Origin of the sequence: Streptomyces sp. NPDC050439, from assembly GCF_040655335.1 — a bacterium.
Classification (GTDB): Bacteria; Actinomycetota; Actinomycetes; order Streptomycetales; family Streptomycetaceae; genus Streptomyces.
Genome location: NZ_JBFAJT010000001.1, coordinates 168,586 through 623,726, shown reverse-complemented (window position 1 = coordinate 623,726; position 455,141 = coordinate 168,586). Strand labels below are relative to the sequence as shown.

The 455,141-nt window shown below is 70.2% G+C and carries 414 protein-coding genes, 6 pseudogenes and 1 riboswitch (2 of these 421 only partly in view); of the genes and pseudogenes, 224 read left to right on the top strand and 196 right to left on the bottom strand.

Features of this window, described 5'->3' with window-relative positions; genetic code table 11:
- On the top strand, positions 1-299 hold the 3' portion of the coding sequence (locus tag AB0I66_RS02940; protein ID WP_363205892.1) for a TetR/AcrR family transcriptional regulator. 298 nt of this gene lie to the left of the window's left edge; the window shows 299 of its 597 coding nt (coding positions 299-597); its start codon lies off the left edge, out of view; the stop codon is at positions 297-299.
- Here the strand turns inward: AB0I66_RS02940 and AB0I66_RS02935 are convergent.
- A complete protein-coding gene (locus AB0I66_RS02935; RefSeq protein ID WP_363205891.1) occupies positions 266-1,636 on the bottom strand; it encodes an MFS transporter in 1,371 nt (456 codons plus the stop codon). The two genes, AB0I66_RS02940 and AB0I66_RS02935, sit on opposite strands and share 34 nt — an antisense overlap.
- Positions 1,637-1,762: 126 nt before the next feature.
- On the opposite strand from AB0I66_RS02935, the gene AB0I66_RS02930 reads away from it, so the two are divergent.
- The 8 genes from AB0I66_RS02930 (at position 1,763) to AB0I66_RS02895 (ending at position 10,449) form a co-directional block, all read left to right on the top strand.
- Complete coding sequence (locus AB0I66_RS02930) at positions 1,763-2,983, top strand: serine hydrolase (protein ID WP_363205890.1); 1,221 nt, start codon at positions 1,763-1,765, stop codon at positions 2,981-2,983.
- An 88-nt stretch (positions 2,984-3,071) separates the two neighbouring features.
- Entirely contained in the window at positions 3,072-3,815 is a 744-nt protein-coding gene (locus tag AB0I66_RS02925; RefSeq protein ID WP_363205889.1) for a methyltransferase domain-containing protein, read from the top strand.
- A gap of 131 nt (positions 3,816-3,946) precedes the next feature.
- A complete protein-coding gene (locus AB0I66_RS02920; protein WP_363205888.1) occupies positions 3,947-5,074 on the top strand; it encodes an iron ABC transporter permease in 1,128 nt (375 codons plus the stop codon).
- Entirely contained in the window at positions 5,075-5,890 is an 816-nt protein-coding gene (locus tag AB0I66_RS02915; protein ID WP_363205887.1) for an ABC transporter ATP-binding protein, read from the top strand.
- Positions 5,887-6,894 (top strand): ABC transporter substrate-binding protein, encoded by a 1,008-nt coding sequence (locus AB0I66_RS02910; protein ID WP_363205886.1) that lies wholly within the window; start codon positions 5,887-5,889, stop codon positions 6,892-6,894. The genes AB0I66_RS02915 and AB0I66_RS02910 overlap by 4 nt, the downstream gene beginning before the upstream one ends.
- Before the next feature lie 68 nt (positions 6,895-6,962).
- Positions 6,963-8,006: a pyridoxal-phosphate dependent enzyme gene (locus AB0I66_RS02905; RefSeq protein WP_363206663.1), complete on the top strand. Its 1,044-nt coding sequence runs from the start codon at positions 6,963-6,965 to the stop codon at positions 8,004-8,006.
- Entirely contained in the window at positions 8,003-9,229 is a 1,227-nt protein-coding gene (locus AB0I66_RS02900; RefSeq protein ID WP_363205885.1) for an ATP-grasp domain-containing protein, read from the top strand. The genes AB0I66_RS02905 and AB0I66_RS02900 overlap by 4 nt, the downstream gene beginning before the upstream one ends.
- Before the next feature lie 5 nt (positions 9,230-9,234).
- Entirely contained in the window at positions 9,235-10,449 is a 1,215-nt protein-coding gene (locus AB0I66_RS02895) for an MFS transporter (protein WP_363206662.1), read from the top strand.
- Here AB0I66_RS02895 and AB0I66_RS02890 read toward each other — a convergent pair.
- Positions 10,430-10,897 carry a nuclear transport factor 2 family protein gene (locus tag AB0I66_RS02890; protein WP_363205884.1) on the bottom strand — a complete coding sequence of 156 codons (468 nt, stop codon included), beginning with the start codon at positions 10,895-10,897 and terminating at the stop codon, positions 10,430-10,432. The two genes, AB0I66_RS02895 and AB0I66_RS02890, sit on opposite strands and share 20 nt — an antisense overlap.
- A gap of 161 nt (positions 10,898-11,058) precedes the next feature.
- Between AB0I66_RS02890 and AB0I66_RS02885 the strand changes: the two genes are divergently transcribed.
- Entirely contained in the window at positions 11,059-11,610 is a 552-nt protein-coding gene (locus tag AB0I66_RS02885; RefSeq protein WP_363205883.1) for a TetR/AcrR family transcriptional regulator, read from the top strand.
- 30 nt (positions 11,611-11,640) lie between these two features.
- The gene (locus tag AB0I66_RS02880) at positions 11,641-12,069 is read left to right on the top strand and encodes a nitroreductase/quinone reductase family protein (protein ID WP_363205882.1); all 429 of its coding nucleotides are present in this window, start codon (positions 11,641-11,643) and stop codon (positions 12,067-12,069) included.
- 2 nt (positions 12,070-12,071) lie between these two features.
- Here the strand turns inward: AB0I66_RS02880 and AB0I66_RS02875 are convergent, their stop codons facing one another.
- Positions 12,072-13,451: an alpha-amylase family protein gene (locus AB0I66_RS02875; RefSeq protein ID WP_363205881.1), complete on the bottom strand. Its 1,380-nt coding sequence runs from the start codon at positions 13,449-13,451 to the stop codon at positions 12,072-12,074.
- A 332-nt stretch (positions 13,452-13,783) separates the two neighbouring features.
- On the opposite strand from AB0I66_RS02875, the gene AB0I66_RS02870 reads away from it, so the two are divergent.
- Both AB0I66_RS02870 and AB0I66_RS02865 read left to right on the top strand, forming a co-directional pair.
- The gene (locus tag AB0I66_RS02870) at positions 13,784-14,698 is read left to right on the top strand and encodes a diiron oxygenase (protein WP_363205880.1); all 915 of its coding nucleotides are present in this window, start codon (positions 13,784-13,786) and stop codon (positions 14,696-14,698) included.
- Positions 14,699-14,736: 38 nt separating this feature from the next.
- On the top strand, positions 14,737-16,281 hold the full coding sequence (locus AB0I66_RS02865; protein ID WP_363205879.1) for an FAD-dependent oxidoreductase: 1,545 nt from the start codon (positions 14,737-14,739) through the stop codon (positions 16,279-16,281).
- 6 nt (positions 16,282-16,287) lie between these two features.
- Here the strand turns inward: AB0I66_RS02865 and AB0I66_RS02860 are convergent, their stop codons facing one another.
- Complete coding sequence (locus AB0I66_RS02860) at positions 16,288-16,500, bottom strand: DUF4287 domain-containing protein (RefSeq protein ID WP_363205878.1); 213 nt, start codon at positions 16,498-16,500, stop codon at positions 16,288-16,290.
- A 195-nt stretch (positions 16,501-16,695) separates the two neighbouring features.
- On the opposite strand from AB0I66_RS02860, the gene AB0I66_RS02855 reads away from it, so the two are divergent.
- The 4 genes from AB0I66_RS02855 (at position 16,696) to AB0I66_RS02840 (ending at position 23,439) form a co-directional block, all read left to right on the top strand.
- Positions 16,696-18,315, top strand: coding sequence for an MFS transporter (locus AB0I66_RS02855; RefSeq protein WP_363205877.1), 1,620 nt, complete (start codon positions 16,696-16,698; stop codon positions 18,313-18,315).
- Positions 18,316-18,470: 155 nt separating this feature from the next.
- The gene (locus AB0I66_RS02850) at positions 18,471-21,533 is read left to right on the top strand and encodes a BTAD domain-containing putative transcriptional regulator (RefSeq protein ID WP_363205876.1); all 3,063 of its coding nucleotides are present in this window, start codon (positions 18,471-18,473) and stop codon (positions 21,531-21,533) included.
- 337 nt (positions 21,534-21,870) lie between these two features.
- A complete protein-coding gene (locus AB0I66_RS02845) occupies positions 21,871-22,536 on the top strand; it encodes a M15 family metallopeptidase (RefSeq protein ID WP_363205875.1) in 666 nt (221 codons plus the stop codon).
- Between the two features lie 96 nt (positions 22,537-22,632).
- Positions 22,633-23,439, top strand: coding sequence for a YhjD/YihY/BrkB family envelope integrity protein (locus AB0I66_RS02840; RefSeq protein ID WP_363205874.1), 807 nt, complete (start codon positions 22,633-22,635; stop codon positions 23,437-23,439).
- On the opposite strand, the gene AB0I66_RS02835 is transcribed toward AB0I66_RS02840, so the two are convergent.
- A complete protein-coding gene (locus AB0I66_RS02835) occupies positions 23,431-24,834 on the bottom strand; it encodes a DUF2252 domain-containing protein (RefSeq protein WP_363205873.1) in 1,404 nt (467 codons plus the stop codon). The two genes, AB0I66_RS02840 and AB0I66_RS02835, sit on opposite strands and share 9 nt — an antisense overlap.
- Positions 24,835-24,958: 124 nt before the next feature.
- On the opposite strand from AB0I66_RS02835, the gene AB0I66_RS02830 reads away from it, so the two are divergent.
- Complete coding sequence (locus AB0I66_RS02830; RefSeq protein WP_363205872.1) at positions 24,959-26,281, top strand: diacylglycerol kinase family protein; 1,323 nt, start codon at positions 24,959-24,961, stop codon at positions 26,279-26,281.
- Here AB0I66_RS02830 and AB0I66_RS02825 read toward each other — a convergent pair.
- The gene (locus AB0I66_RS02825; protein WP_363205871.1) at positions 26,274-26,735 is read right to left on the bottom strand and encodes a hypothetical protein; all 462 of its coding nucleotides are present in this window, start codon (positions 26,733-26,735) and stop codon (positions 26,274-26,276) included. The genes AB0I66_RS02830 and AB0I66_RS02825 overlap by 8 nt on opposite strands.
- A 182-nt stretch (positions 26,736-26,917) precedes the next feature.
- Here AB0I66_RS02825 and AB0I66_RS02820 point away from each other — a divergent pair, with 182 nt between their 5' ends.
- Together AB0I66_RS02820 and AB0I66_RS02815 are read left to right on the top strand one after the other, a co-directional pair.
- Complete coding sequence (locus tag AB0I66_RS02820; protein WP_363205870.1) at positions 26,918-27,181, top strand: hypothetical protein; 264 nt, start codon at positions 26,918-26,920, stop codon at positions 27,179-27,181.
- A gap of 190 nt (positions 27,182-27,371) precedes the next feature.
- Positions 27,372-27,758: a LuxR C-terminal-related transcriptional regulator gene (locus AB0I66_RS02815; protein WP_363206661.1), complete on the top strand. Its 387-nt coding sequence runs from the start codon at positions 27,372-27,374 to the stop codon at positions 27,756-27,758.
- A 40-nt stretch (positions 27,759-27,798) separates the two neighbouring features.
- On the opposite strand, the gene AB0I66_RS02810 is transcribed toward AB0I66_RS02815, so the two are convergent.
- The 3 genes from AB0I66_RS02810 to AB0I66_RS02800 form a co-directional block, all read right to left on the bottom strand.
- Entirely contained in the window at positions 27,799-30,099 is a 2,301-nt protein-coding gene (locus AB0I66_RS02810; protein WP_363205869.1) for a LuxR C-terminal-related transcriptional regulator, read from the bottom strand.
- Between the two features lie 160 nt (positions 30,100-30,259).
- Entirely contained in the window at positions 30,260-30,745 is a 486-nt protein-coding gene (locus tag AB0I66_RS02805; RefSeq protein ID WP_363205868.1) for a DUF1269 domain-containing protein, read from the bottom strand.
- Positions 30,745-31,299 carry a DUF1269 domain-containing protein gene (locus AB0I66_RS02800; RefSeq protein ID WP_363205867.1) on the bottom strand — a complete coding sequence of 185 codons (555 nt, stop codon included), beginning with the start codon at positions 31,297-31,299 and terminating at the stop codon, positions 30,745-30,747. The genes AB0I66_RS02805 and AB0I66_RS02800 overlap by 1 nt, the downstream gene beginning before the upstream one ends.
- Positions 31,300-31,434: 135 nt before the next feature.
- Between AB0I66_RS02800 and AB0I66_RS02795 the strand changes: the two genes are divergently transcribed.
- From AB0I66_RS02795 to AB0I66_RS02785, 3 genes are read left to right on the top strand one after another with little or no spacing between them, the layout of a single operon-like run.
- The gene (locus tag AB0I66_RS02795) at positions 31,435-32,868 is read left to right on the top strand and encodes a hypothetical protein (protein WP_363205866.1); all 1,434 of its coding nucleotides are present in this window, start codon (positions 31,435-31,437) and stop codon (positions 32,866-32,868) included.
- A gap of 19 nt (positions 32,869-32,887) precedes the next feature.
- Positions 32,888-35,581 (top strand): glucosidase, encoded by a 2,694-nt coding sequence (locus AB0I66_RS02790; protein ID WP_363205865.1) that lies wholly within the window; start codon positions 32,888-32,890, stop codon positions 35,579-35,581.
- Positions 35,578-37,059: an alpha-amylase family glycosyl hydrolase gene (locus AB0I66_RS02785; RefSeq protein ID WP_363205864.1), complete on the top strand. Its 1,482-nt coding sequence runs from the start codon at positions 35,578-35,580 to the stop codon at positions 37,057-37,059. Before AB0I66_RS02790 ends, AB0I66_RS02785 begins: the two co-directional genes overlap by 4 nt.
- 6 nt (positions 37,060-37,065) lie before the next feature.
- Here the strand turns inward: AB0I66_RS02785 and sulP are convergent, their stop codons facing one another.
- Together sulP and AB0I66_RS02775 are read right to left on the bottom strand one after the other, a co-directional pair.
- Positions 37,066-38,787, bottom strand: a complete 1,722-nt coding sequence (sulP, locus tag AB0I66_RS02780) for a sulfate permease (RefSeq protein WP_363206660.1) — start codon at positions 38,785-38,787, stop codon at positions 37,066-37,068.
- A gap of 67 nt (positions 38,788-38,854) precedes the next feature.
- Positions 38,855-39,274 carry a hypothetical protein gene (locus AB0I66_RS02775; protein WP_363205863.1) on the bottom strand — a complete coding sequence of 140 codons (420 nt, stop codon included), beginning with the start codon at positions 39,272-39,274 and terminating at the stop codon, positions 38,855-38,857.
- 182 nt (positions 39,275-39,456) lie between these two features.
- Between AB0I66_RS02775 and AB0I66_RS02770 the strand changes: the two genes are divergently transcribed.
- Positions 39,457-40,869, top strand: coding sequence for an MFS transporter (locus AB0I66_RS02770; protein WP_363205862.1), 1,413 nt, complete (start codon positions 39,457-39,459; stop codon positions 40,867-40,869).
- Between the two features lie 32 nt (positions 40,870-40,901).
- On the opposite strand, the gene AB0I66_RS02765 is transcribed toward AB0I66_RS02770, so the two are convergent.
- The 3 genes from AB0I66_RS02765 to AB0I66_RS02755 all read right to left on the bottom strand — a co-directional run bounded on the left by AB0I66_RS02765 (position 40,902) and on the right by AB0I66_RS02755 (position 42,908).
- Positions 40,902-41,339 (bottom strand): RDD family protein, encoded by a 438-nt coding sequence (locus AB0I66_RS02765; protein ID WP_363205861.1) that lies wholly within the window; start codon positions 41,337-41,339, stop codon positions 40,902-40,904.
- The gene (locus tag AB0I66_RS02760) at positions 41,336-41,980 is read right to left on the bottom strand and encodes a hypothetical protein (RefSeq protein WP_363205860.1); all 645 of its coding nucleotides are present in this window, start codon (positions 41,978-41,980) and stop codon (positions 41,336-41,338) included. The genes AB0I66_RS02765 and AB0I66_RS02760 overlap by 4 nt, the downstream gene beginning before the upstream one ends.
- 73 nt (positions 41,981-42,053) lie before the next feature.
- Entirely contained in the window at positions 42,054-42,908 is an 855-nt protein-coding gene (locus AB0I66_RS02755) for a universal stress protein (RefSeq protein ID WP_363205859.1), read from the bottom strand.
- Positions 42,909-43,344: 436 nt separating this feature from the next.
- Between AB0I66_RS02755 and AB0I66_RS02750 the strand changes: the two genes are divergently transcribed.
- The 9 genes from AB0I66_RS02750 to AB0I66_RS02710 all read left to right on the top strand — a co-directional run bounded on the left by AB0I66_RS02750 (position 43,345) and on the right by AB0I66_RS02710 (position 53,121).
- Positions 43,345-43,869: a flavodoxin domain-containing protein gene (locus tag AB0I66_RS02750; protein ID WP_363205858.1), complete on the top strand. Its 525-nt coding sequence runs from the start codon at positions 43,345-43,347 to the stop codon at positions 43,867-43,869.
- 359 nt (positions 43,870-44,228) lie between these two features.
- Positions 44,229-45,752 (top strand): PHB depolymerase family esterase, encoded by a 1,524-nt coding sequence (locus tag AB0I66_RS02745; protein ID WP_363205857.1) that lies wholly within the window; start codon positions 44,229-44,231, stop codon positions 45,750-45,752.
- 82 nt (positions 45,753-45,834) lie between these two features.
- Entirely contained in the window at positions 45,835-47,256 is a 1,422-nt protein-coding gene (locus tag AB0I66_RS02740; protein WP_363206659.1) for a 3-hydroxybutyrate oligomer hydrolase family protein, read from the top strand.
- A gap of 234 nt (positions 47,257-47,490) precedes the next feature.
- The gene (locus AB0I66_RS02735; RefSeq protein WP_363206658.1) at positions 47,491-49,050 is read left to right on the top strand and encodes an ATP-binding protein; all 1,560 of its coding nucleotides are present in this window, start codon (positions 47,491-47,493) and stop codon (positions 49,048-49,050) included.
- The gene (locus AB0I66_RS02730) at positions 49,047-49,493 is read left to right on the top strand and encodes a roadblock/LC7 domain-containing protein (RefSeq protein WP_363205856.1); all 447 of its coding nucleotides are present in this window, start codon (positions 49,047-49,049) and stop codon (positions 49,491-49,493) included. The genes AB0I66_RS02735 and AB0I66_RS02730 overlap by 4 nt, the downstream gene beginning before the upstream one ends.
- The gene (locus AB0I66_RS02725; protein ID WP_363205855.1) at positions 49,490-49,852 is read left to right on the top strand and encodes a DUF742 domain-containing protein; all 363 of its coding nucleotides are present in this window, start codon (positions 49,490-49,492) and stop codon (positions 49,850-49,852) included. The genes AB0I66_RS02730 and AB0I66_RS02725 overlap by 4 nt, the downstream gene beginning before the upstream one ends.
- Positions 49,830-50,498 carry an ATP/GTP-binding protein gene (locus AB0I66_RS02720; RefSeq protein ID WP_363205854.1) on the top strand — a complete coding sequence of 223 codons (669 nt, stop codon included), beginning with the start codon at positions 49,830-49,832 and terminating at the stop codon, positions 50,496-50,498. Before AB0I66_RS02725 ends, AB0I66_RS02720 begins: the two co-directional genes overlap by 23 nt.
- Entirely contained in the window at positions 50,495-51,799 is a 1,305-nt protein-coding gene (locus AB0I66_RS02715; protein ID WP_363205853.1) for a cytochrome P450, read from the top strand. Before AB0I66_RS02720 ends, AB0I66_RS02715 begins: the two co-directional genes overlap by 4 nt.
- 53 nt (positions 51,800-51,852) lie before the next feature.
- Positions 51,853-53,121, top strand: a complete 1,269-nt coding sequence (locus AB0I66_RS02710; protein WP_363205852.1) for a cytochrome P450 — start codon at positions 51,853-51,855, stop codon at positions 53,119-53,121.
- 26 nt (positions 53,122-53,147) lie between these two features.
- Here AB0I66_RS02710 and AB0I66_RS02705 read toward each other — a convergent pair whose 3' ends face one another.
- On the bottom strand, positions 53,148-53,543 hold the full coding sequence (locus tag AB0I66_RS02705) for an SHOCT domain-containing protein (RefSeq protein ID WP_363205851.1): 396 nt from the start codon (positions 53,541-53,543) through the stop codon (positions 53,148-53,150).
- Between the two features lie 108 nt (positions 53,544-53,651).
- Complete coding sequence (locus tag AB0I66_RS02700; RefSeq protein WP_363205850.1) at positions 53,652-54,203, bottom strand: 2'-5' RNA ligase family protein; 552 nt, start codon at positions 54,201-54,203, stop codon at positions 53,652-53,654.
- 80 nt (positions 54,204-54,283) lie between these two features.
- Between AB0I66_RS02700 and AB0I66_RS02695 the strand changes: the two genes are divergently transcribed.
- A complete protein-coding gene (locus AB0I66_RS02695; RefSeq protein WP_363205849.1) occupies positions 54,284-54,688 on the top strand; it encodes a Rid family hydrolase in 405 nt (134 codons plus the stop codon).
- A gap of 20 nt (positions 54,689-54,708) precedes the next feature.
- Positions 54,709-55,272: an isochorismatase family cysteine hydrolase gene (locus AB0I66_RS02690; protein WP_363205848.1), complete on the top strand. Its 564-nt coding sequence runs from the start codon at positions 54,709-54,711 to the stop codon at positions 55,270-55,272.
- Between the two features lie 27 nt (positions 55,273-55,299).
- On the opposite strand, the gene AB0I66_RS02685 is transcribed toward AB0I66_RS02690, so the two are convergent.
- Complete coding sequence (locus AB0I66_RS02685; RefSeq protein WP_363205847.1) at positions 55,300-55,620, bottom strand: cupin; 321 nt, start codon at positions 55,618-55,620, stop codon at positions 55,300-55,302.
- Between the two features lie 194 nt (positions 55,621-55,814).
- Between AB0I66_RS02685 and AB0I66_RS02680 the strand changes: the two genes are divergently transcribed.
- Positions 55,815-56,828: an endonuclease/exonuclease/phosphatase family protein gene (locus tag AB0I66_RS02680; protein WP_363205846.1), complete on the top strand. Its 1,014-nt coding sequence runs from the start codon at positions 55,815-55,817 to the stop codon at positions 56,826-56,828.
- A 69-nt stretch (positions 56,829-56,897) separates the two neighbouring features.
- On the opposite strand, the gene AB0I66_RS02675 is transcribed toward AB0I66_RS02680, so the two are convergent.
- The 3 genes from AB0I66_RS02675 to AB0I66_RS02665 all read right to left on the bottom strand — a co-directional run bounded on the left by AB0I66_RS02675 (position 56,898) and on the right by AB0I66_RS02665 (position 61,097).
- On the bottom strand, positions 56,898-58,439 hold the full coding sequence (locus AB0I66_RS02675) for an aldehyde dehydrogenase family protein (RefSeq protein ID WP_363205845.1): 1,542 nt from the start codon (positions 58,437-58,439) through the stop codon (positions 56,898-56,900).
- Between the two features lie 28 nt (positions 58,440-58,467).
- A complete protein-coding gene (locus AB0I66_RS02670) occupies positions 58,468-59,874 on the bottom strand; it encodes a VOC family protein (protein ID WP_363205844.1) in 1,407 nt (468 codons plus the stop codon).
- A gap of 92 nt (positions 59,875-59,966) precedes the next feature.
- Positions 59,967-61,097 carry an FAD-binding oxidoreductase gene (locus tag AB0I66_RS02665; RefSeq protein WP_363206657.1) on the bottom strand — a complete coding sequence of 377 codons (1,131 nt, stop codon included), beginning with the start codon at positions 61,095-61,097 and terminating at the stop codon, positions 59,967-59,969.
- Between the two features lie 366 nt (positions 61,098-61,463).
- Between AB0I66_RS02665 and AB0I66_RS02660 the strand changes: the two genes are divergently transcribed.
- Entirely contained in the window at positions 61,464-62,378 is a 915-nt protein-coding gene (locus tag AB0I66_RS02660; protein ID WP_363205843.1) for a LysR family transcriptional regulator, read from the top strand.
- A gap of 42 nt (positions 62,379-62,420) precedes the next feature.
- Here the strand turns inward: AB0I66_RS02660 and AB0I66_RS02655 are convergent, their stop codons facing one another.
- Positions 62,421-63,587 carry an alanine--tRNA ligase-related protein gene (locus tag AB0I66_RS02655; protein WP_363206656.1) on the bottom strand — a complete coding sequence of 389 codons (1,167 nt, stop codon included), beginning with the start codon at positions 63,585-63,587 and terminating at the stop codon, positions 62,421-62,423.
- Positions 63,588-64,045: 458 nt separating this feature from the next.
- Between AB0I66_RS02655 and AB0I66_RS02650 the strand changes: the two genes are divergently transcribed.
- Positions 64,046-65,041: an ArsR family transcriptional regulator gene (locus AB0I66_RS02650; protein ID WP_363205842.1), complete on the top strand. Its 996-nt coding sequence runs from the start codon at positions 64,046-64,048 to the stop codon at positions 65,039-65,041.
- A gap of 204 nt (positions 65,042-65,245) precedes the next feature.
- On the opposite strand, the pseudogene AB0I66_RS02645 reads toward AB0I66_RS02650, so the two are convergent.
- A pseudogene (locus tag AB0I66_RS02645) lies at positions 65,246-65,434 on the bottom strand (sensor histidine kinase); the annotation flags it as partial.
- A 56-nt stretch (positions 65,435-65,490) separates the two neighbouring features.
- Between AB0I66_RS02645 and AB0I66_RS02640 the strand changes: the two are divergent.
- A pseudogene (locus tag AB0I66_RS02640) lies at positions 65,491-65,613 on the top strand (hypothetical protein); the annotation flags it as partial.
- Positions 65,614-65,651: 38 nt separating this feature from the next.
- Here the strand turns inward: AB0I66_RS02640 and AB0I66_RS02635 are convergent.
- Entirely contained in the window at positions 65,652-66,926 is a 1,275-nt protein-coding gene (locus AB0I66_RS02635; protein ID WP_363205841.1) for an APC family permease, read from the bottom strand.
- A 537-nt stretch (positions 66,927-67,463) separates the two neighbouring features.
- Positions 67,464-67,874, bottom strand: a complete 411-nt coding sequence (locus AB0I66_RS02630; protein ID WP_363205840.1) for an STAS domain-containing protein — start codon at positions 67,872-67,874, stop codon at positions 67,464-67,466.
- A 504-nt stretch (positions 67,875-68,378) separates the two neighbouring features.
- Here AB0I66_RS02630 and AB0I66_RS02625 point away from each other — a divergent pair.
- Positions 68,379-68,903, top strand: a complete 525-nt coding sequence (locus tag AB0I66_RS02625; RefSeq protein WP_363205839.1) for a hypothetical protein — start codon at positions 68,379-68,381, stop codon at positions 68,901-68,903.
- Between the two features lie 144 nt (positions 68,904-69,047).
- On the opposite strand, the gene AB0I66_RS02620 is transcribed toward AB0I66_RS02625, so the two are convergent.
- Both AB0I66_RS02620 and AB0I66_RS02615 read right to left on the bottom strand, forming a co-directional pair.
- Entirely contained in the window at positions 69,048-69,518 is a 471-nt protein-coding gene (locus AB0I66_RS02620) for a DUF3592 domain-containing protein (RefSeq protein ID WP_363205838.1), read from the bottom strand.
- Positions 69,519-69,654: 136 nt separating this feature from the next.
- Positions 69,655-70,176, bottom strand: a complete 522-nt coding sequence (locus tag AB0I66_RS02615) for a hypothetical protein (RefSeq protein WP_363205837.1) — start codon at positions 70,174-70,176, stop codon at positions 69,655-69,657.
- A 139-nt stretch (positions 70,177-70,315) separates the two neighbouring features.
- Between AB0I66_RS02615 and AB0I66_RS02610 the strand changes: the two genes are divergently transcribed.
- The 4 genes from AB0I66_RS02610 (at position 70,316) to AB0I66_RS02595 (ending at position 73,073) form a co-directional block, all read left to right on the top strand.
- Complete coding sequence (locus AB0I66_RS02610; RefSeq protein ID WP_363205836.1) at positions 70,316-70,897, top strand: sugar O-acetyltransferase; 582 nt, start codon at positions 70,316-70,318, stop codon at positions 70,895-70,897.
- 11 nt (positions 70,898-70,908) lie between these two features.
- On the top strand, positions 70,909-71,490 hold the full coding sequence (locus AB0I66_RS02605) for a TetR family transcriptional regulator (protein WP_363205835.1): 582 nt from the start codon (positions 70,909-70,911) through the stop codon (positions 71,488-71,490).
- Positions 71,491-71,523: 33 nt separating this feature from the next.
- On the top strand, positions 71,524-72,429 hold the full coding sequence (locus AB0I66_RS02600) for a metalloregulator ArsR/SmtB family transcription factor (RefSeq protein ID WP_363205834.1): 906 nt from the start codon (positions 71,524-71,526) through the stop codon (positions 72,427-72,429).
- 80 nt (positions 72,430-72,509) lie between these two features.
- Positions 72,510-73,073, top strand: coding sequence for a dihydrofolate reductase family protein (locus AB0I66_RS02595; RefSeq protein WP_363206655.1), 564 nt, complete (start codon positions 72,510-72,512; stop codon positions 73,071-73,073).
- A gap of 74 nt (positions 73,074-73,147) precedes the next feature.
- On the opposite strand, the gene AB0I66_RS02590 is transcribed toward AB0I66_RS02595, so the two are convergent.
- On the bottom strand, positions 73,148-74,059 hold the full coding sequence (locus tag AB0I66_RS02590) for a calcium-binding protein (RefSeq protein WP_363205833.1): 912 nt from the start codon (positions 74,057-74,059) through the stop codon (positions 73,148-73,150).
- A 241-nt stretch (positions 74,060-74,300) separates the two neighbouring features.
- On the bottom strand, positions 74,301-75,362 hold the full coding sequence (locus tag AB0I66_RS02585; protein ID WP_363206654.1) for a lytic polysaccharide monooxygenase: 1,062 nt from the start codon (positions 75,360-75,362) through the stop codon (positions 74,301-74,303).
- A gap of 352 nt (positions 75,363-75,714) precedes the next feature.
- On the opposite strand from AB0I66_RS02585, the gene AB0I66_RS02580 reads away from it, so the two are divergent.
- Positions 75,715-75,909, top strand: coding sequence for a hypothetical protein (locus AB0I66_RS02580; RefSeq protein ID WP_363205832.1), 195 nt, complete (start codon positions 75,715-75,717; stop codon positions 75,907-75,909).
- Between the two features lie 32 nt (positions 75,910-75,941).
- Here the strand turns inward: AB0I66_RS02580 and AB0I66_RS02575 are convergent, their stop codons facing one another.
- Both AB0I66_RS02575 and AB0I66_RS02570 read right to left on the bottom strand, forming a co-directional pair.
- Complete coding sequence (locus AB0I66_RS02575; RefSeq protein WP_363205831.1) at positions 75,942-76,517, bottom strand: Imm21 family immunity protein; 576 nt, start codon at positions 76,515-76,517, stop codon at positions 75,942-75,944.
- Positions 76,518-76,605: 88 nt separating this feature from the next.
- Positions 76,606-78,738 (bottom strand): alpha-galactosidase, encoded by a 2,133-nt coding sequence (locus tag AB0I66_RS02570; protein WP_363205830.1) that lies wholly within the window; start codon positions 78,736-78,738, stop codon positions 76,606-76,608.
- A 177-nt stretch (positions 78,739-78,915) separates the two neighbouring features.
- Here AB0I66_RS02570 and AB0I66_RS02565 point away from each other — a divergent pair, with 177 nt between their 5' ends.
- From AB0I66_RS02565 to AB0I66_RS02550, 4 genes are all read left to right on the top strand, one after another.
- Positions 78,916-80,025 carry an NAD(P)/FAD-dependent oxidoreductase gene (locus AB0I66_RS02565; RefSeq protein WP_363205829.1) on the top strand — a complete coding sequence of 370 codons (1,110 nt, stop codon included), beginning with the start codon at positions 78,916-78,918 and terminating at the stop codon, positions 80,023-80,025.
- Between the two features lie 163 nt (positions 80,026-80,188).
- Positions 80,189-80,602, top strand: a complete 414-nt coding sequence (locus AB0I66_RS02560) for a DUF6010 family protein (RefSeq protein WP_363205828.1) — start codon at positions 80,189-80,191, stop codon at positions 80,600-80,602.
- A gap of 83 nt (positions 80,603-80,685) precedes the next feature.
- A complete protein-coding gene (locus AB0I66_RS02555) occupies positions 80,686-81,315 on the top strand; it encodes a dihydrofolate reductase family protein (protein ID WP_363205827.1) in 630 nt (209 codons plus the stop codon).
- Positions 81,316-81,521: 206 nt separating this feature from the next.
- Positions 81,522-81,962, top strand: a complete 441-nt coding sequence (locus AB0I66_RS02550; protein WP_363205826.1) for a hypothetical protein — start codon at positions 81,522-81,524, stop codon at positions 81,960-81,962.
- A 64-nt stretch (positions 81,963-82,026) separates the two neighbouring features.
- On the opposite strand, the gene AB0I66_RS02545 is transcribed toward AB0I66_RS02550, so the two are convergent.
- The 3 genes from AB0I66_RS02545 to AB0I66_RS02535 all read right to left on the bottom strand — a co-directional run bounded on the left by AB0I66_RS02545 (position 82,027) and on the right by AB0I66_RS02535 (position 83,984).
- Positions 82,027-82,917, bottom strand: a complete 891-nt coding sequence (locus AB0I66_RS02545; RefSeq protein ID WP_363205825.1) for a methyltransferase domain-containing protein — start codon at positions 82,915-82,917, stop codon at positions 82,027-82,029.
- A 256-nt stretch (positions 82,918-83,173) separates the two neighbouring features.
- On the bottom strand, positions 83,174-83,464 hold the full coding sequence (locus AB0I66_RS02540) for a hypothetical protein (RefSeq protein ID WP_363205824.1): 291 nt from the start codon (positions 83,462-83,464) through the stop codon (positions 83,174-83,176).
- 109 nt (positions 83,465-83,573) lie between these two features.
- Positions 83,574-83,984, bottom strand: coding sequence for a hypothetical protein (locus tag AB0I66_RS02535; RefSeq protein ID WP_363205823.1), 411 nt, complete (start codon positions 83,982-83,984; stop codon positions 83,574-83,576).
- Positions 83,985-84,256: 272 nt separating this feature from the next.
- On the opposite strand from AB0I66_RS02535, the gene AB0I66_RS02530 reads away from it, so the two are divergent.
- Complete coding sequence (locus AB0I66_RS02530; protein WP_363205822.1) at positions 84,257-85,663, top strand: PepSY-associated TM helix domain-containing protein; 1,407 nt, start codon at positions 84,257-84,259, stop codon at positions 85,661-85,663.
- 7 nt (positions 85,664-85,670) lie between these two features.
- On the opposite strand, the gene AB0I66_RS02525 is transcribed toward AB0I66_RS02530, so the two are convergent.
- Positions 85,671-86,018: a metalloregulator ArsR/SmtB family transcription factor gene (locus AB0I66_RS02525; protein ID WP_363205821.1), complete on the bottom strand. Its 348-nt coding sequence runs from the start codon at positions 86,016-86,018 to the stop codon at positions 85,671-85,673.
- A 78-nt stretch (positions 86,019-86,096) separates the two neighbouring features.
- Between AB0I66_RS02525 and AB0I66_RS02520 the strand changes: the two genes are divergently transcribed.
- From AB0I66_RS02520 to AB0I66_RS02510, 3 genes are all read left to right on the top strand, one after another.
- Positions 86,097-87,194: a cation diffusion facilitator family transporter gene (locus tag AB0I66_RS02520; RefSeq protein WP_363205820.1), complete on the top strand. Its 1,098-nt coding sequence runs from the start codon at positions 86,097-86,099 to the stop codon at positions 87,192-87,194.
- Positions 87,195-87,337: 143 nt separating this feature from the next.
- On the top strand, positions 87,338-88,081 hold the full coding sequence (locus AB0I66_RS02515; RefSeq protein ID WP_363205819.1) for a hypothetical protein: 744 nt from the start codon (positions 87,338-87,340) through the stop codon (positions 88,079-88,081).
- A gap of 37 nt (positions 88,082-88,118) precedes the next feature.
- Positions 88,119-89,036 carry a DNA-binding protein gene (locus AB0I66_RS02510; protein WP_363205818.1) on the top strand — a complete coding sequence of 306 codons (918 nt, stop codon included), beginning with the start codon at positions 88,119-88,121 and terminating at the stop codon, positions 89,034-89,036.
- On the opposite strand, the gene AB0I66_RS02505 is transcribed toward AB0I66_RS02510, so the two are convergent.
- The gene (locus AB0I66_RS02505; protein WP_363205817.1) at positions 89,005-89,991 is read right to left on the bottom strand and encodes an NAD(P)-dependent alcohol dehydrogenase; all 987 of its coding nucleotides are present in this window, start codon (positions 89,989-89,991) and stop codon (positions 89,005-89,007) included. The genes AB0I66_RS02510 and AB0I66_RS02505 overlap by 32 nt on opposite strands.
- A gap of 112 nt (positions 89,992-90,103) precedes the next feature.
- Between AB0I66_RS02505 and AB0I66_RS02500 the strand changes: the two genes are divergently transcribed.
- Positions 90,104-90,760: a helix-turn-helix domain-containing protein gene (locus AB0I66_RS02500; protein ID WP_363205816.1), complete on the top strand. Its 657-nt coding sequence runs from the start codon at positions 90,104-90,106 to the stop codon at positions 90,758-90,760.
- Positions 90,757-91,482, top strand: a complete 726-nt coding sequence (locus AB0I66_RS02495; protein WP_363205815.1) for a tyrosine-protein phosphatase — start codon at positions 90,757-90,759, stop codon at positions 91,480-91,482. Before AB0I66_RS02500 ends, AB0I66_RS02495 begins: the two co-directional genes overlap by 4 nt.
- A gap of 41 nt (positions 91,483-91,523) precedes the next feature.
- Here AB0I66_RS02495 and AB0I66_RS02490 read toward each other — a convergent pair whose 3' ends face one another.
- On the bottom strand, positions 91,524-92,597 hold the full coding sequence (locus AB0I66_RS02490) for a phosphotransferase (protein WP_363205814.1): 1,074 nt from the start codon (positions 92,595-92,597) through the stop codon (positions 91,524-91,526).
- Positions 92,598-92,652: 55 nt separating this feature from the next.
- On the bottom strand, positions 92,653-94,854 hold the full coding sequence (locus AB0I66_RS02485; protein WP_363206653.1) for an FUSC family protein: 2,202 nt from the start codon (positions 94,852-94,854) through the stop codon (positions 92,653-92,655).
- A 221-nt stretch (positions 94,855-95,075) separates the two neighbouring features.
- Between AB0I66_RS02485 and AB0I66_RS02480 the strand changes: the two genes are divergently transcribed.
- A complete protein-coding gene (locus AB0I66_RS02480; protein ID WP_363205813.1) occupies positions 95,076-96,563 on the top strand; it encodes an MFS transporter in 1,488 nt (495 codons plus the stop codon).
- On the opposite strand, the gene AB0I66_RS02475 is transcribed toward AB0I66_RS02480, so the two are convergent.
- Positions 96,529-97,104 carry a TetR/AcrR family transcriptional regulator gene (locus AB0I66_RS02475; protein WP_363205812.1) on the bottom strand — a complete coding sequence of 192 codons (576 nt, stop codon included), beginning with the start codon at positions 97,102-97,104 and terminating at the stop codon, positions 96,529-96,531. The genes AB0I66_RS02480 and AB0I66_RS02475 overlap by 35 nt on opposite strands.
- Positions 97,105-97,346: 242 nt before the next feature.
- Between AB0I66_RS02475 and AB0I66_RS02470 the strand changes: the two genes are divergently transcribed.
- From AB0I66_RS02470 to AB0I66_RS02455, 4 genes are read left to right on the top strand one after another with little or no spacing between them, the layout of a single operon-like run.
- On the top strand, positions 97,347-97,901 hold the full coding sequence (locus AB0I66_RS02470) for a 2Fe-2S iron-sulfur cluster-binding protein (RefSeq protein ID WP_363205811.1): 555 nt from the start codon (positions 97,347-97,349) through the stop codon (positions 97,899-97,901).
- A complete protein-coding gene (locus tag AB0I66_RS02465) occupies positions 97,898-98,890 on the top strand; it encodes a xanthine dehydrogenase family protein subunit M (RefSeq protein ID WP_363205810.1) in 993 nt (330 codons plus the stop codon). The genes AB0I66_RS02470 and AB0I66_RS02465 overlap by 4 nt, the downstream gene beginning before the upstream one ends.
- A complete protein-coding gene (locus tag AB0I66_RS02460) occupies positions 98,887-101,022 on the top strand; it encodes a xanthine dehydrogenase family protein molybdopterin-binding subunit (protein WP_363205809.1) in 2,136 nt (711 codons plus the stop codon). Before AB0I66_RS02465 ends, AB0I66_RS02460 begins: the two co-directional genes overlap by 4 nt.
- Positions 101,015-102,172: an XdhC family protein gene (locus AB0I66_RS02455; RefSeq protein WP_363205808.1), complete on the top strand. Its 1,158-nt coding sequence runs from the start codon at positions 101,015-101,017 to the stop codon at positions 102,170-102,172. Before AB0I66_RS02460 ends, AB0I66_RS02455 begins: the two co-directional genes overlap by 8 nt.
- Positions 102,173-102,224: 52 nt before the next feature.
- On the opposite strand, the gene AB0I66_RS02450 is transcribed toward AB0I66_RS02455, so the two are convergent.
- From AB0I66_RS02450 to AB0I66_RS02440, 3 genes are all read right to left on the bottom strand, one after another.
- Positions 102,225-103,241, bottom strand: coding sequence for an LLM class flavin-dependent oxidoreductase (locus AB0I66_RS02450; protein ID WP_363205807.1), 1,017 nt, complete (start codon positions 103,239-103,241; stop codon positions 102,225-102,227).
- Between the two features lie 124 nt (positions 103,242-103,365).
- The gene (locus AB0I66_RS02445; RefSeq protein ID WP_363205806.1) at positions 103,366-106,344 is read right to left on the bottom strand and encodes an FAD-linked oxidase C-terminal domain-containing protein; all 2,979 of its coding nucleotides are present in this window, start codon (positions 106,342-106,344) and stop codon (positions 103,366-103,368) included.
- 52 nt (positions 106,345-106,396) lie between these two features.
- A complete protein-coding gene (locus AB0I66_RS02440) occupies positions 106,397-107,563 on the bottom strand; it encodes an aminotransferase class V-fold PLP-dependent enzyme (RefSeq protein WP_363205805.1) in 1,167 nt (388 codons plus the stop codon).
- Between the two features lie 96 nt (positions 107,564-107,659).
- Here AB0I66_RS02440 and AB0I66_RS02435 point away from each other — a divergent pair, with 96 nt between their 5' ends.
- Positions 107,660-108,463 (top strand): IclR family transcriptional regulator, encoded by an 804-nt coding sequence (locus tag AB0I66_RS02435; RefSeq protein ID WP_363205804.1) that lies wholly within the window; start codon positions 107,660-107,662, stop codon positions 108,461-108,463.
- A 269-nt stretch (positions 108,464-108,732) separates the two neighbouring features.
- Positions 108,733-110,091, top strand: coding sequence for an SLC13 family permease (locus AB0I66_RS02430; RefSeq protein WP_363205803.1), 1,359 nt, complete (start codon positions 108,733-108,735; stop codon positions 110,089-110,091).
- A 40-nt stretch (positions 110,092-110,131) separates the two neighbouring features.
- Here the strand turns inward: AB0I66_RS02430 and AB0I66_RS02425 are convergent, their stop codons facing one another.
- Together AB0I66_RS02425 and AB0I66_RS02420 are read right to left on the bottom strand one after the other, a co-directional pair.
- Complete coding sequence (locus AB0I66_RS02425) at positions 110,132-110,896, bottom strand: DUF2071 domain-containing protein (RefSeq protein ID WP_363205802.1); 765 nt, start codon at positions 110,894-110,896, stop codon at positions 110,132-110,134.
- A gap of 130 nt (positions 110,897-111,026) precedes the next feature.
- Positions 111,027-111,425: a DUF5997 family protein gene (locus AB0I66_RS02420; RefSeq protein WP_363205801.1), complete on the bottom strand. Its 399-nt coding sequence runs from the start codon at positions 111,423-111,425 to the stop codon at positions 111,027-111,029.
- A gap of 58 nt (positions 111,426-111,483) precedes the next feature.
- On the opposite strand from AB0I66_RS02420, the gene AB0I66_RS02415 reads away from it, so the two are divergent.
- Positions 111,484-112,296: a LysR substrate-binding domain-containing protein gene (locus tag AB0I66_RS02415; RefSeq protein ID WP_363205800.1), complete on the top strand. Its 813-nt coding sequence runs from the start codon at positions 111,484-111,486 to the stop codon at positions 112,294-112,296.
- A 34-nt stretch (positions 112,297-112,330) separates the two neighbouring features.
- On the opposite strand, the gene AB0I66_RS02410 is transcribed toward AB0I66_RS02415, so the two are convergent.
- On the bottom strand, positions 112,331-113,350 hold the full coding sequence (locus AB0I66_RS02410) for a YdcF family protein (protein WP_363205799.1): 1,020 nt from the start codon (positions 113,348-113,350) through the stop codon (positions 112,331-112,333).
- Between the two features lie 114 nt (positions 113,351-113,464).
- Between AB0I66_RS02410 and AB0I66_RS02405 the strand changes: the two genes are divergently transcribed.
- The 6 genes from AB0I66_RS02405 to AB0I66_RS02380 all read left to right on the top strand — a co-directional run bounded on the left by AB0I66_RS02405 (position 113,465) and on the right by AB0I66_RS02380 (position 120,972).
- A complete protein-coding gene (locus AB0I66_RS02405; RefSeq protein WP_363205798.1) occupies positions 113,465-113,695 on the top strand; it encodes a hypothetical protein in 231 nt (76 codons plus the stop codon).
- Positions 113,696-114,180: 485 nt separating this feature from the next.
- Positions 114,181-115,269 (top strand): DUF1996 domain-containing protein, encoded by a 1,089-nt coding sequence (locus AB0I66_RS02400; protein WP_363205797.1) that lies wholly within the window; start codon positions 114,181-114,183, stop codon positions 115,267-115,269.
- A gap of 118 nt (positions 115,270-115,387) precedes the next feature.
- Complete coding sequence (locus tag AB0I66_RS02395) at positions 115,388-117,142, top strand: discoidin domain-containing protein (protein ID WP_363205796.1); 1,755 nt, start codon at positions 115,388-115,390, stop codon at positions 117,140-117,142.
- Between the two features lie 12 nt (positions 117,143-117,154).
- Positions 117,155-119,581 carry a glycoside hydrolase family 3 C-terminal domain-containing protein gene (locus tag AB0I66_RS02390; RefSeq protein ID WP_363205795.1) on the top strand — a complete coding sequence of 809 codons (2,427 nt, stop codon included), beginning with the start codon at positions 117,155-117,157 and terminating at the stop codon, positions 119,579-119,581.
- Between the two features lie 73 nt (positions 119,582-119,654).
- Positions 119,655-120,695 (top strand): LacI family DNA-binding transcriptional regulator, encoded by a 1,041-nt coding sequence (locus tag AB0I66_RS02385; protein WP_363205794.1) that lies wholly within the window; start codon positions 119,655-119,657, stop codon positions 120,693-120,695.
- Positions 120,696-120,783: 88 nt separating this feature from the next.
- A complete protein-coding gene (locus AB0I66_RS02380; RefSeq protein WP_363205793.1) occupies positions 120,784-120,972 on the top strand; it encodes an antitoxin in 189 nt (62 codons plus the stop codon).
- Between the two features lie 127 nt (positions 120,973-121,099).
- Here the strand turns inward: AB0I66_RS02380 and AB0I66_RS02375 are convergent, their stop codons facing one another.
- A complete protein-coding gene (locus AB0I66_RS02375) occupies positions 121,100-121,843 on the bottom strand; it encodes a metallophosphoesterase (protein WP_363205792.1) in 744 nt (247 codons plus the stop codon).
- 91 nt (positions 121,844-121,934) lie between these two features.
- On the opposite strand from AB0I66_RS02375, the gene AB0I66_RS02370 reads away from it, so the two are divergent.
- On the top strand, positions 121,935-122,576 hold the full coding sequence (locus AB0I66_RS02370) for a CGNR zinc finger domain-containing protein (protein WP_363205791.1): 642 nt from the start codon (positions 121,935-121,937) through the stop codon (positions 122,574-122,576).
- Here the strand turns inward: AB0I66_RS02370 and thpR are convergent.
- From thpR to AB0I66_RS02355, 3 genes are all read right to left on the bottom strand, one after another.
- The gene (gene thpR, locus AB0I66_RS02365) at positions 122,528-123,118 is read right to left on the bottom strand and encodes an RNA 2',3'-cyclic phosphodiesterase (protein ID WP_363205790.1); all 591 of its coding nucleotides are present in this window, start codon (positions 123,116-123,118) and stop codon (positions 122,528-122,530) included. The two genes, AB0I66_RS02370 and thpR, sit on opposite strands and share 49 nt — an antisense overlap.
- 73 nt (positions 123,119-123,191) lie before the next feature.
- The gene (locus AB0I66_RS02360; RefSeq protein ID WP_363205789.1) at positions 123,192-125,357 is read right to left on the bottom strand and encodes a hypothetical protein; all 2,166 of its coding nucleotides are present in this window, start codon (positions 125,355-125,357) and stop codon (positions 123,192-123,194) included.
- 135 nt (positions 125,358-125,492) lie between these two features.
- Positions 125,493-126,479 carry a hypothetical protein gene (locus AB0I66_RS02355; protein ID WP_363205788.1) on the bottom strand — a complete coding sequence of 329 codons (987 nt, stop codon included), beginning with the start codon at positions 126,477-126,479 and terminating at the stop codon, positions 125,493-125,495.
- A gap of 343 nt (positions 126,480-126,822) precedes the next feature.
- Between AB0I66_RS02355 and AB0I66_RS02350 the strand changes: the two genes are divergently transcribed.
- On the top strand, positions 126,823-128,379 hold the full coding sequence (locus AB0I66_RS02350; RefSeq protein WP_363205787.1) for a hypothetical protein: 1,557 nt from the start codon (positions 126,823-126,825) through the stop codon (positions 128,377-128,379).
- 19 nt (positions 128,380-128,398) lie between these two features.
- Here the strand turns inward: AB0I66_RS02350 and AB0I66_RS02345 are convergent, their stop codons facing one another.
- Positions 128,399-129,568 carry an acyltransferase gene (locus tag AB0I66_RS02345; RefSeq protein ID WP_363205786.1) on the bottom strand — a complete coding sequence of 390 codons (1,170 nt, stop codon included), beginning with the start codon at positions 129,566-129,568 and terminating at the stop codon, positions 128,399-128,401.
- A 235-nt stretch (positions 129,569-129,803) separates the two neighbouring features.
- Here AB0I66_RS02345 and AB0I66_RS02340 point away from each other — a divergent pair, with 235 nt between their 5' ends.
- Positions 129,804-131,069, top strand: coding sequence for a glycosyltransferase family 4 protein (locus AB0I66_RS02340; RefSeq protein ID WP_363205785.1), 1,266 nt, complete (start codon positions 129,804-129,806; stop codon positions 131,067-131,069).
- A 10-nt stretch (positions 131,070-131,079) separates the two neighbouring features.
- Here AB0I66_RS02340 and AB0I66_RS02335 read toward each other — a convergent pair whose 3' ends face one another.
- The gene (locus AB0I66_RS02335; RefSeq protein WP_363206652.1) at positions 131,080-132,252 is read right to left on the bottom strand and encodes an MFS transporter; all 1,173 of its coding nucleotides are present in this window, start codon (positions 132,250-132,252) and stop codon (positions 131,080-131,082) included.
- 200 nt (positions 132,253-132,452) lie between these two features.
- On the opposite strand from AB0I66_RS02335, the gene AB0I66_RS02330 reads away from it, so the two are divergent.
- Positions 132,453-132,905 carry a helix-turn-helix domain-containing protein gene (locus AB0I66_RS02330; RefSeq protein ID WP_363205784.1) on the top strand — a complete coding sequence of 151 codons (453 nt, stop codon included), beginning with the start codon at positions 132,453-132,455 and terminating at the stop codon, positions 132,903-132,905.
- An 18-nt stretch (positions 132,906-132,923) separates the two neighbouring features.
- Here AB0I66_RS02330 and AB0I66_RS02325 read toward each other — a convergent pair whose 3' ends face one another.
- The gene (locus AB0I66_RS02325) at positions 132,924-133,577 is read right to left on the bottom strand and encodes a Type 1 glutamine amidotransferase-like domain-containing protein (protein ID WP_363205783.1); all 654 of its coding nucleotides are present in this window, start codon (positions 133,575-133,577) and stop codon (positions 132,924-132,926) included.
- A 125-nt stretch (positions 133,578-133,702) separates the two neighbouring features.
- Between AB0I66_RS02325 and AB0I66_RS02320 the strand changes: the two genes are divergently transcribed.
- Both AB0I66_RS02320 and AB0I66_RS02315 read left to right on the top strand, forming a co-directional pair.
- Positions 133,703-134,254 carry a SigE family RNA polymerase sigma factor gene (locus AB0I66_RS02320; protein WP_363205782.1) on the top strand — a complete coding sequence of 184 codons (552 nt, stop codon included), beginning with the start codon at positions 133,703-133,705 and terminating at the stop codon, positions 134,252-134,254.
- On the top strand, positions 134,251-135,627 hold the full coding sequence (locus AB0I66_RS02315) for a PQQ-binding-like beta-propeller repeat protein (RefSeq protein WP_363205781.1): 1,377 nt from the start codon (positions 134,251-134,253) through the stop codon (positions 135,625-135,627). Before AB0I66_RS02320 ends, AB0I66_RS02315 begins: the two co-directional genes overlap by 4 nt.
- Positions 135,628-135,714: 87 nt before the next feature.
- On the opposite strand, the gene AB0I66_RS02310 is transcribed toward AB0I66_RS02315, so the two are convergent.
- The 4 genes from AB0I66_RS02310 to AB0I66_RS02295 form a co-directional block, all read right to left on the bottom strand.
- Positions 135,715-136,773, bottom strand: coding sequence for a vWA domain-containing protein (locus AB0I66_RS02310; RefSeq protein WP_363205780.1), 1,059 nt, complete (start codon positions 136,771-136,773; stop codon positions 135,715-135,717).
- A 97-nt stretch (positions 136,774-136,870) separates the two neighbouring features.
- Positions 136,871-138,061: a globin domain-containing protein gene (locus tag AB0I66_RS02305; protein ID WP_363206651.1), complete on the bottom strand. Its 1,191-nt coding sequence runs from the start codon at positions 138,059-138,061 to the stop codon at positions 136,871-136,873.
- An 83-nt stretch (positions 138,062-138,144) separates the two neighbouring features.
- The gene (locus AB0I66_RS02300) at positions 138,145-138,588 is read right to left on the bottom strand and encodes an Rrf2 family transcriptional regulator (protein WP_363205779.1); all 444 of its coding nucleotides are present in this window, start codon (positions 138,586-138,588) and stop codon (positions 138,145-138,147) included.
- 88 nt (positions 138,589-138,676) lie between these two features.
- On the bottom strand, positions 138,677-139,540 hold the full coding sequence (locus AB0I66_RS02295; protein WP_363205778.1) for an STAS domain-containing protein: 864 nt from the start codon (positions 139,538-139,540) through the stop codon (positions 138,677-138,679).
- 219 nt (positions 139,541-139,759) lie between these two features.
- Between AB0I66_RS02295 and AB0I66_RS02290 the strand changes: the two genes are divergently transcribed.
- Entirely contained in the window at positions 139,760-140,293 is a 534-nt protein-coding gene (locus tag AB0I66_RS02290; RefSeq protein WP_363205777.1) for a carboxymuconolactone decarboxylase family protein, read from the top strand.
- Positions 140,294-140,318: 25 nt separating this feature from the next.
- Here the strand turns inward: AB0I66_RS02290 and proP are convergent, their stop codons facing one another.
- On the bottom strand, positions 140,319-141,863 hold the full coding sequence (proP, locus tag AB0I66_RS02285; protein ID WP_363205776.1) for a glycine betaine/L-proline transporter ProP: 1,545 nt from the start codon (positions 141,861-141,863) through the stop codon (positions 140,319-140,321).
- A gap of 163 nt (positions 141,864-142,026) precedes the next feature.
- Positions 142,027-143,847 carry an NAD(P)/FAD-dependent oxidoreductase gene (locus tag AB0I66_RS02280; RefSeq protein WP_363205775.1) on the bottom strand — a complete coding sequence of 607 codons (1,821 nt, stop codon included), beginning with the start codon at positions 143,845-143,847 and terminating at the stop codon, positions 142,027-142,029.
- Positions 143,848-144,023: 176 nt separating this feature from the next.
- On the opposite strand from AB0I66_RS02280, the gene AB0I66_RS02275 reads away from it, so the two are divergent.
- Both AB0I66_RS02275 and AB0I66_RS02270 read left to right on the top strand, forming a co-directional pair.
- Positions 144,024-145,085 (top strand): SDR family NAD(P)-dependent oxidoreductase, encoded by a 1,062-nt coding sequence (locus tag AB0I66_RS02275; RefSeq protein WP_363205774.1) that lies wholly within the window; start codon positions 144,024-144,026, stop codon positions 145,083-145,085.
- Between the two features lie 152 nt (positions 145,086-145,237).
- Entirely contained in the window at positions 145,238-146,281 is a 1,044-nt protein-coding gene (locus tag AB0I66_RS02270; protein ID WP_363205773.1) for an SMP-30/gluconolactonase/LRE family protein, read from the top strand.
- Positions 146,282-146,284: 3 nt separating this feature from the next.
- On the opposite strand, the gene AB0I66_RS02265 is transcribed toward AB0I66_RS02270, so the two are convergent.
- On the bottom strand, positions 146,285-146,821 hold the full coding sequence (locus AB0I66_RS02265; RefSeq protein ID WP_363206650.1) for a helix-turn-helix domain-containing protein: 537 nt from the start codon (positions 146,819-146,821) through the stop codon (positions 146,285-146,287).
- Between the two features lie 173 nt (positions 146,822-146,994).
- Positions 146,995-147,534: an ABATE domain-containing protein gene (locus AB0I66_RS02260; protein WP_363205772.1), complete on the bottom strand. Its 540-nt coding sequence runs from the start codon at positions 147,532-147,534 to the stop codon at positions 146,995-146,997.
- Positions 147,535-147,653: 119 nt separating this feature from the next.
- Here AB0I66_RS02260 and AB0I66_RS02255 point away from each other — a divergent pair, with 119 nt between their 5' ends.
- The 3 genes from AB0I66_RS02255 to AB0I66_RS02245 all read left to right on the top strand — a co-directional run bounded on the left by AB0I66_RS02255 (position 147,654) and on the right by AB0I66_RS02245 (position 150,718).
- Positions 147,654-148,349: a haloacid dehalogenase type II gene (locus tag AB0I66_RS02255; RefSeq protein ID WP_363205771.1), complete on the top strand. Its 696-nt coding sequence runs from the start codon at positions 147,654-147,656 to the stop codon at positions 148,347-148,349.
- Positions 148,350-148,632: 283 nt separating this feature from the next.
- A complete protein-coding gene (locus AB0I66_RS02250) occupies positions 148,633-149,751 on the top strand; it encodes an ABC transporter substrate-binding protein (protein WP_363205770.1) in 1,119 nt (372 codons plus the stop codon).
- 88 nt (positions 149,752-149,839) lie between these two features.
- Positions 149,840-150,718, top strand: coding sequence for a GNAT family N-acetyltransferase (locus AB0I66_RS02245; protein WP_363205769.1), 879 nt, complete (start codon positions 149,840-149,842; stop codon positions 150,716-150,718).
- 41 nt (positions 150,719-150,759) lie between these two features.
- Here the strand turns inward: AB0I66_RS02245 and AB0I66_RS02240 are convergent, their stop codons facing one another.
- Positions 150,760-151,479, bottom strand: a complete 720-nt coding sequence (locus AB0I66_RS02240) for an ABC transporter permease (protein WP_363205768.1) — start codon at positions 151,477-151,479, stop codon at positions 150,760-150,762.
- A gap of 65 nt (positions 151,480-151,544) precedes the next feature.
- Complete coding sequence (locus AB0I66_RS02235; RefSeq protein ID WP_363205767.1) at positions 151,545-152,438, bottom strand: ABC transporter ATP-binding protein; 894 nt, start codon at positions 152,436-152,438, stop codon at positions 151,545-151,547.
- Positions 152,439-152,525: 87 nt separating this feature from the next.
- Here AB0I66_RS02235 and AB0I66_RS02230 point away from each other — a divergent pair, with 87 nt between their 5' ends.
- From AB0I66_RS02230 to AB0I66_RS02220, 3 genes are read left to right on the top strand one after another with little or no spacing between them, the layout of a single operon-like run.
- Positions 152,526-152,771 (top strand): hypothetical protein, encoded by a 246-nt coding sequence (locus AB0I66_RS02230; protein WP_363205766.1) that lies wholly within the window; start codon positions 152,526-152,528, stop codon positions 152,769-152,771.
- Positions 152,768-153,931, top strand: coding sequence for a histidine kinase (locus AB0I66_RS02225; RefSeq protein ID WP_363205765.1), 1,164 nt, complete (start codon positions 152,768-152,770; stop codon positions 153,929-153,931). The genes AB0I66_RS02230 and AB0I66_RS02225 overlap by 4 nt, the downstream gene beginning before the upstream one ends.
- The gene (locus AB0I66_RS02220) at positions 153,928-154,530 is read left to right on the top strand and encodes a response regulator transcription factor (protein ID WP_363205764.1); all 603 of its coding nucleotides are present in this window, start codon (positions 153,928-153,930) and stop codon (positions 154,528-154,530) included. Before AB0I66_RS02225 ends, AB0I66_RS02220 begins: the two co-directional genes overlap by 4 nt.
- Before the next feature lie 30 nt (positions 154,531-154,560).
- On the opposite strand, the gene AB0I66_RS02215 is transcribed toward AB0I66_RS02220, so the two are convergent.
- Both AB0I66_RS02215 and AB0I66_RS02210 read right to left on the bottom strand, forming a co-directional pair.
- Entirely contained in the window at positions 154,561-156,204 is a 1,644-nt protein-coding gene (locus tag AB0I66_RS02215; protein ID WP_363205763.1) for an ABC-F family ATP-binding cassette domain-containing protein, read from the bottom strand.
- A gap of 532 nt (positions 156,205-156,736) precedes the next feature.
- A complete protein-coding gene (locus AB0I66_RS02210; RefSeq protein ID WP_363205762.1) occupies positions 156,737-157,762 on the bottom strand; it encodes a YncE family protein in 1,026 nt (341 codons plus the stop codon).
- 112 nt (positions 157,763-157,874) lie between these two features.
- Between AB0I66_RS02210 and AB0I66_RS02205 the strand changes: the two genes are divergently transcribed.
- The 6 genes from AB0I66_RS02205 to AB0I66_RS02180 all read left to right on the top strand — a co-directional run bounded on the left by AB0I66_RS02205 (position 157,875) and on the right by AB0I66_RS02180 (position 163,053).
- A complete protein-coding gene (locus AB0I66_RS02205) occupies positions 157,875-159,119 on the top strand; it encodes a glycosyltransferase (protein WP_363205761.1) in 1,245 nt (414 codons plus the stop codon).
- A 69-nt stretch (positions 159,120-159,188) separates the two neighbouring features.
- A complete protein-coding gene (locus AB0I66_RS02200; protein ID WP_363205760.1) occupies positions 159,189-159,584 on the top strand; it encodes a hypothetical protein in 396 nt (131 codons plus the stop codon).
- Positions 159,585-159,614: 30 nt separating this feature from the next.
- A complete protein-coding gene (locus AB0I66_RS02195) occupies positions 159,615-159,752 on the top strand; it encodes a hypothetical protein (protein ID WP_363205759.1) in 138 nt (45 codons plus the stop codon).
- A 249-nt stretch (positions 159,753-160,001) separates the two neighbouring features.
- Positions 160,002-161,255: a sugar ABC transporter substrate-binding protein gene (locus AB0I66_RS02190; protein WP_363205758.1), complete on the top strand. Its 1,254-nt coding sequence runs from the start codon at positions 160,002-160,004 to the stop codon at positions 161,253-161,255.
- The gene (locus AB0I66_RS02185) at positions 161,252-162,205 is read left to right on the top strand and encodes a sugar ABC transporter permease (protein WP_363205757.1); all 954 of its coding nucleotides are present in this window, start codon (positions 161,252-161,254) and stop codon (positions 162,203-162,205) included. Before AB0I66_RS02190 ends, AB0I66_RS02185 begins: the two co-directional genes overlap by 4 nt.
- Positions 162,202-163,053: a carbohydrate ABC transporter permease gene (locus tag AB0I66_RS02180; RefSeq protein ID WP_363205756.1), complete on the top strand. Its 852-nt coding sequence runs from the start codon at positions 162,202-162,204 to the stop codon at positions 163,051-163,053. The genes AB0I66_RS02185 and AB0I66_RS02180 overlap by 4 nt, the downstream gene beginning before the upstream one ends.
- A 74-nt stretch (positions 163,054-163,127) precedes the next feature.
- Here the strand turns inward: AB0I66_RS02180 and AB0I66_RS02175 are convergent, their stop codons facing one another.
- The 5 genes from AB0I66_RS02175 to AB0I66_RS02155 form a co-directional block, all read right to left on the bottom strand.
- Positions 163,128-166,136 (bottom strand): family 16 glycoside hydrolase, encoded by a 3,009-nt coding sequence (locus tag AB0I66_RS02175; protein WP_363206649.1) that lies wholly within the window; start codon positions 166,134-166,136, stop codon positions 163,128-163,130.
- 157 nt (positions 166,137-166,293) lie between these two features.
- Positions 166,294-168,177 (bottom strand): ATP-binding cassette domain-containing protein, encoded by a 1,884-nt coding sequence (locus AB0I66_RS02170; RefSeq protein WP_363206648.1) that lies wholly within the window; start codon positions 168,175-168,177, stop codon positions 166,294-166,296.
- Positions 168,178-168,407: 230 nt separating this feature from the next.
- Positions 168,408-169,181 carry an arsenite methyltransferase gene (arsM, locus tag AB0I66_RS02165; protein ID WP_363205755.1) on the bottom strand — a complete coding sequence of 258 codons (774 nt, stop codon included), beginning with the start codon at positions 169,179-169,181 and terminating at the stop codon, positions 168,408-168,410.
- Positions 169,182-169,355: 174 nt separating this feature from the next.
- Positions 169,356-169,580, bottom strand: coding sequence for a hypothetical protein (locus AB0I66_RS02160; RefSeq protein ID WP_363205754.1), 225 nt, complete (start codon positions 169,578-169,580; stop codon positions 169,356-169,358).
- Between the two features lie 39 nt (positions 169,581-169,619).
- Complete coding sequence (locus tag AB0I66_RS02155) at positions 169,620-170,861, bottom strand: cytochrome P450 (protein WP_363205753.1); 1,242 nt, start codon at positions 170,859-170,861, stop codon at positions 169,620-169,622.
- 442 nt (positions 170,862-171,303) lie between these two features.
- Here AB0I66_RS02155 and AB0I66_RS02150 point away from each other — a divergent pair, with 442 nt between their 5' ends.
- The 3 genes from AB0I66_RS02150 (at position 171,304) to AB0I66_RS02140 (ending at position 172,519) form a co-directional block, all read left to right on the top strand.
- Positions 171,304-171,531, top strand: a complete 228-nt coding sequence (locus tag AB0I66_RS02150; protein WP_363205752.1) for a DUF5133 domain-containing protein — start codon at positions 171,304-171,306, stop codon at positions 171,529-171,531.
- 118 nt (positions 171,532-171,649) lie between these two features.
- A complete protein-coding gene (locus tag AB0I66_RS02145) occupies positions 171,650-171,976 on the top strand; it encodes a plasmid stabilization protein (protein ID WP_363205751.1) in 327 nt (108 codons plus the stop codon).
- A 129-nt stretch (positions 171,977-172,105) separates the two neighbouring features.
- On the top strand, positions 172,106-172,519 hold the full coding sequence (locus AB0I66_RS02140; RefSeq protein ID WP_363205750.1) for an SsgA family sporulation/cell division regulator: 414 nt from the start codon (positions 172,106-172,108) through the stop codon (positions 172,517-172,519).
- Between the two features lie 24 nt (positions 172,520-172,543).
- Here AB0I66_RS02140 and AB0I66_RS02135 read toward each other — a convergent pair whose 3' ends face one another.
- A complete protein-coding gene (locus tag AB0I66_RS02135) occupies positions 172,544-172,771 on the bottom strand; it encodes a DUF5133 domain-containing protein (RefSeq protein WP_363205749.1) in 228 nt (75 codons plus the stop codon).
- A 501-nt stretch (positions 172,772-173,272) separates the two neighbouring features.
- Here AB0I66_RS02135 and AB0I66_RS02130 point away from each other — a divergent pair.
- Positions 173,273-174,136 (top strand): SDR family oxidoreductase, encoded by an 864-nt coding sequence (locus AB0I66_RS02130; protein ID WP_363205748.1) that lies wholly within the window; start codon positions 173,273-173,275, stop codon positions 174,134-174,136.
- Between the two features lie 38 nt (positions 174,137-174,174).
- Here AB0I66_RS02130 and AB0I66_RS02125 read toward each other — a convergent pair whose 3' ends face one another.
- Positions 174,175-175,752 (bottom strand): NAD(P)/FAD-dependent oxidoreductase, encoded by a 1,578-nt coding sequence (locus tag AB0I66_RS02125; RefSeq protein ID WP_363205747.1) that lies wholly within the window; start codon positions 175,750-175,752, stop codon positions 174,175-174,177.
- Positions 175,753-175,851: 99 nt separating this feature from the next.
- Positions 175,852-176,307, bottom strand: a complete 456-nt coding sequence (locus tag AB0I66_RS02120) for an SRPBCC family protein (RefSeq protein WP_363205746.1) — start codon at positions 176,305-176,307, stop codon at positions 175,852-175,854.
- A 151-nt stretch (positions 176,308-176,458) separates the two neighbouring features.
- Between AB0I66_RS02120 and AB0I66_RS02115 the strand changes: the two genes are divergently transcribed.
- On the top strand, positions 176,459-177,790 hold the full coding sequence (locus AB0I66_RS02115) for an APC family permease (RefSeq protein WP_363205745.1): 1,332 nt from the start codon (positions 176,459-176,461) through the stop codon (positions 177,788-177,790).
- A gap of 10 nt (positions 177,791-177,800) precedes the next feature.
- Here AB0I66_RS02115 and AB0I66_RS02110 read toward each other — a convergent pair whose 3' ends face one another.
- Both AB0I66_RS02110 and AB0I66_RS02105 read right to left on the bottom strand, forming a co-directional pair.
- A complete protein-coding gene (locus tag AB0I66_RS02110; protein ID WP_363205744.1) occupies positions 177,801-178,235 on the bottom strand; it encodes a DUF2267 domain-containing protein in 435 nt (144 codons plus the stop codon).
- Positions 178,236-178,395: 160 nt separating this feature from the next.
- Positions 178,396-178,827 (bottom strand): Hsp20/alpha crystallin family protein, encoded by a 432-nt coding sequence (locus AB0I66_RS02105; RefSeq protein WP_363205743.1) that lies wholly within the window; start codon positions 178,825-178,827, stop codon positions 178,396-178,398.
- 130 nt (positions 178,828-178,957) lie between these two features.
- Here AB0I66_RS02105 and AB0I66_RS02100 point away from each other — a divergent pair, with 130 nt between their 5' ends.
- Positions 178,958-179,611, top strand: a complete 654-nt coding sequence (locus AB0I66_RS02100) for a type III effector protein (RefSeq protein WP_363205742.1) — start codon at positions 178,958-178,960, stop codon at positions 179,609-179,611.
- 98 nt (positions 179,612-179,709) lie between these two features.
- Here the strand turns inward: AB0I66_RS02100 and AB0I66_RS02095 are convergent, their stop codons facing one another.
- A complete protein-coding gene (locus tag AB0I66_RS02095; protein ID WP_363205741.1) occupies positions 179,710-179,994 on the bottom strand; it encodes a DUF4190 domain-containing protein in 285 nt (94 codons plus the stop codon).
- 186 nt (positions 179,995-180,180) lie between these two features.
- On the opposite strand from AB0I66_RS02095, the gene AB0I66_RS02090 reads away from it, so the two are divergent.
- The 4 genes from AB0I66_RS02090 to AB0I66_RS02075 all read left to right on the top strand — a co-directional run bounded on the left by AB0I66_RS02090 (position 180,181) and on the right by AB0I66_RS02075 (position 183,344).
- Positions 180,181-181,407 carry a PAS domain-containing protein gene (locus tag AB0I66_RS02090; protein WP_363205740.1) on the top strand — a complete coding sequence of 409 codons (1,227 nt, stop codon included), beginning with the start codon at positions 180,181-180,183 and terminating at the stop codon, positions 181,405-181,407.
- A 157-nt stretch (positions 181,408-181,564) separates the two neighbouring features.
- Positions 181,565-182,251: an ANTAR domain-containing protein gene (locus tag AB0I66_RS02085; RefSeq protein ID WP_363205739.1), complete on the top strand. Its 687-nt coding sequence runs from the start codon at positions 181,565-181,567 to the stop codon at positions 182,249-182,251.
- A gap of 77 nt (positions 182,252-182,328) precedes the next feature.
- Positions 182,329-183,087: a GAF and ANTAR domain-containing protein gene (locus tag AB0I66_RS02080; RefSeq protein ID WP_363205738.1), complete on the top strand. Its 759-nt coding sequence runs from the start codon at positions 182,329-182,331 to the stop codon at positions 183,085-183,087.
- Positions 183,088-183,131: 44 nt separating this feature from the next.
- Positions 183,132-183,344 carry a hypothetical protein gene (locus tag AB0I66_RS02075; RefSeq protein ID WP_363205737.1) on the top strand — a complete coding sequence of 71 codons (213 nt, stop codon included), beginning with the start codon at positions 183,132-183,134 and terminating at the stop codon, positions 183,342-183,344.
- Between the two features lie 186 nt (positions 183,345-183,530).
- On the opposite strand, the gene AB0I66_RS02070 is transcribed toward AB0I66_RS02075, so the two are convergent.
- From AB0I66_RS02070 to AB0I66_RS02060, 3 genes are all read right to left on the bottom strand, one after another.
- The gene (locus AB0I66_RS02070) at positions 183,531-184,223 is read right to left on the bottom strand and encodes a GAF and ANTAR domain-containing protein (RefSeq protein WP_363205736.1); all 693 of its coding nucleotides are present in this window, start codon (positions 184,221-184,223) and stop codon (positions 183,531-183,533) included.
- 161 nt (positions 184,224-184,384) lie between these two features.
- Positions 184,385-184,618 (bottom strand): hypothetical protein, encoded by a 234-nt coding sequence (locus tag AB0I66_RS02065; RefSeq protein ID WP_363205735.1) that lies wholly within the window; start codon positions 184,616-184,618, stop codon positions 184,385-184,387.
- A gap of 77 nt (positions 184,619-184,695) precedes the next feature.
- Entirely contained in the window at positions 184,696-185,316 is a 621-nt protein-coding gene (locus tag AB0I66_RS02060; RefSeq protein ID WP_363205734.1) for a TetR/AcrR family transcriptional regulator, read from the bottom strand.
- 63 nt (positions 185,317-185,379) lie between these two features.
- Here AB0I66_RS02060 and AB0I66_RS02055 point away from each other — a divergent pair, with 63 nt between their 5' ends.
- Positions 185,380-187,047, top strand: a complete 1,668-nt coding sequence (locus AB0I66_RS02055) for an FAD-binding oxidoreductase (RefSeq protein ID WP_363205733.1) — start codon at positions 185,380-185,382, stop codon at positions 187,045-187,047.
- Positions 187,048-187,088: 41 nt separating this feature from the next.
- On the opposite strand, the gene AB0I66_RS02050 is transcribed toward AB0I66_RS02055, so the two are convergent.
- Positions 187,089-188,459, bottom strand: a complete 1,371-nt coding sequence (locus tag AB0I66_RS02050; protein ID WP_363205732.1) for a mycothione reductase — start codon at positions 188,457-188,459, stop codon at positions 187,089-187,091.
- Between the two features lie 247 nt (positions 188,460-188,706).
- Here AB0I66_RS02050 and AB0I66_RS02045 point away from each other — a divergent pair, with 247 nt between their 5' ends.
- Positions 188,707-189,294 (top strand): fasciclin domain-containing protein, encoded by a 588-nt coding sequence (locus AB0I66_RS02045; protein ID WP_363205731.1) that lies wholly within the window; start codon positions 188,707-188,709, stop codon positions 189,292-189,294.
- Positions 189,295-189,330: 36 nt separating this feature from the next.
- Here AB0I66_RS02045 and AB0I66_RS02040 read toward each other — a convergent pair whose 3' ends face one another.
- Positions 189,331-189,687 carry a DUF3140 domain-containing protein gene (locus AB0I66_RS02040; protein ID WP_363205730.1) on the bottom strand — a complete coding sequence of 119 codons (357 nt, stop codon included), beginning with the start codon at positions 189,685-189,687 and terminating at the stop codon, positions 189,331-189,333.
- Entirely contained in the window at positions 189,684-189,911 is a 228-nt protein-coding gene (locus tag AB0I66_RS02035) for a DUF2945 domain-containing protein (protein WP_363205729.1), read from the bottom strand. Before AB0I66_RS02035 ends, AB0I66_RS02040 begins: the two co-directional genes overlap by 4 nt.
- A 102-nt stretch (positions 189,912-190,013) precedes the next feature.
- Here AB0I66_RS02035 and AB0I66_RS02030 point away from each other — a divergent pair, with 102 nt between their 5' ends.
- A complete protein-coding gene (locus AB0I66_RS02030) occupies positions 190,014-191,264 on the top strand; it encodes an NAD(P)/FAD-dependent oxidoreductase (protein WP_363205728.1) in 1,251 nt (416 codons plus the stop codon).
- Between the two features lie 24 nt (positions 191,265-191,288).
- Here the strand turns inward: AB0I66_RS02030 and AB0I66_RS02025 are convergent, their stop codons facing one another.
- The gene (locus AB0I66_RS02025; RefSeq protein ID WP_363205727.1) at positions 191,289-192,839 is read right to left on the bottom strand and encodes a cryptochrome/photolyase family protein; all 1,551 of its coding nucleotides are present in this window, start codon (positions 192,837-192,839) and stop codon (positions 191,289-191,291) included.
- A gap of 381 nt (positions 192,840-193,220) precedes the next feature.
- Here AB0I66_RS02025 and AB0I66_RS02020 point away from each other — a divergent pair, with 381 nt between their 5' ends.
- Positions 193,221-196,217 (top strand): CARDB domain-containing protein, encoded by a 2,997-nt coding sequence (locus AB0I66_RS02020; RefSeq protein WP_363205726.1) that lies wholly within the window; start codon positions 193,221-193,223, stop codon positions 196,215-196,217.
- Between the two features lie 104 nt (positions 196,218-196,321).
- Here AB0I66_RS02020 and AB0I66_RS02015 read toward each other — a convergent pair whose 3' ends face one another.
- Positions 196,322-196,495 (bottom strand): hypothetical protein, encoded by a 174-nt coding sequence (locus AB0I66_RS02015; RefSeq protein WP_363206719.1) that lies wholly within the window; start codon positions 196,493-196,495, stop codon positions 196,322-196,324.
- Positions 196,496-196,510: 15 nt separating this feature from the next.
- Between AB0I66_RS02015 and AB0I66_RS02010 the strand changes: the two are divergent.
- Positions 196,511-196,681: pseudogene (locus AB0I66_RS02010) on the top strand (fumarylacetoacetate hydrolase family protein); the annotation flags it as partial.
- Between the two features lie 180 nt (positions 196,682-196,861).
- On the opposite strand, the gene AB0I66_RS02005 reads toward AB0I66_RS02010, so the two are convergent.
- From AB0I66_RS02005 to AB0I66_RS01980, 6 genes are all read right to left on the bottom strand, one after another.
- Positions 196,862-197,443: a GNAT family N-acetyltransferase gene (locus AB0I66_RS02005; protein WP_363205725.1), complete on the bottom strand. Its 582-nt coding sequence runs from the start codon at positions 197,441-197,443 to the stop codon at positions 196,862-196,864.
- Complete coding sequence (locus tag AB0I66_RS02000) at positions 197,440-202,203, bottom strand: hypothetical protein (protein WP_363205724.1); 4,764 nt, start codon at positions 202,201-202,203, stop codon at positions 197,440-197,442. The genes AB0I66_RS02005 and AB0I66_RS02000 overlap by 4 nt, the downstream gene beginning before the upstream one ends.
- Before the next feature lie 59 nt (positions 202,204-202,262).
- On the bottom strand, positions 202,263-208,298 hold the full coding sequence (locus tag AB0I66_RS01995) for an SDR family NAD(P)-dependent oxidoreductase (protein ID WP_363205723.1): 6,036 nt from the start codon (positions 208,296-208,298) through the stop codon (positions 202,263-202,265).
- 88 nt (positions 208,299-208,386) lie between these two features.
- Complete coding sequence (locus AB0I66_RS01990) at positions 208,387-209,829, bottom strand: PfaD family polyunsaturated fatty acid/polyketide biosynthesis protein (RefSeq protein ID WP_363206647.1); 1,443 nt, start codon at positions 209,827-209,829, stop codon at positions 208,387-208,389.
- A gap of 316 nt (positions 209,830-210,145) precedes the next feature.
- Entirely contained in the window at positions 210,146-211,051 is a 906-nt protein-coding gene (locus AB0I66_RS01985) for a bifunctional helix-turn-helix transcriptional regulator/GNAT family N-acetyltransferase (protein WP_363205722.1), read from the bottom strand.
- 9 nt (positions 211,052-211,060) lie between these two features.
- Positions 211,061-212,107, bottom strand: a complete 1,047-nt coding sequence (locus AB0I66_RS01980) for a sulfotransferase (RefSeq protein WP_363205721.1) — start codon at positions 212,105-212,107, stop codon at positions 211,061-211,063.
- A 228-nt stretch (positions 212,108-212,335) separates the two neighbouring features.
- Here AB0I66_RS01980 and AB0I66_RS01975 point away from each other — a divergent pair, with 228 nt between their 5' ends.
- Entirely contained in the window at positions 212,336-213,133 is a 798-nt protein-coding gene (locus AB0I66_RS01975) for an SAM-dependent methyltransferase (RefSeq protein WP_363205720.1), read from the top strand.
- A gap of 12 nt (positions 213,134-213,145) precedes the next feature.
- Here the strand turns inward: AB0I66_RS01975 and AB0I66_RS01970 are convergent, their stop codons facing one another.
- The gene (locus AB0I66_RS01970; RefSeq protein ID WP_363205719.1) at positions 213,146-213,673 is read right to left on the bottom strand and encodes a transglycosylase SLT domain-containing protein; all 528 of its coding nucleotides are present in this window, start codon (positions 213,671-213,673) and stop codon (positions 213,146-213,148) included.
- A 518-nt stretch (positions 213,674-214,191) separates the two neighbouring features.
- Between AB0I66_RS01970 and AB0I66_RS01965 the strand changes: the two genes are divergently transcribed.
- The 4 genes from AB0I66_RS01965 to AB0I66_RS01950 all read left to right on the top strand — a co-directional run bounded on the left by AB0I66_RS01965 (position 214,192) and on the right by AB0I66_RS01950 (position 219,379).
- The gene (locus AB0I66_RS01965) at positions 214,192-216,021 is read left to right on the top strand and encodes a thiamine pyrophosphate-requiring protein (protein ID WP_363205718.1); all 1,830 of its coding nucleotides are present in this window, start codon (positions 214,192-214,194) and stop codon (positions 216,019-216,021) included.
- Complete coding sequence (locus AB0I66_RS01960; RefSeq protein ID WP_363205717.1) at positions 216,021-217,811, top strand: glycoside hydrolase family 15 protein; 1,791 nt, start codon at positions 216,021-216,023, stop codon at positions 217,809-217,811. Before AB0I66_RS01965 ends, AB0I66_RS01960 begins: the two co-directional genes overlap by 1 nt.
- Positions 217,808-218,812 carry an SDR family oxidoreductase gene (locus tag AB0I66_RS01955; protein WP_363205716.1) on the top strand — a complete coding sequence of 335 codons (1,005 nt, stop codon included), beginning with the start codon at positions 217,808-217,810 and terminating at the stop codon, positions 218,810-218,812. Before AB0I66_RS01960 ends, AB0I66_RS01955 begins: the two co-directional genes overlap by 4 nt.
- 114 nt (positions 218,813-218,926) lie before the next feature.
- Positions 218,927-219,379, top strand: coding sequence for an SRPBCC family protein (locus AB0I66_RS01950; protein WP_363205715.1), 453 nt, complete (start codon positions 218,927-218,929; stop codon positions 219,377-219,379).
- A 92-nt stretch (positions 219,380-219,471) separates the two neighbouring features.
- Here AB0I66_RS01950 and AB0I66_RS01945 read toward each other — a convergent pair whose 3' ends face one another.
- The 4 genes from AB0I66_RS01945 to AB0I66_RS01930 form a co-directional block, all read right to left on the bottom strand.
- On the bottom strand, positions 219,472-220,248 hold the full coding sequence (locus AB0I66_RS01945; RefSeq protein ID WP_363205714.1) for a metallophosphoesterase: 777 nt from the start codon (positions 220,246-220,248) through the stop codon (positions 219,472-219,474).
- Positions 220,245-220,499 carry a hypothetical protein gene (locus tag AB0I66_RS01940; RefSeq protein WP_363205713.1) on the bottom strand — a complete coding sequence of 85 codons (255 nt, stop codon included), beginning with the start codon at positions 220,497-220,499 and terminating at the stop codon, positions 220,245-220,247. The genes AB0I66_RS01945 and AB0I66_RS01940 overlap by 4 nt, the downstream gene beginning before the upstream one ends.
- Positions 220,496-221,257, bottom strand: coding sequence for a nucleotidyltransferase family protein (locus AB0I66_RS01935; protein ID WP_363205712.1), 762 nt, complete (start codon positions 221,255-221,257; stop codon positions 220,496-220,498). Before AB0I66_RS01935 ends, AB0I66_RS01940 begins: the two co-directional genes overlap by 4 nt.
- A gap of 156 nt (positions 221,258-221,413) precedes the next feature.
- Complete coding sequence (locus tag AB0I66_RS01930) at positions 221,414-222,223, bottom strand: SDR family oxidoreductase (RefSeq protein ID WP_363205711.1); 810 nt, start codon at positions 222,221-222,223, stop codon at positions 221,414-221,416.
- A gap of 208 nt (positions 222,224-222,431) precedes the next feature.
- Between AB0I66_RS01930 and AB0I66_RS01925 the strand changes: the two genes are divergently transcribed.
- On the top strand, positions 222,432-222,695 hold the full coding sequence (locus AB0I66_RS01925; protein ID WP_363205710.1) for a DUF6480 family protein: 264 nt from the start codon (positions 222,432-222,434) through the stop codon (positions 222,693-222,695).
- Between the two features lie 81 nt (positions 222,696-222,776).
- Positions 222,777-223,802, top strand: coding sequence for a DNA topoisomerase IB (locus tag AB0I66_RS01920; RefSeq protein WP_363205709.1), 1,026 nt, complete (start codon positions 222,777-222,779; stop codon positions 223,800-223,802).
- 47 nt (positions 223,803-223,849) lie between these two features.
- Here AB0I66_RS01920 and AB0I66_RS01915 read toward each other — a convergent pair whose 3' ends face one another.
- Both AB0I66_RS01915 and AB0I66_RS01910 read right to left on the bottom strand, forming a co-directional pair.
- A complete protein-coding gene (locus tag AB0I66_RS01915; RefSeq protein WP_363205708.1) occupies positions 223,850-224,038 on the bottom strand; it encodes a hypothetical protein in 189 nt (62 codons plus the stop codon).
- A gap of 114 nt (positions 224,039-224,152) precedes the next feature.
- Positions 224,153-224,611, bottom strand: a complete 459-nt coding sequence (locus AB0I66_RS01910; protein ID WP_363205707.1) for a hypothetical protein — start codon at positions 224,609-224,611, stop codon at positions 224,153-224,155.
- A 244-nt stretch (positions 224,612-224,855) separates the two neighbouring features.
- On the opposite strand from AB0I66_RS01910, the gene AB0I66_RS01905 reads away from it, so the two are divergent.
- On the top strand, positions 224,856-225,932 hold the full coding sequence (locus AB0I66_RS01905) for an iron-containing redox enzyme family protein (RefSeq protein ID WP_363205706.1): 1,077 nt from the start codon (positions 224,856-224,858) through the stop codon (positions 225,930-225,932).
- 177 nt (positions 225,933-226,109) lie between these two features.
- Here AB0I66_RS01905 and AB0I66_RS01900 read toward each other — a convergent pair whose 3' ends face one another.
- Positions 226,110-226,658 (bottom strand): DUF1062 domain-containing protein, encoded by a 549-nt coding sequence (locus tag AB0I66_RS01900; protein ID WP_363205705.1) that lies wholly within the window; start codon positions 226,656-226,658, stop codon positions 226,110-226,112.
- Positions 226,659-226,931: 273 nt separating this feature from the next.
- Between AB0I66_RS01900 and gvpO the strand changes: the two genes are divergently transcribed.
- The 12 genes from gvpO to AB0I66_RS01840 all read left to right on the top strand — a co-directional run bounded on the left by gvpO (position 226,932) and on the right by AB0I66_RS01840 (position 235,261).
- Positions 226,932-227,258, top strand: coding sequence for a gas vesicle protein GvpO (gene gvpO / locus AB0I66_RS01895; protein ID WP_363205704.1), 327 nt, complete (start codon positions 226,932-226,934; stop codon positions 227,256-227,258).
- A gap of 39 nt (positions 227,259-227,297) precedes the next feature.
- Complete coding sequence (gvpJ, locus tag AB0I66_RS01890) at positions 227,298-227,804, top strand: gas vesicle protein GvpJ (protein WP_363205703.1); 507 nt, start codon at positions 227,298-227,300, stop codon at positions 227,802-227,804.
- 2 nt (positions 227,805-227,806) lie between these two features.
- Positions 227,807-228,562, top strand: a complete 756-nt coding sequence (locus AB0I66_RS01885) for a GvpL/GvpF family gas vesicle protein (RefSeq protein WP_363205702.1) — start codon at positions 227,807-227,809, stop codon at positions 228,560-228,562.
- Between the two features lies 1 nt (position 228,563).
- Positions 228,564-228,806 carry a gas vesicle protein GvpG gene (locus tag AB0I66_RS01880; protein ID WP_363205701.1) on the top strand — a complete coding sequence of 81 codons (243 nt, stop codon included), beginning with the start codon at positions 228,564-228,566 and terminating at the stop codon, positions 228,804-228,806.
- Between the two features lie 44 nt (positions 228,807-228,850).
- Positions 228,851-229,969, top strand: coding sequence for a histone protein (locus AB0I66_RS01875; protein ID WP_363205700.1), 1,119 nt, complete (start codon positions 228,851-228,853; stop codon positions 229,967-229,969).
- A 6-nt stretch (positions 229,970-229,975) separates the two neighbouring features.
- Complete coding sequence (locus tag AB0I66_RS01870) at positions 229,976-231,049, top strand: SRPBCC family protein (RefSeq protein ID WP_363205699.1); 1,074 nt, start codon at positions 229,976-229,978, stop codon at positions 231,047-231,049.
- Positions 231,050-231,057: 8 nt separating this feature from the next.
- Entirely contained in the window at positions 231,058-231,429 is a 372-nt protein-coding gene (locus AB0I66_RS01865; RefSeq protein ID WP_363205698.1) for a gas vesicle protein, read from the top strand.
- Positions 231,429-232,337 (top strand): GvpL/GvpF family gas vesicle protein, encoded by a 909-nt coding sequence (locus tag AB0I66_RS01860; RefSeq protein ID WP_363205697.1) that lies wholly within the window; start codon positions 231,429-231,431, stop codon positions 232,335-232,337. The genes AB0I66_RS01865 and AB0I66_RS01860 overlap by 1 nt, the downstream gene beginning before the upstream one ends.
- On the top strand, positions 232,334-232,570 hold the full coding sequence (locus tag AB0I66_RS01855; protein ID WP_363205696.1) for a gas vesicle protein: 237 nt from the start codon (positions 232,334-232,336) through the stop codon (positions 232,568-232,570). Before AB0I66_RS01860 ends, AB0I66_RS01855 begins: the two co-directional genes overlap by 4 nt.
- Complete coding sequence (locus AB0I66_RS01850) at positions 232,567-232,848, top strand: gas vesicle protein K (RefSeq protein WP_363205695.1); 282 nt, start codon at positions 232,567-232,569, stop codon at positions 232,846-232,848. The genes AB0I66_RS01855 and AB0I66_RS01850 overlap by 4 nt, the downstream gene beginning before the upstream one ends.
- Positions 232,849-233,042: 194 nt before the next feature.
- Positions 233,043-234,227 carry an alcohol dehydrogenase catalytic domain-containing protein gene (locus AB0I66_RS01845; protein WP_363205694.1) on the top strand — a complete coding sequence of 395 codons (1,185 nt, stop codon included), beginning with the start codon at positions 233,043-233,045 and terminating at the stop codon, positions 234,225-234,227.
- 74 nt (positions 234,228-234,301) lie between these two features.
- Entirely contained in the window at positions 234,302-235,261 is a 960-nt protein-coding gene (locus AB0I66_RS01840) for a TIGR03557 family F420-dependent LLM class oxidoreductase (protein ID WP_363205693.1), read from the top strand.
- A gap of 34 nt (positions 235,262-235,295) precedes the next feature.
- On the opposite strand, the gene AB0I66_RS01835 is transcribed toward AB0I66_RS01840, so the two are convergent.
- From AB0I66_RS01835 to AB0I66_RS01825, 3 genes are all read right to left on the bottom strand, one after another.
- Entirely contained in the window at positions 235,296-235,463 is a 168-nt protein-coding gene (locus AB0I66_RS01835) for a hypothetical protein (RefSeq protein ID WP_363205692.1), read from the bottom strand.
- Between the two features lie 404 nt (positions 235,464-235,867).
- Positions 235,868-236,332 (bottom strand): polyketide cyclase, encoded by a 465-nt coding sequence (locus AB0I66_RS01830; RefSeq protein ID WP_363205691.1) that lies wholly within the window; start codon positions 236,330-236,332, stop codon positions 235,868-235,870.
- Positions 236,333-236,390: 58 nt separating this feature from the next.
- Positions 236,391-236,912: a L,D-transpeptidase family protein gene (locus tag AB0I66_RS01825; protein WP_363205690.1), complete on the bottom strand. Its 522-nt coding sequence runs from the start codon at positions 236,910-236,912 to the stop codon at positions 236,391-236,393.
- Positions 236,913-237,262: 350 nt separating this feature from the next.
- Between AB0I66_RS01825 and AB0I66_RS01820 the strand changes: the two genes are divergently transcribed.
- Positions 237,263-237,988: a class I SAM-dependent methyltransferase gene (locus AB0I66_RS01820; protein WP_363205689.1), complete on the top strand. Its 726-nt coding sequence runs from the start codon at positions 237,263-237,265 to the stop codon at positions 237,986-237,988.
- An 18-nt stretch (positions 237,989-238,006) separates the two neighbouring features.
- Here the strand turns inward: AB0I66_RS01820 and AB0I66_RS01815 are convergent, their stop codons facing one another.
- The 6 genes from AB0I66_RS01815 to AB0I66_RS01790 all read right to left on the bottom strand — a co-directional run bounded on the left by AB0I66_RS01815 (position 238,007) and on the right by AB0I66_RS01790 (position 244,515).
- Positions 238,007-238,555, bottom strand: coding sequence for a GNAT family N-acetyltransferase (locus AB0I66_RS01815; RefSeq protein ID WP_363205688.1), 549 nt, complete (start codon positions 238,553-238,555; stop codon positions 238,007-238,009).
- 68 nt (positions 238,556-238,623) lie between these two features.
- The gene (locus tag AB0I66_RS01810; RefSeq protein WP_363205687.1) at positions 238,624-239,733 is read right to left on the bottom strand and encodes a hypothetical protein; all 1,110 of its coding nucleotides are present in this window, start codon (positions 239,731-239,733) and stop codon (positions 238,624-238,626) included.
- Between the two features lie 2 nt (positions 239,734-239,735).
- Positions 239,736-240,887, bottom strand: a complete 1,152-nt coding sequence (locus AB0I66_RS01805; RefSeq protein ID WP_363205686.1) for a hypothetical protein — start codon at positions 240,885-240,887, stop codon at positions 239,736-239,738.
- Positions 240,888-241,050: 163 nt separating this feature from the next.
- Positions 241,051-241,800, bottom strand: a complete 750-nt coding sequence (locus tag AB0I66_RS01800) for a LysM peptidoglycan-binding domain-containing protein (protein ID WP_363205685.1) — start codon at positions 241,798-241,800, stop codon at positions 241,051-241,053.
- Positions 241,801-241,803: 3 nt separating this feature from the next.
- Positions 241,804-241,960, bottom strand: a riboswitch (cyclic di-AMP (ydaO/yuaA leader).
- Positions 241,961-242,338: 378 nt separating this feature from the next.
- A complete protein-coding gene (locus AB0I66_RS01795) occupies positions 242,339-243,025 on the bottom strand; it encodes a restriction endonuclease (protein ID WP_363206646.1) in 687 nt (228 codons plus the stop codon).
- 188 nt (positions 243,026-243,213) lie between these two features.
- Positions 243,214-244,515, bottom strand: coding sequence for a PAS domain S-box protein (locus AB0I66_RS01790; RefSeq protein ID WP_363205684.1), 1,302 nt, complete (start codon positions 244,513-244,515; stop codon positions 243,214-243,216).
- Positions 244,516-244,839: 324 nt separating this feature from the next.
- Here AB0I66_RS01790 and AB0I66_RS01785 point away from each other — a divergent pair, with 324 nt between their 5' ends.
- The 3 genes from AB0I66_RS01785 to AB0I66_RS01775 are packed head-to-tail and all read left to right on the top strand — an operon-like array spanning position 244,840 to position 249,586.
- Positions 244,840-246,213, top strand: coding sequence for an ATP-grasp domain-containing protein (locus tag AB0I66_RS01785; RefSeq protein WP_363205683.1), 1,374 nt, complete (start codon positions 244,840-244,842; stop codon positions 246,211-246,213).
- Entirely contained in the window at positions 246,210-248,234 is a 2,025-nt protein-coding gene (locus tag AB0I66_RS01780) for a PEP/pyruvate-binding domain-containing protein (RefSeq protein ID WP_363205682.1), read from the top strand. Before AB0I66_RS01785 ends, AB0I66_RS01780 begins: the two co-directional genes overlap by 4 nt.
- On the top strand, positions 248,231-249,586 hold the full coding sequence (locus AB0I66_RS01775) for an MFS transporter (protein ID WP_363205681.1): 1,356 nt from the start codon (positions 248,231-248,233) through the stop codon (positions 249,584-249,586). Before AB0I66_RS01780 ends, AB0I66_RS01775 begins: the two co-directional genes overlap by 4 nt.
- Before the next feature lie 45 nt (positions 249,587-249,631).
- On the opposite strand, the gene AB0I66_RS01770 is transcribed toward AB0I66_RS01775, so the two are convergent.
- Positions 249,632-250,273: a hypothetical protein gene (locus tag AB0I66_RS01770; protein WP_363205680.1), complete on the bottom strand. Its 642-nt coding sequence runs from the start codon at positions 250,271-250,273 to the stop codon at positions 249,632-249,634.
- Positions 250,274-250,576: 303 nt separating this feature from the next.
- Between AB0I66_RS01770 and AB0I66_RS01765 the strand changes: the two genes are divergently transcribed.
- On the top strand, positions 250,577-250,945 hold the full coding sequence (locus AB0I66_RS01765) for a YrdB family protein (protein WP_363205679.1): 369 nt from the start codon (positions 250,577-250,579) through the stop codon (positions 250,943-250,945).
- A 133-nt stretch (positions 250,946-251,078) separates the two neighbouring features.
- On the opposite strand, the gene AB0I66_RS01760 is transcribed toward AB0I66_RS01765, so the two are convergent.
- The gene (locus tag AB0I66_RS01760; RefSeq protein ID WP_363205678.1) at positions 251,079-252,179 is read right to left on the bottom strand and encodes a HAMP domain-containing sensor histidine kinase; all 1,101 of its coding nucleotides are present in this window, start codon (positions 252,177-252,179) and stop codon (positions 251,079-251,081) included.
- The gene (locus AB0I66_RS01755) at positions 252,172-252,840 is read right to left on the bottom strand and encodes a response regulator transcription factor (RefSeq protein ID WP_363205677.1); all 669 of its coding nucleotides are present in this window, start codon (positions 252,838-252,840) and stop codon (positions 252,172-252,174) included. The genes AB0I66_RS01760 and AB0I66_RS01755 overlap by 8 nt, the downstream gene beginning before the upstream one ends.
- 177 nt (positions 252,841-253,017) lie before the next feature.
- On the opposite strand from AB0I66_RS01755, the gene AB0I66_RS01750 reads away from it, so the two are divergent.
- From AB0I66_RS01750 to AB0I66_RS01720, 7 genes are all read left to right on the top strand, one after another.
- Complete coding sequence (locus AB0I66_RS01750; RefSeq protein WP_363205676.1) at positions 253,018-253,656, top strand: M15 family metallopeptidase; 639 nt, start codon at positions 253,018-253,020, stop codon at positions 253,654-253,656.
- Entirely contained in the window at positions 253,653-254,771 is a 1,119-nt protein-coding gene (locus tag AB0I66_RS01745) for an endonuclease/exonuclease/phosphatase family protein (RefSeq protein WP_363205675.1), read from the top strand. The genes AB0I66_RS01750 and AB0I66_RS01745 overlap by 4 nt, the downstream gene beginning before the upstream one ends.
- Before the next feature lie 200 nt (positions 254,772-254,971).
- The gene (locus tag AB0I66_RS01740; RefSeq protein WP_363205674.1) at positions 254,972-255,448 is read left to right on the top strand and encodes a hypothetical protein; all 477 of its coding nucleotides are present in this window, start codon (positions 254,972-254,974) and stop codon (positions 255,446-255,448) included.
- 116 nt (positions 255,449-255,564) lie between these two features.
- The gene (locus tag AB0I66_RS01735; RefSeq protein ID WP_363205673.1) at positions 255,565-256,533 is read left to right on the top strand and encodes an ADP-ribosylation family protein; all 969 of its coding nucleotides are present in this window, start codon (positions 255,565-255,567) and stop codon (positions 256,531-256,533) included.
- Positions 256,534-256,612: 79 nt separating this feature from the next.
- The gene (locus AB0I66_RS01730; RefSeq protein ID WP_363205672.1) at positions 256,613-256,792 is read left to right on the top strand and encodes a hypothetical protein; all 180 of its coding nucleotides are present in this window, start codon (positions 256,613-256,615) and stop codon (positions 256,790-256,792) included.
- A 22-nt stretch (positions 256,793-256,814) separates the two neighbouring features.
- Positions 256,815-257,708, top strand: a complete 894-nt coding sequence (locus tag AB0I66_RS01725) for an NAD-dependent protein deacetylase (protein WP_363205671.1) — start codon at positions 256,815-256,817, stop codon at positions 257,706-257,708.
- 1,089 nt (positions 257,709-258,797) lie between these two features.
- Positions 258,798-259,070 (top strand): DUF3253 domain-containing protein, encoded by a 273-nt coding sequence (locus tag AB0I66_RS01720; protein WP_363205670.1) that lies wholly within the window; start codon positions 258,798-258,800, stop codon positions 259,068-259,070.
- Between the two features lie 10 nt (positions 259,071-259,080).
- On the opposite strand, the gene AB0I66_RS01715 is transcribed toward AB0I66_RS01720, so the two are convergent.
- Positions 259,081-259,929 carry a LysR family transcriptional regulator gene (locus AB0I66_RS01715; RefSeq protein ID WP_363205669.1) on the bottom strand — a complete coding sequence of 283 codons (849 nt, stop codon included), beginning with the start codon at positions 259,927-259,929 and terminating at the stop codon, positions 259,081-259,083.
- 72 nt (positions 259,930-260,001) lie between these two features.
- Here AB0I66_RS01715 and AB0I66_RS01710 point away from each other — a divergent pair, with 72 nt between their 5' ends.
- Positions 260,002-261,312, top strand: a complete 1,311-nt coding sequence (locus AB0I66_RS01710) for an MFS transporter (RefSeq protein ID WP_363205668.1) — start codon at positions 260,002-260,004, stop codon at positions 261,310-261,312.
- 88 nt (positions 261,313-261,400) lie between these two features.
- Here the strand turns inward: AB0I66_RS01710 and rph are convergent, their stop codons facing one another.
- Positions 261,401-264,085, bottom strand: coding sequence for a rifamycin-inactivating phosphotransferase (gene rph, locus AB0I66_RS01705; protein ID WP_363205667.1), 2,685 nt, complete (start codon positions 264,083-264,085; stop codon positions 261,401-261,403).
- 356 nt (positions 264,086-264,441) lie between these two features.
- Between rph and AB0I66_RS01700 the strand changes: the two genes are divergently transcribed.
- The 3 genes from AB0I66_RS01700 to AB0I66_RS01690 all read left to right on the top strand — a co-directional run bounded on the left by AB0I66_RS01700 (position 264,442) and on the right by AB0I66_RS01690 (position 267,380).
- Positions 264,442-265,266 carry a PP2C family protein-serine/threonine phosphatase gene (locus AB0I66_RS01700; RefSeq protein WP_363205666.1) on the top strand — a complete coding sequence of 275 codons (825 nt, stop codon included), beginning with the start codon at positions 264,442-264,444 and terminating at the stop codon, positions 265,264-265,266.
- Positions 265,267-265,459: 193 nt separating this feature from the next.
- The gene (locus AB0I66_RS01695; protein ID WP_363205665.1) at positions 265,460-266,533 is read left to right on the top strand and encodes an MASE1 domain-containing protein; all 1,074 of its coding nucleotides are present in this window, start codon (positions 265,460-265,462) and stop codon (positions 266,531-266,533) included.
- A 250-nt stretch (positions 266,534-266,783) separates the two neighbouring features.
- Entirely contained in the window at positions 266,784-267,380 is a 597-nt protein-coding gene (locus AB0I66_RS01690; RefSeq protein ID WP_363205664.1) for a hypothetical protein, read from the top strand.
- 287 nt (positions 267,381-267,667) lie between these two features.
- On the opposite strand, the gene AB0I66_RS01685 is transcribed toward AB0I66_RS01690, so the two are convergent.
- The gene (locus tag AB0I66_RS01685; protein ID WP_363205663.1) at positions 267,668-267,934 is read right to left on the bottom strand and encodes a WhiB family transcriptional regulator; all 267 of its coding nucleotides are present in this window, start codon (positions 267,932-267,934) and stop codon (positions 267,668-267,670) included.
- A 276-nt stretch (positions 267,935-268,210) separates the two neighbouring features.
- Between AB0I66_RS01685 and AB0I66_RS01680 the strand changes: the two genes are divergently transcribed.
- Complete coding sequence (locus tag AB0I66_RS01680; protein WP_363205662.1) at positions 268,211-269,167, top strand: SDR family oxidoreductase; 957 nt, start codon at positions 268,211-268,213, stop codon at positions 269,165-269,167.
- Positions 269,168-269,349: 182 nt separating this feature from the next.
- Here AB0I66_RS01680 and gdhA read toward each other — a convergent pair whose 3' ends face one another.
- Together gdhA and AB0I66_RS01670 are read right to left on the bottom strand one after the other, a co-directional pair.
- Positions 269,350-270,708 (bottom strand): NADP-specific glutamate dehydrogenase, encoded by a 1,359-nt coding sequence (gdhA, locus tag AB0I66_RS01675; RefSeq protein ID WP_363205661.1) that lies wholly within the window; start codon positions 270,706-270,708, stop codon positions 269,350-269,352.
- Positions 270,709-270,954: 246 nt separating this feature from the next.
- Positions 270,955-271,713, bottom strand: a complete 759-nt coding sequence (locus AB0I66_RS01670; RefSeq protein WP_363205660.1) for a YwiC-like family protein — start codon at positions 271,711-271,713, stop codon at positions 270,955-270,957.
- A gap of 329 nt (positions 271,714-272,042) precedes the next feature.
- On the opposite strand from AB0I66_RS01670, the gene AB0I66_RS01665 reads away from it, so the two are divergent.
- Genes AB0I66_RS01665 through AB0I66_RS01635 form a run of 7 tightly spaced genes read left to right on the top strand, consistent with a single transcriptional unit; the run spans position 272,043 to position 282,010 of the window.
- Positions 272,043-275,705: a nitrate reductase subunit alpha gene (locus tag AB0I66_RS01665; RefSeq protein ID WP_363205659.1), complete on the top strand. Its 3,663-nt coding sequence runs from the start codon at positions 272,043-272,045 to the stop codon at positions 275,703-275,705.
- 17 nt (positions 275,706-275,722) lie between these two features.
- Entirely contained in the window at positions 275,723-277,255 is a 1,533-nt protein-coding gene (gene narH / locus AB0I66_RS01660; RefSeq protein ID WP_363205658.1) for a nitrate reductase subunit beta, read from the top strand.
- Positions 277,252-277,887 (top strand): nitrate reductase molybdenum cofactor assembly chaperone, encoded by a 636-nt coding sequence (narJ, locus tag AB0I66_RS01655; protein WP_363205657.1) that lies wholly within the window; start codon positions 277,252-277,254, stop codon positions 277,885-277,887. The genes narH and narJ overlap by 4 nt, the downstream gene beginning before the upstream one ends.
- Positions 277,887-278,615, top strand: coding sequence for a respiratory nitrate reductase subunit gamma (gene narI, locus AB0I66_RS01650; RefSeq protein ID WP_363206645.1), 729 nt, complete (start codon positions 277,887-277,889; stop codon positions 278,613-278,615). Before narJ ends, narI begins: the two co-directional genes overlap by 1 nt.
- Complete coding sequence (locus AB0I66_RS01645) at positions 278,612-279,826, top strand: TIGR04053 family radical SAM/SPASM domain-containing protein (RefSeq protein WP_363205656.1); 1,215 nt, start codon at positions 278,612-278,614, stop codon at positions 279,824-279,826. Before narI ends, AB0I66_RS01645 begins: the two co-directional genes overlap by 4 nt.
- The gene (gene hemG, locus AB0I66_RS01640) at positions 279,814-281,241 is read left to right on the top strand and encodes a protoporphyrinogen oxidase (protein WP_363205655.1); all 1,428 of its coding nucleotides are present in this window, start codon (positions 279,814-279,816) and stop codon (positions 281,239-281,241) included. Before AB0I66_RS01645 ends, hemG begins: the two co-directional genes overlap by 13 nt.
- A complete protein-coding gene (locus tag AB0I66_RS01635; RefSeq protein ID WP_363205654.1) occupies positions 281,231-282,010 on the top strand; it encodes a thioredoxin domain-containing protein in 780 nt (259 codons plus the stop codon). Before hemG ends, AB0I66_RS01635 begins: the two co-directional genes overlap by 11 nt.
- Here the strand turns inward: AB0I66_RS01635 and AB0I66_RS01630 are convergent.
- Positions 281,973-283,019: a MerR family transcriptional regulator gene (locus AB0I66_RS01630; protein WP_363205653.1), complete on the bottom strand. Its 1,047-nt coding sequence runs from the start codon at positions 283,017-283,019 to the stop codon at positions 281,973-281,975. The genes AB0I66_RS01635 and AB0I66_RS01630 overlap by 38 nt on opposite strands.
- Positions 283,020-283,022: 3 nt before the next feature.
- Positions 283,023-283,748, bottom strand: a complete 726-nt coding sequence (locus AB0I66_RS01625) for a HEAT repeat domain-containing protein (protein ID WP_363205652.1) — start codon at positions 283,746-283,748, stop codon at positions 283,023-283,025.
- Between the two features lie 91 nt (positions 283,749-283,839).
- Between AB0I66_RS01625 and AB0I66_RS01620 the strand changes: the two genes are divergently transcribed.
- Entirely contained in the window at positions 283,840-284,676 is an 837-nt protein-coding gene (locus tag AB0I66_RS01620; RefSeq protein WP_363205651.1) for an LLM class flavin-dependent oxidoreductase, read from the top strand.
- A 110-nt stretch (positions 284,677-284,786) separates the two neighbouring features.
- The gene (locus AB0I66_RS01615) at positions 284,787-285,299 is read left to right on the top strand and encodes a nucleoside deaminase (protein WP_363206644.1); all 513 of its coding nucleotides are present in this window, start codon (positions 284,787-284,789) and stop codon (positions 285,297-285,299) included.
- Positions 285,300-285,411: 112 nt separating this feature from the next.
- Here AB0I66_RS01615 and AB0I66_RS01610 read toward each other — a convergent pair whose 3' ends face one another.
- The 7 genes and pseudogenes from AB0I66_RS01610 to AB0I66_RS01580 form a co-directional block, all read right to left on the bottom strand.
- Positions 285,412-285,912, bottom strand: coding sequence for a cupin domain-containing protein (locus AB0I66_RS01610; RefSeq protein ID WP_363205650.1), 501 nt, complete (start codon positions 285,910-285,912; stop codon positions 285,412-285,414).
- A gap of 23 nt (positions 285,913-285,935) precedes the next feature.
- Complete coding sequence (locus AB0I66_RS01605; protein ID WP_363205649.1) at positions 285,936-287,123, bottom strand: MFS transporter; 1,188 nt, start codon at positions 287,121-287,123, stop codon at positions 285,936-285,938.
- An 86-nt stretch (positions 287,124-287,209) separates the two neighbouring features.
- Complete coding sequence (locus tag AB0I66_RS01600) at positions 287,210-289,804, bottom strand: ATP-grasp domain-containing protein (RefSeq protein WP_363205648.1); 2,595 nt, start codon at positions 289,802-289,804, stop codon at positions 287,210-287,212.
- The gene (locus tag AB0I66_RS01595) at positions 289,801-290,793 is read right to left on the bottom strand and encodes a cysteine synthase family protein (protein WP_363206643.1); all 993 of its coding nucleotides are present in this window, start codon (positions 290,791-290,793) and stop codon (positions 289,801-289,803) included. Before AB0I66_RS01595 ends, AB0I66_RS01600 begins: the two co-directional genes overlap by 4 nt.
- Positions 290,788-292,023, bottom strand: a pseudogene (locus AB0I66_RS01590) (ATP-grasp domain-containing protein); the annotation flags it as partial. The pseudogene AB0I66_RS01590 and the gene AB0I66_RS01595, both read right to left, overlap by 6 nt.
- Before the next feature lie 79 nt (positions 292,024-292,102).
- Positions 292,103-292,711, bottom strand: coding sequence for a serine O-acetyltransferase EpsC (gene epsC, locus AB0I66_RS01585; RefSeq protein WP_363205647.1), 609 nt, complete (start codon positions 292,709-292,711; stop codon positions 292,103-292,105).
- A 14-nt stretch (positions 292,712-292,725) separates the two neighbouring features.
- Positions 292,726-296,805, bottom strand: a complete 4,080-nt coding sequence (locus tag AB0I66_RS01580; RefSeq protein WP_363205646.1) for an amino acid adenylation domain-containing protein — start codon at positions 296,803-296,805, stop codon at positions 292,726-292,728.
- Positions 296,806-297,795: 990 nt separating this feature from the next.
- Here AB0I66_RS01580 and AB0I66_RS01575 point away from each other — a divergent pair.
- Positions 297,796-298,497 carry a phosphatase PAP2 family protein gene (locus AB0I66_RS01575; protein WP_363205645.1) on the top strand — a complete coding sequence of 234 codons (702 nt, stop codon included), beginning with the start codon at positions 297,796-297,798 and terminating at the stop codon, positions 298,495-298,497.
- Positions 298,498-298,524: 27 nt separating this feature from the next.
- Here AB0I66_RS01575 and AB0I66_RS01570 read toward each other — a convergent pair whose 3' ends face one another.
- The 21 genes from AB0I66_RS01570 to AB0I66_RS01470 all read right to left on the bottom strand — a co-directional run bounded on the left by AB0I66_RS01570 (position 298,525) and on the right by AB0I66_RS01470 (position 326,220).
- The gene (locus tag AB0I66_RS01570) at positions 298,525-299,859 is read right to left on the bottom strand and encodes a glutamate-1-semialdehyde 2,1-aminomutase (RefSeq protein WP_363205644.1); all 1,335 of its coding nucleotides are present in this window, start codon (positions 299,857-299,859) and stop codon (positions 298,525-298,527) included.
- 7 nt (positions 299,860-299,866) lie between these two features.
- Complete coding sequence (gene rfbC, locus AB0I66_RS01565) at positions 299,867-300,418, bottom strand: dTDP-4-dehydrorhamnose 3,5-epimerase (protein ID WP_363205643.1); 552 nt, start codon at positions 300,416-300,418, stop codon at positions 299,867-299,869.
- Positions 300,415-301,641 (bottom strand): polysaccharide pyruvyl transferase family protein, encoded by a 1,227-nt coding sequence (locus tag AB0I66_RS01560; RefSeq protein WP_363205642.1) that lies wholly within the window; start codon positions 301,639-301,641, stop codon positions 300,415-300,417. The genes rfbC and AB0I66_RS01560 overlap by 4 nt, the downstream gene beginning before the upstream one ends.
- The gene (locus AB0I66_RS01555) at positions 301,638-302,585 is read right to left on the bottom strand and encodes a glycosyltransferase family 2 protein (RefSeq protein ID WP_363205641.1); all 948 of its coding nucleotides are present in this window, start codon (positions 302,583-302,585) and stop codon (positions 301,638-301,640) included. Before AB0I66_RS01555 ends, AB0I66_RS01560 begins: the two co-directional genes overlap by 4 nt.
- Positions 302,582-303,865: a hypothetical protein gene (locus tag AB0I66_RS01550; protein WP_363205640.1), complete on the bottom strand. Its 1,284-nt coding sequence runs from the start codon at positions 303,863-303,865 to the stop codon at positions 302,582-302,584. Before AB0I66_RS01550 ends, AB0I66_RS01555 begins: the two co-directional genes overlap by 4 nt.
- Positions 303,866-303,870: 5 nt before the next feature.
- Positions 303,871-305,148 carry a DUF4910 domain-containing protein gene (locus AB0I66_RS01545; RefSeq protein ID WP_363205639.1) on the bottom strand — a complete coding sequence of 426 codons (1,278 nt, stop codon included), beginning with the start codon at positions 305,146-305,148 and terminating at the stop codon, positions 303,871-303,873.
- The gene (locus tag AB0I66_RS01540) at positions 305,145-306,170 is read right to left on the bottom strand and encodes an SDR family oxidoreductase (RefSeq protein WP_363205638.1); all 1,026 of its coding nucleotides are present in this window, start codon (positions 306,168-306,170) and stop codon (positions 305,145-305,147) included. Before AB0I66_RS01540 ends, AB0I66_RS01545 begins: the two co-directional genes overlap by 4 nt.
- A 3-nt stretch (positions 306,171-306,173) precedes the next feature.
- Positions 306,174-306,836, bottom strand: a complete 663-nt coding sequence (locus AB0I66_RS01535; protein WP_363205637.1) for a PIG-L deacetylase family protein — start codon at positions 306,834-306,836, stop codon at positions 306,174-306,176.
- Positions 306,833-307,627 carry a glucose-1-phosphate cytidylyltransferase gene (locus AB0I66_RS01530; protein ID WP_363205636.1) on the bottom strand — a complete coding sequence of 265 codons (795 nt, stop codon included), beginning with the start codon at positions 307,625-307,627 and terminating at the stop codon, positions 306,833-306,835. Before AB0I66_RS01530 ends, AB0I66_RS01535 begins: the two co-directional genes overlap by 4 nt.
- On the bottom strand, positions 307,624-308,889 hold the full coding sequence (locus AB0I66_RS01525; protein ID WP_363205635.1) for a class I SAM-dependent methyltransferase: 1,266 nt from the start codon (positions 308,887-308,889) through the stop codon (positions 307,624-307,626). The genes AB0I66_RS01530 and AB0I66_RS01525 overlap by 4 nt, the downstream gene beginning before the upstream one ends.
- Positions 308,890-310,125 (bottom strand): glycosyltransferase family 4 protein, encoded by a 1,236-nt coding sequence (locus AB0I66_RS01520; RefSeq protein WP_363206642.1) that lies wholly within the window; start codon positions 310,123-310,125, stop codon positions 308,890-308,892.
- Positions 310,126-310,127: 2 nt separating this feature from the next.
- Positions 310,128-311,429, bottom strand: coding sequence for an O-antigen ligase domain-containing protein (locus tag AB0I66_RS01515; protein ID WP_363205634.1), 1,302 nt, complete (start codon positions 311,427-311,429; stop codon positions 310,128-310,130).
- Between the two features lies 1 nt (position 311,430).
- A complete protein-coding gene (locus AB0I66_RS01510) occupies positions 311,431-312,963 on the bottom strand; it encodes a right-handed parallel beta-helix repeat-containing protein (protein ID WP_363205633.1) in 1,533 nt (510 codons plus the stop codon).
- Positions 312,964-312,977: 14 nt separating this feature from the next.
- On the bottom strand, positions 312,978-314,993 hold the full coding sequence (locus tag AB0I66_RS01505; protein WP_363205632.1) for an alginate lyase family protein: 2,016 nt from the start codon (positions 314,991-314,993) through the stop codon (positions 312,978-312,980).
- Positions 314,993-317,197 (bottom strand): bi-domain-containing oxidoreductase, encoded by a 2,205-nt coding sequence (locus tag AB0I66_RS01500; protein ID WP_363205631.1) that lies wholly within the window; start codon positions 317,195-317,197, stop codon positions 314,993-314,995. Before AB0I66_RS01500 ends, AB0I66_RS01505 begins: the two co-directional genes overlap by 1 nt.
- A gap of 32 nt (positions 317,198-317,229) precedes the next feature.
- Positions 317,230-319,158, bottom strand: coding sequence for an asparagine synthase (glutamine-hydrolyzing) (asnB, locus tag AB0I66_RS01495; RefSeq protein WP_363205630.1), 1,929 nt, complete (start codon positions 319,156-319,158; stop codon positions 317,230-317,232).
- A gap of 3 nt (positions 319,159-319,161) precedes the next feature.
- A complete protein-coding gene (locus tag AB0I66_RS01490; RefSeq protein WP_363205629.1) occupies positions 319,162-320,688 on the bottom strand; it encodes a Wzz/FepE/Etk N-terminal domain-containing protein in 1,527 nt (508 codons plus the stop codon).
- Complete coding sequence (locus tag AB0I66_RS01485; RefSeq protein ID WP_363205628.1) at positions 320,685-322,055, bottom strand: Wzz/FepE/Etk N-terminal domain-containing protein; 1,371 nt, start codon at positions 322,053-322,055, stop codon at positions 320,685-320,687. The genes AB0I66_RS01490 and AB0I66_RS01485 overlap by 4 nt, the downstream gene beginning before the upstream one ends.
- Positions 322,052-323,263 (bottom strand): glycosyltransferase family 4 protein, encoded by a 1,212-nt coding sequence (locus tag AB0I66_RS01480; RefSeq protein WP_363206641.1) that lies wholly within the window; start codon positions 323,261-323,263, stop codon positions 322,052-322,054. The genes AB0I66_RS01485 and AB0I66_RS01480 overlap by 4 nt, the downstream gene beginning before the upstream one ends.
- 70 nt (positions 323,264-323,333) lie before the next feature.
- Positions 323,334-324,650, bottom strand: coding sequence for a nucleotide sugar dehydrogenase (locus tag AB0I66_RS01475; RefSeq protein WP_363205627.1), 1,317 nt, complete (start codon positions 324,648-324,650; stop codon positions 323,334-323,336).
- Positions 324,651-324,741: 91 nt separating this feature from the next.
- Positions 324,742-326,220 carry a sugar transferase gene (locus tag AB0I66_RS01470; protein WP_363205626.1) on the bottom strand — a complete coding sequence of 493 codons (1,479 nt, stop codon included), beginning with the start codon at positions 326,218-326,220 and terminating at the stop codon, positions 324,742-324,744.
- A gap of 977 nt (positions 326,221-327,197) precedes the next feature.
- On the opposite strand from AB0I66_RS01470, the gene AB0I66_RS01465 reads away from it, so the two are divergent.
- On the top strand, positions 327,198-328,073 hold the full coding sequence (locus AB0I66_RS01465) for an alpha/beta hydrolase (protein WP_363205625.1): 876 nt from the start codon (positions 327,198-327,200) through the stop codon (positions 328,071-328,073).
- A 74-nt stretch (positions 328,074-328,147) separates the two neighbouring features.
- Here the strand turns inward: AB0I66_RS01465 and AB0I66_RS01460 are convergent, their stop codons facing one another.
- On the bottom strand, positions 328,148-328,873 hold the full coding sequence (locus AB0I66_RS01460) for a nucleotidyltransferase domain-containing protein (protein ID WP_363205624.1): 726 nt from the start codon (positions 328,871-328,873) through the stop codon (positions 328,148-328,150).
- Positions 328,874-329,007: 134 nt separating this feature from the next.
- Between AB0I66_RS01460 and AB0I66_RS01455 the strand changes: the two genes are divergently transcribed.
- The 3 genes from AB0I66_RS01455 (at position 329,008) to AB0I66_RS01445 (ending at position 331,536) form a co-directional block, all read left to right on the top strand.
- Complete coding sequence (locus tag AB0I66_RS01455; RefSeq protein WP_363205623.1) at positions 329,008-330,213, top strand: cytochrome P450; 1,206 nt, start codon at positions 329,008-329,010, stop codon at positions 330,211-330,213.
- 129 nt (positions 330,214-330,342) lie between these two features.
- On the top strand, positions 330,343-330,546 hold the full coding sequence (locus AB0I66_RS01450) for a hypothetical protein (RefSeq protein ID WP_363205622.1): 204 nt from the start codon (positions 330,343-330,345) through the stop codon (positions 330,544-330,546).
- A gap of 369 nt (positions 330,547-330,915) precedes the next feature.
- Positions 330,916-331,536 carry an RICIN domain-containing protein gene (locus tag AB0I66_RS01445; protein ID WP_363205621.1) on the top strand — a complete coding sequence of 207 codons (621 nt, stop codon included), beginning with the start codon at positions 330,916-330,918 and terminating at the stop codon, positions 331,534-331,536.
- A 51-nt stretch (positions 331,537-331,587) separates the two neighbouring features.
- Here AB0I66_RS01445 and AB0I66_RS01440 read toward each other — a convergent pair whose 3' ends face one another.
- Both AB0I66_RS01440 and AB0I66_RS01435 read right to left on the bottom strand, forming a co-directional pair.
- Complete coding sequence (locus tag AB0I66_RS01440) at positions 331,588-332,214, bottom strand: GyrI-like domain-containing protein (protein WP_363205620.1); 627 nt, start codon at positions 332,212-332,214, stop codon at positions 331,588-331,590.
- A gap of 81 nt (positions 332,215-332,295) precedes the next feature.
- The gene (locus AB0I66_RS01435) at positions 332,296-333,249 is read right to left on the bottom strand and encodes a YihY/virulence factor BrkB family protein (protein ID WP_363205619.1); all 954 of its coding nucleotides are present in this window, start codon (positions 333,247-333,249) and stop codon (positions 332,296-332,298) included.
- A 540-nt stretch (positions 333,250-333,789) separates the two neighbouring features.
- Here AB0I66_RS01435 and AB0I66_RS01430 point away from each other — a divergent pair.
- From AB0I66_RS01430 to AB0I66_RS01420, 3 genes are read left to right on the top strand one after another with little or no spacing between them, the layout of a single operon-like run.
- Positions 333,790-334,182, top strand: coding sequence for a hypothetical protein (locus AB0I66_RS01430; RefSeq protein ID WP_363205618.1), 393 nt, complete (start codon positions 333,790-333,792; stop codon positions 334,180-334,182).
- A complete protein-coding gene (locus AB0I66_RS01425) occupies positions 334,172-334,864 on the top strand; it encodes a Fic family protein (protein WP_363205617.1) in 693 nt (230 codons plus the stop codon). Before AB0I66_RS01430 ends, AB0I66_RS01425 begins: the two co-directional genes overlap by 11 nt.
- Positions 334,861-335,475 (top strand): class I SAM-dependent methyltransferase, encoded by a 615-nt coding sequence (locus tag AB0I66_RS01420; protein ID WP_363205616.1) that lies wholly within the window; start codon positions 334,861-334,863, stop codon positions 335,473-335,475. The genes AB0I66_RS01425 and AB0I66_RS01420 overlap by 4 nt, the downstream gene beginning before the upstream one ends.
- A gap of 38 nt (positions 335,476-335,513) precedes the next feature.
- Here AB0I66_RS01420 and AB0I66_RS01415 read toward each other — a convergent pair whose 3' ends face one another.
- Positions 335,514-335,930: an FxLYD domain-containing protein gene (locus tag AB0I66_RS01415; protein ID WP_363205615.1), complete on the bottom strand. Its 417-nt coding sequence runs from the start codon at positions 335,928-335,930 to the stop codon at positions 335,514-335,516.
- Between the two features lie 303 nt (positions 335,931-336,233).
- Here AB0I66_RS01415 and AB0I66_RS01410 point away from each other — a divergent pair, with 303 nt between their 5' ends.
- Positions 336,234-336,797: a dihydrofolate reductase family protein gene (locus AB0I66_RS01410; RefSeq protein WP_363205614.1), complete on the top strand. Its 564-nt coding sequence runs from the start codon at positions 336,234-336,236 to the stop codon at positions 336,795-336,797.
- A gap of 88 nt (positions 336,798-336,885) precedes the next feature.
- Positions 336,886-337,308, top strand: coding sequence for a hypothetical protein (locus AB0I66_RS01405; protein WP_363205613.1), 423 nt, complete (start codon positions 336,886-336,888; stop codon positions 337,306-337,308).
- Here the strand turns inward: AB0I66_RS01405 and AB0I66_RS01400 are convergent.
- The gene (locus tag AB0I66_RS01400) at positions 337,287-338,069 is read right to left on the bottom strand and encodes a helix-turn-helix transcriptional regulator (protein ID WP_363205612.1); all 783 of its coding nucleotides are present in this window, start codon (positions 338,067-338,069) and stop codon (positions 337,287-337,289) included. The two genes, AB0I66_RS01405 and AB0I66_RS01400, sit on opposite strands and share 22 nt — an antisense overlap.
- Before the next feature lie 86 nt (positions 338,070-338,155).
- Here AB0I66_RS01400 and AB0I66_RS01395 point away from each other — a divergent pair, with 86 nt between their 5' ends.
- Both AB0I66_RS01395 and AB0I66_RS01390 read left to right on the top strand, forming a co-directional pair.
- Positions 338,156-339,130, top strand: coding sequence for an LLM class flavin-dependent oxidoreductase (locus AB0I66_RS01395; protein WP_363205611.1), 975 nt, complete (start codon positions 338,156-338,158; stop codon positions 339,128-339,130).
- Positions 339,127-339,717, top strand: a complete 591-nt coding sequence (locus AB0I66_RS01390) for an SMI1/KNR4 family protein (RefSeq protein ID WP_363205610.1) — start codon at positions 339,127-339,129, stop codon at positions 339,715-339,717. Before AB0I66_RS01395 ends, AB0I66_RS01390 begins: the two co-directional genes overlap by 4 nt.
- A 14-nt stretch (positions 339,718-339,731) precedes the next feature.
- Here the strand turns inward: AB0I66_RS01390 and AB0I66_RS01385 are convergent, their stop codons facing one another.
- Entirely contained in the window at positions 339,732-340,685 is a 954-nt protein-coding gene (locus AB0I66_RS01385; protein ID WP_363205609.1) for a LysR family transcriptional regulator, read from the bottom strand.
- Between the two features lie 104 nt (positions 340,686-340,789).
- On the opposite strand from AB0I66_RS01385, the gene AB0I66_RS01380 reads away from it, so the two are divergent.
- The 4 genes from AB0I66_RS01380 to AB0I66_RS01365 all read left to right on the top strand — a co-directional run bounded on the left by AB0I66_RS01380 (position 340,790) and on the right by AB0I66_RS01365 (position 345,185).
- Positions 340,790-341,683: an NAD(P)H-binding protein gene (locus tag AB0I66_RS01380; protein ID WP_363205608.1), complete on the top strand. Its 894-nt coding sequence runs from the start codon at positions 340,790-340,792 to the stop codon at positions 341,681-341,683.
- Between the two features lie 89 nt (positions 341,684-341,772).
- Complete coding sequence (locus AB0I66_RS01375; protein WP_363205607.1) at positions 341,773-342,138, top strand: darcynin family protein; 366 nt, start codon at positions 341,773-341,775, stop codon at positions 342,136-342,138.
- 149 nt (positions 342,139-342,287) lie between these two features.
- A complete protein-coding gene (locus tag AB0I66_RS01370; RefSeq protein ID WP_363205606.1) occupies positions 342,288-343,763 on the top strand; it encodes an FG-GAP and VCBS repeat-containing protein in 1,476 nt (491 codons plus the stop codon).
- A gap of 249 nt (positions 343,764-344,012) precedes the next feature.
- On the top strand, positions 344,013-345,185 hold the full coding sequence (locus AB0I66_RS01365) for a serine hydrolase domain-containing protein (RefSeq protein WP_363205605.1): 1,173 nt from the start codon (positions 344,013-344,015) through the stop codon (positions 345,183-345,185).
- Between the two features lie 38 nt (positions 345,186-345,223).
- Here AB0I66_RS01365 and AB0I66_RS01360 read toward each other — a convergent pair whose 3' ends face one another.
- The 3 genes from AB0I66_RS01360 to AB0I66_RS01350 all read right to left on the bottom strand — a co-directional run bounded on the left by AB0I66_RS01360 (position 345,224) and on the right by AB0I66_RS01350 (position 347,723).
- The gene (locus AB0I66_RS01360) at positions 345,224-345,601 is read right to left on the bottom strand and encodes a DUF3662 domain-containing protein (protein WP_363205604.1); all 378 of its coding nucleotides are present in this window, start codon (positions 345,599-345,601) and stop codon (positions 345,224-345,226) included.
- 123 nt (positions 345,602-345,724) lie between these two features.
- Positions 345,725-346,678, bottom strand: coding sequence for a mechanosensitive ion channel family protein (locus AB0I66_RS01355; RefSeq protein WP_363205603.1), 954 nt, complete (start codon positions 346,676-346,678; stop codon positions 345,725-345,727).
- Positions 346,679-346,886: 208 nt separating this feature from the next.
- Positions 346,887-347,723, bottom strand: coding sequence for a GntR family transcriptional regulator (locus tag AB0I66_RS01350; RefSeq protein WP_363206640.1), 837 nt, complete (start codon positions 347,721-347,723; stop codon positions 346,887-346,889).
- Between the two features lie 241 nt (positions 347,724-347,964).
- Between AB0I66_RS01350 and AB0I66_RS01345 the strand changes: the two genes are divergently transcribed.
- From AB0I66_RS01345 to AB0I66_RS01325, 5 genes are all read left to right on the top strand, one after another.
- Positions 347,965-349,233: an extracellular solute-binding protein gene (locus AB0I66_RS01345; protein ID WP_363205602.1), complete on the top strand. Its 1,269-nt coding sequence runs from the start codon at positions 347,965-347,967 to the stop codon at positions 349,231-349,233.
- A 64-nt stretch (positions 349,234-349,297) separates the two neighbouring features.
- Entirely contained in the window at positions 349,298-350,257 is a 960-nt protein-coding gene (locus AB0I66_RS01340) for a sugar ABC transporter permease (RefSeq protein ID WP_363205601.1), read from the top strand.
- Positions 350,254-351,090 carry a carbohydrate ABC transporter permease gene (locus AB0I66_RS01335; RefSeq protein ID WP_363205600.1) on the top strand — a complete coding sequence of 279 codons (837 nt, stop codon included), beginning with the start codon at positions 350,254-350,256 and terminating at the stop codon, positions 351,088-351,090. Before AB0I66_RS01340 ends, AB0I66_RS01335 begins: the two co-directional genes overlap by 4 nt.
- 49 nt (positions 351,091-351,139) lie before the next feature.
- Positions 351,140-352,705, top strand: coding sequence for a beta-N-acetylhexosaminidase (locus AB0I66_RS01330; RefSeq protein WP_363205599.1), 1,566 nt, complete (start codon positions 351,140-351,142; stop codon positions 352,703-352,705).
- A gap of 65 nt (positions 352,706-352,770) precedes the next feature.
- Positions 352,771-354,141 (top strand): cellulose binding domain-containing protein, encoded by a 1,371-nt coding sequence (locus AB0I66_RS01325; RefSeq protein WP_363206639.1) that lies wholly within the window; start codon positions 352,771-352,773, stop codon positions 354,139-354,141.
- Between the two features lie 102 nt (positions 354,142-354,243).
- Here the strand turns inward: AB0I66_RS01325 and AB0I66_RS01320 are convergent, their stop codons facing one another.
- The 3 genes from AB0I66_RS01320 to AB0I66_RS01310 form a co-directional block, all read right to left on the bottom strand.
- A complete protein-coding gene (locus AB0I66_RS01320) occupies positions 354,244-354,609 on the bottom strand; it encodes a hypothetical protein (RefSeq protein ID WP_363205598.1) in 366 nt (121 codons plus the stop codon).
- Between the two features lie 204 nt (positions 354,610-354,813).
- On the bottom strand, positions 354,814-355,248 hold the full coding sequence (locus tag AB0I66_RS01315; protein ID WP_363205597.1) for a hypothetical protein: 435 nt from the start codon (positions 355,246-355,248) through the stop codon (positions 354,814-354,816).
- 113 nt (positions 355,249-355,361) lie between these two features.
- A complete protein-coding gene (locus tag AB0I66_RS01310; protein ID WP_363205596.1) occupies positions 355,362-355,958 on the bottom strand; it encodes a CGNR zinc finger domain-containing protein in 597 nt (198 codons plus the stop codon).
- 38 nt (positions 355,959-355,996) lie between these two features.
- Here AB0I66_RS01310 and AB0I66_RS01305 point away from each other — a divergent pair, with 38 nt between their 5' ends.
- Positions 355,997-357,319, top strand: a complete 1,323-nt coding sequence (locus tag AB0I66_RS01305; protein WP_363205595.1) for an MFS transporter — start codon at positions 355,997-355,999, stop codon at positions 357,317-357,319.
- Between the two features lie 223 nt (positions 357,320-357,542).
- Here AB0I66_RS01305 and AB0I66_RS01300 read toward each other — a convergent pair whose 3' ends face one another.
- Positions 357,543-357,770 (bottom strand): hypothetical protein, encoded by a 228-nt coding sequence (locus tag AB0I66_RS01300; protein ID WP_363205594.1) that lies wholly within the window; start codon positions 357,768-357,770, stop codon positions 357,543-357,545.
- Between the two features lie 223 nt (positions 357,771-357,993).
- Between AB0I66_RS01300 and AB0I66_RS01295 the strand changes: the two genes are divergently transcribed.
- The 3 genes from AB0I66_RS01295 to AB0I66_RS01285 all read left to right on the top strand — a co-directional run bounded on the left by AB0I66_RS01295 (position 357,994) and on the right by AB0I66_RS01285 (position 360,480).
- A complete protein-coding gene (locus AB0I66_RS01295) occupies positions 357,994-358,155 on the top strand; it encodes a hypothetical protein (RefSeq protein WP_363205593.1) in 162 nt (53 codons plus the stop codon).
- Between the two features lie 118 nt (positions 358,156-358,273).
- Positions 358,274-359,206, top strand: a complete 933-nt coding sequence (locus tag AB0I66_RS01290; RefSeq protein WP_363205592.1) for a hypothetical protein — start codon at positions 358,274-358,276, stop codon at positions 359,204-359,206.
- A gap of 191 nt (positions 359,207-359,397) precedes the next feature.
- Entirely contained in the window at positions 359,398-360,480 is a 1,083-nt protein-coding gene (locus tag AB0I66_RS01285; RefSeq protein ID WP_363205591.1) for an FAD-binding oxidoreductase, read from the top strand.
- Positions 360,481-360,528: 48 nt separating this feature from the next.
- Here AB0I66_RS01285 and AB0I66_RS01280 read toward each other — a convergent pair whose 3' ends face one another.
- Both AB0I66_RS01280 and AB0I66_RS01275 read right to left on the bottom strand, forming a co-directional pair.
- Positions 360,529-361,413, bottom strand: a complete 885-nt coding sequence (locus AB0I66_RS01280) for an aldo/keto reductase (RefSeq protein WP_363205590.1) — start codon at positions 361,411-361,413, stop codon at positions 360,529-360,531.
- A 12-nt stretch (positions 361,414-361,425) separates the two neighbouring features.
- Complete coding sequence (locus AB0I66_RS01275; protein ID WP_363205589.1) at positions 361,426-362,385, bottom strand: NAD-dependent epimerase/dehydratase family protein; 960 nt, start codon at positions 362,383-362,385, stop codon at positions 361,426-361,428.
- Between the two features lie 71 nt (positions 362,386-362,456).
- Here AB0I66_RS01275 and AB0I66_RS01270 point away from each other — a divergent pair, with 71 nt between their 5' ends.
- Both AB0I66_RS01270 and AB0I66_RS01265 read left to right on the top strand, forming a co-directional pair.
- A complete protein-coding gene (locus AB0I66_RS01270) occupies positions 362,457-363,365 on the top strand; it encodes a LysR family transcriptional regulator (RefSeq protein ID WP_363205588.1) in 909 nt (302 codons plus the stop codon).
- Between the two features lie 213 nt (positions 363,366-363,578).
- Entirely contained in the window at positions 363,579-364,331 is a 753-nt protein-coding gene (locus tag AB0I66_RS01265; RefSeq protein ID WP_363205587.1) for a dienelactone hydrolase family protein, read from the top strand.
- 136 nt (positions 364,332-364,467) lie between these two features.
- Here the strand turns inward: AB0I66_RS01265 and AB0I66_RS01260 are convergent, their stop codons facing one another.
- On the bottom strand, positions 364,468-365,070 hold the full coding sequence (locus tag AB0I66_RS01260) for a TetR/AcrR family transcriptional regulator (RefSeq protein WP_363205586.1): 603 nt from the start codon (positions 365,068-365,070) through the stop codon (positions 364,468-364,470).
- 84 nt (positions 365,071-365,154) lie between these two features.
- Between AB0I66_RS01260 and AB0I66_RS01255 the strand changes: the two genes are divergently transcribed.
- Together AB0I66_RS01255 and AB0I66_RS01250 are read left to right on the top strand one after the other, a co-directional pair.
- On the top strand, positions 365,155-365,892 hold the full coding sequence (locus AB0I66_RS01255) for an SDR family oxidoreductase (RefSeq protein WP_363205585.1): 738 nt from the start codon (positions 365,155-365,157) through the stop codon (positions 365,890-365,892).
- Positions 365,893-366,074: 182 nt separating this feature from the next.
- Positions 366,075-366,275: a hypothetical protein gene (locus AB0I66_RS01250; protein ID WP_363205584.1), complete on the top strand. Its 201-nt coding sequence runs from the start codon at positions 366,075-366,077 to the stop codon at positions 366,273-366,275.
- Between the two features lie 64 nt (positions 366,276-366,339).
- Here the strand turns inward: AB0I66_RS01250 and AB0I66_RS01245 are convergent, their stop codons facing one another.
- Positions 366,340-367,281: a LysR family transcriptional regulator gene (locus AB0I66_RS01245; protein ID WP_363205583.1), complete on the bottom strand. Its 942-nt coding sequence runs from the start codon at positions 367,279-367,281 to the stop codon at positions 366,340-366,342.
- 193 nt (positions 367,282-367,474) lie between these two features.
- On the opposite strand from AB0I66_RS01245, the gene AB0I66_RS01240 reads away from it, so the two are divergent.
- The gene (locus AB0I66_RS01240; protein WP_363205582.1) at positions 367,475-368,023 is read left to right on the top strand and encodes a sugar O-acetyltransferase; all 549 of its coding nucleotides are present in this window, start codon (positions 367,475-367,477) and stop codon (positions 368,021-368,023) included.
- A gap of 171 nt (positions 368,024-368,194) precedes the next feature.
- Here AB0I66_RS01240 and AB0I66_RS01235 read toward each other — a convergent pair whose 3' ends face one another.
- On the bottom strand, positions 368,195-368,827 hold the full coding sequence (locus AB0I66_RS01235; RefSeq protein WP_363205581.1) for a TetR family transcriptional regulator: 633 nt from the start codon (positions 368,825-368,827) through the stop codon (positions 368,195-368,197).
- A gap of 61 nt (positions 368,828-368,888) precedes the next feature.
- Between AB0I66_RS01235 and AB0I66_RS01230 the strand changes: the two genes are divergently transcribed.
- A complete protein-coding gene (locus AB0I66_RS01230) occupies positions 368,889-369,653 on the top strand; it encodes an SDR family oxidoreductase (protein ID WP_363205580.1) in 765 nt (254 codons plus the stop codon).
- 68 nt (positions 369,654-369,721) lie between these two features.
- Here the strand turns inward: AB0I66_RS01230 and AB0I66_RS01225 are convergent, their stop codons facing one another.
- On the bottom strand, positions 369,722-370,537 hold the full coding sequence (locus AB0I66_RS01225; protein ID WP_363205579.1) for a DUF4253 domain-containing protein: 816 nt from the start codon (positions 370,535-370,537) through the stop codon (positions 369,722-369,724).
- 37 nt (positions 370,538-370,574) lie between these two features.
- Positions 370,575-373,289: a LuxR family transcriptional regulator gene (locus AB0I66_RS01220; protein WP_363205578.1), complete on the bottom strand. Its 2,715-nt coding sequence runs from the start codon at positions 373,287-373,289 to the stop codon at positions 370,575-370,577.
- Positions 373,290-373,536: 247 nt separating this feature from the next.
- Here AB0I66_RS01220 and AB0I66_RS01215 point away from each other — a divergent pair, with 247 nt between their 5' ends.
- On the top strand, positions 373,537-375,288 hold the full coding sequence (locus tag AB0I66_RS01215; RefSeq protein WP_363205577.1) for a putative Ig domain-containing protein: 1,752 nt from the start codon (positions 373,537-373,539) through the stop codon (positions 375,286-375,288).
- 116 nt (positions 375,289-375,404) lie between these two features.
- Here AB0I66_RS01215 and AB0I66_RS01210 read toward each other — a convergent pair whose 3' ends face one another.
- On the bottom strand, positions 375,405-377,495 hold the full coding sequence (locus tag AB0I66_RS01210) for a DUF6351 family protein (protein ID WP_363205576.1): 2,091 nt from the start codon (positions 377,493-377,495) through the stop codon (positions 375,405-375,407).
- Positions 377,496-377,673: 178 nt separating this feature from the next.
- On the opposite strand from AB0I66_RS01210, the gene AB0I66_RS01205 reads away from it, so the two are divergent.
- The 11 genes from AB0I66_RS01205 (at position 377,674) to AB0I66_RS01155 (ending at position 388,945) form a co-directional block, all read left to right on the top strand.
- Positions 377,674-378,843 carry a TetR family transcriptional regulator gene (locus tag AB0I66_RS01205; protein ID WP_363205575.1) on the top strand — a complete coding sequence of 390 codons (1,170 nt, stop codon included), beginning with the start codon at positions 377,674-377,676 and terminating at the stop codon, positions 378,841-378,843.
- Between the two features lie 95 nt (positions 378,844-378,938).
- Complete coding sequence (locus tag AB0I66_RS01200; RefSeq protein WP_363205574.1) at positions 378,939-380,423, top strand: carboxylesterase family protein; 1,485 nt, start codon at positions 378,939-378,941, stop codon at positions 380,421-380,423.
- Positions 380,420-381,646: an MFS transporter gene (locus AB0I66_RS01195; RefSeq protein ID WP_363205573.1), complete on the top strand. Its 1,227-nt coding sequence runs from the start codon at positions 380,420-380,422 to the stop codon at positions 381,644-381,646. Before AB0I66_RS01200 ends, AB0I66_RS01195 begins: the two co-directional genes overlap by 4 nt.
- 22 nt (positions 381,647-381,668) lie before the next feature.
- On the top strand, positions 381,669-383,207 hold the full coding sequence (locus AB0I66_RS01190) for a long-chain fatty acid--CoA ligase (protein WP_363205572.1): 1,539 nt from the start codon (positions 381,669-381,671) through the stop codon (positions 383,205-383,207).
- Positions 383,208-383,241: 34 nt separating this feature from the next.
- Positions 383,242-384,432, top strand: a complete 1,191-nt coding sequence (locus AB0I66_RS01185; protein ID WP_363205571.1) for a lipid-transfer protein — start codon at positions 383,242-383,244, stop codon at positions 384,430-384,432.
- Entirely contained in the window at positions 384,429-384,887 is a 459-nt protein-coding gene (locus AB0I66_RS01180) for a MaoC family dehydratase N-terminal domain-containing protein (protein WP_363205570.1), read from the top strand. Before AB0I66_RS01185 ends, AB0I66_RS01180 begins: the two co-directional genes overlap by 4 nt.
- On the top strand, positions 384,884-385,294 hold the full coding sequence (locus tag AB0I66_RS01175) for a MaoC/PaaZ C-terminal domain-containing protein (protein ID WP_363205569.1): 411 nt from the start codon (positions 384,884-384,886) through the stop codon (positions 385,292-385,294). Before AB0I66_RS01180 ends, AB0I66_RS01175 begins: the two co-directional genes overlap by 4 nt.
- A gap of 30 nt (positions 385,295-385,324) precedes the next feature.
- Positions 385,325-386,152: an SDR family oxidoreductase gene (locus AB0I66_RS01170; RefSeq protein ID WP_363205568.1), complete on the top strand. Its 828-nt coding sequence runs from the start codon at positions 385,325-385,327 to the stop codon at positions 386,150-386,152.
- 10 nt (positions 386,153-386,162) lie between these two features.
- Positions 386,163-387,335, top strand: a complete 1,173-nt coding sequence (locus tag AB0I66_RS01165) for an acyl-CoA dehydrogenase family protein (RefSeq protein WP_363205567.1) — start codon at positions 386,163-386,165, stop codon at positions 387,333-387,335.
- A 170-nt stretch (positions 387,336-387,505) separates the two neighbouring features.
- Positions 387,506-388,447 (top strand): endo-beta-N-acetylglucosaminidase H, encoded by a 942-nt coding sequence (locus tag AB0I66_RS01160; RefSeq protein WP_363205566.1) that lies wholly within the window; start codon positions 387,506-387,508, stop codon positions 388,445-388,447.
- A 261-nt stretch (positions 388,448-388,708) separates the two neighbouring features.
- A complete protein-coding gene (locus AB0I66_RS01155; RefSeq protein WP_363205565.1) occupies positions 388,709-388,945 on the top strand; it encodes a hypothetical protein in 237 nt (78 codons plus the stop codon).
- Positions 388,946-388,985: 40 nt separating this feature from the next.
- Here the strand turns inward: AB0I66_RS01155 and AB0I66_RS01150 are convergent, their stop codons facing one another.
- Positions 388,986-390,455, bottom strand: a complete 1,470-nt coding sequence (locus AB0I66_RS01150; RefSeq protein ID WP_363205564.1) for an FG-GAP-like repeat-containing protein — start codon at positions 390,453-390,455, stop codon at positions 388,986-388,988.
- A 406-nt stretch (positions 390,456-390,861) separates the two neighbouring features.
- Between AB0I66_RS01150 and AB0I66_RS01145 the strand changes: the two genes are divergently transcribed.
- The 5 genes from AB0I66_RS01145 to AB0I66_RS01125 all read left to right on the top strand — a co-directional run bounded on the left by AB0I66_RS01145 (position 390,862) and on the right by AB0I66_RS01125 (position 394,614).
- Entirely contained in the window at positions 390,862-391,764 is a 903-nt protein-coding gene (locus AB0I66_RS01145) for an alpha/beta fold hydrolase (RefSeq protein ID WP_363205563.1), read from the top strand.
- Between the two features lie 53 nt (positions 391,765-391,817).
- The gene (locus tag AB0I66_RS01140) at positions 391,818-392,261 is read left to right on the top strand and encodes a nuclear transport factor 2 family protein (protein ID WP_363205562.1); all 444 of its coding nucleotides are present in this window, start codon (positions 391,818-391,820) and stop codon (positions 392,259-392,261) included.
- Positions 392,262-392,387: 126 nt separating this feature from the next.
- Positions 392,388-393,254: an MFS transporter gene (locus AB0I66_RS01135; protein ID WP_363205561.1), complete on the top strand. Its 867-nt coding sequence runs from the start codon at positions 392,388-392,390 to the stop codon at positions 393,252-393,254.
- Positions 393,254-393,661, top strand: coding sequence for a hypothetical protein (locus AB0I66_RS01130; protein WP_363205560.1), 408 nt, complete (start codon positions 393,254-393,256; stop codon positions 393,659-393,661). The genes AB0I66_RS01135 and AB0I66_RS01130 overlap by 1 nt, the downstream gene beginning before the upstream one ends.
- A 17-nt stretch (positions 393,662-393,678) precedes the next feature.
- A complete protein-coding gene (locus AB0I66_RS01125; protein WP_363205559.1) occupies positions 393,679-394,614 on the top strand; it encodes an NADP-dependent oxidoreductase in 936 nt (311 codons plus the stop codon).
- Between the two features lie 38 nt (positions 394,615-394,652).
- Here AB0I66_RS01125 and AB0I66_RS01120 read toward each other — a convergent pair whose 3' ends face one another.
- From AB0I66_RS01120 to AB0I66_RS01105, 4 genes are all read right to left on the bottom strand, one after another.
- On the bottom strand, positions 394,653-395,537 hold the full coding sequence (locus tag AB0I66_RS01120) for a LysR family transcriptional regulator (RefSeq protein WP_363205558.1): 885 nt from the start codon (positions 395,535-395,537) through the stop codon (positions 394,653-394,655).
- A gap of 133 nt (positions 395,538-395,670) precedes the next feature.
- On the bottom strand, positions 395,671-396,462 hold the full coding sequence (locus AB0I66_RS01115) for an ABC transporter permease (protein WP_363205557.1): 792 nt from the start codon (positions 396,460-396,462) through the stop codon (positions 395,671-395,673).
- Complete coding sequence (locus tag AB0I66_RS01110; protein WP_363206638.1) at positions 396,459-397,424, bottom strand: ATP-binding cassette domain-containing protein; 966 nt, start codon at positions 397,422-397,424, stop codon at positions 396,459-396,461. The genes AB0I66_RS01115 and AB0I66_RS01110 overlap by 4 nt, the downstream gene beginning before the upstream one ends.
- Before the next feature lie 176 nt (positions 397,425-397,600).
- Positions 397,601-397,990, bottom strand: a complete 390-nt coding sequence (locus tag AB0I66_RS01105) for a VOC family protein (RefSeq protein WP_363205556.1) — start codon at positions 397,988-397,990, stop codon at positions 397,601-397,603.
- Positions 397,991-398,116: 126 nt separating this feature from the next.
- On the opposite strand from AB0I66_RS01105, the gene AB0I66_RS01100 reads away from it, so the two are divergent.
- On the top strand, positions 398,117-399,016 hold the full coding sequence (locus AB0I66_RS01100) for a LysR family transcriptional regulator (protein WP_363205555.1): 900 nt from the start codon (positions 398,117-398,119) through the stop codon (positions 399,014-399,016).
- Positions 399,017-399,047: 31 nt separating this feature from the next.
- Here the strand turns inward: AB0I66_RS01100 and AB0I66_RS01095 are convergent.
- Together AB0I66_RS01095 and AB0I66_RS01090 are read right to left on the bottom strand one after the other, a co-directional pair.
- Positions 399,048-399,212: pseudogene (locus AB0I66_RS01095) on the bottom strand (TetR/AcrR family transcriptional regulator); the annotation flags it as partial.
- Positions 399,213-399,236: 24 nt separating this feature from the next.
- Positions 399,237-399,974, bottom strand: a complete 738-nt coding sequence (locus AB0I66_RS01090; protein ID WP_363205554.1) for a D-Ala-D-Ala carboxypeptidase family metallohydrolase — start codon at positions 399,972-399,974, stop codon at positions 399,237-399,239.
- 281 nt (positions 399,975-400,255) lie between these two features.
- Between AB0I66_RS01090 and AB0I66_RS01085 the strand changes: the two genes are divergently transcribed.
- Positions 400,256-400,483, top strand: a complete 228-nt coding sequence (locus tag AB0I66_RS01085; RefSeq protein ID WP_363205553.1) for a hypothetical protein — start codon at positions 400,256-400,258, stop codon at positions 400,481-400,483.
- Positions 400,484-400,585: 102 nt separating this feature from the next.
- Here AB0I66_RS01085 and AB0I66_RS01080 read toward each other — a convergent pair whose 3' ends face one another.
- The gene (locus AB0I66_RS01080) at positions 400,586-401,761 is read right to left on the bottom strand and encodes an epoxide hydrolase family protein (protein ID WP_363205552.1); all 1,176 of its coding nucleotides are present in this window, start codon (positions 401,759-401,761) and stop codon (positions 400,586-400,588) included.
- Positions 401,762-401,863: 102 nt separating this feature from the next.
- On the opposite strand from AB0I66_RS01080, the gene AB0I66_RS01075 reads away from it, so the two are divergent.
- Positions 401,864-402,439 (top strand): CGNR zinc finger domain-containing protein, encoded by a 576-nt coding sequence (locus tag AB0I66_RS01075; RefSeq protein ID WP_363205551.1) that lies wholly within the window; start codon positions 401,864-401,866, stop codon positions 402,437-402,439.
- A gap of 84 nt (positions 402,440-402,523) precedes the next feature.
- On the opposite strand, the gene AB0I66_RS01070 is transcribed toward AB0I66_RS01075, so the two are convergent.
- Positions 402,524-402,814: a hypothetical protein gene (locus AB0I66_RS01070; RefSeq protein ID WP_363205550.1), complete on the bottom strand. Its 291-nt coding sequence runs from the start codon at positions 402,812-402,814 to the stop codon at positions 402,524-402,526.
- 275 nt (positions 402,815-403,089) lie between these two features.
- Between AB0I66_RS01070 and AB0I66_RS01065 the strand changes: the two genes are divergently transcribed.
- A complete protein-coding gene (locus AB0I66_RS01065) occupies positions 403,090-403,299 on the top strand; it encodes a DUF6243 family protein (protein WP_363205549.1) in 210 nt (69 codons plus the stop codon).
- Positions 403,300-403,405: 106 nt separating this feature from the next.
- On the opposite strand, the gene AB0I66_RS01060 is transcribed toward AB0I66_RS01065, so the two are convergent.
- Together AB0I66_RS01060 and AB0I66_RS01055 are read right to left on the bottom strand one after the other, a co-directional pair.
- Positions 403,406-404,020, bottom strand: coding sequence for a GrpB family protein (locus AB0I66_RS01060; RefSeq protein ID WP_363205548.1), 615 nt, complete (start codon positions 404,018-404,020; stop codon positions 403,406-403,408).
- A gap of 88 nt (positions 404,021-404,108) precedes the next feature.
- Positions 404,109-404,663: a DUF4240 domain-containing protein gene (locus tag AB0I66_RS01055; RefSeq protein ID WP_363205547.1), complete on the bottom strand. Its 555-nt coding sequence runs from the start codon at positions 404,661-404,663 to the stop codon at positions 404,109-404,111.
- Positions 404,664-404,766: 103 nt separating this feature from the next.
- On the opposite strand from AB0I66_RS01055, the gene AB0I66_RS01050 reads away from it, so the two are divergent.
- On the top strand, positions 404,767-405,234 hold the full coding sequence (locus tag AB0I66_RS01050) for an SAM-dependent methyltransferase (protein WP_363205546.1): 468 nt from the start codon (positions 404,767-404,769) through the stop codon (positions 405,232-405,234).
- Between the two features lie 74 nt (positions 405,235-405,308).
- Positions 405,309-406,112: an SDR family oxidoreductase gene (locus AB0I66_RS01045; RefSeq protein ID WP_363205545.1), complete on the top strand. Its 804-nt coding sequence runs from the start codon at positions 405,309-405,311 to the stop codon at positions 406,110-406,112.
- A gap of 6 nt (positions 406,113-406,118) precedes the next feature.
- On the opposite strand, the gene AB0I66_RS01040 is transcribed toward AB0I66_RS01045, so the two are convergent.
- Positions 406,119-406,601 carry a hypothetical protein gene (locus AB0I66_RS01040; protein ID WP_363205544.1) on the bottom strand — a complete coding sequence of 161 codons (483 nt, stop codon included), beginning with the start codon at positions 406,599-406,601 and terminating at the stop codon, positions 406,119-406,121.
- A gap of 219 nt (positions 406,602-406,820) precedes the next feature.
- On the opposite strand from AB0I66_RS01040, the gene fabV reads away from it, so the two are divergent.
- Entirely contained in the window at positions 406,821-408,029 is a 1,209-nt protein-coding gene (fabV, locus tag AB0I66_RS01035; RefSeq protein ID WP_363205543.1) for an enoyl-[acyl-carrier-protein] reductase FabV, read from the top strand.
- Positions 408,030-408,035: 6 nt separating this feature from the next.
- On the opposite strand, the gene AB0I66_RS01030 is transcribed toward fabV, so the two are convergent.
- Both AB0I66_RS01030 and AB0I66_RS01025 read right to left on the bottom strand, forming a co-directional pair.
- Complete coding sequence (locus tag AB0I66_RS01030) at positions 408,036-408,869, bottom strand: PIG-L family deacetylase (RefSeq protein ID WP_363205542.1); 834 nt, start codon at positions 408,867-408,869, stop codon at positions 408,036-408,038.
- Positions 408,870-408,980: 111 nt separating this feature from the next.
- Positions 408,981-409,664 (bottom strand): class I SAM-dependent methyltransferase, encoded by a 684-nt coding sequence (locus tag AB0I66_RS01025; RefSeq protein WP_363205541.1) that lies wholly within the window; start codon positions 409,662-409,664, stop codon positions 408,981-408,983.
- A 207-nt stretch (positions 409,665-409,871) separates the two neighbouring features.
- On the opposite strand from AB0I66_RS01025, the gene AB0I66_RS01020 reads away from it, so the two are divergent.
- On the top strand, positions 409,872-411,311 hold the full coding sequence (locus tag AB0I66_RS01020; RefSeq protein WP_363205540.1) for an FG-GAP and VCBS repeat-containing protein: 1,440 nt from the start codon (positions 409,872-409,874) through the stop codon (positions 411,309-411,311).
- A gap of 58 nt (positions 411,312-411,369) precedes the next feature.
- Entirely contained in the window at positions 411,370-412,845 is a 1,476-nt protein-coding gene (locus tag AB0I66_RS01015) for an FG-GAP-like repeat-containing protein (RefSeq protein WP_363205539.1), read from the top strand.
- A gap of 16 nt (positions 412,846-412,861) precedes the next feature.
- Here AB0I66_RS01015 and AB0I66_RS01010 read toward each other — a convergent pair whose 3' ends face one another.
- Positions 412,862-413,527, bottom strand: coding sequence for a response regulator transcription factor (locus AB0I66_RS01010; RefSeq protein ID WP_363205538.1), 666 nt, complete (start codon positions 413,525-413,527; stop codon positions 412,862-412,864).
- A complete protein-coding gene (locus tag AB0I66_RS01005; protein WP_363205537.1) occupies positions 413,524-415,488 on the bottom strand; it encodes a sensor histidine kinase in 1,965 nt (654 codons plus the stop codon). The genes AB0I66_RS01010 and AB0I66_RS01005 overlap by 4 nt, the downstream gene beginning before the upstream one ends.
- 259 nt (positions 415,489-415,747) lie before the next feature.
- Between AB0I66_RS01005 and AB0I66_RS01000 the strand changes: the two genes are divergently transcribed.
- Positions 415,748-416,530: a hypothetical protein gene (locus AB0I66_RS01000; RefSeq protein ID WP_363205536.1), complete on the top strand. Its 783-nt coding sequence runs from the start codon at positions 415,748-415,750 to the stop codon at positions 416,528-416,530.
- Here AB0I66_RS01000 and AB0I66_RS00995 read toward each other — a convergent pair.
- Entirely contained in the window at positions 416,521-418,530 is a 2,010-nt protein-coding gene (locus AB0I66_RS00995; protein WP_363205535.1) for a sensor histidine kinase, read from the bottom strand. The genes AB0I66_RS01000 and AB0I66_RS00995 overlap by 10 nt on opposite strands.
- 197 nt (positions 418,531-418,727) lie before the next feature.
- Here AB0I66_RS00995 and AB0I66_RS00990 point away from each other — a divergent pair, with 197 nt between their 5' ends.
- Positions 418,728-419,177 (top strand): hypothetical protein, encoded by a 450-nt coding sequence (locus tag AB0I66_RS00990; protein ID WP_363205534.1) that lies wholly within the window; start codon positions 418,728-418,730, stop codon positions 419,175-419,177.
- A 96-nt stretch (positions 419,178-419,273) separates the two neighbouring features.
- On the opposite strand, the gene AB0I66_RS00985 is transcribed toward AB0I66_RS00990, so the two are convergent.
- From AB0I66_RS00985 to AB0I66_RS00975, 3 genes are read right to left on the bottom strand one after another with little or no spacing between them, the layout of a single operon-like run.
- Complete coding sequence (locus AB0I66_RS00985) at positions 419,274-421,481, bottom strand: PQQ-binding-like beta-propeller repeat protein (RefSeq protein ID WP_363206637.1); 2,208 nt, start codon at positions 421,479-421,481, stop codon at positions 419,274-419,276.
- 2 nt (positions 421,482-421,483) lie between these two features.
- Positions 421,484-423,880, bottom strand: a complete 2,397-nt coding sequence (locus AB0I66_RS00980) for a PQQ-binding-like beta-propeller repeat protein (protein ID WP_363205533.1) — start codon at positions 423,878-423,880, stop codon at positions 421,484-421,486.
- 16 nt (positions 423,881-423,896) lie between these two features.
- Positions 423,897-424,748 (bottom strand): hypothetical protein, encoded by an 852-nt coding sequence (locus tag AB0I66_RS00975; RefSeq protein WP_363205532.1) that lies wholly within the window; start codon positions 424,746-424,748, stop codon positions 423,897-423,899.
- Positions 424,749-425,023: 275 nt separating this feature from the next.
- Between AB0I66_RS00975 and AB0I66_RS00970 the strand changes: the two genes are divergently transcribed.
- The 4 genes from AB0I66_RS00970 (at position 425,024) to AB0I66_RS00955 (ending at position 431,005) form a co-directional block, all read left to right on the top strand.
- Positions 425,024-427,981: a BTAD domain-containing putative transcriptional regulator gene (locus tag AB0I66_RS00970; protein ID WP_363205531.1), complete on the top strand. Its 2,958-nt coding sequence runs from the start codon at positions 425,024-425,026 to the stop codon at positions 427,979-427,981.
- Between the two features lie 53 nt (positions 427,982-428,034).
- Positions 428,035-428,955, top strand: a complete 921-nt coding sequence (locus AB0I66_RS00965) for a bile acid:sodium symporter family protein (protein ID WP_363205530.1) — start codon at positions 428,035-428,037, stop codon at positions 428,953-428,955.
- Between the two features lie 63 nt (positions 428,956-429,018).
- The gene (locus tag AB0I66_RS00960; protein ID WP_363205529.1) at positions 429,019-429,915 is read left to right on the top strand and encodes a hypothetical protein; all 897 of its coding nucleotides are present in this window, start codon (positions 429,019-429,021) and stop codon (positions 429,913-429,915) included.
- Between the two features lie 121 nt (positions 429,916-430,036).
- Positions 430,037-431,005 carry an NAD(P)-dependent alcohol dehydrogenase gene (locus tag AB0I66_RS00955; protein ID WP_363205528.1) on the top strand — a complete coding sequence of 323 codons (969 nt, stop codon included), beginning with the start codon at positions 430,037-430,039 and terminating at the stop codon, positions 431,003-431,005.
- 3 nt (positions 431,006-431,008) lie between these two features.
- Here the strand turns inward: AB0I66_RS00955 and AB0I66_RS00950 are convergent, their stop codons facing one another.
- Positions 431,009-431,680 (bottom strand): response regulator transcription factor, encoded by a 672-nt coding sequence (locus tag AB0I66_RS00950; RefSeq protein WP_363205527.1) that lies wholly within the window; start codon positions 431,678-431,680, stop codon positions 431,009-431,011.
- Positions 431,655-432,830 carry a sensor histidine kinase gene (locus AB0I66_RS00945; protein WP_363205526.1) on the bottom strand — a complete coding sequence of 392 codons (1,176 nt, stop codon included), beginning with the start codon at positions 432,828-432,830 and terminating at the stop codon, positions 431,655-431,657. The genes AB0I66_RS00950 and AB0I66_RS00945 overlap by 26 nt, the downstream gene beginning before the upstream one ends.
- Positions 432,831-433,034: 204 nt before the next feature.
- Here AB0I66_RS00945 and AB0I66_RS00940 point away from each other — a divergent pair, with 204 nt between their 5' ends.
- Positions 433,035-435,215: an MMPL family transporter gene (locus tag AB0I66_RS00940; protein ID WP_363205525.1), complete on the top strand. Its 2,181-nt coding sequence runs from the start codon at positions 433,035-433,037 to the stop codon at positions 435,213-435,215.
- Positions 435,216-435,302: 87 nt separating this feature from the next.
- On the opposite strand, the gene AB0I66_RS00935 is transcribed toward AB0I66_RS00940, so the two are convergent.
- Positions 435,303-435,437, bottom strand: coding sequence for a hypothetical protein (locus AB0I66_RS00935; RefSeq protein ID WP_363205524.1), 135 nt, complete (start codon positions 435,435-435,437; stop codon positions 435,303-435,305).
- Between the two features lie 143 nt (positions 435,438-435,580).
- Here AB0I66_RS00935 and AB0I66_RS00930 point away from each other — a divergent pair, with 143 nt between their 5' ends.
- On the top strand, positions 435,581-436,267 hold the full coding sequence (locus tag AB0I66_RS00930; protein WP_363205523.1) for an HNH endonuclease family protein: 687 nt from the start codon (positions 435,581-435,583) through the stop codon (positions 436,265-436,267).
- 120 nt (positions 436,268-436,387) lie between these two features.
- A pseudogene (locus AB0I66_RS00925) lies at positions 436,388-436,616 on the top strand (transposase); the annotation flags it as partial.
- Here the strand turns inward: AB0I66_RS00925 and AB0I66_RS00920 are convergent.
- From AB0I66_RS00920 to AB0I66_RS00905, 4 genes are all read right to left on the bottom strand, one after another.
- Positions 436,575-436,790, bottom strand: coding sequence for a hypothetical protein (locus tag AB0I66_RS00920; protein ID WP_363205522.1), 216 nt, complete (start codon positions 436,788-436,790; stop codon positions 436,575-436,577). The pseudogene AB0I66_RS00925 and the gene AB0I66_RS00920 overlap by 42 nt on opposite strands.
- Positions 436,791-436,907: 117 nt before the next feature.
- Positions 436,908-437,090, bottom strand: coding sequence for a hypothetical protein (locus AB0I66_RS00915; RefSeq protein ID WP_363205521.1), 183 nt, complete (start codon positions 437,088-437,090; stop codon positions 436,908-436,910).
- A gap of 209 nt (positions 437,091-437,299) precedes the next feature.
- Positions 437,300-438,496 carry an MFS transporter gene (locus AB0I66_RS00910; protein WP_363206636.1) on the bottom strand — a complete coding sequence of 399 codons (1,197 nt, stop codon included), beginning with the start codon at positions 438,494-438,496 and terminating at the stop codon, positions 437,300-437,302.
- 112 nt (positions 438,497-438,608) lie between these two features.
- Positions 438,609-439,103 (bottom strand): hypothetical protein, encoded by a 495-nt coding sequence (locus tag AB0I66_RS00905; RefSeq protein ID WP_363205520.1) that lies wholly within the window; start codon positions 439,101-439,103, stop codon positions 438,609-438,611.
- A gap of 175 nt (positions 439,104-439,278) precedes the next feature.
- Here AB0I66_RS00905 and AB0I66_RS00900 point away from each other — a divergent pair, with 175 nt between their 5' ends.
- From AB0I66_RS00900 to AB0I66_RS00890, 3 genes are all read left to right on the top strand, one after another.
- Positions 439,279-440,841 (top strand): GMC family oxidoreductase N-terminal domain-containing protein, encoded by a 1,563-nt coding sequence (locus AB0I66_RS00900; protein WP_363205519.1) that lies wholly within the window; start codon positions 439,279-439,281, stop codon positions 440,839-440,841.
- 64 nt (positions 440,842-440,905) lie between these two features.
- Positions 440,906-442,324, top strand: coding sequence for an aldehyde dehydrogenase family protein (locus AB0I66_RS00895; RefSeq protein ID WP_363205518.1), 1,419 nt, complete (start codon positions 440,906-440,908; stop codon positions 442,322-442,324).
- Positions 442,324-443,487 carry a M20 family metallopeptidase gene (locus AB0I66_RS00890; protein ID WP_363205517.1) on the top strand — a complete coding sequence of 388 codons (1,164 nt, stop codon included), beginning with the start codon at positions 442,324-442,326 and terminating at the stop codon, positions 443,485-443,487. Before AB0I66_RS00895 ends, AB0I66_RS00890 begins: the two co-directional genes overlap by 1 nt.
- A gap of 289 nt (positions 443,488-443,776) precedes the next feature.
- On the opposite strand, the gene AB0I66_RS00885 is transcribed toward AB0I66_RS00890, so the two are convergent.
- Positions 443,777-444,892, bottom strand: a complete 1,116-nt coding sequence (locus tag AB0I66_RS00885) for an AI-2E family transporter (RefSeq protein WP_363205516.1) — start codon at positions 444,890-444,892, stop codon at positions 443,777-443,779.
- Between the two features lie 57 nt (positions 444,893-444,949).
- Entirely contained in the window at positions 444,950-445,555 is a 606-nt protein-coding gene (locus AB0I66_RS00880) for a TetR/AcrR family transcriptional regulator (RefSeq protein WP_363205515.1), read from the bottom strand.
- A gap of 199 nt (positions 445,556-445,754) precedes the next feature.
- Here AB0I66_RS00880 and AB0I66_RS00875 point away from each other — a divergent pair, with 199 nt between their 5' ends.
- Complete coding sequence (locus AB0I66_RS00875; RefSeq protein WP_363205514.1) at positions 445,755-446,324, top strand: hypothetical protein; 570 nt, start codon at positions 445,755-445,757, stop codon at positions 446,322-446,324.
- A gap of 24 nt (positions 446,325-446,348) precedes the next feature.
- Here the strand turns inward: AB0I66_RS00875 and AB0I66_RS00870 are convergent, their stop codons facing one another.
- The 3 genes from AB0I66_RS00870 to AB0I66_RS00860 form a co-directional block, all read right to left on the bottom strand.
- Positions 446,349-447,149, bottom strand: coding sequence for an MBL fold metallo-hydrolase (locus AB0I66_RS00870; protein WP_363205513.1), 801 nt, complete (start codon positions 447,147-447,149; stop codon positions 446,349-446,351).
- A gap of 127 nt (positions 447,150-447,276) precedes the next feature.
- Entirely contained in the window at positions 447,277-447,735 is a 459-nt protein-coding gene (locus AB0I66_RS00865) for a DUF6650 family protein (RefSeq protein WP_363205512.1), read from the bottom strand.
- A gap of 188 nt (positions 447,736-447,923) precedes the next feature.
- On the bottom strand, positions 447,924-450,827 hold the full coding sequence (locus AB0I66_RS00860; RefSeq protein WP_363205511.1) for a glycoside hydrolase family 48 protein: 2,904 nt from the start codon (positions 450,825-450,827) through the stop codon (positions 447,924-447,926).
- 279 nt (positions 450,828-451,106) lie between these two features.
- Here AB0I66_RS00860 and AB0I66_RS00855 point away from each other — a divergent pair, with 279 nt between their 5' ends.
- The 3 genes from AB0I66_RS00855 to AB0I66_RS00845 form a co-directional block, all read left to right on the top strand.
- Positions 451,107-452,606, top strand: a complete 1,500-nt coding sequence (locus AB0I66_RS00855) for a cellulose binding domain-containing protein (RefSeq protein ID WP_363205510.1) — start codon at positions 451,107-451,109, stop codon at positions 452,604-452,606.
- 71 nt (positions 452,607-452,677) lie between these two features.
- Positions 452,678-454,402 carry a glycoside hydrolase family 6 protein gene (locus tag AB0I66_RS00850; protein WP_363205509.1) on the top strand — a complete coding sequence of 575 codons (1,725 nt, stop codon included), beginning with the start codon at positions 452,678-452,680 and terminating at the stop codon, positions 454,400-454,402.
- A 299-nt stretch (positions 454,403-454,701) separates the two neighbouring features.
- On the top strand, positions 454,702-455,141 hold the 5' portion of the coding sequence (locus tag AB0I66_RS00845) for an acetylhydrolase (protein ID WP_363205508.1). The gene runs 766 nt beyond the window's last position; only the first 440 of its 1,206 coding nucleotides appear in the window; the start codon lies at positions 454,702-454,704; its stop codon lies off the right edge, out of view.

Here is a 455,141-nt window from a genome sequence, read left to right as displayed (position 1 = left end):
ACCTGTACCGCATCGTGCTGCGCGGCGAGGGTGACGGAAAACCCCTGCAGATGTTCGTGGATGCCTGCGCGCGGGTCACCGCCGAGGAGTTCCGCGCCCGCGCCGACCGCAACGGCGTCGAGCCCCGCATGGACGCCGACCTCCTCGCCCGCGTCTGGGTGGGCGAACAGGTCGCCGTGCTGCGGTGGTGGGTGGAGCAGGAGACGCCGCCGATGCCCCCCGAGGAGGTCGTGCGCCAGCTCCTGGACCTGGCCCTGCGCGGCCGCTACTGGGCCAGCGGCTTCGACGTGCCGGCCTGAGCGGGCTCGTCCGGGGCCAGGCCGAGCCGCCGGGCGTCACGCTCCGGCCGTATGTACACCAGCGCCATGAGCCCCGACAGCACCATGACCGCGGCGGAGAGCATGAACGAGCCGGTGTAGCCCGCGCCCTGTGAGTCCGCGGTGTCGAGCAGGTGGCCGGTGAGGTAGGGGGCGATGAGGCCGGGCAGCGTTCCCGTCGCGGCGACGATGCCGAAGAGGGCCCCGCGCTGCTGCGTGGGGACGACGGCGGCCGTCGTCATGTAGTGCAGCGGGAAGACGATGGCGTGCCCTCCGAACGCCACGGCGATGAGCAGGATCTGGGGCCATCCGCCGCCCACGAAGGAGAAGCTCGCCATGGCGAGACCGGCGACGGCCACCGCGATCCCCTGCGGCGCGCCGTTCGCCCAGCGGCTGGAGACGCCCCGCCTGCTCAGCGCGTCGGCGAACGGCGAGACCGCGAGGAGCAGGACGAAGCTGAACGCGGAGATGCCGCTGATGACCGTCGCCGCGCCGCCCGGTGTCATGTCGAGCTGGGTCCTGAAGTACGCGGGCAGCCAGGCGTGACTGACGGCCAGCGCCCATGAGGCACCGAAGGCGCCCGCGATGCTGCCCAGGACGGTGCCGTTCAGCAGTAGCTTGCGGTAGGGGAGGCGGAGGCCGGCCGCCCCTGGGGTGCTCGTGCCGAAGGCGCCGGAGCTTTTCGGGCGCGCCTGGCCGTACGGACCGTCGTGCCCGACCTGCCACCAGATCAGGCTCCACGTCACGCTGGTCACCGCGAGCGCCGCGAAGGCCGAGCGCCAGCCGAAGGCCGTGATGAGCCAGGTGACGACGGGCGCCGCGATGAGGGTGCCGAGGGCGGCGCCGCTGATCTGCAGTGCCGACGGCAGGCCGCGCCGGTCGTGGGGGAACCACTTGTAGAGCGCGTGCATGGACATCGAGGCGGCAGGTCCCTCGGCCGCGCCGAGCAGCACCCGCCCCGCGATCAGCGTCGGGACCGCCGCGACGATCAGCACGGGCAGCTGGGCCACCGCCCACAGCAGGGACATGGTGAACAGCAGGGCACGGCTCGAGATGCGTGCCGAGACGAACCCGACGACGAGGCCGGAGAGGCTGAAGAGGATCGAGAACGAGCTGGAGATCATGCCGTACGTGCTGTTGCTGATGTCCAGCTCGTCCATGATCGGGACGGCCGCGAGCCCCAGAACGGACTTGTCGGCGTAGTTGACCAGCATGAACGTGACGATCATCGCGGTGATCAGCCAGGCGCGCCGCCGGTCGAACTCGGCCGGCTCCGGGGGATCTTCGAGGGACAGCGGCGTGGTGTGCGGGGCAGCCATGGGGACTCCTGCGGTCGAGGGAGCAGGTGGTGTCAAACTACTGAACAGTTTGTATGTTAACGATTAGGGTGAAGTGAATCTATGGCTTGATGCCGACTACCTGAACGCTGTTGACGGGAGCGACCCATGACCACCGAGACACCGCCGCTGAACGACCTCATGTGGAGCCGCGGATACACGGACCCCGACTGGCTGCGGCGCTACACGGCCTCGGGCCGTGAGCTCTCGCCCAGCCGGCGGGTATGGCGCGGCGCGGCGCCCGCCCGCGACCTGCCCGCCGGGCCGCACGTCCTGGACACCCCGGACGCCCGAAATGACGTGGACGGCTTGGAGATCTCCGCTCCGGGCGGGGCCACGCTCACGCTTCCGGAGCTGTTCGCCGCCGCCCGGACCGATGCCTTCGTCGTGCTGCACCGCGGGGCCGTCGTCCATGAGCGGTATCTCCACGGCACCGAACCGCACACGCCCCACTTCAACGCCTCGGCGGCCAAGTCCTACACAGGCCTCGTCGCGGCGACGCTCGCGCACGAGGGGCTCCTGGACCGCACGGCTTTCGTCTCGCACTACGTCCCCGAGCTCGCGGGCACGGCGTTCGGCGACGCCCAGGTCGACCACCTGCTGCACATGGGCACACAGATGAGTTACGCCGGCCGCCGCTTCGACAAGGCCATCGAGGCACAGCGCTACGCAGCCGTCGTGGGGCCCGGCCTGCGGCCCTACGGCTACAGCGGGCCCACCAGCATCCGCGAGCACCTGGCCACCGCGCGGGCCACCGGCACGCCGGGCACCGCGTTCCGCTACGAGAACGGCAACGTCGAGGCCCTCGCCGAGGTCCTGCGCCGGATCACCGGGAAGAGCACGTCCGCCCTGCTCGAGGAAGTGATCTGGTCGCGCATCGGTGCCGAGGAGGACGCGTACTACATCCTCGACGGTGAAGGCGTCGAAGCCGCGTGCGGCGGATTCAGCGCCACGGCACGGGACGTGGCCCGGATCGGCGAGATGCTCCGCTGCGGCGGAGCGGTCGGCGAGCGGCAGGTCATACCGGAGGCCGTCGCGAGCACCGTCGTCAGCGGGGTGCCCGACGGCTACCCCCGGCGCGTCCGCTTCCCGGCCGCGCCGCCCGACTCGCCCGCCACGCTCTCGTACCACGACCTGTGGTGGGTCCTGAACGACCCCTACGGCTCCTTCATGGCCAGCGGGATCCACGGCCAGCGCCTGTTCGTCTCACCACAACTGGAGCTCGTCATCGTCCACTTCGGCTCGCAGGTCATGTCGCCCGCCGTCCCGGCGGCACCGCTCGTCCAAACCTTCCTCCAGATCGGCGCCCACCTGAACGACCGGGGCTGACCGGGGCTGACCGGGAACCAGGAGCGGCCCGCGGCCGACCACTGGTGAGCACGTCCCGAACGGCTCACTGGATCGAGGTTGCGGCAGCATGCACTGGTACGAGGACGACGGGTTCTGGTCCGACTTCTCCGAGACGATGTTCTCCGAGCGGCGGCGGGCGGAGACGGCGGACGTCGTCGCCCGCTCGCCGCTGCTCGCCTTCCCGGCGGGCAGCCGCGTACTGGACCTGTGCTGCGGGCCCGGCCTCTACCTCGCGCCGCTGGCCCGCCGCGGCTACACGGTCACAGGGGTGGACCTCAGCGCCGCGCTGCTGAAGCGTGCCGAGGCGGCATGTGAGGGCGCCGGGGTCGATGTCCGCCTGATCCGGGCCGACATGCTCACCCACGTCGAGCCCCGGTCGTACGACGTGGTGCTGAACGTCTTCACGTCCTTCGGTTACTTCGACGACGCGCGGGACAACTTCCAGGTGCTGCGCAACGCCTACGACTCGCTGGTGCCCGGCGGGCAACTGGTGATCGACGTGATGGGCAAAGAAGTGCTCGCCGGCTGGATCGGCCGCCCCCAAGTCGTCGAGCTCGACGGCGCGTACGTGGTCCAGCGCGACACCGTCCTGGACAGCTGGACGCGGCTGCGGACCGACTGGACCCTCGTGCGGGACGGGACCGCGCGCGAGGCCTCGATCACCTCCTTCCTCTACAGCGCGGCCGAACTGCGCACGCTCTTCGAGGACGCCGGATTCACCTGCGTGGTGTGCTTCGGCGGCTTCGACGAAGAGCCCTACGACCAGCACTCACGGCGCCTGATCGTCCGAGGGACCAAACCCGCCAAGTGAGCCGGGAGATGAGCGGGGCGGTTCGTGAATCTCCGGGAACTTCGCGGCGCCCCCCTCCGACTACTGGATCGTGCCGCGCCGCTCGGGAGCGGCCGCACCACCGTGAACGGTCCGCCAGGCGAAGGGATTTCATGACCGAGGCCACATCCGAGGCCCCATCTGAGGCCCCATCAGGGACCGTCTCCCCGGAGGCGGCCCTCGACGGGACGCCGACCGGCAAAGCAGGCCGCGGCCGGCTCGTGACCACGCTGACCGTGCTCTCCGTGACCCTGGTCGTCTCCGTCCTCGCCGGGATCGCCCTCGGCCCCACCGTCGTGCCGCTCGGCGACGTCGTACGGTTCCTGACCGCCGCCCTCACCGGCGGCAGCATCGGGGCCGACGACGTCACCGGCTACTCCATCGTCTGGCACGTGCGCACCCCACGGGTGCTGCTCGCGGCCGTCGTGGGCGCGGGACTCTCGGTCGTCGGCGTCGCCATCCAGGCGCTGGTGCGCAACGCCCTCGCGGACCCGTTCGTCCTCGGCATCTCCTCCGGCGCCTCCGTCGGGGCCACCGCGGTCGTGGTGTTCGGCGTATTCGCCGGTCTCGGCGTCTACGCGTTGTCCGCCGCGGCGTTCCTCGGGGCGCTCGGAGCCACCGTGCTCGTGTATCTGGCGGCGCGCGGGCCGCTAGGTCTGACGCCGTTGCGCCTGGTTCTGACCGGGGTCGCGCTGGCCTACGGGTTCCAGGCGCTGATGAGCGTGCTCGTCTTCCTCTCGCCCAACGGCCAGGCCGCCCGCACGGTCCTCTTCTGGCTGCTCGGGAGTCTCGGCTCGGCGTCCTGGGAGTCGCTGCCGCTCGCGGCCGGTGCCGTCCTGGTGACGGTCGTGGTCCTGCTGCGCCAGAGCAGGTCCCTCGACGTGCTGTCGCTGGGGGACGAGACCGCCGCCAGCCTCGGCGTGGACGCGGAGGCGCTGCGGCGCCGCCTCTTCCTCCTCACGGCGGCGGTCACCGGGCTCATCGTCGCGGTCAGCGGCGCGATCGGCTTCGTCGGGCTCGTCCTGCCGCACGTCGTGCGCATCCTCGTCGGCTCCACGCACCGCCGGGTGCTCGCCGTCGCTCCGCTCGCCGGTGCCTGCTTCCTGGTCTGGGTCGACCTCGTCGCCCGTACCGCCTTCGCCCCCGAGGAACTGCCGCTCGGGGTCATCACCGCGCTGATCGGCGTACCGGTGTTCATCGTGCTGATGCGCCGCCGCGGTTATCTGTTCGGAGGGCGGTAGATGACCCTCGTGCTGCGGGACCTCTCCGTCGAGGCGGCGGGGCGTGCCCTGGTCGACCGGCTGAACATCGAGGTGGAGGCCGGCCGGGTCGTCGGACTCGTCGGCCCGAACGGCAGCGGCAAGTCCACCGCCCTGCGCTGTGTCTACCGGGCGCTGCGGCCGACGTCGGGCGCCGTCCTGCTGGACGGCGCCGACCTGACGACGCTCAAGCTGCGCGACAGCGCCCGGTCGATCGCCGCGCTCACCCAGGAAAGCCACACCGAACTCGACTTCACGGTCGGGGAGGTCGTGGCGCTCGGCCGCGCCCCGCACACCAGCGGCAACCAGCCCCTCACCGCACGCGAACAAGCCCTGTGCCGCCAGGCGATGGACCGCCTGGACGTCACCCATCTCGCCGCCCGCAGCGTGCTCACCCTCTCCGGGGGCGAGCGGCAGCGCGTGCTCGTGGCGCGCGCCCTCGTCCAGGAACCCCGCGTCCTGGTCCTCGACGAGCCCACCAACCACCTGGACATCCGCCACCAGGTGGAGCTCCTCTCCTTCCTGCGCGGATCGGGCCTCACCGTGCTCACGGCCCTGCACGACCTCAACCTGGCGGCCGCCGCCTGCGACACCATCGCCGTCCTGAGCTCAGGCTCCCTGGTCGCCACCGGAACCCCGTCGGACGTCCTGAACCCCGAGCTGATCCGCAAGGTGTTCGGCGTCGACGCCACCGTCGTGCACCACCCCCGCACCGGGACGCCCCACCTCGTCTACGACCTCGCCCCCACCGGCGCCCCGGCACCCGCCGACGCCCTGGCAGAAGGACCGCACTCATGATCCGACCACCGCTGTCCCGCACCCTGGCAGCCGCCGCGCTCCTTGCGACCGGGCTCCTGACCACCGGCTGCGGCGCCGAGGTGGAGCCGTCGGCGAAGAGCGAGGCAAAGACGGTCACCGTCCCCAACTGCGGCAAGGACGTCACCTACACCCGCCCGGAGCGGCCGGTGGCCTACGACGTCAGCGGCGCCGAGAAGATGTTCTCCCTGGGCCTCGCCGACCGCATGCGCGGCTACGTCATGAACAAGCTCGGCGACCCCTCCATCAAGGGCTCCCCCTGGCGCGAGGACTACGACGACGTGGAGCGCCTCGGCACCGAGCGCATCACCCGCGAGATCGTGGCCGACGCCAAGGCCGACTTCGTCCTCGCCGGCTGGAACTCCGGATTCAGCGAGGAGCGCGGCATCACGCCCGCCCTCCTCAAGAAGGTCGGGTCCGCCAGCTATCTGCACACCGAGACGTGCTGGGACTACGGCGACAAGAGCGTCGACGTCACACCGCTGGAGGCCCTCTACACGGACCTCGACAACCTGGGCCGGATCTTCGGCGTGGAGAAGCGCGCCGACAAACTCGTCAGCGACCTCAAGGGACGCGTCACCGCACTGAAGAAGACCTGGCCCGAGAAGGGCGACCCGGCCAAGGTCTTCGTCTACGACTCGGGCACCGACCAGCCCTTCACCGCCGGACGCCATGCCGCGCCCGACGACATCATCAGGGCCGCGGGTGCCACCAACGTCTTCGACGACCTGGACAAGGGCTGGACGACGGTGGGCTGGGAGCCCGTGATCAAGGCGAAGCCCGAGGTGATCGTCATCATCGACTACGCCGATCAGCCGGCCAAGGAGAAGATCGCCTACCTGAAGTCGCTCGCCGGCCTGAAGTCGGTCCCGGCCGTCAAGGAGAACCGCTTCTTCGTGATGTCCTACGGCGACGCCGTCAGCGGCCCGCGCAACGTCAAGGGCGCCGAGGACCTGGGCGGCTACCTCCGGTCGGTCGGACGGTGACCCCCTTGCGCACGGCCGCTGCCCCGGCGGCCACCGCCGCCACCGTGCACGGACACATCACCGACGCGATGAAGGCCCCCGACCTGCTGCGGCTGGCCGACAACGTGGTCCTCGCGCGCTTCGAGACGATGAAGGTGTACGCGGCGCTCGGCGCGGTCCGCACCCTCCTGGAGCGCGGCACCGTACGGCCAGGCCAGACCCTCGTCGACAGCTCAAGCGGCATCTACGCGCTCGCGCTCGCCATGGCCTGCCACCGCTACGGGCTCGGCTGTCACATCGTGGCCTCGACCACCGTCGATGCCGCGATGCGGGCCCAGTTGGAGATCCTCGGCGCCACGGTGGACCAGATGCCGCCCTCCGACAGCCTGCGGCTGGACCAGGAAAGACGCGTGCACCGCGTGCGCCGACTGCTCGCCGAGCGGAGCGACGTGCACTGGATGCGCCAGTATCACGACGGCGTCCATTACGCGGGCTACGAGGAGTTCGCGGACCTGGTCGAGGCCGCGCTGCCCGATGCCCCGCTGACCGTGGTCGGCGCCGTCGGCACCGGGGCGTCGACCGGCGGGCTCGTGCAACCCTTGCGTCAACGCGGCCGTGAGGTGCGGCTGTTGGGTCTTCAGCCCTTCGGCAGCGTCACGTTCGGGAGCGAGGACTTCCACGATCCCGAAGCGATCATCGCCGGGATCGGCAGCTCGATCCCCTTCGACAACGTCCGCCACGACCTGTACGACGCCCTCCACTGGGTCGACTTCCGGCACGCCATGGCGGGAGCCGTCGATCTGCTGCGTGCGCACGCGGTGTTCGCCGGTCTCTCCACCGGGGCGGCGCACCTTGTCACGGCCTGGGAGGCGGCCCGCAACCCGGACCGGACGCATCTGGTGATCGGCGCCGACACCGGACACCGCTACACCGAGCGGGTCTTCTCCCGGCACCAGGAGGCGCTCGACCCGCGCACCCTCAAGCCGCACCAGATCACCGACCTGGCCGACCTCGCGCTGCCGTGGTCGTCGATGGAGTGGAACCGGCGGAGCTACGACGTACGCACCCGAACGTTGCACGAGAAGTACGAGAAGCACGAGCAGAAGCACGAGAAGGAGGGACAGGCATCGTGACGATCGCCGCCCTGGAAGCACTCACCTTCGGCCTCGGACGCCTTGTGGAGGCGGCCGACGCCGCCGGGCCCCGGCTCTGCCTGCTCACGGGCAACCGCGCCGTGTACCGGCACGAACTGGCGCGCCTGAAACCGGGAGCGCTCGACGTCGTCGACGTGGACACCCGTGACGCGGCCGTCTGCGCGGAGGCCCTCGCCGCCGTACCGGGCCTGAAGGGGCTCATCAACTCGACCGACACCTGGAGCGTGCCCGGCGCGGACCTCGCCGCTCGACTGGGCCTGCCGGGACCCGACCCGGCCGCGGTCCGCGTCCTGCGGGACAAGTCCCGCGTGCGCAACCTCCTGCACGAACAGCACCTGAGCCGCGGCCCCGCCCTCTCGATCCCCGCCGAACCCGCGGCGGCCGAAGAGGTGCTCCGGCAGATCGGCCTGCCGGTGGTCCTCAAGGACTCGGCGGGCACCTCGTCCCGCAACGTCTGGCTGGTCCGCGACGAGCGTCAGCTGCACGCGGCTCTTCGTGAGGCCTCCCGACGCGCCTTCGCCGGGCGGCTGTTCGCGGAGCCCTTTTTCGCCGGGCCCGTCTACAGTGCGGAGACGCTCGGCTGGGCGGGCGAGACGAAGCTCCTGGGGGTGCTCAGCCGCCAGATGTCTCCCGAGCCGTCCGTGCGCGAGGAGGCCGCCTCCTTCCCCGTCGCCCTGCCGGAAGGGGACTTCGACCTGATCCAGGACTGGGTGGGGCGCGTCCTTGCGACCGCGGGCCACGACGAGGGTTTCGCGCACGTCGAGTTCGTCCTCACCACCGAAGGCCCGGAACTCGTCGAGATCAACCGCCGCATCGGCGGCGCGCTCGTCGGCGAGGCACTGTGCCGCGCCCTGCGCACCAACGTGTACGACGCGATGATCGCCGTCGCGCTCGGCCTGCGTCCCGCCCTGCTCGACGCGCCCGCGGCCACCGGCCCCGCCACAGGGTTCGTTCTCGTCTACCCCGACCGGCCCGGCACCCTCACCGGCTGGACCGGCCTGGACGGCCTCACCGCCTTCCCCGGCTCGCCCGAGTGGTATCCCACCGCGGCCCCCGGCGACCGCCTGGAACACGTGAGTGATCAGCGCGGCTGCACCGGGATCGTCCTGGCCGAGGGCGCGACGGCCGAACTCGCCCTGCACCGTGCGCTCAGCGCGGCCGGGAGCATACGGCCGCTCGTCGCCGCCGACGCCCAGGAGTGACACTCCTGGGCAAACCGCACGGGCGCCTGCGATCGGGCATCGCGCGACTCACCGGACCGCAACGCTTCCTGCTCGCGGGGTCGTTCCTGATCCCGCTGGGCAGCTTCGCCGTCCTGCCCTTCATGTCGGTGCTGCTGCACGAGCGGCTCGGCATGGGGCTCGGCACGGTCGGTGTGGTCCTTGCCGTGGCCTCGCTGGTGCAGTTCTCGGGCGGCGTGTTGGGCGGCGCGGTCGCCGAGCGCATCGGCCTGCGGCACACGATGCTGCTCGCCCTGGCGATCCGTACGGCGGGCTTCGCCTGCTTCCTTCCCGGCCTGCGCCATCCGGCAGCCGCCGTCTTCGCCCTCTTCCTGGTGTCGGTCGGCGCCGCCCTCTACCTGCCCGCGAACAAGGCCTACTTGATCCACGAGGTCGACGCCGGGCAGCGCCCCTTGTTGCTGTCCGCAAGCAGCTCGGCCCTGAACGCGGGCATCGCCCTGGGGCCGCTGGCCGCGGCGCCCTTCGTCCTCAGCGCCTCCGCCGGACTCTTCACCGCGGTGACCGTGCTGTTCGCGGTGATCACCGTGGGCCATGGTCTGCTGCCGGCCGAGAGCCCGGACCCCGCACCCAGTGCCGGGGCCGGACAAGAACAGACGACGCCTCCACGCCGGGAGAGGGCGTTCGCCGGTCTCGCCGTGCTGCCCTTCACGACCACCGTGCTGAGCCTGTACGTGTTCATGTTCTTCCAGCACTACCTCGCCCTGTACGCGGTGCCCCGCACCTCGACCACGTACTACGGACTGGTCCTCGCGCTCTACGCCGTGCTGCTCGTCGTCGCGCAGCCCCTCCTCTCGGAGCGGATCGCCCGCCTGCCCTACGTTCGGGCGCTGTGGCTCGGGTTCGGCGCGATGGCCGCGGGGATGGCCACGCTCGCCGTCGGCAGCCACGCCGCGATCATGGCCGGAGCCCTGCTCGTCTGCCTCGGCGAGATCGTCCTCTTCTTCAAGAACGACCTGGAGGCCCTCGACCGGTCGCCGCGTGCGCCGGCGGTCGTGTTCGGCCACCAGCGGCTCGCGGCGGGCATCGGGGCTTTCGCCAGCGGGATCATGGGAGGCGCGGGCTACCAACTGGCCGAACGCGGCGGCGGCGCCGGTCTGTTCTGGGCCGCGGTGGCCGCGCAGTGCGTACTGCTGCCGCTGCTTCTGAGCCGCTGGGCCGCGGTCAGAGGCCGAGGTCGCTGAGGCCGGGGTGGTCGTCGGGGCGGCGGCCGAGCGGCCAGTGGTACTTGCGGTCGGACTCCTTGATGGGCAGGTCGTTGATGGACGCGTGCCGGGCCCGCATCAGGCCGTCGTCGTCGAACTCCCAGTTCTCGTTGCCGTACGACCGGTACCAGTGGCCGGAGTCGTCATGCCATTCGTAGGCGAAGCGCACCGCGATGCGGTGGCCGTCGTGCGCCCACAGTTCCTTGATGAGGCGGTAGTCGAGCTCACGGTCCCACTTGCGGGAGAGGAAGGCGGTGATGGCGTCGCGCCCTGTGACGAACTCCGCGCGGTTCCGCCAGCGGGAGTCCTCGCTGTAAACAAGGGCCACCTTCCCGGGATCGCGGGAGTTCCAGCCGTCCTCGGCGAGGCGGACCTTCTCGGTCGCGGTCTCCCGGGTGAAGGGCGGAACGGGAGGACGGGTGCTCATGGTTGCTCCTCGGGTCAAGGGGAGGAAGGACGTGAGAACGAGCGTTCTCCGTCGAGGTCGCCCACGATAGGAGAACGCACGTTCTCGCGCAATGGTGCGGTGCTGTGCGGCCTCGTAGTAGCCTGCGAGAACGTACGTTCTCACCCTCCCCGGGAGTCCTCATGGATCGCGCCGAAGCGGAAGTCAGGCTGCTCGACGCCGCCGACGAGCTCTTCTACGAGCGAGGAGTCCAGGCCGTGGGCATGGATCAGGTGCGTACGGCGTCCGGCGTGTCGCTCAAGCGCCTCTACCAGGTCTTCCCGTCGAAATCGGAGCTGGTCCGCGCCTGGCTCGAACGGCGCGACCGCCGCTGGAGGGCGCGTCTGGCCGAGTACGCCGACGCCCGGCCCGCGGGCGCGGAGCGCGTCCTCGCGGTCTACGACTGGCTCTACGAGTGGTTCCGCGAGCCGGACTTCCGGGGCTGCGCGTTCATCAATTCCTTCGGTGAACTGGGGGCCGTCGACCCGGCGGTGGCCGACGCCGTCCGGACGCACAAGCGTGCCTTCCACGACTACATGGAGGGACTGGTGGCTGCCGCGGGTGAACCGGGGCAGACTGTCGGCCCGTTGGTCCTGCTCGCGGAGGGGGCCATGACCGCGGCCGCCATATCCGGCTCACCCGAACCGGCGCGCCAGGCCCGGCAGGGAGCGGTTCAGTTGCTGGCCGCGCGGTAGAGCGCCGGGCGCCCGACAGGAAGAAGACTGATGGCGAAGACGTATCGCGTCGGATTCGGGACGCGTGTGATCAACGGCGTGTTCGGGGCGATGACCCGGCGTGGGATGGGCAAGAGCTACCGGTACATCCTGACCGTGCGCGGCAGGAAGTCGGGCCGCCCGTTCTCCACGCCGGTCGACGTGATGTCGGCCGGGGGCGAGCGCTGGGTCGTCGGCGCCTACGGGGTGAGCAACTGGGTGCGCAACGCCCGCGCGGCCGGGGAGATCGAGCTCAGCAGGGGCGGCACGTCCCAGACCGTGCGCGTGATCGAGCTCGGGCCCGAGGAGAGCGTCCCCGTGCTGCGCCAGTACTGGCGCGAAGTGCCCGTCACCCGCCCCTACTTCGACGTGACGGGCGACTCGACGGACGAGGAGTTCGCCGCCGAGTCGCCGCGTCACCCGGTGTTCCGCCTGGCGTAGGGTCAGCCCGCCTTCGCCCCGGTGTGCAGGGCCAGGGCGCTGCGGGCGGGCAGGGTGGTCTCGATCTTTCCGTCGTCCCCGACGGTGACCGTGTTGCCCTCGCAGTTGTCCGCCGGCGCCTTGGCGACATTGCAGTAGGTGCCGCCGGGCAGGGACGTCGCGAAGGTCTGGGGCAGCTCGCCGTCGCCGTTGTTGAGGGCCACGAACCCCTTGGTGCCGCGGCCGAAGGCTAGGGCGCTGCCGCCGTTGTCCCACCAGTCGGTCAGCTCGGCGGTGCCCACCTCGTTGCGGAATCCGACGAGGCCGGTGATCGCCTGCTGGGTGTGGGTGTTCGTCCACCCGTCCGCGCCGCTGGGCGGGCCTGCGTCCTTTTCCGACCACTCGTAGCCGGAGTACACGTTCGGTGAGCCGTAGGGGGACGCGAGCATGAAGACGTTGGCCAGGGCGTAGGTCGCGCCGTCCTTGTAGGTGAGCGTCGAGCCGTTGCGCTCGGTGTCCCAGTTGTCGACGAACGTACGGGCCGATCCGCTGCCCAGTTTGCCGTCCGCGACCGACTTCAGTTGCGCGATGTCGCCGCCCTGGAAGGCGCTCTTGAGGTGGCCGCCGTAGCGGAACTCGTCGACGTCCCCGACGCCGGTGTACTCGTCGGGCTTGACGGCCTCGCCGCCGCCGTGGATGACCTCCGACACCCAGAACCCGGGATCGCTCATCTTGTCCTTGATCGCGGCCACGTCATCGGCGGCCATGTGCTTGGCGGCGTCGATGCGGAAGCCGTCCACGCCGAGGGACCGCAGGTCGTCGAGGTATGCGGCGATGGTGTTCCGGACTGCGTCGCTGCCGGTGTCGAGGTCGGCCAGGCCCACCAGCTCGCAGTTCTGGACGTTGTCACGGCTGGTGTAGTCGTTGATGCTCGTGCGGCAGGTGTGGAAGTCCGCGTCCCGGAAGTAGCCGGGGTACTCGTACTTGCCGTACGCGGTGCCACCGGTGCCCGTGCCCGAGCCCGCCGCCATGTGGTTGATGACGGCGTCCGCGATGACCTTGACGCCCGCCTGGTGACAGGCGTCGACCATGCTCTTGAACGCGGCGCGGTCGCCGAGACGGCCCGCGATCTTGTAACTGACGGGCTGGTACGAGGTCCACCACTGGTCGCCCTGTATGTGCTCGGAGGCGGGCGACACCTGGACGTAGCCGTAACCCGACGGGCCGAGCTGCTCGGTGCAGGCCTTGCCCACGTCCGCGAACTTCCGCTCGAACATGGTGGCGGTGACGGTCTTCTCGCCGGGCGGTGTCGCCTGCGACTGCCAGGGCGCGAACGTCGCGAGACCGGCCGCGGCCAGGACCCCGGCCGATGTCGCGCCAAGCAGGCGGGAACGGTACTGCATGCTGCGGCTCCTTCGAGACCGGGCACAGCTGTGCCCAAAGAAGGCAACTACTCGTGGGGGAGGTTGCCGTGGGGGGATTCCGAAGGGGAGCCTGCCTCTCACTCATGTACACGTCAATGCTTTCTGCAAGATATTTCAACTAACCCCGATGTGGCCGGGTTTGTTGCTGCAAGAACTTGCGCGAATTCACTTCTTACTCAGGGGTAGGCTCGCCGCTTTCCTTGTTATACGGTCTGTCTAACAAGCGGGCCGCAGCGCGTTGCGGGACGGCGCCCCGGTCCGTTGCCTGAGCGAACAAGAGAACGTACGCATCAGAGTCAAGGAGCCGCAGCATGGCAAGCAGCACTGTTCGGCCGGCATCGCAGGATCACCCCGAAGAAGACGACGTGGCCCGGCGGTTGCTCGACTCGGCCGCCGAGCTCGCCTATGACCCGGCCACCGAAGTGGACTGGGAGACCCCCCTCGACCGCGACTTCCACGGCGCGAGCCCGGAATGGTGCTCCCTGTACGGCACGGCCTACTGGCAGGAGATGACCGAGGCGCAGCGCAAGGAGCTGACGCGGCAGGAAGCCGCTTCTGTGGCCAGCACGGGCATCTGGTTCGAGATGATCCTCCAGCAGATGGTGCTCCGCGACGTCTACATGAAGGACCCGGCCAGCGACGAAGTGCAGTGGGCGCTCACCGAGATAGCCGAGGAGTGCCGGCACTCGATCATGTTCGCCCGCGGCGCCCGGAAGCTGGGCGCGCCCGCCTACCGGCCCAAGCGGTTCGCGATGGAGCTCGGCCGCGCGTTCAAGACGGTGGCCTTCGGCGAGGCTGCCTACGCGGCGATCCTCGTGGCCGAAGAGGTACTGGATGTCATGCAGCGCGACTGGATGCGCGACGAACGTGTCGTGCCGTTCGTCCGCACGATCAACAACATCCATGTCGTCGAGGAATCCCGGCACATGAAGTTCGCCCGCGACCAGACGACCAAGCGACTCTCCGGGGCGGGCCCGCTGCGCCGCCAGATCAACGCCTTCGTCGTCGCCATCGCCTCGTACTACATCGTCACCAGCATGGTGAACCCCAAGGTGTACGAGAACGCCGGGCTCGACGAGAAGCGTGCCCTCGCCGAGGCGAAGGCCAACGAACACCACAAGTCCATGATGCGGTCCAGCTGTTCGGGCCTGATGGAATTCCTGGCCTCCTCCCGGCTGCTCACCAAGCCGGCCCTCGCCTTCTACAAGCGCGCCCACCTCATCTGAGCCAGCCTCACCGGACCCGAGCGAGTCGAGCCGACGACATGACCTCCTACGCCATCACCCAGACCTGCTGCAACGACGCCACCTGCGTCGCCGTCTGCCCGGTCAACTGCATCCACCCGACCCCGCAGGAAAGGGCGTTCGGCAGCACGGAGATGCTGCACATCGACCCGGCCACCTGCATCGGCTGCGGCGCCTGCGCCGACGCCTGCCCGGTCGAGGCCATCTTCCCGGTGGACAGCCTGCCCGCCTCCCAGCAGGAGTACGAGGCGATCAACGCGGCGTACTTCGCGGACCGGGCGCCCGAACCGGCCCCGGACGGACCGAACTTCCACGCCTGGGACGAGCCGTCCTTCCCGCGGGTCCTGCCCTCGGACTTCGCACCGCTCAAGGTCGCCGTCGTCGGCACGGGACCGGCCGGCATGTACGCGGTCCAGGACCTGCTCCTGCACACCAGCGCCGAAGTCACCCTGATCGACCGGCTGCCCGTGACCGGCGGCCTCGTGCGCTTCGGCGTCGCGCCGGACCACCCCGCCACCAGGAAGGTCGGCGACACGTTCACGCGGTTCCACACCCATCCCAGGGTGCGGATGCATCTCGGTCTCGACGTGGGCGCCGACGTCACCGCGCAGGAACTGGCCGCCCATCACGACGCGGTCATCTACGCCGTGGGCGCCTCGGCCGACCGCACGCTGTCCGTGCCGGGCGAGGACCTGCCCGGCAGCATCTCCGCGAGGGCCTTCGTCGCCTGGTACAACGGCCACCCGGACGCGGCGCCGGACGCGATCGACCTGACCGCCGAGCGCGTGGTCGTCGTCGGCAACGGAAACGTGGCCCTCGACGTCGCCCGCATCCTGCTCGCCGACCCCGACACCCTCGCCCGCACGGACATCGCCGAGCACGCGCTGGCCGCGCTGCGGTCCGCGAAGGTGCGCGAGGTGGTCCTGCTCGGTCGGCGGGGGCCCGAGGACGCCGCCTACACCAAGTCCGAACTGCTCGCCCTCAAGCACGTACCCGGCCTGGACCTGGTCGTGGACGACCACGACCCCCGGATCGCCGCGGCCATCGACGAGGCGGACCGGGCCACCGATCCCCAGGGCAGGGCAGCCCTCCTGCGCGGCGTCACGCGCGGGCCCGTCGACTGGGCGCAGGCACCGGCCCCCGGCCGGCGCATCGTGCTCCGCTTCCACTCGGCCCCGCTGGAGATGCTCGGCGACCAGGCCGTCCATGGCGTACGCGTCGCCGAGGCGTCGGGGGAGCGGACGATCGACGCGGGCATGGTCCTGCGCGCCATCGGCTACCGCGGGGTGCCGGTCGCCGGACTGCCCTTCGACGAGGCAACCGGCACCGTCCCGCACGAGGGCGGCCGGGTGACGGGACAACCCGGCACCTACGTCGTGGGCTGGATCAAGCGGGGGCCCAGCGGTGGCATCGGCGCCAACCGCACCTGCGCCGCCGAGACGGTCACCACGCTCCTGGCCGACGCGGTAGCGGGCGACCTGCCCGCCCGGCAGAGCGCCCCGAAGGCCTTCCACCGGCTCGCCCGGCGCCGCAACCGGAAGGCGAGCGCCGTGCTGAGCCGCTAGGACGGCTCACTTCGCGCGGTCCTCGGCCAGGGTGTGCGCGACCAGGGCGTTGGCGTGCCCGTGCCCCAGACCGTGCTCGGTCTTGAGCCAGCCGACGAGGTCCATGTGCTTGGTCAGCGCCGAGGAACGGATGAGGCCCTTCCACTCCGCGATCGGGCGCCCGTACTTCTTCTCGATCGAGGGGAAGTAACTGGCAGGGCCCTTGGTGGCTTCGGTCATGGTGTGGCCGTCCCGTCTCGCGGAGTGTTGTTGCCAGTTAGACGGACGGGACGCGATCAAGTCATCGTCCGGCCGGAGTGCCGTGCGTCACACTCCGGCCGGAGATTTCCGCGATTGGCGGGGCCCGAGGGCCGGGCTTAGCCTGAGAGCAGTGAACGCCGCCGTTCACCGCCCGACTGATCCAACGGCACTCCCATGACAGGCTCGCGCAGGACACCCCCGGAGCCTGCCGCCTCCCCGAAGCGGGGCAGCGGCAGCGGTATCGCACTCCTCGTCATCGCCTCGTGCCAGCTGATGGTGGTCCTCGACATCACCATCGTGAACATCGCGCTCCCGCACATCCAGACCTCGCTCGGCTTCTCCACCGAGACCCTGTCCTGGGTGATCAACGCCTACACGCTGACGTTCGGCGGTCTGCTGCTGCTCGGCGGGCGCCTCGGCGACATCCTCGGGCGCCGCAGGGTCTTCATGTTCGGCGTCCTGCTCTTCGTCTTCGCCTCACTGCTCGGCGGACTCTCCCAGGAATCCTGGCAGTTGCTCGCGGCGCGCTCGCTGCAAGGCGTCGGCGGTGCCATCGCCTCGCCGACCGCCCTCTCGCTGATCACCACCACCTTCCGCGAAGGACCCGAACGCAACCGCGCGTTCGGCGTGTTCGCGGCCGTCTCCGCGGGCGGCAGCGCCATCGGACTGCTCGCGGGCGGACTGCTCGTGGAGTGGCTCGACTGGCGCTGGGTCCTGTTCGTGAACATCCCCATCGGACTGCTCATCGCCTTCGCCACACCCCGCTACATCCGCGAGTCCGAGCGGCACCCCGGGCACTTCGACATCCTCGGCGCCCTCACCTCCACCGTGGGCATGGTGCTGCTCGTCTACGGTTTCATCCGCGCGTCCGAGGACGGCTGGAGCGACAGCGTGACCATCGCGGCCTTCGCCGCGGCCGTCATCCTGCTCGGCCTGTTCCTCGCCGTCGAGAGCCGCTCGAAGCAGCCCATCACGCCTTTGTGGATGTTCCGCGACCGCAATCGCGCCGGTGTCTACGGGATGATGCTGTGCCTGGCAGCGGCCATGTTCGGCATGTTCTTCTTCCTGACGCTCTTCGTGCAGAACATCCTGGACTTCAGCCCGCTGCGTGCCGGTCTGGCCTTTCTGCCGGTGAGCGCGATCATCGCGGTCGGCGCGGGGCTCGCCTCGCAGTTGCTGCCCAAATGGGGGCCAAAGCCGTTCATGGTGGTGGGCGCGGTGCTCGCTGCCGCGGGGCTCGGCTGGCTGACGCTGACCGACGTCGACAGCACCTACGTGGGCAGCCTGCTCGGGCCCGTCCTCGTCTTCGGCTTCGGCATGGGCATGCAGTTCGTGTCGCTGACGCTGATGGCGGTCTCGGGCGTGCAGTCGCACGACGCCGGAGCGGCCTCCGGGATCCTCAACGCCACCCAGCAGGTGGGCGGTTCGCTCGGCCTCTCCGTCCTGGTCACGGTCTTCGGCACGGCCAGCCGCAACGAAGCCACGGACCAGGTCCCCCGCTTCCTGGCGGAGGCGACCCGCGCCGAGCAGCTCCAGTTCCGCAGGACGGGGGAGCTGCCGGGGCGCTGGGGCGACCAGGTCCTCGCCTCCGGCATCTCCAGCTCCTTCATCGCCGCGGCCGTCTTCGCCGTCGTCGCCGCGTTGATCGCCCTGCTGGTCATCCAGGTGCGGCCCGCCGACCTGGAGCGCCTCCAAGGTGGCGGCGGCATGCCGATGGCGCCCGCCGCGGACGCCCCGGAGCAGGACGCGGACGAGGGTTCTCCTCCCCGCAAGGGCCCTTCCGCGCCCGACTGAAACCGCCTGTGCACAGGCCTGCGCGGCGCCCCGCCGACGGATGGCCTGATTCCCTTGGTGTGCACGCGAGTTGATTGCGGGCAGACGTAGTATGACCAGCCGATCGGGGGCGGCACGGTGGGGGCGGCGCGGGGCAAGGACCCATGGAGACGGGCTTGGACACGGACACCGACTACCGCTTGCTGGGCCCGGTCGAGGCATGGCGTGCGGGCCGCCGCCTCAGTCTCGGCGGACCCAAGCCGCGGGCACTCCTCGCGGCACTGCTCCTGGAGCCGGGACGCGTGGTGTCCGTCGACGCGCTGATCGACGCCATCTGGGGCGAGAGACCGCCGGACACGGCACGCTCCCTCATCCAGTCCTATGTCTCCGCGCTGCGCCGCGCGCTGTCCGCCGAGGCCATCGAGACCCGGCCGCCCGGCTATCTGATCCACGCGGACGCCACCCTCGTCGACCGCGTCGCGTTCGAGCGCCTCGCCGTACAGGGCAGGCAGGCGGCCGCCGAAGGGGATCACGGCGCCGCCGCACGGCTGCTGGGGGACGCCCTGGCGCTGTGGCGCGGCCCCGCGCTCGGCGGGATCGGCGAGACACTGCGGGCCATGGCCGACCAGCTGGACGAGGCACGGCAGGCGGCCCTGGAAGAGCGGATCGCCGCGCAGTTGGCCCAGTCGGGCCGCGAGACGGACCTGGTGGCCGAACTCACCGCGCTGGTCTCCAGGCACCCCACCCGGGAGCGTCCCCGCGGCCAACTGATGCTCGCGCTCTACCGGTTGGGCCGCCAGGCCGATGCCCTCGCGGTCTACGCCGAGGGCCGCGACGTCCTGGCCCAGGAGCTCGGCATCGATCCCGGCCCCGACCTCAGACGGATGCACGAGGCGATCCTGCGGGCCGACGAAGAACTGCTCCCCGCCGAGCCGGGCACCCCCGAACACGCAACGTTCCTTCGGGATGCCGCCACGGTCCCCGTGGCGGCCCTTCTGCCGCCCACCATCGGCGACTTCACGGGCCGTGACACGCAACTGGCCGATGTCCGGGCCGCGCTGTCCGGGCCCCGCGAGGCCATGCCGGTCGTCGTCCTTTCCGGGCCCGGCGGCGTCGGCAAGTCGACCCTGGGGGTGCGGGCCGCGCACCAGGTCACCGACGCGTACCCGGACGGCCAGCTCTACGCCGAACTGCGGGGCGCCACCGACCCGGTGGCCCCCGGCGAAGTCCTCGGCCGGCTCCTCTACGCCCTGGGCGCCGACCCGCCCGACGGGGACGCCGAGCGGCGCGACCTCTTCCGCAGCCTGGTCTCCGGACGCCGCGTGCTGCTCGTGCTCGACGACGCGGCCAGCGAGTCCCAGGTGCGCCCCCTGCTTCCCGGCAGCGCCACCTGCGGGGTGCTCATCACCGCGCGGGCCCGCCTCGGCGCCCTGCCCTGTACGCACCGCACCGATCTCGACGTGCTCGACACGGAGCCCGGGACCGAGCTGCTCGGCCGGGTCGCGGGGGAGCGGCACGTCAGGGACGAGCCGGATGCCGTCCGGCGCATCGTCGAGCTGTGCGGCGGGCTCCCGCTCGCCATCCGCATCGCGGGCGCCCGCCTGGCCACCCGCCGCCACTGGACCGCGCGCATGCTCGCCGACCGGCTCGCCGACGAACACCACCGCCTGGACGAACTCGCCGTCGGCGACCTGGAGGTCCGGGCCGGCCTCGGCATGAGCTACCGGGCCCTTGACGCCCCCGCCCGCACCGCACTGCGCCGCCTCGGCCTGCTCGCCGCACCCGATGTCGCCGCCTGGGTGGTGACCGCCCTGCTCGACGTGCCGGAGGCCGAGGCCGACCGTGTCGTGGAACAGCTCATCGACGCACAGCTCCTGCACTGCACCGGCGTCGACCGCGCCGGTCAGCCCCGCTACCGGCCCCACGACCTGGTCCGCGTGTACGCCGCCGAACGCGCCGACGCCGAGGACCCGCCCGCCGAACGGGCCGCCGCCGTCGGCCGCGCCCTTGGCGCCTGGCTCTGGCTCACCGGCCTCGCCGCGTCCGCCACACCATCGGGCGCCGTCGAACTGCACCGCGGCCTCCTGGACTCCGCCGGCCCGAACGGCTCCGCCCACTCCCTGCGCCGGCTCGTGCGGCCCGTCGGCCCCGAAGCCACCCAGCGGGCACTGACCGACCCGGCCGCCTGGTTCGAGGCGGAGGCCGACGCGATAGCCGCCGCCGTCGAGCGCGCGGCCGCCCTCGACCTGCACACCCTCTCCTGCGAGGCCGCTGCCGCGCTGTGCTCCTCCGCGTACACCGTCGGCAACCGTTTCGAGGCGTGGTGGCGCACACACGACGCGGCCCTGGCCGCCGCCCGCCGCGCCGAGGACAGGGCGGGCGAGGCGCTGCTGCTCATCGGCCTGGGCCAACTCCGATACGAACAGGACCGGTTCCCCGAGTCCCAGGGCTACTTCAAGCAGGCCGCCGGCCTCTGCGCCGAACTCGGCGACGTACGCGGACAGGCAGCCGCCTTCGCCGGGCTCGGCAGCGCCCTGCGCGAGGCGGGGCGGCTGCGTGCCGCACAGGAGACGCTGGTGCGCGCCGTCGACGGATTCCGTGAGCTCCACGACGACCCGGGCCTCGGCCTGTCCTGCCGGTACGCCGGGTCGGTCCAGCTCGAACTCGGCGACTTCGCGGCGTCCCGCTCCTTCCTCGACGAATCGCTGCGGGCCTACCGCAGGCTCGGCAGCCGTCGCGGCGAATCCCTCACCCTGCGCTCGCTCGGCCTGGTGCACCGCGCCCTCGGCGAGTACGCGGCGGCGGAGGAGCTGTCGGGGCGCGCGGTGGACCTGCTGAGCACCCTGGGGGACCCGCTCATGCTCGCGTACGCCATGCAGGCGCGGGCCAAGTCCCGCATCAGGCTGGGGCGTTCGGCCGAGGCGGACGCAGAGATCCGCGACGTACTCGACATCTGCCGCGGTCAGCGCGACCGCTTCGGCGAGGCCCTTGGCATGCGCACCCTCGGCGAGTGCGAGCTCGCCGCGGGCCGCCTGGACACCGCCGAACAGCACCTCACCGCGGCCGCCGACCTCTGGGACGACCTGGGGCTCCCGCTTCCCCGCGCCCGCACCCTGCGTGATCTCGCGGCGGCGCGCGAGGCCGCGGGGGACCGGGCGGCGGCCGGTGCGCTGCGTGCCGAGGCGCGGGAGGTCTTCACCGCGTACGAGGCGCGCGAGCGGAACGAGCCGGGGCTCTAAGACCCCTTCGGGCCGCCCGAAACGGCGGTCCTGCAATCCGCTTGCCCCGGACTTGCAGAGAATTTGCAGCGGCCTGCGTCACGCTGTGGTTGTCGGCGGGTGAACACGCCGACGGCAACGGGGGATCGCAGGAAACAACGGGGGACTCAGCGGAATTCATCGGGGGAAGCACGGGGGAAGGCCACTGATGCCTCGTACGGCCCACACCACCGACACCGTCGGTCGTGTGGGCCGCTCGTCGCGTAGCGCCCCTGCCAGGGCACGGAGGGGACTCCGGGGCCGGGCGGCAGCCCGTCCCCGGAGCTGTGCCCGCCGCCGTCGCCACGAAGGGGCAGACATGTCGTCGATCATCCTCATGAACGACCCCAGAGTCGTCGGCATCCCGGTCCACGACTGCGGCGAGGCCCTCGTGGACCTGCGTCAACTGCCCTTCGTGGACGTCGACGACCGCCTCGCCGACCAGGACGGGGCCTACGCCCAGTTGCGGGAGGGCGTCGCCTGGCGCCTGGCCCGCGCCGCCCGGCTGCTCCCCGAGGGGCTGCGCCTCCTGGTCACCGAGGGATACCGGCCGCTGGCCCTGCAGATCCAGTACTTCGAGGAGTACGCCGCCGAGCTGAGGAAGGCCAATCCCGACTGGTCGGACGACTACCTCCAGCAGCAGACGAGCCGCTCCCTGTCGCCGCCCGACGTGGGTCCGCATGTCGCGGGCGCCGCGGTCGACCTCACCCTGCGCACCGCCTCGGGCACCGAACTCGACCTCGGCACCCCGGTGAACGCCAGCCCCGAGGAGAGCGACGGCGCCTGCTACATGGACAGCGCCCTCATCTCCCCGGCGGCCCGCCGCAACCGCCGTACCCTCACCGCTGCCCTCGCCACCGCGGGCCTGGTCAACTACCCCACAGAGTGGTGGCACTGGTCCTACGGCGACCGCTACTGGGCCCTCACGACACAGGCGCCCAGCGCGCGGTACGGGCCGGTGACGATGGACGTTCCGGCGCCCTGATCACCGGCACACCTCACCCGGAGTGGGCGACGTGCCGCGGGCTGCCGGATCGGAGGGTGCCCGGCAGGACAGTTCCCGCTACGAGAGGACACCGTCATGCCGATCGCCAGTGCGGCACGGCCGCTGACGGGGCGCGTGATCAAACAGCTCGTACACGTCACCATCCTCGACATGTCGACACGGCTGGCGGCGCAGGCGTTCCTCGCCGCGCTTCCCATGCTCATCGCGGTGGCCTCGTTCAGCCCGGAGGCCGTCCGGCGTGAACTGCTGCGCTCGCTGCGCTCCATGGTGGGCTCCGGTGGACCCGTGGTGGCGCAGGCCGAGGGTGTCCTCGGAGGCGGGGACACCGCGACGCACAGCTGGGGCGCGGCAAGCGTGCTGGTGGCACTGCTGTCGGCGACCGCTTTCACCCGGGCCCTGCAGCGCACCTGCGAACGCGCCTGGGACCTGCCACGCGCCGGTGTGCGGCTGGTGGCCTGGCGCTGGGCGGCGTGGCTCCTGGTGTGGGTCGCGATGCTGATCGTGCAGGGCCTGTTGTACCGGGCCTTCGGAGCGGGCCCCGCCCTGGGTGTCCCGCTGCAACTGGTGGCGTCGGTCCTGATGTGGTGGTGGACCCAGCACCTGCTCCTCGTCGGCCGCGTTCCCTGGCTGCCCCTGTTGCCCGGGGCGGTGCTCACGGGCACGGGCGCGGTCTCGTTCTACGCACTGTCAGGGCTGTGGCTGCCGCGCGCGCTCCGCATGAGCGAGGGTCGCTACGGAGCGCTCGGCTCGGTCTTCACCGTGCTCTCCTGGCTGATCCTCTACTTCACCGTCGTCGTGTTCGGCATCGCGATCGGCCGGACACTCGCCCAGGAGGAGTCGGTGCGACGGTGGCTGGGCCCGGCGAACGGCGCGTCACGCTGACACGGCGGCCACCCGGCCCTTCCGCACCGCCGTGGCCAGCGCCCGGTGATCGCGCTCGTTCTGGTCGGCGTACGTCTCCGCGAACCGTGCCAGGGCCTGGTCGAAGGTGTCGGAGCCGCCCAGGTAGGCGGCGACGGCGATCCGGTCGCCGGACCGCGCGTGCGCGCGGGCGAGGGTCGCCCCGCACATCCGGCCGAACAGCCGCATGACGTCGGGGGTCATCAGCTCTGCCTGCGGTATGGCCTTCCAGTCCCGCAACTGCCGCAGATAGAAGTCGCGTTCACGGCCGTCGAGCCCCTCGACCCGTTCCCAGCCCAGGAACATGTCGCTGGTCGCCTGCATCAGACGCTGTCCGGCGACGACCCGTTCCCCCTGGTTGAGGTGGCTGCTCGCGCCCGCGAACTCCGCGAGCACCGACGGCTGGGCCTCCTTCGCCTGCAGCAGGAGCGGGTCGGTGTCGTCGCGGCCCAGCAGCAGGATGATCCAGCAGCGGGTCCCGACGCTGCCCACCCCGACCACCTTCCGGGCCATGTCGACCACCCGGTACTGCGCAAGGAGCGCCCGCCGGTCGGCGGGCAGCGACAGCGCGTACCGGTCGACCAGCTCCCGCAGCTGGTGCTCCAGTTGCTTGCGCTCGACCCCCGGCATGAGGTCGTCGAGGGGGGTGATCAGCGGTGGGTCGGGTGCGAGCCGCAGCTGGCCGTCGACCATCCGGGCCAGCTTCTCCAGGGCCTGCAGGTGGTCGCGGGTGCGGGCCTTGCTGAACGTCTTGGACACCCTTCGCCGCGTTCGCGCGTCGAGCTTGGCGGACATCAGGGTGTGCAGATCCGCCGCGTCGATCCGCGAGTACCACACGTCGAGCGTCCGCATCCGGGCGAAGTCCCTGATCGACTCGCGGTACGAGCGGACGGTCGCGCGCACCACCCGGGCCCGCTCCGCGCGCTTGAAGCCGTTGTCGCGCCCCGCGATCACGAGGCTGACCACAAGGCGTTTGACGTCCCACTCCCACGGTCCGGGCAGCGTCTCGTCGAAGTCGTTGACGTCGAACATCAGGTGCCGCTCCGGTGACGCGAGCAGCCGGAAGTTCAACATGTGGGCGTCCCCGCACAGTTGGGCCCGCAGGCCGCTGTCCGGTGTGTGGGCCAGGTCGGTGGCCATGACGGCGGCCGCCCCGCGGAAGAAGCGGAACGGCGACTCGAGCATCCGGCCGTAGCGGATCGGCACGAGTTCCGGGAGCCTGCTCGCCGACTGCCGCTCGATCACGTCGACCGGGTCGGGGCGGTCTGGCGCGGCGGTGAACTCGGCGTGGTCGGACCGCCGGGCCCGGGTCCGGCCGGCCCGTCCCAGGGCCGCCCGCTCCCGCGGGGTGAGGTGAAGATGAGTGGTCTCGGTCATGGCGCGCTCCCTCCAGGCGTTGAGGACTCTGGGGGCGGCCGGGCGGTCCGGCGTCACCCCGCCGGTGTGAGGTCGCCTTCCAGGGGTGAGGCCCGACGGGCTCCGGAGCCGCAGACTGACAGGCATGGAACCGACGATCCGAGGACAGCGATGGCTGGCCCGTGCGTCCCTGGCATCCGCCGCCGCCGCGGTGCTGGTGCTCGGAGTGTTCGCGGGTGTCAAGACCTTCGCCCTGCTGGGCGTGGGCCTCGCGGGCCTGGCGATCACGGCCGCCGCGGTCTGGTGGATCCTCAGCAGGCGGGGCCTGCCACGGATCCTCGCGGTGCTGCTTGCCGTCTCCGCTCCGGTCTGGGTGCTCGTGGAGTACACCCAGGCCCGGCTCACCTGGGTAGCCCTGCTGTCCGGCGGGCTGTGGCTCCTCGCGGCGGGCACGGGCCGTGCGGCCCTCGCGCGGCACAAGCCCCCGGATCCGATGCCGGAGCGCCCGGCCGCCGAGTTCCGCCATCCGGTCCTGATCATGAATCCGCGTTCCGGGGGCGGCAAGGTGGACCGGTTCGCGCTGCGCGAGCGGGCAGCCGCGGCGGGCGCCGAGGTGGTGCTCCTGGAGGGCAGCGGCGAGATCGACGTGGCGGCCCTCGCCCGCAAGTGCGCGGCCGAGGGCGCCGACCTGCTCGGCGTCGCCGGCGGGGACGGCACCCAGGCGCTGGTCGCCGACGTCGCCGCCGCCCTCGACCTGCCGTTCCTGGTGATCCCGGCGGGCACCCGCAATCACTTCGCCCTCGACCTGGGCCTGGACCGCGACGATCCGTCGACGGCCCTGGCCGCGCTGAGCGACGGGGTGGAGCTGCGGGTGGACCTCGGCCGGGCCGGCGGGCGGCCCTTCGTCAACAACGTGTCGTTCGGCGCCTATGCCGAGGTGGTGCAGAGTCCGGCCTACCGGGATGACAAGACACGTACCACCCTCCAACTGCTGCCCGATCTCCTCGAGGGTCACAAGGGCGCGCGACTGACGGCGCGTGCCGGGGAGCACGACCTCACGGACCCCCAGGCACTGCTGGTGAGCAACAACCCGTACGGCACGAACGACATCGCCGGGCTCGGCCGCCGTACGCGCCTCGACGGCGGGGTCCTCGGCTGTGTCGGCATCCGGGTCACCAGCGGCGCGCAGGCCGCGGGGCTGCTGCGCGGCGGGTCGGCCGCCGGGCTGACGCGGGTGACGGCCGCCGCTGTGGCCGTCGATGCCGACCAGGAGGAGATCCCGGTCGGCATCGACGGCGAGGCGGTGCGTCTGCGGACCCCCGTGCACTGCGAGGTGCGGCCCGGGGTCCTGCGCGTGGTCGTGCCACGGTCGCGGCCCGGGCTGTACCGGGAGCGCCCGCGCCTCGACTGGCGGCTGCTCTTCAGGCTCGGGCTGACCTCCACGGCACCGGCGCCCTCCGCTACATAGGCGCCCCGTAGACCTTGTGCGCCTGCCGGTGCCCGTACGTGGCCAGCGACCAGATCACCAGGACGTCCATCGCGATGATGATGGCGGACCACACCGGGTAGTACGGCGTGAAGAAGAAGTTCTGCAGGGCGCTGAGCGCCGCGACGCCGATGCCGACCGCGCGGGCCCAGGTCTTGCCGGAGAAGATGCTGAAGGCCGCCGCGAGGACCAGGGCGCCCACGAGCATCTGGATCCAGCCGCGGACGTTGGCGTCGAAGTCGAAGGGGTAGTCGTTCTGCGATTGGTAGAAATTGTCGTTGAGGATCGCGGTGAGTCCCGCGATCGCGTGGAACGCGCCGATGATGCCCAGCAAACACACCGCGAAGACGACACCGCCGACGGCGACCGGATTGACACGAGGCTGTGGTTCGGGCGGGTCGGAACGCGACTGGCCCGGTGACATCTGCTCCGTCATGTCGAACCTCCTCCTGGGTGAGTCCGGAGCATCCCGCCCGGCACCACCCGGCCGGTTCACCCGCCAGGGATGACCCCGGGGCCCCTGGTGGCGGCACCGTCACCCGCACAAGGTGATGCCGTCGGCCGTGCCGGCGCGAGAATGTCGGCCGATGGCAGAGCCGTCGCACAGGAGGTGTCGCCATGGGCGGGGCACAGCAAGGCTCGGGGCCCGAACCGGCAGGGACACCACCTGGCGGCGCCGATTTCGAGATCCGCGTGCGGGGCCGGATCGGTGAGGCCTTCCGTTCGGCCTTCGGAGAGATGACGGTGGTGCTGCGCCCGGCCGAGACGGTGCTGATGGGCGCGGGACTCGACCAGGCCGCGCTGTACGGGATCCTCGACCGCATCCAGGCGCTCGGCCTCGAACTCATCGAGGTGCGCCGATTGCCGGAGGCAGGCGTCTAGAACGAGTTCCAGGCAAATAGAGCCGGACAGCCTCTTCCGCAGCCGTAGTGGCGGACCCACGGTGTAGGGGTAGTAAATATGCCCTGCACATGGGGAGGTGAGGGGCATGTCCGCGGCGCTGTGCACGGAGCCGGGAAGTGGTTCGTCGAGAGCGGTGGGTGAAGTCTCCGCCCTGCATGGTCGGTTGAGTGTGCTCAGCCGGGAGACACGGGCGGCCGAGTCGGCCATGACGACCTGCCTGGTGTGGGTCGCGGGCACCTTGGTGCGGATCGCCGGGGACGTGGGCGATGTCCGCAGCGCGGGCGCGCTGGTGAGCGAGGCGGCGGCGGTGCTCGCGCTGGTCCCCGCGCAGCCGGAGCGGCCCGGTGAGCGGCCCGGGCCCACGGAGCGATTGACGGAACGTGAGCTGGAGGTCCTGAGCCGACTTCAGCAGGAGGTGCCGCTACGGCAGATTGCCGACGGCTTGTACGTCTCGGTGAACACGGTCAAGAGCCACGTCCGCTCCGTGTACCGCAAACTGGGTGTGTGTTCCCGGGCAGAGGCCGTACGAAGCGCCCGCGCGCTGGGCCTCGTGTAGACGCCTGCACGTCACGGCGGTACGTCAACACCCTTATATGTCACAGGAGTTGGAGCTCGCGAGCGCGTCGGACCGCTGCTGAGCGCCGGGTCACGGAGAGCTTGCGGTAGACGCTCTTGAGGTGTGTCTTCACCGTGTTCACCGAGAGGTACAGCTCCTCGGCGATCTCCTCGGTGGTCATCATCTGCGCCAGCCGGTTCAGGACGTCGCGCTCCCGGGCGCTGAGCCGCTCGGTGACCGTCGGCGTGGCCGCCGCGAGGGTGAGAGCCGGGTGGGCGGCCGAGCGCGAAGGCGTGCCGGCGGCGACCTTGTGGCGGGCGGAGTCGAGCAGCGGCGCGCACGCCGGCGCCAGGGACCGCAGCACGGGCCGGGGCAACCGGGAGGCGGCCACCACCTCACCGATCGAAGAGGGCGCGGAACCATACTGCTCGGCGGCCGTGGCAAGCGCGGTCACCAGGGAGCCGACATCGGAGAGGAAGGCGTCGGGCCGTACCCGCAACACGGCGCGGGCGGCGCGGAGTTCGAGCTTGGCCCGGCCGGGCTCGGCACGCGCGAGTTCGACCCAGGCGCGCACCAGATGCAGGGATGCCTGCGCGCGCTCGGCCACGGGCCAGGTCGGCAAGGACGGCTGGGTGGCCTGCGCGGCGAGTTCGTCGGCGGCACGGAAGCGGCCGCGGAGGGCTTCGAGGAGCGCGAGTTCGACAAGGCAGTCGCGGCGCAGTGCGCCGTTCCCGGCGGCTCCCGCGGCCTTGAGCGCTCCGGTGAGGGAGGCCTCAGCCGCCTTGAGGCCGCCCGCCCGCAGCTCGCCGCCGCCGCGGATCGACAATGTGAGCGCGATGATCTCAGGGTGGCGCGCCAGGGCCGTGTGCGGCAGACGCGCGAGGGCGGACTCCGCGTCGGCCGCCGCCGCTCGCGCCTCCGACGGGTTCTGGGAGCGCTGCTGTTCCATCCGGATCACGGCATGGGCCAGGCGGCACCGGGCCGTACGCTCCTCGTCCGCCGGGAGGTCGGCCAGCAGGCCGTCGGACAGGTCGAGGTACCGGCAGCACAGTGGGTCGTCGTCGCGCGCGCGGGCGACCGCCGCGGCGAGCAGCGGGGGCTCGGGGTCCCCTGTCGACGGTGGTGCGGGCGGCCGTCCGGTCAGCTCGGCCGGCAGTCTCAGGCGGGTGAGGCCGAGCACCTGGCCGATCGCCAGACGGTCCACGACAAGGCGGCCTGTCTGGTCCCAGTCGCCCGCGGCGAGCAGGTGCCGCACGGCGTCGGCCAGCAGACCGTGCTCGCCGAGCCACGCCGCCGCGCGGCGGTGCAACGGGGCGACCAGGCCGGGCTTCTCGTGGCGCAGGCACATCCGCAGTACGTCGGCGAACATCTGATGGCAGCGATACCAGCCCTGGCCCATGGGCTGCAGGAACGAGTTCTCCCGGACGAGGGAGGCGAAGTGCCGGCCGGCGTCCTCGCCCGAGAGCTCGACCGCCAGCTCGGCGTTCATCCGGTCGAGGACGCTCGTGGTGAGCAGCAGCCTGCGCATCCCCGCGGGCTGCAGATCGAGGACCTCCTCGACGAGGTAACTGGCGATGGCCTCGTCGTCACCGGCGAAGTGCGCCACGAACCGCTCGGGATCGTTCTGTTTCTCCATGGACATCGCGGCCAGGCGCAGTCCCGCCGCCCAGCCGTCCGTACGCCGCCGCAGCGTGCTGACCGTCTGCTTGGGTAGGTCGATCCCGTGCTGCGCAAGGAGCGCCGCCGTCTCCTGGTCGTCGAAGGCCAGGTCAGTGGTGCGCAGCTCGGTGACCTCGCTGGTCAGGCGCCCACGGTGCAGATGCAGGGGCGGGTCCCGGCGGGCCAGCACGATCAGGTGCAGCACTCCGGGCAGGTGCCGCAGGAGACTGCTGACGCCTTCCGCGATCGGGGAGCCGGGAGCGGGCTGGAAGTCGTCGAGGACCAGGACGACCTGCTCACCACACCTGTGCAGATCGGCGGCGAGCGCCGCCACGAGCAGCGGTTCCGCCTGTTCGCCTTGCGGTTCGGGCAGGTCCACCCCGGCCGCGCGCAGCGTGTTGATCACCCGCGGCCAGAAGACGCAGGACTGCTCGGACCGGCCGTCGCAGGTGACCCAGGCGAGCGGTCCGGGCAGCCGCCGGGAGTGCGCCCACTCCAGGGCCAGGGCCGTCTTGCCTGCGCCGACGGGGCCCACGATCACGGTCAGGGGCCCCAGGACACCGCGCGCGAGGCGGTCGGTCAGCCGGGGCCTGGGGACGAGCCAGGTCGGCACCGCCGGCGCCGTCCCGACGATCGCCGGAGTCGGGCCGGTGTCATGTGAACGGGGTGAGCACTCGGCCATGGACGGCACCTCGCTCTCGGAGCAAAGTGGTGCGGCTGCGGCAAGTATGGGGCGCATAAGGAGACGCGAACGCGCGGCAGGCACCATCTCACCCGGGTGAAGTTCCCGGGGGAGACGGCGCCTGCCGGAGTGCCCGGCCCGGAGTGCCGGGCCGCTCGGGTCACTGCGGCTGGAGTGCCGCGATCAGCTCTTCCTCCCGGTCCTTGGTGAGGGAGGTGCGGATCACGGTGGGGTTGAAGGGGCGTACCGCGTCACGGACGCGGTCGGGCGTGGAGCGGCGGACGAGGGCGAAGACGGCGGCACGGCCGGGTTCGAGGGTGGCGGCGATCTCCTTGACGAAGGCGTCATTGATGCCGACGTCGCTGAGCTTTCCCGCGACGGCACCGGTGGCGGCCCCCACCGCGGCACCGAACACCGGCATCAGGAAGAGCAGCCCGAACAGCGAGCCCCACAGTGCTCCGCCGGCCGCGCCGGTGGCCGTGGTGCTGAAGGTCTGGCTCACATGGATCTTGCCGTCCATGGTGCGCCAGGCGAGCGCCGCGTCCTCCAGGTCCAGCAGTTCCTGGCGGGACAGTTCCTTGGAGAGCCGCAGTACGCCCTCCGCCTTTTCCTTGTCCGCGAATCCGAGTACGACGAGATCGGCCATCAGGACCTCCTGCGTTGATTGCGGGTCGTCGGGTCCGGCCGTACCGAGGGAGTGACCGGGTCGCCCAACTTCTGTGCCATTGCCGTGAGTTCGGTCAGGACGGGGGACAGGGCCTCATCGGTGAGGAAGCCCTCGGCGACAGGGACGGCACCTGCGTCGCGCAGGGCCTTGCGCAGGTACTTGGCCCATACGTGCTCCAGCAGGACGAAGGCGGCCGCGGCCCCCGGGTCGAGGGAGTCGGCCATCTCCCTGATCTCGTCCAGGGTCAGGCCGAAGGCGTTGCCCCCGGCCAGGCTCGGGTAGGCCTCCTCCGCGGCCCGGACCTCCTCGGTCGTGATGCCGAGCAGCGCGGCGACGGTCTCGCCCATCCCCTCCGCCTGGAAGTCGAGGGAGAAGAGAGTGCCGCCGGGCTCCTTGCGGACGAAAAGCATGTCGAGGACGCGGATCTGCCCGTTCGCCTCGAGGATCGCCAACTCCTCGATGATCCGTCCCTCGAACTTGGCGTCGGGTCCGAATTCGACCGTCAGGAGTTGTACCGGTCCGATCCCAGCCATCGTGTCTCCTCTCGGGGAATTGCCGCCGTCACGTCCGTCATCACAGCGTCGACACCCGGGGCGGCGCGTCACCCGCCGCAGGTGAGGGAAGCGGGCGCGGGCGCCGTGACGGTGGGAGGCGGAGGTGCGACGCCCATGACGCAGCAAGAGACGCCAGACGGTGACACCCAGGACAGCAGTACCGAGTCCGAACTGAGGCGCTTGCGTGCCGAGGTCGGCGAACTGCGTGCGCGTGCGGGGACCGAGCGGCGGCGCAGGGTCCGGCTGCTGGCCGTCCGGCGCGTCGTGGCGGCCGTCCTGATCGCCTTGGTCGCCGTGCTCGCGGTCACCTCGATCGTGGGGGTGTGGGGGGCGCGGACCACGCTCGACACGGATCGCTGGATCGCCACGGTGGGCCCGCTGCCCGAGGACCCCGACGTGAACGCCGCCGTCTCCACGTATCTGGCGCGCGAGATCTTCGACCAACTGGACGTCGAACAGCGGCTGTCCGACGCGTTGCCCCCGCGCGCCTCCTTCCTCGCGGCGCCGGTCACCGGTGCGGTCCACGACTATGTGCGGGACTCCGTCTCCAAGCTCATCGCCAATGACCGGTTCCAGGAGGTGTGGCGCGCGACGAACCGCCGCGCCCATGAGCGGATCGTCGAGGTGCTGGAGAAACGCAACGAGAACGTGCGGGTGGACGGTGACACGGTCACCCTGAACCTGCTGCCCGTGGTCAACAACGTGCTGCGGTCCCTGGAGGAGCAACTGCCCACCATGTTCGGCAAGAAGCTGGACCTGCCGCCCCTCTCCTCGGGAGAGATCCCGCCGGGCCTGCACGAGCGCATCGAGTCCGCGCTCGGCGTGTCACTGCCCGAGAACTTCGCGCAGATCCGCATCTACAACCGGGGCGAGCTGGGTCAACTGCAGGAGAGCGTGCTGCTGTTCAAGCGCGCGGTGGTGGGTCTGGTGATCGCCGTGCCGGTGCTGCTCGGGCTCGCCCTGTGGATCTCGCCCCGACGGCGGCGCACTCTCCTGCAGCTCGGACTGTGGCTGGTGGTGACCGTCACGGTGCTGACGACCGTGCTGCGTGCGGTCCGGGACCAACTGCTCGGCCAGGTGCCGGACGGCGTCTACCGCGACGGCGCGCGCGCCGCGATGTGGACGGTCTTCGAGAGCCTGCGCGAGCGCGGCGACCAGCTGCTGTGGCTGGGTGTCGCCATCGCCGTCCTGGCGTACCTGGTGGGTCCGGGGCGGTTGCCGAAGGCGCTGCGCCGGTACGTGGCGCAGGGCGCGCGGGCGACGGGCCACTTCCTGGCCAAGGCCGGCGACCGGGTGGACGGTGCGCGGGTGCGGCCATGGGTGGCCCGGCACGCCGACGTGCTGCGGGTGGCCGGCGTCGCCGTGGCGGCCCTGGTCGCGCTGCTCCTCTCGTCGTGGACCGGACTGTTCGTGGTCGGCGCGCTGCTGGCCGCGTACGCCATCGGGATCACCCTTGTCGCGCACGCGGCGGGCGGCCCCCCGGAAGGCTCACCCCCGGAAGGTGAGGCGGGTCGGGGGCCCCTTGCGAAGACTGGCGCATCCGGTTGACCGAGGCAGGGAGACGCGCATGAAGACGCGGACGCACGCCGGGCGGATCGGAGCGATCGGCGACGGCAGCGCACGGTCGCGCCTGTGGGGCCCGTATCTGAGCGAGCGCCAGTGGGGCACGGTCCGTGAGGACTACAGCCCCGGCGGCGACGCCTGGTCCTACTTCCCGCACGACCACGCGCGTTCACGCGCCTACCGGTGGGGCGAGGACGGCCTCGGCGGCATCTGCGACGACAAGCAGCGCCTGTGTCTGGCCCTCGCCCTGTGGAACGGCCGCGACCCGATCCTCAAGGAGCGCGCCTTCGGTCTCACCAACGGCGAGGGCAACCACGGGGAGGACGTCAAGGAGTACTACTTCTACCTCGACAGCACCCCCAGCCACTCCTACCTGCGCTACCTCTACAAGTACCCGCAGGCGGAGTTCCCGTACAACGACCTCGTGTCCGTCAACCGGGACCGCACGCGCCAGGAGTTCGAGTACGAGCTCATGGACACCGGAGTGTTCGACGACGACCGGTACTTCGACGTCACGGTGGAGTACGCCAAGGCAGACCACGACGACATCCTGATGCGGATCACCGTCGACAACCGGGGCCCCGACGAGGCGACCCTGCACGTGCTGCCCACCCTGTGGTTCCGCAACACCTGGTCCTGGGAGGATCAGCACGACGAGCGGGGCGGGCCACGGCTGCGGGCCGTCGACGGGCCGCAGCCGATGATCCGGGCCGACCACCCCGAGCTCGGCAGCTACGCCCTGCGGTGCGCCGACGGGGTCCCGCTGCTGTTCACCGGGAACGAGACCGACAACGAACGACTCTTCGGCTCGCCCAACGCCTCCCCCTACGTCAAGAACGCGATCGGCCGGTACGTCGTCGAGGGGGAGGAGAGCGCCGTCAACCCGGCACGGGAGGGTACGAAGGCCGCCGCCCACCACACACTCAGCGTTCCCGCGGGAGGGTCGCAGACACTGCGGCTGCGCCTCGGCCCCGCGGACGCGAAGCTCTCCCTGACGCGCGGCTTCGACACGGTCTTCACCGACCGCATCGCCGAAGCCGACTCGTTCTACGGCGAGTTGACGCCCGAGGGGGCGAGTGAGGACGAGGCACGCGTGCTGCGCCAGGCCCTGGCCGGCATGCTCTGGTCCAAGCAGTACTACGCCTTCGACCTGGAGAAGTGGCTGGCCGAGCACGACATGACCCCGTGGAGTCCGCCGCGGCCGGGGCTGCGCAACGGCGAGTGGTTCCACATGGTGAGCGACGACATCGTCTCCATGCCGGACAAGTGGGAGTACCCCTGGTTCGCCGCCTGGGACCTGGCCTTCCACGCCGTGGGCCTGTCGGTCGTCGACATCGGCTTCGCCAAGGAACAGCTCGAACTGCTGCTGCGCGACGCCTACTTGCACCCCAACGGCCAGATCCCCGCGTACGAGTGGAACTTCGGCGACGTGAACCCGCCCGTGCACGCCTGGGCCGCGTACTTCGTCTACACGGTGGAGAAGGGCACGACCGGCCAGGCCGACCGGGCCTTCCTCGAACGCACCTTCCAGAAACTGCTCACGAACTTCACCTGGTGGGTCAACCGCAAGGACCCCGGCGGCCGCAACATCTTCCAGGGCGGCTTCCTCGGCCTCGACAACATCGGCGTCTTCGACCGCAGCGCCCCGCTGCCCACCGGAGGCACCCTGGAGCAGGCGGACGGCACCGCGTGGATGGCGCTGTACTGCCAGTCGATGCTGCAGATCGCGCTGGAACTGGCCGAACACAATGAGGCCTACGAGGAACTGGTCCTCAAGTTCGTCGAGCACTACATGTGGATAGCCGCCTCCATGGACCGCGTCGGCGACCTCCACGACGAACTGTGGGACGAGGAGGACGGCTTCTTCTACGACGTGCTGCGGCTGCCCGACGGGGAGGCGGTGCAGCTGAAGGTCCGTTCCATGGTGGGGCTGCTGCCGCTGTGCGCGTCGACCGTCTTCAGCCCGGACCAGCTGGAGGGGTTGTCAGGTCTCAGCGACCGGCTGCGGCGGTTCGCCGAGCGCCACCCCTCGCTGTCGGTGACGCTGACCTCGGCGCAGGCCGGCACGGCGGGCGGTCCACGGCTGCTGTCCGTCCTGGACGAGAAGAAACTCGTGCGCGTGCTCGCCCGGCTCCTGTCGGAGGACGAGTTCCTGAGCCCGTACGGGATCAGGGCGCTCTCCCGCCACCACGCCGAACACCCCTACACGTTCTGGGTGCACGGCGAGGAGTACAAGGTCTCCTATCTGCCCGCCGAGTCGGACACCGGCATGTTCGGCGGCAACTCCAACTGGCGCGGCCCGGTCTGGATGCCGATGAACGCCCTGGTCATCCGCGGGCTGATCAATCTGTACGGCTTCTACGGCGACGACTTCACCGTCGAGTGCCCGACAGGATCGGGTATTCAGAAGAACCTGTACGAGGTCGCCGAGGACATCTGCTCCCGGCTCACCCGGATCTTCGTGCGCGGCGAGGACGGCCGCCGGCCCGTGTACGGAGGCCAGCAGAAGTTCGCGGACGACCCGCACTGGCGGGACCTGATCTCCTTCTACGAGTACTTCCACGGCGACAACGGCGCGGGACTCGGCGCCTCGCACCAGACGGGCTGGACCGGCCTGGTCGCGGCCCTGATGAAGATCTTCGGCGCACTGGGACCGGACGACTTCCGTTCCGGCTCCGCGAGGAGGCAGAACCGATGACCCAGTTGCCCGCGCAGCCCGTCGTGCACGAGGTCAACACCCGCGTATGGCTGCGGGAGACCGCCCTGCGCACCGGCAATCCGGCCGATCTGGCGGACGTGCCCAAGGAGGTCTGGGACGAGATCACGCCCGCCGGGGTCGACGCCGTCTGGCTGATGGGGGTGTGGGAGCGCAGTCCGCGAGGGCGCGCCATCGCCCTGCGGGACCCGGCGCTGCGCGGCGCGTTCGCCGGAGCCGTCCCGGACATCGGCGAGGAGGACATCGCCGGATCGCCGTACTGCATCCGCCGCTACGAGGTCGACGCGGCGCTCGGTGGCCCCGCGGGTCTTGTTGCGGCCCGCACCGAACTGGACCGCAGGGGAGTCGGCCTGCTCCTCGACTACGTGCCCAACCACGTGGCGCCGGACAGCCCTTGGGTCACGGAGCACCCCGAGTACTTCGTGCAGGGGGACGCGGCGGACGCCCAGAGCGACCCGGCCGGGTTCCTCGACACCGGGAGCGCCGTGCTCGCCCGGGGCCGCGACCCGTTCTTCCCGCCCTGGCCGGACGTGGTGCAGCTGAACGCCTTCGCCCCCGCCCTGCGGCGCGCGACCGCAGAGGTGCTCGACCACATCGGCCAGGTCTGCGACGGGGTGCGCTGCGACATGGCGATGCTCCTGATGAACGACGTGTTCGCACGGACGTGGGGCGAGCGGGCGGGGCCCGTGCCGCAGGAGGACTTCTGGCCCGAGGTCGTGACCGCCGTGCGGCGGCGTCACCCTGACATGGTCTTCGCCGCGGAGGCGTACTGGGACCTCGAATGGGCCCTGCAGCAGCAGGGGTTCGACTTCTGCTACGACAAGCGTCTGTACGACCGGGTGCTGAACGAGAGCGCCGAGGCGGTCAGGGCGCATCTGCGGGCCGACGAGCAGTACCAGCGCGGACTCGTCCGGTTCCTGGAGAACCACGACGAGCCGCGGGCCGCGCACACGCTGCCCCTGGCCAAGGAGCGTGCGGCGGCCGTGCTGATCGCCACGCTCCCCGGCGCGACGCTGTGGCACGAGGGCCAGTTCACCGGACGCCGGGTCCACCTGCCGGTCTTCCTCGACCGCCGTCCCGACGAGCCGGCCGACCCTTCCCTGAAGGCGTTCCACGAGCGGCTGCTCTCCAGCGTGCATCGCAGCGGCATGCGTACGGGCCGGTGGCAGCTCCTGGACGGCGAAGGCTGGCCCGACAACGACTCGGGCCGTGACCTGATCGCCTCGGCCTGGACCGGTGAGTCGGGCAGGTTCCTGACCGTGGTGAACCTCTCGGAGCACCAGGCGCAGGCACGCATCCGGCTGCCCTGGAGCGATCTGGGCCAGGGAGCCTACGAGTTGGTGGGACTCCTGGACGCCGAGCGGTACGAGCGTTCGGGGGCGGAGCTGACGGCGAACGGGCTCTATGTCGACGTGCCGCCCTGGGGGACGCACCTGCTCTCGGTCGTCGCGACGGGCTGACCAGGATCAGCTCTCGTCGTCGGCGGGCGGGTCCGCCGGGGCCCAGTCCGTGCCGTGCTCCGTGCGGAACGCCTCCACGGCGGCTTCCACGGTGGGGTAGAAGCGGTACGCGTGGAAGGTACGGCCAAGGCCATAGCGCTCGACCTTGCGCCGTACCGGGTCCTTGAGCTCGGCGAAGACCAGGTCCACGCCCAGCTCCCGCAGAGCCGAGTCCAGCTCCTCCAGGACATCCGCAGCGGTGGTGTCCACGTCGGTCACCGGTTCCGCGGCGATCAGCACGCGCCGCGTGGCCGGTTCGGCATGGGCGTAGCGCAGGACCTCTTCGCGGAACGACTTGGCGTTGGCGAAGAACAGCGGGGCGTCGAAGCGGAAGATCACCAGGCCCGGCAGCCGTCGGGCGGTCGGGTGCGACCGTACGTCGTGGTAGCCCTCCAGGCCGGAAACCCGCCCGAGGATGGTGTTGTACGGCCACCACGCGCGCCGGAAGACGTTCAGGATGGACAGGCCCACCGCGACCGCGATCCCCGGCAGGACACCCAGCAGCGCCACCCCGAGGAACGCCGCGATGCAGAGCCAGAACTCCGCCTTGCGCTGACGCCACAGCCGCCTCGTGCCCGCGAGGTCGGCCAGCGACAGCGAGGCCGTGATGACCACGGCGGCGAGCGCGGGCTGCGGCAGATCGCGGAAGAGTCCCGGCAGCAGCACGAGCATGAGGACGATGAGACCCGCGCCGACGAGCCCGGTGAGCTGTGTCTTGGCCCCGGCCCGCTCGGCCACCGCCGTACGGGAGCCGCTGGTGCTCACGGGGAACCCCTGGAACAGGCCCGCGGCCATGTTCGCCGTGCCGATCGCGATCATCTCGTCGTTGCCGCGCACCTCCTGACCGGTACGGGCCGCGAAGGCGGACGCGTTGGAGATGGTGTCGGCCAGGGACACCAGGGCGATGCCCAGCGCACCGACGAACAGCGGGCCCAGGTCGTCCCACCCGATGTGCGGGACCGTGAAGGGGGGCAGCCCTTCGGGAAGCTTGCCGATGGTCTTCACGCCGTGCTCGTCCAGGTCGAGGACGACGGAGACGGCGATGGCCAGCACGACCATGACGAGGACGGCCGGTACCTTCGGCATCAGCCGCTGCAGCAGCAGGATGACGAGGATGCAGCCGCCGCCGACCGCGAGGGCGGCCGGCTCCGTCGCCCCCTCCGCCACCCCACGGGCGAAGGCCTCCACCTCGCCGATGAGTCCGTCGGCATCGACGGAGAAGCCGAACAGCTTCGGCAACTGCCCGATGAGGATGGTCAGGGCCAGGCCGTTCATATAGCCGATCATGGTGGGCCTGGAGATGAGGTCGGCGACGAAACCGAGCCGCGCCACCCCCGCGAGCAGCGTGATCGCGCCGACCATCAGGGCGAGCACCGAGGCGAGCGCGACCGCGCGTCCGCTGTCCCCGTCCGCTGCGAGCAGCGGCAGGACCGTCGCGGCGATCATCGGGCCGAGGGAGGAGTCGGGGCCGAGCACCAGGACGCGCGAGGGACCCGCGACGGCGTACGCGAGCAGGCACAGCACAGAGGTGTAGAGACCGGTGATGGGCGGCAGACCGGCCAACTCCGCGTACGCCATGCCCTGTGGCACGAGCAACGTGCTCAGCACGATGCCCGCGACCACATCCTTGAGCAACCACTCCCTGCGGTAGGTCCGCAGGGTCTTGACCCCTGGTGGCGTCCCGCGCACACGCACCGGTCCCTCACCTCTGTCCGGCGCGCTGGTGCGCCCGTCCGTCACTCATGGGCCACTCCGGTCAGTAGACGGTGTCCTTCTCCACCACGCACAGGGCCCAGATGATGAACCCGTCCATCGCGATCAGGGTGATGGACCAGATGGGGTGGTAGGGCAGGGACAGGAAGCTGGCGATGATCATGAGCGAGGTGATGCCGATGCCCGTGATCCTGGCCCAGGTCGCGGCCACGAACAGACCGAAGGCGACGACCACGGAGATGGTGCCGATGGCCATGTGGATCCAGCCCCAGCTCGTCAGGTCGAACTCGAAGGTGTAACCCGGGGTGCGCAGGAAGATGTCGTCCTCCAGGACGGCCATCAGACCCCGGCAGAAGTCCAGGGACCCGGAGAGGAACAACAGCACCCCCGCGAAGATGGTCAGCCCGGCGGCCGCCGTCTGTTTGGTGCTGGGCGGATGATGCTGGGTCGTCGAGGCGGTCATGACAGAACCTCCGTACCGAGGGTGCCGGTTGCACCGCGTTGCCCTGAGTGTTGCCCCCGACCCGTGCCCCCGGTCGTCACCCTCCGGGGGTGACGCCGTGAGGCGGGCCGCCCACGAGGCTGGCCGACGCCGACCCGCCAACGGGAGGCACCCGTCAACGGGAGGCAACGGGAGGCGAGGCGATGACCGTGCCGTCCACCCCTGAAGGAGCACACGCCCGGCAGAACAAACGCCGCGGGGCACGTCAGGTCCTTGCGCCGCTGGCCCTGGCGCAGTTCGTCTGCAGCTTCGCGGGCTCGAACATGACGGTCATGATCCAGGACATCAGCGAGGACCTGGACACGACGGTGCAGGGCGTGCAGACCGCCATCACGATCTTTTTGCTGGTCATGGCGGCCCTGATGATTCCGGGCGGCATCCTGACCGACCGTTACGGCCGCAAGCGCTGTCTCCTCGTCGGCCTCACCGTGTACGGCGTCGGCGCACTCCTCAGTGCTGTGTCGCCCGGCCTCGGCATCCTCATCCTGGGCAACTCGATCCTGGAGGGCGTCGGCACCGCCCTGCTCATCCCGCCCGTCTACATCCTCACCACGCTCCTGTTCACCAGCATGACCGACCGCGCCCGCGCCTTCGGGACGATCATGGCGATGGGCGGCATCGGCGCCGCCGCCGGGCCGCTGATCGGCGGGCTCATCACCTCGGCGATCAGCTGGCGGGCGGCCTTCGTCTTCCAGGCCCTGGTGGTCGCGGTGATTATCGTGCTGGCCCGCCGCATCGACGACCCGCTCCCGCCGGACCCCGAGCGTGTCTTCGACACCGGGGGAGCGGTGCTCTCGGCCACCGGTCTGGTGCTCGTCGTCATGGGCATCCTCGCCGCCGACGAGAACGGCTGGCTGATGGGCGGCCTGCTGCTGGTCGGCACGCTGGTCCTCGTGGCCTTCTTCCGCTGGGTACGGGCCAAGGAACGCGCCGGGTCCCAGCCGCTGTTGCGGACCGCGCTGTTCCATAACCGCCCCTCCAACCTCGGTCTGATCACCCAGCACACCCAGTGGCTGATGCTCATGGGGGTGTCGTTCGTGGTGGCCGCGTACCTCCAGGTCGTCCGCGGATACGACGCGATCAGCACCGGCGTGATCTTCAGCGCCTCCACCATGGGACTGCTCGTGTCCTCGCTCGGCGCCGCGCGCCTCGCGAAGCGGCGCGAGCAACGCACGCTCGTGATGGCCGGGTTCGCCCTGACGGTCTGCGGCATCGGGGTGCTGCTCGCCATGTCCCACGGAGAGCCGAGCGCCTGGCACTTCGTCCCCGGGCTGCTGCTGATCGGGCTGGGGACGGGGGTGATGCTGACGCCCTCGGTCAACGTCGTGCAGTCGGCCTTCCCCGAGGACCAGCAGGGCGAGATATCCGGGCTCTCGCGCAGTGTGTCCAACCTCGGCTCGTCGGTGGGCACCGCCATCGCGGGCACCATCCTCGTCGCGGATCCGGCAGCGGGACCGTACGCCGTGGCCCTCGTGGTCCTCGCCCTCATCGGGGTCGGCGGATTCGGCGCCGCCGCGATGCTGCCCCGGAAGGCGGCCCCCACCCGGCACGGGTGAGGGCGCGCACCGCCCGGCGGGTGGCGTCAACTTCAGTCGTAGCGCACTGCGCTGGCGACCAGCAGGTCCTGGACGGACGCGCGGCGTCTGCTGAGCGGGACCCAGTACAGCCCCAGCGGGAACGTCACGCACAGCGCCGCACGCACCAGGGACCGGGGCAGCCCGAGCAGCGCCCCGGCGCGGTCGGTGACGCGCAGCCCCATCAGGTGGTCCCCCGCCGTGCGCCCGATGGCGGACCACGAGCAGCCGAAGTACAGGACGGCCAGGGTCCAGCCCGAGAGGCCGGTGAGCCAGCCGGGGAGGTCGGGGAACCGGAACGGGGGCCCGAGGAGCAGCAGACGCACACATCCGGCGCCCGCCTGCACCGTGAGGCCGACGGCGGCGAGGACCAGCACGTCGAGGATCGCCGCGATCCCGCGCGTGACGAGCCCGGCGTGCTCGGGCTCGCCCCCGGCCTGCGGCTCGCTCACCGCTCGGGCTCCGGTGGCGGCCCGGCGCCATGGACCCGCGGTGGCCCCGCACGCCGGAGCAGCCGGTCACTGAACCGGTTGACGCCCCGGTCACCGCGCCTGCCGAGCAGCCGCACCGCGTCGGCGGTGTCCGCGGCCATCCCGCCCCCGGTGTCGCGGACGACCCGCCCGAGATCTATCTCTGACAGCACGTCACGGGTGAGCCCCACCAGATCGACCCGCACGATCACCGCGTCGACGTCGACCCGGCCCGCGACCCGGTCGACATCGATCCGGTCGGCGATCCGGTCCGCGTCGACCCGCTCCGCGACACGGTCCACGTCGACGCGGTCGGCCACGCGGTTCACGTCGATCCGGTCCGCGATGCTCTCCACGTCCACCCGGTCGGCGACCCGCCGTACGTCGACCCGGTCCGCGACGCTGTTCACGTCGACCCGTTCGGCGATCCGCCCCACGTCGATCCGGTCGGCGATCCGGTTCACGTCGACGCGGGACACGAGGGCGTCCAGGTCGATGCGATCGAGAACCACGCCCGCCAGCACGCGGACGACCGTGCCCGCCGCCTCGTCCACGATGCCAAGCACACTCCGCGCCCGCCGGGTGACGAACGCCACCGGGCCCCATGCGTCTTCTTCAGCCATCCAGTGACCGCAGCGGTAATCGGCGGCCCTGACATCCTCCGCCGCGGGTGAGTCACCCGCGGCGGAAGATCCCTCAGTAGTGCGGCACGACGACGACCGGGCATTTCGCGTGGTGGATCGCCGCGTGCGCGGTCCGTCCGAGGTGCGGTCCGACAGGGACACGGCGGCCGATGACCAGCAGGCAGGCCGTCGAGGCCGCCTTGACCAAGTGATGGCCCGCCAGACCGTGCACGAGCCGGTCGGTGACCTGCGTCCGGGGGAACTTCTGCCGCCAGGGCGCGAGTTCGGCCGCCAGCTGCTGCACCTTCTCCGGCATGGGGTCGATGGCGTCGGCCGAAGGGACGAGGGGGGCGGTCCAGACGTGCACGACGTGGAGCGGAGCCTTGCGGGAGGCCGCCGCGTCGAAGGCGTACTCCAGGAGTTCGTCGCCGGGGCGGGCCAGGTCGATGCCGAGCACGACCGGGTGCTCCGCGTCGCCCATCGGACCCCGGTAGGTGTTCTCGGTGTGGTGCCGCGCTCCCACCAGAGCGGTGGGGCAGGAGGCACGCGCCGCGACGGCCTGCGCGACCGAGCCGGCCAGCGCCCCGGTGATCGCGCCCGCGCCGTGCGAGCCGACCACGAGCAGCGCCGAGGAGCTGCCCGCCGCGAGGAGCGCGCCCACCGGCGACCCGGTGACCTGCTCGTCGAGGATCCGCAGGGTGGGGTGGGTGTTCGACAGATGCAGGACGGCGCGGCCGAGCGCGCCGCGCTCGCGCTCGTACGGGGCGTCGATCTCCGGCAGACGGCCGCGCTCGGGCGGCGGGGCGCTGGCGTGGACGAGGTGGAGGGGCAGGTCACGGCGCAGGGCTTCGTGGGCCGCCCAGCCGGCGGCGCCCAGGCTCCCGGGTGAGCCGTCGACGCCGGCGGTGATGGTCTGCTGCAGGGACATGGTGCGCACCTCCGCGTGGCGATCGGGGCGTGGCGGGAGCGGGTGCCGGCCAGGGGCCGGCGGACGGCAGCGGCGCGGACTGCGTGGTGGCAGTGCCGTCGTGGGGCAGATGCCGTCGTGGGGCAGACGCAAAGTTCCCGGGCGGGACGGAGCCAAACGTGGCCGCCGGGCCACGAGGCGCACGCGCCCACAGGCCACCAGCTCCGGCGTGCCCCCGGCGGTCCGACATCACCGCATCGCCGTACTGCCGCGTCACGGCTTGGCCGTACGGCCTCCCATGGCCACGTCGACTTCCGGTCGGTGCGGGGGACCACTGTGGCCGGTAGACACCTGTTCGACGTTCTGGACCGGATCTATGGTGACGGAAGCCCCAGACCTCGGCGTTCCACCTTTCTGTGCTGTTTTCAACTGGCAGTGGGAGCAGAGGAGCCGCGGCATGAACATCCTGGTCGGATACACCGGGGTGCACGGCTCCACCCATGGCATCGCCGAGCGCCTCTCGACCCGGCTCGCGGAGTGCGGGCACATCACAGTCATCGTGCCGCTGCTGGCCGAGCAGAAGACGGGTGGCTACGACGCGTTCGTGCTGGGCAGCGCGGTGCACAACGGGGCCTGGCTCCCGCAGGCGACCGACTTCATCCGCAGCCACCCCAGCACGCTGGCCACGCATCCCACGTGGCTCTACAGCGTCGGCGTGCCGCCCCACGCGGGCCGGTGGCCAGGCCGTCGCCGCGCCGAGCCCAGGCAACTGCCGGGCATCCGCTCGCTCATCCGGCCCTGGGAGCACCAGATGCTGGCGGGGGCCGTCTACCGCGACCACGTGCCCGGGTGGCGGCATCTGGCCTTCCGGACACGCGGCGGTCGTTACGGCGACCACCGGGACTGGAAGGCCGTCGACAACTGGGCGGAGCGCATCCACCGCGGGCTCGCCCTGGCCGACAGCTCCGACACGGGCCTGTGACGCCGCGGGCCACGACCGGTGGAGGCGGCTCCGGTCCGCCCGCCCCCGACGGGCGCACGGACTCCGTCCTGGGCGGCACACGCAGTCTGCTGGAGGCGGTCCTGCGCGAACTGAACCAGGGCCTGCACAGCCACCAGGTCAGGGCGACGCCCTTAGCACGGAAGCGGCTGGGGCGGCAACAGGGCTGACACCAGCGGCAGTTGACGGCCTTGTGGCGTCCGCCGCCATTCTGCCCCGGTCACGCCGGCTCCTACGGTTGCCCGCACCCCAGCGTCCGGGGCCGCGGCAGGCGGCACGGACGAGCCCTGGGGTCGCGTGATCCGTCCCGGAGAGCGCGCCGCCCTCCGTCGGGAGCCCCCATGCCGTCGTACGAGAGACGCCTCGACCCGCAGCCGTCCGCAGGACAACATCCCTGCGCCCCACGGAGGGCGAGGGGGAGGTGGCGCCGGGCCCTGGGACGCGTGACCGCGGTGGTGAGCCTGGTCGTGACCGCGGCGGTGATCGCCCCCGCGTCCCCTGCGCAGGCGGCCGTCACCCTGGAGAAGGTCGGCAACTTCGGCGCCAACCCCGGCACCCTGAACATGTACGTGTACCGGCCGGCGACCCTGGCGGCGGACCCCGCCGTGGTGGTGGCCCTGCACGGCTGCAACCAGAGCGCGCAGCTCTACGCCGACAACGCGGGCCTGGCGAAGTTCGCGGACCAGCACGGCTTCCTGCTCGTCTTCCCCGAGCAGACGTCCGCCAACAACAGCAGCAAGTGCTTCAACTGGTTCCAGGCCGGGGACACGCGGCGCGGCCAGGGCGAGGCCGCCTCGATCCGCCAGATGGTCGGCCATGCCGCCACCGCGTACGGCGCCGACCCCGAACGGACCTACGCAACCGGCCTCTCCGCGGGCGGAGCCATGACGTCGGTGATGCTCGCCGCCTACCCCGACGTGTTCAAGGCGGGCGCCGTCGTCGCGGGCCTCCCGTACGGCTGCGCCGCCGACGTCGTGTCCGCGTACAGCTGCATGAACCCGGGCGTCGACCGGACCCCCTCGGCCTGGGCGGGGGCCGTACGTGACGCCCACCCCGGCTACACCGGCCCCTGGCCGAGGGTGGCGATCTGGCACGGGGACAACGACCCCACCGTCGCCAAGAAGAACGCCGACGAACTGCGTGACCAGTGGACGGCCGTCCACGGCCTCGACCAGAGCCCGGACCGCACCTCCACCATCGGCCCCGACTCGACCCGCAGGGAGCAGTACCTCGGGGCGGACGGGTCCGTCGCGGTGGAGGTCGACCGGGTGCCCTCCATCGGCCACGGCACCCCGGTCGACCCGGGAACGGGCGCGACGCAGTGCGGGGCGACCGGGACGGCGAATTTCATCGACTCCATCTGCTCCAGCCACTGGATCACCGGCTTCTTCGGCCTGGACGGCTCCACTCCCGACCCCGGTGGACTGCCCGCCCCGGGTGGTCTGGCCGCGACCGGCACGACCGACACATCCGTCACCCTGAACTGGAACAGCGTCCCCGACGCCGCTTCCTACGCCGTGTACCGGGACGGCACCCGCGTCGCCACACCGACCGGCCCTCCGTTCACGGACACCGGCCTCAGCCCCGGCTCCAGCCTCACCTACAGCGTGGCCGCCCGTGACACGGACGGGACGGAAGGAGCCCGGTCCTCCCGGGTCACCGCCTCCACGACGGGCGCCGCGGCCAAGTGCTGGACCGCGAACAACTACCAGCAGGTCCAGGCCGGACGTGCCACCACCAGCGGCGGCTACACCTACGCCAAGGGCTCGAACCAGAACATGGGCCTCTACACCATCGCCGTCACGCACACCTTGAAGGAGTCGCCGACCGGCTACTTCGTCATCGCCGACGGCACCTGCCCCTGACGCCACCACCGCTCCCCGCAGCCGCCGTACGCACTCACGCCCACCGGAGGAACCCGTGCCCGCCGTAGATCCGCCCAGACGCATGCCCCGCAGGCCGCGCATGTTCCGCGGCGCCCTCGCCCTGACGGCGCTGCTCGTCACGCTCGCCGCGGTCCCGGCCGCCGCCGGACAGCCCGAAGCAAGCACGGGCAAAGGCGGCGCCGGGCACTGCACGTCGTCGGCGAAGCTGAAGGTGCCGGGCGCGGAACACCAAAGGGCCTCCTGCCTGGCCGAGTTGACCACCGCGGGCACGGTCTCCTCGGGCCACACCGACCCGGCGGACTACGCGGGACTGACCCCCGCCGGGCTCACGACACCCCGCGGCGTGCCCGGCATCCAGATCGACGGCTACTTCCCCGACAGCTCGGCGACCAACACCAACCACGGCTGGAAGCACGACGCGCAGTTCGTCATCCGCCTCCCCGACCGCTGGAACGGCGGCCTGGTCGTCGCGGGCACCCCCGGGGTCCGTGAGCAGTACGCCAACGACCGGGCGATCGGCGACTGGGTGCTCTCCCGGGGCTACGCCTTCGCCTCGACCGACAAGGGCAACACCGGCGCCGCCTTCCACCGGGACGGGGCCCGGCCGGGCGACGCGATAGCCGAGTGGAACGAGCGTGTCACCCAACTCACCCGCGCGGCGAAGACCGTGGTCAAGCAGCGCTATCACCGGCCCGCCGCCCGCACGCTGGCCACCGGCATGTCGAACGGCGGCTATCTGGTGCGCTGGCAGCTGGAGAACCATCCCGAGCTCTACGACGGGGGAGTGGACTGGGAAGGCACGCTGTGGCGGACCGAGGGGCCGAACCTGCTCGACTTCCTGCCGCACGCGCTGCGCGCCTATCCGACGTACGCGGCAGGTGGTGAGGGAGCGGACAAGGCACATCAGGAGATGCTCGCCGCCGGTTTCCCGGCCGGTTCGGAGTTCCTGTGGTCCTACCACCACCAGGTCTACTGGGACTTGACCCAGCGGATCTACCGCGAGGAGCTCGACCCCGGATACGACGGCGCGACCGAGGCCGGAACTCCCTTCTGCGCACCGGGAACACCGGCGTGCGACGCCGACTACTCCTACGCCTCCCGGCCACGGGAAGTCCGCGAGGCCGTACGGAAGATCGCCCTGACCGGACGCATCGGCAAACCGCTGATCACCGTGCACGGCACCCTCGACGTCCAGTTGCCCATCAGCAAGGACTCGGACGTCTACGCGAAGATGGTGCGCGACGCCGGCCGTGGCGGCCTGTTCCGCTACTACCGCATCGAGGACGGCACGCACGTCGATTCGCTCGTCGACACCTACCCCGACAGACTGCGGCCCCTGGTGCCCTGCCATCGCTCGGCTTTCGAGGCGATGGAGGCCTGGACCGGCCGCGGCACGCAGCCCCCGGCCGGCCGCACCGTCCCGCGCCCGCACACCGCCGACCCGGCGGCTCTGCTCGCCCACTGCCCCCTTGCCACGAGGTAATTCCGGCCACGCCCCGGCAGGAACCCGGGTGCCGGAAGCCCGGCTTCCTCAACGACCAGCCAAAAAACGCCGAGTTGACCTAAGATCGCCTCGCTCCCCATTCGTAAGGGAGTTCGGTGCGTTCGGGGAGGGTTCGTTCGTCGTGGTGAAGGTGTGCAGGATTGCCGGGGCAAGTAGGCCGTGGTGAGCCGACTCAAGCGCGGGTCCGTGGGCCGCGAGGCCGTGGTCTGGCTGATGGCCGTGATCCTCGCGATCGCGGGCGCGGTGCTCGCCGCACTGGACGCCGCGGCCCAGTGGCGGCAGGTTCTGGCCGGCGGCTGCGCCGCCGTCGCGGTGCTGCTGCTGGCCTGGGTCCTCGTGCTCGTCCGGCAGTTGTCCGCCGAGCGGGCCGACCGGGCCCGCCAGGAACGGCTGGCCGCGGCCCGCGAGGCCGAGGTCGCGCACCTCGCCGGTGTGCGGCTCCCGGCGATCGCCGAGCGCGTACGCGCCGGGCAGCGGCTGGAGGGCGTTCCGGGACCGTTGGCGGCGCCGACGGAGACCGGCGAGGAGTTCTCGCGGGCCCTGTCCGCCGTGGCCGTCGCCCTCGGGTCCGACGAGGCGGTGCGCCGCGAGCGCGGCCTGCGCGATTCGGTGCAGGCCGCCTTCGAGTCCGTCGCCCGCACCATGCACGCGATGGCCACCGTGCAGCAGCAGGTCCTCGACCGGGTCGAGCGCTCGATCGACGACCCGCACCTCATGGGCGAGGTGATGAAGGCCGACCACGCGGCGGCGCAGATGACCCGCAAGGCCCAGACGCTCCTCGTGATGTGCGGGATCTGGCCCGCCCGCAGGGAGACACGGCCCGTCTCGCTCTACGACTGCGTACGCGGCGCACAGTCGCGGATCGTGGAGTACAGCCGGATCGAGGTGCACGGCGGCCAGACGCTGTACGCCGTGCCGCCCGCGGTCGAAGGGCTGATGCACGCCATCGCCGAACTCCTGGAGAACGCCACGGTGTTCTCGCCCTCCCGCTCCCAAGTCGTCGTCACCATCCGCGAGGTGGGAGCCGGCGCGGTCCTGGAGATCGACGACGCCGGACTCGGGATGCCCCCGGACGTCCTGCACCGGGCGATGGGCCAGCTCCGCGACGACCAGGACCTGGCACGGCTCGGCGCGGTACCGCGCCTGGGCCTGGCCTGTGTGGGCCGCTGGAGCCGTGAACTCGGCTTCAACGTCGAACTGAGCGGTGCGTCGGCCTACGGCGGCACGCGTGCCGTGACGTTCGTGCCGTTCCGCCTGCTGACCGAACCCCCGTCGCAGCTCACGGGGTCTCACCGCCTCGGCGGCCAGGCGGCGCAGCAGCCCGCCGAGCCCGAGCCCGCCCCGATTCCCGTACGGCAGCCGACGGCCCCCGGCGGACCGCCGGCCGAGTTCGCCGAGGCCCAGCACGCCCGGCACGCCCGGCAAGAGCCGCACGAACAGCACGACCCCGCCGAGCAGGCGGAGTTGCCCGTCCGGAGCGCACCGGCCGCACCTGCCGAGCGCGAGACGCCGGCCGGTCTGCCCAAGCGCCGCAACCGCCGCCAGGCGGCCACGGGCGCTCACCGCCTGCCGGTCCCGGAGCACCACCAGGCACCTCCGGCCCCGCCCGCGACCCCCTGGACACCGGAGGCGGCACGCGCGTCGATCGCCAGCGTGGTGTCCGGATCGCTGCGTGGCCGCGCGGCCCTCGACGCGGACCAGCCGGCGGCGCGTGAGGCGCACCCCCCGACCCAAGCCCCCACCCCTGACGAGCATGACGGAGGCCGGCAGTGACCGGAATCATCACCCCCCTTCCCGACCTGGGCTGGATGCTCCGCCCGCTGATCGAGATCCCCGGGGTCCGGCACAGCGTGGTGGTGTCCGAGGACGGCCTGCGGCTCGGACACGCGTCCGCCGAGAACCTCTCGGGCCCGGTGTCCGAGCTGAGCGTCGCCGAAGCCGAGTCCCTCTCCGCGGCCTGCGCGGCGATGACCATGACGGGCCGCTCCACGACCTCGCTGCTGTTCGGCTCCGGCGCGGGCGTACGGCAGTTGATGCTGGAGTCCGACCATGGGTTCGTGCTGTTCACCCATGCCGGTGTCGGCGCGCACCTGGGGGTCGCCACCGACCTGCAGGCGGATGTCGGCCTGGTGGCCCAGCAGATGCAGCTGCTCGTGGTGAAGATCGGCTCGCACCTGAGCAGCCAGCCGCGGGATCCGGCCACCGCGGCGTCATGACGGACCCCCGGCCGGAGGAGCCGACGGCCTCGGCGATCCGCCCGTACGTGATCACTCGCGGGCGGGCGGCCGCCGACACCGAGGCGCTGGCCTGGGAGTCCCTGGTGATGGCGACGGACGCGGCGTTCCCCGCGTCGCTCCAGCCCGAGCACCAGACCATCCTGGCGCACTGCCAGGGGCTCCTCTCGGTTGCCGAGGTGGCCGCCCACATCGGCCAGCCTCCCTCGGTCGTCCAGGCGTTGCTCTGTGATCTCCTCGAATGGGGGCTCATCGTGACCCGCCCGCCGGTGCCCCCGGCCGAATACACCGATGTGACCATGCTCAGAAAGGTCCTCCATGGTCTCGAAAGCCGCCTCTGACGCGCCGTCCCCCGCGCCCGGAGCCCCGCGACCGCCCGACTCCGCCGGGGCCGCCACCGGGTCCGGGCCCGGGTCCGGGAAGTACCTGACCTCCAGCGTCGCGGGCGCCGCCAAGATCCTGGTCGTCGGACCGCTCGGGGTCGGCAAGACCACTCTGATCGGCACCGTCTCGGAGATCAAACCCCTGTCCACCGAGGCCGTCATGACCCAGGCGGGCGCCCGGGTGGACACCGTCGTGGCCGGCGGCAAGACGACCACGACCGTGGCCCTGGACTTCGGCCGGATGACCATCGACGGGGAGCTGGTGCTCTACCTCTTCGGCACCCCCGGCCAGCAGCGCTTCCTGCCCGCGTGGCGGGACCTGGCCAAGGGCGCGCTCGGCGCGCTGGCCCTGGTGGACACGCGTGACCTGGAGGCGTCCTTCGACGCCCTGGGCAACCTGGAGGACCTCGGACTGCCCTTCGCGGTGGCCGTCAACATCTTCCCCGGCAGCCCTCAGCACAGCGTGGACGACCTGCGCTCCGCCCTCGACCTGCTCCCCGGCACCCCCGTGGTGACCTGCGACGCACGCGATCCCGCGTCCTCGGTCCGGGCGCTGATCGCCCTCGTCAAGCACCTCATCCACCTCGCCACGGAGACCCCATGACCTCGCCCCACGCCGCGGCCGGGCTGCCGCCGACCCGCTGCCCGGTCGCCGGAGCCCCGGCGCCGACGACCGCGCTCTACGGCCCGCACCTCGACGGCGACGCCATGTCCGCCCTGTACGAGCAACTGCGCGGCGCCCACGGGCCGGTGGCGCCCGTGTCCATCGCCCCCGGTGTGGATGCCTGGCTCGTCATCGGCCACCGCGAGCTGCTCCAGCTGACGCGCGACGAGCAGGACTTCTCGCACGACCCGCGCCGCTGGGGCCTGCTGCGGGAAGGCCGGGTGCCCGCCGACTCGCCGATCCTGCCCATGGTCGGCTGGCGTCCCGCCCTGCTGTTCGCCGACGGACAGCAGCACCGCAGGATGCGCGCCGCTGTCTCCGCCGCGCTCGCCGGGATCAACGGCCACGAACTGCGGCGCACCGTACGGGCCGAGGCCGAGCAGGTGATCGTGTCGTTCGCGGAACGCAGCGAGGCCGACCTGGTCGCCGATTACGCCCGCAAGCTGCCGATGCGCGTCATCACCGCACTGCTCGGCGTGGACGACCTGACCGGGCGGCAACTGGTGGAGGCCGTCGCCGGAACGGTCGCCGCCACCAGCGCCTCCGCCGACGCCAGCAAGCGCATGGGCGCGATCCTGCTCCAGCTTATCGAGGAGAAGCGGCGCCGCCGCGGCAACGACATCACATCGGCGCTGCTGCACCACCCGGCCCAGCTCACCGACGAAGAGGTCCTGCACAACCTCGTCGTCATGTTCGTCGCGGGCAATCAGACCACCGTCAACTGGATCGCCACCACCCTGCGCATCCTGCTCTGCGACCCGCAGTTCCGGTCCTCGCTGACCGGCGGCCACCTCAGCGTGGACGACGCACTCGACCTGGTCCTGTGGCGCTTCCCGCCCACCCAGAACTTCCCCGCCCGCTACGCCACCCGCGACATGACCTTCGGCGGACAGTCCATCCGCACCGGCGACATGCTCATCCTCGGCCTGGCCGGCGCCAACGCGGACCCGCAGATCCTGCCGGACGACGGCACCCCCGTCGTGGGCAACCGCTCGCACCTGGCCTTCGGCGCGGGCCCGCACATCTGCCCCGCCCAGGACCCGGCCCGGCTCATCACCCGTACCGCCGTGGACACGATCCGCCACCGGCTGCCCGACCTCGAACTGGCCATCCCGCAGGCCGACCTGGAGTGGATCAAGTCGCCCTGGAGCAAGGGCCTCGCCTCGCTGCCGGTCCGCTTCACCGCCCCGGTCCTTTCGCAGCACCCCGCCCCGTCGCCGGAGCCGCACGCCGTGCTCTGACCGGACACCCCGCAAGCCCCCGCAGCAGCCCGCCCCTGGACCAGGAGAGCCCGTTGAACACGTCACCGGTGAACACCGACGCCGCAGCAAGCCAGCCGCACCGTTTCGACCCCTCCGGCGGCTGCCCGCACGCGGACAACGCCCGGCTGCTCGCACAGGGCGCCGTCGCCCCGGTGGTGCTGCCCGGTGACGTACAGGGCATGGCGGTCCTCGGCCATGACGCGCTCAAGGAATTCCTCGCGCACCCCGACGTCGCCAAGAACGCCGCGCACTTCGCCGCGCTGCAGGCCGGGGAGATACCCGACGGATGGCCGCTGAAGACGTTCGCGACGGTGCAGGGCATGACCACCGCCGACGGCACCGACCACCGCAGGCTGCGCTCCCTGATGGGCAAGGCGTTCACCGCCCGCAGGGTGGCGGAGCTGCAGCCGCGGATCATGGCCCTGACGACCGAGCTGCTCGACAACCTGGAGCGGGCCGCCGCCGAGGGCGACGGCGTGGCGGACCTGCGCAAGCACTTCGCGCTGCCGCTGCCGATGGGCGTCATCTGCGAACTCCTGGGCGTGGACGCCGAATACCACGACCGCCTGCACCACCTGTCGAACCAGATCGTCGCCACCGACATCGGCCCCCAAGAGGCGATGGCGGCCAACAAGGAAATGGTGGAGGTGCTCGGCGCGGTCGCCGCGGCACGCGCCGCGAAGCCGGGCGACGACCTGACCACCGCCCTGATCGCGGCCCGTGAGGAGAACGGCGACCGGCTCAGCCCGCACGAACTCCTCGGCACCCTGATGCTCACGATCATCGCCGGGCACGAGACCACGCTGAACCTGATCACCAACGCCGTACGCGCCCTGTGCACCCACCGCGAGCAGCTCGCCCTCGCCAAGGACGGCAAGGTGAGCTGGGCGGACGTGGTGGAGGAGACCCTGCGCTGGGACAGCCCCGTGAGCTACTTCCCCTTCCGGTACCCGACCCGGGACCTCACCCTCGACGGCACCGTCATCCCCCAGGGCACCCCCGTGCTGGCCGGCTACTCCGCGGCGGGCCGCGACAAGCAGGCGCACGGCCCCGATGCCGACCGCTTCGACATCACCCGCGACAACACCGCCACCCGGCACCTGTCCCTCGGCCACGGCGCGCACTTCTGCATGGGCGCCCCGCTGGCCCGCATGGAGGCCACCATCGCCCTGGAGCAGCTTTTCGGCCGCTTCCCCGACCTCGGCCTGGCCGTGCCGGAGCCCGAACTGCCCCGGCACGCCTCCTTCGTGGGCAACAGCGTGCAGAAGCTTCCCGTGCGCGTGGGAAGCCGGCAGGCGTAGCGCCGGTCAGCCGCTCATCGTGCCGCTCAGGCCAGGACCTTCTGCTTGGCCTTCTCGTACTCCTCGGTGGTGATGTCGCCGTTCTTCCGCAGGTCGGCGAGGCGCGCCAGCTCGTCGACGTGGCCGTCGCCCGGCTCCGGGCCGGCCGCCTTCCGTACGTAGGCGCGGAACGCCTGCTCCTGTTCCTTGGCCTGTGCCACATCGCGCTCGCTCATGCTGCGGCCGCGCGCGATGAGGTACACGAGGACGCCGAGGAACGGGAGGACGAGGACGAAGATGAGCCAGCCCGCCTTCCACCAGCCGCTGAGCGTGTGGTCGCGGAACAGGTCGGTGATCACCTTGAACAGCAGGAAGAACCACATGATCCACAGGAAGAGGTAGAGCATCGTCAGGAACAGATTCAGCAGCGGGTAGTCGTCCATGGCGGGTGCCCCTTTCGCGGAGTCCGCGAGGTCGCGGAATCAATCCCGGTGCTTCAGGCATATCCCTCAAAACGAGCGACCGCATCTCGGGCGGCCAGGGCCCCGCGCTCAGGGGCCGAGGCGGTACACGGCGCGGTCCTGCCAGCGTATGCCGTCGAAGGCGATGAGGTGTACCGCCTGGACGTGAAAGCTCAGCGGCAGCAGAGGCTCCAGTTCGGCCTGCAAGGCGTCGTAGGCGGCGTCCTGGGTCGTGGGGCCCTCGTGGTTGGCGACCGTCAGGTGCGGGGCGAGCGGGGGGTCGAATATCCCCCGGTAGGGCACGGCCTCCGGCCAGCGCCCGGTGAGGTCCTTGGTCAGGGCCGTGACCGGGGCGTGCGGCCATGGGTCGAGGTAGAGCACGCCGGGATAGCGGGCGAATTCGGCGAAGGTCAGGGTGAAGGCGTCGTGCCCGGCGAAGAGAGCGGAGAGATCGCGGCGGGCCGTGGCGTCGAGGCGGCTCTCGTGCACGAAGGGGTAGAGCACCGTCACATGGGCCGGGACCCCCGCCCGGACCAGCGGGTCGGCTTCGGGAACCTTGATCGTGAGGGCGGTGTCACCCGGTGTGTCCGGCCACCCGTCTCCCACGGGCTCCCGCTCGGCACACTCTTCCTCGGCATTCATCACGCGCAATGATCGCACCGGGCGCGCAGGCGACTGCGTTTCGGCGGAATGGTCGGGCCCCGACCGGAGTTCGACCAGACATGACGACAGATCAGCGCACCATCACGAATCCGGACACGCTCCACGACCCGACGCCGTTCGGCTACAGCCACGCCGTGTCGGCGCCCGGCGAACTGGTCTTCATCGGCGGCCAGTACGCCTCCGACGCCACCGGCGCCCCGGTGCCCGGCGACTTCGCCAGGCAGGTGGACCTGGCCTTCGACAGGCTGTCGTCGGCCCTGGAGGGGGTCGGCCTCGGATACGAGCACGTGGTCCGGCTCGGCACGTTCATCGTCGACCACGACCTGGAGAAACTGGAGATCGTGGGCAAGGCTCTGCACGCCCGCTTCGGCGACCGGCTTCCCGCGCAGACGCTGAGCGGGGTGGCCTCGCTCGCGCTGCCGGGAATGCTGTTCGAGGTCGACGCCGTGGCGGCGCGGCCGTGAGAGCGGAAGGGACTTCGAGCGTGGCGAACAACGCCCTCCTCGTGATGGACGTCCAGCGCGAGATCGTGGACCTCGCCGACGACGGCTCCGGATATCTGCCGCGGCTGCGCCGGGCGATCGACGGCGCCCGCGCGGCGGACATCCCCGTGATCTACGTGGCCATCGCGTTACGACCCGGTCCCGCGGGCGTCAGCCCCCGCAACAAGGCGCTCACCGCCGTGGTGCGGGCGGGCCTGCACGCCGAAGGGGAGCCCGGCACCGAGATCCACCCCGACATCGCGCCGCAGCCAGGGGACACCGTGATCACCAAGCGGCGCGGGAGCGCGTTCTCGGGCAGTGACCTGGACCTGGTGCTCAGGGCGCGCGACATCGACCACCTCGTGCTCACCGGCATCGCGACCAGCGGCGTGGTCCTGCACACCGCGTGTCACGCCAACGACCACGACCTCGGGCTCACCGTCCTGTCGGACGCCTGCCTCGACCTGGACCCCGAAGTGCACGAAGTCCTGATCGGCAAGGTCTTCCCGCAGTGGGCGGAGGTCGTCGCCGTAGAGGAGTGGCTCAAGGCCGTGGAGGTGCGGTAGCGCGGCAGCCCCCTGGGAGGCGGCTGCTCAGACCTCCGTGACGGCCGTAAGCACGACGGCCGAGTCGTCCAGCGCGGTCAGGCCGTGGCGCTCGTGCGGGATGGGCGCGAACTCACCCTCGCCCAGTTCGATGGTGTCGCTGCCCGTGGTGAGTCCGACCCGGCCGCGCAGGACGAACAGGGTCGCGGCGGTGGGCGTGTCGTGCTCGCTCAGCTCGGTGCCGGTGGTGAGCACGATCAGGCTCTGCCGCAGTGGACCGTCGTGCAGGAGCAGCTCCGCGCTGCGCCCGTGGGCGGCGGTGCGGGCCTTCTCGAGGTGCTCGCCGACGAGGGCGTAGAGGTCGGCCACTGGAGATCCCTTCGACGGGGCGCGTGCGCACCCGCGGTACGGACATGCGTCCCCCAGTGTTCCCGTTGCCCGCGTGAGCCGCATCTGGCGGCCGGAACCCGATCACCCGATGGTGGCGTCCTACCGGCCATGCGTCGCTCACGGCCGGGGAGCGGGGGAGACAGGGGAGCCGAGTGGAGCGGATGGACAGCGGGGTGGCGCCGCAAACGCGGAGCGCGCGCCCGCGGCGGAGGCCGGGGCGCGGTGACTGGCTGCGGTGGGGAGAGGCCGCGAGCGGCCGGTCGCCCTGGTCGCGCGGCCGGATTCTCGCCGCGCTGGCCGTCCTGACCGCCGCCGTGCTGGTCTTCCACTCCGCGGTGCCCAACACCGTCGGGCGCGTCGGCAGCCTCCTGGAGACGTTCCTGCCGTGGCTCGGCCTGGCCGTTCCCCTGCTGCTGGTCCTGGCCCTGCTGCGCCGCTCCGCCCTCGCGCTGGTGGCCCTGCTGCTTCCCGTGGCCGCATGGGTAATCCTCTTCGGCGGGCGAGCGGCCGCCGGGGGCGGCGGCGCACACGACATCAGGGCCGTCCAGCACAACGTCAGCGACGTGAACGCGGACCCCGCGGGCACCGCGCGCGCCCTGAGCGACGCCGGGCCGGACTTGATCGCCCTGGAGGAGGTCACGCGGGCCGCGCTGCCGGTGTACGAGAAGGAACTGGCGCCGAAGTATCCGCACCGGGCCGTGCGGGGCACGGTCGGACTCTGGTCGAAGCATCCGCTGACGGACGTCAGGGCGGTGGACATCAGGCCCGAGGGCGTCGGGAAGGGCTGGAACCGCGGGGTGCGGGCGACGGCGCGTACGCCGTGGGGCGCTGTCGCGGTGTACGTCGCCCACCTGCCCTCGGTGCGCGTGCAGTGGAACGGCTTCAGTTCCGGGCGCCGGGACGAGAGCGCGGGCCTGCTGGGCGCGGCGCTGGCCGCCGAGAAACTGGAGAAGGTGATCCTGCTGGGCGACCTCAACGGCACGGTGGACGACCGCGGCCTGGACCCGGTCCTACGGCGCCTGGACTCGGCGGGCCGGGACTTCGCCTTCAGCTGGCCGGCCTCCTTCCCCGTCTCCCGGATCGACCACGTCATGACCCGCTCGGCAACCGTCACCCAGGTCGGGACACTGCCCACCACGGGAAGCGACCACCTCCCGGTCACCGCAGGGATCACTTTCGCTCCCTGATCAGGGGTTCCGCCCCCTCCACGAGCCGGAGAACACCTCCCCTTCGTCTGGCTCGCTTGAGGGTCGTGGTCAAAGGAAGCTGACGTTCTGGGCCAGGGACAGGTGGCCGGAGTAGTTGATGGTGTTGGTGGCCGGACGCATGTACGCCCGCCAGGCGTCGGAGCCGGACTCGCGGCCGCCGCCTGTCTCCTTCTCGCCGCCGAACGCGCCGCCGATCTCGGCGCCGGACGTGCCGATGTTGACGTTGGCGATGCCGCAGTCGGAGCCCTCGCTCGACAGGAAGAGCTCGGCCTCCTGCTGGTCGCGGGTGAAGATGCTGGAGGACAGCCCCTGCGGGACGTCGTTGTGCAGCGCGATGGCCTCTTCCAGGGTGTCGTACGTGAGCACGTACAGGATGGGCGCGAAGGTTTCCTGGCGTACGACGTCGCTCTGTTCGTCGACGCGGACGAGGACCGGCTCGGCGTAAGCGCTCAGCGGCGCCGCGTCCGCCAGCCGCCTGTTGCCGCCTGCGAGGATCTTGCCTCCCTGCGCCTGTACACGGGTGAGGGCGTCCCGCATGCCGTCGAGTGCCGCGGGAGAGATGAGCGGGCCGACGAGGGTGCTCTCGTCGAACGGGTCACCGATGGGCAGCTGGGAGTACGCGGCCGTCAGGCGCGCGACGAGGGTGTCGGCGATGTCGCGGTGGACGATGAGACGCCGCAGCGTGGTGCACCGCTGACCCGCCGTACCCGCCGCGGCGAAGACGATGCCCCGTACCGCCAGGTCGAGGTCGGCCGACGGCGTCACCACCGCGGCGTTGTTGCCGCCGAGTTCCAGCAGGCTGCGCCCGAATCGTGCCGCCACGCGCGGGCCGACCTCGCGGCCCATGCGGGTGGACCCGGTGGCGCTGACGAGCGCGACGCGCGGGTCGTCGACGAGTCGCTCGCCCACCGCGCGGTCACCGAGCAGAAGTCGGTGCACATCGGCCGGCGCGCCGGTCTCCTCCGCGGCCCGCGCCAGCAACCGGTCGCAGGCCAGCGAGATCAGCGGGGTCAGCTCGGAGGGCTTCCAGACCACGGTGTCGCCGCAGGCCAACGCCACCGCGGTGTTCCACGACCAGACCGCGGCGGGAAAGTTGAACGCGGAGATCACTCCGACCACGCCCAGTGGATGCCAGGTCTCGGCGAGCCGGTGGCCGGGCCGTTCGGAGGCGATGGTGCGGCCGTAGAGCTGGCGCGAGAGACCGACCGCGAAGTCACAGATGTCGATCATCTCCTGGACCTCGCCCAGCGACTCGGAGCGGATCTTGCCCGCCTCGATCGTGATCAGGTCGGCCAGGTCGCTCTTGTGCTCGCGCAGCAACTCGCCCAGACGCCGCACGAGTTCACCCCGGCGCGGGGCCGGTGTGGTGCGCCAGACGAGAAACGCCTCGCGGGCGGCGGCAACGGCATCCTCCGCATCGGCGGCGGTCGACGCGGTCAGGCCGAAGAGGTCCTCGCCGGTGATGGGCGTACGCGCCTGGAAGTCACCGCCCTCCGGGGCGTCCGGAACGTTCACGCCGACGCGCCGCAGGCTCGCGCGGGCACGGGTACGCAGGTCGTCGGTGGTGGGCAGGGCGGTGGTCCCGGTCATGACGCTCCCTGGGTGAGGGCGGAGGTGGTCAGTGCTGCGTGTCGTGGATGTCGTCGATGTTCAGGCCCAGTTCGCGGCCTGCCTGGGCGATCGAAAGGCTCCGCTGACGCGCGTACAGGGCGTACGGGTCCAGAACCTCGCGGTCGATGGCACCGGACAGCCAGTCGCTGTCGTACACGGCGCCTTGCTGCCCGGTGTTCCGGGAGCCCTCGCCGCTGAGGTTGGACTGGAAGATGCCCGCGGCGGAACGCGGCAGGAAGTCCTCGTAGACGACGGGCTCGGCCCGCACCCAGCCCCGGCTCTCCAACTCGTCGATGGTGGTGGGGGGTTGCGTGCCGTTGCGCGGGCGGTCGGGCGCGGTGTGGTAGGTGAAGTAGGCCAGCCCTTGAGCGGCGAGCTCACGCTCGGTGGCCGGCACGTGGGTGGGCCACAGGGCGTGGGCCACTTCGGAGCGGTCGGCCGCCGGGTGCCGGGCGGTCTCGTCGTCGACCAGCGTGAGCAGGCGGTCGTAGAGCGCGCGGCCCGCCGGGGTGAGGGCGATGCCGCGTGCCTCGACCTCGCCGAACCGCACCCGCAGGGCGCCGCTGATGACGCTGCCGTCGGGCAGGCACAGGGCGCGCGGTTCGGCGAGGGCCCGGAAGGACGTCTGGCGCAGCAGCAGGTCGGGCCCCTTCCAGCCGGGCGGGCCCTGGATCGCGTCGATCATCTCGATTCCGCGACCGGTCATCCGCCGGTACAGCTCGTCGATGTCCAGGACGCGCGGGGTGAGGTGGTTGATGTGGGTGGAGCGGACGCCCCCGATGTCCGCGGCGACCGCCGACACCCGCTCCAGCTCCTCGTACCAGGCCTGATCGATCGGCTCGGCCGACAACTCAAAGGCATGGACGGCGAGATGGAGGAAACGCCCCGCATCCGTCTCGGACAGTTCGCGTTCCGCCTCGGCCCGGTCTGCCAGGGCGAGCAGCTCCGGCGGGAAGAGCTCACGCCCGGCGAGGAAGGTTTCGAGGCGGGAGCGCAGGCCGGCGTCGAAGAAGCGCGGGTCCGCGGTCGTGAGCAGCGAGGTGAAGACGCGGAAGGGATTACGCGCCAGCTCATCGGCGTCCACCGGGCGAAAGGCCGTCGACACGACCGGCACCGAACTCGCCGCCGCCTCCCGCAGGTCGTAGAAACCGACCGGTCGCATGCCGAGGGCGCCGAACACCCGCGCCACGTCACGCAGTTCGGCGGGCGTGCCCACGCGGATGGCGCCGTGCCGCTCCGCGGTGACCCGGCCGATGGAACCGAGGCGTTCGGCGTCGGCGCCCTGCGCCCGCAGAGTGTCCTCGTTCACCTCGCGCGAGACGTCCACGAGCGTGTTGTAGGCCGGGACTTCCCGCCCGTACATCTCCGAGAGCCGCGCGGCGAAGGCGGCCCGCAACTGCCACTGGCTGATCATGGAAGGTCTGCCTTTCGAACTGTCGGGCGCGGGTGTGCGGGTGTGCGGGTCTGTGGGTTCGGGATCGGGTGCGGGTACGAAAGATTCGTGGCTCATACGACATGAGCCTCGGGACGGGGCGCGGACCCGGCCCGGAAACGGTCGGCGCTCATCGGCGCGATGCCGACGCATGGCTCACGACCCAGATGCAGGTCGCGCACGATCTCGCCGACCGCCGGTGCCTGGAGGAAGCCGTGCCCCGAGAACCCGGTGGCGTAAAGGAAGTTGGGGAGTTCGCAGGAGCGCCCGATCAAGGCGTTGTGATCGGGCGTGACTTCGTAGAGGCCCGCCCAGCCGCCGACGGTCGGCATGGTGGCGAGGTCGGGGGCGCGACGGCGTACGACGTCGCGGAACAGGTCTAGCCACTCCGGGGTCCAGGTGGTGTCGAAGCCGTCGGCCTGGCGGGGGTCCGAGAGTCCGAGGAGCAGGCCGTCGTCGCTGTTGTGGAAGTACGCCGACGACGTGAAGTCGATGGTGAAGGGAATGCGCGGAGCTGCCGGTGACAGCCGTTCGGTGAAGGCGAGTTGCCGGCGAACGGGCCGCACCGGCAGGTCCACGCCGACCATGGCGCCGATCTGCTCGGACCACGCGCCCGCCGCGCAGATCACGGTGGAACAGACGACACGGCCGCGATCGGTGTGCACGGCACTGACGCGGTCGCCGCTGATGTCCATGCCGGTGACGCGTGTGTGCGTGGTGAGGCGGACACCCGCGCGGGCAGCCGCCGCGGCGTAACCGTGCACGACCAGGCCGGGGCGGGCGTGTCCGTCGGTGGGGGAGTGCACGGCGGCCACCAGGCCCTCGGTGCTCAGATACGGGCACAGGCGCCGGGCCTCGTCGGCGCCGATCATGCGGCTCGGCACACCCAGGCTGTTCTGGAGCCGCACGCTCTCGGTGAACTCCGTGACGTGTCGCTCGTCGGTGAGCAGGAAGAGATAGCCCACGGTGTCCAGGCGGATGTCCGCGCCGGGCCGGTGCGGGAAGTCCTGGTAGGCGCGCAGACTCCGTCGGCCGAGCTCGATGTTGAGCGGGTCGGAGAAGTGGGCGCGTACGCCGCCGATGGGTTTGCCGGAGCTGCCACAGGCGAGCTCGCCTCGATCGACGACGAGGATGTCCCGCACGCCCGCCTCGGCGAGATGGAAGGCGATGGAGACACCCATCACGCCCCCACCGACGATCACCACGTCGGCGGTCGACGGGAGGGCACGGAAGGCCGGAGTGCTGGAGGAGCGGGGTGCGGAGGACGGGTGCGGGGCGGAGGACGGACGCGGTACGGAGGACGGACGCGGTACGGAGGACGGACGCTGTGAGCGGGACACGTGAGGCCGATCCTTCCCAGAGGCCGGCGCCGGGATGTACTGACGTGATGACGCGTCAATTCCCGTGCGTGGCATGGCCGTCAGTAACGTGCGCGGAAGCTCCTTGACTTACGGGGGTGACTTACGGCGGCGCCGATCAGCCGGCTGACCGCCATCGTGACGCAACCCCACCGTTGACGTCCATGAACAGTTCGTGCTCCTGATCTTTGACGGCCTCTATACGGTCGCCTCATGGACTGGACGAGTTCCCAGCTGCGCTCCCTGGTCGAGCTGACCCGGCGCGGTACCGTCACCGCCGTCGCGCACGCCCTTGGCTACACCCCGGGCGGCGTCTCCCAGCAGATCTCCGCGCTGGAGAGAGCCGCGGGCACGCCGCTGCTGCGCCGGGCGGGCCGCCGGGTGGAGCTGACCGACGCCGGGATCACCCTGGCCCGGCACGCCGAGCGAATCCTGGCCGCGGAGGCCGAAGCCGTCGAGGAGTTGGAGCGCGGCAGCGGCGTGGTCCGCGGCACGCTGCTGGTCGGCCTGTTCGCCACGGCCGCCGCCGAGATCCTGCCGCCGGCCCTGCGCGAGGTGCACGCGGCCCACCCCGAACTCGCCGTGCACAGCCGTGACATGGACGTGGACGAGGTGTACGACGCCGTTGCCTCGGGAGGCGTCGACCTGGCGCTCGGCCTCGACTACCCGGACGTGCCCATCCCGCGCGACTCGGCCCTGCATGTGACCCGGCTCTGCCGCGAGCGCTTCGCCCTCGCGGTGCCCACCGGCTGGCTGGACGGGCGCGAGCGCGCCGCCCTCGCCGACACCCGCGATCTGGCGTGGATTCTGCCGTCGGCCGACAGCTACTACGGCAGAGCGATCCGCACGGCGTGCCGTCGCGCGGGCCTTGAACCGGACGTGCGGCACGAGGTCACCGACACCGCGGCGACCCTGGCGCTGGTCGAGGCGGGCATCGGCGTGAGCACCGTGACCGAGCTGATGCTCGGCCTGCGCGCCTCGCGCTTCGACGTGGTGCGGCTGCGCGAGCGGATCGAGCGGCACATCGTTGTGGTATGCCGCACCTCCGCCGAACGGCGCCCGGCGGTGGCCGCCCTGGTCGAGGTGTTGCGGACGGTGGCCGACCAGCGGCGCGGGCCGCACGCCTAGGACGTGCGGCCCGCACCGTGCGGCCCTGCCGACCGGGCCCCGTCACCCCTCGCGCAAGGACAGGATCAGGTCGCGCGGCAGGCCGTGCGTGTCGTGGAGGTAGTGGAAATCCTCCTCGCCGAGCGGGCCGCGGAACCGGGGCCGGGCCAGTACCTGCCGCCCTCGCTCCAGGAGCCCCCGGAACCGCTGCTCCTCCTCGACCAGAACCCGGTGCACGTCACCCGGGTCCACGTCCTGACGGAAGTGATCGAGGGTGTACACCACCAACTCGCGCGGTAGATCGCCCAGTTGACGTGAGGAGTCGTCCCGCCACAGCACGGTCAGCACACGCCGTACGAGTCGGCGCAGCACGTAGCCGCGGCCGGTGTTGGCGGGGCGCACTCCGTCGCCGATCACCACCATGGCCGAGCGGAGGTGGTCGCAGACCACCCGCAGCGATGTCTCGTCCACCTGCCACAGGCCCGGCACGAGCCGGCGCCAGGGATCGAAGAGGTCGCACTCGAACACCGATGTCTTTCCCTGAAGACGCGAGGCCAGCCGCTCCAGGCCGAGTCCGGTGTCGATGTTGCGCTGGCTGAGCGGCACGAGTGACCCGTCGTCGAGCCGGCGGTGGCGCATCATCACGTGATTCCACATCTCCACCCAGCGGTCGTCGCCCGTCGGCGTGGATTCGGGCGGGGTGTCGCCGGTCCACAGGAAGATCTCCGAGTCGGGACCGCACGGTCCGGTGGGCCCGTTGGACCACCAGTTGTCCTCGACGGTGAGCTCCACCGGAACCCCGCGTTCTTGCCACAGGCCGAGGGAGTCGGTGTCGGGCCCGACCTGGTCGTCGCCGCCGAAGACGGTGGCGTGCAGGAACCGCGGGTCGATGCCGAAGCCATCCGTGAGGAGGTCGTATCCCCAGTCAAGGCTCTGCTGCCCCTCGTAGTCGCCGAGCGACCAGGTGCCGAGCATCTCGAACACGGTCAGATGGGTGGAGTCACCGACCTCGTCCAGGTCCGTGGTCCGCAGACAGCGCTGCACATTGACGAGCCGCCTGCCGAGCGGATGCGGCCGCCCCTCCAGGAAGGGAGTGAGGGGATGCATGCCCGAGGTGGTGAACAACACCGGGTCGCCGGGCGGGGGCATCAGCGTCGAGCCGGTGATCCGGCGGTGGCCGCGCTCCTCGTAGTACTCGACGAATGTACGGACGACGTCCTCGGTGGTCATTTTGCTGATGCTCATGAGTGGCTCCTTCGCGTGCACGGCGGGGAGGCGCCGGACATCGGGTCCGCCACAGGAGCCGAGGCGACAGGGCCACGGAAAGACCACCGGCGGACCGTGTCCGGTCGCCGGTGGAAAAGGGGAATTACGTCAGGCGGCGGCAACCGGCGAGCTGGGCGCTCGCGCGGTCGCGGTGGTGAAGAGGCCAGTGACGTTCATGCGGCCGAGGATAACGCGCACAAATCTCGGAGGCACGCGATTTTCACCGGGCGACGGTCGGCGTGCCGGCGCGCAGACGGGTCGGCGGTCCGGCGGTCCAGCGGGTGACAGACAAGCGGGCCGGCGGTCGGGATCGTCGGGCCAATGCCCCCGCGCCGCTTTGAACTCGGGCAGCACTGACGCGAGCATGACCGGTCAGAGCTTTCGGTTCTGCCCGAGCAGGGCAGGCCACAAGGGGGAAGCGAATGCTCCGTATCCACTTCACCGATGCTGACCTCGGCCGGACACGTGTCGCGGCCGGACCCGATCCTCTGTGGGAGATCTGCGCGAGCCTGCACCGGTTCCAGACCCGCCACGGCCGGTGGGCCTACGCCGACTGGCATCGCACCGCCCGCACCCGACTGCACGCGACCGGATTCAGCCGCACCCTGCGCACCCTCCTGCTGCCCCTGGTCCCGCGGGCCGCGTACTTCCCCGACTTCCTCACCCCACCGGAGGGGGCCGAAGGACTCGACGCGGGCCTGGAAGCCATCCTGAGCACGCCGCCGCGCCGTGTCCTGCACGAGCTGCACATCCTCGACCGTACGAGCGGGGCGCCTGCCTGGGGCGCTCGCCTGGCGGAGCCGGACGTCCGCAAGGAGCTGGTCCAGGCGATGCGGGCCTACTACAACACGGTGATCGCCCCCTACGACGACCGCATCCAGGCCCGTATCGAAGCCGAACGGCAAGCGCGGGCCCGCGGCGTCGTCGACCACGGAACCGAGGGAATCCTCCGGAACCTGGGCCCGGCCCTGCAATGGCGGCGCCCCGTCCTGCACACGGTCTATCCCGAAGAGCGCGCCCTGCACCTCAACGGCCGGGGGCTCTTCCTGATCCCGTCCTACTTCTGCTGGGGAAACCCGGTCACCTTCGGCGACACGGCCCTGAAACCCGTGCTGATCTACGCGCTCAACCACGAGCCCCACCGATCCGCTCTCCCACAGGACTTCGGCACGGGTGCGCCCCTCGCGGCTCTCCTCGGCCGCACCCGCACCGCCGTCTTCCGGGCAACCACAGTGGGGGCCACCACCGGCGAACTCGCCCATGCCGCCGGAGTCTCGGCGTCGTCCGCCAGCCAGCACGCCACAGCCCTGCGGGACGCCGGCTTCATCGTCAGCCACCGAAACGCCCAATCCGTGCTGCACACCCTCACACCCCTGGGCGCCGCACTCCTGCGCGCCAACACCCCGACGCGCCGGTGACCGGAAAGAGACCGTGTCAGCGGGCTGATCACCATGGCAGCCGCGATCTCTTCGTGGTCAGTTCATCGAGGCCGGGGCCGACTGTTGTGCCGCGCGGCTGCCGCAGGGAGTCCTCCGGCACGATGTCCTTTTCGAGATGTCGACAAGGGCGAGGTCGGGCAGGTGCTCCCGGGCCAGGGCCAGAACCTCCTTGCCGTTGGCTGCCTCGGCCCGGACGGTGAAGCCGCCCCCGGTACGTGGGTCCGCGCGCAGGCGGCCGCCGAGGGCGGTGACGCGCTCACGCATGCCGAGCAGCCCGACGCCGGGCACCGGGGCGGCGCCCGGCTCGGCCTTGCCGTCGTCGACCTGTATGGACAGGGTGTCGGGGACGTAGCTGATGCGGACCGACTCGCTACACCCGCAGCCGTGCAGGTCGCGGTCGCCGCCGATGAGGGTGGGCCCAGTCCGCAGGACGCATCGGCATCGGCAACGGCCGAGGCAGGGCCGCCTTGGCTTTGGTGATCGCGCTCATAGCCATCGTCGTCAGCGGCAGGATTCTGTCCCGCGCTCGCCGCACCGGCCGTGTCGGCTGACCGGTCCGCTTCCCGCTCGGCGTGTACTTCAGCGCCGATCAGCGAGACCGGTGCCCCGCGACCCTCCGGCGTACGAAGTAGGCGACCGCCCCGACCGCCAGGACGGTGGCGCCGGAGATGACCGAGGACAGCGGGAGGCTGAGGGCGAGGACCAGGCAGCCGGCCAGGCCGATGGCGGGGACGGCGCGAGGGGGGCGGCCTTCGGAGGGCGTCAGGGTCCAGGCGGCGGCGTTGGCGATGGCGTAGTACGCGAGCACCCCGAAGGAGGAGAAGCCGATCGCTCCTCGCAGGTCGGTGAGGGCCACGAGGGTCACCACGACCGCACCGACGGCGAGTTCGGCCCGGTGGGGGACGTGGAACCGCGGGTGGACGGCTGCCAGCGCGTGCGGCAGGTGGTGGTCGCGGGCCATCGCCAGGGTGGTTCGCGAGATGCCGAGGATCAGCGCGAGCAGGGCACCGAGCGCGGCGACGGCGGCACCGGCACGCACCACCGGCGCCAGTTCGGGCACTCCCGCCGCGCGCACCGTGTCCGTGAGCGGGGCGGTGGTCTCGGCAAGGCCGCCGGGACCGAGTACGACCAGGACGGCGACGGCGACCGCGACGTACACCGAGAGTGTGATGCCCAGGGCGAGGGGGATCGCACGGGGAATGGTGCGGCGCGGATCACGCACCTCCTCGCCGAGGGTGGCGATGCGCGCGTAACCGGCGAAGGCGAAGAACAACAGTCCGGCAGCCTCCAGCACGCCGCCCACCCCGGCGTCCCCGCCCAGCTTCAGGCGGCTGACATCGGCTGTGCCACTCGTGCAGGAGACGGCCACGACGGCGGCGAGGACCGCGAGGACGAGGGCGACGACGCCGCGGGTCAGCCAGACGGTCTTCTGAATTCCCACGTAGTTGACGGCGGTCAATGCCACCACGGCGGCGATGGCGACGGGCCTTTCATGACCGGGCCAGGCGTAGGCACCGACAGTGAGGGCCATGGCCGCGCAGGAGGCGGTCTTGCCGATGACGAATCCCCAGCCGGCGAGGTACCCCCAGAACTCGCCGAGCCGCTCGCGGCCGTAGACGTAGGTCCCTCCCGAAGCGGGGTAGCGGGCCGCGAGCCGAGCCGATGAGGTGGCGTTGCAGTACGCGACCACCGCGGCGACGGCGAGGCCGACGAGCAGCCCCGAGCCCGCGGCGCGGGCAGCCGGGGCGAACGCGGCGAAGATGCCCGCCCCGATCATCGATCCGAGGCCGATCACCACCGCGTCTCCCACCCCGAACCGTCGCTGCAGCTGGGGAGCGCCCGCGGGGGAGGGCGGAGTGCTCATGGGTGTACTCCTCGGCAGTGAAACGGCTGGTCCGGAGGGTTGGAGGGCTGGAGGTCTAGAGGGCTGGAGGAACGGGGGGCTGGACGACTCAAGGACACGATCGTCTACGTTCGTTCCATGGGGGCCACCGTCACATTCCCCACGCCTTCACGGCAGTCGACAGTCAGCCCCACCCGGCTGAACTCGTCGACACTCTGTCCCGAGATACCGGGTCGTGTAGTCGGGGTCGGAGAGCACGATCCTGCCTCCAGGGCGGACCACGCGCCATCATGCTCGCCGCTCGCCGCTCGCCGCTCGCCGCTCGCGGATTGCGGATTGCGGACGTCATGGTGGAGGCCCGGACGCTGGTCGTCCGGAACCCCACGGCCGTCGACAACGTGATGGGGCTGAGGAGTTGGGCTCGTACCGCTGCTTCTCGCGGATACCTGGAACCCTCCGACGCGGAAAGATTCACCGCCCAGTTCGACCGAGCGGTCGTGACCGAGCGCTTCACCTATGCCCTGATCTTCTTGCTGGTGTCAGGGAGGCGTCGCACGACTATCTCAAGTGAATGGTCGCGGCGGCGGAGCAGCACGGTGGAGCGTGCCGAGGGTGCAGGTGCAAGTGCAGGCTGTGTTCGTTACGCATGATCACTTGCTCGACGGGGGCGCTGATCGCGATCAAGCCGAGACTGCCCTGAGCGGTCTCCAGCGCATGCCGCAGTCCGAGAAGCATGTAAAGGCTGCCGTTGTCACACCAGGCCACGTCTCTCGCATCCAGGTGTAAATGCCGGTGACCATCCTCCACGTGGGTGATGGCCAGATCGCACAGCAAGTTGACGCTGAGCACATCGAGTTCACCGGCCAGTTCGAAGGTGAGCGTGCCACTGTCGTCGGCGGCCGCCAGGACTCGCACGCTGAGCCGTGGCGGGTCGGCCTCGGACCAGGTGCGAGTGGAACCTTTCCGCATGATCTGCCTTGCGTAGTGGGGCCAAACATTGGGGCTTCACCCAGCACTCGTACCGGTGGCGGCGGCAGAGCGCATGGCCGGAGCAGTCTCATCGGCGAGAGACAGTTTCAGCCGCTGGTGGTTGGTCGGGTGTCTGCGACCCGAGGCCGGGGCCGGGGGCGGAGCAAGCGGTCAGGATCTTGCGCGTCGGTCTTTCCCGGCCGATCAGTCGGCGAGCGGATATGCGAAGTAGGTTTCCGGCAATCACATGCCGGTTTCCGCCACAGTTTACTCACGGCGCCGGGGGACGGGAATCTGCTCGGGCGCAGGAAAGGTCCCCGGCGAGGAGCGCTCACGGGGCAGAATCGAATACGTGTCGAGGCGTGTACGGCAATGGTTCGTACAACCGGCAATGAATCGTACGGGCGGGCGATTCCTCGGATAAATCACAAGCGATGGAGCCGCCATCCGTCCTATCGTGACGCCGCCGCCCACACGGGGCGGTCCGATCGGAGAGGCGGCGGAGTGCCGGACGCGTACGAGGTCATGCTGGACGCCGAGTTGAGCAAAGTGTTCGACGTGTGGTCCGGGTATCTGGACGCCCGGACGGGGGAGGACCACCAGGTGCGTGCCCGACTGCGCTCCATGCTGGACTCAGCCCGCACCTCGGCCGCGGAGGGCGAACTCGCCACCGCACGCGCCCTGGTGGCGGACATGTACGAGGATGCCCGCGCAGCCGCCCTCCCCTGGGCTCCTTCGCGGCCTCGCCCCTGCGAGGCGGACCGGCAGACGCGCGACTACGCGAAGGACACGCTGAAACAGGTGCTTCCTCTGGAACTGCGGGATCGCCTCGACCACGTTGACCTCTTCCTCTCGGTCACATGCCGCGACCTCCAGGCTGCCCCCGGCCTCGACGAGGCCACCCGCCAGGACATCCTCTACATCAGCGCCCGCGCCGCGATGGCCCTGGACCTTGCCCACCCCGCGGCGGCGGGACGCGAACTGGAACGCCTCAAGGCGATCGCGCGACGTTGTGGCGTCGCGGCGTGAAACTTGAGGGCCTGAGGGTCTGAGGGCCTGAGGGCCTGAGGGCCTGAGGGCCTGAGGGCCTGAGGGCCTGAGGGCCTGAGGGCCTGAGGGCCTGAGGGCCTGAGGGCCTGAGGGGGCGAGCTGTCGAGGGGTACCGGGCCGCGCCTAGGGACGCCTTCGCCCCGCCACCGCGACAGCCGTACCGATGCCGGCGATCACCAGGCCGATCCCGCCGAAGATCAGCGGCAGCAGCCACAGGGAGACGAACCCGTTGATGCGAGCGTCCTCGGGGGCGTCGGCGCGGTACAGCACCTCGACCTGCTCACCCCGGTCGTACGAGGGCGGGTTGGAGCCCATCGAGCTCTGGAACGTTCTCGGAATGCCGTCCGACGAGACGTATTCGACCACCGGGTAGGCCGCGGGACTGTCGTTCCCCTGGTTCTTGCGGGACGTGCCGCTGCTGTCGCTGCGCCATTCCAGCGCCACCACCGTGCCCTTGGCCCGCTCGGCGTCCTTCAGGAACGAGATGGACATTCCCGCCAGGGCCACCCCGAGGACGGTGAACACCGATCCGAGCGCGATCGCCCCGAAGGTGACCCACCGCCGGGCACCCCACCCACGTACCTGCACCTGCACGACGTCCCTCTCACCTGCGTAAAGCAGTCAGTCCAAGGCAACTTGACCAAAGGAGAGGGACGTTATCCCAGAGGGTTTCGCCGGAGTCGCCCGCCCCCGGCCCATCGCCCTGTGAAAGGGTCGCCGCCCGTGCGCCCTAGCTCTGCAAGGAGGAGCGCATGTAGCGAAAGCGGTCGAGGGAGCGGCGACGCATCCAGAGGACCCAGCCACAGAACCCGATCAGGCCGACCGCGAGGATCAGCGGAGTGACCAACGAGCCGGTGGCCGCCCCGAGACCGAGCATGGCGACGGCGATGAACACGATGAAGCCCAGCAAGAACGGCAGCCATTTGCCGGCCCGTTCCATCTGTCCCAACTGCTCGGCGACGAGCCGCCGCATGGAAGCCCGCTCCTGGGGCTCGCTCGGAACCTCGCGATGCCGGATCTTGCGGTGGAGCTCGGTGACTCCCCGCGCGTCGGTACCGGCCGCCCGGCCGGCCTTGCGGCGCTGCACGGCCACGACCGTCATCGCGACGGCGGTGTAGAGCATGGCCTGGATGATCCACACGACCGGATGCTCGTCCGGGCGGAACAGAGCGGTGACCCCCACACCCAGAACAAAGATCAGGACCGCTTGAGCGGCCAGACTCTGGTCGAGCCAGCGCTTGAAGGCGCGCATGGAACGTACCTCCTCGGAATCGACGGATACCGCAGCCGCTACCGAATACCCCGCATGGGCAAGCCCATGAGCCAAGACCATGAACGCCAGCAGAATGCGGAGCGTACGTTCGTACCTTCCTGAGTGTACGATCGTACGCATGCCGACGGACTACTTCGCTGACGACCCGCGCACGAACCTGGAACGCATGCTCGCGGGCGACCTCTACATCGCCGACGACCTCGACATCGCTCGCAGGCAACAGCACGCCATGCGGCTCGCTGCCCGCTATCAGTCCGTGTTCCTCGACGACGCGGGCGAAGCTCGGGCGGTTCTGGCCGAGTTGCTTGCCTCGGTGGGCGAGGGCGTGGAAGTGCGGCCGCCGCTGTACGTCGACTACGGCAGCAACATCTCCATCGGCGCCCGCACCTTCGTGAACTACCACCTCACCGCGCTGGACGTCGCCCGCATCACCATCGGCGAGGACTGCCAGATCGGCCCCAACGTCCAACTCCTCACCCCCACCCACCCCGTGGAGCCGCAGCCGCGGCGCGACAAGCTGGAGGCCGCGCTCCCCATCACCATCGGGAACAACGTCTGGCTCGGCGGTGGCGTCATCGTCTGCCCCGGCGTGACGATCGGGGACAACAGCGTCATCGGTGCCGGTGCAGTCGTCACGAAGGACGTACCCGCCGATGTCGTCGCCGTCGGTAATCCCGCCCGTCCCGTCCGCAGTCTCTAGAGGCCCTCACGATGGCCACCGGTCACGCAGACCCCCGGCGGCGCGAGCGCATCCTCGCCGCCACTCTCGCCCACATCGCCGACGAAGGCGTCGCCGGTGTCTCCCACCGCAAGATCGCCACGCGTGCCGCGGTTCCGCTCGGCTCGATGACGTACCACTTCACCGGCATCGACGACCTGCTCCGCGAAGCCTTCACGCTCTTCGCCGACCACATCGTGGCCGTCTTCGCGCGGCACTTGGACCACGCCGACAGCCCCGAGGAGGCGCGTGAGGCCGTCACCGACCTCATCCACGCGCTCTCGGAAGGGCCTCGGCGTGACCTGATCCTCACGCAGGAGCTCTACACCCTCGCCGCCCGGCGCCCGGAGTACCGGAAGTTGACCCAGGCGTGGATGCGCGGCAGTCGGCGTCTGCTGGAACGGCACTTCGACCCGGACACGGCCCGGCAACTCGACGCGCTCATCGAGGGGCTCACGCTGCACCGAGCCTTGGACGGCGACGGCGACGGGGAGGGCGGTGTGATGGCGCGCGGTCGTGAGCTGACGCGCCAAGCGGTGGAGCGCATCACTAACCAGGGTCTACATATTCCTTGACACGAATATTCGCTGTGAGGAATACTTCTCGCCATGGACGCACTCCTCTCCGCTCTTGCCGACCCGGCTCGGTGGCGGCTCGTGACGCTGCTGGCCGAGCGGCCCCGTTCCGTGGGCGTGCTCGCCCAGCTCGCCGAGGCGCGTCAGCCGCAGACGACCAAGCACCTGCAAGTCCTTGAGCGCGCCGGTGTCGTCACCTCCCGGCGCACGGGCCAGCGCCGCGTCTACGCCCTCAAGTCCGCTGCCCTGCGCGACCTGGCGGCTGCGCTCAACCGCATCGCCGACACCGCTGACACCGTCGGCCATGAGGGCGGCACGCGGGCGACCTTCGACGCCTACGGGGCGAGCCTCCATGCTGAGCGGGTCGCCGCGCGCGATGCGGGGTGGGCCGACGGTCGCTCGTTCAGGTTCAGCCGGTCGCTGGCCGGAGGCCCCGAGCTGGTCTGGCGCCACCTGACCGAACCCGATCTGCTCTCCCGGTGGTGGACACCCGACGATCTCCGCGTCTCGGAGCTCCTCTTCGAGGCGCGGCCGGGCGGGCGGATCGTCCACGAGTACCGCGACGCCGAGGACGCCGACGGCTCCGACGTGGTCGTCGGGCGCGCGGAGGGAGCCGTCGTCGACGCACGCGTAGGCGAGCACCTCGCCTACCGGCTCTCCCCACTCCTTCCCGACGGCGGCCTCGCTTTCACCGCCCACGTCGATCTCGGCCTGACCCCCACCGGCACCGACACGGGCGCCAGCGCTGGTGCCGGTACCGGAACGCACCTCGACGTCCACTGGCGGATCACCGACAGCACGGTCGACTCCGCCGACTTCATCGCAGGGATCGAGATCGGCTTCGGCCAGAGCCTCGACAAGCTCGCCGCGACCCTCGCCGCGGACCCGCACGGCACTCACGCCTCGGACGCCACCATCGACTCAAGGAGCACGAAGTGACAGAGCAGACAGGGCAGACACAGCAGGCAGAGCAGACACAGCAGGCAGAGCGGAACGCGGGCCGTCGCGTCGTCACGAACATGGCCCTCTCCCTCGACGGCCACTACGCCGCGCCGGGCAACCCGCTGGACATGAGCTGGGTGATGCCGTACGCCCATACCGACGTCGCCCGCGACCACCTGACCGGCCTTTGGGAGACGGCGACGACGACCCTGCTGGGGCGGGTCAACGCCGAGGGTTTTCTTGGCTTCTGGCCCACAGTCATCGGCATGGAGGGCGCCGACCCGCGTGACGAGGCCTTCGCCAAGTGGCTCGTCGAAACGGACAAGGTCGTCCTCTCCTCCACCCTGGGCGAGGTTCCGTGGGAGCGGACGACGATCGTCGACAAACCGGCCGCCGAGGTGGTCACTGACCTCAAGTCGACCGAAGGCGGTGACATTCTCGTGCTCTCCAGCGCGAGCGTCATCAGGTCGCTGCTGGCGGCCGACAAGGTCGACCGGCTGGCGCTCACGGTCTTTCCGCTCTTCCTCGGCGGCGGGCCGCGCCTTTTCGACGACGGCCTGCCCGCGGGGAAGTGGACGCTCGCGAGCCAGACCGCGGGCGAGCACGGGGCATTGGCTCTCGTCTACGACAGGATCCGCTGAAGCCCCATGGGTTCCGCTGTCAGGGCACTGCGCGGCCGATCGCGCAGTGCCCTGACCGGTGAGAAGCGGACGTGTCAGTCCTGGCGGACGACGTTCGTGCCGGGACCACCGGAGAGGGTGTCCTGGCCTGCGCCGCCGTACAGCTTGTCGTCGCCGCTGTTCCCGTACATCGTGTCGTTGCCGCTGTTGCCGTACAGGGTGTCGTTGCCCTTGCCGCCGTAGACGAAGTCGTCGCCGGCTCCGGCGCGGATCGTGTCGTTGCCGTCGCCGCCGGAGAGGTTCTGCCTCTCCGCACCGCCCTGGATCACGTCGTTGCCCGCGCCGCCGTCGACGGCGGCCTCCTCGCCTTCCGAGTAGATCGTGTCGTTGTTGTTGCCGCCTTGCGCGATGCTGCCGCTCGCGGCGTGGATGGTGTCGTTGCCGTCCCCGCCGAGGACCACCCCGGCCTCACCCACGGTCAGGTCGTCGTCGCCCGCTCCTCCGAGGACGGAGTTGCCGTCGACGCCGCCGGTGTGGGTCGCGGTGTCCTTGCCGATTCCCAGGTCCGCCGAGGCGAAGTAGTACGTCTGGTCAGTGGTGTTGTCGTAGGCGAAGGTGTCGTCGCCGTCGCCGAGGGCCAACTTCAAGGTGGCGTACGGGTCCTGGGTCTCCAGCGTGGCGACCGTGCAGGAGACTGCGGTGCGGTCCGCACTGTCGGGGTAGGAGCAGCCTTCGCCCGCATTGATCGCAATCACGTCGTCGATCACGTAGGTGATCTCTTCCGAGCCTTCGGATCGGGACGCTGTGACCGTGGCCTTGTTGGTCTGGCCGACGGCGGCGGTGTAGACGATCGCGTGATCGCTCGCGCTGATCGCGGCAGTCGCTTCCGGGGCCGCGGCAGCTGCGGTGCCCGCCAGGAGGAAGGGAGCGGCCAGCCCCGTACCGAGAGCCAGTGTCACCGCCGACGCGGTGCGGACGACCCGGTGGCGGATGAGGTGAGAGGGCATTACTAAACCTCCGTGAGGCATACGTGGTCCTTGCAATTACGTGTGACCGACGGAGTTTGAGGTTGGTTGTAATGCGGTGTGTGAGAGGTGGGTTCGCTGATTCCCGGAGCGTGTTTCTCAAGCGGCCGCTGGTCAGCGGAGTTTGATTGCTCATTCGGGGCGCGACAATTCGCCGTAAGGCGCGGTTGGGCAGAAATTCACGCTGTGGAATGCCCACCCCTCACTACTCACCCTTCGCCACTCACCGCTGCGTGTTCGGCTTGCGGTGGCGTAGGCGCAGGACGGTTCCGCCGGCCAGGATCACTGCGCCGGCGCCGGCGAGGGGGCCGACCAGGCCGGAGCCTGGGGAACTCGTGGGTGCTCCGGAGGCGGCGTTCTCGATGTCAGGCGCGACGTCGGCCTCGGAGCGGGTCCCTGCCGAGGGGTGGCCGCCCTCTTCATGATGGACGCCATGCTTCTCGTGGGCTTGATGGGCCTGGTGGGCCTGGTGCGCGGCCTCGGCCTGCTTGGTGTTCTCCTTGCCGGCGCCGAGCGCGGTGACCGCGGCACCGGACCGTTCGCCACCGGTCAGGCCGGTGACCTCGCCGTTGCCCCCGTCGAAGACCACGTCCGAGCAGGAGAAGAAGTTCTCCTGACTGTCGGAGCGGATCCACTGGACGAACAGGATGTGCTTGCCGGTACGTTCGGGCAGTCGCAGGTCCCAGTAGTAGTGGCCTGCCTCGCTGCCGGGCCCGCCTTCCTGCGGCGGGTTCTGTACGGTCTGCACGTTCTCCAGGTCGGACCAGCCGAGCGGCTGTTGCGGGTCGTAACCGTCCTTGGTGACGTACACCTTGAACGTGCCGGGGTGGTGCGCCCAGTTGTTGTAGTTCATCTCGATGGTGGAGCCGCCCGTGAGATGGGTGACGGGCCAGTCGGTGCGGGTGGCGTTGTACGGGGAGAAGTCGTACGGGCTGCGGTCGCCCGCGCTGCACAGGGTGCCGTCCTCGACGTAGCCCTCGCCGCGGCCGCCCGCGTTGGAGTCGAGTACGGCGAACCAGTTGTAGAGCGGGGTGGTGCCCGCGTCCTGAACTGCCGCCTTGCAGGCGGGGTTTGACGGCATCTGGGTGGAGGAGTTGGCGAGGAGGTCCTTGTAGCACAGGTAGGTGCGCGACCCGGGCACCATGGCCACGCCGTGAGCGGCGGCCGTGCCCGGGACGGCCAGCACCGCCGCGGCGGCGATGCCGGTGGCGCCCGCGAGCGAGGCAAGGCGCCTGGCGTGCGCCGAACTCCGTACGCGGGACCGGAGTCGTGCTCCGGCAGGCATGGGGGAGCGGGGGATGTTCATGGGAACGTCTCCTTCGGGGAGTTTCCGATGAGCGGCTCACCCCGTGGTCGACACCGAGCCCGAAAAGGTTGCCGCGACGGCGGCAACTGTCGGCGGTAGAGGCCGGACAGGCGGCGCGAAGGCCTGGCCGGCTCAGTATGGTCATCCCGTGTGCTTCTACGCGATGACCTACTACAAGCTGCACTACGCGTGTCCGTCGTGCCGTGTCAGCTTCAAACGGCATGCGAATCCGCCGAAGCAGTACCCGTGTCCGAACTGCACCCGCCCCCTCATCTGCGCTGGTCATGACTTCGCTGCGCCGCGTAGGCGTGATGTCCGCGGATGGTCGGTCGTGGCCGTGGCCGTGGTCCTGGGCGCCGGGCTGCGGTACGAGGGGCGAGAGGCCTGCGGCTGCGGCAAGGAGCCCAAGTACCGTCCGCGCACGCGTGCCGAATTGCGGGTGCGTGAGAGCGTCGCGGTGAGGGAAGAACTCCCGCTGGCCGAGACGCTGGCCCGCCCGGACCCGTGGACCCCGACGGCACACTGAAGCGCTGCCAACTGCTCCCGCGCCCCCAGCTATTACAGAGGCACGAGGCGGACCACCCCGACCGAAGCGTCTTCGGTCCTGGCGTGAGCCGCCTGAACCTCCCATCGCCCCGCCAGAATGGCGACGGGGGCTTGTTCCGGCAACTCGGGCCTCGGCATCGCCAGTTCGTCGCCAGAGACCGCGGAATCCATGAGTACCGTCGGGCCACTCGTCTCCCAGACCCCGCAGTCCTCCCGCTCCGTACCCGGGTGTTCCATCACCTGCCCGGCGGCGGAAAGCAGTCCGGCCTCGGAGTCGGCGCCGAACCAGCGCACTAAAGCCTTGGGCTCGGGCAGATAGCAGGTCATGGCGGGTCCGTCACCCAGCACGAGAGCACTGGCACCGTCGCCATCCACGGGGAGCACCTCGGCGTAACCGTCCACCGCGCAGGCACGGTCGTAGTCGTCCGCGATGCCCGGGTCGCCGAGGACCTCCCCTGCTTCGGTGCAGCCATGCCACATGGAGAGCGCCGACACCGGCACCACGATGAGCGGCCCGCCCATCGACTCGACCCACCGCAGCTCAGTCGATCGGCGTCCGGGGGACTTCGCGTCCTGGGAGAGGGTCATGGGGCAAGTGTGCGGCCTGTCATCGGGAGACGGCCGCCGGGTGCATGTCCTGGCGGAACCCTGCTGCCCTGCACGCCCCGAGGCCTCGTCAGGAAACCCGCACCAGATGCACCGCCGCACTCGCCCAGTCGCCCCGCGGGAGTTCGGGCCGTAGTCCGTAGTTGCTCAGGACCGTTGCGGAATGCACCGCTCCGGTGCTGGTGTCGCGGTAGTGGGCTGTGGGGTCCAGGTCGGCAAGGCGCAGGGGTGGGGTCGTGGTGCCGTGGCGTGGGGTGCGACGCCAGATCAGGAGCAGGGTTTCGTCGGCGTTCGTCGCCGTGTACTGGACCGCGGTCGGGCCGTCGTCGACCGGGCCGCGTGGCCGGTGGAGCGTCCCGTGCTGGACCAGGTGCCGCACGCGCTTGTACTGGGCCACCAGGCCTGCCCCTTCGGCCAGTTCGTCCTCGGACCAGCGGGTCAGGTCGCCGCCGAGGCCGAGAACTCCCGCCATGGCGACGTGGAAGCGGAAGCGGAGCGGCACCGAACGGGCGGTCAGCTGGTTGGGGACGTCGGTCACCCAGGCGGACATCGTCCGGGCCGGATAGATCTGGCCGTAGCCGTGCTGGATGAGGACACGGTCCGCCGCGTCGGTGTTGTCCGACGTCCACGCCTGGTCGGTGCGGGACAGCATCCCCAGGTCGACCCGGCCCCCGCCGCCGCTGCACGCCTCGATCCGCAGGCCGGGATGGTCGGCTCGGAGGCGGTCGATGACGTCGTAGAGGTGGTGGACGTATGTGGTCCAGACGCGCTCGGCGCCGTCCGGACCGTCCGAGCTGCCCGGCCAACCCGCTTCCGTGAACGGTCGGTTCATGTCCCACTTGAGGAAATCGATCCCGTGCTCGCCCACCAGGCGGGTCAGCCAGCCATAAGCCCACTCCGCGACGTCGCGGCGGGCGAAGTTGAGCACCAGCTGGTTGCGCAACTCGGTGCGGGTGCGGTGCGGGAAGTGCAGGACCCAGTCAGGATGCCGGCGGTAGAGCTCGCTGTCCGGGTTGACCATCTCGGGCTCCACCCACAGTCCGAAGCGCATCCCGAGCCGGTGCACCTCGTCCACCAGGGGTTTGAGGCCGCGTGGGAAGCGGTCCGGTGACGGCGTCCAGTCGCCGAGCCCCGCGGTCTCGTCGCGGCGCGCGCCGAACCAGCCGTCGTCCATGACGTAGAGCTCCGTGCCGAGCGCCGCCGCGCGGGTCGCCAGGGCCAGCTGGCCGGCCTCGTCGACGTCGAATCCGGTGGCCTCCCAGGAGTTGTAGAGCACCGGACGTATCTCGTCGGGGTGGGGCAGCACATGGGCGAGGACGTACGCGTGCCAGGCGCGGCTCGTCGCGCCGAAGCCGCCATCCGCGTACAGACCGGCGATCCGTGGGGTGATGAACTCCGCGCCGGGGGAGAGGGGTTGGGCCGTGCCCTCGTGTCCGGAGCCGCCGGTGAAACCCGCCCTGCCGTCGGGAGTGCGCTGCACGGTGACGCGCCAACTGCCGCTCCAGGCCAGGGCCGCGCTCCAGACCTGGCCGTGGTCCTCGGTCGTCTCGCCCGCGTCGACCATCACCCAGGGGTTCGCGTGGTGGCTGGTGATGCCCCTGCGGCTGGTCAATACCGTCTCGCCCAACGGAAGTCGCTGCCGGTGCAGTTGCGTCTCGGCGGACCACTGGCCCGTGACGTGGCTGAGCCGGTAGTCGTCCCTGTCCGGCAGGGTCCACGCGGCGGAGTCGGCGCGCAGCAGCGTCATGGTCTCCTCGCCGGTGTTGCGCAGCACGCACCAGCGCTCGATGACGTCGCTGTCGTCGTGGACGCGGTAGTGAAGGGTGACCTCCAGGGGGTGGTGGCGGTCGCGGAACTCCAGGGCCAGTTCCGTCGACCCCGGAGCGGGCTCATGGACGCGGTGGCCCGACGCCTCCCATTCGAAGGCGCGCGTGCCGTCGGCGAAGCGCACTTGCAGCGAGGGGGTCCCGTACCGTGCCCCGCCGTCGACGGGCAGTTCCTCGCCGACCGGTGGCCGCCCCTCGAAACTGCTGGCGGGCGGGGCCGGGGCAGCGGCGAGTTCCGCTGCCTCCGCCGAGGTCAGCCGCGGGCCCCACGCGAGGTGGCAGGGCGCTCCCGTCTCGTCGATGCGCAGGGCGTACGACGTGCGCGGCGTGCTCAGCAGCCAGACGCCGGACTCAGGGGCGAAGGAGATCACAGGCATGGATCCTCACGTTCGGGAGCGCGTCGAGAACATGCTCCTGCCCCGACCGCGTCGCCCGCCACCCCCCCCGTGATCAGCCACCGGGGGTCCCCGGGCATCGCTGCCGTCGAGACGGCGCATTTGCCGAAACGGCAAGTAAGCTTGCCGGTCCGTTGCGGTCGGGCGCACGGTGTCCGCATGACTAAGACGAACGAGCGAGACATCGCTAACGTGGAAGCGGACATTCGAGATGACGTGGACGTGCTGGTGATCGGAGGCGGCGCGGCCGGGCTGTCCGCCGCGCTGACCTTGGCCCGTGCCAGGCGTTCCGTGCTCGTGGTGGACGCCGGGGAGCCGCGCAACGCCCCTGCCGACGGGGTGCACGGGTTTCTCTCCAGCGAGGGACTCGCGCCCGAAGAGCTGCTGCGGATCGGACGGGAGGAGGTCGAGGGGTATGGCGGGCGGATCGTGTCGGACCTGGTGACGCGTGTCCGGCGGGTCGACGAGCGCTTTGTCGTGGAGACCGCCGGCGGGCGCAGCCATCGCGCGCGGCGGCTGCTGGTGACGACGGGGCTCGTCGATGAACTGCCCGACGTCACCGGCGTACGCGAGCGATGGGGCCGTGACGTCCTGCACTGTCCCTACTGCCACGGCTGGGAGGTGCGCGACGAGCCGATCGGCGTCCTGGCGACCGGGCCGATGGCGACGCACCAGGCACTGCTGTTCCGTCAGTGGTCGTCGGACGTCACCCTGTTCCGGCACACCGCACCCGAACTGACCGAGGAGCAGTGGGAGCAGCTGGCCGCCCGTGGTATCGCGGTGGTCGACGGCGAGGTGGCCGGTCTCGACGTCGAGGACGACCGGCTCTCCGGGGTGCGTCTGGCCTCGGGCAAGCGCATTGCGGTACGGGCCCTCGCGGTGGCGCCGCGGTTCGAGGCGCGCGGTTCGGTGCTCGCGGAACTCGGCCTGACGAAGGTCGACCACCCGATGGGCGTAGGGAGTTACGTGGAGTCGGACGCGGCCGGGTTCACGGGCGTCGCGGGGGTGTGGGCGGCCGGCAACGTCACCGACCTGGTGGCGGGAGTCATGGTGTCCGCGGCAGCCGGAATGACGGCGGCCACGGCGATCAACGCCGATCTCGTGACCGCCGACACCGCGGCGGCTGTGGCCGCGCGCCGTGCTGCGGACTGCTTCGGACCGTCGGCGGAAGCCGCCAACAGCCGTCGTGTTCTGGGCGAGAGGCGGCACGGAATCGAGTCCGTCCTGGCCGCCGAGAGGGCGCGCCACGGGGGGAGCGCGGGACGGTGACGGTCCGCGAGAGCGACCGCCGGCGCGCTTGGCGCTATTCCGTTGAAGCCTGTCATTAATGCCACTGGGAGGCGGTCGCGGTCCCGGATAACTTCGGCGGTGATCCCGCGATCCCGGCGACGACCGGACGCGCACCGCCTTCCGAAGGAACTCCATGCAGGTCATGCCGTTTGTCGCCCCGGTCCTGATCGGCGTCGTCTACGCCCTCGTGATGTCCCTGATCCGCGAGCCGCACAGGCGCCGCTTCAACGCGATCATGGTGGCCGGTGCGGGAGCGGCCTACCTCAGCGGCGGCGGTCTCGGGGGCTGGGAGTTCGTCTTCACCGCCGCCGTCACCTACTGCGCCTACCGCGGCCTGGAGTCCTGGACCTTCATCGGTGTCGGCTGGCTGCTCCACACCGGCTGGGACCTGGTCCACCACCTCAAGGGCAACCCGATCATCCCCTTCGCCCACGACTCGTCGCTGGGCTGCGCCATCTGCGATCCCGTCATCGCGCTCTGGTGCCTGTGCGGCGGCCCCTCGCTCATCGAGCTCGTGCGAGGCCGGACCGGCAAGAGCGTTCAGCCGGGGGTCTGATTTTCCTTTCCGTGCGTGTGTCGATCCCGAGGCTGTTCGTTCGACGTGATGATGAGAGCAGGAACGCCGAGGAGGAGGACGTCATGCCGAAGGTGCGCGTACACAACGTCACCGTGTCGCTGGACGGTTTCGCCGCCGGACCCCACCAACGCCTGGACGAACCCTTCGGGGACAACATCGAGGGGCTGCACGACTGGATGGTCGCGGCGATGCGCGACCGCGCCGAAGGCAAGACGGGGATCGACGTCGAGTGCATCGAGCGCAGCGAGGAGAACATCGGTGCCACGATCATGGGCCGCAACATGTTCGGACCGCAGCGCGGGCCGTGGCAGGACGAGTCGTGGCGGGGCTGGTGGGGAGAGAACCCGCCCTACCACCACGACGTGTTCGTGCACACCCATCACCTGCGGCCCTCGCTCACGATGGAGGGCGGAACCACCTTCCACTTCACCGACGAGCCCGTCGAGACGGTCCTCGCGCGGGCCTTCGAGGCGGCGGCGGGAAGGGACGTACGCATCGGAGGCGGTTCGGCCGTCGTGCAGCAGTATCTGCGCGCGCGGCTCATCGACGAACTGCACCTGGTCGTCGTGCCGCTGCTTGTCGGCAGGGGCGAGCGGCTGCTCGACAACGTCGCCGAGGGCATCGACGGCTATCGGGTGACCGACTTGGTGAGTTCCACGGCGGCGACCCACGCCCACCTGGTCCGTCGCTGACCGGGCCTGATCGGGACCGCGAGGCCGAGCGGCAACGCGGGGGACCGGGCGGGCAGTTGCGCCGCTGTGACCGATTTTGCCGGATTCCGTTACGCGCTCTCCGGGTGATCGCAATGTCGGGTGCATACGTTTATGTTCCTCATTGTGCGGCTCGTCGCACGACGAGGAACGCGTACCGACCGACACTCAAGGGGATCACTGCCGCCATGCGAAACAACCGTCGCAGCCTTCTGCGTACCACCGCCGTCTCCGCTCTCGTCGGGTCGGTCCTGTTGATTCCCGCCACCGCCGCGCTCGCCGCGGGGGCCGACCCGGAGCCGCAGCCGGCGCAGGCCGCGGCGGCCGAACCCGTGCCGGCCGCGGTCAATCCAGTGGCGGCCACGCTGACGGCGAAGGCGTCCGTCTCCCACGTCCGCGCGTGGCAGGAGCTGCGCATCACGGGCAAGGCCACCGGGCTGAAGGCCGGCAGCAAGGTGACCCTGCAGCAGAAGCAGCACGGGGCGTGGAAGGCCCTTCCGGCTACCACGGTCACCAACACGTCCGGAGGCTACGGCCTGCGCGTCAAGCTCGGCCTCAAGGGCAAGAACGAACTTCGCGTGGCGAGCGGCGCCACCGTCTCGACGGTCCTCACGGTGACCGTGAAGTGACGCGCGGATCCGCCGGCCCGGCGCGGGCCGGCGGGTCAGGCGCAACCGGGCGCGACCGCGCGCGTCAGGCCTCGGGCGCGCGCACGACCAGCAGGTAATAGTCCATGTGGTCGCGGCAGAAGGAGCGGTAAGGGGCCATGAGCGGATCGGTGTAGGCCAGGGCCTCCTTGCCGAAGCGCTCCTCCATCTCGCTGCGCCGATCCTCGTAGAGCACGCACATGAGTTCGCTGCACAGCGTCGAGTTCGCGCTCATGTCCCGTATGGACTCCACGCGGAAGCCGGCCTGTTGGACCTCGTCGATGAGGGTGGCGAAGGGGCGGAGCGGGGGACAGGACCACATGCGCGTGAACGCCGCCACCTCCTCCGCGGTGGGACTGCCGCGCAGGGCGAACTCCGTGAACAGGAGACGTCCGCCCGGACGCAGCACGCGCAGGGCTTCACGCAGCCCCGCGGGGCGGTCCGAGAGATGGGGGATGCAGTCGATGGACCACGCGGCGTCGAAAACCCCGTCGGCGAAGTCCAGTTGCATGGCGTTGCCGTGGACGAAATTCACTCGGTCCGCGAGGTCTCCGGCTGCTCCCCGCGCGGTGCGGCGGTCCTGGCAGGCGGCGAGCTGGCTCTTGCTGACGTTGATCCCGGTGACGCGGGCCCCGGTGCGCTCGGCCAGGCGGATGGCCGGGCCTCCGGTGCCGCAACCGATGTCGAGAAGGTGTTCGTGGGGAGCCAAGTCGATGGTGTCGACGAGGAACTCGGTCTGCCGGTCCTGGGCGAGATCGGCCATCGCGGCCAGGGTGGTCACGGGTGGGTGCGTCCCGTGCGGCGCGTACATGCCGATGTGCAGGGCGGTCGAACCGAGTGTCATGGCGAGCATGTCGCCGAACTGGTCGTACATCGCCCCGATTTCTTCGGGGGTGGGGGCCGTCGAACCGCTTGCGCCGAGGTCTTCCACGGTCATGATGCATTCCTTTCAGCGACGGTGGCCGGTCAAGGAAGTGCGCCCGCGATAGCGCGTACGAGGGAGGGGTTCGAGGAGCGTGATACGAGGAGCGTGATACGAGGAGTCTGATACGAGGTACGCGCCGGACGCTGGGACGCTAGCACCGGCCGGGCCCACGTTGGAGCCCCGAAAGCGCCAAGCTCCACGCGTTGTACGCGCCCCTGCGCGCCGGTCGGCTCTGGCTCAGCCTCAGCCGACCGGCTCCCGGCGGCGGTCAGCCACGTTCCGTACGCCCTGATGGCTCGGCGGACCCCTCGGCCGCGGCGTGCGCGTCGACCTGCCGTTCCACCTCGCGTGCCTCGTCGGTCAGCATCCGCAGTCTTGCCTCGGCCTGATCCGCGCGGGCCTGTAGGCGGGCGGTGTCGTCGGCGATGACCTGGCAGGCCAGCTCCATCGCCGCGTCCACGTCCTCGGCGGAACCGCGCTCGGCCAGCTCCTCCAGTGCGCCCTTGACCGCGGGGATGCCGCCGCGGGTGTGGATGTCGTTCCAGAACTCATAGTCCATCCGGGCAGTTTGCCGGATCCGGGACCGCGGGGCGAACCGCGCACGTGCCCCCGGTTTCGCCCCCCGGTTCCGCCCCCGGGCCCGCCTGCGGGCCCAGCTTTCAGCCGCGTCAGGCGCGCAGGCTTCGCAGAACCTCGTGGCACGCGGACGCCGCGCTGTCGGTGGCCTCGGAGCAGAGGCGGCAGTGCTCGTGCCGCGGCGCGTGCTGGGAGCACAGCTCGTGGCTCTGCTCGCAGGCGATCGCGCACGCCTCCAGCTGGGCCATCAGGAGCGCGGGGTGGGCGTCCGTGCCGCGCGTCAGGACGAGCCGCGTGGCGGAGGCCACGTCGGCACAGTTCAGGTCGCGGTTGATGGCGGCCCGCAGGTCGTCGGCCTCCTTCTCGGCGAGCATGCCGACCGCGCAGGCGGTGACGGCCAGTTCGCACGCCGAGAGGGCGTCGACGGCGGTGGCCAGGGTCTGGTTGTCGAGGTGGTCGGCACGGGAGGCAAGGCTGTCGAACAACTCGCGTGTCTGGAGCATCGTGTCTCCAACGGGCAGTGTCGAGGGGTCCCGGCCCCGGGGGTTCCGGTCCTGAGGACGCCCGGACTCCCGACGCTAGTCCCGCCCCTGCGGTCGGTGAAGGGCGCGGCGCCGGGCAATCGTGGTGCCCCCGGCAATCGCACGTATGCCGAGTGTGTGGCGCGCATCACATAACTCCCGCCCGCCGCCGGGAACTCTTCCGCCCCGCCGTCCGACTCCTGCACCGGCCCCCTACGGCCGAATCGCGCCACCTTCAGCCAGGAGAGCAGCTCATGTCCGCCGAACCCACACTCCTCGCCCCGGACGACGGGCAGGAGACCCAGGGGGCGCCGCCCACCGCAGGACGGTCCGGATGGGCGTCGCTGCGTCCGCTCGTGCTGCGACTGCACTTCTACGCCGGAGTGCTCATCGCGCCCTTCCTGCTCGTCGCCGCCACCACGGGACTTCTTTACGCCTGCTCGTACCAGGCCGAGAAGATCGTGTACTCCCACGAACTGCGCGTCCCCGTCGGCGAGAACAAGACCGAGCTGCCGATATCGAAACAGGTCGCCGCCGCCCGCAAGGCGCACCCCGAGGGCACGGTCAGCGCGGTGCGGCCCTCGCCCGAGGACGGCGCCACGACCCGCGTTCTGCTGGCCGGGACCCCGGGCGTGGACGCCGACCACACCCTCGCCGTGTTCGTGAACCCGTACAACGGCGAAGTGCGGGGCGCCCTGGAGCAGTACGGCTCCACCGGCGCACTCCCGCTGCGTACCTGGATCGACGAGCTCCACCGGGATCTGCACCTGGGCGAGACCGGCCGGCTCTACAGCGAACTCGCCGCCAGCTGGCTGTGGGTGATCGCGGGCGGCGGTCTGGTGCTGTGGTTCGCGCGCCGTCGCTCCCAGCGCAAGCTGCGCGGGGCCACCGGGCGTCGCCGCACGCTCTCGCTGCACGGCTCGGTGGGCGTGTGGGCCGCCGGCGGGCTGATCTTCCTGTCGGCGACGGGGCTGACCTGGTCGGCGTACGCGGGTCAGAGCGTCAGCGACCTGCGTGAGGCCATCGGGCAGACGACACCGGCGCTGACGGCGACCGCCGGGGGCGGCGGCGAGCACGCCGGGCACGGCGGTTCGGGCTCGGGAGGCGCCGCCGACGGGGTGAGGCTCGACGCCGTCCTGAAGGCGGCACGTGCCGAGGGGCTCTCCAACCCGGTGGAGGTCGTACCGCCGGCCGACGAGTCGTCCGCGTACGTCGTCCGGCAGATCCAGCGCAGTTGGCCCGAGAAGCAGGACTCCGTCGCGGTCGACCCCGCGTCCGGAGAGGTGACCGAGGTGCTGCGGTTCGCCGACTACCCGGTGCTGGCCAAGCTGACCCGCTGGGGCATCGACGCGCACACCGGCACGCTCTTCGGGCTGGTCAACCAGATCGCCCTCGTCGCTCTCGCCCTCTGTCTGATCCTGATGATCGTGTGGGGGTACCGCATGTGGTGGCAGCGCGGGCGCGGCAGTTCGTTCGGGCGTCCGCTGCCGCGCGGGGCGTGGCAGAGCGTTCCGGCGTACGTCTTGGTCCCGCTGATGGCGGCGATCGCCGTGCTCGGCTACTTCGTGCCGCTGCTCGGCATTCCGCTGGCCGCGTTCCTCGCCGTGGACATCGTGCTGGGGGAGATCGCCTACCGGCGCGGCAGCCGCAACTACGCCTGAGTCCGGCTCAGTCGTGGGTGGCCGAACCGCTGAGCTGGTGGTCGGCGAGGTTAAGCACCTCGTCGACCACGCGGCGCAGGTGCCCGTCGGGAGGGCCGTAGACCATGCGTCGCCCTTCCTTGCGTACGGACACGAGTCCGGCGAGGCGCAGTCTGGCCAGGTGCTGGCTGACCGCCGGGCGGGCCGCGCCGCACGCGGCGGTCAGCGTCGTGACGTCCGCCTCGCCCTTGCCGAGGGTGTGCAGAAGGGCGAGGCGGGTGCGGTCCGCCAGGAGGCCCAGGACCTCGGCTGCGTGAGTGTAGTGCTCGGCGCCCGGATCTTGCGGGTGCGCATCGTGCGCAGGTGATAGGTGCATGCGTGCGCTCATACGCACATAATGGCCTCGGGCATCTCGCGATGTCCACTCTCCGTCCCGCGTCGGAAGGCCGTACACGTGAGTGAGCAGCACGGACACGTCGGTGGGCAGCACGGACACGTTCATCGCCGGCACGGACACCCGCACCCTCCCCACGAGCATCCACACGGCCACGGCGTTGCGGGCCGGCCGGCCCGGTGGCGGCACAAACTCAACCACCTGTTGAAGCCGCACTCGCACGAGGCCGCCGACAAGGTCGACACGGCGCTGGAATCGTCGGCGCGCGGCATGCGCGCGCTGTGGATCTCGCTGGCGGTTCTGGGTGTGACGGCCGCGGCCCAGGCGGTGATCGTCGTGCTCACCGGTTCGGTCGCGCTCCTTGGCGACACCGTGCACAACGCGGCGGACGCGCTGACCGCGATCCCGCTCGGCATCGCCTTCGTCCTGGGCCGTCGGGCCGCCACCCGCCGCTTCACCTACGGGTACGGGCGCGCGGAGGATCTCGCGGGCATCGTCATCCTCCTGACGATCGCGGCGTCGGCGGCCTTCGCGGCCTGGGCGGCGGTGGACCGGCTGCTCGACCCCCGTACCTTGGAGCACCTTTGGGTGGTGGCCGCCGCCGCGGTCGTCGGCTTCATCGGCAACGAATGGGTCGCCCGTTACCGCATCCGCGTCGGCCGCGAGATCGGCTCGGCCGCCTTGGTGGCCGACGGCCTGCATGCCCGGACGGACGGATTCACCTCGCTGGCCGTGCTGTTGAGCGCGGGCGGCGCCGCTCTGGGCTGGCGGCTCGCCGACCCGATCGTGGGCCTGCTGATCACCGCGGCGATCCTGCTGGTCCTGCGGGACGCGGCACGCGAGGTGTTCCGCCGGGTGATGGACGCCGTGGACCCGGCCCTGGTCGACACGGCGGAGGAGGCACTCCTGACGGTCCCCGGCGTACGCGGCGTGGGCGAGCTCCGCCTTCGCTGGATCGGCCATCGGCTGCGCGCGGAGGTGGCGGTCGTGGTGGACGGCGAGCTGTCGGTACGGGAGGCACACGAGGTGGCGGTCGACGCGGAGCACGCCTTGCTGCACGCGGTCCCCAAACTGACCGCGGCACTGGTCCACGCGGACCCGGCGGTGGAGCCCGGGGGGTCGGACCCGCATACGACGCTTGCGCATCACGGGGGGTGAATCGGGTGCCCGGCAAGCGGGGCCGGCTGCGGGACGGGTGCGTTTCGGCCCGCTGCCTGCGGTGGCGGGATCGGGGCGCGGTGTCGGCGGCGGGCCGCTTTCGGTGGGTGCCTTCCGGGGGCCGTACGCCTAGGCTTTGAGGTGTGCTGAGCATCGTTGATGATCTGGCCGGGTTCGGACCGCTGCGGATGTGCGCCCACGCGCAGTCGGCCGACGACCCGGACGACCTGACCGGTCTGCGCGTGCTCCTCGTCGCGGACGTGCTGGCCCGCGTCGCCGAACTGCGCGGCCGGACCGTCCTGGTCGGGTGGACCTGCCCGCGGGCTGCCGCGGCCGACGCCGCAGGTATTCGTCCGGCCGACGCCCACGGCACCGTCGACGAGCTCACCGAAGCTCTCGGCGGCCCGCCGACCGTGCACCTCACCAGCCGTACGTACGAAGGAGCCGGAGGCCTGTCGCTCCACGTCGGCGAAGCCGTGACGGCAGGAGGCGCGGCCCCAGAGGGGGACGCGGACCAGAAGCCGGCCCGGGACGCCCTCGCCCTGCGGCTGCTCCTGCTCGGCCGCCCGCACCACGAGCCCGTCGACGTATCGGAGCAGGCCGTCGACGCCGCAGGCGAAAAGCTGGCCAACTGGCGCAAGTCCGTGGCCGCTTGGGCGGACGAGCCGTCCAAGGCGATGCCCGCCGACTTCGTGGACAGGGCCCGCGCCGCCCTGGAGAACGGCCTCGACACCCCCGCTGTGCTGAGGCTCCTCGCCGCTCTGGAGACGGCCGCGGACGTCGCGGGCGGCGCCAAGTTCGAGACGTTCGCCCACCTCGACCGCGTACTCGGTCTGGAAGTCGTCCGCGACGTGGGCCGTTCGCACACCGCCGAGGTGTATCGCTGACCGGTGACCGCGTCGACGTATGCGCGATCATTGCGGGGTGATCTCCTCGGTCCTGCGCACCATCGAGCGACTCGTGGCCCTCGACGCCACGTCCGGGGCCACCGCCGCGATGCCCGCCGTGCGCGAGTCCCTGCGGCGCGTGCCGGAGCTGTCCGCTGATCCGGGGAGCCTTCATACGCGGAACAGTGACGCGCTCGCGGCCCTCGCGGAGCTGTGCGAGGTCATCGGGTGGATCCTCTTCGACGCGGGCTGCTACCGCGAGGCCCACCGGATGAACCTACGGGCGCTGGCCCTGGCGGAGCTCTGCGGCGACCGCTGGACGGCACGGTTCGTGCTGCTCAACGACAGCATGCTCCTTGCCCATACGGGAGCGCCGCGCGCCGCCCTGGAGAGCGCGGCCCGTGTGCGGGGCGCGCGGGCACTCCCCGCCAGGGTCAGCAGTCTCGTCCTGATCCGCCGGGCGCACGCGATCGCCATGCTCGGCGGCCACCGCGAGTCCATGGATCTGATGGATCGCGCCCGCAGCCGGTTCCTTGACGGCGTTTCGCGCCACGATCCGCCCTGGGCCTGGTGGATCGACCGGACCGAGCTGCTCGGCCACCGGGGCTGGGTGCTGGCAAGGCTGCGCCGATGGGACCGGGCCATCCCCCTCCTGCATGAGGCAGCCACCGCACCCGGCCCCTCCTACCGGAACGTCTTCACCGCGCAGCTCCTCTCGGCCCTGGCGCGGGCCGGAGCGTGGACGGAGGCCGAGGAGCTCATGGCCGAGCTTGCTCCGCGCGCTGCCCGCATCGGGTCTGTACGGGCGATCCAGACGCTCGGGGTTACGGCGACTCATCTGGTGGCCCGCAGGCCCGACGCCCCCGCCCCCGCGCGGGAGGCGGCGGCTTTCCTGCTGGCGAACCTGCCCGCGCCAAAAGCGTTCAGCCCGAGCTCACCGCCTGCGAAGCCCTGACGTCGACCACGAGCTTGCCGCGGATCCCGCCCGCCTCCAGCGCGCGATGCGCCCCGGCGATGTCGGCCAGCGGGTACACCGTGTCCACGACGGGCCGGATCGCCCCGCTCTCGGTCAACCGGGTCAGTTCCGCGAGGAGTTGATGGCCGGGGTTGCCGCTGAAGAACCGCACGCGTCGCGGACCGAACACCGCGGACCCGACGATGTACGAGAGCGATGCCGCCATGCGACTCGCGTCGAAGGCGACCGACACCATGCGCCCTCCCGGCGCCAGCAGTCGGCGGTACGCGCCGTGCTCCGTGCCGACCGTGTCGAGCACGACATCGAAGGGGCCGAGGCCTGCCGCGTCGGTGGTCGCGTAGTCGAAGGCCTCGTCGGCTCCGAGGTCCCGCACGAAGTCGAGCTTCCCGGCGCCCGCGAGCGCCGTGACGTGGGCGCCGTACGCCCGCCCCAGCTGGACGGCCGCACTTCCGACGCCCCCGCTCGCGCCGCGAACCAGCAGCCGCTCGCCCGCCGCCAGCCGGGCCTTGTCCCGCAGTGCCGTGATCACCGTCGTGCCGACGCCGGGCAGGGCCGCGGCCTGGACCAGGTCGAGGCCGGCCGGTGCGAGGGCCAGCTGCCGTGGTCGTACGACCACGAACTCCGCGGCGCTGCCGAAGCCCTGGGACCGCGCCAGGGCTCCCCACACCCGGTCGCCCGGTGCGAGCGCGGGCATGGGGGAGCCCAGGGCCGCCACCTCACCGGCGAAGTCGATCCCGGTGCGCTTGGGAAAACCCCGCCCGGTGAGCCCGGTCGCGAGCCGTATCTTCCCTGCCCGCCCCGTCAGCTCGCCGCCGTTCACGCTGGCGGCGTGGACACGGACCAACACCTCACCGGGGCCCGCGACCGGCGTGGGCACCGTCCCTTCGTACAACACCTCCGGAGAGCCGTAACTGTCGTACAGAGCCGCGCGCATGTCACTCATCGTTTCCCTGTCCAAGGCCGTCGGATGTCACTGCGGATGTCACTGTCAGCGACGCTAACCCGCTAAACGGAGAGGGCCGTCCACTTGAGCTAATGTGAGAAACATGCCTGCTGATTCGTCTCGGATGCGGCCGGAGGCGGGGCTCCGCGCGGACGCGCTCGACAACCGGCGGCGCGTCCTCGAAGCCGCCCGCGAGCTGTTCGCCGCGCGGGGCCTCGACGTGCCGATCGCCGCCATCGCCCGCCGGGCCGGGGTCGGCGTGGCCACGCTCTACCGCCGCTTTCCCACACGGGATTCCCTGGTCACGGAGGTCTTCGCGGACCAGCTCGAGGCGTGCGTGGGCGCCGTCGACGTCGCCCTGGCGGACCCCGACCCCTGGCACGGATTCCGTACGGTCATCGAGAAGGTGTGCGCCATGCACGTGGTCGACCGTGGCTTCAGCACGGCGTTCATGACGGCGTTCCCGGACGCCATGGACTTCGAGCGGGAACGCCGGCGCGCCGAGCGCGGCTTCGAGCAGCTGGTGCGCCGTGCGAAGGCCGCCGGCCGACTGCGTGCCGACTTCGACCCGGCCGACCTCCCGCTCATCCTCATGGCCAACGGCGGTATCACCGCGGACTCCACCGAGGCGGCCCTGGCCGCGTCCCGGCGGTTCGTCGCCTACCTCCTCGACTCCTTCCGCGCCGATCGTGCCGCTCCCGCCGAGCCCCTTCCGGCGCCGGTTCCGCTCGCACTGCACGACGTAGGATCCCGCAGGTGAGACGACACATAGACTTCGAGCACCTGCACAACTTCCGTGATCTGGGCGGCTATCGGACCGCTGACGGGCGCACGCTGCGCTGGGGTCGTCTGTACCGCTCCGACTCGCTGGCCAAGCTGCGGGGCGCCGACTGGGATCTCTTCCTCGCGCTGGGCGTCCGCACCGTGATCGACCTGCGCTACCCGTGGGAGATCGAGGCCAAGGGCCGGGTTCCCGAGGTGGAGGGGCTCACCTACGTCAACCTCAGCGTGGAGCACCGCCCGTACGACCAGGCGGAGATCGACCCCGGGCTCGACCCCTGGCGCTACCTCGCCGACCGGTACGCGGAGGTCGCCCTCGACGGCGCCGAGGAACTCCGCCAGGCCCTGGAGGTCATCGCTTCCGGCGATGCCCCGCAGGTCTTCCACTGTGCGTCGGGCAAGGACCGCACCGGCCTCCTCGCGGCGCTCGTCCTCGCGCTGCTCGGCGTCGAGGAGGACGTCATCGCCGAGGACTTCGCCCTCACCGAACTGGCCACGGACCGGCTGATCGCGGACTGGAAGGCGGGCCACCCGGACCGGCCCCTGAACTGGCCCGGATACGGGCGGGCCCCCGAAGAGATCATGCGCCTCTTCCTCGCCGACCTGACCGCCGCCCACGGCTCGGTACGCGACTACGCGGTCAAGCAACTCGGCGTCGACGACGCGCTGATCGACCGTCTGCGTACGCGGCTGCTGACCTGAACCACCGCTGAGACGACGCGGCGGCGCGGCGGCGCGGCGGCTCAGCCCCGGAGCGCCGCGTACGTCCGCTCGGCGATGTCGACGACGTCGTCCGGCCGGAACTGGCCCGCGAAGTGACGCAGGCTCAGCTCGCGGTCATCCTCACTGTCGTGCGGCCTGCCGACGAGCAACTGGTCGCAGTACTCGGCGACATCCTGAACGATGCGCTCACACCGGTAGTACGCGAGCGTCTGCGCGTCGATCTCCCCCGTGCCGTAGCCCCGGTGGAAGGCGGCGCACTCGGCCGCGTCGTTCCAGACGCCACCGACGCCGCCGCCGACGAACATCAGGTCACGCTCGCGCGGCGCCATCACGGGATCGTCCCAGTCGACCACCACGACCGCACCGTCGTCGGTGACCATGACATTCCCGGCGTGCAGATCACCGTGGCAGAGCACCGGTTCGCCTTCCTTCCCGCGCAGCACCGCCGCCAACTGCTCGGCCCTCTCCACGATGGTGGTCAGCTGCTCCCGCCGCGCCCTGAGGATGGCGGCCAACTCCCGTGCCGGGGCGTCGGGCAGGCGCTCCGGTGGCGTGTCGGTGGCGAGGTGACCGCGCACCTTGTCGCGCCACTTCGGTCCGTACGTCTCCACCCGGACCGCCGAGCGCAGGGACGGCGGCAGGTCGATCCCGTGCAGAGCCCGCACAAACTCCCCCAGCGCCGTCCACTGCTCGCGTGTCAGGGGTACCTCGAAGCCGCTGCGCCCCGCGACGAAGGGGTAGAGGACAGCGACGTACCCATCGAGGACCGTCGAGAGCCGGCCGTGGCGGTCGGGCAATGGCGCGACCACGCGGGCGGCCTCGAGACCGGTGGTGGCCTCGGTGGCAACGGCGGAAACGGCGTCGACGGCGTCGACGGCTTCGGCCAGGAAGCTCTGCAGCGGTGCCGCCGTGTCGTCCGCGGCTCCGTGCCGAAGCTTCAGGAAGTACGTGCCGTCGTGCGAGGCGAGGCGGTAGGTGGCAGCTTCGGCGTCCGCGCCGGGGGCCGTCGGACGGACCTCGACGACGTGCAGGTCGTAGGCGTTCCGCACGTGCCGGACGAGGTCCTCGCTGCTGACGCCGGGCTTCTCGATCATTTGCTCATCCTGGCATGCGCCGCGATCTCGCACGGCCTCATGACCTGACGTCGGGTCAGGCCCGCGGGGCCTTGCCTGCCGAGGTGCCCCGCCCCGCGACCGGCACGTCCAGCGGCCGGGCCAGGCCCACCACACCTTCGTCCAGGCGTTGCAGATGGCGCAGCACGCGGTAGGTGACGGTCCCCGAACGCGGGGCGCCGGAGCCCTCGGCCTCCAGCATCGAGGCGATGCTGGCGCCCGACTCGACTTCGCCGGTGGCCTTGTCGTCCTCCACGTACGCGGCGATGACCTCGATGTTGTGGGCGATGCGCAGGCCGGCTCGTTCGAGCCGCGGGTCGGCCGCGACGTTCTTGCTGTACGGCACGAGCTCGGCCGTGGCCGCCAGGGAACGGGCGTGATAGGCGCAGGTCTCCAGGAGCGCCACCAGGTAGCGGGCTGTCCTGCGGCGGCCGCGCAGCGGGGTGATCGGGTGGGTGAGCGGCTGGATGGAGGCGCGCAGATCGTCCAGTGCGGTGTCCAGGTCCCGTGCCTTGTCCAGGAGATCGGCCGCCGGGCCGCCGCTGAGCTGTTCGACCGACGCGGAGATGACGTCGGCGAGGCGGGTCAGGACCGTGTTCAGGAGGTCGTCGGTGCGGCGGTCGGTGTGCACCGGCAGGACGAGGACCGCCGCGATGATGCCGCAGGCGGCCCCGAGCGCCGTCTCCTCGATGCGCAGCCAGAGCACGGCGAGGCTGTAGGTGTTCAACAGGGTGTAGAGCAGGCCCAGCATCGCGGTGACGAAGAAGGACATGAGCGCGTACGACAGGGGAGCGGTGAAGAACATCGCGAAGATGAAGAGCAGGACCAGCGCGAACGCGACCCAGGTGTGGTTGCCGACCAGTCCCGCGAGCGCCACTCCGGCGACCACCCCGAGGACCGTGCCCAGGAGCCTTCGATAGCCCTTGACCAGAATTTCGCCCGTGGAGGCGGTGTTGAGGAAGACCACCCAGCAGGTGAGCACCGCCCAGTACCAGCGCTGGGTGGAGAGGAACTCGCCGCCGATGATGGCCAGGGTCGAGCCCACCGCGACCTGGAAAGCGGCCCGGGTGGTGGGGCGCCGCAGCCCGGTGCGGTCGTCCTCCTCGGGTTCGGCGGTCTCCTCGGCCCCGGCGATCGCGATGTCCTCGGCGTCGAACTCCTCGCGGGAGCGGGTCGTCGCGGGTGAGTCGTCGGACTCGTCCTGGGGGCCGTCGAGGGCGATCCGCAGGCCGAGGACGGCTCGGGCCGCCTCACCGATGCCGCGGAAGACGTCCTGGACGGCCATCGAGGCCCGGGGCAGATTGTCCTCGTCGCGGTAGCCGAGCAGCCGGTTGCGCACGTGGGCCAGGGCCGTGCCCCGGTCGTCGGCGACCGGACGGCCCACCAGCAGGTGCAGCGCGTTCAGGTCCCTGCGCAGGGTGACCGTGGCGTCGTCCTCGGCACGGATGCGCGTCCCGGTCGCCGGTACGGGGGCGTACGGCAGATGCAGGGTGAGGGTGTCCGCGCGTTCGGCGCTGCGCGCGTTCAGGAGAAGGACGCCGAGGCGTTCGGCGGCGATCTCCGCGTCCGCCACACGGCGTTGGACCAGGGTCGCCGTGGCCGCGTCGGGGGTGCCCTCCTCGAGGCGGCCCTGGATCATCAGGGCCGTCTCGTGCAGTCGGGAGGTGCCGCGCCGCAGTTCGGTGAGGACCTTCTCCAACTGCTCGGGCGTGGCGTCGAGAAGTTCGATCTGCGTGCCCACCAGCTGCGCGAGCCGCGCCCTGAAGGCGACGCGCAGCCGCCCCAGATCGCGCCCCGGCGTCTCCGGCACGACGGCGAACCGCACGATCGCGCTGCACACGAAAGCGACGCCGAGGGCCAGCCACAGGCTGGGCAGGGCGGATGCCGTGGCGCCCACGAACAGGGAGACGAAGTAGACCTGAAAGCCGATCAGGCCGAGGGCGGTGCCCCGGTCGCCGAACCGGCGGCTGTAGACGGCGCCGAAGATCAGCGCGATGAAGAAGATGTCACCCGCGACGACCTGGTCGTGCAGCAGCGCCCCCAGCGAGATCGCCGCGATCGCGACGGGCAGCCCGAGCGCGAGCGTGATCGCCTGGCCGCGCACCTCCTTCTCCTTGATGGCGAAGGTGGAGACCATCGCGGTCATGGCGCCCGCGACCATGTGGGTGACGTCGGTGCCGAGGAGCGCGAGGACGACGAGCGTGAGCGCGATCGCACCGACCGTCCGCAGCCCCGCCATCAACCGCAGGAGCCCCGGGTCCGAGGCCACGAAGCGGTCCCATGTGCCGGTCCTGGTCCGCCGTCTCACTGCGCTCACACCCTCATCGCCGCTGTTCAGGCGGAGATTCTGTCATGACGGGATTCAACCGGGGCTTGAGGGTTCAGAGCGTGATACCGCCGGGCCGCCGACCGGAAGCGGGGCAAAGTCTCCGGGGTGAGTTCAACGAAACACTTGAAGTCATGAATCCAGCGGATGACGAACTGACCGGGGCGAAGCCGTGCGCGGACGCCCCCGAAACCCACGAGACGGGCCTGAGTCTCAACCCCGCCCGGCGGCGCCGGTGGACGCTCCTCGCGGTGAGCGCGGCCCAGCTCCTCGTGGTCCTCGACGGAACCATCGTGAACATCGCGCTCCCCTCGGCGCAGAGCGCACTCGGCATGTCCGACGCGAGCCGGCAGTGGGCGATCACCGCGTACGCGCTCGCCTTCGGCGGCCTTCTGCTCATCGGCGGCAGGGTCAGCGGCGCGCTGGGCCACCGGCGTACGTTCCTTGTCGGGCTTGTCGGCTTCGCCGCCGCGTCCGCGCTCGGCGGGGCGGCCCTGAACCCCGAGATGCTCTTCGGGGCACGCGCCCTGCAAGGGGTGTTCGCCGCGGTCCTGGCACCCGCGGGCCTCTCGCTGCTGACGATCACCTTCACGGAGCCGGGCGAACGCGGTCGGGCCTTCGGGGTGTTCGCCGCGGTGGGCGCCGCGGGATCGGCGGTCGGCCTGGTCGCCGGGGGACTGCTCACCGAGTACGCCGGCTGGCGCTGGTGCCTCTACGTCAACGTGCCCGTGGCCCTGCTCGCCGTGCTTGGTGCGACGTTCGTGCCGCGGGACCGGCCGGTCCGGGGCGAGGGGCGGCTCGACGTCGCGGGCGCCCTGCTCAGCGCGGCGGGATTCGCCGCGATCGTGTACGCCTTCAACGAGGCCGAGCCGCTCGGCTGGAACGCGCCGAAGGTCCTCGCCCTGCTCGCGGCCGGTGTCCTGCTGCTCGCCGCGTTCGCCGCCGTCGAGTTCCGGGCGTCGCGGCCGCTGCTTCCGATGCGTGTGCTCGTCCATCGCGCCCGCGCCGGGGCGTTCGTCTCCATCACCCTGTTGTTCGTCGCGATGTTCGGCTTCTACCTGTTCATGAGCTACTACACGCAGACGGTCCTCGGCTACTCACCCGTCGAGGCGGGTCTGACGCTGATCATCAACGCCTTGGCCGCGCTGGTCGGCGCGACGCTCATCGCCGGGAGGCTCCATGCCCGGGTCGGGCCCGCCGCGCTGATCGTGCCGGGGCTGCTGGCCGCGGCGGCCGGGATGTTCCTGCTGACCCGCCTGACGGCGCAGAGCACGGATGTCTTCGGCCTCTACCTGGTGCCCGCGCTGGTCCTGACGGGCCTCGGCCTCGGCTGTGTCCTGCCGCCCACCGCGAGCCTGGCCACCGCGGGCCTGCCCCCGCACGACATCGGAGCCGCGGCGGCGGCCTACAACGCCTCCCAGCAACTGGGCGCCGCGCTCGGCACCGCCCTGCTCAACACGGTCGCGGCCGGCGCGGGCGCCTCATACCTGGCGTCCACCGCGGATGCCACGCGCACGGCGGCCTCCGTGCACGGCTACACCACGGCGCTGACGGTCGCCTTCGTGATCCTGCTGGCCGCGGCGGGCGTCAGCGCGGCGCTCCTGCGCGCAGTCCGTCCATGACCAGGTCGAGGAGGCGTCCGGAGCGGGACTGCCAGTCGCCGTGCGGGTCGATCTGCCAGAGGCCCGCGATGGCGAGCAGGAAGTCGTCGGGCGTGACGCCGGGCCGGATGGTGCCCGCCTCCTCGTTCGCCTTCAGGAGGAGCGTGACCGCCGAGGTCACGGGCCCGTGGCCCACTCCGGTCAGCGTGCCCAGCGTGCTGGTGGCCTTGCGCATCGCGTCGGCGAGGCCCGCCTTGGCCATCGCGTACTGGGCGAGGCGGTCCATCCACTCCCGCAGGGCTTGGTCGGGTGCGCGGGTCTCCAGGAGCTGACAGGCGGTGTCGGCGACCTGCTGGACCTCATAGCGGTAGACCTCAAGGACGAGCGCCTCGCGGTTGGGGAAGTTGCGGTAGAACGTCCCCTGCCCGACGCATGCCTTCTTGGCGATCGTGCTGAGCGGGGCGTCCGCCGAGCGCGTCAGCTCGGCCAGTGCCACTTCCAGGATGCGCTCGCGATTTCGTTGCGCGTCCGAGCGCAGTTGTGCGTCCTTCTTCGGGTGCACTCGTCCTCCTCCCGAGAATCGCGGCCCGGGCCACTCTTGCTAAGCGGACAGGTGTCCGTTAAGTTTTGAAGCTAACGGACAGCTGTCCGCTTAGGGTCACCATACCGGCAGACCCCCTTTACGCACAGCGCCATCACCTGACGAAGCCTCCGTCGGGACCGCCTCACGCGACGATCCCGCTTTTACGTGACACAAGCTGACTAAAGCTGACGCAAGCTGACAGAAGCGAAAGAAGGCTGATCGTGGCCCCATCGACGTCCAGCGCCATCACGCTGAACATCAACGGCGAAAAGCACACGCTGCCCGTCGACCACCGCACGACCCTGCTCGACGCCCTGCGCGAGCGCCTCGATCTGACCGGCACCAAGAAGGGCTGCGACCAAGGACAGTGCGGCGCCTGCACGGTGCTGGTGGACGGCCGCCGCGCCGTCTCCTGCCTGCAACTCGCCGTCGCCTCCGAGGGACGCGAGATCACCACCATCGAAGGTGTGGCGCAGGGAGACCAACTGCACCCCGTACAGCAGGCGTTCCTCGATCTCGACGGCTACCAGTGCGGCTACTGCACGCCGGGACAGGTCTGTTCGGCCATCGCGGTCATCGAGGAACACGCGGCGGGCTGGCCGAGCGCCGCGACCACGGACGTACGGCCCGAAGCGGGCGTCCCCGAGCTGAGCGCCGACGAGATCAGGGAACGCATGAGCGGCAACCTGTGCCGCTGCGGCGCGTATGTGTCGATCGTCCAGGCGGTCGCGCAGGCGGCAGCCGCCGAGAACAAGGGCACGGAGGCCGTGGCATGAGGGAATTCGGCTACCAGCGGGCGCTCGACGTCCCCGGCACGGTCGCGCTGCTCGGCACCGACCCCGACGCGCGCGTCCTGGGCGGCGGCACCAACCTCGTCGACCTGATGAAGACCGGCGTGGAGCGGCCCGGACTGCTCATCGACGTACGCGAGTTGCCCCTCGACCGCATCGAGACCACGGACGACGGCGGGCTGCGGATCGGCGCCACCGTCACCAACAGCGATCTCGCCGCCGACCCCGAAGTGCGGCGCCGCTACCCCGCGTTGGCGGAAGCCGTCCTGGCCGGCGCCTCGGGCCAGCTGCGCAACATGGCCACGGTCGGCGGCAACCTGCTCCAGCGCACCCGCTGCGGGTACTTCGCCGACCTGTCCAAACCCTGCAACAAACGCGCCCCCGGCACCGGTTGCCCCGCCGTCGAGGGCGAACACCACAACCACGCCATCCTCGGCGCCACCGAGCACTGCGTGGCCGTCCACCCCTCCGACATGGGCGTGGCGCTCGCCGCCTTCGACGCCGTCGTCTCGTACGAGACGGCAGAGGGCACGGGCGAGCTGCCGCTCGCGGACTTCTATCTGTCCGTCGGCAGCACCCCTCACCTGGAGACCGCGCTGCCGTCCGGCGCGCTCATCACCGGCATCACCCTGCCGCCGGCCTCGGTCGCCGCCCGCTCCCGCTACCGCAAGGTCCGCGAGCGCGCGTCGTACGCCTTCGCCATCGGCTCGATCGCCGCGGCGCTCGACGTCCAGGACGGCGTCGTACGCGAAGTGCGCCTGGCCTTCGGCGCGGTGGCGTCCCGGCCGTGGCGTGCCCGGGAGGCCGAGCGGGTCCTGACCGGCGGTCCCGCGACCGCCGAGGCGTTCGCCGCCGCCGCGGACGCCGAGCTCGCCGCCGCAAGGACGCTGCCCGACAACGGCTACAAGGTGACGCTGATGCGCAACCTCGTCGTCGCCCTGCTGACCGAGCTCACCGAGGAGGCCACCCGATGACGGCGCAGACCACGACGACCACGTCCACCGGGGCGTCGAGCGCCGTCGGCGCTACGTACACCCGTGTGGAGGGCGTGGCCAAGGTCACCGGCGCGGCCCGGTACGCGGGCGAGATCCCCTTCGCCGAACTCGCCCACGGCTGGCTGGTGTTGTCCACCATCGCCCGCGGGCGTGTGCTGTCGGTCGAGTCGGATCCCGTACGCGCGATGCCCGGTGTCCTGGCCGTCCTGCACCACGGCAACGCGCCGCGCGTCGACGGGGACTACGTCGGCATGCTCGGCGTCCCCGATCCGATCGTGGAGGTCTTCCAGCACGACCGGGTGCCCTTCGTCGGCTGGCCGGTGGCGCTCGTCGTCGCCGAGACGTCCGAGCAGGCCAGAGAGGCCGCCGAGGCGGTGGCGGTGCGGTACGAGGAGGAGCCGCACGACGTCGCGTTCTCCGCCGAGCACCCCGGCACCTACACGCCGGACGGCGAGAGCCACTTGGTGGAGAAGGGCGACCTGGAGGCCGAACTCGCCGCGTCCGCGCATGTCGTGGACGAGGAGTACACCACCCCCGAAGAGCACCACGGCTCGATGGAGCCGCACGCGGCGATGGCGCGCTGGGACAACGGACGCCTCGAAGTCGTCGACTCCAACCAGGGCAGCGCCTGGGTCGCGGACGAACTGGCCAAACTGTTCTCGCTCGACCCCGCCTCGGTACGGGTCCGGTCCGAGCACATCGGCGGCGCCTTCGGATCCAAGGGCGTACGCGTCCACCAGGTCCTCGCCGTGATGGCGGCGACGCTGCTCGACCGCCCCGTGCGGGTCGTCCTCAGCCGCCGCCAGCTGTTCACGCTCACCGGCTACCGCAGCCCCACCGCGCAGCGCGTCCGACTCGGCGCCGACGCCGACGGACGGCTGCGCGCCGTCGACCACCAGGCGCACAGCCTCACGTCGACGGTCCACGAGTTCGTCGAGGGGAGCGCCGGGTTCGGCCGTCCGATGTACGCCGCCGACGCCCACCGCAGCGTCAACCGCGTGGTGCGCCTCGACGTGCCCACGCCGACCTTCGTGCGCGCTCCCGGCGAGGCCCCGGGCTCGTTCGCCCTGGAGTCCGCGCTCGACGAGCTCGCCGAGCGGTGCGGTGTGGACCCGATCGCGCTGCGGGCCCGCAACGAACCGGACGTGGGCCCCGTCTCCGGGCTGCCCTTCGCCAGCCGCAATCTGCTGTCCGCCTTCCAGGAGGGGGCCCGCAGGTTCGGCTGGGCCGACCGGGACCCGCGTCCCGGCGTGCGGCGCGAGGGGCGCTGGCTGCTCGGCACCGGTACGGCCGCCGCCACCTTCCCGGTGATCGTCGCGCCGTCCACCGCGGCCGCGACGGCGGAAGCCGACGGCACCTTCACGGTGCGGATCAACGCGGCGGACGTCGGGACGGGAGCACGCACCGCGCTGACCCTGATCGCCGCGGAAGCTCTCGAGGTGCCCCAGGACCGCGTCCGGGTGCGCATCGGCGACAGTGACTTCGGCCCGGCGGCGATCTCCGGCGGCTCGATGGGCACCCGCTCCTGGGGCTGGGCCGTCAGGACAGCGGTGGCCGACCTGCGGGAGCAACTGGCCCTGGGCGGCGACATCCCGCCGCAGGGAATCACCGTCCGCTCCGACACCAGCGCGGCCGTCGGAGCACTCGCGCAGAAGGAACGCCACTCCTTCGGTGCGCAGTTCGCGGAGGCCGCCGTCGACGTCACCACCGGCGAGGTGCGGGTGCGGCGCATGCTCGGCATCTTCGCGGCGGGCCGGATCATCAACCCGCTGACCGCGCGCAGCCAGTTCGTCGGCGGGATGACCTGGGGCCTGTCCATGGCCCTGCACGAAGAGGCCCACCGCGACCAGGCGACAGGCGGCCATGTGGGCGCCGACTTCGCGGGCTACCACTTCGCCGCCAACGCCGACGTGCCGGTCATCGAGGCGGACTGGGTGGAGGACACGGACGCGGACGACCCGGTCGGCATCAAGGGCATCGGCGAGATCGGCATCGTGGGGGCCGCCGCGGCGATCGCCAACGCGGTCTGGCACGCGACCGGCGTACGCCACCGCCGGCTGCCCATCCGCCCCGACCGTGTCCTGAACGCGGGAGGAGCACCGGGTGCTTGACATCGCCGAAGCACTGAACCGCTGGGTCCAGGAGGGCCGGGACTTCGCCGTCGCCACCGTCGTGACGGTGGGCGGCAGCGCGCCGCGCCCGCCCGGCGCCGCCCTCGCCGTCGACGGCGAGGGCACGGTCATCGGTTCGGTCTCCGGCGGGTGCGTGGAGGGCGCCGTGTACGACCTGTGCGTGCAGGCCCTCCAGGACGGCGCGACCGTGCGCGAGCGGTTCGGCTACAGCGACGAGGACGCCTTCGCGGTCGGCCTGACCTGCGGCGGCGTGATCGAGGTCCTGGTCACGCCGCTCGGCGCGGACGCGCCGGGCAGGCAGGTCTTCGCGGCGGCGCTCGCGGCCGCCGCCCGCGGCGACGCGGCCGCAATCGCCCGCGTCGCCCGGGGCCCGGCCGACCTCCTCGGCAGGGTCGTGCTCGTCCACCCCGACGGCTCGTACGAAGGAGGCCTGGAAGCACATCCCGACCTCGACCGTACGGTGGTGGGGGAGACCCACGCGATGCTGGACGCGGGCCGCACCGGCGAGTTCGACGTCTCGGAGAGCGGGTCGCGCTGCGGGGAGCCCCTGACCCTGTTCGTCGAGTCGTGCGTGCCCCCGCCCCGCATGATCGTCTTCGGTGCGATCGACTTCGCCGCGGCCCTGGTGCGCACGGGCAAGTTCCTCGGTTACCACGTGACCGTGTGCGACGCCCGTCCGGTCTTCGCCACGAAGGCCCGCTTCCCCGAGGCCGACGACATCGTGATCGACTGGCCGCACCGCTACCTGCGGGAGACCGCGACCGACGGCCGCACGGTCCTGTGCGTCCTCACCCATGACGCCAAGTTCGACATCCCGCTCCTCGAGGTGGCCCTGCGGCTTCCGGTCGCGTTCGTCGGCGCGATGGGCTCCCGCCGCACCCACGAGGACCGCAACACACGGCTGCGGGAAGTCGGCGTCACCGACGAGGAGTTGGCCCGCCTCCGCTCCCCGATCGGACTCGACCTCGGGGCCCGCACACCGGAGGAGACCGCCCTGTCCATCGCCGCCGAGATCATCGCGGCGCGCAGGGGCGGAACGGGGCTTCCGCTGACCGGGTCGGGCGCACCGATCCACCACGACACGGACACCGGACGACGCAAGGGACCCACCGGATTCCACGCCGCCTAGCAAGCCCCCGGCCGCAGGCCGGCAACCACCGAGCGCCGTAGTCGCGATCCGACTACGGCGCTTGTCCGTCCTTGTCCTTGGCAGCTCCCTCTCCACGGGGCGCCGTACAGAGTTCACGTACCAAGGCGAACGACCGCACGCGATCGGCGAGGTCGTAGACGGGTGTGACCAGCATCAGTTCGTCGGCGCCGGTGTCCTGCGCGATCCGCGCGAGCCGGGAGCCCACCGATGCCGGTGTGCCATGGGCCTGCTGCGCGGCGAACGCGGCCAGCGCGTCCTCCTCCCGGGAGCTGAAGCGGTGGGCGACCGCGTCGGCCGGGCCGGGAAACGCCGTGTCGCTCTGCCCCTTGAGCAGACCTGCCTTCACGACGGACATGGGCAGGGCCAGCTCGTCGGCCCGCTCCTGGGTCTTGGCACACACCACCTCGACGCACACCAGCACGCGCGGCGCCTCGCACCAGGCGGAGGGACGGAACGCCGCGCGGTAGCGGCCGAGCGCCTCGACGGTGTTCTCGGGGCGGATGTGATGGGCGAACGCGATCGGCAGCCCCAGCTCGGCGGCGAGCGTCGCACCCGCCCGGCTCGACGCGAGCAGCCAGGGTTCGGGCAGCTCCCCGAAGTCGACCTCGGTGAGGAACTCCAGGATCGCCGACACGTCCCTGGCGTACTCCTCGTCCGTGGCAGGCCCGGCGCCTCGGCGCAGGGCGCGGGCCGTCCCCTCGTGGAAGGTGCCGGGGCCGCGCCCGATGCCCAGGTCGATGCGGCCGGGATGCAGGGCCGCGAGCGTGGCGAACTGCTCGGCCACCATGAGCGGCGCGTGGTTGGGGGCGAGGACACCGCCCGATCCGACCCGCAGCTCCGACGTCGCCGAGGCGATGTGTGCCGTCATGATCGCCGGCGGGAACGTGCCGATGGCGGGGGAGTGGTGGTGCTCGGCGAACCACAGCCGGTGGTAGCCGAGACGCTCGAGCTCCCGGGCCGCACCGTCGCAGCTGCGCAGTGCGTCCGAGGGCGAGGTGCCTGCCTCGACCATGGCGACTTCCAACGCGGAGAGCGGCAGATCGATCATGCGCTCAGCATAGGACCGGGTGGTGTGCACAGCCTCATCTTTTCCTCCCCCCGGCCCGTCGCCACGCCAAGGACGCGTGAGTGAACTCGGCCTGCGGCAGCGGAAGGTGAGGCCGTGCCCGTCCTCAAGCCGGCTCCACCACCTCCCACAGCAACTGCACCGGATGCCAGGCGTTCCGCTCGGTGCCGTGGAAGATCTGCTGACGGCAGGAGACCCCCGTGGCGACGATGACCGTGTCGTCGGCCTCCGCCTCGATCGCGGGGAACAGCCGGTCCTCGCCGACCGTCATCGACACCTCGTAGTGCTCGGACTCGAAGCCGAAGGACCCGGCCATCCCGCAGCACCCGGCGTCCAGTTCGGAGACCACCACCCCCGGGATACGGCTCAACAGGGCCATGGTCGCGGCCGTGCCCACCTCCGCCTTCTGGTGGCAGTGACCGTGGTAGAGCAGCTTGCGTCCGGCGAGCCATGAGTCGGCCCGCAGCCGCAGCCGCCCCTCGTCGACGGCCTCCACCAGCAGTTCCTCGACCTGCCGCACCCTTCCGGCGATGTCCTGGACGGCGGGGTCGTCCGGGAGCAGGGCCCGGTGTTCGTCGCGCAAGGTCATCAGACAGGACGGCTCGCAGCCCACGATCGGTGAGCCGGGCTCCGTCGACTGCCGCAAGGTGTGGGCGAGTTGACGCGCCTTGGTCTTCGCGTCGTCGACCAGGCCTTTGGAGAGGCTGGACCTGCCGCAGCAGCCGCCGCTTTCCAGGCCCACCTGCCACCCCGCCCGTTCGAGGAGCTCGATGGCCGCGCGGCCGATGCCGGGCTCGGTGTACGTGGTGAAGGAGTCGGCGAGGTAGGTGACCGTACCCTGCGTGACCGCATGCCCGGTGGGCGTACGGCGCCGAAACCAGCGCAGCAGGTTGCGGCGCACGAACACCGGCAGCGGCCGCTGGGGAGCGATGCCGACCAGGCGGTCCATGAGCCCGCGCAGCGGTGCGATGCGCCCCGGCAGGTTGGACAGCGGGGCCGTCGCCGAACCCAGGCGGTTCAGGAGCCGGATCGCTCCGAACAGGCGGCTGCGCAGCGGCACTCCGTGGATGTCGTGGTGGTGCGAGAGGGCCTCGCTCTTGAGGGTGGCCATGTCGACGCCCAGAGGGCACTCGCTCTTGCACGCCTTGCACATCAGGCACAGGTCGAGGATCTCGTGCAGCCGCTCGTCCCCGAGCGCGGCCTTCGGGTCGGGCTCGGAAAGGGCCTTGACCAGGGCTCCCGCCCGTCCGCGGGTGGAGTCCTCCTCCTTGCGCGTGGCCATGTACGAGGGACACATGGCACCGCTGCCGGACTTGCGGCACAGGCCGATGTTCATGCACCGGTCCGCCGCCGCGCGCATGCCGCCACCGCCGACGACCTCGAAGGACAGACGGGTGCGCAGGGGCTCGGCGGGCGGCAGGGCCGCGTCGCGCAGGTTCTCCGTCATCGGCGCCGCGTCCACGATCTTGCCCGGGTTGAGGATGCCGTCGGGGTCGAAGAGACGTTTGACCTGGCGCATCGCCTCGTACAGCTTGTCGCCGAAGATCTCCCGGTTGAACTCGCTGCGCGCCAGACCGTCGCCGTGCTCACTGGAGTTCACCCCGCCGTATTCGGCGACCAGGTCCTTGACCTCCTCCGCGACGGCACGCATGCGGCCGATGTCCGCCGGGTCGGCGAGGTCGAGGTACGGCCGGATGTGCAGACAGCCGACCGAGCAGTGGCCGTAGAAACCCGCCGTCATGCCGTGCCGGTCCAGGACGTCCTTGAACCTGCGGGTGTAGTCGGCCAGATGTGCCGGGTCGACCGCGGTGTCCTCGACGAAGGCGAGCGGTCGGCGGGTGCCCTCACTGGCCGCCATGAGCAGCCCGAGCCCCGCCTTGCGCACCTTGAGGAGCGATGACTGCTGGGCCGGGGTGACCGCGTGGAGCGTGTGATAGCCGTGCCCGTGCCGGGACCAGAGCGTGGTGAGCCGCCGCATCCGGTCCAGGAGTTCGCCCTCCTCGTCGCCGGTGAAGGACACGAAGAGCAGGGCCTCGGGCCGTCCTTCCAGGATGTCGCCGAGCGCCGCGTACTCGATCTTGCGCCGGGACAGGTCGAGGATCGTGCGGTCCATCAGCTCCACGGCGGCCGGATCGCAGGCCAGCGCGTCCTCCGTGCCCGCGATGGCTTCCGCCACCGAGGTGAAGTGGCCGACGGCGATCACCGTGCGGCGCGGCTTGGGCACCAGATCGACGAGGGCGCTGGTGGCGACGGCCAGCGTCCCCTCCGAGCCGACGACGAACTTCGCGAGGTCGAAGGGGACGTCCTCGCGGGCGAGCCGGTCCAGGCGGTAGCCGCAGGCGCGGCGCCAGTGTTCCGGGAATCCCTCGGCGATGGCCGCCGCGTTGGCCCGCACGATCTCGGGAAGTTCCCGGTAGAGGGCGCCTTCGAGCGTCGACTGCTGTGCCCGGTGGGCTCGTTCGGCCTCGGTGACCGGGCCGAGGGGGACGCGGCCGCCGTCCGAGAGCACCACGTCGAGTGCGCGGACGTGGTCGATGGTCATGCCGTAGCGCACTGATCCGCTGCCGGCCGAATTGTTGCCGATCATCCCGCCGATGGTGGCGCGGTTGCTGGTCGAGGTGTCGGGACCGAACATCAGCCCCCACGGGCTCGCCGCGCGATTGAGCTGGTCCTGTACGACGCCCGCCTCGACCAGGGCCGTGCGGCTGTCCGGGTCGAGCTCCACGACGCGGTTCATGTGCCGGGACAGGTCGAGCACCAGGCCGGGCCCGACGGTCTGGCCCGCCAGGCTGGTCCCCGCTCCCCGCGGCACGACGGGCACCCGGTGGGACGCGGCTGCCGCGACCGCCGCGGCGACGTCGTCGGCGTGCCGCGGGAAGACCACGCCCATCGGCGTGATGGCGTACATGCTCGCGTCCCGGGCGAACAGGTGCCGTGTGTAGTCGTCGAACCGGGCCTCTCCGTCGAGGTCCCTGACCAGGTCCCTCTGCAAGGCGTGGGCCCGCTCCCGGGCCTCGGCGTTTTCAGTGCTCTCGGCGTTCTCGGCGTTCTCGTGCGTGGGGCTTTCGCCCTCGGTGACGGTCATGCTCGGCAGCCTCCTCGGCGGGATGGGGAGTTCGGCGGGCGCGCGGCCGCCGTCACTCGGCGCGCAGGACGTCCAGGGCGGCGGTGAGGCCGTCGGGATCGACGCGTACGCCGGCCAGTTGCAGGCCCATCTGCACTCCGGCGAGGGTGCCCGCCAGCGTCAGGTCGTTGAGGTCGCCGAGGTGCCCGATGCGGAAGATCCGTCCGGCGAGCTTGCCGAGACCCGCGCCCAGGGACATGTCGAACCGTTCGAGGATGATCTCGCGCACCTTGTCGGCGTCCTGGCCGTCGGGCATGAGTACCGCGGTCAGCGAGGACGAGTGCTCGCGTTCGTCGGCGCAGAGCACCTCAAGTCCCCAGCCGCGTACGGCGGCACGGGTGGCGGCCGCATGGCGGTCGTGCCGGGCGAAGACGGCCTGCAGCCCGTCGGCGTGCAGCATCCGCAGCGCTTCGGCGAGGCCGTAGAGGAGGTTGGTGGCGGGGGTGTAGGGGAAGAAGCCGCGCCGGTTCGCCTCGATGATCGGCTGCCAGTCCCAGTAGGACGTGCGCAGGCGTGCGGTGCGGGACGCGGCCAGGGCCTTGTCGCTCACCGCGTTGAAGCCGAGCCCCGGCGGGAGCATCAGGCCTTTCTGGGACCCGGCGACGGTGACGTCCACGCCCCACTCGTCGTGTCGGTAGTCGATCGAACCCAGCGAGGAGATCGTGTCGACGAGCAACAGCGCCGGGTGTCCCGTCGCGTCCATCGCCCGCCTGATCTCGGGCACCCGGCTCGTCACGCCGGTCGACGTCTCGTTGTGCACCACGCAGACGGCCTTGATCGTATGGCCGCCGTCGGCCGCGAGGCGTTCGGCGACGGCCTCGGGGGACGCGCCGTGGCGCCAGTCGCCGGGCAGGAAGTCGACGTCGAGACCGAGGCTGCCCGCCATCTGCTGCCAGAGCGTGGCGAAGTGGCCGGTCTCCACGTGCAGGACGCGGTCTCCGGCGCTGAGTGTGTTGACCAGGGCTGCCTCCCAGGCGCCGGTGCCGGAGCCGGGGAAGACCACGACGGGCCCGGTGGTGCCGAAGACCGGTTTCAGCGAGGCGAGCAACTCCGTGGTGAGCGCGGCGAAGTGTGGGCCCCTGTGGTCGATCGTCGGCGCCGACATGGCGCGCAGTACCTGGTCGGGGACGTTGGTGGGGCCTGGTATCTGCAGGAAGTGCCGCCCGGGTCGAGAGGTCACAGTGGCCAACTCCCTTGAAAAGCGTGCCGCATTGTGGCACGGTGTGTCGTAAGGTGGCACGGGGAGCGTAGGGCCGACCGGGTGGGGAGTCAACGGATGCAGAGCGTTCTCAACGCACTTCGCGTGCTGGAAGAGGTCGCGGCGCGGCAGCCGATCGGCGTGGCCGACCTGGCCAGGAGGCTGGAGCTGCCCAAGAGCTCGGCGCAGCGAGCCCTGCGCACACTGCACGAGGCGGGCTGGATCCGCCCGGCCGCGGGCGAGGTCACCCGCTGGGTGGTGACCACCAAGGCGTTGCAGGTCGGACGCCGTGCCACGGGGGAGCTGAGCCTGCGTGACGTCGCCCTGCCGATCATGGAAGAGCTGCGCCGGCGCATCGACGAGACGGTTCACCTGACCGTGCCGGACGGCGACAAGGTGGTCCTGATCGAGCGCCTGGAGACGTCCAAGCCGGTGCGGATCATCCTGGCGCTCGGCACCCAACTGCCCATCCACGCCTCCGCGAACGGCAAGGCGGTCCTGGCCGCGAGCCCGCAGGAAGTGATTGGCCGGCAACTGGACGCGGGGCTTGAGGGGTTCACCGACTCGACCATCACGGACAAGGAGCGACTGCTCGCCGAGCTCGCGCGGATCAGGGAGCGGGGGTACGCGACCAACGGCGGGGAGTGGCGCGACGACGTGTCCGCGGTGGCGGCGGCCGTGTGGGACGAGTCGGGGGTGCCGGTCGCCAGCATCAGCGTCAACATGCCGACGAGCCGGATGACTCAGGAGGCGAGCGCGGCGTACGGCGCGCAGGTGTGTGAGACGGCGCGGCAGGTCAGCGCGGCATTGGGGCATCCGCGACAGGGGGCGGCGGGTGGCGCCGCAGGCGGCTCCCAGGGTGGGCTCGCGGCGGGTCGCTAGCGGGTTCCGCGCAGCGAGGCGACGGCGTTCGCCGCGCGGAACGCATTCGGGCGTTCCCCTTGACGCCCTGGGAAGTGCGCTCCAATACTCCCCATTGCGAAAGCTCAATTCCGCCAGGCGGAATTAATCATCACCCCTGGGCTGCTTCGGTCCACGGGTGGACGTCCGTGCGCGCCCTCATCCGCCGCGCACCCCCCGGCGCCCCGCGCACCTTTCCCGTGCTCCGGCGCACCGCGACATGACCATCGGCCGACGGCAAGGGAGCCCTCGTGTCAGATCAAGTCATCTCCATCCTCGCTCTGGTCCTTGTCTTCGCCATCGCCACCTTCTCGGCCGTCCACCTGGGCGCCCTCGCACTCGTGGCCGCATTCGTCGTCGGCTCCACCGTGGCCGACGAGTCGACGGACGACCTCTTCTCCGGCTTCCCCGGTGATCTGTTCGTCGTCCTGGTCGGCGTCACTCTCCTGTTCGCCATAGCGAAGAACAACGGCACCGTGGACTGGCTCGTCAACGCGGCGGTGCGGGCCGTGCGCGGGCGGATCGCCCTCATCCCCTGGGTCATGTTCCTCGTCACCGCCCTGCTCACCGCGGTCGGCGCGGTCACCCCGGCGGCGGTCGGCATCGTGGCCCCCATCGGTCTCGGCTTCGCCGTCGCGTACGGAATCAACCCGGTCCTCATGGGCCTGCTCATCGCCAACGGAGCCAGTGCGGGCGGCTTCTCGCCGATCGGCGTGTTCGGCAGCATCACCAACAACGTGGTCGAGCGGAACGACCTGCCGGGCAACCCGGCTCTCCTGTTCACCGCCTCGTTCCTGTTCAACGTCGCACTGTGCGTCATCGTCTTCTTCACCTTCGGCGGCCGACAATTGCTCGGGCAACGAGTGGGGGCGTATAAGGGCGGCGGAGGGGGAAGCGCCGGCACCGAACGGCACCACGACGCACCACCGCCGGGCGGGTCCGGAGCCGAACCCCGCAGCGCTCTGGCCGTCGCCACGACCACAGCGCCCACGACGCCAGAAGAACCCCTCAGGCTCGACGGCCCGCGCGCCCTCACCCTCGCCGGTCTGCTCGGCCTGGTCGCCGGAGCGCTCTTCTTCGACCTCGACGTCGGCCTGATGGCACTCACCATCACCGTCGTCCTCTCCCTGGTCTCACCGAAGTCGGTCACCGGCGCCGTGGACCGGTGCGCGTGGTCGACCGTGCTCCTTGTCTGCGGCATCGTCACCTACGTGAGCCAGATGGAGCGCATGGGAACCATCGACTACCTGGGCGAACAGGTGGCCTCCATCCAGGCGCCCCTCGTCGGAGCCCTCCTGATCTGCCTCATCGGCGCCCTGGTCTCGGCCTTCGCCTCGACCACCGGAATGCTCGGCGCGCTGATTCCGCTGGCCGTGCCCTTCCTGCTCGCCGGCGAGGTGGGGGCCGTCGGGCTCATCACGGCACTGGCCATCTCCGCGTCCGTCGTGGACGCCTCGCCGTTCTCCACCAGCGGAGCCCTGGTGACCGCCAACACCCCTGCGGAACAACGCGACTTCGTCTTCCGCCGCCTGATGGCCTGGGGGCTCGGCATCAGCCTGATCGGACCCCTCGTCACCTGGGGTCTGTTCGTCGTGCCCGGCTCACTGTGACGGCGGAGCGGGACGGTGTCGTACGCCGTCGGGGCGTACGTCAGGGAGTCGGGATACCGCCGGGCCGGGCAGGACGCCCGAAACGGACCGGGACACCCGGCGAGTACAGCACGCTCACCGGGTCCCCGACCGGCCGCGGCAGCCCCGCCGCCGCGACCAGGTCCTCGTCGCACTCGATCAGGTCGGCCCGGTGCAGCGGCCACCGGGGATGCACGTTCGGCAGGAACATCTGCCGTCCGAAGAACGTGTTGTGCATGCCCCAGCGGGCCGTCAGGAAATGCTCGAAGTCGGTGGGCTCCTCGACCCGCTCGCCCACCCGGACCGCGATACGGCTGTGCGCGCCCCGCGGCCCCGGCCAGCGCCGCGCACTCGTGTACGTGACGGTGTCGCCGCTGTGCCGAATGCTCATCCGCGACCACTGGTACGGCAACCGGAAGGCGCCGCGCGCGACCGCCACCGGAATCAGGCGAGAGGCGTCGAGGGAGCGGAAGACGACGCCGCGGCGGCCATGGGCGTCCACCGAGTACAGGCGGACGTTGGTCTCGGGAAACGTTCCCAGGTACGGGATGCCCGGGAGCCGGAACCAGCCGACCCGGTGCATGCGGAACGCGACCAGACCCACATAGGTCACCCCGTCGTGGAGATCGGGAACCGTACCGGCTGGCAAAAGCGGCGCGACATCCGCGGGGTCCATGGCCCAGTGCACGAAGGCAAGGTCCAGCCACGACTGCGTGAGCAGCGGATTCTCGGCGGAGGAGGGCGGATCGGCGGTTATCGGTTCCGGCACTGCGGGGGTGAGGACCACACCATCAGCATCGCAGGGGCCCCGGACACCCCCGCCACGGGGTCGGACATCAGGGCGGGGAGCCGCGCGGCATGACGGAGCCCCCGGGCTGACCGCGTCAGGGTCCGGGGGCTACGAAGTCCGGGCGTGGTCAGGAACGCGACCGGCGCTCCTGCTCCGCGGCGTTCTTCTCCTTGATGCGTACCGTCTCCTTGCGGACCTCGGCCTGGGTGGCGCGCTCCTTCTGCAGCCACTCCGGGTTGTCGGTCTTGATCGCTTCGATCTGCTCCGTGGTGAGGGCCTCCGTGACCCCGCCACGCGCGAGACCGGCGATGGACACACCGAGCTTCGACGCGACGACCGGCCGGGGGTGCGGTCCGGTGCGCCGCAGCTCCTGGAGCCACTCGGGCGGCTCGGTCTGCAGGGCGGTCAGCTCGGTGCGCGAGACGACACCCTCCTGGAACTCGGCGGGGGTGGCCTCGAGGTACACACCCAGCTTCTTCGCCGCGGTCGCGGGCTTCATGGTCTGGGCGGTCTGGTGCGACGTCATGCTCCCCAGGGTATCGAGCGCGTGAGCTACCGCCGACCACGACCGGTAACCTGGCGGAGTGACGGACTCGCAGGTGACCCCTTCTTTCAGGCTCGCGTACGTCCCGGGGGTGACACCCACCAAGTGGGTGCGGATCTGGAACGAGCGGCTGCCCGACGTGCCGCTGACCCTCGTGGCCGTGGACCCGGGCGAGGCTTTCGAGCTGCTGCGCGGCGGCGGCGCCGACGCCGGTTTCGTACGTCTCCCCGTCGACCGTACGGACCTCAGTGCGATCCCCCTCTACACCGAGACGACGGTCGTGGTGATCCCCAAGGACCACGTGATCGCGGCGGTCGACGAAGTGACCGCCGAGGATCTGGCGGACGAGATCATCCTGCACCCCCTCGACGACACCCTCGGGTGGGAGAAGCTGCCCGGTCAGCCCGCGAACGAGCGCCCCGCGACGACGGCGGACGCCATCGAGCTGGTGGCGGCGGGCATCGGCGTCCTCGCCGTCCCCCAGTCGCTCGCCCGTCTGCACCACCGCAAGGACCTCACCTACCGGCCGCTCACCGAAGCCCCCGAGTCGCGGGTCGCGCTGTCCTGGCCCGAGGACGCCACCACGGACCTGGTGGAGGACTTCATCGGGATCGTGCGAGGGCGCACCGTCAACAGCTCCCGCGGCCGCTCCCAGTCTCCCGCCGCCACGTCGGCATCGGACCCGTCCAAGCGCAAGAGCCCCGACAAGGGGGCCGCCCGCCGGAAGCCGACCACGGGCAAGCCCGCGGCGAAGACGGGCAAGCCCGCCGGAAAGTCGGGCAAGAACGCGCGCGGCGGTTCCGGCGGCGCGCCGAAGGCCGCCAAGCGGGGCAAGCCCCGCCGTCGCTCGTAGCCCCGCTCGTAGCCCCCGGAAGGCGGCCGACGCGTCACCCGGAGCCGTTGCGCTGTGCCCACCAGGCGAGCACTCCGCCGAGTACGAGCAGCAGGCAGATCGCCGCGTTGGTCCGCTTGTAGGCGACGAGGACGGCGGCGAACTCGCGGATCGTCGCGGTGGGCCAGAAGTACGCGGCCGTGGGTGAGCCCACCACCTGGCCGTTGATCCCGGTCCGCCGGGCGGTGAGGGCGGCACGGAAGGCGTGGTAGTTGTTCGTGACGATGACGCACCGGTAGTCCGGCTTCGCCTTCTCCATGATCGCCTTGCTGAACCGCAGATTCTCCTCGGTCGTCGTCGAGCGGTCCTCCCGCTCGATCAGGGCGGCGGGGAAGCCGTGGTCGACCAGATCGTCGGCCATTGCGTGGGACTCCGGCAGATCCTCGTCCGGCCCCTGGCCCCCCGACGTGATCAGCACCGGCGCATCGCCCCGCTCGGCCAGGCGCGCGTGCACCGACTGTGCCCGCCTGAGGCGACTGGCCAGCAGGGGCGGCACGGTGGACCCACCGACGAGCCCCGAGCCGAGTACGACCACGAAGTCGGCCTTGCGGTGCACGCGCAGCCGCCCGTAGAGGAACGCGTAACCGACGAAGCAGAGGAACAGGAACGCGAGATAGGCGGCAAGGCCACCGGCCGCGGTTCCCACCCCGACCCACACCGGCGTCCGTACGACCACGGCCAGGACCACCAGCGCCACGACCGCCAGGATCGCCAACGCCGCCACCAGCGACAGCAGGTTGGTCGGACTCCTGCCCTCCTTGCGCACCATCTGCAGGCCGTTGGAGAACAGGAAGCACGTCAGCACGAGGATGCTCAGGGCGCCGAGGACCAGCAGGGCCCACGCCACGGCCTGACCCGACGCCGAGCCGGACCTGACCAGTTGGAACAGCCAGGCCGCGAGTGCGCAGAGCCCGGCGAGCCCCAGGATCACGGCATTGCTGAACTTCCTGCGCTCGCGCACCACGCGCACGCAGAAGACGAGGAAGAGGAGGGCCGCGGGGGCGTAGACCAACATCCGCACAGCGTAGGCTCCGTCAACCCCTGTCCTGGACCGGAACCGTGGACGTCCGCTGTAGTGATCTCGGGGGCCAGGCCGTGCCCTTATGAGCGTAGGGGAGTTGACCCCGGTATGAAGAAGCGAAGCGTACTGGCCGTTGCCTCTCTCGCCGCCGGGGCTGTCATCGCCGCGATCAGCCCGCCCCAGGGCGCGGACACCGCGGACGTGAGGGAACCCGCCCGCGCGTCGGGCACTCTGGATGTGATCGATGACGCCGCGCAGTGGGACAAGGACGCCCCGCCGCTGACCGGCGCCGGCTCTGGCGTGGTCGCCCCGGACATCTCCAGCACCCAGGGTCTCTGAAGCAGAACCAACGCGGGGCCGGGACGTACGCGTCCCGGCCCCGCCGCTCGTTGCCGGCCCGCGAAGAACGTCAGGAGAGCGCTCTCCCGAGTTGCATCCTCCTCGCCCCTGAATGACACGTCAACGCCGGCGCACCCACTCCTTGCCGCGCCCCGAGTGACGCCCTGTTGGCGCCGAAGCGGCTGAAGCTCGGCGCCGCCGGTGCCTCAAAACCCCCTGAACAGCGGGAAGTTACGTCGCCGGATCGGACACGGACGCGCGAGCAGGCGTCCTCGTACGGCAAATGCCCCTAGTCGGACCACAGTTGCGGGACTTCGGTGCTGCCCCCTCTCTTGACACGCTCGCGTCACGGTGGGAACACTCCGGGAGAGCGCTCTCCCAACCGGTTTCCGGGCAGGGTGCCAAGCCCCGGCGCCCGGGAGCGCACGGCCACGGCTCCCGGCAGGCCGGTCCCCACATCCCTCTCCACGTGGCAGGAGGTCTCCATGGCACGGAGATCGAGAACGATCTCAGGAGCGCTGATCGCGGGCGCCCTGATACTGAGCTCGCTCGGCTTCGGCGGCATCGCGGTGAGCGCCGACCACGCGTCCGAGTCCCGGACGTCGACGGCCGCGACCGAGCACGCGGGACACACCATGGCCGCGTCCACCCGTATGTCGGCGGAGGACGCCGACGAGGACGGGTACATCCCAGCGAAGCAGCCCGTGACCGGCGCCAAGTCATCGGCGGCGCAACCGCCGCACCGATATTTCCATGAGTTCCAGGCGCACTGTTCGGTCACGCATACCGCCCCCGATGACCCCATCGTCTATCCGGGGCAGCCCGGCAAGTCGCACGACCACACGTTCATGGGGAACACCACGACGAACGCGCACAGCACCACGGCGTCCCTGGACGCCGGTTCCACCAAGTGCCTCGCCCCGGGCGACAGGTCGGCGTACTGGATGCCCACCTTGTTCAACGGCGACCAGGAGGTGCGGCCCGTAGGGGACCAGACGATCTACTACAAGGCCGGGGTCACCGACTACACGAGTGTGCGGCCGTTCCCCAAGGGTCTGCGGTTCGTCGTCGGCAGTCCGATGCAGTCCGCGCAGGAATTCCGTGACCACCCCGGCTTCGTCGAAGGGTGGGAGTGCGGGGAGAGCTATTTCAACGTCGATTTCCCCGAGAACTGCCCCACGAGCCGGGACACTCAGCTCAACATCCGCTTCCAGGCGCCCAGTTGCTGGGACGGCAAGACGCTGGACGCTCCTGATCACCAGAGTCACATGTCCTACCCGGTGGTCAAGAACGGCACCAACGACAACGTCTGCCCGACGAGTCACCCCGTCGCCCTGCCGATGATCGAGTTCAAGATGGCGTTCCCCGTCAACGGGGACATGTCGAAGGTCCGCCTGGCGAGTGGGACAGGCCACTCCTTCCACTACGACTTCTTCAGCGCGTGGGACGACGCGACGTTGAAGGCCCTGGTGGACCACTGCATCGTCGGCGGGCTGCAGTGCGACCCGCGCGGCTACGACCAGACCCACCCCGAAGCGGGCGCGGCGCTCGACGAGAACTACGAGCTGCCGTGACCTCGGCCTGCGAAGGGCGGACTCCCTTCCGCCCTTCGCAGGCGCCGCACCTCATCTCGCACCTCATCTCCCGTCCCGTACCGCATCCTCCTCACCCCCCCTCGCCCAGGAGACCCCCATGCGTAGACCTGGTACCGCCCGCTCCCTCCGCGGCATCGTCGCGCCCGCCACCGCGGGCCTGCTCGTGACCGGCGCGCTCGCGCTCCCCGCCCAGCAGGCGCACGCGGCCGGCAGCGTCGTGAAGGTGACCGGCTCGCAAGGCAACTGGCAGCTCACCGTCGACGGCTCGCCCTACCAGGTCAAGGGCTTGACCTGGGGCCCGTCCGTCGCTGACGCGGACAAGTACATGCCCGATCTGCGGTCCATGGGCGTCAACACCATCCGGACCTGGGGCACCGACGCCTCCAGCAAGCCGCTGTTCGACTCCGCTGCCACCCATGGAGTCAAGGTCGTCGCGGGCTTCTGGCTGCAGCCCGGCGGCGGCCCGGGAAGCGGCGGCTGTGTCAACTATCTGACGGACACCGCGTACAAGAACCAGATGCTCGAGGAGTTCCCCAAGTGGGTCGGCACCTACAAGGATCACCCCGGCGTCCTGATGTGGAACGTGGGCAACGAGTCGGTGCTGGGCCTGCAGAACTGCTACGCCGGTGATGAGCTGGAGAAGCAGCGCAACGCGTACACCACCTTCGTCAACGACGTCGCCAAGAAGATCCACGCGGTGGACCCCGATCACCCCGTCACGTCCACCGACGCCTGGACCGGGGCCTGGCCGTACTACAAGAAGAACGCCCCCGACCTGGACCTGTACGCCGTCAACGCCTATGACGCCACGTGTGACATCAAGTCGGACTGGGAGCAGGGCGGTTACGACAAGCCCTACATAGTCACCGAGTCGGGGCCGGTCGGTGAGTGGGAGGTTCCCGACGACGCCAACGGGGTTCCCGAGGAGCCCACCGACCTGGCGAAGGCCGCCGGTTACACCAAGGCCTGGGACTGCGTCACCGGCCACCGGGGCGTTGCGCTCGGCGCCACCATGTTCCACTACGGAACGGAGTACGACTTCGGCGGCGTGTGGTTCAACCTGCTTCCCGCGGGCCAGAAGAGACTCTCGTACTACGCCGTGAAGAAGGCCTACAAGGGCAGCACGGCCGGTGACAACACCCCGCCGGTCATCACTGATCTGGCCGTCGACGGCGACGCGGGCAAGGTCGCGGCGGGCAGTCCGCTCACGCTCACGACGAAGGTCAGCGACCCCGACGGTGACGCGCTCTCCTACGAGGTGCTCGCCAACAGCATGTACGTGGACAAGAGCAAGGAGCTCACCCCGCTGGCCGCCACGGACCAGGGGCCGGGCCGCCTGAAGGTCACTGCCCCGGACAAGCCGGGCGTCTGGAAGATCTACGTCAAGGTCAGCGACGGCAAGGGCAACGTCGGCATCGAGACACGGTCCGTGCGCGTGGTGGTGCCGCCGGTCGACGGCACGAACATCGCCCAGGGCAAGCCCGCGACCGCCTCGTCCTTCCAGCCGGGCAGCGGCGACTGCCCCTGCACCGCGGCCAACGCGGTCGACGGCAAGCAGAACACGCGGTGGGCCAGCGACTGGAGCGATCCGCAGTGGCTCCAGGTCGACCTGGGCTCCACCACCTCCTTCAAGCACGTCCAGCTCAACTGGGAGACCTCGTACGCGAAGACGTACACGATCCAGACCTCGGACGACGGGCAGAACTGGCGGACCGTGCACGAGGTGCGGGGCGGCAACGGCGGTGTCGACGACTTCGACGTGAACGGTTCGGGCCGCTACGTGCGGATCAACGGAACGGAGCGAGGCACCGGATACGGCTACTCGCTCTACGAGTTCGGCATCTACAAGTGAGGTGACGGCTGAATGACGCGCGACGAACTGCTTCGGCTCGTGGGCAGGCTGGACCTTGAGCGCAAGGTGGGGCTGCTGACCGGAGCCACCGTGTGGCGCACCCGGGCCGAACCAGCGGTGGGGCTGCGGGAGATGGTCTTCTCGGACGGCCCCGCCGGGGTGCGGGGGGAGGAGTGGGACGAGCGTCGCTCGTCGTTGCTCCTGCCCTCCGCCTCCGCGCTGGGGGCGCTGTGGGACGAGCGGCTGGCCGGGGAACTCGGCGAACTGCTGGCCTTGGAGGCGCTGCGCAAGGGGGTGCACGCCGTCCTGGCGCCCACCTTGAACCTGCATCGCACGCCGCTTGGCGGGCGCCACTTCGAGTGCCTTTCCGAGGACCCGGAACTGGCCGCGCGGACCGGGGCCGCCCTGATCCGCGGCGTCCAGAGGCACGGGGTGGCCGCGACCGCCAAGCACTACGTGGCGAACGACTCGGAGACCGAGCGGCTCACCCTGGACGTACGGGTGGACGAGCGGACGTTGCGCGAGGTGTATCTGGCCCCGTTCGAAGCGGCCGTCCGAGCGGGCGTATGGCTCGTCATGAGCGCCTACAACGGCGTGAACGGCACGACGATGACCGCGAACGGACTGTTGGCCGATCCGCTGAAAGGAGAGTGGGGATTCGACGGGGCCGTCGTCTCCGACTGGGGCGCCGTACGTCTGACGGAGGAAAGCGCGGTGACGGGCCAGGACCTCGCGATGCCCGGTCCGGAAGGCCCGTGGGGCGCGGCACTGGTGGCGGCGGTCCGCAGCGGCGGCGTCTCGGAGCAGGCGATCGACGACAAGGTGCTGCGTCTGCTCACCCTGGCCGACCGCGTCGGCGCGCTCGGCGGCGGCCGCGGGCTCCCGCCGCGCGCCTGGCCCAGCGGCACGGCCCGCCGCCTGCTGCGCCGGGCCGTCGCGGCCGGCACCGTACTCCTGCGCAACGAGGACGTCCTGCCCCTGGACGCCTCCGCTCTGCGCAGCGTGGCGGTCATCGGGCGGCACGCCTCCGCGCCACGGCTCCAGGGAGAAGGCAGCGCCGGGGTCTTCCCCGCGGATGTCGTCACACCATTGGACGGGATACGGGCCCGGCTGCGGGGGCGGACCCGGCTCCTGCACGCGCCCGGACCGGACCTGGGCGGACAGCCCAGGCCGCTGGACGCCTCGCGCTGCGAGAACCCCCTCACCGGGGAGCCCGGAGTGCTGCTGCGGGTGCTGACCGCGGACGGGCGCGAGCTCTCCTCGGAACACCGCCTGTCCGGGCGGCAGTTGGAGCCTCCACTGGCGCCGGAGGCACACACCGTCGAGGTCAGCGCACTGCTGCTCACGGGCGAGGAAGGCAAGTGGACGTTCGGCGTGGGCGGTTACGGCCGGATGAGTCTGGTGGTGGACGGGCAGGGCCTGGTGGAAGGGGAGTTCGCCCGGGACACCGAGGACCCCGCGGTCATCCATCTCGACCCGCCACGCCGGCACGCCTCGGTATGGCTCCCCGCGGGCCATCGCGCGCAGGTCGTGGCCCGCAGGGAACTGGCTCCGGACACCGGTCGCGCGCTCGTCGTGACGGCCGCGGAACCCGAACCGGACCCCGAGCAGGCGCTGTCCGAAGCGGTGGAGGCCGCGCGGGCCGCGGACGTCGCCGTGGTCGTCGTCGGCACCACCGAGGGCAGTGAAGCGGAGGGGCACGATCGCACCTCGCTGACCCTTCCCGGCCGTCAGGACGAACTGGTCGCGGCGATCGCCGCCGTGAATCCGCGCACCGTGGTCGTGGTCAACTCGGGCGGACCCGTGGAACTGCCCTGGCGGGAGCAGGCCGGAGCGGTGCTCCTGTCGTGGTTCCCCGGACAGGAAGCGGGGGCCGGGCTCGCCGACGTCCTCTTCGGACGGGCCGAACCGGGCGGACGCCTGCCCACCACGTGGGGAGCCACGCTGGCGGACGCGCCGGTCCGCGAGACCCGGCCACGGGACGGCACGCTCGCCTACGCGGAAGGCCTGCACATCGGCTACCGGGCCTGGCTGCGGTCGGGCCGCGCACCTGCCTACTGGTTCGGTCACGGCCTGGGCTACACGACGTGGAGCTACGACCGCCTTCGGGCCGTGCGTACGCAGGAGGAGCCGGGAACAGCCCTGGCCGTCGAGGTGCGGTTGCGGAACAGCGGCCCGCGCCCGGGACGCGAAGTGGTGCAGGTCTACCTCGCGCGGCCGGACTCCGCCGTGGAACGCCCCGTCCGCTGGCTCGCGGGCTTCACGACGGTGCGGGCGGAGCCGGGGGAGACGGTGACGGCGTCGGTGGAGGTACCGGCCAGGATGCTGCGGCACTGGGACGTGGAAGAGCACCGGTGGCGGACCGAGGCGGGTGACTGGCAGGTCCTCGCGGGCCGCGACGCCGGAGATCTGCCCCTGACGGCGACGGTGCGCGGGTAGAGCCGCCGCCGTCGGCGAGCGAGCGCGGGAGAGCGCTCTATGACGCCCGATGGCGGGGCGTTAGTGTTCCCGGATGGACAGACAGATGCCGACGCTGGAGGACGTGGCGCGCGAAGCGGGGGTCTCCCGCGCCACCGTCTCCCGGGTGGTCAACGGCGTGCGCAATGTCGCCCCCGCCATCCAGGACGTGGTCCGAGCGGCCATCGAGCGTACGGGCTACGCGCCCAACCGGGCCGCGCGCTCGCTGGTGACCCAGCGCGCGGGCACCATCGCCCTGGTCGTCTCGGGCGCCGGAGACCATACGGACACGGCGCAGAACGCGTTCGCCGCGCGGGTGTTCGCCGACCCCTTCTTCGGCCGCGCCGTCAGTGGCGTGGTGGGGTTCCTGCGCCCGCGTGCCATGCATCCGGTGCTGATGTTCGCGGAGACGGAGGACTCCCGGCAGCAGGTTCTGACCTATCTGCGCCAGGGCAACGCGGACGGCGCCCTCGTCGTCTCGACGCATGCCCAGGACCCGCTGCCGGAGCTGCTCGCCGAGGCCGGGGTGCCCGCGGTGTTCTTCGCGCGCCCTTCGCTGCGGGCCCGCGTCACGTTCGTCGACTTCGCGCACCGGGACGGGGCGAGGCTGGCCGCCGAGCATCTGCTGGGCCGCGGCTGCCGGCGGGTGGCGACGGTCTCGGGCCCGCTGGACATTCCGGCGGGCCGCGAACGGCTCGCCGGGTTCCAGGACGGCATGGAGCGGGGCGGACAGCCCTACGTCCCCGTCGCCGAGGGCGGTTTCACCCTGGAGAGCGGGGCCGCGGCGATGCGCCGGCTGCTGGTCGAGCATCCGGATGTCGACGGGGTGTTCGCGGCGAACGACCTGATGGCGCAGGGCGTGTGCCAGGTCCTGCGGGAGCAGGGCAGACAGGCGCCCAAGGACGTGGCGGTGGTCGGCTTCGACGACTCCAGCGTGGCGGTCACCTGCACGCCCCCGCTGACCACGGTGCGCCAGCCGGTCGAGGAGATGGGCGCGGAGATGGCACGGCTGCTGCAGGAACAGATCGAGGGCGTACGGACCGACCCCACTTCGGTGATCTTCGAGCCGGAGCTCGTGGTGCGGGAGTCCGCCTAGCGGGGAGGGGCCCTGTGGGCCAGCGGATGCGGATCATGCCGCGCGATGTGAGCCTGGTTGTGGGGGCGACACAGAGAGGCGGCTGCCCATGTCAGTCATGGACAAGCTCAAGCAGATGCTCAAGGGGCACGAGGACCAGGCCGGGAAGGGCGTCGACAAGGCGGGTGACTTCGTCGACGACAAGACCCAGGGCAAGTACTCGAGCCAGGTCGACACGGCGCAGGAGAAGTTCAGGGACCAGCTCGGCAGGGACCAGGACCAGCCCCCGCAGTCGTAGGCACCACCGCAGTCATAGGCGCCACGCGATTGTCAGTGCCCGCCGATAGCCTGGGTTCTTCCATCCGCGCTGTGGCTGCAGCGCTGCCGCCCCGCCCCCGTGATGCGGGGGGCGGGGCACTCGGCTGTCATGGCAGCACGCGGTAGTGGGTGGTCAGGCGGCGGTCGTCGTCGAGGATGTGAAAGGCGAGGCCGGGGGGCTGTTCGCGGTCCGCGGGCTTGTCGCCTTCCCAGGGCAGGCGCAGTGTCCAGGTGATGGCGGGCCCGACGATCAGCGGGCGCGCGGCGAAGGTGCTCGCGGCCGCGGTGTGGGCGTGGCCGGTGAGGACGGCGGCCACGTGGGGGTGGGCTTCGAGCAGTGCGGCGAGTTGTCCGGGCTGTCGCAGGCAGTGGGCGTCGGGCAGGGGATGGTGGAGCGTGACCGGCGGCTGGTGGAAGGCGAGCAGCGCCGGGTTGTCGCGGGGGAGCGCGGTGAGGGTGGCGTCGATCCAGGCGAGTGTCTCCGCGTCCAAGAGCCCCTCGTCGCGCCCGGGAATGGTGGAGTCGCACATCAGGACGGCTGTGCCGGCGATGTGGTGGACCTGGTTGATGGGCCCTTCGTCGGGCGCAAGGCCCAGCAGCGCCTTGCGGTAGGCGGGGCGCGCGTCGTGGTTGCCGGGGCAGGTGAGGACGGGGAAGGGGGCGGCCAGGATCTGCGCCGCTTCCTCGTACTCGGCCTCGTCGCCGTGGTCGGCGATGTCGCCGGTGACCAGGAGGGCGTCGACGGGGTGGGGCAGGGCGCGCAGGTAGTCCATGACGTGCGTGGCGCGCCGGGTGGCCCGTTCACTGCCGTCCAGGTGCAGGTCACTGATGTGGGCAAGCAACGCCGTCATCGCTCTGTCTCCTCCATGCCTAACGGAAAATATAAATTAAACGTTAGGGACTGTAGAGTGTTCCGTGCGATGCGATCAAGGGAGGCGACCTGTGGAACGCTGGCCGGCACTGGAGTTGGCGAGCACGATCCGCCATGACGGGGACGGCGGAGTCGCCGACGACCTGGCCACGGTCGACGGACTCACCCGCTGGACGCATGCTCAGGAGGGCCTGCTGCCCGCCCATGTGAGGGCCGGGGACCTGACGGCGGACGAGGACCTCAGGCGGGCGGTCACCGAACTGCGGCAAGCCGTACGGGCGTTGTTCGCGCGGGCGGTGAGCCCCGAGCCGCCCAGCCCGGCCGACGCCCGCCACCTGATGCCCGCCGACCTGGCGCTGACTCACCTCAACGCGGTCGCCGCCGGGCAGTTGGTCGCCCCTCAGTTGGAGTGGCCCCACGAAGGGGCCCCCGCCGTACGGCTGCTGACAGAGCAGCAGGACCCGCGGGCCGATCTGCTGGCCGCCCTGGCCCGCGCCGCCATCGACTTCCTGAGCGGCCCGCAGCGCGAGCAGCTGCGTGCCTGTACGGCACCTCGGTGTGTGCGCTATTTCGTCAAGAGCCACGGCCGGCAGGAATGGTGCAAGGCCTCCTGCGGGAACCGGGCCCGCGCGGCGCGCCACTACCAGCGCCATCGCGCCGCGGGTCAGGCGCGCGGACCCTCCTCGAAGCTCCAGGCGCCGACATCACGGTAGTGAATGGGGCCCGGGCCGCGGCCGTAGTTGCTGGCGACCAGGTGCAGACGTTCGGCCTGCCAGAGGCGGCCGGTGAAATCGGCGAGCCCGGCAGCGGCTTCCACCGCGCACGACGGCGTGTCCCGACGGGCGCGGGCCAGGGTCAGATGGGGGCGGAAGGGCCGGCCCACATGAGGGGCGCCGCAGCCGTCCGCGACGGCGCGCACCTCGTCGGCGAGCAGGTGCAGTTCTTCGAGGTCTCCGTAGATCCCGCTCCACAGCACCCGCTCGTCGAAGTGCCCGCCACCACGCAGTGCCAGGTTCAGGGGCTTGCGGGTGGCGGCGAGGCGCTCGAGGGGCGTACACAAAAGCGGCACCACGGAGACGGGGACCTCGCCGAGGAACGCCAACGTGATGTGCCAGTCCTCGACGCGGTTCCACCGCATGCGCGGATGTGCCTGGTAGGCGGGGCCGAGGGCCCGTTCCAGTTCCTGCTTCGCGTCGTCGGGCGGGGCGAGAGCGATGAACACACGGACGGTCGCGGGCGGGTTCTGTTCGTTCACAGAGTCCTTCGTACCGCATCGAGGCGGTCCGGCGACCGGCGCCCCCGCCCGCGACCCGTGCCTCCGGGGCCGGTCAGGCGCCGGGCTCCGCGGTGATGCTCTGCCGTGTCTCCTCCGCCTGGCGGCGCACGGTGTCGACGACGTGTGGCCTGAACTTCGATTCGGCGTAGCTGACCAGATGGTCGAGCACACCGTTCGCCTGCTCGGTGTTGCCCTCCTTGGCGTGGGCCCGGGCCAGTCGGCGCATCACCATGTTCAGGGTGATGTCGTCGACGCCGTTGCCGTGCAGGGACGCCTCGACGACGGGTGACAGCAGACCGACGGCCTGCTCCGGGGCGGCGGGGCGCACGTTGAGGGCGCTCTTGTCCGGCGCCAGGTACTTGAAGTCCCGTTCCGCGTTGAGCCCTTCGACCATGCGGGCGTAGACGGCGAGCGGGTGCTTGTCGTAGTGCTGCACGACCTCCTGGAGGGCGTCGTTGCCGGCCTGGAGCGACGGCGAGTCGGATCCGCGCAGGGCGAGGAGCGTGCCCTGTTCCTCGCCCAGCATCAGCTCGCCGACCTGCTCGTCGGTCTCGTTGTAGGGGCTGCGGACCGTGGTGCGCAGCACCGGCGAGACGATGCGGGAACCGTCCGAGGCGATGTAAGCGGCACGCAGCAGGTAGGTGCCAGGCTGCTCGAAGTAGTGCCCGTCCTGGCCGTACCCCACGTAGGCGCTCGCGTAGAGGGGCGCGCCGTCCGCGGTGAGGTGGGCGGTGGCGTCCGCTTCGACGCACCGGCGCATCAGCGGCCGGTAGAGCAGCGTGCGGCCGGACGGCTGCCGGATCGCTATGTTGACCAAGTCGTAGTCCGGGTGCAGGAATTCATGCGTGTCCCGCCCGCGCAGATCGGTCGTGTCCAGCTTGAGCTCCACGACGACCGGTTCGCCGAACCCGAAGTGCTTTTTGCCGCGCAGTTCGAGCCGTAGCCCGGAGTCGTCCACCACGGGCTGGTCGAACAGGTCCGGGTCGATGTCGGCGGCGCCCCTGCCGAAGGCGTTGGCCCCCATGATCACGTCGCGGTAGAAGCCGTGCCGCAGATGCGTGATCTCGTTGGCGGTGAACTGGAAGGGGAACGCCCGCCAGTACGCCTCCGTGCCGGTCGGGGCGCCGTTGCCGGGATTGAAGTTCTGGGGGTAGTTCATCCACGACAGATCCCCGAAGCCGTTGTTCGGGCCGAGCGGCGCCGGGGGTGTGGCCAGGCCCTTCTGCCACGAGTGCAGCAGGTTGAAGGCATGGCCAAGTTCATGCACGTACGTACGCAACTGGGCGCGCACGGACTCGGGATCGGTGCCCTTGATGATGTCGTAGAAGACGGCGCAGCCCTGCCGCTGGAAGGTGTCGGCCGCGTCGAACATGATGCCGCGCACCCCCGCGTTGCCCTCGTAACGGCTGGCGACCAGCAGCCACACGCGCCACTGCGGCATGTTCCGCCACAGGCTGAAGTTGGTCTGCATCGCGGCGTGCAGCTCGGCGTTGTTCCAGCCGGCGGCGCTGTCGCCGAGGATGTTGGCCGCGCTGGAGACCAGCACGTCGATGCCCGCCTCGGTGTAGGCCCGCGGCACGGTCAGCTTGCGTGCCGGGCTGCCGGGCGGCCCGGGCAGCGTACCGGTGTCGTAGGACACGAAGGGCACCTTGCCGGCGACGGAGTCCTGCTCCCACTGGACGGTGCGGAAGTACGGTGACCTGAACGCGCAGGTGTAGGCCGCGCCCACCTGCCCGGACGTCCGCAGGAACTGCACGGTGGCGGGGGCCTGCTGCTGGCCGACCCGCCGGCGCGCGATGGTCACCCGTACGACCGGGTAACTGGTCGTCCCGGTGAAACGGCCCTGGCCGGTGATCACCACGCGGGTGGCCGTCCAGGTGACGGCCGGAGCGTGCACGACGAAGGAGCCCGCGTAACTGGTGGTGCCGCCACCGGAGGTGAAGAAGTCCCCGCTGACCTTCCGCAGCGTGCGGGGGCCGTCGACGTCGACCCGCAGCTCCAGGACCCGGGTGCCGACGCTGCGGTAGCTGCCCCGGACCAGGAGATACGCGGGTGTGGCGGCCTCAGAGGTGGCCTCAGGGCCGATCTCAGAGAGGGAGTCACCGGCGATGTCCTCCGACGGTTCGTCGACCGCTATGTCGGAGAGGTCGACGTCGTACAGTTCGGGCGTCACGGATTCCGTTGTCTCGGCTGTGGGGTCGCCAAAGGGTGTGGACATGGCGCTCACTCCTCCGACCTCTCGGGTGAGCTTTTGACGGATGGTTGAGGACGGCCCGGCCCGTTCGGCCGGACCGTTCACGGGGGAGGGCTTCAGCCCTCCGCAAATGGCCCGCTGCATTCCCCGCGAGCAGGGTCAGCGAATGACGAGCGCATTGTGCGTCTGGAACAGACCGCACCATTCGTTGTAGGGCCGTCGGTCGCACGTATACGGATTGGTGATCAGGCGACCGGAGTTGTCGGTGTTGCGGGCCGCGGTACCACCCGGCTTGTGGGCCCAGAGGCCGCCCGGGTGCAGGCGGTACCAGTGGTAGTCCCGGATGTTGCCGGGGAAAGTGCCGGTGACGAGCGCCACGACATAGCGCAGCGATCCCGGAGGCTGGCAGTTGCCCCAGATCCGCAGGCCGTCGCGCTGCGCCCCGGTGGAGACCTCGCCGCAGCGCACCGTGCGCGGAATGGTGTAGCCGTGCGCGCGGCCGGGCTGGGCGAAGGTGTTGGTGCGCCGGTTGACCGCGAAGTTGTAGCAGTTGTTGTGGGGCTGGGTGTCGGGCCGGTTCCAGAAGGCCGGGTTGAAGGGCGTCACGTCGTACGCGCAGGCCAGCGCGGCCCGGTGCACGAGGGTCTGTAACTGTTTCTCGACCTCCGCGGCGTCCGCCTCGGAGAAGCCGCCCGAATCGGTGGGCTCGATGGTGGTCGCGCCGCCCGCGCCCTCACGCGCCGTGCGCCGGATCTCCGCGCGGACCGACTCACGGAAGTCCTCGGGGTAGCTCTCCTCGATCACCTCAGTGTCGCCTTCGCCCTCGGCCGGTCGACGCTCGGCGCTGTCGCCGACGGGCATGGTCTCCAGCAGGCGCTCGGCGACGTCGGCTCCGGTGTACGGGTCGCGGTCCCCGCCTCCCGCGATCTTGAACACCGAGGGCAGGCCCCCGGTGTCCAGGTCGTCGGTGATCTCCACCCGGATTCCACGAAACCCGAGTCCGGAGAACCCGTCGGAAACGTCGGCCACCGCCTCTTGATGGTGTGCCATGAGCTGGATCAGCTCAAGCACCTGTTCCTGGTCCTGGATTTCCCACGAGGGATTGGCGCGCCCCGAGAAAATGTCCACAGTGATGCGCAGACCCATGATGTCCCCCCTTCGTTCCGGGCTCGACCGCACGGAACGCCCGGCCGCCCCTTTGGCAGAAGTTGCCGGGACGGCCCGCGAATCACCGCGGCCACCACGGGAAAAGGGTGCCGGGACATGGATGTCGTAGGGGACTTGTACTGCGGCCCTTTCGACCAGTCAATGGCGGGGGTGGGCGGTCCGCATGTGCGGCCGGGGATCTTGTGCCGGCTCGGTGTGACCTCGCACCGGGTTCCGCGTATTTCTCGTCGGGGGCGGTGCCGCCGGGGCCCGGCTCTGCTACGCAGGAAGAGGACTCGCGCGGGGGCGCAGCCGGTGCGCCGCGGTGTGCCAAGGGGGAATCATGGCCGACTCCGTACGTCATCGGGAACCGCGGGTGCCCGTGTTCGACCCCAAGGTGAAGGTCGACGTCAGCGAGCAGTGGACGGGCACACCCCGGCACCGCCTGGTCGCCATAGGGGACTCGCTGACACAGGGTTTCCAGAGCGCGGCGGTCTTCAACACGTCCCTGTCGTATCCGGCGATCGTCGCCTACGAGCTCGGCTGCCTCCCGAACTTCCGCTTCCCGCTGTACGGGGGCTTCGGCGGGCTGCCGTTCAACCTCGAGCTCTTCCTGCGTGATCTGGAGGCCCGCTTCGGACGGAACGTGGACTGGTGGGAGGCGCCGCTCGCGCTGTTCCGGGCGCGCAACGTGATGGACCGGGTCGAGGACTACTGGGAGCGGGGCCCTGGCCGGACCGTGCCTTCCACCTCCGCGATCATGCACAATCTCGCCGTGTTCGGGTGGGACCTGCGCGACGCGCTGTCCAAGTCGGCGGACGAGTGCCGCAAGCGGATCGGCACCCCGAAGGACGATCTGGTGAGCCAGATCGTGCAGAACGCCGGCGAGCGCGCCGCCCTGCGCGTGCTGCCCACCCAGCCCCGGACGGCAGGGGCCCTCACCCAGCTGAGTGCGGCGGCCGAACTGGGCAAGGACACCGACGGCACAGGGGCGAAGCACGGCATCGAGACCCTGGTCGTCTTCCTGGGCGCGAACAACGCCCTGCGGGCGGTGACCGACCTGCGGGTGAAGTGGAGCGAGGACTCCGGCTTCGACGACCTGGACGACAAGCGGCGCTTCACGGTCTGGCAGCCGAAACACTTCAGGTCGGAACTGCGCAAGGTGGCGGCGGAGGTCTTCGACATCAAGGCGCGTCACGTCATCTGGTGCACGGTTCCGCACGTCACGATCGCGCCGATGGCGCGCGGTGTGGCGGGCAAGACCCAGCCCGGCTCGCGCTACTTCCCCTACTACACCCGTCCGTGGATCAAGGACCGCGACTTCGACGCGGGCAAGGACCCCAGCATCACCGGCGACGAGGCACATCAGGTCGACGACGCGATCGACGACTACAACGACGCGATCACCGAGACGGTCCGGGCCGCCCGGAAGAAGGGCAAGGACTGGTATCTCCTGGAGACCTGCGGCCTGCTCGACCGCCTCGCGTCGCGCCGGTTCGCCGAGGACCCGCAGGCCCGCCCGCCGTGGTGGCAGCCGTATCCGCTGCCGTCGGCCCTGCAGGCGCTGTCGCCGCCGCCGAACTCCCACTTCCTCGCCGTCGAGGGTGAACGGCGCACGGACGGCGGCCTGTTCTCGCTCGACGGCGTGCACCCGACGACGGTCGGGTACGGGATTCTCGCCCAGGAGGTGATCAATGTGATGCGGCTGGCGGGGGTCCAGTTCTACCGGCCCGTCGGGGGCACGAGCCGCCCGGACCCGGTGCTCGTCGACTTCGACCGGCTGATCCGCCACGACACCCTGGTCAACCGCCCGCCGGCGAACCTGGGTTCGGCGCTGGGCGTCATGGGCTGGGCCGACGAGGCCCTGGATCTGTTCCGGCGGGTGTTCTCCCCGCTCTGATGACCGGCCGGTGCGCTCGCTACCTGGGTGACACGACAGCCGGCTTGGGGGCAGGAGGGAGCGCGGCGGGCTGGGGCGGGTCCTCGCTGAGGTAGGCGCGACGCCAGCGGAGGAAGGGCCGTTCGATGCCGTTGAACGTGACGACGGCCGCGGCCAGAGTGATGGGCAGGACCGCCGCCGTCGCGGTGATGAACGCGTCCACGACCGGGCGCCCCGTCAGCTCGAACCACCAGCGCCGGGAGATGATCGCGGTGACGACCATGTAGTGGAGCAGGTAGACGGAGAAGCTCATCTCACCGACCTTGGCGATCCCCCGCGACACGATCCCCGTCGAGGAGATGGTGGCCACGTAGGTCAGCACCACCAGGGCCCACAGGACGCCTTCGACGTCGACCCAGAGCAGACGTGTGGCGTACCGCTCGTGAAAAGCGTGGGTCTGGTTGAAGGCCCAGATGGCGCCCATGACCAGCGCCGTCGCGGTCCCGACCTTCCACATCCCCTGGAACCGTTCCCGGTGGTGCACGAAGAACCAGGCGGCGACCATGCCGAGCAGGAACTGATCGATCCTGCCGGCGAGGCTGTAGTAGAGCATCGAGTTCACGCTGATGCCGCCGGTGGCCGAGGCCCACACCAGGCCGCGGATCACGGCGACCGCGGCCAGGAGCTTGAGCAGAGCCGCAGGGCCGCGCTTGGTGAGGAGTCTGCTGAACAGCGGGAACAGCAGATAGAACTGCAACTCGACCGCGATGGCCCACCACATGCTCGACACGGCTCCCAGGCTGAGGGAGCCGGGCAGATTGCCCAGACCGACCAGGGACTGGACCACGGCGAGCAGACTCGCCCCCTGTTTGTGTGCGCCGATGCCCAGAACGATCAGCGCGATGTAGAGCGGGAAGATCCGCAGCACCCGGTTGCCCAGGAACCTGCCGTAGTGGACGTCTTTGCCGAGGGTGCCGATGGTGAAGATGAAGCCGGAGAGAACCATGAAGAGGGCCACCCCGGAATGGCCTTCAAGGACCAGAGTCGCCAGCGGATTCTCCGAGTAAAGCCAGCCGTGCGCGTCCCCGTTCGGGGTCTGTCTGAGAAACGGAGAGATCATGTGCGTGCCGTGGCAGAGGAGCACCAGCACGGCAGCATAGGCACGCAAGTGATCCACGGACACGAGGTACTGCCGGTTGCTGCTGCGCATGAAAGGACGACATCAGCACCCGAGCGGCCGATTCGGTACATGCGCACGAGTCCCTCCATATTGCCCGATAATTTCACTCATCCGAGGGGGCTGCGCCGCTCTGCCCGCCTTTCGCTTCTCGCAACCTTCCCTCGGAACTGTCGTTGGCATGACGAGTGGCCCCGTCTGTGCGATTTCCGTTGTGCCGGGGCCTTGGCGACTCCTCATGGAGTGCGGCTACGGGAGCCACGGCACCTTGCACATCTCATTTCTCATCCACAATTCCTTCGGTTTCGGCGGCACGATCCGCACCACCATCAATCTCGCCAACGCGCTGGTCGAACAGCATGACGTGGAGATCGTTTCGGTCTACCGGCACAGGGACGCACCCGTGTTCCCCGTGCACCCCCGCATCCTGCTCCGGCACCTGGTGGACCTGAGGAAAGGGACGCCGGGGTACGAGGGCGACCTGCCCGAGGCCCAGAAACCCGCTGCTGTCTTTCCCCGCAGCGAGACGCAGTTTCCGTACTACAGCGCACTGACCGACCAGCGGATCGCCCGGCACCTGGGAACTCTGACGAGCGACGTCGTCGTGGGCACGCGGCCGGGCCTGAACACACACATCTGTCTGCAGGCCAAGCGGGGTCCGCTGCGCGTGGGCCAGGAACATCTGACCTTCAGCAACCATCCACGGGCACTGCGCATGACGTTGCGTCGGCTGTATCCCCGGCTGGACATGCTGACGACCACAACTCAGGCGGACGCGGAAATCTACCGGAAGAAGATGACGCTGCCGGGCGTGCGCATCGAGGCTTTTCCCAATCCCGTCCCTGCGCCAATCGGAAACCCACCGAGCAGCAGGGACAAGGCAGTTGTCGCTGCGGGCAGACTCGTCCCGCCCAAACGGTACGACCTTCTCATCCGGGCCTTCGACCAAGTCCGCACCGAACGCCCCGACTGGGTTCTGCGCATCTTCGGACCAGGAATCGCGGGCGGCCACGGAACACAACTCCAGCGCCTCATCGAGAAATTGGACCTGCAGAAACATGTTTCTCTCCTGGGCGCGGTCTCGCCCCTTGATCCCGAGTGGCTCAAGGCGGGTCTTGCCGCAAGCGCCTCGGACCACGAGTCGTTCGGCATGACCATCGTCGAGGCGATGCGGTGCGGAGTGCCCGTCGTCTCGACCGACTGCCCACTGGGGCCGAGAGAGATCATCTCGGACGGCGTCGACGGGCGTCTCGTGCCCATGGGGGACGAGAAGGAGCTCGCGCGCAACCTCCTGGAACTCATCAACGACGATGAGCTCCGGCAGCGTATGGCCCAGGCGGCACAAGCCTCCTCGGCGCGATACGAGCCTGCGCTCATCGCCGACCGCTTCGCCGACACCTGCGCACGGCTGACGGGGCGGGGCTCCCCGGCCGGGGCGTTCAAGGCCGTCGCGCACCAGACGCGAGGCTCGGTGATCGGCGCGGCCTACGGCCTCAAGGACGCGGTGAAGCAGAGGCTGCAGAGGTCCCGCTGAGTCACATCCGTCAGCCGTCTCCGGGCTCGCGTCGCGTCAACGCCCACAGTGCGAGCCCGAGGCAGCTGAACGTGCCACCCAGCGCGCATACGGCACCCCAGCCGGCCACCGTGTAGAGGGAGGTCGCGGCGATGGCACCGGTGGCGCTGCCGACCGAGTAGAAGACCATGTACCCGCCGATCAACCGGCTGCCCGCGTCCGGGCGCAGCGCGTAGATCAGGGTCTGGTTGGTGACATGCACCGCCTGCACGGCGAGGTCGAGGAGGATCACCCCGACGACCAGGGCCCAGAGCGAGTCGCGGGTGAACGCCAGGGGCACCCACGAGAGGGCGAGCAGCGCCAGGGCGAAGCCGGTGGTCCGCCGGGAGAGCCCGCGGTCGTTCAGGCGCCCCGCCGCGGTCGCGGCCAGGGCGCCGACGACGCCGATGAGCCCCAGTGCCCCGATCGCGCTGTGGGACAGGGAGTACGGGGCCTCGCTGAGCGGGAGCGCGACGCTGCTCCACAGCGTGCTGAATGCGGCGAAGATCAGCAGGCCGAACAGGGCCCGAAGCCGCAGCAGTCGTTCCCGCGTGAACAGGGTGATGGTCGAGCGCAGGAGCTCTCCGTAGCGCAGGGCCGTGGTCGACGGGGCGTCGCCGCGGTGGGGCAGTACCCGGTAGAGGATCAGGGCGAGCAGTGCGGTGAGCGACGCCGATGCGAGGTAGACGGAGCGCCACCCCGCGAGGTCGGCCATGAGCCCGGACGCGGTGCGGGCGAGCAGGATGCCGATGACGACGCCGCCGGTGACCAGACCGACCACGCGTCCGCGCTCGGCGGGTGGGGCGAGGGATGCCGCGAAGGCGACCGACGTCTGGGTGACGACCGCGAGAAGGCCCGTCGCGGCCATGCCCGCGAGCAGGATCGCCGCTGTGTGGGCGGTGGCGACCACGACCAAGGCCACCACCAGGAAGAGGAGTTGGGCCACGATGAGGCGTCTGCGGTCGGCCATGTCGCCCAGCGGCACGAGGAAGAAGAGCCCCAGGCCGTATCCGACATGCGTGAGGGTGACGACGCTGCCGACGAGGGCCGGGCTCATGGCGAGATCGTCGCCCATAGTCACCAGGAGCGGCTGGGAGAAGTAGACGTTGGCCACCGAGGCCCCGCAGGCGACGGCGAAGAGGGTGATGACGCCACGGGTGAGGATGAACGTGGAACCGCCCTTCCTGCTTCGGGACCTGGGCCTGGTGCTGGACCTGAGGCCGGACATGGGTGCCCCTTTCGCGTACTGGTTGCATCTTGCTACCACTGATGGCGAGGGCGAAGGTAGCGCTTGTTGGTAGCATGTTGCAACCGTCGTGAGTGTCGGTGAGATGCCCGTGAGAGTCAGTGAGGGACGAGGACGCCATGGTGACCAGGACGCGTTTCGACGACAGTGATTGCCCGGTCGCCCGGTCGGTGGACGCGATCGGTGACTGGTGGTCCCTGCTGATCGTGCGGGACGCCTTCGACGGAAGCCGTCGCTTCGGGGAGTTCCAGCGCAGCCTCGGGGTGGCGAAGAACATCCTCACCGCGCGTCTGCGGAGCCTGGTCGCGGGCGGGGTCCTGGAATCGGTTCCTGCCTCGGACGGCAGTGCCTATCGCGAGTACGTCCTGACGCCGAAGGGCAAGGCACTCTTCCCCGTCATCGTCGCGCTGCGGCAGTGGGGCGAGCAGAACTTCTTCGACCCCGGCGAACCCCACTCACAGTTGGTCGACCGACGGCAGGGGCGTGGCCTCCGCCCGCTGGAGGTCCTGTCCGCGGACGGACGACGGCTGGACCCCGACGACACCACCGTTCACAAGCTCTCCGACCGGTGACGGCTGCCGGGAGGCGTGTCAGACCACGCGTACGTCTACGCCGTCGATGACCAGGGCCTGGCCGTCCCGCAACGTCCGATGCGCGACCCCGGCCGCCCGGTAGTCGGCCGCCACGACGCCACAGGCCTCCGTCTCGGGATGGCCCGGTGAGTCGACGTGGGGGACGACCGCGTGGTCGAGGACCCCGAGGCCGTCCCAGACCGCTGGTTCGCCGTACGTCTCGGGCACCACGTTCGGGTCGTCGCAGGCCTCAAGCCCGCGCAGGTTGGGGGCGAGGACGCACGCTCCGGCGCTGTATCCGGCGTAGACCAAGGCATCGCGCTCCAGAAGGGCGGTCACCGCGGCGTCCGCACCGCTGCGGGCCAGCGCGTAACGCAGCATGAACGAGTTGCCGCCCCGTAGCCAAAGTGCCGGGAAGCGGCTCAGCGCGGCCTCGGCTTCGGCTGCGGGACGGTCGAAGAAGTTCCGCAGGTCCAGTTCGCTCGGCCGCAGTCCCCACGATGCCAGCGCGGCGATCTCCCGCTCCACGCCGGCCTTGCGCGTGTCCTCGGGCTGCTCGTCCACGGCGTTCGCGATCACCGCGATCTCAGGTCGCACCCCGGCTCCGCCCAGTAGTCCGAGGAGTTGCTCAGGGTGGTCGCCGAGACGGAACGACGAAAGGTACAGGCGCATGCCCGGACCCTAATCGGCGCTCACCCGGGCCGCACCAAGATTTTCTTCGCACATAATCTCGTGCGCCGAGGGATAGCAGGGGGCGGGCCATCGCGTCGTGATGGTTGCGAAGAAGGGGAGGGTCGATGGAGGCCTCAAGTCACGACGAGTTCCGGGAGTTCGTAGCGATGCGCTCCACCGCGCTGCTGCGGCTCGCGGTGCTGCTCACCGGTGGGGACCGGCATGCGGCGGAGGATCTGCTGCAGATTGCGCTGATGAAGGTCTACGGACGCTGGGCGCACATCGAGCAGCCCGAGGCGTACGTCCGCCAGGTCCTGTACCGCCAGCAGGTGAGCCGCTGGCGGCTGCGCAGACATCGCGCCGAGACGACGGTGCCCGTGCTGCCCGAGTCCGGCGGTGAATCCGGCCCCGAGTCGGACACCGAGCTGCGGATCGCGCTCTGGGCGGCGCTGCGTCGGCTGGCCAAGCGGCAGCGCGCCGTGGTCGTGCTGCGCTACTTCGAGGATCTGCCGGAAGGCGAGGTCGCGGCGCTGCTGAGATGCCCGGTCGGCACGGTGCGCAGTACCGCGCACCGCTCGCTCGCCAAGCTCCGCGTGCTCGTCCCGGAGCTCGGGCCCGAAAGGCCCGTGGAACAGGCGCAGTCGCTCAGCTACACGCCGAAGGAGATGCAGGGATGACGACGGAGCGGGTGGAGGAGAAGGTCCGGGAGACGCTGCACGCGGTCGCCCTGGATCAGGTGCGCGCGCCCGGGGACCTGGTCGAGAAGGTGGAGCGGCGGCGCAGTCGGCGCCGTGTCTCGCAGGTCGCGGGGGCGGCGGTGGCTGTCGCCGCGATCACCGTGGGGGCGTTGTTCGGCTTCGGCGGCGCGGGTGCGACCGACGACGACCGCCCCGCACGGCCCGCGGTGTCACCGGAGGGCTGGAAGCCGTGGCAGAAGGACGTGGCGGGTGCCGCCGAGCGGGGCTGTCTGGTGGACGGGTCCGCGCTGTACTGCGCCGGGTCCAAGTTCGACGCCGCCAAGTTCGACGCGAACACCGGCGAGCGGCAGTGGACGGTCAAAGTCAAGCGCGAAGGCAGCGGGATGGACCACCCGTTCGCCGTGCGCGAGGGCGTGGTCTACGCCTACCGCAACCACACCGCGAAGAACGAGCCGAGCGGCGACTACGCCGGTGGCACCGACCTGATGGCGGTGGACGCCGACAACGGCGACGTGCTGTGGACGGTCGAGATGCCGCAGGACGACCGCACCGACCAGGCCGCGATGCTCATCGACGGCGCGGTCCTCGTCAACACGCCGAACCTGCGCACGATGTCGGCCCTTGATCCGCGGACCGGCAAGGAGAAGTGGCGCCACACCTGGGACAAGGGCGTCGCTTGCCAACGTGCGGTCCTTGGCGGCGTACCCCATCTGGCGTGCATGCCGGACGTCGAGAAGCCGGACAGCAGCGACATCCTGCGGCTCGATCCCGCCACCGGAGACACCAAGAAGGTCGCCACGCTCCCCGGCGGGCAGCAACTCATCGGTACCTCGGGGGACCGCATGGTCCTGACCGAGGCGATCGACCGGACAAGCGGCTTGGACTTCCCCGCCCACCGGGATCTGCGGCTGACCACCATCAGCGGCTCCGGCAAGCAGACCTCGCACTCTTATCGGGTCGACGGGCACCTGGCCGTCTTGGAGGTCTTCGGCGACCGCCTGATCACCGTGAACTGGAAGGCCGAGGCCTCGGCGTATTCGCTGACCACGGGAAAGACTCTGTGGACGGGTCCGGTCGGCATCAAGCTGCCCGGCAAGGACACCATGCGTGAGGTCGCCTCTCCCGTGGTGTCGATGGCACAGGGGGTCGTGTACTTCCACGGCGAGGACGGGGGCTTGTCCGGCCTTGATCTGAGCACGGGCGAGCAGGTCTGGCGTGGAGACGTGGACTTCGGCGAGCCGAAGCAGGGGCCCGGCTACTGGAGGTCGTCGCAACTCCTGCTCTACAAGGACGCGTTGGTCGCCCGGAAGGGAGGCGAGATCGTCTCGCTGCTGCCGGAGGTCGGTCACTGACCTCGCCGAGGGGGCGGGCCGGGGCGGCATTTCTCGCCCCGGCCCGACCCCATTTGCTGCCAGATTTCAGATTTCGGATCTCAGGTATCAGAGCATGATGAGCAGGCGCGTCTTCGGCTTGAGTTTCCTGTTCACCGAACGGCTCTGTACGTAGACCTCCAGCTTCGGATTGTTCCCCGCCTTCACCGAGACCGTCCCCTGAATACCGGTCCCGAAGAGAAGGCTGCGCGCCGCGTCTCCCGTATAGGCGCGATCGGTGTCCTTCTCGACCACGATGACTTCCTTGTTGGGCTGGACCTGGGCGCGGGCACCCAACTGGTAGTAACAGGAACCGCGTTCATAGGCCACGCCCGGATGCGAGTCGACGAAGGGGCGGATCTCGACTTCCTTGTCGACCTTCAGAAGCCGGTACTTGTCGGCCGGAATGGGTTCGAGATTCGCCCGTACTTCGTCGACCGATATGTCCTGGCCGACGGCGAACAGGTTCTTCGTGCCGCGCACGCCCTGTTCGCGGGCCCGGAGGAAGCTGGTGGCTGCGGCGCGCACGGTGCCGATGGCCTCCTCGACGCCCTCCTGGGAGTCCGCGTCCCAGATGGCTATGTTCCCGGCCGGGAAGCCGTAGTTCTGTGCCGTCCGCTTGGCCAGCGAGTTCGGCACCAGGATGGCGGACGTCCAGTGGCCCGGGAGTCCGCCCATCTTCGCCGCGATCTTGTCGAGCCAGGGGCCGAGGATCTTCATGTCGCCGTCGTGCCGCCTGTCGCCGCCGGAGGCGTTCTCCTCGCCGTCCGTCACCACGATCTGGAGGAAGCTGTGCTCGCCGTATTCCTCCCAGATGTGTCCCAGGTCGTCCAGGGACTTCAGCGAGGCCTCGATAAGTGCCGTGGCCCCATTGTTGACTTGGTAGAGCCCCCGCATGGACGGAAGGTGCTTCACGTCCATGTCCCAGACGAGATTCTCCACCCTGTGGTCGAAGGAGTAGAGACTGATTCGGGTCTCGTGTCCGAGGCTGTCCGATTCGGCCTTCAGACCCGACACGAACTCGTCCACCACACGAATGAGTTGACTCTGATGAGGGCGCATGGAACCCGAACAGTCCACTACCAGCGCGACGTGATTCACCTTGTGCTGAATCCTGTTGGCGGACATGTTTCTGCTCCTTCTCCGAGGGCTGCTTCCCGAGTGATTCCACTCTATGGGGAGGCACTGACAACGCCCCTTGAGGAACCGTCACCGGCCGCCGTCGCTAAGGCCTGGCGAGCCACAGGTCGGGGCCGAACACCTCGTAGTGGATGTCGGCGGCGGCAACGCCCTTGTCGAGGAGCTGTCCCCGTACCGCGCGCATGAACGGCAGTGGGCCGCAGAGGTAGGCACGGGTGCCGGGCGCCAGGGGTACGTCGGTGAGGTCGACTCGGCCGGTGTGATGCGCCGAACCGGCCTCCTCGTACCAGAAGTGGCGGGTGGCGGACGGGAGTTTGGCCGCCAGTGCCTCGTGGTCGGCGCGCAGGGCGTGGCTGTCGGCGGAGCGGTCGGCGTGCACGACCGTCACGGGGCCCGGGTGCCGCGCGGCCGCGAGCTCCTCCAGCATGGCCAGCATGGGCGTGCAGCCGATGCCCGCGGAGGCGAGCAGCAGGGGTGCGTCGCCCGGTTGCAGGACGAGATCGCCGTAGGGCGGCGAGATGTGCAGCAGGTCGCCCGGGCGGACATGCGTGTGCAGGTGGTGGGAGACCTCTCCGTCGGGGTCGCCGCCCTCGCCGGTGACCCGCTTGACCGCGATCGCGCGGGTGGTGGCGGAGGGTGCGCCGATGAGGCTGTACTGGCGTATCTGCCGTGCTCCGTCCGGCAGTTGGGCCTGGACCGAGACGTACTGTCCGGCCCGGAAGGCGGGCGCCTCGCCGCCGTCGGCCGGACGCAGCAGGAACGAGGCGACGTCGGACGACTCCTCGGTGCGGTCCACGACTTCCCACGGCCGCCACACGTCCGCGTCGGCCACGCCCCGCTCCGCGTACAACTGGCGCTCGATGGCGATCAGGGCGTTGGCCATCAGCCAGTACACCTCGTCCCAGGCGGCGGCGACCTCGGGCGTCACCGCGTCACCGAGCACCTCGGCGATGGCCTCGAACAGGTGCTGGTGCACGACCGGGTACTGGTCGGCGCGCACGCCGAGCGACGCGTGCTTGTGCGCGATCCGGCGGAGCATCACGTCGGGCCGGTCGTCCGGGTGCTCGACCAGGTGGGTGGCGAAGGCCGCGATGGAGCCCGCGAGCGCCTGGCGTTGTGTGCCGGCCGCCTGGTTGGCGCGGTTGAACAGGCTGCGCAGCAACTCGGGGTGGGCCGCGAACAGTTTGCCGTAGAACCGCTCGGTGATGTCCTCGATGGCGGCGCCGACGGCGGGGAGCGTGGCACGGACAACGGTGGCCGAAGGCTCGGTGAGCATCGACGACTCCTTAATGTGCATATGAGATTCGTATTTTTAGGTGTGAGGAGTGTGCAGACGCCCGGCCGTCTGCGGTGGTGCGCTCAGTCAGCTCGGGGAGTGGGGGAGAGGGAGATCAGCAGCGGGCCGGTGGGTGCCTGGGTGAGGTCGCTGAGGGACAGTGGATCGAGCGAGGCGAAGAACGCCTCCTGTGCCTGGCGCAGCGCGCCGCGCAGGCGGCACGCGGAACGCAGCGGGCATGGCGTCGCCCCGTCGCAGTCCACGACATCGCCCGGTCCCTCGAGTTCCCGCACCAGCCCGCCGACCGAAGCGTCACGCCCCGCCGAGGTGAGGGCGAGTCCGCCGCCCCGGCCGCGTCGCGCTTCGACCAGTCCCATGTGCTGCAGCTTGGCGACGACCTTCGCGGTGTGCGTGTACGGCACCTCCATGGCGGCCGCGACCTCGCGCGTGGTGGGCAGTTCCCCCTCCTCGACGGCGAGGCGCATCAGTACGCGCAGGGCCAGATCCGTGAACCGTGTCAGCCGCATGACCGCACGCTATAAATGTTGCATCTGAAAGGCAAATTAAGTGGAGGAATCCAGCCTCGAAGGAGCCGCTCAGGACATGTGGAGCCGCTCAGCACAGGAAGTGGGCGGCGCGGGCGAGTCCCTCCAGGGCGCGGTGCTGCTCGCGCGACCACCGCCCCGCCCGCTCGTGGTGGGTGGACACCACCCCGATCAGCGCACCGTCCCCGGAAGTGATCGGAACCGAGACGCACGCGCCGACGGACGCCTCCTCCAGCACCTCCAGTGCCGGGGTGCCGACGAAGAACGGGCAGGCGGCCACCTCGTCGACGATGACCGGTCTGCGGTCCTGCGCGGCGAGGCCGCACGCGGTCTCCTGGTCCGCCACCGTCTCGAAATAGGTCAAGAACGGGTGCTCGAAGCCCCGTTGGGCCACGATCCGCAGCAGGCCGCTCTCCGCCTCGTACAGCTGGGCGTTCCCCATCGGCGCGCCGGTGATCTCGAACGCCGCCGACAGTGCCGCGGACACCACCGACACCCGCAGGTTCCGCTCGCCTTCCGACAGGGGTGCCGTCGCCAGTTCCCGGACGATCCGCAGGCCCTCCGGGTCCCCGCTCAGCCGCAGCGGACGCAGCACCGCGCTGTGGGCACGCTCCACCACCAGGCTGCCGCCCGCCGTGGTGGCCCGCCGCCGGGCGTCGAGCAGCAGGGCCACTCCGTCCGTCCCGCAGAACGTCACCCGGCTCAGGTCCAGCAGAACGCGGGGGGCGGGTTGCTCCATGGCGCGCCGCAGCTCGCGGTCCAGGACCGGCACGGACGCCACGTCCAGCTCGCCGGCCACGCGGAGGGTGATCCGACCGCCCGCTCCGGCGACGCCGACCCGTAGATCCCGCGACGGCGGGGACCACTCCGTCCGCGCCCCGCCCACGAATCCGCTCTGTGTGCCCATGCCCGCGAAGCCGTTCCCCGTGCCCATGTCCGCCCACGTTAGGGCCGGGGTGACCCGTGCGGGGGCACTTCACCAGGCCGGTCTTCTATGGTGCAGATCCGGCCAGAAACGAGCAGCCTCGCCAATCCCTCACAGCACGTTTGTCACCTCACGGTGAAGCCGAACGCCTCGTCGGCCACCTAGGCTCCGGCATGCGCGCGAGCTCGACGCCAGACGCGCGCGTCGCCCCTCTCGAACGGAGCCGACATGGAGTATCCGGATCTCTCCGCACTGCCCGTCGAACTGCAGGAGGTCGTGACCTCGTACGGATCGCTCAACGTCTTCCGGATGCTGATGCACTCACCGTCGCTCGCGCCGGGCGTGCTGACGCTCGGTGACGCGGTCCTGCAGCACAACTCGCTGCCCGACACCTTGCGCGAACTCGCCATCGTGCGGGTCGGCCGGGTCTACGGAGCGGCCTATGAGGTGCACCACCACGAGAACATCTCCCGTCTCGTCGGCCTGGGGGAGGAGGCGATCACCGCCGCCGAGACCGGCTCACCCGGGAAGCTCTCCGGCCCCGAAGCCGCTGTGTTGGCCGCCACGGACCAGCTGCTCGCCCGGCACACCCTCGACGAGGCCACACGGGAGGAACTGCTGGCGTTCCTGACGGTGAACCAGCTCGCGGACCTCGTCGTCACCGTGGGCTTCTACCAACTCATGTGCGGCTTCCTCAACACCTTCGAGGTGACGACCGAGGGCGAGCCCTCCGCGCCCTACGGTGAGGTGCCCCCGCGTTAGGGGGCGCGGGGAGCCGCCGCCCACGTCAGTCCCCGCGCCTGCGGCCCTTCGTGGAGTCGCCGCGGCCCCCGCGGGGGTGCCACAGCCGCAGCCATACGTCCCGTGCGTGGCGCCCTGCCTCCGTGCGGCTGCGCGCGACCATCTCGCGGGCCTCGTCGTGCGTCTCGACCATCGGTCCCGAGCCACGCAGCGGCCGGCCCGCCGTCTCGTGCAGGAAGAACGTCGCGACCAGGCCGATCGCCCCGGCCACCATCAAGTAGAAGGCGGGTACGAGCGTGTTGCCCGTCTTCTCGACCAGGAAGGAGGCGAGCAGCGGGGTGGTGCCGCCGAAGAGGGAGACGGAGATGTTGTAGGCGATCGACAGGGCTCCGTACCGCAGGCGCGTGGGGAACAAGGCGGGCAGGGTCGCGGCGGCCGTGCCCGCGAAACAGACCAGGAGCAGGCCGAGGATGGCGCAGCCGAACGCGGGCAGGAGGATGCCGCCCTCCCGGATCAACAGGAAGGCCGGAATGGCGAGCGCGATCAGAGCGATGCTGCCGCCCATGAACATCGGGCGTCTGCCCCACCGGTCGGAACTGCGTCCCACGGTGGTGATGGCGAGAGCCACCAGCAGCATGGTCCCGAGCACCAGCAACTGTGCCGTCGTGTCGCTCTCGCCCAGTGTCACCGTCATGAACGTGGGCAGATACGACGTCACCATGTAGTTCGTGACGTTGTAGAGCAGCACAAGTCCCATGCAGATCAGCACGGCCTGCCAGTGGCGGGTGAAGATCTCCTTGAGGCGTCCCTTGCCGGACTGGCGTGCCTGCTCGACGGGATCGTCCTCGCCCCCCTTGGTGCCTTCCTCGCGCTCGGCCGCGGCGCCGGCCACCTCCTGTTGGAAGGCGGGCGTCTCCTCCAGCTTCAGTCGCATGTAGAGGCCGATGAGGCCGAGCGGCCCCGCGATGAAGAAGGGAATGCGCCAGCCCCAGCTCTCCAGTCCGTCCGTCCCGAGGGTCAGCGTCAGGACGGTGACCAGACCCGAGCCCAGGGAGTAGCCCACGAAGGTGCCGAAGTCGAGCCAGCTGCCGAGGAAGCCGCGTCGCTGATCGGGCGCGTACTCGGCGATGTAGGTGGTGGCACCGGCGTACTCGCCGCCCGTGGAGAAGCCCTGCACCAGACGGCACAGGAGCAGCAGCAGCGGGGCGGCGAAGCCGATGGAGGCGTACGAGGGCAGCAGGCCGACCGCGAAGGTGCTCGCGGCCATCATGATCATGGTGGCCGCGAGCACCTTCTGCCGGCCGATGCGGTCGCCCAGCGGCCCGAAGACAAGACCGCCCAACGGGCGGACGAGAAAAGCCGCGGCGAATGTGGCGAACGTGGCGACGACCTGCGCCCCGGGCGAACTGGAAGGGAAAAAGACTTTTCCGATCGTGCCCGCCAAATAGGCGTAGACGCCGAAGTCGAACCACTCCATGGTGTTGCCGAGCGCGGCCGCCGTCACCGCGCGCCGCACCTTCGGGCGGTCCGAGACCATCACGTCCTCGGCGCTGAGCGTCTTCTTCCTGCGGCGCAGCAGCGTGCGCGCCATGCGGTCGGTCTCCGACCGTGAGGTACGCGTCGATTCCGTGTCCGGTCCCCGGGGCCGCCGGGATTTTCGGTGCGGCAGGCCTTTCGCCATGAAGCTTTTCTCCTCTTGCCTGAGAAAAAGCCGTGTCGCCGCAAAATTAGGCTGATCAAGAGGGACCGGCAAATTATCGGACCGAGGTGGCCGCCCTCGCCCGGAGAGCTTCGCCCATGTTCTCCTCGCGCCAGCGGCGCAGCAGTTCGTGGAAGGCGACGGCACCGTGCGGGTAGGCCGTGGGGCCGTTCGGGCGTCCGCGGCCCTCGCCGTTGTAGTAGCCGGGGGTGCACTCGGCGTGGAACCACGCGTGGTCGGGGGCGCCCTGCGCGCAGACGTCGACCCAGGCGTCCTCGGCCTCGGGGGCGGGCTCGATGAGCGCTCCCTTCTCCTGCGCGGCGGCCACCAGGGCGGCGGCGTGCAAGGCCTGCTCGTCCAGGATGTGCGTGTAGTTCACGCTGCTCGCGTTCTGCAGTGAGCCCATCCGGATCAGGTTCGGGAAGCCGTTGCTGGTGAAACCGTGCAACGTGCGCGGACCCCGCTGCTTCCACGTGTCCATGAGCCGTACGCCGTCGCGGCCGGTCACCGGCAGCTTTCCCGAGGTGATGCCGGAGACGCCCACGGAGAAGCCGGTGGCGAACACCAGGCAGTCGACCTCGTACTCCACGCCGCCCACGACGACCCCCTGCTCGGTCATGCCCTCGATGCCGTGGGTGTCGGCGGTGTCCACCAGGGTGACGTTGGCGCGGTTGAACGCGGGCAGGTACTTGTCGGAGAACGTGGGGCGCTTGCACGCGTACCGGTACCAGGGCGTGAGGGCCGCGGCGGTGTCGGCGTCGGTGACCTCGGCGGCCACGCGTGCCCGGATCTGGTTCATCGTGGCGTGGTCGGCGACCTCGTAGGCGGCCTCGAAGTCCTTCTCACCGTGGCGGCGGAAGCTGGGCAGGAGCTTTTCGAGCAGGCCGGCCGAGGCCGTCCAGCGGTCGGCGACCAAGTCCTGTTCGGCGTCCTCGCCGGAGCAGATCCGCAGGAAGTTCTCGCGGCGCTCGCCGGCCCAGCCGGGCCGGTCCGCGCCGACCTCCCGTGGCGACATGCGCCGCTGGCCGCGTACGTCGACGGCGGAGGGGGTGCGCTGGAAGACGTACAGGTGTCCGGCGTCCGCGGCCAGCATCGGGATGACCTGGACGCCCGTGGCGCCGGTGCCGACGACGCCGACCCTCTTGCCCGCCAGGCCGTGCATGCCGCCCTCGGGGGTGCCGCCGGTGTACCCGTAATCCCAGCGCGAGGTGTGGAAGGTGTGGCCCTTGTAGTCCTCGATACCGGGGATACCCGGCAGTTTGGGCTCCGAGAGCGTGCCGGTGGAGGTGATGACGTAGGTCGCCCGGAACGCATCACCCCGGTCGGTGCCGACCACCCACTGCTCGGCTTCCTGATCCCACGTCAGATCAGTGGCGGCGGTGGAGAACAGTGCGTGCTCGTACAGGTCGAACTGCTCGGCGACACGCACCGCGTGACGGCGGATCTCCTCGCCCGGGGCGTACTTCCACTCGGGCACGTAACCGGTCTCGTCAAGCAGCGGCAGGTACACGTGGGACTCGATGTCGCAGTGGATGCCGGGGTAGCGGTTCCAGTACCAGGTGCCGCCGAAGTCGCCGCCCTTCCCGATGACGCGCACCTTCGCCACGCCCTGACGGCGCAGCCGCGCGCCCGCCAGGATGCCGCCGAACCCGCCACCGACGATCGCCACGTCCACCGTGTCGCGCAGGGGCTCGCGCTCCTTGACCCCGTCGGTGTACGGGTCGTCGGCGAAGTAGCCGAACTCCGCCTCCGTGGAACGGTATTGGCCCGTTCCCTCGGGGCGTACGCGGCGCTCCCGCTCGACGCGGTACCGCTCGCGCAGGGCGTCGATCTCCTGCGGGGTGGGCTGCTGGGGGGCGTGCTGCGGCCGAGGCATGGGGCGAGTCCTCTCGTGGGGGGAGGTGCGTCGGGCGCCGTGCGGGCGTGATCTGTGCCCTCGACGGGGCGCCCCGAGCGGTCACAGGTACCGTAACCCAGGAACCGGACAGTGTTGTCCGGTTGGGGTCGATCCCGCCACGGCCGGCCCGTGCGCCACGACATGAAAGGCCTGCGATGCACAAGCCCACCCCCGCCTCCCCGCTCCGCGACTGGCTGGCGGAACCCACCGCCGGACAGATCCTGCGCGGCTTCCTGGCCTCCCAGGGGCAGAGCGAAGAAGCCCTCGCGCCCGCCCTCGCCCTGCCGTTGGAACAGCTCGTGCGGATGTCCGCGGGGAAGTTCCCCGCGGAACTCGTGGACACGCTGGTCACCGCCGCTGACACCGGACGGATTCCCGACGGGGTGCCCACCGCGCCGGCCGCCGACGCCCCCGCGGTCACGGAGCCTGCCCCGGGCGTCGAGATCGGCGCTCCCGAGCCGTGGACCGAGCAGGTCACGCCCGGACGCTTCGCCGGCCAGCACGTCGTCGTCACCGGAGCCGCCTCCGGCATCGGACGTGCCGTCGCCTCCCGCATCGTGCGCGAGGGCGGCCGCGTCATCGCCGTCGACATCTCCGCCGACGGCCTCGCGGCCCTGGCCGCCGACCTGGGCGAGGCGCTGGTGCCCGTCACCGCGGACATCACCGAACCCGCGTCCGCCGAGGCGCTCGTGGCCGCTGCGGACGGCCGCGTGGACGGTCTGGCGAACGTCGCGGGCGTGATGGACGACGACGCCGCCGTGCACGAGGTCGACGACACCACCTGGGAACGCGTGATGCGCGTCAACGTCGAGGGTCCGATGCGCCTGATGCGCGCCGTCGTGCCCGGCATGCTCGCCGCGGGCGGCGGCCGGATCGTCAACGTCGTCTCCGAGGCGGCCCTGCGCGGCTCGGCGGCAGGCGCCGCGTACACGACCTCGAAGCACGCGCTGGTCGGCCTGACGATGTCGTCGGCCTACCAGTACGCGGGAACGGGCGTCCAGATCAACGCCGTTGCCCCCGGCGCGGTGGCCACCGGCATCGCGGTGCCTGCCGCCGCGCCGTTCGGCTCGGCCCGTACGGCGAAGATGCGCGTCGCCATCCCTCGCCTGGCCATGGCCGACGAGCTTGCAGCCTCGATCACGTTCCTGCTCAGCAAGGACGCGGTGAACATCAACGGCGCCATCCTGCCCTCCGACGGCGGCTGGTCGGCCGCCTGACCCCCTACCGCACGGCGCCCGCCGCTCACGCCGACGCCCGGCCCCACACACCGGCACCACGGCAGGCCCCCCGGCCCCACGGCCGTCAGCACGTCTCCTGCACATCAGCACGTCCGGCCCGCCCGGACGACGAGAAGGAGCACCCCCACCGCATGACCACCCACCCCACAACCCACCGCCGCTCTCGCGCCGCCTTGGCCGCTCTGGCCGCCGGCGGCCTGCTGGTCCTGGCCGGCTGCGGCACCCAGACCTCCGGTGCACCGGTCTCGCGCCCCGCCTCGTCCGGCGAGGGCAGGACCATCCGCGCCATCCAGGCCGCGCACGTGACCGACCCTCACGAGGCCACCGGCAGGACCCTCCTGGAGGGCCCGCTCCTGCTGAAGAACGGCGACCTGTACGTCGTGGACGTCACAGCGCCCGCCGGTGAACCGAAGGTCATCTCCGTCGACCTGGCCACCGGAAAGCACAAGGGGGTCTACACCGACAAGAAGGGCGCCTACACCTCCGCGCAGATCAGCCCGTACGACGGCCGCCTCTATCTCACCGACTACACCGGGTCCGTGGTCAGCACCGAGCCGGACGGCTCGGACCCGCGCACCTTCTTCTCCGGTGAGGTCGACGGCACGGCCATGAACCTCGACGACATCGCCTTCGACGACGAGGGCCACCTGTACGTCAGCGACCTGCACGGCATGAAGCCGGGCAAGGCCGATGGCCGGATCGTGCGCATCGACCGCGACGGCGAGAAGGCCACCGTCCTGGCCGACGGGCTCGCCCACCCCAACGGGGTGATGTTCGACCCCGGACTGCGCGGCCTGTGGATCAGCGAACTGGCCGAGAACACCGTCTCCTACCTGCTGCTCGACGCCGACAAGACCACCGTGACCTCACAGCACGAGGCCGTGCACGTCGACGCCGGTGTGGCCCAGACCGACTCCATAGCCGTGGACGCCGCCGGCAACCTCTACCAGGCGCTGCACGGCCGGCCGGCCATGGCCGTCTTCAGCCCGGACGGCGAACGGCTGGCCACCGTCGAAGTCCCGGCCAAGGCCGCCGAGGGTCTGGAGTCGGCGACCAACGTCGCCATCACGCCGGGCGGCAGGAAGGCCTACATGACCGTGAGCGGCCCCGACGGCGGATACGTCTACCGGTTCACCGCGCTCGCCGACGGCATCCGCCAGTCCAACGGCGGCTGACGCTCACCTCTGCGCGTCGGTCTCGACGGGCCGCAACGGTCCCACCTCGACGCCGAGCAGGCGCCAGGCCGCGAGGGCGCGGCGCTCCCGCTCGGCGGGGGTGGGGCCGGTCACGGCCCCCGAGACCATCGCGACGGCGAGCATGGCGTCGTCGGCGGACAGCCGGTGCCCGGCGGGCAGGCACCGGGACAGGACGCCATGCACACGCCCCGCCAGCGCTTGGGCCTGCTCGCCGTCGCCGCGGGCGCCGCGTATGCGCAACAGGTCCACGAATGCCGTCGAGCGGGTCAGGTGCCAGGTGACCACGCCCAGGACGCTCGCCGGGCTCGCGTCGGGCTCGTCCGCGGCCCGTTCGATCTGCTGGACGTTCTCGTCGAGGACCGCCGAGGCCAGCGCGACCCGGTCGGCGAAATGCCGGTAGAGGCTGCCCTGTCCCACCCCTGCGCGGCGCGCGACGGCCGACAGCGGTGCGTCGAGACCTTGCTCGGCGAACACCTCGCGGGCGGCGGCGATCAGGGCGGCGCGATTGCGTGCCGCCACCCGCCGCCCCTGGTTGGCCGGACGGGTCGCGCCGGCCGCGCTGTCGCGGGCGGCCGGCCGCGAGCCATGGGGTGGGGAGGGGTTCGTCACGCTGGCAGGGTAGTACGACCCCTCTGTCCGGCTTCGCAGGCCAGGCCTCGTGCAGTTGAGCTCGGGTTCGGGGCGATCGTGCTTCACGGGGTGGTGTGTTTGCGGGCTCGGTAGGCGGCGGCCTTGACGCGATTGCCGCAGGCCTGCATGCCGCACCACGTACGGCGCGTGCCGCGGGAGCGGTCGAGGTACAGGCGGGTGCAGCTCGGGCGGCCGCACTCCTTGAGGCAGGTGTGGGGATCGGCGAGCAGGGTGATGGCGCGCCGGGCGATGTGGGCGAGCGCGGAGGCGACATCTCCCGTCCGGCGGATGCCCGCGTCGCCGAGGCGGAGAGCCGGGGGTGGTCCGGCGGCGACGGTGTTGAGGACGTCCAGACCGGCCGGCTCGTAGCGGCGGCCGTGCATGCGGTCGACGGCAAGCCGATGAATGGCCTCGCGGAGCTGCACGGCGCCGGCGAGGGCCGTGGCGTCGGCGCTGACCTGATCCGGGAGCTCGTCGCAGGCCAGCACCCACTGTTCGAGGTCCCCGGGGGTGGTCAGGAGGTCGCGGGGCCGGTCGCGGCGGGATTCCACGGTGGCGACCAGGTCCAGGGCGGGATTGCCGCTCACGAAGGCGAAGTGCACGTCACCATCTTGACCGGTGACGGGGGTCGGGGCAAGACTCGTCACCTGTTCAGCCGGTGACGTACGGGCGGGGTCCGCGGGATGCTCGTCACGCCCAACTGCTGGGAAGAGGAGAGCGGATGCCAGGTACAGGCGATGTCGATGTGGTCGTCTTCGATGTGCTGGGGACGATGGTGGACGAGTCCGGAGGGCTGCGGGCGGCTCTGCGCGAGACGCTGCCCGCCTCCGCCGACGAAGCTTCCGTGGAAGGACTGCTCACGGTCTGGCGGGAGCACGTCGAGCGTGAGCAGCGGCGCATCGCAGAGGGAGCGCGGGCGTACGCGAACAGTGAGGTCATCGACCGGGAGGCGGCCGAGCGCGTCGCCGAGCACGCCGGGCTGGGCGACCCGGTGGCCATCGGACGGCTGGCCGGGGCATCGCAGCGGCTGGAGCCGTGGCCGGATTCCGTCGCCGGGCTCGTGCGGCTCGCGGGGCGGTTTCCGGTGCTGGGCCTGTCGCATGCCGCCCGGGGGGTGTTGCTGCGGTTGAACGCGTACGCGGGGTTGCGCTGGCATCAGGCGTTGTCCGGCGAGGAGGTACGGGCGTACAAGCCCGCACCGGAGGTCTACCGGCTCGCGATCGAGGCGGCGGGGTGTCCGGCCGGGCGGGTGCTGATGGTCGCCGCGCACGCATGGGACCTGCGAGGGGCGCAAGCCGTGGGGATGCAAACGGCGTTCGTGCGGCGGCCGGTGGGAGACCCGCCGCGCAGCACCGACACCTTCGACCGGCAGGTGGAGAGCCTGGAGGAGCTGGCGGCCGCACTGGAGGTGGCGTAGTGGGGCAGCAGAAAGCCCCAGACTTCGTGCTGAAGTCCGGGGCTTCGCCTTGAGCGCTGGGCAGGCCTTGCACCTGCATTTCCCCGCAGGAAGCGGGGCGTCTTTCCTTGGACGACCAACGCCGGGCCCGCTGCCGGTAGTTCTCCGGCCGCAGGCTCAAGATCAACCATAACGTACGAGAGGAGGAGGCGAAAATCGGTTGCCCGTCGACGGCGGCGGCGGATGCACTGTCCGGCATGGTCACCGAGCCTCGGTCGAATCGCCCCACAGGAGGCGCCCGCGCATGAGTACGTCACCATCGCCGTTCGGAGCGGATCGTGCTGACGGCCCGTCCGTTCGCATCGGCGCTCTCGTCCCGCTGACCCGGCCCGGCTGGGCCGAGGCGGGCCGGCACCTGCTCGCAGGACTCGACCTGGCCGTTCGTGAGGTCAATGACGCCGACGGGATCGCCGGAAAGCCGCTCGAACTGGTGGTCAGGGACACCGCTGCCGATCCGCTCAAAGCCGCTGCGGCCGTGGACGAACTGGCCGCTCTGGGCGTGGCCGCCGTGGTGGGGGAGTACCACAGCGTCGTGGCCCGCGCCGCTGCCGGGCGGGCCGACGCACTCGGCCTGCCGTACCTCTGCTCGTCGGCGGTTCTCGACGCGCTCACCGACGAGCCGACGCAGTGGGTCGCGCGCCTGTCCCCGCCGCAGTCCCGAGGGTGGCGGGTCTACGCGGACTTCCTGCTCGGCGCGGGCCACCGCCGCATCGCGGTGGCGACCCAGCCGAGTGTCTACTGGGCAGCCGGGACGCGCATTCTGCGGGATCACCTCGCTCCAGGCGGCGGCAGCGTCATCGCACTCGACATGAGCGCGCTCACCCCCGCGGCCGTGTGCGACGCACTCGTCGACCAGGAAGCGACAGCGCTCCTTCTGCTGGTCGGGCACCCGGAGCCGGCCGTACCGCTCGTCAAGGCCGTCCGCCGCGACCCCCGTCTCGCGGAGATTCAGGTCGGCGCCCCGGCCGGGCAGCCGGAGTTCGCCGCATGGGCGGCGCTCCTGGGCGACGACGGCGCGGCGATCCCGTTCCTTCGATACCTGCCCGAGCACCTCGGCCCACTCGGCGCACGAGTCGGGACGGCCCTTCGCGAACGGCTGGACGGCGCGCCCTCCTTCGTCGCCTTCGAGGGGTACGACACCGTCGCCGTCCTGGCCGAAGTCCTGCGCTCCCAGGGCGCGGACCGGGCACGCATCGCCGCGTCCTGGCCGCGCGTCGCGGTCGAAGGAACCCGCGGGCGCATCGAGTTCTCGCGTACGCCGGGCATCAGTGTCTGGCAGTGGGCCCGGACGCCGATCCAGGTGGTCGACCGGGACCCGGCGGAACCTGGCCGCTTTCGGATCCTGCACACCGACACGGCGTGAAACGGTCCTCGCGCCCGTCGACGGTCATCGCGCCCGTCGATCGAAAACCAGGTGCGGGCAGTTGGCCCGGTGATGTGTCATCGGCGGCATGGCGATCGCGTTGAACGTACCGGGAGTCGATGAGCTGCACGAGGCCGTGGGCGTGCTGCGGGAGTGGCAGGGCGAAGGAGCGCCGATGCAACTCCATCCGGGGGACCTGGGCTGGTTCTGGCGGTCAGGTGCGGAAGCGACGGCCGCGGCGGTCCGGACGTGGAGCAAGGGCGGGCGGATGCTCGCGATCGGACTGCTCGACGGCCCGGGGCTGCTGCGGCTGACGATCGCGCCGGACGCCCGCCGGGACGAGGAGCTCGCGCGACAGTTGGTGCGGGACGTGACCGCACCGGAGCGTGGCGTGCTCCCGGACGGCAAGGCGAGCATCGAGGCGCCGATGGACGCGCTGATCCAGGACCTCCTCGCCGAGGACGGCTGGCCCACCGACGAGCCGTGGACGCCGCTGCGCCGCGACCTCACCGAGCCGGTGAAGGGCCCCGGCCTGCGGATCGAGACGATCGTTCCGGAGCGGGCCCACGTGTTCGCGGCGGTCCTCCGGGCCGCGTTCGAAGGGGCGAGGTTCACGGGCGAGCAATGGCAGGCACTGGCGGCCGGATCGCCGTACGCCACCGCTCGCTCTCTGGTCGCCCACGACGACCAGGGTGAGGCGGTGGCGGCCGTGACCGTGTGGTCGGCCGGTCCGGGGAAGCCGGGGCTCCTCGAGCCGATGGGCGTTCACGCGGCCCACCGCGGTCACGGCTACGGCACGGCGATGTGTGTCGCCGCGGCCGCCGCACTCCAGGAGATGGGCTCGTCCAGTGCGCTGGTCTGTACGCCGGGCTCGAACGTCGGAGCCGTCGCCACGTACCGGGCAGCCGGCTTTCGTCAACTGGGCGAAATGCGGGACCGGTTGCGCGAAGCTGAGCCGCCTCGGTGACTGGGTCTCAGTGACTCGGTCTCAGTGACTCCGCGGTCCGGTCACCGGCGCGGTTCCCAGCGGAACAGCCGCGAGGCCAGGGCGGCGGAGACGACGACCCAGCTGAGGGTGGGAAGCAGCAGCGGCAGTGACTCGGCCACGGGGACGCCGCCGTTCCAGGCGTTGAGGACGAGTTCGGTGGCCGAGCCGCCGGGGAGCAGCCGCTTGAGCAGGGTCAGCTCCTCGGTCCCGGTGATGGCCACCCAGTTGGCGACGGCGATGGCGCCCAGGCTGATGGGCAGCGTCGTCACCTGGGCGTGCTCGGGGGAGTTGGTCAGGCCCGCGGTGCCAAGGCCCAGGGCGAGCATCATGAGCACGGTCGAGAGCACCGCGACCGTGAGGAGGAGCGCGTTGTCCGGTTTCCCGGCGACAGCGGCCAGCACGGCGAGGATCGCGCCCACCTGGATCAGCGCGAGGACGGTGACCGGAAGCACCAGCCCCGTGAGAATGCCGGCGTCGCTCGCGGGCGTGGAGCGCAGCCGCTTGAGGAAGAGGGTCTGCCGGCGCGAGGCGAGCGTGGTCACCGTGGAGGCGTAGAGCCCGAAGGCGGAGACGGTGAACATCACCACCGCCGCGATGTATCCGAGGCTGCGCAGGTCCGCGAAGGTCTCGTGTCTGTAGACGAAGAACACGCAGACGGCCACGGGAATGATGAAGCTGTTGAGCAGAACCAGCCGGTTCCGGAAGATCTGGGTGAGCTCGCTCAGAGCGATGGAAAGCATCGTGAGGGTCCTCTTCTGGGGAGGGTCCGGGGTGATTTCAGAGGGAGGGAAACTTCGAGGGCGGGCTACGCGCTCTGTGTGGTGCCGATGGCGCGGAAGACGTCATCGAGCCGCGTCGGCCCGGCCTGAAGTTCGCGCAGCTCCACCGCGTTGGCGTGCGCCCAGCCGAGCAGGATGTGCAGATCCTTCTGCAGGCCGAAGGTCTCGACGAGCACCTTCCCGTCGCTCCCGCGCGTGGCCTGCAGCGGCAGCGCGGGTGCGGCGAGCGGAAGGAAGAAGCTGATGGCGGCCGGCAGCGTCCGCGTCAGCTCGGCGACGGTCCCTTCCTGGTGGAAGGCGCCCTGATGCATGAGGCCGATGCGATCGGCGCGCTGCTGGGCCTCCTCCAGGTAGTGCGTGGTGAGCACGATGGTGGAGCCGTCCTCGCGCAGCTTGTCCACGGCGTCCCACAGGGCGTCACGGGACTGGATGTCCAGGCCGGTGGTCGGCTCGTCCAGGAAGATCAGCTCGGGGCTTCCGTACACGGCGGTCGCGAAGTCGAGACGCCGCTTCTCGCCGCCGGAGAGCTGGGAGACCTTGGTGGCTGCCTTGTGCGTCAGGTCGACGATGCTCAGGACGCGCTCGACCCGGTCATCGCGCTGCGAGAGGCTGCCGATCAGGCGGATCGATTCCCGCACCGTCAGATCCGGGGTGAAGCCGCTCTCCTGCAGCATGATGCCCATCCTGGGCCGTACGGAGCGCCGGTCGAGCGGACTCTGCCCGAACACCCGTACGGCGCCCGAGGTCGCCGTACGGTGGCCCTCGATGGTCTCCAGGGTCGAGGTCTTGCCGGCTCCGTTGGTGCCGAGCAGCGCGTAGAGCTCCCCTTTGTTCACCTGGAAGGACAGGTCCTTCACGGCGTGGAAGTCGCCGTAGCTGAGGTTGAGACGGTCAACGTCGATGACTGGTGTCGAGGTCATGCATCCATCTCAGCCCGCCGCACGCGCACCCGGCAGGGGCGTGGTGTCACCACCGGGCCATGACATTTCTCGGGGCACACCCATGACGTGGTGTCACTGGTGGCGCCCACGGAGCGCGACGAATACTGCGGGCGGACGCTGCCGTACGACCCCGGAGACCCGCCCATGGAAACCAGGCCCCCGCGCCCTGCGCTGATGGCCCCCACGACCGTCTTCCCCCTGGTCAGCGCGGCGCTCGCCCTCTCCAGCCGCGGCGTGAGCCCGTATCCTGACGCCATGCAGCCGTGGTCCCGGAACAGTCAGTGGCCGATGCTCGCGGACGACGGCCGGTGAGGCCGATTCTCCGGGCCGCGCAGGCGGCGCCCGAGCACGCCCGGACCACGCAGGGACGGCTGCGCAACGTCAACCTGACGATGTTCATCCCGCCGCTCGTTGTCGTGGGTGCGGTCCTGGTGGCGGTCGATGCCCGGTCCTGGGGGGAGGCCGTCGTGCTGACTCTGGGTGCGGTGGCGGGCCTGGTGGTCGTCGAGCGGTGGACGGCGGGCGACACCTCCCGCGTCGTGCTCCCCTGCCTGATCGTCACCGCTGCCGTGTGGGTGCTCGGGGTGCTTGTGACCGACAGCCGCACCGCTTGCTACGGCATCACGATCGTGGGCCCCTTCTTCATCTCCCAGCTGCCCCGCCACCGAGGCGCGGCGACCCTGGGTCTTGCCGCGTTCATCGCAGGGGTGGGCGCGACGAGGCTGCTCGAAGCGCCGGACGACGTCTCCCGCGTTCTGATCCTCTTCGTCCTCCTGCCCACCGGCGTCACCGTGGCCGCGACCGGCCTCATGCTCGTCAACCAGCGCTTCTACCGCGTCATCGAGCAGTCCCGGGAACGCGACGCCGAGCTGGCCGTCATCCGGGAACGCATCCGGTTCGCCAGCGATCTGCACGACATCCAGGGCCACACACTGCACGTGGTGAAACTGAAGATCACGCTGGCCGAGAAGCTGCTGCACAGCGACATCGCGCGCGTGCAGGAGGAGCTGCGCGAGGTGCACGCCCTGGTCGGCGACACCATCACCCAGACCAAGGAGCTCGCCTACGCACAACGGCGGCTCAACCTGTCCGTGGAGCTGGAGAACGCGAAGAACCTCTTCGAGGCCGCGGGCATCAGCGTGCGCGTCGACCGCGAGGCCGACGTGGACGAGAGAGTCAACGGACTGCTCGGCCAGGTGCTCCGCGAGACGACGACCAACATCCTGCGCCACGCGAACGCCACCCGGGTGCGGATCACTCTCTCCGCGTCGGGCATCACCATCGTCAACGACGGCGCACCCGAAGGCCCCCTCCCGAAGCTCGGCGGCCTGGCCACCCTCACGGAACGCGTGGGCGACAACGGAGGCGAGCTGACGGTGGAACAGAAGGACGGCAGCTTCGTCACCGCTGCCGCGTTCCCCCGCCCCGGATCAGCGACACCGCCCTTCGTGGCGCGGGAGGACGAGCGATGACCACCGTGGTGCTAGCCGACGACGAGGCCCTGCTCCGCAAGGCGCTCGCCGCGCTGCTGCCGCTCGAAGGCGACATCACCGTGCTCGCCGAAGCGCAGGACGGCGCGTCGGCGATCGAGGCCACCTTGCGCCATCGGCCCGACGTGCTCGTCATCGACCTGGAGATGCCCGGTGTGGACGGCCTCGGCGCCGTCGCCGAGATCCGCCGCACACAGCCGGACCAGGTGATCCTCATGCTGACCCGCCATGCCAGACCAGGCGTGCTCCGCAAGGCGCTGAGACTGGGCGTCCAGGGCTTCGTCAGCAAGTCGGCGGAGCCCGCGCACATCACGTCGGTCATCGCCACCCTGCACGAGGGCAAACGCTGGATCGACCCGGACGTCTCCGCGCTCGCCGTCGTCGACGACTGCCCCCTCACCGACCGCGAGATCGACGTGCTGCGGGTGACCGGTGAGGGGTACTCCGTCGCTGACATCGCCGTCCGCCTCAGCCTCGCGCAGGGCACCGTACGCAACTACCTCTCGAACGCCATGCAGAAGACCCAGACGCGGACCCGGCACGAAGCGGCGCGTTACGCGCGGGAACACGACTGGCTCTAGCGGCGCACGAAGGGTGCGGGCCTGGCCGCGTCAGACTCCGGTGCCCGCAGGTTCGCCCACCTCCAGACGCGGCCAGTGCGCGAGGTCCCGCAGCAGTTGCCGGTCGTGTGTCGCGACGACCACGGTGGCACTCGTGACGCGCAGCGCGTCGGTCAACTCGTCGACCAGCGTCGCCGACAGGTGGTTGGTCGGCTCGTCGAGCAGGATGAGGCCGGGCCGCCCGGCCAGCGCGAGCGCCAGGTCGAGACGCCGCTGCTGGCCCTGCGACATGCGCCCGACCGGCGTGCGCATCGCGTCGGCGTCCAGCAGACCGAGCGCCCGGAGCGGATGAGCCTCGGCGTCGCGGATCACCCCACCGGCCACCAGCCGTCCCACGTGACGGGCATGCACCTCGTGAGCGGTGAGCCCGGGGTCCTGCTGGGCCGTCTCCTGGGTGACCTGCACGATCCGCGCCCCCTTCGCCGTCCGCAGGTGACCGTGTGTGGGCGCGAGGGAACCGGAGAGCACCGCGAGCAGCGTGGACTTCCCGGCGCCGTTGGGCCCGGTGACAAGGAGCCGGTCGCCGCCGTCGAGAGTCAGGTCGACCGGCTCGCCGAGCCGCCCCTCGACCGCGACGCCGTGCGCCCGCAGCTGCGAGGCGCCCGGCCGGACCCCCAGGTCCGGCCACCGCAACACCGGCGGGGGCTGCGGCACGTCGATCCGGTGCGCGTCCAAGGCGTCCTGCTGCCGCTTCAGGGCCTGTACGACGCCGGGGGCGCGGGACTGCCGCTGATGCTTGCCGGTCCCCTTGTCGGGCCGCCAGCCCGTGGAGAGCCGGTCACGGGCCGCCGAGACGGCGTCGTGCAGCCGCCGGTGTTCGGCCTGCTGCTCCTCATGGTCCTGCTCCCAGCGCTCCCGGTCGCGACGCCGGGCGTGCTGCCAGGCCTCATAGCCGCCGGCGTAAAGGCGGGGCTTGCCGTCACGGGACGGGTCGAGGTCCAGGAAGCGGTTCGCGACGTCTCGCAGCAGCGCCCGGTCGTGGCTGACGACGGCGAGACCGCCCTCGTGCTCGCGCAGCCTGCGGGTCAGGAAGTCCAGGCCGCCCGCGTCGAGATGGTTGGTGGGTTCGTCGAGCAGCAGGATGTCGTGCCGCGCGCCGAGCAGGCACGCGAGACGGACCCGGTATCGCTGCCCGACCGACAGCGTCGACAGGAGACGGTCGCGGTCGGTGCAGGCGTGCAGCGCCTCCAGGGCGACATCGACGCGGCGTTCGGCGTCCCACGCGTCGAGCCGGGTGGCGGCGTCGAGCGCGGCGGCGTAGCGGTCGTCGGCGGAGGCGTCCCCCTCGGTCATGGCGAGGGTCGCCTCGTCCAGTGCGGCGAGGGCCGCGAGCGAGGCGGCCAGCGCCTGGGACGTCAGGGTGCCGACGGTCTCCCCGTCGCCCACGAACAGCTCCTGGCGGGCCAGACCGATCGTCCCGGCCCGGTGCACGGTGCCCTCATCGGGCGCGAGCAGTCCGGCGAGGACGTGCAGCAGCGTCGTCTTGCCCCGGCCGTTCTCGCCCACGACGGCGATGCGCGACCGCGCGGAGAGCGTGACCGAGACGTCGTCCAGGACACGCCGGGACCCGCGGGTGACGGTGAGGCCCTGGGCGCGGACGTGCGCACTGCCGCCCGCTTCGACGGGCTGGGACACGGCTTCGGGGAAATGGGGAGTACGGGGGAAAGGAGAGAGGTTCAACAGATGCTCCGCAGCTCGCAGTGGAGCCGGGCAGCAAGAAGCAGCCGCCCGGCGGGAACCGGAACGGCGGCGAATTCAACAGGGAGAAGGCGCCGCCGTCAGCGGGCGGAGCGGACCTTCTGCGACCAGATACCTCGTGCCATAACGATCAGATTAGCAGGGGTGCCGTTCCGGCCGCCGGGCGTGCGGACGCGGCCACCCGGCGTGCACCATGCCGAAGTACGCTGCGCCGGGGGAGGGGCATGGACGTCAACGCGCGCATGGTCCAGGCCAACGTGGCGCTGATCGCGCTGTTGCTCCTCCTCGTGGCCGTGGTCGCGACGCGCGGCGAGTGACTCCGGTACGCGGTGGACGTACGACGAGGTCTTCGACGACGCGGGCACCGGCCATCTGTCCGACGTGACGGTCCCCGGCACCGGCAAGATCGTCGGTATTGGCTTCGTCCATGTCTCCCAGGGCTCCGACTCCTTGTACCGGTCGGTGATCGTCAGCCTGAAGCGCTGAGCAGCGCTGAGGCGTCCGGTTCCAGCCGGGTGGCGAAACCGTTCACGACGGCGAACCGGTCCAGGTCGACGACGGCGATCCGGTTGGTGCCCAAGAGAGACACGTACGCGAGCGGCTTGCTCGGATGGAGTGTCACCGCCGACGGGGTGCCGTCGAGGTCGAGGGAGCGGATCCGCCGCAGGCCGGTGCTCCAGACGGCGAGGGTGTTGGCGACGATGTCCGTCACCAACAGCCGTTCGTCGTCGAGCGTGTAGACCCGCAAGGGGTCTCCGCCCGTCTTCCTGGTCCGCCGCACCTTCATGGTGCGGGCGTCTATCGCGACCAGTGAGGAGCTCTTGCGGGCTCCGACGAACAGCGTCTTCTCGTCGCGGCTCAGACAGCTGCTCTCGGGGAGTTGGCCGGGTGTGACCAGGACAGGCGGGACCGAGGCGTCGTGCGGGCGCACGAGGCTCACCGTGTGGGACAACAGCCCCGTGACATAGGCGCGTTCGCCGTCACGGCTGAGCGAGAACAGGTGGGTCTTCACCCCGTGAGTGGGCACTGCCCTGGTGGGCGCGAGATCGGTGGACGGCTCGTCGAAGCCGAGCAGGACCGCCTTCTCCTCGCTCAGTGCGTACAGCCGGTCATGACGGTCGATGCCCATGCCGTGGATGCGACGGAAAGGGCGGGTGTCGATCGTCCGGGCGAGGGACCGCTCTGCCAGGTCGATGACGAAGACAGCGGCGCCGCCCTCGCCGACGGTGGACGCCATGCGCACTCCGTAGTGCCCGACGTAGGCGAAACGTCTGCGCGAGTCGACGACCATCTCGTGCGGATAGTCGGGCAGTTGGACGGTCTCCTGCTGCTGACCCGAGTCGGCATCGTAGAAACTCACCGTGTGGCCGCTCTTCTCCACCACCATCAGTACGTCGGCTTTCGCCGTGCGGGAGGCGCCCGAGGCGGGCGTGGAAAGCCCGCTAGCCAACGTCCCGGCCCCCATCGCCTTGATCACTGTCCGACGCGTCGTCACAGTCCCACACTCCGATCTCTCGACAGTCAACCGAACTCCTGCGACTACCGACACACCTTCGCCCACATCTGTCGCTCCCGGTACGGTGCCCCCGGTCTGACATCCTGTCGCGGTGCGCGTACTGATCGTGACCGCGGGAAGCTGGGGCGATGTCGCCCCCTACACCGGACTTGGCGTGCGCCTGCGCACGGCGGGCCACGAGGTGGTCCTGGCCACCCATGAGCGCTTCGAACAGGCGGTGACCGCCCACGGACTCGGCTATCGGCCCCTGCCCGTCGACCCACGGCAGGAACTGGCCTCGCAGGTCGGCCAGGGGCTGGCCAGAGCGGTCAGCCCACCCGTGGCCATGGCGCGGCTGATGCGTATGGCACGGGCGTTCATGCCCCGGCTGACGGCCGGTGTCGCGGACGCCGTGCGCGAGGGCGCCGACGTGGTGCTGAGTTCCACGGTCACCGACCCCATGTGCGCGGCGCTCGGCGAGGCACTGCGTCTGCCGAGCATGGGGGTCTACCTCCAGCCGGTCCACCCTACAGGCGCCTTCCCGCCGCTCATCACCGGAGCCCGTTCCTTCGGGCCGCACGGCAACCGGCTGGCCTCCCAGGCCCTGTGGCTGGGCAGCGACCCGATCTTCGCCCCCGCGGTCAGCGCCCTGCGCCGCGAACTGGGCCTGCCGCGCCGGAAGTTCAGTGGCCCGCTGAGTCTGCCCCGCGGGCGTACCGTCCTGCACGGCTTCAGCCCACGGATCGTCCCGCGCCCCACGGACTGGCCGGCGGGGCATGAGGTGGGCGGCTACTGGTGGCCGGAGACCACGCCCGGCTGGAAGCCGGAGCCGCGCCTCCTTGACTTCCTCGACGCGGGCCCACCGCCGGTGTTCGCGGGCTTCGGCAGCTTCGTCACCGCCGACTCCGAGCGGCTGAGCACCTTGCTGGCCGACGCTCTGCGGCGCGCGAAGGTACGGGGCATCATCCAGGCCGGCTGGAGCGGTCTGCACGCGGAGAACGACGACCTGATCACCGTGGGGGAAGTGCCCCACGCGTGGCTGTTTCCCCGGACGGCCGCGGTCATCCACCACGCCGGAGCGGGCACCACCGCGGCAGGGCTGCGGGCCGGGGTCCCCTCAATCCCTGTCCCCGTCCAGTTGGATCAGCACTTCTGGGCCACCCGCTTGCACACACTGGGCCTCGCACCGCGTCCGCTGCGCTTTCAGCGCCTGACCGCGGAACGTCTCACGCAGGCGATCACCGCAGCCGTCCACAGCCCCGCCCTGTGCGCCCGTGCCCGCGAAACGGCCGCAGCCATCGCCCGTGAGGACGGCACCCGCCAGGTCCTGGAGGCCCTCGAGCGGGTCTCCCGATGAGGTGCTGAAGCCGCCGCGGATACGGAATCGGCTACTCCCGTGCGGCGGGGGCAATCGAGGTTCATGACTATGGCGCGATCTTCTCCCGACAGCCCGACCGAGTGGTGGATCCTCCTCGGCGCATTGGCCCTCTACGCTCTGGCGCGGTGGTTCTTCGCGTGGCGTCAGGCCCAGTTGGAGGGGCGAAGACGTCCCGGGCGCGCCGCTCTGGACGAGTTGGGCGAGGACGATGACCACGAGATGACCCCCATGAGGGCCGGGGCCGGGGGCTACGACTCCTGGCAGCAGTTCATCGGGTTCCTGGTGGCCGGGGTGGTGATCGCCATGATCGCCGGCTTTACGGAAGGTGCCCTGCGCGTCGCGCTGCTCTGGTTCGTCTCCCCGCTGCTGGTGATCGCCCTTGCCTACATGGACTTCCGGCAATCCCGAAAGGCACGCGCGAAGAAGACCCGCTCCCGTGCCTGACACCGTATGGCCCAGGGGTACGCTCACCGCATGATCATCCCGTTCGTGGTCGGCATCACCGTCCTCGCCACCGTCGGCGCCGTGGGCACCTGGGTGTGCCTGGAGTTCTGCAAGGCGTGCCGCGAGCGCAGGCGCGTGCCCGCCGGGGCTGCCGCCGACGGGCAGTAGCCCCGGCTGCGGACCGGCTCCCCGCGATGCCGGGGCGGCCGCTACGACGCCCCCGTGGCGGGTCAAGGGCGCCTCTGAAACGCGCACGCGGTTTGCACCTACAGGCCGCGCGCGGTCACGGAACTCATCGCTTCCGGCGATGCTGTCCGGTCATCCGGTCCTGGCGGGGACGCCCCCTGTCGTAATCCGCCCGCATGGTTGATCGTTGGGCCTTTGGAATCAGCCGCACGCCGGACAGGGGGACTTTTCATGACCATCAGCCGCAGGGGACTGCTCGGGGCGGGCGCGGCGGCCGGGCTGCTGAGCGCATGTGGCTCCAACACCGGGCGCGACGAAGGCGGTTCGGGTCGCGGGCCGAAGCTGTCGCAGTGGTATCACCAGTACGGCGAACAGGGCACCGAGCAGGCCGTCAAGAAGTACGCCACTGCCTACAAGAAGGCGAACGTCACCGTCCAGTGGCGGCCCGGCAACTACGACGAACAGACCGCGGCCACACTCCTGACGGACTCCGGACCCGACGTCTTCGAGGTCAACGGGCCCAGCCTCGACCAGATCCAGGGCAAGCAGGTCGCCGATCTCACCGAGCTGTTCGACGGGGTCAAGGACGACTTCAATCCGGCCGTTCTCGCCCCGAAGACGTACGACGGCAAGATCTGGGGCATCCCGCAGGTCGTCGACATGCAGATGCTCTACTACCGCAAGAGCCTGCTCGCCGACGCCGGTGTCCGCCCGCCGAAGACTCTCGACGAGCTCGTGGACGCCGCGAAGAAGCTCACCTCGAAGAAGACGAAGGGGCTCTTCCTGGGCAACGACGGCGGCGCCGGTGTCCTGGGCGGCACGCCCCTGTACGCGGCCGGCCTGGAACTCGTCACCGCCGACGGCGAGGTCGGCTTCGACGACCCGGCCGCCGCCCGCGCCCTCGGCAAGATCCACCGGCTGTACGCCGACAAGTCGCTGCTCCTGGGCGCGCCCGCCGACTGGTCCGACCCCTCGGCGTTCGTCCAGGGGCTGACCGCCATGCAGTGGTCGGGGCTGTGGGCACTGCCCGCCGTGCAGAAGGAACTCGGCGACGACTTCGGTGTCCTGCCGTTCCCGAAGGACGGGGCCGGGGGCAGGCCCGCGGTGCCGGTCGGCGCGTACGCCGCGGCGGTCAGTACCCGCAGCAAACACCAGAAGGCCGGCAAGGACTTCCTCAAGTGGCTGTGGATCGACAGCACCGACCGCCAGGAGGACTTCGCCCTCTCCTACGGATTTCACATCCCGGCCCGCATGTCCCTGGCGAAGAAGGCCGCGAAGCTCAGGAAGGGCGCGGCGGCCGATGCCGTCCGCTACACCACGGACCACGGCCACGCCGAACCCCTCCTGTGGACCCCGGCCGCCAGAAGTGCCTACCAGGACGCCCTCAGCCGCATCATCAAGGACGGCGCCAACCCGGAGAGCGAACTCAAGAAAGTCGTACGGAAGGTGTCCGCCGAGCTCGACCGGGTGAAGAAGAAGTCGTGACCACCACAGCCCCGCGCGAGCAAAAGGCTACAGGGCGAAGGAGGTTGTGGGGCCACCAGAACCGCACGCTCTGGTTCTGGGTGTTCGTCGGGCCCTTCCTGCTCGGCCTCGGCGTCTTCACGTACATCCCGCTCGGCTGGAGCGTCTACCTCAGCTTCTTCGACGCCCACAACACCGTCACCCCGAGCGACTTCGTCGGCCTCGGCAACTACACGGAGATGCTGCGGAACGAGGCGTTCACCGACAGCCTGTGGACCTTCCTCGTCTTCTCGCTCTTCATCGTGCCCGCGACGTACGCGCTCTCGCTCGCTCTCGCCCTCATGGTCCACCGCCAGCGCCGCGCCCAGGCGTTCTTCCGCTCGGTCTTCTTCCTTCCCGCGGCCTGCTCCTACGTCGTGGCCGCGCTCATCTGGAAGATGTCAATTTTCAACGGGGTCCGGTTCGGGCTCGCCAACACCGTCCTCGGCTGGTTCGGCATCGACCAGATCGCCTGGCTCTCGACCACCGACCCGCCCTGGTACTGGGCCGTCATCGTCACCGTGCGGCTCTGGCTCCAGGCGGGCTTCTACATGGTGCTCTTCCTCGCGGGCCTGCAGCGCATCAGCCCCACCCTCTACGAGGCGGCCGCCGTGGACGGGGCGCGGCCCGGCTGGCAGGTCTTCCGGCACATCACCTTCCCGCAGCTGCGTGCCACGTCCGTGGCGGTCGTGCTGCTGCTCGTCATCAACGCCTTCCAGGCGTTCGACGAGTTCTACAACCTGCTCTCGGACTCCCGCGGCTATCCGCCCTACGCCAGACCCCCGCTCGTCTACCTCTACTACACGGCCCTCGGGCAGGGGCAGAACCTCGGCCTCGGCAGCGCGGGCGCCGTCCTGCTCGCCCTGATCATCGCGGTGGTGACGGTGGGGCAGGCCAAGTGGTTCGGGCTCGGCAGGAAGGAGGCGGAATGAGAGACCACCTGAGGGACGACGCGAGGGTCAGGGCGGGCCGCGCGCTGCGGCTCTCGCTCCTGATCGCCCTCGCGCTGCTTTTCCTGATCCCCTTCTACCTCCTGGTGCGCAACGGTCTCTCGTCCGAGAGCGACATCACCTCGCCCGAATGGACCTTCTTCCCCTCCACCCTGCGCTGGGGGAACGTCAAGGAGCTCTTCGACGACACATCGGTGCCGTTCGCGCGCTCCCTGCTCAACTCCTCGCTCATCGCCGTCGCGACGACCGCCGGCACACTGCTGCTGGCCTCTCTTGCCGGCTACGGCCTGGCCCGCATCCCGTACCGGCACGCGAACAAGGTGTTCTACGCGATCCTCGGCACCCTGATGGTCCCGGCGTCCGTGACCTTCGTGCCGAGCTTCGTCCTGGTCTCCTCGCTCGGCTGGGTCTCGACGCTGCGCGGCCTGATCATCCCGACGCTGTTCTCGGCGTTCGCCTGCTTCATCTTCCGGCAGTACTTCCTGGGATTCCCCAGGGAGCTGGAGGACGCGGCGCGTGTCGACGGGCTCGGCTACTGGCGCACCTACTGGAGGGTGGTCGTGCCCAACTCGCGGCCGGTCTTCGCCGCCGTGGGCACGATCGTCTTCATCGGCGCCTGGAACTCCTTCCTGTGGCCGCTGGTCATCGGCCAGGACCGCAACGCGTGGACGGTGCAGGTGGCCCTGTCGTCGTTCACCACGTCACAGGTGATCCGGCTGCACGAGCTGTTCGTCGCGGCGGCCGTGTCGATCGTGCCGCTGCTCGTGGTCTTCCTGTTCTTCCAGCGGTGGATCGTGGCGGGAGTGGAGCGGTCGGGCATCGACGACTGAGCGAGCCCTGCCGACGGCTGGGGGCCGCCGGCAGGGCTCGCTCACCACTCAGAGCAGTCGGTCAGAACAGCCGGTCAGGACAGGGGCTCCACCCATACGTCGCGGAAGCGGACCTTGTTGCCGTGGTCCTGGAGGCGGATCGCGCCCGCCGCCGCCGACTCCGGATCACCCGCGCCCGTCGGACCGTCGATCGCCACGTCGTCGTGGACCTTCTTGCCGTTCCACACCACCGTGACCCGGGCGTCCGACGTCTTCTTGCCGTCCGCGTCGAAACGGGCGGCACGGAAGGTGATGTCGTACGTCTGCCAGGTCTCCGGCGCCTTCGAGGCGTTGAGGTCGGCGGCCTTCTTCTGGTAGATCGCCGCCGCCTCGTTGTTCGCGAGCTTCTCCACGCCGTACGAGTCCAGGATCTGCACCTCGTACCGCTCCTGGAGATAGACCCCGCTGTTGCCGCGGTCCTGCCCGGTGACGTCGTCCGGCAGTTTCGGCACACGGAACTCGACGTGCAGCTTGAAGTCGCCGAAGTGCTGCTTCGTGCGCAGATCCCCGCAGCAGACCTCCATGGACTTCTCCGCCGTGTGCGGCCACTCGGCACTGCGCCCGTCGGTGTGCTGCCAGGCCGACGAGATGCTGCCGCCCGAGAAGAGGTCGATCCGGGCCCCGGGACGGCGCACCTCAAGCGCGTCGAGATTGACGTGCCCGGTGTCCCCGGCCCCGACCGAGTAGGTGATGGTGTTGCGGCCCTTGCGGAGTTCGAGCTTCTCCGTCTTGGTGGACCAGCGGTTCCACTGGCCCGTCGACGGCAGGCTCGTCTGCTTGGCCGCGCCGTCGTTGACGCCGACACTGATCGTCTTGGTGCCGGTGAAGGGGTTCGGGCCGTTGGCGTACCGCAGCCCGACGTCGTAGCTGCCCTTCTTGTCCACGTGGACGTCGAAGCTCGCCTTGGCACCCTGCTCGCCGAAACCGTCGACGAAGCCCGCACCGGTGTAGCCGCTGTGCTCGGTGTCGGTGCCCGCGCCACCGGACAGGCGCGCCGATTCGGCGTCGTACGTGGTGACCGGTTCGGCCGGGCCCGGCTTGGCGTTGAGGGTGTACCAGGCCTCGGTGGACCAGAGCTGCTCGCCCGAGGACGAGGAGAACGGGCGCGGGGAGCGGATGTGGACGACACGGTCGGCCTTGAGCCCCGGGATGGTGAGCTTGACCTTGCGCCGGTCGTCGGAGAGCTTCGCAGACGTGACCGGCAGCGACTCCTCGTCGACCTTCGGGCCGCCGTAGGCCGGGGTCGGGGCGTAACGCCACTGCTCGACGGAGTACGCGCCCTTGGTCAGCTTGGCCGCGGTCTCCTCCGACAGGGGCTTGGTGTAGGTGACCTCGAAGCCGTCGGGCGTGGCGCGCATGGTCTTCATGTCGAAGGCCGCCTTGCCGTTCGGCGTCAGCTTCTGCAGGCCGAAGCGGAGCTTGCCCGCCTGGCCCCAGTTCCCGTCGGCGCCCAGGCCGCCGGTGTAGAGGGCACCGTCGGGCCCTTCGCTGATCCGGGTGATGCCGGACTCGAGGCCCTGGGTGTGCCGGAACACGGCACCCTGGTACTCGCCCTTGACCTTCTCCAGGTCGGCGCGCTGCAGTCCGCCGTAGGTCACGTCACCGAAGACCATCTGTCCGGCGAAGGGGCCCTTCTTCAACTGCATCGGTGTGCTGGGGGAGTTGGCGATCTCGTTCTGCGGCAGCCACAGGGCCGGCTTGGTGACCGGCTGGTCGTCGAAGGGGCCCTCGGGGTTCATGTGGTGGTTGAAGAAGCGGTCCTGCTTGACGTGCACCAGCTTCGACGCCGGGAGCCAGCCGCCCTGGTTGTCGGCGACGAAGAGGTCTCCGGAGGGGCCGCGTCCGATGCCGTTGGGGGTGCGCAGGCCACCGGCGATGTAACTGACCTTGCCCGTCTTCTTGTTGACCTTGATGGTCGTGCCGCGGTTCTTGGCGGGCTGCGGGTCGGTGGTCGCGCCGCCGTAGTCGATGGCGACGGAGAGGTTCAGATAGAAGTCGCCCTTGTCGTAGAGCAGTCCGAAGGCGAACTCATGGAAGTTCCCGCCGTAGGGCCACTCGGCGATCTTCTTCTTGTCGTCGGCGACGTCGTCGCTGTTGGTGTCGTTCAACTCGGTCAGCTGGTGTTTCTCCGACACGTACAGCTTGCCGTCGACGTACTTGATGCCCATCGGCTCCTTGAGCCCGTCGGCGATCTTCTTGTACGTGACCTTGTCGGGCCCGGTGTCCCCGGTGACGTTGTCGAGCAGGTACACCTCGCCCTTCGTCTCGGTGCTGCCGCCCCACGTGGAGATCGCGAGCCGCCCGTCGGGCAGCCAGTCCATCGCGGACACCTGCGGCTCGAAGCCCTTGGGGCGCAGGTCCGTCAGCTTGTATCCGGGGTTGACCTCGGTGAGCGGGAGGCCGTCGCCGGGGGTGTCGAGCGCTCCCTCGCACTCCTTGCGGCCGGGCGCGGTGACGCGGACGACGTCGGCGTCCGTGCTGAGCACCGAGTTCGGCACGACCTTGAACTCGTCGGCCCCCGGCGGCTTCCACTGCAGGGTGACCTGCTGTTCGCCGTCCGCGTCGAAGTGGTCGATGCGCAGCGGCTGGTGGCCGGCGTTCAGCGTGATCTCGCCGTCCTTGGGCTCGGCGCCGTGCTTTCCGTCGTGGTCGATGACCTGCTGGTCGCCGACGAAGAGGCGTGAGCCGTCGTCGCTGATCAACCGGAAGCTGTAGGCGCCCGCCTCGGGCACGTTCAGATTGCCGATGATCTGCGAGACGAAGTTGTTGCTGAACCCGAAGCCCTCGGTGGACGTCCAGTCGGCGGTCGGGATCAGCTTGTCGACGTTCGGGGTCTGGGCCGGCTTGAGGTCGCACAGCTTGCTGAGCGGGGACTGGATGTCGAACACCCGCAGGGTGACGCCGGGTTCCTGCGGCGGCAGGTCGGCGAACGGCCGCGGATCGTCCTCGGCGCCTGCGGCGGGCGCCACCAGCCCGCCGCAGAGCATCGCCGTGAGCAGCAGACCGGTGGATCTTCGAGCCCTGCGGCGGGTGGTGCCGGACATCGGCTCGGGGCGTGGCTTCACTCTTCCTCCTGCGTGGTTCCTACGGGGGTTACGCAGATCTATGTGGCAAAGCGACGCTCAGCGTAGGGACGGTGCCGGAGCACGTCCATACTTTGTCCACAGAAAGGAAAAACTGAGGGCGGAAGGCGGCTCCTCGTCAGCGATCCTTGGCCAGTGCGACGAGATCCGCGAACAGGCCACCGCCGCCCACGAGTTCGTCGTACGTGCCCTGTTCGATCACGCGGCCCTTGTCCATCACGAGGACGCGGTCGGCGAGCCGGGTGTTCTCGAGCTGGTGGGTGACGACGATCGTCATGCGCTCGGCCGCGATCTGCTTGATCTCCGTGAAGACCGCGTGCTCGCCGCGCGCGTCCATCTGTGAGGTCGGCTCGTCCAGGATCAACAGCGGTGTCCGCCGGTAGAGCGCACGCCCGCACACGAGCCGCTGCCACTGGCCGCCGGAGAGTTCGGCGCCGCCCCACAACTCCTTGGCGAGCAAGGTGTCGAGCTGCCGCGGCAGTGCCTCGATCGCCTCGCGCATCCCCACGGCGTCGACGACGTCCCACACCGCTCCGTCGTCGTACGTCCTCGGCTGGCCGAGGGTGATGTTCTCGCGGGCGCGCAGGGGCCAGCAGGCGAAGTTCTGCGGGACGAGCGCGGTGCGCCGCCACACGGAGTCGGGGTCGGCCCGGGCGAGGTCGACGCCGTCCCACAGGACGCGGCCCTTGTCGGCGAGGAGAATGCCGGTGAAGAGCTTGGCCAGGGTCGACTTGCCCGAGCCGTTCTCGCCGACGACGGCCAGGATCTCGCCGCGCCGCAGCGTGAGCGACACGCCCGCGACGGCCGGTTCCTCCTTGCCGGGGTAGTGGTACACGACCTCGTCGAGGCGGATCTCCTCCACGCGCTCGGGGAGGGTCAAGTCACCCCGTTTGGGCGCCCGTTCTCCCGCCAGGTCGAGGAAGGCCCGCATGTCCGCCAGGTAGAGCGACGTATGGAACATCGCGGCGCCGTGGATGACGGACTGGGAGAGCGCGGCGAGTGTGGTCTGGACGGCCACCACCGCCGTCGCCGCCACGGGCAGCGCGACCCGGCCGGTGGTGGCCAGCCCGGCCAGGGTGGCCCACGTGCCCAGCAGGAAGAGCCCGCCGAGGGCGCTGGTGACCAGGACGATGCGCAGCATCCGCGGGGCCGCGGTCAGGGTGCGCCGGTCGATCCGGTCGGACAGGGCGCGGTACCAGTAGATGAGGTAGCCGGTCATGCCGTTGGCGCGGACCTCGTCGCCGTGGCGGGAGTACGTCGCCCACCAGCGCATCATCGAGCGGACGTTCCTGTCGCCGACGTTGAGGTAGTGGGTCTCGTAGGTGACCCGCGCCGACAGCACGGCCCCGGCGCCGGCCGGGAGCACGGCCAGCAGGAGCAGGGGCAGCATGAGCGGATGCAGAGCCGTGATCACCCCGCTCGCGGCGATCATCCGGATCAGGGCCGACATGAACCGCTGGGCGTCCTGCACCATCATCCGGGTCCGGGTGACCCCGACCTCGGCGGCCTCCTGCCGGTCGGCGAAGCCGTCCTCGCCGTAGGCGGACGACTCCACGCGGCACACGGCGGCGACGAGGGCGACGTCCGCTTCGGTCATCAGCAGCGGCGTGATCCGTCCGTCCGCGTACGAGGAAACGGCGCTGCTGACACGGCCGAGCGCGGCGGCCGTCGTGACGACGATCAGGGCGGGCAGCGCCGCGTGCAGGCGTTCGGACACGCTGCCCGTGCCGAGGACGTGGGTCATGGCTCGAGCGGTGAAGGCGAGGACGGCGGCGGCCGCCGCGCCGGTCAGGAGCTGGCAGACGAGGAGCAGTACGACACCGACCCTGTCCACGGCCCATGCCATCCGCGCGGTGTGCCCGAGCACGGCGGGAAGGCGCCTGCACATCGCGGCGAACGTGGCTTCGGCCAGCGGGTTCTTGCCGTGCTTCCCTCCGAAGGTGAGCGTGGCCGGTGGGGGAGGGGGAGGCGTCTTGGCGTCTTCGGTCGAGGTGTCGTTCACAGTCACCTGCGTCCCTCCACGGGGTGCGTGCCGCACCTGGATGGCTCGGCGGTGCTGGGACTAACGACAGGGCGACGGAATCGAACGCGCTCGATTCAGGACGGGTTGGAGGCCGTCCGTCGCAAGGGGTGGCGCGTGTGGAGGGCGCGCTGGTGCGGTCGTGGGGCGGGGCCGATTGGCCGAATCGCCGATGTTCGGCGGCCGGGCGCTCAAGTCCGCCCGTGCGCCGGTCAGTTGCAGCAGCCCGTCGCCTCGGTGGCGGGCTTGGTGGCGCGGACGAGGGCGGAGTGCATGCCGTCGGCGACCACATGGGTGGGGGTGATCTCGATGGCGGTGAACCCGGCGGCCTCGAGCCCCCGGCGGTATTCGGTGAAGGAGAGAGCGCCGGCGACGCAGCCGACGTAATCACCGCGCTCGGCGCGCTGGGCGGGGGTGAGGGTGTCGTCGGCGACGACGTCGGAAATGCCGATGCGGCCGCCGGGGGCCAGCACGCGGAAGGTTTCGGCGAACACGGCGGTCTTGTCGGTGGACAGATTGACCACGCAGTTGGAGATCACTACGTCGATGGTGCGCGCGGGCAGCGGGATGGCCTCGATGGTGCCCTTGAGGAACTCGACGTTGGTGGCCCCGGCCTTCCTCTGGTTCTCGAGCGCGAGGGCGAGCATCTCCTCGGTCATGTCCAGGCCGTAGGCCCTCCCGGTGGGGCCGACGCGCCGGGCGGAGAGCAGGACGTCGATGCCGCCGCCCGATCCGAGGTCGAGGACACGCTCGCCTGCGTGGAGATCGGCGACGGCGAGGGGGTTTCCGCAGCCGAGCGAGGCGGCGACGGCCTCGGCGGGAAGTCCGTCCCGCTCACCCTCGGCGTAGAGGGAGGAGCCGAAGTTGTCGTCGACCTCGATCGCGCACGGGCCACAACAGGCGGTGCCGCCTTCAGTGACCTGCACGGCGGCCGCGGCGTAACGGCGGCGGACGTTTTCGCGCAGGTCGTCGGTCGGTTCGCTCATGGTGGCTCCTCGATCAGGGGAGGGGCCCGGAGGGCCCCGGATCGGGCTGCATTGACGTTCCTCAATGCAACCGTGCGCCTTGAATCGAAGACTGTCAACATAGAAGGATGTCGAAGCAAGAGCTTGTGGTGATCGGTCACCACCGGCTGCTGCCCGCGGCGACGGACCGTTGACTCAGCGGTCGTGTTCCCCGCGGCCGTCCTCGCGCTGGACGTCATCCTGCGCGGAGGGGTTGGGGGTGAGCGCGTCCGCGGCCTCGCCGTCCTTCTCGCGGTCCCGTTTCCCGCCGGGGACACGGGTCTCCGCGTCCTCGGCCTCGTCGAGGACTTCCTCGGCGGCCGTCTCCGCGTGCTGCGGCTTCTGGTCCTTCTCGTGCTCGTCGCCGTGCTTGTGGTTCATGCCGGGCCTCCGTCCAGCTGGTTCGGCACGGCGCGCAGGTCAGCGCGCCGCGGTGATGACGAAGCCGCTGCGGGGCTTCGTCGGCATCCGATGCAACGGGATGCGCAGGTCCTGTTCCGGGACCTCGTACTCGAGTCGCGCGAGACGGGGGAGCAGGGTGCTCAGCACCGCCAAGGTGATGTCCTCGCCCGGGCAGCGGTGGCCCTGTGCGGCGTCCCCGCCGCCCTGCGGGACCAGCTCGTCACGCCCGGGCTCGCGGCCCACGAAGCGCTCGGGGTCGAACATGTAGGGGTCGTGCCACAGCTCCGGGTCGTGGTTCTGGCCGTAGAGGTCGAGGAGGACGAGGGAGCCCTCCGGGATCGGCTCGCCGTGCCACTCCAGGTCGTTCGGTGCCAGCCCCGCGACGAACGGAGCGAACGGGTAGAAGCGCCGGAGCTCGTGGGCGAACGCCCGCGCATACCCGTCACGATCCTGGGCCAGCCGCTGTCGCAGCGCCGGATTCCGGTGCAGCGCGTGGGCACCGAACACGGTGTACCAGGTGACGGCGACGGTGGGCCGGATGACGTTGAGGATCTCGACGGCCGCGGTCCGCGGATCGAGGAGTTCGCCGTCCGCCTCACGGTGCGCGGCGACCGCCCGCACCACGGAGCCGGGCTGCGCCTCGTCCGCCGCCGGGCCGCCCTCGTCCGCCCGCGTCTCCTCGACCAGTTCGGCCAGCCGCTTCTCCTGGCGGCGCCGCGCGCGCCGGGCCTGCCAGTGCCGGGGGCCCGCGGTCGCGAAGCCGTCGACCATGGCCACCAGATCCCCCGCGGTGCGGCGCGCCTCGTCGTCCGGATACCGGGCCAGAGGCACTCCCGCCCACCGGCACACGGCACGCGTGATCAGGAGACTCACCTCGTCGAACAGTGTGACCCGCGGCCGGTGCGTCCACTGCTTGCTCGCCTGCTCCCACTCCTCGGCCACCTGGTCCGCCAGCCGGGACACCCCCGAGGCGTCCTGGAGGAGCGAGACGAAAAGGGCCTTGCGCGCGCGGTGCTCCGCCCCGTCGAGGGTGTGCACCGCGCCTTTGCCGAACAGGGTGCTCAGGACCGGTTCGGGCAGGGCGGTACGCCGCCGCACGTGGTTCTCGTCGTAGAAGAACGTGACGGCGGCCGGCCCCCGCAGGGCGATGGCGGGCTTGCCCAGCAGGCGGGTGCGGACGGGCCCCGGGCCCTTGCGGCGGCTCAGATCGGGGAGCCATGCGTACCCCCGCGAGAGGAGTGGCAGGGTGCTGTCCGGCATCAGATTCCTCCTGGATGACATTCCGCCCGGCGTGCCCCGGCTCCAGCCAGCCTCTGCCGGTCGGGGCGCGGACACCACCGGAGCGGCGCCGAACGCCTCGCGATCACGGAGGCGGGTGCCCTGGCGGATCACGTTCATGCGTTCCACAAGTCACTCCCGCACGGGTCTTTGGTCCTGATAGAGGAGCGAATTTCGGGGCACAGGAGTAGAGCTCGGCCAGGGAGGCCGTACCGACCGGAGGGGGTCAACTCATGCGGACGATCAGGCGGATGAGACGCGTGCTGTACGGGGCCGTGTGCCTGCCCAGGGGACTGGGGCGGAGTTCCGAAGCCCTGTGAATACCGGTCGTCCGCGCGGGCACAGGGTGTCGGCCGGCGGCAATGCATCGCACCCATCGGACATCGGATCCATCGAGAATCGCATCCATCGAAAGGAGCACCCCGTGCTCAGGCCTCACCCCGCGTTCCTGCAGTCCCTCCTCGAAACGCATGCCTCGCTGCAGCATCTGCAGGCCCGCGAGGACTCGGCCGAGGTCCGGCGGCAGCTGGATGACGTCTCGTACACCTTGTGCGTCTCCACCGGAACGCGGACTCCCGAGATGGCGGTCGCCGCGGCACGCGCCCAACTCGCGGGAGTGCATTCGCAGGACGACGCACGCTTGTCCGCCTGAGCCGCCACATGATTGACCGGGCGCGGTGTGGATACCGGTGTGAGACTGGGAAATGCCCGAAAGGCGGCCACAGCGAGCACGCGCCGTGACCGGGGCCCTCAAGAAAGGCGAGGTCAGCATGCCGGCTGGATCCAGCAACAAGCGTGAGCGCCAGTACGAACACATCAAGGAGAGCGCCGAGGACCGCGGCGCCTCCAAGGGCAGGGCCAAGGAGATCGCGGCCCGCACGGTCAACAAGGAGCGGGCCCGCTCCGGCGAGTCGAAGACCGCCGGCAAGACGTCGACGAAGGACCCGAAGTCGGCGCCACAGCGCGGCGGGGAGCGTTCGCACAGCGGAGCGCAGGGCCCCACCAAGGACCAGCTCTACGCCGAGGCGAAGAAGAAGAACGTCGACGGCCGTTCGTCGATGAACAAGCAGCAGCTGAAGAAGGCGCTCGGACGCTGAGCAACCCTGCGGCCCACGGCGGTGTCCACCGCCGTGGGCGCCGTCCGTCCGCCGTCAGCTTTACGAATGTGTTCACCCGGACAGCTGTCGCCGTGCATGCTTGAGCGAGTGCCGGGAACCCCGTGTTGCATGGAATCCAGCCTCACCTGCCCCATCCGGTCCCACCTGTGCGTCGACGCCCTCGATTTCGTGCTCGAAGCCGAGTTGGTCCTCACGTACTCCACGAAGGACCCGCTCGCCGTCACTCTCGCGTTCCCGCCGCCCGCGGCCGGGCAGGCCCCCACGACCTGGGTGTTCTCCAGGAACCTGCTGGCATCGGGTCTGCACGCCCCGGCGGGTGAGGGCGACGTCGTGATCCGGCCGACGGGGCGCCACCGGGTGCTCATCACCCTGACGTCCCCGAGCGGACGGGTCCGTGGCGAACTGGAAAGGGCACCGGTCGAGGCGTTCATCCGTGAGTCGTACGCCCTGCTGCCCGCCCCCGAGGAGAGCGCCGCACTGGACCTGGACGAGCTGGTCACCGCTCTCCTCGCCACGCCCTGAACGAGCGCACTGCCCCGTCGGCCCTCACACGGGCTGCGGGGCGTCCGGTTCGCCCTTGGCCACGGCCATCCGCGAACGGGCGGCCGCGAGCGCCGACGCCACCTCACGGGTGCCGGTGGACACGCAGAGGGTGTACGCGATGTCCTCGAGCCTCTTGCGGGCCTCGCTGGCTCCGTTGCGCGCATGCAGCGCGCTCAGTGCGTCGTACTGCTCCACCAGGTCGCGCAGGACTCTCGGGTCGGCCATCAGCACGGCAGGTCTCCTTCGCTCTCAACGGTCTTGACGCCCTTGACAGGCAGTGATGCGGGGGTACTTGGCCGCCCTTTTGCACACGCGCGCACCATGGCAGGCGGAGAGTGGGCGAGGTGGCCACCGGCGCGTACCTGTCCACAACCACGGTGCGCGAGCCGGGACAGGCCGACGGACGCCGGATTTCCTGCCCGGGCTCGATTCATCGCCGAGGTCGACGAAATCCCCGCCGGGGCGGGGTTCGTGTGGATGGCGGCTGAGGAAGAAACAACACCTGCTCCGTGGAAGCAGGGCTTTTGGGCGCGGCTGCTTCCTGACCTCAAGGTCAGTGTGCCCACGAGAAAGCGCGGGACGCCACCCGGAGCTGTGAGGTGGGCCGCACGCGCCCGGTGTTTGCGCCCGCGGATGCTTGGTATGCGGCCCTCGGTGCCGCCTGCCACCATGGCCGTGTGCGTCCCGGCGGGTGGAGCATCCGCCCTGCCGTCCCCACCCGGAGGAGTTCTCGTGACCGACCGGAAGCATGTCCTGCGCGGTCGCACAGCTGTCGTGACCGGCGCCGCGCGCGGTGTCGGAGAGGCCGTGGCCAGAGAGCTCGCCGCCAGGGGAGCCACGGTGGCCCTGCTCGGCCTGGAGGAGGAGTCACTCGCCCGAGTGGCCCAGGAGCTCCCCACGCCGTCGCGGCACTGGTACGTGGATGTCACCGACGACGCGGCGATGGCGCGCGTGGCCGACGAGGTACGCGAGCGTCAGGGCCCCGCGTCGGTCGTCGTCGCCAATGCGGGGATCGCCGAGGGCGGACCGTTCGTCGACTCCGACCCCGCCAGTTGGCGACGCGTCATCGACGTCAACCTCGTGGGCAGTGCGAACACCGCCCGGGCCTTCCTGCCCCAACTGCTCGACAGCCGCGGCTACTTCCTGCAGATCGCCTCACTCGCATCCATCGGCGCATCGCCGCTGATGAGCGCCTACTGCGCCTCCAAGGCGGGCGTGGAGTCCCTCAGCCACTCGCTGCGCGCGGAACTCGCCCCGCGGGGCGTGGGTGTGGGGGCCGCCTATCTGAACTGGACCGACACGGACATGATCCGTGACGCCGACCAGCACGCCGTGCTGCGGGAACTACGGGCGCACATGCCGCCGCCGGCCCGCAAGATCTACCCCCCGGGGCATGTGGCCCGCTGTCTGGCGGACGCCGTCGAACGCCGGTCGGCCACGGTGTACGTGCCGGGCTGGCTGCGCGCGCTGCAGGCGGTGCGGGCGGGGCTGCCGCCCCTCGTCACCCGGTACTCGCGCCAGGAGTTGATGCGCTCGGAGTTCTCCTCCACGGGCCTGCTCGGGCCCGGCGGGCGCGCGGCGGAGGCCGCCGACTGAGCTTGGCCGGCGGCCGTCACGTGAACCTGGGCCCTGGGTCAGCCTCGTCGGAAGCGGCGGTCGATCCGGCCCCGCAGCGCGGCGCGGGCGGCGTTGGCGCCGGGGGCTCCGTGGACGCCGCCGCCGGGATGGGCGGCGGCCGAGGCGAGGTAGAGGCCCTTGACCGGGGTCTCCGGGCGGCCGGTGCCCGGCGTGGGGCGGAACACCAGCTGCTGGTGGGCGGATGCGGTGCCGCCGTTGATCGCACCCCCGTGCAGATTGGCGTCCATGGCCTGCAGGGTGGTCGGGGCGAGCAGGCGCCGGGACCTGATGCGGGAGCGGAAACCCGGCGCCCAGCGTTCCACCTCGTTCTCCATGCGGTCCGCCATCGCCTCCTGTTCCTTCTGGTCCCAGGATCCGGTCAGGCCGTCCGCGCCCGCGTCGCCCTTGATCCGCTGCGGGACATGGGTGTAGGCCCAGGCCGACTCGGTGCCGGCCGGTGAGCGTGTGGCGTCGGCGGTGGTCATCTGGCCGAAGAGGATGAAGGGGCGGTCGGGCACCTGCCCCATGGCGATCTGAGCCGCGAACTGGGTGAGCCCGTCGACGCCGTCGGCCAGGTGCACCGTCCCCGCCGTGGCCGCCTCCGGTGCCGTCCAGGGCACCGGCCCGTTCAGTGCCCAGTCGACCTTGAAGGTCGCGAAGTCCCACTGGAAGCGGCGCAGATCCCCCAGCAGCCGCCCGGGCAGATGGCGTTCGTCGACCAGTTCGCCGAAGAGCGCCGGAGCGGACACGTCGGCGAGGATCGCGCGGGAGGCCGGCACGTTCTCGCCTCCGGCGGTGCGCACACCGACGGCGCGACCGCCCCGCACGACGACCTCACGCACGCGCTCCCCGCACCGGACCACGCCTCCGAACCTCTCCAGGCGCCGCACCAGGGCCCCGGTGAGCGCGCCCGCCCCGCCGACCGGAACGGGGAAGCCGTAGGTCTGGCCGAGCATGGACATCAGCCAGCCGAAGCCTCCGCTGCCGGCCGCTTCCGGGCCGAGGTCCGCGTGCAGCGCGTTGCCCGCGAGCAGCAGCCGGCCGCCCTCACCGCGGAACTCCTCCTCGCCCAGGCGCCGGACCGGCAGCACCATCGTCCGGGCCATCCGCAGCCCCCCGGCGCCCCGCAGCTTGGCGGCGAGCCGGACCCCGTGCCGTACGGGCGGGAACGGGGTGAACAGAGCTCCGAGGATGTCGGGGCCCACGCGGTTCCAGGTGGCGCAGAGGTTGAGCCAGGAGGCCCCGTCGCCCTCCGCGAACGCGTCGAGGCCGGCCGCTGTCTCCGCGGCCCCGCGCGCGAGGACCGCGCACCGGCCGTCGGGCAGGGGGTGGGCCAGGACGCGGGGGGCATGGCTCCAGCTGAGGCCCTCCTGCTGGAGCTGCAGGGCGGCGAGGATCGGGGAGGCCGCGGCCAGCGGGTAGAAGGCACTGAAGAGGTCGTTCACGTAGTCGGGATGGACGCCGCGGTCGCTGCGGACCGCGCCGCCCGGCTCGTCCTGTTCCTCCAGGACCTCCACGCTCCATCCGGCGTCGGCGAGCAGATTCGCCGCGACGAGACCGTTGGGCCCCGCGCCGATGATCACCGCGTCCGGCATGCCTGACTCCTGACGTCCGCCCAGGCTTGTCGGGCCCGGCGGGTCGATCGCTCGTGGGTGGGGGCCCCTGCCCCCTCGGCCAACCTGCTCGGCCGGCTCTCAGACCGATTCGTGGGCGCGCTTCGGGGATTTCTCCACGACGTCCGCCAGTCGGGCGAGCATGGCGCGGTGCCGCAGCTGGATCAGCGCGTCCACGGCCGCGTTGTGGAGCTTTCCGCCGGGCCCGGTCAGCGGGTGCTCGTCGACGATGACCAGGGCGTACTCACCCCAGGGGCGTACGTCGACGGCGATGCGCGCGGCGCCGAGCCATCCGCTGTCGGCCTCGAGCTCCAGGATGCGGGGCTCTTCGCAGCGCCGGACGGTCGTGGTTCCCGACAGCGTCCGCGGGCCCACCTTCACCGTGTACGTGATGCTGGAGCCCACCTTGGGCCAGTGGCCCTCTCTGGGCTCCGACCGGGCCGTGCCCACCACCCACTCGCCGTAGCGTGACCCGTCGGCGAGTACCGCCCAGACGTCTGCCACGGACCGTTTGATCAGTCGGTGTCGTACCGCCATTCGGCTCTCCAGCCCTCGTCGGATGCGGCAGCCTGCGTCGGATGCGGCGGCTTCCCGGTACCCGGCCCGTCCGTTGTCATTCCTTTTCACCCTCGCAGGCGTTCGAGGGGTTCGCCGCCTGCCGGACGCCGAACCGGGTACATGTGTGCGCGTGAAATCTCCCCGCACCATTCCGGCGGCGTCCGAGACGACGACTCCGCTCAAGAAAGCACTGACCACACCCCTGCTCTACTTCTTCATCCTTGGAGACGTCCTCGGCGCGGGCGTCTACGTCCTGGTGGGTCAGGTCGCGGCCGACACGGGTGGCGCCGTGTGGGTGCCCCTCGTGGTGGCGTTGTGTCTGGCGCTCCTGACGGCCGCTTCGTACGCCGAACTCGCCACGAAGTACCCCCGGGCAGGTGGCGCCTCGCATTACGCGACCCTTGCCTACGGTCCCTTCGCCGGATTTCTCGCCGGTTTCTGCATGCTGGCCGCCGGGATCGTGTCGGTCGGCGCTCTGGCCCGCGGTTTCGCCGGTGACTATCTGGCGGAGTTCGTCACCCTTCCGGTGGCGCTCGTCGCGGTCGTGTTCCTGGCCGCGCTCGCCCTGCTGAACGCGCGGGGGATCAGCGAGTCGACGCGGGCCAACGTCGTGGCCACCGTCATCGAGGTGGGCGGGCTCCTGCTCGTGATCGGGCTCGGCGTGTGGATCGTGCTGCGCGGTGACGGTGACGTGGGGCGCCTCACCGACCTGGGGACACCGGAACACGGGCCCGTTGCAGCCGTCCTGAGCGGGGCGGTGCTTGCCTACTACTCGTTCGTCGGGTTCGAGACCTCCGTCAACGTGGCGGAGGAGACCCGTGATCCGCGCCGCTCCTATCCGCGGGCCCTCTTCGGCGCACTGATCACCGCGGGCGCCGTCTACGCACTGGTCGGTGCCGCCGCGGCGGCCGCCGTGCCGACCAAGACGCTCGTCGAGTCCAGCGGCCCGCTCCTCGAAGTCGTCCGGGCGGCCGGTGGCGTCCCCACGGAGCTGTTCAGCGCCATCGCCCTGGTCGCCGTCGCCAACGGCGCCCTGCTCACCGGCATCATGGCCTCGCGCCTCGCGTACGGCATGGCACGTGACCGGCTGCTGCCGGGCTTCCTCACCAAGGTGCTGCCCGGCAGGCGTACGCCATGGGCGGCGATCGCCGCGACCACCGCCCTCTCGCTGCTTCTTGCACTGACCGGCGACGTGTCGACGCTGGCCTCGACCCTGGTCCTCCTCCTGTTGGTGGTCTTCTTCCTGGTCAACACGGCGGCCCTGGTGCTGCGCCGTGATGCCTCCGCGCAGGACCACTTCCGGGCGCCGACGGTTCTGCCGGTGCTCGGCGCGGTCTCCTGCGTCGTGCTCGCGACGCAGATCGAGCGCGAGGTGTGGCTGCGGGGCGGGGCGGTCCTGCTGGTGGGCGCGGTGCTGGGCGCCGTCACTGCCGTACGCCGACGCCGACGCCGGCAGCCCTGAGCCGCGGCGCCTACGCGGCCTGGATCAGCTCGGCCCGGCCGAACAGGAGCGCGTGGCCGGAGGGGAGTTGCGCCAGGATGCGGGTCAGCAGATCGGGGCCCGCCAGAGCCGCGACGGCGGCCAGGACGGCGCCGGTGTCCCAGCGCGTGGTGGCGGGGCTCGCCCCGGCCCGGGTGGCGAGGTCCTTGACCAGGCCCCAGCCGGTGAGGGGCTCGGGGTCAGGGATCTGGGCGGTGAGGACGAGTGCGGCCTCGACGGGAAGGCGGGCGGCGAGTTCGACGCGTTCGTCCCCGGTCAGCTGCCTGCCGAGTCCGCCGAGGACCAGCCGGACGGCTTCCTCGGCACGCTCCCGGGTGGGGTACGCGCCTTCGTAGCGGACCTTCTCCAGCATCTGCCGGTAGGTCATCGTGGGGAAGGGCCGGGTGGGTTCAGGTCGTTCGAACATCGCTGATTGCGCGCCTTTCTCGTCGCGGAGGTCGTGCGCGGGTGCCGGGCAGCCGGACGGCACCCGCTGGTTTGGTCTCGGGGGCTTCGCCCCGTCAGGCGCGGAGGACGGAGGCAGGGGGAGATGTCCGGCCTCCGCGCCACGCGTGCGCGGCTGCGGCTCAGCCGCTGATCTGCCGGTGGGACGCGTCGTTCCCGATGGAGATCTTGCGGGGCTTGGCGCGCTCGGCGATCGGGATGCGCAGGGTCAGCACACCCGCGTCGTAGTCCGCCTTGATGCGCTCGGTGTCCAGCGTGTCGGCCAGCACGATCTGGCGGGAGAACACGCCCAGCGGCCGCTCGGACAGTTCCATCTGGACGCTCTCGGACTTGGCGACCGGACGGCGCTCGGCCTTGACGGTCAGCATGTTCCGTTCCACGTCGATGTCGATCGCCTCGGCGGTCACGCCGGGAAGATCGAAGGCCACCACGTATTCGTCGCCCTCGCGATAGGCGTCCATGGCCATCGCGGAAGGCCGTGACCACGTGCCGGGGCCGACCAGCTGCTGAGCGATGCGGTCGAGCTCGCGGAAGGGGTCGGTGCGCATCAACATCGCGAAACACCTCCTGAAGGTCCGGGCAGTACCTGCCAATGCGCTTCACCTGCCATCGGTTGTAGCATGTCGTCCAATGGATGACAAGTTGCATGTCGTCCACCCGATGACAACGCCGAAGGAGGCCCCCATGGCAGCGACCGGCCCGCCGGAATCGCCCCAGGCCCACGCCCACAATCCGGCGTCCTTCCTGGCCGCGGCCTCCGCCCTGGAAGCCATCAGCGACGCCGTGCAGGTCGCCCAGGAGGCCGACACCGAAGCGCCGCCCGCCGGCCGCACCAACCCCGAACAGGCCCTCGCCTCGCTGCTGTTGCTGCGCGAGGTCCGTGAACAGCTCGCCGGCTGGGAAGCCGGCCTGATCGAGACCGCCCGCCATGCCGGAGCGAGCTGGGCCGACCTCGCCCACCCGCTGGGGGTCGCCAGCCGCCAGGCCGCCGAACGCCGCTACCTGCGCCAGCGCCCCGGCCCGACCGGGAGCACCGGCGAGCAACGCGTGCAGGCCACCCGCCGACGCCGCGCGGCCGACCGCTCCCGCACTGCCTGGGCCCGGACCAACGTCGGCGCCCTGCGCCGCCTCGCGGGCCAGGTCATGTCGCTCACCGGCCTGCCGCCGCAAGCCCAGGTTGCGATCGGCCAGTTGGACGCGGCGCTCGCGCACGACGACCCCGCGGCCCTGATCGACCCCCTGGCCAAGGCCCGCCCGTACCTGGCACGCACACACCCCGATGTCGTCGCCCAGCTCGACGCCCTCACCGGCCACCTCGACGAGAACGGCCCCGGCTGACCGGGGCGCCATGAGCAAAGGCCGGGGAAATGCGCGTGCAGCGCATTTCCCCGGCCTTTGCTCATGGGGTGAAACAGTTCGCGAATTTCGGATTCCGGTCAACCGCCGACGTACCAGGTGACTCCGCCGGAAGCGGCGAGAGCGATCAGCACGATGAACAGAATCACGTCGATGATGCCCAGAATGATGGCTGCCTTCGCCATGCCTCCGCCGCCCCTGAACGTCTTCTGGCGCAGCGCGACCGCACCGAAGATGATCGCGAGCGGCCCGAGGATGAAGTTGAGGAAAAACACACCGACGATGCCGCAGACAAGTCCGGCTATCGCGAGGCCGTTCGTCCGGGAGCCGGAAGAAGCTGCTGACGGATTGCCGTAAGCCGACATGGCCACACTCCTTGGAGATCGCATTCCAGCATTGAGTGACGTGAAGCCGAGTGCCCCGGAAATCAGTTCGTAGTCAGACCAAGTCGCCCCCGCCGGGCGCTGTTTCATCTCATTCGGCTTGTCCGAGCCTCGCCCCGGGTGTGTCCTGGGGGATGAACAGTTTCCCGGCCTGTGAGGGGAGCGACCGTGCACGAGGTACTGCGGGCCACGTCCGGCAGCCCGCTGTTCGAGGTGACCGCGGCTCCGTACGCGGTGCTCGACACGCAACTGCGCATCCAGGGGGCCAATCCGGCCTACCTGCGTGCCACCGGGCGCTCGCGCGACGAGCTGATGGGCGTCTTCGTGTTCGATGCCTTCCCGGACAACCCCGAGGATGCCGACGCGACCGGCGTACTCAACCTCGGCTCGTCCCTGGAACGGGTCCTGCGCCACGCGGCACCTCACGACATGGGCGTGCAGCGCTACGACATTCCCCGCGCCGATGCACCGGGCACGTTCCTTCGCAAGACGTGGAGCCCGATCAACTCCCCCCTGTCCGACGTCGAGGGACACATCGTCGGCGTACTGCACCATGTCGAGGACATCACCGTGGTGGACGACATTCTTCACCAGGCCCGCGGGACCGGCCCATCGGACGTCAAGCTGCGGCCGGCCGCCGTCCTGCGCCGCGCGATGCTGGCCGCGGCCCGCTGCGAAGACCAGGCGCGCGACAGCGACACGCGACGGGACGCACTGTGGCACCGGGTCGTCCACGCGGCCCGCCGGAACCGGCGGCCCGGCGGCTGCGCCGACGCCGTGTGCTCCACCGTGGTGGAGGAGTTGCCGGAGATCGACGCCGCCGCGATCACCGTGCACGGCTCGGGCCTGTTGCCGCAGCACCTCGCCGTCTCCTCCCCGCTGGCACGGCGCGCGGAGGAGATCCAATGGGTCACCGGTGAGGGGCCCACGCTGACCGCGCTCGCGACCGGCGAGCCCGCACTCATGTCCTGCATGGACCGGGACGGCCCCGCCTGGCCCTTCTTCGCCGACGCCGCGCGCGGCATCGGCGTTTCGGGGGTCTTCGCCTTCCCGCTGCGTACCGCCGCCGCGACCCTCGGCACCCTCACCCTCTACGGCGCTCGCCGAACCGGCCGTCCGGCACAACCGCCCGCCGTGGCACAGGAGTTCGCGGACATGGCCACCGCCGTGCTGCTCGCCGACATGGACAGCGAGATCGTCGAACAGGTCAGGGCCACCGCCGACGCGGACGACATCAACGTCACCATCGGAATCCTCTCGGTGGCGCACGGCATCAGCACGCACGAGTCCGGCCTGTGGCTGCGCGCGGCGGCCGGCGCGAGGGACCGCCCTCTCGCCGACTTCGCCCGCGAAATCATGGTCCGGCACGGCCACAAGCCCGGCGGCAGGCACTGAACTCCCGTCGCGGCCGGCGCGCTTCATCACCCCTCTGGTGGAGGTTGCGACAAAGGGCTGTGATGCCAAGTGCACGGCTCTACGGTGGAGACGTCGGTCGGGCGCGCCCCCGGTACGGGGCGTCAGGAGCGCTCGGAGTGGTGAGGGAGGGCTGTGCGTGGACAGGGGAGCGACTGTCGAAGACTTGCTGGGCAGCCTGGATTCGCTGGAGGACGAGGAGGAGCGGCGGGCGTGGGCGGGTGCCTGCGCGCATGCACTGGGGGTCGACGGTGTGGCGGTGTCGCTGGGGGAGGAACTGGTCTGGTTCAGCGACCGGACGAGTGCGCGACTGGAGGACGTTCAGTTCGTCATCGGGCAGGGGCCCAGTCTTTTCCTCCTTGCGGAGAGTGGGGTGCTCGAGGTGCCTGACCTGGACCGCCTGCTCGTCGGTCAGTGGCCTCAATTCGTGCCCGAGGCAAAGGAGTTGGGAGTCGCCGCGTTGTTCGTGTGGCCCGTCAACATCGGAGCGGCACAGGTCGGGACACTGACTGGTTATCGCCGCACGGCAGGGCCCCTGGCCGGTCGGCACGTGGCGGAGGGCTGGCTGGTGGCCGATTCGCTGGCCGGACATCTGCTGGGGCGATGGCCCGGCATGTCCGCCGGGGAGGAAGGGGACGGCCCCGGGAGCGTGGGGGCAGTGGATCTGCACCGGGCCGAAGTGCACCAGGCCACAGGGGTGCTGAGCGTGAGACTCGACGTTCCAGTGGCCGAAGCCCTGGCCAGACTGCGGGCCCGGGCATTCGCCTCCGGCCGGTCCTTGACGGACACCGCCCGCTTCATCCTCGACAAGGAAGTTCCGCCGTGACTTGGAAAAGCCTGGGGCCGCACGGCCCGGGGCAGGCCCGCGACGGGCCCACGGAAACCAGGAGAAAGCGAAGGAGCATGAGCAGGGAGCAGCACATCGCACGTACGTTTGTGGAGCTGGCCGACACCATGGTGGAGGACTTTGACGTCATCGACTTCCTCCAGCAGATGACCGTCCGCTGCCAAGAACTGCTCGACATCACCGATGCCGCGGTCCTCCTCGCCCACTCCGGCACCCGCCTCCACAGCCCGGCACCGTGCGACCCGGCCCCCGGGCTGCAGCGCGTGCTGGAGGTGGCCGTGGACGAGGGCCCGGCACTGGAGGCCTACCGCACCGCCCGCCCGATCGCCCCCGAGAACGCCGCCGACGCGGCGGCACGCTGGCCGCGGTTCACCGAACAGGTGCTGCGGGCCGGCTATGCGCTGCCCAGCGTCGTGCCGATGCGGCTGCGCAAGGACAGCATCGGCTGCCTGATGCTTCTGCACACCGGTGAGCGCTCACTGACGGTCGACGACCTGTCGCTCGCCCAGACACTGGCCGACGCGGCCACCATCGGCCTGCTGCACGCCCGTACCCTCCGCCGGCAGGAGACCGTCAACACGCAACTGCACACCGCTCTGCACAGCCGCATCCTCATCGAACAGGCGAAAGGCATCCTCGCCGCCCGCCGGAACATCCCCCTCAACCAGGCGTTCGATGCCATCCGGCACTACGCACGCCACCACAGGGCCCTGCTCAGCAAGGTCGCGCAGGATGTCATCGACGTCGGGCTGGTTCCGCCCGACCCACCCGTGGCGCGTGGGCAGACGACGCGCCGGAAAGCGGTAGGAGAGTAGGCGCCCGGGATGCGCGGCCGTGGGCGCCGCCGCACCCTGGAGACATGGGTTCCGCGCCGATAGTCGTCCACCCCTTGTCGCCCACCGGTGGGCGCAGGGTAACGGCGCGCGGGGAGATCCTGGGCCTCGCCCACAGTGATCGTGACGTGGTCGAGTTCCTGCGGCGCGCGGGCCTGCCCGACGCGGAGGGGCTCCTCGACGACCCCGCGTGGGTGAAGTGGCGCGGTGGGCGGGCGCATCACTACGAAGCGGCCTGAAGAGCTGTGTGCCCGGTCTGGCGGCCGGTGGTGCTGTGTGTGGCGAGCAGTCGAACTGCGGGCGGGTAAAACTCGCAGTGCTGGGGACCCGTTGACGCAAGCCGGGTCAGCGGCGCTTCCCATGGGGGTTGACCCGGGCAGGCTCCCCTGGTTCAGACCACGAGCCGGGCGGAGCCGCCCCCGACTTCACGACAAGCCGCCGTGCTCGCAGATCTGGCGGGCGACCTCACGCAGCTTGACGTTGTTCTCCTGCGAGTAGCGGCGCAGCACGTCGAAGGCCTGGTCCTCGGTGAGGTGGCGGCTGCCCATGATGATGCCCATGGCCTCGCCGATCACGTGGCGGGTGGCCAGGGCCTGGTCCATCTGCGCGTGCGTACGAGCACTGGAGAAGGCGACCGCGGCGTGGGAGGCAAGGAGCCAGCCCGCCAGCTCGCTGGCCTCGGTGAAAGAGCCGGGCTGACGCGAGTAGAGATTCAGCGCGCCGAACTCCTCGTCCTGGGTGAACAGCAAGAACCCCATCATGCTGCCGACGCCGAGGGCGCGGGCCTGTGGCGCGTAGCTCGACCAGCGCGTCTGTTCCCGCGTGAAGTCCTCGATGCGGAAGACGCGCTCGCCCTCCATGCGGCGGGCGGCATCGAAGCACGGTCCCTCGCCCAGGCGCTGCTGCAGCGCATCGCTGTCGACGACCAGCTGACCGGTCGCCGCGATCGTCTCCACCCCGCTGCCGTGCAGCACCAGAATGCCCGCGGCGTCACAGCCCTCCACCAGCTCGGTGGCCGACGCGGTGATCCGCCCCAGAGTGGCGTTCACAGAATCCTGTGCCAGCAGATCGCGCGCCAACGACGCCATCTGCTGCGCGAACCGCCCCCAGTCCACCATTACCCTCCGCATCTGCAGGTGCCACGACTCCTGCCGTGCCTCATCTGTCGGGGACGATCCTGCCGCATGATCGAGACCACGACTGCGAAATGGCCATGACGCCTCAAGGCCGGACCGGGGTGTGGTGCGTGGACCCGGGTCCACGCACCAGTTAGAAGGCGTCACCAGTTGTAGACGATGTCACCGTTGCTGTTGACCATCTTGAACGTTCCGTCCCCTTGGTCGATGACACAGCCGAAGCCGCCGTCCCCGGTCTCTCCGCAGAACGTGTCGGCGCTGGCGGGGCCCGCCATGGCGATGCCGCCGCCGACTAGGAGGCCGGCGGCCGCGACGGCGACGGCGAGCCGCTTGGCCCGCCTGCGGCGCGGCGGTGTGGTGGTGTCGTTCTGCTCCATGGCTTGAACTCCCTGCTCTCGTCGGGCTGTCGATCGCAGGGAGTTCGTAGCCTCCACCCGGCCGGATTGGCCTGGGTTCAGGGTCGGCGGGAGAGGGTCGCGAAGATCCGCTCGCAACGGGACGTCATCTCGGCGGCCGTCTGCTCCGGATGGTGGCGCCACCAGGTGACGGCGGCGCTCACGGTCCCGTACCAGAGGTGTGTGGCGAGATCGGTGTCGAGCGGGTCGTCGGCCAGGGGGGAGTGCAGGAACTCGGCGACGCCGACCGATCCCAGGCGGTTGAGCTCCCGGCGGTGGACGGTGGCCGCCGTGTGGAGCTCGCCGTCGGTCGGCAGCGTGGTGTCGTAGACCAGTTCCCAGTCGTCCGGCCGCGTCTCGAGCGCGTGGAAGATGGCGGCGAGGGTGCGTGCGGCGCGCGTGAGGTCAGAAGGGCCTTCCTGTGCGCTGCCGACTGCCGCGACCAGGCGGGTTCCGGCTCGTTCCAAGCAGGTCAGGTACAGGCCGTCCTTGGACCCGAAGTACTCGTAGATCATGGGCTTGGTGATGCCAGCCCGGGCCGCCACCACGGCGGTCGACCCGCGCGCGTAGCCCTTCCTGCCGAATTCCTCCGCCGCCGCGTCCAGGATCAACCGCTCCCGGTCCTTGCGGGGCATCCCCTTGGTGCCCACGTTGCGTGCGGCCTTCTCCTGCTTGCCCATGGCGACACCCTATGCCAAGGTGACCGCCAAGTAACTTACCTGGCGTTCAGATAGGTGGCGGTCATGACCGGCAAGACGCGTTCGTGGTGGGGCTGGGGCAACGTCGAGGACGCGGTGTCGGGCCGGGAGCGTGCGGAACTCACCCGGCGCACCGCCCAGTTGCTGCCGGGCGCCGACCTCACCGTCCACGAGGCGCCGGCCATCGCGTCCTTCGGCGTGGGCGCGAGCAGGGTCAGGCCCCCGGCGTCGCTGGCGCCGATCGTCTCGGCGGACGTGCGCGACCGGCTCGCGCACAGCCATGGGCAGGCCTTCCGCGACGTCGTGCGGGCGCTGCTCGGCAAGCTGCCCCACGTGCCCGACCTGGTTGTACGTCCGGCCTCCGAGGCCCAGGTCGTCCACGTCCTGGACTGGTGTCACGACGCGGGCATCGCGGTCATCCCGTTCGGCGGCGGCTCATCGGTGGTCGGAGGCGTCGAACCGCGGGTGGGGGAGCGGTACGCCGGGGTGATCAGTCTGGACATGACGTCGATGGACCGCGTCCTCGATGTCGACACGGTCAGCCGGGCCGCCCTCGTGCAAGCAGGCGCCCTGGGCCCGCGATTGGAGGAGCAGTTGCGGCCCCGGGGATACACCCTGCGGTTCTTCCCCCAGTCCTTCGAGTTCTCCACGCTCGGCGGCTGGCTGGCCACCCGGGCGGGCGGCCACTTCGCGACGCGGCTGACGCATGCCGACGACCTCACCGAGTCGTTGCGGGTCGTCACCCCCGGCGGAGTCGTTGAATCCCGGCGTTTGCCCGGATCGGGCGCCGGGCCGTCACCCGACCGTATGTTCCTCGGCTCCGAGGGCTCGCTTGGCGTGATCACCCAGGCCTGGGTGCGCCTCCAGGACCGTCCTCGGTGGCGGGCCGGTGTATCGGTGGGCTTCGGCGACCACGACGCGGGCGTGCGCGCGGTTCGCGCCTTGTCGCAGTCCGGCCTTGACCCCGCCAACTGCCGACTCCTGGACCCCATGGAGGCGCTGATCAACGCGGGTTCACCGACCGCGGTCCTGGTGCTCGGCTTCGAATCCGCGGACCACCCCGTCCACGCCGCGATGGAACGCGCATTGGAGCTCTGCCTCGACCACGGCGGCACTCTGACCGAGCCGCCCCGCTACACCGACAGCACCGACAGCACCGACAGCACCGACAGCGCCGACAGCGCCGACAGCGCCGACAGCACAGTCCGCGGCTCCCGCAGTGGAGCCGCAGACAACTGGCGCTCCTCCTTCGTACGGATGCCGTATCAGCGCGACGCGTTGGCCGCGCAGGGCATGATCGTGGAGACGTTCGAGACGGCCTGCACCTGGGACCGGTTCGACGCGCTGCGCGCCGCCGTCGACGAAGCCGCGCGGGACGCCATGCGCCAGGTCGGTGCGGAAGGCGTCGTGACCTGCCGGTTCACTCATGTCTACCCGGACGGCCCCGCCCCGTACTTCGGTGTCTACGCCGCGGGCCGGTGGGGCAGCACGGTGGAGCAGTGGGACGAGATCAAACAAGCCGTCTCCGGAGCCCTGATGGCACACGGCGCCACGATCACCCACCATCACGCGGTGGGCCGCGATCACCGCCCCTGGTACGACCAGCAGCGCCCCGACCTCTTCGCCGCCGCCCTGCGGGCGGGCAAGAAGATCCTGGACCCGGCGGGCATCCTCAACCCCGGGGTGGTCATCGATCCGCTGCCTGCTTCCTGAGGCAGGGCCGCCGGAAGAGGGCCCTGCGTACGCGTGCGGCCTTACTCGTCGAGGTCGCGCAGGGCGTTCTCGACGACCTCGGTCAAGGCGGGATGGATCCACAGCGGTTGCTCCGCGACATCGCTCGCCGTCAGGCCGAAGCGCATGGCGAGGACGAGCGGCTGCACAAGGGTGGCCGCCTGCTCACCGAGGATGTGGGCTCCGAGCAGCCGGCCGGTGCCGCGTTCGGCCAGGACCTTGCAGAAGCCGGTGGTGTCCTCCAGGGCCCAGCCGTAGGCCACGTCCTCGTAGCGGTGCGTGCCGCTCGCGTAGTCGAGGCCCTGTTCACGGGCTTCTTGTTCGGTGAGTCCCACCTGCGCGATCTGCGGGGAGGTGAACACGGCCGACGGCACCACGTCGTACGCCATCGACCGCGGCCGGCCGGGGTGCAGGAGGTTGTCGGCCACCACGGTGGCCTGGCGGTTGGCGACGTGCTTCAACGGGGGGCCACCGGCCGCGATGTCGCCCAGCGCCCAGACGCCGGAGGCACTGGTGCGCAGCTGCGCGTCGACGGTGATCAGGCCCTTGTCGTCGCACTCGATGCCGGCCCGCTCGACGTCGAGGTGGTCACTGTTGGGGCGACGACCGACCGCGACGAGCAGGGTGTCCGCCTCGATGACCGTCTTGTCGTCGAGCGTCAGCCGCAGCTTGCCCGGTTCACCGGCCACCTCGCTCAGCTCGCGCCCGAGCCGCAGATCCCACTGACCGTCCACGAGGTCGGTGAAGACCCGGGAGATCTCCTCGTCCTGCGGCATCAGGAGCCGCTCCTGCTGTTCGATCACGGTGACGGCGGTCCCGGCCGAGTGGAAGACGTGCGCCAGCTCCGCCGCGATGTAACCGCCGCCGAGGATGACCATCCGTTCGGGCACCTGATCCAGGCGCATCACGGTGTCGGAGGTCTCGAAGGGGAGCCCGGAGTCGGCGACCACCGGCGGTACCACGGGGCGCCCGCCCCCGGCGATCACCATCCGGTCGGCCGTGACCCGCTCGCTGCCGCCCTCGCTCTCCACGAGCAGCTCACGCTCCCCGGTGAACTGCGCGTGCCCCCGGTAGACCGTCACGAAGTCCTCGTCCCGACGGCCCTGCTCCCCGTCGCGCGATGCGGCGTCGAGCCGCCCGAACACACGCTCCTGGACCGCCGGCCAGACGACACCGTCCAGCGTGGCCCGGACGTTGTGACGCTCGCTCTCCCGCACGTGCCGGGCCACGTCCGCGGTCAGCGCGAGCATCTTGCTGGGAATGCAGCCCGCGTTGAGGCAGGTGCCGCCGAAGGGCCCCTCCGCGACGACGGCGACATCCAGGTGGGCGAAGCGGTCGTCGATGAGTGCGTTGCCCGTGCCTGCTCCGACTACGACAAGATCATGATGCGCCATGAAGAATATGTAGCCGCCCCTCGCGTGTTCACACCTGTGCGCCCCCGAGTCGCAGCCCATTCACGTAAATATTTGGGCGAAAAGAAAAAAAGTTACCTACCTGGGCAATCCAAACGGGCGGGTTGTGACGAATGCCTGATGTGAGGGCGTGCAGGAGACGCGCCGGCCCGGTGGCCCCGCGTCCTCACCGGCCGTAGGCCGCCAGGGGGGCCGGTGGACGTCCGTGTCCGCCGAAGGAGGGTTGATCATGACTGCTCATCGCGCAACGACTCGGATGGTGATGGGAGCCGCGGCTCTGGCGCTGCCTCTCTCGCTCGCGGCGTTCGCCCCGTCGGCGTCGGCGACGTCCGGTGACTCGGAGGGGCCGTTCGGTCCGGCCTGTTCCTCCGTGCCCAAGGAGGGTGCGGGTTCCCTCGACGGCATGGCCAAGGACCCCGTGGCGACCGCCGCGTCCAACAACCCGGAGCTGTCCACCCTGGTGACGGCGGTGAAGAAGGCCGGTCTCGTGGACACGCTGAACAACGCGAAGAACATCACGGTGTTCGCGCCGACCAACGCGGCCTTCGAGAAGATCCCGAAGGCGGATCTGGACAAGGTGCTCAACGACAAGGCCCAGCTCACCAAGATCCTCACCTACCACGTGGCAGGGGAGAAGATCACGCCGGACATGCTGTCGGACGGCACCTTCAAGACGCTGGAGGGAAGCAACCTGATGACGTCCGGCTCGGGCGAGTCGTACAAGGTGAACGACAGCGCCAAGGTGGTCTGCGGCAACGTCAAGACCGCCAACGCCAACGTCTACCTCATCGACACCGTCCTCATGCCCAAGAGCTGACCCGCGGTTCGCCGGCCGGGCCCCGCATCCGGACGTTCAGGATGCGGAGCCCGCCTTCTTCGGATCGTGGCCCCAGTTCATGAGGGAGTACCGCCAGGGAGTCTCGGTGGTGTCGCCCTTCGGGCGTTGCTTCATGTGCCGGTGCACGTAGCCGACGACCTTGCGCATGTGCGTGACGTCGCTGTCGGTCAGGTCGGCCTTCTTGGTGCGCAGCAGCTTGACGATGCGGCGGCCCGATGCGTGGCCGACGCTCTCCGAGGAACCGTCGGACTGGCCCACGCTGTGGGAGTCCTCCGTCTTGAGCCACTTCTCGAGTTCGCCCGCGGTCATGTTCACCGCCTCGTCGAACTGCTCCAAGGTCTCCTTGCGGTCCGTTTCGGCTGCCTTGGTCATGACGACTTGCGCTTCTTGTGCAGCGACTCCGGCTTGTGGACCGCTCGGCGGCCGGACTTCTCGCTCTCCACCTCGTACTGCGGTTCGTCCTTGGACGCGTCGACGGTGCGGCCGGCGGTCTCGGTCCGCCCCGTGATCTTCTTCTTCACGGTGCCGGGGACGGTCTGCCCGTGGCTGCTCCAGGCGACCTCGTCGCCTTTGCGCAGCTTCTTGTCCTTGGCCATGTGGCGTGTTCCTTCCGATCGCCGGGACGACGAGTCCCATGATGGAGCGGAACACCACAGGGGGCATTTCGGGAGCGGTACCCGCAGACGGAGGAGATCCGGATGGCGAAGGTCCATGTCCGCGGAGCAGCGGACGTCGTGGTCGTCGGTGCCGGTCTGGCCGGTCTCGCCTGCGCCCTGGACCTGTGCCGCGCGGGGCGGCGGGTGGCCTTGCTGGAGGCGTCCGACGGGCCGGGCGGCCGGATGCGGACGGACCGGCAGGACGGATTCCTGCTTGATCGCGGGTTCCAGGTGTTCAACACCGCCTATCCGCAGGTGAAACGGCGCGTCTATCTGCAGAGTCTTCGGCTGCGCCCTTTCATCCCGGGCCTGCTCGCGCACACCCCGGACGGCCCGGTCCGTCTCGTCGATCCGACCAGGCAGCCCAGTGCGGCGGGGTCCCTGCTGCCCGGGCGGGCCCTCGCGTCCCGCGACCTGGCCGCGATGGCGGCGCTCACCGCCCGCGACGCCGTGCTGCCCGTCACCCTTCTCAAACGACGCCCGGACCGCTCCACCTCAGCTGCTCTGTCCCGGGCGGGCCTTTCGGACGCGGCAGCGGACCACATCCTGCGCCCGTTCCTCGCGGGAGTCTTTCTGGAGGATCGCCTGGAGACCTCCGCCCGTTTCTTCCACCTGGTGTGGCGGAGCATGGTCCGGGGGTCACTGTGCCTGCCCGCCGAGGGCATCGGCGCGGTGCCCGCCCAGTTGGCAGGGAACCTGCCCACCGACGTCCTGCGCCTGGAGACACCCGTCGCCGAGATCACCGACGCGGGCGTACTTCTGACGGACGGCAGCGAGGTCGCGGCCACGAGCGTCGTCGTCGCCACGGATGCCGCCACCGCGGCCCGCCTGCTGCCGGGCCTGCCCGTACCGGACGGGCGTACGGTCACCACCTACTACCACGCGTCCGACAGCACGCCGCTGCGAGAACCGACCCTGGTGGTCGACAGCACCGGGACCGTGCTGAACACCTGCGTGCTCAGCGAGGTCGCACGCACCTACGCGCCGCCCGGCACCGCACTGATCTCCACCTCGGTGCTCGGCGCGGACGGACCCGGCGCGGCCGACGCGGTGCTGCGACGCCTGGACGAGCTGTACGGCACCGACACCAGCGGCTGGCAGCAAGTGGCCGTGCGCACCGTCGCCGGAGCGCTGCCCGCCATGCTGCCGCCCTGGCCGCTCAGCCGCACCGCCCGCCACAGCCCGGGAAGGTATGTGTGCGGGGACCACCGGGCCACCGGTTCGGTGCAGGGCGCGCTGGCGTCGGGCACGCGCGCCGCGCGGGAGGTGCTTGCCGACTCGGCGCGTCGCTGATGCCGGGCCGATGGGCGGCCTGCCTCAGGGTGCTTCGTCGCCCACGCGTGCCTGCTGCGCCAGCAGCTCGTCCAGATCCGTCAGCCGGTCGAGGCCGCGGACGGCCCTGACCATGCGGGCGTTGCGCTCAAGGATCGTGCGATGCCGGTGGAGAAAGGCCCAGTAGCCGCCGCTGTAGGGGCACGCGTCGTCCCCGGTGCGTTGTTTGGGGTCGTACACGCACGGGCCGCACAGGTCGCTCATCCGGTTCACATAGGCGCCGCCGGAGGTGTAGGGCTTGGTCGTCATGCGCCCGCCGTCGGCGAACTGCGACATGCCCACCACATTCGGGACCATCACCCAGTCGTAGGCGTCGACGAAGCACCGGTGGAACCAGTCGGTGACGGCGGCCGGGTCCCAGCCGCGCTGGAGCGCGTGGCTGCCGAGCACCATCAGGCGGGGAATGTGGTGGGTCCACCCGGTGGCGCGCACTTGGCGCAGGACGGTCGACAGACACCGGGCCTCCACCGCGTCGGCGTCGAGTTCGGCGAACCAGTCGGGTACGGGAGCGTGGTGCCGCAGGGCGTTGCGGTCACGGTAGTCCCGCTCGAAGTACCAGTAGAGATGCCAGACGTACTCCCGCCACCCCGCGATCTGCCGTACGAAGCCCTCGACGCTGTTGATCGGCGCGTGGCCCGAGCGCCAGGCGGCTTCCGCGCGCTGCACGCATTCGTCCGGGTCCAGGAGCCCGAGGTTGAGGGGTGCGGAGAGCAGGCTGTGGCTCATCACCGGATCGGCGGTGAGGATCGCGTCCTCGTGCGCACCGAAGGTGGGCAGCCGGTGTTCGATGAACCGGTCGAGTGCGGCGAGCGCCTCGCGGCGGGTGGCGGGGAAGTGGCGCGGCGCGTCCTCGCCCACGAAGGAGACCTCGCCCGAGCGCTCCCAGCGGTCCAGGTCCTCGCGTACCTCGGCGTCGATGTCGTCTTCTCGCGGACGGTAGGGGGAGGGCAGGTCCAGTGTCTTCGCGCCTTTGGGCGGCGCTTCCCTGTTGTCGGTGTCGAAGTTCCAGTGCCCGCCCGCGGGTTCGTCGCCGTTCATCAGGATTCCGCCGCCCCGCCGGACCCAGCGGTAGAAGTCCTCCTGGCGCAGCCGGGTCGATCCGTGCCCCTTGGCCCAGGCCGCGAAGTCGTCGTTCGGCACGAGGAACCCCCGCGCGGGCAGCACCCGTACGCCGGGAAGCGAGGAGACGAAGTCCAGGGCGGCGTGGGAGGTGGGGTGATGAACGGTGAGGTCCCCGACGACGGCGGCTTCGCGCAGGCCCTGGCGGTAGGTCTCGGCCTTCACGTACCGCACGCGATCACCCAGTTCGGCGGCCCGGTGACGCATGGCCGAAAGGACCAGGTGGGCCTTGGCGCGGTGGAACCTCCGCCTGCGCAGGACGGAGCGGGCCTCGATCATCAGCAGGGGAGTGTCGCGCCGCGGGCCCGTCGTACCGGGCTGAGTGAAGTGGGGCCCGAGCTGATCGCCGAAGAGCCAGTGGGTCGTGGGGGAGGACGTACCCCCGCTGTCATCGGTGGCATCGGCCTTCTGGGACATCTGTCCTCGCACTGTTGGGGCGCACTGTCCGGGTTGGCGCAGCGGGGGTTTCGCACACTATGTGCCGCATCGGTCGCCGACGTGATGCCGCGCCCCCACGGTCGGGCTTCCTCCACGGCGTCGGCGGCGCCAGGAGCCGTGCCATCAGGCAGTTCCCGAGACTGTTTGCGAGATCCCACGCTCCATCTGATGCTCTCGTAAATCTGTCGAATTTTTGCAATCCATGCCACGCATCTTGCGTTCTTGCTGGGGTGGCGGTTGAGTGCTGCCGTCGCCGCCACACTCCCCCCACCCGAAAGGTGCGCCACAACTGTGGGTCGGTATGTCGTGTAAGTCGCTATGTCATGAACGCGTCATCACCCTGCACCGAGAGGAACATCCATGAGATGGAGACAGCGGAGCCGACGCACCATCGGCGTCTGGCTCACCGCCGCACTGCTGGGAGCCGGGGTCCTGCCCGTCGCCGCCCACGCGGTGCCGACGGCGCCGTCGGCACCCGAGGCGGCCACGAATCTGGCGCTGAAGAAGCCCATCGAGGCGTCCACGTCCACCCAGAACTACTACGCCCCCAACGCCAACGACGGCAGCACGAGCAGCTATTGGGAGGCCAGTGGCCTCCCGTCGACGCTGACCGTGAAGCTCGGCGCCGACGCGGAGCTCGACTCGGTCGTCCTCAAACTCAACCCGGACGCGGCCTGGGCGACCCGCAAGCAGAACATCGAGGTGCTCGGCCGCGCGCAGTCCGCCACCGACTTCAGCACGGTGAAGGCCAGGGCCGACTACACCTTCGACCCCGCCGGCAACCGCAACAGCGTGACGATCCCGGTCTCCGGGCGCTATGCCGAGGTCCGGCTGAAGATCTACTCCAACAGTTCCGGATACGCGGGCCAGGTCGCGGAGTTCGAGGTCAACGGCACCCCGGCGCCCAACCCCGACCTGACGGTCACCGACGTGAGCTGGCGGCCCGCGCAGCCCAGCGAGAGTGATGTCATCAAGGTCGACGCCACCGTGCGCAACACCGGTTCGGCCGCCTCGGCCGCCACCACCGTCGACGTCAGCCTGGGCGGAACGGTCGCGGGCAACGCCAAGGTCGGCGCGCTCGGTGCCGGTGAGTCGGCCACGGTCCCGGTCGACATCGGCAAGCGGGCCCAAGGCAGTTACACCGTGTCCGCTGTGGTGGACCCCGGTGACACGGTCCCCGAGCAGAACAACGACAACAACAGCCGCACCGCCGACGCGAAGCTGACCGTAGGCCAGAGCCCCGGCCCCGACCTGGAGGTCACCGGCATCACGTCGAACCCGGCCAACCCCGCGGTCGGCGCCGACGTCACCTTCACGGCCAAGGTGCGCAATCGCGGGACCAGCGCCGTGAGCGCCGGGTCGGTGACCCGCCTGACCGTGGGCGACAAGACGCTGAACGGCACCACGCCCGCCATCGCCGCGGGTGAGAGCGCCACCGTCGACCTCTCGGGCACATGGACCGCCACCAGCGGCGGCGCCACACTCACCGCGACCGCTGACGCCACCGGCGTCGTGGACGAGACGAACGAGGACAACAACGTCTTCGCGCGCTCCATCGTGGTCGGACGCGGTGCCGCCGCGCCCTACGTCGAGTACGAGGCGGAGTACGGCAAGCACAACGGCACGCTCCTGGAGGCGGACGCCGAGCGCACCTTCGGCCACACCAACTTCGCCACGGAGTCCTCGGGCCGCAAGTCGGTGCGGCTCAACTCGACCGGCCAGTACGTGGAGTTCACCTCCACCAGCGCCACCAACTCCATCGTCGTACGCAACTCCATCCCCGACGCCCCGGGCGGCGGCGGCCAGGATAAGACGCTGAGCCTCTACGCCGACGGAAAGTTCGTGCAGAAGCTGACCCTCTCCTCCAAGCACAGCTGGCTGTACGGCAACACGGACCAGCCCGAGGGCCTGACCAACACCCCCGGCGGCGACGCGCGCCGGCTCTTCGACGAGTCGCACGCCCTGCTCGCGCAGACCTACCCCCAGGGCACCAAGTTCCGCCTGCAGCGCGACGCCGGTGACGACGCCGCGTACTACACGATCGACCTCATCGACCTGGAGCAGGTGGCGCCGCCGGCGAGCAAGCCCGCCTCGTGCAAGTCGATCACCGAGTACGGGGCCGTCCCCAACGACGGCATCGACGACGCGAACGCGATCCAGAAGGCGGTGACCGCCGACCAGAACGGCGAGATCGACTGCGTGTGGATCCCGGCGGGCCAGTGGCGCCAGGAGAAGAAGATCCTCACCGATGACCCGCTGAACCGGGGCCAGTTCAACCAGGTGGGCATCAAGGACGTGACGATCCGCGGCGCCGGCATGTGGCACGCGCAGCTGTACTCGCTGATCCCGCCGCAGGACGCGGGCGGCATCAACCATCCGCACGAGGGCAATTTCGGCTTCGACATCGACGACAACACCAAGATCTCCGACATCGCCATCTTCGGTTCCGGCACCATCCGGGGCGGCGACGGCAACGCCGAGGGCGGCGTCGGACTCAACGGCCGCTTCGGCAAGAACACCAAGATCGCAAACGTGTGGATCGAGCACGCCAACGTCGGCACCTGGGTCGGCCGTGACTACAGCAACATCCCCGAGCTGTGGGGCCCCGGCGACGGCCTCGAATTCAGCGGGATGCGCATCCGCAACACCTATGCCGACGGCATCAACTTCACCAACGGCACCCGCAATTCGTCCGTCTTCAACTCCTCGTTCCGCAACACCGGTGACGACGCGCTCGCCGTGTGGGCCAGCAAGTACGTCAAGGACACGTCGGTCGACGTCGGCCACGACAACGTGTTCCGCAACAACACGGTGCAGCTGCCGTGGCGCGCCAACGGCATCGCGGTCTACGGCGGTTACGGCAACAAGATCGAGAACAACCTGGTGTACGACACCATGAACTACCCCGGCATCATGCTCGCGACCGACCACGACCCGATCCCCTTCACCGGGCAGACACTGATCGCGAACAACGGGCTCTACCGCACCGGCGGGGCGTTCTGGAACGAGGACCAGGAGTTCGGCGCCATCACGCTGTTCGCGCAGGGCCCGAGCATCCCGGGTGTCACGATCCGCGACACCGACATCCATGACTCGACGTACGACGGGATCCAGTTCAAGACGGGTGGCGGTGCCATGCCGGACGTGAAGATCAGCAACGTGACGATCTCCAAGTCCAACAACGGCTCCGGCATCCTCGCCATGGGAGGCGCGCGGGGCAGCGCGACACTCAGCAACGTGAAGATCACCGACTCGCGGGACGGGGACATCCTGATCGAACCCGGATCGCAGTTCGTCATCAACGGCGCGAACGCGCGCCTCGACCCCGCCATACCGGGGACCAGGCAGGGGCTGTAACACCCTTCCGGCCTGTCACCTCAGCCGGAGCAATCGATCAGGCCGCCCGGATCTGTGCCCCAGGTCCGGGCGGCTTGTCGCGGTCGTGGTCGTGACCGGCGGCTTCACGGCGTGGGGGAGTCCTCGGCGGTCTGGAGCGTGGTGTTGTGCTCGTGGATGAGCCGCAACGCCTCGTCGCGGTCGCGTCGGTCCAGGGCGTCGACGAGGTCGCGGTGCAGATGGTGGCGTTGCGCGATGTACTCGCCCAAGGGCTGGTCGCTGGTCGGCAGCACGGACACCGCATCACGGACACCGCATCACAGTTCAGCCTGGTCAAGTCGTTTCCCGGGTTCGCGCCCATCGGGCCGTGGCTGGTCACGCCGGACAAGTTCGACGACCCCGACGACCTGGAACTGCGCTGTGCGATCAACGGCGAGGAGGTCCAGAAGGGCCGTACCCGTGACCTGATCCACTCCGTGCCCGCATCGCGCGCCCGTCCGCCGTCCTTGGCGCCCATGCCCTCCCCACACTGTACGCATCGGTGCCACGATGCCCCTGCTGAACAGCGCGATGGGGGCGCTTTCATGGCTCATCCGGTGCCGCGGCGGTCGGGGGGCATGAGATACGCGATCGCCGTGTCAGGCCGTGACGCCTGAGGGCTGCTGCTAGGTGCTCTGTTTTGGGACCGGGATGGCCAGTTGGGCCGTTCCCTGTTCCCATGTCTGCACGGTGCCTCCGAAGCTGCGGAAATGATTGAGGGCCGGCGTGTTCTCGCCCAGTACGTCGGCGTACACGGTGTGCAGCTCGGCCCGCGCCGCAGTGTGAAGGAGCCGTGTGGTCAGCCACGTGCCGATGCCCCGCCGCTGCCAGGCGTCCACGACCATCAGGGCGATCTGCGGCGGGTGTGGCCCGACCGCTGCGGCGAACTCTCCCAGCGCCACGGCTTGGGCCGTCGGTGTCGTCACGAGGAAATAGTGGTTGCGTGCGGCGAGGAGCTGCTTGAGCAGCAGGCGCGGGGCGCCGTGCATGGGGGCGTGATAGCGACGGTAGAGCGTGTTCGGCGAGCAGCGCGCGTGCAGGTCCTCGATGGCGGATGCGTCGTCCGCGACGGCCGGACGCAGCACGAGGCGGTACTCGTCGACGGCTCGGTACTCGTCGTTGAACCTCTCGGTGGTCTCGGCGGGCTCGATGATCTCGGGGGTGCCGCTGGGTACGGCGGCATCGGTGAGCGGGGGAGTGGTGCTCATGTGCGGGGTTTCCGTTCTGCCGTGGTGCCCTCGGTCAGGCGGAGGGCGAGACCTGTGGCGTGGTAGATGCAGGTGCCGTCGACGGACAGCCAGCCGTCGCCGGTGAGGACGATGCCGTCCGGGCCGTGGCGCAGGCCGGTGATGTCCACGTCCACCGTGACCAGCGTGTCGGTGGGGACGACCTGCCCCCGGTACTTCCAGGTGAGGGGGGCGGACGTGGTGGTCGGTTCGATGTGTGGGGAGGGCATGCCCGCGTCCAGGCGGAGCGCGATCAGGTGGCAGCGCAGCAACTGGTACATGGCCTCGATGCCCAACGAGCCAGGTTGCACCGGATCCTGGAAGAAGTGCGCGGTGAAGTACCAGTCGCCCGCGTCGACACGTTTGCGTGCCCGCAGTCTCCCCCTGCCCGCGTGGCCTCCCTCGGGCCAGTGGCCGGCGAGCTCGTCCAGCATCAGCAGCGGGGTGCGGGGCAGACGGACCGGGCCGTCGAACCACCGACCCGGTCGGGCAGTGAGATCACAGTCGAGGACGGGCTCGGCACCCTCCTCGCGCACGTGCGGTGGCGGACCGGGCAGGCCCGTGCGCTGCGCGAACGCATCCGGCGGGAAGAAGCCGAAGCTGGTGGTGCCGGAGAAGACGGTGACGGAGTCCGCCCAGCACTCCACGTCGAAGAAGACCAGGACCATGGTGCCGTCGTCGACCCGCCGGCGCAGAGTGGCCCGCGTGGTCAGGACGCGGGCTTGCGGCGGGATGGGCGCCGCATACCGCGTCTCCCCGTCGAGGTTGCGGAAGACCGGGGTCCCGGGCAGGTCTTGAGCGGCCCCCACGTACTGGGCGAGCCAGCCGCAGGGTTGCAGCGCCGCTTCGAGGAGGAGCGCGGGGGGCAAGGGAGACTCGCCGTCCCTCCGCCGGAAAATGCCGTCGCCCTGGCCCGACACGGCCTCCGGAATGTCGTACTCCGCCTCGATGCAACTGTCCTCTTCGGGCTCCCAAGGCGTCGCCTTCAGATGAGTCACGCGCGTGAGGCACTGGTAGGGCGGCGCGGGCAGGCGGATCACGCGAGGTTGCGCGTCGAGGGACCGGTGGGCCGCGCCGAGCGCCTCGCTGGGGCGCCCCCAGGCGGCCGCCACCATCGACCCGCGGTCCAGGCGCAACCCGTCGCGAACAAGGGCCCGTGGATCGGGTGCCGACGTCTGCACGCTGGAAAAGGCGGCGGATGGAATGTGCCGCAAAGCGTGCTGCCCCTGCCCCTGCCCGTGCCCGTGCCCGTGCCCGGCGGCAAGGCGCCGCCACTGTTCCAGCGGCCAGTCCTGCACCAATTGCAGCGTCATGTTCCGCGCACGCAGAACAGGCGCCCGGTCACGGCTGCACACCAAGTCGGCGCGCAGATAGGGCTCGTGAGCATCCGTGGCGATCTCGGTGATGGTCACCTCGCACGCCACGACGCCTCCTGATGTGCCGGAGGGCGTGTGGAAAAGGGTGCAAGGGCTACCGGCCAGCGGTTGGAATCGCCAGCCGTCCCGCTCTTTCGTGAGGCCCAGAGCGGCGAGATGGAATGCCAGGGCCTGCTGGCTGCCTTCCAGGAGGAAGGGGAGGCTGTCCGTCTCGGCGAGGGGCTCGCCGGAAGGGGTCGTCGGTGCGGTGTCGGCGTACAAGTGGGTCTCGCACGGCCGTAGTTGAGCGGTCAGGTGCCCAAGACCGTGAGCGCCGCCATGCGGGTCGAACGAGGTGACCCGGTGCAGGATCGCCAACTCGTCCGTGCCGCTGCGTGGTGTGCGGATGTGCGAGCGGGTCACTGCCCATGCTGAGCCGAAGCAGTCGTAGGGCCGCCCCTCGCGGAACGCGCGTACGGCCTCGGGGTCGAAGCCTCGTGCCGGGCCGGCTCCCGTGGGCCGCACCGATTCAGGGACCGTGCGGAGCGACGCCTGGGCGCTGTCGGAAGCAGCCCGCAAGGTCAGCACAGGGCGGCCTGATGCGTGGACAGTGTGCTCGAAGGGCGTGGGTGGCGCGTTGCGCTGATGGTGCAGGGTCTCGTCAGGCCGGGGAAGCGGGCCATGGAAGACCAACTCCACAAGGGACGGGTGGATGGCCCGAGGGGGGCGAGTGCTGAGGGCCGCGTTCGACACCCGCTGGGCCAGAGCACTGTGAAGTGTTGCGGCCAGGCATACGTGTCCGGACGCCTCGAGCACCGGCGGCTCGTCTCGGGAGGGTGCTCGGCCTGCGGGGGCCACGGCGTACTCGCTGAAGTGGTGGTGGCCTCGCAGCAGCAGCGCCTGCATCCGCTGGTGTTGGTCCATCAACTGGCAGTGAGTTGCGGCGACTTGAGCGTATGCGTCTGTCCCCGTCGCTGAGGCAGAACTGATCGTGCCCTTCACCACAGTCGCACGCAAGCCCGCCGTGTCACCTCTTGTGCAATCCAAGTCCAGGGGCGGCAGCACAGGGGCGGGCTCCATCACCGCGGGGGTGGGGATCACGACCGGTTCGGGCTGGTGCGGCAGGCGGACTTCGTGCGGCTGGACGCCTCGCGCCGCTGACAGGTGGGCGAACAGTGCCTCGTCGTCAGCCTCGACCCCGGCGGCCACGAGTTGGGCGCACAGTTCGGTCAGCCGGTCCAGGCCGCGCCCGTCGGTGGGGTCCAAGGCGAGTGCCAAGTGGGGGCGTTCGCCCAGGATCTCGCGGATCCACTGGGTGCACCGTTCTTTGGGACCGTGCTCGACGAAGACACGTACGCCGTCTGCCCACGCCTGTTCCACGGCCCCCACGAAGTCGATCGTCCCCAGCGCCTGCGCGACACTCGCCTCCGCGATCGCGTCCGGTCGCGGGGTGAAGCGGTAGGTGCCCGAACAGGTGTAGAAGCGCAGCCCGTCGTCGGCCGGGCGCACCGGGCGGCGGAAGTAGTCGCGCCATTGCGCGGCCGCGGTCCGCGCCATCGGGGTGTGCACGGCGATGTCGTAGTCGAGCGGTACGGCGTACTCGTGAGGCAGCCGTTCGAGCACGCGACGACAGGCCTCGGCCTCGCCGCCGAGGGTGCAGCTGCTGGGCGCGTTGACCGTGAGGAGGTGCACGCCGGGTTCGTCCTTGACGGCCTCGGCGGCGTGCCTCGGGTCGGTGCCCACCAGGTGTGCGGCCCACTGGCTGCCGGGTACTTCCGCCCGCTGCCACCCGGCGCGGATGGCCCGCCAGGGGTGCGTCAGCAGCCCGGAGAAGAGCGGGCTGCTGCGGGTGTCGGCCAGCAGACCGGCCACGTCCTGCCACACGCCGGTGGCCAGCAACGCGCTGATCTCTCCCGAGGAGTAGCCCAGGACGGCCTGGGGGCGCAGGCCCAGCACCCCGGTCGTGATGTGGGTGTGCACCATGCTGAGGAACGAGGCGGCGTAGATCTTGCCCACGGCGTCCGCGGGGCCGTCCGACGGGGCGTAGGCCCAGCCCGCCATCTCCCGCGGATCGCCTCGGTGCCGCAGCTCCTCGATGGCCCGGGGGAAGGCGAGGAGCTGCGTGCGGGCCATGCCCGAATACGCGGCGGCGCCGTTCGGGAAGACGAAGGCCAGGTCACCGCCCAGGGGCCGCGCGCTGAAGTACACCCCTGGCGGGCGGGGCCTGCGACCCCCCTCGGCCAGCCAGTCGCGGGCCTGCTGGACGCGGCGGTGGTAGGCCTCCTGCCCGGCCGCCACGATGACGAGACGTGCCGGGCCGCTGCGTGAGGTGTGCCCGCGCTCCAGTGCATCGAGGACTTGAGCGGCGTCGGTGCCGGAGAAGACGTACAGATGTTGCGCGGCTGCCCGCCTGGGCGCCCAGGCCGCCGCGGTCTCCCGCACGGAGCGCAGCCGCAGCGACGTACCGCCGCCGTTACCGGTCACGAGCACCCGTGCGGTGCGACGTGGTGCGAGCCAGGGTTCGGCGTGTGCGTCGGAACGGGGCCGCACGCCGTGGTGCACCGATGTCGCCGCGGCTGCCACAGCCTCCAGCCCGGCCACGCCGCTGCCCCGCCCCAGCGGGCCCTCCCACGCCATGTCATCGTCCTGGCCGCACAGGGCGGCGGTGTCATCGGACCCGGGACGGTGGGCGGGGAAGACCACACTGTCGCGCTCAACGTCGGGCTCACCGGCAGCGATGTCCGCGCGGTCGATCAAGGCGAGCGGTTCGTCCGTTCCCTGTGAACCCAGGGTGTGCCGCGTGAGGACCACGGCGACGGCGGCAGAACACATGCCTTCCCGGCCGTCGGCGGCCGCTGAGCCCAGGCCCGACGAAGCCCCGGCGACGACCGCCACGTCGACCTGACCCGATCGCAGGGCCCGCAAGGCACCGTGCAATGCTTCTACATCGGCAACGGCTTCGGTACGGACGGTCGCGGATACCGACATCGAGGCAGAGGCCAGGACGGTGCGGATCTCCGCAGCCGCCTTCTCGGCCGCCGCCTTTGCTGCCGCCCGGCCCGGCCCCGGCTCGCTACCGCCGCAGAGGACGACGGAAGACCGTGCGGGCAGTACCGGCAGTGCGGCCACTGCTTCCTGGACGACGGCGACGAGCAGGCCTGCCGCCCCGGTGAGCCCAGGGCGCGACGCGACATCCCCCGCCTCCGTGGCCGCAAGGGCTGGTACCGCGGGGACGTCGGCCCGCCCGGTGATCAACCGATCGATGAAACCACGCGTCCCCCCACCGTCCGAGGTCCGGACCGCGAAGGCCCGCACGGCGATCTCCGCGTCCGCCGGCGCGGCGGAATCGGGGGCGCCCTTCTCTTCTGGAATGTGAGCTGCGTCCATGGCGCTCTCGGTGCTCCTGGTGTCGGGTCGCCCCCGGCGGGGCAGGGGAGGCGGCGGGATCATGAGGGGCGCAACACCTGCTGTACGCCCAGTAGTTCGGCGATCGGCGCGTCGGACGGGCCCAGCAGGACGTCGCAGCGGGCAAGCCCGTCGTCGGCGTCCCTGGCGTGCACCGTGCATTGCGCGGTGCCCTCGACAGGCCCCCACCGGTGCCAGCGGAAGACGTCGATGCCCATGGGCAACGTGGGGCCGCCCAGCAGGTGTTCGGCCCACAGCCCGGCCAGTTGCAGGGCGCCGTCGACGGCCGCCGGATCGGAGGCCCAGGGTTCCGGTCGCCAGTCCATGACGCGTACGCCGGCCAGCTCGCCCCGCGCGCCCAGCGGGCCGACCCCTTCGAAGCCGTGCATCACCTGGAACGCGGGCCCGTGGAAGAGGACTTGTCCGTCATACAGCTCGGCGCGCGGCAGCGGGCCCAGCCCCTCCAACGGAGAGCGCACCTGGCCCCTGGCGGCGGGTGGGGCACCCAGCGTGGCGCGGTAGTGGGGTGCCGCGGAGGTGTCCCCGGCATAGAGGTGCAGTTGTCCGGGGTGCGTCCGCTCGGCGGTCCGGACGCCGTGCACGCGCAGGCGGTGCTCTGCGGTGCCGAAGTCCTCCAGCGGGATGCCGCGCAGGACGCGCAGGTCACTGAGTTCCAGATCGGCGTGCGGCTGGTGCTCACGCAGCAGCCGGGCGAGCCATTCCGTCACGTAGGCCATGGGCACGACGGGGCGTCCGCCTACGGCGTGATCAGCGAAATGGGGGTGGGTGCCGGACCCGACGCGCAGTTCGGCAAGGGGCGCGTCGCCTTGGGCCGGTACGAGGTCGGCGCATCCCGCGTCGGGGACAAGGACCGTCTGCGCGGGGCCGTCGTGGGCGAGTTCTTCGACCAGGGCGCGAGCCCCTGCCTGTTGCCCGATGAGCGGAGTCCCCGCCGCCGTGAAGTGTTCGGCCAGGTGCGGCGTCACCATTCCGCCGTCCCAGGCCCCCCACACGAGGGCCTTCGCCCGCAGCCCCGGGCGCGTGGCGCCGTGCACGGCGACCAGATGATTGAGCGTCTCGTTGGCCATCGCGTAGTCGCTCTGGCCCGCGTTGCCCGTGCGGCCCGCGATGGACGAGAAGACGCACAGCAGCCGCAGCGGATCCTGGGCGGTGGCTGCCAGCAGGGCGTCCAGACCGCCCACCTTGGTCCCGAAGACGCGGTCGAACTCGTCGTCGCTCTTGTCCTCGAGCCGCCGGTCCGCCAGGACGCCGGCGCCGTGCACGATGCCCGTGACCGGCCCCCACTCTGCTCTGGTCTCCTTCAATGCCTGCTCAAGCGCGTCGGCATCACGGCTGTCCACCGGTACGTAGCGGGTCTGGGCTCCCGCTTCGCGGCAGGCGGCGAGGGTCGAGGCGATCTCACGGGAGGCCATGACCTGGGCGGCTCGGGCTGCTGCTTCGGCGGGCGCGGGCGGGGTGTCGCCGTGTTGCCGGGCGTGCTCGATCAGGGCCGTGCGGACGGCGCGTTCGTCCTCGGCCGTACGCAGATAATCCGGTTCGTCGCACAACGGGGTGCGGCCCAGGAGCAGCAGCCTGGGCCGACCGGCGCGGGCCAGTGCGATGACGCAAGCTGCGGTCACCCCGCGCGCGCCCCCGGTGACGACCAGGACATCCTGCGGGCCGGGCAGCCCCGGGGCCGACGTAGCGCCGGGGCCGCCGTCCGGGAGGGGAGGCGGGTCCGTGGCCCGAGGCCGTGCGGTCACCCGCACTCGTGACCTGCCCTCAGGGAGCCCGACGTCGGTGGTGGCTCCGCCGTGCAGCAGTTCCTGGGCCAGCGCACGGGCGATCTCTTGCGCATCGCGCTGTCCACGCCCGCAGTCGATGGCTTTCACGCACGCCTTCGGCCACTCCCGGGAGGCGGTACGCGCCAGTCCGGCGATTCCACCAAGGCCTGCACGTAGTCCGTGCGTGCCGCCGAGGCCGAAATCGCCGTCGGTGTCCTGCACGGTGACCCACACGCCGCCCTCACGCATCGCGGGCGCCAGACGTCGCGCCGTACTGAAGAGACCGCGTGCGAGGGCGTACGCGGCCTCGGCGTCATCTACCGGACGCAGACCCTCCAAGGAAACCAGCGCGCGCGTCCGCGCGGGCACCTCGTCGGTGGCCACGCTCGCCCGCACGCCGTGCGAGGCGAGTTCCTCGGCGAGCGCCGCCGCCACCCCGGTGCCCTCGTCCGTGATCAGCAGGGGATGGCCGAAGAGTCCGGGCAGCGCCATGCCCGGGGCGGACACGGGTGTGGCTTCCACGTCGAGGCGTTGAAGGGGTGCAGGCCGCCGCTCCCCTTGGTCCAGCGGTGCTTCACGCGGTGCGGTCGGGCAGGCGGTCGAGGCCGCTATGGCAGGCAGTTCGTCTTCCTCGTCCTGCAGGTTCTCCTGCAGGACGGCCGCGACTTCGCCGAGTGTCCGCAGGCCTGCGGCCTGCGTCGCATCGAGCCGGGGCAGTCGCGGGAAGCGCTTGCGCAGGGAGGAGAGGATCTGCACCCGCTTGATCGAGTCGATGCCCAGGTCGGTGTCCAGTGCCATGTCCGGGTCGAGCAGGTCGGCGGGGTAGCCGGTCAGGTCGGCGACCACTTCGAGTACGGCGGCCTGCGCGGTCACGGGCCCGGCTCCGGCCGGCTCGGCGACGGTCACCTCCGCCGGGATGTCGTACGCAGATGTGTCACCTGATGTCGTGGCTGGCTCGGCCACGACAGGAGACGGCGAGGTCGCCGCGGGAGCGGAAGAGGGGGCGGGTGGCATGTGCTGGGGTGTTGCGGTGTTCCACGTGGTGGGGGTGTGCGCCTCGTGGCCGCCGTGCATCGGCGCCGGAATCGGGGACGGCTGGATCGGGGAGGCGCCCATCGCCGCGGACATGCCGTGCACGACGGCCTCCACGGTGCGCAGGAAGGCGATGTGGCTGTCGGCCATGGCGCGCTGGAAGGCCGCGTGCGTCTCGGTGGCCTGACGTTGCGTCTCCTGCAAGGCATGCAGCCACGGCAACTCAGGCCCACCGTGCGTGGCGTACGGCCGAACTGACGGCACGTCCGAGTGCGGCGCGGAGCTCTGGGCGGGCAGCACCTGATGCGCGGCGACATGAGTTGCCTCTGCGGGCGCCTCCTCCGGGGACCCGCCGGGCTGCGGATAGGGCTTGTTGTAGTTGGTGCCGAGAATGGTGATCCTCCTGTTGGCTGCTGATGCGCCGGTTTCGGTGGCTTCGGTCGGCGCTGGGACGGGCGGGTCGGCCAAGTGGGCCCACAGCGGGGCGAAGTCGAGGGAGCGGCCCTCCACCGCGAGGGCGCCCAAGACGCTCTGCAGGCTGCGCAACGCGTCCTCGCCGCGGTGGTCCACGGCCACCGCGAAGTGCTCCCGGCCCTCCAGGACTTGCCGCGCCAGGGTGGTGAGGGTGCTGCCCGCGCCGAGTTCGACGAAGGTGCGCACCCCGTGGTCGTACATCGCCTCGATCTGCTCGGTGAAGCGGACGGGGGCGGTCAGGTGCGCGGCGAGCTGGTCGCGCACCTCCTGCGGTCGCGTCGGGTAGGCGGCGGCGGTGGCATTCGCGTACACGGGGCGGCCGGGCTCGTGCACCGGCAGACCGGCGAGGAATCGCGCGTACGGCTCGGTCGCGCCGGCCAGCAGAGGTGTGTGGAAGGCGGCACTCGTGCGCAGCCGCTGCACGGTGATGTCCGCGTCGCTGAAGGCCTGTTCGGCTTCCGCCAGTGCCTCCAGCGTTCCGGAGAGGACGGTTTGCCGCGGGCTGTTGTGGTTGGCGACCCAGACTTCCTTGGCGGCGCAACGCTCCAGCACGTCGGCGGCCTGCCGGGCGTCGCATCCCACGGCGGTCATCCCGCCGGGCCGGTCCGCGGCGTTCCGCAGCACCTCACCGCGTCGACGGGCGGCTGCCAGCAGGTCCGTCCGGCTCAGCGCGCCCGCGGCATGCAGGGCGACCAGCTCGCCGAAGCTGTGCCCGGCCAGGCAGTCCGGCGCCACGCCCACCGCGTCCAGGACGGCCAACTGCGCCAGGGCCTGCGCGGCCAGCGCCGGCTGCGCCCACTCGGTCGCGGTCAACCGGTCGGCCTGCTCCTGTCGTACGGTCTCGTCGAAGGCGGGCGGCGGGAAGACGACATGGTGCAGCGGCGTGCCCGGCTCCGGCTGCCAGTCGGCGATGTCGTCCCAGAGGGACTGGGCCTGGGGCAGGTGCAGGGCAAGGCCGCCGCCCATGCCGGGATACTGGCTGCCCTGTCCGGAGAAGAGGAAGGCCAGCGGCTTCGGGTCAGGGGTGCCCACCGTGCAGTGCACCCCGCGTACACCCCGCAGTGGAGTGTTGGGTGCGCCGTCGAGGTGGTCGGCTGCTTCATCCAGGAGCCGGGCCAGCTCCTGTGTGTCGGCTGCCACGACCGCGAGCCGGGCGTGCGCCTTGGGCTGGAAGGCGAGCTGCGTGGCCCGTGCCCTTGACGCCAGCGGTGTCGGTTCGGCGGCGGCCGCTCGTGCCTGCGCCGCGAGGTCCGCGGCGGAGTCCGCGCCGAGCAGTACGAGGTGGGAGGGGGCCGCGTCCACACGGGGTGGCAGGGAAGCCGTGGACCCGGCTGCGGGGCGATACTCCTCCACCGTCAGGTGGAAGTTGCTGCCGCCGAAGCCGAAGCTGGAGACCGCCGCACGGCGGGGGTGCGCACTGTCCCGGATCCACGGCCGGGCCGCGGTGTTGAGGTACAGCGGCCCACGGTCCAGGGCCAGCCGCGGGTTGGGCCGCTCGACCTTGTAGGTCGGCGGCAGGACGCGGTGCCGCAGCGCGAGGATGGCCTTGAGCAAACCGGCGCCGCCCGCCGCGCCCTTGGTGTGGCCGATTTGTGATTTCACCGAGCCGACGGCGCACCACGGAGGCGCGCCGGACTCGGCCGCGTCACCGAAGACGGAGGACAGCGCGTGGAACTCGGCGACGTCTCCTGCCGCGGTGCCGGTGCCGTGCGCCTCCACCAGCTCCACGGTGCGGGGGCTGTACCCGGCCTGGTCGTAGGCGCGGCGCAGGGCCAGTTCCTGCCCCTGGGGGAGGGGCGCGTAGATGGCTGTGCCCCGGCCGTCCGACGAGGCTCCCAGGCCGCGCAGCACGGCGTGGATGTGATCGCCGTCGCGCTCGGCGTCGGCCAGCCGCTTGAGGGCGAACAGCACCAGACCTTCGCCGAGCATGGTGCCGTCGGCGTTCTCGGAGAAGGGGCGGCAGTCACCGGTCGGGGAGAGGGCGGGTGTCTTGCTGAAGCTGAGGTACCACAGGATGTCGTTGAGGGTGTCGGCTCCTCCGGCGAGCATCATGTCGCAGCGCCCCAGGGCGAGTTCGTCGGTGGCCATGGCCAGCGCCGCGAGTGAGCTGGCGCAGGCGGCGTCGACGGTGCAGTTCGGGCCGTGCAGATCGAAGCGGTTGGCGATGCGGCCCGACACGACGTTGCCCAGCAGGCCCGGGAACGTCGCCTCCTGCCAGGGGACGTAGTGATCGGTGATGCGGTCGCACAGCCGCTGGGCCTCGTCCTCGCTCACGCCGCCTTCGCGCATCGCCTTGAGCCACACGGGCCGCTGTGTGCGGGCCGCCATGTCGCACGACAGCTGCAGCACGCCGGTGCCCACCACCACCCCGACGCGGTCGCGCGCCAGTCGGTCCATGTTGCCGCCGGTCGCGTCGGCGAGCGCCTGCTGGGCGGCGACCAGAGCGAGCAACTGCGTGGTGTCGGTGGCCTCCAGCGCCTTGGGCGGGATACCGAAGGCCAGCGGATCGAAGGCCACGGGGTCAAGGAAGGCGCCGCGCTTGGCGTACGTCTTGTCGGCGGCCCGCGGATCCGGGTCGTAGTAGTCCTCGATCCGCCAGTGTGTCTCCGGCACGTCCCGGATCAGGTCGCGCCCGGTGAGGATGTTGCGCCAGTAGGGCGCGGGGCCGTCCGCCCCGGGCAGCAGGGCACTGAGGCCGACCACGGCGATGTCCAACGGCCCCGGACGGGGCGCCTGTTCGTTTTCGGGCGTGGAGAGTCGAGGGGTGCTCTCGATAGGACTCTGCATTGATTTTTACGCCTAGGTCAGGAGGACGCGGCCGATCCCGGGAGGGCGGCTCAGGGCAGGTGGCGCGACAGTTGCCGGAGGGGGCGGCTCAGGTCAGGGGGCGCGGGGTGAAACGGAAGGCGGCGTCGGGCACGGGCAGCCCGCAGGTGCGCAGCTGCTGGGCGCGGGTGATGACCGCCGCTCCCTCCAGCAGATTGAGGGCGATCTGTACGGCGGTACGGTGCTCGGGATCGGCGAGGTGGCTGCCCGCGACCCAGGCGTTGAACGCGCCGAGCGCCGGTCCGGCCCACAGCTGGTAGTCCGCGCGTCGATCCGCGGTGCCGGCGATGGCCCAGCGGGTCGACTGGCCCAGGTACCAGCGGAAGAGCAGGGCCATCCGGTGCCTGGCGTCGGCGGCGGCCCGCGTCAGTTGCCCCGGATCGCGCTCTTGCCAGTACCGCTCGGTCTGCCGCCACACGTCCGCCACCGAAGCGCGCAGCACATCACGCTCCAGCCAGGTCCGGTCACGGGAGGACAGCTCCTCCAGACCCGCGTGACGGCGGTACAGCTCGTAGAGCCGCTGCGCCCGCACCGCGAACATCGTGCCCTTCGACAACACCTGGACCCGCGCCCCCAGCTCGAACATGTCGGCCGATGGCGCCATGGTCACCTCACCCAGGTCAGCCGCCGCGAGGAGCCCCTTGGCCTCGGGCGACATGCCGGCCTCCACCGCCGTCTGGTTGACCGACCCGGTCACCACATAGGCGGCACCCAGGGCGAAGGCCGCGGCGACGGCCTCCGGGGTGCCCAGGCCGCCGGCGGCACCCACGCGCACCCGGTGACCGTGCGCGCGTTCCATCGAGTCGCGCACCCCGAGGACCCGGGGCAGCAGCGCCGTCAGCGACTGGTTGTCGGTGTGGCCGCCGCTGTCGGCCTCCACCGTCACGTCCTCGGCCACCGGGACGCCCGCCGCCAACTGTGCCTCGTACGGGTCCAGCTTCCCGCATCGCACGAGCTCGTCCAGCAGTTCGCGCGGGGGCGGCGACATGAACATCCGCGCCGTCTCCGGCCGCGAGACCTTGGCGAACACACGATGTGCGCGCACCACGCGCCCCGACCGGTCGGTCCGCAGCCCTGTCGCGGCGCAGCGCACCACGGGCGGCGTCAACTCCATGTACGCGGACGCGGAGATGCGCTGCACGCGGTGGCGCAGCAGCAGCTCCACGGTCTCTTCCTCCGCCCGTGGGTCGGCGGGGGAGTGGATGACGTTGACTCCCCACGAGGCATCCGCGCACTGGCGCTGCAGGGCGAGCACGGCTTCTTCCACGCGCCGGGACGCCAGCCCGGCGGCCCCGAAGAAGCCGAGCACGCCCTGCCGGGCGACCGACGCCACGAGCTCCACGGTGGCGATGCCATTGGCCATCTCCCCGCACACGTACGGGTAGCGCACCTGGTGTGCCTGGAGGAACCCCCTGTCGCCCAGCCACTCCGGATAAATGCCGGGCAGCACCCCGAGCTCGCTGCACCCCTCGGCCACTCCCGCCACGCCCACCGGGAGGGCGCCGCGTGCGCCGTCTCCTTTTCGCGCCACGACCCGTAGCGGCTGCCGCGGTTGCCGTACGAGCTGGACCCAGCGCCCGGCATCGAAAGCCCCCGAGGTCTCCGCTCTTCCGGCCGGCTCCGGGGCGTGCCCGTGGGGGAGGTCCGCTGTGACAGGAAGAGCTGTGACAGGAAGAGGGGCTGAAGAGGTGTGCATGGGGTGGCTGAATGCCTTTCTCGTGTCCGCACGTGTACTACGACCAGCACCGATGCGGGGTAACGCGACATTCAGGTGATCTTGAGCGAGGCCGATGGCGGGCCGCTTGCCCCTAGCGCGGGCCCCGGAGGGGGAGCCGTTTCTCGAACCAGTGGTGGGCGTACGGCTCGTCGTTGAAGGCGGCCACTTCCGTGTAGCCGCTGGTGCGGTAGAGGCGGGTGGCGGCTTTCAGGGCCTTGTTGGTGTCGAGCCGTACGCGGTCGCTGCCGTGCCGGGCGGCGCGTTCCTCCAGTTCGGACAGGAGGCGCCGGGCCAGGCCGAGACCGCGTGTGCGGGGGCCGACCCACAGGCGCTTGATCTCGGCGGGTGCTCCGGGCGGCAGCTTGAGTCCCGCGCAGCCCACCGGTTCACCGTGCAGCCGGGCGACGAGGAACAGGCCGCGTGGGGCGCGCAGTTCGGCCGGGTCGGGCAGCAGGCTGTGGCCGGGGTCGAAGCCCTCGTCGAAGAGCTCCTGCAGTTCCGCGGTGTAGGACCGCAGGCAGTGGGCGGCGTCCGGGTGGTCGGGGTCGAGTACTTCCAGGGAGACCACCGAGGCCGTCAAAAGCCGCTCGACCTCGGCCATGGCCGAGGTCAGCCGATCCCGCTGCCGGGTGTCGAGCGGGGCGAGGAGCGATGCGGCGAGCGCGTCGCTGCGCTCGCCGAGCAGAGCGCGCTCCGCCTGTCCGGCCTCGGTCAGCCGCACGGTGCGTACCCGCCGGTCGCGGGGATGGGGCTCGACCACGATCAACCCGTCGCGCTCAAGGGCGCGCAGCAACCGGCTCGCATAACCGGAGTCGAGACCGAGCCGGTCCCGCACGCCGCGCACGTCGTGCGCCGCCTGTTCGCCGCCGAGTTCCCAGAGCAGCCGGGCCTGCCCGTAGGGGCGGGTGCCGCCGAGATAGTGATCGTGCAGCACTCCGACGCGCTCGGCCACGGTCCGGTTGAAGCGTCGTACCTGCTCCACCTGCTGGTTCCGCATTCTCTGACTCTAGTCAGAGAATGCGGAACGGGCCATGTCCAGTGCTTGCTTGCCCGGAGCGCAGCTCTCCCTCACCTCGTCGAGTTCGGCGGCCGTCAGCTGTTTCTCGGCGGAGCCGCGGCGGCTGGTGTCGAGCTGCGCGCACGCCCCGTCCAGCCACCGGCGGGAAGGCTCGACCCCGACGAACGCGGCGAGGCGGGTGAGTTCCTCGCGCGGGGCGTCGAGGAGATCTTCGTAGGCGAGAGTCATGCGGTGAGCGGCGGGCAGGCCCTTGAGGAATTGTGTGCCCTGGATGACGAGTTCGGACCACAGGGCGCCGAACCGACGCAGGGGAAAATCACGGTCCTGTACGAGGGCGGGGTCGAACCGTTCGTCGAGCAGGGGCGCCAGGTCGGGCGGCAGTGAACGCACGTGCTCCTCGGTCAGGTCACCGAAGTTCTCCACGCCCGTCCGTTCTCTGATCTCGCGGATCAAAGTGATCACGCGGTATCCGGGGTGGCGGCTCATGGACAGGGCGCAGTCCGGTCCGTCCCGGAAGAGGTGCACGAACTTGGCGTAAGGGAAGGCGGCGCGCAGCCCCGGCGCCCAGCCCGTCGAGTAACCCGAGCGCTCCACGACGGCGCTGCCTCCCAACCGCGTGCCGAGCAGCTCGAAGAGCGCCTCGTGGTGTTCCGCGGCGGGCCGCGCGGGCCAGTCGACGACCGCCGCCCGGATCTCGTCGAGCAGGCCGTCGGGGTCTTCGGTGAGATGCGGCAGCACCATGAGGGAGAGCGCGGGGATGCCGGTGCTCCGCGCCGTGTACCGCCCCGGGCCGCGCGTGTAGAGGAACTCGGGCATGAGGACGCCGCTGCGGATCATGTTCGCGAAGTACGGGGTGGGCCGGAAGAGGGCCTCCCAGAACTCCGCGCCCGAGACCTGGCCTTCGGGAAAGGCCGCGTCACCGACGGAGGCCATGTACTCGTTGAGGCTGAGCACGTCGGGGTGGGTGTTGAGGATGCGGGACAGCGCGGTGGAGCCGCTGCGGCCGGTGCCGATGACGAAGGTCAGACTGCGCAAAGTCGCTCTCCGAGGCCGGGTTGGGGGTGCCGGGACTGTGAGCACCTCAGCACACCCACGGCGGGGGCACCAGGTGGCAGCGGAGCCTGCGCCACACACCCCCAACGGGCGTGACGGAGGTTCCGGCACGCGGAACGCCAACTGACTTTGACGGGAGGGGTGTTGACGTAGCAGATTGCGTTCCGCTGTCCTTGCTTCCCGTCCTGACCAGTTGAGAGAGGCACCGTAATGAGCAGTGAACCGGCAGACATCCACAAGATAGACACCTCGCTTCCGCACAGCGCGCGCGTATGGAACTACTGGCTGGGCGGCAAGGACCACTACGAATCCGACCAGCGGGCCGGGGACGCCTACAAGGAGAAGTTCCCGCTGATCGTCCCGATGGCCCAGGAGTCACGCGACGTGCTGCGCCGCTCGGTGAGCTGGATGGCGCGGGAGGGCATCAAGCAGTTTCTCGACGTGGGTGCCGGACTGCCCACGGCCAACAACACCCACGAGATCGCCCAGCGCATAGCGAGAGACAGCCGGGTGGTGTACGTGGACCACGATCCGATCGTCCTGATGCACGTCGACACGCTTTTGCGGAGCACACCTGAAGGCGCCACGGATTACGTGCTTGCAGACATGCGTGACACCGAGAAAATTCTGCAGGGCGCGGCGAAAACGCTCGACATGTCTCAGCCCATCGGCCTGGTGATCAATGATGTGCTGGGGCATATAGACCCCTGGGAAGACGTGCTGACTCTGGTGCGCGGTCTGGTGGCGGGACTTCCGTCCGGCAGTTATGCCTCGCTGAGTCATTCCGATGCCGACGACGAACTGCACCGCAGCGTGCAGGAGGAGTACAACAACTCCGGCGCCATTCCCTATGTTCTGCGCAGCCCGGAGCAGACGATCTCGCTCTTCGACGGCCTTGAACTGGTCGACCCCGGCTTCGTTCCCTGGCCGAAGTGGAAGCCGGACGCGGTCATGCCCGGCTCGTTGACCATCCGGGCCGGATGGGTCGGCGTGGCGCGAGTGCCGTAGGAGGCCGGTGGCTCAGTAGGCGGAGTCGACGTTGTCGATCGAGCCGTACTTGTCGGCGGCGTAGTTCGCGGCCGCGGTGATGTTGGCGACCGGGTCGGTCAGGCTGTTCGGCGTGCCCTTGACGTGGTACGCGTCGAAGGTGGGCTGGATCACCTGGAGCAGACCCTTGGACGGGGTGCCGTTCTGCGCGTTCACGTCCCAGCCGTTCTGGGCGTTCGGGTCACCGGCGGACTCACGCATGATGTTGCGGTGCAGACCCTCGTAGGAGCCGGGGATCTTCTTGGACTTCATGATGTCCAAGGACTCCTTGATCCAGCCGTCGAGGTTGTTGGCGTACGACTTGTCGCCGCCCTTCGCCTTCGCGGCGGCGGCAGGCGCCTTGGCCGCGACGGTGTGCGGCTCGGCGGCCTGGGCGGGGGAGGGGGCGACGGTGAGCAGAGCGGCCGCGGCTCCGGCAGTGGCGAGACCCGCGACGGAGAACGAGCGGATGCGGGCGATGCGGGCGGTGCTGACTCGGGCGGTGCTGGTGCGCGTCGTCATACGGGAGTGAACCTTTTCCATGGGGGACGTGGGGCGGGGCCGGTGCGTTCGGAATGGCGAGGTATTCGCGCTGTTCGAGTTCCGGCCCTGCGACGTCGTCCATGGTTAGCGGCGAGGGGAAAGCAGCGCAAGGATGTGACGTACTACCCGGCTACGTAGCAAATTCCGGGATGCGCGCTGCCGCTGGAATTCCAAGGCCCAGAACGCGGCTGTGCGTCTACTACCGCCCTTAGCGTGTGATGTGGCCCCTATGGGCGGGCTCACAAGCAAGGCGCGAGTATGCCCGGTCGTTCCTCTTCTATTCCTGCTGGGGGCCCCTGAATTTGTTCTGGGAGCGTCCGCCGCGCCCTTTCGCAGTCGAATGCCGGGCCCCGGCCGCTGCCACTCGTGGCGATTGACAGGGCCGATCGGGGCAGCGGCCCGAAATCCGACACGTGAACCCGGTGACTTCGGGTACCGGGCTCTTGCGTCCGGTTCGTCCCGGTCCGCACCCCGCATCTGCGAAAGGAAGCAACGCCATGGCGACCAAGGTCTCCGACCATGTTCTGCAGCGCCTGCGCGAGTGGGACGTCGACCACGTCTTCTCCTACGCCGGCGACGGGATCAACGGCCTCCTCGCCGCGTGGGGCCGCGCGGACAACGACCCGAAGTTCGTGCAGGCACGCCACGAGGAGATGGCCGCGTTCCAAGCGGTGGGCTACGCGAAGTTCTCCGGGAAGGTCGGCGTCTGCGCCGCCACCTCGGGCCCCGGAGCCATCCACCTGCTGAACGGCCTGTACGACGCGAAGCTGGACCACGTGCCCGTGGTCGCCATCGTGGGGCAGACCAACCGGAGCGCGATGGGCGGCTCCTACCAGCAGGAGGTCGACCTGCTGAGCCTCTACAAGGACGTCGCGTCCGACTTCTGCGAGATGGTGACGGTCCCCGAGCAGCTGCCCAACGTGATCGACCGCGCCATGCGCACGGCGTACGCCAAGCGGACGGTCACCGCGGTGATCATCCCGGCGGACGTCCAGGAACTGGAGTACACGCCCCCGACGCACGCCTTCAAGATGGTCCCCTCCAGCCTCGGGCTGAGCAGCTACGCCCCGACCCCTGCCGCGGAAGACGTCGAGCGGGCCGCCGAGGTGCTCAATGCCGGGGAGAAGGTCGCCGTCCTGGTCGGCCAGGGCGCCCGCGGCGCCCGCGCCGAGGTCGAACGGCTCGCGGACCTGCTGGGCGCCGGAGTGGCCAAGGCGCTGCTCGGCAAAGACGCCTTCCCCGACGATCTGCCCTATGTGACCGGCTCCATCGGCCTCCTGGGCACGCGGCCCTCGTACGAGATGATGCAGGACTGCGACACCCTCCTCGTGATCGGCTCCAGCTTCCCGTACAGCCAGTTCCTGCCGGAGTTCGACCAGGCCCGCGCCGTGCAGATCGACATCGACCCCTTCATGATCGGTCTGCGGTATCCGTTCGAGGTCAACCTCGTCGGAGACGCGCGCGCGACCCTCGACGCCCTCATCCCGCGCCTGAAGCGCAAGAAGCACGGCGCCTGGCGCAAGAAGATCGAGAAGGACACCGCCCGGTGGTGGGAGGTCATGCAGCGGCGCGCCGCGGTGGAGGCCGACCCGGTCAACCCCGAGTACGTCGTGCACGCCCTGGACGCCCTGCTGCCGAACGACGTGATGCTCGCCGCCGACTCCGGCTCGGCCGCGAACTGGTACGCACGCCATCTGCGCATGCGCGGCGAGATGCGCGGCTCGCTGTCCGGCACGCTCGCCACGATGGGCCCCGGCGTGCCGTACGTCATCGGCGCCAAGTTCGCCCATCCCGACCGGCCCGCGATCGCGATCGTCGGGGACGGTGCGATGCAGATGAACGGCCTGGCCGAACTCATCACCGTCGCCAAGTACTGGCAGGAGTGGGAGGACCCGCGGCTGATCGTCGCCATCCTGAACAACCAGGACCTCAACCAGGTCACCTGGGAGATGCGCGCCATGTCCGGCGCTCCGCAGTTCCTGCCCTCGCAGGCCCTGCCCGACGTCCCGTACGCCGACTTCGCCCGCACGATCGGCCTCGACGGCGTACGCGTGGAGAAGCCGGGAGACGTGGAGGCGGCCTGGCACCGGGCCCTGGGAGCCGACCGGCCGTTCGTCATCGACTTCCGCACCGACCCCGCCGTCCCCCCGATCCCTCCGCACGCCACCCTCGACCAGATCGAGGCGGCGGCCCTGTCGATCCTCAAGGGCGACAGCGACCGGACCGCCGTGGTCCGCCAGGGGTTCAAGGCCAAGGTGCAGGAGATGCTGCCCGGCCGCCGCAAGGAGTCCGACCCCCGCGGCGAGCAGGGGCCGCGGGGCGAGTGATGACCCGCCCGCACCCGTCGCACGACGACCTGCCCCCGCCGCACGTACTGCGCGAATACGCGCTGCTCGCCGACGGTGAACGCGGCGCGCTGGTCGGTCCCGAGGGCGACATCGTCTGGATGTGCGCACCGCGCTGGGACTCCGCAGCGGTGTTCTCCGCCCTCATCGGCGGCGCGGGCCACTACACCGTCGCCCCACGCGACCGCTTCGTCTGGGGCGGCTACTACGAGGACGGCACCCTGATCTGGCGCAGCCGCTGGGTGACCACCACCGGCGTCATCGAGTGCCGTGAGGCGCTCGCCTTCCCCGGCGACCCGCGATGCGCCGTCCTGCTGCGCAGGATCACCGCGGTCGAGGGCGAGGCGCGCGTCACCGTACGCCTCGATCCGCACGCCGACTTCGGCGAAAGCCCGCCGCGGCACGTGCGCCGCGCGGACTCGGGCGTGTGGACCGGACACGGCGGCGGGCTGCGCTGGCGCTGGACGGGCGGCGGCGCGGCCCGCCCGGTGCACGCCGGTCTGCGCACGACGGGTCTTCAGGCCGACCTCGTGCTGCCGCCCGGCGGCCATCACGACCTGGTCCTCGAACTCTCCGACACGGAACTCGGCCACCCCGTCGACGCGGACCGGGCGTGGAACGCCACCGAGGACGCCTGGCAGCGTGCGGTGCCCACGCTGCCCGCCTCGCTGGCACCCGAGGACGCCCGGCACTCCCTCGTCGTGCTGCGCGGGCTCACCAGCTCGACGGGCGGCATGGTCGGGGCGGCCACGACCAGCCTCCCCGAACGGGCCGGGGCGGGCCGCAACTACGACTACCGGTACGTGTGGATCCGCGACCAGTGCTACGCCGGGCAGGCCGCCGCCGTCGCGGGCGACCATGGCCTGACCGACGACGCCGTGCGGTTCGTCTCCGCGCGCCTGCTCGCCGACGGGCCCCGCATGGCGCCCGCCTACACCGTCACCGGCGATCCCGTCCCGGACCAGAAGTGCCTGGAGCTCCCCGGCTATCCGGGCGGCCATGACCTCACCGGCAACTGGGTCAACCAGCAGTTCCAGCTCGACGCGTTCGGCGAGGCGCTGCTGCTGTTCGCCGCCGCGGCCCGGGCGGGCAGGCTCGACGGCGACGGCCGGCGCGCGGCGGACATCGCCGCCGACACCATCGTCCGGCGCCGCGCTGAACCGGACGCGGGAATCTGGGAGCTGAACGACCGCGTCTGGACCCACAGCCGCCTCATCTGCGCCGCGGGGCTGCGCTCCATGGCCCCGTACGCGGCACCGGCCCGCGCCGCCCGGTGGGCCTCGCTCGCCGACACACTGCTCGCCGAGACATCCGCGACCGGCACACACCCCACCGGACGCTGGCAGCGCGCCACCGACGACCCAGGGCTTGACGGGGCGCTGCTCATCCCGCCGATCCGCGGTGCGCTGCCCGCCGACGACCCGAGAACGGTGCGGACGCTCGACGCCTACCGCACGCAACTGACCCGCGACTACTACGCCTACCGCTTCCGCCACGACGAACGACCCCTCGAAGAAGCCGAGGGCGCCTTCCTGCTGTGCGGCTACGTCATGGCGCTCGCCGAACACCAGCAGGGAAACCAGGCGGAGGCCCTGCGCTGGTTCGAGCGCAACCGGGCCGCCTGCGGGCCGCCCGGCCTCTTCACGGAGGAGTACGACATCAGCCAGCGACAGCTCCGCGGCAACGTTCCGCAGGCCTTCGTGCACGCCCTGATGCTCGAATCCTCCATCCGCCTGGCCACAGCACCCGGATCGGAAGGAAAGCCGTCATGACGAAGACCGTTGTCATCACCGGAGCGAGCGCGGGGATCGGCCGGGCCACCGCCCGCGCGTTCGGGGCACGCGGCGACGACGTCGTCCTGATCGCGCGGGGCCGGGCCGGACTCGACGCGGCGGCCCGCGAGGTGGAGGAGGCGGGCGGGCGCGCGCTCGTCGTCCCCACGGACGTCGCCGACCACCGGGCGGTCGAGGCGGCGGCCGACGCCGCCCTGCAGGCCTTCGGCCGCATCGACGTCTGGGTCAACGCCGGGTTCACCTCGGTCTTCGCGCCCTTCACCGACATCACGGCGGAGGAGTACGAACGCGTGACGCAGGTGACCTACCTGGGATTCGTCAACGGCACCCGGGCCGCGCTGGCCCATATGACGCCCGGTGACACCGGCACCATCGTGCAGGTCGGATCGGCGCTCGGCGCACGATCCATCCCCCTGCAGTCCGCGTACTGCGGGGCCAAGCACGCGATCAACGGCTTCACTTCATCCGTGCGCACCGAACTCATGCACCAGGGCAGCGGCGTCCGGATCACCGTGGTGCAGATGCCCGCCGTCAACACCCCCCAGTTCTCCTGGGTCCTCTCCCGGCTGCCCCGCCGACCGCAGCCGGTGCCGCCGATCTACCAGCCGGAAGTCGCCGCGGCCGCCGTCGTGCAGGCCGCCGATCACCCCGGCCGCAAGCAGTACTTCGTGGGGGCCAGTACGGCGGCGACCCTCGTCGCCAACAAGTTCGCGCCGGGACTGCTCGACCGCTACCTCGCCCGCACCGGTTACGACGCCCAGCAGACCGACGAGGCCGAAGAGCCGGACCGCGGGTACAACCTGTGGCACCCGGTCGACGACGAGACCGACCACGGGGCGCACGGATCCTTCGACCAAAAATCCCGCCGACGCGACCCACAACTCTGGGCCTCCCGGCACCCGGCGCTCGCCGCCGTCGCGGCGGCAGGCGCCGCATGCGGAGCGGTGGCCCTCGGCGCGCGGCGCCGGGCAAAACGGTGAGAGAGGCGGGTGTGACGGTGGACGACTCGGGCACCCGGGTGGGGAGCAAGTGCCGCACCGCCCGGCCCCGGTGTTGAAGGGGGGCCGGGCGAGCAACGAGGAAAGGTGTCATCTGTGTCGCGAGTCGAAGAGTCCATCGCGGTCAATGTGCCGGTCCGCACGGCGTACAACCAGTGGACCCAGTTCGAGACGTTCCCCCAGTTCATGGAAGGCGTGCAGCGGATCGAGCAGCGCACCGACGAACTCACCCACTGGGTGACGAAGATCGACGGTGTGGAGCGGGAGTTCGACGCCACGATCACCGAGCAGATCCCGGACGAGCGCGTGGCGTGGACCACGGTGAAGGGCCAGGCCAAGCAGGCCGGCGTCGTCACCTTTCACCGCCTGGACGACACCCGCACCAAGGTCATGCTGCAGATGGACTACGCCCCCGAGGGCCTGGCCGAGACGGTCGGCGACAAGCTCGGCTTCATCAAGCGGCAGGTCGCCGGTGACCTGGGACGGTTCAAGCAGTTCATCGAGAAGCGCGGTGGCCAGGAGACCGGCGCCTGGCGAGGCGCGGTCTGACCCCGCATCAGTCCTGACTGAGGCCCGGACCACTTGGTCCGGGCCTCAGCCGTCGTTGCGGTGCCGTGTCGGATGCGGTGCTGAGGACTCGCTCAGCGGGACCGCTCGGACGAAGCCGCGGCCGCCGCGGTCTGTGCCGAACTTCCGTGTCCCGGCAGGTGATACACGTTGAACGCCTTGCGGATGACCGGCTGCGCGACGTTGCGGACCGGTACGCCACCACTGGTCATGCCGTGTTCGGTGCCCGCGTGCGCGTGGCCGTGGACGGCCAGGTCCGCGCCCGCCTCGTCGACCGCCTCGGCCAGGAGATAACTGCCCAGGAACGGGAAGATCTCCAGGGGTTCGCCCGCCAAGGTGTCCGACACGGGTGAGAAGTGCATGAGCGCGACCCGAGCATCGCAGTCCTGCTCCGCCAGTTCGCGCAGCGAGGTCCGCAGTCCGTCGGCACAGCGGCGGGTGTAGCGGATGAACTCCTTCATCAGGGGCTCACCGAACTCGCTGCCGCTGCGGCCGATGAAGCCGCCACCAAAGCCCTTGGTGCCCGCCACGCCGACGCGTTTGCCGTCCACCTCGACGACCGTGCCCTGCCCCTCGAGCACCTGGACGCCCGCGTCGCGCAGGATGGCGGTGACCTCCTCGGGCCGCTCGTCGTGATGGTCGTGATTGCCGAGCACCGCGACGACCGGCACCGGCAGACCGGCGACCTCGCGGGCCACGACGCGGGCCTCCTCCGGCGTGCCGTGACGGGTGAGGTCCCCCGCGAGGAGCAGCAGGTCCGCGCATTCGGGGAGGGTCTCGAAGGCGGGCCGGAGAACGCCCTGGCTGTCGAGGCCCATATGGATGTCCCCCACGGCTGCGACGCGGATCATGCGAGCTCCTCGGGGTGGTCGGGGGCCGACGCTTCGGCCACCACGATGTCGAAGTGGACCGTCAGACCGTCCAGCTCCTCGTGCACGGTGCGCCGCAGTTCGTCGCGGCAGTGCGTCGTGGGCACGGTCCCGGCGACCATCACGGACGGTCCACGGGTCTCGATGCGGATGCCCAGTTCTCCCAGCTCCTCGGCGGCGAGCCGCTCCTTGAGGTGGGCGATGCGATAGTCGGCATGCGCCTGGTCGTTCATCGGTCTCCTCCTTGCGGTGCGATTCCGTCCGGTGCCTTTGCGTGCGGTGCCTTTGCGTGCGGTGCCTCCGCGTGCGGTGCGATGACCTGGAGGCGCTCCAGCAGATACAGGAAGGCCGCCGGCATCGGCGCGTCCCGGCAATCACGGCGTACCGCCTCCCAGTCGATCTTTTCCCGCAGTAGCCGCGCGATCGGCAGAACGGCACCGAAGTCGCAGTGATGCTCCGAGAAGGCGGCGAGCAGGGCCCGCATCAGGTCCGTGGGCGCGAGGACCGGCATCTGCACGGAGTCCACCGGCAGCTCCGAGGCCCGTCCGAGTAGCTCGGCGTTCACCGGCTGGTGGGCCAGCTCGAAGATCAGGTCGATGTCCTGCCCCAGGCACTTGGCCTTGAGCAGCCAGTCCTCCGGCGGGGCGTACACCGTGAGACCGGCGTCGGTCAGGGTCGCCGCGACCGCGTCGGCGTCCTCCGGCCTGATGCAGAAGTCGGCGTCGTGCTGAAGGTTCCCGGTCCCGCCGTGCGCGTGTACGGCGACGCTGCCGGCGAGGGCGAAGTCGTGGCCACCCCTCTTGAGCACGGCGCCGACCTGTTTGGCCGCCTCGAGGATGGCCTGGTTGAGGTCTGGGGGAAGTTCCTCGGCGGGGGAGTCGTGATGTGTTCTCACCCCGATGGGCTCTCCCGCCGACGACGGCTCGGTGACCGGCCGCTGCCGGTCGTCGGCAAGGGGGCCTGGGGTGGCGTCTTCCGCGTTCCGCGTCACCTGCTGCTCCGTTTCCGGACACCGGCTGCTGCACTGATCGCGCAGGTCGGCAGTCTCCGACGATCTCCGATCCAGGCACATCCGATACCCGGTCCGCCGATTTCTATCCGGCCGTCCGCTTCGCCCTCTCCGCTCGCTCCGCCCTCTGCCGGCACCTCAGGGTCGCCGCCACTCGTCGCCGCGGAGGTGGGAACCGGCCTGGGGGCCCATCCGCACCATGCCGCCGTCGGCGACCCAGGACGCGCCGGTCACGTACGAGGAGTCGGGTCCCGCGAGGAACGCGATGACGGCGGCTATCTCACGGGCGTCGCCGGGGCGGCCGAGCGGGATGCCGGGGCGCTCCACGTCGTGCACGTCCGTGTTCTCCTGCCCGGTCATCGGGGTGGCGATCTCGCCCGGGGCGACGGAGTTGACGGTGATGCCGTGCTCGGCGAGTTCCAGGGCCATCACCTGGGTCAGCAGCCCGAGTCCGCCCTTGGCGGCACAGTAGGGAGCCGCGCCCACGCGGGGCTGATGCTCGTGCACCGAGGTCACGTTGATGATCCGGCCCGCGTCGCCCTGCCGGATCATGCGACGTGCGGCGAGCTGGCCGCACAGGAACGGGCCGACGAGGTCGACGTCCAGGACGCGTACGACGTCTTCGTGCCGCAGGTCCAGGAAGGGGGCGCGGGTGCCGGTGCCGGCGTTGTTGACCAGGACGTCGATCCGGCCGAGCCGCTCGGCGAGCTCGTCGACCACCTGCGCGGCATCCGGCAGCCGGGACAGGTCCATCTGGGCGACAGCCGCGCGCCGGCCGTGCCCGCGTACTTCGTCGGCCGTCTTCTCGGCGCCTTCCTGATCGCTGTGCCAGGTGATGCCGACGTCCATCCCGGCCTCGGCGAGCCGGACCGCCGTCGCCCGGCCGATGCCGGAGTCCGCGCCGGTGACGACGGCCGCCCTGGTGGTGGCAGCGGTGCGCTCGGTCATGCAACCTCCTCGTGTGCCGGGTCCCGGCCGGTCGACGGACCGCGGGGGCGTCGGCTCGGGCCGTCGGACGGATCACCGGGCACCCTGCGTCCAGGTTCGGTCATGCACGCTTCCGGGTCTCCTCGAGAACGCGGGGCAACCATCGCGCGGCCTCGTGTCGGTGGCCGTGGAGAGGTGAGGGTCCGGACGGCGTGGGAACTTGGATCACATGACTCCTCCCCACCAGTCGGACCCGGACCCCCGCACCCCGGACCCGAACCCCGACCCCGCCAAGGCCACCGGCCTTGAACCCGGCGGCAGCGTCCCGCCGGGGGAGACCCCGCCCGCCGAGAGCAGCATGTCGGGGGCAGGGCCCGAAGAGACGCACAACCCCTCCAAGGGCTGGTCCAAGGGCCCGCTGACCCTGATCATCGGCCTCGTCGTGCTGATCGCGGCGTCCTTCCTGGTCTACGCGCTGGTTCTGCTGCTGTGAACAGGGGCCGGTGGGTGTGGGCACTGAGCCAAACGCTCCAATCCAGGGTCTGATGCCGCGCTTTGGGGGCACTCCTGGGTCATGCGCGAGAAGCGGCGGCTGAGGACGAGCCAGGTCGACGGGCCCGGGATCTCCCGCGTCCGTTCGGGACGCGGGTTTCGCTACAAGGACGCTTCGGGGCGCCCCGTCACCGACCCCGAGGAGAAGGAGCGCCTGCGGCGGCTCGTCATCCCGCCGGCCTGGCAGGACGTGTGGATCTGCCCCTGGCCCAACGGGCACCTGCAGGCCGTCGGCACCGATGCCGCGGGCAGACGCCAGTACTTGTACCACCCGCGGTTCCGCGAGCGTCAGGAGACGGCGAAGCACGACCACGTGCTGGAGGTCGCCCGCGCGCTTCCCGAGGTGCGCGCGCAGGTGACGGAGGACCTCGACCGTCGCGGTCTCTGCCGCGAAAGGGTCCTCGCCTGCGCCGTCCGCCTGCTCGACCTCGGCTTCTTCCGCATCGGCAACGAGTCCTACCGGCGCGACAACGGCACGTACGGACTGACCACCCTGCTCAAGGAGCACGCCTCCTGCCGGAGCGGGGAGGTCTGCCTCACGTATCCGGCGAAGTACTCCAAGACGCAGACGCGCGCGCTCGTCGACCCGCCCGCCTGCACGGTGCTGCGCGCCCTGATGCGCCGAAACGGCGGGGGCCAACGGCTGTTCTCCTACTGGCAGGGCGGGAGCTGGCACGAGCTGAACGCCCCCGAACTCAACGACTATCTGCGCGACAGCGCGGGCAAGGACATCACCGCGAAGGACTTCCGCACCTGGCACGCGACCGTCCTCGCCGCGGTCGCCCTCGCCGTGTCCGCGCGGGTCGCCGACGAGTCCCGTACGGCACGCAAGAGCGCCGTCACCCGTGCTGTCCGCGAGGTCAGCGCGTACCTGGGCAACACACCCGCGGTGTGCCGCGCCTCGTACATCAACCCGCGCGTCATCGAGCTCTTCGACGAAGGCCGCACGATCGCCGGCGCGTTGGAGCAGCTGGGCGATGGCGCCGAATTCGGCCACCCCGCGACCCAGGGGGCCATCGAGGAGGCGGTACTGCGGCTGCTGAAGTGAAGTGAAGTGAAGTGAAGTGACGTGGCTGGTGCTGGTGCTGGTGCAGGTCAGGAGTCGGGATGCGCGGCGTCCTTGAGTTTCCAGCCGTGGCCGGTGCAGCCCGCCGGCGGCGGCGGGAAGCGATGGCCGTGTACGTCGGTGCTGTAGCCGTGATGCTGCTGGCAGTCGCACTCGTAGATCCCCGAATCGGGGACGATCTCACCAGGGCTGTAGACCTGCTTCTCGCTGTTGCTCATAGGTCCGGTGTAAGGCAGCGCCCACCCTCCTCGCGACCCGGCTACGCCGGATGGGGCCCGCGCTGATGACAGAGCGTCACCGTGCAGCGTGAGAGAGCGGTACGGGAACCGGCATCAGATCTCCCTTGGGCGCCGTCGTGTCTGGGAAGCGATCATCTCCTGCTCCACCGCGAGCTGCTGACGCTCGTCGCACGCCGCCGCGCGATGCAGCGCGGCGGCACTGCGCTCCAGCCGTTGCCGACTGGCGTCCAACAGCCCATGTGCACGGCCGATTTCCTCGTACGCACGCTGCCGCAGACCGGCGGCGAACTCGCCCACCGCACGGGCCCGCTCGTCGAGCTGGCTCTCCCATACCGCGAGCTCGGCCTCGCGCTTGTCCGCGGCGGCCTCACGGACGTCCGCGGCGGCCTCACGCTCGTCGGCGAGCAGCTCTCGTTCGTCCGCAATGCGCTCGCGCTCCTCGGCAAGCCGTTCGCGCTCACGGATGACGTCTGTGTATCCCATGACATCGGCTGCGCCCTGGAGCGTGCCGCCGTCCGAGCCGTGCTCGTCACTCGCCCGATAAGCCCTCACGCAGCCAGTGTGGCCCCCGCCCGGCATAAACGGGCCATGGCCGCCGGGCTTGGAGTGGATGTCACAGGGTTTCGGCGGGCGAACGCCTGCCTGCCCAGGTGTGGACCGCGATCACTTGGGCACCCAGCCCGGGCGCACGGGGACCAGTCATCAGTCACCGCCGCCGGATGAGGCCGGGGACGGCCGACGAAACAGACGCCACGACGGAGGAGCACCCATCGCCCACGGAGGAGCACCCATCGCCATGAGCCCGCGTACCGAGTCCCGCCGGGTCAGTCCCGGGCTCCCGGCTCCCCGCGGCGAACTGTCCGACGACGTACTCGCCGCCCTGCAGCGCAACGAGCCCGTATGCCTCCCGCCGGACCGGGCACGGCATGCCGACCCCTACGGGGAGGATCTCCAGCTCGCGCTCTACGTCCTCTACGAACTGCACTACCAGGGGTTCAGGGGCGTCGGCGACGACCGGGAGTGGGACCCCGGCCTGCTGACCCTGCGGCAGGTACTCGAACAGCGGTTCCTCGCCGCGCTGCGTGCCGACGTGCCGCCGCACCACGACCCGGAACAGGCACTGGACGCCCTGCAACTGGAGCCGACGGGGCACGACCCTTCGAGCGTCAGTCATCATCTGCAACGTGACGGTGAGCTGTGGCAGCTCAGGGAGTACGCGGCGGTGCGCTCGCTGTACCACCTCAAGGAGGCCGACCCGCACGCCTGGGTGATCCCCAGACTGCACGGCAGGGCCAAGGCCGCGATGGTGGCCATCGAGTACGACGAGTTCGGGGCCGGGCGCGCCGAGGACATCCACGCGCGGCTCTTCGCCGACCTCATGGAGGACCTCTCGCTGGAGACGGCCTACGGCCACTACCTCGACGAGGCTCCGGCGGAGGCACTCGCCACGGTCAACCTGATGTCCCTGTTCGGACTGCACCGAGCTCATCGTGGCGCGCTGGTCGGGCATTTCGCCGCGGTCGAGGTGACGTCGCCGCCCGGTTCACGCCGGCTGGCCGCCGCGCTGCGCCGGACCGGTGCGGGACCCGCGGCGCAGCGCTTCTACGACGAGCACGTGGAAGCCGACGCGGTGCACGAGCAGGTGGTGCGCCGTGAGGTCGTCGGCGGCCTCCTGGCCGCCGAACCCGCCCTCGCGTCCGACGTCGCCTTCGGCCTGCACGCGACGGGCTTCCTCGAGGACCGCCTCGCCGACCGCCTCCTGGACGCCTGGCGTCGGGGGGCCAGCGTGCTGCGCCCTGCGGCGACCTTCACGGTGAGCATCCCGGCGATGCGCGCCGCACCGCCGGAGCACGCCGGTCGGGCAAGGGGCTAAAGCCATCAGACCCTGGCCGGCACTGGGCCGGGAGGCCTCGGCGCTTGGACGCCGCCGACACGCAGCGGCTTCTGCACGACCTTCAGACGGTGGCGGGTCCGCTGAAGACCCGGGTGAGTTGACGGGCGCGGGGGCCTGACCGGCGGGATCGCGGGTCAGGCCCCCGGCCTGAAGGGCTCAGCGCTTGAGCATGAAGGTGAAGTCGCCGGAGAGCCTGCCGCTCAGCCGGACGGCCGAGACGACCTTCCCCTCGGCGATCAGTCTGCCGACCTCGGCCCGCGAAAGGCCGCAGCCCTCAGCGATCAGCCGCACCGGCCGCACAGGTATGCGCGCCGCGAAGCGGACCGACACGTCGACCACCTCGCGGTCCAGATGATCCGGACCGCCGGTGTCGAGGCGCCAGGCGTCGTCCCAGTCGAGGGCGATGCGATTGCGGCGCCGCACGCCCGGGTCCTGGAGCAGCTCGGCCGCCAGACCACGGTCGTTGCCGTGCATCCGGTCAAGCAGCTCAGGTCGTACGGAGCGCACCCGCACCCGCTCCAGAACCGTGAGCTTCGCCGTGTCCCCACAGGTGCCGCAGAGCACGAGGAGCCAGGCGTCGAGGACCTTGTGGTGCGCGTTGACGCGAAATTTGCCGTCGGTACGGAAACGGTCGGATCCGCACGCGTGACAGCGGCGCAGCACGGTCGGCAGGCAGGTGGGCATGACCACCCAGTCGTTGAGCACAGAAGTACACCGGTTTCAGTGAGAAGTCCGCAGCAAAAAGGAGCGCGGCGCACAGGTGCGACGCGCGACGATTCAGCGCTCGGGAGGACTCACACGGTGTACAACGGCACGTCCTTTCCTGGACGACTCGGTTCGGGAGCACCGTAAGCGCGCACAGCGGCGCCTCACCACTGAATTTCCGGCGCCCTCGCAGAGGCCGCCCCACGGCTGCGGCGGCACCTGATCGGACTATCAGCCCGTGCCGTCGAGCACCGGGCGTTCAAGAGTGGTCGCATGACCGAGCGCTCACGACGCACCCAGGCCGCCCCCCACCGGTCGGCGAAGCGCGCCGACGAGCACGGCGTCCCGGACCTGCGGGAACTGGTCGGCGAGGCATGCCGGACGCTGACCGAACTCATCGGTCACCGCGCTGAAGGCGTGTCGGCCGTCTGCCCGACCGAGAGCGATGGCTGGCGGGTCAGCGTGGATGTGCTGGAGGTGGCTCGCATTCCCGACACCACCAGTCTCCTGGCCACCTACGAGGTGGATCTGGACGCGCACGGACGCCTGACGCAGTACCGCAGAGTCCGCCGCTACCGACGCGGCTGGGCGGACAGCTGAGGCGCACCTTCTGCGCCGTCGAGAGGAGCAGGCCCTTTCATGACCACCACCTACAGCGAGGACGTCGTCCCCTGTGCGCCCCGTGCGGGCACGCTCTACGACGTCCTGGAGCTCATACTCGACCGCGGCATGGTCATCGACGTCTTCGTGCGGGTCTCACTGGTCGGCATCGAGATCCTGAAGATCGACGCGAGAATCGTCATCGCGTCCGTCGACACCTACCTCCGCTTCGCCGAGGCCTGCAATCGCCTCGACCTCGAACACGATTCCCGCAGCAAGACCGTCCCGGAGCTCTTCGGCGGCGGCGCGGCCACGGCCGTGGGCAAGGCCGGTGCCAGGAAGGCCGCCCGGTCCGTCGGCGACAAGGTCAAGGACACCCTGGGCCTGGACTCCGGCTCCGACGACGACGATGACGACGACGAGGAGCGCGAGGCGAGCCGCCCGCGCCGCAACGCGCCCTCGCGCTCGTCCTCCCGTTCCCGCTCCACATCCCGCGCCGGTCAGCGCCCCCGCGCACGGCGCCGTGACGAAGACGAAGAGGACTGACCGTGCCGACACCCCCCGGCCCGCCCGGCCTGTACGTGTACGCCATCACCGCCCCCGAGCACGCCGCACACGCACGGAGCTGCCGTGCCGTCGGCGACGAGAACGCCGTCGTGTCGGTGCTGGGTCAGGACGGCCTCGCCGCCGTCGTGAGCCGCGTGGCGGGGCGCCCGCGCGCACGGCGGCGTGACCTCAGCGCCCATCAGGACGTGCTCGCCGAACTCGCCCGGCAAGGTCCCGTCCTGCCCATGCGCTTCGGGGTGATCGCCCCCGACGAGGAGACCGTCCTTGCCGGTCTCGACTCCGCACGTGAGGCCCATCTCGCCGCGCTGACACGGCTGGAGGGCAAGGCCGAGTGGAACCTCAAGGGCGCGTCCGTGCCCGAGGCGCTGCCCGACGTGCTGCGCGAGGACGCCGGCCTGCGCGCGCTGCGCGAGACGACACGGCGGAGTCCGGGGTACGAGGCGAACGTCCGCCTGGGCGAAGCCGTCGCCGGAGCGCTGCAACGCCGGGCGGAACAGGCCGCCGCCGACGTGCTGGCCGAACTGCGCCCGCTGGCAGCGGAGACACGTGAGGGACGTGAGAGCGCCGGAGGGGCCATGAACGTCTCCTTCTTGGTGCCGCGGAGCGCCGAGACCGCCTTCCGCAAGGCGGTTGATCTGCTCGCCACCCGCTGCCGGGGGCGGATCACGCTGACGCTCACGGGCCCCTTGCCCTGCTACAGCTTCGTGAGCGCCGAAGCCGTACCCGCGGGCGCGTGACATGGGACTGATCAGCGGCATCCTGCTGCTCCCGCTGGCACCGATCCGCGGTGTGGGCTGGGTCGCGGACCGGCTGATCGAGGCGGCGGAAACCGAGCTGTACTCACCGGACGCGGTCAGAGCCCGGCTCGCCGCCCTCAACGAAGCCCTGGACCAGGGCGAGATCGATCTCGACCAGTTCGAACGCGAAGAAGAGCACCTGCTCGACCTGTTGGAACGTCGTCCTTACCGCCCGGCCTCCTGACGTTGTGCGCGGCGGCGTCGGCCTCGACTCACGGGAAGTTCCTGATGAATGACTGCAACCGAATCGCTCTTGGCGCAGCAGTAGCCGGGGGATACCTCCTGGGCCGCACCAAGAAGGCCAAGCTCGCCTTTGCCGTGGGCTCCTATCTCGCGGGTCGCAAGTTCGGCCTCTCACCGCAGGAACTGCTCCGACAGGGCGCCCAACGCTTGCGCGAGACACCGCAGTTCGCCGATCTCAGCGAACAGGTGCGGGGTGAGTTGATGGACGCGGGGCGGGCCGCGATGTCCGCCGCGGCCGGCCGCCAGATGTCCTCGTTCACGGACAGACTCGCCGAGCGCACACAATCCCTGAGGTCGTCGCGGGACGGCGACGCCTACGACGACGAGCAGGGTGACGAGCAGGACGAGGACTGGGACGACCAGGACGCGCGGTACGACGACGAGCCCGACGACGTCGAAGACGACAACGAGGACGAGGACGACTACGCGGAAGGCGACGACGAAGAGGGTGGCGATGAGCCGTCGACCCCGTCCCGCAGCCGGACCTCGCGTCGACCCCGTAGCGGCGCAGGCCGTGACGACCACGACCGCCGACGCCGGAGCCGCGACGCGGAACACCGTTCGACACCGCGCCGGAGGGCGGGCCGGGAGCGTTCCGCGCCCAGGTCGGGAGCGAAGAAGTCGCAGGGCAAGAAATCCGCGATAGCGCGCACCGAGCGAGACGGGTCCAGGGGCGGTAAGGACGGTTCGGAACCTGCGGCGGCGAAGAAGGCCTCCCCCCGCAGGAAGTCTGCGGCAAAGAAGGCCCCGGCCAAGAAGGCTTCGCCGGCCAAGAAGGCTTCCCCGGCCAAGAAGACTTCGCCCGCCAAGAAGTCCGCCGCGAAGAAGACCGCCCCTGCGAAGAAGACCGCCGCGAAGAAGTCGACCTCCGCCAAGAAGACAGCGGCGAAGAAGACAGCGGCGAAGAAGACGGCGAAGTCCGCTCCCGCGAAGAAGACCGCCGCGAAGAAGTCGACGGCAAAGAAGTCGACGGCGAAGAAGACAACAGCGAAGAAGACAACGGCAAAGAAGTCCGCAGCGAAGAAGACGGCAGCGAAGAAGACCGGTGCCGCCAAGAGGTCGAGCGGCAGAGCGACCACGTCGCGTTCGAGGCAGAGGAGCTGACCGGCCATGGCCGAACGGAAGAAGAGCGCCGGCAGCGGCGAGGAGTCGGGCATGGACCGGCTGCGTGATGGGCTCACCGACTTTCTCGATGCAGGGGCACAGAACCTGACGGACAAGTTGGGTGACGCGCTGGGTGGTCTCACCGACAAACTGCAGGACGTGGCGGACAACGGCGGGTCCCTCCCCAAGATGGGCGCCCGGATGCTGAAGGGCGACTCGCCCGCGAAAGCCGTCGTGGCGGAGAAGGCCAAGGACATCAAGGACAGTGTCGTCGGCAAGGCGAAGGACCTGTTCTCCTCCGGAGGTGGCGGGGGAGGAGCAGGCGACACGAAGGTCACCAACATCGTCGAGGTGATCGACGTGGGTGTCCCGCTGCGGACCGTCTACGACCAGTGGACCCAGTACGAGGAGTTCAGCGGTTTCACGAAAGGTGTCCGCAGCGTCTCGATGGGCGACGACGACGTGAGTTCGGACTGGAAGGTGAAGGTCGGCCCGTCCAGCAGGAGTTGGAAGGCCACGGTCCAGGAACAGGTGCCCGACGACCGGATCGTCTGGTCCTCGGAGGGCAGCAAGGGCAGCACCCGTGGAGCCGTCAGTTTCCACGAACTCGCCCCGACGCTCACCCGTGTCGTCGTGATCGTCGAGTACTACCCCGCCGGCTTCTTCGAGAAGACCGGCAACCTGTGGCGTGCTCAGGGCCGCCGCCTGCGGCTCGACCTCAAGCACTTCGCCCGCTACGTGACGCTCAACGCGGACGACGAGGTGGAGGGCTGGCGCGGTGAGATCCGGGACGGCGAGGTCGTCCGCACCCACGAGGAGGGCCTGGAGGACGACGACTACGACGACGAGGGCCAGGACGGCGACGCCGAGTCCGAGTACGACGACGAGGACCAGGAGCAGGACGCGGACGCCGAGGACCAGGACGGCGAGGACGAGGAGTACGACCAGGACGCGGAGGAGGACGAGCCGGAGGACAGGGACGAGGAGGACGCGGAGGACGAGGACGCCGAGGAGGACGAGGAAGACGAGGAAGACGGCCGCGCCCGACGGCCCCGCGCCCGATCCGCCCGAAGGCGGTGACCGGCTCGATGGACGACCTCGACACCTGGCGCTCGTCACCCTCACCCCAGGGGTCGGACCTGGGCCGTCCCGCTGACGGAAGCCTCGCCGACATCCTCGAACGGGTGCTGGACAAGGGCATCGTCATCGCCGGCGACATCAAGATCGACCTGCTCGACATCGAGTTGCTCACCATCCGGCTCAGGCTGTTCATCGCCTCCGTGGACACCGCGCGCAAGGCCGGCATCGACTGGTGGGAGACCGACCCGGCCCTGTCGTCGAGCGCAGCCCGTGACGACCTCCGCGAGGAGAACCGGCGGTTGCGCGCCCAGTTGGAAGAGCTCGCACCCGCCGACGACGGACCGCGGCGACCGGAACGGATGAAGGAGAAGCCCCACTGATGGCAACAGCGCCCGCCCCCGCGCACGCCGTGTGTGTGTTCGCCGTCCGCCGAGGCCGAGGACCGGATCTGCCCCCGGACCTGACGGGCCACGAAGGCGGTGGTCCTCTGCGTCTGGTCCCGGCCGGTGCTCTGTGGGCCGTGGTCCAGGACGTTCCGGCCGACGACTACTCCGAAGACGCCCTGCGCGAGCGGCTTTCCGAACCCGCGACGCTGGAGCGCTGCGTGCGGGACCACCACGCGGTGGTGACCGCGTTCGCCGCGCGGAGCGGGGCGATCCCGCTCCCGTTGGCCACGCTGTACCACTCCGAGGAGCGGTGCCGGGCCGCCTTGACGGCGGATGTGCCGCGCTTCGAGCGGACCCTGGAACGGATCACGGGCCGGAACGAGTGGGCCGTGAAGGTCAATCTGCTCGCAGTCCGCAAGCCGGAACCGCAGACCGCGCAGCCTCCGCAGGAATCCCCGGCGCACGACGAGGCGCCGGCACCCAGCGGCCGCGCCTATCTGGCCCGGCTGCGCGAGCGAGGACAGGAACGTGACGACCGCCGCCAACGCGCGGTCAATGCGGCCGAGTTGCTCGACCGTGCCGTCCTCTCGATCGCGGACGCGACCGTACGCCGCCGACTGCACGGCGCCGAGATCGTCGGCCGTGACCGTACCCAGATCTTGAACGCCGCCTACCTGGTACCCGAGCAGAGTGGAGCGGAGTTCAACGCGCTGCTCGACCAACTGCGGGCCGCGCCCGAGTTCGAGGGGTGTGAGGTGGAGGTCACCGGCCCGTGGGTGCCCTACTCATTCGTGGACACGGCCTCCCTCGCCGAGACGGATGCCGCCGGACCGCCCCAGGGATCACACGCCGGACCGCCCCAGGGATCACACGCCAGACCGCACGCCGGGAGCCGCACATGAGCCCGCACACGGCCACTCAACCGGTCGCCTGGCAGGGCCCGGACAGCGGCGCGCCCATCGGGGTGCCGCTCGTCGACCTCCTCGACCGGGTGCTGGCCACCGGAGTCGTCGTCAGCGGCGACCTCGTCATCGCCATCGCGGAGGTACCCCTCGTACGGATCTCGCTGCACGCGCTGCTGGCGTCCGTGAGCGAGCGGGTCCCCGCGCCCTGGGCTGACGGAGGACCACTGTGAGCGCGACCGCCCGAGTGGACCTGGACCCCGACGCCGTCGGCCGTGACCTGGCCTCCCTCGTCCTGACCGTCGTCGAACTGCTCCGCCAGCTCATGGAGCGCCAAGCCGTGCGCCGGTTCGACGCGGGCGATCTCACCGACGAACAAGAGGAACGAGTCGGGACCGCGCTCATGCTCCTCGACGAACGCATGACCGAGCTCTGTGAGCGGCACGGGCTGCGTCGCGAGGACCTGAATCTCGACCTGGGTCCGCTCGGCTCCCTGCTGCCGCATGACTGATGCCATGGCCGGTGGCGGCCGCCTTGCGCGGAAGAAGGACCAAAGTCATGCATTACTCGCGGATTCTCAGGTACTCGAGGTGATGATCACCGGCCAAGGGCTTCCTGTGGCGGGACGGACGACGGTGTGACCAGCCTGGTACAGGGACCCACGGTAAGAAGCAGCACGCCAGCGACCTTAGGAGGCGCGTAAGAATGCGCGCACTGACATGGCACGGCAAGCGCGACGTACGCGTCGAGGAGGTCCCCGACCCCCGCATCGAGAAGCCCGACGACATCATCGTCCAGGTGACCTCGACGGGGATCTGCGGTTCGGACCTCCACCTCTACGAAGTCCTGGGACCGTTCCTCGACCCGGGTGACATCCTCGGGCACGAGACCATGGGCGTGGTCGCCGAGACCGGGCCCGACGTCACGGGCGTGGCGGTCGGCGACCGTGTGGTGATCCCGTTCAACGTGTCCTGCGGCACCTGCTGGATGTGCGACCGGGGACTGCACTCGCAGTGCGAGACGAGCCAGGTCACGTCCATGGGAAGCGGTGCCTCCCTCTTCGGGTACACCAAGCTCTACGGTCAAGTCCCCGGCGGGCAGGCCGAGTTGCTGCGAGTGCCCTTCGGTAACAAGCTGCCCATCAAGGTGCCCGACGGGCCGCCCGACGACCGGTTCGTCTATCTCTCCGACGTGCTGCCCACCGCGTGGCAGGCGGTCGAGTACGCCGACATCCCCGCCGGCGGCAGTGTCACCGTCCTCGGCCTGGGGCCCATCGGCGACATGGCCGCCCGCATCGCGCGACTGCGCGGCGCGGAACTCGTCATCGGCGTCGACCTGGTCGACGCGCGCCTCGAACGGGCCCGGAGCCGTGGAGTGACCGTCCTGGACCTGCGCGAGCACGAGAAGGACCTGGGCGACGCCGTCCGCGACCTCACCCAGGGCCGGGGCACGGACGCCGTCATCGACGCGGTCGGCCTCGAGGCGCACGGCGCGCCCGTCGCGCAGGCCGCGCAGTGGGCCACCGGCCACCTGCCCGACAAGCTGGCCCGCCCGATGATGCAGAAGATGGGCATCGACCGCATGAGCGCCCTGTTCGCGGGCATCGACATCGTCCGTCGCGGTGGCACCCTCTCCATCAGCGGCGTCTACGGCGGTGCGGCGAGCCCCATGCCGCTCCTGAAGATGTTCGACAAACAGATGCAGGTGCGCATGGGGCAGGCCAACGTCTGGCGCTGGGTCGACGACATCCGCCCCCACCTCACCGACGACGACCCGCTGGGTGTCGACAGCTTCGCCACGCACCACCTGCCGCTGCAGGACGCGCCGACGGCGTACGCGACCTTCCAGGCCAAGGAAGACGGCATGATCAAGACGCTCCTGAAGCCTTGACCGGCCCTTCCCTGCCCCGGCCCCTCCCTGCCCCAGCCCTGCCCAGCCGGGGCCGCGCACCCTAGGAGCACGCGATGACGCGCTACGGATACTTCCTGGCGAGCGAGGAGTTCTCGCCGGCGGACCTGCTCGAACAGGCCAGGGCCGCCGAACGAGCAGGCTTCGAATGCCTGGCCATCTCCGACCACTTCCACCCGTGGACCGGGGAACAGGGCAACAGCCCGTTCGTCTGGACGATGATCGGCGCTCTCGCCCAGGTGACCTCGCTGCCCGTCACCACGTTCGTGACGTGCCCCACCGTCCGGATGCACCCGGCGCTGAACGCCCAGGCCGCCGCCACGGCGGGTGTGATCACCGACAATCGCTTCCGGTTCGGCGTGGGCAGCGGGGAGGCGCTCAACGAGCACATCCTCGGCGACGCGTGGCCGGCCGTGGACGTCCGCCTGGAGATGCTCGAGGAAGCGGTGCAAGTGATCCGCGACCTGCTGACGGGTGACCAGGTCACCCACCGGGGCCGCCACTACACCGTGGAGAACGCCCGCCTCTACACGACCCCGAGTGAACCCGTCCCGATCTACGTCTCCGGGTTCGGCCCCAAGGCCGCGGCACTGGCCGGGCGCATCGGGGACGGGTTCGTCACGATGACACCGGACGAGGAACTGATCGGCGAGTTCCGCAGTGCGGGCGGCGGTGGGAAACCGGTCCTCGGAGGGCTCAAGGTCTGCTGGGGCACTGACCGGGCGCAGGCCGTCAAGACGGTGCACCGCAAGTGGCCGACGCAGTTCCTTCCGGGAGAGCTCGGTCAAGTGCTGCCCGACCCGGCCCACTTCGAGCAGGCCTCGACCCTCGTCACGGAGGAGACCGTCGCCGACCAGGTGGTCTGCGGCGACGACCTGGACGAGCACGTGTCCGCCGTCTCCGCGTACACCGAGGCCGGCTTCGACGAGGTGTACGTAGGCCAGATCGGACCCGAGCAGCAGGGATTCTTCGACTTCTACCACGACAGAGTGCTGCCACGGCTGCGCGCGACCTGAGGCCAGGAACGCCTCTAGGCGACCGTGACGGGCGTCAGCACTTGTCGTCGACGAGTTCGGCGAAGTCCTCGGTGCTCATGGCCCGGCCGTCGGCCCAGACCTGGCCCGGCCGGAGGGAGGCGAGGTCGTCGGCGGTGAAGTAGACGTGCGCCTGGTAGCTGCTGGATGCCTTGAAGCCCAGGGAGTAGGTCCGGCCGGGCATCAGTTCCTGTGTGCCGTGGGGTCGCGCGTGCCATGCGGGTGGTGGGGAGAAGAGGGGGAAGGTGACTTTTCCCTGGCTCTTCACTTCCCCTGCCCCCCACCCGCTGTCTTGCCGGGAAGAACCGGCCGAGCCGAGTGATGCCTCTTCGTTCGTGGCTTCGCCTTCCTCGGGGGTCCAGCTCCCCAGACGCACCCCCGAAAGCGTTTCGCCCTCTTCGCACGACCGCAGTTCGACCACGGGCTGCCCGTCAATGCCGTTGCGCACCGCTATGAGCGGCAGGTCGGCGGGGCTGCACCCGCTCACCATGACAAGACCCAACGTCAGGCACGCCGCCCCGCATACACGTCTCATTCCGGCTCCCCCTCGGCTTCACGCAAAGACTGCTCGGGCCCCGCGGCCGGGGGTCACTGTTCCACGTTGCGGGCCAGGATTCCGAGGGTCGCGCGAAGGCCTGCCTCAGGGATGACCGGGAAGATGTTCGCCTCCCGGTAGCGTTCCTCGATCTCGCTCCAGTCGTAGTACGACGTCACCAGGGTGCCGCCCTCGCGGGCCTCGAGCCGGTAGCCGTACAGGTGGCGGATGGGCGGCTGTATCTGGCCGGAGATGGTCCATTCGATCAGAGCGTCCTGCTCGAACCGCGTGATGATCACCGTGACGTCGTACTTGCCCAAGGGGTAGTCGTTCAGCGCCTCGCGGTCCATGTGGACGACGAACTCGTCACCGGCACCGCGCACGGGCTTTCCCTCGGCGGACTGCAGCATCCCCGAACTGTCGATCGCCACGTGTCCCGCGGGCTCACACAGCAACGCGAAGATCTTCTCCGGGGAGGCGGCCACCTGACGCTGCACTTCGAATCGCTCTGTCGTCATGCGGGTCACCCTCGCACGATCATGCGACCCAGGACCAGCAGAAACCGATGATCCGGATTCAGCGGGCGACTGACTCGACGTCACCCATGGCGATCACCGGTTTCATGCCGGGGTCGAGCCATTTCACGAGCTCGGTCATCGCCTTGCGCGGCAGCGCCACGCAGGCCTGGGTCGGCCCGCCGTGTTCCATGTGGATGAAGATGCCTCCACCGCGCTCGGCCCCCATGGGGCGTACGAGGTCCCGGGGCGGGGTGCCGGGCTGCCGGTTGTAGTTGATGGCCACCACGTGGTCGAAGGCCCCTCTGAGGGACTGGCCCAGGAAGCCGACGCCGTCCTCGTCGTACACGGGGGACTGGTCGTAGGGCAGCTTGGAACCAGGGTCGGGCAGGAGCCCGCCTGCGTCACTCAGCCCGAATACGCCCACCGGGGTGCTCCGGTCGCTCGCGGTGTGGTGCTCGGTCCAGCCGCGCTGGCCGTTGCGGGCCGGCCACGGCTCGAAGACCCTGCGCCATCCGCCCCGCGTGTCGCGTTCGAACAGGTGCACCGTCGCGTAGCTGGAGTCGGGTGCGTCCCCCGACACGAGGACCACCTGCCTGGCACCCCGACGGTCCACGGCCTTTTGCATGTCCGGCCCGAGCTGAGGGATTGCCGTGGCCCGCTCGGGCGGCGGGATTTTCCCGTACGCGTTGTGCGGCGGCGCATGATGGCCCGACCGGCCGTCGGCCGGAGCTCTTTCGTCGCTGCATCCGCCGAGAGAAACCGTGCAGATGAGCAAGGGGAGAATCAGTCGGGGCAGCGTGATCTTGAGCACTCTCGCATTATCAGCCAATTCGATAATTTCGGCCGGAAGCTTGGGGCGTGTCGGACGCGACATCACACAACTGATGGCCGGTCATACCCCTGTCGGCCCCCCTGTCGATACGGTGGCGCGTGACCAACTCCTATGACGCTCTCGCGCCGCACTACGACCTCATCATGACCTCGGGGTATTACGACTACGACGCCTATGCGAGGGAATTGCGGGCACTCATCGGCAACCGCAGGGATGTCCTGGAACTCGGCGTAGGCACAGGGCTGGTGTGTGATCGCCTGCTCGCCACAGGGCCCACCGGCATGCGGATCACCGGAATTGATCACACCGAAAGAATGCTCGCCCAGGCTCGGAACAGACTCGGCGACCGAGTGGAGCTCGTCGAGATGGACATCCTCTATGCCGTCCCGGAATCGACATTCGACGTCGCCTTCTCCGTCGGCGGCATCTGGTACTGCCTCCGTGACGGTGACGAAATTACCCTGGGCAGCCACCTGGTGGAGGAGAGCGACAACATCAAGGGCCTGCGGAATCTCGCAACTGCGCTCCGCCCGGGGGGACTTCTGGTCCTGGCGGTTCAGGACGCGCATCACGCCCTCCGGCGGACGCTGCCCGGAGGGCTTGTCTACGCCCAGGAGTCCCGGGCAGAAGGAGGGGGCCGTTTCACCAAGGACTACTACGTGATGCGCGAGACCACCGTGGTGGCGCATCAGCGCTCGGGTTATCGCGTATTCGGCGCGGCCGACGCCGACCGGCTCATGGAGCAGTGCGGTTTCCGTCGTCAGTCAGGCGGCGACGAGCCCTTCTGCCGGCCCGCACAATACATGCAGTACGTGAGGGTGTAGGGCAGGGGCAGGCGCAGGTCAGACCCGGGGAAGTGAAGGGTCGGGCTTCCAGGGGGATGGTGCGGTGATGGACCACCGTTCGTGGTCGCGCCAGGCCCCGTCGATGTAGAGATAGGCGGGGGAGAGGCCCTCGTAACGGAAGCCCAGGCGCTGGACCAAGGCCAAGGATGCCTGGTTGGCCGGTTGGATGTTGGCCTCGAGGCGGTGGAGGCGCAGGTCGTCGAAGGCGTGCCGCAGGGCGACGGTGAGACCTTCGGTCATGTAACCCCGCCCCGCGGACGGGGCGAAGGCCGCATAGCCGAGTGATGCGCCCTGGTAGCGGCCCCGGATGATCGAGTTGAAGTTCACCATCCCGGCCGCCGCGCCGGTCTCCTGAACGCGGATCAGGAAGCCCCGGGTGGTGCCGTCACTGAAGCGGCGCATCCAGTCCTGGAACTCCGCCGCGGTCGTGGGCAGTTGCATCCACGGCGAGTGGAGTTCGGTGCTGGCCCGCACGAGCGCGCAGAACTCGTCCTGGTCGGCGAGGGTGAGCGGGCGCAGTGCGACTCGTGACGGGTTGTGAGGCATGGGGCGATGCTAGGAGCTCATCTGGAAAAGTGGATCACCTTGGTGATCCACTTTTCCGTAAAGCCTGCTCAGCCGAAGCGTTGAGTGCGCGGCGCGAAGGTGTTCTCGGGCCCGGCGGCACGGCCGACCGACCACACCGTCGACGTACCCGGCACCGGCGCGAGCTGCAGCGTCCGGGAGTCACCCTCCCCGGCCACCGCCGGTTCGCTGTGCCCGGTGAACGACTGGCCGTCCCAGGCCAGGAAATCCGGCCCGGACACCAGGGGCGGGTAGCTGCCGGGCGGCCCGTACTTCTGCGAGTTGGCCACCGAGACCCAGCCCAGCTTGCCGTTCGCGGCAGGGGCGAACGAACTGATCGAACCGAAGTCGGTGGGCACGGTCACCCGGCTCCACGCGTTCCCGTCCCAGCGCATCAGCAGCGGCGGAATCGGCTTGCCCACCGGACCTCCGACGAACCCGGCCGTGCCCCCCGCCCATACCTCTGTCGGAGAGACCGCGAACACGCTGCCCACGGCCGACCTCGGGAACCCGTCCACGATCGTCTGCTGCCACGCCTGCCCGTTCCAGTGCGAGACCGCCGCACCCGAGTTGGTGGCGCCCGCGGCCCAGATGTCGTCGGCCGCCACCACGTGCATGCCATAGACGGCTCCCGGCGGCACCGGCATGTCCTGCCAGCCGCTCCCGTCCCGCCGCAGCAAGACCTGCGCGCCGTCCCGCGATCCGATCAGCCAGGTCTCACCGCCGCCGGTGACGACCTTGGTCAGCAGGACACCGCGGGGCGCACGGCTCTCGCGCCAGGCGGTGCCGTCAAAGCGCAGCAGGCGGGCGCCGCCCGCCGAGTCGCGGCCGACCGCCCAGATCGCGGTCGGAGAGGTCGCGGCGATGGACAGCAGGTCGCCCTGCCAGCTGACCTTGGGAAGGCTCTGGCGCTGCCACGCGGTTCCGTCCCAGCGCAGCATCAGCGGAAAGCCCGGTGCCTCGCGGCCGACGGCGTCGGAGCCCACGGCCCACGCCCGGTCAGGACCGAACGCCACGGCCTCGTTCAGGCCGGCCTGCGGGCGTACTTGGGCCGGAACCGGGACGTGGCGCCAGGCACCGGGCTCCGCCGCGGCCGAGCTCATGACGGTGATGACGGTCATCGCGACGGCGAGAACCGCGACGAGAAGTCGGCGCACCATGGTCAGCCTCCAAGCCGCTCGCTCATCAGGTTCGGTTTCGAGCCGTAGATCTCGACGGTCCCGAAGGACAGCAGCGAGGACCCGGCCCTCGTCAGTGCACGCGGTTTCACGTCGATCGCGTTCGTGCGCTCGGGGCCGTAGGAGAAGGTGGTGCGGGAGCCGTCGATCCGCGCGTACTTCGACTGGAACGCGCGGTCGCTGCGCACCGGCAGCCACAGCGCGCCGTCCGGGCCGCGCACCATGGCCTCGGTGTAGGTGTCGCCCAGGGGCGGGTGGGTGGTGCGCCAGGTGCGGCCGTTCCAGGTCATGAGGTACGTGCGTGACGCGCCGTCGCTGTACTGACTGCCGCCGATCGTGACGCGGCCGGAGGGTTCGAGCAGCATCGTGTGTACGTTGCTGTTCGGCGGCAGCGGCACCTTCGCGTCCCGCCAGGCGGTGCCGTCCCAGCGCAGGACGGTGGTCCCGTTGGTGGTGTCCGCCCAGGCCCAGGCGTCGGTGGCCGAGCGCGCGGTGATCCCCATGACGTACAGCACGCCGTCGGGGGTGGACTGTGTGGTCCAGTCGGAGCCGTCGTGGTGCAGGACCTTCAGCCCCGTCTCGTCCTCACCGACCACCCAGGCGGCACCGGGCACGGCGGCGAAGTCCTGGTAGGTCCACAAGGTCTGTGGCAGGGGGACCGTGCTCCACCCTTCCGGCCCTCCCGGTCCTCCCGCCGACCGGCGCAGGATCTCGCCCGCTCCGTCGCGGTTGTGCAAGATCCACGTTTCCTTGCCGACGAACTGCACCTTGCCGAGCCAGCCCGATGCCTCGGCGCCCGGGAAGCTGCTGTCCCGGCTCCACGCCGCGCCGTCCCAGCGGTACAGCATCGGCCGCACCCAGTCGGTGGTGTGCTCGTACCCGGTCGCCCAGGCATCGCCCGGCCCGCGGGCGGCGAGATCGGACACGGTCACGGGCGGTGCGGCCGCGGGTACCGGCAGCGCCGACCAGCTCGGCGTCACGCTCGGCGCGTGGGCTTCGGCAGGCGGCACCGCCGCGGCCGGGGATACGAGCGCGACAGGCGACACGGCCGCGGTACACGCGACGACAAGGCAGACGATGACCGCACGGAGATCACGGGCATCACGGAGAGCACGAAGACCACGGAGACCGTTCATGAGACCCCCCAGAACGCGAAGGTCGCTCACCTTATTGGCATGCCCCCGTCCGTGAATAGACGGGTGCATGCCAATTCGAGGCTCCCCTGCGGGAGGTTCCGACAGCCCTGGGCCCCGGCACGTACGGCGTGCCGGGGCCCAGGGCCCGAGAGACCGGGATCCCCTAGTAGGGGCCGTTCACGTTGTCGATCGAGCCGTAGCGGTCGGCCGCGTAGTTGCAGGCGGCGGTGATGTTGGCGACCGGGTCATAGCTGTCCAGCGAGGTGCCGACCACGTGGTAGGCGTCGAAGGTCGGGGCGATGACCTGCAGGAGTCCCTTGGACGGGGTTCCCGCGACGGCGTTGACGTCCCAGTTGTTGATGGCCAGCGGGTTGCCGGAGGACTCGCGCATGACGTTGCGGTGGATGCCCTCGTAAGTGCCGGGGATGCCGTGCTGCGCCATGACGTCGAGCGACTCCTTGATCCAGCCGTCGAGGTTGTCGGCGTACGTCTTCTTCGCCGGGGCGACGGCGGGCTTGGCGGCGTTCGTGCGCTCGGAACGGTCCGCCCGCTCGTCGGAGGCCTTGCGGGCGGCCGCGTCGTCCGCCGGAGCCTTCTGCCCAATGGTGATCTTGAGGCCGGGGTGTATCAGCTTCGGGTCGGCACCCAGAACGCTGCGGTTGTCCTCGTACAGCTTCTTCCAGCCGCCGCCGACGGAGTGCTCCCGGGCGATCTTGGCGAGAGAGTCGCCCGCGGCGACGACATAGGTCTTGGGGGCGGCGGCGGGCTTGGCGGCCGCCGCGGGCTGCGCCGCACTGGCGGCGGTCGCGCCGATCACCGGGAGGACGAGCACGGCGCCGCCCGTACCTGCCGCGGCGATGCCCCGGCTGAGCGAGCTGGACTTGGGGCGGCGGTGCTTACCCTTTGCAGGCATGACGAATTTCCTCTCCGTCGCCTACGAGGTGAGCTGTCGGGTTCGGACGGGAGATGTCCGGTCGCACTGTGAATGCGACTTCACCCCTAGCCGTTCCGGAATCCGGATCGGCGGCTTACCTGGGTCCCCCGCTCCTGCCGTGCGTAAGTGAGTGAGTACGGGAAGGGTTTCCGGACAGCGGCAGGATTCGGCGTTCCATCCGGATTGACGGTGACGTTAGGCGAGATTGCCCGGACAGAACAAGGCCGGAATTCTCTCGGAGAATGCGCGAGGGTCATTCTCGGAGTCCGCGGCCCGCGCCCCCATTGATCAATTAGCCTCAACTTTGTTTGGGGGAAGCGAAAATGCGCTGGGCGGCTCTTGCGGCCCCGATCTGCGGGTGTGACTCATTCCACTGCGCTGCGACGCCAAGTGGGTGCAGACGTGGCCTTATTCGCAAAAGCGGACATAATGCGATCCCTATTTTTCATGTCAAAACGGGCATCTTTTTTGGGTGGGACCCGGTGGTGATGCCTTCCGGCGAGCCTGATATGGGCTCTCAGTTCGTAGGCATAAAGCGAGGCGGGGGCGGGATATTGGGCAGCAATTCCCACAACGGCCGTGATCCCGCCGCCCAGTTGGCGAGCGTGGCGCGGTCGACCAGGTGCATGTGCAGCTGTCGGGCCAGGGGGGCGCACCGCTGGGAAAAGCGTCCGTTGGTCACCACCAGGACGATGTCCGCGCCGTGCAGCTGGCGGGCTGTCCCGTTGACGCGCTGCAGGTCGGGCGTGCCGACCGGCGAACCCTGCGCTCCGTTCCCGCGGTGCTTGCACTGGATGACCCACTTGCGGCCCATCGGGTCGGTGGCCAGCACGTCAGCCCCGTTGTCACCCGTGCCACCCGTCTGCCGGGCATCCGTACAGCCGTCGCGGCGCATCAAGTCCCGCACCGCGTACTCGAAGTCGCGGTGATGCAGTGAGTCCAATTGCGACATCGCATAGCGCAGTTGACGGCGCCGGACGTCCGCCCACAGGGCCCGTTGGCGTCGCTGATGCAAGATTCCAAGGCTCGCGACCGCGGCCGCGACACTTGACCCGATCAGTAACCACCAGTGGTCCATCAGCCAATTGACCAATGAGGTGACGAGTACGAGGGCCACGGCAGCACCGGCAAGGAGCGCCACGAGTCGCGCTTGTTGCCGCTGCTGCCTTTTGGTCGGGCGCCGCCGGCGCCGCCGCGCGGGCATCCGCCGCGTCACTGCCGACCGCCCTGGAGTGAAAAGAGCCTGACAATCGGCATGAGCGGCTCCCTTTCCCGACGGACTCCCCCTCCGACCTTCCATGTTTGCAGCCACCACTGACGGTCCGAATAGATTCGTTCACGTCAGACGCAGGGCTATTTCCAGGCGTTGACTCCGTGCCCGGATTCCGTCCGTCAGACGGAACTGAGCGGATGGGCCGCCGTCGCCGATCGCGGGGGCCAGGCGCGTGGGGCGAGGATGCCCAGGACGTAGGCCCGGGCGACCAGGGCGGGGCGGGTGGTGGCGTCCAGGAGTTGCCGCAGGCGGCTCAGGTGGTAGTCGACCGTCTGCCGGGACAGCCGCAGCGAGGTGGCGATGTCACTGTTGCTGCTGCCTTCCGCAAGGAGGGAGAGGATGCGAATCTGCGCCGCGGTGAGCGAGGGGTGGGCCTCGTGGGCCAGGCTCTGATGTGTGACGACGGCCCAGACGTGCCGGGCTCGGCCGGCGGAATGGCCGACCGTCGTCAGGTGCAGCTGCGCACGGCGTTGCCGCCCCTGAGTGTCGACGAGCACGGCGGACGTCTCCACCCGTCTCGTGCGGCGGGCTATCAGACCGTTCCATCTGCGGTGCAGCTGTTCCAGGTCAGAGGTAGAGGCGGAGGCGGAGGCGAGCAGCGTGTGTGCGCGGCGGCCCACCAGGTCGGGCAGCCCGAGGTGGAAGAGATCGGCGGCCGCCGAACTCGCCTCGATCACGCGCCCGTTGGCCGAGAGCAGCGCGCAGGGCAGGCCGCTGTGGTCGCGCAGCGCCTGCAAATTCTCCTCCGCCTCCTGACGTTGGACCATGGCTCGGAGGTGGTCGGTGATGTCCACGTAGATTCCGGCGACGCAGGTTTCCGCGTCCTCCCGTACCGGGAAGCGGTGACCGGCTGCCCGGCCGACGCTGCCGTCCGGTCGGCGATAGCCGAGGGTGTGCCGCACCGGAGTGCCCCGGGTGAGGATCTCCTGGTCCAGGGCGCGGAACTCGGCGGCCTCGACCGGCGCGTCGAAGTCTTCGATGAACCTGCCGGTGAGTTCCCTCGGTGTGGTGCCGTACAGGTGCGCATAGGCGTGGTTGGCCCACAGATAGCGTCCCGCGCGGTCCCGGATGAAGGCGGCGGCCGGGGCCAGATCGACGAGGTCGGCGAAGGCGGCGTACCGGTGTGGGGCGTGCGCGTCCACCTCCACCGCGAGGCCACGCGTACGGCTGTGGGCGCGGGTCTCGTCCAGGGGCCAGCTCACGTCGAAGGTGCGACCGTCGAACTGCGCCTGCCAGCTGACCTCCTCCGGTGGATGCCCCGGCCCCGAGAGTTCCTCGTGCATGCGTTCCAGGAAGCGCTGCGCCGTCCCGGTGTCGGCGAAGGCGCCGCCTCCCCTCTCCAGGACCTGCCACGGCTGGTCCACCTCCCACCAGAACGCGGGCAGATGTTCGAGCAGAGCCTTGAGATTGGAGTCGTTCACAGCGTTTTCTCCGTCCGTATTCAACTGATTGACGCACAGTCACCAAGCGATGCGTTTCCCGCGTCGATCTCGCGCATGCTCGGTTCTCGGCCGAATCGGCCGCGGTGGCGGGTGCCTCGGGCGTCGCGTGCGACTGCGGCACTCAGGCATTTGCCTGAACGGCAGACGTCCCCGGTGGCGCTGCGGAGGTCTGTCGCCTGGTCCCCTTGAGTGTGCGGGTGAACACACCCCGCAACGTACGCCCCGGTGGCCCCACTTGTTCTACGCGCGTCACCGAGCCGTACGTCGACCTGCCTCAACCGGACGAATGGAGAGGGAACTTCAGTGAGCAAGGTGCTGTTAGTGCATGCCAAGGGTGGCCCGCCGCTCGGTCACGTCCTCGCGCGGACGGCCGCCAGGGCGGAAGTGCACCTGCTGGCGCTCAGCGCACTTCCTCCCGCCGTGGCGGACACGGCCGAGCGGCTGTGCGCCTCCGTCGTGACGCCCGCCGACGCGCGCCGCGCCGACCTGGTGTCCCTGATCGTCTCGCGGGCCGAAGCCGTGGGCGCGGCCGCGGTGCTCACCTTCTCCGAGTACGCCGTCGTGGCCGTCGCCGAGGCCTGCCAGGTGCTCGGTCTCGCGGGGGCGGGCAGCGCCGCCGCGCTGGCACGCGACAAGCGGCTGATGCGTCGCACCTGGCACGAACACGGCCTGCCGCAACCGCAGTTCCGCCCGGTGGCCACCGAATCGGACCTGCACGAAGCGGCCCGCGACCTGCCCTTCCCGCTCCTCCTCAAGGCGGCCTGGAGCGCGGGATCCACCGCGCACCAGATCATCCGCTCCCCGCACGAGGCATCCGCCGCGTGGCGCCGGTCGCGCGAAGTGATGGCCGAATCAGCCCAGTTGGGTTACGCGGAACTCCATGTGGCCGAGGCCGACGCGGACTTCGTCGTCGAGCAGATCGTGAGCGGCACCGCATCGGACTGGTTCGACGAAGCCGGCTGGGGCGACTACGTCAGCGTCGAAGGTGTGGTGGCCGAGGGCGTGTTCCGCCCGGTCTGCCTCAGTGGCCGGATGCCCACCGTCGAACCGTTCACCGAACGTGCGGGCATCACGCCCGCCCTGCTGTCCCAGGACGCCCAGGACCGGATCGTGGCCCTCGCCCGCGCGTCCGTCGACGCTCTCGGACTGCGTGACTGCGGTACCCACACCGAGATCAAGCTCGGTGCGGACGGCCGCATGTGGCTGATCGAGACGGCCGCCCGATTCGGCGGCGCGATGACGGTGCCGCAGATCGAGGAGGTCTTCGGGCTCGACCTCGTGGGCATGCTCGTCGACCACCTCATCGGCCGCCCGGTCGAGTGGCCCCGGCACGCGCTCACGCCGGCCCAGGCGAACGGCGCCGCGGGCTCCCTCATCGTCCTCGCGGTCGACTCCAAGGGCGAGGCCTGGCAGGACCGCAAGGTCTGGGACTTCTCCGCCGTCGCGGCGGACGTGCCCTTGAGCGACGGCAGCGAGCTGTCGGTGGTCGCGGAGAGCTCACTCGCCGACGGCACGCTCGTGCCGGTCTACGACCCGGCCGCGGGCGCCAACACCATGGCCGCCCTGTGCCTGCTCTCCGCCACCGACCCGCGGACGGTCCTACGGGACTTCGAGACCCTGGTGGACGCCCTGCCCCGGGTCCTGCCCGCCGCGCAGCCCGAGGAGATCGTCCGATGACCACTCAGCTGTTCACCGGCCCCGCCGAACCGTCCACGGACCGCACGGTCGTCGGCGAGAACCTCTCCCTGCCCCTCTTCCGTACGCTCTCGGGCGTCCTGGCCGGTCACCCGTACCTCAAGGTCGTCGTCGACCGTGCCGAGAACACCTGGCACCTGCTCGACACGACCGCGCACCCCTTCCACGTCAACTACATCGCCACCCACGTCCTGGGCATGGAACTCCACGCACTGGACGCCGAGTTGGACGCGTTCAACGCCTCCGTCTACATGGACCCCGAGCGCCGTTTCCTGCTCGGCGTGCTGTCCCTGCACACCGAACAGGAAGCCGACGGCCGCGAACGCACCTTCCTCGTCCTGGAGACGACCGAGGCCGACACCATGCACGGCGAACTGCTCGCCCACTTCTACGAGTTCGTGCGCGAACGCGTCGACGGCAGGCTCCCGGTACTCCTCAAGCCCGCCAACCACGGGCAGGAGGAGGAGCTCGCGGCGATCAGTGAACTGCGCGTACCGCGCATCCTGAGCCACGAGCTCTTCGGCTCCCGCACCCGCACCGCCCTGAACCCCGGCGAGGCCACCGGGCGCCTGCGGTACTTCCGTACGCACGAGGAGTACGCGGCGGCGGAGGCGGGTCTCGGCTGGGCGGACATCGTGGCCATGCCCTGCCTGCCGGACGACGTGCCCCGAGTGGCGGGGTTCCTCAACACCGCGCCGATCACGCCGCTTTCGCACACCAACGTCCTCGCCTCCGGCTGGGGCATACCCAACGCGATCGTCCGCGACCTGCAACAGCTCGTCGACAAGGACCAGCTGGACGGCGCGTGGGTCCGCTACCGCGTACGCGAGGACGAGATCCTCCTGGAGCGCCTTGACCACGAGCCGTCCCTGCGGGCACCGGCCTGGCACCAGCAGCGCATACGCCTCCAGCCGCCCCTCCTCGAAGACGCCCCCGTCCTTGCCCTGCACCGGCTCCGCAGCGCGGACAGCGACCGCTACGGCACCAAGGCGGCCAACCTCGGCGAACTGCACCACGTACTCGACAGCCGCACGGCCGACCTGATCGCCTTCTACGGGCGGCCCCGCCCGCCGCGCGAAAGCCTCTACGCGCACCTCGGGGCGCGGCTCGGCCTCAGCACGCCCTCCACGGCCGAACTGCGCTCCGCAGCAGCCGACTTCGTGGCCACCACCGTCGACGCCCCGGCCGGGGTCGCGCTGCCCTTCGCGCTCCAGCAGCACTTCCTGGCCTCCTCGCCCGCCCTTCAGCAGGGCATCGGCAAACTCAAGATGGCACTCGAACTCGACGCCACCGACGTCCTGGACTCGCTCTGCCTGCAACTCCAGCACCTGGTCCGCAACACGCCCGTCCCCGAGTCGGTCACCAGGCAGATCGACCAGGCCTTCCCCGCCACCGCGGCCACACACCGACGCCTGGTGGTGCGCTCCTCGTCCAACGCCGAGGACCTGCCGGGCTTCTCCGCGGCCGGCGTCTACGACTCCGTCACCACCGTCCACTCCACCGGCGAACTCCTGGACGCCGTAAGCCAGGTGTGGGCCTCCCTGGTGTCGCCCCGCAGCGTGCGCCTGCGCCACCAGGTCGGCATCTCCCTGGACGACACCTACATGGGTGTGATCATCCAGGAGTACGAGCCCGCCACCCTCGGCGGCGTCCTGGTGACCTGCAACCCGACCCGCCGCGAGGACTTCCGCAACGTCTACCTCAACTGCTCGCCCGGCTCCCCGGAGCAGGTCGTCGACGGCTCGGTCCTCCCGCAGCAGTACCTCTACAACACGGTGGAGGGCGGCGGCCGCACGGTCGCCCTGGGCTCCTGGGGCGACCCCCTGCCCGCGCCCACCCGCGCCCGGCTCGCCGACCTGTCGCTGACCGGACGGCTGCTGCAGTCCCATTTCAGCGGGTCGCACTTCGGCGGCTCCGACGTGGACAAGCCGCTGGACATCGAGTGGCTGATGACCGAGCGGGGCGATTTCCGGCTGGTCCAGATCCGCCCGTACGCGCTGTGAAGGCGCCCACCCACCGGGCGGGAGCCACCGGCCTGACGGACACCGCACGCCGCATCATCCGCCTCAACTACGGCTTCCAGCTGCTGTTCAACCTGCTGTGGTGGATGCCCGTCTTCTACGCCTACCAGAAGGCCGCCGGGCTCACGGACGCGCAGATCTTCGGCATCCAGAGCATCTACTACGTGGCCTTCTGCCTCTTCGAGATCCCGACCGGCCTGATCGCCGACCGGATCGGCACCCGCAACTGCCTGCGGGCCGGCGCGGTGGTCATGACGGCGGCCAACCTGGCTCCGGTCCTCAGCGCCTCGTACACCGGCTTCCTCGTCCACTTCCTCGCCATCGCCGCGGGCCGCTCGCTCACCTCGGGTGCGGCAAGCGCCTATCTGTACGACGGGCTGCGCGCCGAAGGCTGCGACGAGCACTACCTGAAGGCGGAGGGCACGGCGCGGGCCCTGGGACTCGCGGCCAAGGTCGGATGCTGGCCGCTGGTCGGACCCCTGATGTCCGTCGCCCACGCGGCTCCGTACGTGCTGAGCGCCGCCAGCGCGGCGGGCTCCCTCGCCTGTGCGATCGCCCTGCCCCGGCTCGCGGCAGCGGGCGAGCAGACAGGGAAGGCGGCCACCTCCGGCGGAGGTCGCAGGGGAGGGGCGTTCCTGCGGGACGCGGGCTCCGCACTGCGCTGCGTCGCCTCGTCCCGGTGGCTGGCCATGGTGATGGTGCAGGGCGTGGCGGTGTTCACGCTGTCCCGTATCTGCCAGGTCAACCTCTTCCAGCCGATCCTGCTCGACCACGGCATCGCCGAGGCCTCGCACGGGGGAGTGCTGGCCGCGATGACGGTCGCCGAGGCGGTCGCCTCGGCCCGCCCCCAGTGGCTGAGCCGACGCCTCACACCGGTCGCCTGGGTCTCGATCCTCAGCCTCGTGCTCGCGGGCACCCTGGCGGCCATGACGCTCGGCGGACCGTGGGCGGTGGTCGCGCTGCTCTGCCTGTTCGCCGCCGCGACCGGCTTCGCCTACCCGGTGCAGCGCAAGCTGGTGAACGACGCGGTGCCCCCGCACGCCCCGCGCGCCACGCTGCTGTCGGTCGAGAGCATCGTGGACCGCGCGGTGTGCGCCCTGGCCGCGGTCGCCGCGGGTGCCTATCTCTCGGCCGGGCACCTGGACGCCTTGCTGTGGCACAGCGCGTTGGCGACAGCCGTGCTGCTCGGAGCCTTCCAACTGCTTTTGCGCAGTGGGGTGGTGAAGCGGTCCGGGCCCCCGGACACGGTGGGCGCGAACGGGGGCGGCCCCGCCGCCCGCGCTGCCCCCGGCGCATCCAGAGGCGGGCGCCGCGGGCGGCGGGCCGAGGAGTAGCACCAGCCTGCTAGGGACCTGGGACCTGGGACCTGGGACCTGGGATCAGCGGGGCCGGTGGCCGAGGAGTTCGATCAGCCCGACGGGGAGGTACGCGGGCCGGTGCGGACGGCCGATCTGGTACGGCACGTAGCCGAGCGAGGCGGCGACGTCGACCTCCTCGGCCGTCTCGGCCTGATAGACGACCCGGCAGTGACCCGCGGAGGCCTTCGCGCGCTGCCAGAGCACGGGAGCCGGCTTGCGCTCCGCCTCCGTGCGGGGAGTGAGGACGCGGTCGCCGAAGTCCTCCCAGGCGAAGGGCGCGGAGCCCTGCCAGGTGGCGTCGACCTCCTTCTTCAGCCGGGCGGCGCGCTCGGCGTCGGTCGCGCCCCAGGAGGACGGCACGTTGGTGATCAGGCCGATCCTGATGTGCCGTTCGCGCAGGGCTCGCAGATAGGAGGCCGCCCCGGGCCGATAGCTGGTGCTGCCGTCGTCGGCGGTGTGCACGAGGGTCTCGCCCAGGTCGAAGTACACGACGGGGCAGGCGCGTTGCGTTCCCACCCGGGCGGCGGCGGAGGCCGACGCCGTGCCGCCGCCCGCGTCCCCGGGCACTGCGGTGCTCGCCGTCGCGCACAGCACGGTCGACGTCAGCGCCGCGCAGAGGGCGAGGCTCGCCCGGGTGGAGCGCTGTAAGGCGGTTCTGTTCATGGTGTCGTCGTCGCCCTTCTTCTGGCACACCACGAGGGTGTGCGACTGTCCAGTACATGACACGACGCAGCCTGTGGCATCCCCAGCGGCGCCAAGGTGACTGGCTGACCGGCAACTCCCGCGTCGTTTCGCCGATCTATCGCGCTCTACCCCCGAACACCGCGCGCCACTCGGGCCCCGTCGGCCACAACGTGATCAGGCCACGCCAGCCGCGGCAAGCGTGCTTCAATGCGGCTCGGCTGCGGCTCTGCTGCGGACCTGTTCGCCTGGCCGGCCCGCGTTCGTGACGGAGGATGACCCACGATGAAGCTTCCTGCGCCCCTGCACGTGTTCAACGAAGGTCTGGCGTTCCTTCTGGAAGTCGTCGCCCTCGTCGTGCTCGCCTGGTGGGGCTGGCAGAGCGTGGACCCCCTTGCCCTGCGGATCCTCCTCGCCCTCGCCGTACCTGCGGCGGCCGCCACCCTGTGGGGCCTGTTCGCCGCGCCGAAGGCCCGGATAGCGGTGCCGCTGGCGGGCGTACTGGCGGTGAAGGCGCTGGTGTTCGGAGCCGCGGCCATCGCTTGGTGGGCCATGGGCCGGCATACGTGGGCCACCGCCTTCGCCGTCGTGGTCGCCCTCAACACCACCCTCGCCACGCTGGACCGGCGGGCGGCGATGCACCAGCGGACCTGACGACCGGTTGTCGCATGGACCACGGCCTTACCAAGGCGGCCTTCGAGCGCTTTGCCCAGGGCCTCCTCTGTGAGCCTTGCACCACCCGATGACTGAACTCCTTCTGCACGAAGCGGCCGGGCACGGTGGTTTTCTAGCCGTCCGTGTCCGGTGCTGCCGCCGGTAGTTCCACGGTGATGCGGAGCCCGCCCCCGGGTCGTGGCGCGAGGGTGAGTGTGCCGTCGTGTGCGTGGGTGATGGTCTCGACGATGGCCAGGCCGAGGCCGACGCCCGCGTGGTCGGTGTGCCGGTGAACGCGCTCGGTGCCGCGCTGGAACGGTTCGGTGAGTGTCGCGACCAGGTGTGGAGTCAATTGCTCGCCGGTGTTCTCGACCGTGAGCAGCACGGTGCCGGGCCGGACGCTGGCAGTGACCCACACCCTGCCCTGTCCGGCCGTATTGTGGACGATCGCGTTGTGCACGAGGTTCATGGTCAGTTGCAGCAGCAGCGCCGGCGATCCGCTCACGGGGGTGACGTCGCCACGGGTCTCGATGGTGACGCCATTCCTTTCCGCGAGGGGGAGCAGCGTCTCGGTGGCTTCTTCCGCCATGAGGGACAGGTCGACCTGCTCTCGGGAGAAGGACCGCTGGCCGGCCCGGCTGAGCAGGAGCAAGGCTTCAGTGAGGTCGATCGCGCGGGTGTTGACGGCGTGAAGGCGGTCGAGGACCTCGCCGGTGTCCTGTGACGGATCGGAGCGGGCCACGTCAAGGAGTGACTTCGAGATGGCAAGTGGGGTGCGTAGTTCGTGCGAGGCGTTGGCCGCGAACCTCCGCTGCTCGGCGACATGTGCCTCGAGCCGTGTGAGCATCGCGTCGAAGGCGTCGGCGAGTTCGCGGAACTCGTCCTGACGGCCGGGCAGTTGGATGCGGTGTGAGAGTGACCCGGTCGCGGCGGTGCGGGTGGCGTCCGTGATGCGGGTCAGAGGGGCGAGCATCCGTCCGGCGAGGACCCATCCTCCGAGAAGGCCGAACACCAGGAGAAACACCATGACCGCGGCCGCGATGGGAGCGAATCCGCGCACGAAGGTGGTGCCCGGAGTCGCTTTCCATGACCCTGCTGCGTTGGTCTGCAACCAATCTTCCCGCAGGAGCCACCAGCTCACGGCGGCGAGCAGCAAGGCACCGGCGAGCATGAGGAACCCGGCGTAGCTGAGGGTGAGCTTGAGCCGGACACTGAGGCCGCGGGATCTATGCACCCTCGCCTCCGATGCGATAGCCGACGCCGGGCACGGTGGCGATGATCCACGGTTCGCCGAGCCGCTTGCGCAGCGCCGAGATGGTGATGCGGACGGCGTTGGTGAACGGGTCGGCGTTCTCGTCCCACGCACGCTCCAGGAGGCCCTCGGCGCTGACGACACCCCCGTCGGCGGCGATGAGGACCTCGAGGACGGCGAACTGCTTGCGCGTCAGCGCGATGTAGCGGCCGTCCCGGTAGACCTCGCGTCGGAACGGGTCAAGGCGTAGCCCCGCGATCTCACGGACCGGTGGCCGGCTGTGGGCGCGCCTGCGGTCGAGCGCCCGGAGCCTGAGGACGAGTTCCCGCAGGTCGAACGGTTTCGTGAGGTAGTCGTCGGCGCCCAGTTCGAACCCGGACGCCTTGTCGTCAAGGCGGTCGGCCGCTGTGAGCATGAGGATCGGCATCCCGCTGCCGGAGGCGACGATGCGCTCGGCGATCTCGTCACCGGAAGGACCGGGGATGTCGCGATCGAGTACGGCGATGTCGTAGGCATTGATGCTCAGCAGTTCCAGAGCGGAATCGCCGTCGCCCGCGATGTCGGCCGCGATGGCCTCCAGGCGTAGGCCGTCGCGAATGGCTTCCGCCATGTAGGGCTCGTCCTCGACGATCAACACGCGCATGCTCTCGATGCTACGAGCCGGTGCATATCGTCGGCGTATCGAAAACCGCATACGTGCCGGGAACACCCTGCTGCCTTGACTGGCAGCATGACTCGAACCCCAGCATCAGCACGCACAATGCCGAGCCAGTCGCCGAGCCAGGCGTCGCGCCAGTCGCCTCAGCGGATGCCTCGACGGATGCGCCGACGCCTTGCCGTAGGTCTGCTCTGCCTGCTCGGCCTGGCAGTCGTCATAGCGGCGATCACCGCGGCTCTCGGCGGGCGATTACTCAAGCCCTCGTCATCCACGGCCGCGTCACCCCTGAGTTCGATCGGCAGCGATCGTGACGGTGATCGTGACCGTGGCCGTAACCGCGATGCGCTCGGCGAGGACGACGGCGTGGTCCCGGACGGCGTGACGGTCTTCGACGACGCGACTCCGGCCGTGGCCCGCCTCGACACGGAGCTGCTCAAGGCCCTGCGCCAGGCCGCGACGGATGCGGCGGACGACGGCGTCGAGGTCTACGTCAACAGCGGCTGGCGCTCCGCGGACTACCAGAACCAGCTACTTCGCGAGGCGATCGCCGAGTACGGCTCCGAGGACGAGGCCGCCCGATGGGTGGCCACCGCGGCGACGTCTCCCCACGTGTCAGGGGATGCGGCCGACCTCGGCCGCTCCGATGCCACGAAGTGGCTCGCCGAGCACGGTGCCGAGTACGGGCTGTGCCAGATCTACAAGAACGAACCGTGGCACTACGAACTACGCCCCGAAGCGGCCGATCACGGCTGCCCGCGTACGTATGCCGACCCCACCGAGGACCCGAGGATGCAGCAGTGAGCGTGAGCGAGCGAGGACAGAGCATGGTGCAGGTCGACACGGAGGAGGAGACCGGTCAGGGCCACGAGGGCGACCAGCGAGACCAGCGAGACCAGGGCGACCAGGACAGGCCGGAAGGGCCGGGCGGGCCGTGTCTGTGGAAGCGCGGCCCGGGTCCCTGGAAGCGCGGCCCGGTGCTCACCGCCCTGGCCCTGCTGCTGGGCCTGTTCATGCTGCTGCACGCACAGATCACGGACTACGGGGGCCTCGGCAGCCTGGTGGAGACCTTCCTGCCATGGTTCGGCCTGCTGGTCCCCGTGCTGCTGGCCGGGGCGCTGTGGCGTCGCTCCGCCTCCGCGGTGATCGCGCTGTTGGTACCGGTCACGGTGTGGCTGAACCTCTTCGGCGGGCTGCTCATGGACAAGTCCCACTCCGGCAGCGACCTCACCGTGGCCAGCCACAACGTCGGCGCCGATAACTCCGACCCGTCCGGCACCGCCCGCGCGCTGGCTGCCTCCGAGGCGGACGTACTGGCCCTGGAGGAGATCAGTGCCCAGGCGAAGCCGCTGTACGAGAAGGGCCTGGCGAAGGCGTATCCGTATCACGTGGCGAAGGGGACGGTCGGGCTGTGGAGCAAGCTGCCGCTGTCCGACACCCGGCCGGTCGACACCGAGATGGACTACGGACCGCTGGGGGACGCCAAGCCGGCCGACGTCAAGATGACCTACAACCGGGCACTGCGCACCACGGTGGCCACGGACCAGGGTCCGCTGGCGGTGTATGTGGCCCACCTGGGTTCCGTACGCGTGGTTCCCAGGGATGGCTTCATGACGGACGACCGGGATCGTGGCGCGAAGGCGCTCGCCAAGGCCCTCGCCGCCGAACGGAACGAGCGGGTGGTACTGCTCGGCGACCTGAACGGCACCACCACCGACCGCGCTCTTGCCGACATCACCTCGCAGCTGCGCTCGGCGCAGGACGAGGCCGGTGATGGCCTCGGCTTCAGCTGGCCGGCGTCCTTCCCGGTGGCGCGGATCGACCAGATCCTGGTCAGGGGCGTGGAGCCGGCGAGTGCGTGGGTGCTGCCGGAAACGGGCAGCGACCATCTGCCGGTGGCAGCCGGGATCAACTGGTGACTGACGCGGAGAGCGCAGTTGCTCTGCGCCGAAACACGTTGTGGCGACTCTGAGGTGGAAGGGGAGGCCCTTCGACCTCCCCAGGCGTACAGCCCTCCCCTTCCAGCCTTCGCCGGGTGCCCCGCCGCGCCGGATCCATGCGCGCCGGGGAGATCATTCCGCGGGCCTGTTTGTCAGAGGCGTCCGCTAGGTTGCGGCCCATGGGAAACTCAGGCGGATCTTTGGCAACCCAGTGCTCCACGGGTGAACTGCACCAGCTCATGCGGGCGGCCGGCTTCACCGGCATCGAAGACACGGAGGCGCGGGCGGAGGGCTGGGGCGTGACGGAGTTCGCCGACGCGGGGCAGCGAAGTCTGGCGGCGCTTGTGCAGAAGACAGGGACACCGGCGGTCATGGTGTCCTTCGTGGACAGCGATTTGGGGTTCGTCGAAGCTGCCACGCCGGAAGGCAGCACCTGGGAGGGCCTGCTCAACCGCGAGCTGGCGGAGGACTACGAGATACCTCTGGAGCAATTCCCCGTGGAACCCGCCGTGGCCGGCGCACTCGCCTGGTCGACCGCCGCCGGACTGACCCCCGACGAGAAAGCCATCCGACAAACCCTCACCGGCTCGGCCCTCTTCGCGGAAGAACTCTCCTCAAGGCTCATGGCCGCCCTGGGGCTGCCTGCTGCGACCTGACCTCGGCGGGGTGAGCAGTGCAGGAGGACGCTGTCCGGCCATGCGCGGGCTTTCGATAGCCTCGCCCTTCGTCGTAGTGATTCGGCGTACGTACGCCACAACTTGGGGGACTTTCGATGAGCGGCAACTCGTGGAATCCGGCAGCACGAGCCGCCGTCGAAGCGCGCGTCTTGCGTGACTGGGGTCTGGAACTGCCCGAGTCAATCTTCCGGTTCTGGCGTTTCCTTGAGTCACTTGGTCCGGTCGAAGAGCGCGCGCTGGCGGATATGGGGGTCAGCCCGTTCGGCATCATGGATCTGTTCGGCGCCCCTGACCGGATGCCGGTCGAGGACATCGACGTACGCGTGCACGGCCGTTACTACCGGGACCCGCCCGAGTTCCTGACCTTCATGCACGGGGGTACGGACGGTCTGCACTACGGCCTGTGGTTCGACGACGGCCGTACCTGCAGAACTGTTGCCTCCTACTACAACAATGACGGCGGCGAGATCGACACCACCGCGAGCACGCCGCTGGAGGCGGTACGCGCTCTCCTCGAACGAGTGTGGCGCGACATCGAGGACGACGTACGGGACGAAGGGGCGGAGGCGCGACGCGATCATCTGGCCCAGCTGCGTGACGCGCTGACCGCCGTGGAGACGGGGGATCGGCCAGAAGTCGGTCTCGCCTACTCCTCGACATACGACAGGCCCGCCGGGCCCGTGGACCCTGACCGGATCACGACGCTGGACGGAGCAGGCGGGCTCGCTTCGGGCGCCTCCACCTTGGACCGCCCCGGGCACCGCGGCGCCGACGAGTACAAGTTCGCGACCTACATGTACGACCTGTTCGACGATGCCGCCGCCTTGCGGGCGAACGTGGAGGACGCCCGCCGCCGCTGCGCGCAGGGCGATCCCACGGAGGCGCTGCTCCTGGGCCGTGACCTGCACTGGGCGTCGGCGGGCGACCCGGACCGCGAGGCCCTCGCGCACGAATTCCTCGTACTCGCCTATCGCGCGCTGGAGCGCCCCGCGCTGGGCGCCATCGCAGAGGCGCACCACCGGCACCGTTCGCTCCCGAAGGTGAACGTACTGAAGTGCGGTTGATGCGGTCGAGGAAATTGGTCAGCGCGATCTCCATGGTGATCGCGCCCAGTTCTTCCTGACTGAAGTGTGCGGCGGCGGCATGGGTGTAGATGTTCGCGGTGCCAGCCGCGCCCGCAGAGAGGTGCAGTCGACCGAGCGGCCGGGAAGCGTCGGGCCAGGACAGCGTGAGGTGGTCAAGGCGTTCTTGGCGGCGGCTCGGCTCGGTGAGTTCGAGGAGCTGCTTCGACTGCTCGACCCCGACGGACAACTGACCGTGTGATCGCGGACGTAAGCTGGCAGGCATGCGGATGCGACCCACGTTGACCTGGGAGCCCACTGCCGGTGTGCTCCCGGCCTCGAACGACCTCACCGCTGTCGTCGAGGCGGTGCGCGCGGGCCAGGTCGTGGTGCTGAGCGGCGCGGGGCTGTCCACGGAGTCGGGCATCCCGGACTACCGCGGCGAGAACGGTTCCCTGCGTCGGCACACGCCCATGACCTATCAGGAGTTCATCGGCGCCGAGCATGCCCGACGGCGGTACTGGGCGCGCAGTCAGCTGGGGTGGCGGGCAATGACGCAGGCCCGCCCCAACGCAGGTCATCGGGCCGTGACCGCGCTGTCCGACGCGGGCCTGGTCACCGGCGTGATCACGCAGAACGTCGACGGGCTGCAGCAGTCGGCCGGGGCCCAGAACGTCATCGAACTGCACGGAAGCCTGAGCCGGGTGGTCTGCCTGACCTGCGGGCGAGGCAGCACCCGAGCGGAGCTCGACCAGCGGCTGAGAGAGGCCAACCCGGGGTTCGAGGCCGCCGCCGAGCGTTACCGAGCCGCGCGGGTCAACCCGGACGGCGACGTGGAACTGCCGGATGAGGCGGTACGTGAATTCCGGGTGGTGGCGTGCGCGGCCTGCGGCGACGGGGTGCTCAAGCCGGACGTCGTCTTCTTCGGCGAGAACGTCCCTCCGGGGCGGGTGGCGGACTGTCGCCGCCTGGTCGACGAAGCCGCCGTCCTGCTCGTACTCGGTTCCTCCCTCACCGTCATGTCCGGCCTGCGCTTCGTGCGCCAGGCGGCAGAGTCGGGCACGCCGGTCCTGATCGTCAACCAGGGCCCGACCCGAGGCGACCGCTGGGCGACCCAGCGCGTCGAACTCCCGCTGGGGGAGGCGCTGGCGGCCCTGGTGGCGCAGGTGTGTCCCTGAGGCTGTCGGCCAACATGGTCGGAGGGGCCGCGGGGCCTGGTCTTCGGAGCCAGCACGGCGCTGAGTTTGCAAGCGCCCGTACTGAAAATCGCCCCACATCGGGCCAAGGCGGGCTGCCACACTGAGGTAACGGAGGCGGGTCCGACGCGACTGCCTTGGAGGCCGATTGTGGGGACGTGGCTGATACCTCTGTTGACCTTGACCGCTGGAGCGCTCCTGTCCAGCGTGGTCACCTACGCCGGAACGCGGAGCAAGCTTGCATTGGACTACGACGCGGATCTTCGGCAGAAGCGCATTGACGTGTACACAGACCTATGGGGCCGTTTAGAACCCTTGTCGAAGTATGTCCCGCCGACAACCTTTCGGGTTGCCGAAGTGAAGCAGCTCGCGGAGAGCCTGCAAGCCTGGTACTTCGGAACGGGCGGCCTATTTCTCTCGATGGCCGCGCGTGGTGAATACCTAGCCTTGCAGGACACCTTGCAACGGATCAGTGACGGATGGGGCTGGGAGGAGTCAGGTGAGGAACGCTTGATACCTGCGGTGCGAGAGTACGTGCGGGTCCAGGGAAGTCGTCTACGCACCAGCCTTACTCGCGATGTAGCAACACGGACGCGTCCCAAAGTGCCCGGGCGACCGGAGTCTGATCTGCAGCGGTTAGCTGGGATCTATGAGCGTGACGATCAATACTGCATCCAACTCGTTTTCGCTCCTTGGATTTTGGGAGGGCCTCGTCGTCTCACTCTGCGGCCCTTGAGGTCTCAGGGGCCGATTCGAGCGCTGTGCTGGGATCGCACGCACCTGACCGTCCGGGCCGAGCTATCGGCCCCGGGTGGAAGCCGGCGCCAGCGGGTGTTCCTCGTCGAGGACGGTTGGTTGATCGAGGGGCCTGTGCCAGACGAGCAGACGCCAGATGTTGTGGTCCTGTGGAGGAAGGTCGCCGATGGCACTGCCCGGGGCCCGCGCTGAGTCTTGCCGATGACGTTGCCCCCGGCTGGACCTGTTCCGGACCGTCCGGGCGCGTTGGAGGAAAGGCAAAGGGACCGGTGGCGACATCCCGATATTCGGCGTCGGCGGTGCGACACTGGCGCCGTGAGTGACAAGGAGCGGCGGAACGGGCAGCGCTTGGAGCGGGCGATCGTGGAGTTGCTTGAGGGGCGGGTTGCGGATGCCACCATTTGCCCGTCCGACGCCGCGCGGGCGGTGTACGAAGGGGACGACGACGGCTGGCGTGAGCTCATGGAACCGGCCCGCCGCGCGGCGCGGCGCCTGGTGGCGGCCGGCGAGGTGGAGATCACCCAGGGCGGCCGGGCCATTGACCCGGACAAGGCCCGCGGCCCGATCCGTATCCGCCGCGTTCGCTGACTGCCGCGCCTCAGAGCGTGCGTCGTAGCGCCGTCTCCACCGCGTCGATCAGCGGATCCCCCTCGGTCCGTGGGTGCCGTGCGAGGCCGAGTTCGACGTCCGGCAGGGTGGGCAGGGCGTTCGTGTCGTGGCCGACCATGCCCGGTTCGAGGTTCGTGGGCATGAGTGCGGCGACGCCGAGCCCGGCCCGCACCGCTGCGAGTACGCCGACCAGGCTGTTGCTTTCGAACGCCACCCGCCAGTGCCTGCCGGCCCGCTCCAGGGTCTCCAGGACCGCCGTACGCCAGGTGCACGTACCCGAGAAGAGCACCACAGGCAGGGGATCGGCGGTCAAGGTCACATCCACGCCCTGGCCGACCGCCCAGACCAGCGGGCGGCGAACCGTCCAGCGCGGCGGCGCGGGAACCACCGGCACCTCGTCGAGCACGAGTTGCACGCGGCCTGCCTCGTAGGCCTCCCGCATCTCGGCGCTGGAACAGCTCAGCACCTCCAGCGTCGCACCGGGGTGCAGCCGGGCGAGGTCGGCGAGAGCTTGTGGAAGCTGGGCCGCTGCGAGGTCTTCGAGGAGCCCGACGCCGCAACGGCCGCTCAGCGCGCGCCCGGTCTCGGTGAGTGCTTGTGCGCTGAGCGAGAGGATGCGCTCGGCGTACGGCAGGAGCTCCTCGCCCGCCCGCGTCAGTGAGACACCGGACGGCGATCGGTAGAGCAGCGGACGGCCGACGGTGCTCTCGAGCTTGCGGACCTGCTGGCTGAGCCCCGGCTGGGTCCTGCCCAGCGTGGTCGCGGCGCGGCTGATGCTGCCCGCCCGCACGACGGCGACGAATGACCGCAGCAACGCGGTCTCAAGGTCCTTGGCCATAAATAATTACTATGGCAGCTCCAGCGAAATAACCACTACCTATGTCGTGACGCGGGAATTAGCGTCACACAAGTGACCGGATACCGACAGATACTCGCCGTACCAGGGATGGCGTCGCTGCTGGGCATCTCACTGCTCGCGCGAGCCGCGATCACGGCCGACGTGATGGCGCTGACGATGTACGTCGTGCTGGGTCTGGACATGAGCTACGCGGCAGCCGGTGGTGTCGCGGCGGCGCTGACCACCGGACTGGCGCTCGGCGGGCCGCTGCTCGGGCGCATGATCGACCGGCGGGGCCTGCGCGCGGTCTTGCTGGCAACTGTCGTGGTCCAGGTTGTGTTCTGGCTGAGCGTGCCGATCCTGCCGTACGGAACCCTGCTGGGCGCCGCTTTCGCGGCGGGGCTGCTGATGGTGCCGGCCCAGCCGGTGACCAGACAGGCGATCGCCGCGATGACGACGGCGGAACAGCGCCGTCCCGCCTTCGCGCTGGAATCGGTGCAGGGCGAACTGTCGTACATCATGGGCCCGCCGATCGTGATCCTCTGCGCGGCGAAATGGTCCCCGGAGGTGGTCGCATGGGGTGTCGGTGCCGCGATCGTGGTGGGAGGAGCGGGCATCGCCCTTCTCGACCCGCCGCTGCGCACCAAGGACGAGGCGGGCGTCGGTACGGTCGTACGCCCCCGTCGCCGGGAGTGGCTGGGGTCCGGGATGATCGCCATGCTCATGATGGCGTTCGGCACCACGATGCTGCTCAGCGGCACCGACCTGGCCATCGTCGCCACCCTCAAGGAATCCGGACAGGTCTCCTGGGCCGCCGTGGTCGTGGCGACGTACGGCGCGGCCTCTGTCGTCGGCGGGCTGGTCTACGGCGTGCTGTCCCGGCCGGTGCCGACGTGGCTGCTGCTCGGTCTGCTCGGCCTTGCGACCATTCCGGCGGGGATGGCCCACGATTGGCCCTGGTTGTGCGTGGCCGTCGCCCTTTCGGGGCTGCTCGTCGCGCCGACTCTTTCTACGGTGGCCGACGCGGTGATGCGACTCGCGCCGGCCGGCGTACGTGGTGAGGCGACGGGCCTGCAGTCCTCGGCGCTGAGCGCGGGTTTCGCGCTCGGAACGCCGATCGTCGGGGTCGCGATCGACGCCTCCGTGCCGGGCGGCGGCTTCGCGGCGGCGGGGCTGGCCGGCCTCGCCGCCGCACTGGCCGGATATCTGCTGTCCCGTGGCTCACGCGCCGCCCGAACGCGGCCTCCGCGCAAAGGACTTGGGCTCAGCGAGGTGCAGGACCTCCACCGCACCCTCGATCCGCACCCGGCACACCCGGCACACCAGGAACACTCAGTGAACCCGCCGCGTCCGCATGAGACCGGCGCCCGGCCTGGCGCGTGAGCTCAGGCCGGAGCGTGGCACCGCCTCTCGCTGGTTCGGTGCGGCGGTGCGGCGGTGCGGCGGTGCGGCAGTGCGGCGGTGGGGTCGGTCAGGGCAGGATCTCGATGTACCCGTCGGTTCCGTGGACGCGAATACGCTGCCCGTCACGGATCAGGCGCGTGGCCTGTTCCACGCCCACGACAGCCGGCAAACCGTACTCACGGGCGATCACCGCGCCATGGGTCATCAGGCCGCCCACCTCCGTCACCAGCCCCGCGATTCCGACGAACAGCGGGGACCAACTGGGGTCCGTGAAGGACGTGACCAGGATGTCCCCCGCTTCGAGATCGGCCTGCGACATGTCCAGGATGACGCGGGCCCGCCCCTCGACGGTCCCCGCGGAGACCGGCAGGCCGACCAGGGCACCGGCCGGCGCGTCATCGCGCCGATACGCCCCGGTGAGGGCCTCTCCGTCCGACGTGAGCACCCGGGGCGGGGTGAGCGTCTGGTACGCCCGGAACGCGTCTTTGCGCTGCGGGATGAGCTGCTCGTCCAACTGCTTCGAGCGCACGACCTCGTGGAGTTCCTGGAACGTGAGGTAGAAGATGTCCTCCCTCTCGGGCAGCACGCCTGCGCGCACGAGGCGTTCCGCCTCGTCGAGGAGGGCCTTCTTGTAGACGAAGTAGCGGCAGATGATGCCGTACTTGGGATACTCCCGGTACCCGATGAAGGTTCTGATCCGGTCGATCATCCCCTTGGTCTCGTCGGCCTTCCGGTCCCCGTCCGGCAGGGCCCGCAAGCGGGACAGCACCTCCTGTTCCTTCTTCTGCGCCTTTAGCCGTCCTTGCTCGAAGCGCTGCTCGGCGGCGCCCGGTTCGAAGTTCCTGACGTTGTCGAGGATCACGGGCACGAGCGTGGCGGGGGACTCGCTCCAGCGTGGCCTGGTGATGTCGATCTCGCCGACGCAGCGCATGCCGTACCGGTCGAGGTAGGCCTGGATGGCGTCGCGCGCCTCGGGTCCGCCCGCGAGCTTCGGCAGCTCGTCAAGGAAGCCCTCGTCCTCGGCGCTCTGCAGGAAGGCCACCACCTCCGGGTGCGGGCGGATGACGTCCGCTACGTCGAGCAGCGCCAGTCCCATCTCCGACGTGATGTTGTCAGGGGCGGACAGCGTGAGGGTGTCGGCCGCGTTCTTCTCGCCCAGCCACTCCTGCAGCTTCTCGTTGAGCCACCAGGTGGCCTCCATCCCCGCCATGATCGCCTGCATGCTCAAGGGGTCACCGAGGACGCGCTTGTGTTCCTCGAAGGCCTCCAGGAGGAAGTCGAACAGAGCCGGTCCGGTCTTCGTCCGGACGTCGCGCTGCAGGGCGGCGACGGACGCCTCGCTGCGCTCGATCAGCTCGGTGACGATGGCCGGGTCGGTCGCGATCGGGGCGGCGGGCGCAGCGCCGGCCGGCGGCGCGGCTGGGGGCGCGGCTGGGGGCGCGTCCGCGAGCGGCGGGGCCTTCGGGGGCGGCGGGACCTCCCCGAACGGCGGGATGAGGTCGGCGCGGTCGATGAGGGTCTCCAGGGCGTCCCTGACCAGCGGATCGCCCTTCCCCACGAGGTCCAGGAGGACGGCGCGGCTCGTGGGCGAGGCCAGGCGCGGGGTGACGTCGACGAACAGCCTTCCGCCTGCCTCGTGCATCGCCACCATGGCCGTCAGCTGCCACATGGAGTACCCGAGGGGCTTCATGGCGTCGGTCATCATCTGCTGGTGGCCGACCGAGACGTACACGTGGTTGTCCCGGTCATCGGTCTCCGGGATGGGAAAGAGGGTGGTGATCGGCCGGCTCTGAACGATCCGGAAGCCCCCGCTTCCGGGTTCACCCTCGCTGTCACCGTCACCGTCGTCGGTCAGGCACCATTCGATGTCCTGAGGGCGGCCGAAGTGCGCTTCGATCCGCCGCCCGATCCGCACGAGCTCCGTGACCTGGCCGTCCGTCAGCGCCGGCTGCTCCTGCCGCAGTGCGGCGACGGTCACTTCCTGCGTGCCGCCGGTGGGCAGGGCCTGTACGGCAAGTTGTTTGGCGGCGATCGTCTTGGCAACGACTTCGCCGTGGCGCACCTTGAAGGTGTCGGGGTTCACCAGGCCGGAGACCAGGGCTTCGCCGAGTCCGAAGCCCGCGTCGACCGTGGCGACCTTCCGGTCGCCCGTGACGGGGTCGGCCGTGAACAGGATTCCGGACGCACGGGGGAAGACCATTTCCTGCACGACCACGGCCATGTGGACCGTACGGTGGTCGATGCCGTTGCGTCGGCGGTAGGTGACCGCCCGCTCGGTGAACAGCGAGGCCCAGCACCGGCTGATGTGCTGGAGGATCGCCGTCGTGCCCACGACGTTCAGGTACGTGTCCTGCTGGCCGGCGAAGGAGGCCGTGGGCAGGTCCTCTGCCGTCGCACTGGACCGGACGGCGTAGGCGGCTTGCTCGCCGTGCCGGGAGAGCGCGTGGGTGATCGACGTCGAGAGATCGGCCGGGAGGGGAGTCTCCTCGATGGTCTGACGGATCTCCGCGCTCAGTGTGCGGATCTCGTCTTTGTCGTCAGGGCTCAGACGAGCCAGCTGGTCGAGCCGCTTCTCGAGCGACGGCGCTTCCGCCATGGTTCGCCGGAAGGCGTGTGTCGTCACGCAGAAGCCCTGCGGCACGCGGATGCCTTCGATCCGCGAGAGCCCGCCCAGGTGCGCACCCTTGCCGCCGACGACCGCGACCTGCGTCTCGTCGACTTCTTGAAGATCCAACACGTACTGCTCAGTCACTGCGTTACCTCCGAGGCAGCCGCGCTGCGTCGTACTGGGGTGGGGCGTCGGCGGATGATTCTGCGCCGTGACCGGGGCCTTGTGGCAAGCCCCCCACTGGGATATATCTTGATAGTGGCAAGGAGAGATCTCTCCTTGCCTTTGCTTTTTTTCTGCCGTACCCGCGTCCACCCCCCAGGTACCACCCGCGTCCATCCGCGACCGGCTCGGACTCCCGTCGGACTGCCGGTGGAGGCCCGACAGGGTGCGTGCGCCGGAATCTCCGGGCAAAGTTGATGGCGAGGTTGTGCCAGTGGTGCACGAGGCGAGAGACAGCTGAACCGACGCGAGGTGCTCTCGCGGAACCGGGGCGATCGATGTTCCGTACGCAGGCGGCCGACGACGGCGACGAGCTGCTTGCCAGGCTCGGGGCCCTGACTGCCCGCGCCCGGGAGCTCGCGGAGATGCAGCGCTCCCGCGTCGAGCTGGCGGTGGCCCTGCAGCGCGGCATGCTCCCGCACGACCTCCCGGAGCCTCCGGGCGTCCGGCTGGCCGTGGGCTACATGCCCGCCAACCACGGGCTGAACGTCGGGGGAGACTGGTACGACGCCTTCACCATGCCCGACGGCCGTATCGGGCTGTCCATCGGAGACGTGCAGGGGCACAACATCAAGGCCGCCGCGTTCATGGGCCAGGTCCGTGTGGGTCTGCGTGCGCTGGCCTCCGTCACGGGCGACCCGGGGGAGCTGCTCAGTCGTACCAACGACCTCCTGATCTCCCTGGGCGCGGACCTCTTCGCCACGTGCACCTTTCTTCGGCTCGATCCGGCGACCGGCGTACTGGAGTGCGCTCGGGCCGGGCACATTCCCCACATCTGGGCCACGGCCGACGGCCGGTCCGGTGTCGACGAAGGAGAGTGCGGGCCCCCGCTCGGCGTGCTCGAAGGCGCCGAGTACCCCGTGGTATGCCACCGGCTCACCACGGACGGCGTCGTCGTGCTGCTGACCGACGGCGTGGTGGAGGGGCCGTCACTGAGCCTCGACGAGGGCCTGCGGCGGGTGATGCGGCTCGCCGAGATCACCACGGCTGCCGGTCTTGGCATCAACGCTCTGGTCGGCGGTGTGATGCGGCTGGCGGACACGGTGGGGCATGAGGACGATGCCGCCGTGCTTGTGGTGGGCCATGACGGTGGGGCGCTGTAGCGGTGCCGGTGCCACCAGTGCCAGTGCCAGTGCCAGTGCCAGTGCCAATGCCGGTGTCGGATCGCTGAGAGGCGTGCCTGCCTGCGTACGTGATGTGACGTGACGCGACGCGACCGACGCGGCGCGACGGGACCCGGACAGGGGCCCTCACATGGCCGAAGTGGCCCACTCGGTGTCTGATGGCCCTGTGTTGGTGACTCGACGGTTCCGGCGGTTCCGGCTGTCCCTGGAGGTAGTACTCAAGACACTGGCCGTGGCCGCCTGCTACTACGTGGCCGGGCGTCTGGGCCTGCTCGGCCGGCTCACCGTCGAGGGTGTGATCGTGACGCCCATTTGGCCGCCGACCGGTGTCGCCGTCGCCGCACTGCTGGTCTACGGCGTGTCGATCTGGCCCGGGATCGCCGTGGGTTCCTTCCTCGTGATCGCGTCCCTCACCACCCCTCAGCTCACCACGCTCGTCACCGTGGCGGGCAACACCGTCGGCCCGCTCTGCGCCTATCTGATGCTGCGCCGGGTCGGTTTCCGGGTAGGAATCTCACGGCTGCGTGACGGCCTGGCCCTGGTCTTCCTCGGCGGGCTCGGCGCCATGCTGATCAGTGCCACGGCGGGGGTCGGGCTGCAGGTGCTGACCGGTGGGCTGGAAACGGGGGAGTTCTGGTCGGTGTGGCTGGCCTGGTGGGTGGGCGACGCGATGGGCGTCCTGCTCGTCACTCCGCTCCTGCTGGTGCTGGTGGGTGCCGCTGGGCCGCTGCGGCTGAGGCGATGGAAGGAGATGCTGTGCCTGGGCCTCGCGGCCGTGGTCGTCGTACCTCTGGCGGTGCTCGGCGACCTGAGCCTGCTCTTCCTCGTCTTCCCGCTGCTGATCTGGGTGGCGTTGCGCTTCCAGCTGGCCGGGAGCATGCTGTGCGCGCTGTTCGCGTCCGTGCTGACGACGTTCGAGGCGAACAAGCAGCGAGGTGCCTTCCATGACCTGACCGCCGTCGAGGTCATGACGAAACTGCAGGCGTTCAACGGCGCCACTGCGCTGACGGCGCTCTTGTTGTCCGCCATGGTCGCGGAACAGCGCGCCACCCGACGGTCGGTGAAGAGTGCCTGCGGGGAACTCGCGGAGGTCCTGGAGCACCTGGCGGCGGGGGAGACCCCACCCGAACTGTCCCCCCGACACGTAGCCGCACTCCATCCCGACGACGGGACGACGTCAGCGACAGACACCCTCAGCCGCAGGGAAGCGTCACCACCGCACAGCCGCCGGGACGCGGACCTGTAGGCGGCGCTGTCTCGATGAGGGGCTGAGGCTCTGGGATGCGGCCCAAAGCTCAGCGCCCGGCGCCCCCGGGGCCAGCCGCGCGGAGTGCGCATGTCACGAATCCAACACGACGCCTTCACGTCTCCCTCACAGGGCGCATTATGCGCAGAGAGCGCACAACCCGCAGGGGGGACCCATGAGTAACGCCACGCCACCGCCGCTTCCGCCCGCCTTCCCTCCGCCCCCGCCTCCGCCGCCGGCGAAGAAGAGTTTGAGCAATGGCGTCGTCATCGGCTCGGCAGCCGCAGTCATCGTGGCAGTGGTCGCGACGGGCTTCGTCGTCGTCAATAGCCGCGATGACGACAAGAAGTCGGAGACCACCAGCGCCGCCAACTCCGCGGCGTCCGACGACGTGGTCGCGGACGAGGAAGAGCCACTCGAGGAGCCGGAGCCGGAGCCGGAAAGCACAGGCCCGGAGGTGGCCGGCCTCAACGACTCCGTGACGTACAGCAATGATGTCGGGCTGAGCCTGTCGAAGTTCGTGCGTGGGACGTCCAGTGAGTACGGCTCACCCGAGAACACGCCGTACGTGAAGTTCAGTGTGCGGGTGAAGAACGACGGGAAGTCGACCGTCGATACGTCGGGCTTCACTGCCAGTTGCTCTTACGGCAAGGCCGGTAAGTCAAGTGAATCGATCTTTGATTCCGAGCAAGGGCTGGACGGTGGCCCCGACACACGGCTTCTCGCCGGCCGGTCCATCACGGTGACGTGGGCGTGCGAGATGCCGAAGTCGGAGAAGACGATCCAGATCGAGGTCGCGCCGGACATGGAGACCGAGACGGCGATCTTCACGGGGAGCGTGAAGTAGACGCGTAGCGGTCACGGTGTTGCCCCGTCCGGTTGCCACGGGCGGGGCCGTTCAACCGGGTGCCCTCCGGGCACCGACGGGTACGCGGCGGCGGCGCAATTCCTCTCGGCCAGGTGCCGCCGCTGGACAGGCGACGTCCACGTGATCGGCCTACGTTGAAGGCCCAGGGCCCCCCGTCGGAACCGTAAGAGGGGGCTCTCCGGAAGGAGTGGCCGTCGTGGCTGACAGGGTCGGTCGGTGCACCTTGATCTACACCTCGGTCTGCCGCTGGCGCTGCCGCCCGCGGGTCATGTTCTGGCCGGGGTCCTGCGGGCCGCGGCCCTGGTCGTCCTGCGTCGCCGCCGCGACCGCTCGTCCTCGCCCATTCCGCCCCACACACCCGCGGCCTGCCCCGTCTCCAGTGCCCAGTTCCGGCACCGGTCGAGGACCGGGCAGCGGTGACACACCCGCTTCGCGGCGAGCAGGTCCTCCTCGGCGGGGCCCGACGTGCCGACCGGGAAGAACATCTCGGGGTCTTCGTCAATACAGGCGGCTTGCCGCCACCACAGCTCCATGACGCCTCCTTGCGGCGCCGGATCAAGACCGCGCCGCCAGATTGGTTGTGCCGTGTTCACGCTCGACTCAAGGCCGGGTTCCCTGGGCGCACCGGGTGAAACAGAGGGCACACCAGTCACGCTCAGCGCGCCAGAAGGCGCCCAGAAAGCAGGTCCGGAAGGAAGATCCCGACGGCACGGGGATCGAAGCGTCCCCGACCGGGAACCCGGCGACGACCACGACGCCATCTGAGAAGGGAACGCCGAGCGCTCATGGCACACACAACGGAAGAATCCTTGGCAGGGCAGACCGCACTCGTCACCGGAGGGTCGCGGGGACTTGGTCTGCTGATGGCCGACCGGCTGGCTGCGCGCGGCTGCACAGTGATCATTGCTGCCCGTGATGCCGATGAGCTCGCGGCCGCCCAGAAGAAGCTGCTGCACCGTCGGCCCGACGTCGCCGTGCACACCTCGGTCTGCGACGTACGTGACCAGGAGGCGGTGCACGCGATGTTCCGGGCTGCCCACGACAGCTGCGGCGGGCCGGACATCGTCATCGCCAACGCCGGCGTGATCCAGGTGGCGCCGGTGGAAGCCATCGGCGCCAAGGAGTTCAGGGACGCCATGGACACGATGTACATGGGGGCCGTGCACACCTGCCTCGAAGCGCTTCCCTATCTCAGGGAAAGCGAGCAGGGAGGGCGGCTGGGCGTCATCTCCTCGGTGGGCGGGCTCATGGGCGTGCCCCACCTCCTGCCCTACGCGGGTGCCAAAGCTGCCGCCGGTGTCCTGGCCGAGGGCTTGCACGCCGAAGCCGCCGGGAGCGGTGTCAGCGTCACCGCGGTGTATCCGGGGCTGATGCGGACCGGGTCGCATCTGCAGGCCGAGTTCGGCGGCGTACGCAGCAAGGAGTACGGCTGGTTCTCCGCGGCGGCGGGGGCGCCGCTGGTCTCGATGAACGCGCAACGCGCTGCGGAACGCATCGTCAAGGGCGTCGTCCGGCGCCGTACTCGGCTGGTCCTGACGCCCCTGGCTCGTGCCGCCGACCTGGCCCACGGCCTGGCGCCCGCCGTGACGACGCGCCTCAACGGCGTGGTGGCACGGCTGCTGCCGCAGGCTCCCTCCGGACGTCCGCGGCTGCGTCGCGGTGCCGAGGTCGACCCGCCGAAGGGAGCGGTGAGCGGCCGCTTCCAGACGTGGGGGAGCGCCTTAAACGAGCGTGCCGCCGACGCCTACAACGAGCGCGAGAGCTGACCGATCGGGCCCGGGCAAGGCCCCGGGCCGCCTGCCCGTGCCGGACGACGATTCCGGCTCGGTCGAGGCGCCCCGGGTGATACCGGTGGCCGCAGCGAGCCATTGCAATTCGAGGCGATGAGCCGGGCGCCCAGGCCAGCCGTCCAGGGCGCCCCGCTCCTCGCTGCCGTCAAGGCACCGGCTCAGATCACGCCCTGGGCCAGCATCGCGTCCGCGACCCGCTCGAAGCCCGCGATGTTGGCGCCCGTCACGTAGTCGCCGGGGGCCTCGTAGCGTTCCGCGGTCTCGTGGCAGGTGCTGTGGATGTCGTTCATGATGTGCGTCAGTTCTTCCTCGACCCGGGCCGCCGGCCACGACGTACGGGCGTGGTTCTGGGCCATCTCCAGGGCGCTGACCGCGACGCCGCCCGCGTTGGCCGCCTTGCCGGGGCCGAAGGCCACACCGGCCTGCTGGAACAGGCGTACCGCATCAGGCGTCGTCGGCATGTTGGCGCCCTCCGAGACCGCCTTCACGCCGTTGCGGATCAGGGCGGCCGCGTCGTCGGCCTCCAGCTCGTTCTGCGTGGCCGACGGCAGCGCGATGTCGGCGGGAACCTCCCAGACCCGCCCGCCCGGAACGAAGCGGGCCGAGGCGCCCCGCCGCTCGGCGTAGGTGTCGACCCGGCCGCGCTCGACCTCCTTGATCTGCTTGAGGAGGTCGAGGTCGATGCCCTTCTCGTCGACCACGTACCCGGACGAGTCCGAGCAGGTCACGGCGTTGGCGCCGAGGGCGGCCAGCTTTTCGATGGTGTAGATGGCGACGTTGCCGGAGCCGGAGACGACCGCCGTGCGGCCTTCCAGGTCCTCGCCGCGCTCGCGCAGCATCGCCGCCGCGAAGAGGACGTTGCCGTACCCGGTGGCCTCCGGACGGATCAGCGAGCCGCCCCAGCCCTGGCCCTTGCCGGTCAGGACGCCGGCTTCCCAGCGGTTGGTGATGCGTCGGTACTGGCCGAACAGATAGCCGATCTCCCGGCCGCCCACGCCGATGTCACCCGCGGGTACGTCCGTGTGCTCGCCGATGTGCCGGTGCAGCTCCGTCATGAACGACTGGCAGAAGCGCATGACCTCCGCGTCGCTGCGGCCGTGCGGCTGGAAGTCGCTGCCTCCCTTGCCGCCGCCGATGCCGAGACCGGTCAGCGCGTTCTTGAAGATCTGCTCGAAACCCAGGAACTTGATGACGCCGAGGTTCACCGACGGATGGAAACGCAGGCCGCCCTTGTACGGGCCGAGCGCGCTGTTGAACTCCACCCGGAAACCACGGTTGACGTGGACGTGACCCCGGTCGTCCTGCCACGGCACCCGGAACAGGACCTGCCGCTCGGGCTCGCACAGCCGCTCGATCAGGCCGGGCTCGGCGTACTCGGGGCGGGCTGCGATGACCGGCGCCAGCGTCTCCAGGACTTCGTGTACGGCCTGGATGAACTCCGGCTGGGCCGGGTTGCGGTGCTCGATCTCGCCGAGCAGCTGCGCGAGCGTGGTCTTCGTCTCGGATCGCGTGGTCAAGGGAGCCCTTTCTGGCACGGCTGACACCGGGGGAGCGGTACGGACCACGCCGCGCACTGGTGGCGTGCTCCGATCCAGCCCGGTCGGGACGCTCGGCGCCGTTGCCGCGCGCGTGACACTCATGTATTACGCGCATGTAAACACACTGACCAGCGTCCGGGTCCAGGGTGCGACCACAATGCGAGATCAAGCGCACGCCACGCGTCAACCGCACTCCACCGCGCGTCAACGGCCGTACGCCGAGCGTCAGCCGCCGTACGTCGCGACGAGCGCCCCGAGCAGGGCCAGCGAAAGGGCCATCTCCAGGGCTCCGACCACCGGCGCCCGTACCCTGCCGCGCGTCGGCATCCACACCGCGCGGAGGAAGCAGACGCCGAAGAAGACCACGAGCGTCACGGGCATGTGTATGCCGAACGTCACTGCCACCGCGCCGGCGTGCCAGACAGCGGACGCCCATCGGTACGGAGAGCTGCCCCGCTCCCGGATCATCGTCTTGACGTAGAGGACCGTGCCCGCGAAGTAGAGCAGGCAGGCGAGCGTCGGGCGCCAGGCGTGGCCGAGGTCGCCGCCACCCATGAGGAGCGCGACCGGGAGCATTCCGCAGGCGGGGATCACGGCGGCGATCCCGTTCGGCAGGGCCCGCTCGCGATTGCGCCACGCGTACGCGCAATTGACGGCGAGGAACGGCACCGCGCACGCCCCGGCCGCCAGCAGCCACGGCGCGTGGACGACCAGCGCCACGGCGAGAGGCAGCAGGGCGAGGAGGAAGACCTGGGCGGGTAGCGCGTGTCGTTGGGCGGCCCGGGGGTTGCGGGAGTGCCGGCGCAGCCGCAGCCACTGCTGTACGTGGAACGTGGCGAGGTACCCCAGCAGCCAGGCCAGAAGCAGGACGGCGTGCCAGGGAGTGGGGGCGCCGAGGAACATTCCGGTGAGGAACGGGACCACGAGCATGGCCCACGCCCCGTGCTGATTGGGCAGCCACCGCCGGACGGCACGCGATGCCATGACAACCCCCTTCGCGGCCTTCTCGAACCTCTCGGCCGTCTCCAGCCTGTCAGTGAACCTGCCGCGTGGTTGCAGCCGTTGGTCCCGATCCGGCCGGGCGAACGTCCCGGGAACCGGGGTCCGTGACGCGCTGCCCCGCCGTCCGAATCCGTCGCGCCCCGCGCTCCCCATAAGTACGGGCCTTGGTCCCGCCCCCATGGGACCAATGCCGTGAAATCACCGCAGGGCGCCCACATAGTGTCATCGCGTACCGATCTTCGTACCGGTGCTTGCGCCACATCGGGCGCGCCGCGGCGCGCCCGATCCGTCGATGTCCATGAGGAGTCCGGGTGCAGCAGAAGCAAGGCGGCGACCCCGCCGACCTCCTGATCAGGGCCGGCCGTTTCTTCAGCCGGGATGTGGTCTCCGACGATCTGCGGACGGTGACCCGTTCCGGGGGCCGTGACGCGGAGTCGTTCTATCGGGACCGTTGGAGCCACGACAAGGTCGTGCATTCGACGCACGGCGTGAACTGCACCGGGTCCTGCCGGTGGAAGGTGTACGTCAAGGACGGCATCATCACGTGGGAGACGCAGGCGACGGACTATCCGAGCGTCGGCCCGGACCGGCCGGAGTACGAGCCGCGCGGCTGCCCGCGCGGTGCCTCCTTCTCCTGGTACACCTACTCGCCGACCAGGGTGCGCTATCCCTACGTCCGCGGCGCCCTGATCGAGATGTACCGGGAGGCGAAGGCCCGCCTGAAGGACCCGGTGCTCGCCTGGGCGGACATTCAGAGTGACCCCGAGCGGCGGCGCAGGTATCAGCAGGCGCGTGGCAAGGGCGGTCTGGTGCGGGCCACTTGGGACGAGGCCCTGGAGATCGTCGCTGCCGCGCACGTGCACACCATCAAGGCGCACGGTCCCGACCGGGTCGCCGGGTTCTCGCCGATTCCCGCCATGTCGATGGCATCGCACGCGGCGGGCGCGCGGTTCCACTCGCTGATCGGCGCCCCGATGCTGTCGTTCTACGACTGGTACGCCGATCTGCCGGTCGCCTCGCCGCAGGTGTTCGGCGACCAGACCGACGTACCCGAATCGGGAGACTGGTGGGATGCCGCGTACCTGATGATGTGGGGCTCGAACGTTCCCGTCACCAGGACTCCTGACGCGCACTGGATGACCGAGGCCCGCTACCGGGGCCAGAAGGTCGTCGCCGTCTCGCCGGACTACGCGGACAACACGAAGTTCGCCGACGAATGGATGCACCCGCACCCCGGCACCGACGGCGCGCTCGCCCTGGCGATGGGCCACGTGATCCTCAAGGAGTTCTTCGTCGACCGGCGGACGGACTTCTTCGCCGACTACGTGGGCAAGTTCACCGATCTGCCGTTCCTGATCACCTTGAAGGAGACGGACTCCGGGCTCGTCCCGCACAAGTTCCTCAACGCCGCCGATCTGGGCCAGGACGTCGAGAACGCCGAGTGGAAGCCGGTTGTGCTCGACGACGCCACCGGCGAGCCGACCGTCCCGAACGGGACCCTCGGGCACCGCTGGGGCAGCGGCGAGAAGCCGGAGTGGAACCTCGACCTCGGTGGCATCGTCCCCCGGCTGAGTCTGTACGCGAGCGGCTGCGAGAGCGCCGAGGTGATCCTTCCCCGCTTCGAGGAAGGCGCTCCCGCCACCGAGCGCCGCGGGGTTCCCGTGCGGCGGGTCGGCGGCCAGGACGGACCGCTCGTGACGACCGTGTTCGACCTGATGCTGGCGCAGTACGCAGTCGGCCGCCCGGGGCTCCCGGGGAACTGGCCGACGTCGTACGAGGACGCGGACACGCCCGGCACGCCCGGCTGGCAGGAGACGCTGACGTCGGTCCCGGCCGCCCAAGCCGTCCGTGTGGCACGGGAGTTCGCCGACACCGCCGAGCGGTCGCAGGGCCGCTGCATGATCCTGATGGGGGCCGGGACCAACCACTGGTTCCACTCCGAGACCATCTACCGCGCCTTCCTCGCGCTGCTGACCCTGACCGGCTGCCAGGGCCGCAACGGCGGCGGCTGGGGGCACTACGTCGGTCAGGAGAAGTGCCGGCCGGTCACCGGGTGGGCCACCCTGGCCGCCGCGTCGGACTGGTCGCGGCCGCCCCGCCAGATGATCGGCGCGGGCTGGTTCTACCTCCACACCGACCAGTGGCGCTACGACACCCTGCCCGCCGAGGCGCTGGCGTCACCCCTCGGCGACGGCCGCTTCGGCGGCATGACCGGCGTGGACTGCCTTGCCGCATCGGCCCGTATGGGGTGGATGCCCTCGTACCCGACGTTCGACCGCAACTCCCTGGATCTGGGCGAGGCCGACGATCCCGTCGCGCACACGGTGCACCAACTCAAGGCGGGGAAGCTGAAGTTCGCCGCCGAGGACCCCGACGCGCCGCAGAACTGGCCGCGCGTGATGACCGTGTGGCGGGCCAATCTCCTCGGCTCCAGCTCCAAGGGCAACGAGTACTTCCTCAAGCACCTCCTCGGCACCCACTCCAACCTGCCCGACGACGGGCCGCGCTGCACTCCGCGCGATGTGACGTACCGGGAGGACGACGTCGAGGGAAAGCTCGACCTGCTGCTCTCGCTCGACTTCCGCATGACGTCCACGACGCTCCTGTCCGACGTGGTGCTGCCCGCGGCGACCTGGTACGAGAAGCACGACCTCTCGTCGACGGACATGCACCCCTTCCTGCATGCCTTCACCCCCGCGATCGACCCGCCCTGGCAGGCCCGCTCCGACTACGACATCTTCCTCGCCCTGGCCCGTCGCTTCAGCGATCTGGCGGGCGAGCACCTCGGCGTACGCAGGGACCTGGTGGCCACCGCGCTCCAGCACGACACACCGGGCGGCGAGATGGCGCAGCCGGGCGGCGTCGCCCTGGACTGGTCGAAGGGGGAGTGCGAGCCGATACCCGGCCGCACCATGTACAACCTGGGCGTCGTGGAGCGCGACTACGGGGCGATCGGCGAGAAGTTCGCCGCGCTCGGTCCGCTCGTCGACACCCTCGGCGTGACGACGAAGGCGGTCACCTTCGAGGTGGGCGAAGAGGTCGCCTACCTGCGGGAGAAGAACGGCGCGGTCCGCGGGGGAGTGGCCGACGGGCGCCCCCGCCTGGACACGGCGCAGCGGGCCTGCGAGGCCATCCTTCGCCTGTCCGGTACGTCCAACGGTCGTCTGGCCACCCAGGGCTTCCACACCCTGGAGGCCAGTACGGGCCAGGAGATGGCGCACCTGGCCGCCGAGCACGAGGGCAAGCGGGTCACCTTCGCGGACACCCAGGCGGCGCCCGTGCCGGTGATCACCTCACCGGAGTGGTCGGGCAGCGAGTCCGGCGGCAGGCGCTACACCGCCTTCACCGTCAACACCGAACACCTCAAGCCGTGGCACACCTTGACGGGGCGTCAGCACTTCTTCATCGATCACGACTGGATGCACGAGGTCGGCGAGGCGCTGCCAGTCTACAAGCCACCGCTGAACATGCACCGCCTCTACGGGGAGCCGGAGTTGGGCACGGTCGGCGACGAGCGCGAGGTGGCCGTGCGGTTCCTCACCCCGCACAACAAGTGGGCCATCCACTCCCAGTACCAGGACAACCTGTACATGATGACGCTCGGCCGCGGCGGCCAGACCGTGTGGATGTCACCGCAGGACGCGGACGCCATCGGCGTACGCGACAACGAGTGGGTGGAGGCCGTCAACCGCAACGGCGTCGTCACCGCCCGCGCGATCGTCTCGCACAAGATGCCGCCCGGCACCGTCTACATGAACCACGCCCAGGAACGCACCGTCGGCGTGCCCAAGACGCGCAGGACGGGAAAGCGCGGCGGCATCCACAACTCACTCACCCGCATCATGCTCAAGCCCACTCATCTCGTCGGCGGCTACGCCCAGTTGACGTGGGCCTTCAATTACCTGGGCCCCACGGGCAACCAACGTGACGAGGTGACGGTCATCCGCCGCAGGTCGCAGGCTGTGTCTTACTAGAAACGTGGAGTACTGACATGCGTGTCATGGCACAAGTGGCGATGGTGATGAACCTCGACAAGTGCATCGGCTGCCACACCTGTTCCGTCACCTGCAAGCAGGCGTGGACCAACCGGCGCGGCACCGAGTACGTCTGGTTCAACAACGTCGAGACCCTCCCCGGCCAGGGTTACCCGCGCCGCTGGCAGGACCAGGACCGCTGGAAGGGCGGCTGGGAGCGCACCCGCTCCGGCCGCCTTCGCCTGCGGGCCGGCGGCCGGGCGAAGCGGCTCGGCACGATCTTCGCCAACCCCGACCTGCCGACCGTCGACGACTACTACGAGCCGTGGACCTACGAGTACAAGAACCTCACCGAGGCCCCCGCCGGCGACGACATGCCGGTCGCGCGCCCGTACTCGCAGACCACCGGTGAGCCGATCGACACGATCCAGTGGGGGCCGAACTGGGACGACAACCTCGGCGGCGCCCCCGAGCACGGCTCCAAGGACCCGATCGTCGAGCGCATCAGGGACCAGGTCGGCGAACGCATCCGCTTCGAGTTCGAGCAGAGCTTCATGTTCTATCTGCCGCGGGTCTGCGAGCACTGCCTCAACCCGGCCTGCGTCTCGGCCTGCCCCTCGGGTGCCATGTACAAGCGCGCCGAGGACGGCATCGTGCTCGTGGACCAGCACGACTGCCGGGGCTGGCGGATGTGCGTCAGCGCCTGCCCGTACAAGAAGGTGTACTTCAACCACGCCACCGGCAAGGCGGAGAAGTGCACGTTCTGCTTTCCGCGCGTCGAGATCGGCATGCCGACGATCTGCTCCGAGACCTGCGTCGGGCGCATGCGCTACCTCGGCGTGATGCTCTACGACGCGGACAAGGTGACCGAGGCGGCGGCCGTGGAAGACGAACACGACCTGTACCCCGCCCAGTTGGAGTGTTTCCTCGATCCGCGTGACCCGGCGGTGATCGAGGCCGCGCGGGCGAACGGCATCAGCGACGAGTGGCTGGACGCGGCACGCCGTTCCCCGGTGTTCGACCTGATCCGCACCTACCAGGTGGCGCTCCCGCTGCGTCCCGAATACCGCACCATGCCCATGGTCTGGTACGTCCCGCCGCTGTCCCCCGTGGTGGAGGCGGTGGCCGCCAGTGGTCACGACGGCGAGGACGCGGGGAATCTCTTCGGCGCCATCGACAGCATGCGGATCCCCGTCGAGTACCTCGCCGAACTGCTCACCGCGGGCGACACCTACCCCGTGGACGCCGTGCTGCGCCGCATGGCCGCGATGCGGGCCCACATGCGCGGCCGCAACCTCGGCGAAGAGCCGGACCCGAAAATAGCGGCGTCCGTGCGCCTGACCGGACAGGAGCTGGAGGACATGTTCCGGCTCCTTGCCATCGCCAAGTACGAGGACCGCTACGTCATCCCCACCGCGGCCCGCGCCGACGCGGACGCCCTGGCCGACTCCCACCCGATGCCGGATGCCGCATGCCCGGTGGGCTCGGCGGGTCCGGTGCCGAACGAACCCGTGCTGCTCAACCTGCCGACCCTGCGGAGGCCCGCATGACACCGGACGCCACCGTGCGGCTCGCGGCTGCGCGCCTGCTGGTCCACCCCGACGAGCACATGTATCAACAACTGCCGCTCATCCGGGAGGTGAGCGAGGGCCTCGACGGCGGGCCGGACGGCCACCTCGCCGCCTTCCTGGCCCACATGGACGAGGCACGCCCCCTCGACCTGGCCGCGCACCACGCCTCCGTCTTCGACACCCGCAATCGCCGCTGCCCCTACCTGACCTGGTGGACCGACGGCGACACCCGCAACCGCGGCCTCTCCCTCGTCCGCGTGAAGAGCGTCTACCGCGAACACGGCCTGGAGTTCGGCGGCGAGGAACTGCCCGACTACCTGCCCGTGATGCTGGAGTTCGCGGCACTGGAGCCGGCCGCGGGCACCGCACTGCTCCAGGAGCACCGCGCCGGGCTCGAACTCCTGCGGCTTGCGCTCACCGAACACGGCACCCCCTACGCGCATCTCCTCCAGGCCGTCTGCGCCACGCTCCCCGGCCCTTCGCCCGCCACCCGCGAGGAGGCCAAGGCGCTGGCCCGCCAGGGGCCGCCGCGCGAGAGCGTCGGCCTCGAACCCCTCGGCCCCGGCATCGAACTGCCCTGGCCCGCTCTGCCCGAAAGGACCCCGGCGTGATGGACCTGCTGCTGTGGGGCGTCCTGCCCTACGTCGTCCTCGTCCTGCTCGTCTCGGGCCTGGTCTGGCGCTCGCGCCACGACCGCTTCGGCCTGACGACCCACTCCTCCCAACTGCACGAGTCACGACTGCTGCGCATCGGCTCCCCGCTGTTCCACTTCGGCATGGCGTTCGTGGTGATCGGCCACGTGGTGGGGCTGCTGATCCCGCAGGGCTGGACGGACGCGGTCGGCGTGGACGACCACCTCTACCACCTCGTCGCGGTGTCGACCGGCGCACTCGCGGGCATCGCGGCGGTGACCGGCATCGGCATCCTCGTGTACCGCCGCCGCACCGTGCCGGGTGTGCGCCGGGCGACGCTGCGCAGCGACCACCTCATGTACACCGTGCTGATCGGCGCGATGCTCCTGGGCCTCACCGCGACGCTTCTCAACTCGGCCGGAATGAGCGGGGACTACAACTACCGCGAGGGCATCTCGGTCTGGTTCCGCTCCCTGTTCACGCTCCAGCCGGACTACGCGCTGATGACAGGCACCCCCCTGGCCTTCAAGCTGCACATCCTCTTCGGCTTCGCACTCATCACCCTCATCCCGTACTCCCGCCTGGTCCACATGTTCAGCGCTCCGGTGCGCTACCTCTTCCGGCCGTTCGTCGTCTACCGGCGTCGGGACCCGCATCAGCAGCCCGCGCAGCGTGCGCCCAGGCGCGGCTGGGAGCGAGTGCGATGAAGGGCGACCGGACCGTACGAAGCCCGCGCCACGCCGTCGCGGAACGCCCGTTCATCGTGATCTGGGAATCCACCAGAGCCTGCCCTCTCGCCTGCCTCCACTGCCGGGCCACCGCCCAACCCGAGCGTGACCCGCACGAGTTGAGCGCCTCCGAGGCGCGGGACCTGATGCGACAGACCGCGGAGTTCGGGCGGCCGTCACCTCTGTTCGTGATCACCGGCGGTGACCCGTTCCAGCGCCGCGACCTCACCGACCTGATCGCATACGGAACCTCGCTGGGCCTGCGCATCGCCGTGTCGCCCTCCGGGACGCCCACGCTGAACCGCGCCAACCTGACGGCGGTACGCGACGCGGGCGCGGTGGCCCTTTCGCTGTCCCTGGACGGATCGACGGCCGAGCGGCACGACACCTTCCGAGGGGTCGACGGTGTCTTCGAGTGGACCCTGGAGGGCTGGCGCACGGCACGCGATCTCGGCCTCAAGGTACAGATCAACACGACCCTCACCCGGCACAGCCTGAGCGACCTCGCCGACATCGCCGCGCTGGTGCGCCGCGAGGGAGCCATGCTCTGGTCCGGTTTCCTCCTGGTGCCCACCGGCCGCGGAACACAGCTGGACGGTCTGACGCCGCAGGAGGTGGAGGACGCGATGCACTTCCTCTACGACTGCGGAGCGGTGATCGCCACCAAGACCACGGAGGGGCACCACTTCCGGCGCGTGGCGGTGCAGCGAGCCATCCACGCCGAACGCGGAACCCGTCCCCAGGTAGGCCCCCTCCACCGAGAACTGACGCGGCGAGCAAACGAGTTGGGGCTCTTCGAGGGGGCGCTACGGGCACGGCGCAGGCCGCCGATGGACGTGTCGTCGGCCCGCGGCTTCGTCTTCGTGTCCCACACCGGAGAGGTGCACCCGAGCGGCTTCCTGCCGGTGTCGGCGGGCAACGTCAAGCACGGTTCCCTGCCGGACATCTACCGCACGTCCGACCTGTTCGTCTCCCTGCGCGATCCCGCCCGCCTCGGCGGAAAGTGCGCGCACTGCGAGTTCCGTCAGGTCTGCGGCGGCTCACGATCCCGCGCCCACGCGGTCCTCGGCGACATGTTCGCCGAGGACCCCTACTGCGCCTACCAGCCGGGCGCCTTCCCCCACCAGGCCGAGCTGCGAGCCGTCCTCGCGCCGGCCTCCTCCCGAAGTGGATCCTCATGCGATCGGTAACCGTCATCGGCGCGGGCGTCAGCGGCCTCTCCGCAGCGTGGGCGCTGCGCGACACGGCACGCGTCACCGTGCTCGACAGCGCGCCCCGGGTGGGCGGCAAGATGCGTACCGGTCGTGTCGCCGGCGCTCCGGCGGACCTGGGCGCGGAGTCCATGGTGACGACGGGACCCGACGCCGTGCGGCTCGCGGAGGCCGTCGGCCTGGGTGACTCGCTGTGCGAGCCCGCCGTCGCGCCGGTCACGATATGGACGCGCGACGCACTGCGGCCCATGCCGCCAGGACACCTCATGGGCATCCCGTCGAGACCCGAACTCCTGCCGAATACAGGCCTGTTGTCCGAGGAAGGTCTACGGCGTCTCCAGCTCGGCGACGACCTCGAACCGCTCCCGCCGGCCACGGACGTGACCGTCGGCGGCTACCTGGAACCCCTCATCGGGAGGGAGGCGGTGGAGCGGCTCGTCGCCCCGGTGCTCGGCGGCATCTACGGCGGCGACGTCTTCCGTCTGTCCCTTGCCTCGGCGCTGCCCTTCCTCACCGGCATCACCCGCTCCGGCGAACCGCTCATGACCGCTCTACGGCGCCGCGAGGCCGCCCGCGCGGGTGCTCCACGGACCGTGCCGGTACGCGGTGTCCGCGGCGGCATGGGGCGCCTCGCACAGGCGATCACGGAAGCATCCGGAGCGACGGTCCTGACCGGCACGACAGCCCGCTCCCTGCGCCCGCGGCCCGACCGGGACGAGGGATGGCGCGTCCACGCCGACACCGACGACGGGCCACTCGCCCTCGACGCGGATGCCGTGATCCTCGCCGTACCCTCCGACGTCGCCGCTCGGCTGCTGGGCCCACACGTGCCACGCGCCGCCGAAGCACTCGCGGAGGTCGAACACGCGAGCAGCGCGGTGGTCACCTTCGCCTTCCCCGCGGACGGCGCGGCACGGCAGGCTGCCGCGGGCCGCAACGGCTTTCTCGTGCCGCCCGTCGACGGGCGCGCCGTCAAAGGCTGCACCTTCCTCTCCGAGAAATGGCCCTGGTACGCGCAGAACACCCCCGACGTCCTCATCGTCCGCGCGTCGCTGGGACGGGCCGGGGCCGACTCGCCACTCGGCCTCACGGACCGGGCGCTGGCAGCGGCCGCCCTGTCGGACCTGACCGCGGCCCTTGGGCCCCTGGGTGATCCTTCGGCGAGCCGCGTCACCCGCTGGAAGCGCGGCCTGCCCCAGTACCACGTCGGCCATGGCGCACGCGTGGGCCTCGTCAGGGACGAACTCGCCGCTGTGCCGGGCCTCGACGTGTGCGGAGCGACGTACGAGGGCGTCGGAGTCGCGTCCTGCATCAGCAGCGGCCTGGCCGCGGCGCGCCGCGTGGCGCCCGGAACTGAGCCGTTCACGGGACAGGTGACCGCTGATGAGCAGTAGGAGGGCCGGTGGCAAGAACGTCGAGGGGAGCGAGGCGAAGCACGCGCGCTTCCGTCGGCGCGCCCTGATCGGTGGCTGCGCCGCCACCGCCGTGGCCTTTGCGGCCGGGCTCGGCCTGTCCACCGGAACCGGTACCGGCAGCAGCACGGCCGAGGAGGCGGACCGGCCACTGAGAATTCCCGCCAACTCCCAAGGGCGACACGGCACGTTGATCGCGTACGGAGACCGCGAGGCCAGGACCACCGTCAAGGTGTACGAGGACCTGCGCTGCCCGTACTGCGCGGAATTCGAGCGCAAGCTCGGCCCGACGCTCAACGAGATGGCGGACTCCGGCAAGGTCAGGGTCGAGTTCCACCTGGCAGCCTTTCTCGACAAGAGCCTGGGCGGCCAGGGCTCGAGGACATCGATCGCCGCCCTCGGAGCGGCCCTGAACGAGAGCCCGGCGAAGTTCAGGTCTTTCCACGACGTGCTCTTCGCCCATCAGCCCGAGAACGAGGGCGACGACGAGTTCGGCAGCACCGCGCGACTGCTCGAACTCGCGGGCAAGATACCTGGGTTGCGTACGCCGTCCTTCAACAAGGCGGTCAAGGAGAAGACCTACGCGGCCTGGGCTGACAAGGTCGCCGACGCCTTCTACGAGAGCGATGTGACGGGCACGCCGACCGTGCAGGCCGACGACGAGAAGCTCACCGTCATCGACGAGAACGGCCGCGCGGTCAGCCCGCAGGACTTCACTCGCCAGGTGAATGCCGTGATCGACGGACCCTAGCCGTCGACCGCGTCTCGCGCCGCTGGAGAAGGTAGGCCGCCGTCACCGCCACGGCGCGGTCCTCGTCGTGCGAGAGCTTCGTGAGGGCGCGTGATGTCGTCGTGCCCGGGATGCCTGCCATCGCCTGGGTCAGCCGGCCGCGTGCGGGCGCGCCCGTGGTGGCGTCGGCGAGGCGGTCGACGAGCCTGGTCGCGATCTGATCCGCCCTCGCGGAGTCGCTCGCAAGCACGCTCAGCGCATCGGCCGCGTCGGTGTCGTTCCTGCCGTCCACGATCATGTCGATGAGCGTGGGGACCGCAGCGGCCACCCCCCGTGCGCCGAGCGCCAGAGCCGCAGGCCCGCGGACCGCGTCGTCCGGGCTCGCAAGGGCTTGCCGCAGCAGTGCGGCGGCCTCGTCGCCCGGCATTTCGGCGAGGGACCGGACGGCACGTTCCCGCACCGCCGCCGTCGGTGAGTCGAGGCCCTCCGCCAGCAGCGTCACACCGTCCTCGCCCGACCGGGCCAGCGCCCACCGAAGGGCCCCGGCCACGTTCGGATCCGTCTCGCCGAGTGCCGCCTCCACCAAGGCCTCCACCGGCACCGGAACCTCCTCGTCCGACGTGAGCGCGGCACGCTGGCGTGCGCTCGCGCTCTTCGAGCCGAGTGCCTGGAGCAGCGCGACGACCTGGAGAACGTCCTCCCAGTCGGCGGGGTCCGCGGCATCGATCCGGCGCAGCCGGGTGAGCAGCTCGGTCTCGGCCGCGATGCGTTCGCGTGTCTGCAGGACAAGGTCTCCGACGAGCGCCGAGGGCGTGAAGCCGGGTTCATCGAGAGCGCGCCCGATCTCCCGCAGCGAGAGGCCAAGCGATCGCAGGCTCTCGACATGGAAGATCCGCCGGATGTCCTGCCCGGAGTACTCCCGATAGCCCGAGCCGGTACGGCCGGAAGGCCGCACCAGACCGAGCGACTCGTAATGCCGCAGCATGCGGGCACTGACCCCGGACCGTCGCGCCACCTCACCGATCAACACGCTTCATTGTCCCTCCGGGCCGCCCCCGCCGAGGGCCACCACACGCTTCGCTTCCTCGATCGCGAACTCGAACCCCGTGTCCGGGTCACGCAGCAGCCGTGCCGTGGCGAGGGCGTGCGTACGCGTGCGGGGGTCCTCGGCCGTCGTCGCGGCGTGCAATGCAGCCTTGACCGCTTCGCCCAGCGCGACCAGCGCCCGGCTGAGGCTCAGCTGCGTCTCCCGCTCACCGCGCCCGAGCTGCGTCACGAGGACCGCGGCCAATGCGGACTCCTCGCCTGCCGGCACGAGGATGACCGCGGCCCGCCAGGCGCTGCGCGCCACCTCCACCTCGGGGTCGGTCAGCAGCGCTCCCGTGATCGCCGGCCACGCCCGCCGGTCCCCGATCTTCGACAGCGTGTGCAGCGCCTGGCTCCGGGCCTGGGCCCGCTCCGAGCGGAGCTCGCGAAGCAGTTCGGGCAGCGTCAGAGCGACCGGATGGCGGGTGAGCGCCCAGGTCAGCATGTCCCGGACGAAGAATTCGGGCTCGATCGCGCAGCGCTCGACGAGTTTGTCGACGAAGCGCGGGTCCGGCGCCGTGCCGACCGCCAGAGCGGCTCGCAGCCGCACCGACGAACGCCCGTCCTCCAGCCCTTGCAGCGCTCGTAGCGCCTGCGTGTCGAGCGCCTCCATGTTCTGTCCCGTGACCGTCAACGAGATCACCTCCTCGCCGATCAGTGAAGACCTTGCCACCGTGTCAAGGTCAAACAGGGACGCGTGGCCGTGGCCCGACCGGTCGGCGCAACAGGCACGTCGAACGACGCTCGTTGCTAGGCTGACGCCCATGCGGATTGGCGTGAACGTCCCCAACTTCGGGCCCGGGGCGAATCCCGATCACTTGGCTCGTTGGGCCGAGACCGTGGAGGGCCTCGGCTTCGATCTGCTGATGATGTCCGATCACGTGGCGATCACGCCGGACGTGGCCGAGCAGTACCCCGCGCCTTTCTACGAGCCGTTCACCACGCTCGCCTGGATGGCCGGGCTCACGAGCGAGATCAAGCTGGGCACGACCGTCCTCATCACCCCCTACCGGCATCCTCTGCTGGTCGCCCGCATGGCCGCCAATCTGCAACAACTCAGCCGTGGCCGACTGGTGTTGGGCGTCGGGGTCGGCTGGGCGCGGGAGGAGTTCGATGCCCTCGGTGTGCCCTTCGAACGGCGCGGCGCGCTGACCGACGACCATCTGCGCACGCTGCGCACCGCGTGGGAGAACGACGCCGACTATCGATGCGGGCAGATTCCGCTCTGGATCGGCGGCAACAGTGACGCGGGCATGCGCCGGGCCGTGCGGTTCGGGGCTCCCTGGCATCCGCTGGGGTTCACGATGCCCTGGTTCAGGGAGGCGCTGCCCCGCCTGAAGGGGATCGCCGCCCAGCTCGGTCGGCCCGTGCCGGGTCTGGCGCCCAGGATTCGGCTCAACCTCACGCAGCAACCGGTCGACCACCCGGATCGCCGTGCCGGGGAAGGCACCCTGGAGCAGTTCTTCGGGGATGTCGAGGAACTGCGTGTGGCAGGCGCCGACAGCATCCTGCTCGATCCGTACCACGGTGATCCGGACGAGACCCTGCGGCCCGAAGCGGCCTGGCAGGCGCTGGCCGTCGTGGCCGCACACCGGACGTAGCGTGCGCCCCTCCGGCACCTCCCTTTACACCACTGACGCAGAAGACCGACGGACAGAGACGGAGCACAGCAGTGGCATCTCATGATCGCGACCATTCCGGGGTTGACGCCGTGCCGGCCGCCACCACCGTCACCCGAGCCGATCTGCCCTATCTGCGTCGCTGCGTCGAACTGGCGGCGGAGGCACTCGATGCCGGTGACTGGCCGTTCGGGTCCGTGCTCGTCGACGAGGGCGGCACGATCAGGGCCGAGGACCGTAACCGCGAGTCCACGACCAAGGACCCGACGGCGCACCCGGAGATCGCGCTCGCCCGCTGGGCCGCGGCCCATCTCACGCCCGACGAGCGGGCCACGGCGACCGTCTACACCTCGGGAGAACACTGCCCGATGTGCGCGGCCGCGCACGGGTGGGTCGGCCTCGGCCGCATCGTGTACGCGAGCTCGTCCCAACAGGCCCGGGAGTGGAAGGCCGAGTGGGGGGTGTCCGTCACCTCGCCCCTGAGCCCGCTGACCATTCAGGACGTCGTACCCGGCTTGGAGGTGGCCGGTCCGTCGCCCGAACTGGCGGACGAGGTGCGCGAGTTGCAGTGGCGCTTCCGTAAGGGCAAGAACGCGGAGGGCTGAGGACGGGTGAAGTCATTCCCGAGGCCCGGCAGCGTGGTGCGCTGCCGGGCCCCGGCTTGTTCCCGTGCGTTGCGTTCGCGGATCGGATGCTGCGCAGCCGCGGCACGTGACGTCAGACCATGAACTGGTCGTACTTCGCCATGTGTTCGCGCAGTTCCTCCATGCTGGGATTGCGCCCGTTGGCCGTCAGGCGGCCCAGGCCGCGGAAGTAGTCCTCGCGGTCGTAGATCGGGTAGAACATGATCAGCAGGGTGGCGTCCTCGGTGCCCCGGTTCGTGAAGCCGTGCGGCTCACCCTTGGGGACGTAGGCGAACGCGCCCGGCTCACCGACCACCTTGCGGTCGCCGATGGTGAACTCGATCTCGCCCTTGACCACGTAGAACATCTCGGTGGACTGCTTGTGGATGTGCGGGGACGCGCCCTTGGCCTCCGGAGCCATGTGATGCTCGAAGAAGCCGAACTCCCCGTTGGAGTCAGGTGTGGTGAGCTTCAGATACGTCCTCTTCGTGTCCCGGATGTCGACGTATTCGCCTTCACCAGCGGGGACGTACAGCGGAACGGACATTTTTCCCTCCAGGGTGATGTTCGTGGTGAGGAGTGGTTTGAGCCGCACACCGGATTGGTGCGCGGGGGTGATCACGTGGCCTCGGCCAGGGCCGGGTCCTGCTGGGGCGGGCGGTTCGCCTGTGCCTGCGCCCAGCGGCCGATGACCGGCGCCGCGAGGCCACAGGCGGCGAACAGCGCCGCCAGGACGACCCACCCGGTGGTGCCGGTGGTGATGACCAGGCCGATCAGAAGCGGTGCCGCGATCTGCTGGACGGCCACGCCGAGCCAGAAGACCGACAGGTAGACGCCCTCCTGACCGGACGCCGCGAGCAGATACGACCCGCCCCAGCCCCCGGCGGACTGGAACAGCTCGCCCGCGGTCAGCGCGACCATGGCGAGCAGCAGCACGCCGACGGCCACGACGACGGGCGGCTTCGGTGCCGCGACGAGCAGCAGGCAGCAAGCCGCGAGAGCCAGGCCGGCCCGCACCAGTGCCCGTGCCGAACCGGCGATGGTCTCGGTGCCCCGGCTGGCGCGTACCTGCAAGGTGACGGCCAGCACGGTGTTGACCGCCACCAGGGGCGAGATCACCGCGGCGGGGGCCTCGGTGTGCTCGACGATCCACAGGGGGATGCCGATGCTCAGCAGGGTCATGTGCATGGTGAGCACCGCGTTGATCCCGGTGAACGACAGGAACGGTTTGTCGCGCAGCGCGTCGACCGAGAAGCGGCGCCGCAGGCTCTTGGCCGCCGTGTCGAGCAGCGGCAACCGGTGGGCCAGGTAGGCGAGTACGGCGAACGAGACGGCGTTGAGCAGCAGGATCGCTCCATAGCCGGCCCGGGTGTCGATCAACAGGCCGACACCGCCGAGCAGGGCGCCGACGGTGAAGCCGACGTTGCGCAGGGACCGCAGGACCGCGACCACCCTGACCCGGTCGTCGGTCGCCGTCACCTGCCCGACCAGGGCCTGTTCCATCGGGGCCGCCGCCTTGTCGGCCAGGCCGAGCAGGCACACCACCGCGAGGAACTGCCACAGGTTCTGGACGAAGGGGTAGAGCACGAAGCAGGCGCAGCGCCACAGGCTCACCCCGACCAGGACCTTCTTCGGGCCGATCCGGTCGGCCAGGATGCCGATCGGTACCGCCGTGCCCAGGGCGATCGCGGCGGACAGGGTCAGACCGAGACTGAGTTCGCCCACCGACAGGCCGACGGACCGGGTGATGAACGGTACGGAGACGGCCAGGAAGGCACCGGTGCCGACGGCGTCGATCATCGCCATCACGGACAGTCGTAGGCCGACCGGCCCTCCGGGGACGGACCTCGGCCAGCCGCGGACGCGTTGCCAGAGAACGGACATCTGCTTCCTCACTGTGTGGTGATGCGGACGACGGCGTCGGCGGTGAGGACGCGTCGCCGCGTGGTCTCCGCGTCCGGCCCGGTCGCGATGACGTGTCCGGCGCGGTCCCAGGAGGACGCCCACGGCCTGACCTTCTGGCCTGCCTCGACGTCGACCTCCACGACCCGGACACCGGGCAGGACCCGCGCCGCCTCCGCACCCGCGACCGCCGTGACGGTGCCCGGCTCGGCGGCCAGGAACCGGATCGCCGAGGTCTGCCGCGCGGTGAGGGGGAGGACGACCGTGCGGCCGGCCAGCAAGTCGATGAGGGCCAGCCTGATACGGGTGCCGTAGGCCAGGTCGTTCAGGTCGATCAAGTAGTCGCCGGGGCAGCGTCCCGCGCATTCCACGAGTGCCGGACCGGAATCGGTCAGGATCCACTCGGCGTGCAGGATGCCGGTGCGGTAGCCGGTCGCCGCGACGAGCGCACGCATGGCCGACTCGAACGCGGCCTGCGTGTCGTGGTCGAGCGGTGCGGGCAGCAGGTGACCGAGTTCCACCGGGTACGGTCCCGGAATCACTGTCTTGGCCGTGATGTTGTGGAAGATGATCTCGCCCTTCCGGACCAGCGCCTCGACGCTGTACTCGGGTCCGCGCAGGCGCTCCTCCGCCAGGAAGCGCCATGTCAGGCTCCGGTCGGGCACCTGCTCGTACTCAGCGGCGGACGAGGTGCGCTCCCACGCCTGCGCCGCGGTGGTCGCGTCGACTGTGTCGAGGAGCTGTACGCCGACGCTGGCCTGTCGGTTGGCCGGTTTAACCACCACGGGGCCGCCGTCGGCGAAGTCGAGGATGTCGGCGGGGCCGTGCACCTCACGCCAGCGCGGACCGCGGACGCCGCCGGCGTCGCAGACCTCACGCAGCCGGACCTTGTCCCGCAGGGCCTGCGCGGCCTGCTCCGTCGCGCCCGGAAGGCCGAGCTTCTCGGCGAGCGCCGCCGCCGCGGGCACCGCGTACTCCAGGCCGGGCACGACCGCGGCCACCGGACGCTCGGCCTCCAGCGTGGCCGCCAGGTCGAGAGCCCCGGAGGACTGCTGGTAGCTCGCCGGGATGATGCGGTCCAGGCAGCCGAAACGTGCCGCCGCGTCGCTCAGTTCCCGTTTGCGGATGATGTCGGGTTCTTCGAGGACCACCACGGACCCCGCGGGCACACTCCCGTCGATGGCGCGTAAGTAGGCCGCGTTGTAGCCGACGAACACGATCCGCCCGTCGGTATCGGGGGTGGTCATGGCCACCGTCTGCTCGGTCATGACGACCTCCTGGCCGTTGATGTGGGTATGTGGGGGAGCGGGCGGCTCTTCGGCCCGGCCGTCCGCTCGTACGGGCGTTCCGTCGATGTCGAGCTCGATGGTGGCGAGCACCTCCGCGCACCGGGCACGGGCCTGCTGGGGCGTGGCGCCGGAGACGATGACGTGCCCCTGGCGGCCCTTGGAGTCGCGGACCTCCGCCACGGTGTCGCCGGGGCGCAGCCGCAGGGTCAACTCGTCGACGTACGGCAGCCTTCGGACCTGCTCCAGGCCGCGGACCGCGTCGACGCGGCCGGGCGGGAAGGTGAAGAACCGCACGGCTGCCGTCGCCGTCGGCTCCGGCACGTCGACCGGCGTGCCCGCGAGGCCCGCGAAGATCGCCTGCTCGATGTCGAGGCGGCCGGCCAGTTCGACGAGCCGCGGGATGCGGTCGCCGCCGAGGCGGGCCTGCGACTCGACGATGCGCGGTCCGCGCGGCGTCCAGATCACCTCGGTGTGCGCGGGGCCGAAGCGGTACCCGCACAGGGTGAGGAAGCGGACGGTCAGTTCCTCGATGGCCTGCTTGCGGGCCGGGGGCAGCGGCGCCGGATGGACGTGCCCCACCTCCACGAACAGCGGCGGTGCTCCCAGCAGCTTCTCGGTGATGCCGACGACGTGGTGCCTGCCGTCCTGGCTCAGCGTCTCCACGCTGTACTCGGGGCCGCGCAGATACTCCTCGACGAGGAAGGGACCCTCATAGCCGTACGTGTCGACGAGGTCCGTCCAGGCCGCCTGGTCCTGCGCCTCCTGCCACAGGAACACGCCCCGGCTGCCGGCGAGCGCGACCGGCTTGACGACGGCCGGCCGGCCGATCCGCTCGACGGCGGCCGGTACGTCCTGCCGGGTCGGTGCCGACTCGTAGGCCACCGGGGACAGTTCGTGCCGCGCCAGCAGATCCCGCATCGCGTGCTTGTCGGCGAGGCAGCGGATCGCCGCGGCCGGGTTGACCTCGGCGCTCAGGTCTTCGGCCACCTCGTGGGCGGTGACCATCGTCTCCTCCTGCCCGATGTGGTAGATCACCGAGGCGTGGTGCTGCCGGGCCACCTCGCGGATGGTGTGCCCAAGCAGCACCGGGTCCTGGAAATCGGTCGTCACGAACAAGTCCGCCAGGGCGTGCACGTCGTCGAGATACTCCGGCGTCTGCAGCCGCGGATCCCAGATCGCGCCGACCCAGAACCCCGCGGCCTGTGCCTTGCGCACGAACTGGCGGTAGGGCATCACCATCAGCAGGCGCGGCCGGTCATCGGTGGGCAGGCCTTCCAAGGGCCGGGGCGTCGTCATCGTGCACCGCCCGGGGCCGCCGCGCTCTCGCGGCCGAGCAGGCTCAGGTAGCGCTCGCCGGTGTCGGGCAGGAGCGTCACGATGCGCCGGCCCCGGTACTGCGGGCGGGCGGACAGGACGCCGGAGGCGTGGACGACCGCGCCGCCCGAGACGCCGGCCAGCAGACCGGCGTGCAGTGCGAGCCGCCGGGTGGTGTCCATGGCATCCGCGTCGGACACCGTGATCACCTCGTCGATGAGGCTCTGTTGCGTCGTCGGCGCGATGAAGCCGCCGTTGAAGCCCGGGATGCCGTGCGTGCCGGGCCTGCCGCCGGACAGCAGGGGCGAGCCCGCCGGCTCGACCGCCACGATCCGTACCGCGGGGTGACATTGGCGCAGATAACGCCCCGCGCCACTGAGCGTACCGCCGGTGCCCACGCCGCAGACGAGCACGTCGATCCGCCCGTCGGCGTCGTTCCAGATCTCAGGTCCGGTCGTCTCGTAGTGCGCCCGTGTGTTGTCCGGGTTGTCGTGCTGGCGGCAGAACCACGACCCAGGCGTCTGCCGGTGCAGTTCCTCGGCCTTGTCGACCGCCGCCTGATAGCCGCCGGTGTGCGGGGTGCGCACCACCTCGGCGCCGAGTGAGCGCAGCATGGCCACGCGTTCGGGGGTCGCGTTGTCCGGCAGCACGATCACGCAGCTGTAGCCGCGGGCGGCCGCCAGCGCGGCCAGCGAGATTCCGGTGTTGCCGGAGGTCGCCTCGATCACGGTGCCGGTGCCGGGGGCGAGCAGCCCCTGCTTCTCGGCGCCGCGCAGCATCGACAGGGCGGCCCGGTCCTTGCTGCTCGACCAGGGGTTGAACAGCTCCAGCTTCGCCAGGACCTCGGCATCGGCCGGGGCGCCGTCCACGATCCGCTCCATCGGCAGCCGCAGCAGCGGTGTACCGCCGATCAGGTCGGCCAGGGAGTCGGCGACCGGACGCCGGGAGACCGGCTCGGTGCGAATGCCGATCTCCTGGACGGCGGCCTCGGCGGTGCGCGCCGCCAGCTCGGCGGTCTCGGCCACCGCGAGCACATGGCCGGCGCGATCGCCGTTGCGGCGCAGCTCCCGCACCACGGAGCCCGGGGTGGGCTTGACGACGACTTCCTCGACGCCGGGCAGCGCGGCGGCGCGCTGCCGTCCGGTGACCGACACCACCCGGCCCGGCTGGGCGGTCAGATAACGGATGGCGGCGCCGCCCACCGGCCGCGGGGGCAGTACCGGGTCCGGCAGCGGCTGGCCGAGGTACTGGCGGGCCACCAGCTCCAGGGATTTTATGCCAAGGGCCCGGTCCACCAGGTAGGTGATCTTTCCGCCGGCGGGCCTGGGGTTGATCTCGATGAGCTTGGGTCCCGACGCGGTCAGCTTGACCTCGACATGTGCCATGCCCAGGTCGAACCCGACCGCGCGCAGCGCCTGCACGGCCAGATCACCGCAGGCACGCACCAGCGGATCGGGCAGGCGGGAGGGGAAGGTGTGGGCCAGTTCGACGAAGTAGCCGAGGCCGACGACCGACTTGTCGGTCACCCCGAACACCTCGTACCGGTCGTCGTCGGCAAGGATCTCGACGCTGACCTCGGGGCCGCTCAGATACTCCTCGACCATCAGCTCGTGATGGCGGGCCTGACCGCGGGTGTTCTCCGCACGGGACTGGATCAGGGCCACGTGCTCGGCGGCCTGATCCGCGGTGTCCACGAGGCGGACGTCGGCGCTGCTGGTCTCGTCGGCAGGCTTCACCACACAGGGAAGGCCGACCTCCGCCGCGGCCTTCGCCGCCTCGGCGGGCGTGCCCACCGTGCGGAACTCCGGCATGGGAACGCCCAGTTCGGCGCAGCGGCGGCGCATCAGCGCCTTGTTGCGGGCGGTGGCGACGCCGTCCACGCTGACGGTGGGGAGCCCCAGGTGGACGGCCACCTCGGCGGCCACGACCACGTCGTACTCGGCCAGGGTGAGGAACGCGTCGAAGGGGTGCTCGGCCGCTGCCTCGTGGACATGCGGCAGGAGCTCCTCGAAACTGTTCGTCTCGCACCGGACGATGTCGTCCACGTAGCGGTCGAAGTAGGCGGGACCGCCCGGGACTTCGAGATAGCGGTCCAGGTCGCGGGTGAAGAAGGTGACGCGGCAGTCGAGTTCCTTGATGATCTGCAGGCCCTCGAAGCCGGAACCGGAGAGATTGCTCTCCAGGACTCCGACGTGAATCATGTGTGCCTCCGTTGGCATTCCGGCACGCGGCCGGTCGATACAGCGAGTTGTGGGCGGACTGCGGGTGGGGGAGCGCTCGTCACCAGCACCCGGTGGTGGCCAGGGTGGACAGCAACTGCTCCGATGCCGCGCGCTCCGCGGCCGACAGCGGTACGACGACTGCGGCCGCGGGAGCCGTCACGCGGGCCCGGGGCGGCACATCGCCGAGGACCAGGGAACCGGCGCCGATCAGCGCGTCGGCGCCGACGGTGACGGGGCCGAGCACGATCGCGTTGGTGCCGAGCACCACCCGGTCGCCGACGACCGGGTGGCGCCGGGCGCCGGGCTCGCGCCGCTCGTCCCGCCACCAGCCGACCGCGCCGAGGGTGACCTGGTGGAAGATCGTGACGTCGTCACCGATCTCGACGGTCTCCCCGATGACGACGGCGGCCCCGTGGTCGATGAACACGCGCCGGCCCAGGCGCGCTCCCGGGTGGATCTCGATTCCACCGGTCACCGCCCGCGCCAAGTAGGCGAGGGCGCGGGCGAGTTGACGGTGTCCGCGGGTGTAGAGAACGTGCGCCGTCCGGTGGGCCCAGAGGGCCGGCAGGGCGGGGTGCAGCAGTGCCTCCGCACGGGTGTGGATCGACGGGTCCCGGGCCACGATCATGGCGAGGTCCTGCCGTATCCGGGTGAGTGTCCTGCGCATCTGGTCCCCCCGCCTCAGTAGTTCGGACTCTTGACGAGATGGCCGGGGTCCTCGACGATCTCCGGGATGTAGACCCGCTCGTTCCACACGTCCTGGGCCACGGGTTCGAGGGCGATGGAGACGACGTCTTCGTCGACCGCGAAGGCGGTCCTGACCGCGCTGGTGATCGCGTCCACCAGGGCCGATATCTGGGCTTCCTCGAGGTTGTCCGGGAAATGCTTGATGTTGACGTGGGGCACTTGGATGACCTTCCTGGTGAGTCGTGCGGCCCGGAGGGCGGCGACGAGTTCGTCCACCCCGCCGGCCCGCAGCAGTGCGTAGTGGTCGGCGCGCAGCCGGCTGATCCTGGGAGGCGTGCTCGCCAGTGCGGGGTCGCGGTCGATGAAGGAGTCCTGGTCGCCCGCGGCCCGCAGGACCGTGACCGGAGCCGAGAGCCGGTGCCCGGCCACGTCATGGGGGGCGTACTCGAACAGGAACGTCGTGCGCACCACGTCGACGATCCGGCGCACCAGTTCGCGGTCCAGGTGCTCGAAGCGGTCGCAGACGCAGGCGATGAAGGACTCCTCGTCGTGGGTCGACGCCAGGCAGTGGGCGACGGCCGCCGGTTCGAGGTTCGCGGCGAACACCGAGTAGAGGATCGAGACGAAGACGGGGTCGGTGAAGCCGACCGTCGGCTCGGTGGGTGCTCCCGCGCGGGCTTCCACGGGCGGTTTGCCGGGTGCCAGGAGGATCACCTCGTCGACCCGCTCCCCGGCCTGCTCCAGCCGTCGGGCCACCGCGAAGGCCACCCGCGATCCGAAGGAGTAACCCCACAGGGTGTAGGGGCCGGTGGGCTGTGCCTGCCGGATCAGCTCGATGTCTTTGGCGACCATCTCCTCGAACGTCCGGTACGCGCTCTCGCCCGGGTTGATGCCGTGGGCCTGGACGCCGAGGAACGGGCGGTCGAGTCCCAGGCGGCCGGCCAGCAGCCGCAGGCTCATCGGGTAGCCGCCGAGGCCGGGCCAGCAGAAGACCGGCCGGCCGCCGTCCGCGCCGCTCAGCCGCACCAGGCGCGAGAGCGCGGTGTCCGGCGCGCGGTCGACCAGCCGGGCAAGGCCCGCGATGGTCGGTGCGTCGAAGAGGACCTGGAGCGGCAGCGAGCTGCCCAGTTCCCGGTTGATCCGGCCGACCAGGTTGACCGCGGTCAGCGAGTGGCCTCCGACGGCGAAGAAGTTGTCCCGGATCGAGACCCTCTCCTGGCGCAGCACCGCGCACCACAGCGCGGCGATTGCCTCCTCGGTGGGCGTGCGCGGCGGGACGACCGGCGCGTCGGCGTCGTCGACGGCGGCCTTGTCCTGCTCCCGCAGGGCCTGGTGGTCGATCTTGCCGTTGGGGGTGAGCGGGAAGGAGTCAAGGACGGTGACCCGGTTGGGCACCATGTACGGCGGCAGGGATTCGGCGAGGTTGTCCTTGATGATCTCGGCGGGCCCCCGCATGTGGACGGAGTCCTCCTTCATGCCCTCGCTGAGCCGCTGCCCGGCGCTGATCCGGCCGCCGACGGCGAAGTAGGAGGCCGTGTCCGGGCGGGAGGCCCCTTCCGGGCCAGAGCCCAGCAGGTCCGCGATGCGCCGGGCCGAGGCGAGGGGGTTGCCGGTCTCCGAGCTGTAGCCGGAGGACATCAGGCCCAGACCGAGGTCGTTCATCTGCAGGCGCTGCAGCTCCCGGCCGAGGTCGGCGTAGCGCTGCCACGGCGCGGGCGCGCTGCCGATCACGCTGATCCCGAAGCTCGACCGTGCGTAGACCTCCTGGTTGATGGCGATGACATCCTGCTTGCGGATCAGACCGTCGGACACCCGCACCAAGTCCCCGTCCTCGTACCGGTACTGGCCCTCGGCCAGATCGGCGACGCGCCCGGGGTGCGCCTGCACATACAGCTCGACCGGGTCCGGCACGGCCGGGGCGGCAGCCGTCTCCACCTCGTACGACCCCAGGTAGAGGTCCTCGTCCGGGCAGCGCAGGACACCCTTGAGCCCGGGCTCGTCCGTGCGGGCGGTGACACGGAGCCCGTACTCGGGGAGCACGTGGTCGAAGAGGCCCACCATGTGACCTGATTCGAACCGGAGCACTTCCTGGATGTTGTTCTGGTAGACCGGCTCGATGGCCGACCGGCGCCCGACGAAGTGGAGGCGCAGCCTGGGCCCGCCGCCGGGAGCGGGACCGATCAGCGTGAGTCGGTGGTTCACCGGGTGGTAGTAGTAGTGGCCCGCCTCCAGGCCGGCGACGCCGGACAGCTCCAGGTACAGCTGGGTGGCGTACAGGGAGCCGGGTGAGGCGTAGCCGTACTTGGGCAGCAGCCGCTCGGCGCTGGGGAACTGGCCGAAGTGGCGCAGCAGGGAGCCGAGTTCGGCCAGGGTGAGGGTGCCCGGGTGGCGCGGCGATGCCGGCTGATCTGCCGGGCGGGCGAGCAGGGCCAGGATGTCGTCGCGGGTGACGGGGCCGCCCTCGTAGAAGCGGTAGGTCTTGCGGGCGAACACCGTGCGCCGCTGCCGGGCCGTCGGCGTCCTTCCGGGGAGCTCGACGACGGGCAGGCCCTCGTCCTGGCGGGTCCCCAGGTTGCCCAGCTGCGCCTTGAGCTGGAGCTTGCTCTGCTTGGACTGGTGGTGGGCGCCGTGGTTGCCCTGGTCCATCAGCGCGGCCCGGTCGGGGTCGAGCTCGACGAAGGCCACGAGATTGGCTCCGGTCCGCGCGTCGTCACGGACCAGTACGACCGCGGACTTGACCCAGTCGTGCTTCTCGACGGACACCTTGATCTCGTCCAGCTCGACCCGGAAACCGCGCAGCTTCACTTGGCTGTCGGTGCGGCCGAGGAACTGTACGGTGCCGTCGTCGTTCCGGCGGGCCAGGTCACCGGTGCGGTAGAGACGGGTGGGGCGGGAATCGCCGGTGGACGGATCGGTGAACGAGCCGGTGACGAATCGCTCGGCGGTCAGTTCCGGGTTGTTCAGGTAGCCGCGGGCCAACTGCCGCCCTGCTATGTACAGTTCACCGGACTCGCCGGCGGCGACCGGCCGACGGGCCGTGTCGAGGATGTGGAAGGTCATGCCGCGCACCGGCCGGCCGATCGAGACGTGGTCCGGTCCGCTCTGTACGGCTTTCCGGTCCACGCGGTGGGACGAGGCGTTGATGGTGCACTCGCTCGGGCCGTACAGGTTGACCAGTTCGCAGCCGGGCAGCGCGTCCAGCAGCTCGGTGGCCAAGGTTTTGGTGAGCGCCTCACCGCCGCTGAACACCTGGGTGAGCGAGGTGCACCGGGACAGCCGGCCCGTGTCGGCCAGTGCCTGCAACAGGGTCGGGACTCCCTGGAGGGTGGTCACCTCGTTCGCCAGGATCAGGTCGACGAGGCCTCCGGGGTCGGCGTACACGCCCGGTTCGCTCATCACGACGCCTGCGCCGCAGGCCGGCGCGAGGATCTCCCACTGGGCCGCGTCGAAACTCAGCGGTGTCTTCTGCAGCACCGTCCTGGTCCGGTCAAGGCCCTGCTCGTCGGCCAGCCAGCGCATCTGGTGGACGATGCTGTGGTGCTCGATCCCGATGCCCTTCGGGTTGCCCGTGCTGCCGGAGGTGTAGATGACGTACGCGAGGTCGTCGTCCCGTACGGGCTCGGTGGTTGGTGTCTCTGTCTCTGTCGCAGGCTGGGTGCGCGCCTGGGCGAGGGTGACGATCTGCGTACCCGGCGGTGTCATGGCGGCCAGCCGGGAGACCAGGGACTCATCTGTCAGGATGACCTTGGTCCGTGAGTCCGCGACCATGTAGTGCACGCGGTCGTCCGGATACTCGGGCGAGAGCGGCAGATAGGCCGCGCCCGCGCGAAGGACACCCCAGACGCTCACCATGAGGTCGACGGACGGCTGCATGAAGATGCCGACCGGTTCATCCGCCGACGCGCCGAGGTGCCGCAGGCGCCCCGCCATGTTCGCGCTCTGCTCACCGAGTTGCCGAAAAGTCAGTCTCTCCGCGCCGCAGGAGACGGCGATCCTGTCGGGCTGGGCGACGATGGCCGCGCGCAGCATGTCTGGCAGGGACAATTCCTTGGGCCCCGTGGGGTTCGTCATCATTCTCTGACCTGGAATCCGTTAACTATGGGGGTGCGTCATTGGAAAGGCTTGACCGCGATGCGCGTAAAGCCGGGTCGTAAAGGGTCATGCCGAAGTGGCAGCCGGAATCGGCCGTCGGCTGTTGACCGTCGTGCGAAAGCAGCCAGGGAGGGCTGGAAAGAAAAAGGGCGCGACGAAGCGCGGATCGGTGTGCGTGTTTCGTCTCACCCGGAAAGCGCTCAGGCGCGCACACAGTGCATGCCGGAGGGAAAAATTCGCGACTGCGCGCGGTTCCCCGTCAGCGCTCAGAAGGCCTCAGCAGCGTCGGACGACGAGCTGAGTCACCTCAGGAAATTTCTCGAACATACCTTTACACTCTCCCCGTTTTGACCGGCCGGTCTGGGATCAAGCGGTGCGGGCCAAAAGGTCCGAACCTGCATTTCTGATCCTGGTCGGTCATCTCTTGCTGAGCGCTCACACTAATGACTGAGAACACCCTTTGTAAAACATTAACTTTGTTACAGAGAGCGGGAGTTGGCCTGACAGTGCGGGTCCCGAAAGGTCGATCGACGTCCGGTTTCCCTCTCGCCGAGGCCGCGCGGGCACGGGCGCAGGCGAAACAGGACCTCGGCTTTACAGATGTCAGGTTCCGGCAACCGGCGTCCAGTTGGCCGATAATGAGGGTTGACCTGACGTGTGGTGTCGTGCGCTTCGGTCACTCCGTACTCAGCACGCACATCGAGCGCAATTCTTCTGGACCTGGCGGCGATTAGGTGATGCCCGAAGCCATCTGATCGAGCCAGCCCGAACCACGTACTGAGCCGGGGTAATCCAGGTATCGATTCCGCCCGAACCAGGTATTGGGCACCTCACACTCCGGGTGCGGCCAATGTCGCTGTGGAGCGGCCGGGTTGTTGGTTAGGGTGCCGCTGGACGGAAAGTCGGAGACAACGGGGGGCTCGCGGTGGATCGCCTGGGCAGAAAAGCGGAACTCTGCGTCGGCAGGCGCGGGTGACCGGCCGGTCGACGCCCGCGGTGCCGGCCCCCGCGGTGCTGCCTCCCGCGCTGCGCGTGTGGCTCGGGCTCATCGCGTTTCTCGCCGCGTCGACAGTCGTCGCGCTGGGGGTCCTGTACGCGGGGCACAGCGAGCCCGGCACGGTGGACAGGTGGTTCGTCGAGCCGACGGCGGACAGTGTGCGGCCGCCGTTGCGGTACGTCGCTCTGGCCGTCGATTTCCTGGCGGAGCCCATCGGCGCGGCGATGGTGATGATCGCCGCCGTGTCGGGATGCCTGCTGCTCCGGCTGCACCGGGGAGCGGTCCTCGTCGTGGCGGGCGTCGGCATGACCGTGGTGACGACGACGCTGATCAAACCTCTGGTGGGGCGCAGCATCCACGGCGCCGACAACCTGTCCTATCCGAGTGGGCACACCGCCTTCATCACCGCGCTCGCCCTGGTGGTGGCGCTGCTCGCGACCGGCAGGCTCGGCCTGGGCAGGACGGCGGGCGCCCTGCTGATGCTCGCCGCGACGCTGGTCGCCGGAGCCGCCATGGGCTGGGCGCAGGTCGCGCTGAGCGCCCACTACGCCACCGACGTCCTCGGCGGCTGGTGCACCGCCCTCGCGGTGATTCCACCCACGGCATGGCTGGTCGACCGGTCAGCCGACTCGCTGGCCGACCGGTCGGCCGACGCCGAGCGGCACGAACGCCGCTGACGTCACCTCAAGTCGTGGCGGGCCGCGTCACGCCAAGCGGCGGAACACGGGCTTCACCGGCCGCCCCGCGAGCCAGGCAGTGGGATCACCGGAGTCAAGTGCCTTCCGGTAGACGGCACATGCCTGGGCCACCACCTCGACGGTCCGATCGATGTCGGCGGCACTGAGCGCGCTGCTCACCACGAACGACGGGGCGAGCACCCCGCCCGCGAGGAGCCGACGCAAGAACAAGGTGCGGTAGGGCTGTGACGGCTGCCCGTTCTCGTCGAGGGTGGCGAACACCAGGTTGCTGGCCCGGCCCCGGACGACGACATGGTCACCGACGCCCATGCCCGCCGCGGCCTCCCGGACCCCGGCCGCCAACCGCTCGCCGGTGGCGTGCAGTTGGGCGGTGATGCCCTCCTCGGCGTAGGTGGTCTGCACGGCCATCGCGGCGGCCAGCGCATGCGTTTCCGCGCCGTGCGTGGTGGACAGCAGGAACACCCGCTCGTCGGAGTGACGCAGCCCGCCCCGCTCCATCAGTGCGCGGCGCCCGGCCAGGGCGGAGACGGCGAATCCGTTGCCCAGCGCCTTGCCGAACGTGGAGAGGTCGGGGACGACGCCGTACAGACCCTGGGCGCCCGCCTCGGACCAGCGGAAGCCGGTGATCATCTCGTCGAAGATCAGCACGCAGCCGTGCCGGTCGGCGAGCGCGCGAAGGCCTTCCAGGTACCCGGGCGGCGGCTCGGCATGGCCCGCGGGTTCAAGGACCAGGCAGGCGATGTCGTCCTGGTACCGGGTGAGCAGTTCCTCCGTGGCGGCCAGGTCCCCATAGGGGAACGCCACGGTGAGCTCGGTGGTCGCCGCCGGGATACCGGCGGACATCGGCGTCGTCCCGATGAACCAGTCGTCGACGGAGAAGAACGGATGGTCGCCGCAGATGGCCACCCGCCGACGCCCGGTGGCGGCGCGGGCCAGGCGCACCGCGGCGGTGGTGGCATCGGAGCCGTTCTTCGCGAACTTGACCATCTCGGCGGTCGGCACCGTGGCCAGGAAGCGCTCCGCGGCATCGAGCTCCACGATGGACGGCCGGACGAAGTTGCTGCCCCGGTCGAGTTCGTGCCGCACCGCCTCGACGACCCGCGGGTGGGCGTGGCCGAGGCTGACCGACCGCAGACCGGAGCCGTACTCGATGTAGCGGTTGCCGTCGATGTCCCACACGTGGGCGCCCTGGCCGTGGCTGATGACCGGGGCGAGGTTCTCGGGATACTGGTCGTCGCCCTTGGCGTAGGTGTGCGCGCCGCCCGGGATCAGCGCGTGCAGCCGTTCGTTCGCCGTACGCGACCGGGGCAGGTCGAACTCTTCCGTGTCCTGTGTGGTCACGCCGGCGTCACCCTTCCCTCTGCTTCAGGACCTCGGCGAGGCTCGGCGCCTCCCGGTCCCTCGACGACATCAATGTGGGCGGCAGCGGCCACGGAATGGCGAGCTCCGGGTCGTCGAAGGCGATCGTGACGTCCTCGGCCGGATCGTGCGGGCGGTCGATGCGGTACGAGGTGTCGGCGGTCTCGGTCAGCGCCTGGAAGCCGTGCGCGCATCCCGCGGGGATGTAGAGGGTCACCTGGGTCTCGCCCGACAGCTCGAAGAAGGCCCGGCCCAGGTACGTCGGCGAGTCCGCCCGCAGGTCCACGACGACGTCGAAGATCTGCCCGGACGAGCACCGCACCAGCTTGGCCTCACCGGCGCCGGAACGCAGATGCATCCCGCGCAGCACGCCACGGACCGAACGGGACAGGCTGTCCTGGATGAAGGCGTCCGGGTCGAGGCCCACCGAGCGGACCACGTCGGCGTCGAAGGTGCGGCAGAAGAAGCCGCGTTCGTCGGCGTACGGCGTCGGCTCGAACAGGTACGCGCCGTGGATCTCCGGGACTTCGGTCGCTTTCATGTGGCCTTCCGCAGGGTGTGGTCGTTCGTCGGGAACAGGCCCGCGGACAAGGCGGTGAACTGCTCCTCCAGGCGCCGGGCGGCGAGCAGGTTCTGCTCGGTGAGGTCCCGCCGTACCTCGGCCGATGCCTGCTCCAGTGCCCGGAACTGTTCGAGCAGCCGTCCGGCGTCCACCTCGCGGGCCGGGTGGCAGTAGTCGCCGAGCCCCATCCGGGCCATGAGCGCGTCGCTCTTGGCCGAGTAGCTGATGGCGAGTGTCGGTGTGCCGACCTTCAGCGAGCAGATCAGGTTGTGATAGCGGGTCGCCACCACGGTGTCGGCAGCCGTCATCTCCTTCATCAGGTCGTCGAGCGAGGCCGTCTCGGCCTCGGTGACCAGCGGCGAGTCCACCGCGTCGAGGATCGCCGCGGCCACCGGCCGGTCGAGTTCGTCGCCGGTGACAAGGCGCACCGGCCTGCCGTCCTCGACCAGCGCGCGCACGAACGCGGTCGTCCCCTCGACATAGCGCCGGTGGATCTCAGCGGCCCGGTCACGCTCGTCGTTGCTGCCGTGGAAGTCCATGACGCCGACGCAGACCGGGCCCGGCGCTCCCGGGGAGGCGCTCGCGGACGGCGTCGGCAGGGCGAACACGAGGTCTTCGTAGACCTGGTCGCGCGCGGTGTCCACGCCCATCGCCCGCATCGCGTCACGGGACTGGTCGTCCCGGTACGACCGGTAGGCGGCAAGCCGTGCCGACCAGCGCACCAGGGTCCGGGTCGGCCGATTGCCGATCTTTCCGGCGCCGACGCTGACCAGCGCGACCCGGGTGCCGAAAAGGCGGCCGGTCGCGCAGAGCAGGAACAACGAGTAAGGAAAGCCCCACGGCCGCAGCGGCAGGGTGGTCTCCAAGACGCCCGTGCCCGGCACCATCACCACGTCGTGCCGGCGCACCCAGGCGGCGGTGCGGACGACGTCGACGAGCTTGCCCAGACCCTTGGTCGCGATCGCGCCCGCACGTGACGCGGTCCGGTACTCCCCGCGGTTCCAGTTCATGCGCGTCGCGGGGATCCGGTACCGGGTCGTGACGTCCTCGGGGCCGCCGCACAGCGCGTCCACGACCACCTTCGGGTGCTCGGCCCGGAGGTACCCGAGCACCGCCTCGAGTGACCCGTCGTTGCCGACATTGCCGGAGCCGAGCAGGCCGAACACCCCGACACGCACCGGAGTTCCGTCTCTGGACGTCACGCCTGCCTCCCTTCGCGGCCGGCGACCAGGGCGTCGACGGAGACGGTGATCAGGTCCGGGTCGACGGGGGCGCGGTCCTCGACCCGCTCGCCGGTGCCGGGCCGGGTCCGGCTGGTCATCCATGCGGCCAGGTGCCGGTAGCAGGCACGCCGGTCGGCCGCGGACAACGGCGCCCGTTGGATCGCCGAGACGAAGCCCCAGACGTACTCGGCAAGGAGCCGGGGCGTCGGGTGCAGCGGGCCTGCCCGGCGCGGGTCCAGGTTGACGCACCGGGACCGCTTGGACGGATTCGCCCGCTCGGCGCGGGTGGGGTGGTCGCGGCGGAAGTACAGCAACTCCGGCACCTGGTGGAAGGGCCCGTGCAGGGCGATCTCGGCGACGAAGGTGCGGTCCGCGTGGTGGTAGCTGTCATGCGGCTTCACCCGGCGCAGCACGTCGGCCCGCAGCACGCCGTAGAAGTCGTCGCCGCCGGGCTCGAACAGCATGCTGCGGAAGCGCTCCGGCGCCCGCGGCGAGTCGGTGGCCAGCGTGTACTCGTAGGGGACCGTCACCTTGCCGTCGCCGTCGATGACGGCCTGATCGGCGTGTGCGAGAACCACGTCGGGACGCTCGTCGAGCGCCTCGACGCAGCGCCGCAGCAGATCGCGTGCGTACAGATCGTCGTGCGAGGCCCACTTGAACAGCTCGCCGTGGCACTGGGTGAAGACGTAATTGTGGTTCGGCGCGGCGCCGATGTTCTTGAGCAGCCGGATGTAGCGGATACGCGAGTCCCGCGCGGCGTAGTCGCGGCAGATGTCCTGGGTCTTGTCGGTCGAGGCGTTGTCGGTGATGACCAGCTCGAAGTCCTCGTAGGTCTGGCCGAGCAAGGCGTCGAGCGATTCGGCGAGATACTCCTCGCCGTTGTAGACGGGCAGGCCGATGCTCAACCGGGGATGGGCGGTCATGACGTCCTCACTTCGGAAATGGAGTTCTCGCGGCGCTCGCGCAGAGCGGACCGCAGTTGTTGCCACCACACGGCGGAGCTGCAGGCGGCCGCGGCGGCGACGCCCCAGGCCGAGCCGGCCGTACCGGCCAGGACAGCGCCGCCGAGCCCGCCGCAGACGTAGAAGGTCGAGGCGAACAGCTGGCAGCGCAGGCTGCGGCGGGCCGCGGCGAGCGCGCGCAGGCCGGCCGCCGCGCCGGTGCCGAGGCCGGCGCCCGCGACGCCGAGCGTGACCGGCACGATGATCGCCGAAGCGGAGCTCCAGACGTCACCGAGAATGAGCTCGCCGAGCCCATCCGGCATCAGGAGCAGCACCGAGCCCCAGAGGAGCGCGCCGACGGCCTGTCCGACACCGAGGTAGAGGCAGAATCTGCCGAGCTTGTGCGGGGCCTGTCGCAGCATCCGCGCCGCCTCCGCGACGGTGACCAGCGTCAGCCCCATCAGGACGGCGAGGAACGGGCCGAGCAGCAGCTCCGCGCCCCGGATCACGCCCACCGCGCTGACCGCGACGATCACGCCGAGCCCGTACGCCCGCAGCTGGCTCGCGCCGCTGACGCCGACGTTCTCGATCAGGTACCGGTAGCTGAGGTCGCGGTGGTCGTGGAGCCACTCGCGCCCTCCGGTGAGCCGGGGCCGGATGCCGGACTGGAAACAGCCGTACACCGCGGCCACCGTCGCGGACGCGCCCCAGGCGAGCACGAAGGCGGTCACGGTGCCCACACGGGCCGCCACCACCATGGCGGGCACGAGCGCGACGCCCCACACGACGTCGTTCACGAACGCTTTGCGGCCGTTGCCGGCGGCGAAGAACGAATACCGCCAGGCGTCCTGCGACAGCAGACCCGGCAGCATGACGCCGAGGCCGGCGAACGCGGGCCCCACATCGCCGCCGATGGCGAGGCCGACCACCAGGCACACCGCGCCGATGACGACACCGACGCCGACCGCGGTACCCGACGACCGGGCCACCGCCCCGCGCCAGGACGCGTCCGACACACCGCTGAAGCGCACCACGAGCGGGTCGGTGGCCAGGCCGCGGGAGACGCTGAGGACCACTCCGTAGGTCACCCAGGCCAGACTGAACACGCCGAACGCGTTCAGCCCCAGCGAGCGGGCCACGTAGATCCCCACCGCGAAGTTGGACAGGCTGGAGGCCGCCTGGTCGGCCAGGCCCCAGGACAGCCGGCCGAGGATGGCCCGCTTGGCGGCGGGCCGGGCCGTCTTCTCCTCCCCGGTGGTCATCGGCGTCACGCTTTGATCAGCCCGGCGGCGTGCAGGGCGTCGGCCGCGACGGCGACGGCGTCGAACGCCAGCCCGGACCGCTCGGCGATGTCGAGCAGACTGTGCTCGCCGTCGGAGAGGTTGAGCACCCAGAGCATGGCCATCTGGGCCTGCTTGGTGTCACTGCGGCCGCCGAGCGCGTCGTACAACCCGCGTCGGCCCAGCTGTGGTTCGCCGTAGGGGCTGAGGTTGAGGTAGGTCCGGTTGCGGTCGAGCACCGCGAACGCCTCGCGGCAGACGGCGAGGGTGTCCGCCATCGCCTCCGGGAGCACGAAGTCCGGGTTGTCCGCCGACGTGTGGTACTCCGGGTACTGCGAGTACGGGGTCCTGCTGAGCGAGCCCACGCCGAGGTTGAACCCGGGGGAGCAGTACTGCCGCTCGTCGTAGCCGTACGGAGTGAACTCCGCGACGCTGTGCGGGCGTTCGGAGGCGGACAGGACGTGCTGCAGCACCCGGTCGATCTCGGCGTCGCCGCGCCTGCTCTGCTTGTAGGTGAGTTGGCCCGAGTCACCGGCGCAGGCCAGCACCAGGCCGTGCTTGACCTGATCCACCCGCTCCTTGTTGCGGGCGAGCCAGGTGACGGCCCCCACGGTCCCGGGCGCGTAGATGAACCGATAGGTGTAGTACGGGTCCGTCTCGGCCAGCGCCCTGGCCAGGAACGTCGCCACCGCGATGCCGGCCAGGTTGTCGTTGGCCAGCGACGGATGGCAGACATGGCAGGAGACGATCACCTCGTCGGGCACCTGCCCGGGGACCACGTGCTCGGCGTAGGTGAGGTGTCCGTCCGCGAGCGTGGAGTCGACGCACACCTCGTACTCGCCGTCCGGCAGCGCGTCCAGGGTCTCCTGGGCCAGGCAGAAACCCCACTCCGGCTTGTAGTAACTGGTGCGGTACGGCACCCAGCCCGGGTGCTCCGGCAGGGTGTGCAGGTGCCCGCGCAGCTCGTCCAGCGGCATGGTCGTCACGGGCACCGGCACGCTGTAGCCGAGCACGTGCAGGCTGGACGCGGCGAAGTCGATGACCCGGTTGCCTGTGCTGTCCGCGACGTATGCGTCCCGGATGTTCCACTCCTGCGGCACCGTCCAGTCGAGCACCTGCGTCCCGGTCGGCACCTCGTGCACCTGCAGCGGGATGTACTCGCCGACGATGTCCAGGGTGGCGCGCACGCCGTCGCCGGTGATGCTCCGGCAGAGCGGGTACAACCGCTCCACCAGAGCATGCATCTCCTCGCCGGTCTGGGTCATCGGCGCCACCGCAGGGTGTCGTCGACGGTGCCCGCATCGGATGCCGCGCTCAGTACGGCGAGGCGGGTGAAGCGACGCTCGAAGTCTTCCCGGGTCAGCCCGAACTTCCGGTAGGCGTCGGCGAGTTCGAGCGCGCCCTGCTTCACCGTCCACTCGCAGTCGAAGCCGGGGATCGCGGCGCGGAACCGGGAGAAGTCCACCCGGTAGGACCGCGGGTCGGCGCCGTTCTCGCCGGTGATCCGCACCTTGGCGCCGGACACCGCCTCGGCGACCTGCTCGGCGATCTCGGCGACCGTGACGTTGTTGACCTCGCTGCCGATGTTGAACGCCCGGTCGTGCACCGCTTCCCGGGGCGCGGTCAGCGCGGCGGTGAAGGCCCGCGCGATGTCGGCGGCGTGCACCAGCGGGCGCCAGGGGGTGCCGTCGGAGAGCACGAGCACCTCGCCGGACAGGAGCGCATGGCCCACCAGGTTGTTCAGCACGATGTCGGCGCGCAGCCTGGGGGAGTAGCCGAAGGCGGTGGCGTTGCGCATGAACACCGGGCTGAAGTCGCCGTCGGCCAGCGCGTGCAGGTCGTCCTCCACCCGCACCTTGGACTCCGCGTACGGCGTCACCGGCCGCAGCGGTGCGTCCTCGCCCACCAGGTCCCCGCCGCCCGCGGCGCCGTAGACCGAGCAGGTGGAGGCGTACAGGAAGCGCCGCACCCCGGCCTCGCGGGCCAGCCGCGCCAGGTGCACGGACGCGTGGTGGTTGATGTCGTAGGTGAGTTCCGGCGCAAGGGATCCCAGCGGGTCGTTGGAGAGCGCGGCCAGGTGGATCACGGCGTCCACCCCGGCCACGTGTTCGGCCGTGACGTCGCGCAGGTCCACCCGGTGGCCCTGCGGGTCCGCGGGCGGCGGGCCGAGCACACAGTCGGCGAACAGACCGGCGTCAAGGCCGACGACTTCGTGTCCGGCGGCCGTGAGTACCGGGGCCATCACGGTGCCCAAGTAGCCCTGGTGTCCGGTGAGCAGTACGCGCAAGGTTCATTCCCCCTGGTCGAAAGTGCTGAGATCGAGCGTGAGCTTGGTGACGGCGAACGCCTCGGCGTACCGCGCGTGGCATTCGATGCCCCGGATCCGTGCGAGGCCGAGGAAGGCCTCCCGGTCGTACCAGGGCCGGTGCCGCTGCGAGGGGTAGTGCTCCTGCAGCAGCCGCACCTTCTGTTCGGCAATCTCCGGTGACAGCGGCTGGTACGCCGTCATCCGGCCGAGGTCGCCGTCCCACTTGACGATCTCGTAGGACAGCACGAGGTGGTCGCGGAACGCGGTGGTCATGAGCTGGGCCAGACCGCGGTGGTCCTGATGTGCGTCGTCGGTGCGCGGGGCCAGGACGAGATCCGGCTCGGTGCGCTCACGCAGTTCCTCGACGGCCGCCTTGGCCTCGTCCCACTGCGCGGGCAGCCGGCCGTCCGCCAGCTTGAGCACGGTCAGGCGCAGATCGGCGCCCGGACAGAACGCGGCGAGCGCGGCCTGTTCCTCCTGCTCCCGTGCGCTGCCACCGCCGGTGAGCACAAGGGCGTCGACGCGGACACCCGGCCGTGCCCGGCACAGCGCGAGCAGCGTGCCGCCCGCGCCGATGGCGATGTCGTCGCAGTGTGCGCCCACCGCGACGATCCGGTCCAGGCGCCCGGATCCGAGCCGGATCACGCGCTCACTCCGGCGCTGTCCCGCTCCCACACGGCCCACGGCCGGTCGCCCCGGGCGTAGGCGTCGTCGAGGGCGGCCCGCTCCTTGACGGTGTCGGTCGGCTTCCAGAATCCGCGGTGCTGGTGCGCGACAAGGCGTCCCTGCTTGGCCAGTTGGGAGCATCCGTCGGCGACGAGGTCGCCGTTCTCCGGTATGTGGTCGAAGACCTCCTGGCGGAGCACGAAGTAGCCGCCGTTCTCCCACATCGGCAGTTCGCTCACCGGGGTGATGCCTCCCACCAGGCCGTCCGCGCCCAGTTCCACGCAGTGGAAGGAGGACTGCGGCGGCACCACCATCATCGACGCGCCCGCGTCACGCTGCGCGAACCGGTCGATCATCTCCGGCAGCGGGGCGTCGGTGAGCACGTCGGCGTAGTTGGCGAGGAACATCTCGTCGCCGTTCAGGTGGTGGCGCACCCGGCGCAGCCGTTCCCCGATCGGGGACTCGATGCCGGTCTGCGCGAACGTGATCGTCCAGTCCGAGATATCGGTGGAGAGCAGCTCCGTGCGTCCGCCCCGCAGCACGAAGTCGTTGGACGTCGTCTCCTCGTAGTTGAGGAAGAAGTTCTTGATGTGGTGGGCGCCGTATCCCAGGCACAGGATGAACTCCGTGTGCCCGAAGTGCGCGTAGTAGCGCATGACATGCCAGATCAGCGGCCGTGGGCCGACCATCGCCATCGGCTTGGGCACGTCGTCGTCGGCGCCGCTGCGCATGCGCATTCCATAACCGCCGCAGAACAGTACGACCTTCATGCTGTGCCCCCCGACACGCCCTCGACGATGCTCAGTTCCGGAATGGGAAAGACAAGGCGCCCGCCCCAGTCGTGCACGTAGGACAGCTGCTCGACCAGCTCGGCCCGCAGGTTCCACGGGAGGACGAGGACGTAGTCGGGCTTGTCGGCGGCTATCTGCTCGGGCGGCAGGATCGGGACACGGGTGCCCGGGGTGTACCTGCCGTGCTTGTACGGGTTGCGGTCGACCGTGTAGGCGAGCAGGTCGGGCCGGATGCCGCAGTGGTTGAGCAGGGTGTTGCCCTTGCCGGGGGCACCGTAGCCGACGACCGTCTTGCCCTCCTCGGCCGCCGTGATGAGGAACTTCAGGAGATCCCGGCGCACCTTGGCCACCCGGGCGGAGAACTCCGTGTACCCGGAGAGATCCTGCAGCCCTGCCGCCTTCTCCCGGTCGAGCACCTCGGCCACCGCCTGGGACGGTTCGCCGGCCGCCTCGGCGGGGCGGGCCCACAGCCGGATGGAGCCACCGTGCGTGGGCAGCAACTCGACGTCCACCAGGGTGAGTCCGCCGCTGGCCAGGGCACGGATCGCGGACGCGACCGTGTAGTACTGGAAGTGCTCGTGGTAGATCGTGTCGTACTGGTTCTCCTCGATCAGGGTCAGCAGGTGCTGCACCTCGATGGAGACCCAGCCGTCGTCGGCGACCAAGGCGCGCAGACCCTCGGTGAACCCGACCACGTCGGGGATGTGCGCGTACACGTTGTTGGCCACGACCAGGTCCGCCGGGCCGTGTTCGGCGCGGACGGCCGCGCCGGTCTCCGGGCTGAGGAACTCCGTGAGCGTGGGCACACCCGCGTCGCGCGCCGCGGCGCCGACGTTCACCGACGGCTCGATGCCCAGGCAGCGGATCCCCCGGTCCACCACGTGCTTCAGCAGATACCCGTCGTTGCTCGCGACCTCGACCACGAAAGCATCCGAGCCTTTGGAGCCTTCGGCGTCGAGCCCCACCCGCTGGACGGCGTCGGCGACGAACGTACGCGCGTGCTCCACCCAGGAGGTCGAGAAGGACGAGAAGTACGCGTACTCGCTGAACGTGTCCTCCGGCGTGATCAGCGGCGGGATCTGCGCGAGCCAGCAGTCGGTGCAGACCCGCAGGTGCAGCGGATACGCCGGTTCAGCCTGTTCCAACTGGTCCGCGGCGAGGAAACTCTCGCACGGCGGAGTCGCCCCCAGATCGACGACGCTTGCCATCGCGTCCGAGCCGCAGAGTCGGCATCGAGACATCTACTTCCCCCCATTTCTGCTCGCGGCGGTGCCCCCGCCGCGAGTCAGTGCTGACCGCCCCGCGATCGCGGTGCGGTACCCCTCCACCAGGCGTTCGAGACCGACGGCCGGGCTGAAGCCCTGCTCGTATCGGTGTCGGCCCGCCTGGCCCATCTCCTGGTTCCGCGCCGGATCGGCCGTGATCCGGCTCAGACAGGACGCGAGTGAGCCGGCCTCACCGGGTCGGTGGAGCAGCCCGGTCACCCCGTCCTCCACGAGTTCGACGAAAGCGCCGTGACCGGCGGCGACCATCGGGACCCCCGCCGCCATCGCCTCCACGACGACCAGGCCGAACGCCTCGAGCCACGTCGAGGGAGCCACCACGGCCACCGAACGTGCGATGGCCTGCCGGCACTGGTCCGGGTCGTACAGGCCGACGTAGCGCACGTCGTCGCGGCCCGCAGCCCAGGCGGTCACCTCGTCCTGAAGCGGCCCCGTGCCGGCGATGACGAGCGGCACGCCCACCCCACCGGCCGCGGCGATCTCGTCCCACGCGGCCATGAGCAGCCGCACGCCCTTGGTTTCCGCGAGGCGGCCGAGGTACAGCACGTGCTCGCCGGCGCCCGAGCGGCGGGCCTCCGGGTCGGGCACGAAGTTGTGCTTCACCGCGAGCCGCTCGGCCGGCATGCCGGCCCGTACGAGGACGTCGCGCTGCGCCGCGGAGATGCAGAAGAACCGGTCCACGCCGGACCACCAGCGCCGCCGGTTGACGACCAGGCTGACCGCGAGCGGCACCGTCGCAAGGCGGGAGTCGCGGTAGCAGCCGTGCCGGACGGCGGGCAGCGGCGTCCCCCCGACGCACTCGGTGCACGGCCTGCCGTCGCGCTGCAGTGTGCCGGGCGGGCAGATCTGGGTGTAGTTGTGCAGTGTGGCCACGACGGGCACGTCGGCGTCGGCGCAGGCGGCGATGACCGCGGGCGACAGGAGCGGGAAGACGTTGTGGACGTGCACCACGTCGGGGCGGGTGGCGCGAAGGCGGGCGGCGAGCTCCGTGCGGACCGACGGGTTCCACGGCACGAGCAGCGGCACCGCGGCTTTGGCGGGGAGTGACTTGGCGCCGATGGAGTCGCTGCGCCGCTCGAACACCTCGACCCGGTGGCCTGCCGCGCGCAGTAGGGCCGTCTCCTGGTCGACGACGTTGTTCTCGCCGCTCGGCTGGGCCGAGGAGTAGCGGTTGTGCACCACGAGGACGTGCATGCTCACAGTCGCCTCCGATCCTGGGCCCAGCGCGGGATACGTCGTCGGGGTACTGCGGGCTTCGCTACGGGTGTGGCCGGGGCAGGTGTCGCCAGGAGCGAGGCGGCCAGGGCCAGATGCAGCAGGTACGGCGAGGCATCACCCAGACCGGCCTCGGTGTACGACGCGATCGCGCAGTAGCTGATGAGGAAGATCGCGCAGGCCCTCGCGAGGGACGGCGGCCGCAGCAACGCGACGCCGCCGAGGATGACGAGGAGCGCCGCCACGAGGGTGATGCCGGTCCAGCCCTGCTCGTGGTAGACGGCCAGCCAGCTGTTGTCGATCGGCAGCCCGCCGAACGACTTGTCGCCCAGGCCCATGCCGAACAGCTTCTCCGCCGTCGTGCGGGGCGCGGCGAGGAGGGCGTCCCAGACCTTGGCCCGCCCGGTCAGGCTGGTGAGGTACTCCTGGCTCTGTCCGCGCAGGAACCACGCCCGCAGCAGGGGAGCGAACCCCACCGCGGCCACCGTGCTGATGACCACCGCCCAGGTGAAGAACCGGCGGGCGGCGGCGCTGGTCAGGACGAGCGAACCGATCGCGAGGGCAAGCCCGATGAGCATGCCGAGCGTGGCCGTCCGGGTGTGGGTCAGCGCGAGCAGGACGAGCGAGGGCACGATGACGACCGCCGCGCTGACCCGGTCGGTGCGGCGCCCCAGGAGAAGCAGCACGGTGAGCCCGATGATCACCGCGGCGTACTGGCCGATCTGTGGCGGCGTGAGCGGCCACAGCGCTCCGACGAGCCGGCCTCCGTACACGTCGGGCATGGCCGCGCCCGGAGAGATGACCGCGCCGGCGATGACCGACCCGAGCACCGCGAAGTAGATGCGGATGTGGTGCCGTACGAACGTCTCGCTGCCGTCCCACCAGCGGCTGAGCAGCCACAGTGTGCCGATGAAGAGAGCGAAGCGGGTGCAGCGGAACAGCGCGCCGAACCCGGACACCAGTTGCAGGCTGGAGATCACGCTCGGCACGAGCAGCAGGGTGAGCAGCAGCAGGAAGGCGCTGGCGTGGATGCGCAACCGCAGATTGAGCGCGAGCGCCAGCGCGAACGCGAGGACCAGCGCGCCCATGGTGACCAGCTGGATGAGGGAACGGGGCAGCGGGATGACGGTATCCGCCCCGGCGGAGCCGAGCGTGTTGAGGATCAGCAGTCCCCAGACGGTCCCGACGAGCTTCGGCGTGGCGGAGCGCGGTTCGACGCCGGGCCGCGCGCCCGCCGTGTCCGTCTCGCCCGGCAGCCCGTCACGCCGCAGGTCCTGGCTCATCTCAATCACCGTCCCGTACGCGTACACGGAGGGTGCTGCTCACGTCCTGCTCGTACGGCGTGTTCTGCCACTGCCCGAAGTCGAGCACCTGGCTCGGGTCGTGGGCGACGAACTTCCACGGCCCGATGTAGACGTTGTCGCGCCAGCGGTTGCCCTGCTTGTGGGTGATCGCGTCGGCGACCCGGTCGCCCTTGTACGGCGACCACTTCGGATAGGTGCCGTAGTTGGCCAGGACCGCCATGCGGTCGCACATCGCCGTGCACTTGACGACGGACTTGTTCAGCACGAACCGGTTGGTGTGGATGTCCACCCGCTGGGTCTTCCACCGGCAGTCGGCGTAGAGCGGCTTGGTGGCGATCTTCGGCTGTGCGCAGCGGTCGGTGTTCTTCTCCAGCAACGTGCAGTCACCGGACGAGGTGTTGGCGGGGCTGTTGCAGAACCGGTCGGCGTTCTCCCACAGGGTGATGCCGGACCAGTTGTCCTCCATCAGGTTCCGGTAGACCTCGATCTTGTCCGTGCGGGCCCGGACGCGTGGTTCGCCGCCGGACTCGGACAGGTAGAGGGTGGCGAAGGGGAACTTGTCGCCGCCGGAGGCCTCTCTGCGGCCCTCGACCCAGTTGTTGCGCCGCATGGTGTTCTTCCGGATGACCGCGTTGTAGCTGGTCTCATAGATGAGCGCGGCACCGTCGTTGGCCTCGAGGACGTTGTTCTCGATGCGGAAGTCGTTGTTGTTGGTGTCCGCCCACAGACCGGTTCCGCGGTTGTCGTGCACCCAGTTGCCTCGGATGTCGGCGCCGTCGACGGCCCAGAACTTGACGCCCCCGGTGCAGCCGCAGCCCTCCCGCCGCTTCTCCCAGTCGCCGGTGTTGTTGCCCACGATCTCGTTGCCCTCCACCACCAGATCGCGCAGCGGGCCGGTGCCCTTGTAGGCGTTCATGCCGTACTGGCCGTTCTCGCGCAGGCAGTTGGCGCGGACCTGCTGACGGGCGCCGGCCATCAGACCGGCGCCGGAGTTGTGCTGGATCCTCGAGTGCTCGATCACCCACCCGTCGGCCGAGTCATGGTTGACCACGCCCTGGTCGTGCGGCGCGACGAAACCCTGCACGGTCAGGTGGCCGATGGTGACGTCACGGGCGTCGCCGCCGAACGCGTACTGATTCTTCTTCCGGCCGTCGAGCACCGCGCCCGGCGCGCCGAGGTAACGGTTCCCCTTCTTGGGGATGACCTGGGCGTGGCGGTCCGGTTCGAGTGTGTGCTTGCCCGGCCGAAGCCAGAACGTGGTGCCCGCGGGGCTGCTCTTGGTCTTCGCGGCCAGGTCGTTGAGCACCTTGGGGTCGACCGTCACCGCGCCCGCCGGTGCCTTCGTCGGCCCGGCCGGGGGCTCGGCGCACACCTTGGCCACGGCTCGGGCGCCGGACTTGGCCGGCGCGGAGGTCTGCTCCGTACGGTCGTCAGGCGAGCTGTCGCAGCCGGTCGCCACCAGCACGGCAAGGGCCGCTGCCGGTAACGCCCAGTTCCGCCACTTCATCCCCACAGCCCTCTCTCCCCCTAGCCCCGGAACCTGAGCACGGTCGTGAACCCCTGTGTGCCGTCGGCGAAGCCGGTGCCGATCAGTGTCGTGGCGGGTTCCTTGCGCCCGAATCCGGCGGAGTACCAGCCAAGCGGCGGGTGGCTCTCGCCGTGATGCGCGCGCCATGACAGTTGCTCGGGCAGGTCGAGCACCGCGAAGCGGTCCTCGCCCTCGTGGGTCCAGGTCAGCACCGCCCAGTTCCCCACCAGGTCCGCGGCGATCGCCGGGCCGAGGTGGAACGCCAGCCGTACCGCGGCCCGGCGCGGGCCGCGTACTTCGTCGACCACCCGCAGCTCGTGGGCGGCGGCGTCGAGTTCCACCCGGCGGCGATGTGTGGAGCGCCCGTAGCCGTCATGTTCGGCACTCCAGCGGGTCACACCCTCGTCGGAGGTGTCCGTGACGTCCGCGGCCAGGACGCGGGTGCGAGCGTGCCGGGTCCAGAGGAACGGGCCGCCGGAGACGGACTGGTCGGCGCCGTCCAACTGCAGGGTGTTGTGGCCGAGGGTCGAGCGGAAGTACTGCCGCCACTCGGGCTGCCCGTGGTAGCAGAACGTCCCCGGGTCGGCGAGCACGTCGACGCCGTCATGGCGGACCTCCACGGACAGCGCGTCCGCGTGGGCGTGCGCGGCGATCGACAAGAAGCCGTGCGGGCCGCCGTCGCAGCGGCACCAGATCTCCTCCGGGCCGCGCAGGATGGTCATGCCCGCGTCGGCGAAATGGCCGGGCCTGCTCGCGGGGCGGGACACGGCCGATGAGGTTCCCTCCTTCGCACGTCCCTCCTTCGCACGTCCCTCCGTTGAGCTTCCCTCCTTCGCGTACGGCCGGATCAGCGCGGCGAGCAGCGGGGTGCGCACATCGCTGCCGCTCACCGAAGGCCACCAGGGGAGCCGTCCGAACACGGCGTCCCCGGTGGCGAGCAGCGAGGCCCAGCGGTCGGTGCCCGCGCCGTCCACGACCAGCCCGTGCCCGTCGTCCGCGTCCCCTTGGCGCGGTGGACGCAGCCGGTTGTCCACGATCGCCGCGAGCGCGTCGGTCATCCGCAGCAGCACCAGGCGGACGGTCGCGGGGACCGGCACGCAGGCGGCATCCGCCTCGGCCACCGCGGCCAGGCCCAGTTCCAGGACAAGGCCGTGATACTCGGTGGCCAGCTCCCGGTTGAGGCCGGAGTGGTAGGTGTTGGCGCGCAGGTGTCGCTCCAGCGACCGCAGCGCGTCGTCCCGCCACCGCGCCGAGGAGGGGAACCAGGCGAAGGCGCAGGCCGCGGCGAACTGCCCGGCGGCCTCGGCGATGATGTGGTTGTTCGCCGACGATCCCCGGCTGGGGAAGGCGGCCAGCCAGCGCTGGTGGTGCCAGATCTGGTTCAGCGCCACCGGGTTGCCCTCGAAGAGACCGGCGGCCCCCGGCCACCCGTCGAGCAGCCTGCGCACCCACACCCAGGAGAGCAGCCGGATGCCCAGCTCGATGCCGCTGATCCAGTGCACGCCGCGCAGCGGTGGGTTGGCCGCCCACCACGACCGCAGGTGCTCGGCCACGCGCTCGGCGTACCGCTCGTCCCCGGTGACCGCGTAGGCGGCGGCCAGCACGGTGAGGTACTGATGCCGGGACAGCTCCCAGATCTGCTTGATGTCGCCGACCGCGTCTTCGTTGCGGTAGGGCACGTCGAAGGCGTAGCCCCACGGAGCCCGGCGGCCGGTCTTCGGGTCGTACCACCAGTCGGGGTCGGCCAGGTCGTCGCGGACCACGCCGAAGTACTCGACGTGCCCGGCCATCAGCCGGTCCGCCTCGGCGACGAGACGTTTCGCGGCGTCCGGCGGCACGGCGCCGGTCGTCCCCGCGGGCAGCACCGCGGTGAACCGGGCGCCGGTCACCCGCGGGCAGGTGGGCCGCGCCGAACGCCAGCGCCGCCTGCGCACCGTGTCGCTCACCCGGCCGCCGACCTCCCGCGGCCCCATCCGGGAGAGCCGCCGCAGGTACCAGCCCGCGCTCGTGGTCATCACGCCCTCGCCAACATCACCGGCGCGCCGCCGGCCAGGCCGGCCGGCACGGCGAGGGTGGCGGCCGTGGTGGCGACGAGGGACTCCAGCGGCACCGGCATCGGCCCGCCGGACCGCACGGCCTTGACGAACGAGGCCAGTTGGGCTTCCTGGCCCTTGTCCCGGGCCTTGGGCAGCCGCGAACTGACCCACCGCTTGCGCCCGGCCGCGCCGTCGAAGTACACCGAGGCGCGGACGAAGTCGTCGAGCCGCAACGCCCGCCCGTCGGCGACGAGGTCCAGCGTCTCCTTGGGGAAACCGGACGGGCCGGTGGTGACGTAGCTGATGGTGGCGGTGGACCCGTCCGGGTAACGCAGCACGACCTGCAGGTCGTCGTTGCCGGACGAGGCGACCGTGTACACCGACTCCGGGTCGGCCCCGAGTAGCCAGCTGGTCGTGTCGATGAAGTGTCCGCCCTCGCCGATGAACCGCGAGCCCTCGGTGCCCTGCTGGAGGTACCAACTGCCGTGCCCGAGGCGGCCGGCGTTGACCAGATAGCGCAGGTTCGCCGGACCGGTCCGGGCGCCGAACCGCTTCCTGGCCTCCTGCAGCAGCGGCGCGAAGCGCCGGTTGAAGCCCACCTGCAGCCGGTCGTTGCCGGACTCCTCCACCGCCGCGAGGACGCCGGCGAGCTCGTCCTCGGTCAAGGCCAGCGGCTTCTCCACGAACACGGCCTTGCCGGCAAGCAGCGCCTTGCGGGTCAGTTCGGCGTGCGAGCTGTGCCGGGTGACCACGAACACCGCGTCGATGGACTTGTCCCCGAGCACCGCGTCGAGATCGGTGGTCGCCTCGGCGAAGCCGAACTTCCGCTGCGCGTTGGCCCCGGACAGCGCCGTCGTGGTGACGACCGTCGACAGCCGTACGCCGTCGCGCTGGGCCAGGTGCGGCAGCAGCATCGACGTCGCGTAGTTGCCCGCGCCGACGAACGCGAGACGCACCGGCGTCGTGGCGCCCCGCCCCGGAGCGGACACACGGCCACCGGTCCGCTGCACCGCGGGCACGGCCACCGACGGGGCGACTGCTTCCGCCGTGGGTTCCGTGTCGCCGGGGTAGCGGAACAGCACGGCCACGGCCTTCAGGTCGCCGTCCTTCAGGCTCTGGTACGTCTCGACGGCGTCGTCGAAGTCGGCTATGTGGGAGATCAGGGGCTCCACGTCGACGCGGCCGCGGGCGACGAGATCCAGGAAGCACGCCAGGTTGCGGCGCTCGGTCCAGCGCACATAGCCGATCGGGTAGTCGCGCCCCTCCAGCTCGTACTCCGGGTCGTAGCGCCCGGGGCCGTAGGAGCGGGAGAACCGGACGTCGAGCTCCTTCTCGTAGTAGGCGTTCCACGGCAGGTCGAGGCGGCACTTGCCGATGTCGACGACCCGGCCACGGTCCCGGCAGAGCCGGGCGGCCAGCTCGACGGGCTGATTGCTGGCACCGCCTGCTGCCAGGTACACCTGGTCCACGCCGTGCCCGCCGGTCAGCTCGGCCACGGCGGTCTCCACGGCCGCGGAGGACGGATCGCCGCAGGCCGCGGCCCCCACGCGCTCGGCGAGCTCGCAGCGCACCGGGTCGGGGTCGACGCCGACGACGCGGACTCCCGACGCGGTGAGAAGCTGCACCACCAGCTGTCCGATGAGACCGAGGCCGATGACCAGGGCCACCTCGCCGAGCTGCGGCTCGCCCTGGCGGACGCCCTGCATCGCGATGGACCCGACGGTGCCGAAGGCCGCGTGCCGCGGCGCGAGGCCGTCGGGCACCGGGGTGTAGAGGTTCTTGGGCACCCAGTTCAGCTCGGCGTGCAGCGCGTGCTCGTTGCCGGCGCAGGCGACGAGGTCACCGACCTTCACGTCGTCGATCCCGGCGCCGACCTGCTCGACCACCCCGCACAGCGAGTAGCCCAGCGGCGTGTAGGAGTCCAGCTTGCCCATCACCTTGCGGTAGGTGGCGGGCACCCCGTTGGTGGCCACGCTCTGCATGACCTTGGCCACCTGGTCCGGCCGGGAGCGGGCCTTGCCCACCATCGACATGCCGGCCTCGGACACCTTCATGAGCTCGGTCCCGGTGGAGATCAGCGAGTAGGCGCTCCGCACCAGCACGCCGCCGGGCTTGCAACCCGGCACCGGCACGTCGAGCAGCGTCAGTTCGCCACTCTTGTAGTTCTGAACGACCTGTTTCACCCGAGCTCCTCTTATTTCTGCGTTCAACGCCGTCAGGCCGCTTGGCTCTGGCCGGAGCCAGAGGTCGCGCCGCGATACCAGTACTCGAGGGTCAGCACATGCCACAGATGCTTGGAGAAGTCCCGCTGCCCCGCGGCGTCCTCGGCGACCATCCGCGCCAGCGCGTCGCGGCGCAGGAGACCGGAGTTGACGAGCACACCGTCGTGCACCACCTCGCGCACCAGCGGGGCCAGATCCCGGCTCATCCAGGCGCGCAGCGGCGCGCTGAACAGGCCCTTGGGCCGATACACGATCTCCCGGGGGAGGACGGAGGTGGCCGCCTCCTTGAGGACGGCCTTGCCCTGCCGGCCGACGATCTTGCGATCACCGGGCACGGCGAACGCCGCCTTGACCACCTCCACGTCCACGTACGGCACCCGTACCTCGGTCGAGGCGGCCATGCTCGACCGGTCGGTGTAGGCGAGGTTCAGGCCCGGCAGGAACATCCGGGCGTCACCCAGGCACATGCGATTGACGAAGTCGTCCAGGTCGTTGTCCTGGTAGATGTCCGCATGTTCGGTCACCACGTCCTGAACCGTCCCGGCCAGGTCCGGGTCGACCAGGGCGAGCAGTTCGTCCTGGTCGTACATGGTGTAGCTGCGCCGGAAGGCGGTCTCCTCCGGCAGATCGGCGAAGGACAGGAACCGCTTGGCGAAGCGCACCGACCGGTAGCCCCGGCGGGCCGAGGCGACCGGCATCCGGTCCACCGCCGCCGACAGGCCACGCCGCAGGGGCCGCGGGACGCGCTGGTAGCGCAGCGCGAGCAGGTTGGCCAGATGCTTGCGGTATCCGGCGAACAGCTCGTCGGCGCCCATCCCCGAGAGCATCACCTTGACCCCGGCCTCCCGGGCGGCCGAGCAGATCAGGAAAGTGTTGATCGCCGCCGGGTCGCCGATCGGCTCGTCCAGGTGGTAGGTCATCTGCGGCAGCAGATCGAGGACGTTCGGGGCGATCTCGATCTCGTGCAGGTCGACGCCGAACTGCTCGGCCACCTGCCGGGCATAGCGCAGGTCGTCCGGCATCGCCTCGAACTTGGCGTCCTCCGCGCGGAACCCGATGGTGTACGCGGAGATCCCGGGCCGGTCGCGGGCGGCGAGCGCGGTCAGGTAGCTGGAGTCGAGGCCGCCGGAGAGAAAGGTCGCCACGGGGACGTCGGACAGCAGGTGGCGCCGGGTCGACTCCTCGACGATGGCGGCCAGATCGGGCTGCTCACCGCTGCGGGCGCGCTCCCGGCCCTCGGCGGCTACGTCCTTCAGATGCCAGTACCGGCCGCGCTCCACCCGGCCGTCGGGCCGGATCCGCAGCCAGCTCCCCGGCGGCAGCTTCTCCGCCTCGCGGAACGCGCAGCGCGAGTCCGGCACCCAGTAGTAGAGCAGGGATGCCACCAGCGCCGCGTGGTCCACCTCGAGGGAACCGCCGGTCACGGCGGCGAGCGCCTTGAGCTCGGAGGCGAACACCAGACCCTCGCCGCGCCGGAGCAGGAACAGCGGCTTGATGCCGAGCTGGTCACGGGCGAGCACCAGCTCACCGGTGCGCTCGTCGAAGATCCCGAACGCGAACATGCCGCGTAACCGGGGCAGACAGTCGGTGCCCCAGCGCCGCCAGGCCTCCAGCAGCACCTCGGTGTCGGAGGTGCCGCGGAAGCGCACTCCGGCAGCCGTCAACTCGGCCCGCAGTTCCGGTGCGTTGTAGAGCTCGCCGTTGTACGTGAGGGACAGGCCGTCCGAGACCATCGGCTGGGCGCCGGTCTCGGACAGGTCGATGATGGCCAACCGGCGGTGCCCGAGGTGCACTTCGCCGTCACTGACGGAGTGGCTGTAGCGGCCGGCCCCGTCCGGACCGCGGTGGGCGAGGGTGTCGGTGAGCCGGTCGGCCACGACCTTCCCGCCCGGCCACCGGTATGTGCCTGCGATGCCACACATGTATTACCGCGCCTCCTGGTCGCTGTCGGGGACTCGTACTGCCCATGACGGCCGCTCCGTCAGCTGCCGGCCGGCCGCGTTCTGCCGGGCGAGACGTTCGTTGTGGCCGCGCAGTGCGGTGTGCCGGCCGTCCCACAGGGTGCCGTCGGTGCGGTCCCGCGGGTCGGGGTCGATCAGCACCACACCGATCACCGGGATGAGAAGGTCCGCGAGCTGCCGGGCCACGGTGTGCAGCCATGCGGTGCTGCCGTGTCCGGCACGCACGACGAGCACGGTCTGGGAACCGAGGTCCTGCAGGCCGGTCCACGCGGTGCCGGGTGCGACCGAGCCGACGCCGAGCCTGCGCATCTGGGGCGGCACGTCCGCGATCCGGTCGCCGCTGACGATGGCCGGGCCCCCTGGCTCCTGATTGCGGGCGGCGCGCTGCAGGGCCGGCAGGTCGTCGATGATGACGATCGGGCCGTCCGCCGCCAGTGCCCCCGCGAGGTCCAGGGCGATCACGCTCGTGCTGTGCGCGCAGCCCAGTTCGAGGAGCGACACCGATTCCCCGGAGTCGCGCACGGTGCGGGCCAGGGTCGATATGAGCCGTTCGCGTGCCGCGCGGGTGCGTCGGCGCTGCCAGAGTCTGACCGGCCGTCGGTGCACGCGGCGCAGCTCGGCGATGACCGAGGCCCCCAGGTTCGCTGCGATCTCCCGGCGCAGAACCGGGCGGTCCGCCACCACCGAACCGATCGCGGCCACCGCGAGCCCGAGGACGAGCCCCAGGGCGAGGCCGATGCCGGCGTTGGTGACAGCGGCCATGGGCACCGAGTGCTGGACCGCGCGCGGGTCGTCCACGATCTGTGTGCCGGCGATGATCCGGGGTGTGCCCACGCGCGCGTCCTCGGCGCGCTGGTCGAAGTCGGCGATGCGGGAGGTGAGTTCGGCCCGGCGGGCGAAGAGCGACTCCATGCTCGCCGACGACTCCGGGTCGGTCTCCGGCGTCCTGCCCCCGATCGACTCGTTGACCCGGGCGAGTTCCTTGCGCATCCGGTCGCGCTGGTCGCGCAGGGCCTTGGCCTCGGCCTTCGCGGTTTCCTGCATCCGCCGCACGTGGTCCGCGATGAACGCGTCCGCCAACGCCTTGGCCCGGGCCACCGCTTGCGCGTCGGTGTCGCCCGTCACATCGATCTGCAGCAGGTTGTTGGTCACGCCGGTGCCCCGGTAGTCCTGCAGGAAGTCTTCCGGCTTCTCCGAGGACTTGAGGGACTTCAGGGCCTTGTCGGCGATCCGCGTGGTCTGCAGTACCTCGACGTCGGTGCGGATCAGCGTTCCGGTGTCGTTCGGCTGATCGTCCTGGTGCGCGACGAGCACCTTGGCCATGGCGGCCGGCGGTGGCGGTCGCAGGACGGCCACCGCCGCGCCGATGAGCAGCCCGATGAGAGCCAGGGTGCACCAGAGGCGACGGCGCCTGCGCACCGACACCACCAAAGCCTGCAGGTTCAGCAGCGGAGCGGCTGCCGATGACTCCGTGGTCGTGTTCGTCGTCATGCCGAACCTCCCGTCGCCTGGCCGCGAGCGGCGAGCGCCGGGGCGGCCTTCTCCGGAGGATGTTCGACGGTCCGCGTGGGACGGGTCCGCACCGTACCGGCGACGACGACGCCGACGACCTCGTGCCTGCCGTCCGCACACGCCTCGGCGATGCCGGTGAGCTCACTCGCGGTCCAGCTGCCCGCACTGAGGACGACCAGCGCGCCGGACTCGGTGTCCCGGTCCGGCACCGTCGGCCGGGCCATCGAGACTTCCACCATCCGCAGCTGCGGATCGTTCGTGGCCTCGGCGACGAGCTGCCCGGCGGCCTGGCGGCCGATCTCGTCGCCGTCCGGGACGACCACCAACAGCCGTCGTGAGCCGGGCACTTGGATGCGGATGCGGGCGCACACCCGCCGGTAGCGGAGCAGTCTGCCTGCCTCGTCGCCGGACGCCACCGGGGCCGGCATGTCCCACCGGGTGTCGACGCCGAGGAAACGACGGGCCCAGGCCCACCGGCCCTGGCCTCGCGGCCGGTGCGCGGTCCGCTCGCCGGATACGTCGACGGTGCCGATCACCGTCGAGCGCAGCGCCGCGGCGATCTCGGCTTCGGTGCGCAGTCGCCGGTTCGAGCGTGCCGCGGTGAGGTGGGCGATGACCGAGACCAGAAGGAACGACAACGCCCCGCCGACCATGAGCTGCGTCCTCGTCGGCGGCGCCTCGCCGGTCGGCAGGGCCGCGGGACCCATGACGACCATGCCGGCCTTGCCGGTCGCCGGATCGGCCTCCTCCAGCTTCTGCATGGCCTCCTCCAGAGAGCTGCGCAGCTTCTCCAGCGAGGTGCGGGCCTGCACGCTCTCCACGGTCTGTCCCGGGTCAGCCGCCTTGCCCAGTTCGGTGATGCGCCGGTTGGTCTCCTCGACCTTCTTGCGCAGCGCCTCGGGCCGTGAGGCCCTTGCCGGGTCGGTGCTGCCGCCCGCGACGCGCGTGGCGAAGGTGACGAATTCCTTGGCGACCTGGTCGGCCAGCTCCTGTGCGCGCTGCGGGGTTTCGGCCGTACCCGAGATCTTGACGATGTTCCCCTCGGCGGCCTTGGCGCTCACCTGGTCGATGAGCTCGCTGCCGTCGCCGCCCGTCCAGTCGAGGGTGTCGGCGACCCGGTCGACCACCGACGAACTGGTCGCGACGTTCACCTGGGTCACCAGCTCGCGTTCTTCCCAGGCCCCTGGCAGCAGCACCGATGCCGACGCGGTGTAGCGCGGCGGGAACACCGCCACCGAGGCGCCGTAGCCGACGAGCGCGCCCAGCAGGGCGACGGCGAGGAGCAGTCGCCAACGCACACGGAAGATCCGCCCGATCGTGACCAGACGTATCGTGTCATCGCTCAACGCTGCCGCCTCCTCCCGATCCGCCTCGGGGCGCCACCGACACGGGTGCGGTCGAGGCAGGCGGCGGCGTAGGCGGCGAGCAGCGATCTCTGGGAGTTCTGCCAGGAAAGTTCTCCGCCGACCCGTTCCTGGCCGAGCTTGCCCATCCGGGCGCGCTTCTCCGGATCGTCGAGCAACGCCGCGATGTGCTCGGCGAACTGGGCCTCGTCGTTGGCGGGCGCGTACACGGCGGCATCGCCTGCGGAGACGCGCGCCTCCTTGAGGTCGAAGGAGACGATCGGTTTGCCCATCGCCATGTACTCCATGACCTTGTTCATGGTCGACACGTCGTTGAGCGGATTACGCGGGTCGGGGGAGAGGCACACGTCCGCGGTGGACAGATGGCGCACCAGCTCGGCGTCCGGTATGCGGCCGGTGAACTGCACCTGCTCGGAGAGTCCGAGACGCCGGGACAGCTCCACCATCGCGTCGAAGGCGTCGCCGGCGCCGACGAACACCGCGTGCCAGTCGGTGCGCCCGAGGTCGTCGCGCAGCTTCGCCAAGGACCGCAGGGCGTAGTCGACGCCGTCCTGCGGACCCATGACGCCCAGGTAGCACAGCAGATGCTGCTTGCCGCGCTTCAACTCCGGCTCGGGCGGCACCGGTTGGAACCGCTCGATCACGGGAGCGCTGCGCACCACGAAGACATCCTCCGGCCGCTTGCCGCCGCGGCGTATCGCGACGTCGCGGTAGCTCTCGTTCGTGGCGAGCACGATGTCCGCGGCCCGGTAGGTCATCCGTTCCAGCGCGCACACGCCGCGGTAGAGCAGGTCCTCGCCGCGGTCGAACCGGGAGAGGTACAGCTCGGGCACCAGGTCGTGCTGGTCGAAGACGAACCGCGCGCCGAGCCGCTTGAGCCGCAGGGCGGGCAGGAACAGCAGGTCGGGCGGGTTGCAGGCGTGGACCACGTGGACCGGGCCGACCTTGCGGGCCAGGCGGGCCGTGTGCCACAGCGCCGATCCGTACTCCCGCAGGTAGCCGGCGGGACCTCCGGTGGCCGCGCGCAACGGGTAGCGGTGGATCCGCACCCCGTCGATCTCGACCTCCGGCTCGGTGTCGCGTTTTTCCCCCCGCGGGCAGATGACGTGCACCTTCCAGCCCGCGTCGCGCAGCGTCGTGCACTCCTGCCACACCCGCCGGTCGAAGGGCACCGACAGGTTCTCCACCAGGATCAATGCCCGGCGGCCCGTCCCGTCGCCGCCGGTCGTGTCACCAAAAGCTGTGTCACCAGAAGCTGTGTTACCAAGCAAGGCCTATGTACCCCGGTTCTGTCCGGCGCGCGTCGGCGTCGGGAAGGCGGATGAGATCGACGATCACCGGTCCGTCGCCATGGGGCAGCGCCGAGAGAACGTCCGGGTCCTTGGTTCCGACCAGGCACACTTCCGCGTGCTCGAGCACCTCGTCGACGGAGTCGGCCATCAGTTGTGCGAGGTGCGGCAGCCGGGTCTCGATGTACTCGCGGTTCGCGCCGATCAGCCGGGAGAGGCTCACGTTGGCGTCGTAGATCCGCAAGGAGTAACCCTTGCCGTGGAGTCTCTCCGCCAGCTCGACGAGCGGGCTCTCGCGCAGGTCGTCGGTGCCGGGCTTGAAGGAGAGACCGAACAGGCCCACCTGGCGCTTGCCGGTGCGCTCGACCAGTTCCACCGCACGCTGCAGATGGTCGGAGTTGGAGGGCAGCACGTGGGAGAGGATCGGCACCGACACATCGGCCCGCTGCGCGGCGTGGACCAGGCTGCGCAGGTCCTTGGGCAGGCAGGAGCCGCCGAAGGCGAAACCGGGCCGCAGATAGGCCGGGCTGATGTTCAGCTTCCGGTCGGCCAGGAACACGTCCATCACCTGGTGCGAGTCCACGCCGAGGGCCTGGCACACCGCTCCGAGCTCGTTCGCGAAGCCGATCTTGAGGCCGTGGAAGGCGTTGTCCGCGTACTTGATGGCCTCGGCCGTCGGGACAGGCACCCGGAACACCTCGCCGGGCAGGCCCTCGTAGAGCGCCGCCACCACATCGCCGCTGGCCGCGTCGAGCTCACCGATGACGGTCTTGGGCGGATCGAAGAAGTCCCGCACGCTCGTGCCCTCACGCAGGAACTCCGGGTTGACCGCGACCCCCACGTCCACCCCGGCGGTGCCGCCGACGTACTTCTCCAGGATCGGCACCAGCAGATTCAGGCAGGTGCCGGGGAGCATGGTGCTGCGGAAGACGACGGTGTGCCGACCGCCCCGCTCGGCCATGGCGGCACCGATCTGCTCGGTGACCCGCTCCAAGTACGTGGTGCACAGGCTGCCGTTGGGCTCCGACGGCGTACCCACGCAGATCAGCGACACGTCGCTGCCCATGATCGCCTCGCGGACGTCAGTGGTGGCACGCAACGCCCCGCTCCGCACGGCCTCGGCGACCAGGTCGCCGATCCGCTCCTCGACCACCGGGGCCTTGCCGTCGTTGACCAGGTCGACCTTCACCTGGTTGACGTCCACCCCGATGACCTCGTGACCCATGCCCGCCAGGCACGCGGCAGACACACAGCCCACATAGCCGAGCCCTAAGACGCTGACCCTCATATTCCGTTCCTCCCCCCAGGCGCGGCCTTCCGGCCCGCCTTCCGTGCGCCGGCCGGATCCCGGTCCGCGCGCGTCAGTCGCATGAGTCGCATCAGTAGGCCCCTTGTCCCCGCAGCACCGCCCGCAGGGTCTTCCACAAGATCACTGTGTCCAGGGCGAGCGACCAGTCCTCCACATACCGCAGGTCGAGGCGGACCGCCTCCTCCCACGGCAGGTCACTGCGTCCGCTGATCTGCCACAGGCCGGTGAGACCCGGCTTGACGAGCAGCCGGCGCCGGATGTCCGGACCGTACGCGGCGGACTCCTCCGGCAGCGGCGGCCGCGGACCCACGAGTGACATCGAGCCGGTGAGCACGTTGAAGAGCTGTGGGAGCTCGTCGAGCGAGTAGCGGCGCAGCACCGTTCCCACGCGGGTCACGCGGGGATCCCGGCGGAGCTTGAACAACAGCCCCGCGCCCTCGTTGCGGTCGGCCAGCTCGCCGCGTGCCCGGTCGGCCCCCACGACCATGGTGCGGAACTTGAAGATGGTGAACTCCTGGCCGTCCTTGCCGACTCTGCGCTGTCGGTACACCGCCCCGCCCCGGCTGTCCATCAGCACGAGCAGCCCGACGAGCAGCATCAGCGGCGCGAACAGCAGCAGCAGAACGGCCGCGCCCAGCCGGTCCACGATCCCCTTGACCACCCGGCGGCCGCCGGTGAAGGTCGGCATGCTGACCCGGAGCAGCGGTATCCCGAGCACGGCGTCGACATGTAGCCGTGGTCCCGCCACTTCCATCAGTACGGGGGCCACGACCATCTCGGCGTCGCTGCCCTCGAGGTTCCAGGCCAGTCGTTGCAGTCCGTCCGGTGACCAGTGCGGGTCCGGTGTGACCGCGACGACGCGGTAGCCGTCGCGACGGACATGGCCGGCGACGTCCGTGAGCCGGCCGACGACCGGCACGCCGTCCAAATGGTCGCCGTCCAGTCCATAACCGTCCGGTGTGCACACCGCCTCGACCCGCCAGCCCAGGTGCGGGAACTTACGGGTCCGGGTGATCAGGTCGCGTACGGTGGCCGGGCTCCCGGCGGCGAGCACCGGGCGCAGGCACCGCCCTTCTTTGCGGTGTGCGTGCAGCCAGAGGCGCAGCAGATATCGCTCGGTCATGATGACGAGGGCGATCGCCGGGATGGCGACGAATATCCAGAGCTTGATGTTGCGCGAGGTGAGCGCGATCCCACCGAGCGACAGCACGACGGCCGCCGTGAACAGCGAGCGTCCGAGCCGGCGGAATTCCTCCGCGCCCTGGCCGAGTACGGCCGGAGCCCACGACCGGCTCGCCGCGAGTGCTCCCAGCACAAGAAGCTCGGTGCCGAAGGCGAGGATGCGCCATTTCTCGTGCCAGTTGGCGGCGTCCCGGACTCCGAAGAAGCCGCCGATCGCCGCCACCACGAAGGCGGTGACCACGGCGTCGCTGGTGATCACGGCACGGCGGTAGCGCTGTTCCCAGTCAATCGGTGGTCGGCTGATTGCCCCGTTCCCCGGACGCCCGTGGGCCGGTGGAAACGGGCTGACTAATTCCCCCTGTTGCACAGACCCCCCCAGGTCGCCAGTGGGCTCGACGTGTTCGCTCCACACGGTTCCTCCCCCCGGGAGGCCCCCGCCCCCCGCACTGTGTCCTCCCCTCGGGAGGCCCCCGCCTCCCGCGCCACGCCACGCTGTTCCTCCCCCCGGGAGGCCCTCGCCCCCAGCGACTGACATCCCGGCTATTGCAGCGTTACTTGAGCACCCCACCCAAGCGGCAGCGGACTTGCATGCGCTGCCAGACCTTCGACGCGCGCAAAAACCCGTCGAAACCCCGGGTGTTCCCCACACCCCGGGCTTCTTCCGGGCACCACGAATTGATCACCCCCAAGCCTGGCGCCGGGGTACGCAAACTACTGGTCGTCCATGGCGCCGGACTTATAGATCATCTTTTGTCGCCTCGTGTCCGCATGTGAAGCACGGTCAATCTAGACCATTGGCGCCGGTCTGAAGAGGGGATGTGTGTAATTTGTGGTCAACCTTTGAAGCTTGTTCAACTCTCCGGTGATCACCAGGGATGCTTTGGTAGGGCACGGACACCCTGTGACCTGTGCGAACGGCACTTTTCAGGGCCGTTGGAACCGCCAACTCCACCGCGTGCAGAGCCTGTTGGCTCAAGACTGTCGTCGCCGGAGCACCCTCTTCCGCGGTGATGGCGCAGGGGAGTGGGGATCTTGCGTGGCGGAGGGATCGCGCGTGGTGCTTCTGAGGCCGCGGCGGTCGTCGAAGGGGCGGGCGGCGCCGGGCGCACGTTGAGGCGCGTCGGCTGAATTCTTGGGGTGAGTGCTGCATGTGGGTGAAGCCGCAACCGCTCATCGAATTGAGCCTCGACCTCAGGTTTAGGGTGAGGCCGCAATCGCATGCCCTCGCGTGGCGACCTATTGGGGGAACCGACACATGGCCGATTCCGGCCGGGGCAACCGAAGGGTTGGTCCCGTGTCGACGGTGAATGCGCCGTACGGGCTTCGCCGCTCCAAGGAGGCCGCGTGTTCGAAGGATTCGAGACAGCGCAGATCGATGTCGGCGAGGCTTCCGTCTTCGTCCGCTTCGGCGGGCACGGCCCGCCGGTGGTGTTGCTGCACGGGCACCCCCGCACCTCGGCGACATGGCACCGGGTCGCTCCGCTGCTCGTACGAGCCGGTCACACGGTGGTGTGTCCGGATCTGAGGGGCTACGGGCGCTCCAAGGGGCCACGCTTCACGGCGGATCACGTCGGCTACTCCAAGCGCGCGGTCGCCGAGGACGTGGTCGCCGTGCTGCGCCGCCTCGGACACCACCGCTTCTCCCTCGTCGGGCACGACCGCGGGGGCAGCGTGGCGCTGCGCCTCGCGCTCGATCACCCCGAGAGCGTCTCCCGGGTGGCGTTCGCGGACTGCCTGCCGCTGACGGAGCATCTGTCGCGGATCACCGCCGAGTTCGCCACGCAGTGGTGGCACTGGTTCTTCTTCGCGCAACCGGACATCCCCGAGCGTGTCATCGCCGCTGATCCCGACAGCTGGTACCACGGGGACCCGGAGACGATGGGGGAGGAGAACCACAAGGAGTGGCGGCAGGCCACCCGCAATCCCGATGTGGTGAGAGGGATGCTCGAGGACTACCGCGCCGGCCTCACCGTCGACCGGCGGCACGAGGAAGCCGACCGCGCGGCCGGCAGGCGCATCGCCTGCCCGACACTGATCCTGTGGTCTCTCCGGGACGACCTGGAGGACCTGTACGGGGACCCGCGCGCGATCTGGCGCCGATGGGCCACCGACGTCCAAGGGCACGGCATCGACTCCGGCCACCACGTCGCGGAACAGGCCCCCGAAGACTTGGCCGCCGCACTGACGGACTTCCTTCGACCAGGCCCGGACGCCGAGTAGCGGCTGCTCACGGCACGCCCCTCGCGCGGACCGCCCCGCGATGGCGTCGACGGCGCGATGGCGTCGACAGCGGCTCAGGGCCGCCAGGGTTGGGAGTAGCCCTCCAGGAGTGGCCCGCCGAGCAGGTCGAGGACCTGCTTCACCGCGGCGGCCAACGGCAGGGGATCGGCGCGCTCGGCCACCGTCAGATGGCCGTCCAGCAGGGCTTTGCCGAGCGCGGGGTCGGCACCGAGCAGCCGGCGGGGCAGCCATTTGCCGATTCCCGTCCAGGCTCCGTGGTGGGCGGTGACCAGGTCCGCTGCCAGGCGCAGCGCTTGGTCGGCGAGGGAAAGCTGCTCGTACCGATTGCGCGCAGGGGCGTCGAGCAGGTCGTCCAGGAAGCAGGTGAGCGCATAGCGGCCGTGTTCCCACTCGGCCGTGGTGAGCGCGGGAGGGCCGGAGGCCAGCACGGCCTGGGCCAGTCGGCGCGTGCGGGCCACGTGCCCGTGCGGATCCGTCAGCGGCAGGCCTTGGTCATAGACGAACAGGACGGTCCCGCGACGCCGGGCCCGGTCCCAGGCGAAGAACTCCGGTATGTCGGCGAGGGTGTTGAGGAACAACTCGACGGTGCGGTCCTCGTGACGCAGCACCTCCCGCCGGCTGATGTCCGAGTCCGGAAGGAGCACGGCCACATCCAGGTCGCTGGCGGCCGTCGCCCGCCCTTGAGCGGCGGAGCCTCCGAGCAGAGCACCCAGGGCGTCGGGGAACAGTTCGGTGACCACCCTGAGGGCTTGGGCTTCCGCGGCTTCTTGACCATCCATGGGCGCTCATCGTGCCAGGTGCCGGGTGAACGGCACCGGAGCACCCCTAACCGGGGATGCCTCCCCGCTTCGTGTTACGGTCACCAGCGTCAGCTAAGCGGGGAGCAATCCCCACTTCCTTTCGGGAGCCGTCGATGCGCACGCACCACCCCACCCTCCGACTCGCCGACCTCACCGAGGACTTCACGGCCGACCCCTACTCCGCCTTCGCCGCACTGCGCTCCCGCGGGCCCGTCCACCACGTGCAGTTCCCCACCGGGGACGAGTCGTGGCTGGTGGTCGGGCACGAGGAAGTACGCGCCGCGTTCGCGGACCCCCGGTTCCGCAACGACGTACGGCACTCCGCCGACTTCGAGGACGACGGCCTGTACGCCGTGGGCCGCAACATGCTTCAGGTCGACCCGCCCGATCACACCCGCCTGCGGACGCTGGTGGCCCGCGAGTTCACCGCCCGACGTGTCCAGGCGCTGCGGCCCCGCGTTCAGGAGGCCGCCGACGCGCTCCTGGACGCCGTGGCCGCCGACGGCCGCGGCGACCTCGTGGCCGCCTACGCCTACCCGCTGCCGCTCACCATCATCTGCGAGCTGCTCGGCGTGCCGGAAGCGGACCGGGCCGCATTCCGCGCCTGGTCCACCAAGGTCGTCGCCCTCGACGAGCCGGAGCAGTCCGCCCTCGCCTCGCAGGAGATGGCGGTGTACCTGGCGGGCCTTGCGGAGGAGAAGCGCCGCCTGCCGGATGCTGCGGAGAGCGATCTGCTGCACGCGCTGGTCCGTGCCCACGACGGCGACGGAGCCGACCGGCTCACGCCGGAGGAACTGCTCGGCATGGCCTTCCTGCTGCTGGTCGCGGGGCACGAGACCACCGTCAACCTCATCGCCAACGCCGTCCACTTGCTGCTCCGGCATCCCGAGCAACTCGCAGCCCTCCGCGCCGACCCCGAACTGCTCGCCGGCGCGGTGGAGGAGACGCTCCGCTTCGAGTCGCCCGCGCCCGCGGGCACTTATCGCTACACGGCCGAACCCGTCACCCTCGGCGGAGCCGACATACCGGCGGGTGCCCGTGTCGTGCTCTCCATCGCCGCCGCGAACCGTGACCCCGCGCGCTTCCCGGACCCCGAGCGCTTCGACATCCACCGCGACCCGGCCACGACCCGCGCCCACCTCGCCTTCGGACACGGCCTGCACCACTGCCTGGGCGCCCCGCTGGCCCGCCTGGAGGCAACCCTGGCCCTGCGCACCCTCCTTGACCGCTTCCCCCGCCTGGCCTTCGACGGTGACGGCATCCCGCAATGGCGGACCAGCCTCATGCGGGGCCTGCGAGAGGTGCCGGTGCGCTGGTAGACACCGGACCAGACACCGGACCAGACACCGGAACCGACACCAGAACCTCTACGACAGCAGAGATGCCGTTTTCCTCTGAGTTGCCCGGATGTGCGCATCCTGGTGGCCCTCGTGATCGTTCAAGTGGACATGAAGAACACGAAGCGCGTCGTTGTCGCCCTGTCCGCTGCCGCTGCTGCATTCGCGGTGGCCGCACCCGCACCCGCTCACGCCGACGAGAGCCCCCGCGGGGGCAGCATCAACCTTCCCGACGACCCCCGTCAGGTCGTCGACGGCGTGCGTACGGGTGTTGAGGTGGCATCCATGGGCCTGGAGGCGGCCCAGGCTCGCTGAGTAGTTGAGCTGCTGTGCTGCTGAGGGGCCCGCCCGTTGCCGGGCGGGCCCCTCATGATGCGACGCCAGGAGCCCGACCGGGACGTTCCTCCCCACCTGGGCAGAGCGCGAAGGGTCCGGCGCCGCGACCGGGGGCGCATGCTTCCGGAACACCTTCCCGAGTGGTTTGGTGACCGATGCATGTCACGTGGCAATGGCGGTGCGAAGACGGGGGCATGCACCTTGCGAGGCCCGTACGGAGGATCACATTCCACGTAGCGAGCATGTTCCGGAAGGGACGTTGTCCGGCCGGGCGAAGCTCGGCGCAGCTGCCGGGGCGTGGCTGTAGCAGGCCGCCAAATGCGGCCGCCCCCCTCTGGTGGAATGCCTATGCGCACCCGACCGATCTCGCGACTTCGCGGCACGTTGGCCACTGCGGTTGTCTTCAGCCTCAGCGCCGCCTCCCTGGCCGCGGCGGACACCTCTGATTCCCCCGCACCCGCCGCCCGGGACGCGAAGGCCGCCGACATCCGCGGCCAAGAGATCACCAACCGGGCCGACGGCTCCCGCCTGGGCATCTGGAGCGACTTCAGCACCGCCGGAGCCGCGGCTGCCACCCACCGGTCCGCAAGCTACGAGGAGCGCGAGACCCTGACCTGGCGGTTCGAGGACCAGGGCGACGGCATCTGGCAGATCCGCAACGAGAAGCGTGACAAGCTCTGTCTGGCGACGGAGAAAGCTGCGGCTGTCGGCGTAAAAGTCGTCATGAAGACCTGCGACACCGGCAACCCCAACCAGTCCTGGCGGATGGTCGCCGAGCAGACCGCACTCTCGCCCGAAGAGCCGGGCAACAGCACGACCGGCTGGTGGAGCCTGCGCCCGGCCGACTCCACCAAGTACGCCGCCGCACCACTGGGTATCGGCCCCGTCCACAGCGAAATCTTCCTGTACCGGGCCGCCAACAGCGCCGACCGCCTCTGGCACCACGCACGCCCCTGGAAGAGCTGGTAGGAGCAGCGTGGGCAGGGCGGGTACGGCCTCCAGGCGTGGTGCGCCCGTCGCTCAGTCACCCCGCGCTTCCACGGGCTGCCGCAGGATCGTCTTGAGTCTGGCGGGGTCGGTCTTGCGCGGGTCGCTGAGGTAGATCTCGTGGTGCAGTCCTGTCTCGCGCAGGTTGTTGGCCGGCAGGTACTCCTGGTGCAGCCTGGTCAGGATCGGGGTTTCGTCGTCGTACGAGCCGATGTGCAGGACCTGGGCGCTGGTGCCCTCGCGCAAGGTCTCCGACCGGACGTCCGCGATGGCCGGAAGGTTTGTCTTGGAGAGGGCGGTGTGCTTGGCGTCGTCGATCATGTCGCCGGTGATCCAGTCGGGGACGTTGATGAGGAGCCTCCACCGCCAGTTGTCCTTGCGCCTGGCCAGGAAGTCGTCCATGTCGTCCGCCCACCACAGTCCTTCGAGCGGGCCCACGACGAAGTCCTTGCCGAGGTCGCCTTTGCTCGCGAATTTGACGGTGTAGGCGACTGGGTAGAGCGCCTCGACCGCGCGGCGGTACGCGGAGCTGGTGTTCGGGTCGCCGTGCCCGTCGATGGCGAGGAAGCGCAGCTCGGGGATGTCGAGGAGCTCCCAGTCGGTGTTCTTGGGCGCATAGCACCTCTTGAGCTCGCGCTTGACGTCGTATTTGGCGGTCATGCCGGGGCGCCTTCCTGGTGCGGGGAAGCCCAGACAAACACAAGCCCACCATTACGAGGCAGAGCTTAGGGAATCGCCGGTTCAGACTCCCGGGTCCGCTTCGACGGGGCCTGGCTGCAGGGCGCGGGCCGCCTCGAGCTGCGCGGCGAAGGCCAGGCCCAGGAACAGGGCGATCGAGGTCAGGTAGGCCCAGAGCAGCAAGGACATGAAGGCGCTGAGCGGACCGTAGACGGTGTCGAAGGAACCGCTGAGCGAGAGGTACAGGCTCAGCAGACCGGTCAGAGCCGTCCACAGGAGGAGGTAGACCGCCGCGCCGAACGCCAGCCACGTATAACCGGGTTGGCGCCGCCGCGGCGAGAGCCTGAAGATGATGCTCGCCGCCACGAGCGCCAGCACGAAGCCCACCGGCCAGCGCGCCACCCCGAACACGGAGGTCACCCAGGACCCGGCACCGAAGACCGACACCGCCGCGGCCGCCAAGTCACGGCCCGCCACCATGACGACGAAGCCGAGCCCCAGAGGCAGGCCCGCGGTCAGGGCCATGACCAGGCCGCGCAGGTACTTGCGGTGGAAGGGCCGGTCGCGCTCGTTGCCGTAGATCCGGTTGGCGCCGCGTTCTATCTGGCACATCGCCGTGGTGACGTTGCTCAGGGAGAACACGAGCCCGAACCAGAGAGCGACCTGCGTCCCACCGTCCGCGGTGCGGCGGCTGCGGGCCAGCGCCTCGTCGACGACATCGGAGCTCGGTCCCTGTGCCAGACGGTGGATGACCACTTCGGCGAACCGGCCGATGCCCTGCGTGTGCAGCACGCTCGACAGGCCGACGAAGACGATCGCGAGCGGGACGACCGCGAGGACCGTCTGCAACGCCAGGGCCCGGGAATGGCTGAACCCGTCGGCGTAGCGAAACCGCACGAACGCATCGTGCAGCAGCCGCCAGCTCCCGTAGTGACGCAGCGCCACGAAGGCCTCGTCGCCGGAGAGCTCCTCACCCTCCATGTCCCGCGTCTGAGGAACCGTCGTCGCCGTGCCCATGCCCTGCCCCGTTCATCCGGTGTACGTCGTCGGCAGGAGGAAGTTCCTGCGCACCAGTGCCCGGTGCCCGGGCGCCGACGCCGTAACCCGGCATCGCCGTGATCCGCGGGCATGGCCACGCGTGCACCGGGACCAGCGAAGAGGGTACTTGCCGCGACGTTCGGCTGTGGTGCCGAGAACTCACGTGACAGCGCTGTCAGCACTTGGCACGATGACCCTTCGCCCTGACCCGCTGAGCTTCGGAGAAACGCCACGGCCACCAACGATGAACTCGCCCCGGCCAGATTGCCGTGGTCGGCCGCCGACCCTGACCGGAACGCTTTCGCGTGGAGCGACGAAGAGCGCTCCCGGCTCGCCGACGTGATCGCCGCGATGGTGCCTCCCGCCGATGCCGGGTGGGAGGCGAGGCACCGGTTCATCCAGGAGGTCACAGAGCTCGTGGCTGCCCGGTACGGCCGTTGGGCCTGTGGATGGCGCTGGGCGCTGGGTGAGGGCGGTGGAGGCGGAGTGGTCGCCAGCTGGTGCTGTGACTCTCATTCTGTGGGTGAACCTGCCGCCACGGCGGCCAAGGTGGTGGCCTCGCTGCTGGAATGGCGCGACTGGCTCGAGGAACTGGCTGACAGGTTCGAGCAGTTGGCGCCGCCCGCCGCAGACGACCGAAGCTGGCACCTGGACCGGGCGGCCACCCGCCTGGTGACGGTGGTCGTCGACCGCACGGGCGCCGAATGCGGCTGGTACGGACTCTGCCACACGGTCCTGACATGGTTCCTCTCGTCCACCGGCATGGGGCCGGAGGCTGCGAGAGCGGCCGTGGAGAGGGCGATCGGCGGACGCTTCGAGAGCTGGACGCAACCGTCGTCCGTCCTGGTCGACTCCGTGGGAGAGGATCTTGCCGTGGGCGTGACCGGAGACCGGCCTTACCGTGACTACTGACGCCTTGGCCGCCTGGGGCAGAGTCAGAGCCCAGGTCGACTGGACATCGGCGGCCGCCGCGACGCCCGCGCCCGTCGAGGCGAGCGTGGACGGCCTGGCCACTTGGTGCGCCGCACAGGGCCGTCCCACCGACCCGGCTCGTGGCGACCGACTGTTTGCGGCACTGACCCGATCACGCACGGACGCATCGCACGGGCGCGTTCTCAGCTGTGCGCTTCTGGCCCGCTGGCAGCGCATGGTGCTTGGCGTGCCCCAGATCGTCTTCCGGCAAGGCGATGCCTACGCCAAGGGCGGCCGGGAACGCTACGCCCTGACCCCCGACACTCACGCTGACTTCGAGCGTTGCCTGCGCGAGAGCACCGACTCGATGGTGCCCCTGGCTTCCCGTGCGGCCCGCGCCTACTTGGACGTGGCGTTCTTCCACCCTTTCCCCGACGGCAACGCCCGCCTCGCCATGCTCACCCTCGGCCACGTACTGGAACGGGAAGGAGTCCGGCTGGACCGGACCGGCCCCCTGCAGACCACCCGCTACGCGGACGACGCGGACGGCGCAGCGGACCTGGCCGCGTTGGTGGGCATCCTCATCCGAGCGACGCAGCGCCGCGCCATGACGTCGGTCGGGGCGCGTGAAGCACGTCCACATGCTGCTCACCTGCCCCCGGCGTCTACCCTGTTCTCATGAGCCGTTGGGAAGAGCTGACTGGTGGGACGTCCGGAGAGGACTATGCCGCCCGGTTCGCGGCCCTGGCCGGCAGTGGCAAGGACATGCACGGTGAGGCAGGGCTGTGTGCCGCGCTGGTGCCCGCCGGGGCGCGGGTGCTGGATGCCGGGTGCGGTACCGGCCGGGTCATGATCCGGTTGGCGGAGCTCGGGTACGACTGCGTCGGGGTCGATATGGACGCCTCCATGCTGGCCGTGGCACGCAGACAGGCACCCGAACTGCCGTGGGTGCAGGCCGACTTGGCCACGTTCGACCCGGCGGAGCTTCGGGTGGGGGCGGGCTTCGACCTCGTGGTCGCCGCCGGCAACATCTTCCCGCTCATTGCCACCGGGACCGAGGCCGAAGTGGTCGCCCGCCTGGCCGCGACCCTGCGCCCCGGCGGCCTCCTGGTCGCCGGCTTCGGCCTGGACAAGGCCCACCTGCCGGTCCCGCCCACCATCACCCTGCCCGAGTACGACACGTACTGCGCCGCGGCCCACCTGACCCTCGTCAACCGCTTCGCGACATGGGACGCCCACCCCTACGAGGGCGGCGGCTACGCGGTAAGTGTCCACCGGGTGCAGCGCGGCTGAACGCCCTGCGGGGTCGTACGTGGGCGCCGGCGACTTCCTTATGGCGACGCGTACCGAGTGACATCGGTGACCCGGCACGTCACGGTCCCCGTCGCTTCCCGCGTGCCGGTGGCCGTCTCGTTCGCTACCCGGTCCGGGGCCAAGTTGTTGGTCGCGGCGAAGCCCTCGGAGATCCGCTCGCCCTTCGCGTCGAGGAACTCGACGTCGACCACATAGTTCGACATCTTCGAACTGTGATTGGTGATCCGAATCTCGGCTGTCGGCCAACGCACCGCGTCCAGGACCGAGCACTTCGTGATCTCGACATCAGCACGAGGACCGGTCATGGTCGGCGAGGTCTGCTCCTGGTTCGGTGACTGCTTGGGGCCAGGGTCCTGATCGCTCTTGCCGCCCGCCATGAGGGCGATCGCGGTCACCACGACGACGAGCACGACGGCCCCGAGCACCCCGTACATCAGAGCGCGCCCGCACCCACGCCGCCGAGGCGGCGGCCGTTGCCCCCACGAGGATCGGCCGGGTGACGAACCCCAGCCCTGCGGAGGTGGCGGCGGCTTCTGCGGAGGCATTCCGACCCCAGGTGGCGCGTGGCGCTGATGCCTCAATCATCCCGCCGTGATCCCGTCGTCGCATGTCGGTATCCGTGCGTCGCGATGAGTTCGAAGGTGTGCGGCGGTCGTAGTGTCAGGGCGTGAGCCGGCTCATGAGCCGTTCAGGAGTGGTCGGCTCGTGAGTTGACTCGTCAACGAGGAGGACGCGTGATGCGCAGCGTTACCTATTCCATGAATGTCTCGCTCGACGGTTACATCGTCGGGCCTGACGGTGACTTCGCCTGGACGGACTCGGACGACGAACTCCTTGGCTTCGTCACCGACGAGATCCGACGGACCGGCGTCTATCTGCTGGGGCGGCGGCTGTACGAGACGATGCTGTACTGGGAGACCGCCGACCAGGTTTCACCGCTCGACGACATCCAGCGCGCGTGGGCCGCGCAGTGGAACCCGCTCCCCAAGGTGGTGTTCTCCACCACCCTGTCGCAGCTGCAGGGCAACGCCAGCCTCGCCTCGGGCAGCGTGGCGGAGGAGATCGGGCGACTGCGGGCCGAGCCGGGGGAGGGCGACATCGCGATCGGCGGCGCGACGCTCGCCGCCCAGGCGGCCGCGGCGGGTCTGATCGACGAGTACCGGGTCAGGCTCTGCCCAGTGCTGGTCGGCGGTGGCATCCCGTTCTTCGACCGGCACGAACGCCGGGTGGATCTCGACCTCGTCGAGACCCGCACCTTCAAGTCGAAGGTCGTCTTCCTCCACTATCGCGTGCTGCGCTAGGCCGGGCCATTCCCGGCAGGGAATTGTCGGTCACCGCAGGGCAACGCAGGATCTGGTCCGAAGTGACCTGCCCTGCAAGGAGTCGCACATGACCGAGATCGACCCGCAGTACCTGGCCGACCGCTACATGACGCAATGGACCCTGTCCGACGCCGCCGAACGCCGCGCGGCCATCGAGCGGCTGTGGGCCGAGGACGGCACCCACATCCTCCACCCGCCCGCGGAGATCAGGGACATCGCCGCCGAACTCGGCTTCGAGCACACGACGTTGGAGGCTCGGGGGTACGACGCCATCGAGGCCAGAGTGGCGCGAAGCCATGAGCGGTTCGTCGAGAAGAAGGGACTCATCTTCCGCTCCCGCCCCGACGCGGTACGCCTCGACGGCGTGGTCAAGTTCCGCTGGGAGACGGTGTCCGCCGAGAACGACGACGTGGTGGGCGGCGGCCTGGAAGTCCTCGTGCTCGACGACGACGGGCGGATCAAGACCGACTACATGTTCCCCGGGGCCTGATCCGCCGCAGCGAAGACGCCCAGTGGCCCGGCGGCCGCCGAGAGTGCCTCGGCTGTCGCCGCGTCGGCCGGCAAGAACGCCTCCAGCTTCAGCTCGGCAAGGGTGACGTCGACGGCGGTGGCGAAGGTGGTCACGGTCGTCATCAGGCGCAGCTCACCGTACGAGGACCGGATGCGGAGCGGAACCGCGAAACCGAGTGGACCGTCGGACGGAGCCAGCGGCGGGACGTAGCCACTGAGCTCGGTGTGCAACTCTTCCAGGTGGCCGAGGCGGGCCAGGATGTGGCGGGCCCATTCGGCGAGATTGCGGATGCGGGGAGCCAGTCCCCGGGGGTGCAGCGCCAGCCGGTAGATGTTCTTGCCGGGGCCGATCAGCTCGGGGTCGGCCCCTTCGGTGATCAGGTCGAACGCGCTGTTCGCGGCGACCAGGTCACCGCCACGGTCCACGACCAGCGCCGGATACGGCAGATGCCCGCGGAGGATGTGATCGATGGCCGTGCGCACGGGAGCCAGGACCGGGTCGTCGAGTGCGCTCTCGGGGTAGGCGGGTGCGTACCCCGCGGCCAGCAGCAGCTCGTTGCGCTCGCGCAGGGGCAGTTGCAGCGACTCGGCCAGGCGCACGACCATGTTGCGGCCGGGGGCGGACCTGCCCGATTCGATGAAGCTGAGATGCCGCTGCGTGGTGCCCGCCCGAAGCGCCAGGTCGAGCTGGCTGAGATGACGGCGGGTGCGCCGTTCGCGAAGTACCTGAGGGAAGTCCACGGACCCGTTGTAACCGCGATGGTGGGTCCTGGGCCATTCCCCGGAGGGAATTGTCGCCTCTCACGGCGATCGTGAACATCACCGGCATGGACATCGGTGTACTGCTTCCGACCTCAACCGCCCAGTGGGGCGCGGCCGACGACCCTCGCGAGCTGGTCGCCTTCGGCCGCCGGGCCGAACGCCTGGGCTTCTGCTCGCTCTTCGTCAACGACTCCCTGATCAGCCCGCGCATCGAGGCGCTCACGATGCTGGCCGCGCTCGCTCCGGCGACCGAGACCGTGATGCTGGGTACGGCCGCGCTGTTGCCGTTCCTGCGGCGGCCGGTCCAGGCCGCGCAGACCCTCGGGTCGATCGATGTGCTGTCCGGTGGGCGGCTCACCGTAACGGTCGGCGCGGGCTTTCCCGGGCGCTTCGGGAGGCCCCTGTACGCGCTGTCCGAGCTGCCGTGGGAGAGGCGCTTCGCCCGCCTGGACGAGACGGTCGCGCTCTGGCGGGCCCTGTGGGACGGCGCTGACTCCTTCCACGGCGAGTTCTTCCGCTTCGACGGCATCCCGCCCACGACCAGGCCGTTTCACGCCGGCGGCCCGCCCATCTGGCTCGGCGGCGCGACCCTCGCGGCGCAGGCCCGTACCGGACAGAAATACGACGGCTGGCTGCCCTACCCACCCGACCCCGCCGACTACGCATCCGGCCTCCGCAATGTCCACCGGGCCGCAGCCGACGCCGGGCGCGCAGCCGAAGACGTCACCCCCGCACTGTTCGTCTCGGCACGGATCGACGACGACGTCGAAGACTGCCGTCGGGCAATGGACGCCTACGCACGGGCCACCTACGGCATGCCGCTGAAGGAACTGGAGAGGATCCAGGCCGTGGTCACCGGCTCGACGGACCAAGTGCTGCGACGCCTGGGGCAGTACACCGCCGCCGGGGTCCGGCACGTCGTCGTACGACTCGGCGCCCTGGACCTGCGCTCCCAGCGTGAGCAACTCGAACGCCTCGCAGCCCTGATCCCCGCTCTCCCCAGCACCGGCATCGCACCGGCTCCTAAGATCGCTCCATGACTGAACCGCCTCTCTCTGAGGCCGAGATAATCGAGGCCGAGCGCGAGTTGGGTGTGCTCCTCCCCGAGGAGTACCGGACCTACCTTCGCGACGTCAGCGCGGGCGGAGCGCTGGCCAGGCTGATGCAGACCGACCGCGGCTGGTGGTGGGCCGGGAACGACGAAGAGCGGCGTGCACTCCTGGCCGTGCCGTTTCCCCATCCCGACTCCTACGCCCAGGCCGACGATGAGTTGATGGATCGTGAACCGCGAGCTGAGTCCTTCAGAACCGAGAGGGCGTACCGGAGCGCCTGGCGCCGCTGGGACGACGAGGTGGGCAGATTCGAGGACTGGAAGACAGCAGGCGCCGTCGTCATACAGGAACACGGCTGTGGATTCGCCACGCTGCTGGTACTGACCGGCCCGCTGGCAGGCACGGTGTGGTGGGACGGGCGGGCCACGTGCGAGCGGATCGTCCCGCTCTCCCTCGATCATGTCGGCGGTGCCGGGCCGATCCGGTTCGGGCAGTGGCTGCGGCACGGCTCGTGGGCGCTGCTGCCATCGGATTGGGGGCCGTCGCTTCCCTCGGCCCCGGTCATCGTCCGCTGAAGTGAGCGCGCGCGTCAGGCAGTTGAGGTTTCCGGTGCGTGAAGTGTGCGGCGTACGGCGTCGCGGAGCCAGTGGTGGGCTCCGTCGGCGTCCTGGCGGGGGTGCCAGGCCATGCCGAGGGTCAGGGGTGGCAGGGGCAGGGGGATGTCGAGGAGGTGCAGGCCGAGAGCGGTGGCGTCGGCGGTGAGGGGTGAACAGGCCTCGCCGGGGAGCGCCGCGGGGACCAGGCAGACGACGTCGCTGCGGGCGGCCAGGGCCATCGCGGCCAGGTGACTGGGAAGGACGACAGTGACCCGGCGGCGGAGGTCGTGTGCGGCCAAGGCGGTGTCGAGAGGGCCCGTGAACCGGCCGCGGCGGCTGACCGCGACATGGTCGGCGGCGGCGAGCCGGGCCGGGGTCAAGGGCTCTTCGGTCAAGGGGTGGCCGGTCCGGACGGCCGCGACCATCCGCAGGGTGAGCAGCTTCTCGACCCGGGTCTCGGGATCGACGTGGTCGATGGAGCCGACCTCCAGGTCGATTCGGCCGTCGCGCAGGGCCGGGCCGGCCTCCAACTCCTCGGCCCTGAACCGCAGGGAGATCCCGGGCGCCTCTTGCCGGGTCAGTCGCAGCAGGCCGAAGGCCAGTGCCGCGCCGACCAGATCGGCGGCCTGGAGAGTGAAGGTGCTGCGCAGGGTGGCGGGGTCGACGGCGGTGCCGGGGGTGAGCAGTGCGCCCAGGCTGCGTACGACCGCGGCGGCCTCGTCGCGCAGGGCCTGGGCGCGCGGAGTGGGGACCATGCGCTGCCCTGCCCGGACCAGCAGCGGGTCCTGGAGGATGCGGCGCAGGCGGGCCAGGGTGCGGCTCATGGCTGCGGGGGATGTGTGCAGGCGGGCGGCGGCGCGCGTGACGCTCTGCTCGCTCAGCAAGGCGTCGAGCGCGACGGCGAGATTGGCGTCGATGACGGGATCAGCGCTGTTCACCAGGGTCATTCCATTTCAGGCAATGATTGCGTGCCAAGGTTCCCATTGTGGCATCGCCGTGATTCTCCGCAGGATGAGGGACGTACCGATCCGGCGCGACCCACGAGGTTTTCATGATCGTCATCACTGCTCCCACGGGGAACATAGGCCGCCACCTGCTGCCCCTGCTCGTCCGGGCCGCCCCCACCCACGGCGAGGAACTGCGCGTGATCGCACGCGATCCGGCCCGCCTGCCCGACGAAGTACGCGACCACGCCGAGGTGGTCGTCGGCTCGCACGGCGACCCCGAGGTCGTCGACCGGGCCTTCGAGGGCGCCGACGCCGTCTTCTGGCTCGTCCCCCCGGACGCCTCCCTGTCTCCGGCCGACGCCTACCGCGGCTTCACCCACCCCGCGGCGAAGGCGCTCGCTGCCCACGGCGTCGGGCACGTCGTCGGTGTCTCCGCGCTCGGCCGCGGCACTCCGCTCGCCGACCGCGCCGGGCTCGTCACCGCGTCCCTCGCCATGGACGACCTCATCGCGACGTCCGGCGCCGCCTACCGGGCGCTGGCCAACCCCTCCTTCTTCGAGAACCTCCTGGAGGAGGCCGACTCGATCCGCGAGAGAGGCGTCTTCACGGATGCCGCCGACGCCGACCGCAAGGCCCCCCTCGTCGCCGTCGCCGACATCGCCGCCGTCGCGGCACGCCTGCTGCTCGACCGCTCCTGGACCGGCACCGGCGACGTCCCGGTCCTCGGGCCCCAGGACCTTTCCCCCGACGACCTGGCCCGCATCATGACCGAGCAGCTGGGCCGCCCCGTGCGCTACGAGCGCCAGTCGCTGGAGGATCTGCGCACCACCCTCGTCGGCTACGGCCTCGACGCAGCGTTCGTACAGGGCATCGCCGACATGAAGCAGGCCAAGGACAACGGCCTCGACGCGGGCGTCACCCGCACCGCGGACACCGCCTCACCCACCACCTTCGAGCAGTGGTGCGCCCAGACCCTCAAGCCGGCCGTCCTGGCCTGACCCGGGCCCGCATCACCACACCACCGCACCATCGAGTCGACGGTGCTGCCCACCACACCGCAACCATGCGCCAGTTGGAAGGACCCCTCATGCCCACCAAGGAAGCCGAAGCGACGGTGACCGCCTTCATCCTCGTCAAGACCACCCCCGAATGGCTCGCCATGACCGTCCAGGAACGGGTGGACGCCTTCGCCACCGAGGTCGTCCCCGTCATCGAGGCCAGGACCACCGGCGTCCGCTCACGCTTCTACGACACCGAGTTCTACTCGGCTCGCGTCACCGACATCTGGGTCTGGGAAGCAGACAGTCATCACGACTACCAGCTCCTCATCGACGCACTGCGGGAAACTCCCTTCTGGGACCGTTACTTCGAGGTCGTGGACCTGCTCGTCGGCGCCGAGAACGGCTACGCCCGCACCTACGGCCTCGATCCGGTGGCCACCATCACCACCTGAGGCATCCGCGGCCCGCGCCGCCTCCACAGCCGGCCTCCGCCCGTTCAGGTGTCGTTCTCCGCACAACCATCCACGGTTTCCGTGAGTCTCGAAGGTGAATCACATCTGCGCGCACGTGTCTTGACGTCGCTCGCGCTCAAGGAGGAACTGTGGGCATTCGCCGACCTGCCATATCGACCGCCGTGGCCGCCGCCCTGATCGGATCGCTCGGCGTGCCGATCGTCGCGGGCAGCGCCTTCGCGGAGGACGGCGCCGCGACCGTGCGCGAGGACTTCGACGGCGACGGTTACCAGGACGTGGCCGTCGCCGCCCCCGGCGCGAAGGTCGGCGGCCATGAGCGGGCCGGTCACATCACGGTCAGCTACGGTTCGGCGCGGGGTCTCGACCCCGCCCGCACCACGGTCATCACCCAGGACACCGCCGGTGTGCCCGGCGCCTCCGGCGACAACCACGTCTTCGGCTACGCGATGATCTCCCGGGACCTGGACGGCGACGGCCTGACCGACCTGGCGGTGGTCGCCCGCGACTACCGGCCCGACGACAACGTCAACGGCTCGGTGAGCGTCCTGTGGGGCCGGGCGACCGGTGTCTCCGGTGAGGGCGCCGTCCGTATCGGCGCACCGGCGAACGCCGAGGTCGGCGACGACCTCACCGCGGGCGATTACGACGCCGACGGGCACGCGGATCTGTTCATGCGCAACGGCACGGACTACGACTACCACGACGTGCTCTACGGCCCCTTCACCCGGAGCGGCGCCCCCGCCCGCGACCAGCAGGTCAAGGTCTACAGCACCGACAACTCCATCAACTCGACGGCCGCGGGCGACTTCAACGGCGACGGCATCGAGGACCTCGCGACCTTCTACGTCTACGAGAACCACGCCGAGGGCGGCAAGCTCTGGCTCGGCACCAAGACCGGCCTGTCCACCGTTCCGCGGCCCCTGAACTCCTCCGCCGGCACGGCCGTCGCCGACTTCGACCACGACGGCTACGCCGACCTCGCCACCCGGATCTTCCCCAACGGCGACACGGAGGGCACCGAGGAGGACCCCGGCACCGTGAAGATCTACTACGGTTCGCCGACCGGCCCCAGCCAGACCCGCACGCAGACGATCACCCAGAGCACGGCGGGCGTCCCTGGGGCGAGCGAGAAGGGCGACCAGTTCGGCGGACGGCTGGCCACCGGCGACGTGAACGCCGACGGCTACCCCGATCTGGCCGTCGGGGTGCCCGGCGAGGCGATCGGTTCGAAGGCCAAGGCGGGCGCCGTGGTGCTGCTCAAGGGCGGCAAGAACGGGCTGAGCGGCACGGGCGCGCAGGCGTTCCACCAGGACACGGAGGGTGTGCCGGGAGTCGCGGAGTCCGGCGACCTGTTCGGCGGGTCGCTGCGCGTGCTTGACATGACGGGCGAGGGCAAGGCGGACCTGGTCACGGGAGCCCCGGGCGAGAACCTGGGCAGCGTCGTGAACGGCGGCGCGGTGTGGTTGCTGCGTGGTGCCGCCTCGGGGGCGACGGCCTCGAAGTCGGTCGCGTACAACCCGGTGGACATCGGTGCTCCGGCGGCGCAGGCGCTGTTCGGCGCGAACCTGAGCAACGACAACGGCTCGGGAACGGTGATCCCCTGAGGCTTTCGTCGGCGGTGGGGGCGTTGGGGCTGGTGGCTTCCGTGTCACTCATTGAGGTGCAGTGCGGCCGCGTCACGTAGGTCTTCGGGCAGCGGTTTGTTTCTGTACATCCTGTTATGGGATGAACGGAAGGTGCCCTGGTGAGGAGCACGTCGGTGCTGGAACACCTGTGGGCCCAGAAGATCAGCTGCCCTTTCGGCAGGTGGTCGCTCTGACGTCCCGCCGCGCTCACGTCTCAGGAGTCCTTCCGTGCCAGCTCCCAGCTCTCCGCAGGTCCGCCTCCCCCTGGTCGCTCTCCTCGCCGCAGCCTGCACGGCGGGCCTGGTGCAGGCCCCGGCACACGCCGCGGATGTGCCCGCGGGTCACGACCGGTCGCTGCAACGGCAGTTGCGGGAACTGACCACCGCGCCCGGCGGACCGCCCGGAGCGATCGCCGTCCTCAAGCGCGGGCACCGCACCGAGGTCTACCGGGCCGGGGTCGCCAAGGTCGGCACCGACCGCCCGATGAGGGCCACCGACCACATGCGCATCGCCAGTACGGCCAAGGCGTACAGCGGAGCCGTCGCCCTCCACCTCGTCGACTGCGGGAAGCTGCGCCTGAACGACACCATCGGCAAGGTGCTTCCCCGGCTGCCGCGCGCATGGCACCGGGTCACGCTGCGCCAGCTCCTGAACCACACCAGCGGGCTGCCGGACTTCAGCGCGAACCCGAGGTTCCTGGACCTGGTGACCGAGAACCCGCGCCGTCACTTCGACTCCCGCCGACTGCTGGACTTCGTGGCCCAAGAGCCGTTGGTGTTCCGCCCCGGGGCCCGGTACACCTACTCCAACTCCGACAACATCGCCGTGGCGCTGATGGCCGAGGCGGTGACGGAACGCCCCTACGAAGAGCTGCTCGCCGAAGTCGTGTACCGCCCGCTGGGCCTGCGCAACACCAGCCTGCCGCAGGGCTACCGGATGCCGAGGCCGTACATGCACGGCTACGACGTCAGCCCGCCGAACCCGCCCGAGGACCTCAGCGAGGTGCTGAGTGCGTCAGGCGTGTGGGCATCGGGCGGGATCATCTCCACGCCCAAGGACACGACGGCGTTCATCCGCGGCTACGCGGGCGGAAAGCTGATCTCCGACCGGACACGCCGACAGCAGCTGAAGTGGGTGAACGGCGCGTCCGAACCCGCGGGCCCCGGCAAGAACAAGGCCGGCCTGGCCCTCTTCCGGTACACCACCCGCTGCGGCGTGGTGTACGGCCACACGGGCAACTTCCCCGGCTACACGCAACTGATCGCGGCCTCGCCGAACGGCAAGCGGTCGCTGACCCTCTCACTCACCACGCAGATCAACAAGACGAACAAGCCGGATCTCCTGAAGCGACTGCGGACCGTGGAGGAGAACTTCGTCTGCGCGCTGTTGCGCAAGCGGTAAGCGGTAAGCCGTAAGCGGTGGGCAGGAGGCGGACTGCCTCACGGAGTGGGGTCGGTCCGCTCGCTGGGGTCGATGTCGCAGTGCAGGCGGAAGCGGTCGACCGTGTCGTCCTGTGTGGGGTGCACGTGCACCGAGACCGGGCCGGGGAAGGTGTAGCCCTGCTCAGCCGCGTGCCGGCAGACCTGAGCGCCGAGCTGACGTTGCACCTGCGCCTTGCTCGCGGCCAGCTTCCTGTGCGTGTCCACCGGCAGTTCGAGCGTGTACGTGTTGGGTGCCACGATGCGTTGCCGGTCGATGATGATCGTGTTCTCGTCGCACTCCTGACGCAGTTCGGCCAGCACTTCCGGCTGGTCGTGCTGGCCGGGCAGCAGGCGTGTCCACAGCGGGTCGACCCACTTCTCCAGAGTGTTCTCCACATTGCTGATGATTCCCATGACGTCCCGGGTTCCCGATCGGGCGTCGTGCACGCACGGGAGCGACACAAGAAGCCGGCGCAAGAAGTGAAGTTCTTGCACCGGCTTCCGGAGATCGGAGATGAGTCAGTTTGCTGCTGACGTCCTGCTGCCCGCGGTGACAGTGATGTCGTTGTCCGTACGCATCCATACGGTGCGCTGGGGGTAGGGGATGTCGATGCCCGCTTCGTCCAGGGCTTCCTTGACGCGACGGCGCAGCTCGCGCGTGACGGCCCACTGCTGAAGCGGGAGGGTCTTGACGGCCACACGGACCACGACGCCGTCCGCGTCCAGGGACTGAACTCCCCAGACCGCGGGGTCCTCCAGCAGGACCGAGGCGAACTGCGCCTCTTGGCGCATGGCGCGACCGGTACGTTCCAGCGCGCTGTAGACGGTGTCGAGGTTGGACTCGTACGCCACCGAGACGTCCAGGACGGCGCGGGCCCACTCCTGACTGTCGTTGCGCACGCGAAGGATCTCGCCGTTGCGGATGTGCCACAGACCGCCGTTGAGATCGCGGATCTGGGTGAGCCGCAGGCCGACGTGCTCCACCTCGCCGACAGCTTCCCCGAGGTCGACGGAGTCGCCGACGCCGTACTGGTCCTCGAGCATGATGAGCATGCCGGACAGGTAGTCCGCGACGAGACTCTGCGCGCCGAAGCCGATGGCCAGGCCCACCACGCCGGCGCTGGCGAGCAGCGGTCCGAGGGCGATGCCGATCTGGTCGAGGAGCATGGCCATGGCCATGACGCCGACCACGACGGTGACGATGCTGCTGAGCACCGAGCCGATGGTGCGGGCGCGCTGTTCCCGGCGCTCGTTGGCCCGGCTGCGGTCGCGGTGCAGCACGGCAGGGCCGCGGCTGGTGCGGCGCGGCTGCTCCTGTTCCTCCGAAGGCTGCAGGATGCGCTGCACGACGCGGGTGATGGCCCTCTTGGCCAGACCTCGGACGATCATCGCGCCCACGACGATGAGCGCGATGCGCAGCGGGATTCCTATGAGGGTGTCGGCGTTGTCCCGCAGCCAGCTCGGGGCTGACATCGCTTGATGTGACACAGGATTCTGCTCCACTCGGTCGACGTGCAAGATCGCAGCGGGGACCGTAGCGACCGTTTCGGATGCCGGTCAAAGAGTGTGCAGGGTGTGTGTGAGGAGCGTGACTCGGGCATGGAAAGGCACGCCCCGGCGTTTGGCCGGGGCTGGTCGGAGCACACTCTCCAGCGGCCTGGTGCCGGCGTGAATGCCTGGTTCAGAGGGCTTGTACGTCGCCGTGTGCCGAGGAGGCGACCGTGTCCCGGTGGGCGAAGTCGCCCGGTGGGATGCCGGGGTGGTGGCTGGGCGTCTGCTCCGGTGCGGTCGCGGCCGGGCCGAGGGTGAGCCGGGAGACGATGCGGTAGCGGTCGCCCCGGTAGAGCGAGTGGACGTACTCGACCGGGCAGCCGGAGTGGTCCGAGGTGAGCCGCTCGACCAGCAGGGCGGGGGAGAGCTCGGGCACTTCGAGCACCTCGGCCTCGGCCCGGGTCACCACCGTCGGCTCGATGGTCTGGGTCGCTTCGCGGACATGAACGTCGTGGTGTTCGCTCAGATGCTCGTACAGATCGCCGCTCTCCAGTTCCTGCGCGGAGAGGCCGGGCACCAGATCGGCGCGGATGTGCAGGTGCTCGATGGCCATCGGGGCGCCGTCGACCAGACGCAGCCGGGCCACGTACACGATCCGGGCGGCGGGGGAGAGGCGCAGCTTGCGGCCGACGCGGGCGCCGGCCTGGATGGTGGTGAACTCCAGGAGACGGCTGGACCAGGCGCCCCCTGCCAGCGGCACCTTCAACCCGTGCGCGGGCGAGATCAGTTCCTGGGTGATCTTCTCCGGCGCGACGAACATGCCGCGGCCGTGTTCGCGGACCAGAACGCCCGCCGCGACCAGTTCGTCGACGGCCGCGCGCAGGGTGGGGCGCGAGACACCCAGGTCCGCGCAGAGCGTGCGCTCGGAGGGGATGGGATCGCCGGGGCTCTGTGACTCGATGAGTTGCAGGAGGTGGTCACGGACCCGCTCCCGCTTGAGCACTGCTCCCGAGGAGCGCCGCCCGATCCCTGCCTTCGCCGTCCCGCCCGCGTTGTTCGCGTCGGTGGTCACCGTGCGCCCCCTCCTGCCGTACGACCAGCTGTCTGACCAGTTGACCACGAAAGGCTGGAGATCGACAACCAAATCATTAACTCCCCTGCGTGTGACGGGGGTTGACGCGGCCATTGGTCTATGCCAGCTTTCTCCCTCACCAGAGGTCACCTGACCAGTTAGATGCTGGTTAGGTCCGGCACCCCAGAGGTGAACCGTGAAGTTCCGTTTCCTTGCCGGTGTGTCCGCGCTCGTCGCGGTCGCCGGGCTCAGTGCCTGTTCGTCCGGCTCCGGTGACGGGGATTCTGCCGGCGGCGGGAAGACATCGATCGATGTGTGGCTGATGCGCGACAGTGTCTCGGCCGCCTTCCAGAAGGACTTCGAGAAGGGCTTCGAGGCCGCGCACCCGGACATCGACGTACGCATTCAGATCCAGGAGTGGGACGGCATCGGCGAGAAGGTCACCGCCGCGCTGGCCAGCAACGATGCCCCCGATGTCATCGAGACGGGCAACACCCAGGTCGCCCAGTTCGCCCAGAGCGGCGGCCTCAAAGACCTGAGCGACAAGGTCGACGACCTCGGCGGCGACGCCTGGCTCAAGGGGCTCGCCGAGCCGGGGGCCTGGGAGGGCAAGCAGTACGGAATCCCGTACTACGCCGCGAACCGCGTCGTCATCTACCGCAAGGACCTCTTCGAGAAGGCCGGCATCGACGCCGCAGCCATCAAGACCCGCGACCAGTGGGTGGCCGCGACGAAGAAGCTCAACAAGGGCTCCCAGCAGGGCATTTACCTGCCGGGGCAGAACTGGTACACCTACGCCGGCTTCGTCTGGGACGAGGGCGGCGACCTCGCCACCGAGTCGGGCGGCACCTGGAAGGGCACACTGGACAGCCCCGAGGCGCTGCGCGCGATGGCCTTCTACGAGAAGCTGCAGGCCCTCGGCAAGGGGCCCAAGGACTCCGACGAGGCGCAGCCGCCGCAGGCCGAGGTGATGGCCAAGGGCCAGGTCGCGCAGGTCATCAGCACGCCGGGCGGCGCCAACGTCGTCGCCCAGAACAACCCCGAGCTCAAGGACAAGCTGGGCTTCTTCCCGATCCCGGGCAAGACGGCCGACACTCCGGGCGCGGTCTTCACCGGCGGCTCCGACCTGGTGATCCCGACGGTGTCGCAACACCACGACGCCGCGTACACCTTCGTCAAGGAGCTGACCGGCGACAAGTGGCAGAAGAAGCTCGCCGTCGCCATGAGCTACGTCCCCAACAAGACCACGCTCGCCGGCGCGGTCGCCGACGATCCGGGTGCTTCCGCCATGGCGGTCGGCGCGGCCGTGGGCCATGCGACGCCCAACACGCCGGGCTGGGCGGCCGTCGAGGCCAAGAACCCCATCAAGGACTACCTGACCGCGGTCCTCACCGGCGGCGACCCGAAGAAGAAGGCCGCCGAGGCGTCCGACGCCATCACCACCGCCATGAAGTCCGGCTCCTGACCCGCCCCTTGACCACGTCGCACCGAGTCCCCGCACCGCCAACCCACACCGAGAGGAGTGCGCCGTGACGATCGTCCGCGACCCGGTGGTGTCCCGACCGCCTCGGCGTCCGCCCGCCCCCACCACCCGCCGCTCCACGATGTCCGGCATCTGGCCGTACCTGCTCGTGGCACCCACGGTCCTCGGGATGCTGTACCTGCTCGCCTACCCGCTGGCGCGGGCCGTCCTGATCTCCTTCCAGGACTTCGGCCTGCGTCAACTCATCATGGGAGACGCGCAGTTCACCGGCCTGGACAACTACACGGAACTGCTGTCCGACCCGCGGTTCTGGGCCGTGGTGCGCCGCACCTTCCTCTTCATGGCCGTCAACGTCGCACTGATCATGGTCCTGTCGACGCTCGTGGCGCTGATGGTGGAGCGGCTCGGGCGCTTCGGCCGCACGGCCGTGCTCAGCGCACTCGTCCTCACCTGGGCGATGCCCGTGGTCGCGGCGACCACCGTGTTCCAGTGGCTCTTCCACTCCGAGTTCGGGATCGTCAACCACGCGCTCACCGGCCTGGGCTTCAGCTCCTTCGAGGGCTATCCCTGGCTGGCCCACGGGCCGGCGGCGTTCGCCATCCTGGTCACCCTGGTCGTGTGGCAGTCGGTGCCGTTCGCCGCGATCACCCTGTACTCGGCGCTGACCACCGTGCCCGCCGAACTCTACGAGGCCGCGCGCATCGACGGCGCGTCCGGATTCCGGATCTTCCACTCCGTCACCCTGCCGATCGTGCGGCCGATCTTCATGCTCGTGCTCTCCCTCGAAGTCATCTGGACGTTCAAGGCGTTCGTACAGATCTGGGTGATGACCCGCGGCGGCCCCGGCGACGACACGACGATCCTGCCGGTCTACGCCGTGCAGACCGCACTGGCCCAGCAGCGCTACGACCTCGGCTCGGCCGCGTCGATGCTGACCGTGCTGCTCATGTCCGGCGTGCTCGTCGCCTACTTCCGCCAGATGTTCCGACAGGAGAACGAGCTGTGACGACCTCGCGCGCACTGCGCCGCCTGCCGCTCAACATCGCCGCCACCGTGACGGTCGTCGTCTGCCTCTTCCCCGTCTACTGGATGGTCACCACCGCCTTCAAACCCTCCCGCGACATCCAGTCCGACAGCCCCCAACTGCTGCCGCAGAGCTGGACGTTCGACCACTTCCGGCGAGCCGTCGACGCGGACGGATTCGCCCTGTTCTGGCGCAACAGCGTGCTCGTCACCCTGGCCGCCGTCGCCCTGGCCCTGATCGTCGCGCTCGGCGCCTCGTTCGCGGTGGCCCGGATGCGTTGGCGCGGGCGACGTCAGTTCATGCTCATGGTGTTCATCGCGCAGATGGCGCCGTGGGAGTCCCTGATCATCCCCGTCTACATCATCTCCCGGGACACCGGGATGCTCGACCGGCTGCCGACGCTGACCCTCATCTACTTCATGATGACGCTGCCCTTCACCGTCGTCGTGCTGCGCGGCTTCATCGCCACGATCCCGGCGGAGCTGGAGGAATCGGCCCAGGTCGACGGCTGCACCCGGTTCGGCGCGTTCCGCCACGTGGCGTTCCCGCTGCTCGCGCCGGGACTGATGGCGACCTCCCTGTTCGGCTACATCACGGCGTGGAACGAGTTCGCCTACGCCAACTTCCTCATCATCAAACAGCAGGACCACCGGACCCTGCCGGTGTGGCTGTCCTCGTTCCACAACACCTTCGGCACCGACTGGGGCGCCACCATGGCCGCCTCGACCCTCTTCGCGCTGCCCGCCCTCGCGATCTTCCTGCTGCTGCAGCGACACGTGACATCCGGGTTCGCCTCCGGCGCCGTCAAGGGCTGACCCGCACCGCGCCTGTCCCGCATCCCCACGCCCGCACCGGAGGTCCGCCGTGCCCGCGTCCCGCCCCGCACTCGTGCCCGCACCCACCCAACTGACCGTGAGACCAGGACACTTCACGCTCGACGCAGCGACCACGCTCCGTGTCACACCGGGCGCGGAACCCGCCGCCGCCCTGCTGCGCACCCTCATCGCACCGGCCACCGGACTCCCGCTCCCCGCCGCCCCCGACGCGCCTTTCGTCCTCGCACACGACCCACAACTGAGCGGACTCGGCCCGGAAGGCTACGGCCTGACCATCTCACCCGACGCCGTGCTGCTGCGAGCCGCCCACCCCACCGGCCTGCTGCGCGGCATCCAGACCATCCGGCAACTGCTCCCCGTCGAAGCCCTCTCCGGCCGTGCCCGCCCCGGCGTGCCCTGGAGGCTTCCCTGCGTCGAGATCACCGACGTACCGCGGCGCGCCTGGCGCGGCTTCATGCTCGACGTGGCACGCCACTTCCAGCCCGTGTCGTTCCTGCGCCGTTACGTCGATCTGCTGGCCCTGCACAAACTGAACGTGCTGCACCTGCACCTCACCGACGACCAGGGCTGGCGCATGCCGGTCGCCGACTACCCGCTGCTGACCGAGGTGGGCGCACGGCGCGCCCAGTCCATGGTGGGCCCCGACGGATCCGACATCTTCGACGGCACCCCGCACGAAGGGGCCTACACGGCAAGGGAACTGCGCGACCTGGTCGCCCACGCCGCCGATCGCGGCGTCACCATCGTGCCCGAGGTGGAGATGCCGGGCCACACCCGCGCGGCCCTGGCGGCCTACCCCGAACTCGGCAACGTCCCGGGCCGCCGACTCGACGTATGGACCCGCTGGGGAGTGTGCGACACGGTCCTGGGCGTCCACGAACCCGTCCTCGACTTCTGCCGCACCGTCCTCGACACCGCCCTGGACATCTTCCCCTCCCCGCACGTGCACATCGGCGGGGACGAATGCCCCACGATCGAATGGGCCACCAGCCCCGCCGCACGCGCACGCATCAAAGCCGAAGGCCTGTCGGGGCCGGGCGAGTTGCGCGGCTGGTTCCTCGGCCGGATCGGCGACCACCTCCTGGAGCGCGGCCGCGTCCCGACCGCGTGGGCCGAGACAGGGGAGGGACTGCCACCCGAGTTCACCGTCATGACCTGGCGCGATCCCGAGCACACCCGCGTCGCCCTCAAACGCGGACACACCGTGATCAGCAGCCACTACAGCGCCACCTACCTCGACTACGCCCAGTCCGCATCCCCGGACGAACCACCCGCCCAGCCCGGAGCCGTCGTCGATCTGCGCACCGTCCACGACCACGACCCACCCGACGACCACACCGCGGGCGGCGAACTGATCGGCGTACAGGCCCAGTTGTGGACCGAACTCGCCCCCACCGCCAACCACGTCGACTACCTGACCTTCCCCCGGCTCGCCGCGCTCGCCGACCGAGCCTGGCACGGCGCCTCGCCCTGGCCCCTGGCACGCGCACGCCTGATCGCACACGGCGCCAGGCTCGCCGCACTCGGCGTGCGGCACGGACCGTTCGACCCGTACGTCCCCGTCCCCCACCGTTTCGGAGAGGAATCGAGATGAGTCCTGCACGAAAGCCCTCCCGCACCGCGCTCACGAGATCGGCACGCTGCGCTCTCGTCGCCCTGATGGGCTGCTCCACTCTCGCCGCACTGCCCGCCACCGAGGCCGGCGCCGCCGCGGGCGCCGTGTCGGTGCAGTACCACACCGGCTCCACCGGCAGCGACCAGGCCGAACCCTGGCTGAAGGTGAAGAACACCGGCTCCTCCCCGGTGGCACTGAGCGGCGTGAAGCTGCGCTACTACTTCAAGGCCGACTCCGCGAGCGCCAACTACCGCTTCGCCTGCTCGTGGGCCGTGAAGGGCTGCGGCAACATCACCGGTACCTTCGGCACGCTCGCCCACCCCACCGCCACCGCCGACCGCTATCTGGAGATCGGCTTCACCTCGGGCGCCGGTTCCCTTGCCGCCGGAGCCGACAGCGGCGACCTCCAGCTCCGCTTCCACCGCTCCGACTGGCAGTCGCTGAACCAGCGCGACGACTACTCCTTCGGCGCCACGCAGAGCTCTTACGCGAACTGGACGAAGGTCACCGCACAACTGGACGGGGCGACGGTCTGGGGCACCGCCCCCGAGGGCAACGACCCCACCGACCCGACGGACCCGACCGACCCCACCGACCCGCCCGGCCCCGGTCCGAGCCTCTTCGACGACTTCAACTACACGAAGCACGACGACCCGGCCATCTCGGCGCACGGCTGGAACGTGCGCTCCAACTCGGGTGGCCCCGGAGTGCCGGGGGCGACCTGGGCGCCGCAGAACGTCACGTTCTCGGCCTCCGGCGGCAACTCGGTGATGAACCTGGAGACATCGACGGCCGGCACGGGCGAGAGCACCAAGCAGACCGAAGTGCTCACCAAGGCGACGAAGTTCAAGAACGGGACCTACGCGGCGCGCGTGAAGTTCAGCGACGCGCCCAAGAGCGGCCCGGACGGCGATCACCTGGTGCAGACGTTCTTCACCATCAACGACCTCAAGGCACCGATGGCGGACGACTACGCCGAGTACGACTTCGAGTATCTGCCCAACGGTGGCTGGGGCGAGCCGTCGAACATCCTGTACACGACGTCCTGGGAGACCTACAACCCTGACCCCTGGCAGGCCGTCAACCAGCACACCGAGAGCCGGCAGAGCTACGCCGGCTGGCACGACCTCGTCGTCACCATCGACAACAACTCCATCAAGTATTACGTCGACGGCCAGTCGTTCGGCACCCACGACGCCGCGTATCTGCCGGAGCGGCCCATGTCCATCAACTTCAACCAGTGGCTGATCGACCTCGCCGGGCAGACCAGCACCACCCCGCGCGCGTACGACCAGCAGGTCGACTACGTACTGCACGTCAAGGATCAGGTCCTGAGCCCCGCACAGGTGGCCGCCAAGGTGGCCGCTTACCGCACCGCGGGCACCGCCTTCGAGGACACGGTGCCCTCCGCGTGAGGTGAAGGAGGACCACATACGGCCACAGACAGGCGTCGGGGTGGAGAGAGCTGGGCTCTCTCCACCCCGACGCCTGAAGTGATGGGTTGTATGAGGCAGAAATCAGAGACGGCCATGCGTCAGTCGCGTCAGCGGTCCGCCCTGGATCTTCGCTGTCTTGCGCCCGGCGGTGAAGGAAAGACCGACCACGCTGACGAGACCTGCGGCGGCACCCGCGGCTATGGCCTTGCGGTTCTTCACCAGGGTCCAGCCTGCGACCGCCGTCGACGTGACCTTGCCGGTGGCTGCCGCCACCGTCTTGCCGCCGCTCTCGAGTCCGGCGGCCGCCGCCTGCTTCGCCCGCTGTGTCGCGAGACCGAACGACTGCGCACCGGAACCGGCGGCGTCGGCCGCCTCCCCGGCGGACCCCTTCGCCTTCTCGGCAGCCTCAGCCGATTCCTGCTTGGCCTTCTGTGCAGTGCTGTTCACCTTGCTCGCCCCTGTACTCGCAGTGGACCGCCCCTTGGCGGCTGCTGTCTTCGTGCTTTGCCGAGCGTTTCCGGCCTTGTCATCAGAGTTTCTTCTCTCTTCAGCCATGCGGACCGTGTTGCCACTCAACGGCTCATGAAACTTCTGCCGTTCGCGCAAAAGATCAGACATTGAGCAACAGGAGATCAGACACTGCGCAAGAGGTCAGATGTTGATGGAGGGGCTGTAGTAGGTGTCGGCAGTGATCTGCCATCCGAAGGCGCTGTCGCGAAACCCGGCAGGGCAGGTGATCGTGCCGGAAAGGTATCCGCCGCGCGCCGAGAGGTTCGTCTTCAGGTCGTAGACACGCTGGCCCGACGTGCCGGCGCATGTCACGCCGAACCGTCCCTTGACGGCCTTGTACGTCTTGTTCGTGAAGTTCACCCGCACCTTGTTCGTGGCGACCTTCTCGATGCACCGCGAGATCTTTGCACCTGAGCAGTGCCATCCGCCGGCGGCCGCCGCGCGGGGCGCCTGGGCTTCCGCGACGGTGACGCCTGTCCCCATCAGCGTTATCGCGGCGACACCCGTGGCCATCATTCGAGCTGCAGTCTTCACGTTTCCCCGAGCTTTCTCTGTGTGCGCGATCTGTGTGCGCAAGATGGCTCCGACGGCAGCGTGCGCGCCGGAGTCTGAACCAACATCATCGATCAACTGCCGAGTCAACCACGGCCGTTGCACCGCCACCCGCGATGGGGGGGGAGACCGGGAACTCAGCGTTCGCGCGGCGCACGCGGCCCCGCGGCGGCTCGTCGGTGGGCTGCGACGCGTTCGCGGGTCGCGCAGCGGCGGGAGCAGTAGCGGCGTTCCGGGCCGCTGCCCTGGGTGATGAAGACGTTCCGACAGCTGGGAGAGGCGCAGATTCCGCCGGGCGGGCGTTGGCGGTCCCAGACGAGGACGGCCAGGGCCATGCAGGAGGAGGCGAGAAGCCACTGGTCCCAGGGCGCGTCGTCATCGCGGTCGAGGTGCGGATGCCAGGGGGTGCTGCCTCCGTGCGCGGTCAGGCGGAGCGCTCCGGTGTGCTCCCGCAGGAGACGGTTGAGGGTGGCTGCGGCGCCGTCGACGTGCTCGGCGGCGAAGACCTGCCGCAGGAGAGCGGCGGCTGCCTGCATCCCTGCCACCTCGCGGGGAGTGAGGTCGACGGGGTCGGACTCACCGTATGCGCGCAGCACATCGGCGACCTCGGCCGGGTCGGGGTGATCGTCGACAAGGGCGTTGAGCAGAGCGGCGGTTCGCCGTGCCGTGGTCAGCACGGAGTGCCGGGTGGACCAGTCGTCGCTACGAGGGGACACGGAGGGAATGTAACGCATCTTGCCGAGCTTTGAGTTACCTCCGTAACGTCTCGCCGATGAGAAAGCGTTACGCACTCCACCTCTATCTCGCCGGAGCGGTGGTGGCTCGTTCGGGGGACGAGATGTCAGGTCCGGCGTTGATGCTGGCGGGCTACGCCGTGGCCGGATCGGCCGCCGAGGCGTCGTCGCTGCTCGCGGGCATCACGATCTCCGCAGCGGTGGGCGGGCCGGTGCTCGGGGCCCTCCTGGACAGAGCGGAACGGCCGGGGCGCCTGCTGGCCGGGGCCCTGCTCCTGTACGGGGTGGGGCTGGCCGTGCTGCTTGCGGGGCTCGGCCGGGTACCGTTCACCGTCACCCTTCTGATCGCCATGGTGACAGGACTGCTGGGTCCGGCACTGTCGGGCGGATGGACGGCCCAACTGCCGCGCGTGGCGCTCGGCGACGACCTGCCCCGGGCGAACGCACTCGATGCCATGACCTTCAACGTGGCGAGCCTGGCCGGTCCCGCTCTCGCCGGCGGCGTCGCGGAAGCGTGGGGAGCCTCGTCGGCCGTCGTGGCCTCCGTGGTCTTGATCGGCCTGGCGCTGCCGGCTGCGTGGGTGCTGCCTGGTCGTCCCACCCGTCCTGCTCGCCCAGCCCGTTCGTCCTGTTCGGCCCGTCCGGTTAGGGCGCGGGGCGGGCAGGCAAGGTCGGTGATCACCGACCTTGCCGCCGGAATGCGGACCATCGCCAGCAGGCCGGCCTTGGCCCGAGCGACCGTCAGCTCCATCCTCTCCTGCGTCGCCACGGGGATGCTCACGGCGTGCATCCCGCTCCTGGGGGAGCACGTCCTGGGCGGAGCAGGCCGCGGCGCGATGCTGCTTTCCTGTGCGGCTGTCTCCGCCTTGGTGGCCAATGCCGCACTCGTACGGTTTCCGCGTACGGTCGCCCCCGACACCATCATGTGGGCCGGCGCCCTGCTCCAGGCTGCCGGGTTGATCCTGGCGGCCACGGGGCCATTGGGGGCATCGGGCTCACCCGTGGTGCTCATCGCGGCCGTACTCATGACGGGGATGGGCGAAGGCCCGCAACTGACCGCCTTGTTCGCCATCCGCCACCGGGAATCCCCGGAACACCTGCGCGGCCAGATCTTCACCACCGGCGCCAGCCTGAAGATCACCGGATTCGCGCTGGGCGCGGTGGTCGCAGGCCCCCTCGTGACCTGGTCTCTGCCGGGCACCTTGGCACTCGCAGCGAGTGTGTCCGCCCTCGCGGCGCCGACCTTTTTCACGATGAAGAGGCCGGAACGGGAAAGCTCCCCACCGCAGTGTGGTGGGGAGCTCCCTGGGCCCTGCGGGCAACACAGGATGAAGCGGTCTTGTACTCGTCGTTGTTCGTGAACGCCTCGACGTACCACTGGTTGTAGGCGATCTTGTCGCGCATCAGTCATGGATAGGGCCCAGTCGTAGTCGACGGAGTCCCTTTCGATCGTGGCGAAGATGCGGGTCCTGCGGTCCTTGGCGTTGCCCTGCCCGAAGCAGTACGTGGTTCGGGGAACCTGCCTGAATGGCAAGGTCCTCACCGTCTAGGCGGGTTGATGCCGGGCCGGGCCGTCCGGCCGTTTCAGGGTTTGGTGTGTTGCTGTCGTCGATGCCTTCGGTTGGCGATCAGGAGGCAGGCGAACGCCACGCATATGAGGGCGGCGACGGCGATTTCTCCCGCCGCGTCGCCGTCCACGACTCGCCACACCAGGACGGCGACGCTCAGGCAGAGCATCGGCCAGTAGAACCAGGGCACCCAGCGTGCTCCCGGCCGGGCCCAGGCCGGAGCTTCGGATCGTCTCGTCACCATGCACCTCCTGCCGACCCGTATGCCCGTGGGGCCTCTCCACAACCGCCTCTGGTGACCGGCCCGCGCCAAGTGACGCCCGCAGGGAACCGCACCCGAATATCGAGGAGGCCCGTCTGCTCGCTCTTTCGTGACCCGCTGGGCGGTCCTTGCGTTGGCAGCGCAGAACTCCTTCCATCGCCGCCCCCCGCTTACGGGGACGGCTCCGAACAGGTCAGGACAGCTTGTGAACGCGCAGATCATCTACCTTGCCGACGACATCGAGAGCGAAACTGGCGGCGTGATGGCCCTCGACCAGAGGACCGGTGCCGTCGCCTGGGGCCCTACCCGTGCTGAAGCAGAATCCCGGGTTCGCGAGAGTCAGCACGCGGAGCGCCCGGGCAGCTGAGGACGGGGTCAGCCCGAGGGCGCAGACAGTTGATCGGCGGCTCTCTGCCGGTCGCAGCCTGACGCGATGTCAGTGCGGCGCGCCACACTGGTCACCAGTCGATCAGTAGGGGGCCGGTGTGGCGTTCAGGGCGGTGCACGCGCAGTGGGGGACCGTGTTCGCTCATCTGCCCGATCTCGGATGTGGGCAGAGCTGGGAGGCAGTGTGGAAGGTCCGGCCGCCCGCACCGATCACCTGCGACGAGTGCCGGCACCCGATGTACGCGAAGACCTCCCGCAGCGGCCTGCGCTTCTTCGCGCATGCTCCGGGCGCCCCCACCTGTGCGCTGGGACTGGAGTCCGTCGCCCATCACTTGCTCAAGCTCGAACTCGCCACGGCTGCCCGCGAGGCGGGTGCGCATGCCGAGCTCGAGTTCCCCGGCCCCGGAGGAGCCTGGCGGGCCGACGTACTGGCCAGTGACCCCTCGGGCGGCTGGAAGATCGCGCTCGAAGCCCAGCTGTCCCCGATCACCGGCGGCGAGATAGCCACCCGGACCGAGCGCATGGCCGCCGACGGTGTCTCCTCGATCTGGTTCAGCGACCGGCGCCGGCCTCCCTGGCTGGGCACCGTGCCATCGATACGCCTGGAGAGGGTGGATGGCGACGGGGACCTGACCGTTGCCGAGGGCCTGGCGAAGTTCGCCGATGAAGGCTGGTCGGCGGTCTCCGCCTCTCTGCCCGACTTCCTCGACTGGGTGTTCACGCGTCGCATCGTCGCGCACGCCCCGCGCATTCCCTTGCGGCCCCCGCAGCGTGCCCTCGCCTCGGTGTGGACGGCACCGCGATATGTCGGAGCCGAGAAAGCCCGACTCCCACCGGCTTTTCACGTCCCCGCCTGCACCTGCACTGCCCCGCAGCTCGTAGCGCAATTTCAGAACGCCCTGTACGCCGCGCAACCGAGCGACCGGATGGGTCCCGGTGCCGCACATCTCCGAGCGTACTGCCAGGTATGTGAGGGTAGGTACGAGAAGCCATGGCGCCGCACCGGCAGCGAACCCATGCCGATGGTGTAGCTCTGCCATCGCGTCGGCGCGATGCTCCCGCTCGGCCGCACGAGCCGACGTCGGGCGCGCAAGCGTCTCGTATCAAAACCCGTTGCACAGGCCGGGCACCGAACCGAATGTGTCTCTACGGATGCAGTTCACAGGCGGTTGCAGTTCCTCGCTCTGAACGGTCGTGGACCCACCGGTAAGGACAGGACCTCATGTCAGCCGTAGCTGTTGTCGGTGCGGGAATCGTCGGCTCCTCAGTGGCCTACCACCTTGCACGCCGAGGCGTCCCCGTCACCCTGCTCGAGCAAGGACCCGCCCCGGCCGCCGGGGTCACCGGAAACTCCTTTGCCTGGATCAGAGGCGCGGGGGGCCATTGGCCCGGCGGTGCCCAGGACCTCCGCGAGTACGTCCTGGCGGACTACCAACGCCTGGAGGAGGAGCTCCCCCCACTGCCCGACCTGCCCCACCTGCCTCATGTCGCTGTTCGCCGGACCGGGTCGCTGTCCTGGGGCGACACTCCCGATGAGACTCAGCGGCTGGAGCCAGGCCAGGTCCGCATAGGGCGGAGCGACATCGCGGTGCTGGAGCCCAACCTCCGACACCCACCCGACCAGGCCATCCACACCCCGAGCGATGCAGGCGTCGACCCAGCAGCATTGGCCCGCGCCCTCGTGGCAGCCGCCATCGCCCACGGGGCAACTATGCTCCCCCACACGGCCGTTACCTCCCTGCAGGTGACCAACGGCCGCGTCGAGGGAGTGCTGTCGTCGACGGGATTCCACGCCGCCGAGACCGTCGTCCTCACGGCGGGGATCCATGTCCCCGAGCTCTGCAAGCCGCTGTCTGTCGACTTGCCCATCGCGGCCTCCCCGGCCACGCTCGCGCGGGTCGCCGCGCCGCCCGGCATGGTCAAGACCATCGTGGCCAGACCTGACTTCGAGGTCCGAGAGGTTCGGCATGGCGAGCTCTTGATGGTCCTGCCGCAGCACGGTGAAGGCATGACTGCTGCGGTCTCGGAGCAGGCTGCGGGGCATGCGCTCCAGCGCCTCAAGGCAACCTTTCGCGGAAGCGACCGGTGCCGCCTGCTGGGCCACCGCACCGGCATGCGCCCCATGCCTGCGCACGGGCCCGTCATCGGATACGTGACACGCGATCGATCCGTGTACGTCGCCGTCATGCATTCCGCCATCAGCTTGGCCCCCACCGCCGGACGGCTCATCGCGGACGAACTCGTGACCGGCAGCCCGCCCCCTGACCTACGGCGCTGTCGCCCGACGACCGGCACCACCTCGTAAGGGCAGACGTGCGACATACGAACCGATGCTTGGCGTCCTTGCGCCGGTTCACCTCACGAGAGCGTCCTCCAACTGATTCTGTTCTGCCTCGCTCAGTTCAAGTTCAGCCGCCCCCGCGGAGTCCCGGATCGATTCCGGACGGCTGGCGCCCGGCACGGGAATCATCGCCGGGGAACGGGTCAACAGCCAGGCCAGTGTGACCTGTTGAGGGGTGACACCGCGCTCGGCTGCGATGCGGTGGAAGGCGGTGCTGGTCCCGGCCGGCCCGGAGGGGCCGTCCAGAGAGCTTCGCGAGATGCCGCCCAGCGGGCTCCACGGCAGGAAGGCCAGACCCAGTTGGGTGCTCAGTTGCAGCTCGGGCTCGCTGTCGCGGACAGCGGGGGAGTACTGGTTCTGTACGGAGACCAGGCCCTCGCCCAGGATGGCGTGCGCCTCGCGGATTTGATCGGTGCTGACGTTGGAGATCCCGGCGGATCGGATGGTGCCGGCGTCGAGCAGTTCGCGCAGCGCGCCCACGGAATCCGCCCAAGGAACGGCAGGGTCGGGCTTGTGCAGCTGGTACAGGCCGATGGCTTCCCCGCCCAGGCGTCGGAGGGAGGCTTCGGCGGCGTGCTTGAGGTGGGAGGGGGTGGCGGTGATGGTCCAGCTGCCGTCGCCGGGGCGGCCCCGGCCGCCCTTGGTGGCGATGAGCAGGTGGGAGGTGTCGCCTCCGTAGCGGGACAGGGCGCGGGCGATGAGGAGCTCGTTGTGGCCGGCTTCGTCGGCGTGCCAGTGGTAGCTGTCGGCCGTGTCGATGAGCGTGACCCCGGCGTCCAGGGCCGCGTGGATGGTGGCGATGGCCCGCTGCTCGTCCGGGCGGTGCTCGATGGACAGCGGCATGGCGCCCAGGCCGACGGCGCTCACGGAGGTATGCCCGATGGTGCGGTAGCGCATGGGTGTCTGTCCTCAGATTGTGGTGGTGGCAGCGGGGGCTTCGGCGGCGACCTCGGCGACGGCTTCGGCGACGGCTTCGGGGAGCCAATGTGCGGTGTGGGAGAAGCGGAAGCCCAGTTCCTGTGCGCGGGCGTTGCTCATGGCGTAGTGGCGGTCGAAGGAGAACGGTGAGGCCGGCTCACCCACCCCGACGCTGCGGTAAGAGGCTTCCGCGCCGGTCTGTGCGGCGATCACAGCACTCAGGGCGCGGACATCGAGTGGGCCGTCGGAGCATGCGTTGAGCGGGCCCGTGAAGTCGGTGGCCGTGGCCGCCCACAGCAGCAGGTCGGCCAGCTCCCGGTAATGGATGAAGACCGTGGGCAGGGCCTGGGCGTGCACGGTGATCTGCGTGCCCTGGGTGATGTGCTCGATGTAGTGCGCCAGCCGGCCCGTGAACTCCTGCGGGCCGCCGCCAAGTACGTGGGCGCTGCGCACGGCGGCGAAGTCGAACCCGCGATGCTGCGCGAAGACAGCCTCCGCCTGACGCTTGCCCTCGGCGTAGTGAGCCTCCAGGTATGCCGTGTCGTGCCAGGGCAGGTCCATCTGCACCCGCCAAGTGGTCGGATCCACCGTCTGTTCAGGGACCGGAGTCCCGGCCGGGACGTCGGGCAGTGCGGCGGTGGCCGGATCGTAGACCTCGATCGTGGAGGTCATGACGTAGCGCCGGGTGCGGCCGTTGAAGGCGCGGGCGGCGATCGCGGCCTGTATCGGTGTGTAGCAGACCTGGTCAACGACCACATCGAAGCTGCGGTCGCCCAATGCGGCGACCAGGGCAGCCTCGTCGTCGCGGTCGGCGACGAGGTGCTCGACCCCTGGCGGTGGTGGGGTGGATCCGCGGTTGATCACATTGACCTGGTGGCCTGCCGCGTGCAGGAGTTGCACCAGGAGCTTGCCGAAGTAGCGGCTTCCGCCGATGACGCAGATTCTTTGCATGCCCCTCATCCTGAACACCTAAGGTCGTCAGTAGAAGTGCCTGCTTACTGGCTACGTATTAAGGAATACTGTTGATTGATGTGCAGCGGCTCAGAGTCCTGCGGGCGGTGGCCGAACACGGCAGCTTCAACCAGGCGGCGGCAGCTCTTCTCCTCACCCCCTCCGCCGTCTCCCAGCACATCGCCGCACTCGAACGCAGCCTCGGCGCCCAGGTTGTCGCGCGCAGCACCCGCGGAGTCACCCTGACCCCGGCCGGGCGGATCATGGTGGGGGCTGCGGAGTCGGTCGCGGCGGAACTCGTCCACGCCAAGCAGCAAGTCGACCAACTCGGCGGCGGTCGCTCCCAGATCACCGTCGCCACCTTCACCAGCGGAGGCAGGCTCCTGCTGCCCGGCGCCCTCGCCCACCTGGCCGCCGCCCACCCCGACACCGTGGTCCACGTCAGGGAAGCCGAGCCCGAGGACAGCCTGCCGCTGGTCCGCCAGGGCGCCGTTGACGTCGCCCTGGCCTACCACTTCGACGGCCCGCTGCCCGGCCGCCTCGGCCCAAGCTCCAGCCTGGAGTGGACGGCACTCATGGAAGATCCGCTGCATGTCGTCCTGCCCGAGGCTCATCGGCTGGCCGACCGCGCCTCACTCGACATCGCTGAACTTGCCGCCGAACCCTGGGTGCTTGGCTGCCTCAAGACCGAGGCGTACCTGCGCCGGTACGCCGAACGCGCCGGCTTCGACCCGGAGGTGCGCAGCACGACGACCGACTACTTCTTCGCCCGCTCGCTGGTCGCCGCAGGCGTGGGAATCTCACTGATCCCCTCCATCGCTCTGACCCCGCATACAGCAGGAGTACGCACCCTCCCCATCACACCGCCGATTCCGACCCGACACATCGGCGCAGCCACGATCGTCCGCCGCCGCCATCCCGAGGTCATGACCCTGATACAGGCACTGCAGGAACAGGCGGGAACGCTGGAGGCAGTCTGACCTGTGAAGAAGCTTCCCGGTGGGTTAAGCTGCGCGGCGATGACTACCGGGACGGCCTTGCGCCACACACAGACTGGTTACCCGGTGCTCTTCTGAGCGCCGAACGGGCCGGAGTGGGCCCGCTGTTCGACCGAGGGTCTCGCGCTGCCGCGCGGGCTCCGCCTCCGTCGTGTTGATCTCAGGTGCCACACATCAACCACGACAGGAGAAGTCATGCCCACCAAGACGTTGCAGATTCCCACCGCGGACGGCCAGGCCGACGCTTTCGCTGCCTTCCCCGATGACGGCGAGCGGCACCCGGGGGTGCTGCTGTACGCGGACGCCTTCGGCATGCGGCCCGTGCTGGCGGAGATGGCCCGGGAATTGGCCGAGCGCGGGTACTACGTGCTCATCCCCAACTACTTCTACCGGAACGGCCCGGCGCCGATTGTCGAACTTCCCGCATTCATCGGAGAAGAGGCACGGCCCGCGATCCTCGCCCAGTTGATGCCTTTGATCGAGGAGCACATCGCCGGCGAGCGTGTCGCGAGCGACGCGGACGCCTACCTCAAATTCCTGACCGCGCAACCCGAGGTCGCCGCCGGGCCGGTGGCCGTGACCGGCTACTGCATCGGCGGTCTCCTCGCGCTGCGCACCGCCGCCTCGGCCCGCCCTGGCCAGGTGGCCGCCGTAGCCGGATTTCATTGCCCTGTGGTCGCGGACGGGCCTGGGGGCCTGCACGCCTTCCTCTCGAAGATCACCGCACGGGTGCACCTCGGCCACGCCGAAACAGACCTGACACCCGAGGCCCTCGGCGAGCTCAACCAGGCTTTGGACACCGCAGGTGTCGACCACACCTCCGAGATCTACCCCGGCACCGTCCACGGCTTCACCATGGCCGACACCGACGCCTTCAACGCCGCTGGGTTGAAGCGCCATTGGGAGCGCCTGCTCGATCTCCTGGACCGGACGCTGGCCAAGAGCTGAGGCCTCGACTCACCAACGCGCGCACGCCCTCACGTCGCTGCCCGGACGCCTCGGTGGCGAGTGGCTCGGTCGTCACTCGTCATCTGGCGGGCGCGGCATCCCGTCGCGCGGCCTGCCTGCGCCCGGTCGCGAGGCGTCAGCGCCCCTTGGACATCGGCAGGACCGCCAGCGCGGTGTCTGCGACGTTCCGCACCGCTTCCGGGTCCAGGCCGGCCTTGCCCACTGCCTCGATACCGCGGACCACCGTCAGCAGCAGTGCCGCCAACCGCTCCGGGTCCGCGGCGGCATCGATGTCTCCGTGGCGCTGGGCGGCGCTGATCTCCGTCCGCAGCAGAGTCAGCAGCGCCGTCATGGTCTCGGCCGACCGCTTGGCTACCGTCGGGTCGTGCTGGGCCAGCTCCGCCACGCCCTTGGCCATCAGGCACCCGCGGCGCTCGGTGTCGGAGGCGGTGTTCTCCGCCATCAGGTGTACGTAGGCCGACAGCCGGGCCAAGGCTTCTGCGTCCGGTCCACCCGTCAGCCGCCCGTCGGCCACTTCGACGACCGCGGTGCACCAGTCGCCGAACACACGGTGGAACAACTTGCCCTTGTCGCCGAATGCGCCGTACAGGCTGCCCTTGCCCAGGCCGGTCGCCTGGGCGATGTCGTCCATGCGGGTTCCCGCGTAGCCGGTCGCCCAGAACTGTTCCCGGGCCCGCTCCAGGACTTGGCGTTCGTCGAATGCGCGTGGTCTCGGCATGTCGTCAGCGTATCCATTCTTGACTCGATCGTCCATTACTGCTTACGTTCTGGACGATCGATTCCACAACTGAAGGGGTTCGACATGCCAGGCGTACTGCAGGACAAGGTGGCCGTGATCACCGGAGGGACCAGCGGGATCGGGCTGGCCATCGCTCACCGCTTCATCCGGGAGGGCGCACGGGTCTTCGTGACCGGCCGGGACGCCGACCGCATCGAGGCGGCAGTCAAGGAGATGGGCCCAGCGGCCACCGGCGTACGGTCCGACGTCTCGGTCCTGGCCGACCTGGACGCGCTCTACGCGCGAGTCCGCGAGGAGGCCGGACGCATCGACGTGCTGGTGGCCAACGCGGGAATCGTCGCGGACGCCGCGCTCGGCGCCCACACCGAGGCGAACGTCGACCTGACGCTCGCCGTCAACGTCAAGGGGCCACTGTTCACCGTCCAGAAGGCGCTTCCGCTGCTCGCGGAGAACGCCTCCATCCTGGTCGTCGGCTCGAGCAACAGCGTGCGGCCCAATGAGCAACTCGAGGTCTACAGCGCCTCGAAGGCGGCGGTGAGCAACCTCGTGCACAACTGGTCCCGGCAGTCGCGGGAGCGCCGGTTCCGGGTCAACGTGCTCAGCCCGGGGCCCACACGTACCCCTGGCCTGCTGGGTGCCGCGGGGCCGGGCGTCGACCAGTTCGCCGAGGCCGTCGTACCACTGGGTCGGCTGGCCGACGCCGAGGAGATCGCCGAGGCCGCCCTCTTCCTGGCTTCGGACGCCTCGTCGTTCGTCACGGGCGCGGAACTCTTCGCGGACGGCGGCTATACCCGGGCCTGAGACGGCGGGTCGACCGAAGCCGGCTGCGTGTGGGGCGTCACTTTCCAGGCGACCTTTCCAATTGAGCCATGGACAGGTGCTGATCCGGCCCCAATTGCTGGTTCTCGGCAAGCGGCTTCCCGTCGACACCCCCCACCCCTATGGTGATACGGATACGAAAGCGTGCCTGGGGGGTGAGACCGATGGCCTTGACGGAGATCGCCGTAGCTGTGATCACGACCGGACCTGCCTACATTGCGGTCTGGCTGACCGTGCGCAATGCCCAAGCCGGCCCGGCGCAGCAGCAGACGTGCGCGCATGCCGCCCTCTGTCAGCAGTGCGAGGATCGAACCCCGCCGGACAGCATGAAGGGCATTCGTGAGGGTTGGGCTCTCGCGGTCTGACCTGTCTTTGTCGCCGTATCCCGGTGGGCCTGCTGCTCCGCATCAACAGCGTGAATCAGGTGCGTCAAGGCTGGGTGGGACGGCTCCAACTTGGCGCCCAGACATCGCTGTTGGAGCGGCCGGGATACGCGGCGCCGAGATGACGGCGCAGGGCGTCGAGGGACGGGTGCGGATTGTGCGTGCGCCAAATCAGCGAGTGGGGATAGACCGGGGTCGGGTCTCTGAGGGGAATGCGGCGCAGGGTGTGCCCGATGGGCCACACCAGGGGGGTCTGTTCGCTGACGAAGGTCGCCAGCGTCGCGGAGCCGGCGATGGTGTCGAGCAGGGCCTCTATGCCGAAGTCCGGTCCCACTGAGTCGATGATGATGTCGAAGGCGGAGGCGAGTTCGGCGTAATAGGCGTCCCATTCGGTGCCGGGCAGATTGCCGGGCATCCAGATGTGCCGGCCGGCGAGTTGGGCGGGCCTGAGCGTGGGGGCGTTGGTGAATTCATGCCGTGCTCCGGTGAACAGGTGCAGGGGTTCATCGAAGACGGGAGTGGCCTCCACGTCCGGGGGGAGTTGCTGGCCCGGCATGCTCACGGCGCGGAACGTCGCGTCGATCGTCCCGTCCCGCACCGCGGTGATGGCCGCGTCGGAGTCGAACAGCGTCACGACGTCCAACTCGATCTCGGGGTGCGCGTGATGGAAGCCGCGCAGCAGCCCTGTCAGGGAGAGCTGGCGGCCGATCACGTCGACGCGCAGGGCCCGATGCCCCGGCCGCACGGACGCGACAGCGCGCTCCGCCGAGCCGAGAAAGGAGCGGGCGTGCGGCAGGAACGCCTGCCCGTCGATGGTGAGCCGTGCCCCGCGGGCGTCACGGGTGAAGAGCTGGACACCGAGCTCCTTCTCCAGAGTGGCAACGCGCTTGGACACGGCTTGCGGCGTGATCCGCAGGTCGACGGCAGCCTCTTGAAACTGCCCCGCGTCCGCTACGGCGACGAAGGTGCGCACGGCCATGACGTCCATGCGCCGCAGTCTAGTCGGACAACCAATCGTTGTTCATGCCGGTGGTGATCGTTGTTTGATTCCTGCGCGCTCCGGTCGCTTTGATGATTCGGGTCGACCTCCGGTCAACGTCTGGTTGCTCAACTGGCGTGTCCGGCAGGTGTCATCGTTCAACGGCTACGCGCCCTCAGGCGCCCCATCGCGAGGACCTTCCATGCCTGACCTGAACCGTCTCTACGTCCGCACTCCCGAGTTCGCGCGGGTAGCCGAGCGGATCGAGCACGTGACCACACTTACCTCTCGGCTCAACGTCCTGCCCTTCGACGACAAAGTCACCCGCGCGGCCCTGCTCTCCGAGATCATCGGCAAGCCGGTACCGGACTCTGTCACCGTCTATCCGCCCTTCTACACCGATCATGGGCTCCGCATCGAGTTCGGGAAGCACGTCTTCGTCAACCAGAGCTGCACCTTCCTGGACCAGGGCGGCATCTACCTGGGCGACGGCGTCCTGATCGGCCCGAAGACCAACCTCATCTCCTCCGACCACCCCCTCACGATGCCGGAGCGCAGCGATTTCATCACCCGTGCACCCATCACGATCGGAGCCAACGCATGGCTCGGCGCCGACGTGACAGTGCTCCCCGGCGTCACGATCGGACAGGGTGCCGTGGTCGGCGCCGGTTCCGTCGTCACGAAGGATGTTCCCCCGAACACCCTGGTGACCGGCCCGGCCGCGTGCGCGCGCAAGCGTTGGAACGATTGAGGGCGGAGGAAAGCCGAGCCCCTCACCGCCGGGCGGTCACAGCCTTGATGGTCGTCCGTCACCCACAGACTCTGCCAGTAGCCCGCACCAGGTGGGCACGGCGCAACCCCGGCTTCGGTCGTCCAGAGTGGAGTGATCGCGCTTCCTGGCCGCCTGCAAGCATCTGTCGCTTCACCTGCCGTGATCTTCGGCGACGGCGATGTCGCCGAAGGACGCGGCGAGTGCCTGCGCGATCAGGTCGGGCAGCTTCGTCCGGCCGTTGTCCTGCGCCCAGCGGGTGAGTGCTGTGTGCATCGCGGCCAGGCAGGCGGCGGTGGCCGCGTGGGCGCCGAACGTTGCGTCGGGGTCGGTCGCGTCGTCCCCGAGGGCGTCGACGATGGCCTGCTGCAGCGCGTACTGGCTGTCCAGGTGCCTGGCCCGCAGCGCGGGCGTCGAGACCATGAGCCGCAGGCAGTCCAGCAAGAACCGTTCGTTCGCCGCCAGTTGGTCGCCGTCGTCGGAGGTCAGTGCCGTGGCGGCGTCGATCAGTGCGCCGCCGACGCGACGCACCAGGGGGTGCGCTGCCTGCGACGCGGCGACCCGCTCGGCGATGAGCTGGGCCGGCTGCTCGATGAGGACAAGGTCTTCCTTGGTGGGGAAGTGCCGGTAGACGGTCATGGCCGAGACGCCGGCGGCCGCGGCGACATCGGCCACCGTCACCGCGTCGTAGCCGCGGTCGGTGAACAGCTGTACGGCGTGTGTCTGAATCGTGCGCCGCGTCTCGGATCGCTGTCGCTCCCGCAGAGTCGGTTCTCGCTCACTCATGTGATAGACACTACCTCAATGTTAGTGACTAACGTGAAATGGGGTGGGTGGCATGGGTGGCATGAGCGATCTTGCCGAGAGGACGGCGCTCGTGACGGGCGCGTCGCGCGGCATCGGGCAGGCGATCGCGGCCCGGCTGGCGGCCGAAGGAGTCATGGTCATCGTGCACTTCGGCACGGACGAGAGCGGGGCGGCGGCGACGGTCGAGGCGATAGAAAGGGCCGGTGGGAGCGCCCTAGCCGTCCGGGCCGAGCTGGGTGTGGACGGCGACATCGAAACGCTTTTCGCCGGTGTGGAGGCTGCGTTGGCCGGTCGGCCGCTCGACATTCTCGTCAACAATGCCGCGGCCGGGCCGGCCGGTCCGCTCGGTGTGACGACCCGGGCGCAGTTCGATCACCTCTTCGCGGTGAACGTGCGAGCCCCGTACTTCATCATCGAGCGTGCCCTGCCGCTGCTGCGCGATGGCGGCCGCATCCTCACGATCTCATCGGTGGCCACCCGCATGGCCAACCCCACGCAGACCTCCTTCGCGATGACGAAGGGCGCGGTCGAGACCATGAGCAAGACCCTGGCCAACCAACTCGGGGCCCGCGGGATCACGGTGAACGCGGTCGCCCCGGGAGCGACCAGGACGCCGACCAACGGAGACGTCTTCGACCTGCCGGGCCTCACCGAACAGATCACCGACATGACAGCGCTCGACCGACTGGGCGGCCCCGGCGACGTCGCCGACGCGGTCGCCTTCCTCGCCTCCGACGCCGCCCGCTGGATCACCGGCCAGGTCATCGACGCAAGCGGCGGCCTGTTTCTCGGGCCACGCGTCTGAGCGGCGAGGCGCGAGGGTGACCTTCCGGGCCCCGACCTGTCGGCGTCCCCCACGTGAGCCAGGAGGAATCAGTCCCACCAGAACGTCCAGCAGTTGAGGCCGATCAGGTCCTCGGCGTAGGACTCCAGGTCTCGGTGCCGGCCCTGCCAAATGTTGTCGGGGCAGAGCGCGAAGTGCTCGGCTGCAACAGCCAGGGCATGCTCAGGCCTGATGGGGGGAGAGGCGACGCTGAGGTGAAGGGTGCTGAGACCGACGCCGACGACGCGGACGCCGAAGCGTTGCTCCCAGTCGCGGATGATGGCCCCGAACTTGGCCGTGTCGTTGTCATAGTTGGCCGGGCCCATCCAGCCGGCCGCGGCGAGCGCGTCCGCGCCCCGGGACGCGGCGACAAGCCCGAGGCGTGCGTGCGGCTTCTGGGTCAGGAAGATTCGTGCGTATAGATCCGCCGTCTCGTCTGCGTCGGCCTGGGTGTGCGGCGGCGGGGCGGGAGCGATGCCGGGCCACGTCCGGCCGAAGGGGGCCGTGATGGCCAGCCGTTTCTCCGCGGTGAGCTGGTCGTCCTCCTCGTCCGTGGCGGTGTAGTCGCACCACCAGCCGCCGAGGAGCGCCTCCGGGTTGTGATCCGCCGGAGCTGACATGAGCTCCGGCCACAGTTCACCGCAGCCCCAAGGGCGAAAGTCGTCGTCCTGCGGGCCAGCGGAATCGAGCAGAAGTGGCCATAGCCCGGAGTCGGCGTGCACGGCACGCAGCCGGGACCACAGGTCCTGCGTGGGCGACGTGTCGCTCAACCACAGTGGCTGGACCTTGCCGGCGCCCTCATCCGAAGTGATCATGCGGCCTGGCGGCAGCGCAATGCCGTGGGGCAGGTGGGTTTCGAAGTTCACGGGCGGATGCTAAGCCCGCGCACTGACAATCCAGTTTCTACGTCCGCATCCGCAAGGCCAGTTGGGTGCGGGATGTCAGGGCGAGTTTGCGGTAGATGCGGCTCAGGTGGGCCTCGACCGTCTTGATGGAGATGAAGAGTGTGTTGGCCACTTCCCGGTTGGATGCCCCGGAGGCGACCTGTCGGGCTATGTCCGCCTCGACCTGCGTCAGTTCTTGGCCCGGATCGGTCGGCGTGGTGCGGTCGAGTCGGTGGAGGAGGAGGTGGGTGCGCTCGGCGCGGTAGGTCGCCTGGGCCTGTGTGTAGAGGTCGTGGGCGTGTTCCCGGTGGCGTCGTGCGGCTGCGGCCCGGCGTCGTTTTTGCTCTGCTTGCCCCAGCAGAACCAAGGTGTGTGCGTGCTCAAGGGGCAGGTGCGACGCGTCGAAGGCGAGGGCTGCTTCGGCCAGACGGTCGGCTGCCTCGTCGGTCCGGTGGTGGTGGAGGTCGATCCGAGCCCGGCTGCGGAGCAGGGCCGCGATGACAACCGGGGCCGGCTGCGGGTGCTCCTCCGTGAGCCGGGTGAGGAAGTGCTCGGCCTGGTCCGGTTGGCCGGACAGGGTGAGTGCGTCCGCGTACAGATGGTGCCATTTGAAGGCTGCCAGATCGGCAGTACGTTGCTGCTGTTCGAGGCGGGCCACCTCACTCAAAGCGGCCGCCGCCGCCTCGAATTGGTGGAGGCACAGCAGCGCCTGGGCCAAGGCGTGCAGGTTGCGCGCCGTGAAGATGCTGTCCTCTTCCTCCTTGGACTGCTGCAGACCCCATCGGGCCGTGGTGGCGGCGTGGCCGGGCCCCTCCCTCTCGACCTGTACGAGGGCATGCGTGGCGCAGGCGGGCCCGGGGGAGAGGTGCAGCGTACGGGCGAGGTGCAGGGCGCGTCGGCTCCACCCTTCGGCGGCGGCGACGTTGCCCCGACGCAGGTCGCTCTCGGCGAGACTGCGCCAGATCTCCTGGAGGTCCTCCGCGCTTCCCGTCGCCTCGGCATGCCCGAGCAGATGATGCAGGCCGCTCTGCGCTGTCGGGTGGTCGTCGTCGTAGAGCGCGTGACGAAGCCGCAAGTAATGCGGGCTGTAGCGGAGTTGTCCCGACGGCGGGTCAGGGCTGATCGCGAGCGCTCGGGCGAGGGTGGCCTTGGCGTCCCCGCGGTGGATGAGGCGTTCGATGCGGGCCTGCATGGTCAGGGCGGCTGCCTCGATGTCCGGCCGTGCGGAGGACCGGGCGTCCAGCACCGCCTGCTCGGCCGCGGCCAGGGACTCCTGGGGGCGGCCCGCGATGTTGTGCCGGATGGCCGTGCAGAGCCCGAGCCGGGCGCGCAGCGAGGGGTGAGAACGGGTCAGGGCCGTCAGACGGGCCAAGGTCGCGCTCTGGTTCTCCAGTCCTTGGCCGTGCGCCTCAAGGAGCGCCAGCAGTGCTTCCGCCTCGGCGTCGGGGGCGCGCAGCAGGGTCAGTGCGGCGACGGCACGCGAGGCGAGGTCGGCGTCTCCGGCGTCCGCCGCGTCCCGGCAGGCCTGGAGCCACCGTTCCAGAAGGAGAGGCCGGTCACTGGCGGCGGTACGGCACGCCGCCAGTTGCATGAGTTCGGCGGCAAGGCCCGGCTCGGCGCAGGTCCGGGCTGTGCGGGCCGCGGCCACACCGTCCTGGGCGGCTCGTTCATCGGGGCCGGCCGTGGCCAACAGGCGATGCCGGGCTGCGGCGAGGGGGTCCGCGGTGGCGGCGGCCAGAGCGTGATGGAGGGCTGCCCGTTCGGTGGGTCCGATCGCGAACTCGGCGTGCTGTCGCAGTAGTTCGGAGGCGAAGGAGACTGTCCCCGAGGGGCTGCGGGTGATCAGGCCCGCTCTGCCCGCCCGGTCCACGTCGCGCTCGGCGTCGGCGTACCCGCAGGCACAGAACAGTGCGGCATCGGCCGACCGGGTCAGCGCCAGCGCGGTGAGGGTGCCCCGCCACGACGAGGGGACCGACTGCCACCATGCCTGCGCCAGGCGGGCCGGCTCGGTTGTGGGCCCGCGGTCCGTGCTCAGTGCGCTCGCAGCAGCACGGGCCAGCAGCGGATGGCCGCCGCTGTCACGGTGCACGGAGGCGGCGTGCCCGGCGGAGATGCCCTGCGCCACCAAGGCCGCGGCGACCTCGGCCTCGGTCAGCATCCGGAGCTCGGCCCAGGGGATGTGGCCCCCACCGAGCACGGCACTCTGCTCACCCGAGACGCAGCGGGCGGACGGAAGGGAGAAAGCCACCCGCAGGCGGGAGGCGGGAAGAGTGCGGCAGCAGAAGTCCAGTACCTCCAGGCTCAGTTGGTCGGCCAGATGTGCGTCGTCGATCAGGACCGTCCAGCCTTCGGCACCGTCGTCGAGGCACAACTGCCGGACAGCCCTTGCCGTGGAGGCGACCGTCGGCGGTTTGGCCTCGCAGAGCTCCGGGCGCAGGCCGACGGGCAACCCTGCCTCCAGCGACGCCGGCAACATCCCGGCCAACTGCGCGAGCAGTCCGTACGGTTCTTCCTCCAGCTGCCTGCTCCCCGCCAGCGGCAGGCATCGGGTGGCCTCCGCGGCGTCGGCGCGCCGGGCCAACTCGCGCAGCACGTACGACTTTCCCGTGCCCCAGGGCCCACTCACCACGACGCGGCCCAGGACACGCAGGTCAGCCTCCGCCTCCCGCACCACCCGGCCCTGCTCCGGCCACCACACGTCGTTCGCGTCGGGCCCCTCCCACACCTCGGTCACGCCCGTGAGCCTAGGTTCTGGGACGCAGCCCATCCAGCACGGATCTCGCGTGCAAGGGAAAACCCTGAGGCCCTTGTCGGAACCGGCGCTCTCCTGTCCTGGCCCAGGACGTGACGCCAGGGACTTCTCTGATGGTCGCAGGTGGCTGGAGCCACGAGGCTGCACGGCTATCGGTCCTCGTCACGCCGCGACAGACACAACAGCCTTGCGCCGCGACAGCCACAGCAGAAAGGCCCCCATCGTGCCCATGCCCAGCACCCCTCGTAGCATCCCTCGCAGCGTCACGCTACGCGCTGCCCTCGCCGGCACCCTCGCGTGCCTCACCCTCGCCGCGCTTCCGCAACTCGCCGTCGCACAGGGCGATTCCGCTCCCCAGCCCCCGGCTCCTGGTCTCCTGTCCGCCCTGCAGCGCGACTTGAACCTGACGGCGGAGCAGGCCCGTACCCGTATCGCCGACGAGAGAGCGGCCAGCGACGTGGCCACCCGACTCGGCGCCACCCTCGGCGACCGGATCGTCGGCCTGTGGTTCGACGGGACGTCGGGACGGTTGCACGCCAACGTCAACAGTTCGGCCGACGTGTCGAGCGCCGAACGGCTCGGCGCCATCGCCCACCGCACCGCCTACACCCCACGCCAGTTGACCGAGGCCCTCGCCGTGGTCCGCGGACAGGTCCGCGACGTCCCCGGAGTCGTCTCCTGGGGCGTTGACCAGCGTTCCGGCCGTATCGCCGTCGTCACCGCCGCCGACCGGCACACCAAGGAAACCGGGCGTCTCGTCGAGCGGCTGCGCAGCCTGGGAGGCATCGTCAGTCACTCCACGGTCGCTGACGCGCCGCGTCAGCAGCAGGGCAGCGTCGTCGGCGGCGAGAAGTGGATACCCGGCAGCGAGAGTCCCTGTTCCGTCGGCTTCTCGGTGACCGCATCCGGTGGCACGAAGGGCTTCCTCACCGCCGGACACTGCACCAACGACGCCAACCAACCCGCTTACGGCAAGGACGGCAGCCGTCTGGGCACCTCCAACCAAGGCGGAAGTCACAGCATCAACGCACGCGAAGGCGACTTCGGCCTCGTGGCCGTCGACCAGGCCGGATGGGACCTGTCACCGAAGGTGTCCGGCTACGGGCAGGGCGACGTCACTGTCACCGGCTCCGCCGAGGGCGTCGTCGGACAGAGCGTCTGCCGCTCCGGCCAGACAAGCGGCTGGCGTTGCGGGGAGATCACCAAGGTCAACCAGAGCGTCGACTACGGCAACGTCGTCATCGACGGCCTCTCCTGGACGGACGCCTGCTCCTCCGGCGGAGACTCCGGGGGCTCCTACGTCACCGCCGCCGGTGGCAGGGCCGTAGGGCTCCACTCGGGTGGCGGCAGCGCCACCTGCGGAAGCTCCGGCGCGACCAACACCATCTTCCAGCCGGTCAACGAAGCCCTGCAGAAGTGGAACCTGACCCTGGCCACCGGCAACCCACAGCCCGGTGAGGTCACCGTCGGCGCCGTGAGCGACCAGAGCGGCACGGTGGGGCAGAGCGCCGCCCTGAACAACACCGTTCAGGGCGGCACGGCTCCCTATAAGTGGAGCGCCTCGGGGCTGCCCTCGGGCCTGCGGATCGACGCGGGTACCGGAACCGTCACCGGGACACCCACCACGGCAGGCACCAGCACAGTGACCCTCACGGCCACCGATGCCGCCGGGAAGACCGGCAGCACCACGTTCGCCTGGACCATCAGCGCGCCCGGCGGCGGCACCCTCACCCTGACGCATCCCGGCAACCAGACCGTCTACACCGGGCGCCCCTACTCCCTGCCCCTGACCGCAGGCGGCGGAACCGGAGCCCGCACCTTCACCGCCACCGGCTTGCCCGCGGGCCTGGCCATCAACGCCACCACGGGCACGATCTCGGGCCCCCCCACGGCCTGGGGCATCCACACCAGCCGGATCACCGTCAAGGACGGCGCGGGCAAGACCGCGGCCATCACTCTCAGCTGGTACGTCTTCAACTAGGAACGTAGGGCCCGCGTCCACCCGCTGGCTGGAGGCTCCGCACGGGGGGTGCCTCCAGCCAGCGCGCGACGTCCGCCCGCGCGGCGTCGGCCAGGGCCCGGCCCGAAGCTGCTGCCTCAGCGGCGGCTGTAGTCGATCCAGGTGCTCGGCCGCTCGTTCTGGCCGGGGCCCGGCCGGGTGTAGTCGCAGACGCCCTTGGGGAAGGTCTCGCGCAGTTGCTCCCTTTCGGCCCGGGTGAAGCTCACGCGGTAGGCGTCGAAGTCCACCGGCCGCAGCGCGCATTTGAGCGCGGTCTCGGCCAGCGGCTCGCCGGCCTGCAGCCGCGGGTCCGCGCTGATGGGGTACTCATCGGCGCAGGGTCCGCTGGCCGGGTAGGTCAGCGGGGCGTGCACCCGCTTGGTGGGGGTCAGGTAGCAGCCGTCCGAGAGACCGGCGGGCTTGTTCGCGAGGACCTTGGCCTGCTTGTCGCGGGAGGAGCCGTCCGCACCGATGTTGGTCAGCCAGCGGTCCATCGACCTCAGCACGTAGGCGTCCGCGGTCTGCGCCTCGCTCAGCGCCAGCTTGCTCTCGATGATCACATGGTTGGCGGAGGTTCCGTTGGCTGCCCGCAACCGGGCCCGCGTGACGTAGGACCAGTGTGCGGTGTGGACGTCGAGCGGCACCCGGTCCGAGTAGATGCGGTGATCGATGATCGGCGTGCCGCGCAGGCCAAGCCGCATGCTGTTGAGCAGGTCGTCACGGTAGGCGGCCTTCAGCGCCCGCGGATCGGCCTGCGAACGCCGGGCCACCGGGGCGCCCTTGTCGTCGAAGCCGCCGATGGCGGAATTGAGCGCGATGAACTGCGCCGGGCTGATCTGCTTGCTGTTGAGTGCCTTGAGGCCGTACTGCACCCCGATGTTGTCCAGGGTGCTGCGCACGAAGCCGGTCTTGGGGTCGCGGCCGAACTGGTTGGCGTAGGCCTCCAGCATCGTGCATTTCACGCCGCGGGGATTGGTGGTGGCGTTCCACAGCGCCGTCACGGGGATCGACTTGTCGCAGCGCTTGGTGGGGGTACGGATGTCGATGCTGTCCGAACCGATGCAGCTGCCGTACTCCAGGATCCCGGTCACCGCGTCGCGCTGCTGGGGAGTCAACGAGCCGCCGGCCCCGGCGAAGTAGCGTACGAGCAGCTTGCAGTCGGCGGCGAAGCTCTTCTCCAGCGTGAACGCGTCCGGGAAGCCGGCCAGCGGGATGATCCCGTCCAGGATCCCCGGGTAGGAGTCGGCGATGGTGTACTGCTGGATGGCGCCGCCGGACCCGCCCCAGCCGATCGTGTGCTTCACCGGCCCGTAGGTCTCGACGAAGTGTTCCTTCACCATCATCGCCGTCTCCGCAGAGAGGGGGATGCTGCAGTTGTTCTCCAGCACGTTGAGGGTGGAGGAGGCCACCGCGTAACCGCGGGACAGGAAGGTGTCGTTGAGTACGCCGCCGGTCTGCGCGCCCTGGTGGTGTCCGCCCGAACAGCCGCCGCCGAAGACGTAGACCAGTCTGCCGTTCCAGCCCTTCTCCTGCCTCAGGGGCGTGGGGTCGCCGCCGTCGTGGAGAGCGGCCGTCTCATAGACGGCGCGGTTGATGGTGCCGGTCTCGATGCGGACGATGTAGGGCACCTTCCGGCCGCCCACGGTCGCGGTGGCGAGGTCGGCCGGGCGCTGGTCCGGATCGGCGAGAGGGATGAACGTTCCGAGTTTGCTGCGGTACTTGTAGCTGACCTTGGTGGGGGCGGAGCAGTGCGGCTGTGTGGCGGGGGCCAGGCCGAACGCGGTGGTCTCGCAGTAGAACGGCGTGGCCTGCTTGCTGGAGAAGACGGGGCCGGTGGACCGGTGGTTCGTGAGGGTGCGGGAGGAGGTGAGTCCGTCGGCCTGCGCGGTGATGCGATTGCGGCCGTTCTTGAGGTCGCTGACCAGGCCGAGGAGGGTTCCGTCCGGCTGCCGCTGAAAACCGCCGGCCGCGCGCCCGTTCACCGTCACTCGCACCGGGTCCTGGTGACCTGCCGTCGTGATCTGCAAGAGCGCGTCGCCGCCGCTGATCTGGCCTCGGTCCGGAGCTGATGCGATCGCGATGCGGGGTGGTGGCTCCTCTGCGCCCGCCGCCATGTGTTCGGGGGTCAGCATCATGGCCGCCATGACGGCGCAGGCGAAGAACGCCACGCGATGGAGTCTGCTGCGCATACTCATCCTCTCTTGGCACGAATGTCTTGGCACGAACATGACATTGCAGAGGACCGGTTCTCGCTCGCCGTCCTCGACCTTGCCGTGTGGGCTAACCGTGATTAACTTAGATGTGGCGGAGTGGGCACGGTCAAGAGGTGTGCAGCGGTAAGTGGTTAATTCGCAGTAGCCTACGGATGTGAGTACGCAACCAGTCAGGCGACCGGCCGACCGTAAAGCCCAGATCCTGCGAGCCGCGGCCGCGCAGTTCCATGAGCGCGGGTTCCACGAGGTGGGACTCGGGGACATCGCGGGCGCGGTGGGGATCTCCGCACCGGCGCTCTACCGGCACTTCCGGGGCAAGCACGACCTCCTGGCGGCGGTGGTGGCCGACGGCTTCGCCGTGATGAACGCCGCCGTGAGCGAGGCTGCCACGCTGGACGAGGCGGTGCGGTCCATGGCCGAGCTGTCCGTGGAACGCAGGGAGCTCGGCGTGCTCTGGGAGCGCGAGGTCCGGCATCTCCCCGAGCCGGTGCGCGGCGAGATGCGCCGCCAGTTCCGCACCCTTGTCGCTCGGCTCGAAGGGCTGCTCAAGGACCGGCGCGCCGATCTGGGCCCGGGGGACGCGGACCTGCTGACGTGGTCGATGGTCGCCGTGCTGGGCAGTCCTTCGCATGCACGGGCCACGCTGCCCGAGGGGCGCCTTGTCGCGCTCCTGGAACGGATGTCGCACACGGTCCTGACCGCGCAACTGTCGGCGGCTTCCGGTCTCCCGGCGCCCCGCAGCGCGGCGCCATCGGTGGAACTCTCCTCCGTCTCGCGGCGCGAGTCCCTGGTGACCGCGGCGACCAGGTTCTTCGGGCGGCAGGGGTTCCACGAGGTGGGGCTCGGTGAGATCGGCGCCGCGGCCGGGATCGCGGGCCCGAGCGTGTACAAGCACTTCGCCAGCAAGAGTGACCTGCTGTACGCCGCACTCAATCGCGGGGCCCAGGCCCTGCAACTCGCCCTCACGGAGGCCATGGCGTCTTCGGACGGACCCAGGGACGCGCTGACGGCGCTCCTTCGTTCGTACGTGGCGTTGGTGGCGACGCACACCGACCTCTTCGCCGCCCTGGTGACAGAGGTCATCCACCTCCCGGACGAGCAACGGCATGACGTGCGAAAGACCCAGCGTGACCACGTCCTGGAGTGGGTGCACCTGCTGGGGGAGTGCCGCCCCGACCTGAGCCGGGCCGAGCGACAGGCACTGGTCCATGCGGTGCTCGGCATGGTCAACGACGTGCTGCGCACCGGACACCTGCGCAGCAGGCCCGGACTCGCGCAGGACCTCGTCGTACTGGGTGAACGCCTCTTGCTGCCTGCCGACTAACCCCTCTCCGCTCCGGCCGCTGCCCTTGACAGTACCGCCCCGCGCCGTCATAAGTTAATCACGATTAGCCAGAGAGTGCGGCGAAGGGAAGGCAGATGGTGGACGTCCAGACACGCCTGACATCGGGCAGGATCCGAGGGCGGGCAGCCGACGGATACGCGGTGTTCCGCAACATCCCGTACGCCCGGCCACCCGTCGGTGACCTGCGATTCGCACCCCCGCAGCCGCCGCCGGCCTGGGACGGGGTCCGCGACGGCACCGTCCCCGGCCCCGGCTGTCCGCAGCCCACCGTCCCCGGGGCCGACCCCCTGGACCGGCACCTCAACCCGGCCACCACCGGCGAGGACTGCCTCACCCTGGAGGTCTGGACCCCCGACCCGAGCCGCTTCCTCGTCGGCCTGCCCGTCATGGTGTGGATCCACGGCGGCGGCTACGCCTTCGGCGCCGGATCCGCTCCGGGCTACGAGGGGTCGGCGTTCGCCCGGGACGGGGTGGTCTACGTGGCCATCAACTACCGGCTGAACGTGGAGGGCTTCCTGCCCGTGGCCGACCGCCCTGCCAACCTGGGGCTGCGCGACCAGGTGGCCGCACTGACCTGGGTGCGCGAAAACATCGCCGCGTTCGGCGGGGACCCGGACAACGTCACGATCTTCGGCCAGTCCGCCGGTGGGGTCAGCGTCATGAACCTGCTCGCGATGCCCTCGGCCCGGGGGCTGTTCCGCCGCGCCATCCCCCAGAGCGGCGTCTCCATGACGGAGGTGTCCCGCGAGCAGGCCCACGAGGCCACCGACCGGTTGGCCCAACTCCTCGGCGTACCGGCCACGGTGGCGGGCTTCGCCGGCGCGGATCCCGCCGCGACCCAGGACGCGGTGCTGCAATTCGCCCTGGAATACAACGAGGTGGAGCGATGGGGCGCGCAGTCGTTCCTCGTCAGTCCATTTCGGACGGTGCTCGACGAGGACACCCTTCCGCAGGACATCCCGGCGGCCCTGGCCGCCGGAGCCTCCGCGGACGTCGAGGTGCTCACCGGAACCACACGGGACGAGACCATCGGCTTCCTGGCCCAGCGCGGCCAACTCGGCCAACTGCAGGAGGGCTTCGCCGAACAGGCGCTGAAAACCTTCAACCTCACCCAGGACGACCTCGACGTCTACCGCAACGCTTCACGGCCCGGCGCGCAGCTGCTCGAACTGGTGCAGGCGGCCTGGACCGACTGGGCCTTCCGCATCCCCACACTCCGCCTCCTCGAAGCGCACCAAGGCCCGCACTGGGCGTATGAGTTCACCTGGCAGAGCCCCGCGCTGCCGCCCGGCAGCGGCGCCGTCCATGCCTTGGAGTTGCCCTTCGTCCACGACAATCTGGCCGCCGTCCCGGCCGCGTCCGGTCTGCTCGGTGATGAAGCGCCGCAGCAGCTGGCCACCGCCATGCACGATGCCTGGGTCGCGTTCGCCCACGGACACGGCCCCGGCTGGGACCGCTACGACACCGAGCGCCGCGTGACCATGCGCTTCGACGCCGAAAGCGGCCCCGTCGACGACCTGGCGGGCGCCGAGCGGCAACTGTGGCAAGGCATCCGATGAGTGCCCTCGCACCGCCGGCGTCGCGCCAGACACCCCTGCTGAGCGCCTACGCGGGCACACAGCTGACGATCGGCATGGCCATCACCGGCGTCGTCAGCGTGCTTATACCCAACCGGCTCGCCGAACTGGTCGGCGAACACGACAAGGTCGGCGCCCTGGGTCTGGCCATGGCTCTCGGCGCGGTGGCAGGCCTGGTGGCCCAGCCGCTGGCCGGAGCCCTGTCCGACCGCACCCGCAGCCGCTTCGGCCGTCGCACGCCCTGGGTGGTCGGCGGCGTCTTCGGCGGGGCCCTCTCGGTGCTGCTCCTGGGCGCGGCCCCCTCCCTGCTGTGGATCGCCGTGCTGTGGTGCCTGGCCCACGGCTGCTTCAACGTCGCGCTGGCCCCGCTGAGCGCGGTGATCCCGGACCGTACGCCTGAATCACGTCGCGGCATCTACTCAGCGCTCGGCGGTCTTGCCCTGTTCGGCGGTGGGCTGTTCGGTGTGGGCGTGGCATCGGCCTTCGGCATGGCCGCGGGATGCGCGGTGCTCGCCGGTGTCGCCCTGCTGGGCTGTGTGCTGTTCCCGCTGCTGGCGCGCGAGGAGCCCTTCGACGGAGCGCCGCCGCCGCGGGCCACGTTCAGGGAACTGCTGCGCGGGGTGTGGGTCGACCCGCGCCGGCACCCCGACTTCGCCTGGGCGTTCGTGGCCCGGTTCGCGATGGTGCTCGGCTACCAGTCGATCCTCTCCTTCCAGCTCTACATCCTGCAGGACCACATCGGCCTGACCCGACAGGAGGCGAACCGGGTCTTCCCGGCGGTCGTCCTGGTGCTGATGGTGGGCACCGTCATCGGTCTCGTGCCCGCGGGACTGGCCTCCGACCGCATGGGCCGGCGCAAGCCCCTCATCGTCCTGTCCTCGGTGACCATCGCCGTCAGCGCGCTCCTGCCCATGATCTCGCCGACCCTGCCGGTGAACTTCCTCGCCATGGCGCTGGCCGGTCTCGGCTGCGGCTGCTACCTGGCCGTCGACCAAGCCCTCATGACCCTGGTCCTGCCACGTCCGCAGGACAACGCCAAAGACCTCGGCATCCTCAACATCGCCAACGCCGGCGCCCAGGCCCTCGCCCCGGCCGTCGCCGCACTGGTCATCGGCATCGGCGGCTACTCCGCGCTCTACGCCCTGGCCGCACTGCTGGCCGTCATCTCCGCATGTGCCATCGCACCCATCACAGGCGTGCGATGACCGTCATACGAAGGGAGGCACCATGTTCCTCACCCAGCCCTTGCACCGCATGCTCCAGCAGACCCCCGACGCGCCGCTGACCGTCCACGGCGACCGCACCCGCACCGTACGCGCGTCGGGGGACCGCGTCTCCCGCCTCGCGGGCGCACTGCACGCCCTGCAGGTCACTGCGGGCGATCGGGTCGCGATCCTCGCCCACAACTCCGACCGCTACCACGAATACCTGCTGGCCACCTGGTGGGCCGGGGCCGCCGTCGTCCCCCTGAACATCCGCTGGAGCGCACAGGAGATCGGCTTCTCGCTGCACGACTGCGGCGCGCGCGTCCTGTTCGTCGACGACGCGTTCACCGACCAGGTCGCCCGCCTCGACGAACCGCCCGCCACGGTCGTGCACTGCGGCGACGGCCCGACACCGCACGGGATGCTCGCCTACGAGGACCTCATCGAGGCGACAGCGCCCGTCACCGACGTGTGCCGCGGGGGAGACGACTTGGCCGGTGTCTTCTACACCGGGGGCACCTCCGGAACACCCAAGGGCGTCATGCTCAGTCACACCAACATGGCCGTGTCCGCCCTGGGCAGCCAGGTCACCGGCCGGCTCGCCGCACCGGGCGGGCGCATGCTGCACTCGGCGCCGATGTTCCACCTGGCCGACCTCGCCCTGTGGGGCACGCAGAATCTCGTCGGCGGCTGCCATGTCATCCTTCCCGGATTCGAGGCCGCCGCGGTCCTGGCGGCGGTCCAGTCGCATCGCCCCACCTCCGCGCTGCTGGTACCCACCATGATCCAGGCGCTCGTCGACCACCCCGGCCTGGACGAACACGACCTGTCCAGCATGCGTTCCATCGTCTACGGCGCTTCGCCGATCCCCGAACCCGTCCTGAAGCGCGCCATGGACGCCTTCCCCGACGTCGCGTTCGTCCAGGCCTACGGGATGACCGAGGCCGCCCCCATCGCCACCCTGCTCACCGGCGAGGACCACCGAGAAGGCAGGCGACTGCGCTCGGCGGGCCGCGCGGCCGCGCACGGCGAGGTGAAGGTCATCGACCCCGGCGGCGCGGAGGTGCCGCGCGGCACTGTCGGCGAGATCGCCCTGCGCGGCGCCCACATCATGAGCGGCTACTGGGGCCGCCCCGAGGACAGCGCCCAAGTCCTGCGCGCGGGCTGGCTGTACACCGGTGATGGCGCCTACATGGACGACGACGGCTACGTCTTCGTCGTCGACCGGCTCAAAGACATGATCATCTCCGGGGGCGAGAACGTCTACTCCGCCGAGGTGGAGAACGCCATCGCCCAGCACCCGGCCGTCGCGGCCTGCGCCGTGATCGGCCTGCCCGACGACGACTGGGGAGAACGCGTCCACGCCGTCCTCGTCCTGCGCGAGGGCCACACCGCCACCGCGGACGAGATCCGCCGGCACACCAAGTCGCTCATCGCCGGCTACAAGGCCCCGCGCAGCGTCGAGTTCACCGACGCCCTCCCGCTGTCCCCGGCGGGAAAGATCCTCAAGCGCGAACTGCGCGCACCGCACTGGGAGCACAGCGACCGCTCGGTCCACTGAACACCTTCCGCACACCACTGGGACGGAACAGCACATGACTGCACCGGCACGTGTCACCGGCGTGGGGATGATCCCCTTCACCACGCCCAGCAAGAGCGAGACCTACGACGTCATGGCCGAGCGCGCCGCGCGGGCGGCCCTGGCCGACGCGGGAATCGGCTACCACCACATCCAACAGGCCTACGCCGGCTACGTGTACGGCGACTCGACCGCCGGCCAGCGGGCGCTCTACCGGGTCGCCGAGACCGGCGTACCCGTCATCAACGTCAACAACAACTGCGCCACCGGATCGACGGCTTTGTGGCTGGCCCGCCAGGCAGTCGAGAGCGGCGCCGCGGACTGTGTGCTCGCCGTCGGCTTCGAGCAGATGCGGCGCGGCGCCCTGACCACCGTATGGCCCGACCGCCCCGAACCCCTGGCCCGCTTCGAGGATGTGGCCACCGCCGTACAGGGCGCCAGTGACGCACCCTCGGCGGCGCGCCTGTTCGGTGGTGCCGGCGTCGCCTACGCCGAACGGCATGGCCTGGCACCCGACACGTTCGCCCGGATCGCGGTCAAGGCCCGGGCCCACGCCGCGCACAACCCCGACGCCGTCTTCCGCACCCCCGTCAGCGTCGAGGAAGTCCTGGCCTCCCCGTCCATCTACGGGCCGCTGACCCGCCTGCAGTGCTGCCCGCCGACCTGCGGAGCGGCGGCCGCTGTGATCACCAGTGAGAGCTTCGCCCGCGCCCATGGCCTGGACTCCTCGATCTCCATCGCTGCCCAGGCGATGACGACCGACACCCCGGACACGTTCGCCGAGCGGGACCTGATGAAGCTGGTCGGCTACGACATGACCAGGAAGGCGGCCGCGCAGGTCTATGAGCAGGCGGGCGTCGACCCGTACGACCTGACGGTCGTCGAACTCCATGACTGCTTCACCACCAACGAACTGATCACCTACGAGGCGCTGGGCCTGACCCCCGAAGGCACCGCGGAGAAGTTCATCGCCGACGGCGACAACACCTACGGCGGACGCGTCGTCACCAACCCCTCGGGCGGACTGCTCTCCAAGGGACATCCGCTGGGCGCCACCGGACTCGCCCAGTGCACCGAACTGGTCCGCCAACTGCGCGGCACCGCCGGCGCGCGCCAGGTCGAGGGAGCCCGCCTGGCCCTGCAGCACAACATCGGCCTCGGCGGCGCGGCCGTCGTCACCCTGTACGCGAAGGCGGACACCAAGTGAGCCTTCCCAGTACCGCGATCGGCACCGGACTGCCGCCGGTGACCATGACGGTCGAACGCGGCAGGCTGCAGCTCTTCGCGCAGGCCATCGGCGAGCGCGACCCCCTCTACACCGACCTCGCGGCAGCACGAAAGGCCGGTCACCCCGACCTGCCCGTCCCACTCACCTTCCTGTTCGGCATCGAACTGCAACAGCCCTACCCCTTCGCCTACTTGACCGACCTGGGCGTCGACATGAGGCGCGTCCTGCACGGCGAGCAGACGTTCACCTACCACTCCACCGCACACGCCGGGGACACGCTCACCGCCCGGCCGGTCATCGTCGACGTACGCAGCAAGAACGGTGGCGCACTGGACCTGCTCACCAAGGACACCACCGTGACCCGGGCCGACGGCAGCCGCGTCTGCGACCTGCGCACCCTCACCGTCGTACGAAACGAGGTGGCCGCCCGATGACGCCCATCACCGTCGGCACCGAGCTCCCGCCCCTCCACCTGCCGGAGATCTCCCGCACCACGCTGGCCCTCTTCGCGGGTGCGTCCGGCGACCACAACCCCCTCCACATCGACACCGATGCCGCCCACGAGGCCGGACTCGACGACGTCTTCGCCCACGGCATGCTCTCGATGGCCTACCTCGGCCGCCTCCTGACCGGCTGGGTCGAGCAGTCCGCCGTCCGCCGCTGCGCCGTCCGCTTCACCGCGATCACCCCCGTGCACGGCAAGCCCACCTGCCGCGGCCTGGTCACCGCCATCGACGACAGCAACGGAGAACGCGTGGCGACCGTCGCCGTCACCGTCACCCTCGCCGACGGCACCACCACCCTGCGCGGTGAGGCAGCCGTGGCGCTGCCGAGCGCCTAGCGCAACAACCCGCATCACGAGGAGACCACCATGGGAACACTCGAAGGAAAAACCGCCCTCATCTCCGGATCGGGCCGAGGCATCGGCCGCGAGATCGCCCTCCGGCTTGCCCGCGAAGGCGCGCGGATCGTGGTCAACGACCTGGACCCCGAACCGGCCAAGGACACCGTCGCCGCCATCGAGGCCGCGGGCGGCGCAGCGGTGGCCTGCGTGGGCAGCGTGACCGACGACGGATTCGGCGAACGCTTCGTCCAGACCGCCCTCGACCACTTCGACGGCCTCGACATCATCGTCAACAACGCCGGATACACCTGGGACAACGTCATCCAAAAGCTCACCGACGAGCAGTGGGACGCCGTCCTGGACGTCCACCTCAAGGCACCCTTCCGCATCCTGCGGGCCGCGCAGCCCGTCCTCAGTGCCACGGCCAAGAAGGAGGCGCGGACCGGCACCCCCCAATGCCGCAAGGTCGTCAACATCTCCTCCATCGCCGGACTGGGAGGCAACGCCGGGCAGGCCAACTACGCCGCCGCGAAGGCCGGTGTCACGGGCCTGACCCGCACCCTCGCCAAGGAGTGGGGACGCTACAACGTCACCGTCAACACCGTCGCCTTCGGCCTGATCAAGACCCGGCTCACGGAGGCGGCAGCCGACCAGGACGCCATGATCAGCGTCCAGGGAAACGCCATCAAGGTCGGCGTCAATCCCGAGCTCCTGTCCGCCATGGAGCGCACGATCCCGCTGGGCCGCTCCGGGACGCCCGCCGAGGCGGCCGGAGCCGTCTACCTGCTGTGCACCCCCGATTCCGACTACGTCAGCGGCCAGACTCTCGTCTGCGGCGGCGGCTTCTCGATGTGAGGAACACCCGATGAAACGCATCCTGTTCGACGCCGAGCACGAGGACTACCGCCGCAGCGTCCGGGCCTTCCTCAAGAAGGACGTGGTGCCGTACTACCCGGCGTGGGAGACCGACGGCATCGTGCCCCGCACGCTGTTCACCGGGCTCGGCTCGCTCGGCGCCCTCGGCATCTCCGTGCCGCAGGAGTACGGCGGCGCCGGCATCCGCGACTTCCGCTACAGCGTCGTCCTCCAAGAGGAGGCGTCCGCCGCCGCTGTCGCTCCCGCGCTCCTGGGGCCCGCCCTGCAGGCGGACATCTGCCTTCCCTACCTGCTCACCCTCACCACGGATGAGCAGAAGGACCGCTGGCTGCCCAAGATCGCTTCCGGCGAACTGATCACCGCGATCGCGATGACCGAACCCGGCACCGGTTCCGACCTCTCCGCCATTCGCACCAAGGCCGTTCGGGACGGCGACCACTACGTGCTCGACGGTGCGAAGACCTTCATCACCAACGGGATAAACGCCGACCTCGTCATCACCGCCGTACGCACCGGCCCCCACCCGCACCACGGGATCAGCCTGCTGATGGTGGAGCGTGACACCGAGGGCTTCCACCGGGCCGGCCGCCTGCACAAGGTCGGCATGCATGCCCAGGACACCGCCGAACTCGCCTTCACGGGCGCCCGCGTACCGGTGGCGAATCTGCTGGGCAGCGAGGGGGAGGGCTTCAAGGCGCTCACCCGCAACCTGGGCCAGGAGCGCCTCTCGATCGCCGTCGGAGCCCTGGCCCAGGCAGCGGCCGCCCTGGGCTGGACCGTGACCTACGTCCGGGAACGCCATGCCTTCGGGCAGGCACTCGCGGCACAGCAGACGGTCCGCCACCGCCTGGCCGAACTCGTCACGGCCACCGACGTCGCCCAGCAGTACCTGGACCGCTGCGTCATCGAATGCAACGAGGGAACGCTGACACCGCAGGACGCGGCCAAGGCCAAGTGGTGGTGCACGGAACTGCAGGGCCAGGTGCTCGACGCGTGCGTGCAACTGCACGGCGGCCACGGCTACATGATCGAGCAAGCCGTGGCCAGGGCGTGGGCGGACAGCCGCGCCACACGTATCTACGGCGGAGCCACCGAGATCATGAAGGAGATCATCGGACGCTCTCTCGTCGCGGAGCAGAGTTCCCAAGGGGCCGTTCGGTAGGCCGCAGGGGCGCCGTGAACGCTGGTTGTGGCGCGTCATGGGTGGGAGTCGTGAAGAGTTCGCTCACCGTTCTGGGGATTCGGTCACGGGAGCGAAAAGATCGGGGAGTTGACTCGGCGCTTCCGAACAAGTCGGGAGCGCCACCCCGTGCGATGGGAGACCGATCAACGATGTTCACTCTGGTACGGAGCAGAGTGCGGACCGCCGCGCTCGCTCTCTCGGCCGTCGCGGCTCTCGCCTTCGGCGCGACCGCCACAACCGGCGCGGCAGCGGCCCCCGCGCCCACCCCCGCTCCTGCTGCCGCCGCAGCGAAACAGGGGCCGACCTCGGTGGCGTATGTCGAGGTGAACAACAACAGCATGCTCAACGTCGGCAAGTACACGCTCGCCGAGGGCGGCGACAACGTCTTCGACGTGGCCGTGATCTTCGCGGCGAACATCAACTACGACACGAGCAAGAAGGCCGCGTACCTGCACTTCAACGAGAACGTGCAGCGAGTCCTCGACAACGCCGACACACAGATACGGCCGCTGCAGCAGAAGGGCATCAAGGTCGTCCTCTCGGTGCTCGGCAACCACCAGGGCGCCGGGTTCGCCAACTTCCCCTCCCAGCAGGCCGCTTCGGCGTTCGCCAAGCAGATGTCGGACACCGTGACCAAGTACGGCCTCGACGGCATCGACTTCGACGACGAGTACGCCGAGTACGGCAACAACGGCACCGGCCAGCCCAACGCCAGCTCGTTCGTCCATCTGGTGTCGGCCCTGCGCGCGAACATGCCCGACAAGATCATCAGCCTCTACAACATCGGCCCGGCCGCATCGCGCCTGTCCTACGGCGGCGTCGACATCTCCTCCAAGTTCGACTACGCCTGGAACCCGTACTACGGCACCTGGCAGGTCCCCGCCATCGCCCTGCCCAAGTCGAAACTGTCGCCGGCGGCCGTCGAGATCGGCCGTACCTCGCAGAGCACGGCCGCCGACCTCGCCCGCCGCACCGTCAGCGGGGGGTACGGCGTCTACCTGACGTACAACCTCGACGGCACCGACCGCAGCGCCGACGTCTCCGCCTTCACCAGGGAGCTGTACGGCAGTGACGCCGTCTACACGCCGTAAGGCGACCGCCCGCTCCGGCGCGCGGCGCTGCCCCGGAACCTGCCACCTCCCCTGAGGCTGCTCCGATCCGCCCAGGCCGCGCCCTCGACAACGATGTCGGGGGCGCGGTCGCTCCGCCTGGGCGGCGAGAGGCGGACGCGTAATTCAGGCACGCACGACGACCACGGTGGGGGATGATCGACCGCGGACAGCACATTGTCATGAGGGCAGCGGGTCTGCCTTCGGCTACCGACAGCGGCAATGAACAACTTTGGGGGAGTAATGACGACCTACTCGATCTCGGTCCGCCTGCAGCGCACGACAGTGGAGGAGGCCTACGTCTCCGTGCCGGTGACCGATGCCGTGATGCAACAGGAACCGGCCGAAAACGGGTCGTCACGCCTCGACAAGGAGAAGTTCGTCGCCGCTGCGATCGAACTCGGCGGTGAGGCCGAGTGGCTGCCGGAGCAGCAGCAGGTCGCCCTGCACCCGATTCAGCAGGCTCCCGGCGACGTTTAGCCGATCCGCAGCCACTGCCTCCGCGACAGCTGTTGCGTATTCAGTGGCTGCTCAGCGGCTTGCCGTAGTGGTGAGCCGTGGAGAGGTACGGGAGGGCGAGCGTGCGGGGGGAGAAGGCTGCCGAGCCGCTGGCCGCGCCCTTGGGGAAGAGCCATGCGGCACCCAGGGAGGCGTTCTCGCCCGGGGATCCGACCGTGACGTCCGGCGTACCGTCGGCGTTGTAGTCACCCGCGGCGACCGCCGCGCCGAAGGAGTCACCCGCTTCGGCGACGCCCGGGACACCGGAGGTGTCCTGGTTCCAGGTGACGGAACTGGCAGCGCCCTTGGCGTCGAGCAGGCCCTGCGCACCGCCGCGCAGCAGCCACGCGGCGCCCGCCCCCGCTCCGCTCCCGATGGCCTCACCGGGAGCGCCCGCGATCAGGTCCTCGCGGCCGTCGCGGTTGACGTCGGCGACAGCGAGGGAGGCACCGAAGCGGTCGCCGTCCTCGGCCACCCCCGGCACACCCGCGGTGTCCTGGTTGAGGGTCTGGGCACGGGTGCCGAAGGAGCCGCTGGCCGGGCTTCCGTAGTGCACGTGGATGCCGCCGCCCTTGGCGAGACCCTCGGGGCCGCACGGGTCGTCTATGTTCTCGTCGGCGATCTCACGGCATTCACCGAGCGCCAGATCCTCGTGACCGTCGCCGTCGAAGTCCCCGGCGGCAAGGGCGGACACACCGGCGTTGTCCGTGTTCCAGAAGTTGGACATCTCCGAGTTCTCGGCGTCCCACTTCCACAGCCGCACGTGGGACTGCGTGTTGGGGTCGCCCTTGGTCCAGTACGCCACGGCCAGGTCCGCCGTGCCGTCGCTGTCGAAGTCGCCGGTGGCCAGGACGGGCGCGCGGCCGCCCATGGGAGCGGCGACGACGGTGGTGACCATGCTGTCCTCGCCCACGATGACCCGGGCGACGACCTTGTCCGTGCCGCCGACCACGATCGCCTTGTTGTCGCCCCCGGTCAGGTTGGCCGCAGCGATCGACTTGCCGTAGGCGGCCGACGGCGACGGCCCGGTCAGGACGGTCGACCCCGGCCCCGGCCCGGTCGTCGAGCCGCCGACGACGCTGACCATGCCCGCGTCCGTGCCGCGGTCGGTGACGTCCTCGCCGGGGGCGCCGGCGAGCAGTTCGGCGATGCCGTCGCCGTTGAGGTCGGTCAGGGTCACGGAGGCCCCGAAGCGGTCGCCCGCCTCCGGGGAGCCGGGAACCTCGGGCGTGGCCTGGGTGATACGGATGCTTCCATGGGCGCCGACGCCCTTCGGGCCGCCCCAGACGACGTTCACGTACCCGGCCTTGGCCTGATCGGCCACGGTTCCGTCCGGGACACCGACGGCGAGGTCCGCGTAGCCATCACCGTTGAAGTCACTCGTGACGGTGCCGGGTGCGGCAGCGGCGGCACCGGGCGGGAACACGAGCCCGGCGGTGGCCGCAGCGGCGGCCGCGATGGCGTACGTCAGAAGGCGGCGGCTGTGTGGCACGGTGGCTCCCACTCGGTCGACGGGACATGGGTCTGTACTGGTGAGACCGTCGAAGGGCGGGGCTGGTTGTACGCAGTTCACCTGTGGTTTCCTCCAGATTCACGAGGGCGGCGTAGGCCCCGATGCCGCGCCCGCCACCGGACCGGACATGTGGCGGCACGGTTGCTGCCTTCCGGACCTTCGCCTGTCCGTCCTCGGACGGGCACCCGCCCAGAGGAGCCGCGCTGCGCGCTGCCGCTGGCCGCTTAGCGAGGCTCAACGCGCCTTTAGTCAATGGTCGTTGTTGGCCGGGTTGTCAGCTGCCAACGTGTGGAGGGCGGCGAGCCCGTAGCACCGTCCCTCTGAGTCCTCACGGCGGTCGATCGTCGACTCACCGAACCTTTCTCTGCTCCGAAGGAGCCCAGGCATGTCCCAATGTGAACGTGTGTCCTTCGCCGCTGATGCGGCGAAGCTCACAGGCAACCTCTTTCTGCCCGACCCTCCCGCGGAAGCCGACGGGGCCGCCCCGGTATCGGGTGTGCTGGTGGCCGGCACCTGGACGAGTGTCAAGGAGCAGATGGCCGACCGGTACGCAGAGGAGCTGGCCCGGCGCGGTTATGCGGCCCTGTCCTTTGATTTCACCGTATACGGCGACTCGCACGGTGAACCGCGCGACTTCGAGTCGCCGGAGCTGAAGGTCCGGGACCTTCGCGCGGCGGCCGATTTCCTGACCGGGCACCCGGCGGTGAGCGACGGGCAACTGGGCGTACTGGGCGTGTGCGCCGGAGCGATGTATGTGAGCGCCTTCGCCGCCGAGGACGCCAGGGTGAGGTCTCTCGCCCTGGTGGCGCCGTGGCTGCACGACCGGCGTATCTGCGAGGAGAACTACGGCGGCCCGCAGGGAGTGGAGGCCAAGAAGGCGGCGGCCGCCGAGGCCCGCCAGGAGTACGAGGAGACCGGAGAGGTCGCCTATGTGCCGGTGGTCAGCGGCAGTGACCCGGACGCGGCCATGCCGTTCGACATCGACTTCTACCTCAACCCCGAGCGCGGCGGGATTCCGCAGTGGTCCAACCGGTTCGCGGTCATGGCCTGGCCCGGCTGGCTGGACTTCGACGCGGTCGCGCTCGCACCGAAGGTGAGTGCTCCCGTGCTCCTCGTGCACAGCGAGAACGCCGCCATCCCGGACGGCGCGCGCCGATTTCACGAGGGTCTCGCCGGCCCCGGTGAGTTCCTCTGGACCGAGGGCACCCAATTCGACTTCTACGACCAGTCACCGCAGGTGAGCTTCTCCTCGGACGCGGTGGCCGAACACTTCGCCCGCACCTTGTGAGCGCTCCGCCTCACGTGACCCCACTCATCACCAGCATGGGAGGCACCTTCACCATGTCCGAAGCCAGGAACGAGGTCGTGGAGACCTGCACCCGCATGGCCGTGCACGCGGACCGCCGTGAATGGGAGCTCCTGCACGGCTTGTTCGCCGACAAGGTGCTCCTCGACTACACGAGCCTCAACGGCGGCGATCCGGTCCAGCTCACTCCTCAGCAGATCGTCGATGCCTGGTCGGCGACACTGAGCGGCTACGACACCACCCAGCATCTGATCGCCAACCATCTGGTCCGCATCGACGGGAACCACGCCGTCTGCACGGCCTCCTTCCAGGCCACCCACCGCCTGGCCACCCCGTACGGGGCTCCGCTGTGGACGCTGGGCGGCGACTACCGGTGGGAACTGACCCGGGCGGACACCCGCTGGCTGATCGACTCCGTGACGATGACCGCGACCTGGGGCGACGGCAACGAGGGCCTGCCTGCCCGTGCCGCGGGCTGACGCCACGTCCCGCCATGCCGGGCGGGGTGTGCCCCGCCCGGCGTTCGCCCACGTGCCCGCGTCACGGGCGTCGGCACCCCGGCCTCGCTCATGACACCTCACGCCCACCGCATCGGAGCGCGCCGTATGAGCCGTCCCCTCTCCCCGCCTTCCCGCACGTCCCGCACCGGGCGGGCCGCCCTGGCCGCGCTCGCTCTGGGAGCCTTCGTGATCGGGACCGCCGAACTCGTCGTGGTCGGTGTCCTCCATCTGATCGCCGACGATCTGCACGTCAGCGTCGGTTCCGCAGGTCTGCTGGTGACCGCGTACGCGCTCGGCATCGCGTTCGGCGGTCCACTCGCCACGGCCCTGACGATCCGCCGCGGACGCCGACAGGTCCTGGCAGGCACCCTGGTCGTCTTTCTCGCCGGAAACTTGCTGGCCCTGGTCTCGACCGCGTTCGGCCTGCTCATCGTGGCACGGACGCTGACCGGGACGGTGCACGGGTTGTTCATCGGGGTGGCATCCGCCGTCGCCGCCGGTCTCGTGCCTGCCGAACGGCGCGGCCAGGCCGTCTCCATGGTGTTCGGCGGCATCGCCGTCTCCACCGTTTTGGGTGTCCCCCTAGGGACACTCGTCGGCCAGGCATGGGGCTGGCGCGCTGCGTTCGCGGGCATCCTCGCGCTGGCGGTCGTCGCCCTGGTCGCCGTACTGCTGTGGGTGCCACCGGTGAGCGGAGGCGGGTCCGGCGGTCTTGCCGCACAGGCCCGTCACGCCTTCGCGCCCCGTGTGCTGGCGGTGCTGGGCACCGGGCTCCTGCTGATGGGCGGCCAGTTCACCGCCTTCACCTACCTTGCGCCGTACGTCGAGGACGTCACCCATGTTCCTGGTGCTGCGGTCAGCGCCTTTCTGTTGATCTTCGGAGTGGCCAGTGCGGCGGGACGTTCGCAGGGGGCCGCTTCGCCGACCGCGACGCGGGGGGAACGCTGGTCGTCGGCAACGCACTCTTGGTGATGGCCCTCCTGCTCCTTCAACTAGGCGGCACACAACCGCTGTTGGTGGCCGTCGCGCTGGCCGGCTGGGGCCTGGTGGGCTTCGGTCTCGTCCCGGCGCTGCAACTCCGCGTCATCACGCTCGCAGGCCCCGGCGGTGACCTCGGCGCGACCCTGGGCGCGTCGGCCGTCAACGCCGGAATCGCCATCGGCGCGGCGATCGGCGGATGGCAGTACTCCGCCCACGGGCTCGACGACGTACCGCTGGCCGCGCTGGGGCTCTGCGCCCTCGCTCTGCCGGCCGCCCTCGCCACCCGGCTTCTGCGCCCACCAGCCCTTGGATCGGCGCCGCACACCGTCGAGGCGGAGACGGCGCCGACCGCCGCCGACGGTGAGCCCGGCATGGACAGGACGGTGACCGCCCCGTGAATCGGCATCCCACCAGCATGTCCGCCATACGGATCGATGACTACGGATCTGCGGGCAGCCTGCGCCTCGACGCGCGGCCCCTTCCGGCCTTGGCCCCCGGAGAGGTTCTGGTGCGCGTGCACGCGGCGGGCGTGAACCCCATCGACTGGGAGACGCGGGCCGGCCGGGGGGTCGCTCTCACCAGATTTCCCGCAGTGCTCGGCTGGGACGTGTCCGGCATCGTGACTGCGGTCGGACCGGGCCCGGTGACGCTGCGGGTGGGCGACGAGGTCTTCGGCACGGTGCGCTTCCCGCACCTTGCGGGCGGTTACGCGCAGTTCGTCGCCGCCCCCGCCGACCACCTAGCGGTCAAGCCGCCCGAAGTGCCTCACCTTGTGGCGGCGGCCTCGGCGATGCCCGTGCTCACCGCCTTGCAGACACTGTTCGAGGACGCGGGACGCCCGCTCGCCGGGAGCAGGGTGCTGATCCACGGGGCCGCCGGCGGGGTGGGTCAGGCGGCGGTGCAGCTCGCCAAGCGAGAAGGCGCCACCGTGATCGCCACCGCCTCGACCCGCAACCACGCGTACCTCCTGGACCTGGGAGCCGATCAGGTCGTCGACTACGTCCACGACGACATCAGGCGCGCCGTACCGGCGGTGGACCTGGCCGTGGACCCCCGCGGCGGCGAGGAGTTCACCCGCCTGTTGTCGGTCGTGACGCCGGGCGGCACGCTGGTGACCCTCAAGGGGGAGCAGCCGGGACAGGCCGAGCAGGCGGCGGCGCACGGGGTGCGGGCCGGTTACACCTACGTACGCCCGGACGGACCCGCGCTGGCCGGAGCTGCCGAACTCCTCGCGTCCGGAGCAATGAGGACGGAGATCCAGCGGGTCCTGCCGCTGGAACAGGCGGGAGCCGCACACGAGCTCGGCGAACACGGGCGTTTGCGGGGACGCCTGGTCTTGGACACATCCTGACCGCAAGCCCGCCCCAGGGGCCGGGACTGATCGACGTGTCACGTGGCGCTGCCCTCGGTGATGGCCCGTACGAACGCCTTCAGCACGGCGGAGTCGGCGCCCCTCCGCCAAACCGGCGCGTAGTCGATCAGCGGTGCGTCGTGGAAGGGGACGTAGACGACGTCCGGCCGACCGTGATACGCCGCCGCCCGCGCGCTGACCGTGGTGCCGCCCTTGCCCGCACCGACCAGCGACAGCATCTCCTGCCAGGCAACGGCAGCCGGTCCTTGCGGGACGGGCCTACCTGCGGGTGTGCGGCGGGGGTAGAGGGCGTCCAGGAAGTTCTGGGGTGCTCCGGCGGGCGTGATCAGCGGCAGAAGGGCGAGGTCTTCCAGCGACATGGACTCCTGTGCTGCGAGGGGATGGGCGGCGGGCACGACATGCGCACGACGCTCGGAGAAGAGAACGTGGCCCGTGGCCAGGTCGGGACCGTGGACGGGGAGTTCGATGATCAGCAGGTCGAGGTTGTCGTCCCGCAACGCCGCGAAGGCGGCAGTGAAGGTGACTTCCTGGATCTCGACGGTGCACCGGGGGTGACGTGCGTGGAACGCCTCCCCGGCCTGGACGATGAGATCGCCGCACCAAGGGGCGGAGAAGCCCACGCGCAGTACGCCGCTCAGCCCCATGCAGGCCGCCGACGCGTCGCTGACGGCCCTTCGGATCTGCTGGTACGCGGGGAGCACATCGGCGTAGAGCTGACGGCCGACGGGGGTGAGCGCCACTTGTTGGCTGCTGCGCTCGAACAGCGCGCCGCCGATGCGACGTTCCAGTTTCTTGACCGTCTGGCTGACCCGGCCGGGCGAGACGAGCAGACGATCCGCGGTGCGCGCGAAGTGGAGCTCTTCGGCCAGGGTCAGAAACGTCTCCAGCTCATACCGCTCCACTGGGCCCCCACCTCCCCTGGCGAAGGGCCGACGCCTGTCGAGCGGTGAGTGCGGCGCGGTAAGGAATCCAAGGGTGGGGGGTCTGTCTGTCGCGTCTGCCGGAGGCGGCAGGTGGCGCGTGCCATCTGGGTGCTCACTTCGGGTCGCGGTTGAATTGGACCATCGACCAGCGGTAGCCGAGTACGGTCAGGCCGGCACACCAGGCGAGGGCGATCCAGCCATTGTTGCCGATCTCGGTGCCGAGCAGGAGACCGCGCAGGGTTTCGATGGCGGGGGTGAAGGGCTGGTATTCGGCGATGGGCTGGAACCAGCCGGGCATCGTGGCGGCCGGGATGAAGGCGCTGGAGATGAGCGGCAGGAGGATCAGCGGCTGGGCGCTGTTGGCGGCTGCCTCGGGGCTGGGGCTGGCGATGCCCATGCCGACTGCGATCCAGGTGAGGGCCACGGCGAACAGGGCGATCAGCCCGAAGGCGGCCAGCCACTCCAGGACGGTGGCGTCGGTGGAGCGGAAGCCGATGGCCACTGCGATGGCGCCGACCAGGATCACGCTGGCCAGGCATTGCAGCACGCTGCCGGCGACGTGCCCGATCATCATGGAGCCGCGGTAGATCCGCATGGTGCGGAAGCGGGCGATGAGGCCTTCGTTCATGTCCATGGAGACGTAGACGGCGGCGCCGATCACGGTGCCGCCGATGGTCATCATCAGGATGCCGGGGACGATGTAGGCGATGTAATCCGAGCGGTCGGCGCCGCCGCCTGCGATGCCGGTGCTCATCACGTCCCCGAAGATGTAGACGAAGAGCAGCAGCATCATGATCGGGGCGAGCAGCAGGTTCAGGGTCGTGGACGGGTAGCGCCAGGCGTGCAGGAGGTTGCGGCGCAGCATCGTGTTCGAGTCGCGGACGGCGAGGGCGAGGGCGCTCATCGGGCGTTCTCCTTGGGCTGGTTGGGCTGGCTGGGGATGGCGTCGGTGCTGGTGAGGGCGAAGAAGACGTCGTCGAGGTCGGGGGTGTGCACGGTCAGCTCGTCCGCCTCGACGCCGACGGAGTCCATCCAGTCCAGGAGGGAGCGCAGCTCGCGCTGGCTGCCGTCGCTGGGGAGCTGCAGCGACAAGGCCTCGTCGTCCGCGTGGGCTTCCCGAAGGGCGAGGGCGGCGGAACGGTAGGCGGCCGGGTCGGAGAACCGCAGCCGTACGTGGCCGCCGGGGATCAGTCGCTTGAGCTCTTCGGCGGTGCCTTCGGCGGCGATCTTGCCGTTGTTCAGCACGGCGATGCGGTCGGCGAGTTCGTCGGCCTCTTCGAGGTACTGCGTCGTGAGGAAGACAGTCACGCCACCGGAGACGAGCTCGCGGATGATCTGCCACATGTTGTGGCGGGAGCGCGGGTCGAGTCCGGTGGTGGGCTCGTCGAGGAAGATGATGCGCGGGTCGCCGACCAGGGTCATGGCGATGTCCAGGCGGCGCTTCATACCTCCGGAGTAGGTGGAGGCGGGCTTCTTCGACGCGTCCACCAGGTCGAAGCGCTCGAGGAGTTCGGCGGTAGCTCGCCCTCGCTCGCGCTTGGAGAGGTGGTGCAGGTCGGCCATGAGGAGCATGTTCTCCTCGCCGGTGATCAGGCCGTCGACCGCGGAGAACTGCCCCGTCACGCCGATCGTGGCACGTACGGCCTGCGGATCGGCGGCGACATCGTGACCGGCGACCAGGACCTGACCGTCGTCGGCGCTGATGAGGGTGGAGAGGATCTTGACGGCGGTGGTCTTGCCGGCGCCGTTCGGCCCGAGCAGCGCGAACACGGACCCTTCCGGGACGGCCAGATCGATGCCGTCGAGGACGGTCTTGTCGCCGTAGGCCTTGTGCAGACCGGAGGCGAAGATGGCGGCGGTCGGCAGGTGTGCACCACCCTGTCGAAACGCAGAGTTGTTCGTGCTGCTGGCGGTGTTGGCGGTTGTGGGCATGACAGATGAAGACATGAGGCCCTCCCGTTCGAAAACTGTAGGTGCAGTGGATGAGGTGTGTTGGTGACTGAGGCGCAGCGAGCAACGCCCGCATGCGAGTTGAGGTGCCGTCAGGCGCCGGCGGGTGGCACCCACTCCACGAGCTGGATCACCACGCCGTTGGGGTCGGTGAGCTGCATGACCCACTCACCCCAAGGCTCTTGGCGCAGCGGTGTCGTGATCCGAGCCCCCTCCCGCCACAGGCGCTCGTGCTCGGAGGCGAGATCGGTGACCGTGAAGGACACCTGAGGTTCGGTCTGCGGGGCCGACTCCCGCTCCCGCTCGTGCGGTGCGGGCTTGCTCTCAAGGACGACGAGATCGGTGGCTGCGTCGTCGCGGGTGAGGTGAATGGCGCTCTCGGCCACCAGCACCTCGCGAAACCCCAGATGGTCGGTGAAGAACCGGCCCGAGGCCGCAGGGTCGCCGACGGTCAGCAGCACCGCCGACGCGATGATGTTCATGTACTGAGCTCCTTCCGCGCAGCCGTCCGTTCTCACGGACAAGCATCGGCAACGCGGGAGGGTGGATCAACGCCGTATCCTGCAACGGCACTTAACACAGTGGTTCATGATGCGGGGGCGTGGAGCGTGGAGCTGCGGGAGATAGAGATCTTCCTGGCCTTGGCGGAGGAACTGCACTTCGGCCGCACGGCGGACCGATTGCACGTCACCCCGGCCCGCGTCAGCCAGGCCATCAAGAAACAGGAACGCGTCATCGGCGCCGAACTGTTCAAGCGCACCAGCCGCAACGTGCAACTGACGCCCATCGGCGCGCAGCTCAGGGACGGCCTCGCCGTCGGCTATCAGCACATCCAGGAGGCGCTGGCCGCCGCGACCGCCGCCGGGCGGGGGATCGCCGGAGAGCTCCACATCGGTTACGCCACCCCATGGTGCGGCAACCTCATCGTGACGGCCGCCGACACCTTCCGCGCCCGCCACCCTGACTGCCGGATCCACATCTACGATTCCCCGCTGCTGGACCCGCTCGGCCCGATGCGCGACGGCAGCCGCGACCTGCAGCTCATCGAACTGCCGATCAGCGAGCCCGACATCGTCAATGGCCCCGTCCTCTTCAGGGAGCCCCGGGCACTGATCGTCCCCGCGGACCACCCCTTCGCCGAGCGAGAGACGGTCTCCCTGGAGGACCTTGCCGAGGTCCCTCTGATCACGGTCACCAATCAACCCCAGTATTTCCTCGACCTCCACTACCCCCACTACACCCCGCAGGGCCGGCCCATTCCCCGCGGCCCGTCGACCACCGCCTGGCAGGAAGTGCTCACCATGGTCGGCGCGGGCAAGGGAGTTTCCCCCACCAGCGCACGCGCGGCGCACTACTACTCCCGCCCGGACATTGCCTACGTGCCCTTCCGCGACGCCCCGCCGGTGGAGTACGGCTTCCTGTGGCCGGCCGCGGCGAACACCCCGGGCTTGCGCGCCTTCGTCCAGACCGTCCTTGAGACGGCAGCCCTGGAAGCAGCCACGGCCTGACGGCACTTGGCCTGGCGCCCACCAGACCTGCGCTCGCCTGTGCCTCGAACTGCGCGGCCCGGCCGAGCACCAGGTCGGTGCGGAACGCGTCGAAATCGGTGAAGTGCCGGTGCAGGACGCCATTGGCGTAGCCCGCCTCGCCGGTGACGGCCCGGCTGGTCAGCCCGTTCGGCTTGACCGGCAGGCGCACCCGTATAGATCGGGTGCGCCCACCGGCTCGTCAGATGCCGCAGCTTGACGCCGACCAGAAGCGGCTGGGGCGGTGATCGAGGTGGGTGTGGTCGCCGTGGCCCGGGTAGCCGGGGCCGAGTATGCCGTTGAAGCCGTGGTTGCGGGCTTGCTGGGCGAGTCGGCACAGCGTGTGCGGGCCCGAGCCGAGGTCGGCCGCATCGCCGTACAAGTGGCGGCTGCCGGCTGCTCCGCCGACCGCGTCATTGCAGGCATGCGAGCGGAAGCCGCTGGTCACGCGGATGGGCTGGTCGCCCAGCGCGTGCCGCAATGCCTCAAGTTTCCACATGGTGCGCAACGCGTTCGACTTCGCGGTGCTTGCGCTCACCGCTCCGCCCGCCCAGGTGGAGTTGCAGGTGTTGAGTTCGGCGTAGGTGAAGTGGATCGGTGTGCAGTCGTTGTCCTGGAGGGCGTAGATCTTGTTGAACGTCGCCGGACCGGCGACCCCGTCCGCGGCCAGCCCGTAAGCCGACTGGAAGCGTTTGACCGCGGCGGTCGTCGCCGGTCCGTAGGCGCCGTCGATGGCGAGCACGCCGCCGTTGCCGGCGTGACCCGCGACCCGGATCTGCAGCTGCGTCACGTCGGCACCCGAGGCGCCTTGGGACAAGGTGCGCGACCACGTGTAGCAGCCGTCGGCCTGAGCAGTTCCGGTGGCAGCGACAACACCGCCCAGGGTGGCGGCAATGAGCATGACAAGAGAGAGGATGAGTCGTGTGGTGCGTCTGGGCATCAGAGCACTCCATGGGGGGACAGAGGAAGGAAGGTACGCACGTGCCTTCCGAGCGTGGCGGGATGGACGGCGCACGTCAACGGGACGTCAACGTCCGTCATTTGTCGGCCCATTGGCGGTGCCGACGTATCCGCCGCTCCGTGGGTGGGGGAGAGGTGGTCGGGGCGCGGCCCCTGTATGACTCACGCGTGGCTCATGGGCGATTTACGCGGGGTTTCGGGGGCATCCGGCAACGTATGACGACTCATGACGAGCATCGTGGATCGCCTGACATGGGCGAAATGGAACGTGGTACCTCCCAGCGACTTGCGGCGCGCAACCAGATGTGGACGCTCGCTTGGACCGCTTTGTGCGTCCTGCTCTCCATCTGGTCGATCGCCTGGGCCGTCGGCGCGTCCCGGGGCAGCACCAACGCATGGGCCTACTGTTTCGCCGGTCTGGTGCTGCTGGCCTGCGCACTGTGGGCCCGCCGCTCGTCCATCCGCAACAGTCCGCCTCGCCATCTGTGAGCGGGAGGCCTCTCTGAGCCCTGCGGAAGTACAGGGGTGGGGCCTCGGGGGTGACGATCGGATGCCGTCACTCTGCCCCGCGTTCACCGACCCGCGGCGCGCTCACTGACCCGCGGCCAGCACTGCCGCGAGGCCCTCTCGCAGATCCTTGACGAAGAACTCGGGGACCTCCAGCGACGGGAAGTGCCCCCCGGTTTCGGGCGACCTCCACCGGACGATCTGCCGGAACCGCTCCTGCGCCCAGGGGCGCGGGCACTTCTCGATGTCGCGGGGATACACGCTGATGGCTGACGGGACCTCGACCCGAAGTTCGGGGTCGAGCGAGTCGTGGCTTTCGTAGTAGATACGGGCCGCTGACGCTCCGGTCCGGGTCAGCCAATACAGGGTGACGTCGTCGAGGAGGCGGTCCATGGAGATCGTCTCGAACGGGCTGTCCTCGGTGTCCGTCCACTCGGCGAACTTGTCGAGGATCCAGGCGAGGAGCCCGACCGGTGAGTCGACGAGCGCATAGCCGATGGTCTGCGGCCGGGCCGCCTGCTGCTTCGCGTACGCCGCGCGGGGGCCGCCCCAGAAATCCCGGGTCTCCTCGGTCCATGTGCGTTCGGCCGCCGTCAGCGTGTCCGTCGGCAACCCGGGCGGTGCCTGCGGGGTCGTGGTGTGGATGCCGAGAACATGTGCCGGGAACCTGCCGCCGAGCACCGTGGTGATCACACCTCCCCAGTCGCCTCCGTGGGCCAGGAACTTGCGGTAGCCGAGCCTTCCCATCAGTTCCACCCATGCGGCCGCGATCTTTTCGATGCCCCACCCGGTGGTGGCCGGCTTGTCGCTGTAGCCAAAGCCCGGCAGCGACGGGACCACGACGTGGAATGCCGGCGCGTCCGCATCCTTCGGGTCTGCCAGCTCGTCCACTACGTCGATGAACTCGGCAATGCTGCCCGGCCATCCGTGGGTGATCACCAAAGGGGTGGCATCTGGGCGCGTGGACCGGCGGTGCAGGAAGTGGATTCCCACCTCGTCGATGGTCGTGCGGAACTGGCCGATCTGGTTGAGGCGGGCTTCGAACGATCGCCAGTCGTACCCGGTGCGCCAGTAGTTCACGACGTCGACGAGATCGGCGAGGGGAACGCCCTGCGCCCATCGGCGAGGGCCGGGCCCGGCGCGATGGACCGTCTCGGTCTCCGGCAGCCGCGCCGCATCTAGTCGCGCACGCAGATCGTCGAGGTCAGCGTCAGTCGCATGAGCTTTGAACGCCTGCACATCGCTGGTCGGACGGTTCATGAGACCTCCTGGGCGTGGCGGATCCGGCGACATCTGAAGTGAACCGGCTTAGACGGTTCTAGCAGTCCGTAAGGTTTGGGCGCAACCTGCTAAGGTGGTTCCATGCGCGTCGAGTTCCCTGACTTCCGCCTCGGTAGGGTCCTGGCGACCAGCTTCACCGCGACTTTGACGGAGCGCCGCGGCGACCCCGTGGAGCGGATTCCCGCGCCGCACCGACTCGTCGACTGGCTGGCAGTGAGCGGGCTGGCCGTGAACTCCTGCACCACTGCCCAGCTCGAACTCGCCCGGAAATTGCGGGAGTCGATTCACGCCGCCGCAACGGCGGCCGCGCTCCAGGACCCTCTGCCTGCATCTGCTGTCCAAGTCATCAACGACTGCAGCGCACTAGGGCGGGCCGCGGCCATCTTGACGCCCGAGGGCAAGCGGCGGTGGCAGCTCAGCTCGGCTTCTCGCGTCGAAGATGCCCTCAGCGTGATCGCCGCCGACGCGGTCAGCATCCTCGCGGGCGAACGAGACGGAAAGCTGGCCCTGTGCGCGTCACCGACCTGCCAGGCCGCCTTCTTCGACACCAGTCAGAGCCGCACCCGCAGATGGTGTGACATGAACACGTGCGGGAATCGCCAGAAGAAGGCGCGCTTCAACGCCAAGGAGCGGAAGAACTCCAAACCGGCGGAGTGATCGTTTACTCCGCGCTGGCAGGGGGGTGCATTCCCTCCGCTGCTCCAGGGCGGCCGCCTGCTCCCGCTGACACTGGACGCAGCACTAGACGCCCGCGTCGTCGATCAACCCAAAGCCCTCCGGGAACGCTGCCAGGAACTCGCGGCGGGCCGGGTCGGTCTCGGCAACTGTCATTTCGCCGACCAGGTCGATCAGCTCTCGGCGCTGATCATCGGGCAGCGTGCTGACCACGTGGGCGACGCCCTCAAGCACCTTGACCGCGTCATCCGGATCCACCTGCTCGTCTTCGCTGCCGTCGATGAACCGCAGGACGTCGATCAAGGCCTCGGCCAAGGCGCGGGTCAGGGACGGGTACGAAGGGTACGAAGACGTCACTACGGTCTCCTGGCAGATCGGCGGCGGAGTCCGGCCACCCCATCACACCCGGGGGACGGCCGGCCGCAGACGCTCACCGAAGGCCCGGTTGACGCCGGTCGGCGCAAAAATTGGTGTGCGGGGCCGCCGGAACCGGGTAACGTCTAGGTCATGTTCTTCCAGACGCCGATTTACGAGTGAGAGCGTGATGGGCCCCTGCTGACGTCCTCCGATGTCGCCGCGCCCGTCCCCCACCGATGAATCCGTAGATCACTTCACATCACCCGGGAGAACCCGTGAGCAAGAACATCAACAACCCCGTGGGCATGGGCGGCGGCAAGCGCAAGAAGCTGTCCCGCGCCGAGCGGCAGAACAACGGCCCGCACCGCAACCTCGACCGCAAGGGTGCCGCCGACCAGAAGGCGGAGCTCGTGCGCAAGATGCGCGAGAAGACTCAGGCCGCCGAGGGCGCCGGGCAGACGGACGACGACACCGCACAGAGCTGACGCACCGCCGCCGCTGGGCGGCACAGCATAGGGCAGGGCCCGGACCACGACGCGTGGTCCGGGCCCTGCCCGTCTGCGCAGCGCAATGCTCCGCGCGGAGTGGAGCTCATGTGCCGGCATCTTCGGAGTCGGCGGTAGCCCGTTCCATGATGTCTGCGACCACCTCGGACTTGGCGTCCGCGTAGTTCTGCACGTACTCCCACTCCTGCTGGGACAGGAAGCGCTTGGTGTCGGCGTACAGCTTGCGGTCGCCGCTGTGCTTGCGCAGTCGATCACGGAAGAGCAGCATGCGGTCGACCTCAGGGCAGCCCGCCGACAGGACGTGCAGGTTGGCCGTGGCGGCACTCGGGTCAAGGTCGTACTTGCGCAAGAGCCGGTGCTCGTACCAATCGGGCTCGCGTATGACGAGCTCGAAACCGAGAACCTCCAGTGCAGGCACATATGAGGCGTCGGCGCCGGAATCCGGGACGATCAGAAGCATGTCGATGACCGGCTTGGCGGGAAGACCCGGCACGGAAGTGGAGCCGACATGCTCGATCCGGTGCTCAAGCCGGCTGAGGCGTTCACGTATCCGCGCGGCTTCCCATTCGAAGACCTCAGGCCAGCGCGGATCGTGGTCTCGCAGGGTGACCTGGCCGTTGAGCTTGGGCGGGGCGACGAGGTGGACTGCTTCGATCTCCTCGGCGGACATGGAGATACGCGGGTTCTGCTGCTCGGACATGGGGGCTCCTGTCTTGGTAGAGCTGAGCTGCGGCGAACCGATCGCCGGATAGATCGTTGTCCTTCGCACGGATGATCATTGCCGGTGGTCAGTACGCGTACAGCGTGGCCAAGCGGGGCAGTCGGCGGGCGAGTTCGTCGCTGTCGTCGAAGTCGAAGTCCCAGGCCGGATCGAGGACGGGGTAGCGCGTCGTGGATACGGTGTCGGGAATTTCTTGCTCCGTGGCGGCCAGATGCGCTTGCCAGCCGATGCCGAGGGCGTCCTCGCACTCAAGCTCGTAGCCCTCGGGTGCGGCGTCGCGGACGGTGGGGTTGTCGGCCAGCGTGTCGGGATCGGCCACAACCTGCTCGAATACTGTGCGGCCCTGCATGATCAGCCAGCCGCGGAAGTAGTCGAAGCCGTCGTCGGAACATCCGCCGTTGATCATGTAGGCGGCGGCCCAGAGTGGGGCCCGGTAGGAGTCGGCGAGGAGTTGGGCCACGGCACGGTAGGCGTCAACGATCGCGTGCGGAGGGCGGGTTGCCAGCAGGGTGGTGGCCTCTTGGGCGATGGCGTCGGCATCTTCCGGGTCGGGTACTTGCTGGCGTGCTTGGTCGATCAGGTTCCAGAACTGCCGCATTTCCATGGTGGCAGAGCTTGCCATGGGGCTCAGACATCTCGCCGTGGCTCAGAGGATCGCGAGCCTCCGCAAGTAGTGATGGGTACTCGATCTGGGCACAGCTTTGGCGAAGCGGTAGAAACGTGCCATGCCACGCTTCGAGATCACACCGATAGGTACGGTCCGGAACGACCGTATGGACATCCAGCACACGGACAACTGGGGCGCCGTCCGCAGCACGATCACCGTCGACGAACGCTTCGGCGAGGCTTGTCTCCAGGGCCTGGAAGGTTTCTCCCACGTAGAGGTCCTCTTCGTCTTCGACCAGTTCCCGGAACGCGACGACTACCGCGAGCCGCGCCCCTACCGCGGTCGCTCCGACCTTCCGCCCGTAGGTGTCTTCGCCGGCCGCGGCCCCCGCCGACCCAACCGCATCGGGATGACGTGCTGCGTCATCGAGTCGGTAAAGGGACGCGAACTTAAGGTGGTTGGGCTCGACGCGGTCTCCGGCACCCCGGTCATCGATCTGAAGCCGACGATGGTGGAGTTCCGCCCGGTGGACATCAAGCAGCCGGAATGGGTGAGCCAGTTGATGTCGGAGTACTTCCAGCCGTGAACGATGAACGATGAACGATGAGGTCGCAAGAAAACGATTGACGCTGCGGTGCCGTTCGTGAAGCATTCGGGACCGTGACGACGAACATCGATCATGACCACCCCACCCACGGACAGGACGCCCCGGCGGACCGCCCGCTCGCCCTGATCACCGGGGTGGGCCGCACCGTCGGTATCGGTGCGGGCATCGCCCGTCGGCTGGCCGCGTCGGGCTGGGACATCGCCTTCACCTACTGGAGTCCGTACGACGCCCGCATGAGCTGGGGCAGCGAGCCAGGAGCGACCGAGGCGATCAGGCGCACTCTGGCCGAGCACGGAGCGTCCACCACCGCGATCGAGGCGGATCTGGCCGACCCGGATACCCCGGCACGCGTTTTCGACGAGGTCGAGCAGCGGATGGGCAAGGTCACCGCGCTGGTGATGAGCCACTGCGAGTCGGTCGACTCCGGGCTGCTCGACACCAGCGTCGAGAGTTTCGACCGCCACTTCGCCGTCAACGCACGCGCCCCTTGGCTGCTCATCCGCGAGTTCGGGCGCCGCTTCGCCGCCGAGCGGGGAACCGGCCGGATCATCAGCCTCACCAGTGATCACACCGTCGGCAACCTGCCCTACGGGGCGAGCAAGGGCGCCCTGGACCGCATCACGCTGGCCGCCGCCCACGAACTCGCCCACCTCGGCGTGACAGCCAACGCCATCAACCCAGGGCCGATCGACACCGGTTGGATGCCCGAGGACGTACGGGAGGACTGCGTGCGCAGCGCCCCGCTCGGCCGCTTGGGCACCCCGCAGGACACCGCGCACCTGGTGGACTTCCTGTGCTCCCGGGAAGGCGAATGGATCAACGGCCAGCTGCTGATGAGCAACGGCGGCCTTGCGTAGCAGATCCTATGAACCCGAGCGCAACCCAAGAACGCTGTGCTGCACCACGCCCGAAGAGATGTCACTCTTACCTGAAGCCCGAGCAGACAACTCCACCAGCCCGGCTCGGAGATCGGCCGCCGGCTCACCCAGGACGATCGCACTGATGATCAGTTCCAGCATCAGGCAGTCGTACTCGTCGCCCACTCTCCGGTAGCGCTCTCGGTCGGCCTCCACCACAGCAGAGGCAATTCGCCTCCCCCCGGTTGTGAGGGCAAAGGTTGCCGCATAGACCCCGTGGCCGGTCCAACTCCGGTGCATGAAGAGGACGTTGTCCTCCATGAAGACGTTCCACTTCTGGTCCATGTCCTGGGCTCGGTATCCGTGCCGGATCCGGTCCCACTCCTCGTCGGTCCAGACCCGTTCCGGCAACTGGGTCACCTGCCGGGGCGTGCTGATCGGATGGAGGCGCCGGAACGACTCCCGGGTGAGTGGGGCATCTGCAGTCATGGCGTGATCCTACGGAAGCACCACTCCGACAGGGCAGTGGATTTCTTCGAGGGCAGAGCTGGTGGAACCCTCCAAGCTCGGCTGTGCATCGTTGTGCCGGTCAAGATCACCCCGTTCCGCCGCACGGCCGCAGACTTGCAGCACGCGGCAGCCAGGTGGCCGCCGTGACCTTGTCCGTGACGACACCGGCGACACTGACGACACCAGGGGGACCACACTGTGAGCGAACGCGTCATTGCGCCCAAGAGCCGGGGCTTCTTGTTCCTCGATTCCCACCCTGCCGGCTGTCGGCAACTGGTGGACGAGATGTGGCAGGCCGTCCCTGCCCCGGCCCCCGACGGGGACGAAGGGCCGGTGGCTCTGGTCATCGGCTCGTCCGCCGGGTACGGCCTGGCGGCTACGGTCGCGGGCCTGGCCCGTGTCGGGATCCGTGGCATCGGCGTATGCCTGGAGAAGGAGCCCGGGCGGCGTACCGGCACCGCGGGCTGGTATCGCACCGCCGCGACCGCCCGGCTCGCCCAACAGCATGGCCGGGACATGGTCTTCGTCAACGGCGACGCGTTCAGCGACCCGGTGAAGGAGGAGGTGGCTGACCTCCTCGCGGAGCGGTTCGGGGGGCGACTCGACTTCCTGATCTACTCGGTGGCCGCGCCTCGCCGCACCGACCCCGACACCGGCAAGACGTACGCCTCTGTCCTCAAGCCGATCGGCTCGCCGCACACCACCAAGACCCTCGTCTTCGACGAGAACGGTGCCCCGGAGGTGAAAGAGGTCACCACCGCACCGGCCGAGGACGACGACATCGAACAGGCCGTGGCCGTGATGGGCGGCACCGACTGGGAACGGTGGATCACGTTCCTGGCCGACCGGTCCCTGCTCGCCGACGGCTTTACTACTGCCGCCCTGTCCTACATCGGCTCGCCCCTCACCGCGGCGATCTACCGGCAGGGCACCATCGGGGCGGCGAAGTCCCACCTGGAAGCCACCGCGCGCACGTTGGACGAGCGCCTCGGCAAGACGCTTGGCGGCCGGGCCGTGACGTCGGTCAATGCCGCTGCCGTCACTCAGTCCTCGACCGCCATTCCGGGCATCGCTCTGTACGTCGGCCTGCTGCGGGGCGTCCTGGGGGATTCCATGGTGGCGCCGATCGGTCAACTGGTGGAGTTGTGGGACCAGTTGGCCGGAGCCCGCCCCCTCGACCTGGATGGCGAGGGCCGGGTCCGCCTGGACACCTGGGAACTCGACCCCGCCGTGCAGCGCGCCGTCGCCGAACGCTGGGGCGCCGCCACCAGCGACACCATCACGGAACTCGCCGACCTCGACTGGTTCCGCGACGAGGTCCGCCGCCTCTACGGCTTTTCTGTTCCCGGCATCGACTACACCGCCGCCGTCGAAACCGACGCACCCTGGCCCACGCTCATCCGCTGACCGTGGTCAGCGCAGGCCGGCGAAGAGATCCGTCTCGGGTACGGCGGCGTTGGTGGTGTCCTTGACGCGTACGAAGGTCTCCATGCCCATCAGCTCGCCGAACTTCTCCTTGCCCATCTTGAGGAAGAAGATGTTCTCGCCCTGACTGGCGTGCGCGGCCAGCGCATCGAACTTCTGCCCGCTGAACGCGGTGGTGTCCACCCACGTGGTGATCTCATCGTCGGGGAGGCCGATCTCGGCCAGCGCAGCGGCCTCGGCGGGATCCGGCTCCGGCATGTCCTCGCCGAACTCGCGCATCGTCTCCCCGAAGCGCTGCATCGCCGAGCGGGGCATCGTCGTCCAGTACACCTTCGGTGTCAGCGTGATCATCTCCAGGGCTGCCATCGTGATGCGGTGGGCCTGGATGTGGTCGGGGTGGCCGTAGAAGCCGTTCTCGTCGTAGGTGACGACCACGTCGGGCCGGTAGTGCCGCATGAGCTCCGCGAGCCGGGCGGCCCCTGTCTCCACGGGGGTCTGCCAGAAGGATCCGGGGGCCTCATTGCTCGGCCAGCCCACCATTCCGGAGTCGGCGTAGTCCAGCATCTCCAGATCGCTGATCTTCAGGACGTCACAGCTCTCCTCGAGTTCCTTGCGTCGCATCCGGGCGACGGCCGCCGGATCGTGACCGGGGTCGCCCGGCTTGATACCTCCCGGTCCATCACCGCAACCGCCGTCGGTACACGTCACGAGGACTGTTCTGATGCCCTCTGCCGCGTACCGAGCAAGGACCCCTCCGGTGCTGGTGGCTTCGTCATCGGGGTGGGCGTGTACTGCCATGAGCGTCAGGGGCCGGTCAATCATGAAACAGTCCTTCGGTAGGAATACGTGCTGTTTTATAGGAATGCGTAGTCCATGCAACCGCGCCGACCGGACTGGATGTTCCCGGATCGGCTGATCACCTCGACCCCCAGGTCAGGCGGGACGTGTGGCAGTGGGACGTGTGGCCATGACGACCACGCCCGGGCCGGTCTGCTCGTCCGCGGGAAGGCGAAGTTCGGCGACGGGCCGCAGCCCGGCCTGGACGATCAGGTCGATGAGCTGTTCCGGACGCCACTGGTGCGTGGTCCAGCGAACGGGTACCCCTCCGTACGCCTCGGTGCGCTCCGCGTCCTGGTCGCCGACGTGGGTGGCGGTGATGAAGTGTCCGCCCGGCTTCAGGGCGCGTGCGAAGAGGGCCAGGACCTGCGGGAGGACGGCACGGGGGAGATTGAACAGTGACCACCATCCGAGGACGCCGCCCAGGGATTCCTCGTCGAGGTCGAGCTCGGTGGCGGAGGCGACGCTGAAGCGGCACTGCGGATACAGCCGGCGCGCGTTTTCGATCATGCGAGGGGAGAGGTCCACGCCGGATATGTCGAGTCCGCGTTCGGCGAGGTAGCCGGTCACCGTGCCGGGGCCGCAGCCGACGTCCAGGACAGGGCCGAGGTCGCCCACGGTGTCGGCGAAGGCGTCGATCGAGGCCTTGAGCCAGGGATGGCGGCGGATGTCGCCCATGCCTGTCGTTGCCACCAGGTGGGCGTAGTTGTCGGCCACCTGGTCATAGGAGTTCCGGACGACGTCGAGGTCGGCGGGGCGGTCGATACGGCGTGCGTGCATCAGCCAAGAGTAGGGCGGCCCCCGTAAGGCGGGCGTCGTCCCACGACCCCGGCGTGCCTCGAGAAGCAACTCGCCCTGCGGCACCTCGCGTTCACAGAGTCGCAACCTTCGCACAACCCTTCGTACGCCTCATGAGTCACACTCCCGCAAGCCCTTCCCTCGCCTTGTCCATTTCCCTATTTTCCCTTTGACCAACGGAGTTCCACCGTGCGTGTACGTACCCTGGCCGCCACCGCCGTCGTGGCGGCGCTCACCGCCACCGGACTGACCCTGCCGCTCGCCGGGAGCGCCGCGGCGGACACGACGACGCCGCGGTTCGACTTCAATGGTGACGGATACGCGGACATCGCTGTCGGCATGCCCAATGCCACGGTGGACGGCAAGGCCAAGGCCGGCTACGTCAGCGTGATCTATGGCGGGCCGCAGAGTCCGAGCCAGTCCACCGGCGTCATCAGCCAGGCGGAGGCCGGCATACCCGGCACGCCCGAGGCGGGCGACCGCTTCGGCTCCTCCGTGGCGCCCGTCGACGTGAACGGCGACGGCGTCTTCGAGCTCGTCGTCGGCGCGAGCGGCGAGTCCCTCACCTCCGAGCAGCTCCAGGACGAGGGCACCATCACCGTGCTCGACAACTCGGAATTCAACATCAAGGGCACCACCGTGGCCAGGGGCACATCCGAGTGGAGCAAAATCGGCAGCACCATCGCCACCGGCGACTACGACGGCGACGGCGACACCGACCTCGCGTACAACAACGGCGGTGAGGAGCGCGGCTCGCTCCAGTTCAGGCCGGGCCCGCTCACCGCCGACCCGGTGACCCCCACCACCTTGCGCACCTACAGCATGGGCGGCCGCACCCACGACCTGGCCACCGGCGACTTCGACGGCGACGGCCGCGACGACCTCGCCACCACCTGGCAGGCCATGGAGGACTCCGGCACCTTCATCACGCGCTGGGACGAGCAGGGCGAGCCCGCCCAGTGGTGGGCCGACGCCGACCGCGGCAGCGCGCTGGCGGCCGCCGACTTCGACCGGGACGGCACGGACGACCTGGCGGTCGGCCTCGTGCAGCCCAACCCCGAGACGGAGACCACGCATTGCGAGAACCGGCTCGGCGGTGCGGTGCTCCTGCTCAAGGGCTCGAAGACCGCGGAGTTCGGCACCGAGAACGAGTGCATCACGCAGGACAACCCCGAGGTCGGCGGCACCGCCGAGGAGGGCGACGACTTCGGCGCCGCGCTGTCCGCCGGTGACCTCAACGGCGACAGCCGTCCGGAACTGGTGGTCGGCGTGCCCGGCGAGGACGTGGGCACCGTGAAGGACGCGGGCGGATACGTCACCCTGAACGGCACGGAGCACGGCCCCTACGGCGGTCTGGCCCGCAGCCAGAGCACCGCGAACATGCCCGGCACGGCCGAGGCGGGCGACCGCTTCGGCGCCCAGGTGGCCGTCGGTGACTACAACCGCGACGGACTGTGGGACACCGCGGTCAGCGCGCCCGGTGAGAACGCCGGTGAGCCCCGGTCGGGTGGTGTCTGGTTCGCGCCGAGCAGCACCGAGGAGACGTACCCGGTGGGCAAGTCGCTGACCCCGTTCGGCTTCGCGCTGCCTCATGGCGCCATCAAGTACGGCGAGGTCCTTGGGCAGTAAGTCCGCTTGCCGTCGTAGCACGTGAACTGACCTTCTCACCTTGCGATGTGGAGTGCCTGTGCGCAGTAAGAGACTCTCGGCCGCCCTGCTCGGCGCCGCCACCGTCCTCGTGTCGGCAGGGCTCGCCCCCATCGCGGGCGCGGCGCCGAGGGCGGCCGTCCAGGGGCCGGACTTCAACGGTGACGGGTACGCGGACTCCGTGGTCGGCGTATATCGAGGAGACATCGACGGCCAGAAGTCGGCCGGCTATTTGCACGTGCTCTTCGGCGGATCGAGCGGGGCCGCCGCCTCCACCACTTCCGTCAGCCAGAACAGCCCGGGCGTCCCCGGCACCAGCGAGAAGAACGACCACTTCGGCACTGCCGTGGCGACGTCCGACGTGGACGACGACGGCTTCACCGACGTCGTCGTCGGGGCGCCGGGCGAGGACGTCGGCAGCGACCCGGCGGCCACGGGCCACGGCTCGGTGGTCGTCCTGTACGGCTCCTCCAGCGGCGACTTCGAGCGCGGCCGGACGATCGCGCAGGGCTCGGCGGGCGGCGGCGCAGGGGACTCGCTCGCCGTGGGCGACTTCACCCAGGACGGTGCCGTGGACGTGGCGGTGGGCCTGCCCCACGGGGAATTCGGCGAGGTCGCGCTGCGACCGGGTCCGCTCACCGAGGACAAGCCGCTGACGTCCTTGCTCCGCACCGGCTTCGGCGGCACCTCGGGCAGGCTGGCGGCCGGGGACTTCGACGGGAACGGCAAGACCGACCTGGCGATCTCCGCGTACTCCAACGACTACTCGCGCACTGCCCTGTGGCGCTGGAACGGCTCGGCGCTGCAGGAGTACTGGAAGTCGCCGGCCACCGGCTACGGCATCGCCGCGGGCGACTTCGACGGTGACAGCGTGGACGACCTGGCGCTCGGGCACTGCCTGATCATCGCCGAGGCCGACCGGCCCACCGGAGCCTGCGGCTCCGACGAACTCGCCAAGGGCGGCAAGGTGCGGGTGTTCTACGGAGGCGGGGGCGCCGAGGGCTTCGGCACCCGCAACCACACCCTGAGCCAGGACACTCCGGGCGTCGCGGGCACGGCGGAGGACGCGGACAACTTCGGCATCAAGCTGGCCGCGGGCGATCTCAACGGAGACGGCCGGGACGACCTGGTGGCGGGCACGCCCGCCGAGGCCATCGGGACGGCGGACCGGGCCGGTTCGGCGACCGTGCTGACCTCGGGCCCGGACGGCCTGCTCGACGCCTCGGGCACCGCCAGGTCGACGGCCTGGCACCAGGACTCCGCCGGGGTCCCGGGGGCGGCAGAGGTCAACGACGAGTTCGGCTCGGCGCTTGCGGTCGGGGACTACGACGGGGACGGGGACGGCGATGTCACGGTCGGCGTCTACAACGAGTACGGCGCGGAGTACGAAGAGAACCTCAGCACGGGCGGAGTCTGGACCCTGCCCAACGGCGCAGGCGCCGGCTCCAAGGCGCTGACACCACGGCTGTTCGGGCTGCAGGGGGCGCTGTACTACGGGCAGATACTCGGGCGTTGAGACTCGGGTCGCCCGATCACCCACCGGGGGCGCCCAGTCCGGCGTCGCGGGCTTTGGCGACCGCGGCTGCCCGATTGGTGACGCCCAGTTTGACGAGGATGGCTGAGACGTAGTTGCGGACGGTTTTTTCCGAGAGGACGAGCCGCCGTGCGATCTCGTAGTTGCCGAGGCCGGTGGCGATGAGTTCCAGGACCTGCCGCTCCCGCTCGGTGAGTTCGGGGAAGATCTGGGCTGCGTAGTCCCGGTGAGCGCCCGTGAAGAAGGCGGTGATCCTTTGGGCGACGGTTTCCCCGTAGACCGCGTTGCCGGATGCTACGGCCAGGATGGCCCGGACGATTTCCGTTCGGTCGGCTCCTTTCAGGAGATAGCCGCGTGCTCCCGCGCGCAGCGCGCCGAACAGGGCCTCGTCGTCCTCGTGCATCGTCAGGACAAGGACACCCACGTGGGGATGGCGGGCCAGTACCGCCCGGGTGGCGGCCGCGCCATCGAGGCCGGGCATGGCCAGGTCGGTCAGCACGACGTGGGGCGTGGTCCGCTCGACGACGGCCAGCAGCTCGTCGCCCCGCGCCGCCTCTCCGACGACCTCGACCTCGTCGCTGGTGGAGAGAGCGGCTGTGAGTCCGTACCGAAACACAGGATGGTCCTCGGCGAACACCACGCGGACGGGGGAGGGGAGGGTCATGACGGCTCCAGGGGAAGGTCGGCGGCCAGGACGGTGCCGCTCGTCGTGGAATGAACGGTCAGCGTTCCGGCGAGGGCCTGGGCACGTCGGCGCATGGAGGACAGGCCCACGCCGGCCGGTGTGTTCGGGGGGATGCCGGCACCGTCGTCCGTGACGGTGATGTGCAGCGCACCGTCGTGGGCGGCCAGCACGACCTGGCAGCGTTGAGCATCCGCGTGGCGCACGGTGTTGGTGATGGCCTCGGTGACGATCCGGTAGGCGGCGGTCTCCACCTCGGGGCGCAGCTCGCCCAGGTGGGCGACGGTCATCTCGACGGGCAGGGTGCTGGATACGGTTCTGGCGTGGCGGCTGACGGCATCGGCCAGGCTCATGCGATCCAGTGCGGCAGGGCGCAGGCCGTCGATGATTCTGCGGATCTCCAGGACGGCCGCGGCGACCTCTTGGCTGATGCGGGTGAGCAGCGCGGCACAGGAGGCATGGTCGCCGGTGCGCAGAGTGTCGTGAGCGGCCTGCAGTCCCAGCCCTATTCCGGACAAGGACGGCCCCAACCCGTCGTGCAGGTCGTGTCTGAGCCGGTTGCGTTCCGCGCGGGTGGCGCCGATGACTCGGTCCCGCTCGATTTCCAGGGCTTCGGTGAGTTCCAGTGCACGCACCAGGACGGCCACCTGCGGGGCCAGCGCGGCGAGCAGCCGGGTCTCGGAGTCGCCATAGGACTCGGTGGGTGCCCGGTCGGCCACCACCAACGTGCCGACGAAGCGCCCCGCGACCCGCAAGGGGAAGGCCGGGCCGGTCTTCGTCGTGTCGCCCGTGGAGCCGATGCGCTGCCCGTCCGTGGTCGTCACGGAGGCCGCGGGCGCCTTGACGGTGTCGGTGACGGCCTGGAGAGCAGCGGGTAACAGATCCGACTCCTCCGCGACGGCGACCTGATCGCCCAGTTGCGCGATGGCGCGCAGCGGATCCTTGCGCGCGCCGTACACCAGGCGGTCCACCAGGCCCTGCAGCCGGTCCCGGGCCGGCGTGAGCGAAACCGCCACCAGCGCCGCGGCCAGTACGCCGGGCAGCGGGCGCTCGTCGAGGGCGGATCCGACCAGAATCGTGACCGCCAGATAGACGACGACCACTGCCCCGGTCAGGGTTCCGTAGACGAGGCCACGCCGCAGCACGATCTCGATCCCCAGCATGCGGTAGCGCAGCACCCCGATCGCCACCACCACCGGAATGAGCGCGACGCACAGGCCGAGCACCTGCTGAGGCAGTAGGTCGACGTAGGTGCAGGCGAGGAGCGGGCCCGCGGCGCAGACGAACCACACAAGCTGCTGCCGCTCGGGGGCCTTGGCATGCACCAGGCGGACCAGGGTGCCCACCCATATCACCAGGGTCGACACCACCAGGAGCGTGAAGTGGCCGCCGATCACGAGGGCCAGCACCCGGGGCGGCAGGGTGGCAGGCGGAGTGTGCCCGGGAGCGACGTCGTCATAGGCGGTCGGATCGAACGGCATCACCAGGACGGGCAGGACGATCGCCACGGCCACACCGATGACCGGCCATCGCCACCATCGGCTCGGCAGGCGACCGTCCGGGTAGAAGGCGAGCACGAGCGTGGGTGTGGCCAGAACCGGGGGAATCCACAATCCGGTGCTGGCCGCCGCCGCCCACGCCGAAGCAGGCCAAGCCGGTCGTGCCGCCACGACGCCGTAGGCCCCGTACGCGGCCAGAATCACTTGCAACACGGACAGAGCCCCGGCCTCGAGAAACAACCACCCCAGGACGTTGCGGGGCCGCAGGGTGATCAACGCCGCGCCTACGACGGCCCATTCCAGTCCTGCGGCTCCGACGATCCCCACGAAATTCCCGAAGTCCTCGAGCCGCTCGGAACGGGGCAGTGTCACGATCCACACGGCGCACCCCAGCGCCGTGGTGCTGCACAGCACCACGGTCCAGGCGACTGCCCGCGCGGCCATGCACTCAGTGTGCTGCGCCGCGTGTCCCGTACGACATGTGGCGTGTCCCGACTGTTGCGGGAATTTTCATGGCCTGCCCGGGACCAGAGCCTCAGGCCGGACAACCTCCGGGTGGTACAGGATGCTCGGCGACTCGATCCCATGTCAGGCGTGATGGCCCGCCGACAGTCGCAGCGGGGCGCCCACAGCGCGGCAGGGATTTCCGGCCGCCCCTACTCGGTCCGCGGCCGGCAACAGCACGATCTCGGGGGAATCCGCCATGACTTCAGTGCACTCCACGGCCGAGCGGGGCTCGCGCGTCGGTGCGGCCTTCACGGCCCTGATCCCGTTGGTCGCCGGCTCCGGCGTCGCGATCGCCTTGCGCAGAGCCGGTGCGGGCGAGGTTGCTGATGCGGCCGGAGCAGTGACCACCACCCTCGTGGGGCTGCTGTTCTTCCAGCAGTCCACCCGGCATGACGGGGAACGTGCCTGCGCTTCCGCGGCCGGGCTCTCGGATGCGGCCGCCATTGCGGGCAGGCGTATCAATGTCGTCCCGTCGTCCACCACCGTGGCGCTGAGTGTCGTCCTGGCCACGGCCGCGTTCTGGCTGACCTATCTGCTGACCACCTGGATGGGCATCGGCAGCCTGGGATATCTGAACGGAGAGGTCCCCGATGACCCCTCGGCGGTGGCCCGGCGTGTGGCGCTGCGGGCTCTGCCGGTGTTCATCCCGGTCGTGTTCCTGATCGCGGTGGCCGTCGGTCATCGGCTGCGGGCCCGGGCGGTGCTGGCGCTCACTGCCGCGGTCATGTTTTTCACCACCGCGGTTCTGGTGTTCCATCAGCTGTTGCTGCGGCACTGGGAGAGCGTTGCGCCCTGGCAGGTCGTGCGCACCCCCGAGGACCTCTACGTCCCCATCCTGTGCGGGCTCCTCTCCTTGATCGTCTGCCGCCTGGGGCTGTGGTTCGCGGCACGCACCCAGGGCCGCTACGACGCCATGCAGGAAGCGCGCCTCAGGGTGCCTGTCCCCAGCCGCACTTCGCGCGCACGCGCTCAGGGCTGAGGGGTTGCTCCGCCGTCGACGGGGAGCTCGACGTGCACCGTGTTGCCCCGCCGACGGGCAGATATGTGGAAGGTGCCGTTGAGTTCCTCGGCACGGCGGCGCATGGAGGCCAGCCCGACCCTCCCCTCACGCATCCGGTCCGGGTGCAGGCCACGCCCGTCGTCGTGCACTTCGAGGGTCAGGACCTTGCCGAAGGTGAGGCGGACCAGACAGTGGGTGGCCGCGGCATGCTTGACCACGTTGGCCAGGGCCTCCTCGGCTATGCGGAAGGCCGCGTACTCCACCGGGTCCGGGAGCGGGGGGACTGTGTCGGGTGCCTCCACATCGATCTGCAGATCCCCGCCGGTCGCCAAGGTCAGGACCAGAGCCCGCTCGCGCAGAGCGGGCACCAGACCGTGCAGGTCCAGGGCCGATGGCCGCAGGGCATCGATGACGCGCCGTACCTCTTCGACCGCGCGCCCCACCTCGTCGCGCAGGCGGCGCACGAGTTCCTCCAGGGATGACGCCTGGCCGCTGACGGATGTCTGCACCGCCTCAAGGCCCAGGGCGACACCTGAGAGTGAGGGCCCAAGGCCGTCATGCAGGTCCTCGCGGAGGCGTGCCCGCTCGGCCGCGGACACGTCCATGGCGTGTCGGCGGGCGGCCCGCAACTCCCGGTTGAGACGGTCGGTGTGGACGATCAGCGCCACGGGAGCCGTCAGGGCCTCGATCATGCGTGCGTCGGCGGGCGGGAACCCGTCCGGATCGGCCGGGCACAGGGCTAGGTCGGCGATACGGGTGCCGGCCACGATGAGCGGTCGTACCGTCGGCGGTGCTGACCTCGTTCCCGTCTCGGCCAAGAGGGTTCCGTCAGTCGCGGTGAGCGCGGCATAGGGGGCGCGCACCGCGGAAGCGACCGAGGCCACCGTGGCCGGCAGTACGTCGCTCAGATCGGCGGAGACGTGGCTGCCCAGCCGCCGGAACAGGCCCAACGGATCGTTCTGCGCACCATAGACGAGCCGATCCACCCCTTTCTGGAGCCGGTCACGCACCGGGGTGAGCAGCGCGGCCACCACGGCCGCCGCCGCGACCTCTGAGGCCGGGCCCGTCGGTACGGCGACGGCGACCAGGGCGGTGACCACGGCGTAGATGAACAGCACCACAGCGGTGAGTGCGCCGTACAGGAGCGTGCGACGCAGGACGAGGTCGATGCCAAGGAGCCGGTACCACAACACCCCCACCAACACCGCGAACGAGACCAGGCCCAGGGCCATCGGCAGCAGCCATCCCCATGCCGGAACGAACGACACGGCAAGCAACAGCCCCAACGCAACGAGAAGCCAAAGCAGTTGCTGCCGCTCCGGCCGCGGTGCGCGCCGTACGCGCACGCAGGCGCCGCCCAGCACCACCGCCGTCGCCCCGGTCGCCAGCAACGCACCGCCCTGCGTCAACGTGTCGGCCCAGGTGGCAGGCAGCTCGACCGCGGGGCCCGCACCTCGGTAGTACTCCGCTGCCGGCCGTGGCGCCATGGCCAGGCCCAGGGCGGCCGACAGCGCACCGGTGGCCAGGGCACGATTCACCCAGCGCCACCTGGCGGCGGGCAGCCGCCCCCGCGGGTAGAACACCACCAGGACGATCAGCATGCAGAGCGCCGGTACCCACAGTGAGTTGCCCAGCGAATAGGCCAGGCCGCCCCAGGGCAAGTGTTCCCCCGGTCTGGCCTGTGCGCGTACGGCGTAGACGGAGCAGAGGTCCTGGGCCGTTCCGAACACCGGCACCGCCAGCAGCAGCCAGCCGATGAGATTACGTGGTCGCGCGAGGATCAGCACGACACTTGCCGGAATCGCCATCACGACGCCCGCCAACTGGGCGTACGGCACCGGCTGTTCACCGGCCTGCGCGGGAAAGCGCAGCCCGCGCCCGACATGGAGCGTCAGCGCGGCGGAGGCCAGCGCGACGCCGGCCAGCGCACAGCCCGTACGGCGCAGGGTCGCGTCGGACAGGCGCGGTGGAGAGGGCACGGCCCCAGTGTCTGGCAGGGCGCACGGCCTGTCATCCGGCTTCGTCCCACCTCAAGTCCCATGCCATCGTGCGGTGTTCCCGACGAAGTCAGGACCACGGCCTCAGGCAGCGGGCGTGCCGGGCACACCAGCATGAGGCCTTGCCGCATCCGGCGAGAACGGCTCGGGGGAGCGGTTGAGTCAGCACAGGAGAACTCATGAACAAGGGCGTAGTTCACCTCGCACTGGTGGGTCTTGTGGAGGGCGTTGCTCGTTCCATCGGCCTGACGGCCGGTGCGGTCGACTCCAGTCGGGTGTCCGGTTTCCGCCGGGGTGCCGACGGCGAGACGGGGGCCGAGGCGCGTGAGGACGGCGCGGCCACCGACCGGTCGGCAACGCAGGTGCAGACACGGTCGGCCGCGGTTCAGCTGAACGGCCGCGGAGACAGCACCGTCTTCCCGACATGGTTCTTCGGGTCGACGATGCTGTCCGTGCGCAACGACGGCTCGTCGTACGGCGAGGCCGAGGTGCAGACGGTCCTGGGCGCGGACCCGGAGTGGCTCCCGCTGTCTCCCGGTGAGACCAAGTCGGTTCGGCGGTGGTGGGGAGCCGTACCGATTCGTGTCACCAACAACGCGGATGCCGCGCTGACCGCGTGGACCAGGTGACCTGTCGAACCACAGAGGCCTCGTGCGGTTCCCGGCGACTGCGGGAACCGCACGAGGCCTTCCGGTGCCGGGAGTCCCGGTGCCGGTCGGAACTCGCTACACCTTGGGCACCGAGAAGCGGAAGAGTTTCCCGGACCACGTGGCGTACAGGTTGTCGCCGATGGTCTGTGCGGACCACGTGCCGGAGCCGCCGGTGGCCCGGTGGTGCCAAATGCGCTTGCCGGTGTCGGCGTGGAAGGCGTACAGGCCCTTGGTGCCCGCGGCGACGAAGAGGCCGCGCAGAGCACCCAGCAGGTCGAGGTCGCCCAGGCCCGCTCCCGCGGTCCAGCGTTCGGCGCCGGTCTTGGCGTCGAGGCCGTGCAGGACCTTCTTGTCCAGGTGGCAGACGGTCGACCCGGCGCGCGCGTAGCCGCGGTTGCCGCGGGCGGCGGTCTGTACCGACCACAGGGTCTTGCCCGACGCCGGGTCGAAGGCGGCGAGCAGGCCACGGGTCGAGCCGCTGAAGCCGGTGCTCGGGTAGCAGAACAGGGTGCCCCCGAGCAGGCTCAGGGAGCCGGAGAAGCCGAGGATCTCGCTGTTGGTCGGCGGGAGTTCGGTGGATTTGCTCCAGAGCGTCCGGCCGTCATCGGGATCCAGGGCCAGCAGCTTCATGTCGGCGTCGATCCCGTAGAGCACCTTGCTCTTGTCCGGCGGGTAGAGCGTGACGAGGTCCCTCGTCCACACACGTTCACCCGTCTTCCGGTCGAGCGCGGAGTAGCCCCGGAGCATCGCGGCCGGATTGACTTTCGACGCGCCGCCCCAGGCGAGCAGAGCGCCCGCCGGAGTGGCGCCGATGATCATGCTGACGTCCTTCACGTCACGTGAGGTCCACCGCACCTCACCGCTGGACGCCTCCAGTGCCCGGAAGCGCCCGCCGCTGGTGGTCAGCACCAACTCGCCGTCGGAGAAGTCCAGTTTGGCCGTGTCGTCGCCGTCCGGGGGTGCGTCCCACAGCTTTTTGCCGGAGCGGCCGTCGAACGCGTGCACCTTGCCGTCCGTGCGCACCGTGTACACGCGCTTGTCGTCCGGGAGGGCGGCTGTGTTCTGGCCGCCGAGGTCCTTCCACAGGAGCTTGCCGGTGCTGCGGTCGAAGCAGGCACCGGTGGTCTTCTCGGTGCACAGCAGCGTGGAGCGGGTCGCCGCGCGCAGCGACATGCCGGGCAGCGGGAGCTCCTTGGTCCAGTCGAGGGTGGGGGCGGTCACTGCTCCCTCGCCGTTCTCGCCGCGGGAGCGGAGGAACCAGGCGGTGCCGCCCGCTGCCGCGGTCACGGCGAGTACGGCGCCACCGGTCAGCACGCGGCGACGGCTGAGCAGCGGGCCACGCAGCGCGCTCTGCACCATGCGCTGGTCCTCGGTCACCTGCGCCTCGACCGCGCCGAGCCAGCCGGCGGTGGTCTCCGGGCGCAGCCAGGCCTGGAGCTGCGCGACGGTGGGGCGGCGGGCGGGGTCCTTGTCGAGGCACGCGGTGACGATGCCGAGCAGGCCGTGGGGCACGCCGTTCAGCTGCGGCTCTTCGTAGGCGGCCCGGTAAAGCAGGGCGTGGGCCGCGCCGGTGCCGAAGGGCGGGAGGCCGGTGGCGGCGAAGGCGAGCACGGAGCCGAAGGCGAACACGTCGCTCGCGGGCGTGAGTTCGCCCCCTCGCGACTGTTCGGGCGACATGAAGCCGGGCGAGCCCGCGACCTGCCCCTCGGTGGTCAGCACTGTTCCGTCGACGGCCCGGCTGATGCCGAAATCGATGACCCGGGGGCCGTCGCGGGTGAGCAGGATGTTGGACGGCTTGAGATCGCGGTGGATGAGCCCGGCGCGGTGGATGGCGGCCAGCGCTTCGGCGAGGCCGCCGCCGAGCACCCGCAGGGTGGGCTCCGGCATGGGGCCATGGGCCTCCAGGGCGTCGGTGACCGAGGGGCCGGGGATGTACGCGGTGGCCAGCCATGGCTGCGGCCCCTCGGGGTCGGCGTCGATGACCGGCGCGGTGAAGGCGCCGGACACCGCGCGGGCGGCGTCGACCTCGGCCTTGAAGCGGCGGCGGAAATCGGGGTCGGCGGCCAGTTCGGGACGTACGACCTTGACGGCCACCGCACGACCGCTGCGTGACGCGGCGAGGTGGACGCGGCCCATGCCGCCCGCACCGAGCTCTCGGATCACCCGGTAGGGGCCGATGTACGTGGCCGAGGCGGGGGAGGGGGCGGGGGAGGCGGCTTGCGGAGGCGGCGTGGGCCCGGACGGCACCGGCGCGGACGGCGGCATGGGCGGTGTGGGCGGCATGGTCACGGCGCGTCGCTCCGGAAGGCGTGGAGGGTGGTCTCGGATGCGGCGAAGAGCGTGTTGCCGGAGATCTGCAGCAGCCAGTTGCTCTTGCCTTCGGTCTTGTCCCTGGCCTCGTCGCCGGCCTCGTCACCGTCTTTGGCACCGGCTTTGTCTCCGGTCCTGCCGTCTGAGGGCTGGTGCGCCCAGAGCGCTTTGCCGTCGGAGGCGCGCAGGACGACGAACCCCGGGACATCGCCGGTGGCCCAGGTGGCGATGGCCAGCACGGACGAGGAGACGGCGGGCCCCTGGTCCTGTGCGCCGCCGGTGGTCGTCAGGTGCACCGGGCTCGCGGTGTGCCACACCTGCTCGCCATTGCGCATGTCCAGGGCGAACACCGTGCCCTGGCCGTCGTAGAGATAGGCCTGCTCGCCGCGGACCCTGGCCGCGCTGATGGTGGTCGTCTCATTGACGGCCGTCCACAGCTTCTCGCCGTCGGCGGCGCCAAAGGCCTGCACCTTGGTGCTGGTGACGAGCAAGGTCTTTCCGTCGGTGGACAGGTGGGGGTAGGCGCCGGGTTCGATGACGTCGCGTACTTTCCACTGTTCGGTACCCGAGCGCAGGGCAAGGCCATGGAGTGTGCCGTTGTCCTGGAGGAAGCAGCGGCTTCCCTCGGCGTACGCCTGGAAATCGCTGCCCTTGACCTTGCGCGACCACAGCACCTCACCCGAGCCGACATCGACCGCGAGCACCCCGTACCCCTCGTGGCCACTGGTGCCCACGATCGCCACCGAACCGGCGACGGACAGGACGCTCTCGATGAAGTCGGCGGACTGGGCGCCGTCATCCTGCTCGGTGACCGTGTGGGTGAACTTCTGCTCGCCCGCGGCGTCGACGCCGAAGAGATGGCCGCGCTCGCCGCTCCAGGCCGAGGCGAACAGCGTCGGCCCGCGTACGCCGAGCCACTTCGGGTCCCCCGAGACGCCGGAGGGCAGGCGCAGCGACCCCGCCCAGCGTTCCTTGCCCGTAGTGGTGTCGTAGGCGGTCGCGCGTCTCTGCTCCCAGTGCACCAACACATCGCCGTGCAGGTGGAGTTGTCCGCTCGACAGCTTCTTCAGCGGGACCGTCCACTTCGGCTTCGGTCCGACCGGGACCTTGGGGCGGGGCCGGCCGGTGGTGCCCGCGTCGGCGCGGGCCGGGGCGGTGCCGGGCTGCGAGCGCCACCCGGCCAGCGCCGCGGCTCCTCCGCCCGCCGCGACGGTGGTGCCGGCCGCGGCGATCCACAGGATCCTGCGGCGGCTGGGCACCCGGGGGACGGTGGCGAACGGGTCGTCGGGCGGCGCGAGGGACGCCATGGGCACGGGTGGCGCCGACACCAGCACGGCGGCGTGCGCCTCCCGCCGCGCCAGGTCCTGCCGCAGGCCCTGCGTGAGCAGCGCGGCGGGATCGGCGCTCCCCAGCTCGGCCAGCACCGACGCGGCGGGCGGCCTGCGGGTGGGGTTCTTGTCCAGGCAGGCACTGACCAGTGGCCTCAAGGCCGAGGGAATGCCGTCCAGTTGGGGCTGGTGATGGACGACCCGGTAGAGGACCTCGGTCGCCCCTCCGGAACCGAAGGGGCCCTGTCCGGTGGCCGCGAAGACCAGCACGCAGCCCAGGGAGAAGAGGTCGGCCGCCGGCCCGGCCTCGCGACTCGACATGATCTGCTCGGGCGCCATGAACCCGGGCGTCCCCATCACGGCGCCGGTCCGTGTCACCTGGGTGGCGTCCACCGCTCTGCTGATGCCGAAGTCGATGACCCGGGGCCCGTCATCGGCGATGAGTACGTTGCCGGGCTTGAGGTCCCGGTGCACGATGCCGGCGTCGTGAATGGCCAGCAGCGCCTCCGCGAGGCCGGTGCCCAGGGCCCGCAGACCGGCCTCGGTCAGTACACCGAAGTCGCGCACGGCGTCGTGCAGCGACGGCGCGGGGACGTAGGCCGTGGCCAGCCAGGGCTGCGGTGCGTCGGCGTCCGCGTCGAGCACCGGCGGGGTGAAGAAGCCGCTCACGCGGCGAGCGGATTCGGCCTCGCGCCGGAAACGACCGCGGAAGTCGGGCGCCTCGGCGTACTCGGGCCTGATGACCTTCAGGGCGACCAGCCGCGAGCCCGGCGATCGGGCCAGGAACACCCGTCCCATGCCGCCCTCGCCGAGGAGCTGGAAGATCTCGTAGGGGCCGATACGGGCGGGGCTCCGCTGCCGAGGGACCTGACCGGGCGGATACGGGAGGTCGGTGACCGGCCGGGTGGGCGTGGCCGGAGGCTGGAGCACGGTGGTGTGTGCGGGCTGAGCGGGCAGTGCGGGCTGTGCGGCCTGTTCGGCTTGTGCCGGCTGTTCGGCCTGGGCGACTCGCGGGTCGCTGCCCTGGTGGGGGTGTGTGGGCATGTCGTGGCCGCGGCGGTCAGCTCAGCGAGCCGAGCACATCACGGGCGGCGGCGATGGCGGCATCCTCGGCCTGCTTCGGCGTGGTGTCGGTGGATTCCCGGCTGTAGACGAAGTCCACGCTGAGCGCGGCGTTGCCTTCCATGACGACCACCTCTGCCTGGGCCAGCGTCCCGTCCTGGGCATCGACGGTGTTGATGACAAGAGACTCGTCGCCGAGCCCGCTCACCGGCTGGGAACCCTCCACCTTCCGCATGCCGTTGAGGTCGCTGAGCGCCGTCTTCTTCTTGATGTCGTACTGGCCCTTGACGCTCGCGCCGACGGTAAGGCTCACCCCGAGGCTCTGGTAGACGCCGTAGTCGTCCGGCTGCCATTCCGGCATCCTGGTGATCATCGAGGGCAGATCCTTCTCGTCCATCAGGCCCGGCGTGCACTTGCCTCCGGGCGCGATCTTCTCGATGGTCGACGCCTTGATCAGCTCGCACCCCTTGGGCACCTTGGTGAACGCCTTGCCCCCCGACGGTGCCTCAGGTTTGGAGACGTCTCCCGGTACGCCGGCGGGCTTGCCCGACGCGGTGTCCTTCTTGTCGTCCCCCGATGTGGCGACAACGACGCCGATGACCACGGCCACGGCGAGCGCCGCGGCGCCACCGATCAGCCAGACGCGAGAAAGGCCGCCGCGCGGGCCCGAGCCGCCGGGACCTCCGGGGCCGCCCGGCGGAACCGGCTGCGTCCAGGCCGAGGGCGCGCCCGGCACCTGCGGCGGGACGGGCGGCGGCGCCTGGTCGGGCATCGGGGGCGGCGCCTGCCGGGGTCCCTGGGGGCTCTCACCGAAGCCCTGCCGGGGGCCCACCTGCGGGTTCTCACTCACTGAACGGCTCGCTTTCCTACGGTTCATGCCCCCGGGGCAGGCGGCAACCCGTCCCAGGGGAAGAGGCCGGAACGGATCGACCGGGACCGGACACGACGCGCCGAACCCTCTCGCGAGACACTGCAATGCCGATGAAATTCTGCTGAAGCAGAGGATCGGGCTGCCGCAGGGAAAACGGGGACCTGCGGTGAACTGCGCTACGCACGGGGGAGTTCGGAGTGGACACGAACAGAGCGAACACTGCGGATACGGCGGATACAGCGGACACGGCAGGCGTGGGCAGAACAGCAGCCGCAGGCACGAAGGGTACGGAGGAGGCCACGGCCGACCGGCTGCGTCTCGCCCTGCTCGGCCCGGTCGGCGCCTGCCGCGGCGAGACGCCGCTCGACCTGGGTCCCGTACGGCGGCAGGCGGTGCTGGCTGCCCTCATCCTGCGCGAGAGGACGCTCGTCACCCATCAACAACTCCTGGACGACGTATGGGGGCTTGAACCGCCGGGCACGGGCCGCCGGGTTCTGCCCAGTTACGTCTACCCCCTGCGCAGGGCCCTGGACGCGCCCGGCACCGGTCCCACCGCATCCGTGATCCGCGGCGAGCGCGGCGGATACCGCTTCGTACCCGACGAAGCCCACACGGACGTACATGAGTTGAACCGACACACCGCCGCCGTACGCGGGGCGAGAGCCGAGGGCGACCTCGCCGGCGCACTCGACGGCTGTGTACGGGCTCTGCGCCTGTTCCGCGGGGAGCCGCTGGCCGGACTGCCCGGCCCGCTCGCCGACGCCGAGCGGCAGCGTCTTGCCCGCCGGCGGCGCACCCTCCACCAGGAGCGGGTGGAGTGCCTGGTGCTCCTGGGCCGCAATGCGGAGGCCCTGGACGAGTTGCTCGCCGCGCCCATGGCGCAGCCGTACGACGAGCCGCTGGCCGCCCTGCGTATGCGCGCGTTGTACGGCAGCGGCCGGCAGGCCGAAGCGCTCGCCGTGTACCAGGAAACCCGCCACCGGCTGCGCGACGAGCTCGGCGTGGAGCCGGGCGAGGAGCTGCGCCGCGTGCACCAGGGCGTGCTGCGCCGGGACGATCCGCTGCTGCTCGGCCGGGCCCCGTCGCCTGGCGCCGCACTCTCCCCGCAATCACCGCCCCTGGCGGCCGCAGCCCCACCGGCCCCCGAGCCTTCCCCGCCCCCGCCTGCTCCCACGCCCCGGCCCCGCCGCAACGAACTCCCCGGCGACACCGCCTGTCTCGTAGGCCGGGAGACGGAACTCGCCCTGCTCACCGCGCCGGCGCCGGTCGGCTCCGTGTCCGTGGCCGTCGTGGACGGCACGGCAGGCGTCGGCAAGACCGCACTGCTGGTGCGCGCCGCCTGGATGCTGCAGGACCAATACCCCGACGGTTGCCTGTTCGTGGACCTGCACACGCACGGCGCCCCCCACGAGAGCCTGCGCCCGCAGCGCGCACTGCACCAGCTGCTCCGCGCCGTCAACGGTGCCGACGACGAACTCCCCGACGGGCTGGGCGAGTTGGTCACCGCCTGGCGGGCGGCCACCAGCTCCTTGCGCCTGCTGGTGGTGGTCGATGACGCCGGCAGCGCCGAACAGGTGCGCCCGTTGCTGCCCGCCGGGCCGGGCAGCCGGGTCCTGGTGGCCGGCCGTCGGCGCCTGCCCGGCCTTGACGCCGATCAGCGGCTCACCGTGGAGCCGCTGGACACGGGCGAGGCGGTCACCCTGCTCTCACGCCTGCTCGGGGAGCAGCGCGCCGGACAGGAACCGAAGGCCGCGCAGGAACTCGCCCACCGCTGCGGCGGACTCCCGCTGGCGCTGCGGATCGCCGGAGCCCGGCTGCAGAACCGCCCGGCCTGGACGCTGGCCCACCTGGTCGGCCGGATGTCCGACGACCAGCGCCGCCTGGGCGAGCTCAAGGCGGAGGACCGCAGCGTCGAGACCGCCTTCCGGATGTCCTACGACCTGCTCGCCCCCGAACTGCGCCGCTGCTTCCGCGCGTTGAGCCAGGCACCCACCGCCGAGTTCGACGGACTGACCCCCGCCGTCATGCTGGGCCACTCGCTCCGGGACACCGAGGACCTCTTGGAGCGCCTGGTCGACGCGAGCCTGTTGCAGCAGCCACGGCCCAGCCGCTACCGGCTGCACGATCTCGTACGCGACCATACGCGCCGTCTCGCCGCCGCCCTACCCGAGGAGGCCGCCGCCGACCGCACCGCCGTACTGCACCTCTATACGGCCGCCGGACGGATCGCCAGCGACTGGGGACCGGAGGGCTACCCGACCGGCCCCGATGTCTCGAAGGCACCCTTCGCGGACTGGCGGGAAGCCGACGCATGGCTGGAGGCCGCGGGCGGCCAACTGCTCGACGTGGTCGCTTTCGCCGCGGCCACCGAGCAGCTCGACCATGCTTGCTGGATCGCCGAGTCCCTGGTCGACCCGCTGGTCCGCCAGGGCCGCTTCCACGAGTGCCGCTCGGCTCTGGAACTCGCGCTGCCCGGCGCCGACCTGGCAGACGACCGGCGGATGCCCTCATCCCTGCGAAACTGCCTGGCCATCGCGGACATCTACCAGGGGCGTTTCCAGCAGGCGCACGCCTGGTGCACCGATGCGCTGCGCCTCGCCCGCCACCAGGGCGACCTGCGCGAACAGGCCAGGGCGACCGCCGTCATGGGCGCCTCCGAACGCGCGCTGGGCCGCTTCCCGCAGGCGGCCGCCCACCTGAGCGAGGTCATGGGGCAGGCGGCCCGGCTCGACGACGACTGGCTGGCAGGGATGTCGAGCTGCAACCTCGGTGCACTCCACGACCAGCAGGGACGCCACGAGGAAGCGCTCACGTACTACGCCACCTCCCTCACCTTCGCCGAGAAGATCGGCCGCCCCAGAATGATCAGCAAAACCCTGTGCTTCACTGCCGAGGCCCACCTAGCACTCGGACGGCACTCCGAGGTCAAAGACCTTGCGCGACGTGCGGCGGACCTGGCCCAGGAAGTCGGCGACCTGCAACTGCGCGCGACGAGCCTGTCCCTGCTCGGCGCAGCCGAACACGGCCACGGAGACCTGCCGTTGGCCATCACCCTCCAGCGAGAAGCACTGGCCACGCTCACCGAGCACACCAGCAGACCCCTGGAGATGGAGGTCCGCCGCCGACTCGGACACACCTACGCGGCGGCGGGCCACCCGGCCGAGGCCGAGCGGCAGTTCCACCTCGCGCGGTCCTTGGCCCGGGCGATGTAGCCCAACGGGCCCTGGGCGTGTACTTTTCCGGCGGTGTCCCGGAGTCTGTTGTGGTGGACTCACCGTTGACCACTTATCTGCTTCCCGCTGTCCTCGCCGTGATCATGTTTGGTCTCGGACTCGGTCTGGCCGTGGCCGACTTCCGTAGGATCGCGGCGTTTCCGCGGCCGGTGGCCTGCGCGCTGTTCTGCCAGCTGGTGCTGCTGCCCGCCGCCTGCCTGGGCCTGGTGTTCGCCTTCGACCTGGGCCCCGCGCTGGCGGTCGGCATGATGCTGCTCGCGGCGTCTCCCGGCGGCACCATGGCCAACATCTTCAGCCACCTCTTTGGCGGTGACGTCGCCCTGAACGTGACCCTGACCGCCATCAACTCGGTGATCGCGGTCGTGACGCTGCCGATCGTGGTGAATCTTTCCCTGAACCACTTCATGAGCGGCACTGATGAGGCGCTGGGCCTGCGTTTCGACAAGACACTGCAGGTGTTCCTGGTCGTACTGGTGCCGGTGGCGGCCGGGATGCTGGTTCGGCACCGGCGACCCGATTTCGCCGAACGCTCCACCCGGGTGGTGAAGGTGACGGCGGTGGCCGCGCTCGTCGGGATCATCATCGCGGCACTCGCCGCCGAGCGGAAGAACGTGCTGGGCTACCTCGCCGACGTAGGCCTGGTGACCTTCCTCTTCGGCGTCATCTCCCTGAGCGTCGGCTACGGCGCGACCCGGCTGGTCCGCGGCGATCACCGGCAGTCCGTCGCCACCTGCTTCGAGATCGGCATGCACAACACCACGCTGTCGATGGCGATCGCCCTGAGCCCCTCGCTCCTGGACAGCACCCGCATGGCGATCCCCTCGGCGGTGTACGCGGTGCTGATGTTCGCCATGGCCCTGGCCACCGGTTTCCTGCTGCGCCGCATGGCTCCGACAGGCACCACTCACCCCTCCGCCGCGCCCCCGACACCGCAAAAACCGGTCGGCCCGTAGTAACAACACTTTCGCTTTGCCTGCCCGGCTGCCAACCCCCGCATCACGCTTTAGTCTGCCCGAATGACCTCGGACGGGATATCAACTGCGGCTGCCGACGCGGCTGCGAGCACGAATGCGCAGGCCGCCTCTCCGGTGATCCTGCCCGGACGGCGTCGCGGTTCTGTGACCCGGCTGGATCACGGCGTCCTGATCGTGCAGTCACGCGCTTCCCAGAGGCGCATACCGGTTGCGGCGATCGAGCGGGTGGAGGTCAAGGGGCCCAAGGGACGCAGACTTGTGGTCGTACTCACCGCGCCGCAGGCAAGCGATCAGGAGTCCTTGACGGTCTACAGTCGCAGCGCTCCAGCCGTGCTGGCCTTTGCCCACACGCTGAGGCAGTCCCTGCCGGTCCGCGACGAGGCCCAACCCCGGCCCGACGGAGCCCTGTTGATGACGCGGGCAGCGGTGGCGAAGCCGGTCATCGACCGGCGCCGCGCGGTCTTGCGTTGTTCGGTGTCGCTCTACATGTTGGCAGCGGCGACGATGCTGATCGCCGGTCTTTCGGGTGCGGTCGAGTGGTACGCGGCCCTGGCGTGCTGGTTGATCGGCGCTGTCGCGGTTCCGCTCCGCCACGGTGTGCGCGCAGGCTGGGAGATGACCCGAGAGACATGGAGGCTGCGCACCTGCGGCGTCCTCGTCGAGGGACGCAAGCTGTACTCCGGTACCTACGAGTTCACCGACGCCGACGGGCGGACCCGCCAACTCACGGACACCTACGAGTCCGCGGAGCAGGTGCGGATTCTCTACGATCCGACGGCTGCCGGACAGGTTGCCCAGGTGGGTCGCCGCACTGCCGGCACGCTGGCCTTCGCCCTCATCGTCTTCCTCCTCTCCCTCGCCATGACCGTGGCGTTGGCGGCCATCGGGGTGGCGGGACCGCTGGCGGCCCTGGACGTCCTCCCTGTCGGCCTGTTCTGAGCCCGGACGGCGGAAGCTGAACCGGCCCAGCACTGCCGGGAATCCAGAAAGCCGCTCGGAGGCTGGTCAGCAGGTCGGCCCGGCGCGATGCTCGGGGGCAGTCTCCCCATCAGGAGGGCCCATGAAGGCCATTGCCCAAGGCTCCTACGGCACCGCCGACGGCCTGGAACTGCGCGACGTCGACCGTCCCGTTCCCAAGGACAACGAAGTGCTGGTCCAGGTACATGCCGCCGGGGTGGACCCGAGCATCCTGCACCTCATGACGGGCAAGCCCTACATCGCCCGCCTCGCCCTGGGACCGCGCAAGCCCAAGAACCCGGTCCGCGGCTGGGACCTTTCCGGAGTGATCGAGACGGTCGGTACGAAGGTGACGCGCTTCGAGCCGGGGCAGGAGGTCTTCGGCAGCGGCGACGGCTCGTTGGCCCAGTACGCCTGCGCCAGGGCCGACAAGCTGGCGCCCAAGCCCGTCAACCTCACCTTCGAACAGGCCGCGGCTCTCCCCGTCTCCGGAGTCACCGCCCACCAGGCCCTCAGCGGCAAGGCCCGCCCCGAACCCGGGCAGAAGATCCTGGTCATCGGCGCGTCCGGCGGCGTCGGCTCCTATGCCGTGCAGCTCGCCGTCGTACAGAAAGCTGAGGTCACCGCCGTCTGCGGCCCGAGCAACGCGGACTTCGTGCGGGCCCTGGGCGCCACCCACGTCATCGACTACACCACCGGGGAGATGACCGACTCCCAGCAGCTGTTCGACATCATCGTGGACACCGCGGGCAACCGCCCGCTGTCCTTGCTGCGCCGCGCACTGGCCCCGAAAGGTGTCCTGGTGATGGTCGGGGGCGAAGGCGGCGGCGACTGGGTGGGTGGAATGGGGCGCCAGCTCGGCGGCTACGTGCTCTCACCCTTCCTCGGCCAGACGCTGAGCAGCCTGATCGCGAAGGTGCGCCACGAGGACCTGATGGCCCTCAAGCAGCTCGCCGAGAACGGCACGATCACACCGGCCATCGACCGTACGTATCCGCTCGACGAGGCCGTCACAGCAATCAGGCATCTGGAGACGGGGCATCCCCGGGGCAAGATCGTCGTGAGCGTGTGAGATTCAGTCCGTGAGCCAACCGGGGCTGACCATGCGGTACTCGTAGGCCATGACCACCACTTGCGATCTGTCGCGGGCGCCGAGTTTGGCCATGATGCGGCTGACGTGGGTCTTCGCGGTCAGGGGCGAGACCACCAGTTGTGCGGCGATCTCGTCGTTGGTGCGGCCGGCGGCGATCAGCCGCATGACTTCACGTTCGCGGCCGGTCAGCGCGTCGAGGCGCTGGTCGGGCTCCCTGGGTTCGTCCGGGCGGCCGGCGAATTCGGCGATGAGCCGGCGGGTGACGGAGGGGCTGATGAGCGCGTCGCCTCGCATGGCGACGCGCACCGCGTGCAGGAGTTCCGCCGGTTCGGTGTCCTTGACGAGGAAGCCTGTGGCGCCGCCTCGCAGGGCCCCGTACACGTACTCGTCGAGGTCGAAGGTCGTCAGCATGACCACCCTGACCGTCGACAGTTCCTCGTCGGCGGTGATGCGGCGTGCGGCTTCCAGCCCGTCCATGACCGGCATGCGGATGTCCATGAGGACCACGTCGGGCCGTAGCGCGCGACAGGCGGCGAGGGCGGCCTGCCCGTCGGCGGCCTCGGCGACCACGTGCAGGTCGTCCTCGTCGTCGAGGATGCCGCGGATCCCGGCGCGCACGAGGCGCTGGTCATCCGCCAGCAGGATCCTGATCATCAGCTGTTCCGCCGATCGGTTCGTGGTGGTCTGAGAACGGTAGCCGGGCCTGGACGGCGAAGCCGCCCGCGCTGCCCCGTTCGGCGCTCAGCGTGCCGCCCAGCGCACGTGCCCTTTCCGTCATGCCCGCGATCCCGCTGCCGTTCCCGGGCCCGAAGAGGGGTGCACCTTGTCCGTCGTCCTGGACGCTGAGCTTCAGTTCCCGGTCGCCGTGGTGGATGCGGACGACGACGTGCCGGGCGCCGCTGTGCCTGACGGTGTTGGTCAGTGCTTCCTGGACGATGCGATAGGCGGCGAGGTCCACCGATGCCGGGAGTGGTGAGGGGGTTCCGCTCTGCTCGACGCGTACGTCCAGACCCGCCCGAGCGGTTGCGGCAACCAGCTCGTCGATCCTGGTCAGGCTCGGCGGGGGAGCGGTGGGAGCCTCTTCGTCGACCTGGCGCAGGACGCCCAGGGTGGCGCGCAGTTCCCGCAGTCCTTCCTTGCTGCCCTGCTTGATGGCGCTGAGTGCTTCCTGCGCCTGGGCGGGATCTTTGCGCAGCCTGTGCAGGGCGGACGACGCCTGCACGTGGATCATCGACATGTTGTGGCCGAGCACATCGTGCAGTTCACGGGCGATGCGCAACCGCTCCTGCGTGGTGCGCAGCCTCGCCACCTCCTCGGCGTAGGCGATGCGGCCGTGTCGCATCGCGCCCAGCGCCACCACCGCGACCAGCCAGCCGGTCAGCATGAACACCGCTGTGCCGCTGACGTCACCGGTGCCGACCAAGACTCCCGCACCCACGCCGACGACCATCACTGCGGCCATGGCGACCGATGCCTTCGTCCGGCCCTGGGCCGCCAGCGCGTACAGCGCGGCGATGGGGATCACGACGAGCGGGCCGTCGACCGTGCTCAGCAGGTGGTAGACGCCTGTGCCGATCACCGTGAACCAGCCGACCGCCACCGGATGGCGGCGACGCAGCGGCAGCGCCGCACACACCGCCACCGCCAGGATCCAGGAGCCGACCAGCGATGGGGTCGCGTCCCAGTTCGAGCCCAGGCGCTGCCCCTCGGCCACCCCCACGAGCACCAGCACGACCCCGGCGAGCGCCATGTCGGCACGTGGCCCGGTGGGCAGGCGGAGGCGCGTGACGTCGAGGTGCGGCATTGCTTCATTCTGCCTGCAACACGGCACGAGATTGGGTGCTATGTATGCGTTTGCGCTCAGGTTGGGTGCTGGAGAGGTACGCGGTAGGCGGCGCCGTACATCCACTGGTGTACGGCGCCGCCCCAGCCTCCTGCCGCTGGTGCAGGACGAGTGTCAGCCGTAGGCCGACGCTCGCGCCCGGGGCTGACGAGCACGATCAAGGGCATGTCTTCCTCCCGCGGCTCTGCCGCGTCCCTTGCTCCGCCCACGCCACAGGGCGCCGAACCGTCCGCGCCCGTCGGACGGTTCGGCGCCCTGGCAGGATGGGCGCAGCGTCATCGCTGGGCCGCCCTCCTGCTCTGGGTGGCCGTGGTGGCCGCCATCACGCTGGGCTCCACTGTCGCCGGTGCCGCGTACAAGAACGACTTCTCGCTGCCGGGCACCGATTCCCAGGCGGCCACCGACCTGTTCGAGAAGCACGGCAGTGACCAGGCGGGCGACAGCGTCGAGATCGTCTTCAAGGACACCGCAGGCATCAAGAGTGCCCGGGCCGGCATCGAACCGATGCTGGCCAAGGTGCAGCACATGGCGGGGGTCGCCGACGTACGCAGCCCCTTCGCCGATGGTTCGGCCGTGTCCGGGGACGGCACGATCGCGTACGCGTCCGTCACGCTGGAGGGCAAGACGGAGAACGTCCCCAAGGAGGACGTCGCCCAGATCATCGACGTCGCGCAGAGCATCGCCACCGAGCACCTCCAGGTCGAGGTGGGCGGCGAAGCCGCGCGCAATGCGGAGGACAAGGCGGGCCCCACCGCCGAACTCGCGGGGATCGTGGCCGCCCTGGTCATCCTGGTCCTGCTGTTCGGTTCGCTGCTGGCGGCCTCACTGCCGCTGATCACCGCCCTGTTCGCCGTCGGCGGCGCCATCGGCCTGATCGCCCTGGCCTCCCACCTCCTCACCGTCGCCGACTTCACCCCGCCCATCCTGATGCTCGTCGGCCTGGGCGTCGGCGTCGACTACGCCCTGCTGATCTTCTACCGCTATCGCCATGAACTTCTGGCCGGTGCCCGGACCGCGGAAGCCGGCCGCAAGGCCCTCGACTCCGCCGGCCGCACGGTCTTCTTCGCGGGCTGCACGGTCATCGTCGCTCTGCTGGGCCTGGTCGCCCTCGGGCTCGGCTCGCTGCAGGGCATCGCCCTCGCGGTGGCCGTCACCGTCCTGGTCACCATGGCTGCCTCCCTGGTGCTGCTGCCTGCCCTGCTCGCGCTGTTCGGCGGGCGCATCCAACGCCTTGTTCTCCGGCAGCAGGCCAAGGCCGCCGAGAAGGGCAAGACCGAGGGGAACCGATGGCGCGCCATGGCACGTGCGGTGCAGCGGCGCCCGGTCCCCACCCTGCTGGCCGGCGTGATCGCCCTCCTGGCCCTGTCCGCGCCGGCGCTGGGCATGCGCCTGGGGTTCGCCGACTCGGGCAACGACCCAAGGGAGACCACGTCCCGCCACGCGTACGATCTGCTCGCCGAGGGCTTCGGCTCCGGCTTCAACGGTCCGCTCATCGTCCTGGTGAAGGGCGATCAAGAAGCCGGCAAGGCCGTCCAGGCAGAGCTCGCCGCCACCGCCGGCGTGGCCGACGCCAGTCCTGCGCTGCCCTCCGCCGACGGCGCCCTGTCCACCGTCTTCGTCTACCCGACGACCTCGCCGCAGGACGAGGGCACCGTCGACCTCGTGCACCGTCTCCGCGACGACGTGGCCCCGCCGCTGGAGCACGCCACCGGGGCCAAGGTGTTGGTCGGCGGTGCCACGGCCGCCTCCCAGGACGTCTCCGAAACCCTCGCCGACCGGCTGCCCTTGTTCATCGCCGTCGTCGTCGGCGTCTCCTCGCTCCTGCTCCTGCTGGTCTTCCGGTCGATCTGGATTCCCGTCAAGGCCGCCGTCCTGAACCTGCTGTCCATCTCCGCCGCCCTGGGCGTGATCACCCTGGTGTTCCAGCACGGCTGGTTCGGAGCCCAGCCGGGGCCCGTCGAAGCCTTCATCCCCGCGCTGATCTTCGCGATCGTCTTCGGGCTGTCCATGGACTACGAGGTCTTCCTCATCTCCCGCATCCATGAAGAGTGGACGCGCACCCGAGACCCGTCGCAGGCCGTACGCGAAGGACTCGCTTCCACCGGCAAAGTCATCACCGCCGCCGCAGCCATCATGATGTTCGTCTTCGGGGCGTTCGTCGTCAGCTCCGACCGCATGCTCCAGCAGTTCGGACTCGGCCTGGCCGTCGCCATCCTGCTGGACGCCGTGGTCATCCGATGCCTGATCGTCCCCGCTGTCATGCAGATGCTCGGCACATCGGCCTGGTGGCTCCCTGCCGCGCTGGCCAGGAGACTGCCCAAGGTGTCCATCGAACGCTCCGACTGAGCGACCACAGGTGGGTGCGGCTGCACCCGGCAGAAGGGAGGAGGGTGACAGCCTCAACCGGTGTCACCCTCCTCTGCCTGCTTCTTCCTACTTTCCGCGGCCTCGCCAGAGGCTCACCGCGAAGAACACGGCTACGACGACCGCCACCACGCCGAAGGCGATCCCGAGCCATGGGGGACCGTCGGGCCCTCCGCCGGGGGCTGCCAAGTCTCCTGCGTACATCTCACCCGTCCTCTCCGCCATCGGCTCTCTTCTGTCCTGTTCGATGTGGGGGTGAACGTTTCTGCGGTGAACTTTTTCTGCACTTGGCTGACGCGTCGGCGCGGGCCCGCAGACCGTGTCCGGGAGCCGTGGAGGCTGCCCGGGTGATCAAAAACGTTGCCCGCGGCCTGACCGCGCTCACCCTGTCCCTCGTCCCGCTCCTTGCCCCGTCCTTTGCGCCGACTCCGGCGCGGGCGCAGCCCGTTGACGCCCAGACCACGACCCTGGCCGACGCCGTACATCGCCTCCCGGTCTCCGACGAGCGCCGGCACGGCTACGCCCGCGCCGCGTTCAAGCACTGGAACGCCGGGGCGGAGAAAGGCGACGGGTGTGACACCCGTGCCGAGGTGCTGATCGCCGAGGCCGCCGAGGCGCCGTCCGTCGGTGCGGGCTGCGAACTCTCCGGCGGTGAGTGGCTGTCGTACTACGACGCCCAGGAGGTCGAGGACGCCGACAAGATCGCCGTCGACCACCTGGTCCCCCTCGCCGAGGCATGGGACTCCGGCGCATCCCAATGGAGCGAGGGCCGCCGCGAGGCCTACGCCAACGACCTGGGAGCCCCGGCCTCCCTCGTCGCGGTCACCACCCGGACGCACCGCGCCAAGGCCGGCCAGGACCCTGCCCAGTGGCTGCCGCCGCTGCCGTCCGCGCACTGCCGCTATGTCGCGGAGTGGGTGGGCACCAAGCTGCGCTGGGACCTGGCCGCGGATCCGGCCGAGCTTGATGCCATCGCCGTCTTCGCGTCCGGCCAGTGCAAGGACACCGCGGTCACCTACACGGCGGCGTCCTAGCTCCGCAGCGGGGAGGGGCCGGAACAGTCAGTCAGCCACGCGGCGCCTTCGGTTGGGCCTGCTCCGCCCAGCCTCCGGCAAACCGCGGAGGTGCTGGGCGGGGCGCCTTGGCGGCGGTGCATTCTCACCGCCAAGGCTGCAAGCGCCGGACGGGAAGTGATCGCCGTGGACCCTCGCAACACTTCCAGCCGATGCCCCACATGCGGGCACACCGACCGCCAGGGAGAACCGGCCCACACAGGAGAAGTTCCACTGCGTCAGCTGCGGCCACCAAGCTCACGCCGACGTCGTTGGAGCAACCAACGTTCTACGAGCCGGGCTGGTCCATCGCAACGCCAACCAGGCATAGCGAGAACCGGCCTGGCTTCTCCCAGGCCCGCCCCCGCTTCCGGTCGGCCTGGTCGAGCACGGCGCGCGTGGTGGGCTCGGTGCCCGGCTCCTGTGTGCGCACCCAGTCGACGTAGCTCTCGGAGACGCGGTGGTTGGCCGGGAGGGGGACGGGGGCGTCGGTGTGGCTGGTCATGACCCTGATCGTGCCAATTGGCACTGACAAGGCGGGCATGGCCCCGGCTTTGCATGCCCGGCCTTCCGGCCGGCTCTGCCGGGCCCATGCGCCACGTTGGTCTGAGCCCGCCGAGGCTCAGCGTCGGCCTCCACGTCTACGTGTGGACCAGCCCGACCCGACGCCACCCACGTGCAACGCGAGAAGGGTAAGCCCGACGAGCATGAGACTCGTCGGGCTGAAGATTGCCTCCGTCGACGTCTCGGTCGCCTGGATGAGGAAGGCGATGAAGAAGATTACGGCCGCCCCGAGTGCCAGCATGTGTTTTCTCCTGTCGATGAACGGCGGACCACAGGCGATTCCGGTGGCCGCGCCGCTCCTCGCCGAGTGCCCCGCGCATTGCCGATCACGCCTGGCAGGCTGTCTCGGGGACTCGTCAATGCACCGGCACGATGGGGTTGTTGTGGACGTGGACGATCCATGACGCAGATGCGATCCGTGCAGCGATCGCGACATGTGTCGAGGATGAGTCACGAACCCCCATGGCGTACGGCCCCTGCCGGGCGACGCACCAGATAGGTGCCGGCGGCTGCGGCGAGCAGCACCATGACACCGATGAAGACAAGCCCGGCCTCCTCCAGGCCGAGTGGCTCGGAGAGCACGCCGATGCCGATGACGGGGATCGAGATGCCCGTGTACGCGACCACGAAGAGCGATGAGATGACACCCGCCCGATGTGTCTCAGGGGCTGCGTCCGCGACGCCTGCCACCGCGGCCCGCAGGGCAAGTCCCTGACCCGCACCGCCCACCAGTGCGCTGAATACCACCAAGGGGAGTTTCTCCCAGGCCAACGCCCCCGCCAACAGACCCAGACCGGCGATCAGCAGGAGGCAGCCGAGCGGCAGCGCCCTTGCCACACCCAGCCTGCTGACCAGGAGTTGACCGATGGTGGATGCGAAGAACGCCAGGAAGACGATGAGCCCGATGAGGGCGAGGTTGGTGACGTCGAGCGTGTGGGTCAGGAAGGCGGGGGACACCGAGGTGAACACCCCCAGCAGGGAGAAGCCGACGAAGGCCGCGAGTGCGGCGGGCACGAAGACCTGGCGGACCCCAGGCGGCAGGCTGGGTCCCTGTGGTCGTGCCGTGTGCAGGGGCTTCGGGGCGCGCACGGTCTCGGCCAGGGACCAGATCATGGCGAACGCGATCCCCACCAGGACAAGATGCACCACGAACGGCAGGGACAGCGGCATCGGTGCGTACTGGGCCAGCAGCCCCGCGAGAAGCGGGCCGCAGCCGAGGCCTCCCATGTTGGCCGCGGTCGAAGCGAAGGCGGCCCGCCCCTCCTTGCCGGGCGGGGCGCACTCCATCACGTACGCGGTCGCCGCGCCGGTGAACAGCCCGGCGGACAGTCCCGACAGCAGCCGCCCGAGGTACAGGAGCGGCAGGCCGCCCTCGAACAGGAAGCACACCGCACTGAGCGCGGCGAGCCCCAGTCCGCAGAGCAGGACCGGTCTGCGGCCGACGGTGTCCGAGACGTTGCCCGCGAGCAGCAGGACGCCGATGACGCCCAATGCGTAGACGGCGAAGACGACCGTCACGATCAGCTCGGAGAAGCCGAGCTCGTCCTGGTACAGGCCGTAGAGCGGGGTGGGAAGCGTGGTGCCGGCCATACACACGGCGAAGGCACTGGCGGCCCGGAGATAGCCACCCCGTGGACGGTCCGACACGGTGTTCTGACGATCAGTCACAACCGGAACCGTAGTCGCCGTCGGGGAGAGGCGGGCGTTTTGAGAAGTTGGCGTGGTGTCGTGCGCGATGGACGGACGCGTGACCGCCGTCTCAGGTCCGCGGTGTCCGGCTCGCCTGGCTCGTGGTGAAGTCCGCCAGGAGCACCTCGAGCCGCTGCGTCATGAAGGCGTAGTACTCGACCATTCGCCGCACGCGCTGCTGCTGCTCGGGCGGGAGACCCTCGGTGGATTCCTGGGCCCGCTCGGCCAGGGCGCGCAGTTGGGCGGTCTGCTCGAGCTGGTGCTGCAGGCAACCCACCCAGGCGTCGTCGCGCCAGCGGAAGACGAATTGGCGCGACCCCGCGGGCTTGTACCGCTCCACCGTGCCGTTGGTGATCAGCAGGCGTGTCGTCTCCGACATCGAGCCCTTGCTGGCGCCGAGCGCGTCCATGAGCTGCGCGAGCGTCAGAGGGGTCTCGCTCATCATCAGGGTCCCGGCGGTGCGCCCGGCCATCTTCGGCCACCCCATCGCCTGGCCGATGTGCAGGCCGAAGTCGTCGATGAGCGCCGCCGCGCCGCCGGCTTCCGCTGCCCCCGCTGTCGGCACCCGTGCCTCCCGAGATCGATGGATCGATGAGATCGGTCCATGTGGTCGTGCTCTGCGATCGGTCAATGAGAATTGAACGTTCACTATTGACTGAACTTTGGGCTCGTTGCAGTCTACCTCTCACGGCGATCCGAGTCTGTCGCGGATCTCGCTCATCTGACACCGGAGGTGCCGTATGCCCGAACCAGGCTGGGATCTGATCGTCGTGGGTGCCGGGTCGGCGGGGGCCGCGCTGGCCGCCCGGTCGGCCGCCGCCGGGCGGCGCGTGCTGCTGCTCGAGGCCGGGCCCGACTACCGTTCCGCTCAGATGCCGGAGGTGTGGCGCTCCCCGAATCCGGTGCGAGCGCTGCTGGATCCGACCGCCGCGCAAGACCTGGTGTGGCCGGGCCTGAATGCGACCAGGACCGATCGGCAGCCGCAGATCCCGTACTGGCGCGGCCGCGGCGTCGGCGGGAGTTCTTCGGTCAACGGGCAGATCGCGATACGGCCACCGATGGAGGACTTCGACGACTGGGACGCCGCCGGCTGTACCGGATGGTCCGGAAAGGACGTGCTGCCGTACTTCGCCAAGCTGGAGGACGACGCGGAGTTCGGCGACGAGCCCTACCACGGGCACGACGGCCCCACCCCCATCTTCCGTACGCCGCAGTCACGTTGGGGCGGCGCCGACCACGCGCTCCATGAAGCGGCACGCGCCGCGGGCTACGCCTGGGCGCCGGACGTCAATGCCCCCGGCGCGACAGGGATCTCGCCCTACCCGATCAACTCCCGGTCCGGGCGCCGCGTCTCGGTCAACGACGCCTACCTGGAGCCCGCCCGCGACCTGGCGACCCTGACGGTGCGCGGCGGGGCACTGGTGGACCGCGTCGTGTTCTCGGGCAACCGCGCGGTCGGTGTCCGTGTGCTGGCCGACGGGGCGGCAGTGACCGAGTACGGCGACGAGATCGTCCTGAGCGCCGGGGCGATCCATTCACCCGCCATTCTGCTGCGCTCCGGCATCGGCCCGTCCGCACACCTGCGGGAGCTGGGCATCAGCGTACGGGCGGACCTGCCCGTCGGTGTCGGTCTGCAGGACCACCCCATGATCGTCCTGGAGCTTCCGCTGACTCGCGAGGCTGCCATCAAGACGCCCGACGACCGGCACACCAACGTCTGCGTCCGCTACACCAGTGGACCCGGCGCGTATGTGAACGACATGATGTTCGTGTCCCTCAACCAGAACGTGCTGTCCATGGCGGCGGCCGACACCGATCTGCCCGCGGGCGGGGTCGGAGTGTGGCTGAACCAGACGTACTCCCGCGGCCACCTCCAGCTCGTCTCCGCGAACCCCACCGTGCAGCCCCAGGTCCACGAGCGCATGCTGTCCGACGCCCGAGACCGGTCCCGACTCCGTGCAGGTGTACGGGAGTTGGCGAGCCTGGCCACCGGCCCGGCGGTGGCGTCGGCGGTCCGGGCGCCCGTCCCGGACCACAACGCCTCCCTGTTCGCCGCGCTCGAGGACGACGGACACCTGGACGATCATCTGCTCACCCATGTGGTCGACGCACAACACGGCACGAGCACCTGCCGCATGGGATCTTCCGCGGACACGACGACGGTGGTCGACCCGGCCTGCCGCGTGCACGGCCTCCAGGGGCTGCGGGTGGTCGATGCCTCCGTCTTCCCCTCCGTCCCCCGAGCCAACACCAACCTGGCCGCGATCATGGTCGGGGAACTCATGGCGGACCGTCTCGGCTGACGACTTCAACGGTCACGAATGGAGCGTTCGGCGAAGGAACGGTCCACGAAGGAGCACCAGTTCCATGCAGACCTTGCAGAACCTGATAGCGGGAACATGGCAGGAGTCGTACGACAAGACGCTCCACGACCTCGTCGACCCCGCCACCGAAGAGCTCGTCGCGCACTGGCCCGGCGGATCGGGCGAGGACGTCGACGCCGCTGTGCGTGCCGCCGTCGACGCACAGCCTCAGTGGGCAGCGCGGGCACTGGCCGACCGGATCGAGCTGCTGCACCACTGGGCCGACACGGCCACCGAACACGCCCCGGAACTGGCCGAGTTGGAGTGCCGGGAGATGGGCAAGCCGGTCGGTCTCGGCATCACGTTCATCGAAGGCGCGGCCCTCCAACTGCGTGCTGCCGCCTACCAGGCTCAGTCCTACGTCTTCGAGCAGAGCATCCCCGGGCCCGGCGCGAGCACCACCCGGATCGTGCGGCGGCCGCTGGGCGCCACGGCCGTGATCACCCCGTGGAACTTCCCCGTACCGATGGTGCTGGGTGCCATCGGGCCCCTGCTGGCCGCGGGCAACACAGTGGTGGTCAAGCCATCGGAACGCGCCCCGCTGTCCGTGGTGCGGCTGTGCGAGCTGCTCGACCCGCCACCCGGCGTGCTGAACCTCGTGCTGGGCGATGCCCGGGCAGGGATCCCGCTGGCCGAGCACGAGGACGTACACCTGGTGCACTTCACCGGCTCCGTCGCGGCCGGACGTACCGTAGGGGCCGCGGCCGGTGCGCGGCTGCACCGCAGCGTGCTCGAACTCGGCGGCAAGGACCCGGTGGTGATCGACGCCGGGGTCGACCCGGTACGAGCGGCGGCGGCGGTCGCGTTCGGAGCCTTCGTCAACTCCGGCCAGATCTGCACGTCCATGGAGCGCGTCTACGTCCACCGATCCATCGCCGAACCTTTCATCGAGGCGCTCGTGGCGCAGGCCGCCGGCCAGGTGCTCGGCGACGGGCGCGACGAGCAGACCACGCTGGGACCGCTCGTCGACTGGCGCCAGCGCGACCTCGTCCACGGGCACGTCGTCGACGCCGTGGCACGCGGCGCCACGGTCCATACGGGCGGCACTGTGCCCGACGGCCCCGGCTTCTTCTACCCGGCGACCGTGTTGACCGGCGTGGACGAGTCGATGGCCGTCCTGCGGGAGGAGACGTTCGGCCCCCTCGCCCCCGTCGTCGTGGTCGACTCGTTCGAGGAGGGCCTCGAGCGCGCCGCCCGAGGGCAGTTCGGCCTGGCCGCCACCGTCTACACAGAGGACGCCGAGCACATCGCCGCAGCCGAACAGCTGCCCGCGGGCGTGGTGTGGGTCAACCAGTGGCAGGGCGGCGGCCCTGAGCGGCTGTACGAACCGGCGGGCATCAGCGGCATGGGCGCCACCGGGGCCCACGCCGCCTACGACGCCGCCACCCGCCCCGTCTCGGTCCACATCGCGGAGGCCGGCTGATGGAGACTCCCCGCACCCCGGCCAAGGACCGCATCGCCACCGAGATCCTGCGCGCGGAACGGGAGTTGATGGCTCTCTCCCACCGCATCCACGCCCACCCCGAGCTCGCGTTCGAGGAGACGCTCGCCAGCGGGTGGGTCGCCGACGCACTCGACGGCGCGGGCTACGAGGTCCGCCACGGCTGCTACGACTTGCCCACCGCCGTGCACGCGACGATCGGCAGCGGCCCGGTCCACGTGGGGATATGCGCGGAGTACGACGCCCTGCCCGGGATCGGCCACGCCTGCGGACACAACATCATCGCCGCAGCAGCCGTCGGCGCCGCCGTGGGTCTTGCCGACGTGGCGGACGACCTCGGACTGACGGTGTCCGTATTCGGCACCCCCGCCGAGGAGGGCGGCGGCGGCAAGGTCCTCATGCTGGAACGCGGAGCCTTCGAAGGCCTGGACGCCGCGATGATGGTGCACCCCGCGGCCACCGAGATGGCGGCCATGCCGGGCCTTGCCGTATCGCAGTTCGACGTCTCCTACCAAGGCCGCCCCGCCCATGCAGGGGCCTGGCCGGAGGAGGGGATCAACGCCCTCGACGCGATGACGCTCGCTCAGGTCGGCATCGGACTGCTGCGCCAGCAGACGCGCGGCGACGACCGCATCCACGGCATCGTGACCGACGGCGGAGCGGCCCCAAACGTCATCCCCGACCGCACCGGAGGCCGGTGGATCGTGCGCTCTGCCACCCGGGAGAACCTGGACCGGCTGGTCCCGCGCGTGCACCGCTGCTTCGAGGCGGGGGCGCTCGCCACGGGCTGCGACCTGAGCGTCCGCTCCGGCGGCCCCGACTACGCGGACCTGCGCCCCGACCCTTCGCTGCTCGCCCTGTACCAGGCCAACGCCGAGGCGCTGGGCCGCAGTTTTCCGCCGCTCGCACCGGGCGGCGCCGTCGGCGCCGCGACCGACATGGGCAACGTCTCCCACGTCGTGCCCAGCATCCACCCCATGCTCGGCCTCGGCTGCACCGACGCCGTCAACCACCAGCCTGAGTTCACCGCCGCCTGCATCACACCGACCGCCGACCGCGCAGTGCTCGACGGTGCCACCGCGATGGCGTGGACCGCCGCGGATCTGGCCCCGGGGACGCGCCAGTACGGGTTGCACCGCCCTTGAGATGCCGGTTCAAGGCTGCCGTGAGCCCCGCCATCGCCAGAGCGGCCAGGGCGAAACAGCCGCAGACGAGGCTCACGGGCGCGGCCCATGCGGCGGGCAAGCCGTACACCAAGAGGGAGAACTGAAACCCTGCGCCGAGCGCACCCGAGCCTGTGGCGAGCAACCATGTGCCAGGGGTGAACGCGGTCCAGACGTCACCCCCGGCAGCAGACCGCGCGATGCGCACGAAGACCCGCCCGGCAAGCACCGCGCACGCGATCGGCATCTCATCAGGCGTCGCGCGCAGGGGTTATGAGGGGGCTGTGGCGCCCGGTTGTGTGTCGTCGGTGTCGGGCTCCTGGGGCGGGTCGCTGAGTTGTTCGCGCATGTAGTTCCAGGTCACTGCGATCAGGGCGGTCACCGGTACGGCCAGCAGACCTCCCACGACGCCGGCGAGGTTGGTGCCCAGGGTGACGGCCAGCAGGATCACGCCTGCGTGCAGGCCCAACCCTCGGCTCTGGATGATCGGTTGGAAGACGTTGCCCTCGAGTTGCTGGACCACGACGATGATGGCGAGCACGATCAGCGCGTCGGTCAGACCGTTGGAGACCAGGGCGATGAGTACGGCCACCGCGCCGGCGAACAGGGCGCCCACGATCGGCACGAAAGCCGTGATGAAGGTCAGTACGGCCAGCGGGAGGACGAGGGGCACGTCCAGGATCCACAGGCCCAGGCCGATGAAGACGGCGTCGAGCATGCCGACGAGTGCCTGGGAGCGTACGAAGGCGCCCAGGGTGTCCCAGCTGCGGGCGGCCACGGTGGGGATGTGGGTGGCGAGCCGGCCGGGGAGCTGACGGGAGAGCCAGGGAAGGAAGCGAGGGCCGTCCTTCAGGAAGAAGAACATCAAGAAGAGCGCCAGGATCGCGGTGACAAGGCCGTTCAGCACGGTGCTCACTCCGGTGAACAGAGTGCTGACCATGCTGCCGACGCTGTCCTTGATCCGGTCGGTTGCCGAGTCGACTCCTCCCGAGATCTGGGCGTCGTCGATGTTGAGGGGCGGCCCGGCGGCCCACTGGCGGAGTTTCTCGATGCCTTGGACCACGCCGTCGCTCAGCTCACCGGACTCGGAGGCCACCGGTACCGCGATCAGCGCCACGATGCCCGCGGCGGCCACGAGGAACAGCACGGTCACCACCGAGGCGGCCAACGCCGGGGGCCAGCCGCGCCGACGCAGGAAGTGGGCCAGGGGCCAGGTCAGCGTGGTGAGCAGGAGGCCCACTATGAGCGGCCAGATCACTGACCACATCCGACCCAGCACCCACAGGGCCGCCGTGGCGGCCAGAACGACCAGCAGCAGCTCGGCGGAGACCCGCGCCGACTGGCGGAGCGCCGCTGCGGTTTTCGTAGAACTAAGCGTGGCAGGCATGGGGGACACCCTATGGATACTTCCGTCCCACGGGTGCACCGCAGCCCCGTAGAAGCGTCAGGCGGCGGGAGTTGTGGATGTGGTGAGGATGCCTTCGACGCCGTCCAGGAACGTCTCGCAGATCAGCGTCGGGTCGTAGAGGCAACCGGCTGCCATGGCGCCGTCGCGCAGCATGACGAAGTGGCGCCCTGCCGCGTCGGCGGGCGTGCAGCCGGCGTGTGCCAGAACCTGCGTGACGGTTTCCAGAAACCATTGACGGTGTGCCAGAACGGCTTGGTGGACGGGATGTGCCGCGTCGGGGTATTCGGCTGCCGCGTTCAGAAAGGCACACCCGCGAAATCCGGAGTACTGGATGCCCTCGGTGATGGTCCGGGCGATGGCCCGGGCGTTGTCGGCCGCCGGACCGTCCTGCGCCTGGGCGGCCGCGACCTGAGCGCGAATGCCGTGGTCGGCCTGTTGGAGGTAGGCAAGGATCAGCTCGTCCTTGCCCTTGAAGTGCCGGTACAGGGTGGCGCGGGTGACCTTGGCTTCCGCGGTGATGCGGTCCACGCCGACGGAGTGGATGCCCTCCGCGTAGAAGATCCGGGTCGCGGTGTCGAGCAGGCGCGAGCGCGCCGGGGAGGTGTTCTCGCCGTCGGTACCGCCTTGTGTGCGCACGCTCATGGCGGTAACCGTACCAGCCGGTGAGGGAGAACGTTCGGTCTTGACAGCGGGACGGTGACGCCCTTCAATCGAGAAAGAGACCGAACGTTCTCCCTCGCCGGTCGTAGGGGGCGCCATGGCCAGCCACGATCACACGGCACATCGCTCCCGTATGCCGCTCCATCCACGCCGCTCGCTGGCTTCCACCAGAAGGAACCCCATGGACACCACTGTTGTCACTCCGGCCACTGATGTGGCCGCGCGTGCCTCCACGGCACTGCGCCACCTGTATCTCGCGCGCTTCACGTTCGCCGCCGTGTGGGCCGTTCTGCTGTTCACCTCCGCGCGCACCCTGGGCCCTCTCAGCGTGACGCTGCTGCTGGTCTATCCCCTGTTCGACGTGGGGTGCGCCGTCATCGACGCCAGGACCACCAAACCGAACGGCGGACCGGCGCGCGCTCTCTACGCGAACATCGCGCTGAGCACTTTGGCCGCTGCGGGCCTGGCCGCCGCGGCATCGTCCGGTATCCCGGCCGTCCTGCGCGTCTGGGGGCTCTGGGCGATCACCGCGGGACTCGTCCAACTGATCGTGGGCATCCTGCGGCGCGGCATGACAGGCCAGTGGCCGATGATCGTCAGCGGCGCCCTGTCCACCCTCGCCGGAGGTTCCTTCATCGCGCAGGCCGGCAAGGGCGACGCCTCGCTGAGCGCGCTGGCCGGCTATGGGTTGCTCGGCGGAATCTTCTTCCTTCTCTCCGCCTTCCGCCTGCGTCGGACCACCACGCGGTGACCGGGTGGCCCGGTCGCGGTCGGGTCAGCGGGTGATGAACGGCTCGGTCAGGTGCGGGGTCGCGAGGTGAAGGGTGGCGGCCGGGCTGTGGAGCACCTGTTCCCTTGAGGACCTTGCCTGTTGCGGGTCCATCTCGTGGGCGTAGGCGAGTTCGGGGTGCAGCAGTTGGATCGCGTGCACGAGCAGGTCACCGGTGACGGCGACCTGCTCACGCCCCGCTGTGACGAGGACGCTCTGGTGGCCGGGTGTGTGGCCGGGTGTGGCGACGATGCGTTCGCCGCTGGGCAGCGGAACGTCGCCGTCGAGCAGGCGCAGCTGGTCGCTCTTTTGGAGGGGGTCGATCACGTGGGATCGCAGTTGCGGGTTGATCTCTTCGAGCGCGTCGAGTTCGGCCTGCTGCAGGAGGTATTGGGCGTTGGGAAAGAACGGCTGCGATTGCCGGCCGCCGAGGACGGCCCAGCCCACGTGGTCGGTGTGCAGGTGGGTGAGCACCACGGTGTCGACGTCGGTCGGCTCGATGCCCGCGGCGGCCAGCGAAGCCGGGAGCGCACCGGGCACGGGCGCCCAGGAGGCCGCAGGGCTGTCGGCCGGGCCGATCCCCGCATCGACCAACGTCACACCCTGGTCGCTGCGGATCGCGAACGCGCGGAACTGCAGCCGCCAGTGCCCCTCAGCATCCACTGCGCCGGGATCGAGCTGGTCGGCCGCCGCCCACTGCTGCGTGGTGGCGGCGGGGAATGCCTGCGACCTGGGCGAGAAGAAGGGGCCCTCGCCGTCCGTCAGCGCGATGACGGTATATGGGCCGACCTGCAAGGAAGGGGGCATGTGGCAGATGGTGCCACTGGAGGGGGCCTCAAGGCCAGGCATATTCCCCCGAGTTGACTTCGACTCGTCCGCTCCCGAGGCGGGGCGCGCCGGCGCAGGGGGGCGATGCAGTCCGTGCGGCGCTCTGCTATTCGTCTCGGCGCTGGTTTCCGGCCGGGAGGTCCAGGCCGGTGAGTTTGTACCGGGCGCTCACCGCGGTGGTCTCCCGGCGTACCTGCTCTCGCAGGTCTATCAAGGCCTGGTTGAACACCTCGTAGCCGTCGGCGTCGTCCGTGAAGCGCCTGCCGTCGTGGCCGCCGGTCTCGATGAAGTCGGTGAACGCGGAGCGCAGAGCCCGCAGCCAGGTACGCAGATCGCTCTTGGGTTTGTGGATCTGCTCGAGAAACTCCGAGAGTCGCTGCCTGCACTGCGCTGCCGAGGCGAGGCAGGAGGCGGCTTCGTTCTCAGGGCGCCCGGAGCCGATGGTCAGGACCCGTCTGTCGGCCAGGAAGTCCATGACCTGCTGCGCGATCAACTTGTCCGACTTGGTGAACTCCCAGTTCGCGCCGATGCCCAGCGCGCTGAAGGCCGTCCCTCTGATGCCCATGCTGCCGCCCCCTTCTGGCCGCCGATGTCGGTGCTCCATCTCTATCAGGCGCCGACTGCTGAGGGCCCGCCTTCCCCGGGCCCGAGACCATCCAGCGCGAGCCGATCAGCAGGGGAGAGGGCCGGGCGAGGCCCCGGGGAGGGGGCCTCGCCCGGCCCGGTGTGCGCGGAGTTGCCGCCGGCGGGGCGTTACTCGAGCAGCTCCGCGTACGAACCCATGGCGAGCGCGATGTCCGCCTGGGCCCAGAACCGGTGATACGTGAACGTCGGCGCAGCCCCGCCCGCCAAGTAGGACTCGACCTTGGACCAGTTGGGGTCGTCCTTGTAGAAGGAGCGCAGCGAGGTGAAGGTCGACGAGGAGTCGATCTTGTCGCCGTTGGGCATCGTGCCCGTCCAGCCGTTCGGCACGTAGACCGGGTCGTCGAACCGGCTGTAGTCGGCCCGGGTCTCGGGCACGGCGATGCCGAGCGCGTCCTGGTCGTGCTCCCACATGCCGTCCAGCAGCGCCTTCGCCGTCGTCTTGGCCCGCGTGTCACCGGACTTGGCGGCGTAGTACGTCAGGGTCTTCGCGTATGCCGCCGCGACACCCACGTCGTTGGTGTAGTCGGCGACCGTGACGTGAAGTCCCGTGTTGGCACCGGGACTTGAGGCGTTCCAGGTGTCGGGCTTGCCCGACCACTGGAGCGTGGAGGGGATACGGAACGTGCCGTCGGGGTTGATGGTCGTCTTGGACAGGGCCCAGTCGACCCACTTGTCCAGGACCGCCTTGGCGTCGGTGTCGCCCGACTGCTGGTAGTACTCGGCGACGCGCTCCATCGACCACGCCTGGAAGCCGAACCACTGGTTCGACGGCGGGTCGTGGTAGACCGGCGCCTCGTCGTAGTACATGCCGTAGAACGTCGGCGTACCCGACGGCGGCGTGCTGTAGCTGCCGCCCCAGCTGTTCGTCGCGCCGCCCGCGATGGCGCCCTCGTCCGACTGCAGCCAGCGGTAGAACTCCAGCTGTCGGTCCAGCGACTTGGCCCAATCCGCCTGCCCCGTCGCCGACTTGGGCTTGAGGTCGGCGGCCGAGGAGAGCGCGTACGCGGCGAGCGGGTTCTGATAGCCCCCGTGCGTGTGGCTGGAGCCGATGCGCCAGGACCAGCCCGCCGAGGTGTCGGTCGCGCCGCCCCAGGCGTAGTACCAGGACATCAGGTAGTGCGAGGCGTCCTTGCCGGTGCCGGCCGGGCAGGATGTGGGCCCGGTGCAGTTCCCGACCTTCTTGAAGTACTTGTCGTACATCGAGTACCGCAGGTAGTCACCCATCTTGGCGGCCTTGCCCACGGTCGCCGAGATGTCAGAACCCTTGCCCTGCTGCTTGGCCCACAGGTTAGCCCAATAGGCGGCCTGCACCGCACGGGCGTCGGCATCCGGGGCGTTGGTGAACTTCCACTGCTTGGCGTAGGACGAGTCCCCGGTGAACAGGTCCAAGTACCCGTTCTTGCCGCCGTACTTGAAGGCATCGCAGGTGGGCTGTGGCACGGTCTCCCACACCGACTCCTGCGCGCCGCGCTGGAAGGTGTTGATGTAGGAGGGTCCGGTGGCGCTTGGGCCGGCCTCGCACTTACCGGGTTCGTTGCCGTAGCCGTAGACGTTGTCGACGTCCTGCAGCCAGTGCATGCCGTAGATGTCGTCCGTGCCGTAGGTGCTCTTGAGCTCTCCCGCGATCGGGTCGCTGCCGACGGAGACCGACGGGTCGAGCTTCGCCGGGTACTGGGACGGCAGGTCGTGTTCCGGCGCGTACGTCGCGGGCTTGGAGGCGTTGTAGGAGGAGTTCGTCGGCTGGTCCGCGTGGGTGGGGATCATGTACTTCTCCATGAGGCCCCACGCCCCGTTGAACTTCGACCAGTCGCCGCTGACCTTGCCGTACATCGCCTGGAGCCACAGGAGGTAGCTGTAGGCCTCCGACGTCGTCTCGTGCCCGTGGTCCGGGGCCTCGACGATCAGTGTCTCGACCGAGTGGTAGGGGACGCCCTCCGGCGAGAAGTAGCCGTTCGCCGGGTTGGTGATCTTCCCGTAGAGATCGAGGAAGCGGGCATCGTACGTCTTGGACGCGGCGAGCTGCGTGACGGTGACCGTGGCCTTGGTGTGGCCCGGGGCCGTCACGCCGAAGGTGGCCGCGCCCGTGCCGGAGTTGTCGGCCGCAATGGTCACCTTCTGAGCCGTGTTCCAGTTCGACGGCGTGAAGGTCAGGCTCGATCCGGAGGAGATGGACAGGCCGGAGTTGCCGCCCGTGCGGGCCGTCGTGACCGTGACATCGGATGTCGGCTGCGTCGACAACTTCACGTCGAAGGTGCCCGACTTGCCCTGCTGGACGCCGAGTTGCGACGGGGTGGCGACCAGGGCGGGGCCCGTCGCGACGGTGATGCCGACCGGCGTCGATTCACCGGAGGCGCCCTGACTGTCGTGGGCCTTCGCGTACAGGGAGTGCGTTCCGGCCGTCAGGGTGTCCGTGCTGAGCTCGTAGGGCGCGGTGGTGTCCGTGCCGAGCAGGGTCGAGTCGTCGTAGAACTCGACCTTGTCGACGGTTGCTCCGTCGGCTGCCGCGGCGGTGGCGGCGAGCGGGACGGCGTCGCCGGCCGAGTAGACCGCGCCGGCCTTCGGGCTGGTGAGCACCGTGATCGGCGGTTGATGGGCGCCCGCGCACATGGTGCCGTTGACCGCGAAATCGGTGGGCGCTGCATTCGCGCCGCTGTAGGTGAATTGCGCGCCTGCAGTGGCGGCGGCGCCGGGCGCGATCTTCGCGTTGTACGAAAGGCTTTTCGCGGTGATCGCTTTACCGGACTGCGACCAGGTCGCATTCCAGCCGTTGGCCAGTTTCTGGTTTCCGCTGTGCGTGTAGGTGAGGTTCCAGCCGTCGATCGCCGTGGAGCCGCGATTGGTGATCGTCAGATCGGCGGTGAAGCCGGAGCCCCAGTCATTGGTCTTGTAGTCGACGCTGCATTCCACTGCCGCCGCGTCGGCGGTGGTGGGAAGAGCGGTGAGCGTGGCGAGCGGTAGTGCCAGGGTGGCCGCGACAGCGGTCCACAGCCGCCGGGCCCGTCTTTGTGGCATGCCTTGGTGCCTCCTTGCGGTTCGAGGAGCGAGGGGTGGCGTTGTGATGTGGGTGTCACAACCTGTGAACCAGTGGGAGCGCTCCCAAGGATGGGGAACGAGGAAATAGGGGTCAAGAGGCTTGAAGAGTCGAATTAATTCGACAGCAGGGAATTCCCAACCCCTCTGTTGCTTGACGGCAGTTCATTCTCTACAGTCCACCAGCAACCAGTGGGAGCGGTTCCATCAGTCGACGCGACGGCCATGTGCCGGTCGCGCCCGAGCTGCAAGGAGTCGCTCATGCGCCACCCCCCGCGTCATGCGTTACACGCAATCCTGCTCACGTGCGCCGTCTCGGCGGCCACGCTCGTCCCCCTGACCGACGCCGCGTCCGCGGCCGCCCCCGCATGCACGGTGGAGTACTCCGTCACCGGCCAGTGGGACAGCGGCTTCCAGGCCGCCGTGAAGGTCACCAACCACGGAGCGGCCAAGGACGGGTGGAACCTGTCCTTCGCCTTCGCCGACGGACAGAAGGTCACCCAGGGCTGGGCCGCGAAGTGGTCCCAGGCCGGGACGGCCGTGACCGCCACCAACGAGTCCTGGAACGGCGCGCTGCCCTCCGGCGGAAGCGTCTCGGCCGGGTTCATCGGATCGAGGTCGGGTGCCAACACCGCACCGACGGCCTTCAAGCTGAACGGCACGACCTGCAACACCGACATCACCGATCCGACCGATCCCACGGACCCGACTGATCCCACCGACCCGACCGATCCGGGCGGCGAGGGCGAGGCCCCGGCCCTGAAGGTCTCCGGCAACAAGCTTGTCGACGCCTCCGGTGCCACCCGCCGGATCCTCGGCGTGAACCGCTCAGGCGCCGAGTTCATGTGCGTACAGGGCCACGGAATCTTCGACGGTCCGGTCGACGACGCATCCGTCGCGGCCATCGCCGACTGGAAGGCCAACGCCGTCCGCATCCCGCTCAACGAGGAGTGCTGGCTCGGCCTCGACAACATCAAACCCGAATACGCGGGCGCCAACTACCAGTCCGCCATCAAGGAGTTGGTCACCAAGATCAAGGCCCACGGCATGACGCCGATCCTGGAGATGCACTGGTCCTACGGCCAGTACACCGGGAACTCGGCCGGCTGCGCCGACGTCCACGCCACCTGCCAGAAGCCGATGCCGGACGCCCGGTACGCACCCGGCTTCTGGTCGTCGGTCGCGAGCACCTACAAGGACGATCCGACGGTCGTCTTCGACCTCTTCAACGAGCCGTACCCGGACCGCGCCACCTCCAACATCAGCGAGGCGTGGACCTGCTGGAAGGACGGCGGCACCTGCCCCGGCATCGGCTACGAAGTCGCCGGCATGCAGGACCTCGTCGACTCGGTCCGCGCCACGGGCGCCAAGAACGTGATACTCGCGGGCGGCCTGGCCTACTCCAACGACCTCAGCCAATGGCTCGCCCACCGGCCATCCGACCCGGCCGGCAATCTCGCCGCGGCCTGGCACGTCTACAACTTCAACTCCTGCTCCACCGAGAGCTGCTGGGACTCAACACTGGGGCCCGTCGCCGACCAAGTGCCGCTGGTAGCCGGGGAGATCGGCGAGAACACCTGCTCCCACGGGTTCATCGACCGCGTCATGAAGTGGTTCGACGACCGCAAGCAGTCCTACCTCGGCTGGACCTGGAACACCTGGAACTGCTCCTCCGGGCCGTCCCTCATCAGCTCCTACGACGGCACACCGACCGCGTTCGGGACAGGGCTGCGGGATCACCTGCGCACCGTCAACGAATGACCATCCCGCACCGTACGAGCGCCACCCCACCCCGTACAGCACTCCTCATCTCAGAAGGGACACCGCACACCATGAGCCGTATCAGATCGAGAGCCGGCACCGCCGTGCTCACCACCCTCGCCCTCACCGGCGCCGCCTGCGCGGGCACCGCCGTCGCACAGCCCGATGTCGGGGCAGCGGCCCCGGCCTGCAGCGTCGACTACAAGGTGCAGAACCAGTGGGACAGCGGCTTCACCACCGCCGTCACCGTCACCAACAACGGCGCCGCGGTCAACGGCTGGAACCTCACCTGGTCCTACGCGGGCAACCAGAAGGTCACCAACAGCTGGAACTCCGACATCACCCAGGCCGGCGCCGCCGTCACCGCCAAGAACGCCTCCTACAACGGCAGCCTGGCCACCGGCGCCTCCGCATCCTTCGGCTTCAACGCCTCCTACAGCGGCAGCAACGCCCTGCCCACCACCTTCAAGCTGAACGGTGTCACCTGTAACGGGGACACCGATCCCACGGACCCGACCGACCCCACCGACCCGACCGAGCCCGGAGACCGCGTCGACAACCCGTACGCCGGAGCCAAGGTGTACGTGAACCCGGAGTGGTCCGCGAAGGCCAAGGCCGAACCCGGCGGCTCCCGCATCGCCGACCAGCCCACAGGCGTCTGGCTCGACCGCACCGCCGCCATCAACGGCGTGGGCGACGGCATGGGCCTGCGCGACCACCTCGACGCGGCGCTCGCCCAGAAGGGCAGCGGCGAACAAGTCGTCCAACTCGTCGTCTACAACCTGCCGGGCCGCGACTGTGCCGCTCTTGCCTCCAACGGCGAACTCGGCCCGACGGAGATCGACAAGTACAAGACGGACTACATCGACCCGATCGCCGCGATCCTCGGCGACGCCAAGTACAAGGATCTGCGCATCGTCACCACGATCGAGATCGACTCGCTGCCCAACCTCATCACCAACGTCTCCGGCCGGCCCACGGCCACGCCCAACTGTGACGTGATGAAGGCCAACGGCAACTACCAGAAGGGCGTCGGCTACGCCCTCGACAAGCTCGGTGACATCAAGAACGTCTACAACTACATCGACGCGGGCCACCACGGCTGGCTCGGCTGGGACGACAACTTCGGCCCCTCCGCCGAGCTGTTCAAGACGACCGCCTCCACCAACGGCGCGAAGCTGTCCGACGTCCACGGATTCATCGTGAACACGGCCAACTACAGCGCCCTCAAGGAGGACAACTTCGCCATCGGCGACTCTGTCGCGGGCAAGTCGGTGCGCGAGTCCAAGTGGGTCGACTGGAACCGCTACACCGATGAGCTGTCGTACGCCCAGGCCATGCGCACCAAGCTGGTCTCGCTCGGCTTCGACCAGAACCTCGGCATGCTGATCGACACGTCACGCAACGGCTGGGGCGGCACCGCCCGGCCCACCGGACCGGGCGCCACCACGAACGTCGACACGTACGTGGACGGCGGGCGCTACGACCGCCGCATCCACCTCGGCAACTGGTGCAACCAGTCCGGCGCCGGCCTCGGCGAACGCCCGCAGGCCAACCCGGCCACCGGGATCGACGCCTACGTGTGGATGAAGCCGCCGGGGGAGTCCGACGGTTCGAGCAAGGCCATCGACAACGACGAGGGCAAGGGCTTCGACCGCATGTGCGACCCCACATACACCGGTAACCCGCGCAACAACAACCACATGTCCGGGGCGCTGCCCGACGCGCCGGTGTCCGGCCACTGGTTCTCCGCCCAGTTCCAGGAGCTCATGAAGAACGCCTACCCCGCGCTTTAGGCACACGGCACAGGAACACGGCACAGGCACACCGAACTCCGCCGGGGCCCGGGAGCGTACGGCGCCCCGGGCCCCGGCGGACACGGTTGATGGTCAGCACCTGCTTGCCCTGTGCTCGCGATGCCGATGCTTGCTCTGCCGACCGGATCCGTCCTGGGACGTAAGCCCGCGGGCTAATGCGATCGGCGTGCAGTGATCGACGGGCCGATGCCGTGGGGGAGGGGCACGTGACAGCGTCGTCCTGTGTCCGCGGGTCGGCCGCGGGGCACGGTTGACGCTTCGTCACCAGGGGAGGGCCCATGACCACCATGCCGCACATCAGCAGGAGAGGTTTGACACGCCGCCACATGATGGGGGCTGCTCTGGCCGCCGGGGCGGCCGTGCCGCTCACCGGCGTCGCCGGTTCCGCCTGGGCTGCCCCGGCCGGGCGGCGGCTGGTGCTGCCGGGGCCGAGGGGACCGTACTCGGTGGGTACGATCCAACTGCACCTCGTCGACCGGTCGCGTCCGGACGTCATCGCGGGCCCCGGCCACTTCCGCGAGCTGATGGCGACGGTCTGGTATCCGGCGCGGGATGCCACGCGGTACCCGGTGGCGCCCTGGATGCCGGCCGGCGCCCTTCAGGCGTTCCTCACCGATGCAGGGTTCAGCGATCTGATCCCGCTGGGGCCGCTGACGTCGGGCCGGGTGGGTGCTCCGGTGCGCCGCACAGGCGGTCGGCTGCCTGTCGTCGTGTTTTC

Bases quoted from the DNA above. Each gene is read 5' to 3' on its own strand.
- AB0I66_RS02935 (WP_363205891.1), bottom strand. From the start codon at position 1,636: ATGGCTGCCCCGCACACCACGCCGCTGTCCCTCGAAGATCCCCCGGAG.
- AB0I66_RS02930 (WP_363205890.1), top strand. From the start codon at position 1,763: ATGACCACCGAGACACCGCCGCTGAACGACCTCATGTGGAGCCGCGGA.
- AB0I66_RS02925 (WP_363205889.1), top strand. From the start codon at position 3,072: ATGCACTGGTACGAGGACGACGGGTTCTGGTCCGACTTCTCCGAGACG.
- AB0I66_RS02920 (WP_363205888.1), top strand. From the start codon at position 3,947: ATGACCGAGGCCACATCCGAGGCCCCATCTGAGGCCCCATCAGGGACC.
- AB0I66_RS02915 (WP_363205887.1), top strand. From the start codon at position 5,075: ATGACCCTCGTGCTGCGGGACCTCTCCGTCGAGGCGGCGGGGCGTGCC.
- AB0I66_RS02910 (WP_363205886.1), top strand. From the start codon at position 5,887: ATGATCCGACCACCGCTGTCCCGCACCCTGGCAGCCGCCGCGCTCCTT.
- AB0I66_RS02905 (WP_363206663.1), top strand. From the start codon at position 6,963: ATGAAGGCCCCCGACCTGCTGCGGCTGGCCGACAACGTGGTCCTCGCG.
- AB0I66_RS02890 (WP_363205884.1), bottom strand. From the start codon at position 10,897: ATGAGCACCCGTCCTCCCGTTCCGCCCTTCACCCGGGAGACCGCGACC.
- AB0I66_RS02885 (WP_363205883.1), top strand. From the start codon at position 11,059: ATGGATCGCGCCGAAGCGGAAGTCAGGCTGCTCGACGCCGCCGACGAG.
- AB0I66_RS02880 (WP_363205882.1), top strand. From the start codon at position 11,641: ATGGCGAAGACGTATCGCGTCGGATTCGGGACGCGTGTGATCAACGGC.
- AB0I66_RS02875 (WP_363205881.1), bottom strand. From the start codon at position 13,451: ATGCAGTACCGTTCCCGCCTGCTTGGCGCGACATCGGCCGGGGTCCTG.
- AB0I66_RS02870 (WP_363205880.1), top strand. From the start codon at position 13,784: ATGGCAAGCAGCACTGTTCGGCCGGCATCGCAGGATCACCCCGAAGAA.
- AB0I66_RS02865 (WP_363205879.1), top strand. From the start codon at position 14,737: ATGACCTCCTACGCCATCACCCAGACCTGCTGCAACGACGCCACCTGC.
- AB0I66_RS02860 (WP_363205878.1), bottom strand. From the start codon at position 16,500: ATGACCGAAGCCACCAAGGGCCCTGCCAGTTACTTCCCCTCGATCGAG.
- AB0I66_RS02855 (WP_363205877.1), top strand. From the start codon at position 16,696: ATGACAGGCTCGCGCAGGACACCCCCGGAGCCTGCCGCCTCCCCGAAG.
- AB0I66_RS02845 (WP_363205875.1), top strand. From the start codon at position 21,871: ATGTCGTCGATCATCCTCATGAACGACCCCAGAGTCGTCGGCATCCCG.
- AB0I66_RS02840 (WP_363205874.1), top strand. From the start codon at position 22,633: ATGCCGATCGCCAGTGCGGCACGGCCGCTGACGGGGCGCGTGATCAAA.
- AB0I66_RS02835 (WP_363205873.1), bottom strand. From the start codon at position 24,834: ATGACCGAGACCACTCATCTTCACCTCACCCCGCGGGAGCGGGCGGCC.
- AB0I66_RS02830 (WP_363205872.1), top strand. From the start codon at position 24,959: ATGGAACCGACGATCCGAGGACAGCGATGGCTGGCCCGTGCGTCCCTG.
- AB0I66_RS02825 (WP_363205871.1), bottom strand. From the start codon at position 26,735: ATGACGGAGCAGATGTCACCGGGCCAGTCGCGTTCCGACCCGCCCGAA.
- AB0I66_RS02820 (WP_363205870.1), top strand. From the start codon at position 26,918: ATGGGCGGGGCACAGCAAGGCTCGGGGCCCGAACCGGCAGGGACACCA.
- AB0I66_RS02810 (WP_363205869.1), bottom strand. From the start codon at position 30,099: ATGGCCGAGTGCTCACCCCGTTCACATGACACCGGCCCGACTCCGGCG.
- AB0I66_RS02805 (WP_363205868.1), bottom strand. From the start codon at position 30,745: ATGGCCGATCTCGTCGTACTCGGATTCGCGGACAAGGAAAAGGCGGAG.
- AB0I66_RS02800 (WP_363205867.1), bottom strand. From the start codon at position 31,299: ATGGCTGGGATCGGACCGGTACAACTCCTGACGGTCGAATTCGGACCC.
- AB0I66_RS02795 (WP_363205866.1), top strand. From the start codon at position 31,435: ATGACGCAGCAAGAGACGCCAGACGGTGACACCCAGGACAGCAGTACC.
- AB0I66_RS02790 (WP_363205865.1), top strand. From the start codon at position 32,888: ATGAAGACGCGGACGCACGCCGGGCGGATCGGAGCGATCGGCGACGGC.
- AB0I66_RS02785 (WP_363205864.1), top strand. From the start codon at position 35,578: ATGACCCAGTTGCCCGCGCAGCCCGTCGTGCACGAGGTCAACACCCGC.
- AB0I66_RS02775 (WP_363205863.1), bottom strand. From the start codon at position 39,274: ATGACCGCCTCGACGACCCAGCATCATCCGCCCAGCACCAAACAGACG.
- AB0I66_RS02770 (WP_363205862.1), top strand. From the start codon at position 39,457: ATGACCGTGCCGTCCACCCCTGAAGGAGCACACGCCCGGCAGAACAAA.
- AB0I66_RS02760 (WP_363205860.1), bottom strand. From the start codon at position 41,980: ATGGCTGAAGAAGACGCATGGGGCCCGGTGGCGTTCGTCACCCGGCGG.
- AB0I66_RS02755 (WP_363205859.1), bottom strand. From the start codon at position 42,908: ATGTCCCTGCAGCAGACCATCACCGCCGGCGTCGACGGCTCACCCGGG.
- AB0I66_RS02750 (WP_363205858.1), top strand. From the start codon at position 43,345: ATGAACATCCTGGTCGGATACACCGGGGTGCACGGCTCCACCCATGGC.
- AB0I66_RS02745 (WP_363205857.1), top strand. From the start codon at position 44,229: ATGCCGTCGTACGAGAGACGCCTCGACCCGCAGCCGTCCGCAGGACAA.
- AB0I66_RS02740 (WP_363206659.1), top strand. From the start codon at position 45,835: ATGCCCCGCAGGCCGCGCATGTTCCGCGGCGCCCTCGCCCTGACGGCG.
- AB0I66_RS02735 (WP_363206658.1), top strand. From the start codon at position 47,491: ATGGCCGTGATCCTCGCGATCGCGGGCGCGGTGCTCGCCGCACTGGAC.
- AB0I66_RS02725 (WP_363205855.1), top strand. From the start codon at position 49,490: ATGACGGACCCCCGGCCGGAGGAGCCGACGGCCTCGGCGATCCGCCCG.
- AB0I66_RS02720 (WP_363205854.1), top strand. From the start codon at position 49,830: ATGGTCTCGAAAGCCGCCTCTGACGCGCCGTCCCCCGCGCCCGGAGCC.
- AB0I66_RS02715 (WP_363205853.1), top strand. From the start codon at position 50,495: ATGACCTCGCCCCACGCCGCGGCCGGGCTGCCGCCGACCCGCTGCCCG.
- AB0I66_RS02705 (WP_363205851.1), bottom strand. From the start codon at position 53,543: ATGGACGACTACCCGCTGCTGAATCTGTTCCTGACGATGCTCTACCTC.
- AB0I66_RS02700 (WP_363205850.1), bottom strand. From the start codon at position 54,203: ATGAATGCCGAGGAAGAGTGTGCCGAGCGGGAGCCCGTGGGAGACGGG.
- AB0I66_RS02695 (WP_363205849.1), top strand. From the start codon at position 54,284: ATGACGACAGATCAGCGCACCATCACGAATCCGGACACGCTCCACGAC.
- AB0I66_RS02675 (WP_363205845.1), bottom strand. From the start codon at position 58,439: ATGACCGGGACCACCGCCCTGCCCACCACCGACGACCTGCGTACCCGT.
- AB0I66_RS02670 (WP_363205844.1), bottom strand. From the start codon at position 59,874: ATGATCAGCCAGTGGCAGTTGCGGGCCGCCTTCGCCGCGCGGCTCTCG.
- AB0I66_RS02660 (WP_363205843.1), top strand. From the start codon at position 61,464: ATGGACTGGACGAGTTCCCAGCTGCGCTCCCTGGTCGAGCTGACCCGG.
- AB0I66_RS02655 (WP_363206656.1), bottom strand. From the start codon at position 63,587: ATGACCACCGAGGACGTCGTCCGTACATTCGTCGAGTACTACGAGGAG.
- AB0I66_RS02650 (WP_363205842.1), top strand. From the start codon at position 64,046: ATGCTCCGTATCCACTTCACCGATGCTGACCTCGGCCGGACACGTGTC.
- AB0I66_RS02635 (WP_363205841.1), bottom strand. From the start codon at position 66,926: ATGAGCACTCCGCCCTCCCCCGCGGGCGCTCCCCAGCTGCAGCGACGG.
- AB0I66_RS02630 (WP_363205840.1), bottom strand. From the start codon at position 67,874: ATGCGGAAAGGTTCCACTCGCACCTGGTCCGAGGCCGACCCGCCACGG.
- AB0I66_RS02615 (WP_363205837.1), bottom strand. From the start codon at position 70,176: ATGCGCGCCTTCAAGCGCTGGCTCGACCAGAGTCTGGCCGCTCAAGCG.
- AB0I66_RS02610 (WP_363205836.1), top strand. From the start codon at position 70,316: ATGCCGACGGACTACTTCGCTGACGACCCGCGCACGAACCTGGAACGC.
- AB0I66_RS02605 (WP_363205835.1), top strand. From the start codon at position 70,909: ATGGCCACCGGTCACGCAGACCCCCGGCGGCGCGAGCGCATCCTCGCC.
- AB0I66_RS02600 (WP_363205834.1), top strand. From the start codon at position 71,524: ATGGACGCACTCCTCTCCGCTCTTGCCGACCCGGCTCGGTGGCGGCTC.
- AB0I66_RS02595 (WP_363206655.1), top strand. From the start codon at position 72,510: ATGGCCCTCTCCCTCGACGGCCACTACGCCGCGCCGGGCAACCCGCTG.
- AB0I66_RS02590 (WP_363205833.1), bottom strand. From the start codon at position 74,059: ATGCCCTCTCACCTCATCCGCCACCGGGTCGTCCGCACCGCGTCGGCG.
- AB0I66_RS02585 (WP_363206654.1), bottom strand. From the start codon at position 75,362: ATGCCTGCCGGAGCACGACTCCGGTCCCGCGTACGGAGTTCGGCGCAC.
- AB0I66_RS02575 (WP_363205831.1), bottom strand. From the start codon at position 76,517: ATGACCCTCTCCCAGGACGCGAAGTCCCCCGGACGCCGATCGACTGAG.
- AB0I66_RS02570 (WP_363205830.1), bottom strand. From the start codon at position 78,738: ATGCCTGTGATCTCCTTCGCCCCTGAGTCCGGCGTCTGGCTGCTGAGC.
- AB0I66_RS02565 (WP_363205829.1), top strand. From the start codon at position 78,916: ATGACTAAGACGAACGAGCGAGACATCGCTAACGTGGAAGCGGACATT.
- AB0I66_RS02560 (WP_363205828.1), top strand. From the start codon at position 80,189: ATGCCGTTTGTCGCCCCGGTCCTGATCGGCGTCGTCTACGCCCTCGTG.
- AB0I66_RS02555 (WP_363205827.1), top strand. From the start codon at position 80,686: ATGCCGAAGGTGCGCGTACACAACGTCACCGTGTCGCTGGACGGTTTC.
- AB0I66_RS02550 (WP_363205826.1), top strand. From the start codon at position 81,522: ATGCGAAACAACCGTCGCAGCCTTCTGCGTACCACCGCCGTCTCCGCT.
- AB0I66_RS02545 (WP_363205825.1), bottom strand. From the start codon at position 82,917: ATGACCGTGGAAGACCTCGGCGCAAGCGGTTCGACGGCCCCCACCCCC.
- AB0I66_RS02540 (WP_363205824.1), bottom strand. From the start codon at position 83,464: ATGGACTATGAGTTCTGGAACGACATCCACACCCGCGGCGGCATCCCC.
- AB0I66_RS02535 (WP_363205823.1), bottom strand. From the start codon at position 83,984: ATGCTCCAGACACGCGAGTTGTTCGACAGCCTTGCCTCCCGTGCCGAC.
- AB0I66_RS02530 (WP_363205822.1), top strand. From the start codon at position 84,257: ATGTCCGCCGAACCCACACTCCTCGCCCCGGACGACGGGCAGGAGACC.
- AB0I66_RS02525 (WP_363205821.1), bottom strand. From the start codon at position 86,018: ATGCACCTATCACCTGCGCACGATGCGCACCCGCAAGATCCGGGCGCC.
- AB0I66_RS02505 (WP_363205817.1), bottom strand. From the start codon at position 89,991: ATGCGCGCGGCTCTGTACGACAGTTACGGCTCTCCGGAGGTGTTGTAC.
- AB0I66_RS02500 (WP_363205816.1), top strand. From the start codon at position 90,104: ATGCCTGCTGATTCGTCTCGGATGCGGCCGGAGGCGGGGCTCCGCGCG.
- AB0I66_RS02490 (WP_363205814.1), bottom strand. From the start codon at position 92,597: ATGATCGAGAAGCCCGGCGTCAGCAGCGAGGACCTCGTCCGGCACGTG.
- AB0I66_RS02485 (WP_363206653.1), bottom strand. From the start codon at position 94,854: ATGGCGGGGCTGCGGACGGTCGGTGCGATCGCGCTCACGCTCGTCGTC.
- AB0I66_RS02480 (WP_363205813.1), top strand. From the start codon at position 95,076: ATGAATCCAGCGGATGACGAACTGACCGGGGCGAAGCCGTGCGCGGAC.
- AB0I66_RS02465 (WP_363205810.1), top strand. From the start codon at position 97,898: ATGAGGGAATTCGGCTACCAGCGGGCGCTCGACGTCCCCGGCACGGTC.
- AB0I66_RS02460 (WP_363205809.1), top strand. From the start codon at position 98,887: ATGACGGCGCAGACCACGACGACCACGTCCACCGGGGCGTCGAGCGCC.
- AB0I66_RS02450 (WP_363205807.1), bottom strand. From the start codon at position 103,241: ATGATCGATCTGCCGCTCTCCGCGTTGGAAGTCGCCATGGTCGAGGCA.
- AB0I66_RS02445 (WP_363205806.1), bottom strand. From the start codon at position 106,344: ATGACCGTCACCGAGGGCGAAAGCCCCACGCACGAGAACGCCGAGAAC.
- AB0I66_RS02435 (WP_363205804.1), top strand. From the start codon at position 107,660: ATGCAGAGCGTTCTCAACGCACTTCGCGTGCTGGAAGAGGTCGCGGCG.
- AB0I66_RS02420 (WP_363205801.1), bottom strand. From the start codon at position 111,425: ATGACGTCGCACCAGACCGCCCAGACCATGAAGCCCGCGACCGCGGCG.
- AB0I66_RS02410 (WP_363205799.1), bottom strand. From the start codon at position 113,350: ATGTTGGTCTACGCCCCCGCGGCCCTCCTCTTCCTCGTCTTCTGCGTG.
- AB0I66_RS02405 (WP_363205798.1), top strand. From the start codon at position 113,465: ATGAAGAAGCGAAGCGTACTGGCCGTTGCCTCTCTCGCCGCCGGGGCT.
- AB0I66_RS02400 (WP_363205797.1), top strand. From the start codon at position 114,181: ATGGCACGGAGATCGAGAACGATCTCAGGAGCGCTGATCGCGGGCGCC.
- AB0I66_RS02395 (WP_363205796.1), top strand. From the start codon at position 115,388: ATGCGTAGACCTGGTACCGCCCGCTCCCTCCGCGGCATCGTCGCGCCC.
- AB0I66_RS02390 (WP_363205795.1), top strand. From the start codon at position 117,155: ATGACGCGCGACGAACTGCTTCGGCTCGTGGGCAGGCTGGACCTTGAG.
- AB0I66_RS02385 (WP_363205794.1), top strand. From the start codon at position 119,655: ATGGACAGACAGATGCCGACGCTGGAGGACGTGGCGCGCGAAGCGGGG.
- AB0I66_RS02380 (WP_363205793.1), top strand. From the start codon at position 120,784: ATGTCAGTCATGGACAAGCTCAAGCAGATGCTCAAGGGGCACGAGGAC.
- AB0I66_RS02375 (WP_363205792.1), bottom strand. From the start codon at position 121,843: ATGACGGCGTTGCTTGCCCACATCAGTGACCTGCACCTGGACGGCAGT.
- AB0I66_RS02360 (WP_363205789.1), bottom strand. From the start codon at position 125,357: ATGTCCACACCCTTTGGCGACCCCACAGCCGAGACAACGGAATCCGTG.
- AB0I66_RS02355 (WP_363205788.1), bottom strand. From the start codon at position 126,479: ATGGGTCTGCGCATCACTGTGGACATTTTCTCGGGGCGCGCCAATCCC.
- AB0I66_RS02350 (WP_363205787.1), top strand. From the start codon at position 126,823: ATGGCCGACTCCGTACGTCATCGGGAACCGCGGGTGCCCGTGTTCGAC.
- AB0I66_RS02345 (WP_363205786.1), bottom strand. From the start codon at position 129,568: ATGCGCAGCAGCAACCGGCAGTACCTCGTGTCCGTGGATCACTTGCGT.
- AB0I66_RS02330 (WP_363205784.1), top strand. From the start codon at position 132,453: ATGGTGACCAGGACGCGTTTCGACGACAGTGATTGCCCGGTCGCCCGG.
- AB0I66_RS02325 (WP_363205783.1), bottom strand. From the start codon at position 133,577: ATGCGCCTGTACCTTTCGTCGTTCCGTCTCGGCGACCACCCTGAGCAA.
- AB0I66_RS02320 (WP_363205782.1), top strand. From the start codon at position 133,703: ATGGAGGCCTCAAGTCACGACGAGTTCCGGGAGTTCGTAGCGATGCGC.
- AB0I66_RS02315 (WP_363205781.1), top strand. From the start codon at position 134,251: ATGACGACGGAGCGGGTGGAGGAGAAGGTCCGGGAGACGCTGCACGCG.
- AB0I66_RS02310 (WP_363205780.1), bottom strand. From the start codon at position 136,773: ATGTCCGCCAACAGGATTCAGCACAAGGTGAATCACGTCGCGCTGGTA.
- AB0I66_RS02305 (WP_363206651.1), bottom strand. From the start codon at position 138,061: ATGCTCACCGAGCCTTCGGCCACCGTTGTCCGTGCCACGCTCCCCGCC.
- AB0I66_RS02300 (WP_363205779.1), bottom strand. From the start codon at position 138,588: ATGCGGCTGACACGGTTCACGGATCTGGCCCTGCGCGTACTGATGCGC.
- AB0I66_RS02295 (WP_363205778.1), bottom strand. From the start codon at position 139,540: ATGGGCACGGGGAACGGCTTCGCGGGCATGGGCACACAGAGCGGATTC.
- AB0I66_RS02290 (WP_363205777.1), top strand. From the start codon at position 139,760: ATGGAGTATCCGGATCTCTCCGCACTGCCCGTCGAACTGCAGGAGGTC.
- proP (WP_363205776.1), bottom strand. From the start codon at position 141,863: ATGGCGCGCACGCTGCTGCGCCGCAGGAAGAAGACGCTCAGCGCCGAG.
- AB0I66_RS02280 (WP_363205775.1), bottom strand. From the start codon at position 143,847: ATGCCTCGGCCGCAGCACGCCCCCCAGCAGCCCACCCCGCAGGAGATC.
- AB0I66_RS02275 (WP_363205774.1), top strand. From the start codon at position 144,024: ATGCACAAGCCCACCCCCGCCTCCCCGCTCCGCGACTGGCTGGCGGAA.
- AB0I66_RS02270 (WP_363205773.1), top strand. From the start codon at position 145,238: ATGACCACCCACCCCACAACCCACCGCCGCTCTCGCGCCGCCTTGGCC.
- AB0I66_RS02255 (WP_363205771.1), top strand. From the start codon at position 147,654: ATGCCAGGTACAGGCGATGTCGATGTGGTCGTCTTCGATGTGCTGGGG.
- AB0I66_RS02250 (WP_363205770.1), top strand. From the start codon at position 148,633: ATGAGTACGTCACCATCGCCGTTCGGAGCGGATCGTGCTGACGGCCCG.
- AB0I66_RS02245 (WP_363205769.1), top strand. From the start codon at position 149,840: ATGGCGATCGCGTTGAACGTACCGGGAGTCGATGAGCTGCACGAGGCC.
- AB0I66_RS02240 (WP_363205768.1), bottom strand. From the start codon at position 151,479: ATGCTTTCCATCGCTCTGAGCGAGCTCACCCAGATCTTCCGGAACCGG.
- AB0I66_RS02235 (WP_363205767.1), bottom strand. From the start codon at position 152,438: ATGACCTCGACACCAGTCATCGACGTTGACCGTCTCAACCTCAGCTAC.
- AB0I66_RS02220 (WP_363205764.1), top strand. From the start codon at position 153,928: ATGACCACCGTGGTGCTAGCCGACGACGAGGCCCTGCTCCGCAAGGCG.
- AB0I66_RS02200 (WP_363205760.1), top strand. From the start codon at position 159,189: ATGGCGCGATCTTCTCCCGACAGCCCGACCGAGTGGTGGATCCTCCTC.
- AB0I66_RS02195 (WP_363205759.1), top strand. From the start codon at position 159,615: ATGATCATCCCGTTCGTGGTCGGCATCACCGTCCTCGCCACCGTCGGC.
- AB0I66_RS02190 (WP_363205758.1), top strand. From the start codon at position 160,002: ATGACCATCAGCCGCAGGGGACTGCTCGGGGCGGGCGCGGCGGCCGGG.
- AB0I66_RS02180 (WP_363205756.1), top strand. From the start codon at position 162,202: ATGAGAGACCACCTGAGGGACGACGCGAGGGTCAGGGCGGGCCGCGCG.
- AB0I66_RS02175 (WP_363206649.1), bottom strand. From the start codon at position 166,136: ATGTCCGGCACCACCCGCCGCAGGGCTCGAAGATCCACCGGTCTGCTG.
- arsM (WP_363205755.1), bottom strand. From the start codon at position 169,181: ATGAGCGAACCGACCGACGACCTGCGCGAAAACGTCCGCCGCCGTTAC.
- AB0I66_RS02160 (WP_363205754.1), bottom strand. From the start codon at position 169,580: ATGAACCACAAGCACGGCGACGAGCACGAGAAGGACCAGAAGCCGCAG.
- AB0I66_RS02155 (WP_363205753.1), bottom strand. From the start codon at position 170,861: ATGCCGGACAGCACCCTGCCACTCCTCTCGCGGGGGTACGCATGGCTC.
- AB0I66_RS02145 (WP_363205751.1), top strand. From the start codon at position 171,650: ATGCCGGCTGGATCCAGCAACAAGCGTGAGCGCCAGTACGAACACATC.
- AB0I66_RS02140 (WP_363205750.1), top strand. From the start codon at position 172,106: ATGGAATCCAGCCTCACCTGCCCCATCCGGTCCCACCTGTGCGTCGAC.
- AB0I66_RS02125 (WP_363205747.1), bottom strand. From the start codon at position 175,752: ATGCCGGACGCGGTGATCATCGGCGCGGGGCCCAACGGTCTCGTCGCG.
- AB0I66_RS02120 (WP_363205746.1), bottom strand. From the start codon at position 176,307: ATGGCGGTACGACACCGACTGATCAAACGGTCCGTGGCAGACGTCTGG.
- AB0I66_RS02110 (WP_363205744.1), bottom strand. From the start codon at position 178,235: ATGTTCGAACGACCTGAACCCACCCGGCCCTTCCCCACGATGACCTAC.
- AB0I66_RS02105 (WP_363205743.1), bottom strand. From the start codon at position 178,827: ATGTTGATGCGCACCGACCCCTTCCGCGAGCTCGACCGCATCGCTCAG.
- AB0I66_RS02100 (WP_363205742.1), top strand. From the start codon at position 178,958: ATGGCAGCGACCGGCCCGCCGGAATCGCCCCAGGCCCACGCCCACAAT.
- AB0I66_RS02095 (WP_363205741.1), bottom strand. From the start codon at position 179,994: ATGTCGGCTTACGGCAATCCGTCAGCAGCTTCTTCCGGCTCCCGGACG.
- AB0I66_RS02080 (WP_363205738.1), top strand. From the start codon at position 182,329: ATGAGCAGGGAGCAGCACATCGCACGTACGTTTGTGGAGCTGGCCGAC.
- AB0I66_RS02075 (WP_363205737.1), top strand. From the start codon at position 183,132: ATGGGTTCCGCGCCGATAGTCGTCCACCCCTTGTCGCCCACCGGTGGG.
- AB0I66_RS02070 (WP_363205736.1), bottom strand. From the start codon at position 184,223: ATGGTGGACTGGGGGCGGTTCGCGCAGCAGATGGCGTCGTTGGCGCGC.
- AB0I66_RS02065 (WP_363205735.1), bottom strand. From the start codon at position 184,618: ATGGAGCAGAACGACACCACCACACCGCCGCGCCGCAGGCGGGCCAAG.
- AB0I66_RS02060 (WP_363205734.1), bottom strand. From the start codon at position 185,316: ATGGGCAAGCAGGAGAAGGCCGCACGCAACGTGGGCACCAAGGGGATG.
- AB0I66_RS02055 (WP_363205733.1), top strand. From the start codon at position 185,380: ATGACCGGCAAGACGCGTTCGTGGTGGGGCTGGGGCAACGTCGAGGAC.
- AB0I66_RS02050 (WP_363205732.1), bottom strand. From the start codon at position 188,459: ATGGCGCATCATGATCTTGTCGTAGTCGGAGCAGGCACGGGCAACGCA.
- AB0I66_RS02045 (WP_363205731.1), top strand. From the start codon at position 188,707: ATGACTGCTCATCGCGCAACGACTCGGATGGTGATGGGAGCCGCGGCT.
- AB0I66_RS02040 (WP_363205730.1), bottom strand. From the start codon at position 189,687: ATGACCAAGGCAGCCGAAACGGACCGCAAGGAGACCTTGGAGCAGTTC.
- AB0I66_RS02035 (WP_363205729.1), bottom strand. From the start codon at position 189,911: ATGGCCAAGGACAAGAAGCTGCGCAAAGGCGACGAGGTCGCCTGGAGC.
- AB0I66_RS02030 (WP_363205728.1), top strand. From the start codon at position 190,014: ATGGCGAAGGTCCATGTCCGCGGAGCAGCGGACGTCGTGGTCGTCGGT.
- AB0I66_RS02025 (WP_363205727.1), bottom strand. From the start codon at position 192,839: ATGTCCCAGAAGGCCGATGCCACCGATGACAGCGGGGGTACGTCCTCC.
- AB0I66_RS02020 (WP_363205726.1), top strand. From the start codon at position 193,221: ATGAGATGGAGACAGCGGAGCCGACGCACCATCGGCGTCTGGCTCACC.
- AB0I66_RS02005 (WP_363205725.1), bottom strand. From the start codon at position 197,443: ATGAGCACCACTCCCCCGCTCACCGATGCCGCCGTACCCAGCGGCACC.
- AB0I66_RS02000 (WP_363205724.1), bottom strand. From the start codon at position 202,203: ATGGACGCAGCTCACATTCCAGAAGAGAAGGGCGCCCCCGATTCCGCC.
- AB0I66_RS01995 (WP_363205723.1), bottom strand. From the start codon at position 208,298: ATGCAGAGTCCTATCGAGAGCACCCCTCGACTCTCCACGCCCGAAAAC.
- AB0I66_RS01985 (WP_363205722.1), bottom strand. From the start codon at position 211,051: ATGCGGAACCAGCAGGTGGAGCAGGTACGACGCTTCAACCGGACCGTG.
- AB0I66_RS01975 (WP_363205720.1), top strand. From the start codon at position 212,336: ATGAGCAGTGAACCGGCAGACATCCACAAGATAGACACCTCGCTTCCG.
- AB0I66_RS01970 (WP_363205719.1), bottom strand. From the start codon at position 213,673: ATGACGACGCGCACCAGCACCGCCCGAGTCAGCACCGCCCGCATCGCC.
- AB0I66_RS01965 (WP_363205718.1), top strand. From the start codon at position 214,192: ATGGCGACCAAGGTCTCCGACCATGTTCTGCAGCGCCTGCGCGAGTGG.
- AB0I66_RS01960 (WP_363205717.1), top strand. From the start codon at position 216,021: ATGACCCGCCCGCACCCGTCGCACGACGACCTGCCCCCGCCGCACGTA.
- AB0I66_RS01955 (WP_363205716.1), top strand. From the start codon at position 217,808: ATGACGAAGACCGTTGTCATCACCGGAGCGAGCGCGGGGATCGGCCGG.
- AB0I66_RS01945 (WP_363205714.1), bottom strand. From the start codon at position 220,248: ATGATCCGCGTCGCAGCCGTGGGGGACATCCATATGGGCCTCGACAGC.
- AB0I66_RS01940 (WP_363205713.1), bottom strand. From the start codon at position 220,499: ATGAACGACCAGGCGCATGCCGACTATCGCATCGCCCACCTCAAGGAG.
- AB0I66_RS01930 (WP_363205711.1), bottom strand. From the start codon at position 222,223: ATGACCGAGCGCACCGCTGCCACCACCAGGGCGGCCGTCGTCACCGGC.
- AB0I66_RS01925 (WP_363205710.1), top strand. From the start codon at position 222,432: ATGACTCCTCCCCACCAGTCGGACCCGGACCCCCGCACCCCGGACCCG.
- AB0I66_RS01920 (WP_363205709.1), top strand. From the start codon at position 222,777: ATGCGCGAGAAGCGGCGGCTGAGGACGAGCCAGGTCGACGGGCCCGGG.
- AB0I66_RS01915 (WP_363205708.1), bottom strand. From the start codon at position 224,038: ATGAGCAACAGCGAGAAGCAGGTCTACAGCCCTGGTGAGATCGTCCCC.
- AB0I66_RS01905 (WP_363205706.1), top strand. From the start codon at position 224,856: ATGAGCCCGCGTACCGAGTCCCGCCGGGTCAGTCCCGGGCTCCCGGCT.
- gvpO (WP_363205704.1), top strand. From the start codon at position 226,932: ATGACCGAGCGCTCACGACGCACCCAGGCCGCCCCCCACCGGTCGGCG.
- gvpJ (WP_363205703.1), top strand. From the start codon at position 227,298: ATGACCACCACCTACAGCGAGGACGTCGTCCCCTGTGCGCCCCGTGCG.
- AB0I66_RS01880 (WP_363205701.1), top strand. From the start codon at position 228,564: ATGGGACTGATCAGCGGCATCCTGCTGCTCCCGCTGGCACCGATCCGC.
- AB0I66_RS01875 (WP_363205700.1), top strand. From the start codon at position 228,851: ATGAATGACTGCAACCGAATCGCTCTTGGCGCAGCAGTAGCCGGGGGA.
- AB0I66_RS01870 (WP_363205699.1), top strand. From the start codon at position 229,976: ATGGCCGAACGGAAGAAGAGCGCCGGCAGCGGCGAGGAGTCGGGCATG.
- AB0I66_RS01865 (WP_363205698.1), top strand. From the start codon at position 231,058: ATGGACGACCTCGACACCTGGCGCTCGTCACCCTCACCCCAGGGGTCG.
- AB0I66_RS01860 (WP_363205697.1), top strand. From the start codon at position 231,429: ATGGCAACAGCGCCCGCCCCCGCGCACGCCGTGTGTGTGTTCGCCGTC.
- AB0I66_RS01855 (WP_363205696.1), top strand. From the start codon at position 232,334: ATGAGCCCGCACACGGCCACTCAACCGGTCGCCTGGCAGGGCCCGGAC.
- AB0I66_RS01845 (WP_363205694.1), top strand. From the start codon at position 233,043: ATGCGCGCACTGACATGGCACGGCAAGCGCGACGTACGCGTCGAGGAG.
- AB0I66_RS01840 (WP_363205693.1), top strand. From the start codon at position 234,302: ATGACGCGCTACGGATACTTCCTGGCGAGCGAGGAGTTCTCGCCGGCG.
- AB0I66_RS01835 (WP_363205692.1), bottom strand. From the start codon at position 235,463: ATGCCCGGCCGGACCTACTCCCTGGGCTTCAAGGCATCCAGCAGCTAC.
- AB0I66_RS01830 (WP_363205691.1), bottom strand. From the start codon at position 236,332: ATGACGACAGAGCGATTCGAAGTGCAGCGTCAGGTGGCCGCCTCCCCG.
- AB0I66_RS01815 (WP_363205688.1), bottom strand. From the start codon at position 238,555: ATGCCTCACAACCCGTCACGAGTCGCACTGCGCCCGCTCACCCTCGCC.
- AB0I66_RS01810 (WP_363205687.1), bottom strand. From the start codon at position 239,733: ATGGTGCGCCGACTTCTCGTCGCGGTTCTCGCCGTCGCGATGACCGTC.
- AB0I66_RS01805 (WP_363205686.1), bottom strand. From the start codon at position 240,887: ATGAACGGTCTCCGTGGTCTTCGTGCTCTCCGTGATGCCCGTGATCTC.
- AB0I66_RS01800 (WP_363205685.1), bottom strand. From the start codon at position 241,800: ATGCCTGCAAAGGGTAAGCACCGCCGCCCCAAGTCCAGCTCGCTCAGC.
- AB0I66_RS01795 (WP_363206646.1), bottom strand. From the start codon at position 243,025: ATGCCCGCGCGGCGGCGCCGGCGGCGCCCGACCAAAAGGCAGCAGCGG.
- AB0I66_RS01780 (WP_363205682.1), top strand. From the start codon at position 246,210: ATGACCACTCAGCTGTTCACCGGCCCCGCCGAACCGTCCACGGACCGC.
- AB0I66_RS01770 (WP_363205680.1), bottom strand. From the start codon at position 250,273: ATGAACAGAACCGCCTTACAGCGCTCCACCCGGGCGAGCCTCGCCCTC.
- AB0I66_RS01765 (WP_363205679.1), top strand. From the start codon at position 250,577: ATGAAGCTTCCTGCGCCCCTGCACGTGTTCAACGAAGGTCTGGCGTTC.
- AB0I66_RS01755 (WP_363205677.1), bottom strand. From the start codon at position 252,840: ATGCGCGTGTTGATCGTCGAGGACGAGCCCTACATGGCGGAAGCCATT.
- AB0I66_RS01750 (WP_363205676.1), top strand. From the start codon at position 253,018: ATGCGCCGACGCCTTGCCGTAGGTCTGCTCTGCCTGCTCGGCCTGGCA.
- AB0I66_RS01740 (WP_363205674.1), top strand. From the start codon at position 254,972: ATGGGAAACTCAGGCGGATCTTTGGCAACCCAGTGCTCCACGGGTGAA.
- AB0I66_RS01735 (WP_363205673.1), top strand. From the start codon at position 255,565: ATGAGCGGCAACTCGTGGAATCCGGCAGCACGAGCCGCCGTCGAAGCG.
- AB0I66_RS01730 (WP_363205672.1), top strand. From the start codon at position 256,613: ATGGGTGTAGATGTTCGCGGTGCCAGCCGCGCCCGCAGAGAGGTGCAG.
- AB0I66_RS01725 (WP_363205671.1), top strand. From the start codon at position 256,815: ATGCGGATGCGACCCACGTTGACCTGGGAGCCCACTGCCGGTGTGCTC.
- AB0I66_RS01715 (WP_363205669.1), bottom strand. From the start codon at position 259,929: ATGGCCAAGGACCTTGAGACCGCGTTGCTGCGGTCATTCGTCGCCGTC.
- AB0I66_RS01700 (WP_363205666.1), top strand. From the start codon at position 264,442: ATGTTCCGTACGCAGGCGGCCGACGACGGCGACGAGCTGCTTGCCAGG.
- AB0I66_RS01685 (WP_363205663.1), bottom strand. From the start codon at position 267,934: ATGGAGCTGTGGTGGCGGCAAGCCGCCTGTATTGACGAAGACCCCGAG.
- AB0I66_RS01670 (WP_363205660.1), bottom strand. From the start codon at position 271,713: ATGGCATCGCGTGCCGTCCGGCGGTGGCTGCCCAATCAGCACGGGGCG.
- narH (WP_363205658.1), top strand. From the start codon at position 275,723: ATGCGTGTCATGGCACAAGTGGCGATGGTGATGAACCTCGACAAGTGC.
- narJ (WP_363205657.1), top strand. From the start codon at position 277,252: ATGACACCGGACGCCACCGTGCGGCTCGCGGCTGCGCGCCTGCTGGTC.
- narI (WP_363206645.1), top strand. From the start codon at position 277,887: ATGGACCTGCTGCTGTGGGGCGTCCTGCCCTACGTCGTCCTCGTCCTG.
- AB0I66_RS01645 (WP_363205656.1), top strand. From the start codon at position 278,612: ATGAAGGGCGACCGGACCGTACGAAGCCCGCGCCACGCCGTCGCGGAA.
- hemG (WP_363205655.1), top strand. From the start codon at position 279,814: ATGCGATCGGTAACCGTCATCGGCGCGGGCGTCAGCGGCCTCTCCGCA.
- AB0I66_RS01635 (WP_363205654.1), top strand. From the start codon at position 281,231: ATGAGCAGTAGGAGGGCCGGTGGCAAGAACGTCGAGGGGAGCGAGGCG.
- AB0I66_RS01620 (WP_363205651.1), top strand. From the start codon at position 283,840: ATGCGGATTGGCGTGAACGTCCCCAACTTCGGGCCCGGGGCGAATCCC.
- AB0I66_RS01605 (WP_363205649.1), bottom strand. From the start codon at position 287,123: ATGGCGATGATCGACGCCGTCGGCACCGGTGCCTTCCTGGCCGTCTCC.
- AB0I66_RS01600 (WP_363205648.1), bottom strand. From the start codon at position 289,804: ATGACGACGCCCCGGCCCTTGGAAGGCCTGCCCACCGATGACCGGCCG.
- epsC (WP_363205647.1), bottom strand. From the start codon at position 292,711: ATGCGCAGGACACTCACCCGGATACGGCAGGACCTCGCCATGATCGTG.
- AB0I66_RS01580 (WP_363205646.1), bottom strand. From the start codon at position 296,805: ATGATGACGAACCCCACGGGGCCCAAGGAATTGTCCCTGCCAGACATG.
- rfbC (WP_363205643.1), bottom strand. From the start codon at position 300,418: ATGAAAGCGACCGAAGTCCCGGAGATCCACGGCGCGTACCTGTTCGAG.
- AB0I66_RS01555 (WP_363205641.1), bottom strand. From the start codon at position 302,585: ATGACCGCCCATCCCCGGTTGAGCATCGGCCTGCCCGTCTACAACGGC.
- AB0I66_RS01550 (WP_363205640.1), bottom strand. From the start codon at position 303,865: ATGACCACCGGGGAGGAGAAGACGGCCCGGCCCGCCGCCAAGCGGGCC.
- AB0I66_RS01545 (WP_363205639.1), bottom strand. From the start codon at position 305,148: ATGACCCAGACCGGCGAGGAGATGCATGCTCTGGTGGAGCGGTTGTAC.
- AB0I66_RS01530 (WP_363205636.1), bottom strand. From the start codon at position 307,627: ATGAAGGTCGTACTGTTCTGCGGCGGTTATGGAATGCGCATGCGCAGC.
- AB0I66_RS01525 (WP_363205635.1), bottom strand. From the start codon at position 308,889: ATGTCTCGATGCCGACTCTGCGGCTCGGACGCGATGGCAAGCGTCGTC.
- AB0I66_RS01520 (WP_363206642.1), bottom strand. From the start codon at position 310,125: ATGCACGTCCTCGTGGTGCACAACCGCTACTCCTCGGCCCAGCCGAGC.
- AB0I66_RS01515 (WP_363205634.1), bottom strand. From the start codon at position 311,429: ATGAGCCAGGACCTGCGGCGTGACGGGCTGCCGGGCGAGACGGACACG.
- AB0I66_RS01505 (WP_363205632.1), bottom strand. From the start codon at position 314,993: ATGACCACGAGCGCGGGCTGGTACCTGCGGCGGCTCTCCCGGATGGGG.
- asnB (WP_363205630.1), bottom strand. From the start codon at position 319,158: ATGTGTGGCATCGCAGGCACATACCGGTGGCCGGGCGGGAAGGTCGTG.
- AB0I66_RS01490 (WP_363205629.1), bottom strand. From the start codon at position 320,688: ATGACGACGAACACGACCACGGAGTCATCGGCAGCCGCTCCGCTGCTG.
- AB0I66_RS01475 (WP_363205627.1), bottom strand. From the start codon at position 324,650: ATGAGGGTCAGCGTCTTAGGGCTCGGCTATGTGGGCTGTGTGTCTGCC.
- AB0I66_RS01460 (WP_363205624.1), bottom strand. From the start codon at position 328,873: ATGGATGGTCAAGAAGCCGCGGAAGCCCAAGCCCTCAGGGTGGTCACC.
- AB0I66_RS01455 (WP_363205623.1), top strand. From the start codon at position 329,008: ATGCGCACGCACCACCCCACCCTCCGACTCGCCGACCTCACCGAGGAC.
- AB0I66_RS01450 (WP_363205622.1), top strand. From the start codon at position 330,343: ATGAAGAACACGAAGCGCGTCGTTGTCGCCCTGTCCGCTGCCGCTGCT.
- AB0I66_RS01445 (WP_363205621.1), top strand. From the start codon at position 330,916: ATGCGCACCCGACCGATCTCGCGACTTCGCGGCACGTTGGCCACTGCG.
- AB0I66_RS01440 (WP_363205620.1), bottom strand. From the start codon at position 332,214: ATGACCGCCAAATACGACGTCAAGCGCGAGCTCAAGAGGTGCTATGCG.
- AB0I66_RS01435 (WP_363205619.1), bottom strand. From the start codon at position 333,249: ATGGGCACGGCGACGACGGTTCCTCAGACGCGGGACATGGAGGGTGAG.
- AB0I66_RS01420 (WP_363205616.1), top strand. From the start codon at position 334,861: ATGAGCCGTTGGGAAGAGCTGACTGGTGGGACGTCCGGAGAGGACTAT.
- AB0I66_RS01415 (WP_363205615.1), bottom strand. From the start codon at position 335,930: ATGTACGGGGTGCTCGGGGCCGTCGTGCTCGTCGTCGTGGTGACCGCG.
- AB0I66_RS01410 (WP_363205614.1), top strand. From the start codon at position 336,234: ATGCGCAGCGTTACCTATTCCATGAATGTCTCGCTCGACGGTTACATC.
- AB0I66_RS01405 (WP_363205613.1), top strand. From the start codon at position 336,886: ATGACCGAGATCGACCCGCAGTACCTGGCCGACCGCTACATGACGCAA.
- AB0I66_RS01395 (WP_363205611.1), top strand. From the start codon at position 338,156: ATGGACATCGGTGTACTGCTTCCGACCTCAACCGCCCAGTGGGGCGCG.
- AB0I66_RS01390 (WP_363205610.1), top strand. From the start codon at position 339,127: ATGACTGAACCGCCTCTCTCTGAGGCCGAGATAATCGAGGCCGAGCGC.
- AB0I66_RS01385 (WP_363205609.1), bottom strand. From the start codon at position 340,685: ATGACCCTGGTGAACAGCGCTGATCCCGTCATCGACGCCAATCTCGCC.
- AB0I66_RS01380 (WP_363205608.1), top strand. From the start codon at position 340,790: ATGATCGTCATCACTGCTCCCACGGGGAACATAGGCCGCCACCTGCTG.
- AB0I66_RS01375 (WP_363205607.1), top strand. From the start codon at position 341,773: ATGCCCACCAAGGAAGCCGAAGCGACGGTGACCGCCTTCATCCTCGTC.
- AB0I66_RS01355 (WP_363205603.1), bottom strand. From the start codon at position 346,678: ATGTCAGCCCCGAGCTGGCTGCGGGACAACGCCGACACCCTCATAGGA.
- AB0I66_RS01325 (WP_363206639.1), top strand. From the start codon at position 352,771: ATGGGCTGCTCCACTCTCGCCGCACTGCCCGCCACCGAGGCCGGCGCC.
- AB0I66_RS01310 (WP_363205596.1), bottom strand. From the start codon at position 355,958: ATGCGTTACATTCCCTCCGTGTCCCCTCGTAGCGACGACTGGTCCACC.
- AB0I66_RS01305 (WP_363205595.1), top strand. From the start codon at position 355,997: ATGAGAAAGCGTTACGCACTCCACCTCTATCTCGCCGGAGCGGTGGTG.
- AB0I66_RS01300 (WP_363205594.1), bottom strand. From the start codon at position 357,770: ATGGTGACGAGACGATCCGAAGCTCCGGCCTGGGCCCGGCCGGGAGCA.
- AB0I66_RS01285 (WP_363205591.1), top strand. From the start codon at position 359,398: ATGTCAGCCGTAGCTGTTGTCGGTGCGGGAATCGTCGGCTCCTCAGTG.
- AB0I66_RS01280 (WP_363205590.1), bottom strand. From the start codon at position 361,413: ATGCGCTACCGCACCATCGGGCATACCTCCGTGAGCGCCGTCGGCCTG.
- AB0I66_RS01275 (WP_363205589.1), bottom strand. From the start codon at position 362,385: ATGCAAAGAATCTGCGTCATCGGCGGAAGCCGCTACTTCGGCAAGCTC.
- AB0I66_RS01265 (WP_363205587.1), top strand. From the start codon at position 363,579: ATGCCCACCAAGACGTTGCAGATTCCCACCGCGGACGGCCAGGCCGAC.
- AB0I66_RS01260 (WP_363205586.1), bottom strand. From the start codon at position 365,070: ATGCCGAGACCACGCGCATTCGACGAACGCCAAGTCCTGGAGCGGGCC.
- AB0I66_RS01255 (WP_363205585.1), top strand. From the start codon at position 365,155: ATGCCAGGCGTACTGCAGGACAAGGTGGCCGTGATCACCGGAGGGACC.
- AB0I66_RS01250 (WP_363205584.1), top strand. From the start codon at position 366,075: ATGGCCTTGACGGAGATCGCCGTAGCTGTGATCACGACCGGACCTGCC.
- AB0I66_RS01245 (WP_363205583.1), bottom strand. From the start codon at position 367,281: ATGGACGTCATGGCCGTGCGCACCTTCGTCGCCGTAGCGGACGCGGGG.
- AB0I66_RS01240 (WP_363205582.1), top strand. From the start codon at position 367,475: ATGCCTGACCTGAACCGTCTCTACGTCCGCACTCCCGAGTTCGCGCGG.
- AB0I66_RS01235 (WP_363205581.1), bottom strand. From the start codon at position 368,827: ATGAGTGAGCGAGAACCGACTCTGCGGGAGCGACAGCGATCCGAGACG.
- AB0I66_RS01230 (WP_363205580.1), top strand. From the start codon at position 368,889: ATGAGCGATCTTGCCGAGAGGACGGCGCTCGTGACGGGCGCGTCGCGC.
- AB0I66_RS01215 (WP_363205577.1), top strand. From the start codon at position 373,537: ATGCCCAGCACCCCTCGTAGCATCCCTCGCAGCGTCACGCTACGCGCT.
- AB0I66_RS01210 (WP_363205576.1), bottom strand. From the start codon at position 377,495: ATGCGCAGCAGACTCCATCGCGTGGCGTTCTTCGCCTGCGCCGTCATG.
- AB0I66_RS01200 (WP_363205574.1), top strand. From the start codon at position 378,939: ATGGTGGACGTCCAGACACGCCTGACATCGGGCAGGATCCGAGGGCGG.
- AB0I66_RS01195 (WP_363205573.1), top strand. From the start codon at position 380,420: ATGAGTGCCCTCGCACCGCCGGCGTCGCGCCAGACACCCCTGCTGAGC.
- AB0I66_RS01190 (WP_363205572.1), top strand. From the start codon at position 381,669: ATGTTCCTCACCCAGCCCTTGCACCGCATGCTCCAGCAGACCCCCGAC.
- AB0I66_RS01185 (WP_363205571.1), top strand. From the start codon at position 383,242: ATGACTGCACCGGCACGTGTCACCGGCGTGGGGATGATCCCCTTCACC.
- AB0I66_RS01175 (WP_363205569.1), top strand. From the start codon at position 384,884: ATGACGCCCATCACCGTCGGCACCGAGCTCCCGCCCCTCCACCTGCCG.
- AB0I66_RS01170 (WP_363205568.1), top strand. From the start codon at position 385,325: ATGGGAACACTCGAAGGAAAAACCGCCCTCATCTCCGGATCGGGCCGA.
- AB0I66_RS01165 (WP_363205567.1), top strand. From the start codon at position 386,163: ATGAAACGCATCCTGTTCGACGCCGAGCACGAGGACTACCGCCGCAGC.
- AB0I66_RS01160 (WP_363205566.1), top strand. From the start codon at position 387,506: ATGTTCACTCTGGTACGGAGCAGAGTGCGGACCGCCGCGCTCGCTCTC.
- AB0I66_RS01155 (WP_363205565.1), top strand. From the start codon at position 388,709: ATGACGACCTACTCGATCTCGGTCCGCCTGCAGCGCACGACAGTGGAG.
- AB0I66_RS01145 (WP_363205563.1), top strand. From the start codon at position 390,862: ATGTCCCAATGTGAACGTGTGTCCTTCGCCGCTGATGCGGCGAAGCTC.
- AB0I66_RS01140 (WP_363205562.1), top strand. From the start codon at position 391,818: ATGTCCGAAGCCAGGAACGAGGTCGTGGAGACCTGCACCCGCATGGCC.
- AB0I66_RS01135 (WP_363205561.1), top strand. From the start codon at position 392,388: ATGAGCCGTCCCCTCTCCCCGCCTTCCCGCACGTCCCGCACCGGGCGG.
- AB0I66_RS01130 (WP_363205560.1), top strand. From the start codon at position 393,254: ATGGCCCTCCTGCTCCTTCAACTAGGCGGCACACAACCGCTGTTGGTG.
- AB0I66_RS01125 (WP_363205559.1), top strand. From the start codon at position 393,679: ATGTCCGCCATACGGATCGATGACTACGGATCTGCGGGCAGCCTGCGC.
- AB0I66_RS01115 (WP_363205557.1), bottom strand. From the start codon at position 396,462: ATGAGCGCCCTCGCCCTCGCCGTCCGCGACTCGAACACGATGCTGCGC.
- AB0I66_RS01105 (WP_363205556.1), bottom strand. From the start codon at position 397,990: ATGAACATCATCGCGTCGGCGGTGCTGCTGACCGTCGGCGACCCTGCG.
- AB0I66_RS01090 (WP_363205554.1), bottom strand. From the start codon at position 399,974: ATGCCCAGACGCACCACACGACTCATCCTCTCTCTTGTCATGCTCATT.
- AB0I66_RS01085 (WP_363205553.1), top strand. From the start codon at position 400,256: ATGGAACGTGGTACCTCCCAGCGACTTGCGGCGCGCAACCAGATGTGG.
- AB0I66_RS01080 (WP_363205552.1), bottom strand. From the start codon at position 401,761: ATGAACCGTCCGACCAGCGATGTGCAGGCGTTCAAAGCTCATGCGACT.
- AB0I66_RS01075 (WP_363205551.1), top strand. From the start codon at position 401,864: ATGCGCGTCGAGTTCCCTGACTTCCGCCTCGGTAGGGTCCTGGCGACC.
- AB0I66_RS01060 (WP_363205548.1), bottom strand. From the start codon at position 404,020: ATGTCCGAGCAGCAGAACCCGCGTATCTCCATGTCCGCCGAGGAGATC.
- AB0I66_RS01055 (WP_363205547.1), bottom strand. From the start codon at position 404,663: ATGGCAAGCTCTGCCACCATGGAAATGCGGCAGTTCTGGAACCTGATC.
- AB0I66_RS01050 (WP_363205546.1), top strand. From the start codon at position 404,767: ATGCCACGCTTCGAGATCACACCGATAGGTACGGTCCGGAACGACCGT.
- AB0I66_RS01040 (WP_363205544.1), bottom strand. From the start codon at position 406,601: ATGACTGCAGATGCCCCACTCACCCGGGAGTCGTTCCGGCGCCTCCAT.
- AB0I66_RS01030 (WP_363205542.1), bottom strand. From the start codon at position 408,869: ATGATTGACCGGCCCCTGACGCTCATGGCAGTACACGCCCACCCCGAT.
- AB0I66_RS01025 (WP_363205541.1), bottom strand. From the start codon at position 409,664: ATGCACGCACGCCGTATCGACCGCCCCGCCGACCTCGACGTCGTCCGG.
- AB0I66_RS01010 (WP_363205538.1), bottom strand. From the start codon at position 413,527: ATGACCCTCCCCTCCCCCGTCCGCGTGGTGTTCGCCGAGGACCATCCT.
- AB0I66_RS01005 (WP_363205537.1), bottom strand. From the start codon at position 415,488: ATGGCCGCGCGGGCAGTCGCCTGGACCGTGGTGCTGTGCAGCACCACG.
- AB0I66_RS01000 (WP_363205536.1), top strand. From the start codon at position 415,748: ATGACTTCAGTGCACTCCACGGCCGAGCGGGGCTCGCGCGTCGGTGCG.
- AB0I66_RS00990 (WP_363205534.1), top strand. From the start codon at position 418,728: ATGAACAAGGGCGTAGTTCACCTCGCACTGGTGGGTCTTGTGGAGGGC.
- AB0I66_RS00985 (WP_363206637.1), bottom strand. From the start codon at position 421,481: ATGCCGCCCACACCGCCCATGCCGCCGTCCGCGCCGGTGCCGTCCGGG.
- AB0I66_RS00980 (WP_363205533.1), bottom strand. From the start codon at position 423,880: ATGCCCACACACCCCCACCAGGGCAGCGACCCGCGAGTCGCCCAGGCC.
- AB0I66_RS00960 (WP_363205529.1), top strand. From the start codon at position 429,019: ATGACCTCGGACGGGATATCAACTGCGGCTGCCGACGCGGCTGCGAGC.
- AB0I66_RS00955 (WP_363205528.1), top strand. From the start codon at position 430,037: ATGAAGGCCATTGCCCAAGGCTCCTACGGCACCGCCGACGGCCTGGAA.
- AB0I66_RS00950 (WP_363205527.1), bottom strand. From the start codon at position 431,680: ATGATCAGGATCCTGCTGGCGGATGACCAGCGCCTCGTGCGCGCCGGG.
- AB0I66_RS00945 (WP_363205526.1), bottom strand. From the start codon at position 432,830: ATGCCGCACCTCGACGTCACGCGCCTCCGCCTGCCCACCGGGCCACGT.
- AB0I66_RS00940 (WP_363205525.1), top strand. From the start codon at position 433,035: ATGTCTTCCTCCCGCGGCTCTGCCGCGTCCCTTGCTCCGCCCACGCCA.
- AB0I66_RS00935 (WP_363205524.1), bottom strand. From the start codon at position 435,437: ATGTACGCAGGAGACTTGGCAGCCCCCGGCGGAGGGCCCGACGGTCCC.
- AB0I66_RS00920 (WP_363205522.1), bottom strand. From the start codon at position 436,790: ATGACCAGCCACACCGACGCCCCCGTCCCCCTCCCGGCCAACCACCGC.
- AB0I66_RS00915 (WP_363205521.1), bottom strand. From the start codon at position 437,090: ATGCTGGCACTCGGGGCGGCCGTAATCTTCTTCATCGCCTTCCTCATC.
- AB0I66_RS00900 (WP_363205519.1), top strand. From the start codon at position 439,279: ATGCCCGAACCAGGCTGGGATCTGATCGTCGTGGGTGCCGGGTCGGCG.
- AB0I66_RS00895 (WP_363205518.1), top strand. From the start codon at position 440,906: ATGCAGACCTTGCAGAACCTGATAGCGGGAACATGGCAGGAGTCGTAC.
- AB0I66_RS00890 (WP_363205517.1), top strand. From the start codon at position 442,324: ATGGAGACTCCCCGCACCCCGGCCAAGGACCGCATCGCCACCGAGATC.
- AB0I66_RS00885 (WP_363205516.1), bottom strand. From the start codon at position 444,892: ATGCCTGCCACGCTTAGTTCTACGAAAACCGCAGCGGCGCTCCGCCAG.
- AB0I66_RS00880 (WP_363205515.1), bottom strand. From the start codon at position 445,555: ATGAGCGTGCGCACACAAGGCGGTACCGACGGCGAGAACACCTCCCCG.
- AB0I66_RS00875 (WP_363205514.1), top strand. From the start codon at position 445,755: ATGGACACCACTGTTGTCACTCCGGCCACTGATGTGGCCGCGCGTGCC.
- AB0I66_RS00870 (WP_363205513.1), bottom strand. From the start codon at position 447,149: ATGCCCCCTTCCTTGCAGGTCGGCCCATATACCGTCATCGCGCTGACG.
- AB0I66_RS00865 (WP_363205512.1), bottom strand. From the start codon at position 447,735: ATGGGCATCAGAGGGACGGCCTTCAGCGCGCTGGGCATCGGCGCGAAC.
- AB0I66_RS00860 (WP_363205511.1), bottom strand. From the start codon at position 450,827: ATGCCACAAAGACGGGCCCGGCGGCTGTGGACCGCTGTCGCGGCCACC.
- AB0I66_RS00855 (WP_363205510.1), top strand. From the start codon at position 451,107: ATGCGCCACCCCCCGCGTCATGCGTTACACGCAATCCTGCTCACGTGC.
- AB0I66_RS00850 (WP_363205509.1), top strand. From the start codon at position 452,678: ATGAGCCGTATCAGATCGAGAGCCGGCACCGCCGTGCTCACCACCCTC.